Origin of the sequence: Roseovarius sp. SCSIO 43702 (assembly GCF_019599045.1) — a bacterium.
In the GTDB taxonomy this organism is placed as follows: Bacteria; Pseudomonadota; Alphaproteobacteria; order Rhodobacterales; family Rhodobacteraceae; genus Roseovarius.
Genome location: NZ_CP080623.1, coordinates 536645 through 983976 on the forward strand (window position 1 = coordinate 536645; position 447332 = coordinate 983976).

Annotated in this window: 430 protein-coding genes, 8 tRNA genes and 2 riboswitches (2 of these 440 running past the window's edge); of the genes, 231 read left to right on the forward strand and 207 right to left on the reverse strand. The window is 67.1% G+C overall.

Features of this window, described 5'->3' with window-relative positions; all coding sequences use genetic code 11:
- Both K1T73_RS02440 and K1T73_RS02445 read left to right on the forward strand, forming a co-directional pair.
- A protein-coding gene (locus K1T73_RS02440; RefSeq protein WP_220602416.1) for a DMT family transporter crosses the window boundary here: on the forward strand, nucleotides 1-578 show its 3' portion. Its footprint begins 346 nt before the window's first position; 578 of the gene's 924 nt are visible here — the last part of the coding sequence; the start codon falls outside the window, past its left edge; the stop codon is at nucleotides 576-578.
- A 72-nt stretch (nucleotides 579-650) separates the two neighbouring features.
- Nucleotides 651-2027: an NAD-dependent succinate-semialdehyde dehydrogenase gene (locus K1T73_RS02445; protein WP_220602417.1), complete on the forward strand. Its 1377-nt coding sequence runs from the start codon at nucleotides 651-653 to the stop codon at nucleotides 2025-2027.
- Nucleotides 2028-2274: 247 nt separating this feature from the next.
- Here K1T73_RS02445 and K1T73_RS02450 read toward each other — a convergent pair whose 3' ends face one another.
- The 5 genes from K1T73_RS02450 to K1T73_RS02475 form a co-directional block, all read right to left on the reverse strand.
- Entirely contained in the window at nucleotides 2275-3600 is a 1326-nt protein-coding gene (locus K1T73_RS02450; protein WP_220602418.1) for an FAD-binding oxidoreductase, read from the reverse strand.
- Nucleotides 3597-4412: an ABC transporter permease gene (locus tag K1T73_RS02455; RefSeq protein ID WP_220602419.1), complete on the reverse strand. Its 816-nt coding sequence runs from the start codon at nucleotides 4410-4412 to the stop codon at nucleotides 3597-3599. The genes K1T73_RS02450 and K1T73_RS02455 overlap by 4 nt, the downstream gene beginning before the upstream one ends.
- A 190-nt stretch (nucleotides 4413-4602) precedes the next feature.
- Nucleotides 4603-5430, reverse strand: a complete 828-nt coding sequence (locus K1T73_RS02460) for an ABC transporter permease subunit (protein WP_409077741.1) — start codon at nucleotides 5428-5430, stop codon at nucleotides 4603-4605.
- A 298-nt stretch (nucleotides 5431-5728) separates the two neighbouring features.
- Nucleotides 5729-6853 carry an ABC transporter ATP-binding protein gene (locus K1T73_RS02470; protein ID WP_220602420.1) on the reverse strand — a complete coding sequence of 375 codons (1125 nt, stop codon included), beginning with the start codon at nucleotides 6851-6853 and terminating at the stop codon, nucleotides 5729-5731.
- 93 nt (nucleotides 6854-6946) lie between these two features.
- Nucleotides 6947-8032, reverse strand: a complete 1086-nt coding sequence (locus K1T73_RS02475; RefSeq protein WP_220602421.1) for a polyamine ABC transporter substrate-binding protein — start codon at nucleotides 8030-8032, stop codon at nucleotides 6947-6949.
- Nucleotides 8033-8160: 128 nt separating this feature from the next.
- Here K1T73_RS02475 and K1T73_RS02480 point away from each other — a divergent pair, with 128 nt between their 5' ends.
- Together K1T73_RS02480 and K1T73_RS02485 are read left to right on the forward strand one after the other, a co-directional pair.
- Complete coding sequence (locus K1T73_RS02480; protein ID WP_220603584.1) at nucleotides 8161-8862, forward strand: GntR family transcriptional regulator; 702 nt, start codon at nucleotides 8161-8163, stop codon at nucleotides 8860-8862.
- Between the two features lie 128 nt (nucleotides 8863-8990).
- On the forward strand, nucleotides 8991-10385 hold the full coding sequence (locus tag K1T73_RS02485; RefSeq protein ID WP_220602422.1) for an aspartate aminotransferase family protein: 1395 nt from the start codon (nucleotides 8991-8993) through the stop codon (nucleotides 10383-10385).
- Nucleotides 10386-10445: 60 nt separating this feature from the next.
- On the opposite strand, the gene K1T73_RS02490 is transcribed toward K1T73_RS02485, so the two are convergent.
- Nucleotides 10446-11918, reverse strand: a complete 1473-nt coding sequence (locus K1T73_RS02490; protein ID WP_220602423.1) for a hypothetical protein — start codon at nucleotides 11916-11918, stop codon at nucleotides 10446-10448.
- Nucleotides 11919-12137: 219 nt separating this feature from the next.
- On the reverse strand, nucleotides 12138-13322 hold the full coding sequence (locus K1T73_RS02495; protein WP_220602424.1) for a M24 family metallopeptidase: 1185 nt from the start codon (nucleotides 13320-13322) through the stop codon (nucleotides 12138-12140).
- A gap of 266 nt (nucleotides 13323-13588) precedes the next feature.
- Between K1T73_RS02495 and K1T73_RS02500 the strand changes: the two genes are divergently transcribed.
- From K1T73_RS02500 to K1T73_RS02520, 5 genes are all read left to right on the forward strand, one after another.
- The gene (locus K1T73_RS02500; RefSeq protein ID WP_220602425.1) at nucleotides 13589-14689 is read left to right on the forward strand and encodes an ABC transporter ATP-binding protein; all 1101 of its coding nucleotides are present in this window, start codon (nucleotides 13589-13591) and stop codon (nucleotides 14687-14689) included.
- A gap of 111 nt (nucleotides 14690-14800) precedes the next feature.
- Nucleotides 14801-15910: an extracellular solute-binding protein gene (locus tag K1T73_RS02505; RefSeq protein WP_220602426.1), complete on the forward strand. Its 1110-nt coding sequence runs from the start codon at nucleotides 14801-14803 to the stop codon at nucleotides 15908-15910.
- Between the two features lie 101 nt (nucleotides 15911-16011).
- The gene (locus K1T73_RS02510) at nucleotides 16012-16299 is read left to right on the forward strand and encodes a DUF1330 domain-containing protein (RefSeq protein ID WP_220602427.1); all 288 of its coding nucleotides are present in this window, start codon (nucleotides 16012-16014) and stop codon (nucleotides 16297-16299) included.
- A gap of 1 nt (nucleotide 16300) precedes the next feature.
- On the forward strand, nucleotides 16301-18025 hold the full coding sequence (locus tag K1T73_RS02515) for an ABC transporter permease (protein WP_220602428.1): 1725 nt from the start codon (nucleotides 16301-16303) through the stop codon (nucleotides 18023-18025).
- Nucleotides 18026-18030: 5 nt separating this feature from the next.
- Nucleotides 18031-19236 carry an ABC transporter permease gene (locus tag K1T73_RS02520; RefSeq protein ID WP_220602429.1) on the forward strand — a complete coding sequence of 402 codons (1206 nt, stop codon included), beginning with the start codon at nucleotides 18031-18033 and terminating at the stop codon, nucleotides 19234-19236.
- Nucleotides 19237-19311: 75 nt separating this feature from the next.
- Here the strand turns inward: K1T73_RS02520 and K1T73_RS02525 are convergent, their stop codons facing one another.
- Nucleotides 19312-20178 (reverse strand): branched-chain amino acid aminotransferase, encoded by an 867-nt coding sequence (locus K1T73_RS02525; protein ID WP_220602430.1) that lies wholly within the window; start codon nucleotides 20176-20178, stop codon nucleotides 19312-19314.
- A 165-nt stretch (nucleotides 20179-20343) separates the two neighbouring features.
- Here K1T73_RS02525 and K1T73_RS02530 point away from each other — a divergent pair, with 165 nt between their 5' ends.
- From K1T73_RS02530 to K1T73_RS02550, 6 genes are all read left to right on the forward strand, one after another.
- Nucleotides 20344-20841, forward strand: a complete 498-nt coding sequence (locus K1T73_RS02530) for a MarR family winged helix-turn-helix transcriptional regulator (RefSeq protein ID WP_220602431.1) — start codon at nucleotides 20344-20346, stop codon at nucleotides 20839-20841.
- Entirely contained in the window at nucleotides 20838-21539 is a 702-nt protein-coding gene (locus K1T73_RS02535; protein WP_220602432.1) for a response regulator, read from the forward strand. The genes K1T73_RS02530 and K1T73_RS02535 overlap by 4 nt, the downstream gene beginning before the upstream one ends.
- Nucleotides 21540-21802: 263 nt before the next feature.
- Entirely contained in the window at nucleotides 21803-23203 is a 1401-nt protein-coding gene (gene leuC / locus K1T73_RS02540) for a 3-isopropylmalate dehydratase large subunit (protein ID WP_220602433.1), read from the forward strand.
- A complete protein-coding gene (gene leuD / locus K1T73_RS02545; RefSeq protein ID WP_220602434.1) occupies nucleotides 23203-23808 on the forward strand; it encodes a 3-isopropylmalate dehydratase small subunit in 606 nt (201 codons plus the stop codon). The genes leuC and leuD overlap by 1 nt, the downstream gene beginning before the upstream one ends.
- 338 nt (nucleotides 23809-24146) lie before the next feature.
- On the forward strand, nucleotides 24147-24959 hold the full coding sequence (locus tag K1T73_RS17805; protein WP_259400421.1) for a hypothetical protein: 813 nt from the start codon (nucleotides 24147-24149) through the stop codon (nucleotides 24957-24959).
- 74 nt (nucleotides 24960-25033) lie between these two features.
- Nucleotides 25034-26023: an endonuclease/exonuclease/phosphatase family protein gene (locus K1T73_RS02550; protein ID WP_259400422.1), complete on the forward strand. Its 990-nt coding sequence runs from the start codon at nucleotides 25034-25036 to the stop codon at nucleotides 26021-26023.
- 1 nt (nucleotide 26024) lies between these two features.
- Here the strand turns inward: K1T73_RS02550 and hemF are convergent, their stop codons facing one another.
- Genes hemF through clpS form a run of 4 tightly spaced genes read right to left on the reverse strand, consistent with a single transcriptional unit; the run spans nucleotide 26025 to nucleotide 29110 of the window.
- A complete protein-coding gene (hemF, locus tag K1T73_RS02555; protein WP_220602435.1) occupies nucleotides 26025-26915 on the reverse strand; it encodes an oxygen-dependent coproporphyrinogen oxidase in 891 nt (296 codons plus the stop codon).
- A gap of 8 nt (nucleotides 26916-26923) precedes the next feature.
- A complete protein-coding gene (locus K1T73_RS02560; RefSeq protein ID WP_220602436.1) occupies nucleotides 26924-27724 on the reverse strand; it encodes an SDR family NAD(P)-dependent oxidoreductase in 801 nt (266 codons plus the stop codon).
- A 47-nt stretch (nucleotides 27725-27771) separates the two neighbouring features.
- On the reverse strand, nucleotides 27772-28761 hold the full coding sequence (locus K1T73_RS02565; RefSeq protein ID WP_220602437.1) for a class I SAM-dependent methyltransferase: 990 nt from the start codon (nucleotides 28759-28761) through the stop codon (nucleotides 27772-27774).
- A 4-nt stretch (nucleotides 28762-28765) separates the two neighbouring features.
- The gene (clpS, locus tag K1T73_RS02570) at nucleotides 28766-29110 is read right to left on the reverse strand and encodes an ATP-dependent Clp protease adapter ClpS (protein WP_220602438.1); all 345 of its coding nucleotides are present in this window, start codon (nucleotides 29108-29110) and stop codon (nucleotides 28766-28768) included.
- A gap of 100 nt (nucleotides 29111-29210) precedes the next feature.
- On the opposite strand from clpS, the gene K1T73_RS02575 reads away from it, so the two are divergent.
- Entirely contained in the window at nucleotides 29211-29915 is a 705-nt protein-coding gene (locus K1T73_RS02575; RefSeq protein ID WP_220602439.1) for an HAD family hydrolase, read from the forward strand.
- A gap of 4 nt (nucleotides 29916-29919) precedes the next feature.
- Here the strand turns inward: K1T73_RS02575 and zapE are convergent, their stop codons facing one another.
- Entirely contained in the window at nucleotides 29920-30978 is a 1059-nt protein-coding gene (zapE, locus tag K1T73_RS02580) for a cell division protein ZapE (protein WP_220602440.1), read from the reverse strand.
- A 41-nt stretch (nucleotides 30979-31019) separates the two neighbouring features.
- The gene (locus K1T73_RS02585) at nucleotides 31020-31463 is read right to left on the reverse strand and encodes an Lrp/AsnC family transcriptional regulator (protein ID WP_220602441.1); all 444 of its coding nucleotides are present in this window, start codon (nucleotides 31461-31463) and stop codon (nucleotides 31020-31022) included.
- A gap of 81 nt (nucleotides 31464-31544) precedes the next feature.
- On the opposite strand from K1T73_RS02585, the gene K1T73_RS02590 reads away from it, so the two are divergent.
- The 3 genes from K1T73_RS02590 to K1T73_RS02600 all read left to right on the forward strand — a co-directional run bounded on the left by K1T73_RS02590 (nucleotide 31545) and on the right by K1T73_RS02600 (nucleotide 33835).
- The gene (locus K1T73_RS02590) at nucleotides 31545-32150 is read left to right on the forward strand and encodes a LysE family translocator (protein ID WP_220602442.1); all 606 of its coding nucleotides are present in this window, start codon (nucleotides 31545-31547) and stop codon (nucleotides 32148-32150) included.
- Nucleotides 32151-32161: 11 nt separating this feature from the next.
- On the forward strand, nucleotides 32162-32788 hold the full coding sequence (locus K1T73_RS02595) for a hypothetical protein (RefSeq protein WP_220602443.1): 627 nt from the start codon (nucleotides 32162-32164) through the stop codon (nucleotides 32786-32788).
- Between the two features lie 84 nt (nucleotides 32789-32872).
- On the forward strand, nucleotides 32873-33835 hold the full coding sequence (locus K1T73_RS02600) for an acetyl-CoA carboxylase carboxyltransferase subunit alpha (protein ID WP_220602444.1): 963 nt from the start codon (nucleotides 32873-32875) through the stop codon (nucleotides 33833-33835).
- A gap of 6 nt (nucleotides 33836-33841) precedes the next feature.
- Here K1T73_RS02600 and K1T73_RS02605 read toward each other — a convergent pair whose 3' ends face one another.
- Nucleotides 33842-34489, reverse strand: coding sequence for a GntR family transcriptional regulator (locus K1T73_RS02605; RefSeq protein ID WP_310794420.1), 648 nt, complete (start codon nucleotides 34487-34489; stop codon nucleotides 33842-33844).
- A 32-nt stretch (nucleotides 34490-34521) separates the two neighbouring features.
- A complete protein-coding gene (locus K1T73_RS02610) occupies nucleotides 34522-35214 on the reverse strand; it encodes a M48 family metallopeptidase (RefSeq protein WP_220602445.1) in 693 nt (230 codons plus the stop codon).
- 112 nt (nucleotides 35215-35326) lie between these two features.
- Between K1T73_RS02610 and K1T73_RS02615 the strand changes: the two genes are divergently transcribed.
- Both K1T73_RS02615 and K1T73_RS02620 read left to right on the forward strand, forming a co-directional pair.
- Entirely contained in the window at nucleotides 35327-35662 is a 336-nt protein-coding gene (locus K1T73_RS02615) for a TIGR02300 family protein (protein ID WP_220602446.1), read from the forward strand.
- Nucleotides 35663-35748: 86 nt separating this feature from the next.
- Nucleotides 35749-35824 (forward strand) — tRNA-Ala (locus K1T73_RS02620).
- A gap of 64 nt (nucleotides 35825-35888) precedes the next feature.
- On the opposite strand, the gene K1T73_RS02625 is transcribed toward K1T73_RS02620, so the two are convergent.
- Nucleotides 35889-36701, reverse strand: coding sequence for a MauE/DoxX family redox-associated membrane protein (locus K1T73_RS02625; RefSeq protein ID WP_220602447.1), 813 nt, complete (start codon nucleotides 36699-36701; stop codon nucleotides 35889-35891).
- A gap of 217 nt (nucleotides 36702-36918) precedes the next feature.
- On the opposite strand from K1T73_RS02625, the gene K1T73_RS02630 reads away from it, so the two are divergent.
- From K1T73_RS02630 to K1T73_RS02660, 7 genes are all read left to right on the forward strand, one after another.
- Nucleotides 36919-37335, forward strand: coding sequence for a RidA family protein (locus K1T73_RS02630; protein WP_220602448.1), 417 nt, complete (start codon nucleotides 36919-36921; stop codon nucleotides 37333-37335).
- Nucleotides 37336-37444: 109 nt separating this feature from the next.
- Nucleotides 37445-38119 carry a DUF1028 domain-containing protein gene (locus tag K1T73_RS02635; protein ID WP_220602449.1) on the forward strand — a complete coding sequence of 225 codons (675 nt, stop codon included), beginning with the start codon at nucleotides 37445-37447 and terminating at the stop codon, nucleotides 38117-38119.
- 27 nt (nucleotides 38120-38146) lie between these two features.
- Complete coding sequence (locus K1T73_RS02640; RefSeq protein ID WP_220602450.1) at nucleotides 38147-39307, forward strand: aromatic ring-hydroxylating dioxygenase subunit alpha; 1161 nt, start codon at nucleotides 38147-38149, stop codon at nucleotides 39305-39307.
- Nucleotides 39288-40784, forward strand: coding sequence for an aldehyde dehydrogenase (locus tag K1T73_RS02645; RefSeq protein ID WP_220602451.1), 1497 nt, complete (start codon nucleotides 39288-39290; stop codon nucleotides 40782-40784). The genes K1T73_RS02640 and K1T73_RS02645 overlap by 20 nt, the downstream gene beginning before the upstream one ends.
- 23 nt (nucleotides 40785-40807) lie before the next feature.
- On the forward strand, nucleotides 40808-41749 hold the full coding sequence (locus K1T73_RS02650) for a LysR family transcriptional regulator (protein ID WP_220602452.1): 942 nt from the start codon (nucleotides 40808-40810) through the stop codon (nucleotides 41747-41749).
- A gap of 88 nt (nucleotides 41750-41837) precedes the next feature.
- Nucleotides 41838-43907, forward strand: coding sequence for an NAD(P)-binding protein (locus tag K1T73_RS02655; RefSeq protein WP_220602453.1), 2070 nt, complete (start codon nucleotides 41838-41840; stop codon nucleotides 43905-43907).
- A 120-nt stretch (nucleotides 43908-44027) separates the two neighbouring features.
- Entirely contained in the window at nucleotides 44028-45314 is a 1287-nt protein-coding gene (locus tag K1T73_RS02660) for an NAD(P)/FAD-dependent oxidoreductase (protein ID WP_220602454.1), read from the forward strand.
- A 73-nt stretch (nucleotides 45315-45387) separates the two neighbouring features.
- Here the strand turns inward: K1T73_RS02660 and K1T73_RS02665 are convergent.
- The 3 genes from K1T73_RS02665 to K1T73_RS02675 form a co-directional block, all read right to left on the reverse strand.
- Nucleotides 45388-45473 (reverse strand) — tRNA-Leu (locus K1T73_RS02665).
- Nucleotides 45474-45514: 41 nt separating this feature from the next.
- The gene (locus K1T73_RS02670) at nucleotides 45515-46063 is read right to left on the reverse strand and encodes a tetratricopeptide repeat protein (RefSeq protein ID WP_220602455.1); all 549 of its coding nucleotides are present in this window, start codon (nucleotides 46061-46063) and stop codon (nucleotides 45515-45517) included.
- Nucleotides 46064-46094: 31 nt separating this feature from the next.
- A complete protein-coding gene (locus K1T73_RS02675; RefSeq protein ID WP_220602456.1) occupies nucleotides 46095-46571 on the reverse strand; it encodes an Lrp/AsnC family transcriptional regulator in 477 nt (158 codons plus the stop codon).
- A gap of 113 nt (nucleotides 46572-46684) precedes the next feature.
- Between K1T73_RS02675 and putA the strand changes: the two genes are divergently transcribed.
- The 3 genes from putA to K1T73_RS02690 all read left to right on the forward strand — a co-directional run bounded on the left by putA (nucleotide 46685) and on the right by K1T73_RS02690 (nucleotide 51455).
- Complete coding sequence (gene putA, locus K1T73_RS02680) at nucleotides 46685-50119, forward strand: bifunctional proline dehydrogenase/L-glutamate gamma-semialdehyde dehydrogenase PutA (protein ID WP_220602457.1); 3435 nt, start codon at nucleotides 46685-46687, stop codon at nucleotides 50117-50119.
- Nucleotides 50120-50328: 209 nt separating this feature from the next.
- A complete protein-coding gene (locus K1T73_RS02685) occupies nucleotides 50329-51078 on the forward strand; it encodes a rhomboid family intramembrane serine protease (protein ID WP_220602458.1) in 750 nt (249 codons plus the stop codon).
- On the forward strand, nucleotides 51075-51455 hold the full coding sequence (locus tag K1T73_RS02690; protein WP_259400423.1) for a GFA family protein: 381 nt from the start codon (nucleotides 51075-51077) through the stop codon (nucleotides 51453-51455). The genes K1T73_RS02685 and K1T73_RS02690 overlap by 4 nt, the downstream gene beginning before the upstream one ends.
- Before the next feature lie 26 nt (nucleotides 51456-51481).
- Here K1T73_RS02690 and K1T73_RS02695 read toward each other — a convergent pair whose 3' ends face one another.
- The 4 genes from K1T73_RS02695 to K1T73_RS02710 all read right to left on the reverse strand — a co-directional run bounded on the left by K1T73_RS02695 (nucleotide 51482) and on the right by K1T73_RS02710 (nucleotide 53887).
- Nucleotides 51482-51730, reverse strand: coding sequence for a zf-TFIIB domain-containing protein (locus K1T73_RS02695; protein WP_220602459.1), 249 nt, complete (start codon nucleotides 51728-51730; stop codon nucleotides 51482-51484).
- Nucleotides 51727-51936 carry a DUF465 domain-containing protein gene (locus tag K1T73_RS02700; protein ID WP_220602460.1) on the reverse strand — a complete coding sequence of 70 codons (210 nt, stop codon included), beginning with the start codon at nucleotides 51934-51936 and terminating at the stop codon, nucleotides 51727-51729. The genes K1T73_RS02695 and K1T73_RS02700 overlap by 4 nt, the downstream gene beginning before the upstream one ends.
- 169 nt (nucleotides 51937-52105) lie before the next feature.
- Nucleotides 52106-52894, reverse strand: a complete 789-nt coding sequence (locus K1T73_RS02705; protein WP_220602461.1) for an inositol monophosphatase family protein — start codon at nucleotides 52892-52894, stop codon at nucleotides 52106-52108.
- 66 nt (nucleotides 52895-52960) lie between these two features.
- Nucleotides 52961-53887 (reverse strand): LysR family transcriptional regulator, encoded by a 927-nt coding sequence (locus tag K1T73_RS02710; protein WP_220602462.1) that lies wholly within the window; start codon nucleotides 53885-53887, stop codon nucleotides 52961-52963.
- A gap of 98 nt (nucleotides 53888-53985) precedes the next feature.
- On the opposite strand from K1T73_RS02710, the gene metF reads away from it, so the two are divergent.
- Together metF and K1T73_RS02720 are read left to right on the forward strand one after the other, a co-directional pair.
- Nucleotides 53986-54852, forward strand: coding sequence for a methylenetetrahydrofolate reductase [NAD(P)H] (gene metF / locus K1T73_RS02715; RefSeq protein WP_220602463.1), 867 nt, complete (start codon nucleotides 53986-53988; stop codon nucleotides 54850-54852).
- Between the two features lie 71 nt (nucleotides 54853-54923).
- Nucleotides 54924-55409 carry a PaaI family thioesterase gene (locus K1T73_RS02720; protein WP_259400424.1) on the forward strand — a complete coding sequence of 162 codons (486 nt, stop codon included), beginning with the start codon at nucleotides 54924-54926 and terminating at the stop codon, nucleotides 55407-55409.
- Between the two features lie 11 nt (nucleotides 55410-55420).
- On the opposite strand, the gene K1T73_RS02725 is transcribed toward K1T73_RS02720, so the two are convergent.
- Nucleotides 55421-56494 carry a DUF2235 domain-containing protein gene (locus tag K1T73_RS02725; protein WP_220602464.1) on the reverse strand — a complete coding sequence of 358 codons (1074 nt, stop codon included), beginning with the start codon at nucleotides 56492-56494 and terminating at the stop codon, nucleotides 55421-55423.
- A 168-nt stretch (nucleotides 56495-56662) separates the two neighbouring features.
- Between K1T73_RS02725 and K1T73_RS02730 the strand changes: the two genes are divergently transcribed.
- Together K1T73_RS02730 and K1T73_RS02735 are read left to right on the forward strand one after the other, a co-directional pair.
- Nucleotides 56663-57280, forward strand: coding sequence for an HD domain-containing protein (locus tag K1T73_RS02730; RefSeq protein WP_220602465.1), 618 nt, complete (start codon nucleotides 56663-56665; stop codon nucleotides 57278-57280).
- Nucleotides 57281-57425: 145 nt separating this feature from the next.
- On the forward strand, nucleotides 57426-60590 hold the full coding sequence (locus K1T73_RS02735; RefSeq protein ID WP_220603589.1) for a valine--tRNA ligase: 3165 nt from the start codon (nucleotides 57426-57428) through the stop codon (nucleotides 60588-60590).
- 28 nt (nucleotides 60591-60618) lie between these two features.
- Here K1T73_RS02735 and K1T73_RS02740 read toward each other — a convergent pair whose 3' ends face one another.
- The gene (locus K1T73_RS02740) at nucleotides 60619-60816 is read right to left on the reverse strand and encodes a hypothetical protein (RefSeq protein ID WP_220602466.1); all 198 of its coding nucleotides are present in this window, start codon (nucleotides 60814-60816) and stop codon (nucleotides 60619-60621) included.
- Nucleotides 60817-60912: 96 nt separating this feature from the next.
- On the opposite strand from K1T73_RS02740, the gene K1T73_RS02745 reads away from it, so the two are divergent.
- Both K1T73_RS02745 and K1T73_RS02750 read left to right on the forward strand, forming a co-directional pair.
- The gene (locus tag K1T73_RS02745; protein ID WP_220602467.1) at nucleotides 60913-61686 is read left to right on the forward strand and encodes an HpcH/HpaI aldolase/citrate lyase family protein; all 774 of its coding nucleotides are present in this window, start codon (nucleotides 60913-60915) and stop codon (nucleotides 61684-61686) included.
- Nucleotides 61679-62608 carry a glucokinase gene (locus tag K1T73_RS02750; protein ID WP_220602468.1) on the forward strand — a complete coding sequence of 310 codons (930 nt, stop codon included), beginning with the start codon at nucleotides 61679-61681 and terminating at the stop codon, nucleotides 62606-62608. Before K1T73_RS02745 ends, K1T73_RS02750 begins: the two co-directional genes overlap by 8 nt.
- Before the next feature lie 42 nt (nucleotides 62609-62650).
- Here the strand turns inward: K1T73_RS02750 and K1T73_RS02755 are convergent, their stop codons facing one another.
- Nucleotides 62651-63889 (reverse strand): MFS transporter, encoded by a 1239-nt coding sequence (locus K1T73_RS02755; protein WP_220602469.1) that lies wholly within the window; start codon nucleotides 63887-63889, stop codon nucleotides 62651-62653.
- 77 nt (nucleotides 63890-63966) lie between these two features.
- Nucleotides 63967-64842: a LysR family transcriptional regulator gene (locus tag K1T73_RS02760; RefSeq protein WP_220602470.1), complete on the reverse strand. Its 876-nt coding sequence runs from the start codon at nucleotides 64840-64842 to the stop codon at nucleotides 63967-63969.
- Nucleotides 64843-64945: 103 nt separating this feature from the next.
- On the opposite strand from K1T73_RS02760, the gene glyA reads away from it, so the two are divergent.
- Nucleotides 64946-66265, forward strand: coding sequence for a serine hydroxymethyltransferase (glyA, locus tag K1T73_RS02765; protein ID WP_220602471.1), 1320 nt, complete (start codon nucleotides 64946-64948; stop codon nucleotides 66263-66265).
- 102 nt (nucleotides 66266-66367) lie between these two features.
- Complete coding sequence (locus K1T73_RS02770; protein WP_220602472.1) at nucleotides 66368-67021, forward strand: flavin reductase family protein; 654 nt, start codon at nucleotides 66368-66370, stop codon at nucleotides 67019-67021.
- 221 nt (nucleotides 67022-67242) lie between these two features.
- Here K1T73_RS02770 and K1T73_RS02775 read toward each other — a convergent pair whose 3' ends face one another.
- From K1T73_RS02775 to K1T73_RS02790, 4 genes are all read right to left on the reverse strand, one after another.
- Nucleotides 67243-68100, reverse strand: a complete 858-nt coding sequence (locus K1T73_RS02775; RefSeq protein ID WP_220602473.1) for a D-amino-acid transaminase — start codon at nucleotides 68098-68100, stop codon at nucleotides 67243-67245.
- Nucleotides 68101-68104: 4 nt separating this feature from the next.
- Nucleotides 68105-69070: an N-acetyl-D-Glu racemase DgcA gene (dgcA, locus tag K1T73_RS02780; protein ID WP_220602474.1), complete on the reverse strand. Its 966-nt coding sequence runs from the start codon at nucleotides 69068-69070 to the stop codon at nucleotides 68105-68107.
- 73 nt (nucleotides 69071-69143) lie between these two features.
- Complete coding sequence (dgcN, locus tag K1T73_RS02785) at nucleotides 69144-70145, reverse strand: N-acetyltransferase DgcN (protein WP_220602475.1); 1002 nt, start codon at nucleotides 70143-70145, stop codon at nucleotides 69144-69146.
- Nucleotides 70146-70245: 100 nt separating this feature from the next.
- Nucleotides 70246-71514 carry an MFS transporter gene (locus K1T73_RS02790; protein ID WP_220602476.1) on the reverse strand — a complete coding sequence of 423 codons (1269 nt, stop codon included), beginning with the start codon at nucleotides 71512-71514 and terminating at the stop codon, nucleotides 70246-70248.
- Between the two features lie 189 nt (nucleotides 71515-71703).
- On the opposite strand from K1T73_RS02790, the gene K1T73_RS02795 reads away from it, so the two are divergent.
- Both K1T73_RS02795 and K1T73_RS02800 read left to right on the forward strand, forming a co-directional pair.
- Nucleotides 71704-72663 (forward strand): L-malyl-CoA/beta-methylmalyl-CoA lyase, encoded by a 960-nt coding sequence (locus K1T73_RS02795; protein ID WP_220602477.1) that lies wholly within the window; start codon nucleotides 71704-71706, stop codon nucleotides 72661-72663.
- A 91-nt stretch (nucleotides 72664-72754) separates the two neighbouring features.
- Nucleotides 72755-73582: an ion transporter gene (locus tag K1T73_RS02800; protein WP_220602478.1), complete on the forward strand. Its 828-nt coding sequence runs from the start codon at nucleotides 72755-72757 to the stop codon at nucleotides 73580-73582.
- On the opposite strand, the gene K1T73_RS02805 is transcribed toward K1T73_RS02800, so the two are convergent.
- Nucleotides 73554-74168: an alpha-ketoglutarate-dependent dioxygenase AlkB gene (locus K1T73_RS02805; protein WP_220602479.1), complete on the reverse strand. Its 615-nt coding sequence runs from the start codon at nucleotides 74166-74168 to the stop codon at nucleotides 73554-73556. The genes K1T73_RS02800 and K1T73_RS02805 overlap by 29 nt on opposite strands.
- A gap of 69 nt (nucleotides 74169-74237) precedes the next feature.
- On the opposite strand from K1T73_RS02805, the gene K1T73_RS02810 reads away from it, so the two are divergent.
- The 3 genes from K1T73_RS02810 to dnaJ all read left to right on the forward strand — a co-directional run bounded on the left by K1T73_RS02810 (nucleotide 74238) and on the right by dnaJ (nucleotide 77978).
- Complete coding sequence (locus K1T73_RS02810) at nucleotides 74238-74609, forward strand: cupin domain-containing protein (protein ID WP_220602480.1); 372 nt, start codon at nucleotides 74238-74240, stop codon at nucleotides 74607-74609.
- A 205-nt stretch (nucleotides 74610-74814) separates the two neighbouring features.
- Complete coding sequence (gene dnaK / locus K1T73_RS02815) at nucleotides 74815-76740, forward strand: molecular chaperone DnaK (RefSeq protein ID WP_220602481.1); 1926 nt, start codon at nucleotides 74815-74817, stop codon at nucleotides 76738-76740.
- 74 nt (nucleotides 76741-76814) lie between these two features.
- Nucleotides 76815-77978, forward strand: a complete 1164-nt coding sequence (gene dnaJ, locus K1T73_RS02820) for a molecular chaperone DnaJ (RefSeq protein ID WP_220602482.1) — start codon at nucleotides 76815-76817, stop codon at nucleotides 77976-77978.
- A 64-nt stretch (nucleotides 77979-78042) separates the two neighbouring features.
- Here dnaJ and K1T73_RS02825 read toward each other — a convergent pair whose 3' ends face one another.
- Complete coding sequence (locus K1T73_RS02825; RefSeq protein WP_220602483.1) at nucleotides 78043-78660, reverse strand: hypothetical protein; 618 nt, start codon at nucleotides 78658-78660, stop codon at nucleotides 78043-78045.
- 162 nt (nucleotides 78661-78822) lie between these two features.
- Between K1T73_RS02825 and K1T73_RS02830 the strand changes: the two genes are divergently transcribed.
- Nucleotides 78823-79632: a division plane positioning ATPase MipZ gene (locus K1T73_RS02830; RefSeq protein ID WP_220602484.1), complete on the forward strand. Its 810-nt coding sequence runs from the start codon at nucleotides 78823-78825 to the stop codon at nucleotides 79630-79632.
- A gap of 4 nt (nucleotides 79633-79636) precedes the next feature.
- On the opposite strand, the gene K1T73_RS02835 is transcribed toward K1T73_RS02830, so the two are convergent.
- The 4 genes from K1T73_RS02835 to K1T73_RS02850 all read right to left on the reverse strand — a co-directional run bounded on the left by K1T73_RS02835 (nucleotide 79637) and on the right by K1T73_RS02850 (nucleotide 82043).
- Nucleotides 79637-80503, reverse strand: a complete 867-nt coding sequence (locus tag K1T73_RS02835) for a DMT family transporter (RefSeq protein ID WP_220602485.1) — start codon at nucleotides 80501-80503, stop codon at nucleotides 79637-79639.
- A gap of 13 nt (nucleotides 80504-80516) precedes the next feature.
- Nucleotides 80517-81077 (reverse strand): DUF2585 family protein, encoded by a 561-nt coding sequence (locus K1T73_RS02840; protein WP_259400425.1) that lies wholly within the window; start codon nucleotides 81075-81077, stop codon nucleotides 80517-80519.
- Nucleotides 81078-81199: 122 nt separating this feature from the next.
- Entirely contained in the window at nucleotides 81200-81718 is a 519-nt protein-coding gene (locus K1T73_RS02845; protein ID WP_259400426.1) for a hypothetical protein, read from the reverse strand.
- A gap of 248 nt (nucleotides 81719-81966) precedes the next feature.
- Nucleotides 81967-82043 (reverse strand) — tRNA-Arg (locus K1T73_RS02850).
- A 138-nt stretch (nucleotides 82044-82181) separates the two neighbouring features.
- Between K1T73_RS02850 and K1T73_RS02855 the strand changes: the two genes are divergently transcribed.
- Nucleotides 82182-83207 carry a LacI family DNA-binding transcriptional regulator gene (locus K1T73_RS02855; RefSeq protein ID WP_220602486.1) on the forward strand — a complete coding sequence of 342 codons (1026 nt, stop codon included), beginning with the start codon at nucleotides 82182-82184 and terminating at the stop codon, nucleotides 83205-83207.
- Between the two features lie 56 nt (nucleotides 83208-83263).
- Here K1T73_RS02855 and K1T73_RS02860 read toward each other — a convergent pair whose 3' ends face one another.
- Both K1T73_RS02860 and K1T73_RS02865 read right to left on the reverse strand, forming a co-directional pair.
- Nucleotides 83264-84532, reverse strand: coding sequence for a 3-phosphoshikimate 1-carboxyvinyltransferase (locus K1T73_RS02860; protein ID WP_220602487.1), 1269 nt, complete (start codon nucleotides 84530-84532; stop codon nucleotides 83264-83266).
- A 26-nt stretch (nucleotides 84533-84558) separates the two neighbouring features.
- Nucleotides 84559-84635 (reverse strand) — tRNA-Arg (locus tag K1T73_RS02865).
- A 114-nt stretch (nucleotides 84636-84749) separates the two neighbouring features.
- Here K1T73_RS02865 and K1T73_RS02870 point away from each other — a divergent pair.
- From K1T73_RS02870 to K1T73_RS02885, 4 genes are all read left to right on the forward strand, one after another.
- Entirely contained in the window at nucleotides 84750-85640 is an 891-nt protein-coding gene (locus tag K1T73_RS02870; protein WP_220602488.1) for a CPBP family intramembrane glutamic endopeptidase, read from the forward strand.
- 84 nt (nucleotides 85641-85724) lie between these two features.
- A complete protein-coding gene (accD, locus tag K1T73_RS02875) occupies nucleotides 85725-86702 on the forward strand; it encodes an acetyl-CoA carboxylase, carboxyltransferase subunit beta (RefSeq protein WP_220602489.1) in 978 nt (325 codons plus the stop codon).
- On the forward strand, nucleotides 86699-87973 hold the full coding sequence (locus tag K1T73_RS02880) for a folylpolyglutamate synthase/dihydrofolate synthase family protein (RefSeq protein ID WP_220602490.1): 1275 nt from the start codon (nucleotides 86699-86701) through the stop codon (nucleotides 87971-87973). The genes accD and K1T73_RS02880 overlap by 4 nt, the downstream gene beginning before the upstream one ends.
- Before the next feature lie 246 nt (nucleotides 87974-88219).
- Nucleotides 88220-88897 (forward strand): hypothetical protein, encoded by a 678-nt coding sequence (locus K1T73_RS02885; protein ID WP_220602491.1) that lies wholly within the window; start codon nucleotides 88220-88222, stop codon nucleotides 88895-88897.
- Between the two features lie 85 nt (nucleotides 88898-88982).
- Here the strand turns inward: K1T73_RS02885 and truA are convergent, their stop codons facing one another.
- Nucleotides 88983-89762 carry a tRNA pseudouridine(38-40) synthase TruA gene (gene truA, locus K1T73_RS02890; protein WP_220602492.1) on the reverse strand — a complete coding sequence of 260 codons (780 nt, stop codon included), beginning with the start codon at nucleotides 89760-89762 and terminating at the stop codon, nucleotides 88983-88985.
- A gap of 143 nt (nucleotides 89763-89905) precedes the next feature.
- Between truA and K1T73_RS02895 the strand changes: the two genes are divergently transcribed.
- Both K1T73_RS02895 and K1T73_RS02900 read left to right on the forward strand, forming a co-directional pair.
- Nucleotides 89906-91321 (forward strand): YcjX family protein, encoded by a 1416-nt coding sequence (locus K1T73_RS02895; protein ID WP_220602493.1) that lies wholly within the window; start codon nucleotides 89906-89908, stop codon nucleotides 91319-91321.
- Nucleotides 91318-92334: a YcjF family protein gene (locus K1T73_RS02900; RefSeq protein ID WP_220602494.1), complete on the forward strand. Its 1017-nt coding sequence runs from the start codon at nucleotides 91318-91320 to the stop codon at nucleotides 92332-92334. Before K1T73_RS02895 ends, K1T73_RS02900 begins: the two co-directional genes overlap by 4 nt.
- 4 nt (nucleotides 92335-92338) lie before the next feature.
- On the opposite strand, the gene K1T73_RS02905 is transcribed toward K1T73_RS02900, so the two are convergent.
- From K1T73_RS02905 to K1T73_RS02930, 6 genes are all read right to left on the reverse strand, one after another.
- On the reverse strand, nucleotides 92339-92713 hold the full coding sequence (locus tag K1T73_RS02905; RefSeq protein WP_220602495.1) for a DUF2237 family protein: 375 nt from the start codon (nucleotides 92711-92713) through the stop codon (nucleotides 92339-92341).
- A gap of 52 nt (nucleotides 92714-92765) precedes the next feature.
- On the reverse strand, nucleotides 92766-93929 hold the full coding sequence (locus K1T73_RS02910; RefSeq protein ID WP_220602496.1) for a serine hydrolase: 1164 nt from the start codon (nucleotides 93927-93929) through the stop codon (nucleotides 92766-92768).
- 72 nt (nucleotides 93930-94001) lie between these two features.
- Nucleotides 94002-94697, reverse strand: a complete 696-nt coding sequence (pth, locus tag K1T73_RS02915; RefSeq protein ID WP_220602497.1) for an aminoacyl-tRNA hydrolase — start codon at nucleotides 94695-94697, stop codon at nucleotides 94002-94004.
- A 133-nt stretch (nucleotides 94698-94830) separates the two neighbouring features.
- On the reverse strand, nucleotides 94831-95523 hold the full coding sequence (locus tag K1T73_RS02920; RefSeq protein WP_220602498.1) for a 50S ribosomal protein L25/general stress protein Ctc: 693 nt from the start codon (nucleotides 95521-95523) through the stop codon (nucleotides 94831-94833).
- A gap of 133 nt (nucleotides 95524-95656) precedes the next feature.
- Nucleotides 95657-96160, reverse strand: coding sequence for a DUF421 domain-containing protein (locus tag K1T73_RS02925; RefSeq protein WP_220602499.1), 504 nt, complete (start codon nucleotides 96158-96160; stop codon nucleotides 95657-95659).
- The gene (locus K1T73_RS02930; RefSeq protein ID WP_220602500.1) at nucleotides 96157-96810 is read right to left on the reverse strand and encodes a DUF998 domain-containing protein; all 654 of its coding nucleotides are present in this window, start codon (nucleotides 96808-96810) and stop codon (nucleotides 96157-96159) included. Before K1T73_RS02930 ends, K1T73_RS02925 begins: the two co-directional genes overlap by 4 nt.
- A gap of 119 nt (nucleotides 96811-96929) precedes the next feature.
- On the opposite strand from K1T73_RS02930, the gene K1T73_RS02935 reads away from it, so the two are divergent.
- A complete protein-coding gene (locus tag K1T73_RS02935; protein ID WP_220602501.1) occupies nucleotides 96930-98585 on the forward strand; it encodes an alpha/beta-hydrolase family protein in 1656 nt (551 codons plus the stop codon).
- A gap of 10 nt (nucleotides 98586-98595) precedes the next feature.
- Here the strand turns inward: K1T73_RS02935 and K1T73_RS02940 are convergent, their stop codons facing one another.
- Together K1T73_RS02940 and K1T73_RS02945 are read right to left on the reverse strand one after the other, a co-directional pair.
- Entirely contained in the window at nucleotides 98596-99759 is a 1164-nt protein-coding gene (locus K1T73_RS02940; protein ID WP_220602502.1) for an alpha-hydroxy acid oxidase, read from the reverse strand.
- A gap of 69 nt (nucleotides 99760-99828) precedes the next feature.
- Nucleotides 99829-100443: a TlpA disulfide reductase family protein gene (locus K1T73_RS02945; RefSeq protein WP_220602503.1), complete on the reverse strand. Its 615-nt coding sequence runs from the start codon at nucleotides 100441-100443 to the stop codon at nucleotides 99829-99831.
- 35 nt (nucleotides 100444-100478) lie between these two features.
- Here K1T73_RS02945 and argH point away from each other — a divergent pair, with 35 nt between their 5' ends.
- From argH to K1T73_RS02970, 5 genes are all read left to right on the forward strand, one after another.
- The gene (gene argH, locus K1T73_RS02950; protein WP_220602504.1) at nucleotides 100479-101870 is read left to right on the forward strand and encodes an argininosuccinate lyase; all 1392 of its coding nucleotides are present in this window, start codon (nucleotides 100479-100481) and stop codon (nucleotides 101868-101870) included.
- A complete protein-coding gene (locus tag K1T73_RS02955) occupies nucleotides 101867-102070 on the forward strand; it encodes a hypothetical protein (RefSeq protein ID WP_220602505.1) in 204 nt (67 codons plus the stop codon). Before argH ends, K1T73_RS02955 begins: the two co-directional genes overlap by 4 nt.
- Nucleotides 102067-102372 carry a DUF2834 domain-containing protein gene (locus tag K1T73_RS02960; protein WP_220602506.1) on the forward strand — a complete coding sequence of 102 codons (306 nt, stop codon included), beginning with the start codon at nucleotides 102067-102069 and terminating at the stop codon, nucleotides 102370-102372. The genes K1T73_RS02955 and K1T73_RS02960 overlap by 4 nt, the downstream gene beginning before the upstream one ends.
- A gap of 66 nt (nucleotides 102373-102438) precedes the next feature.
- Nucleotides 102439-103704, forward strand: coding sequence for a diaminopimelate decarboxylase (lysA, locus tag K1T73_RS02965; protein ID WP_220602507.1), 1266 nt, complete (start codon nucleotides 102439-102441; stop codon nucleotides 103702-103704).
- A gap of 37 nt (nucleotides 103705-103741) precedes the next feature.
- The gene (locus tag K1T73_RS02970) at nucleotides 103742-106333 is read left to right on the forward strand and encodes a TIGR02302 family protein (RefSeq protein ID WP_220602508.1); all 2592 of its coding nucleotides are present in this window, start codon (nucleotides 103742-103744) and stop codon (nucleotides 106331-106333) included.
- 250 nt (nucleotides 106334-106583) lie between these two features.
- On the opposite strand, the gene K1T73_RS02975 is transcribed toward K1T73_RS02970, so the two are convergent.
- From K1T73_RS02975 to lipB, 4 genes are all read right to left on the reverse strand, one after another.
- Nucleotides 106584-106862 (reverse strand): YrhK family protein, encoded by a 279-nt coding sequence (locus K1T73_RS02975; protein WP_220602509.1) that lies wholly within the window; start codon nucleotides 106860-106862, stop codon nucleotides 106584-106586.
- Between the two features lie 28 nt (nucleotides 106863-106890).
- Nucleotides 106891-107232, reverse strand: a complete 342-nt coding sequence (locus K1T73_RS02980) for a hypothetical protein (protein ID WP_220602510.1) — start codon at nucleotides 107230-107232, stop codon at nucleotides 106891-106893.
- A 23-nt stretch (nucleotides 107233-107255) separates the two neighbouring features.
- Complete coding sequence (gene pheS, locus K1T73_RS02985; protein WP_220602511.1) at nucleotides 107256-108329, reverse strand: phenylalanine--tRNA ligase subunit alpha; 1074 nt, start codon at nucleotides 108327-108329, stop codon at nucleotides 107256-107258.
- Nucleotides 108330-108456: 127 nt separating this feature from the next.
- A complete protein-coding gene (gene lipB / locus K1T73_RS02990; RefSeq protein WP_220602512.1) occupies nucleotides 108457-109104 on the reverse strand; it encodes a lipoyl(octanoyl) transferase LipB in 648 nt (215 codons plus the stop codon).
- Nucleotides 109105-109236: 132 nt separating this feature from the next.
- Between lipB and K1T73_RS02995 the strand changes: the two genes are divergently transcribed.
- Nucleotides 109237-109323: transfer RNA gene (locus K1T73_RS02995), tRNA-Leu, on the forward strand.
- Nucleotides 109324-109499: 176 nt separating this feature from the next.
- Entirely contained in the window at nucleotides 109500-110354 is an 855-nt protein-coding gene (locus K1T73_RS03000) for an SDR family oxidoreductase (protein WP_220602513.1), read from the forward strand.
- Between the two features lie 24 nt (nucleotides 110355-110378).
- Here the strand turns inward: K1T73_RS03000 and K1T73_RS03005 are convergent, their stop codons facing one another.
- The 3 genes from K1T73_RS03005 to K1T73_RS03015 are packed head-to-tail and all read right to left on the reverse strand — an operon-like array spanning nucleotide 110379 to nucleotide 114042.
- Nucleotides 110379-111896 carry a heme biosynthesis protein HemY gene (locus K1T73_RS03005; protein WP_220602514.1) on the reverse strand — a complete coding sequence of 506 codons (1518 nt, stop codon included), beginning with the start codon at nucleotides 111894-111896 and terminating at the stop codon, nucleotides 110379-110381.
- Between the two features lie 18 nt (nucleotides 111897-111914).
- Nucleotides 111915-113291 (reverse strand): COG4223 family protein, encoded by a 1377-nt coding sequence (locus K1T73_RS03010; RefSeq protein WP_220602515.1) that lies wholly within the window; start codon nucleotides 113289-113291, stop codon nucleotides 111915-111917.
- 37 nt (nucleotides 113292-113328) lie between these two features.
- A complete protein-coding gene (locus K1T73_RS03015; protein ID WP_220602516.1) occupies nucleotides 113329-114042 on the reverse strand; it encodes a uroporphyrinogen-III synthase in 714 nt (237 codons plus the stop codon).
- Between the two features lie 82 nt (nucleotides 114043-114124).
- Here K1T73_RS03015 and tsaD point away from each other — a divergent pair, with 82 nt between their 5' ends.
- From tsaD to folE2, 5 genes are all read left to right on the forward strand, one after another.
- The gene (gene tsaD, locus K1T73_RS03020) at nucleotides 114125-115222 is read left to right on the forward strand and encodes a tRNA (adenosine(37)-N6)-threonylcarbamoyltransferase complex transferase subunit TsaD (RefSeq protein WP_220602517.1); all 1098 of its coding nucleotides are present in this window, start codon (nucleotides 114125-114127) and stop codon (nucleotides 115220-115222) included.
- A complete protein-coding gene (locus tag K1T73_RS03025) occupies nucleotides 115219-116178 on the forward strand; it encodes an NAD(P)H-dependent glycerol-3-phosphate dehydrogenase (protein ID WP_220602518.1) in 960 nt (319 codons plus the stop codon). Before tsaD ends, K1T73_RS03025 begins: the two co-directional genes overlap by 4 nt.
- A complete protein-coding gene (locus tag K1T73_RS03030; RefSeq protein ID WP_220602519.1) occupies nucleotides 116178-116447 on the forward strand; it encodes a YciI family protein in 270 nt (89 codons plus the stop codon). The genes K1T73_RS03025 and K1T73_RS03030 overlap by 1 nt, the downstream gene beginning before the upstream one ends.
- 2 nt (nucleotides 116448-116449) lie before the next feature.
- On the forward strand, nucleotides 116450-116869 hold the full coding sequence (locus tag K1T73_RS03035; RefSeq protein ID WP_220602520.1) for an EVE domain-containing protein: 420 nt from the start codon (nucleotides 116450-116452) through the stop codon (nucleotides 116867-116869).
- A 321-nt stretch (nucleotides 116870-117190) separates the two neighbouring features.
- A complete protein-coding gene (gene folE2, locus K1T73_RS03040; RefSeq protein ID WP_220602521.1) occupies nucleotides 117191-118291 on the forward strand; it encodes a GTP cyclohydrolase FolE2 in 1101 nt (366 codons plus the stop codon).
- A 68-nt stretch (nucleotides 118292-118359) separates the two neighbouring features.
- On the opposite strand, the gene K1T73_RS03045 is transcribed toward folE2, so the two are convergent.
- Nucleotides 118360-119700: a polysaccharide biosynthesis/export family protein gene (locus K1T73_RS03045; RefSeq protein WP_220602522.1), complete on the reverse strand. Its 1341-nt coding sequence runs from the start codon at nucleotides 119698-119700 to the stop codon at nucleotides 118360-118362.
- A 122-nt stretch (nucleotides 119701-119822) separates the two neighbouring features.
- Nucleotides 119823-120620: a crotonase/enoyl-CoA hydratase family protein gene (locus K1T73_RS03050; protein ID WP_220602523.1), complete on the reverse strand. Its 798-nt coding sequence runs from the start codon at nucleotides 120618-120620 to the stop codon at nucleotides 119823-119825.
- 165 nt (nucleotides 120621-120785) lie between these two features.
- On the opposite strand from K1T73_RS03050, the gene K1T73_RS03055 reads away from it, so the two are divergent.
- The gene (locus tag K1T73_RS03055) at nucleotides 120786-121910 is read left to right on the forward strand and encodes a pyridoxal phosphate-dependent aminotransferase (protein ID WP_220602524.1); all 1125 of its coding nucleotides are present in this window, start codon (nucleotides 120786-120788) and stop codon (nucleotides 121908-121910) included.
- Nucleotides 121911-121930: 20 nt separating this feature from the next.
- A complete protein-coding gene (locus K1T73_RS03060; RefSeq protein WP_220602525.1) occupies nucleotides 121931-122107 on the forward strand; it encodes a hypothetical protein in 177 nt (58 codons plus the stop codon).
- A 45-nt stretch (nucleotides 122108-122152) separates the two neighbouring features.
- Here K1T73_RS03060 and K1T73_RS03065 read toward each other — a convergent pair whose 3' ends face one another.
- Nucleotides 122153-123355: an alanine--glyoxylate aminotransferase family protein gene (locus tag K1T73_RS03065; RefSeq protein ID WP_220602526.1), complete on the reverse strand. Its 1203-nt coding sequence runs from the start codon at nucleotides 123353-123355 to the stop codon at nucleotides 122153-122155.
- Between the two features lie 142 nt (nucleotides 123356-123497).
- On the opposite strand from K1T73_RS03065, the gene K1T73_RS03070 reads away from it, so the two are divergent.
- On the forward strand, nucleotides 123498-124181 hold the full coding sequence (locus K1T73_RS03070; RefSeq protein WP_220602527.1) for a fused DSP-PTPase phosphatase/NAD kinase-like protein: 684 nt from the start codon (nucleotides 123498-123500) through the stop codon (nucleotides 124179-124181).
- Nucleotides 124182-124199: 18 nt separating this feature from the next.
- On the opposite strand, the gene K1T73_RS03075 is transcribed toward K1T73_RS03070, so the two are convergent.
- On the reverse strand, nucleotides 124200-124475 hold the full coding sequence (locus tag K1T73_RS03075) for a septum formation initiator family protein (RefSeq protein WP_220603592.1): 276 nt from the start codon (nucleotides 124473-124475) through the stop codon (nucleotides 124200-124202).
- 161 nt (nucleotides 124476-124636) lie between these two features.
- Between K1T73_RS03075 and K1T73_RS03080 the strand changes: the two genes are divergently transcribed.
- Nucleotides 124637-126259 carry an acyl-CoA dehydrogenase family protein gene (locus tag K1T73_RS03080; protein ID WP_220602528.1) on the forward strand — a complete coding sequence of 541 codons (1623 nt, stop codon included), beginning with the start codon at nucleotides 124637-124639 and terminating at the stop codon, nucleotides 126257-126259.
- A gap of 4 nt (nucleotides 126260-126263) precedes the next feature.
- On the opposite strand, the gene K1T73_RS03085 is transcribed toward K1T73_RS03080, so the two are convergent.
- The 3 genes from K1T73_RS03085 to K1T73_RS03095 form a co-directional block, all read right to left on the reverse strand.
- Nucleotides 126264-127157, reverse strand: a complete 894-nt coding sequence (locus K1T73_RS03085) for a fructose bisphosphate aldolase (protein WP_220602529.1) — start codon at nucleotides 127155-127157, stop codon at nucleotides 126264-126266.
- 142 nt (nucleotides 127158-127299) lie between these two features.
- Nucleotides 127300-128907, reverse strand: coding sequence for a hypothetical protein (locus K1T73_RS03090; protein WP_220602530.1), 1608 nt, complete (start codon nucleotides 128905-128907; stop codon nucleotides 127300-127302).
- A gap of 72 nt (nucleotides 128908-128979) precedes the next feature.
- Complete coding sequence (locus K1T73_RS03095; protein WP_220602531.1) at nucleotides 128980-130167, reverse strand: phosphoglycerate kinase; 1188 nt, start codon at nucleotides 130165-130167, stop codon at nucleotides 128980-128982.
- Nucleotides 130168-130297: 130 nt separating this feature from the next.
- Between K1T73_RS03095 and K1T73_RS03100 the strand changes: the two genes are divergently transcribed.
- Genes K1T73_RS03100 through K1T73_RS03110 form a run of 3 tightly spaced genes read left to right on the forward strand, consistent with a single transcriptional unit; the run spans nucleotide 130298 to nucleotide 132148 of the window.
- Nucleotides 130298-130804, forward strand: coding sequence for a peptidylprolyl isomerase (locus K1T73_RS03100; protein WP_220602532.1), 507 nt, complete (start codon nucleotides 130298-130300; stop codon nucleotides 130802-130804).
- Nucleotides 130797-131348 carry a peptidylprolyl isomerase gene (locus tag K1T73_RS03105; RefSeq protein WP_220602533.1) on the forward strand — a complete coding sequence of 184 codons (552 nt, stop codon included), beginning with the start codon at nucleotides 130797-130799 and terminating at the stop codon, nucleotides 131346-131348. The genes K1T73_RS03100 and K1T73_RS03105 overlap by 8 nt, the downstream gene beginning before the upstream one ends.
- Nucleotides 131348-132148 carry a DUF4336 domain-containing protein gene (locus K1T73_RS03110; protein WP_220602534.1) on the forward strand — a complete coding sequence of 267 codons (801 nt, stop codon included), beginning with the start codon at nucleotides 131348-131350 and terminating at the stop codon, nucleotides 132146-132148. Before K1T73_RS03105 ends, K1T73_RS03110 begins: the two co-directional genes overlap by 1 nt.
- A gap of 75 nt (nucleotides 132149-132223) precedes the next feature.
- Here the strand turns inward: K1T73_RS03110 and K1T73_RS03115 are convergent, their stop codons facing one another.
- Complete coding sequence (locus K1T73_RS03115) at nucleotides 132224-133762, reverse strand: trimethylamine methyltransferase family protein (protein WP_220602535.1); 1539 nt, start codon at nucleotides 133760-133762, stop codon at nucleotides 132224-132226.
- A 223-nt stretch (nucleotides 133763-133985) separates the two neighbouring features.
- The gene (locus K1T73_RS03120; RefSeq protein ID WP_220602536.1) at nucleotides 133986-135173 is read right to left on the reverse strand and encodes a pyridoxal phosphate-dependent aminotransferase; all 1188 of its coding nucleotides are present in this window, start codon (nucleotides 135171-135173) and stop codon (nucleotides 133986-133988) included.
- Between the two features lie 317 nt (nucleotides 135174-135490).
- Between K1T73_RS03120 and cysS the strand changes: the two genes are divergently transcribed.
- The 3 genes from cysS (at nucleotide 135491) to K1T73_RS03135 (ending at nucleotide 139623) form a co-directional block, all read left to right on the forward strand.
- Nucleotides 135491-136873 carry a cysteine--tRNA ligase gene (gene cysS, locus K1T73_RS03125; RefSeq protein WP_220602537.1) on the forward strand — a complete coding sequence of 461 codons (1383 nt, stop codon included), beginning with the start codon at nucleotides 135491-135493 and terminating at the stop codon, nucleotides 136871-136873.
- Nucleotides 136874-137221: 348 nt separating this feature from the next.
- Nucleotides 137222-138844, forward strand: a complete 1623-nt coding sequence (gene cimA, locus K1T73_RS03130) for a citramalate synthase (protein ID WP_220602538.1) — start codon at nucleotides 137222-137224, stop codon at nucleotides 138842-138844.
- Nucleotides 138841-139623, forward strand: coding sequence for a squalene/phytoene synthase family protein (locus K1T73_RS03135; RefSeq protein ID WP_220602539.1), 783 nt, complete (start codon nucleotides 138841-138843; stop codon nucleotides 139621-139623). The genes cimA and K1T73_RS03135 overlap by 4 nt, the downstream gene beginning before the upstream one ends.
- Before the next feature lie 64 nt (nucleotides 139624-139687).
- Here K1T73_RS03135 and K1T73_RS03140 read toward each other — a convergent pair whose 3' ends face one another.
- From K1T73_RS03140 to K1T73_RS03150, 3 genes are all read right to left on the reverse strand, one after another.
- Nucleotides 139688-140674 carry an adenosine kinase gene (locus K1T73_RS03140; protein WP_220602540.1) on the reverse strand — a complete coding sequence of 329 codons (987 nt, stop codon included), beginning with the start codon at nucleotides 140672-140674 and terminating at the stop codon, nucleotides 139688-139690.
- Nucleotides 140671-141315, reverse strand: coding sequence for an endonuclease III (gene nth, locus K1T73_RS03145; RefSeq protein WP_220602541.1), 645 nt, complete (start codon nucleotides 141313-141315; stop codon nucleotides 140671-140673). The genes K1T73_RS03140 and nth overlap by 4 nt, the downstream gene beginning before the upstream one ends.
- Nucleotides 141316-141403: 88 nt before the next feature.
- Nucleotides 141404-141835 (reverse strand): DsrE family protein, encoded by a 432-nt coding sequence (locus tag K1T73_RS03150; RefSeq protein ID WP_220602542.1) that lies wholly within the window; start codon nucleotides 141833-141835, stop codon nucleotides 141404-141406.
- A gap of 172 nt (nucleotides 141836-142007) precedes the next feature.
- Between K1T73_RS03150 and K1T73_RS03155 the strand changes: the two genes are divergently transcribed.
- The 5 genes from K1T73_RS03155 (at nucleotide 142008) to K1T73_RS03175 (ending at nucleotide 147260) form a co-directional block, all read left to right on the forward strand.
- Nucleotides 142008-142856 carry a bifunctional helix-turn-helix domain-containing protein/methylated-DNA--[protein]-cysteine S-methyltransferase gene (locus K1T73_RS03155; protein ID WP_259400427.1) on the forward strand — a complete coding sequence of 283 codons (849 nt, stop codon included), beginning with the start codon at nucleotides 142008-142010 and terminating at the stop codon, nucleotides 142854-142856.
- A 136-nt stretch (nucleotides 142857-142992) separates the two neighbouring features.
- Nucleotides 142993-143655: an OmpA family protein gene (locus tag K1T73_RS03160; RefSeq protein ID WP_220602543.1), complete on the forward strand. Its 663-nt coding sequence runs from the start codon at nucleotides 142993-142995 to the stop codon at nucleotides 143653-143655.
- 157 nt (nucleotides 143656-143812) lie between these two features.
- Complete coding sequence (leuB, locus tag K1T73_RS03165; protein WP_220602544.1) at nucleotides 143813-144916, forward strand: 3-isopropylmalate dehydrogenase; 1104 nt, start codon at nucleotides 143813-143815, stop codon at nucleotides 144914-144916.
- A gap of 157 nt (nucleotides 144917-145073) precedes the next feature.
- On the forward strand, nucleotides 145074-147107 hold the full coding sequence (locus K1T73_RS03170) for a hypothetical protein (RefSeq protein WP_220602545.1): 2034 nt from the start codon (nucleotides 145074-145076) through the stop codon (nucleotides 147105-147107).
- A 76-nt stretch (nucleotides 147108-147183) separates the two neighbouring features.
- Nucleotides 147184-147260 (forward strand) — tRNA-Pro (locus K1T73_RS03175).
- A 57-nt stretch (nucleotides 147261-147317) separates the two neighbouring features.
- Here the strand turns inward: K1T73_RS03175 and K1T73_RS03180 are convergent.
- Nucleotides 147318-151358: a translocation/assembly module TamB domain-containing protein gene (locus K1T73_RS03180; protein WP_220602546.1), complete on the reverse strand. Its 4041-nt coding sequence runs from the start codon at nucleotides 151356-151358 to the stop codon at nucleotides 147318-147320.
- Nucleotides 151359-151360: 2 nt separating this feature from the next.
- Entirely contained in the window at nucleotides 151361-153136 is a 1776-nt protein-coding gene (locus tag K1T73_RS03185; RefSeq protein ID WP_220602547.1) for an autotransporter assembly complex family protein, read from the reverse strand.
- A 353-nt stretch (nucleotides 153137-153489) separates the two neighbouring features.
- Here K1T73_RS03185 and speB point away from each other — a divergent pair, with 353 nt between their 5' ends.
- Together speB and argE are read left to right on the forward strand one after the other, a co-directional pair.
- Nucleotides 153490-154458 carry an agmatinase gene (speB, locus tag K1T73_RS03190; RefSeq protein ID WP_220602548.1) on the forward strand — a complete coding sequence of 323 codons (969 nt, stop codon included), beginning with the start codon at nucleotides 153490-153492 and terminating at the stop codon, nucleotides 154456-154458.
- Nucleotides 154459-154462: 4 nt separating this feature from the next.
- The gene (gene argE / locus K1T73_RS03195; RefSeq protein WP_220602549.1) at nucleotides 154463-155620 is read left to right on the forward strand and encodes an acetylornithine deacetylase; all 1158 of its coding nucleotides are present in this window, start codon (nucleotides 154463-154465) and stop codon (nucleotides 155618-155620) included.
- Between the two features lie 32 nt (nucleotides 155621-155652).
- On the opposite strand, the gene K1T73_RS03200 is transcribed toward argE, so the two are convergent.
- Both K1T73_RS03200 and K1T73_RS03205 read right to left on the reverse strand, forming a co-directional pair.
- Nucleotides 155653-156120, reverse strand: coding sequence for a DUF1203 domain-containing protein (locus tag K1T73_RS03200; protein ID WP_220602550.1), 468 nt, complete (start codon nucleotides 156118-156120; stop codon nucleotides 155653-155655).
- A gap of 80 nt (nucleotides 156121-156200) precedes the next feature.
- On the reverse strand, nucleotides 156201-157340 hold the full coding sequence (locus tag K1T73_RS03205; RefSeq protein ID WP_220602551.1) for an aromatic ring-hydroxylating dioxygenase subunit alpha: 1140 nt from the start codon (nucleotides 157338-157340) through the stop codon (nucleotides 156201-156203).
- Between the two features lie 104 nt (nucleotides 157341-157444).
- Here K1T73_RS03205 and K1T73_RS03210 point away from each other — a divergent pair, with 104 nt between their 5' ends.
- Complete coding sequence (locus K1T73_RS03210; protein ID WP_220602552.1) at nucleotides 157445-158341, forward strand: LysR family transcriptional regulator; 897 nt, start codon at nucleotides 157445-157447, stop codon at nucleotides 158339-158341.
- Between the two features lie 18 nt (nucleotides 158342-158359).
- Here the strand turns inward: K1T73_RS03210 and K1T73_RS03215 are convergent, their stop codons facing one another.
- Nucleotides 158360-159532 (reverse strand): winged helix-turn-helix domain-containing protein, encoded by a 1173-nt coding sequence (locus K1T73_RS03215; protein WP_220602553.1) that lies wholly within the window; start codon nucleotides 159530-159532, stop codon nucleotides 158360-158362.
- 131 nt (nucleotides 159533-159663) lie between these two features.
- On the opposite strand from K1T73_RS03215, the gene panB reads away from it, so the two are divergent.
- Nucleotides 159664-160503 (forward strand): 3-methyl-2-oxobutanoate hydroxymethyltransferase, encoded by an 840-nt coding sequence (gene panB / locus K1T73_RS03220; RefSeq protein WP_220602554.1) that lies wholly within the window; start codon nucleotides 159664-159666, stop codon nucleotides 160501-160503.
- Nucleotides 160500-161342, forward strand: coding sequence for a pantoate--beta-alanine ligase (gene panC / locus K1T73_RS03225; protein ID WP_220602555.1), 843 nt, complete (start codon nucleotides 160500-160502; stop codon nucleotides 161340-161342). Before panB ends, panC begins: the two co-directional genes overlap by 4 nt.
- A gap of 49 nt (nucleotides 161343-161391) precedes the next feature.
- On the opposite strand, the gene serA is transcribed toward panC, so the two are convergent.
- Together serA and K1T73_RS03235 are read right to left on the reverse strand one after the other, a co-directional pair.
- The gene (serA, locus tag K1T73_RS03230; RefSeq protein WP_220602556.1) at nucleotides 161392-162987 is read right to left on the reverse strand and encodes a phosphoglycerate dehydrogenase; all 1596 of its coding nucleotides are present in this window, start codon (nucleotides 162985-162987) and stop codon (nucleotides 161392-161394) included.
- Between the two features lie 85 nt (nucleotides 162988-163072).
- On the reverse strand, nucleotides 163073-164233 hold the full coding sequence (locus K1T73_RS03235; RefSeq protein WP_220602557.1) for a phosphoserine transaminase: 1161 nt from the start codon (nucleotides 164231-164233) through the stop codon (nucleotides 163073-163075).
- A gap of 179 nt (nucleotides 164234-164412) precedes the next feature.
- Here K1T73_RS03235 and serB point away from each other — a divergent pair, with 179 nt between their 5' ends.
- Nucleotides 164413-165297, forward strand: a complete 885-nt coding sequence (gene serB / locus K1T73_RS03240) for a phosphoserine phosphatase SerB (protein WP_220602558.1) — start codon at nucleotides 164413-164415, stop codon at nucleotides 165295-165297.
- Between the two features lie 214 nt (nucleotides 165298-165511).
- On the opposite strand, the gene K1T73_RS03245 is transcribed toward serB, so the two are convergent.
- Nucleotides 165512-166582, reverse strand: coding sequence for an AI-2E family transporter (locus tag K1T73_RS03245; RefSeq protein ID WP_220602559.1), 1071 nt, complete (start codon nucleotides 166580-166582; stop codon nucleotides 165512-165514).
- 136 nt (nucleotides 166583-166718) lie between these two features.
- Between K1T73_RS03245 and K1T73_RS03250 the strand changes: the two genes are divergently transcribed.
- From K1T73_RS03250 to K1T73_RS03260, 3 genes are all read left to right on the forward strand, one after another.
- A complete protein-coding gene (locus K1T73_RS03250) occupies nucleotides 166719-167951 on the forward strand; it encodes an MFS transporter (RefSeq protein WP_220602560.1) in 1233 nt (410 codons plus the stop codon).
- An 11-nt stretch (nucleotides 167952-167962) separates the two neighbouring features.
- Nucleotides 167963-168832, forward strand: a complete 870-nt coding sequence (locus tag K1T73_RS03255; protein ID WP_220602561.1) for a 50S ribosomal protein L11 methyltransferase — start codon at nucleotides 167963-167965, stop codon at nucleotides 168830-168832.
- Nucleotides 168833-168940: 108 nt separating this feature from the next.
- The gene (locus K1T73_RS03260; RefSeq protein WP_220602562.1) at nucleotides 168941-169282 is read left to right on the forward strand and encodes a hypothetical protein; all 342 of its coding nucleotides are present in this window, start codon (nucleotides 168941-168943) and stop codon (nucleotides 169280-169282) included.
- Nucleotides 169283-169422: 140 nt separating this feature from the next.
- On the opposite strand, the gene K1T73_RS03265 is transcribed toward K1T73_RS03260, so the two are convergent.
- Nucleotides 169423-169611 carry a DUF1127 domain-containing protein gene (locus tag K1T73_RS03265; RefSeq protein WP_220602563.1) on the reverse strand — a complete coding sequence of 63 codons (189 nt, stop codon included), beginning with the start codon at nucleotides 169609-169611 and terminating at the stop codon, nucleotides 169423-169425.
- Nucleotides 169612-169884: 273 nt separating this feature from the next.
- Between K1T73_RS03265 and ruvC the strand changes: the two genes are divergently transcribed.
- The 18 genes from ruvC (at nucleotide 169885) to K1T73_RS03355 (ending at nucleotide 185922) form a co-directional block, all read left to right on the forward strand.
- Nucleotides 169885-170403, forward strand: coding sequence for a crossover junction endodeoxyribonuclease RuvC (ruvC, locus tag K1T73_RS03270; RefSeq protein ID WP_220602564.1), 519 nt, complete (start codon nucleotides 169885-169887; stop codon nucleotides 170401-170403).
- Complete coding sequence (ruvA, locus tag K1T73_RS03275) at nucleotides 170400-171065, forward strand: Holliday junction branch migration protein RuvA (RefSeq protein WP_220602565.1); 666 nt, start codon at nucleotides 170400-170402, stop codon at nucleotides 171063-171065. The genes ruvC and ruvA overlap by 4 nt, the downstream gene beginning before the upstream one ends.
- Before the next feature lie 27 nt (nucleotides 171066-171092).
- A complete protein-coding gene (gene ruvB, locus K1T73_RS03280; RefSeq protein ID WP_220602566.1) occupies nucleotides 171093-172121 on the forward strand; it encodes a Holliday junction branch migration DNA helicase RuvB in 1029 nt (342 codons plus the stop codon).
- Nucleotides 172122-172212: 91 nt separating this feature from the next.
- On the forward strand, nucleotides 172213-172839 hold the full coding sequence (locus K1T73_RS03285; RefSeq protein ID WP_220602567.1) for a hypothetical protein: 627 nt from the start codon (nucleotides 172213-172215) through the stop codon (nucleotides 172837-172839).
- 41 nt (nucleotides 172840-172880) lie between these two features.
- Nucleotides 172881-173912 carry a LysM peptidoglycan-binding domain-containing protein gene (locus K1T73_RS03290; RefSeq protein WP_259400428.1) on the forward strand — a complete coding sequence of 344 codons (1032 nt, stop codon included), beginning with the start codon at nucleotides 172881-172883 and terminating at the stop codon, nucleotides 173910-173912.
- Complete coding sequence (locus K1T73_RS03295) at nucleotides 173909-174934, forward strand: LysM peptidoglycan-binding domain-containing protein (RefSeq protein WP_220602568.1); 1026 nt, start codon at nucleotides 173909-173911, stop codon at nucleotides 174932-174934. Before K1T73_RS03290 ends, K1T73_RS03295 begins: the two co-directional genes overlap by 4 nt.
- Nucleotides 174931-175317, forward strand: coding sequence for a tol-pal system-associated acyl-CoA thioesterase (gene ybgC / locus K1T73_RS03300; protein ID WP_220602569.1), 387 nt, complete (start codon nucleotides 174931-174933; stop codon nucleotides 175315-175317). Before K1T73_RS03295 ends, ybgC begins: the two co-directional genes overlap by 4 nt.
- 116 nt (nucleotides 175318-175433) lie before the next feature.
- Nucleotides 175434-176129, forward strand: coding sequence for a protein TolQ (tolQ, locus tag K1T73_RS03305; protein ID WP_220602570.1), 696 nt, complete (start codon nucleotides 175434-175436; stop codon nucleotides 176127-176129).
- Nucleotides 176130-176603, forward strand: a complete 474-nt coding sequence (tolR, locus tag K1T73_RS03310; RefSeq protein ID WP_220602571.1) for a protein TolR — start codon at nucleotides 176130-176132, stop codon at nucleotides 176601-176603.
- A 9-nt stretch (nucleotides 176604-176612) separates the two neighbouring features.
- Nucleotides 176613-177767: an energy transducer TonB gene (locus K1T73_RS03315; protein ID WP_220602572.1), complete on the forward strand. Its 1155-nt coding sequence runs from the start codon at nucleotides 176613-176615 to the stop codon at nucleotides 177765-177767.
- Nucleotides 177767-178324 carry a hypothetical protein gene (locus tag K1T73_RS17980; protein ID WP_220602573.1) on the forward strand — a complete coding sequence of 186 codons (558 nt, stop codon included), beginning with the start codon at nucleotides 177767-177769 and terminating at the stop codon, nucleotides 178322-178324. Before K1T73_RS03315 ends, K1T73_RS17980 begins: the two co-directional genes overlap by 1 nt.
- The gene (tolB, locus tag K1T73_RS03325) at nucleotides 178324-179646 is read left to right on the forward strand and encodes a Tol-Pal system beta propeller repeat protein TolB (RefSeq protein ID WP_220602574.1); all 1323 of its coding nucleotides are present in this window, start codon (nucleotides 178324-178326) and stop codon (nucleotides 179644-179646) included. Before K1T73_RS17980 ends, tolB begins: the two co-directional genes overlap by 1 nt.
- A 101-nt stretch (nucleotides 179647-179747) precedes the next feature.
- Nucleotides 179748-180257: a peptidoglycan-associated lipoprotein Pal gene (gene pal, locus K1T73_RS03330; RefSeq protein WP_220603595.1), complete on the forward strand. Its 510-nt coding sequence runs from the start codon at nucleotides 179748-179750 to the stop codon at nucleotides 180255-180257.
- 28 nt (nucleotides 180258-180285) lie between these two features.
- Nucleotides 180286-181182, forward strand: coding sequence for a tol-pal system protein YbgF (gene ybgF, locus K1T73_RS03335; RefSeq protein ID WP_259400429.1), 897 nt, complete (start codon nucleotides 180286-180288; stop codon nucleotides 181180-181182).
- Nucleotides 181179-182465, forward strand: coding sequence for a tRNA lysidine(34) synthetase TilS (gene tilS / locus K1T73_RS03340; RefSeq protein WP_259400430.1), 1287 nt, complete (start codon nucleotides 181179-181181; stop codon nucleotides 182463-182465). The genes ybgF and tilS overlap by 4 nt, the downstream gene beginning before the upstream one ends.
- A gap of 70 nt (nucleotides 182466-182535) precedes the next feature.
- A complete protein-coding gene (gene ftsH / locus K1T73_RS03345; protein WP_220602575.1) occupies nucleotides 182536-184455 on the forward strand; it encodes an ATP-dependent zinc metalloprotease FtsH in 1920 nt (639 codons plus the stop codon).
- A gap of 62 nt (nucleotides 184456-184517) precedes the next feature.
- A complete protein-coding gene (locus tag K1T73_RS03350) occupies nucleotides 184518-185237 on the forward strand; it encodes a methyltransferase domain-containing protein (RefSeq protein ID WP_409077743.1) in 720 nt (239 codons plus the stop codon).
- Nucleotides 185238-185304: 67 nt separating this feature from the next.
- Nucleotides 185305-185922: an MOSC domain-containing protein gene (locus tag K1T73_RS03355; protein ID WP_220602577.1), complete on the forward strand. Its 618-nt coding sequence runs from the start codon at nucleotides 185305-185307 to the stop codon at nucleotides 185920-185922.
- 83 nt (nucleotides 185923-186005) lie between these two features.
- Here K1T73_RS03355 and K1T73_RS03360 read toward each other — a convergent pair whose 3' ends face one another.
- Nucleotides 186006-186779, reverse strand: a complete 774-nt coding sequence (locus K1T73_RS03360; RefSeq protein ID WP_220602578.1) for an EF-hand domain-containing protein — start codon at nucleotides 186777-186779, stop codon at nucleotides 186006-186008.
- 309 nt (nucleotides 186780-187088) lie between these two features.
- Between K1T73_RS03360 and K1T73_RS03365 the strand changes: the two genes are divergently transcribed.
- Together K1T73_RS03365 and folD are read left to right on the forward strand one after the other, a co-directional pair.
- Complete coding sequence (locus K1T73_RS03365) at nucleotides 187089-188765, forward strand: formate--tetrahydrofolate ligase (RefSeq protein WP_220602579.1); 1677 nt, start codon at nucleotides 187089-187091, stop codon at nucleotides 188763-188765.
- A gap of 316 nt (nucleotides 188766-189081) precedes the next feature.
- A complete protein-coding gene (gene folD / locus K1T73_RS03370; protein WP_220602580.1) occupies nucleotides 189082-189972 on the forward strand; it encodes a bifunctional methylenetetrahydrofolate dehydrogenase/methenyltetrahydrofolate cyclohydrolase FolD in 891 nt (296 codons plus the stop codon).
- Between the two features lie 27 nt (nucleotides 189973-189999).
- Here the strand turns inward: folD and K1T73_RS03375 are convergent, their stop codons facing one another.
- Genes K1T73_RS03375 through pyrC form a run of 5 tightly spaced genes read right to left on the reverse strand, consistent with a single transcriptional unit; the run spans nucleotide 190000 to nucleotide 193558 of the window.
- Nucleotides 190000-190425: a PaaI family thioesterase gene (locus K1T73_RS03375; RefSeq protein ID WP_220602581.1), complete on the reverse strand. Its 426-nt coding sequence runs from the start codon at nucleotides 190423-190425 to the stop codon at nucleotides 190000-190002.
- A gap of 40 nt (nucleotides 190426-190465) precedes the next feature.
- A complete protein-coding gene (gene pdeM, locus K1T73_RS03380; RefSeq protein WP_220602582.1) occupies nucleotides 190466-191134 on the reverse strand; it encodes a ligase-associated DNA damage response endonuclease PdeM in 669 nt (222 codons plus the stop codon).
- A 48-nt stretch (nucleotides 191135-191182) separates the two neighbouring features.
- Nucleotides 191183-191668, reverse strand: coding sequence for a flavodoxin family protein (locus tag K1T73_RS03385; RefSeq protein ID WP_220602583.1), 486 nt, complete (start codon nucleotides 191666-191668; stop codon nucleotides 191183-191185).
- A 4-nt stretch (nucleotides 191669-191672) separates the two neighbouring features.
- Entirely contained in the window at nucleotides 191673-192278 is a 606-nt protein-coding gene (gene plsY, locus K1T73_RS03390; RefSeq protein WP_220602584.1) for a glycerol-3-phosphate 1-O-acyltransferase PlsY, read from the reverse strand.
- A complete protein-coding gene (pyrC, locus tag K1T73_RS03395; protein WP_220602585.1) occupies nucleotides 192278-193558 on the reverse strand; it encodes a dihydroorotase in 1281 nt (426 codons plus the stop codon). Before pyrC ends, plsY begins: the two co-directional genes overlap by 1 nt.
- 125 nt (nucleotides 193559-193683) lie before the next feature.
- Here pyrC and K1T73_RS03400 point away from each other — a divergent pair, with 125 nt between their 5' ends.
- The gene (locus K1T73_RS03400) at nucleotides 193684-194616 is read left to right on the forward strand and encodes a hypothetical protein (RefSeq protein WP_220602586.1); all 933 of its coding nucleotides are present in this window, start codon (nucleotides 193684-193686) and stop codon (nucleotides 194614-194616) included.
- Nucleotides 194617-194657: 41 nt separating this feature from the next.
- Here the strand turns inward: K1T73_RS03400 and K1T73_RS03405 are convergent, their stop codons facing one another.
- The 4 genes from K1T73_RS03405 to K1T73_RS03420 are packed head-to-tail and all read right to left on the reverse strand — an operon-like array spanning nucleotide 194658 to nucleotide 197188.
- Nucleotides 194658-195200 (reverse strand): aspartate carbamoyltransferase catalytic subunit, encoded by a 543-nt coding sequence (locus tag K1T73_RS03405; protein WP_220602587.1) that lies wholly within the window; start codon nucleotides 195198-195200, stop codon nucleotides 194658-194660.
- Nucleotides 195193-195690: a hypothetical protein gene (locus K1T73_RS03410; protein ID WP_220602588.1), complete on the reverse strand. Its 498-nt coding sequence runs from the start codon at nucleotides 195688-195690 to the stop codon at nucleotides 195193-195195. Before K1T73_RS03410 ends, K1T73_RS03405 begins: the two co-directional genes overlap by 8 nt.
- The gene (locus tag K1T73_RS03415) at nucleotides 195687-196241 is read right to left on the reverse strand and encodes a hypothetical protein (protein WP_220602589.1); all 555 of its coding nucleotides are present in this window, start codon (nucleotides 196239-196241) and stop codon (nucleotides 195687-195689) included. Before K1T73_RS03415 ends, K1T73_RS03410 begins: the two co-directional genes overlap by 4 nt.
- On the reverse strand, nucleotides 196238-197188 hold the full coding sequence (locus K1T73_RS03420) for an aspartate carbamoyltransferase catalytic subunit (RefSeq protein ID WP_220602590.1): 951 nt from the start codon (nucleotides 197186-197188) through the stop codon (nucleotides 196238-196240). Before K1T73_RS03420 ends, K1T73_RS03415 begins: the two co-directional genes overlap by 4 nt.
- A gap of 138 nt (nucleotides 197189-197326) precedes the next feature.
- On the opposite strand from K1T73_RS03420, the gene K1T73_RS03425 reads away from it, so the two are divergent.
- From K1T73_RS03425 to K1T73_RS03440, 4 genes are all read left to right on the forward strand, one after another.
- On the forward strand, nucleotides 197327-198115 hold the full coding sequence (locus tag K1T73_RS03425) for a uracil-DNA glycosylase family protein (protein ID WP_220602591.1): 789 nt from the start codon (nucleotides 197327-197329) through the stop codon (nucleotides 198113-198115).
- A gap of 64 nt (nucleotides 198116-198179) precedes the next feature.
- Entirely contained in the window at nucleotides 198180-198722 is a 543-nt protein-coding gene (moaB, locus tag K1T73_RS03430; protein ID WP_220602592.1) for a molybdenum cofactor biosynthesis protein B, read from the forward strand.
- A 69-nt stretch (nucleotides 198723-198791) separates the two neighbouring features.
- Nucleotides 198792-200255 (forward strand): efflux RND transporter periplasmic adaptor subunit, encoded by a 1464-nt coding sequence (locus tag K1T73_RS03435; protein ID WP_220602593.1) that lies wholly within the window; start codon nucleotides 198792-198794, stop codon nucleotides 200253-200255.
- A gap of 1 nt (nucleotide 200256) precedes the next feature.
- On the forward strand, nucleotides 200257-203610 hold the full coding sequence (locus K1T73_RS03440; RefSeq protein ID WP_220602594.1) for an efflux RND transporter permease subunit: 3354 nt from the start codon (nucleotides 200257-200259) through the stop codon (nucleotides 203608-203610).
- Between the two features lie 24 nt (nucleotides 203611-203634).
- Here the strand turns inward: K1T73_RS03440 and K1T73_RS03445 are convergent, their stop codons facing one another.
- The gene (locus K1T73_RS03445; RefSeq protein ID WP_220602595.1) at nucleotides 203635-204435 is read right to left on the reverse strand and encodes a protein-disulfide reductase DsbD domain-containing protein; all 801 of its coding nucleotides are present in this window, start codon (nucleotides 204433-204435) and stop codon (nucleotides 203635-203637) included.
- A gap of 114 nt (nucleotides 204436-204549) precedes the next feature.
- Here K1T73_RS03445 and K1T73_RS03450 point away from each other — a divergent pair, with 114 nt between their 5' ends.
- A complete protein-coding gene (locus K1T73_RS03450; RefSeq protein WP_220602596.1) occupies nucleotides 204550-205116 on the forward strand; it encodes a YqgE/AlgH family protein in 567 nt (188 codons plus the stop codon).
- A 238-nt stretch (nucleotides 205117-205354) separates the two neighbouring features.
- On the opposite strand, the gene K1T73_RS03455 is transcribed toward K1T73_RS03450, so the two are convergent.
- A complete protein-coding gene (locus K1T73_RS03455) occupies nucleotides 205355-206296 on the reverse strand; it encodes an L-threonylcarbamoyladenylate synthase (RefSeq protein ID WP_220602597.1) in 942 nt (313 codons plus the stop codon).
- An 85-nt stretch (nucleotides 206297-206381) separates the two neighbouring features.
- Here K1T73_RS03455 and K1T73_RS03460 point away from each other — a divergent pair, with 85 nt between their 5' ends.
- The 3 genes from K1T73_RS03460 to K1T73_RS03470 all read left to right on the forward strand — a co-directional run bounded on the left by K1T73_RS03460 (nucleotide 206382) and on the right by K1T73_RS03470 (nucleotide 209958).
- On the forward strand, nucleotides 206382-208097 hold the full coding sequence (locus K1T73_RS03460) for an acyl-CoA dehydrogenase (protein WP_220602598.1): 1716 nt from the start codon (nucleotides 206382-206384) through the stop codon (nucleotides 208095-208097).
- A 351-nt stretch (nucleotides 208098-208448) separates the two neighbouring features.
- Nucleotides 208449-209510 carry an MBL fold metallo-hydrolase gene (locus tag K1T73_RS03465; protein WP_220602599.1) on the forward strand — a complete coding sequence of 354 codons (1062 nt, stop codon included), beginning with the start codon at nucleotides 208449-208451 and terminating at the stop codon, nucleotides 209508-209510.
- Nucleotides 209503-209958 carry a DUF6173 family protein gene (locus K1T73_RS03470; RefSeq protein WP_220602600.1) on the forward strand — a complete coding sequence of 152 codons (456 nt, stop codon included), beginning with the start codon at nucleotides 209503-209505 and terminating at the stop codon, nucleotides 209956-209958. Before K1T73_RS03465 ends, K1T73_RS03470 begins: the two co-directional genes overlap by 8 nt.
- Before the next feature lie 90 nt (nucleotides 209959-210048).
- Here K1T73_RS03470 and K1T73_RS03475 read toward each other — a convergent pair whose 3' ends face one another.
- Nucleotides 210049-211305, reverse strand: a complete 1257-nt coding sequence (locus K1T73_RS03475) for an NAD(P)/FAD-dependent oxidoreductase (RefSeq protein ID WP_259400431.1) — start codon at nucleotides 211303-211305, stop codon at nucleotides 210049-210051.
- Nucleotides 211306-211557: 252 nt separating this feature from the next.
- On the opposite strand from K1T73_RS03475, the gene K1T73_RS03480 reads away from it, so the two are divergent.
- Together K1T73_RS03480 and K1T73_RS03485 are read left to right on the forward strand one after the other, a co-directional pair.
- Entirely contained in the window at nucleotides 211558-212487 is a 930-nt protein-coding gene (locus K1T73_RS03480) for an ABC transporter ATP-binding protein (RefSeq protein ID WP_220602602.1), read from the forward strand.
- Complete coding sequence (locus K1T73_RS03485) at nucleotides 212484-213245, forward strand: ABC transporter permease (protein ID WP_220602603.1); 762 nt, start codon at nucleotides 212484-212486, stop codon at nucleotides 213243-213245. The genes K1T73_RS03480 and K1T73_RS03485 overlap by 4 nt, the downstream gene beginning before the upstream one ends.
- A 97-nt stretch (nucleotides 213246-213342) precedes the next feature.
- On the opposite strand, the gene K1T73_RS03490 is transcribed toward K1T73_RS03485, so the two are convergent.
- The 5 genes from K1T73_RS03490 to fsa form a co-directional block, all read right to left on the reverse strand.
- Nucleotides 213343-214056 (reverse strand): phosphatidylcholine/phosphatidylserine synthase, encoded by a 714-nt coding sequence (locus tag K1T73_RS03490; protein ID WP_220602604.1) that lies wholly within the window; start codon nucleotides 214054-214056, stop codon nucleotides 213343-213345.
- Between the two features lie 35 nt (nucleotides 214057-214091).
- Nucleotides 214092-215018 carry a tyrosine recombinase XerC gene (locus tag K1T73_RS03495; RefSeq protein WP_220602605.1) on the reverse strand — a complete coding sequence of 309 codons (927 nt, stop codon included), beginning with the start codon at nucleotides 215016-215018 and terminating at the stop codon, nucleotides 214092-214094.
- Nucleotides 215015-215722: a DUF484 family protein gene (locus tag K1T73_RS03500; protein ID WP_220602606.1), complete on the reverse strand. Its 708-nt coding sequence runs from the start codon at nucleotides 215720-215722 to the stop codon at nucleotides 215015-215017. Before K1T73_RS03500 ends, K1T73_RS03495 begins: the two co-directional genes overlap by 4 nt.
- A gap of 128 nt (nucleotides 215723-215850) precedes the next feature.
- Nucleotides 215851-216654, reverse strand: coding sequence for a class I SAM-dependent methyltransferase (locus tag K1T73_RS03505; protein ID WP_220602607.1), 804 nt, complete (start codon nucleotides 216652-216654; stop codon nucleotides 215851-215853).
- 187 nt (nucleotides 216655-216841) lie between these two features.
- On the reverse strand, nucleotides 216842-217495 hold the full coding sequence (gene fsa / locus K1T73_RS03510) for a fructose-6-phosphate aldolase (protein ID WP_220602608.1): 654 nt from the start codon (nucleotides 217493-217495) through the stop codon (nucleotides 216842-216844).
- An 87-nt stretch (nucleotides 217496-217582) separates the two neighbouring features.
- Between fsa and K1T73_RS03515 the strand changes: the two genes are divergently transcribed.
- The 4 genes from K1T73_RS03515 to K1T73_RS03530 all read left to right on the forward strand — a co-directional run bounded on the left by K1T73_RS03515 (nucleotide 217583) and on the right by K1T73_RS03530 (nucleotide 223194).
- On the forward strand, nucleotides 217583-219784 hold the full coding sequence (locus tag K1T73_RS03515) for a primosomal protein N' (protein ID WP_220602609.1): 2202 nt from the start codon (nucleotides 217583-217585) through the stop codon (nucleotides 219782-219784).
- A 66-nt stretch (nucleotides 219785-219850) separates the two neighbouring features.
- A riboswitch (TPP riboswitch) is annotated at nucleotides 219851-219962 on the forward strand.
- 43 nt (nucleotides 219963-220005) lie between these two features.
- A complete protein-coding gene (gene thiB, locus K1T73_RS03520) occupies nucleotides 220006-220989 on the forward strand; it encodes a thiamine ABC transporter substrate binding subunit (RefSeq protein ID WP_220602610.1) in 984 nt (327 codons plus the stop codon).
- Nucleotides 220965-222521 (forward strand): thiamine/thiamine pyrophosphate ABC transporter permease ThiP, encoded by a 1557-nt coding sequence (locus K1T73_RS03525; RefSeq protein WP_220602611.1) that lies wholly within the window; start codon nucleotides 220965-220967, stop codon nucleotides 222519-222521. The genes thiB and K1T73_RS03525 overlap by 25 nt, the downstream gene beginning before the upstream one ends.
- The gene (locus K1T73_RS03530; protein WP_220602612.1) at nucleotides 222508-223194 is read left to right on the forward strand and encodes an ATP-binding cassette domain-containing protein; all 687 of its coding nucleotides are present in this window, start codon (nucleotides 222508-222510) and stop codon (nucleotides 223192-223194) included. The genes K1T73_RS03525 and K1T73_RS03530 overlap by 14 nt, the downstream gene beginning before the upstream one ends.
- Nucleotides 223195-223196: 2 nt before the next feature.
- On the opposite strand, the gene K1T73_RS03535 is transcribed toward K1T73_RS03530, so the two are convergent.
- The 4 genes from K1T73_RS03535 to K1T73_RS03550 all read right to left on the reverse strand — a co-directional run bounded on the left by K1T73_RS03535 (nucleotide 223197) and on the right by K1T73_RS03550 (nucleotide 226012).
- Complete coding sequence (locus K1T73_RS03535; RefSeq protein WP_220602613.1) at nucleotides 223197-223637, reverse strand: hypothetical protein; 441 nt, start codon at nucleotides 223635-223637, stop codon at nucleotides 223197-223199.
- 128 nt (nucleotides 223638-223765) lie between these two features.
- On the reverse strand, nucleotides 223766-224200 hold the full coding sequence (locus tag K1T73_RS03540) for a 6,7-dimethyl-8-ribityllumazine synthase (RefSeq protein ID WP_220602614.1): 435 nt from the start codon (nucleotides 224198-224200) through the stop codon (nucleotides 223766-223768).
- An 83-nt stretch (nucleotides 224201-224283) separates the two neighbouring features.
- A riboswitch (FMN riboswitch) is annotated at nucleotides 224284-224455 on the reverse strand.
- 109 nt (nucleotides 224456-224564) lie between these two features.
- The gene (locus K1T73_RS03545) at nucleotides 224565-224801 is read right to left on the reverse strand and encodes an EF-hand domain-containing protein (protein WP_220602615.1); all 237 of its coding nucleotides are present in this window, start codon (nucleotides 224799-224801) and stop codon (nucleotides 224565-224567) included.
- Nucleotides 224802-225010: 209 nt separating this feature from the next.
- Nucleotides 225011-226012 carry an asparaginase gene (locus K1T73_RS03550; protein ID WP_220602616.1) on the reverse strand — a complete coding sequence of 334 codons (1002 nt, stop codon included), beginning with the start codon at nucleotides 226010-226012 and terminating at the stop codon, nucleotides 225011-225013.
- Nucleotides 226013-226242: 230 nt separating this feature from the next.
- On the opposite strand from K1T73_RS03550, the gene K1T73_RS03555 reads away from it, so the two are divergent.
- The 4 genes from K1T73_RS03555 to K1T73_RS03570 all read left to right on the forward strand — a co-directional run bounded on the left by K1T73_RS03555 (nucleotide 226243) and on the right by K1T73_RS03570 (nucleotide 228662).
- Nucleotides 226243-226743 (forward strand): invasion associated locus B family protein, encoded by a 501-nt coding sequence (locus K1T73_RS03555; RefSeq protein ID WP_220603598.1) that lies wholly within the window; start codon nucleotides 226243-226245, stop codon nucleotides 226741-226743.
- Nucleotides 226744-226862: 119 nt separating this feature from the next.
- Complete coding sequence (gene rlmN, locus K1T73_RS03560; protein WP_220602617.1) at nucleotides 226863-228044, forward strand: 23S rRNA (adenine(2503)-C(2))-methyltransferase RlmN; 1182 nt, start codon at nucleotides 226863-226865, stop codon at nucleotides 228042-228044.
- A gap of 65 nt (nucleotides 228045-228109) precedes the next feature.
- A complete protein-coding gene (locus tag K1T73_RS03565; RefSeq protein WP_220602618.1) occupies nucleotides 228110-228316 on the forward strand; it encodes a hypothetical protein in 207 nt (68 codons plus the stop codon).
- A 175-nt stretch (nucleotides 228317-228491) separates the two neighbouring features.
- A complete protein-coding gene (locus K1T73_RS03570) occupies nucleotides 228492-228662 on the forward strand; it encodes a hypothetical protein (protein ID WP_220603811.1) in 171 nt (56 codons plus the stop codon).
- A gap of 25 nt (nucleotides 228663-228687) precedes the next feature.
- Here K1T73_RS03570 and K1T73_RS03575 read toward each other — a convergent pair whose 3' ends face one another.
- Nucleotides 228688-229509 (reverse strand): TIGR00730 family Rossman fold protein, encoded by an 822-nt coding sequence (locus tag K1T73_RS03575; RefSeq protein WP_220602619.1) that lies wholly within the window; start codon nucleotides 229507-229509, stop codon nucleotides 228688-228690.
- Between the two features lie 83 nt (nucleotides 229510-229592).
- On the opposite strand from K1T73_RS03575, the gene K1T73_RS03580 reads away from it, so the two are divergent.
- The 10 genes from K1T73_RS03580 (at nucleotide 229593) to K1T73_RS03625 (ending at nucleotide 241157) form a co-directional block, all read left to right on the forward strand.
- The gene (locus K1T73_RS03580; RefSeq protein ID WP_220602620.1) at nucleotides 229593-230513 is read left to right on the forward strand and encodes a threonine/serine dehydratase; all 921 of its coding nucleotides are present in this window, start codon (nucleotides 229593-229595) and stop codon (nucleotides 230511-230513) included.
- 120 nt (nucleotides 230514-230633) lie between these two features.
- Nucleotides 230634-231794, forward strand: a complete 1161-nt coding sequence (locus K1T73_RS03585; RefSeq protein ID WP_220602621.1) for a PLP-dependent aspartate aminotransferase family protein — start codon at nucleotides 230634-230636, stop codon at nucleotides 231792-231794.
- 119 nt (nucleotides 231795-231913) lie between these two features.
- Nucleotides 231914-233689, forward strand: a complete 1776-nt coding sequence (gene xsc / locus K1T73_RS03590; RefSeq protein ID WP_220602622.1) for a sulfoacetaldehyde acetyltransferase — start codon at nucleotides 231914-231916, stop codon at nucleotides 233687-233689.
- Nucleotides 233690-233843: 154 nt separating this feature from the next.
- Nucleotides 233844-234776 carry a phosphate acyltransferase gene (locus K1T73_RS03595; protein ID WP_220602623.1) on the forward strand — a complete coding sequence of 311 codons (933 nt, stop codon included), beginning with the start codon at nucleotides 233844-233846 and terminating at the stop codon, nucleotides 234774-234776.
- Nucleotides 234773-235855: an acetate/propionate family kinase gene (locus tag K1T73_RS03600; RefSeq protein ID WP_220602624.1), complete on the forward strand. Its 1083-nt coding sequence runs from the start codon at nucleotides 234773-234775 to the stop codon at nucleotides 235853-235855. The genes K1T73_RS03595 and K1T73_RS03600 overlap by 4 nt, the downstream gene beginning before the upstream one ends.
- A gap of 112 nt (nucleotides 235856-235967) precedes the next feature.
- Complete coding sequence (locus K1T73_RS03605; protein WP_220602625.1) at nucleotides 235968-238790, forward strand: molybdopterin oxidoreductase family protein; 2823 nt, start codon at nucleotides 235968-235970, stop codon at nucleotides 238788-238790.
- An 82-nt stretch (nucleotides 238791-238872) separates the two neighbouring features.
- The gene (locus tag K1T73_RS03610) at nucleotides 238873-239646 is read left to right on the forward strand and encodes a 4Fe-4S dicluster domain-containing protein (protein WP_220602626.1); all 774 of its coding nucleotides are present in this window, start codon (nucleotides 238873-238875) and stop codon (nucleotides 239644-239646) included.
- The gene (locus K1T73_RS03615; protein ID WP_220602627.1) at nucleotides 239647-240525 is read left to right on the forward strand and encodes a DmsC/YnfH family molybdoenzyme membrane anchor subunit; all 879 of its coding nucleotides are present in this window, start codon (nucleotides 239647-239649) and stop codon (nucleotides 240523-240525) included. It abuts the gene before it with no gap.
- Between the two features lie 25 nt (nucleotides 240526-240550).
- Complete coding sequence (locus tag K1T73_RS03620) at nucleotides 240551-240838, forward strand: addiction module antitoxin (protein WP_259400432.1); 288 nt, start codon at nucleotides 240551-240553, stop codon at nucleotides 240836-240838.
- Between the two features lie 4 nt (nucleotides 240839-240842).
- The gene (locus K1T73_RS03625; protein WP_220602628.1) at nucleotides 240843-241157 is read left to right on the forward strand and encodes a type II toxin-antitoxin system RelE/ParE family toxin; all 315 of its coding nucleotides are present in this window, start codon (nucleotides 240843-240845) and stop codon (nucleotides 241155-241157) included.
- Nucleotides 241158-241220: 63 nt separating this feature from the next.
- Here the strand turns inward: K1T73_RS03625 and rpsA are convergent, their stop codons facing one another.
- Nucleotides 241221-242906: a 30S ribosomal protein S1 gene (gene rpsA / locus K1T73_RS03630; RefSeq protein WP_220602629.1), complete on the reverse strand. Its 1686-nt coding sequence runs from the start codon at nucleotides 242904-242906 to the stop codon at nucleotides 241221-241223.
- 207 nt (nucleotides 242907-243113) lie between these two features.
- On the reverse strand, nucleotides 243114-243992 hold the full coding sequence (locus K1T73_RS03635; RefSeq protein WP_220602630.1) for a LysR substrate-binding domain-containing protein: 879 nt from the start codon (nucleotides 243990-243992) through the stop codon (nucleotides 243114-243116).
- 101 nt (nucleotides 243993-244093) lie between these two features.
- On the opposite strand from K1T73_RS03635, the gene K1T73_RS03640 reads away from it, so the two are divergent.
- Entirely contained in the window at nucleotides 244094-244798 is a 705-nt protein-coding gene (locus tag K1T73_RS03640) for an SDR family oxidoreductase (RefSeq protein WP_220602631.1), read from the forward strand.
- Nucleotides 244788-245039, forward strand: coding sequence for a DUF6552 family protein (locus K1T73_RS03645; RefSeq protein WP_409077725.1), 252 nt, complete (start codon nucleotides 244788-244790; stop codon nucleotides 245037-245039). The genes K1T73_RS03640 and K1T73_RS03645 overlap by 11 nt, the downstream gene beginning before the upstream one ends.
- A gap of 269 nt (nucleotides 245040-245308) precedes the next feature.
- Here the strand turns inward: K1T73_RS03645 and K1T73_RS03650 are convergent, their stop codons facing one another.
- The 4 genes from K1T73_RS03650 to K1T73_RS03665 form a co-directional block, all read right to left on the reverse strand.
- Entirely contained in the window at nucleotides 245309-245929 is a 621-nt protein-coding gene (locus K1T73_RS03650; protein WP_220602632.1) for a d(CMP) kinase, read from the reverse strand.
- Nucleotides 245930-245969: 40 nt separating this feature from the next.
- Complete coding sequence (locus K1T73_RS03655; RefSeq protein WP_220602633.1) at nucleotides 245970-246902, reverse strand: sterol desaturase family protein; 933 nt, start codon at nucleotides 246900-246902, stop codon at nucleotides 245970-245972.
- Nucleotides 246899-247291: a hypothetical protein gene (locus K1T73_RS03660; protein WP_220602634.1), complete on the reverse strand. Its 393-nt coding sequence runs from the start codon at nucleotides 247289-247291 to the stop codon at nucleotides 246899-246901. Before K1T73_RS03660 ends, K1T73_RS03655 begins: the two co-directional genes overlap by 4 nt.
- Before the next feature lie 64 nt (nucleotides 247292-247355).
- Nucleotides 247356-248828, reverse strand: a complete 1473-nt coding sequence (locus tag K1T73_RS03665; RefSeq protein ID WP_220602635.1) for a PLP-dependent aminotransferase family protein — start codon at nucleotides 248826-248828, stop codon at nucleotides 247356-247358.
- Nucleotides 248829-248950: 122 nt separating this feature from the next.
- On the opposite strand from K1T73_RS03665, the gene K1T73_RS03670 reads away from it, so the two are divergent.
- From K1T73_RS03670 to K1T73_RS03685, 4 genes are all read left to right on the forward strand, one after another.
- Complete coding sequence (locus tag K1T73_RS03670; protein WP_220602636.1) at nucleotides 248951-249766, forward strand: cyclase family protein; 816 nt, start codon at nucleotides 248951-248953, stop codon at nucleotides 249764-249766.
- A gap of 87 nt (nucleotides 249767-249853) precedes the next feature.
- Nucleotides 249854-250462 (forward strand): TetR/AcrR family transcriptional regulator, encoded by a 609-nt coding sequence (locus K1T73_RS03675; protein ID WP_220602637.1) that lies wholly within the window; start codon nucleotides 249854-249856, stop codon nucleotides 250460-250462.
- A gap of 88 nt (nucleotides 250463-250550) precedes the next feature.
- Complete coding sequence (locus tag K1T73_RS03680) at nucleotides 250551-251225, forward strand: PspA/IM30 family protein (protein WP_220602638.1); 675 nt, start codon at nucleotides 250551-250553, stop codon at nucleotides 251223-251225.
- Between the two features lie 47 nt (nucleotides 251226-251272).
- Nucleotides 251273-251563, forward strand: a complete 291-nt coding sequence (locus K1T73_RS03685; RefSeq protein ID WP_220602639.1) for a hypothetical protein — start codon at nucleotides 251273-251275, stop codon at nucleotides 251561-251563.
- A 140-nt stretch (nucleotides 251564-251703) separates the two neighbouring features.
- Here the strand turns inward: K1T73_RS03685 and K1T73_RS03690 are convergent, their stop codons facing one another.
- Entirely contained in the window at nucleotides 251704-252912 is a 1209-nt protein-coding gene (locus K1T73_RS03690; protein ID WP_220602640.1) for an aminopeptidase P family protein, read from the reverse strand.
- Nucleotides 252913-253045: 133 nt separating this feature from the next.
- Between K1T73_RS03690 and K1T73_RS03695 the strand changes: the two genes are divergently transcribed.
- Nucleotides 253046-254050 (forward strand): P1 family peptidase, encoded by a 1005-nt coding sequence (locus K1T73_RS03695; RefSeq protein ID WP_220602641.1) that lies wholly within the window; start codon nucleotides 253046-253048, stop codon nucleotides 254048-254050.
- 156 nt (nucleotides 254051-254206) lie between these two features.
- On the opposite strand, the gene K1T73_RS03700 is transcribed toward K1T73_RS03695, so the two are convergent.
- Nucleotides 254207-255001: an alpha/beta hydrolase gene (locus tag K1T73_RS03700; RefSeq protein WP_220602642.1), complete on the reverse strand. Its 795-nt coding sequence runs from the start codon at nucleotides 254999-255001 to the stop codon at nucleotides 254207-254209.
- 101 nt (nucleotides 255002-255102) lie between these two features.
- Here K1T73_RS03700 and K1T73_RS03705 point away from each other — a divergent pair, with 101 nt between their 5' ends.
- Nucleotides 255103-256575: an NAD-dependent succinate-semialdehyde dehydrogenase gene (locus K1T73_RS03705; protein WP_220602643.1), complete on the forward strand. Its 1473-nt coding sequence runs from the start codon at nucleotides 255103-255105 to the stop codon at nucleotides 256573-256575.
- 108 nt (nucleotides 256576-256683) lie between these two features.
- A complete protein-coding gene (locus K1T73_RS03710) occupies nucleotides 256684-257034 on the forward strand; it encodes a DUF3140 domain-containing protein (RefSeq protein WP_220602644.1) in 351 nt (116 codons plus the stop codon).
- 50 nt (nucleotides 257035-257084) lie between these two features.
- Here the strand turns inward: K1T73_RS03710 and K1T73_RS03715 are convergent, their stop codons facing one another.
- The 8 genes from K1T73_RS03715 to K1T73_RS03750 form a co-directional block, all read right to left on the reverse strand.
- On the reverse strand, nucleotides 257085-257543 hold the full coding sequence (locus tag K1T73_RS03715) for an Hsp20 family protein (RefSeq protein ID WP_220602645.1): 459 nt from the start codon (nucleotides 257541-257543) through the stop codon (nucleotides 257085-257087).
- A gap of 125 nt (nucleotides 257544-257668) precedes the next feature.
- A complete protein-coding gene (locus K1T73_RS03720; RefSeq protein WP_220602646.1) occupies nucleotides 257669-258472 on the reverse strand; it encodes a serine protease in 804 nt (267 codons plus the stop codon).
- A complete protein-coding gene (locus K1T73_RS03725; protein WP_220602647.1) occupies nucleotides 258469-259272 on the reverse strand; it encodes a serine protease in 804 nt (267 codons plus the stop codon). The genes K1T73_RS03720 and K1T73_RS03725 overlap by 4 nt, the downstream gene beginning before the upstream one ends.
- A 93-nt stretch (nucleotides 259273-259365) precedes the next feature.
- Nucleotides 259366-260682 carry an FAD-binding oxidoreductase gene (locus K1T73_RS03730; RefSeq protein WP_220602648.1) on the reverse strand — a complete coding sequence of 439 codons (1317 nt, stop codon included), beginning with the start codon at nucleotides 260680-260682 and terminating at the stop codon, nucleotides 259366-259368.
- Nucleotides 260683-260716: 34 nt separating this feature from the next.
- Nucleotides 260717-261286, reverse strand: coding sequence for a sarcosine oxidase subunit gamma (locus tag K1T73_RS03735; protein ID WP_220602649.1), 570 nt, complete (start codon nucleotides 261284-261286; stop codon nucleotides 260717-260719).
- Entirely contained in the window at nucleotides 261279-264224 is a 2946-nt protein-coding gene (locus tag K1T73_RS03740; RefSeq protein ID WP_220602650.1) for a sarcosine oxidase subunit alpha family protein, read from the reverse strand. Before K1T73_RS03740 ends, K1T73_RS03735 begins: the two co-directional genes overlap by 8 nt.
- Nucleotides 264221-264508 carry a sarcosine oxidase subunit delta gene (locus K1T73_RS03745; RefSeq protein ID WP_220602651.1) on the reverse strand — a complete coding sequence of 96 codons (288 nt, stop codon included), beginning with the start codon at nucleotides 264506-264508 and terminating at the stop codon, nucleotides 264221-264223. The genes K1T73_RS03740 and K1T73_RS03745 overlap by 4 nt, the downstream gene beginning before the upstream one ends.
- Nucleotides 264509-264614: 106 nt before the next feature.
- On the reverse strand, nucleotides 264615-265865 hold the full coding sequence (locus tag K1T73_RS03750; protein WP_220603601.1) for a sarcosine oxidase subunit beta family protein: 1251 nt from the start codon (nucleotides 265863-265865) through the stop codon (nucleotides 264615-264617).
- A 79-nt stretch (nucleotides 265866-265944) separates the two neighbouring features.
- On the opposite strand from K1T73_RS03750, the gene K1T73_RS03755 reads away from it, so the two are divergent.
- Entirely contained in the window at nucleotides 265945-266913 is a 969-nt protein-coding gene (locus K1T73_RS03755) for a GlxA family transcriptional regulator (RefSeq protein ID WP_259400433.1), read from the forward strand.
- Here K1T73_RS03755 and K1T73_RS03760 read toward each other — a convergent pair.
- A complete protein-coding gene (locus tag K1T73_RS03760; protein WP_220602653.1) occupies nucleotides 266904-267527 on the reverse strand; it encodes a TetR family transcriptional regulator C-terminal domain-containing protein in 624 nt (207 codons plus the stop codon). The genes K1T73_RS03755 and K1T73_RS03760 overlap by 10 nt on opposite strands.
- 103 nt (nucleotides 267528-267630) lie before the next feature.
- Between K1T73_RS03760 and K1T73_RS03765 the strand changes: the two genes are divergently transcribed.
- From K1T73_RS03765 to K1T73_RS03775, 3 genes are read left to right on the forward strand one after another with little or no spacing between them, the layout of a single operon-like run.
- Nucleotides 267631-269682: an NAD-binding protein gene (locus tag K1T73_RS03765; RefSeq protein WP_220602654.1), complete on the forward strand. Its 2052-nt coding sequence runs from the start codon at nucleotides 267631-267633 to the stop codon at nucleotides 269680-269682.
- A gap of 1 nt (nucleotide 269683) precedes the next feature.
- Nucleotides 269684-270904, forward strand: a complete 1221-nt coding sequence (locus K1T73_RS03770; RefSeq protein ID WP_220602655.1) for an SRPBCC family protein — start codon at nucleotides 269684-269686, stop codon at nucleotides 270902-270904.
- Nucleotides 270905-270918: 14 nt separating this feature from the next.
- On the forward strand, nucleotides 270919-271278 hold the full coding sequence (locus K1T73_RS03775; RefSeq protein ID WP_220602656.1) for a cupin domain-containing protein: 360 nt from the start codon (nucleotides 270919-270921) through the stop codon (nucleotides 271276-271278).
- Here K1T73_RS03775 and K1T73_RS03780 read toward each other — a convergent pair.
- On the reverse strand, nucleotides 271268-271906 hold the full coding sequence (locus tag K1T73_RS03780; RefSeq protein ID WP_220602657.1) for a TetR family transcriptional regulator C-terminal domain-containing protein: 639 nt from the start codon (nucleotides 271904-271906) through the stop codon (nucleotides 271268-271270). The two genes, K1T73_RS03775 and K1T73_RS03780, sit on opposite strands and share 11 nt — an antisense overlap.
- Nucleotides 271907-272074: 168 nt before the next feature.
- On the opposite strand from K1T73_RS03780, the gene K1T73_RS03785 reads away from it, so the two are divergent.
- Nucleotides 272075-273439: an aminotransferase gene (locus K1T73_RS03785; protein ID WP_220602658.1), complete on the forward strand. Its 1365-nt coding sequence runs from the start codon at nucleotides 272075-272077 to the stop codon at nucleotides 273437-273439.
- A gap of 97 nt (nucleotides 273440-273536) precedes the next feature.
- On the opposite strand, the gene K1T73_RS03790 is transcribed toward K1T73_RS03785, so the two are convergent.
- The 3 genes from K1T73_RS03790 to K1T73_RS03800 all read right to left on the reverse strand — a co-directional run bounded on the left by K1T73_RS03790 (nucleotide 273537) and on the right by K1T73_RS03800 (nucleotide 276275).
- Nucleotides 273537-274322 carry a methyltransferase domain-containing protein gene (locus K1T73_RS03790; RefSeq protein ID WP_220602659.1) on the reverse strand — a complete coding sequence of 262 codons (786 nt, stop codon included), beginning with the start codon at nucleotides 274320-274322 and terminating at the stop codon, nucleotides 273537-273539.
- Nucleotides 274319-275521, reverse strand: a complete 1203-nt coding sequence (locus K1T73_RS03795; protein ID WP_220602660.1) for an aromatic ring-hydroxylating dioxygenase subunit alpha — start codon at nucleotides 275519-275521, stop codon at nucleotides 274319-274321. Before K1T73_RS03795 ends, K1T73_RS03790 begins: the two co-directional genes overlap by 4 nt.
- Nucleotides 275522-275597: 76 nt before the next feature.
- On the reverse strand, nucleotides 275598-276275 hold the full coding sequence (locus K1T73_RS03800) for an SGNH/GDSL hydrolase family protein (protein WP_220602661.1): 678 nt from the start codon (nucleotides 276273-276275) through the stop codon (nucleotides 275598-275600).
- 222 nt (nucleotides 276276-276497) lie between these two features.
- On the opposite strand from K1T73_RS03800, the gene K1T73_RS03805 reads away from it, so the two are divergent.
- From K1T73_RS03805 to K1T73_RS03820, 4 genes are all read left to right on the forward strand, one after another.
- On the forward strand, nucleotides 276498-277814 hold the full coding sequence (locus tag K1T73_RS03805; protein ID WP_220602662.1) for an acyltransferase: 1317 nt from the start codon (nucleotides 276498-276500) through the stop codon (nucleotides 277812-277814).
- Between the two features lie 188 nt (nucleotides 277815-278002).
- Nucleotides 278003-279007, forward strand: a complete 1005-nt coding sequence (locus K1T73_RS03810; RefSeq protein WP_220602663.1) for a DctP family TRAP transporter solute-binding subunit — start codon at nucleotides 278003-278005, stop codon at nucleotides 279005-279007.
- A 112-nt stretch (nucleotides 279008-279119) separates the two neighbouring features.
- Nucleotides 279120-279797: a TRAP transporter small permease gene (locus tag K1T73_RS03815; protein ID WP_220602664.1), complete on the forward strand. Its 678-nt coding sequence runs from the start codon at nucleotides 279120-279122 to the stop codon at nucleotides 279795-279797.
- Complete coding sequence (locus K1T73_RS03820; RefSeq protein WP_220602665.1) at nucleotides 279797-281191, forward strand: TRAP transporter large permease; 1395 nt, start codon at nucleotides 279797-279799, stop codon at nucleotides 281189-281191. Before K1T73_RS03815 ends, K1T73_RS03820 begins: the two co-directional genes overlap by 1 nt.
- 43 nt (nucleotides 281192-281234) lie before the next feature.
- Here K1T73_RS03820 and K1T73_RS03825 read toward each other — a convergent pair whose 3' ends face one another.
- Both K1T73_RS03825 and K1T73_RS03830 read right to left on the reverse strand, forming a co-directional pair.
- Complete coding sequence (locus K1T73_RS03825; protein WP_220602666.1) at nucleotides 281235-281843, reverse strand: enoyl-CoA hydratase/isomerase family protein; 609 nt, start codon at nucleotides 281841-281843, stop codon at nucleotides 281235-281237.
- On the reverse strand, nucleotides 281840-282589 hold the full coding sequence (locus K1T73_RS03830) for an SDR family oxidoreductase (protein ID WP_220602667.1): 750 nt from the start codon (nucleotides 282587-282589) through the stop codon (nucleotides 281840-281842). The genes K1T73_RS03825 and K1T73_RS03830 overlap by 4 nt, the downstream gene beginning before the upstream one ends.
- Before the next feature lie 132 nt (nucleotides 282590-282721).
- Here K1T73_RS03830 and K1T73_RS03835 point away from each other — a divergent pair, with 132 nt between their 5' ends.
- The 3 genes from K1T73_RS03835 to K1T73_RS03845 all read left to right on the forward strand — a co-directional run bounded on the left by K1T73_RS03835 (nucleotide 282722) and on the right by K1T73_RS03845 (nucleotide 286453).
- Nucleotides 282722-284233: a DUF2125 domain-containing protein gene (locus tag K1T73_RS03835; RefSeq protein ID WP_220602668.1), complete on the forward strand. Its 1512-nt coding sequence runs from the start codon at nucleotides 282722-282724 to the stop codon at nucleotides 284231-284233.
- A gap of 110 nt (nucleotides 284234-284343) precedes the next feature.
- Nucleotides 284344-285690, forward strand: coding sequence for a TldD/PmbA family protein (locus K1T73_RS03840; protein WP_220602669.1), 1347 nt, complete (start codon nucleotides 284344-284346; stop codon nucleotides 285688-285690).
- A complete protein-coding gene (locus K1T73_RS03845) occupies nucleotides 285677-286453 on the forward strand; it encodes a 3'(2'),5'-bisphosphate nucleotidase CysQ (RefSeq protein WP_220602670.1) in 777 nt (258 codons plus the stop codon). Before K1T73_RS03840 ends, K1T73_RS03845 begins: the two co-directional genes overlap by 14 nt.
- A 4-nt stretch (nucleotides 286454-286457) precedes the next feature.
- On the opposite strand, the gene K1T73_RS03850 is transcribed toward K1T73_RS03845, so the two are convergent.
- The 15 genes from K1T73_RS03850 to K1T73_RS03920 form a co-directional block, all read right to left on the reverse strand.
- Entirely contained in the window at nucleotides 286458-288869 is a 2412-nt protein-coding gene (locus K1T73_RS03850; RefSeq protein WP_220602671.1) for a ligase-associated DNA damage response DEXH box helicase, read from the reverse strand.
- A gap of 3 nt (nucleotides 288870-288872) precedes the next feature.
- Nucleotides 288873-289571, reverse strand: coding sequence for an FkbM family methyltransferase (locus K1T73_RS03855; protein ID WP_220602672.1), 699 nt, complete (start codon nucleotides 289569-289571; stop codon nucleotides 288873-288875).
- A gap of 96 nt (nucleotides 289572-289667) precedes the next feature.
- A complete protein-coding gene (locus K1T73_RS03860) occupies nucleotides 289668-290981 on the reverse strand; it encodes an ATPase (protein ID WP_220602673.1) in 1314 nt (437 codons plus the stop codon).
- A 165-nt stretch (nucleotides 290982-291146) separates the two neighbouring features.
- Nucleotides 291147-291641, reverse strand: a complete 495-nt coding sequence (locus tag K1T73_RS03865; protein ID WP_220602674.1) for a prepilin peptidase — start codon at nucleotides 291639-291641, stop codon at nucleotides 291147-291149.
- 19 nt (nucleotides 291642-291660) lie between these two features.
- Nucleotides 291661-292515, reverse strand: coding sequence for a lipopolysaccharide assembly protein LapB (locus K1T73_RS03870; protein WP_220602675.1), 855 nt, complete (start codon nucleotides 292513-292515; stop codon nucleotides 291661-291663).
- Nucleotides 292516-292572: 57 nt separating this feature from the next.
- Nucleotides 292573-293139: a tetratricopeptide repeat protein gene (locus tag K1T73_RS03875; RefSeq protein ID WP_220602676.1), complete on the reverse strand. Its 567-nt coding sequence runs from the start codon at nucleotides 293137-293139 to the stop codon at nucleotides 292573-292575.
- A gap of 29 nt (nucleotides 293140-293168) precedes the next feature.
- Nucleotides 293169-294140 carry a type II secretion system F family protein gene (locus K1T73_RS03880; protein WP_220602677.1) on the reverse strand — a complete coding sequence of 324 codons (972 nt, stop codon included), beginning with the start codon at nucleotides 294138-294140 and terminating at the stop codon, nucleotides 293169-293171.
- 13 nt (nucleotides 294141-294153) lie between these two features.
- A complete protein-coding gene (locus K1T73_RS03885; RefSeq protein ID WP_220602678.1) occupies nucleotides 294154-295122 on the reverse strand; it encodes a type II secretion system F family protein in 969 nt (322 codons plus the stop codon).
- A 6-nt stretch (nucleotides 295123-295128) separates the two neighbouring features.
- Entirely contained in the window at nucleotides 295129-296598 is a 1470-nt protein-coding gene (locus K1T73_RS03890; protein ID WP_220602679.1) for a CpaF family protein, read from the reverse strand.
- A 17-nt stretch (nucleotides 296599-296615) separates the two neighbouring features.
- On the reverse strand, nucleotides 296616-297839 hold the full coding sequence (locus tag K1T73_RS03895) for a CpaE family protein (protein ID WP_409077727.1): 1224 nt from the start codon (nucleotides 297837-297839) through the stop codon (nucleotides 296616-296618).
- Between the two features lie 296 nt (nucleotides 297840-298135).
- Nucleotides 298136-298819 (reverse strand): OmpA family protein, encoded by a 684-nt coding sequence (locus K1T73_RS03900; RefSeq protein ID WP_220602681.1) that lies wholly within the window; start codon nucleotides 298817-298819, stop codon nucleotides 298136-298138.
- A gap of 16 nt (nucleotides 298820-298835) precedes the next feature.
- Nucleotides 298836-300254, reverse strand: coding sequence for a type II and III secretion system protein family protein (locus K1T73_RS03905; RefSeq protein WP_220602682.1), 1419 nt, complete (start codon nucleotides 300252-300254; stop codon nucleotides 298836-298838).
- A gap of 213 nt (nucleotides 300255-300467) precedes the next feature.
- On the reverse strand, nucleotides 300468-301343 hold the full coding sequence (gene cpaB / locus K1T73_RS03910) for a Flp pilus assembly protein CpaB (protein WP_220602683.1): 876 nt from the start codon (nucleotides 301341-301343) through the stop codon (nucleotides 300468-300470).
- 125 nt (nucleotides 301344-301468) lie between these two features.
- Complete coding sequence (locus K1T73_RS03915; RefSeq protein WP_220602684.1) at nucleotides 301469-301651, reverse strand: hypothetical protein; 183 nt, start codon at nucleotides 301649-301651, stop codon at nucleotides 301469-301471.
- Nucleotides 301652-301847: 196 nt separating this feature from the next.
- Nucleotides 301848-302036 (reverse strand): hypothetical protein, encoded by a 189-nt coding sequence (locus K1T73_RS03920; protein ID WP_220602685.1) that lies wholly within the window; start codon nucleotides 302034-302036, stop codon nucleotides 301848-301850.
- A gap of 347 nt (nucleotides 302037-302383) precedes the next feature.
- Between K1T73_RS03920 and K1T73_RS03925 the strand changes: the two genes are divergently transcribed.
- Complete coding sequence (locus K1T73_RS03925; protein ID WP_259400434.1) at nucleotides 302384-303265, forward strand: lytic transglycosylase domain-containing protein; 882 nt, start codon at nucleotides 302384-302386, stop codon at nucleotides 303263-303265.
- Nucleotides 303266-303280: 15 nt separating this feature from the next.
- On the opposite strand, the gene K1T73_RS03930 is transcribed toward K1T73_RS03925, so the two are convergent.
- The 3 genes from K1T73_RS03930 to K1T73_RS03940 are packed head-to-tail and all read right to left on the reverse strand — an operon-like array spanning nucleotide 303281 to nucleotide 304911.
- On the reverse strand, nucleotides 303281-303574 hold the full coding sequence (locus K1T73_RS03930; protein ID WP_259400435.1) for a GNAT family N-acetyltransferase: 294 nt from the start codon (nucleotides 303572-303574) through the stop codon (nucleotides 303281-303283).
- A complete protein-coding gene (locus K1T73_RS03935) occupies nucleotides 303564-304193 on the reverse strand; it encodes a 3-oxoacid CoA-transferase subunit B (RefSeq protein ID WP_220602686.1) in 630 nt (209 codons plus the stop codon). The genes K1T73_RS03930 and K1T73_RS03935 overlap by 11 nt, the downstream gene beginning before the upstream one ends.
- Nucleotides 304194-304197: 4 nt before the next feature.
- On the reverse strand, nucleotides 304198-304911 hold the full coding sequence (locus K1T73_RS03940) for a CoA transferase subunit A (RefSeq protein ID WP_220602687.1): 714 nt from the start codon (nucleotides 304909-304911) through the stop codon (nucleotides 304198-304200).
- Nucleotides 304912-305066: 155 nt separating this feature from the next.
- Here K1T73_RS03940 and K1T73_RS03945 point away from each other — a divergent pair, with 155 nt between their 5' ends.
- Nucleotides 305067-305981, forward strand: coding sequence for a DMT family transporter (locus K1T73_RS03945; RefSeq protein ID WP_220602688.1), 915 nt, complete (start codon nucleotides 305067-305069; stop codon nucleotides 305979-305981).
- 81 nt (nucleotides 305982-306062) lie between these two features.
- A complete protein-coding gene (locus K1T73_RS03950) occupies nucleotides 306063-307337 on the forward strand; it encodes a Glu/Leu/Phe/Val dehydrogenase (RefSeq protein WP_220602689.1) in 1275 nt (424 codons plus the stop codon).
- 51 nt (nucleotides 307338-307388) lie between these two features.
- Here K1T73_RS03950 and topA read toward each other — a convergent pair whose 3' ends face one another.
- The 3 genes from topA to tldD form a co-directional block, all read right to left on the reverse strand.
- Complete coding sequence (topA, locus tag K1T73_RS03955; RefSeq protein ID WP_220602690.1) at nucleotides 307389-310070, reverse strand: type I DNA topoisomerase; 2682 nt, start codon at nucleotides 310068-310070, stop codon at nucleotides 307389-307391.
- Nucleotides 310071-310163: 93 nt separating this feature from the next.
- A complete protein-coding gene (gene dprA, locus K1T73_RS03960) occupies nucleotides 310164-311249 on the reverse strand; it encodes a DNA-processing protein DprA (protein WP_220602691.1) in 1086 nt (361 codons plus the stop codon).
- A 488-nt stretch (nucleotides 311250-311737) separates the two neighbouring features.
- Nucleotides 311738-313162, reverse strand: coding sequence for a metalloprotease TldD (gene tldD / locus K1T73_RS03965; protein ID WP_220602692.1), 1425 nt, complete (start codon nucleotides 313160-313162; stop codon nucleotides 311738-311740).
- Between the two features lie 192 nt (nucleotides 313163-313354).
- Between tldD and coxB the strand changes: the two genes are divergently transcribed.
- From coxB to K1T73_RS04010, 9 genes are all read left to right on the forward strand, one after another.
- Nucleotides 313355-314248, forward strand: a complete 894-nt coding sequence (gene coxB, locus K1T73_RS03970) for a cytochrome c oxidase subunit II (protein ID WP_259400436.1) — start codon at nucleotides 313355-313357, stop codon at nucleotides 314246-314248.
- Between the two features lie 88 nt (nucleotides 314249-314336).
- Nucleotides 314337-315284, forward strand: a complete 948-nt coding sequence (gene cyoE, locus K1T73_RS03975) for a heme o synthase (protein ID WP_220602693.1) — start codon at nucleotides 314337-314339, stop codon at nucleotides 315282-315284.
- Between the two features lie 2 nt (nucleotides 315285-315286).
- Complete coding sequence (locus K1T73_RS03980) at nucleotides 315287-315457, forward strand: hypothetical protein (RefSeq protein ID WP_220602694.1); 171 nt, start codon at nucleotides 315287-315289, stop codon at nucleotides 315455-315457.
- Nucleotides 315457-316038 (forward strand): cytochrome c oxidase assembly protein, encoded by a 582-nt coding sequence (locus K1T73_RS03985; RefSeq protein ID WP_220602695.1) that lies wholly within the window; start codon nucleotides 315457-315459, stop codon nucleotides 316036-316038. The genes K1T73_RS03980 and K1T73_RS03985 overlap by 1 nt, the downstream gene beginning before the upstream one ends.
- A 23-nt stretch (nucleotides 316039-316061) precedes the next feature.
- Nucleotides 316062-316862, forward strand: a complete 801-nt coding sequence (locus K1T73_RS03990) for a cytochrome c oxidase subunit 3 (protein WP_220602696.1) — start codon at nucleotides 316062-316064, stop codon at nucleotides 316860-316862.
- Nucleotides 316863-316951: 89 nt separating this feature from the next.
- A complete protein-coding gene (locus K1T73_RS03995; protein WP_220602697.1) occupies nucleotides 316952-317641 on the forward strand; it encodes an SURF1 family protein in 690 nt (229 codons plus the stop codon).
- A complete protein-coding gene (gene thrC, locus K1T73_RS04000) occupies nucleotides 317638-319029 on the forward strand; it encodes a threonine synthase (protein ID WP_220602698.1) in 1392 nt (463 codons plus the stop codon). The genes K1T73_RS03995 and thrC overlap by 4 nt, the downstream gene beginning before the upstream one ends.
- Nucleotides 319026-320288 (forward strand): pitrilysin family protein, encoded by a 1263-nt coding sequence (locus K1T73_RS04005; RefSeq protein ID WP_220602699.1) that lies wholly within the window; start codon nucleotides 319026-319028, stop codon nucleotides 320286-320288. Before thrC ends, K1T73_RS04005 begins: the two co-directional genes overlap by 4 nt.
- The gene (locus K1T73_RS04010; RefSeq protein WP_220603605.1) at nucleotides 320288-320872 is read left to right on the forward strand and encodes a GNAT family N-acetyltransferase; all 585 of its coding nucleotides are present in this window, start codon (nucleotides 320288-320290) and stop codon (nucleotides 320870-320872) included. Before K1T73_RS04005 ends, K1T73_RS04010 begins: the two co-directional genes overlap by 1 nt.
- 34 nt (nucleotides 320873-320906) lie before the next feature.
- On the opposite strand, the gene yidD is transcribed toward K1T73_RS04010, so the two are convergent.
- From yidD to rpmH, 3 genes are read right to left on the reverse strand one after another with little or no spacing between them, the layout of a single operon-like run.
- Nucleotides 320907-321125, reverse strand: a complete 219-nt coding sequence (yidD, locus tag K1T73_RS04015; RefSeq protein ID WP_220602700.1) for a membrane protein insertion efficiency factor YidD — start codon at nucleotides 321123-321125, stop codon at nucleotides 320907-320909.
- Entirely contained in the window at nucleotides 321122-321517 is a 396-nt protein-coding gene (rnpA, locus tag K1T73_RS04020; RefSeq protein ID WP_220602701.1) for a ribonuclease P protein component, read from the reverse strand. Before rnpA ends, yidD begins: the two co-directional genes overlap by 4 nt.
- Nucleotides 321518-321546: 29 nt before the next feature.
- Complete coding sequence (gene rpmH / locus K1T73_RS04025) at nucleotides 321547-321681, reverse strand: 50S ribosomal protein L34 (RefSeq protein WP_012177012.1); 135 nt, start codon at nucleotides 321679-321681, stop codon at nucleotides 321547-321549.
- Between the two features lie 284 nt (nucleotides 321682-321965).
- Here rpmH and K1T73_RS04030 point away from each other — a divergent pair, with 284 nt between their 5' ends.
- The 4 genes from K1T73_RS04030 to K1T73_RS04045 all read left to right on the forward strand — a co-directional run bounded on the left by K1T73_RS04030 (nucleotide 321966) and on the right by K1T73_RS04045 (nucleotide 325696).
- The gene (locus K1T73_RS04030; RefSeq protein WP_259400437.1) at nucleotides 321966-322715 is read left to right on the forward strand and encodes a TVP38/TMEM64 family protein; all 750 of its coding nucleotides are present in this window, start codon (nucleotides 321966-321968) and stop codon (nucleotides 322713-322715) included.
- A 4-nt stretch (nucleotides 322716-322719) separates the two neighbouring features.
- Nucleotides 322720-324138: an NAD(P)/FAD-dependent oxidoreductase gene (locus K1T73_RS04035; protein ID WP_220602702.1), complete on the forward strand. Its 1419-nt coding sequence runs from the start codon at nucleotides 322720-322722 to the stop codon at nucleotides 324136-324138.
- An 18-nt stretch (nucleotides 324139-324156) separates the two neighbouring features.
- The gene (locus K1T73_RS04040) at nucleotides 324157-325548 is read left to right on the forward strand and encodes a sensor histidine kinase (RefSeq protein WP_220602703.1); all 1392 of its coding nucleotides are present in this window, start codon (nucleotides 324157-324159) and stop codon (nucleotides 325546-325548) included.
- Between the two features lie 71 nt (nucleotides 325549-325619).
- Nucleotides 325620-325696 (forward strand) — tRNA-Arg (locus K1T73_RS04045).
- Nucleotides 325697-326168: 472 nt separating this feature from the next.
- Here K1T73_RS04045 and K1T73_RS04050 read toward each other — a convergent pair.
- The gene (locus K1T73_RS04050) at nucleotides 326169-327536 is read right to left on the reverse strand and encodes an ATP-binding protein (protein WP_220602704.1); all 1368 of its coding nucleotides are present in this window, start codon (nucleotides 327534-327536) and stop codon (nucleotides 326169-326171) included.
- Entirely contained in the window at nucleotides 327533-328192 is a 660-nt protein-coding gene (locus K1T73_RS04055) for a response regulator transcription factor (RefSeq protein WP_220602705.1), read from the reverse strand. Before K1T73_RS04055 ends, K1T73_RS04050 begins: the two co-directional genes overlap by 4 nt.
- A gap of 145 nt (nucleotides 328193-328337) precedes the next feature.
- Between K1T73_RS04055 and K1T73_RS04060 the strand changes: the two genes are divergently transcribed.
- From K1T73_RS04060 to K1T73_RS04100, 9 genes are all read left to right on the forward strand, one after another.
- Nucleotides 328338-328664: a PepSY domain-containing protein gene (locus tag K1T73_RS04060; protein ID WP_220602706.1), complete on the forward strand. Its 327-nt coding sequence runs from the start codon at nucleotides 328338-328340 to the stop codon at nucleotides 328662-328664.
- Nucleotides 328665-328942: 278 nt separating this feature from the next.
- The gene (locus K1T73_RS04065; protein ID WP_220602707.1) at nucleotides 328943-329320 is read left to right on the forward strand and encodes a PepSY domain-containing protein; all 378 of its coding nucleotides are present in this window, start codon (nucleotides 328943-328945) and stop codon (nucleotides 329318-329320) included.
- A 38-nt stretch (nucleotides 329321-329358) separates the two neighbouring features.
- The gene (locus K1T73_RS04070; RefSeq protein ID WP_220602708.1) at nucleotides 329359-329829 is read left to right on the forward strand and encodes a DUF2271 domain-containing protein; all 471 of its coding nucleotides are present in this window, start codon (nucleotides 329359-329361) and stop codon (nucleotides 329827-329829) included.
- A gap of 10 nt (nucleotides 329830-329839) precedes the next feature.
- Nucleotides 329840-332047 (forward strand): PepSY domain-containing protein, encoded by a 2208-nt coding sequence (locus K1T73_RS04075; RefSeq protein ID WP_220602709.1) that lies wholly within the window; start codon nucleotides 329840-329842, stop codon nucleotides 332045-332047.
- A complete protein-coding gene (locus K1T73_RS04080; protein WP_220602710.1) occupies nucleotides 332028-333008 on the forward strand; it encodes an FAD:protein FMN transferase in 981 nt (326 codons plus the stop codon). Before K1T73_RS04075 ends, K1T73_RS04080 begins: the two co-directional genes overlap by 20 nt.
- A 279-nt stretch (nucleotides 333009-333287) precedes the next feature.
- Nucleotides 333288-333437, forward strand: coding sequence for a hypothetical protein (locus tag K1T73_RS04085; RefSeq protein WP_220602711.1), 150 nt, complete (start codon nucleotides 333288-333290; stop codon nucleotides 333435-333437).
- A 34-nt stretch (nucleotides 333438-333471) separates the two neighbouring features.
- Nucleotides 333472-334284, forward strand: a complete 813-nt coding sequence (locus K1T73_RS04090; protein ID WP_220602712.1) for an SUMF1/EgtB/PvdO family nonheme iron enzyme — start codon at nucleotides 333472-333474, stop codon at nucleotides 334282-334284.
- A gap of 224 nt (nucleotides 334285-334508) precedes the next feature.
- Entirely contained in the window at nucleotides 334509-335963 is a 1455-nt protein-coding gene (locus tag K1T73_RS04095; RefSeq protein ID WP_220602713.1) for a catalase, read from the forward strand.
- A 195-nt stretch (nucleotides 335964-336158) separates the two neighbouring features.
- Entirely contained in the window at nucleotides 336159-337127 is a 969-nt protein-coding gene (locus tag K1T73_RS04100; RefSeq protein ID WP_220602714.1) for a serine hydrolase, read from the forward strand.
- A gap of 56 nt (nucleotides 337128-337183) precedes the next feature.
- Here the strand turns inward: K1T73_RS04100 and K1T73_RS04105 are convergent, their stop codons facing one another.
- The 9 genes from K1T73_RS04105 to K1T73_RS04145 form a co-directional block, all read right to left on the reverse strand.
- A complete protein-coding gene (locus K1T73_RS04105) occupies nucleotides 337184-338260 on the reverse strand; it encodes a DUF1513 domain-containing protein (protein ID WP_220602715.1) in 1077 nt (358 codons plus the stop codon).
- 1 nt (nucleotide 338261) lies between these two features.
- The gene (locus K1T73_RS04110) at nucleotides 338262-339257 is read right to left on the reverse strand and encodes an imelysin family protein (protein WP_220602716.1); all 996 of its coding nucleotides are present in this window, start codon (nucleotides 339255-339257) and stop codon (nucleotides 338262-338264) included.
- A 2-nt stretch (nucleotides 339258-339259) separates the two neighbouring features.
- The gene (locus K1T73_RS04115) at nucleotides 339260-340780 is read right to left on the reverse strand and encodes a di-heme oxidoredictase family protein (protein ID WP_220602717.1); all 1521 of its coding nucleotides are present in this window, start codon (nucleotides 340778-340780) and stop codon (nucleotides 339260-339262) included.
- Nucleotides 340781-340846: 66 nt separating this feature from the next.
- The gene (locus tag K1T73_RS04120; RefSeq protein ID WP_220602718.1) at nucleotides 340847-342118 is read right to left on the reverse strand and encodes an imelysin family protein; all 1272 of its coding nucleotides are present in this window, start codon (nucleotides 342116-342118) and stop codon (nucleotides 340847-340849) included.
- A gap of 160 nt (nucleotides 342119-342278) precedes the next feature.
- A complete protein-coding gene (gene purB, locus K1T73_RS04125; protein ID WP_220602719.1) occupies nucleotides 342279-343640 on the reverse strand; it encodes an adenylosuccinate lyase in 1362 nt (453 codons plus the stop codon).
- Between the two features lie 29 nt (nucleotides 343641-343669).
- Complete coding sequence (gene metC, locus K1T73_RS04130; RefSeq protein ID WP_220602720.1) at nucleotides 343670-344839, reverse strand: cystathionine beta-lyase; 1170 nt, start codon at nucleotides 344837-344839, stop codon at nucleotides 343670-343672.
- The gene (locus tag K1T73_RS04135) at nucleotides 344836-346362 is read right to left on the reverse strand and encodes a tripartite tricarboxylate transporter permease (protein ID WP_220602721.1); all 1527 of its coding nucleotides are present in this window, start codon (nucleotides 346360-346362) and stop codon (nucleotides 344836-344838) included. The genes metC and K1T73_RS04135 overlap by 4 nt, the downstream gene beginning before the upstream one ends.
- 10 nt (nucleotides 346363-346372) lie before the next feature.
- A complete protein-coding gene (locus K1T73_RS04140) occupies nucleotides 346373-346837 on the reverse strand; it encodes a tripartite tricarboxylate transporter TctB family protein (RefSeq protein ID WP_220602722.1) in 465 nt (154 codons plus the stop codon).
- 77 nt (nucleotides 346838-346914) lie between these two features.
- Nucleotides 346915-347865, reverse strand: a complete 951-nt coding sequence (locus K1T73_RS04145) for a tripartite tricarboxylate transporter substrate binding protein (protein ID WP_220602723.1) — start codon at nucleotides 347863-347865, stop codon at nucleotides 346915-346917.
- 152 nt (nucleotides 347866-348017) lie between these two features.
- On the opposite strand from K1T73_RS04145, the gene K1T73_RS04150 reads away from it, so the two are divergent.
- On the forward strand, nucleotides 348018-348908 hold the full coding sequence (locus K1T73_RS04150; protein ID WP_259400438.1) for a LysR family transcriptional regulator: 891 nt from the start codon (nucleotides 348018-348020) through the stop codon (nucleotides 348906-348908).
- Here K1T73_RS04150 and K1T73_RS04155 read toward each other — a convergent pair.
- From K1T73_RS04155 to K1T73_RS04175, 5 genes are all read right to left on the reverse strand, one after another.
- The gene (locus tag K1T73_RS04155) at nucleotides 348905-349726 is read right to left on the reverse strand and encodes an ABC transporter permease (protein ID WP_220602724.1); all 822 of its coding nucleotides are present in this window, start codon (nucleotides 349724-349726) and stop codon (nucleotides 348905-348907) included. The genes K1T73_RS04150 and K1T73_RS04155 overlap by 4 nt on opposite strands.
- On the reverse strand, nucleotides 349726-350610 hold the full coding sequence (locus tag K1T73_RS04160; RefSeq protein ID WP_220602725.1) for an ABC transporter permease: 885 nt from the start codon (nucleotides 350608-350610) through the stop codon (nucleotides 349726-349728). The genes K1T73_RS04155 and K1T73_RS04160 overlap by 1 nt, the downstream gene beginning before the upstream one ends.
- Before the next feature lie 3 nt (nucleotides 350611-350613).
- A complete protein-coding gene (locus K1T73_RS04165) occupies nucleotides 350614-351702 on the reverse strand; it encodes an ABC transporter ATP-binding protein (protein WP_259400439.1) in 1089 nt (362 codons plus the stop codon).
- A 74-nt stretch (nucleotides 351703-351776) separates the two neighbouring features.
- The gene (locus tag K1T73_RS04170; protein ID WP_220602726.1) at nucleotides 351777-352817 is read right to left on the reverse strand and encodes an ABC transporter substrate-binding protein; all 1041 of its coding nucleotides are present in this window, start codon (nucleotides 352815-352817) and stop codon (nucleotides 351777-351779) included.
- 100 nt (nucleotides 352818-352917) lie between these two features.
- Nucleotides 352918-354297, reverse strand: a complete 1380-nt coding sequence (locus K1T73_RS04175; protein ID WP_259400440.1) for an FAD-binding oxidoreductase — start codon at nucleotides 354295-354297, stop codon at nucleotides 352918-352920.
- A 122-nt stretch (nucleotides 354298-354419) separates the two neighbouring features.
- On the opposite strand from K1T73_RS04175, the gene K1T73_RS04180 reads away from it, so the two are divergent.
- Nucleotides 354420-355376, forward strand: a complete 957-nt coding sequence (locus K1T73_RS04180) for a LysR family transcriptional regulator (protein WP_259400441.1) — start codon at nucleotides 354420-354422, stop codon at nucleotides 355374-355376.
- A gap of 15 nt (nucleotides 355377-355391) precedes the next feature.
- Here the strand turns inward: K1T73_RS04180 and K1T73_RS04185 are convergent, their stop codons facing one another.
- Both K1T73_RS04185 and K1T73_RS04190 read right to left on the reverse strand, forming a co-directional pair.
- Nucleotides 355392-356477, reverse strand: a complete 1086-nt coding sequence (locus K1T73_RS04185; RefSeq protein WP_220602728.1) for a CaiB/BaiF CoA-transferase family protein — start codon at nucleotides 356475-356477, stop codon at nucleotides 355392-355394.
- Nucleotides 356478-356650: 173 nt separating this feature from the next.
- Nucleotides 356651-357634, reverse strand: coding sequence for a DMT family transporter (locus K1T73_RS04190; RefSeq protein ID WP_220602729.1), 984 nt, complete (start codon nucleotides 357632-357634; stop codon nucleotides 356651-356653).
- A 157-nt stretch (nucleotides 357635-357791) separates the two neighbouring features.
- Here K1T73_RS04190 and K1T73_RS04195 point away from each other — a divergent pair, with 157 nt between their 5' ends.
- The gene (locus K1T73_RS04195; RefSeq protein ID WP_220602730.1) at nucleotides 357792-358295 is read left to right on the forward strand and encodes a CoxG family protein; all 504 of its coding nucleotides are present in this window, start codon (nucleotides 357792-357794) and stop codon (nucleotides 358293-358295) included.
- Between the two features lie 186 nt (nucleotides 358296-358481).
- Here K1T73_RS04195 and K1T73_RS04200 read toward each other — a convergent pair whose 3' ends face one another.
- Both K1T73_RS04200 and K1T73_RS04205 read right to left on the reverse strand, forming a co-directional pair.
- Nucleotides 358482-360272, reverse strand: a complete 1791-nt coding sequence (locus K1T73_RS04200; RefSeq protein ID WP_259400442.1) for a serine protease — start codon at nucleotides 360270-360272, stop codon at nucleotides 358482-358484.
- Nucleotides 360273-360385: 113 nt separating this feature from the next.
- Nucleotides 360386-361162 (reverse strand): hypothetical protein, encoded by a 777-nt coding sequence (locus K1T73_RS04205; protein WP_220602731.1) that lies wholly within the window; start codon nucleotides 361160-361162, stop codon nucleotides 360386-360388.
- 89 nt (nucleotides 361163-361251) lie between these two features.
- On the opposite strand from K1T73_RS04205, the gene K1T73_RS04210 reads away from it, so the two are divergent.
- The 9 genes from K1T73_RS04210 (at nucleotide 361252) to folP (ending at nucleotide 372067) form a co-directional block, all read left to right on the forward strand.
- Nucleotides 361252-361857: a MarR family winged helix-turn-helix transcriptional regulator gene (locus K1T73_RS04210; RefSeq protein WP_259400443.1), complete on the forward strand. Its 606-nt coding sequence runs from the start codon at nucleotides 361252-361254 to the stop codon at nucleotides 361855-361857.
- 132 nt (nucleotides 361858-361989) lie between these two features.
- Nucleotides 361990-362919 carry a glycine--tRNA ligase subunit alpha gene (locus K1T73_RS04215; protein WP_220602732.1) on the forward strand — a complete coding sequence of 310 codons (930 nt, stop codon included), beginning with the start codon at nucleotides 361990-361992 and terminating at the stop codon, nucleotides 362917-362919.
- A complete protein-coding gene (locus tag K1T73_RS04220; protein WP_220602733.1) occupies nucleotides 362919-363443 on the forward strand; it encodes a DUF6446 family protein in 525 nt (174 codons plus the stop codon). Before K1T73_RS04215 ends, K1T73_RS04220 begins: the two co-directional genes overlap by 1 nt.
- Nucleotides 363444-363511: 68 nt before the next feature.
- Nucleotides 363512-364360, forward strand: a complete 849-nt coding sequence (locus K1T73_RS04225) for a DUF1206 domain-containing protein (protein WP_220602734.1) — start codon at nucleotides 363512-363514, stop codon at nucleotides 364358-364360.
- A gap of 153 nt (nucleotides 364361-364513) precedes the next feature.
- Nucleotides 364514-366577 carry a glycine--tRNA ligase subunit beta gene (glyS, locus tag K1T73_RS04230; protein ID WP_409077744.1) on the forward strand — a complete coding sequence of 688 codons (2064 nt, stop codon included), beginning with the start codon at nucleotides 364514-364516 and terminating at the stop codon, nucleotides 366575-366577.
- Nucleotides 366578-366716: 139 nt separating this feature from the next.
- The gene (locus tag K1T73_RS04235; RefSeq protein ID WP_220602736.1) at nucleotides 366717-369257 is read left to right on the forward strand and encodes a putative PEP-binding protein; all 2541 of its coding nucleotides are present in this window, start codon (nucleotides 366717-366719) and stop codon (nucleotides 369255-369257) included.
- Nucleotides 369258-369412: 155 nt separating this feature from the next.
- Nucleotides 369413-370030 (forward strand): cell wall hydrolase, encoded by a 618-nt coding sequence (locus tag K1T73_RS04240; RefSeq protein WP_259400444.1) that lies wholly within the window; start codon nucleotides 369413-369415, stop codon nucleotides 370028-370030.
- A gap of 103 nt (nucleotides 370031-370133) precedes the next feature.
- Complete coding sequence (locus tag K1T73_RS04245; RefSeq protein ID WP_220602737.1) at nucleotides 370134-371063, forward strand: dihydroneopterin aldolase; 930 nt, start codon at nucleotides 370134-370136, stop codon at nucleotides 371061-371063.
- The gene (gene folP / locus K1T73_RS04250; RefSeq protein WP_220602738.1) at nucleotides 371060-372067 is read left to right on the forward strand and encodes a dihydropteroate synthase; all 1008 of its coding nucleotides are present in this window, start codon (nucleotides 371060-371062) and stop codon (nucleotides 372065-372067) included. Before K1T73_RS04245 ends, folP begins: the two co-directional genes overlap by 4 nt.
- Nucleotides 372068-372110: 43 nt before the next feature.
- On the opposite strand, the gene K1T73_RS04255 is transcribed toward folP, so the two are convergent.
- Together K1T73_RS04255 and ilvC are read right to left on the reverse strand one after the other, a co-directional pair.
- Nucleotides 372111-373037, reverse strand: coding sequence for a DMT family transporter (locus tag K1T73_RS04255; protein WP_220602739.1), 927 nt, complete (start codon nucleotides 373035-373037; stop codon nucleotides 372111-372113).
- An 85-nt stretch (nucleotides 373038-373122) separates the two neighbouring features.
- Nucleotides 373123-374145: a ketol-acid reductoisomerase gene (gene ilvC / locus K1T73_RS04260; protein ID WP_220602740.1), complete on the reverse strand. Its 1023-nt coding sequence runs from the start codon at nucleotides 374143-374145 to the stop codon at nucleotides 373123-373125.
- A 128-nt stretch (nucleotides 374146-374273) separates the two neighbouring features.
- On the opposite strand from ilvC, the gene K1T73_RS04265 reads away from it, so the two are divergent.
- Complete coding sequence (locus K1T73_RS04265) at nucleotides 374274-374729, forward strand: Lrp/AsnC family transcriptional regulator (RefSeq protein ID WP_220602741.1); 456 nt, start codon at nucleotides 374274-374276, stop codon at nucleotides 374727-374729.
- A complete protein-coding gene (locus K1T73_RS04270) occupies nucleotides 374726-375184 on the forward strand; it encodes an Lrp/AsnC family transcriptional regulator (RefSeq protein ID WP_220602742.1) in 459 nt (152 codons plus the stop codon). The genes K1T73_RS04265 and K1T73_RS04270 overlap by 4 nt, the downstream gene beginning before the upstream one ends.
- Before the next feature lie 9 nt (nucleotides 375185-375193).
- Here the strand turns inward: K1T73_RS04270 and K1T73_RS04275 are convergent, their stop codons facing one another.
- Entirely contained in the window at nucleotides 375194-376396 is a 1203-nt protein-coding gene (locus K1T73_RS04275; RefSeq protein WP_220603612.1) for a UbiH/UbiF family hydroxylase, read from the reverse strand.
- A gap of 64 nt (nucleotides 376397-376460) precedes the next feature.
- Nucleotides 376461-377105: a pyrimidine 5'-nucleotidase gene (locus tag K1T73_RS04280; protein ID WP_220602743.1), complete on the reverse strand. Its 645-nt coding sequence runs from the start codon at nucleotides 377103-377105 to the stop codon at nucleotides 376461-376463.
- Nucleotides 377106-377223: 118 nt separating this feature from the next.
- Between K1T73_RS04280 and K1T73_RS04285 the strand changes: the two genes are divergently transcribed.
- Nucleotides 377224-377868 carry a GntR family transcriptional regulator gene (locus K1T73_RS04285; protein WP_220602744.1) on the forward strand — a complete coding sequence of 215 codons (645 nt, stop codon included), beginning with the start codon at nucleotides 377224-377226 and terminating at the stop codon, nucleotides 377866-377868.
- Here the strand turns inward: K1T73_RS04285 and K1T73_RS04290 are convergent.
- Together K1T73_RS04290 and carA are read right to left on the reverse strand one after the other, a co-directional pair.
- Nucleotides 377809-379761, reverse strand: coding sequence for a glycosyltransferase (locus tag K1T73_RS04290; protein ID WP_220602745.1), 1953 nt, complete (start codon nucleotides 379759-379761; stop codon nucleotides 377809-377811). The two genes, K1T73_RS04285 and K1T73_RS04290, sit on opposite strands and share 60 nt — an antisense overlap.
- Before the next feature lie 86 nt (nucleotides 379762-379847).
- Nucleotides 379848-381002 carry a glutamine-hydrolyzing carbamoyl-phosphate synthase small subunit gene (gene carA, locus K1T73_RS04295; RefSeq protein ID WP_220602746.1) on the reverse strand — a complete coding sequence of 385 codons (1155 nt, stop codon included), beginning with the start codon at nucleotides 381000-381002 and terminating at the stop codon, nucleotides 379848-379850.
- A gap of 185 nt (nucleotides 381003-381187) precedes the next feature.
- Here carA and K1T73_RS04300 point away from each other — a divergent pair, with 185 nt between their 5' ends.
- Complete coding sequence (locus tag K1T73_RS04300; protein ID WP_220602747.1) at nucleotides 381188-381646, forward strand: GatB/YqeY domain-containing protein; 459 nt, start codon at nucleotides 381188-381190, stop codon at nucleotides 381644-381646.
- Nucleotides 381647-381706: 60 nt separating this feature from the next.
- On the opposite strand, the gene K1T73_RS04305 is transcribed toward K1T73_RS04300, so the two are convergent.
- The 3 genes from K1T73_RS04305 to K1T73_RS04315 all read right to left on the reverse strand — a co-directional run bounded on the left by K1T73_RS04305 (nucleotide 381707) and on the right by K1T73_RS04315 (nucleotide 385590).
- Nucleotides 381707-382435, reverse strand: coding sequence for a LuxR family transcriptional regulator (locus K1T73_RS04305; RefSeq protein WP_220602748.1), 729 nt, complete (start codon nucleotides 382433-382435; stop codon nucleotides 381707-381709).
- Nucleotides 382436-382795: 360 nt separating this feature from the next.
- Nucleotides 382796-384082 (reverse strand): crotonyl-CoA carboxylase/reductase, encoded by a 1287-nt coding sequence (gene ccrA / locus K1T73_RS04310; protein ID WP_220602749.1) that lies wholly within the window; start codon nucleotides 384080-384082, stop codon nucleotides 382796-382798.
- A gap of 134 nt (nucleotides 384083-384216) precedes the next feature.
- Nucleotides 384217-385590: a 1-acyl-sn-glycerol-3-phosphate acyltransferase gene (locus tag K1T73_RS04315; RefSeq protein ID WP_220602750.1), complete on the reverse strand. Its 1374-nt coding sequence runs from the start codon at nucleotides 385588-385590 to the stop codon at nucleotides 384217-384219.
- A 47-nt stretch (nucleotides 385591-385637) separates the two neighbouring features.
- On the opposite strand from K1T73_RS04315, the gene K1T73_RS04320 reads away from it, so the two are divergent.
- The gene (locus K1T73_RS04320) at nucleotides 385638-386240 is read left to right on the forward strand and encodes an N-acetyltransferase (RefSeq protein WP_220602751.1); all 603 of its coding nucleotides are present in this window, start codon (nucleotides 385638-385640) and stop codon (nucleotides 386238-386240) included.
- Here the strand turns inward: K1T73_RS04320 and K1T73_RS04325 are convergent.
- A complete protein-coding gene (locus tag K1T73_RS04325; protein WP_220602752.1) occupies nucleotides 386237-387040 on the reverse strand; it encodes a hypothetical protein in 804 nt (267 codons plus the stop codon). The two genes, K1T73_RS04320 and K1T73_RS04325, sit on opposite strands and share 4 nt — an antisense overlap.
- Before the next feature lie 193 nt (nucleotides 387041-387233).
- Here K1T73_RS04325 and K1T73_RS04330 point away from each other — a divergent pair, with 193 nt between their 5' ends.
- Nucleotides 387234-389387, forward strand: coding sequence for a protein meaA (locus K1T73_RS04330; protein WP_259400445.1), 2154 nt, complete (start codon nucleotides 387234-387236; stop codon nucleotides 389385-389387).
- Between the two features lie 55 nt (nucleotides 389388-389442).
- On the opposite strand, the gene K1T73_RS04335 is transcribed toward K1T73_RS04330, so the two are convergent.
- Complete coding sequence (locus K1T73_RS04335; RefSeq protein WP_220602753.1) at nucleotides 389443-389922, reverse strand: DUF4168 domain-containing protein; 480 nt, start codon at nucleotides 389920-389922, stop codon at nucleotides 389443-389445.
- Nucleotides 389923-390110: 188 nt separating this feature from the next.
- On the opposite strand from K1T73_RS04335, the gene K1T73_RS04340 reads away from it, so the two are divergent.
- Nucleotides 390111-390563, forward strand: coding sequence for a GNAT family N-acetyltransferase (locus K1T73_RS04340; RefSeq protein ID WP_220602754.1), 453 nt, complete (start codon nucleotides 390111-390113; stop codon nucleotides 390561-390563).
- A gap of 70 nt (nucleotides 390564-390633) precedes the next feature.
- Nucleotides 390634-391140, forward strand: coding sequence for a DUF2244 domain-containing protein (locus K1T73_RS04345; RefSeq protein WP_220602755.1), 507 nt, complete (start codon nucleotides 390634-390636; stop codon nucleotides 391138-391140).
- Between the two features lie 10 nt (nucleotides 391141-391150).
- On the opposite strand, the gene K1T73_RS04350 is transcribed toward K1T73_RS04345, so the two are convergent.
- The 4 genes from K1T73_RS04350 to K1T73_RS04365 form a co-directional block, all read right to left on the reverse strand.
- On the reverse strand, nucleotides 391151-392017 hold the full coding sequence (locus K1T73_RS04350; RefSeq protein ID WP_220602756.1) for a branched-chain amino acid aminotransferase: 867 nt from the start codon (nucleotides 392015-392017) through the stop codon (nucleotides 391151-391153).
- Between the two features lie 30 nt (nucleotides 392018-392047).
- A complete protein-coding gene (locus K1T73_RS04355) occupies nucleotides 392048-392929 on the reverse strand; it encodes a sulfotransferase domain-containing protein (RefSeq protein WP_220602757.1) in 882 nt (293 codons plus the stop codon).
- Between the two features lie 91 nt (nucleotides 392930-393020).
- Nucleotides 393021-394058, reverse strand: coding sequence for a tryptophan--tRNA ligase (gene trpS, locus K1T73_RS04360; RefSeq protein ID WP_220602758.1), 1038 nt, complete (start codon nucleotides 394056-394058; stop codon nucleotides 393021-393023).
- 93 nt (nucleotides 394059-394151) lie between these two features.
- Complete coding sequence (locus K1T73_RS04365) at nucleotides 394152-394658, reverse strand: HdeD family acid-resistance protein (protein WP_220602759.1); 507 nt, start codon at nucleotides 394656-394658, stop codon at nucleotides 394152-394154.
- A gap of 187 nt (nucleotides 394659-394845) precedes the next feature.
- On the opposite strand from K1T73_RS04365, the gene K1T73_RS04370 reads away from it, so the two are divergent.
- The gene (locus tag K1T73_RS04370) at nucleotides 394846-395541 is read left to right on the forward strand and encodes a rhomboid family intramembrane serine protease (RefSeq protein ID WP_220602760.1); all 696 of its coding nucleotides are present in this window, start codon (nucleotides 394846-394848) and stop codon (nucleotides 395539-395541) included.
- 12 nt (nucleotides 395542-395553) lie between these two features.
- On the opposite strand, the gene murJ is transcribed toward K1T73_RS04370, so the two are convergent.
- From murJ to cobU, 4 genes are all read right to left on the reverse strand, one after another.
- Nucleotides 395554-397095 carry a murein biosynthesis integral membrane protein MurJ gene (gene murJ / locus K1T73_RS04375; protein ID WP_220602761.1) on the reverse strand — a complete coding sequence of 514 codons (1542 nt, stop codon included), beginning with the start codon at nucleotides 397093-397095 and terminating at the stop codon, nucleotides 395554-395556.
- Between the two features lie 295 nt (nucleotides 397096-397390).
- A complete protein-coding gene (locus K1T73_RS04380) occupies nucleotides 397391-398266 on the reverse strand; it encodes a glutathione S-transferase (RefSeq protein WP_220602762.1) in 876 nt (291 codons plus the stop codon).
- Nucleotides 398267-398323: 57 nt separating this feature from the next.
- A complete protein-coding gene (locus K1T73_RS04385) occupies nucleotides 398324-398896 on the reverse strand; it encodes a histidine phosphatase family protein (RefSeq protein ID WP_220602763.1) in 573 nt (190 codons plus the stop codon).
- Complete coding sequence (gene cobU / locus K1T73_RS04390) at nucleotides 398893-399423, reverse strand: bifunctional adenosylcobinamide kinase/adenosylcobinamide-phosphate guanylyltransferase (RefSeq protein WP_220602764.1); 531 nt, start codon at nucleotides 399421-399423, stop codon at nucleotides 398893-398895. Before cobU ends, K1T73_RS04385 begins: the two co-directional genes overlap by 4 nt.
- Before the next feature lie 93 nt (nucleotides 399424-399516).
- On the opposite strand from cobU, the gene K1T73_RS04395 reads away from it, so the two are divergent.
- The 13 genes from K1T73_RS04395 (at nucleotide 399517) to K1T73_RS04455 (ending at nucleotide 410902) form a co-directional block, all read left to right on the forward strand.
- The gene (locus tag K1T73_RS04395) at nucleotides 399517-400395 is read left to right on the forward strand and encodes an RNA polymerase factor sigma-32 (protein WP_220602765.1); all 879 of its coding nucleotides are present in this window, start codon (nucleotides 399517-399519) and stop codon (nucleotides 400393-400395) included.
- Nucleotides 400392-401162, forward strand: a complete 771-nt coding sequence (locus K1T73_RS04400) for a ChaN family lipoprotein (protein ID WP_220602766.1) — start codon at nucleotides 400392-400394, stop codon at nucleotides 401160-401162. Before K1T73_RS04395 ends, K1T73_RS04400 begins: the two co-directional genes overlap by 4 nt.
- A gap of 57 nt (nucleotides 401163-401219) precedes the next feature.
- Complete coding sequence (gene coaBC, locus K1T73_RS04405) at nucleotides 401220-402419, forward strand: bifunctional phosphopantothenoylcysteine decarboxylase/phosphopantothenate--cysteine ligase CoaBC (RefSeq protein ID WP_220602767.1); 1200 nt, start codon at nucleotides 401220-401222, stop codon at nucleotides 402417-402419.
- 46 nt (nucleotides 402420-402465) lie between these two features.
- Entirely contained in the window at nucleotides 402466-402927 is a 462-nt protein-coding gene (gene dut, locus K1T73_RS04410) for a dUTP diphosphatase (RefSeq protein WP_220602768.1), read from the forward strand.
- A complete protein-coding gene (locus tag K1T73_RS04415; protein WP_220602769.1) occupies nucleotides 402927-403985 on the forward strand; it encodes a HesA/MoeB/ThiF family protein in 1059 nt (352 codons plus the stop codon). The genes dut and K1T73_RS04415 overlap by 1 nt, the downstream gene beginning before the upstream one ends.
- 179 nt (nucleotides 403986-404164) lie before the next feature.
- Entirely contained in the window at nucleotides 404165-406177 is a 2013-nt protein-coding gene (locus K1T73_RS04420; RefSeq protein ID WP_220602770.1) for a M3 family metallopeptidase, read from the forward strand.
- A 62-nt stretch (nucleotides 406178-406239) separates the two neighbouring features.
- Nucleotides 406240-406695, forward strand: a complete 456-nt coding sequence (locus K1T73_RS04425; RefSeq protein ID WP_220602771.1) for a universal stress protein — start codon at nucleotides 406240-406242, stop codon at nucleotides 406693-406695.
- Between the two features lie 132 nt (nucleotides 406696-406827).
- On the forward strand, nucleotides 406828-407391 hold the full coding sequence (locus tag K1T73_RS04430; protein WP_220602772.1) for a NifU family protein: 564 nt from the start codon (nucleotides 406828-406830) through the stop codon (nucleotides 407389-407391).
- Nucleotides 407381-408040 carry a tRNA (adenosine(37)-N6)-threonylcarbamoyltransferase complex dimerization subunit type 1 TsaB gene (tsaB, locus tag K1T73_RS04435; protein ID WP_220602773.1) on the forward strand — a complete coding sequence of 220 codons (660 nt, stop codon included), beginning with the start codon at nucleotides 407381-407383 and terminating at the stop codon, nucleotides 408038-408040. Before K1T73_RS04430 ends, tsaB begins: the two co-directional genes overlap by 11 nt.
- Entirely contained in the window at nucleotides 408033-408446 is a 414-nt protein-coding gene (locus K1T73_RS04440) for a GNAT family N-acetyltransferase (protein WP_259400446.1), read from the forward strand. The genes tsaB and K1T73_RS04440 overlap by 8 nt, the downstream gene beginning before the upstream one ends.
- Nucleotides 408447-408540: 94 nt before the next feature.
- Nucleotides 408541-409167: a LysE family translocator gene (locus K1T73_RS04445; RefSeq protein WP_220602774.1), complete on the forward strand. Its 627-nt coding sequence runs from the start codon at nucleotides 408541-408543 to the stop codon at nucleotides 409165-409167.
- 56 nt (nucleotides 409168-409223) lie between these two features.
- Nucleotides 409224-410141 carry a sulfite exporter TauE/SafE family protein gene (locus K1T73_RS04450; protein WP_220602775.1) on the forward strand — a complete coding sequence of 306 codons (918 nt, stop codon included), beginning with the start codon at nucleotides 409224-409226 and terminating at the stop codon, nucleotides 410139-410141.
- Nucleotides 410141-410902 (forward strand): TIGR02186 family protein, encoded by a 762-nt coding sequence (locus K1T73_RS04455; protein ID WP_220602776.1) that lies wholly within the window; start codon nucleotides 410141-410143, stop codon nucleotides 410900-410902. The genes K1T73_RS04450 and K1T73_RS04455 overlap by 1 nt, the downstream gene beginning before the upstream one ends.
- A 13-nt stretch (nucleotides 410903-410915) precedes the next feature.
- Here K1T73_RS04455 and K1T73_RS04460 read toward each other — a convergent pair whose 3' ends face one another.
- The 7 genes from K1T73_RS04460 to K1T73_RS04490 form a co-directional block, all read right to left on the reverse strand.
- Nucleotides 410916-412412 carry a phosphomannomutase/phosphoglucomutase gene (locus K1T73_RS04460; RefSeq protein WP_220602777.1) on the reverse strand — a complete coding sequence of 499 codons (1497 nt, stop codon included), beginning with the start codon at nucleotides 412410-412412 and terminating at the stop codon, nucleotides 410916-410918.
- Between the two features lie 15 nt (nucleotides 412413-412427).
- Entirely contained in the window at nucleotides 412428-413261 is an 834-nt protein-coding gene (gene kdsA / locus K1T73_RS04465; RefSeq protein ID WP_220602778.1) for a 3-deoxy-8-phosphooctulonate synthase, read from the reverse strand.
- Between the two features lies 1 nt (nucleotide 413262).
- Nucleotides 413263-414945, reverse strand: a complete 1683-nt coding sequence (locus K1T73_RS04470; RefSeq protein WP_220602779.1) for a capsule biosynthesis protein — start codon at nucleotides 414943-414945, stop codon at nucleotides 413263-413265.
- On the reverse strand, nucleotides 414923-415582 hold the full coding sequence (locus tag K1T73_RS04475) for an ABC transporter ATP-binding protein (protein ID WP_220602780.1): 660 nt from the start codon (nucleotides 415580-415582) through the stop codon (nucleotides 414923-414925). The genes K1T73_RS04470 and K1T73_RS04475 overlap by 23 nt, the downstream gene beginning before the upstream one ends.
- Before the next feature lie 190 nt (nucleotides 415583-415772).
- The gene (locus K1T73_RS04480) at nucleotides 415773-417020 is read right to left on the reverse strand and encodes a Na+/H+ antiporter NhaA (protein WP_220603615.1); all 1248 of its coding nucleotides are present in this window, start codon (nucleotides 417018-417020) and stop codon (nucleotides 415773-415775) included.
- 113 nt (nucleotides 417021-417133) lie between these two features.
- On the reverse strand, nucleotides 417134-418162 hold the full coding sequence (locus tag K1T73_RS04485; RefSeq protein ID WP_220602781.1) for a permease: 1029 nt from the start codon (nucleotides 418160-418162) through the stop codon (nucleotides 417134-417136).
- Nucleotides 418155-418499 carry a helix-turn-helix transcriptional regulator gene (locus tag K1T73_RS04490; RefSeq protein WP_220602782.1) on the reverse strand — a complete coding sequence of 115 codons (345 nt, stop codon included), beginning with the start codon at nucleotides 418497-418499 and terminating at the stop codon, nucleotides 418155-418157. The genes K1T73_RS04485 and K1T73_RS04490 overlap by 8 nt, the downstream gene beginning before the upstream one ends.
- A 117-nt stretch (nucleotides 418500-418616) precedes the next feature.
- On the opposite strand from K1T73_RS04490, the gene K1T73_RS04495 reads away from it, so the two are divergent.
- Together K1T73_RS04495 and K1T73_RS04500 are read left to right on the forward strand one after the other, a co-directional pair.
- Nucleotides 418617-419228 carry a uracil-DNA glycosylase family protein gene (locus tag K1T73_RS04495; protein WP_220602783.1) on the forward strand — a complete coding sequence of 204 codons (612 nt, stop codon included), beginning with the start codon at nucleotides 418617-418619 and terminating at the stop codon, nucleotides 419226-419228.
- Complete coding sequence (locus K1T73_RS04500; RefSeq protein WP_220602784.1) at nucleotides 419225-420001, forward strand: SseB family protein; 777 nt, start codon at nucleotides 419225-419227, stop codon at nucleotides 419999-420001. The genes K1T73_RS04495 and K1T73_RS04500 overlap by 4 nt, the downstream gene beginning before the upstream one ends.
- Nucleotides 420002-420058: 57 nt before the next feature.
- Here K1T73_RS04500 and K1T73_RS04505 read toward each other — a convergent pair whose 3' ends face one another.
- From K1T73_RS04505 to K1T73_RS04535, 7 genes are all read right to left on the reverse strand, one after another.
- On the reverse strand, nucleotides 420059-420991 hold the full coding sequence (locus K1T73_RS04505) for a glyoxylate/hydroxypyruvate reductase A (protein ID WP_220602785.1): 933 nt from the start codon (nucleotides 420989-420991) through the stop codon (nucleotides 420059-420061).
- 4 nt (nucleotides 420992-420995) lie between these two features.
- Nucleotides 420996-422135: a rod shape-determining protein RodA gene (gene rodA / locus K1T73_RS04510; RefSeq protein WP_220602786.1), complete on the reverse strand. Its 1140-nt coding sequence runs from the start codon at nucleotides 422133-422135 to the stop codon at nucleotides 420996-420998.
- On the reverse strand, nucleotides 422132-424072 hold the full coding sequence (gene mrdA, locus K1T73_RS04515) for a penicillin-binding protein 2 (RefSeq protein WP_220602787.1): 1941 nt from the start codon (nucleotides 424070-424072) through the stop codon (nucleotides 422132-422134). Before mrdA ends, rodA begins: the two co-directional genes overlap by 4 nt.
- Nucleotides 424069-424608: a rod shape-determining protein MreD gene (locus tag K1T73_RS04520; RefSeq protein ID WP_220602788.1), complete on the reverse strand. Its 540-nt coding sequence runs from the start codon at nucleotides 424606-424608 to the stop codon at nucleotides 424069-424071. The genes mrdA and K1T73_RS04520 overlap by 4 nt, the downstream gene beginning before the upstream one ends.
- The gene (gene mreC / locus K1T73_RS04525; RefSeq protein WP_220602789.1) at nucleotides 424601-425539 is read right to left on the reverse strand and encodes a rod shape-determining protein MreC; all 939 of its coding nucleotides are present in this window, start codon (nucleotides 425537-425539) and stop codon (nucleotides 424601-424603) included. Before mreC ends, K1T73_RS04520 begins: the two co-directional genes overlap by 8 nt.
- Before the next feature lie 210 nt (nucleotides 425540-425749).
- Nucleotides 425750-426796 carry a rod shape-determining protein gene (locus K1T73_RS04530; protein WP_220602790.1) on the reverse strand — a complete coding sequence of 349 codons (1047 nt, stop codon included), beginning with the start codon at nucleotides 426794-426796 and terminating at the stop codon, nucleotides 425750-425752.
- 198 nt (nucleotides 426797-426994) lie between these two features.
- Entirely contained in the window at nucleotides 426995-428359 is a 1365-nt protein-coding gene (locus tag K1T73_RS04535; protein WP_220602791.1) for a formimidoylglutamate deiminase, read from the reverse strand.
- 79 nt (nucleotides 428360-428438) lie between these two features.
- Between K1T73_RS04535 and hutI the strand changes: the two genes are divergently transcribed.
- The 3 genes from hutI to hutU are packed head-to-tail and all read left to right on the forward strand — an operon-like array spanning nucleotide 428439 to nucleotide 432854.
- Nucleotides 428439-429629 carry an imidazolonepropionase gene (hutI, locus tag K1T73_RS04540; protein ID WP_220602792.1) on the forward strand — a complete coding sequence of 397 codons (1191 nt, stop codon included), beginning with the start codon at nucleotides 428439-428441 and terminating at the stop codon, nucleotides 429627-429629.
- A complete protein-coding gene (gene hutH, locus K1T73_RS04545) occupies nucleotides 429626-431161 on the forward strand; it encodes a histidine ammonia-lyase (protein ID WP_220602793.1) in 1536 nt (511 codons plus the stop codon). The genes hutI and hutH overlap by 4 nt, the downstream gene beginning before the upstream one ends.
- A gap of 19 nt (nucleotides 431162-431180) precedes the next feature.
- Nucleotides 431181-432854, forward strand: a complete 1674-nt coding sequence (gene hutU / locus K1T73_RS04550; protein WP_220602794.1) for a urocanate hydratase — start codon at nucleotides 431181-431183, stop codon at nucleotides 432852-432854.
- Between the two features lie 216 nt (nucleotides 432855-433070).
- Here hutU and K1T73_RS04555 read toward each other — a convergent pair whose 3' ends face one another.
- The 4 genes from K1T73_RS04555 to K1T73_RS04570 are packed head-to-tail and all read right to left on the reverse strand — an operon-like array spanning nucleotide 433071 to nucleotide 436583.
- Nucleotides 433071-433922: a metal ABC transporter permease gene (locus K1T73_RS04555; protein WP_310794407.1), complete on the reverse strand. Its 852-nt coding sequence runs from the start codon at nucleotides 433920-433922 to the stop codon at nucleotides 433071-433073.
- Nucleotides 433922-434797 (reverse strand): metal ABC transporter permease, encoded by an 876-nt coding sequence (locus tag K1T73_RS04560; RefSeq protein WP_310794408.1) that lies wholly within the window; start codon nucleotides 434795-434797, stop codon nucleotides 433922-433924. The genes K1T73_RS04555 and K1T73_RS04560 overlap by 1 nt, the downstream gene beginning before the upstream one ends.
- Entirely contained in the window at nucleotides 434794-435675 is an 882-nt protein-coding gene (locus K1T73_RS04565) for a manganese/iron ABC transporter ATP-binding protein (protein ID WP_310794409.1), read from the reverse strand. Before K1T73_RS04565 ends, K1T73_RS04560 begins: the two co-directional genes overlap by 4 nt.
- Nucleotides 435672-436583, reverse strand: coding sequence for a metal ABC transporter substrate-binding protein (locus K1T73_RS04570; RefSeq protein ID WP_220602796.1), 912 nt, complete (start codon nucleotides 436581-436583; stop codon nucleotides 435672-435674). The genes K1T73_RS04565 and K1T73_RS04570 overlap by 4 nt, the downstream gene beginning before the upstream one ends.
- Before the next feature lie 169 nt (nucleotides 436584-436752).
- On the opposite strand from K1T73_RS04570, the gene hdhA reads away from it, so the two are divergent.
- The 3 genes from hdhA (at nucleotide 436753) to K1T73_RS04585 (ending at nucleotide 441557) form a co-directional block, all read left to right on the forward strand.
- Nucleotides 436753-437520: a 7-alpha-hydroxysteroid dehydrogenase gene (hdhA, locus tag K1T73_RS04575; protein ID WP_220602797.1), complete on the forward strand. Its 768-nt coding sequence runs from the start codon at nucleotides 436753-436755 to the stop codon at nucleotides 437518-437520.
- A 148-nt stretch (nucleotides 437521-437668) separates the two neighbouring features.
- Nucleotides 437669-440341 (forward strand): molybdopterin-dependent oxidoreductase, encoded by a 2673-nt coding sequence (locus tag K1T73_RS04580; protein ID WP_220602798.1) that lies wholly within the window; start codon nucleotides 437669-437671, stop codon nucleotides 440339-440341.
- 112 nt (nucleotides 440342-440453) lie between these two features.
- Nucleotides 440454-441557, forward strand: a complete 1104-nt coding sequence (locus K1T73_RS04585) for a C4-dicarboxylate ABC transporter substrate-binding protein (RefSeq protein WP_220602799.1) — start codon at nucleotides 440454-440456, stop codon at nucleotides 441555-441557.
- A 154-nt stretch (nucleotides 441558-441711) separates the two neighbouring features.
- Here the strand turns inward: K1T73_RS04585 and K1T73_RS04590 are convergent.
- A tRNA-Lys gene (locus K1T73_RS04590) sits at nucleotides 441712-441787 on the reverse strand.
- A 107-nt stretch (nucleotides 441788-441894) separates the two neighbouring features.
- Here K1T73_RS04590 and dapF point away from each other — a divergent pair.
- The 5 genes from dapF (at nucleotide 441895) to K1T73_RS04615 (ending at nucleotide 445940) form a co-directional block, all read left to right on the forward strand.
- On the forward strand, nucleotides 441895-442728 hold the full coding sequence (gene dapF, locus K1T73_RS04595; RefSeq protein WP_220602800.1) for a diaminopimelate epimerase: 834 nt from the start codon (nucleotides 441895-441897) through the stop codon (nucleotides 442726-442728).
- The gene (gene mtaB / locus K1T73_RS04600; RefSeq protein ID WP_220602801.1) at nucleotides 442725-443975 is read left to right on the forward strand and encodes a tRNA (N(6)-L-threonylcarbamoyladenosine(37)-C(2))-methylthiotransferase MtaB; all 1251 of its coding nucleotides are present in this window, start codon (nucleotides 442725-442727) and stop codon (nucleotides 443973-443975) included. The genes dapF and mtaB overlap by 4 nt, the downstream gene beginning before the upstream one ends.
- Nucleotides 443950-444600, forward strand: a complete 651-nt coding sequence (locus K1T73_RS04605; protein ID WP_220602802.1) for a glutathione S-transferase — start codon at nucleotides 443950-443952, stop codon at nucleotides 444598-444600. Before mtaB ends, K1T73_RS04605 begins: the two co-directional genes overlap by 26 nt.
- 61 nt (nucleotides 444601-444661) lie before the next feature.
- Nucleotides 444662-445276 (forward strand): FMN-binding negative transcriptional regulator, encoded by a 615-nt coding sequence (locus K1T73_RS04610; protein ID WP_220602803.1) that lies wholly within the window; start codon nucleotides 444662-444664, stop codon nucleotides 445274-445276.
- 61 nt (nucleotides 445277-445337) lie between these two features.
- Nucleotides 445338-445940, forward strand: a complete 603-nt coding sequence (locus tag K1T73_RS04615) for a glutathione S-transferase (RefSeq protein ID WP_220602804.1) — start codon at nucleotides 445338-445340, stop codon at nucleotides 445938-445940.
- On the opposite strand, the gene K1T73_RS04620 is transcribed toward K1T73_RS04615, so the two are convergent.
- A complete protein-coding gene (locus tag K1T73_RS04620; RefSeq protein ID WP_220602805.1) occupies nucleotides 445937-446794 on the reverse strand; it encodes a DMT family transporter in 858 nt (285 codons plus the stop codon). The two genes, K1T73_RS04615 and K1T73_RS04620, sit on opposite strands and share 4 nt — an antisense overlap.
- A gap of 38 nt (nucleotides 446795-446832) precedes the next feature.
- A protein-coding gene (locus K1T73_RS04625) for an outer membrane protein (protein WP_220602806.1) crosses the window boundary here: on the reverse strand, nucleotides 446833-447332 show its 3' portion. The gene runs 187 nt beyond the window's last position; the window shows 500 of its 687 coding nt (coding positions 188-687); its start codon lies off the right edge, out of view; its stop codon occupies nucleotides 446833-446835.

The following is a 447332-nucleotide window of genomic DNA, read 5'->3' on the forward strand; positions in this document are numbered from 1 at the left end:
ACGAACGCGTGGGCGTCTTTCGCATCAGCGCGGTGACGCTGGGGCTCGTGGGCGTCGTCATCGTCCTCAGCCCGCGCCTGACCGCCTTCGGCGGCGAAACCGTCTCGACGGCGCAGGCGCTCGGTGCGCTCGCCGCGCTCACCGGCGCGGTCTGCGCCGCGCTGGCCCAGATCTACATCCGCAAGCTCGTCGCGTTCGAGCGCACCTCGGCCATCGTCTTCTACTTCTCCCTCACCTCCAGCATCCTCGCGGCGCTCACCGCGCCCTTCGGCTGGGTCATGCCCGACGCGCCCGAGTTCGCGATGCTCGTCGCCGCGGGGCTGCTGGGCGGGACGGCCCAGATCTTCCTGACCTCCTGCTACCGTTTCGCCGATGCCTCGGTCGTGGCACCCTTCGATTACGCCTCGATGATCTTCGCGCTCGTCATCGGCTTCTTCGTCTTCGACGAGGTGCCCACCGGCCCGATGCTGGGCGGCGCGGCGATCGTGATCTTCGCGGGTTGCCTGATCATCTGGCGCGAGCGGCAACTGGGCCTGCGCCGGGCCCGCGCCCGCGCGGTCAAGACGCCCTATGGCTGACACGGCCATCATGGAACAGCACCCGCACCCCGCACGTTGACCGGTAAATCCCCGCAACGACGTGAGGACGCCATGAGCAACACGATCGAGACGATCAACCCGACCGACGGTTCGGTCATCGACACCTACGAGACCATGGAAAGGGCCGAGGTGGAACGCCGCATCGAGGCGTGCCACGAAGCCTTTCTCGACTGGCGCAGGAAAAGTCACGAGGAGCGCGGAGAGATCATCCGCGCCATCGGACAGGGCCTGCGCGACAACAAGGATGAATTCGCCCGCCTCATGACCCGCGAGATGGGCAAGCTGCTCTCGCAATCCGAGCAGGAGATCGAACTTTGCGCCGCGATCTGCGACTACACGGCCGAGACCGGCCCCAAGGAACTGGCCCCCGAGGACCGCGAGATCGACAGCGGCCAGCGCGGGCGCGTGGTTCATGCGCCGCTAGGCGTGATCTATGGCATCCAGCCTTGGAACTTCCCCTGCTACCAGGTCGTGCGCTACTCCATCGCGAACCTCATGGCCGGCAACGGCGTGCTTCTGAAACACGCGGCCAACGTGACGGGGTCGGGCCTCATGGTCGAGAAGATCTATCGCGAGGCGGGCCTGCCCGAGGGGCTCTTCGCCACGCTCATCATCAGCCATGACCAGTCCGACGAGGTCATCAAGCACGAGCTCGTGCGCGGCGTGACCCTGACCGGAAGCCCCGACGCGGGCCGCCACGTGGCCGAGAAGGCCGGGGCCGAACTCAAGAAAACCGTGCTCGAGCTCGGGTCGAACGACGCCTATCTCGTGCTCTCGGATGCCGACCTCGAAACCGCGGTCGAGACCTGCGTGCAGGGCCGGATCTACAACAACGGCGAAACCTGCATCGCCGCCAAGCGGTTCATCGTGGTGGACAGCCTCTATGACAGGTTCCGCGACGCCTATGTCGAGAAGATGAAGGCGCTGAAGCACGGCGATCCGATGGGGGACGATGCCGATCTCGGCCCCATGGCGCGCGAGGATCTGCGCGACGACCTGCACGAGCAGGTGCAGGAAAGCGTGAAGAAGGGGGCCAAGGTGCTCTGCGGCGGCGAGATGCCCGAGGGCAAGGGCTGGTTCTACCCCGCGACCGTGCTCGACAACGTGGAGCCGGGGCAGCCGGCCTATGACGACGAGCTTTTCGGCCCGGTCTCATCGCTCATCCGGGCCAAGGATGACGCGGACGCCATGCGCATCGCCAATGACAGCCGTTTCGGCCTGGGCGGCGGCATCATCTCGGGCGATACCGAGCGCGCGATGAAACTGGCCGAGGAAGAATTCGACACCGGAATGGTCTTCATCAACGGTTTCGGCCTCGCCACGCCCAACATGCCCTTCGGCGGGGTGAAGGACTCGGGCTATGGCCGCGAACATGGCGGGTTCGGGATGAAGGAATTCACCAACGCCAAGGCGGTTCTGGTGATGTAAGCGTTTGAGGGCAAAGCCCTCAAACGCGCGCCGCAAGTGGATTGCCCCCGGCAATCCACGTCAGGCTAACAAGGTGCCGCAAGTGGATTGCCAAAGCGTTTGCCACGCAAACGCGCGCCGAAAGTGGATTGCCTCCGGCAATCCACGTCAGGCCCCGCCTGCCATAAGGCGCCAACACAGCCCCAAACCAAGCGCAAAGCGCGCCGGGCGATCGCCCGGCGCCCGACAGCGCGACCGCCGCTTGCCCTCAATCCCCGCGCAGCGTGGCCCACGCATACAAGGGCCACATGAGCTTGCGTCGGAACGGCCCCAGCGGCATCCGCTCGGGTGGCCGTTTCATGATCTCGGGATGCAGCAGCTTTCCCGACCGCCCCATCACCTGGTCCCCCAGAAGCGCGCCGGCATAGCTTGCCATCGCGACGCCGTTGCCGTGATAGCTCATCGAGACGAACGCATCCGGCATCTCGGGAATGGGCCCGGTATAGGGCGTGCGGTCCCATGAAATGCTCAACAGCCCGTTCCAGTAATGCTCGACCTCGACATGGCTCCAGGCGGGGAACATCCGGTCGAAATGCCCCTTGATGACCCCCAGCATATGCGCGTCCCCCTGCGGAGAACAGCGCAAGCCCGCCCGCATCCCGAAGAGCATCCGGTTGTTCGGCATCAGGCGGAAATAATGCAGGAAGAACCGGTCGTCGTAACACATCTGGTTCGTGGTCCAGCCCTGCGCGCGCAATTCCTCGTCGGTCATGGGCCGCGTGACGATCACGTTCGATTGCGTGGGCAGGTATCGCGCGCGCATCCACTCCGGCAGGTCGTCCGAGGAATAGCCGTTCGTCGCCATCACCAGCCGCCCGGCGCGCACCGTGGCCTGCGGCGTCGTGACGGTATAGCCGTCCCGCCCCTCGATCCCCTGGACCGGGCTCTGGCCATAGATCCGCACCCCCGCGTTCATCGCCGCCCGGGCGAGGCCGTTCACGTATTTGACCGGGTTGACCGCCTGTCCGATGGGCAGGTTGAGCGCGGCAAAGAACGGACCCTTCATGCCGTTCTGCGCAAGCTCCGCCTCGGGCGTGATCGTGGGCGCGACGCCGTAATCCTCCTCGAGCTGCCGCGCCCGCGCCTCGAACCCGTCGGCCGCCTTTCTCGTATGCGCCATGAGGCTCTCGCCCTCGGAATGGGCGTCCACCTCCATCCCGTGACGCGCCATCAGCTCTTGCGCGAACGCGACCGAGGCCAACTCGGCCCGGCACCACTCCTTGCGCGCATCCTCGCCATAGGTCCGCCGCAGCGCCTCGTCGCTCGCCGCCGACCCCCCGAGACAGCAGAACCCGCCATTGCGCCCCGACGCGCCCCAGCCCGGATACTCGGCCTCCAGCACGACCACGTCCGCGCCCGCCTCGGCCATCCTCAGCGCACAGGACAGCCCGGTGAACCCCGCGCCCACCACGATCACGTCCGCCGCGAGCTCGCCCTCCGCGCGCGGCACCTCCACCGGGGCGGCGGTCGTGGGCCAGTAGCAGTTCGCCCGTGGCGCGGGGCCATAGGCATGGGCGGGATAGATCCGGCTCATGCGTGCACCGCCGCGCGCTCTTCGGCCTCCTGTCGCAGGCTCGCGCGCTTCGAGATGAGCGACGCCGCGATCACGCCCACCGTCACGATCCCGATCATGATGGTCGAGAGCGCGTTGATCTCGGGGCTCACGCCAAGGCGCACCGCCGAGAAGATCTTGATCGGCAGCGTCGTGGCCGACGGGCCCGCCGTGAAGGACGCGATCACCAGGTCATCGAGCGACAGCGTGAACGCCAGGAGCCAGCCCGAGATCACCGCCGGCGCGATGATGGGCAGCGTGACGAGGCGGAACGCCTCGAACGGCCCGCACCCGAGGTCCAGCGCCGCCTCCTCGAGCGAGCGATCGAAGCTCACCAGCCGCGACGAGACCACCACCGAGACATAGCACATCGAGAACGTGGTATGCGCCAGCACGATGGTCAGCACCCCCCGGTCGAGCCCGATCCCGATGAACAGCAACAGCAACGACAGGCCCGTGATCACCTCGGGCATCACCAGCGGCGCGTAGATCATGCCGGAGAACAGCGTGCGCCCCACGAACCGCCCCGCCCGGACCAGCACATAGGCCGCCATCGTGCCCAGCACCGTCGCGATGGTCGAGGAGAAGACCGCGACCTTGAGCGTGACCCATGCCGCATCGAGGAACGCCTCGTTCCGGATCAGCTCGCCATACCACCGGGTCGAGAACCCGCCCCAGACCGTCACCAGCTTCGAGTCGTTGAAGCTGTAGATCACGAGGATCACCATCGGCAGGTAGAGAAACGCGAACCCGAGCGTCAGCGAGACCGTGTTGAACCATGTCGTGCGCGTCATGTCCGCTCTCCCCCGTCCCGGGCCTGACCCGGGACCTCGCTCATTGCGCGAAGGCCCCGGCTCGGCGGCCGGGGCGTGTCAGCAATGCGAAAGGTCATGTCCGCATGCCTCCCGTCCCGGGCTTGACCCGGGACCTCGCTCATTGCCCAAAGGTCCCGGCGCTCCGGCGGGGGCGCGTCCATCATGCGGCTCATCCCTCGGCCTCCCTCTGTTTCTGCTGGTTGCGCTGGAACAGGATGATCGGGATGATCAGGATGAGGAGCAGGATCACCGCCACCGCGCTCGCCACCGGCCAGTCGCGGTTGTTGAAGAACTCTTCCCAGAGCACCTTGCCGATCATCAGCGTCCGCGATCCGCCCAGCAGAGACGGGATGACGAACTCGCCCAGCGCCGGGATGAAGACGAGAAACGACCCCGCGATGATCCCCGCCTTCGAGAGCGGCACCGTCACCAGCCAGAAGGCCGAGATGCGCGAACAGCCCAGGTCCTCCGCCGCCTCCAGAAGGCTCACATCCATCCGCTCGAGCGAGGAATAGATCGGCAGGATCATGAAGGGCAGGTAGGTATAGACGATTCCGATATAGACCGCGACATTGGTGTTGAGGATCGTCAGCGGCTCCGAGATCACGCCGGTCCAGAGCAGCACCTGGTTGAGATACCCCTCGGTCGAGAGGATCCCCATCCACGAATAGACCCGGATCAGGAACGAGGTCCAGAAGGGCAGGATCACCAGCATCAGGAGCGTCGCGCGCCAGTGATGCGGCGCGTTCGCCATGCCGTAGGCGATGGGATAGCCCACCAGAAGGGTGAGGACCGTCGAGATGGCCGCGATCTTCAGCGACGACAGGTAGGCGAGGAAATAGAGCGGGTCCTCGACGACCACGAACTCGGGCGTGATCGGCAACAGGAGAAGCGCAAGACCGGCCAGAAGCGCCACGCCGACGGCACCCACCGCAAGGGCGGTCAGCACCGCCGCCGCGGTGTCGAGGATCGTGTGATCATCGCGGTCGAGCACCATCACATGACGCAACCGCGGGAACACCATCAGGAAGATACCGCCCAGCGCCAGGACGCCCAGGAAACCCGCGAAGACCGCGCCCGCGCCGATGAACTCGAAATTCTCGAAGTCGAGCCCGGTCACGAAATCGCGAATGCCTTGCCATCCCTGGCCGAGGTCGAGCGTCGGGGTATAGGGCGGAATCGCCAGCGCGATGTCGCTCAGGCTGATCTTCAGGACGATGACGAAGGGAACGAGGAACAGCGCCAGAAGCCACAGGTAGGGGACGGCGATGAGCGTCCATTTGCGCAACATGCCCTCAGCCCTCCAACAATACGCCGGCGGTGTCGGTCCAGCTCAGCCAGACCGTGTCCTCCCAGCTGAAAGGCCGCATCGACAGGCGCCGGGTGTTCGCGGCCTGCGCCTTGATGATCTGGCCGTTGGGAAGCTTCACGTGATAGGTCGAGAGGTTCCCCAGATACGCGATGTCGAGGATCGTGCCGCGCACGGCGTTCGCGGCATCCTGCGGCTTCTCTGCACTGATCGCGACCTTCTCGGGCCGGATGGCGATGTATCCCGTCTGCCCGTCGTTGAGGCTCCGGTCGGACTTGACGTGCAACTCCGGTTGCCCTTCGGCAAAGCGCAGGTCATATCCGTCCTCCCGGCGCGTGACGCGGCCCTCGATGATCGTGACGTCCCCGATGAAATCCGCGACGTAGACCGAATTCGGCGCCTCGTAGATATTGGCCGGCGTGTCGGCCTGGATGATCTTGCCGTGATCCATCACCGCCACGCGGGACGCCACGGTCATCGCCTCCTCCTGGTCGTGGGTGACGATCACGAAGGTGGTGCCGGTCTTTTCCTGGATGTCCATCAGCTCGAACTGCGTGTCCTGCCGCAGCTTCGCGTCCAGCGCGCCCAGGGGCTCGTCGAGAAGCAGCAGCTTGGGCGCCTTGGCGAGGCTGCGCGCCAGCGCCACGCGCTGCCGTTGCCCGCCCGAGATCATGTGCGGCTTGCGCTGCGCGAATTTTTCGAGCCGGGTGAGCTTCAGCATCTCGGCCACCCGTTCCTCGATCTGCTGCTTCGGCATCCGGTCCCGCTTGAGCCCGAAGGCGATGTTGTCCCAGACCGAGAGATGCGGGAAAAGCGCGTAGGACTGGAACATCATGTTCACCGCGCGCTTGTTGGGCGGGATGGGGGCCATGTCCTGCCCGCCGAGAAGGATCGTTCCCTCGGTCGGCGCCTCGAACCCCGCGAGCATCCGCATCATCGTGGTCTTGCCGCATCCCGACGGGCCGAGCAGGGCGAAAAATTCCTTGGCGTAGATGTCGAAGCTCTGGTCGTCGATCGCCGTGAAGGAGCCGAAACGCTTGGTCACGTTCCTGAACTGGATGAGCGGCGTCTCGTTCGGATCGTTCCACGGCTCAAAGGTCTTTTCGCCCATGTGTGTCGCTGTCCCTGTCTGAGGCCCCCGTTCTGCTGCCGGGGGTAAGAAACCCGCGCGGATGCGTCCGCGCGGGTTGGTCTTTCCGGATCGTCAGGTGCCTGACTTGATCTTGGTCCAGAGCCGCGTGACGCCGCGCTGGGTCTTCGCCGGGTAGGGCGTCGTCGTGTAGAGATTCTCCAGCGTCTCCTCGTCGGGGTAGATCGCGGTGTCCTCGATCACGTCCTCGACCAGGTATTGCTGGCTCGTCTTGTTGCCGTTCGCGTAATAGACGTAGTTCGACGCGGCGGCGATGTTCTCGGGCTCCATGATGAAGTTGAGGAACTTGTGCGCCCCGTCGGGGTTCGGTGCATCGACCGGAATCGCCATCATGTCGAACCACATCAGCGCGCCTTCCTTCGGCGCGTGATAGGCGATCTCGACACCGTTGTCGGCCTCGGCCGCGCGGTCACGGGCCTGGAGGACATCCCCGGACCAGCCGAACGCCACGCAGATATCGCCGTTAGCCAGCGCGTTGATGTATTCCGAGCTGTGGAATTTCTGCACGTAGGGCCGCACCGCCGTCAGAAGCGGCTCGACCTTCTCGATGACGTCCATGTCGTGGCTGTCGGGATCCTCGCCGATATAGGCCAGCGCGGCGGGGATGAGTTCGACGGGCGCGTCGAGGAAATGGACCCCGCACTCGGCGAGCTTCTCCATGTTCTCCGGCTCGAAGATCAGCGAGAGCGAGTTGACGGGCGCATCCTCGCCCAGCACTTCCTTCACCTTGTTCACGTTCACGCCGATCCCCGTGGTGCCCCACATGTAGTTGATCGCGTGCTCGTTGCCCGGGTCGTACTGGTCCGTGCGCTCCTGGATCACGTCCCACATGTGCTCGCGGTTGGGCAGCTTGGAATCGTCGAGCTTCTGGAACGCGCCCGCCTGGATCTGGCGCTGGAGGAACGTGCCCGAGGGCACCACCACGTCATAGCCCGACCCGCCGGCCAGCATCTTGGTCTCCAGAACCTCGTTGCTGTCGAACACGTCATAGACAAGCTCGAGGCCCGTCTCCTGCTCGAACTTTTCGAGCAGCGATTCGTCGATGTAATCCGACCAGTTGTAGACGCGCACCTCTTCGGCCTGCGCGAATGTCGCGCCGAAGGCGAGGGCGGTCGTTGTCGTCATCAGAAGTTTCTTCATCGGTATCTCCCTATTCCCGGCACTTCTCCTGCACCGTTGCGGCGGATTTGATCAAACTATCTCCGCCGATGCAATATGGTAATGCTTTCACGGTGCCGTTAAACTCGCAAGGAATGGCACGGATGGACATGAACGGAGTGACCGGAAACGTGACCGAGATTGCGCAGATCGACACCGGGGGCAGGACGGCGCAGGCGAACCTTCCCGCGCACGAGGTCGTCTACCGCAAATTGCGGGCGATGGTGCTTTTCGGAGACCTTTCGCCGGGGCAGGCGGTGACGATCCAGGGCCTCGTGGACCAGCTCGGCGTCGGCATGACCCCCGTGCGCGAGGCGATCCGCCGGCTCGTGCCGCAGGGCGCGCTTGAATCCCGTGGCAACCGCCGGGTCAGCGTGCCCCTTCTGGAGGCCTCCAGCATCGCCCAGATTATCATTGCCCGTCAATGGCTTGATCCCCATCTGGCGCTCAAGGCATGCGAACGGGCGAGCGACGAGGACGTGGCCGATCTCGCCGCGCTCGACGAACGGCTCGATCGGGCGATCGAGGACGGCGATCACCGCGCCTATCTCGAGCTCAACTACCGCTTCCACCGCCGCATCTACGACATGGCCGACGCGCCGATCCTGGCCGAGATGGCCGAGGGGCTGTGGCTCCGCTTCGGCCCCTCCATGCGCGTCGTCTGCGGACGCGTCGGCACCCAGAACCTGCCCGACCGCCACAAGGACACCGTCGAGGCGATGCGCGCCCGCGATGCCGAGGCCGCGGCGCGCGCCATCCGCGAGGACGTGTTGCAGGGAATGGAGCAATTGCGCGCCGCCTTCGACGGCTGAACGGCGGAGACCCGATTCGGTTGACTTCCCCGAATTTGATCATATCCTGACCCGCAATGTGTCTCCGGTCCGGCCCGCACGGCCCGAAGACCCCCTCCCATCTCAGCCCATTCCGGAAAGGGTCCGCCATGAACATGCTCACCAACCACCTTCCCACCGACGAGCTTCAGAAGCTCGACGCGGCGCATCACATGCATCCCTTCACCTCCGGCACCGAACTGGCCGGCAAGGGCGCGCGCGTGATCACCCGTGCCAAGGGCGTCACCCTGACCGACAGCGACGGCAACGAGATGCTCGACGCCATGGCGGGGCTCTGGTGCGTCAATATCGGCTATGGCCGCGACGAACTGGCCGACGCGGCCGCGCGCCAGATGAAGGAACTGCCCTACTACAACACTTTCTTCCACACCACGCACGTGCCGGCCATCGCGCTTTCGCAGAAGCTGGCCGAGCTCACGCCGCCGCATATCAACAACGTCTTCTTCGCGTCCTCCGGCTCCGAGGCCAATGACACCAACATCCGCCTCGTGCGCACCTACTGGGCCGAGAAGGGCCACCCCGAGAAGAAGATCATCATCACCCGCCATAACGCCTATCACGGCTCCTCCGTGGGCTCCGCGTCGCTTGGCGGGATGAAGCCGATGCATGCCCATGGCGGCCTGCCCATCCCCGACATCCACCACATCGACGAGCCGAACTGGTATGCGGCGGGCGGCGACATGTCCCCCGAGGATTTCGGGCTCGAACGCGCGCGTCAGCTCGAGACGGCGATCGAGCATTACGGCGCCGACCGCGTCGCGGCCTTCATCGGCGAGCCGGTGCAGGGCGCCGGCGGCGTCATCATCCCGCCCGAGACCTACTGGCCCGAGATCGAGCGTATCTGCCGCAAGCACGACATCCTCCTCATCGCGGACGAGGTGATCTGCGGCTTCGGCCGGACGGGCAAGTGGTTCGGCTCCGAAACCATGGGCATCACCCCCGACATCATGACCATCGCCAAGGGGCTTTCCTCGGGCTACGCGCCCATCGGCGGATCGCTCCTGTCGGACGAGGTGGCGAAGGTGATGAACGATTGCGATTTCGCCCACGGCTACACCTATTCCGGCCACCCCGTCGCCTGCGCCGTCGCGCTCGAGAACCTGCGCATCCTCGACGAGGAGGGCATCGTGGACCGCGTCGGCTCCGAAACCGCGCCCTATGCCAAGGAGAAATGGGAAAGCCTTGCCGATCACCCGCTGGTGGGCGAGGCGCGGATCATCGGCCTCATGGGGTCCATCGCGCTTTCGCCCGACCCGGCGAACCGCGCGCCCTTCAAGGCCGATACCGGCACCGCCGGCCTCATCTGCCGCGAACATTGCTTCAACTCGGGCCTCGTCATGCGGCACGTGGGCGACCGCATGGTCATCTCGCCGCCGCTGGTCATCACCAAGGACGAGATCGACACGCTGGTCGACCGCGCGTGGCAGGCCCTCGACAAGACGCACAAGGACCTGAAGGACAAGGGGCTGATGGAAGCGGGTTAACCGCCATCACCGGATAACGAAAGGCGCCGCTCCGAAAGGGGCGGCGTCTTGCGTTTCCCCTCACAACACCCTCTGTTCCAGCCCCCACCCCTTCCGCTCGGCGCAGTTCGGGTCGGTCAGGAACCTGTGAGGAAAGCCCAGTTCGGGGTCGAGGATCGACTCCGTCCTGTCCCCGAACAGCTTGCGCTGAATCGGCCCGTCCGCGGGGATATAGCTGTCGCGCCGGGACAGGGGGTCATGAGACTTGTAGCCGAGATAGTAGACAAAGCACCAATGCCCGGTCTTGTATTTCTTGGACTTGAGCGCCCATCGATACGTGCAATCCCGTCCTCCCGACCTCGGGCATCTCAACCACCATCCCGCCTTGTTGCGCGGCTTCTGGCACGGGACCTCTTCCTTGATGACCATCTCGGCGCCCACCTCTGCCTTGCGCATCGTCTTCTGCAACGCATAGATATGAAACGCGCGTGAGAACTCGCGCGTGATCGGGCTGAAATCCTCGGGCCAGTCCAGTTTTTTCGACATGATAAGCCCGCCGAAGCGGTTCAGCAGGCCCCAGTCGCCGTTGATCTTCGCGTGCTGCTTGCCCAGCATGGTCAACTGCGCCGACCAGAGCTTGGTCAATTCCCCTTTCATACCGGCGATCGTGGCCGTCGTCTTGGCCGTGGGATCGGGCAGCCCGGCGGCGGTGACATCCCACAGCGCCCGCAGAAGCCCCGCGGCCTTGCCCGCCGGTCCGCCCACCGCGCTCGATGCGAAACCGGCCAGCTTCCACATCGTGCCTATGATCAGTGTCACCTTGGCCGAGGATTTCATCCCCAGGTAGGTGCCGCCCAGAAGCTCGAGAAACCCGAAATTCAGGTCCGTCTGCCGGTCGTTCAGCATCATCAGGTGCCCGCTGTCGCCCAGCCATTCACGGGTGAAGCCGAAGAACAGGATCTCGGTCTCCAGGTGTTCGACCACCGGGTCCCAGTCCCTCGCCTTTATCCTCCAGGGGCGCTTCATGTTGCGGATGCGCTCGGGCTTGATCGTGACGCCGCGATCCTCCTTCGGCTCGGTCCCGAGCTTCTTGCAGATATGCGCATAGGCCTTCGCCGCGCCGCCCTCGTACTGGTCTTCGGGAAAATCCTCGCCCGAGGCCTGGGTCTCGAAAATCTTCTTGAGGTCGGGGAAAGGGTCGTCCGCATTCGCGGTCTTCGGCAATCGCAGAAGAAGGATCAGGCTCTCCAGCGCGTCGTCTTCCGTCTCGTTCGCCGCCGGTGGCGCAAGGGCAGGCGGGTGGGGCGACAGCATGAAGCGTTCGTTCCGCAGGCCGTCGATGGCCTCCTTGAAGGCCGACAGGCTTTCGCCGTTCTCGTCGGTCTCGTCGAACATGACCACCACGCGCGGATCGGTCCCGTCATCGCTCGGCGGCCCGAGGTTCTTGAGCGTGACGTCCGGCCGATCCGCGAACCCCTCGGGAAGGCGGCTCGCAAGGCGGGTCAGAAACGGAACGGCGCTACCGCCCCCCGTCTGGATCAGGTAGTGCCGCATCGGGTGCCATCCTTTCATGGGGTTCGGATGGGTATCCATAGCACGAAACGGGCGAAATTCGGATTCGCGCCGGTTTCGGGCGGCTGAACGCACCGCCCGCACTGCTAACACCTCCCCCGGAGGCCCTTCCACCGACACGATACCGACGTGGATACCGACGTGGATACCGACGCGGGTTTCGGCCGTTAACCCTTGAAAATCAGGTGATTCGGCGAAGGGTTAATTCTTGACGAAGAGTTTGCGCTCCATGTCACAGAAACATTCCGGCGGCCCGTCCTCCCGGATCAGGATCGACTCGGTGATCTCGAGGCCCCAGTCGCTCATCCAGAGCCCCGGCATGAAGTGGAACGTCATCCCCGGTTCCAGCACCGTCTCGTCCTCCGCCCGAAGCGAGATCGTGCGCTCGCCCCAGTCGGGCGGATAGCTCAGCCCGATCGGGTAGCCGCAGCGCGCGCCGCGTTCGATCCCTGCTTTTTCAAGGGGTTCGGCCAGCGCGTTGGCGATGTCGCAGGCCCGGTTTCCCGCGCGCGCCTTCTCGAGCCCGGCCTCCAGCCCCTCGACCAGCGCCGCCTCGGCGCGGCGGAACGTGTCGTCCGGCGTGCCCAGGAAGATCGTCCGGCAGAAGGGCGCGTGGTAGCGGCGGTAACATCCCGACGTCTCGAAGAACGTCGCCTCCCCGCTGGCGAAGGGCCGCCCGTCCCAGGTCAGGTGCGGCGCCGCCGCGTCCGACCCCGACGGCAGCAGCGGCACGATGGCCGGATAATCGCCCCAGGCCTCCTCGGTCCCCCGGATCGCGTCGCGATAGATTTCCGCCACCACCTCGTTCTTCGGCACCCCCGGCTCGACCCGCTCGAGAAGCCCCTCGGTGATCTTCTGACTGATCCCCGCGGCCTTGCGGATAAAGGAAATTTCCGCCTCCGACTTGATAGCCCGCTGCCAGTTCACCAGCGCCGTGGCATCCGAGAACCGCGCGTTCGGAAGCGACGCCTGAAGCACCTGCATCGCCTTGGCCGAGAAATAGTAGTTGTCCATCTCGACGCCGATCCGATCCGACCCGTGCCCCATGTCCTCGAGGAACGCGGCCAGGTCCTGCATCGGATGGCGCACCGTCGATTGCACGAAGTTGTCCGCGTATCCCCGCACGCAGTCATCCTCCATCCACACCGTCCGAAGCGCCCCGTTCGCGTCCTGTCTCCGGCCCCACCAGACGGGGTCGCGATCGGGAAAGACGATCACCCCCTGGTGCACGTAGAACGACCAGCCGTCATAGGCCGTGAGCCAATGCTGGTTGGACGGATCGGTGACGAACAGAAGGTCGAGCGAGGCATCTTCCATCGCCGCGCGGGTCTTGGCCAGGCGCCGATCATACTCGGCGCGCTCGAAGGGGATGTCTTTGCGAATCATGATGGTCCTTTGGAAGGCAGGTGCTGGTCCTGCCCGAGAGTGCCGAAATCGAACCGCCGGCGCACTCCCTTTCTTCGCCCCGCGTCCCACGCGACGATGCGCCCGCGCTCGGGCCGCCTTTCACCGCATGCGGGCGTCGCAAACTGCCCGTGAATCGCCGCAAGCCGCTTGCATCCGCGGCTCGAACACGCTTTAGTCTCCTCTCAACGCGGAACAACCGCGACACTGAACAAAGAAAAGACGACGCAAGAAACGGGGAGCCACCTTTGGCTGACAACAAGAACGGCGATGCATTCGTCGAATTCGACCGGGTGCAGAAAAGCTATGACGGGGAGTCGCTGGTCGTCAAAGACCTGAACCTGTCGATCCCGAAGGGCGAGTTCCTTACGATGCTGGGGCCGTCCGGCTCGGGCAAGACCACGTGTCTGATGATGCTCGCCGGGTTCGAGACCGCCACCCACGGGGACATCCGTCTCGATGGCGTATCGATCAACAACATCCCGCCGCACAAGCGCGGGATCGGCATGGTGTTCCAGAACTACGCGCTCTTTCCCCACATGACGATCGCCGAGAATCTCAGCTTCCCGCTCGAGGTTCGCAAGATCGGGAAGTCCGAGCGCGAGCAGAAGGTGAAGCGCGCGCTCGACATGGTCGAGATGGGCCGTTTCGGCGGGCGTCGCCCCGCACAGCTTTCGGGCGGTCAGCAGCAGCGTATCGCGCTGGCGCGCGCGCTGGTGTTCGAGCCTGAACTCGTCCTGATGGACGAACCTCTCGGTGCGCTCGACAAGCAGCTTCGCGAGAAGATGCAATTCGAGATCACGGACCTCGCGCATCGCCTGGGCATCACCGTGGTCTATGTCACGCATGACCAGACCGAGGCACTGACCATGTCGGACCGCGTGGCCGTGTTCGACGACGGCCGCATCCAGCAGATCGCGACGCCCGACACGCTTTACGAGCAGCCCGAGAACAGCTTCGTCGCGCAGTTCATCGGCGAGAACAACACGCTGCTCGGGACGGTCAAGAAGATCGAGGGCAAGCAGGCTCTCGTCGAGCTCGACGATGGCGAGGAAATCGACTGCATTCCGATCAACGTGTCCAAGGTGGGCGACAGGACGCGCGTGTCCATCCGCCCCGAACGGGTCGAGTTCAACAAGAGCCGCCTGAAGCCGGGGGTGCATACGCTCAAGGCCGAGGTGAAGGAATTCATCTACATGGGCGACATCTTTCGCACCCGGCTCTCGGTGGCAGGAAACGACGATTTCATCGTCAAGACGCGGAACGCGCCGGACCAGGTGCGCTTGAAACCGGGCGAGCAGATCGAGATCGGCTGGCTGCCCGAGGACTGCCGCGCGCTCGACGCATGAGGAAAGACCTTCTCGCGCCGCCAATCGCAGCGCGGTGAACAGGGGGTCCGGGACATCCACCCGTATCACGGGCCCCTTAGACAAGTAACGGGTAGAATAGGGAGACAAGGAATGAAACTGACCAAAACACTCTTGGCAACGACGGCGCTGACCGTGGTGTCCGGTGCCGCGGGCGCCCAGGACATGGCCGACAAGCTCACGATCGTGTCGTGGGGCGGCGCCTACCAGAAGTCGCAGCAGAATGCGTATCACGAGCCCTACATGGAAAAGACGGGTATCGAGATCATCAATGACGACAGCTCGAACGAGGCCGTGGCCAAGCTGCGCGCGATGAACGAAGCCGGCAACATCACGTGGGACGTGGTCGACGTGGTGGCCGCCGACGCGCTGCGCCTCTGCGATGAGGGTCTCGCGATGGAAATCGACCCTGACGAGATGCTCGCCGCTGCCCCGGATGGCACGCCCGCCTCCGAGGATTTCGGCGAACTGCTGGTGGGTGACTGTTTCATCCCGCAGATCGTTTATTCCACGACCTTCGGCTATCGCACCGACATGGTGCCGGAAGGCGTCGATGCGCCCGACGACGTCTGTGACGTGTTCGACACCGAGACTTACCCGGGCAAGCGCTCGCTCGAGAAGCGTCCGGTCTTCAACATGGAATGGGCGCTTTACTGTGACGGCGTGGCCAAGGACGAGATCTACGACGTGCTGGCCACCGAAGAGGGCCAGGATCGGGCGCTCGCCAAGCTGGACACCATCAAGGACGACGTGATCTGGTGGTCCGCCGGTGCCGACACGCCGCAGCTTCTGGCGGATGGCGAGGTCTTCATCGGCTCGACCTATAACGGCCGCCTGTTCAGCGTGATCGAAGAGCAGGATCAGCCCGTGGCGATGCTGTGGGACATGCAGGTTTTCGATCTGGACGGCTGGATCATTCCTGCGGGTCTGCCCGAGGATCGTCTGAACCGGGCGCTCGACTACATCATGTTCGCGACCGACACGCAGCGCCTTGCGGATCAGGCCAAGTACATCTCGTACGGTCCCGCGCGCAAGTCGTCCGCACCGCTCGTCGGCCAGCACGCCGAGCTGGGCATCGACATGGCGCCGCACATGCCGACCGATCCGGAGAACGCCAAGAACACGTTGCTCTACAACTACGAGTTCTGGGCCGACTATCGCGACGACATCGACGCCAAGTTCCAGGCGTGGCTGGCGCAATAAGCTGATCGGGGATGCGCGTCCTGCGCGCATCCCCACTCCAACAACTCGAGCGCGGGCCACACGTATGGTCCCCGCCATCCGACAGGGACACGAAAGGCGCCATGCCCAAGGGCTACCTCATCGGCCATATCACGGTGCATGATCCGGAGGCATACAGGGAGTATGTCGAGCGGGACACACCGATCCTTGAACGGCATGGTGGCACGTTCATCGTCCGGGGTGGCGCCTCCGAGACACCCGAGGGCGAGACGCTGGATCGTCACGTCGTCATTGAATTTCCAAGCTACGAGGCCGCGCGCGCCGCGTATGAAGATCCCGCCTACCAAGAGGTGGCGGAGATCCGCAGGCGCACCGCCTCGAGCGTAATCGTTTTGGTCGAGGGGACCTGACATGAGCGATGTAACCGACGCCACGACCGGCAAACGCGGCCCTACGCCCGACGATGGCCTCCGTATCGCCGACAGCGATCAGGGCGGGCCGGTCCTTGCCGCCGACGGAACGCCGCTCAAGCGCAGCCTCGCTCGTGCGCTCCGGGTTCAGAAGCTGCGTGCGCTGGGGCTGATCGCGCCGTTGCTCATCTTCGTTCTGCTCTCGTTCATCTGGCCCATCGTCGCGATGCTGATGCGTTCGGTCGAGAACGACATCGTCGGGAACACGCTGCCCTACACGGTCGAGACGATCGAGCAATGGGACACGTCGACCGGCGACCTGCCGCCTGAACCGGTCTACCAATCGCTCTACTACGATCTGTTCCTTGCGACCGAGCTCAAGCGTCACACCCGTCTGGGCACCCGCCTGAACTACGAGAACACGGGCATGTCCTCGCTGTTCCGGCAGACGGGCCGTGCGCTCGACGACGTCGGCAAGGACTACCGCAAGGTCTTCACCGACGTGAACGACGCCTGGCAGGACGGCGAGACATGGTATGCGCTCCTCTCGGGCGACGAGGACGCGACCAAGAATCCCGACCTGGTGGCCGACGCGAAACGCCGCGTGTCTCGGCTTGACGACACGAGCTACCGCGGAGACGTGAATTTCGAACCCGGCACCACCATCTCCGAGCTTCTGCCCCTGACGGCGCGGGAATATGCGGCCTTTGCGGTCGTGACCGAACTGGTGGACGAGGACGAGGTCGCAACGGAGAAACCTTTTGAAAGCCTCTTCGTCGCCCTCGCGTCGGACCTGCAAACCGCGGACCTCTCCGGCTATGACGGCCCGCAGGCCGATCTCCTGCGCGAGCTTCAGGACAGCGGCGCGATCGAGGCGCCCGATTACCAGGCGATCATGGCCGACATCGACAGGGACTGGGCCAATGTCGATACCTGGCGCACGATCGAGACATTCTCGCCGGCGATAACGAGCGGTTACTTCCTCAACGCGATCGACATGCGCATCACGCCCGACGGGCCCAAGGCCCAGCCCGAGGACAAACGCATCCTCGTCACGCTCTTCATGCGCACGCTCGTCATGTCGCTGATCATCACCGGGGCCTGCATCCTGCTGGGATATCCCGTCGCCTGGATTCTCGCGAACCTGCCGATGCGCACGGCCAACCTGCTCATGATCCTCGTGCTCTTGCCGTTCTGGACGTCGCTCCTGGTGCGAACCAGCGCCTGGAAGGTCATGTTGCAACAGCAGGGCGTGATCAACGACGTGCTCGTCTGGCTCGGAATGGTGCCCGATTATGCCCGTCTCGTGCTGATCAACAACCAGACCGGCACGATCATCGCGATGACGCATATCCTGCTGCCATTCATGATCCTGCCCATGTATTCGGTGATGCAGACCATCCCGCCCAGCTACCTGCGCGCGGCCAAGTCGCTGGGTGCAACCAACTGGACGGCGTTCTGGCGTGTCTACTTCCCGCAATCGGTGCCGGGTATCGGCGCGGGCTCGATCCTCGTCTTCATCCTCTCGATCGGCTACTACATCACGCCCGAGATCGTGGGCGGGACCAAGGGTGTCTTCATCTCGAACCGGATCGCCTATCACATCTCCAGCTCTCTCAACTGGGGGCTCGCGGCCGCGCTCGGGACGATCCTGCTGGTTGTCGTGCTGATCCTCTACTGGGCCTATGACAAGATCGTCGGCATCGACAACGTGAAGCTGGGGTGAGCGACATGAAACTGACCGATATTTCCCGCAAACCCCTCGGCTTCGTTGCCGCCTGCTCCGCCGCCGCGGGTGCGTTCCTGGGTCTTTTCGTGGGCACCGCGAATGGCTCGGGCCTACTTGGCCTCGTGATCGGCGCCGTGCTGGTCGGCGCGCTCGCCTTCATTCTGCCGATGATGGGCAACGAGAAGCTGGCCCGCTGGCTCACCGTCGCGCTTTTCGTCGCGCTGGGATTCTTCTTCGGCGGCCTGCCGCTCGCCATTCTCGGGGCGTTCGCGGGCTGGTTCTATGGCTGGTTCATCTTCTGGCTCTACGAGGGCCGCTACCGGGCCAAGCTGCCGCCTTACACCACGGCAGGACAGGTGCTGTGGCACTACACGTTCCGCGTGATCTGCGGCGCGATCTTCGTGTTCCTGATCACGCCGATCCTCGTGGTCATCCCGCTCAGCTTCAATGCCGAGAACTTCTTCACCTTCACGCCCGAAATGCTGCGCCTCGATCCCGAGGGCTACAGCCTGAAACATTACCGCGATTTCTTCACCAACAACGACTGGCAGCGCAGTTTCAAGAACTCGCTCATCATCGCGCCGATCGCCACGATCATCTCCGTGTCGCTCGGCACGCTGGCGGCCATCGGGCTCAGCCAGAGCCACGTGCCGGGGCGTCGCGCGATCATGGCGGTGCTGATCTCGCCCATGATCGTGCCGCTGATCATCTCGGCGACCGGGATGTTCTTCTTCTACTCCGACATCGGCAACTTCCTCGAAGGCACGCTGGGCTTCAACAAGACCTTCGTGGGCTACGTGAAGGTGATCCTCGCGCACGCGGTGCTGGGCATCCCCTTCGTCATCATCACGGTCACGGCGACGCTCGTGGGCTTCGACCGTTCGCTCACGCGGGCCGCGGCGAACATGGGCGCGAACCCGGTGACCACCTTCTTCCGCGTCCAGATGCCGCTCATCCTGCCGGGCGTGATCTCGGGCGGGCTCTTCGCCTTCATCACCTCCTTCGACGAGGTGGTCGTCGTGCTCTTCGTCGGCTCCGCGTCGCAGAAGACGCTGCCCTGGCAGATGTTCACCGGCCTGCGCGAACAGATCTCGCCCACCATCCTCGCAGTCGCGACGATCCTCGTGGTGATGTCCATCGCGCTTCTGACCACGGTCGAGATCCTGCGCCGCCGGTCCGAGCGTCTGCGCGGTCTGTCACCCGGGTAAACGATCAACGTATCCAATGCAGGAAGGGCGGGAGTTGATCCCGCCCTTCGCATTCAGGTCACTGTGTGGCAGCGGTCAGCTTCGCACCATCTTCTCGTAGGCATCCGAGATCTCGCGCGTGAGCGCGCCGACCTCGAAGCGGTAATCGCCGATCTGGCCCACCGGCGTGACCTCCGCCGCGGTGCCCGTCAGCCAGCATTGCTCGAAACCTTCCATCTCCTCGGGCATGATGTGGCGCTCGTGCACCTTGATCTGGCGATCCTCCAGCATCCCGATGACGGTCTGGCGTGTGAGGCCGTTGAGGAAGCAGTCGGGCAGGGGGGTATGCACCTCTCCGTCCTTGACGAAGAAGATGTTGGCGCCCGTCGCCTCGGCCACGTAACCTCGGTAATCCATGAAAAGCGCATCCGAACATCCCTTGGCCTCGGCCGCGTGCTTGGAGGTGGTGCAGATCATGTAAAGCCCCGCCGCCTTGGCATGAACCGGGATGGTCTCGGGGCTGGGCCGCTTCCATTTCGAGATGTCGAGCTTGGCGCCCTTGAGCTTCGCGTCTCCGTAATACGCGCCCCATTCCCAGGCCGCGATCGCCAGGTGGACCGGATTGCGCGCCGAGGCGACGCCCATGTCCTCGCCCGCGCCGCGCCAGGCCACGGCGCGCACATAGGCGTTTTCGTGGCCATTCACGCGCAGCACCTCCTGCTTGGCGGCTTCGATCTCGTCCACGGTCCAGGGGATCTGGAAATCGAGTTCACCGGCCGAGAAGTGCAGACGCTCGGAATGCGCCCGGCTCTTGAAGATCTTCCCGTTATAGGCGCGCTCGCCCTCGAAGACCGAACTTGCGTAATGCATGGCATGGGTCAGGATGTGCACATTGGCCGCGCGCCAGTCCACCATGCGCCCGTCCATCCAGATTGTGCCGTCGCGGTCGTCATATCCCGCCATTGATCCGATCTCCTCGTTTCGATCATATTGTCTTTTGTTGCGCCGGATATGGCCGATGCGGACATAATGTTGCGCAAAACCCTCGATTCGCTAGCAGTCTGCTCTTGGAATGTCAATAAAGCTGACATAACCTGTGCCAGATCGTGAACAGGAGAGGACCCCGGCATGGCGGACGGCAAGGGCGGTGAGACGCTTCTCTTTCTAACCGATGAGCAGTTGCGCCAGGGGATCGAGGCGATGTTCTTCGCCTATCGCGGGTTCACCGCCGACCCCGACCGTATTCTCGAGACCATGGCCTACGGGCGCGCGCATCATCGTGCGCTTCACTTCATCGCGCGCCGTCCCGGCACCACGGTCAGCAACCTGCTGGCGATTCTGGGCGTGACCAAGCAATCGCTGAACCGCGTCCTGCGCACGCTGATCGAGGACGGGCTCGTGGAAAGCAGGGTGGGCCGCACCGACAAGCGAGAGCGCAATCTCTTCCTCACCCCGGACGGCGAAGATCTCGAGCGGCAGCTCAGCGATGCCCAGAGGGCGCGGATGCGAAGCGCCTATCGCGCCGCCGGGCCCGAGGCCGTGGCCGGATTTCGCCAGGTGCTCGAGGCCATGATGGATCCCGACATGCGCCGCCGCTACCGCGCCTTCGGCGAGGTCGACACATGACCGATCCCGCGCCGCACCTCCTGATCGTCGATGACGACGAGCGGATTCGCGACCTCCTGCGCAAGTTTCTCGCGCGGAACGGGTTTCTCGTCTCGGTGGCGCGCGACGCCGCCCATGCGAGGAGGATCCTCTCGGGGCTCGAGTTCGACCTCATCATCCTCGACGTGATGATGCCGGGGCAAAGCGGGGTCGAACTGACCCGCGCCCTGCGCGCCACGCTTGCCACGCCGATCCTGCTGCTGACCGCCAAGGGCGAGACCGACGATCGTATCGCGGGGCTCGAGGCGGGCGCGGATGACTACCTTCCGAAACCGTTCGAGCCGCGCGAATTGCTCCTCAGGATCAATGCAATCCTGCGCCGGATGCCCGAGCCGGAACCGACGACGGTCATGCCCAAGATCCTCAACCTCGGCCCCGTGCGGTACGATATCGAGCGCGCCGAATTGCTGCGTGGCGAAGAGATCGTGCGCCTGACCGCGACCGAGAGCCAGCTGATGCGGATCTTCGCCGAGAACCTGCGCGAACCCGTCAGCCGCACGAAACTGGTCGAGGACCTGGGCCGCGACCGGGGGCAGGCACAGGAACGCGCCGTCGACGTGCAGATCACCCGCCTGCGCCGCAAGATCGAAGCCGACCCCAAGCAGCCCCGCTACCTACAGACCGTCCGGGGCGAGGGCTACATGCTGGCCCCCGACTGAGCGGCGCGGGTGTGACCCTGGGGCAATCCCGGCCTCCTTCCCTGGATACCTGGAGCAGCAGAAAGAGAGGGACCGGTCACCGGCACTTGCGGGTCCGCGATGCAGGTAGTATCTCATGCGTCATGAAACGGATTTTCGATATCTGCGACCGGGCACGCCTTCCCTGGCGGTTCTTCGGTGCGACGATGACGGTGCTCGCGAGGCTATAAGGCCGCGGCTCCGCTCGACTTCGAATTCCATTCATCTTTCCAGGGAGAGGACCCATGTCCCCCAAAACACTCTATGACAAGATCTGGGATGCGCATCTGGTGCATGAGGCCGAGGATGGCACCTGCCTTCTCTATATCGACCGGCATCTCGTTCACGAGGTGACGAGTCCGCAAGCCTTCGAAGGGCTGCGCATGGCGGGCCGCAAGGTGCGCGCGCCCGAAAAGACCATTGCCGTTCCCGATCACAACGTGCCCACCACGCTCGACCGCGAGAACGGAATCGAGAACGAGGAGAGCCGCATCCAGGTCGAGGCGCTCGACCGGAACGCGCGTGAGACGGGGATCCACTATTACCCGGTGTCGGACGTGCGGCAGGGGATCGTGCATATCGTGGGCCCCGAGCAGGGCTGGACGCTCCCCGGCATGACGGTGGTTTGCGGCGACAGCCACACGGCGACCCATGGCGCTTTCGGCGCGCTGGCACACGGGATCGGCACCTCGGAAGTCGAGCACGTGCTCGCCACCCAGACGCTGATCCAGACCAAGTCGAAGAACATGAAGGTCGAGATCACCGGCCAACTCCCGCCCGGCGTGACGGCCAAGGATATCACGCTTTCGGTGATCGGCCATACCGGCACCGCCGGCGGCACCGGCTACGTCATCGAGTATTGCGGCGAGGCGATCCGCTCGCTCTCGATGGAGGGCCGCATGACGGTCTGCAACATGGCGATCGAGGGAGGCGCGCGCGCCGGTCTCATCGCGCCGGACGAGACGACCTTCGAATATGTCAAAGGTCGCCCGCATGCTCCGAAGGGCGCACAGTGGGAGGCCGCGCTCGCCTGGTGGAAGACGCTCTATTCGGACGATGACGCGCATTGGGACAAGGTCATCACGATCAGGGCCGAGGACATCGCGCCCGTCGTCACCTGGGGCACCAGCCCCGAGGACGTTCTGCCCATCACCGCGCGCGTGCCGGATCCGTCCGACTTCACCGGCGGCAAGGTCGGCGCCGCGAAACGTTCGCTCGACTACATGGGACTCGAACCGGGCACGCCGCTCAACGAGGTCGAGATCGATACCGTCTTCATCGGGTCCTGCACCAACGGCCGGATCGAGGATCTGCGCGCCGCAGCCGAAGTGCTCAAGGGCAAGAAGATCAAGGTCAAGCGTGCCATGATCGTGCCCGGCTCGGGCCTCGTGCGCGCGCAGGCGGAGGAAGAAGGGCTGGCCGACATCTTCAAGGAAGCGGGTTTCGAATGGCGTCTCGCGGGTTGTTCCATGTGCCTCGCCATGAACCCCGACCAGCTTTCGGAAGGGGAACGCTGTGCCTCGACCTCGAACCGCAACTTCGAGGGGCGGCAGGGCTACAAGGGCCGCACGCACCTGATGAGCCCGGCAATGGCGGCCGCTGCGGCGGTGACGGGCAAGCTTACCGATGTGCGGGAGATGATGTGATGGAAAAGTTCGAAAAGATCACCGGGGTCGCAGCGCCCATGCCGCTCGTCAATATCGACACCGACATGATCATTCCCAAGCAGTTCCTCAAGACGATCAAGCGATCCGGCCTTGGCGTCAATCTCTTCGACGAGATGCGCTATGACCGGCAGGGCAACGAGAATCCCGACTTCGTCCTGAACAAGCCGCAGTATCGCGAGGCCGAGATCCTGATTGCGGGCGACAATTTCGGCTGCGGGTCGAGCCGCGAGCACGCGCCCTGGGCCATCAAGGATTTCGGCATCCGCTGCGTCATCGCCCCGAGCTTTGCCGACATCTTCTATAACAACTGCTTCAAGAACGGGATCCTCCCGATCGCGCTTCCGCAAGAGCAGGTCGATGTCCTGATGGAGGATGCCGAGAAGGGATCGAACGCTCGGATGACCGTCGATCTCGAGGCGCAGACCGTCACCACGTCGGAGGGCGAGACTTTCCACTTCGAGGTCGATGCCTTCAAGAAGCACTGCCTTCTCGAGGGGCTCGACGATATCGGCCTGACGCTCGAGAAGGCCGCGGCGATCGACGGTTTCGAGAGCAAGGCAAGCATGGAACGCCCCTGGGTCTGACCGCAGGAATCGTCTGAATTCATGCGCGCCCCCGCCGGATTTCAACCTCAGGCGGGGGCTTTTGTGTGCGAAATTCGAAGATTAACAACATGTTGTGGCCTCATCTTGAACCGCCACATTGCTGATCGAATAATGATGCAATACCGCACCAGTGACGCCTTCAATTCGCCCCACGCATGAAGTCTGGTTAACCAAGTTCTTGAGAAGGAAGCGGAAAGACGGCAACAATTGGACCAAATTGAGGCACACCGCCACAATAGGCGGAATCAAGTTGGGACAATGGCGCGACATCGTATCGCGCCGGGCCAGTTTGAGGGGATCGGGCAGTGATAGCGAATTTGGCAGGAGCACTTCTGCGGACATTTTTCGTGGTGTTGTTGATTACAACACCCTCTCTCCTGTTGCCCGGCATTCAGGCCGACACCTCCCAGATGGTCCTGATGGCAGCCGTGATCGGCGGGGGGCTGGTCTTCGCCGAGTATTTCGGAAAGTACCCCAGCCTGATCGAGTTCCGCTTTGCCGCGCCCTACAACCGGCTGAAATTCTCCTTCACCGCCGCGGCGGTTCTGCTCATGACGCTGATCCTGCGTGCCGAGGAGGTTTCGGGCGGGCTCAACCTCTGGGCCACCAATCTCGCACAGCTGCTGGATTTCCCCTACTCGCCCGTGCGGTCGGTGGTCAGCGTGCTGCCCGCGGATGCCGGGCCCGAACAAATCCGCATGGTCACCACGCTGGCGGGGCTGAGCTATCTCCTCTCGCTGCTGCTCGTGGTGACCTTCGTGATCGTCGTCCGGCTTCTCGATTGGCCGGTGCGCAACGGCGCCTTCAACGTGAGCCTCAACATGCCGCTTTTCGATCCCACCGGCGGCGGCGACGTGGTCGATCGGCTCGTGCGGGATGCGAGCATTAATATTTCCTTAGGGTTTCTGCTGCCATTCCTTGTGCCACTCGCAGCGCTCGCGCTGCCCGATTTCGCGGAGAGATTCGGATTCCTGGAGCGGCAAAATCTCATCTGGATGACCTGTTTCTGGGCCTTCGTCCCGGCAAGCATGGTGATGCGCGGCATCGCGCTCTACCGGATCAGCGACCTCATCAACGAGAAACGCCGCCGCGCCTATGCCAAGACGGCCGATGGGTTGCAGACCGTCTGAACGCCCTCGCGCGTCACCTCCTTGCGGTCTGGCTGGCGGTTTGTGCTGCACCGCTCGCGGCGGAAACTTTGCGCGTGGCGACATGGAATATCGACGCCGAGCGCAAGGGGCCCGGTCTTCTCTTGCGTGACATCCAACGCGGCGACCCGCAGATCGAGGCTGCCGCCGCCATCGCCGCGCGGATTGCGCCCGACATCCTTCTTCTTCAGGGGGTGGACTACGATCATGACCTTCTGGCCCTGCGCGCCTTGCGCGATCGCTTCGCCGCCGCCGGCATCGCCTATCCGCACCTCTTCGCATTGCGGCCTAACACCGGATGGCCCACGGGGCAGGACATCGACGGCGACGGACGCACCGGAGAGCCCGAGGATGCGGTGGGCTATGGCCGTTTCTCGGGACAGGGCGGCATGGCGCTTCTTTCGCGCTATCCCATCGACCGCGCGGGCGCCCGGGACCTGAGCGCCGTGCCATGGGCCGCGTTGCCCGCCGCACTTCTGTCCGATGACGAGAGGCAGCCGCTCTTGCTACGCGGGGCCGAGGCCAGCTTTCCTCTCGCCAGCGTCGCGCACTGGATCGTGCCGCTCGACACGCCGCAGGGCAAGGTCTCGCTGCTCGCGCTTCATGCGGGGCCGCCGGTCTTCGACGGGCCCGATGATCGCAACGGGCGGCGCAATCACGATCAGATCATGTTCTGGATCGAGGTCTTGAACGGCAGCTTCGGTGCCGTGCCGACCGAGCGTTTCGTGGTCATCGGCGATACCAATCAGGACCCGCAGCGCGGGGAGGGTCGGAAATCGGCGATCCGCGCCCTGCTGTCCGATCCGCGCCTGACCGACCCCCGGCCCGTGCGGTCCGAGGCCGAGGGTGTGGCCCGGGCAGACCTTCACGCGACGGTGGCATGGCCAGAGACGGATCTGCCGCCGATGCGGGTCGATTACATCCTGCCTTCGCGCGACTGGCGGGTCGTCGATGCCGGGGTATATTGGCCGCGTGCGGGCGACCCCGCGGCCGAGGCGGCGCTGGCCAGCGGTCACCGCCTCGTCTGGGTCGATCTCGCGCGCTAGCTCAGACCCACTTGGCCATCGGCGGCAACGACATCAGCACGGCGTTTGCATCGTGTCCGGTGGCAAGGCCGAACTTGGTGCCGCGGTCGTAGACGAGGTTGTATTCCGCATAGTGTCCGCGATGGACAAGCTGGGCGTCCTTGTCCGCCTCGCTCCACTCTTGCACGCGGCGACGTTCGACCAGCGGCACGAAGGCCGGAAGAAACGCCCGCCCGATATCCTGCGTCAGCGCGAAATCCGCCTCCCAGTCGCCGGAGTTGCGATCGTCCATGAAGATGCCGCCCACGCCGCGCGCCCGCTTGCGATGCGGGATGTAGAAATATTCGTCCGCCCACGCCTTCAGCTCGGGATAAAGCGCCTCGCCATGCGGATCGAGATGCGCCTTCTGCTGCGCATGGAAATGCGCGGTGTCCTCGGCGTATTCGATGCAGGGGTTGAGGTCGGACCCACCCCCGAACCACCATGCGCCGGGCGTCCAGAACATCCGCGTGTTCATGTGAACGGCCGGCACATGCGGGTTCTGCATATGCGCCACGAGGCTGATCCCGCTCGCCCAGAAGCTTGGATCGGCGTCGATCCCCGGCACGCCGCGGGCGGCCATCGCCTTCTGCGCGGCGGGTCCCAGCGTGCCGAACACCTCCGAGACGTTCACACCAACCTTCTCGAAGACGCGGCCCCCCCGCATCACGCTCATCAGGCCGCCGCCCGCGTCGCTTCCGTCATCCGATGCGCGCCGCGTCTCGGTCACCTCGAAGCGACCCGGCTTCATCTCGGCCAGCGGCCCCGTGTCATGGCTGTCCTCGAGCGCCTCGAAAGCCGCGACGATCTCGTCGCGCAGGCTGCGGAACCACCCGGCGGCGCGGGTTTTCTTCTCGGCAAACGTATCGCTCATGCCATCCCTCAATGCGCGGGTTTCGAAACCGGATCGAGGATCGACCGCCCGCCATCCAGCGTCAGGATCTCGCCGGTCATGAAGCTCGAGGCGCTGCTGGCCAGGTATTGCACCGATTCGCACAGATCCGCCGCCGCGGCGATCCGGCCCAGCGGCGTGTGCTCCTCGATCTCCTTCCGGGCCCCCCGGTCGTCCTTGAGCGCATCCTGCAATGACGCGCTCATCACCGAACCGAAGGCCAGAGCGTTCACGCGGATGCGGTGCGGGGCGAGCGCCGCGGCAAGCGAGCGCGTCATCTGGTCGAGTGCGGCGGTCGAGATCGAATAGCCGAGGAGTTCGGGCCGTGTGCGCCGCGCCGCAATCGACGACAGGTTGACGATCGACCCCACCGTGCCGCTTTCCTGGTCCTCGGCCTGCTTGATCATCCGTTTTGCCACGGCCTGTGACAGGCGCAGCGCCGTCAGGAGGTTCTGCTCGATCAGCATCTCGACCGCGTCCTGCTCGGGGTCGAGCGGATCGGAGGTCAGCACCTGGCGCGAGGCGTTGATGAGAATGTCGACCTTGTCATAGGCATCGACCGTGGCCGACAGAAGGTTCGCGATGGTGAGCTTCTCGCGCAGGTCGCCTGCGAAGTAACGGATCGTCTGGTTGTCATCGGGCTCACCGATCTCCTTGGCGAGCCGTTCCTCGTCCATGTCGGCCAGCATGACATTGGCGCCCTTGTTCGCGAAATGACGGCCCAGGGCGAGGCCGATTCCGTTGGCGCCGCCAGTGATGATGGCCGTCTTGCCGTTGAGGGAAAATGACATTCAAGCGGTCCTTCTGCCGGTGCGCGCGGGGCGGACCCTAGGCCATCTCATCCGCGTTGGCGAGACGGTCGTCGCGCGTGGAACAGTTTGAAGCGCCCGTCACCCGCGACCGGCGCAACCTCGCCGAAACTCTCCGCCAGCGCGCTTTCATAGGGAAGGTGACGGTTCGCCACCATCCAGAGATGCCCCGAGGGTTTCAGAACGCGCGCCGCGGCGCCGATGAAGGCCCATCCGAGCGCCGGGTCGGCGGCGCGCCCGGTGTGGAAGGGCGGGTTCATCACGACGGTATCGAGCGGCTCGTCCGGCTGCCAGCTCAGCGCGTCCTGCCAATGAAAGACCGCTCGCGCGTCCTCGACATTGCGGCGCGCGCAGGCAAGCGCGTCATGCTCCGCCTCGACAAGGTGCAGCGTTTCGACCTCCGCACGTTCAAGCACACGCGCGGCAAGGTATCCCCAGCCTGCGCCCAGGTCGGCGACCTGCCGTCCCATCGCCGCCGGAAGCGTATCGGCGAGGGCCTTCGACGCCGGGTCGATTCCGTCCGCCGAAAAGACGCCCGGCACCGTCACGAACCCGGGCGCCACCTCGCGCGCACCGCCCCTCGCCCAGTCAGAGAAGGATTCTGCGCGCGCGTCGAACCAGAAAAGCTTGCCATGCGCCTTGTTGACCGGCCCGTGGACATCGATCCGCTTGCGGCACGCGCGCAGCACCGCGTCGATCCCGTCGGTCTTGGCACCGTCCACGATCACGAGCGGCGCGGCCCCGGCCGCTTCGGCGATGGCCGCGTGCGTCTTCTCGCGCGACCGCGCCGCGCAGACGAGGATCGCATCGAACGTTCCATCGAGCGCAGTCTCGCACGCGTAACCCTGTCGCTCGAAATGCTCGAAATCCGGACGGAAGCCTGTCACCACCGTCACCCGCTCCGACGACAGCGCGCCGAAATCGGTCTCACGCGTGGGGTAGAGCACCGCCACGCGCGCGTCGTCGCCAAGCGTCAATCCGCCCGCGTCGAGCGCCAGGGACAAACGCAGTCCCGTCACGACGCTATTCTTTTTCCATCGTGCATTGCAGCGGATGCTGATGCTGGCGCGCGAAATCCATCACCTGCGCGACCTTGGTCTCGGCGATCTCGTGGCTGAAGACGCCCACGACCGCCACACCCTTCTTGTGAACCGTCAGCATGATCTCGAAGGCCTGCGCGTGGTTCATGCCGAAGAAACGCTCGAGGACGTGAACCACGAACTCCATCGGCGTGTAATCGTCGTTCAGAAGCAGCACCTTGTAGAGCGGTGGCCGCTTCGTCTTCGGACGCGTCGCGACGACGACCGACGCGTCGCCCTCGCCATCATCATCCTGGCCGGAGTTGAGCTGAAGCGGAAGCAGTGTCATACGAACAAGGATAAGTCCCGTGCCGGTCGTTTCAACGCGCTCTATATAGACAATCGGGGCGCCAAGAAAAGAGGGTAGGCCCGGGCGGGCGGGGATCGCAATGGTCAAACTCACCACGGTCGGCTTCGACGCGGATGACACGCTCTGGCATAACGAGCGTTTCTATCGCCTGACGCAGGAGCGATTTGCCGAGCTTCTGGCCCCCTACACCAACGCCGATCGCCTGATCGAGCGGTTGCAGACGTCCGAAAGGCGGAACCTCGGCCACTATGGCTTCGGGATCAAGGGCTTCGTGCTCTCGATGATCGAAACCGCCGTCGACGTGACCGGGGGCCGCGTACCCGGTCACGTGATCGGGACGCTTCTGGAGGTCGGACAGGAGATGCTGAACCATCCAATCGACCTTCTTCCCCATGCCGAGGAGGTCGTGCGCGAGGTGGCGGCCACCTACCGGATCGTGCTCGTCACCAAGGGCGACCTCCTGCACCAGGAGCGCAAGCTTGCCCGGTCGGGGCTGGGTGATTTCTTCGACGCGGTCGAGATCGTGAGCGACAAGACCACCCCGGTCTATGCCCGGATCTTCGACACCCATGGCGCAGGGGCGGCAAACGCGGCGATGGTGGGCAATTCCATGCGCTCGGATGTGCTTCCGGTGATCAAGGCGGGCGGCTGGGGCATTCATGTGCCGCAGGAGTTGACCTGGACCTACGAGATGCTGAATGCACCCCGGTCCGAGCCGCGTTTCCGCGAGATCGCCGACCTCTCGGCGCTGCCGGCCCTCCTGCGGGACATCGCGCACGACTGAGGGCTCAGCTCCGCGCCCAATCCTCGGATTGCATCTCGCGCAGCCGGCTTGCCGTGCGCTCGAACTCGAAACTGCCCTCGCCTTCGACATAGAGGTACTCGGGCTCCGCCGCCGCCGAACAGACGAGCCGGACCTTCGCCTCGTAGAGCGCGTCTATGAGCGTCACGAAACGCTTCGCCTCGTTGAAGTTCTGGCGGCTGAGCCGCGGGATGTTCTCGAGCACCAACACCCGCGCCGCCTCGGCCAGCGCGAGATAATCGGCCGCACCCAGCGGCTTGCCGCAGAGATCGTAGAACGACGCCCGCGCGACCCCGTTGCGATAGGCGGGGATCGTCACCGGCCGCTTCTGAACGGTGAGCGTGAGCGGCTCCGCCTCGCCCCCGGTCAGGTCGTTCCATATCTCGTCGATGGCCTTCCGGCTCTCAGCATCTATCGGGGTGAAATAGGTGCGGCTTCCGGCGATCCGATCCTGCCGGTAGTCGCTTTCCGAGGTCAACTCATGCACCACCATCCTCTCCTTCACCAGCTCGATGAAGGGCAGGAAGAGCTGCCGGTTGAGCCCGTTCTTGTAGAGATCGTCGGGCGGCCTGTTGGAGGTGGTGACGACCACCACACCGGCAGCGAAGAGCGCTTCGAAGAGGCGCCCCACGATCATCGCGTCGGTGATGTCGGAAATCTGCATCTCGTCGAAGGCAAGCAGGCGGACCTCGTCCGTGACGGCCTTGGCCACCGGGGCAAGCGCATCCTCCACGCCCTTCTTCCGCGCGGCATGCATCCCGGCATGGATCTCCTGCATGAAGGCGTGGAAATGCACCCGCCGGTTGGGCACGTCGAGCGAGGATACGAAAAGGTCCATCAGCATCGACTTCCCGCGCCCCACGCCACCCCAGAGGTAAAGCCCCTTCGGCGGCTTGGGTGTCTTGCGGAACCATCCACCCTTGGCCGGCTGTGCAAGGCCCTTGCGGATGCGCTCGAACTCCGGAAGCGCCGCCTCCTGTGCCGGGTCGGGCGTGAGCTTCCCGTCTTCGACAAGGCGGGCATAGATCTCGGGCATCGTCTCCATGCGCAACGCTTAGCCCGCCTTCCTGCCCGGCGAAAGGCCCCTCATGCCCGCGCGTCCTTGGGCGATCCCATGACCACGTAGCTGGTGATCGAGTGGACCTGGGGCAGGGTGCCGATGATGTCGGTATGAAACGACTTGTAGGCCGGGAGATCGGCCACCTCTATCCGCAGGAGATATTCCACCGCGCCGGTGATGTTGTGACATTCCACGACCTCGGGCGCGGCTGCCATGGCGCGTTCGAATGCCTCCTGTGCGGCCTTCGTGTGCGCGTTGAGCCCCACCGTCGCATAGGCCACGAAGCCGATCCCCCGCGCGCCCCGGTCCAGCACCGCGCGATAACCGGCGATCACCCCGCGCCGCTCGAGCTCCTGGACGCGCCGCAGACAGGCGCTGGGCGACAGGCCCACGCGTTCCGCGAGGTCGATGTTGCTGATCCGCCCGTTGCGTGAAAGCTCCTGCAATATCCGGTCTGTAATGTGATCCATGATCGCATGAGGTTGCATGAATGGATTGGCAGAGCAATAAAAAGCAATTCAATTGCGCTAGATTCTCCCTAATGTTGTGAAATGTCCATTGATCTTCTTCCGGCACTCCTTGCCTTCTGTTTCGTCGGCGTCATCACGCCCGGCCCGAACAATTTGATGCTCATGGCGTCGGGCGCGAATTACGGCTTTCGCCGCACCGTGCCGCACATGATGGGCGTCGGCCTCGGGATGCCGGTGCTTGTCGTGCTCGTCGGCATAGGCATCATCCGCGTGTTCGAGACGTGGCCCATCGTGCAGACCGTCCTCACCGTGCTTAGCGTGGCCTACCTGCTTTTCCTCGCATGGAAGATCGCGACCGCCGCGCCTCCCGCCCGCACCGGCGATGTCGAGGTGGCGGGCAAGCCGCTCACTTTCCTGCAGGCCGCCCTGTTCCAGTGGGTCAACCCGAAGGCGTGGTTCATGGCGCTTTCGGCGATCACGCTCTACGCGGCGGGGCGCGATCCGCTGGCGATCCTCTGGGTCGCGGGGGCCTATGTCGGTGTCTCGACCATTTCGACGACAAGCTGGACGGCGCTGGGCCAGCAGATGCGCCGCTTCCTTGGCAGCCCGATGCGTCTGCGCGTTTTCAACTGGACGATGGCCGCCCTGCTTGTGGCTACGCTCATCCCGGTGCTATGGCCCGCCTGAACGGGGGCGACATGGCATTCACACTTCTCCACACCGCGGAGACGCATCGCGCGACGTTCGACGCGATCGCCGCGCGCGAAGGCGCCGATATCGCGCTCCGCCACATCGTCCGTCCCGATCTCCTGGGCCATGCGCTGTCGGGCGTCACCCCGGCGCTCGAGGCCGAGATCGCGGCACTTGTCGGCGCCGCGCCGGGGCCGGTTCTCTGCACATGCAGCACGCTCGGACCCGTGGCCGAAGCGCATGGCGCGCTGCGTATCGACGCGCCGATGATGACGGCGGCGGCGAAGATCGCGACCGACTGTGGCGGCGCGATCCTCATGGTCTATTGCCTGCAAAGTACCCTCGCGCCCAGCGTCGCACTCCTCGATCACGCCCTAGAAGCCGAGGGGCGGGAGGTTCGGGTCCACACGCTCGACCTCGCGCCGTTCTGGCCGCTCTTCGAGGCAGGCGAACATGACGCCTTCGTCGCTGTCATAGCCCGGCAAACCCGCGAAGCGGCGGCACGGATCGCGAACCTTTCGGCGATCATCCTCGCGCAGGCGTCGATGGCGGGCGCGGCGCGGCTGATCGATCTGGATGTCCCGGTCCTGGCCTCGCCCGAACTGGCTTTCCGGGCAATGATGGACGCCCGGTGACGGCCCGTGCGCCCGACGCGGCATGATTGCAAATCCCGCCCGATGCGGCCATATATCCCCAATCCAGAACCGGAGCCCGTGTGAATGACCAACTACCTCGACTTCGAAAAACCGCTGGCCGAGATCGAAGGCAAGGCCGAGGAACTTCGCGCCATGGCCCGCGCAGGCGAGGGGGTCGACGTGGAGGCCGAGGCGGGCGCGCTTGACAAGAAGGCGGCGCAGCTTCTGACCGAGCTCTACAAGGACCTCACGCCGTGGCGCAAATGCCAGGTCGCGCGGCATCCCGAGCGGCCCCATTGCAAAGACTATATCGAAGCCCTGTTCAGGGAATACACGCCCCTCGCGGGCGACAGGAATTTCGCCGATGACCACGCCGTCATGGGCGGTCTCGCGCGGCTCGACGACACGCCCGTGATGGTGATCGGCCACGAGAAGGGCAATGACACGAAAAGCCGGATCGAGCGGAATTTCGGCATGGCCCGCCCCGAGGGATATCGCAAGGCCATCCGCCTCATGGACCTCGCCGACCGCTTCAACCTGCCCGTGGTGACGCTCATCGATACGCCCGGCGCCTATCCCGGCAAGGGAGCCGAAGAGCGCGGCCAGTCCGAAGCCATCGCGCGTTCAACCGAGAAATGCCTGCAACTGGGGGTTCCCCTTGTCTCCGTCATCATTGGCGAGGGCGGATCGGGCGGCGCCGTCGCCTTCGCCAGCGCGAACCGCGTGGCGATGCTCGAACATTCGGTCTATTCGGTCATCTCTCCCGAAGGGTGCGCCTCGATTCTCTGGAAGGATGCCGAGAAGATGCGCGAGGCGGCCGAGGCGCTGCGCCTCACGGCCCAGGATCTCAAGAAGCTTGGTGTCGTCGACCGCATCATTCCCGAACCCAAGGGCGGCGCGCATCGTGGCGCGTCCGAGGCCATCGCGTCGGTCGGCAAGGCCATCGGCGAGATGCTGGATGATCTCAAGGGGCAGGACCGCAAGTCGTTGCTCCAGGACCGCCGCCGGAAATATCTCGACATGGGATCGAAGGGGCTTGCCGCCTGACGCGCGCTACCGCGCCAGCATGCGCAATCCCTGCGTCACGTCCGACCGCACCGCCAGTCGCAGCGCCGGCTCGTCCCCCGCTTTCAGGGCGGCGATGATCATCCGGTGATGCTGTGGCGCCGACGTGCGTTGCAGCCGTCCGTAAAGTGCCCGCATCGTCGGCCCGAGTTGCAGCCATACCGTCTCGGCCATGGCCAGCATCGCGGGCGCCTGCGCACGCAGGTAGAGCGTGCGATGGAACTCGAGGTTGCGGCGGATATAGCTCACGGCGTCGCGTCGCGTGATATCCTCGTGAATGCGCGTGTTGATCGCCTGGAGCCGGTCGATGAGCGCGATATGCGCGCGCGGCAGCGCCCGGCTGGCCAGCTCGACCTCGATGAGCGCCCTGAGCGCCGCGAGCTCCTCGAGCCGCTCGGAGCTGAGCTCCGGCGTCGACACCCGCCCCGAGGCGGACATGGTCAGCGCGCCCTCGGCCGACAACCGGCGTACCGCCTCGCGCGCGGGGGTCATCGACACGCCGAACTCGTGGCCCACCCCGCGGATCGTGAGCGGGGTGCCGGGGGCGATCTCGCCATGCATGATCCGGCCGCGCAACCCGCGATAGACGCGGTCATGGGCCGAGGGCGACGGGTCGGGGCGCGGGTTCAACAGCATGAGCGGAGTGTGCGCCTCCCGGCCGTCCGCGGTCAACTCTCGAACCTGTAGCGGTGCAGCCCCGCGCCATGCGCGCGCAGCCATCCGCGCGGACGCTCGTAATCGGGGCAAAGCCGCGCGACATGGGCCCAGAAGGCGCGCGAATGATTCATTTCCGCCAGATGTGCCACCTCGTGCGCGGCCACGTAGTCCAGCACCTCGGGCGGTGCGAGGATGAGCCGCCAACTGTAGTTGAGCCCGCCGCGTGACGAGCAGGACCCCCATCGCGACTTCGAATCCCGCAAGGTGAGGCCGACATAGCCGCGCCCGAGGGCGGCCGCATGGCGGTCCGAAGCATCGGCCAGCCGCTCCCGGGCCAGCGTGCGCAGCCACGCGGCAAGCCGCACTCCCGCGCGGTCGGGCGGTCCCGGCACCTCGATCGTGTCGGCCCCGATCGCGACCTTGCGCCCGGAGCCATGCGCAAGGGTGCGTATACGCCCTTCCACCGGCACTTGCGCGCCGATTTCGACGGCTATGGCATCGGGCCGCTGATCCAGGTGCCGCCGCAGCCACTCGGTTTTCGAGCGCGCGAATTCAAGGCCCTCGGTTTCGGTCACGCCCCTCGGAAGAGTGAGCGAGACTCGTCCGTCGATCCCCGAAACGCGCAGCGAGATACGCCTGGCCCGCGCGGACCGCCGCACCGTCACATCGATCGGGGGGTTGCCCATCAGCCTGTGCTGCCCCATATCCGTCTTGCCTCGCCGTTCACCGGATGTTCAAAGCCTTTGACACCCTGTGTCACTTATGGCAGGTGGCGCGAATTGTCGACAAGACTTCAGAATGCGAAAGGGATATCCCATGCCCAAGGAAGAATGGGGTGTAAAGCGTGTCTGCCCCACGACCGGCAAGCGCTTTTATGACCTGAACAAGGACCCGATCGTCAGCCCCTATACCGGCGACATCGTGGAAATCACCAACGGCAAGAGCCGGAGCATCACCGCCGATGCCGAGGACGCCGAGACCAAGAAGATGAAGGCCGCGTCCGCCGACAGCGATTCGGAGGTGATCGACGATGACGACGACCTCGATGTCGAAGTCGATCTGGGCGATGACGTGCTCGAGGACGATGACGATGACGAGAACGTTTCGCTCGACGACATCGCCGACGTGGCATCCGAGGACGAGGATAGCTGACCCGCCCGGGGACGCGGGATTTTCCGCTTGATCCCGCCCCCGCCTTTGCCTAAAGACCGGCCCACAGGCGTGGTGCCTGTGAAATCGGGGCCTTAGCTCAGCTGGGAGAGCGCTTGCATGGCATGCAAGAGGTCAGGGGTTCGATCCCCCTAGGCTCCACCAAAATTCCCGGTTCCCTTGCGATCCTGCCTTCGTTCCGCCTGCCGGACACCGTCGGGGCGGCGCCTCAGGCTCCCGCAAACCAGAGCGCCAGCATCCAGATCCCCATGCCCGCCATTATGAGGTTCTCGCTGAGCGAGATTGCCCCCAGCGGCACGTTCGATCCGCCGCCCACGCAGGCGCAAGTGAGCTCGCGCTTGTCGATATACACCGCCTTGATCACGCTGATCGCCCCGATCGTCCCGATGAAGATACCCACGGGCGCCACGGCCCAGATCAGCGCGCTGCCGGTCCCGATGAGGGCCATCATCCCCACGCCGGCCCAGAGTTCCATGAACGGATAGGCATAGCCGTAGGGCACGTATCGCCGCGCAAGCAGGTCATAACCGAGAAATCCGTTCACGAAGCCCTCGATGTCCTGCAATTTCTGGATGGCCAGCGCCACCATCGAGATCGCGAAGAACCATTTCAGAAGCTCCAGGACCGGGAAGCCCTCGTACCGGTTCAGGATCACGGCCAGGGCCATCAGCGCGGTCGAGCCGAAGATCGCCTTGATCGGCGCGTAGGTCGTATCGCCCTCCTCCAGAACGCGGTAGCCGAAATGCTTCTTGAGGTCCTGGTATCCCCCGATCCTCTCTCCGTCGATGAAGGTCTGCGGCGTCGTCTCGACCCCGTGCTCCTCCTGGAAGGCATCGACCTCCTCGCGGGTGGTCAGGTGGTTGTCATCCACCTCGTATCCCTTGCGTTCGAGCATCGACTTGGACTTGAGCCCGAAAGGACAGAGATGCCCCGGCATCACCATGCGGTAAAGCGAGGCGGTCTTGCCCCGGCCTTCGCTCTTGGCGCGGGCGGTCTCGGGTGTGTCGGCTTGTGCGGTCATGTCACGCTCACTCCTTCGGTTCGTCCGGATGCGCCCAGGGCAAGGGGGCGGCTCACCATCCCAACCGAAAAGGCCGCCCGCCTGTTCCGAAGCGGGGCTTAGACGGAACCGAACCAAGGCTGAGCCATATGGTTATTGAGCACCCCCGACCCCTGTGGAATGCCTGTCGCTGACGCTCGCGCTTCTGCGCGCGGTGAAGCATGTTCAGGAGTGCCCGATGGCCCACACCCGCATCCGCAAGTTCAACACGAAGGACACCTACCCCGAACAGAAGCTCGACAACGATCTCTGTCAGGCCGTGGTCACGCAGGGCGGCAAGACTGTCTGGTTGCGCGGCCAGTGTCCGCAGAATCTCGACGACGCGAAGAATATCGACAGCCATGATCCGGTCGAGCAGACCCACAAGGTGATGCAGAACATCCGGCAGCTGATCGAGGAGGCGGGTGGCAGCATGGAGCACCTCGTGAAGGTGGTGGTCTACATCACCGACGTGCGGCACCGCGAGGCGGTCTACCGGACCATGGGCGAATACATCAAGGGCGTGCATCCGGTGTCCACCGGGCTGGTGGTGCAGGCGCTCGCGCGGCCCGAATGGCTGGTCGAGATCGACGGAACGGCCGTCATTCCCGATTGAGCGCGCGCAAAGGGGGCTTTCCGCCCCCTCGCGTCGAATTCTCCAGGGGAGAATCCGACGCACACCCCCGAGGATATTTCGGGCAAGAAGAAGGGGAGGGAGACACGCGATGACGTTTTCACTTGTGGCGAGATGCGCGGAGACGGGGATGTTCGGGGTCGCGATCTCGTCCTCGTCGCCCGCGGTGGCGGCGCGCTGCTCCTACGCGCGGGCGGGCGTGGGCGCCGTCGCCTCGCAGAACGTGACCGACCCGACGCTGGGGCCGATGACGCTTGATCTGATGGCGGAAGGCATGGGCGCCGCCGACGCCATAGCGCAGGTGGCGAAACGCGGACGGTTCATCGAGTACCGGCAGGTTCTGGCCGTCGACGGGCAGGGCGGCACGGCCATTCATTCGGGGCCGAACTCGCTTGGTATCTGGACCGACGCGCAGGCCGAGAACGTCGCCTCGGGCGGCAACCTTCTGGACAATGACGGGGTGCCGCAGGCGATCGTCGACGGTTTTCTCGCTTCGGGCGGACATCTGGGCGACCGGCTGATCGCCGCGATGCGGGCGGGGCTGAAGGCGGGGGGCGAGGCCGGGCCGGTGCATTCGGCCGGCATGATGCTTGTCGACCGCGTGCCGTGGCCCGTGGCCGATCTGCGCTGCGACTGGACCGAGGAATGCCCGATCGAGGCCATCGCGACCGCCTGGGACGTCTACAAGCCACAGCTCGAAGCCTACGTCCAGCGCGCGCTCGATCCGACCAAGGCGCCATCCTACGGAGTGCCCGGCGACGAATGATCCAACTGACATGAGGAGGAAGTGACCATGACCGGACTACGCGAAACGCTTCAGCATCTTGCTGCCCTGCCGTCCGACCGCCCGATGGGCATGCCGGGCGCCTTCTATACCTCCCAGGATCAGTTCGAGCACGAGGCCGCAACCGTGCTGCGTCGCGGCTGGCACTGTCTCGGGCGCGAGGACGAGATCCCCGAGCCGGGCGATTACTTCACCGTCCAGCTCCTCAACGAGCCGCTCATCGCGGTGCGTGGCGACGATGGCGAGATCCGCGTGCTCGCCAACGTCTGCCGGCACCGCGGCATGCCGCTTGCCGAGGGTCAGGGCAACGTCAAGCGCTTCGTCTGTTCCTACCACGCCTGGGCCTATGGACGCGACGGTGCGCTCCTGCGCGCCGCGCGGATGGAGAATGCGGGCTTCGATCCCAAGTCCTGCCGCCTGCACACGCACCGCGTCCAGCTTCGCAACGGCTTCATCTACGCCAGTCTCGACGCGGAGGCCGCCCCTTTCGAGCATCCCGAGCTCGACGCGCTTCTCGCCCCCTACGAGCCCGAGCGGTTCAGGCTCGTTCACGTGGCGGAAGAGACCTGGCTCACCAACTGGAAATGCCTCGTCGAGAACTTCATGGAGGGTTATCACCTCTCGGTCGTCCACCCCCAGACACTGCACGGCTACACGCCCACCGGCCTTGCGCGGAAACTGCCCTCGGGCGACGGGTTCACCGCCTATGCCGCGAACTATCCCGGTGGCATTCCGCCACGCGGCATGGGCGCGCCGGGGCTGAGCGCGGATGAGCGCAACCGCTCGACGCTCTTCGCCAAGTTCCCCACCCAGGTCGCGAGCCAGGCGGCGAGCCTCCTGGTCTCGCTCAGCATCTTTCCCGTCTCGGCGGGCGAGATCCGCGTCAAGTGGACCATGTCGACCTATGGCGACGACCTCGACGACGGCGTCATTGCCGCGCGGATCAAGCTTTGGGAGGATGTGAACCGCGAGGATCGAGAAAAGCTCGAGCGGATGCAGGTGGCGCTCGCCTCCGAACATGCGCAGCCCGGGCCGCTCGCGGGAGAGGACTACGAAGGCACGGTCCGCGATTTCCAAATCTGGCTCGCCGCCCAGGACAGGGAGGAGGTGACCGCGACCGAGCCGCATATGACACCGACAGGACCCAAGGATGCCCCACTACACCTATGACGACTGGAAATCCCGCGCCGCCGCGCTCTCGATCGAAGGCCGCGCCTTCATGGACGGCCGGTTCGTTGACGCGGCCTCGGGGCGGACGTTCCAGAGCGTGAACCCCGCCACCGGGGCGGTGCTTGCCGAGGTGGCCGAGTGCGACGAGGCCGATGTGGATCGCGCCGTCGCCGCCGCGCGCAAGGCGTTCGAGGACGGGCGCTGGTCGCGCATGGCGCCGGGCGATCGCAAGGGCATTCTGCTGAAACTCGCCGATCTCATCCGCGAGAACCTCGAGGAGATGGCCCTTCTCGACAGTCTCGACATGGGCAAGCTGGTGCAGGACGCCGTGACCGTGGACGCCCCCGGCTCGGCGCATTTCTTCCAATGGTATGCCGAGGCCATCGACAAGCTCTACGACGAGGTGGCGCCCACCGGCCCCGGCGACCTTGCGCTCGTGCGGCGGGTGCCGCTCGGGGTGGTGGGGGCGGTGGTGCCGTGGAACTTCCCGCTCGACATGGCGACGTGGAAGGCGGCGGCGGCGCTGGCCGCGGGCAACTCGGTCGTGCTCAAGCCGGCCGAGCAATCGCCGCTCTCTGCGCTCAGGCTGGCCGAGCTTGCCGCCGAGGCGGGCGTGCCGGACGGGGTCTTCAACGTCGTGCCCGGCTACGGCCAGACGGCCGGTCGCGCGCTTGGCCTTCACATGGACGTGGATTGCCTCGCCTTCACCGGATCGACCGCGACGGGCAAGCGGTTCATGGAGTATTCCGGCCAGTCGAACCTCAAGCAGGTCTGGCCCGAAACCGGCGGCAAGAGCCCCAACCTCGTCTTCGCCGACTGCCACGACCTCGACGCGGCCGCCGACATGGCCGCCTTCGGCATCTTCTTCAACCAGGGCGAGGTCTGTTCCGCCAATTCGCGGCTCTATGTCGAACGCTCCATCAAGGACGAGTTCGTCGCCCGCATGATCGCCCGCGCCGAGGCGACGCAGCCCGGCGATCCGCTTGATCCGGCGTCGAAAATGGGCGCCATCGTGGACGAGAAACAGACCGAGGGGATCATGCGCTTCGTCGATGCGGGCCGCAAATCCGCCACCCTCGTCACCGGGGGTGAGCGCGTGACCGTGAACGGCAAGGGATGTTTCGTCCGGCCCACCATCTTCGACGACGTGGCCCATGACGACCCGCTCGCCCGTGACGAGATCTTCGGCCCGGTCCTGTCGGTCATCCCCTTCGACACCGAGGACGAGGCGATCGCCATGGCCAACGACTCGGTCTACGGCCTCGCCGCGTCGGTCTGGACCGATGACCTGAGCCGCGCCTGCCGCGTGTCGGACAGGCTGATGGCCGGCACCGTCTCGGTCAACACGGTCGATGCGCTCTCGGCCCAGACACCGTTCGGCGGGATGAAACAGTCGGGATTCGGTCGCGACCTTTCCCTGCACTCGCTCGACAAGTATACTGCGCTCAAGACGACGTGGATCAAGTATCGGACATGATCCCTCGTCGAAGAGGGACGCCATTGCCAAGCCGTTATACGCTGCGCCAGCTCGAGTATTTCGTCGCCGTGGGCGAGGCGGGCTCCATCGCCGCCGCGTCCGAGAAGGTGAACGTGTCATCCCCTTCGATCTCGGCCGCGATCTCGCAGCTCGAACAGGAATTCGGCATCCCGCTTTTCGTGCGCCAACACGCGCAGGGTCTTGCCCTGACCCAGGGCGGGCGCACCATGCTGGAACAGGCGCGCACCGTCCTGCGCGAGGCCGAGCGCCTCGTGCAGATGGCCGGCGACATCTCGGGCGAGGTGCGCGGGCCGCTCGCGGTGGGCTGCCTTCTGACCTTCGCGCAGGTGGTCTTGCCCACCATCCGCCGGAGCTTTGCCGACGCCCACCCCGAAGTCTCGATCCGCCAGTTCGAACTGGACCAGGCCGCGATCTTCAGCACGATCCGCCGGGCCGAGATCGACGTTGCGCTCACCTACAATCTCGACATCCCCGCCGACCTGCGTTTCGTCCACTTGGCCGAGCTGCCTCCCTACGCCCTCCTGCCCGAGGGCGACCCGCTCGCGGATCGTGAAACCGTTGCCATCTCCGATCTGCGCGACCGGCCCATGGTGCTTCTCGACCTGCCCTTCAGTGCCGAGTATTTCCTCTCGGTCTTCGATCAGCACGGGCTGCGTCCCCATATCGTCGAACGCACGCGCGACATGTCGGTGATGCGCAGCCTCGTGGCCAATGGCTTCGGCTATTCCATCGCCAATATCCGCCCGGTCCACAACATCTCTCCAGATGGCAAGCCGCTTCGCTGCGTGCCGCTCGAGGGGAAAGTGCGGCCCATGCGCATGGGGCTCCTGATGGCGCAGGATGCCGAGAACTCGAGCACGATCCGCGCCTTCGTCGAGCATTGCGCCGGCCTCGCCGAAGAGGGCGCGCTTCCCGGTGTCACCTGCGACACCTGCGGCACTTAGCTGCAACCTAACCATTGATTTTGCAGGCGCGACTTTTGCGCCTCGGCGCCGACGCTATCTTTCGCCGGATCAACACGAGGAGACCCCCATGCGTGATGCACGGTACGACATCCTGTTCGACGAGGTCGCGATCGGCCCGCTCAAGGCCAAGAACCGGTTCTACCAGGTGCCGCATTGCAACGGCGGGGGGTATCGCGATCCGTCCGCGGCGGCCGAGATGCGCGGCGTGAAGGCCGAGGGCGGCTGGGGCGTCATCTTCACCGAACAGTGCGAGATGCACCACACGTCCGAGATCACGCCCTTCATCGAATTGCGCCTGTGGGAGGACAAGGACATCCCCCAGCTTCGCAAGATGGCCGGCAAGATGAAGGCGCACGGCGCGCTCGCGGGCATCCAGCTTGCCTATTCCGGCATCAACGGCCCGAACCTCTACACCAAGGAGGTGCCGCTTGCCCCCTCCGCGCTGCCCATCCGCACCTTCACCAACGACCCGGTGAGTGCGCGGGCGCTGTCGAAATCCGACATCCGTGACCTGCGCCGCTGGTTCGTGAACGCCGCCAAGCGCTGCAAGGAGGCCGATTTCGACCTCATCTGCCTCTACGGGGCGCATGGTTTCGGAATCTTCCAGCACTTCCTGAGCCGCGCCACCAACCAGCGCGACGATGAATATGGCGGTAGCCTCGAAAACCGCTCGCGCTTCGCGCGCGAGGTGGTCGCCGACATGCGCGACGCGGTGGGCGACACCATGGCGCTCACCATGCGGGTGTCGCTGGACGAAACGATCGGCGATCTGGGTTTCTCCAACGCGGAAGTGCGCGATTTCATCGAGATGAATCGCGACCTGCCCGACCTCTGGGATCTCGCGCATGGTTCCTGGGAGGATTGCTCCGGCCCCTCGCGGTTCAAGGAGGAGGCGGCGCAGTTCGAGCTCATCCAGGCCATCCACGACCTGACCGACAAGCCCATCGTCGGCGTCGGCCGCTTCACCTCGCCCGACGTGATGGTGAAGATGGTGAAATCCGGCACGCTCGATTTCATCGGCTGTGCGCGGCCCTCCATCGCCGATCCCTTCCTGCCGAAGAAGATCGAGGAAGGCCGCATCGACGACATCCGCGAATGCATCGGCTGCAATATCTGCATCACCGGCGACATGACCATGTCGATCAGCCGCTGCACCCAGAATCCTACCTTCATGGAGGAATGGCGCAAGGGCTGGCACCCCGAACGGATGAACGACAAGGGCCAAAGCTCGAACGTGCTGGTCGTCGGCTCCGGCCCCGCGGGGCTCGAGGCGGCATGGGCGCTCTGCCGGCGCGGCTACGACGTGGCGGTGGCCGAGGCGAAGGACGTGATCGGCGGCCGCGTCACCCGCGAACGCACCCTGCCGGGCCTTTCCGCCTGGGGCCGCGTGGTCGATTACCGCGACTACCAGCTTTCGCAGCGCCCGAATGTCGAGATTTACCGCGAAAGCGCGCTCGACGCCGAGAGCATCCTCGAATTCGGGTTCGAAAACGTCTGCATCGCCACCGGCTCCACCTGGCGCCGAGATGGCGTTTCGCGCCAGCATGTCGTGCCCATGCCCATCGCCGAAGGCGCGAAGGTGCATACCCCGGACGACCTGATGACCGGGACCATCCCCTCGGGCAAGATCGTGCTCTTCGACGACGACCATTACTACATGGGCGGTGTCCTGGCCGAGCTTCTGGCCAGAAACGGCGCCGACGTGACCCTCGTGACCCCGGCGGCTTATGTCAGCGAATGGACCCTCAACACGCTCGAACAGGTGGCCATCCATCCGCGCCTGGTCGAGGCTGGGGTCGAGATCGTGCTCAACCGCGGCGTGGCCGAGATCGGGGTGGATCACGTCGTGACGAATTGCACCTATACCGGCCGCACCACGCGAATCGACTGCGACGCGGTGGTGATGGTCGCCTCTCGCGCCAGCGACGACCAGGTGCATCGCGACCTGCTCGCCCGCCGGGACGACTGGGCCGATGCGGGTATCCGGTCGGTGAAGGTGATCGGGGACGCCGAGGCGCCCGGTCCCATCGCCTGGGCGACCTATGCCGGCCACCGCTACGCGCGGGAATTGGACGAGCCCGAGCGCGGCGACGCGCTGCCTTTCCGGCGCGAGATCACGGAGCTTGCCTCCGACTGACGCACCGTCCGGCGGGCTTAGCCCCACCCCAAGCAAGGCTTCACCTTTTACTAGTTCTCGCCCAACGCCCGCATCCGTAAATTCACGCGAAACCCGATTGACGAAGGAAGGACGCGCGACATGCCGACAGAGAAGACCGATACCGTGGTGGTGGGCGGCGGCCAGGCCGGCCTCGCCATGAGCGAACACCTCGGCAAGCAGGGCGTCGATCACATCGTGCTCGAACGTCACCGCATCGCCGAGCGCTGGCGCTCCGAGCGCTGGGATTCGCTCGTCGCGAACGGTCCCGCCTGGCACGACCGTTTCCCCGGCATGAAGTTCGAGGATATCGACCCCGAGGCTTTCGCCCCGAAAGAGCGGATCGCCGACTATTTCGTCGAATATGCCAAGCGCATCGACGCCCCGATCCGCACCGGGGTCGAGGTCAAGCGCGTGAGCCGCATCGAAGGCGATCAACGGTTCCGCGTGGAAACCTCCGAGGACGTGATCGACGCGCGCAACGTCGTCGCCGCCACCGGCCCCTTCCAGAAGCCCGCGATCCCCGACGTGGTGCCTGCCGACGCCGGGCTGGTCCAGATGCACTCGACCGCCTACCGTAACCCCGGGCAATTGCCCGAGGGCGCCGTGCTGGTCGTCGGCTGCGGCTCGTCGGGCGCGCAGATCGCCGACGAACTCGCCCGCGCGGGCCGCGATGTCTATCTCTCGACGGGCCCCCACGACCGCCCCCCGCGCGCCTATCGCGGCCGCGATTTCTGCTGGTGGCTGGGTGTGCTGGGCAAGTGGGAACGGACCGCACCCTCGCCCGAGACCGAGCATGTCACCATCGCCGTCAGTGGTGCCAATGGCGGCGAGACGGTCGATTTCCGCCGCATGGCCGCCCGCGGCGTCACGCTTCTGGGCCGGACCGAAGGCTACGACAACGGCACGCTCACCTTCGCGGATGATCTTCAGCGCAACGTGGCGAACGGCGACGCCAACTACCTCGCCGTCCTGCGCGAGGCCGACGCCTATGCCGAGCGCATGGGCCTCGACCTGCCCGAGGAACCCGAAGCGCACGAGATCGGACCCGATCCCGAGTGTCTCAGGAACCCGATCCTGAGCCTCGACATCGAAAAGGCCGGGATCACCTCGATCATCTGGGCCACCGGCTTCACGCTCGACTACGGCTGGCTCGAGGTCGACACGTTCGACGAGCGCGGCCGCCCCGTCCACGAGCGCGGCATCTCGCGGGAACCGGGGGTCTATTTCCTCGGGCTCCCGTGGCAATCGCGCCGTGGCTCCGCGTTCATCTGGGGGGTCTGGCACGATGCGAAATTCATCGCCGACCAGATCGTCATCCAGCGCGCCTATAGCGACTACCACGAGGAGGCCGTGAAGGACGCGCGCACACCGCAGGTGGCCGAGTAGGGCAGGGACGGAAAAAGGGTTTGGCTCTCTCGCGGTTCGTTCGGAACCACTGAGGCGGTAGCCCAATCGAACATGGTACGGGCGGCCGGACTCGAACCGGCACGGCCTCTCGGCCTGGAGATTTTAAGTCTCCTGTGTCTACCATTCCACCACGCCCGCGGCTCGGCGCGACAATACGGGCTGCGCGCGTGGTGTAAAGTTCAGAGCTTCTTCTCTTCCGCCTCGATCACCTGCAGAAGCGCCCGCTCGCTCAGCCACGGGTTCAGCTCCAGCGCGGCGCGCAGCACGAGCGCCGCTTCCGCCTTGCGGTCGAGCGCGACGAGGGTCAGCGCCTGGCCCGTCATCGCCGCGATATGCCGGGGCGACAGCGCCACGGCCCGCTCGAGATCGGGCAGGGCGGCCTCGTAGTCGCCGCGCAGGAAGTTGACGAAGGCGCGCTGGTTGTATCCCTCGGCATAGTCCGGGCAGTACGCGACCAACCGTCCCGCCGCCTTCCGCGCCCCGGCATAATCGCCCACCTCGCGCCGCCGCATCGCCTCGTCCAGAAGCTCCTGCGCCGCCTCGTCGGGCGCATCCGCCCACAGCGCCCACATCTCGTCGGAGATGCCCCATGCCGCGGCCTCGTCGGGGGCCGCCTGCGCCTCGGCGATCAACGCGTCAAGCGCGTCGGCGTGGTCGGGTGCGGGTGGACAGGTCGCCGACGCCGCGGTGGCCAGCGTCAGGGGAACAAGGAGCGCGATCAATCTCATGCCGTCCAGAATGGCACGAACGCGGCCCCGGTCAAATCACATCTGCGGGCGCATTGTCCTTCACCGCCTGCATCGCAACGTAGGTCGAGGTATGCGCCACATGCGGCAGGGTCGAGATATGCTCCGCCAGCACACGGCGATAATCGCTCATGCTTTGCGTACGGATTTTCAGCAGGTAATCGAAATTCGCCGCGATCATGTGCACTTCCTCGATCTCGGGCACCCTGAGCACTGCCGCGTTGAAGGCCGAGAGCGCCGCCTCGCGCGTGTCCGTGAGGCGCACTTCGACGAAGCTCACGTGATCGCGGCCCAGCCGGATGGGATCGACCGTCGCGCGGTAGCCGGTGATCACACCGGCCTGCTCGAGCCGCCGAAGACGCGCCTGCGTGGGCGATTTCGAGAGGCCGATCCGGTTGGCCAGTTCGGTGATGCTGATCCGGCCATCCGCAGAGACAGCCCGCAGAATCGCTTGGTCGTAACGGTCGAATGCGAACTGGTCGGTTTGCACGGCCAACCTCTCAAATAATGGCCAAACGGCCTGCGAAAAATGCAATATCGGGAAAAACAGCTTAGTCGACGGTGGTATACTCGGTCAATCCACCTGCCCGAGAGGAGCATTTCATGAACGTCCAGACCGCCCCGCGCCTTGCCGTCGACCAGAACATGTATGCCGATGAGCGCGCCACGCTCGAACGGCTCGCGGAGGAGGCGAATCTCAGCGCGGCGGATCGCGAACGGATCGCGGCCCACGGCGCCAAGCTCGTGCGCGAGATCCGGGCCAAGACCGATCCGGGCATGATGGAGGTCTTCCTCGCCGAGTATGGCCTCTCGACCGAGGAGGGCATCGCGCTCATGTGTCTCGCCGAGGCGCTCCTGAGGGTGCCCGACGCCGACACGATCGACGCGCTGATCGAGGACAAGATCGCGCCGTCGGACTGGGGCAGCCACATGGGCCATTCCACCTCGTCGCTCGTCAACGCGTCCACCTGGGCGCTCATGCTCACCGGCAAGGTGCTCAAGGACGAACGGCCCGGTCCCGTGGGCCATCTGCGCAGCGCCATCAAGCGGCTGGGCGAGCCGGTGATCCGCACCGCCGTGGGCCGCGCCATGCGCGAAATGGGCCGACAGTTCGTGCTGGGCGAGACGATCCAGGGCGCGATGGAACGCGCGCGCAAGCAGGAGCGCAAGGGCTACACCTATTCCTACGACATGCTGGGCGAGGCCGCGCGCACCGACGCGGACGCCACCCGCTATCACCTCGCCTATTCCCGCGCCATTTCGGCCATCGCCGAGGCATGTCACCACAAGGAAATCGCCAGGAATCCGGGCATTTCGGTCAAGCTCTCCGCGCTCCATCCCCGCTACGAGGAGGCGCAGCGCGAAGAGGTGATGGAGGTGCTCATGCCCCGCCTGCGCGGCCTGGCGCTCCTGGCGAAATCCGCGCGGATGGGCCTCAACATCGACGCCGAGGAGGCCGACCGCCTCGCGCTTTCGCTCGACGTGATCGAGGCCGTGCTGTCCGAGCCCGCGCTCGAGGGTTGGGACGGCTTCGGCGTCGTCGTGCAGGCTTATGGCCAGCGCGCGGGCGACGCCATCGACTATCTCTACAACCTTGCCGAAAAGCATGATCGCCGCATCATGGTGCGGCTGGTCAAGGGCGCCTACTGGGACACCGAGATCAAGCGCGCCCAGGTCGAGGGGATCGACGGTTTCCCGGTCTTCACCTCCAAGGCCGCGACCGACATCAGCTACATCGCGAACGCCCGCAAGCTTTTGTCGATGACCGACCGGATCTACCCCCAATTCGCCACGCATAACGCGCATACCGTGGCCGCGATCCTCGACATGGCCGGCAACGACAAGGAGGCGTTCGAGTTCCAGCGCCTCCACGGCATGGGCGAATCGCTGCATGACATCGTGATGGATGCCGAAGGCACGCGCTGCCGCATCTATGCCCCCGTCGGCGCGCATCGCGATCTTCTGGCCTATCTCGTGCGCCGCCTGCTTGAGAACGGCGCCAACTCGAGCTTCGTCAACCAGATCGTGGACGAGGACGTGCCCCCCGAAGAGGTCGCGCGCGATCCTTTCGAGGTCATCAAAGACTCGTGGCCCTCGATCACGCGCGGCCCGGACCTCTTCCGCCCCGAGCGCGTGAACTCGCGCGGCTTCGATCTGACCCACGCCCCCACACTCGCGCTCATCGAAGAGAAACGCGCGCCCTTCGCCGCCGGAAAGCACCAGTGGCAGGCCGCGCCGCTTCTCGCCGGTGATGCCGCGCCGAACGAGGCACAGCCGGTCCGGAACCCCGCCGATCCCGCCGACACGCCCGGCACGGTGGCCGAGGCGAGCGAGGCCGACATCGAGACAGCTCTCGCCAACGCCGCTGCCTGGGACGCATCGCCCGAGGCTCGCGCCGAGATACTCAACAAGGTGGCCGATCTCTACGAGGCCAATTTCGGCGAAATCTTCGCGGCGCTCGCGCGCGAAGCCGGAAAGTTGCAACTCGACGCCGTGGCCGAGCTTCGCGAAGCGGTGGATTTCCTGCGCTACTACGCCGCCAACGCGCCGCAGGATCCGCCCGTAGGAGTCTTTACCTGCATCTCGCCCTGGAACTTCCCACTCGCCATCTTTACGGGCCAGATTGCCGCGGCCCTTGCCGCGGGCAACGCCGTCCTGTCGAAACCTGCCGAACAGACCCCGCTCATCGCGCATATCGCCATCGGCCTCATGCACGAGGCCGGCGTGCCGCGCAGCGCGCTTCAGCTTCTTCCCGGCGGCGGCGCGGTGGGTGCGGCGCTCACCTCCGACGCGCGCGTCGGCGGCGTGGCCTTCACCGGATCGACCGAAACGGCGCACAAGATCCGCGCCGCCATGGCCAAGAACCTCGCCCCCGGCGCGCCGCTCATCGCCGAGACGGGCGGGCTCAACGCCATGATCGTGGACAGCACCGCGCTGCCGGAACAGGCCGTGCAGGCCATCGTCGAAAGCGCGTTCCAATCCGCCGGCCAACGCTGCTCAGCGCTGCGCTGCCTCTACGTGCAGGACGACATCGCGCCCGGCTTCCTCGAGATGCTCACCGGCGCGATGGATGCGCTCAACGTGGGCAATCCCTGGTATCTCTCGACCGATTGCGGCCCCGTGATCGATGAGGAGGCCCGCACGAACATCGCCGAGCATATCCAGACGGCGCGTGCCGAAGGCCGCCTTCTGCACGAATTGAAGACCCCGAACGCTGGTACCTTCATCGCCCCGACGCTCATCAGGGTCGATGGCATCGAGGATCTCGAGCGCGAGGTTTTCGGTCCCGTCCTTCACGTCGCCACGTTCAGGAGCCAGCAACTCGATCAGGTCATCGAAGCGATCAACGCCACGGGCTACGGCCTCACCTTCGGCCTCATGACCCGCATCGACGACCGCGTGCAGCACGTGACCGAGGCGGTTCACGCGGGCAACATCTATGTCAACCGCAACCAGATCGGCGCCATCGTCGGCTCCCAGCCTTTCGGCGGCGAGGGGCTCTCGGGCACCGGACCCAAGGCGGGCGGGCCGCATTATCTCACCCGCTTCACCGCGCGCCCCGCACCCATGAAGGGCGAGCCCTGGGGCGGCAACATGGACGACAAGGCGGTTGCCAAGGCGCTGGCGGAACCGCAGGGCGATCACACGGTGCGCGACCTCATCCTGCCGGGCCCCACGGGCGAATCGAACAAGCTCTCGGTCTTCCCGCGCGCGCCCCTCCTGTGCCTCGGGCCGGGCAGGGATGCGGCCCGGGCACAAGCGAAGGCTGTCACCGAGCTTGGCGGTCGGGCGGCGCTTGCCACCGGCCACGTGGCCCCCGAAACGCTCAGGTCGCTTTCGGGCTTCTCCGGCGCGCTCTGGTGGGGAGACGAAGAAACGGCCCGCGCCTACGCCAGGGCGCTGTCGGAACGCGATGGCCCCATCCTGCCGCTCGTGACCGGCGCGCCCGACACGGGCCACGCCTGTCACGAACGCCACGTCTGCGTCGACACCACGGCGGCAGGCGGCAACGCGGCGCTTCTGGGCGGCGTGGCCTGAGGCGGCGACACTCCGCATGATCTGCTAGGCCCCGGGTCACGCCCGGGGCGGGGTCATTCCGAAACTCCCGTCCCGGCCCTGCGCCCGGACCTCCCGCGTCGCGCTCAGGCGTCGGAGCGGCGACAGGACCGCGCGTCGCCGCATCCGCCCGATCCCCGGCCTCGCATAACCGTCTTGACCACGCCCCCCGCAGCCGCCACCGTGCCGCAATGTTCCCGATCCGCGATCACAACCCTTCGGGCAGTACGCCCTTCGTCACCTGGGCTCTGATCGCGCTCAATATCCTCGTGTTCCTCAGCTACTATCCCCTCGCGCGCGACGACTACGCGCTCTTCCGGGTCTATGCCGATTTCGCGCTCGTCCCCGGGCTCGTCACCGAGGGCTACAACCTGCACGGCTTTCTGACCTCCATGTTCATGCATGGCGGCTGGATGCACCTCGCGGGCAACATGCTCTTCCTGTGGGTTTTCGGCGACAACATGGAAGACGAGATGGGGCACATCCCCTTTCTTCTCTTCTATCTCGCCGCCGGGTTCGGCGCGGCGCTTGCGCATTACCTTTCGGCACCTACGGCCATGGTGCCTATGGTGGGCGCGTCGGGGGCCATCGCCGGGGTGATGGGTGGCTACCTGCTGCTGTTTCCGCGCGCACGGGTGGACGTGCTGATCATCCTGGTGATCTATGTGACCGTCCTGCCGATCCCCGCCTGGATCACGCTCGGCCTCTGGTTCGCGCTCCAGATCTTCAGCGGCTTCGGCGCCGACCCGAACCTCGGCGGCGTCGCCTACTGGGCCCATGCGGGCGGCTTCATCCTGGGGATCGTGCTGACCCTGCCGCTTTTCCTGCGCCGGGGTGGCCCGGCCTTCTGGATGCGCACCCAAGGCAGGCCGCCCCATCCCGAAGCGACGTATGAACTGACCCGTTCGAACATCCCCACCGTCAGGAGACGCCGAAAATGACCGATGATGTGACGAACCCCGTCAAGGTGACTTGCCACTGCGGCGCCGTCGAACTGCGGGTGACGCTCTCCGACGGCCTCGCCACCGCGCGGCGCTGCGATTGCAGCTTCTGTCGCAGGCGCGGCACACCCGCGGTCTCGGCGCCGCTCGACGGGCTGGAGATCCTGCGCGGCGCGGACAAGCTCACGCTCTATCAATGGGGCACGAAAACCGCGAAACACTATTTCTGTTCGGTCTGCGGCATCTACACCCATCACCGGCGCCGCTCCGACCCCAACGAATACGGGGTCAACATGGGCGGCATCGAAGGCGTGAACCCCGCCCTGCACGAGCCGATCGGCTGGCACGACGGGGTGAATCATCCATCGGATCGGTGAACTCGGAGATCCGCCCGGCGATGCGTTCAGAAGTCGAACAACTCGCCCAGGAACGACTCCTTGCGCTTCTTCCTGCGCGGGCGGTCGTCCCAGTCGTCTGATCGCCGCGTGTCGTGGCGCGGGGGAGGGGGCGGCGCCTCGGCCACCTGCCGCTCGATGATCTTGTCCAACTCGCCGCGGTCAAGCCAGACGCCCCGGCAATTCGGGCAGTAGTCGATCTCGACACCGTTGCGGTCGGCCATCACGAGGGTTTCGCCATCCACGGGGCACTTCATGCCGGTTCTCCCTGATCGCCACGCCGCGCGGCATGGCACGAGGCGAGCATGTCCTTCAGTCTCAGCCGCGCCGCCTTGAGCGCGCGAAGCTTCTGCCAGTCGGGCAGGGGGCTGCGCAATTCCGATTGAATCCGATCCTTGAGCGCGACCCGTTTCTGCCGCAAGGCCTCGATCCGCCGCATGATCCGTTCATTCCGATTTGGCATGGTCTCTCCCTTTCTCGCACTGCATCCCCCGCGTCTCTCGCGGGGTTGCCTTCGAGATGGGGACGGAATCGCGAAAAATGAATAGGGGTGCGACAGCATGGTGAATTTCCGCCAGTCGAAATCGCACCGGCGCGATTCCAGTGCTCCGACCGGGCGCTACTCACTCGGTTCAGGCGTTGCGGATCACCTTCGCGAACTTCTCGAAAATCGGCTCGTTCGAGCAGATGACCGCCCCGCTTTCGAGGATCTCGGCGCCGGGCTTCAGTGCCTCGACCATACCGCCGGCTTCGCGCACGATGATCACGCCGGCTGCCAGGTCCCACGCGTTGAGGCGCCGTTCCCAGAATCCCTCGTAGCGGCCCGCCGCCACATAAGCCATGTCGAGCGCCGCCGACCCCCACCGCCGCACGCCCGCGCAGGCAGGCATCAGCCGCGCGAGGTCCTGCAACGTGTGCGGCAGGTCGCTGCGGCCCCCGAAGGGCACGCCCGTGGCAAAGATCGACTCGATCATCTTCGCCCGGCCCGAGACCCGCAGGCGGCTGTCGTTCATCCACGCGCCTTCGCCTTTCTCGGCAAAGAACATCTCGTCCTTGGCCGCGTCATAGATCACGCCCGCCACGACATTTCCCTTGTGTTCCAGGGCGATGCTGACCGCCCAATGGGGCAGGCCATGCAGGAAGTTCGTGGTCCCGTCGAGCGGATCGACGATCCAGCGCCGCGTCGGGTCGCTGCCCTCGATCTCTCCGCCCTCCTCGGCGATCCAGCCATAGGTGGACCGCGCGCCCAGCAGCTCCTCCTTGAGGATCGCTTCCGCCGCGATGTCCGCGCGGCTCACGAAATCGCCCGCGCCCTTCATGCTCACCTGAAGGTTCTCGACCTCGCGGAAATCCTTGACCAGCGACCGGCCCGCCTTGCGCGCGGCCTTTATCATGATGTTGAGGTTTGCGCTGCCGACCATCGCGTGAGGCTCCTTTTCGTCAAGCCGCGCGTATACGCCCCCACCGCCCGCTTGCCAAGGGGGGCGTCAGAGCGTTTCGACCTCGCGCGCCTGCCTCTGCAACCGCACCGGAATCTCGCGCGCAAGGCGGATCAGGTGCGCCATGTAGGGCTTCGTCGCATCCTCCTCGCGGATCGCGGCATAAAGCCTTTTGGTGACACCGTTTTCGGTAAGCGGACGCACCGCGTAATCGTCCGATTTGCGCAACTCGCGCAACACCCAGTCGGGCAGCACGGCAACGCCCCGGCCCGAGGCGACCAGCATCAGGATCACCGCCGTCAGCTCCACCTGCCGGACGGCATTGGGCTCCACCTTCGCGGGGGTCAGCAATTCGGTGAACACGTCCAGCCGCGAGCGGTCGACCGGATAGGTGATCAGCGTCTCCTCGCGAAAATCCTCGGCCACGACATAGGGCTTCTCGGCCATCCAATGCCCCTGCGGCGCAAGCAGCACCGGCTCGTAGTCGAAAAGCGGCTTGAACACGATGCCGGGCAGGCTCTCGGGATCGGACGAGATCACCAGGTCGACCTCTTCCTTCTGAAGCGCGGGCAGCGCGTCGAAGGCAAGACCGGGCCGGATATCCACATCAACGTCACCCCACGGCTTCCGAAACTGTTCGAGCACCGGGAAAAGCCACTCGAAACAGGCATGGCACTCGATCGCGATATGGAGCCGCCCCGCGCTCCCCTCCCGGACGCCGCTGAACTCCGCCTCGAGCGCTTCGATTTCCGGCAGGACACGCTCCGCCACCCGCAGGAGCCGATGCCCCGCCGCCGACAGCTTCATCGGTTTCGAGCGCCGCACGAAAAGCTCGACGCCCGCCTGGTCCTCCAGCCCCTTGATCTGGTGGCTCAGGGCCGACTGCGTGATGTGCAAGAGTTCCGCGGCGCGGGCAAGGCCGCCGGCCTGGTGAATGGCCCGGATCGTGCGCAGATGCCTGAACTCGATATGCATACCCCAACACGCCTCATGTTCTTCGTGAAAATTATGAATTTGTCTAACTATCAGGTGCCTGCGACAAGGTTCAAGAGAGTTTCCAGAGGATGAGCGACATGACCACCCCCGCCGTTTCCTTCGAGTTCTTCCCTCCCAAGTCGCTCGAGGCGTCGTTTCGCCTTTGGGACACCGTGCAATCGCTCGCCCCGCTCGATCCGCGTTTCGTCTCGGTCACATACGGCGCGGGCGGCACCACGCGCGAGTTGACCCGCGATGCGGTCGGCACGCTGCATCGCTCGGCCGGTCTGCGCGTCGCGGCCCATCTCACCTGCGTGGATGCGAGCCGCGAGGAAACACTCGGCATCGCGCGCGACTTCGCGACAGCCGGCGTCAAGGACATCGTGGCCCTGCGCGGTGACCCGCCCAAGGGCACGGGCGCCTTTCGGCCCCACGCCCAGGGCTTCGCCGACAGTTGCGAGCTCATTTCGGCGCTGGCCGACACGGGCGATTTCAATATCCGCGTCGGCGCCTATCCCGAACGCCACCCCGAGGCGCGCGACGAGCAGGCCGATATCGACTGGCTCAAGCGCAAGATCGACGCCGGGGCCAGCGAGGCGATCACCCAGTTCTTCTTCGAGGCGGACACCTTCCTGCGGTTCCGCGATGCCTGCGCGAGGGCGGGGATCGACGCACCCATCGTGCCCGGTATCCTTCCGATCGAGAACTGGCAGAATGCGCGCCGCTTCGCGCTCGCCTGCGGGACGTCGGTCCCGCAATGGCTCGACGATGCCTTCAGCACGGCCATCCGCGACGACCGGCACGATCTGCTGGCCACGGCGGTGGCGACCGAGATGTGCAGCAAGCTTCTCGACGAAGGGGTCGACACGCTGCATTTCTACACGCTGAACCGCCCCGACCTCACGCGCGACGTGTGCCACGCGCTCGGCGTCACGCCCAAGGTCGCCCTGCGCGAGGTCGCCTGAGCCGCGCGGTTGACAGGGCCGGCAGGCGGCTCCGATAAACGCGGTGATCACACCGCGACCGGAGCCGTCCCTTGCCCCAGACCATCGCCACCTCTCTCGATGACCTGCCCGATGCCGAGGCTCTTCTCTCGCGCTCGGGCCTCGACTTCATGCGCTCCATCCTGCGCGGTGAGCTCTCGGGGCCGCCCATCGGCCGGACGCTCGGTTTTCGGCTCACCGGGGTCGAGGAGGGGCGCGTGACTTTCGAAGGCACGCCGGGATTCGATGCGACCAACCCCATGCGCGGGCTTCACGGCGGTTGGTACGGGGCGATCCTCGACAGTTGCATGGCTTGCGCGGTGATGACCCGCGTGCCGCGCGGTTCCTTCTACACGACGCTCGAATTCAAGGTGAACATCACCCGCGCGATCCCTCTCGGCACCCCGGTGCGGGCCATCGGCACGGTCCAGCACGCGGGCCGCAGCACCGGCGTCGCCACGGGCGAGTTGCGTGGGGCGGAGGACGACCGGCTCTACGCCACCGGCTCGACCACCTGCATGATCATGAAATCCGACTGACGGCGTGCGCCTCAGCCTTCCGTCGGCGCAGCCCCGGCGACCGGTACGTCGCGTAGCGCCTTGCGGTCCACGCTTTCATGTATCCGCTCGCTCGGATCGCGTCCCACGATGCGCGCGCGCCGGTAGAGAAAGATCTTGCCCCAACCTCTCCAGTTCCCGACCGAAGGCGCATCGACGTCGCGCTCGAAGCGGTCCTGCCACCCTTCCGGAAGCGGAAGGCCGCACTCCTCGGCCCGCTCCAGCATCCAGACAAGCGGAATGTTCGACAACGGACGCGCCGCGTGGAAGCCGCCAAGCTGGCCACCCACGTCGCCATGGGTGCCGCGAAACCAGACCTGCTCGAGCCGGCCCTCGTGATCCGGCCGGCTTTGCCACATGACGGGCATGTAGGCGACGCGGTTCTCGTCCAGCGCCAGGGCATGAAACCCGTTGCGCACGACCCGCCCGAGCGCGTGGTTGTGAAACCCGTGCACCTCCTGTTGCTTGCGCGATATGATCGGAAGCCGCCAGCCGAGCGCCTTCACCGTGTCCCAGACACCCACCATCTCGATCTGCATGTCGGGATGACAGTACCGCTGGCGGAACGCGGCCGAGGCCTCGCTGCGCGCGTATCTGCGATAATGCCGGTAGGCCAGGTCGACATTGCGCTGCGTCGCCTCGTCGGCGCGCAAAAGCCCCACCCTGTCGATCGCCCCCGCGAGCGAGCGCACCGCGTAGGCCCCGCGCGAAAAGCCGAAAAGGAAAACGCGGTCGCCCGGCCGATACCGGCTGGCCAGGTGGCCATAGGCACGCCGGATCTGGCGATTGATGCCGCCGCCGGTGATCACGTCCCGCGTGCTGCGCCAGTCGCGCCATTGCAGCCCGGCTTCGTAATAGACCGAAAGCCAGAGATCGCCCACGTCGTCGAGCAGTTTGTAGGACAGGCCCGCGTTGCTTTCATCACCGGGGGCGAGCGTCGACATGGTGCCATCGAGGATGATGACATGCGTCATGGCGCCCCGCTGGCGCACCTGTCCGCGCTGGCCCTGGCGGAAGGCGGGGCGTATCAGGTCGAAGGCGCGTCTGAGCCAGGACATCAGGGCCATGTGAACTCGCTTCGTGATGGTCTCGAGGCTCAACATAGGACGATCCGGCGCGGATTTGCACTTGTCGTCTTGCCGGGCGCCTCGCGAATGTCACCCTCTGGCCCTTTGCGCCGCGTTGATGCAGGATCGGCAGGGAAACCCCGCGCGCCACCATGTCAGGAGGACGAGATGGACAAGGTCAGCTTCACCCGGATGAAGGACGGCACGAAGGAGGATTACGAATTCCTCACCGCGCACGAGATCGACCATACCAAGGGCACGGCCCAACGCCTGATGAAGGCGCTGGTCGAGCTTGACGAGGGGCTTTCGGGCTATCAGATCACGCGGCTCGGGCACTCGGTTCAATCGGCCACCCGCGCCTGGCGCGACGGCGCGGACGAGGATTGGGTGGTGGGCGCGCTCCTGCACGATATCGGCGACATCTACGCGCCCTACAATCACGATGAATACGCCGCCGCCATCCTGCGCCCCTTCGTGCGCGAACAGGTCGCGTGGTGCGTCGAGAAACACGCGGATTTCCAGATGCTCTATTACGGCCACCACCTCGAGGGGTGCGACCCGCACAAGCGCGAGCGGCATCGGGGGCATCCCTATTTCGACGATTGCGCCGAATTCTGCGAACGATGGGATCAGGCCTCGTTCGATCCCGATTACGATGACCTGCCGCTCGACTTCTTCGCGCCGATGGTCGAGGAGGTCTTTGCCCGCAAGCCCTATGACTCCGAGGTGATCCGTGCGGGCGTCCGCGAGCCCCTCGTGCGTCCGGACGTCGCCACCTCCCGATAGGTGTCGCGCCCTCGCGCGCGTCTTTCCGGTCAAAAATACCCGAATCACCGTCTTCGAGACCCGCGCCGCGCCGGCGCCTGTTGCAGCGGCCCGCCGAATGCGCTTAGACCATGGCACGCTCCAGCAGCAGGGGACGCAAGACGCGATGGCGATGGACAAGACTTTCGATGCGGCCGCGGCCGAAGCCCGCATTTTCAAGGCGTGGGAGGAGGCCGGGGCCTTCAAGGCCGGTGCCAACGCACGGCCCGGGGCCGACAGCTTCAGCATCATGATCCCGCCGCCCAACGTGACGGGCGTCCTGCACATGGGCCATGCCTTCAACAACACGCTCCAGGACATCCTGATCCGGTGGAAGCGGATGCAGGGCTACGACACGCTCTGGCAACCGGGCACCGACCACGCGGGTATCGCCACGCAGATGGTCGTGGAGCGCGAGCTCGCGAAGGAAGGCAAGAAGCGCACCGATTTCACCCGCGAGGAATTTCTCGCGAAGGTCTGGGAGTGGAAGGAGAATTCCGGCGGCCAGATCATCAGCCAGCTCAAACGCCTTGGCGCGTCCTGCGACTATTCCCGCACCGCCTTCACCATGGCGGGTGCGGCGGGCGACACGCGCAAGGGGCACGAGAACAGCCCGAATTTCCACGACGCGGTCATCAGGGTCTTCGTCGACATGTACGAGAAGGGGCTCATCTATCGCGGCAAGCGGCTGGTGAACTGGGATCCGCATTTCGAGACGGCGATTTCCGATCTCGAGGTCGAGAATCTCGAGGTCGCCGGCCACATGTGGCACTTCAAGTATCCCCTCGCCAATGGCGCGACCTACGAGTACCTCGAGAAGGACGAGGACGGGAACGTCCTGTTCCGCGAGGAGCGCGACTACATCTCCATCGCCACGACACGACCCGAGACGATGCTGGGCGACGGCGCCGTCGCCGTGCACCCGTCCGACGCGCGCTACGCGCCCATCGTGGGCCAGCTCTGCGAGATTCCCGTGGGACCGAAGGAGCATCGCCGCCTCATCCCGATCATCACCGACGACTACCCCGATCCCGATTTCGGGTCGGGCGCCGTCAAGATCACCGGCGCGCATGATTTCAACGACTACCAGGTCGCCAAACGCGGCGGCATCCCGATGTATCGGCTGATGGACACGAAAGGCCGGATGCGGGACGACGGCGCGCCCTATGCCGAGGCGGCCCGGATCGCGCTGGCCGTGGCGCGGGGCGAGCGGGAACTGACCGAGGCCGAGGCCGACACGGTGAACCTCGTCCCCGACGACCTGCGCGGCCTCGACCGGTTCGAGGCGCGCGAGCGCGTGGTCGAGCAGATCACGGGCGAGGGGCTGGCCGTGATGGTGCCGGCGACCGATCCGCGTCTGGGCAAGACGGGCAAGGGCGAGGCCCCGGGTCAGGCCCGGGGCGCCAAGAGCCAGCCCGCCCCGGCCGCCGAGCCGGGGCCTCGCTCCACCGCCGAAACCCCACCGCTCGCCCCCGAGGAGGGCGGCGAGATGCGCACCGAGGCGGATCAGCTTGTCCCGCTTGTCGAATCCAAGCCCATCATGCAGCCCTTCGGCGACCGCTCCAAGGTGGTGATCGAGCCGATGCTGACCGACCAGTGGTTCGTCGATGCCGAGAAGGTCGTGGGCCCCGCGCTCGATGCCGTGCGCAACGGTGACGTGCGAATCATGCCCGAGAGCGGCGAGAAGACCTATTACCACTGGCTCGAGAACATCGAGCCCTGGTGCATCTCGCGGCAGCTCTGGTGGGGGCACCAGATCCCGGTTTGGTATTTCCCCGGCGAGGATGACTGGTATGCCGTCTGCGCCGCGACCGAAGAGGAAGCGGTTGAACAGGCGCGGATGCGCAGTGTCGACGGGACCGAGTTTCGTGTCGTCGCCGATCAGCAGGAAGCGGTCGACATCCTTTCGGAACAGTTGAAATTGCTCGACGTCCGCGACGAGGGCGCGATCCGCAGCTTCGACGGGCCGATGCAGTTGCCGATCTACCGCGACCCCGACGTCCTCGATACCTGGTTCTCCTCCGGCCTCTGGCCCATCGGCACGCTGGGCTGGCCCGAGGACACCGAGGAGATGCGCCGCTATTTCCCGACCTCCACCCTTGTCACCGGGCAGGATATCCTCTTCTTCTGGGTCGCGCGCATGATGATGATGCAGCTTGCCGTGGTGAATCAGGTGCCCTTCGACACGGTCTATCTCCATGGCCTCGTGCGCGACGCCAAGGGCAAGAAGATGTCGAAATCGACCGGCAACGTCATCGACCCGCTCGAGATCATTGACGAATACGGCGCCGACGCGTTGCGTTTCACCAATGCCGCGATGGCTTCGCTCGGGGGTGTGCTCAAGCTCGACATGCAACGCATCGCGGGCTATCGCAATTTCGGCACCAAGCTCTGGAACGCCGCGCGTTTCGCCGAGATGAACGGCGCCACCGGCAGTGACGGCGCGGTGCCGCAGCCACAGGCCACCGTCAACCGCTGGATCATCGGCGAGGTGGCGCGCGTGCGCGAGACCGTCGATGCCGCGCTCGAAACCTACCGCTTCAACGACGCCGCGCAGGCACTATACGCCTTCGTATGGGGCAAGGTCTGCGACTGGTATGTGGAGTTCTCCAAGCCGCTCCTGCTGGACGGTGACGACGCAACCCGCGCCGAGACGCAGGCGACGATGGCCTGGGTGATGGATCAGTGCCTCATCCTCCTGCATCCCATCATGCCCTTCATCACCGAAGAGCTCTGGGGCACGCTGGGCACGCGCGAGACGATGCTCGTCCATGCCGACTGGCCCACCTATGGCGGCGACCTGATCGACGCCGAAGCCGACCGGGAGCTGAACTGGGTCATCGCCCTGATCGAGGCCACCCGCTCGGCCCGCGCGCAGATGAACGTGCCCGCCGGCGCGCGCGTTCCGATGCTCGCCACCGCGCTGGACGACGCGGCCCGCCTCGCGTGGGAGCGCAACGAGACGATGATCAAGCGCCTCGCCCGCATCGACAGCCTCGAGGAGGTGTCCGAGTTCCCCAAGGGCACCGTGGCGATCGCCGTCGGCGGCGCCACCCTTGGCCTGCCGCTGGCCGACATCATCGACGTGGATGCCGAGAAGGCCCGCCTCGAGAAGACGCTCGGCAAGCTCGAGAAGGAGTTGCGCGGATTGCGCGGGCGGCTCGACAACCCGAAATTCGTGGCCTCCGCCCCGGACGAGGTGGTCGAGGAAGCCCGCGACAACCTGCGCGCCCGCGAAGAGGAAGAGGCGAAGCTGCGAGACGCCCTCGCGCGGCTGGCCGAGGTCGGCTAGGGCTTCAACTCTACGTCGCCGCGGCCGGTCACTGGCACTCGATGAGCGTCGTGAACTCCGCCGCGCGCCGCGCGAGATCGACCGGCGGCAGCTTCTCGGCCTCCACGGCCAGTTGCGGGTCGACCCCGTGCTGGGACAGGAACAACTTCGCGATCTCGCCCCGGACCGCGAAATTCACGTTCTGCGGAATGTCCCAATCCCGCCCGCCTCCCTGCCGCGCGACCATCACCGCGCGTCAGCCCGATTCCTGTTTCCGTTTTCCATGGCAATCCGGCCGCTTCGCGGTTTAACTGTCACGAGACGAAGCCACAGGTCATTGCCGATGCCAGCGCCCGAGAACCGTTTCAAATCCGCCCTCGGATCGGGGCGGCGGCTCACCGGTTGCTGGGCCGCGCTCGCCGACGCATACGCTACCGAAGTCCTGGTCACCGCCGGCTTCGACTGGATCCTCATCGACGGCGAACACGCGCCGAACGACCTGCGCAGCATCTCCGCGCAGCTCCAGGTGATCGACGGCTCTGCCAGCTCGGCCGTCGTGCGCCTCCCCATGGCCGAGCCGTGGCTCATCAAGCAGGTGCTCGACCTCGGCGCACAGACCCTGATGGTCCCGATGGTCGAAAGCGGCGCGGCGGCGGCCGACCTCGTGGCGGCGGTGCGCTACCCGCCCACGGGCATCCGCGGCCTCGGCTCGGCGCTGGCCCGCGCGTCGCGGTTCAACGCCGTTCCCGACTACGTGGTCACGGCCAACGACCAGGTGTCGCTCATCGCGCAGGTCGAGACCCGCGCGGGCCTTGCCGCGCTCGATGACATTCTCGCGGTCGAGGGGGTCGATTGCGTGTTCATCGGGCCCGCCGACCTTTCGGCCGACATGGGCCACGGCGGCGACGCCACCGCGCCACAGGTGCGCGACGCGATCCGCGACGCGCTGGGACGCATCCGCGGCGCGGGCAAGGCGGCAGGCTCCATCGCCTTCGACGACGCGACGCTGGCGGATTACGCGAAGTGGGGGGCGAACGTGCTGGCCGTGGGGGCGGACCTCCTGATGCTGGCCGGCACCGCGCGTGCCACCGCGGCGCGCTGGAAGGACGATGGCTGAGACCTGGCTACTGGCCGATATCGGCGGCACGACCACGCGGCTCTGCCTCGCCGATCCCGAAGGGCTCCGCCACGACACGCTCGAGACGCGCGCCAACGACACGGCACCGGATGCCATGACGCTCCTCGCGCGTTACCTCGCGGCGCGCGACACGGGCGTCGACGCCATCGCGGCGGGCGTGGCGGGGCCTGTCCGCGACGGCGCGGCGCAACTGACCAACCGGGACTGGCATGTCGACGCGAAGGCGTTGGCGATGTCCACCGGCGCCGTGCGGGTCCGGCTGCTGAACGACCTTCAGGTGCAGGGGCTTGCGCTCGACGATCTCCCGCGCAGCGCGATCACGCATCTCTCCGGTCCGGCGCCCGCGGGCGACCCCGACGGCCCCCGCCTCGTGCTGGGCTTGGGCACGGGTTGCAACATCGCCGTGGTTCACCGCATGACGGGCGGGCTCTTCGTGCCCCCGGCCGAGGCCGGGCACAGCCGGCTGCCACATATCCCGGCGCTTGCCCACCTGCTGACCTCCGGCCCCGCGCATGTGCCGGTCGAGCACGTCCTGTCGGGCCCCGGCCTCGCGCGGCTGCACCTGGCGCTGGGGGCGGGCACGGCCGACACGCCCGCGATCCTTGCGGCGGCGGCGGCGCGACACCCCGAGGCGCTTCGCACGCTCGAGATGTTCGGCCTGGTCCTTGGGCACGTGGCCGGGGATTTCGCGCTCATCCACATGGCGACCGGCGGCGTTCTCCTGATCGGCGGCCTTGCCCGCGCGATCGCGCCCTTCCTCGCCGACACACCCTTCCGCGAGACCTTCGGGCAAAAAGGCCCTTACGCGCCGATCATGCGCGACATCCCCGTCTCGCTCGTGACCGAGGACGGCGCGGGCCTGCTCGGGTGTCACCGCGCGCTGCGCCAGGCCCCGATCTGACCCGGCCGGTCTATCCGGTGCCGGATACCCGCGATCCGCCTGTCAGGCGACGGCAAGATGCGTGCGCCGTTCGCGGATCGGCAGGTGGACGACCGCGCTGAACGCGCCCACCCCGACTCCGATCCACCAGACCATCGTGTAATCGCCGTAGAGGTCATACATCCACCCGCCCAGCCAGACGCCCATGAAACTGCCCAGCTGGTGCGAGAAAAAGACGATGCCGTAGAGCGTGCCCATGTAGCGCAGCCCGTAGATATGCGCGATCAGCCCGCTGGTGAGCGGTACCGTGGCCAGCCAGAGCGCCCCCATGCTCACCGAGAAAAGAAGCACCGTCGCGGGCGTGATCGGCGTGAGGATGAACGCCGCGGCGATGATCGTGCGCGCGGTGTAGATGCCCGCAAGGAGGTATTTCTTCGAGTACCGCTTGCCCAGGTATCCCGCCGTCAGCGTTCCCGCGATATTGGCAAGCCCGATGAGCGAGATCGAGACCGCGCCCAGGGCCGATGTGGTCGTGATCCCGATATTGTGCAGCACGCCACCGGGCACGATCGGCCCGCACATCTCGGTCACGAAGGCCGGGAAATGCGCGGTGATGAAGGCAAGCTGGTAGCCGCAGGAGAAGAAGCCGAGGAAGATGAGCGTATAGGACGGATCGCGAAACGCGCGCCCGAGAAGCGCGCCCATCGTCTCCTCCAGCTCGGCGCGGCCCGTCGGCTCGGGCGCCCGCATGAGCGGCAGGCACGCGAGCGTGGCGAGGATCGTGGCCGCGAAGACCATGAACACCATCTGCCAGCTCATGATCCCCAGCAGGTATTCCGCCACCGGCGCACCGAAGACCTGCCCCGCCGATCCGGCGGCGGTCGCGACGGCGAGGCTCATCGAGCGATGTTCGTCGCTCGACGCCCGTCCCACCACGGCGAGGATCACGCCGAAACCCGTGCCTGCGATCCCGAACCCCACCAGGATCTCCAGGACCTGGTGCGCCTCGGGCGTCATCGCGAAAGATGAAAGAACCAGCCCGGCCGCGTAGGTCAACGCGCCCAGCACGATCGCCTTGCGGTCCCCGATCCGCTCGGCCAGCGCGCCGAAGATGGGTTGCCCGATTCCCCAGGCGAGGTTCTGGATCGCGATGGCAAGGCTGAACTCCGCCCTGAGCCAGCCGAACTCCTCGGCGATGGGAATCTGGAACACGCCGAAACTCGCACGGATCGCGAACGAGACCAGCATGATCACGCAACCCGCGATCAGAACCGGGGTGAAAAGAGGCGCGGCTTTCTGCAAGAAGGTATCTCCCGATGGATCGGCCCACACTAGGGAAAACGCTCCAATGGTCAATTTCGCAGTTGTGATGGGGCCGATCACCGGCTTTTCTTCATGACCTCGATCACCCGCTTTGCGTCGTCTGTCGGCTCCGCCCATTCGAGGACAAGCGCGGCCCCGGTCGGCACGTCCCGCTCGCTGACCGCAACAAGGCGCCCCTCGGCAAGCGCAGAGCCGAGCAGCACCCGGTGCCCCATGAGGATGCCCGCGCCCGCGACCGCCTCGTCGACGGCCATCGCGTAGAGCGAATAGCGTGGGCCGCGCTCCGCGTCCTCAAGCGTCACATCGGCACCCGCCGCCCACCGCTCCCAGTCCCCGCACCACGTCGCATCGTGAAGCCGCACGGCACCGGCAAGGTCCGACGGTGCATGAATATCCCGCGCCACGTCGGGCGCGGCCACCGGCACAAGGGCGTCATGGGCCAGGACATGCAGGCCCGAGCCGTCCCGCGGCGCGCGGATGAACAGCGACAGGTCGAACATGTCCCGTCGCAGGTTCGGCGGCTGTTCCAGCGCCGTGACCGAAATGCGCAGATCCGGCAGGGCCGCGCGCAGGGCCGGCAGGCGCGGCCCGAGCCAAAGCTGCGCGACACTCGGCAGCGCGGCGATCTGGATCACCGGGTCCGGCCGCAGCGCGCGCAGAGCCCGCACCGCCGCACCGATCCGGTCGAACCCGGCGGTGAAGTCCGGGGCAAGCGCCGCGCCGGACCGGGTCAGGCGCACACCCTGCGCGCGCCGCTCGAAAAGGGGCGTCCCGGCCCAATCCTCGATCGCCTTGATGTGCTGCGAGATGGCGCCGGGCGTCACGTTCAACTCCTCCGCCGCCGCGGCAAAACCGCCAAGCCGCGCCGCCGCCTCGAACGCGCGCAGCGCGTTGAGCGGAGGGCCCTTGGGACGTGGGGGTGAGACGGACATCAGGTAGCCCGAGTTTTTCTAAGCCAGCGCAAAGGTAATCTCGTTTGCACACCTCCGCAAACCCCGCTTTGATGACACCCGACAGCCAAGGGAGTTGAATGCCATGACCCTCCAACGCCGCGATTGGGTGCCCCAAGACAGCGAGGCCCTCGTTCAATCCATCGCCACCCGCACCGCCGGGCAGGATAGCGACACGATCCTCGCGCGGCTCGACACGCTCGTCGCCGAGAATCGCCGCATCCACGAGCGCGAGTGCTTCAACCTCAATCCCGCGACCAACGTGATGAACCCCCGCGCCGAGGCGATGCTCGCCGCCGGTCTCGGCTCGCGCCCCTCGCTCGGCTATCCCGGCGACAAGTACGAGATGGGGCTCGAGGCCATCGAGGAGATCGAGGTCATCACCGCCGAGCTTTGCGCCGAGGTGTTCGATGCCCGCTTCGCGGAGATCCGCGTCCCCTCGGGCGCCATTGGCAACCTCTACGCCTTCATGGCCACCTGCAAGCCCGGCGACACGATCATCGCGCCACCCGCCGCCATCGGCGGGCACGTCACCCATCACGATGCCGGCTGTGCCGGGCTCTACGGGCTCAACATCATCCCCGCGCCCGTAGCCGCCGATGGCTATACCGTCGACGTGGATGCCCTGCGTGACCTCGCGCACAGGCACACCCCCGCGCTCATCACCATCGGCGGAAGCCTCAACCTCACCGAACATCCCGTGGCCGACATCCGCGGCATCGCCGACGAGGTGGGCGCGCGCGTGCTCTTCGACGCGGCGCATCAATGCGGCATCATCGCGGGCAAGGCATGGCGCAACCCGCTGACCGAAGGCGCGCACATGATGACCATGTCCACCTACAAGAGCTTGGGCGGCCCGCCGGGCGGGCTTGTCGTGACGAACGATGCCGACATGGCCCGCGCCCTCGACGCCATCGCCTTTCCCGGCATGACGGCCAATTTCGACGCGGCCAAGTCGGCGGCGCTCGCCGTCACCATGTGCGACTGGCGCGATTTCGGCGCGGATTACGCCCGCGCGATGATCGAGCTCTCGCAGGCGCTGGCCCGTGCGCTTGCGGACCGCGACATGCCGGTCTTCACCAGCTCGCACGGTCCCACCCGCTCGCACCAGTTCGCGCTCGAGGCCGCGCGCTTCGGCGGCGGTCAGGCGGCGTCGAAGACGCTGCGCCGCGCGGGCTTCCTCGCCTGCGGCATCGGTCTGCCCATCGAGCCGGTCGAGGGCGACATGAACGGGCTGCGCATCGGCACGCCCGAGCTTGTCCGCTGGGGCGTTACCCCGGCCCATGCCGACGACCTGGCCGACCTCATCGCCCAGGCGCTTGCCGGAAACGACCCCGAGGCCCTCGCTCCGCGGGTGGCGGACCTGCGGAGGGGCTTCGACAGGCTGCACTACATTCACGGGTGACACCCGGGGCAGGACGGACCGGCACAGGGGGGCGAGCGTTCACGGGCAAGATTGCATGTCCCGGCTCGTTCCCCGATCATGCGACGCAAAAGGAGCCACGCCATGCGCTATCGTCCCGGTCACGACACCTGCCCGCTGCCCTTCTCGCCCTTCAAGAGCTGCACCGTCCCGCGCCCCATCGGCTGGCTCTCGACCGTGAGCCGCGACGGCGTGCACAACCTCGCGCCCTACAGCCAGTGGCAGAACCTCACCTTCGATCCCCCGATGGTCATGTTCGCCGCCAACCAGTATCCCGACGGCCGCCGCAAGGACACGGTGCTCAACGCCGAGGAAACCGGCTGGTTCGTCTGGAACATGGCGACCTGGGACCTGCGCGAGGCGGTCAACATCTCGGCCATGGCGCTCGGTCCCGACGAGGACGAATTCGAGCGTGCGGGCGTGGCGCGCACGGGCTGCGAACTGGCTCCCGGTGACCGCGTGGCCCAAAGTCCCGCGCATTTCGAATGCCGTTACCTCTCGACCCATCGCCTTCCCGGCGACAGCCCCGTGGGCACCGTCGACGTGGTGTTCGGCCGGGTCGAGATGATCCACGTGGACGATCGCGTCATCACCCCCGAGGGCAAGCTCGACATTCCCGCGATCCAGCCCATCGCGCGGATGGGCTACTACGACTACACCGTCGTTCGCGACGTGTTCGAGATGCGCATCCCCGGCGCGAGCGAGGACGAGGCCGCGGGGCTCGAGGGCAAGGCCTGAACCCGAGTTAACCTCTCACTCATCAAGGTTAACCGCGCCTCACCGCGCGGTCCGTTAACCACGGGATTCGCCCCTCGCGCACCGACGCGATACCGACGTGGATACCGACGTAGATACCGACGTCCGGTTTCCCTGTTTTTGCTGGCGTTAACGCCCCTTCGGCATGAAAAACCCCGCGGAACACCGTCCGCGGGGTTAACATTCTCGACGCCGGCGCGGATTCAGACCGCCGCCTTGCGCGCCTCGTCGACATAGATCTCGCGCAGGCGCCGCGCCACCGGGCCGGGCGTCCCGTCGCCCAGGGTGGCCCCGTCGATCTCCACCACAGGCATGACGAAGGTGCTGGCCGAGGTAACGAACGCCTCGTCCGCCTTCTGGGCCTCGTCGATGGTGAAATTGCGCTCGACCACCTCCATCTGCGCCTCGCGCGCGAACCGAAGAACCGCCGCACGGGTGATCCCGTGCAGGATGTCGTTGCTGAGCGCGCGGGTGATGATCCTGCCGTCCTTCACGATATAGGCGTTGTTCGACGTGCCCTCGGTCACTTCCCCGTCCTCGACCATCCACGCATCGTCGGCACCCTTGGCCTTCGCCATCATCTTGCCCATCGACGGATAGAGAAGCTGCACCGTCTTGATGTCGCGCCGGCCCCAGCGGATATCGTCTATGCTGATGACCTTGATGCCTTTTTTCGCCGCCGGGTTCTCGGCCAGGCCGGGCTTCGCCTGGGTGAACATCACCACCGTGGGCCGCGTCTCGGCGCTGGGAAACACGAAGTCGCGGTCGCCGTCGCTGCCCCGCGTCACCTGGAGATAGACGAGCCCCTCGTCGATCCCGTTCGCGCGGACAAGCTCGCGGTGGATCTCCAGCAGATCGTCGAACTCGGGGGGCTTCGGCATGTCGAGCTCGTTCAGCGACCGCTCCAGCCGCTTTGCGTGCCCCTCGAAATCCACGAGCTTGCCGCCCAGCACGCTCGTCACCTCGTAGACCCCGTCCGCCATCAGGAAACCCCGGTCGAAGACCGAGATCTTCGCCTCGTTTTCCGGTATGTAATCGCCGTTCACATAGACTGTGCGCATCGTGTTATCCCCAGAGTTCCGGCGCGGGCGGATGCACCCCCGCCTCGTCGAATAGAAGCGGCGTGTCGCGATCCTCGGCCAGGAGGAGCGGGCCGTCGAGATCGGTCACCATCGCACCCTGCGCCACCAGCACGCCGGGCGCCATGGCAAGGCTCGAGCCCACCATGCAGCCGACCATCACCTCGTAGCCCTGCTCCCGCGCCGCCTTCTTCAGCTCCAGCGCCTCGGTCAGCCCGCCCGTCTTGTCGAGCTTGATGTTGACCACGTCATACTTGCCCTTGAGGTCCGCCAGGCTTCCGCGGTCATGACAGCTTTCATCGGCGCAGACCGGCACCGGCCGCTCCACGCCACGCAGCGCCTCGTCGTCGCCGGCGGGCAGGGGCTGCTCGACAAGCGCCACCCCCAGCCGCACCAGATGCGGCGCGAGATCGGCATAGACCTCCGCGCTCCAGCCCTCGTTCGCATCGACGATGATCCGCGCGTCGGGTGCGCCCTCGCGCACGGCCTCGAGGCGTGGCATATCGTCCGGCGTCCCGAGCTTGATCTTGAGAAGCGGGCGATGCGCGTTCTTCGCCGCCTGCGCACGCATCTTCTCGGGCGCGTCGAGCGAGAGCGTGTAGGCCGTGATCTCCGGCCCCGGCTCGGGCAACCCGGCAAGGTCCCAGGCCCGCTTTCCCGCCCTCTTGGCCTCAAGATCCCAAAGCGCGCAATCGACCGCGTTTCGCGCGGCACCGGCCGGTAACAGATCATAAAGGGTCTTGCGGTTAAACTCCCCAGAAAGCGCCGCGATCTGCGCCTCGACACTGTCTAGCGTCTCGTCGTAGCGCGCGTAGGGCACACATTCCCCGCGTCCCTCGTGCGCCCCGTCGCGCAGGGTCACGGTCAGAACCTCCGCCTCGGTCCGCGATCCGCGCGAGATCGTGAAGACCTGCGCGAGCTTGAAGGTGTCGCGCGTGATGGAAATCTCCATGACCACCCCTTCTTCTTGCTTCAAATATCCCCGCCGGAGGCATCCACCGCCTGCCGGAGGCTCGAGGGCCGGATCACATCGCGGCCAGCGCGTCCACGAGCTTTTCCGACCCGAAGCGATAGGGATCCGTCGCCGGAAGACCCATCTCCGCCTCGACCTTTTCAAGGTAGGCTTTCGCGTCCGCCTCGCTCATGTGCTGCGTGTTGATCGAGATGCCCACCGCTTCACAGGCCGGGTTCGCGATCCGCGCAAGCGGCAGCGCCGTGTCCCGCAGCGCCTGGAGCGTGGGCGGCGTGTAGTCGGGCAGGCCGCGCATGTGCTCCCGCGTGGGTTCATGGCAGAGGATCAGCGCATCGGGCTGCCCGCCATGGATCAGCGCCATCGTCACCCCCGAATAGGAGACGTGGAAAAGCGAGCCCTGGCCCTCGATCAGATCCCAGTGATCGTCGTCATTGTCGGGCGTGAGCCATTCGATCGAGCCTGCCATGAAATCCGCGACCACCGCGTCGAGCGGCACGCCGTCGCCGGTGATGAGGATGCCCGTCTGCCCGGTCGCCCGAAACGTGGCCTTCATGCCGCGCTCGCGCATCACGCCTTCCATCGCCATGGCGGTGTACATCTTGCCGACCGAGCAATCCGTGCCCACCGCGAGGCAGCGCTTCCCGCGCCGCTTCTTGCCGTCGGCGATGGGATACTTGACCGAAGGCACGCGCACGTCGTGAAGCTTGCGTCCCGTCGCCTCGGCCACCGCCTTCAGGTCGGGCTCGTCGCGCAGGAGGTTGTGCAGCCCCGAGGCCAGGTCGAACCCTTCCTCGAGCGCCATGATCAGCACCTTTTTCCATTCCTGGCTGATCACCCCTCCGCGATTGGCCACGCCGATCACCACTGTCTTCGCTCCGGCCTCCCTGGCCTCTGTCAGCGTCATGTCCGTCAGGCCCAGGTCCGCGCCGCACCCTTCGAGGCGAAGCTGCCCGACGGCATGGTCGGGGCGCCAGTCCCGGATGCCGATGGCGACCTTCGCGGCCAGCATGTCGGGCGCGTCACCCAGGAAAAGAAGATACGGTGTCTCGATCATTTCGGCGTCTCCCGTGCGGAATCAGGCGTGCTGCATTATTTCACCGATCGCCGGCATAATGGTGTCAAACCGGCGCGGCAATGGCGAACTGCACGCAGGATCATTTGTCTTGGTCGGAATGACCGGAAGATTCTTGCGTCGTCTCCTCCTCTTCCGCGAGATATTCCGCCTGGAACATGCCCGGCTGCGCGACGCCCAGAACCCCGGTCGGGACGAACTCGCCGGTGTCCTCCGGCGCGTCGCTCCGCGCGCGCCGCATCACCGCGATCCCCACCACCACGAGGCTGGTGACAGCCACCAGCGCAGGCAGGCCCCGACCCTCGAAAAGCGCGATCATGTTCGGCCCGAGGAACATTCCGAAGACCTGCCCGAACTGCATGAGGAAGGCCATGGCCCCCGAGGCTGCGACCACCTGGCCGGGCTGCAACTGGTCGTTGGCGTGCGCCGCGAGGATCGAGTAGACCGGCAGGCTCATGGCCGCGATGACGCCGAACCCCGCAAAGACCGCAAGCGGCCTCTGGTCCAGCGCCATCCACATCGCGGCCAGCGCCGTCAGGATACAAAGCCCCATGACGACAAGCCGGCGGTCGGTGCGATCCGAGATCCAGCCCACCGGATATTGCGACAGCCCCGCCGCTCCCATGGCGAGGACCAGCGCGCCCGAGGCCTGCTGTTCCGAGAGCCCGAGTTCGAGCGCGTAGAGCGGCAGGCCCACGAACCACGCCGAGACGCCGACGCTCATGATCACGATCCCCAACACGGCCATGGGCGACACGCGATAGAGGCGACGCACGGTCATCCGGTCGGGTGCCGAGTATTCCGGCGCGCGGTTGTTCGACAGGAGCAGCGGGACGATGGCCACCGACAGGAGGATCGAGGCCAGGCCGAAAAGCATGTTGCCGGTCGGATCGGGAAGACCCACCATCGCCGTGCCGACCGCCGGCCCGACCGTCTGGATGATGAAATAGATCGAGAGAACCTGCGCGCGGATGCGGTTCTCGCTCTTGGCGTTGAGCCAGCTTTCGGTCACGACGTAGAGCCCCGGAAAACATACGCCGGCGAGGAACCGCATGGCGCTCCAGCTCCACGGATCGTCGGTCAGCAGATGCGCGATCGCCGCGACCGACACCATCGACGCGAATGCCGAGAAGACGCGGATATGACCCACCTTCTCGATCAGGTGAGGCGCGGCGATGGTGCCGATGAGCGCGCCCAGCGGGTAGCAGGCCTGCATCAGCGAGATCGTCAGCGGGCTGAAGCCGAGCGAGGCACCCCGGATCGACAGGAGCGTGACAAGCAGCCCGTTGGCGACCATGAGGCCCAGCATGCCGAGAAAGAGCGCCCAGTTGTCGAGTATCGCGCGTTTCATGACTCGGACCCATGGCACGGTCCACGCCACGCCCGCGCTTCCGTTTGCGACAGCCTCGTCGCGTTTGGCAAAGTCGCCGGCGCGCCCCGCGCCCGGCCGATGACGCTTGCAGGGTGGGGATCAATTGCCTATCGCATGGGGCAAATCCGCGAGACCCGCCTCGCATCCCGATACGAAAGGACCATCATCATGAGCTTTCGCCTGCAACCTCCCGCTCCCGCCCGTCCCAATCGCTGCCAGCTCTTCGGCCCGGCCTCGAACACGAAGCTCTTCGAGAAGATGGCGGCAAGCGCGGCCGACGTCATCAACATCGACCTCGAGGACAGCGTCGCGCCCACCGACAAGGACGCGGCCCGCGCCAACGCCATCGAGGCGATCAACGGGCTGGACTGGGGAAACAAGACGCTCAGCGTGCGGATCAACGGGCTCGACACCGGCTGGTGGTATCGCGACGTCGTGGACCTTCTCGAACAATGTGGCGAGCGTCTCGACCAGATCATGATCCCCAAGGTTGGCTGCGCCGCCGACATCTATGCGGTGGACGCGCTCGTCACGGCGATCGAACGCGCCAAGGGCCGCGAGAAGCGCATCGCCTTCGAGGTCATCATCGAAAGCGCGGCAGGCATCGCCCATGTCGAGGAGATTGCCGCTGCCTCGCCCCGTCTCGAGGCGATGAGCCTCGGAGCTGCGGATTTCGCGGCGTCCATGGGCATGGCCACCACCGGGATCGGCGGCACGCAGGAGAATTATTATATGCTCCACGAAGGGCAGAGCTACTGGCCCGACCCGTGGCACTGGGCTACCGCGGCCATCGTCGCGGCCTGCCGCACGCACGGTGTCCTGCCGGTCGACGGACCTTTCGGCGACTTCTCCGACGACGACGGCTTCCGCGCCCAGGCGCGGCGCGCGGCGACGCTCGGCATGGTCGGCAAATGGGCCATCCACCCCAAGCAGATCGCGCTCGCCAACGAGGTCTTCACACCCTCGGACGAGGCCGTGACCGAAGCGCGCGAGATCCTCGCCGCCATGGAAGAGGCCAAGGCGAAGGGCGAGGGGGCCACGGTCTACAAGGGCCGCCTGGTCGACATAGCCTCGATCAAGCAGGCCGAGGGAATCGTCAAGCAGGCCGAGATGATCGCCGGCGACTGAACTCGGGCCGTGCGCGGTGGCGGGTCATTGCGGCCGGCCACAAGCAACCTCATATCCCTGCGAACCGCTCGTAGCTGCACAGGAGAACCGCGTGTCACATCGCCAATGGCTTGAGGATTTCCTCGACCGTCCGCGCGTGCGGCAGGTGATCATCGGCGTGATCCTCTTCAATGCGGCGATCCTCGGGCTCGAGACGTCCGGCACGGTGATGGCCGAGGTCGGTCCGCTGATCCTTGCGCTCGACGCGGCCTGCCTCGCGTTCTTCACGGCCGAGATCGCGGCCAAGCTTTATGCCAAGGGCGGGCGGTTCTTCCGCGACGGGTGGAACGTGTTCGACCTCGTGATCGTCGGCATCTCCTACGCACCGGCGACCCAGGGCCTTTCGGCGCTGCGCGCGCTTCGGGTGTTGCGTGTGCTGCGCGTGATCTCGGTCGCACCACGCTTGCGGCGAGTGGTCGAAGGGTTCGTCACCGCGCTTCCCGGCATGGCGTCGGTCTTCGTGCTGATGTCGATCATCTTCTACATCGGGTCGGTGATCGCGACCAAGCTGTTCGGCGCGGCGTTCCCGGACTGGTTCGGCACGCTGGGCCGGTCGGGCTATACGCTTTTCCAGATCATGACGTTGGAATCGTGGTCCATGGGCATCGTTCGCCCGGTGATGGATGTCTATCCTTGGGCTTGGGCCTTCTTCGTGCCGTTCATCCTCGTCACCACCTTCGCGGTAGTGAACCTCCTGGTCGGCCTCATCGTCAATTCGATGCAGGCTGCCCATGGCGAGGAGGACGCGGCCAACACCGACGCCTATCGCGACGAGGTCCTGATGCGGCTGGCCGCCATGGAAGCGAAGTTCGACGCGGTCATGGCCGCGCGCGGTGGCGCGGGCGACAAGGTCAATCGACCACCCTCAGCGTCAGATTGATCCGTCCGCCCTGCGGCAGAAGAGTCGAGGTTCCGAACTTGATCCGGTCGATGCCGTGATAGGCGAGCCGCGCATCGCCACCCATCACCACCACATCCCCCGATCGCAGCCAGATCGACCGGGTGGGATCGCGTCGGTCCTTGCCGCCCACGCGGAAGAGCGCCTCGTCACCCAGCGAGATCGACAGGACGGGCCAATCGAAATCGGCCTCGTCCCGGTCCTGGTGGAGCCCCATCCGCGCCCCCTCGCCATAATAGTTCACGAGGCAGCAGTCGGGCAGGCGCGCCGCGCCCACGAGGTCGCACCAGACCGCCAGCACGCCTTCGGGTATCGGGGGCCAGGCTGTGCCCTCGGGATGGGTATCTATGTATCTGTAGCCGCGCGCATCCGTGAACCAGCCATAGCGCCCCGCCGAGGTCATCCGCACCGACATCGCCTTGCCGAACCGGGTCCGCGGCGCGAAGAACGGCGCGCGCCGGGCCACCTCGCGCAGGTCATCGACAAGAGCGGCCTGCGCGGGCCCGTCGAGGTAGCCCTCGAAGATCTCGAACCCGGCAAGGGTGGTTGTCGGTGCGGGACGGGACATGGTTTCCTTCGCGTCGGTTCAGGTGCAGACTGTAGCCGGGGCGCGTGAATTGGAAAGGGGGAAGCGGACATGATCCGATATGACGGCAGCGTGCCGGAGACCGAGCTCGAGCACTGGCCTTTCGACAACCCGGCCAGCGCCTATCGCATCCTCGAGGGGGCGCCGCGCGCCTCGGGCCGTCTTGATGCCGGGGGCGCGGGCCGCCCCACGCGCACGGGCATCTGGCGCTGCACGCCCGGTGTTTTCGAGTGCACCGAGCAGGGTGACGAACTCATGACGGTGCTGGAGGGGCGCGGACGGCTTTTCGATCACGGCACCGGCGACACCCATGACCTCTCTCCCGGCGACACGCTTTTCCTGCGCGACCAAAGCCGCGTGACCTGGCACATCGAGGAAACGCTGACCAAGGTCTTCTTCGCGCACAAGCCCGGGGGATACTGATGCCCTCCTGCCCGGGGTCGCGGAAATCGTGACAAATTTGAACGAAGGCCCCGCACCTCGCGGTTGCAGGGGTCGAAACCCCTCCCTATATACGCTGCGAAGCGCCGCACGCGGTCCTCGCGTCGGCATGACATCCACGGTGTCCGGATGCCGTAACGGGTCAGGACTCCGACCAATCGCCTAAGACAGAAGGGATCGAAAAATCATGTCGAAAGTTATCGGTATCGACCTCGGAACCACGAACTCCTGCGTCGCCATCATGGACGGTAGCCAGGCCCGCGTGATCGAGAACTCGGAAGGCACGCGCACGACGCCCTCGATCGTGGCCTTCACGGATGACGAGCGCCTCGTCGGCCAGCCGGCCAAGCGCCAGGCCGTCACCAACCCCGAGAACACCATTTTCGGCGTCAAGCGCCTGATCGGCCGTCGCGCGGATGACGCCGATCTCGCCAAGGACAAGAAGAACATGCCGTTCAACGTCATCGACGGCGGCAACGGCGACGCATGGGTCGAGGCCAAGGGCGAGAAATACAGCCCCAGCCAGATCAGCGCGTTCATCCTCGGCAAGATGAAGGAAACCGCAGAAAGCTATCTTGGCGAAGAGGTCAAGCAGGCCGTCATCACCGTGCCCGCCTATTTCAACGACGCCCAGCGGCAGGCCACCAAGGATGCCGGCAAGATCGCCGGTCTCGAAGTGCTGCGCATCATCAACGAACCGACGGCAGCCGCGCTTGCCTACGGTCTCGACAAGGAAGAGACGCAGACCATCGCCGTCTATGACCTTGGCGGCGGCACGTTCGACGTGACCATCCTCGAGATCGACGAGGGCCTTTTCGAGGTCAAGTCCACCAACGGTGATACGTTCCTTGGCGGTGAAGACTTCGACATGCGCATCGTCAACTACCTCGCCGAGGAGTTCAAGAAAGAGCATGGCGTCGACCTGACCAAGGACAAGATGGCGTTGCAGCGTCTCAAGGAAGCCGCCGAGAAGGCCAAGATCGAGCTCTCCTCGTCCAGCCAGACCGAGATCAACCAGCCGTTCATCTCGATGGGCAAGGACGGCACGCCGCTGCACATGGTCATGAAGCTGACGCGCGCCAAGCTCGAAAGCCTGGTGGGCGATCTCATCAAGCAGTCGATCAAGCCGTGCAAGGACGCGCTCAAGGATGCGGGCCTTTCGGCCAGCGATATCGACGAGGTCGTCCTCGTGGGTGGCATGACGCGCATGCCCAAGGTCATCGAGGAAGTCACCAAGTTCTTCGGGAAAGAGCCGCACAAGGGCGTGAACCCCGACGAGGTGGTCGCGATGGGCGCCGCAATTCAGGCTGGCGTGCTGCAAGGTGACGTGAAGGACGTCGTCCTTCTGGACGTGACGCCGCTGTCGCTCGGGATCGAAACGCTGGGTGGCGTGTTCACGCGGCTCATCGACCGCAACACCACCATCCCGACGAACAAGAGCCAGGTCTTCTCGACCGCCGAGGACAACCAGAGCGCGGTCACGATCCGCGTGTTCCAGGGCGAGCGCGAGATGGCAGCCGACAACAAGATGCTCGGTCAGTTCAACCTCGAGGACATTCCGCCGGCACCGCGCGGCATGCCCCAGATCGAGGTGACGTTCGACATCGACGCCAACGGCATCGTCTCGGTTTCGGCCAAGGACAAGGGCACCGGCAAGGAGCAGAAGATCACGATCCAGGCTTCCGGCGGTCTCTCCGAGGAAGACATCGAGAAGATGGTCAAGGACGCCGAGGAGAATGCCGAGGCCGACAAGGAGCGTCGCAGTCTCGTCGAGGCGCGCAACCAGGCCGAAAGCCTCATCAACTCGACCGAGAAATCGCTCGAGGAGCATGGCGACAAGGTCGATCCGACGACCGTCGAGGCGATCGAACTGGCCGTTGCCGCGCTCAAGGACGACCTCGAGAAGGACGATACCACTGCCGACAAGATCAAGTCCGGCATCCAGAACGTGACCGAAGCGGCCATGAAGCTGGGCGAAGCGATCTACAAGGCAAGCCAGGAAGAGGCCTCGGACGAACCGCAAGCGGCTGACGAAGCCGGCGGTCCCTCGGATGACGACGACATCGTCGATGCCGATTTCGAGGATCTCGACGGTGGCGAGAAGCGCGGCTGAGATTGAATCAGTGACGATCGCGGGGCCGGCCCATGTGACCGGCCCCCGGTTCGTCTGATGAAAGGACTGCGCTAATGGCCAAACGTGACTATTACGAAGTGCTGGGCGTGGCCCGCGGCGCGTCTGCGGAAGAGATCAAGAAAGCCTACCGCAAGAAGGCCAAGGAGCTTCACCCCGATCGCAACAAGGACAACCCCGACTCCGAAAAGCAGTTCAAGGAGGCGGGCGAAGCCTATGACGTCCTGAAGGACCCCGACAAGAAAGCAGCCTATGACCGTTTCGGTCATGCCGCGTTCGAAGGCGGCATGGGCGGTGGCGGCGGACCGCGTGGGCCACGTCCCGGTGGCGCGGGGCAAGGCGATTTCGCATCCGCCTTCTCGGACGTGTTCGACGATCTTTTCGGCGATTTCATGGGCGGCCGCGGCGGCGCCGCGGGCGGACGCCAGCGCGCATCGCGTGGTGCCGACCTGCGCTACAACCTGCGCGTCACGCTGGAGGAAGCGTATTCGGGCCTTCAGAAAAGCATCACGGTCCCCACGTCTGTGCAATGCGGCTCGTGCAACGGCTCGGGTGCCGAAGGCGGCTCCGAGCCCACCACCTGTCCTACCTGTTCGGGCATGGGCAAGGTGCGCGCGCAACAAGGGTTCTTCACGGTCGAACGCACATGTCCCACATGCGGTGGCATGGGCCAGACGATCAAGAACCCGTGCAAGAACTGCGGCGGCGCGGGCCGGGTCGAAAAGGATCGCGCGCTCAGCGTGAACATCCCCGCAGGCGTCGAAACCGGCACGCGCATTCGCCTCTCCGGCGAGGGCGAGGCGGGCTTGCGCGGCGGACCCCCGGGGGACCTCTACATCTTCATCGAGGTGGCGAAGCACCCGCTCTTCGAGCGGGACGAGATGAACCTCTTCTGTCACGTGCCCGTCTCGATGACCACCGCCGCACTCGGCGGCGATATCGAGGTGCCGACGATCGACGGCGGCCGCGCGCGGGTCAAGATCCCGGCAGGAAGCCAGGCGGGGCGCCAGATGCGCCTGCGTGGCAAGGGGATGCCGGCCTTGCGCGGAAGCGGTCATGGCGACATGTTCATCGAGCTTGCCGTGGAAACGCCCGTCAACCTCACCAGCCGGCAGAAGGAGCTTCTGCGAGAGTTCGACAGCCTTTCGGAGGACAACAACCCCGAAAGCAAGAGCTTCTTCTCGTCGGTCAAGAAATTCTGGGACAGCATGAAAAGCTGATTGCAGAGACGGGTTCGGATCTGCACCGGGCCGCATCCTCACGATGCGGTCCGGTTTTTCCTGCTCACCGAAAATCCCTCAGGATCCGTTCGAGGCGCCTCCGCGCCCGGCGCGACCGGAGCTGCGTCGTTGAGACGCTTTCGACCTCCACCTCGCGATCCGGACCGTCCCCTCGCAGAACGAACCGGCGTTCCGCGCCGACCGAAAGATCTTCGGCACCGTAGGCCGCCACGACGATGATGCGAAACGCTTCGAAACGGGTCTCGACATCCGTGTCGGGCTCCCCCGCCATGCGTGCCGAGCGGGCCATCAGGTCGGCGAAACTGCCCACATCCATGTAATCGCCTGACATCATCGGCCCCTGGCTCGTGGTCTCGCGCGGATTGTGGGCTTCGCCCGCTTCACTCTCGTCCAGGTCGGTGATCGGGGCCGTGACCGGGTCTCCATCCCCCTCGAGCACGCCGATGATGCTGATGATGTAGAGCGGCTCGGCCCCCATATTCGAGATCAGGCAGCGACTTTGCGTCGTGTGCCCGGCGCCCCGGTTGATAAGGATATGCGTGCGTCTCTGCCGTTTGAAACCCGCGTAGAGAATATGGAAATACGCGATCCAGACGAACATCGTCACGAGGCTGACGAGCACGCTCAGGGCGTCGCTGTTCTCGTTGATCCATTGCCACATGCGTCGGGTTTCCTCTTGTCGCGGACTTCGCAACCGCACTGGTTTTGCAACCGTGCCACAACGCGCAAGTTCCGCGCCGCACCCTTCCCTTGTCCGCGACGGCGGGATAGAACACGGGTCAATCGTCCCGGTTCGAGGGCGAGGGGCAAGGGAACGCGGGACATGGCGCATATCATCGTCGTCGGGAACGAAAAGGGCGGCGCGGGCAAATCGACCGTTTCCATGCATGTGGCGACGGCACTGGCGCGAATGGGCCACCTGGTCAGCGCGCTGGACCTCGATCTGCGGCAGAAGACCTTCGGACGCTATGCCGCCAACCGGGCGGCGTTTCTACGCAAGGCCGAACTGGATCTTCCCTCGCCCCGTTATCACGACCTTCCCGAAGTCGATGCTGCAAGCCTCGGCCCCGGCGAGAACGTCTATGATCGTCGCCTTTCCGAGGCGGTTGCCACGCTCGAACCCGACAGCGATTTCATCGTGATCGACTGCCCCGGCTCGCACACCCGTCTGAGCCAGGTGGCCCATAGCCTCGCCGACACGCTCATCACGCCGCTGAACGACAGCTTCGTTGATTTCGACCTTCTCGCGCACGTTGATGCCGACGGAAACAGGATCCTCGGCCCATCGGTCTATTCCGAGATGGTCTGGAACGCCCGGCAATTGCGGGCGCAGGCCGGGCTGCCGCCGATCGACTGGATCGTCCTGCGCAACCGGATGGGCGCGCAGCAGATGGTCAACAAGGAAAAGATGGGCCGCGCGCTCGAGAACCTCGCCAAGCGTATCGGCTTCCGCACCGCGCCCGGATTCAATGAGCGCGTGATCTTTCGCGAGCTTTTCCCGCGCGGTCTCACGCTTCTCGATCTCAAGGACGTGGGCGTGAAACAGCTCAACATCTCGAACGTGGCGGCCCGGCAGGAGCTGCGCGACCTCATCAAGGCCCTGAGACTTCCCGGTGTCGAGGTGACGTTCTGACCGGTCACGCTGCGGCTCTCCTGCGCCTCAGCGCCACGAGGTTCGACACCAGAAGCGCGCCGATCACCACCGCGCCCCCGGCCAGCGCCCAGCGTCCCGGATCCTCTCCGATCGCGGCCCAGACGAGAAGTGGCGCGAGCACGGACTCCAGCAGGATCAGGAGCGCGACTTCGGCCGAACTTATGTAACGCGGACCAAGGGTCAGAAAGCAGGTCGCCACCGCGATGAATAGGCCGTGCGCGACGAAAAGCGGCCACTCCGTCGCCAACGGGGGCAGCATGTCGACGAATGGCGTGAGGATGATCGCCGCGCCGATATACCCGACCGGGATGGCGGGGATCATGGAGACGTTCTTGACCTTGCGCACCGCCGTAAGCGCCGCCGAATAGGCAAAAGCGACGCCGAGCGCGATCACATCTCCCCTCCACGATGCGAGCTCGTTTTCCTGCGACCCATAAGCGATGAGGCCGAGCCCGGCCATCACCACCAGCATCGTCACGATCATTCGGCGGCTGATCGGCTCCCTGAGAAAGACCCATCCCAGTATGGCCGAGATGACGGGCATCGACGCGAAGATGAAGACGACATTCGCCACGCTCGTCAGCGTGACCGCCATCACGAAGCCGGGCGCGGTCGTGCCGATGAGAAGAACATAGACCAGCCCCGGCCAGCCGGTGCCGAGCGATGCGCGAATGGCGCTTGGCCCCTGGAAGATCAGCACGCCGACCAGGATCAGGAGCCCGGCTGTCAGCCCCCTCCAATAGGCAATGACCAGCGGGTCGGCCTCGATGACGCGCACGAAAAGCGAATCCGGCACGACGAAGAGCACGCCCAGCGCCGTGATCAGGATGCCCTTGAGATGCATGTCCATGTGGTGGTCCGCGCTAGGTGGTCGATTGCCACTCTCGCACCGCGTCGATGGGGAAGAGCAGCATGATGACATTGAGCGCGAGACCATCCCGAATGATGATCGCGGTGAGGATCTCGAAGCCGATCACGATGACGACGCTCGCCCAGACCGGCAGCCGCATGGCCAGCCAGAAACCGAGCCACATGGCGAAGATGTCGAAGACGGAGTTGAGAACGCTGTCGCCATAGTAATCGAGCGCGATCGTCACTTCGCGGTAGCGCTCGATCACGGCATCCGTGTTCTCGATGATCTCCCACGCGCATTCGACCAGTGTCGCGATCACGAGGCGCCACCCGACCGGAACGCGGCGCGCCACGAGCCAAAGCGCGGCATAGAAGAGGAACCCGTGAAGCAGGTGACTGGGCGCGTACCAGTCGAGCACCTGTTGCGATCCTTCCTCGGTACCCACGGTGCCCCACATGTCGACATATCCGCACGGGCAGGTGAGCGACCTGCCCATCGACCAAAGGATGATCGCGGTGAGCACGGCGATCAGGGCGGTGATGACCAAGGGCATGGTGTTCGAGCGTGTCATGCCGGCAAAAGAGCAGAGGGGGCGCACCCTGTCCAGACGGAACCGGCGCAATAGAAAACCGCCGCGAAGGGCAAACCCGCGCGGCGGTCCACTCGTTACACTTCCCTGTTCGGGATCACTGATTAATCCAGATCGAGCCTTTCGACCACTTTCAGCGCGTAGGCGCCGACCAGCGCGTTGTAGAAATCGTTCTGCGACGGCGGGATCACGACCGTGCTTTCAGGCAGGGCCGCGGGGTCCGTCATGGCCGTCACGATAAGCGTGAAGGTCTGGATTACCTCGGACCCGCGGTCGTCCACGGCCTTTTCCACCGTCTCGTCGACACCTTGATGGACCACGACCTGTCCTTCGAGGTAGTTGAACTCGCCGCTATCGGGCAAGACCGTGTCCCCGTCGATCGCGACCTTCTTGATCTCGACATTGACGATGGGATTTTCGCCGTCCTCGAACGCGACGAGCGCACCAATGGCCGCGCCGAGGTCATCGGCAAGCGTGGGCCAGTATTCGAGCGCGTTGCTGCGTTTGTAGGCGCTGAGATCCGCCTCGACGTTCACTTTCGAGACGACAGGCGCATCAGCCCATGCCGTCGCGGCAATTGCGGACATCGCCAGGGCGGCGGCGGTGTTTCTGAGATAGGCCATTTGTCGAGATCCTTTCTGATATCCAATCTGACCTTCCGGTCGCGGCACTCCCGCGCCACCCCGGATGCAAGCGGTCAACAGCCTCGCGGATGGTTTGGTTCCCCTTGCTTGAACGTGGATGAAAGGGCGCGGGAAAAGCATGATCTATCAGGGAGTTGGCTCGAGTCAGAATGCGCGATATGTCGCCATCGCCCGGATCTGTAGATCTGAAGAGCCGACGCCGTCGAGAGTGAGATCCACCGACGACCTGGCGACCCCGGCAGGATTCGAACCTGCAACCTGCCCCTTAGGAGGGGGCTGCTCTATCCAGTTGAGCCACGGGGTCGCGCATCCTCTGCATAACGTGCCGTTGCGCCGTTGTCATGGTCGTAATTTACCGCGTCGGCGACCTGCGAGCGCGCTTGATTGGCCCAGTCCGTTCGCGGTAACATTTCACCCGACACAAGCAGGAAAGTGGCACACCGTGACCCGTTCAGATCATCGCCCTCTCACGCTTCGGGACGTGTCCGAAGCGTCGGGTGTCTCGGAAATGACGGTCAGCCGCGTGCTGCGGAATCGCGGTGACGTCTCGGATGCCACGCGCGAGAAGGTGCTCGAGAAGGCCAAGGAGCTTGGCTATGTCCCCAACAAGATCGCGGGCGCGCTTGCCAGCCAACGCGTGAACCTCGTCGCGGTCATCATCCCTTCGATGTCCAACATGGTCTTTCCCGAAGTGATGACCGGGATCAGCCGGACGCTCGATCAGACCGCCTTGCAGCCGGTGGTGGGGCTTACGGAATATAGCCGTGAGAAAGAGGAGAAGGTTCTTTACGAGATGCTCTCGTGGCGGCCTTCGGGGGTGATTATCGCGGGTCTCGAACATTCCGAGGCATCGCGGGCTATGTTGAGGGCGTCAGGCATCCCGGTCGTCGAGATCATGGATACCGACGGGACACCCGTCGACTCGATGGTGGGCATCTCGCACCGGCGTGCGGGAGAGAAGATGGCCCAGGCGATACTCAGGGCGGGTTACGGCCGGATCGGGTTCCTCGGGACCAAGATGTCGCGCGATCACCGGGCGCGGAAGCGGTTCGAGGGATTTACCGACGCACTTGCAAAATCCGGGGTGGAGATCAGCGAGCGCGAATTCTACTCGGGTGGCTCCGCGCTTGCGAAAGGGCGCGAGATGACACAAGCCGTGCTGGAGCGGGACCCGGAACTGGATTTCCTCTATTACTCCAATGATCTCATCGGCGCGGGAGGTCTCCTTTGGCTTCTGGAGCAAGGGGTGGATATCCCCGGGCGAATGGGCTTGGCTGGGTTTAACGGCATCAACCTTCTCAAGGGACTCCCCCGCGAGCTGGCGACAATGGACGCCTGCCGCTACGAGATCGGCGCCAAGGCCGCCGAGATCATTGCGAACAGGGTAGAGAATCCGGATGCGACCGAGCCGGTCAAGATCGTGCTGGAGCCGAAGATCAGCTACGGCGATACGCTCCGCCGCCCCTGACCGAGACGTTTCGTCTATAACTTGAACGCCGTGATCCAGGTCTTTAGCAAAACGCTTTAGAGGCCTTCTATCTTTATCCGCACACCCAGTTCCCGCAAGACATCCCAGTAATCCGGGAAGGTCTTGGAGACGCACATGGGGTCCTCGATTTCGATTCCGTCAACAAGCAGACCGGCGAGCGCGAAGCACATCGCGATCCGGTGATCGGCATAGCTGTCGATCCGGGCAGGTCGGTGAGCACCGCGAAGCTTCGGATCCCCGTGAACGATGAGGTCGTCGCCCTCGACGGTGGCGAGGTCGGAGCGGATACGTGTCAGCCCGTCGCGCAGCGCTTCGATCCGGTCGCACTCCTTCACCCGGAGGTTGCCGATCCCGGTGAAGCGCACGGGCGTTTCACTGAAGGCCGCCAGCACCGCAAGTGTCGGAATGGCATCCTGCATCTGGGAGCCCTCGATCACGTCGGGCATGCGCGGGAAAGCGACGATTGGCACGTACGCGGCGGCGTCCGGCTGATTGAAGTCACGGGCCGAGGTTCCGATGTCGATCCTGCCCCCCGTCAGCGCCTCGGCCGCCCACAGATATGTCGCCGCGCTGGCATCGGGTTCTACGTGGTAATCGGTGGCCACGTAGCCACCCGGCTCGATCACGATCAGATCAGTCCGGGGGAAGGTAACGGTCGCCCCGAAGGCGCGCATCACCGCCGCGGTGATATGAAGGTATCCGACAGCCCCGATCGCGCCGCCTTCGATGCGGATGCGGCTTTCATCCTCGCCCATCGCCGCGAGCATCATGATTGCCGAGATATATTGGCTCGACAATTGACCGCTTACCGCGATGTCACCTGTCTCGAACGTGCCGGTGCCGTCGATCACCACCGGCGGACATCCGGTCGCGGATGACGCAGCGACGCCCAGTCGCCGCAGCGTATCCACGAGCGGTGCGATGGGACGTTTCTGCATGTGTTCGTCGCCCGTCACCGTCACCTGCCCGTCGACCAGCGCCGCCGCAGCCGTCAGGAAACGTACCGCCGTGCCCGCATTGCCGAGGAAAAGCGGACCATCGGGCGCAAGGAGCGAGCCCGTCCCGGTCACGATAAGCGTGGTGGCATCAATTTCCTCTATCTCAACGCCCATCGCGCGCAACGCGACCATCATGTGATGGGTGTCGTCACTGCGCAGGATACCCGACAGACGGCTTTTCCCCCGGGCGAGTGCCGCCACCAACAGCGCGCGGTTGGTCACCGATTTCGATCCCGGAAGCGTCACGCGACCGGATAGTGGCCCCGCGGCCGGGGTGATCCTTGCAATGGCGGAGGTGGAGGACATGGCGCGCGATCTCTTCTGTGTCGGCATGGCGATCCCGCGAGGACTCGAACCCCGAACCTGCTGATTAGAAGTCAGCTGCTCTATCCAGTTGAGCTACGGGACCGCACTGACGCTTGCATACAAGTCGAAAAGGTGGAGATCAAAGCCAAAGATGCGCATGCAAGGCGGGCGTCTCCCGGCGATTGTGACCCATCGCCGGCTGCTTTATCGTTCGCCCATGTCTTACGAAGCACAGGAAACACGCGTCGCGCCGATCCGCGAAGGAGCCAGTCCGATCCGGTTCCTGCTCGGCGTGGTTTTCCTCGTCCCGGTGGGTCTGGTGCTCAGCACGTTCATCCTTGGTTTCCTGGTCGGTGCGCTCGGCATCGCGGGGGGAGGTCGCGCAGGCCTCGACGCCGTCCTTGCGGGTCGCGATCCGAAATCGGTGCTCATCCTGCTGTTTAGTTTCACAGGCCACATCGCGGCGCTCGCCCTGGTGCTTCGGCTCGTCCACAGGCGACATCTGGCGGACCTTCTCGGACCGGTCCCCGTGGCCGTGGCGCAGGCGTTGCGCGTCAGCCTGTTCCTTGCGGTTTTTCTCTGCGTATATGCCCTTCTGCCGGCGGGTGAGCAATTCGCCGTGACGCGGCAATATCCGTTCGGCGAGTGGGTTCGATACCTGCTGCCCGGACTTCTCGCCATCTTCCTGCAGGTCTCGGCAGAAGAGCTTGTCTTCCGTGGGTATCTGCAGTCCCACCTGGCAGCGATCAGCCGCTCGCCGATTGTCTGGATGGTGGTGCCCGCGCTGATTTTCGGCCTGTTGCATCACGACACCGAAACCTACGGCGCCAATGCCTGGCTCATCGTTCTCTGGGCCACACTTTTCGGATGCCTGGCCGCAGATGTGACGGCCAGAGCCGGGACGCTTGGCTCCGCGATCGCGATGCACCTGGCCAACAACACGCTCGCATTTCTCGTGGCCTCGCCCGAGGGTCATTTCGACGGCCTCGCGCTCTACACCTATGATTTCGCGATGGATGATCCGGGTCGTGTGATGGAGTGGCTTCCACAGGAGGCACTCGCGACCCTGTGCATCTGGCTCTGCGTCCGTGTCGCGCTTCGCAGGTAGCGTGGGTTTGCAGCGTGTAATTGCAATTCGTGCCCTTGCGGCTTATGTCCCGTCACAGGCCAAAGGAGAGGATCTGCACCGCTCATGAACTGGATAACGAACTACGTGCGTCCGCGCATCAATTCGATCTTCTCCCGCCGCGAGATGCCGGAAAACCTGTGGTCGAAATGCGAAGGCTGCGGGACCATGCTGTTCCATCGCGAGCTGACCGAGAACCTGCAAGTCTGCACGAGTTGTGGCCATCACATGCAGATTTCGCCGCGCGAGCGGTTCAAGGGCCTCTTTGACGGTGGCACATTCACGGAGGTTGACGTGCCCCGGCCGCACCCTGATCCCCTGCATTTCCGGGATCAGAAGAAGTATCCCGACCGGATGCGTGCGGCGCAGAAATCGACCGGCGAGAAGGAGGCGATGCTCGTCGCCACGGGCGAAATCGGTCGCACGCCCATCGTGGCGGCGGCGCAGGATTTCTCGTTCATGGGCGGGTCCATGGGCATGTATGTCGGCAACGCGATCATCGCCGCTGCCGAAGAGGCGGTGAAGCTCAAACGCCCGCTGATCCTGTTCTCGGCCGCCGGGGGCGCCCGGATGCAGGAGGGCATCCTCAGTCTCATGCAAATGCCGCGCACGACCGTGGCGATCCAATTGTTGCGGGAGGCAGGCCTGCCATACATCGTCGTCCTGACCCACCCGACGACCGGCGGGGTCACGGCATCCTACGCGATGCTGGGCGATGTGCAGATTGCCGAGCCCAACGCGCTGATCTGCTTTGCCGGCCCGCGGGTGATCGAACAGACAATCCGCGAGAAACTGCCCGAAGGGTTTCAGCGCGCCGAATACCTGCTCGATCACGGCATGCTGGACCGCGTGACGCCGCGCACGGCGCTGAGGGACGAACTGATCGGTATCACCCGGATGCTTCTGGGCCTGCCTCCCGCGGTCATGGGCGATCTGCCCGCGCCGGAGAACGAGGTTGACGTCGCCGTTCCCGAGGAGATCGAGGACCCGTCCAGGAAGCTCTCGAAAGACCCGGGCAGCACGCCGACCCGCGCCGAAAAATGAGTGCGCAGACCTCGGACGTCATCCTCGAAAGGATGATGACGCTGCACCCCAAGGTTATCGATCTGACGCTTGACCGCGTCTGGCGGTTGCTTGGCGCGCTCGACAACCCGCAGGATGATTTGCCGCCCGTCATTCACCTTGCCGGGACCAATGGCAAGGGATCGACACAGGCGATGATCCGGGCCGGGCTCGAAGCGGCGGGCCAGCGTGTTCACGCCTACACATCTCCGCATCTGGCCCGGTTTCACGAGCGGATTCGCCTCGCGGGCGCGCTGATTTCCGAGGATGACCTCACATCGGTTCTGGACGAATGCTATGCCGCCAACGGTGGCGAGAACATCACGTATTTCGAGATCACGACCTGCGCGGCCATTCTCGCCATGGCCCGGACACCTGCCGACTACACGCTTCTCGAGGTGGGGCTGGGGGGAAGGCTCGATGCGACGAACGTGATCGAAAGTCCCGCCCTGACGGTCATCACGCCGATCTCGATGGATCATGAGCAGTTTCTGGGCGACACGCTCCCGAAGATCGCGGGAGAGAAGGCAGGCATCATCAAGCGCGGAGTGCCTTGCGTGGTGGGCCCACAGGCTGACGCTGCGATGGAGGCAATAGAAGCGCGGGCCGCGGCTCTGGTAGCGCCGCTTCTCGTCCACGGTCAGCATTGGCATGTCTGGACCGAGCATGGACGGCTGATCTTTCAGGATGAAAGCGGTCTTGTCGACTTGCCACTGCCGAACTTGCCGGGCGCGCACCAGATCGACAATGCCGGTGCCGCGCTTGCGGCGCTGCGGCACCTGGGGTTCGACGAGGCGGCCCAAGAGGCTGCGGTCTCACGTGCCACCTGGCCTGCCCGCATGCAAAGGCTTCGCCATGGGCCATTGGTCGAGGCCGCTCCGAACGCGGAGATCTGGCTCGACGGAGGGCACAATCCCGCCGCGGGCGAGGCGCTTGGGCGTCACCTCGCGAGTTTGATCGAGCGTCCGACATTCCTCATCTGCGGAATGCTCAACACGAAAGACGTGACCGGATATCTCCGTCCGCTGGCCGCCGTGGCACAAGGTCTCTTCGCCGTGTCCATCCCCGGAGAAGCCAACACGCTCTCCGCCGACGCGACCGCATCGGCTGCGCGTGCGGTCGCGCTCGAGGCTGAGACCGAGGTATCGGTGGGGGCGGCACTCGCGCGGATTGCGCGGGAAGAACCGGGCGCGCGCGTGCTCATCTGTGGCTCGCTTTACCTTGCGGGCTCCATCTTGCGCGAGAACGGGTGAACTCGGGCTTCGTCGCGACGGGGTTCGAAGTATTTGCGTCGAGCGAATCACTTTATGTTGACCGATTCGAATCGATTCGCCTATATCTGGTCCAAGCAGTGACGGCGCGAAGGCAAGAAACGAACAACGCGCCTGTATCTTGGGGGACAGCGGGTCCGTGGCACGGGTCTCTTCGCATCGACAAGCTCTTGGGCTGCATCGCGCTCCTGATGGATCGGGTCGGCCTTGGATGTGGCGAAGATGCGCATGACCCGCATCCTTCTCCTGACCACCTGTGCCCTTGGCCTCACCGGGGCGCAACTGATTTTTCAGTCCAGCCCCGATCCGCGCAATCCGGTCGCCGACCAAGGCGATCTGGCCGTAACTCGTCTTGATATCGATACCACTCTCTCGCCCGTCGATGCGGCGGCATCCGTGATCTCCGGGAATGCGTTCGACCCGCTTAGCCTCGGCATCGCCGAAAGCGCGGTGGCTATACGCAGCGATGAGCGGGAACGAGCGGCCTCAATCGACGGCCTCGCGGCCAGTCTCGAGAACGCCAGCGCGTGGCGGGCCAGGACCACGCAGCACGAGGATCATGCGCGACCGGCGCTTGAGTTGATAGTGATCCGCGCCCTCGATCGGGGGCAGTCGGATGACTACATCGACGCGCTCGTCAATCACGCGGCGAGCGCGGGCACTGTGCAGGTTCCTCGCGACCTGATCACCGTGGATGGCCGAGTGAACACGGGCGCGCTTCTGTCGGCTCTGAGGTCGCAGGTGGCTGGGCCGGGAGATGACTACGCAGTCGAGGCGGGTGATGCGCTGGCATCCATTGCCGGCCCCACCGCGATGCAGCACGAGATTTTCGACGCCAGCGAGGACAAGCTTTCAACTTCCGGCAACTTGCGAGCCGGTTTGACACTTTCCTTGCCGGCAAACTGACGGGCAAGACGGAACGAGCAGCAACCGCATACCCGACCTGACACCGTGGCAGGAATGATCGAGGGGCCGAACCAACGGCCCCCTTTCATTTTCCGGGGATGGCGAAGGGATCGTCCGGGTAGCTGACGCCGGCCAGGTAGAGCCCGTGGGATGGAGCGACCGGACCGCAGGCGGACCGATCCCGCGCATCGAGCGCGGCTTTCACGTCACCGGGTTGCCAGCTTCCCGCGCCCACCCGCTCAAGCGTGCCCACGAAGCTTCTCACCTGGTTGTGCAGGAAGGATCGCGCGCGGAGTTTGAACCGGATTTCGTGACCGAACGGCGTCTCGTGTGTTTCGATATCGAGTTGATCGAGTGTCTTTACCGGACTCGCGGCCTGGCACATGGCCGAGCGGAAGGTGGTGAAATCATGCCGTCCCAACAGGTGCCGTGCGGCATTGCGTATGGCGTCGACATCAAGGTCGTGACGAATGTGCCAAACAAGTCCCGCTTCGAGCGTCGCCGGAGCGCGGCGGACGAGGAGCCGGAAAAGATAGCGCCGCTCGACCGCCGAGAACCGTGCGTGCCAGTCCGGCGCCACGCGTGCCACGTCGATGATGGCGACGGGATCGGGGCGCAGGTGATAATTGAGCGCCTCGGAGAGGCGAAAAGGCTCCCAGTCGCGCGAAAGATCGCAATGCGCAACCTGGGCCAGTGCATGGACGCCCGCGTCGGTGCGGCCCGCCGCAGCAATGGTGTGCGGGCCGGGTTCGAGCCGCGCAAGCGCGGTCTCGATTGCCCCCTGCACCGATGGCTGATCTTTCTGGCGCTGCCACCCCGCGAAGGGCGCGCCGTGATATTCGACCTTGAGAGCAAAACGTGGCATGGCGCGCGCTTAGCCCAAAAAGACCAAGGCGCCAAGAACCCGTGGCATTTCGCAACGAGAGAGCCATGAGGCGGAGCCATTCCGCTGGAATGACCGTCCGCCCGCGTCTATCTAGGAACGAGCACGGAGAAGGGGCGAGCGGTTTGGTCATCACGACGCTGGCAGACAACATCACTCGCGGGTTCGAGAATATCGGCGACACCGTCTCCGAGACGTTCTTCGAGCCGGTGATCCGTCTCGGCGTGACTGGCCTGTCGCGAGCGGGAAAGACGGTGTTCATCACGTCGCTCGTCGCCAACCTGATGGACCGGGGCCGGATGCCCGCGCTTCTCGCGGCGAGCGAGGGGCGCATCTCGGCGGCGTTCCTTCAGCCGCAGCCCGACGACACCGTGTCGCGCTTCGACTACGAGACGCACCTTGCCGCGCTCACCTCGCCCGATCCGCGATGGCCCGACAGCACGCGCGCCATTTCGGAATTGCGGCTGTCGCTACGGGTGCGGCCTTCCGGGCTCCTCTCGGGGCTGACGGGGCCGCGCACCGTTCATCTCGATATCGTGGATTACCCCGGCGAATGGCTTCTCGACCTGGGGCTGATGGACAAGGATTATGCCGAGTGGTCGCGCATGGTCATGACCTCGCTCGAGCGTCGGGAAGAGGCGTCCGCGTTTCTCGAAGGGGCGCGCGGAGCCGACCCCGATGCCGCATGGGAGGAGCCGCAGATCAAGGCGCTGGCCGAGCGCTATACCGAAACGTTGCACGCGGGCCGGGATGCGGGCCTTTCGGGCCTGACACCGGGGCGGTTCCTCTTGCCGGGAGATATGGCCGGGTCGCCCGCGCTCACCTTTGCGCCGCTTCCGCCCGCCGCGCGTCCTGCGCGGCGCGGTCTCTGGCGCGAGATGGAGCGCAGGTTCAACGCCTACAAGCGCGAGATCGTGACGCCCTTCTTTCGCGACCATTTCTCACGCATCGACAGGCAGATCGTGCTCGTGGATGCGCTTGGCGCGATCCATGCCGGGCCGCGTGCGGTGGCTGATCTGCAGACCACGATGACCGACGTCCTGGCGGCTTTCCGACCGGGAACGAATGCCCTGCTCTCGCGGCTCTTCCTTGGACGGCGCGTGGAGAAGATCCTGTTCGCTGCAACCAAGGCGGATCATCTTCACCACACGCAGCATCCGCGGCTGACCGCGATCATGGAAGCGCTTATCCGCGAAGCGCGCGATCGCGCCGATTTCGCGGGGGCCGAGACGGCGGGAATGTCAATCGCCTCCCTGCGCGCGACGGTCGAGGAGACGCGCGAGCATCAGGGTCGCACGCTCGATTGCGTGCGCGGCACGCTTCTTGAAACGGGGCAACAGGCAGCACTCTATCCGGGCGAGTTGCCCGAGACGCCGCAGACGCTTCTCGGTGCGGCGCAGACAGGCCGGGAAAGCTGGCTCGATGCGGAATACGAGATCATGAAATTCGCGCCCGCCCGGCTCGGCCTGAAGCCGGGGGAGGGGCCGCCTCATATTCGGCTTGATCGCGCGGCGCAGTTCCTCCTGGGAGATCGCCTATGACCGACCGACGCGCTTCCAAACCGGGTCCCGTCCTCTTCGACGTCGACGACGGCGAGACCGCTACGGTCAACCCGGCCAGCGCGCCGCCGGTGCCGGAACCCGATCTGCCGCAGCCGCAGAGGCGCGCGATGCAGACCGTGGCGACCATCGCTGCGCGTCGACCGTCGCGGTTGGGACGGCTGTTCTGGGGGCTTCTCCTGGCCCTGCTGGGTGCCACGCTCTCGGTGGCGGCGTGGGATTTCGCAACCTCGCTGATAGATCGGGCTCCTGTCCTTGGCTACGCGGTGACGGGTCTCTTCGCGGCTTTCCTGCTGGTGCTTATTGCCATCGCGCTGCGCGAACTTGCGGCGTTCTCGCGGCTGAAACGAATGGACCGACTGCATCACATGGCCGAAACCGCCCTGGTGAACGCCGACCTCAAGGGTGCGCGCGAAGTGGTGGCGCGGATCGAAGCGCTTTATGAGGGTCGCGAGGATACCCGGTGGGGTCGCGAGCGGCTGGCCGAACGAAAGGACGACCAGTTCGACGCCGAATCGCTTCTCGGGCTGGCGGAGGCCGAGCTTCTGAAGCCGCTCGACGCGGCCGCGCGCGCCGAGATCGAGGCGGCCGCGCGGCAGGTGGCAACGGTCACGGCCGTGGTGCCGCTGGCGCTTGCCGACGTGGTGGTGGCGCTTACCGCGAACCTTCGGATGATACGCCGGGTCGCGGAGATCTATGGTGGCCGGTCGGGCACGCTGGGAAGCTGGCGTCTCACGCGAGCCGTGATGACACATCTGGTCGCGACGGGCGCGGTGGCGATCGGTGACGATCTGATCGGATCGGTGGCGGGCGGCGGCATGCTCTCGAAGGTCTCGCGCCGCTTCGGCGAAGGGGTGGTGAACGGCGCGCTCACGGCGCGGGTGGGCGTCGCCGCGATGGAGGTCTGTCGCCCCATCCCTTTCAACCGGGTCGCGCGACCTTCGGTCACGAGCCTCGTGAAACGCGCGCTGACGGGCCTATTCGGGTCACGTTAGATTCTCAACCGGCGGAATGCTCGCGTAGGACTACCAGGGGCACGATGTCGAGGGCACGTTCATGCGTCGCCTCGAGATGCACCCGTGGCGCGCAACCTTCATCATGCGCCTGAAGGAACCGCGCGGCACAAAGGCACCAGCGATCACCGGCTCTCAGCCCGGGGAATCGGAACTCGGGGCGCGGCGTGCTCAGATCGTTGCCGACATATTTGGAGTAGGCAAGAAACTCATCGGTCATCACCGCACAGACGGTGTGGCTTCCCCGATCCTCGGCGCAGGTGTTGCAATGATTGTCGCGGAAGAAGCCGGTTACGGGTTCGCGTGCCGAGCAGGGCAAGAGCTCGGTGCCAAGCACGTTGATGGATGGGTCGGCCTTCATGTCGTCTCTCCCTGCTTGCTCAGGATAGGGCATCGCGGCGGCGGGGCAAGGATCAGAGCGCTTTCGCGATCTCGCGAAACACCTCCACGTTCTGCTCCGCCACCCCCGGCTCGCGAAAATCGCGGTCGGCGGCGGTCGTGACGATCACCACGTCGCGGCCCTGATCGACGTAGATATACTGACCGTAGATCCCGCGCGCCATGAACTGACCCGGCTCGGATCCCTCGGGTATCCACCACTGGTAGCCATATCCGATTTCTCCTTCGGCCGTCGGGGCCGTGGGCACGGTCGACGCCGTGACCCAGTCGGCGGGGACGATCTGACGGCCCTGATATTGCCCCTCCTGCTCGAACATGAGCCCGAAGCGCGCGTAGTCGCGTGTCGTCATGTTCAGTCCGCCGAGCACGAAGGCCACCCCGACACCGTCGGTCAGGTAGTAGGGCGCAGTCTCGAGGCCGAGGGGCGCGATGATCTTCTCGGACATGAGCGCCGGGACGTCCCGACCGGTCGCGCCACGAACCACCATGCCGATGACATGGGTGTCGATGGACACGTACTGCCACGTCTCGCCCGGCTCCGCGAAGCGCTCGGTCAGGCCGGTGGCGAAACCGTCCATCGTGCCGCCCAGGGCGAGGACGCGGCCCATCCGGTTGATGTCGGAATGGAAGTCGAGATAGTCCTCGTTGAACGTGACCCCGCTCGCCATGTTGAGCACGTTGCGCAGCGTCGCCCCATCATAGGCACCGCCTTCGAGCGGTGGCGCGTATTTCGTCACGGGATCATCGAGTGATGCGATCGCGCCTTCCTCGAGCAGGATACCGACAAGCGCCGAGAGGAAGCTCTTGGCCATCGACCACGAGATGCGGCGATCCTTGGGTCCGGTGCCGAGATGATAGCTTTCGTGGACGATCCGGCCCTCGTCGAGCACCAGAAGAGACGTCACCGCCCTTTCCTCGATCCAGTTTTCGGTGCCGGCGGGCAGCTTCATCTTTTCTCCCTCGGGCAGGGGAGACACCTCGCCATCGCCGCGCGGCACTGCGCGCGTGAGGAACATCTCGTCCATCGACGAGAAGTTGGCGACGATCCTATCCTCGGAAAAGAGCGAATTGACGGCCAGCAGTCGGCCAATCTCCTCTCGTTTCCAGATGCCGATGACGATGATCGCGAGACCGAGGGCAATGCCGATCCGGGCCAGCCATCTCAGGACGTTCCGCATATCCACTCTCCCTTCAAGGAGAGCAAAGCACCACGTCCCGTGCCGGGCAAGCATGACCCGGCGTCGCGTGGATCAGCGAAACTTGTCGACCAGGCGCTGAAGGGGGCTGCGGGGATCCTGGGCCGTTTCGGCGCCCTCCGCCTCCGCGGTCGGCGCCGGCTTGTCACCGGGCTTCGGTTTCTGTGCCGTCGAGGCGCGCGACGGCGCCATGCGTTGGGCCACCGCATTGAGAAACTTGTCCGTCGCGCCCTCGGCCAGGTGGGTCGCGCCGTCGCCAATGCCACGCAACAGATCGTCGAGCCAGTCCTGATCCGCTCGTGCGAAATCATGAAGGACATATTGCGCGACGAGTTCCTTAACGCCGGGATGCCCGATCCCAAGGCGCACGCGCCGATACTCGGGCCCAAGATGCTGATGGATCGAGCGCAGCCCGTTGTGTCCCGCGTGGCCCCCGCCCTGTTTCACCCGGACCTTGCCGGGCGCGAGGTCGAGTTCGTCGTGAAACACCGTGACGTCGGCGGGGTCGAGCTTGTAAAAGCGCATCGCCTCGCCCACGGACTGACCCGAGAGGTTCATGAAGGTCTCGGGCTTGAGCAGGAGCACCTTCTCTCTACCCAGGCGTCCTTCCGCGCACTGGCCCTGGAAACGCGATTTCCACGGCCCGAAACCGTGATCGGACGCGATCCGGTCAACGGCCATGTAACCGATGTTATGCCGGTTCTGCGCGTATTTCGGGCCGGGATTGCCGAGGCCTGCGAAGATAAGCATTGAACTGCCCTCACCATGATCCCGCAGGGTTTACGCCGCGCGGATTGGCAAATCAACCAAGCGTCTCCCGGACAGCAAAACGCGGCCCACGATGGGGGCCGCGTTCAAGATTTCCGGGATCGTCCGCGTCGGATCAGTCGTTCTCGCCCTCGGCGGGATGACCCTCGGCGTCGGTCTCGATATCGTCATGCTGGTTGATGACCTCGACGTCATCCGCTTCGGTCTCGTCGTCATCCTCCTGCGAGGCGAGGCTCGACGGTGCGGAGACGTTGCAGATCACGAAATCGCGGTCGGTGATCGTGGGAGTTGCGCCTTCGGGAAGCGTCACGTCCGAGATATGGATCGAATCGCCGATCTCCTTGAGCGAGCTGAGATCGACCACGATAGATTCGGGGATGTCGCCTGCTGTGACGATCAGTTCGATCTCGTTGCGCACGACGTTGAGAACACCACCCTTGGTCAGGGCTTCGCACTCTTCCTCGTTCTGGAAATCCACCCCGATGAAGAGGTTGATCTTGGTTGTGCGGCGCAGGCGCATGAGGTCGAAATGGGTCGGAAGGTCCTTGACCACATCGCGCTGCACGTCGCGACAGATCACGCGCACGTCCTCATGACCATCGACCTTGAGGTTGAAAAGCGTCGATTTGAAGCGTCCGGCCTTGAGCTTCTTGATAAGCTCGTTGAACGGAATGTTGACGGGCAGCGGGTCCACGTCGCCACCGAAAACGATACCCGGAACCATGCCCTCGCGGCGTGCTGCACGAGCGGCGCCCTTGCCCGTCCCCGTGCGTTCCTGGGCGTGAAGATCAGGAATTGATCCAGCCATGTTGTCTCTCCATTTGCAAGGCGGGGCTCCTCCAAGGCTGTAGCCCCGCGTGAAGCCGTGCCCATAGACGCATTTGCCCCGTTTGAAAAGTGAAATATCGTGGCCGAAGAGCCGAAATCGCGGCGTTCGCGAGCTAGGCGCGCGGCGCGGCGTGCCCCCATGACACGCCCTTCAACACGTCGGTGTCCAGGGTCTCTCCGTGCAATACGCTGAAATCCCCCGTCGATTCCATGACGATCGCGCGCACGGAATTCTCGCTGATCGCGTTGGCCTCCCGCATCTTGGCCCGCAGGTCCGAGCGGGTGACGCGGGCCAGGCGGAGGTTGTCCTCGAACACCTCGCCCTCGTAATAGAGGATGAGCGGGGTATTGTCGGTCATCCAGTTGGCCCAGCCGAAGCGGTCGCGCAGCCGGGAAATGACGTAGCGAAGCACGAAAAGCGTGATGAGCGCCACCAGCCCCGGCCAGGGTGTCGTGGCGCTTGTCATCATCGTCGCGAGCACCGAACCCGCCGCGACGGTCAGCCCGAAGTCGAAACTCGACATCTTGGAGAAGGAGCGCAGCCCGTTCAGCCGGACCAGCAGGATCACGGCCGCGACCGCAAGCACGGTTTGAGCGACGATCGCGAGAAGGTTCATGGCGACGCGCCTTCTCGGAGCAGCAACCGTCCTCGGCGCAGGAAGACCACGCTGAGCGTTACCACCACCGCGCAGGCGACAAGCCCGAGCGCCCGCTCGAGCAGGCCGTCGATCGAGGTCGCCGACATGAGGAAAACCGGCGCCAGAACGACCCAAACCAAGCCCAGCAAGACCATGAACCACCCTGCCTGGTGGTGGCCCGCGACGCGCAGGCCCTTCTGCATCGTCGCGCAGACGACTGCCATGAATGCGCCGAGGCCGTAGACGAGGTAGATGTGGATCACGACGCCCTCGCTGTCCTTGTCGCCGTATTCGTTGCGCGCCCCGATGATGATGACCAGCGCGGCGAGGATCGCGAGCGAGGCGATGCCGAGGGTCCAGCCACCCTCGCCCAAGTGGGCGTGTGCTGCGGCGAGGGCGGTGGCGATGAGCGCGGTCGCGAAACAGTAGAGGCCCACATCCATGATGATTTCCCACCGGCCTGCCGCAAGGTCGCTGATCGTGTCGGATATCCAGTCGTGATCGGGAACGAAGATCGGTGCGACGATCATCGCGGCGATCAACGCCACGCATCCCGCGATACCGAGCGTGCCGAACACGATCAGCAGCCAGGGCCTTTCGGTCGGGTGGAAAACTGCCGCGTGGTTCATGGATATCCGCCTTCTTGGGAACAAGGGCACAACGCGCGCTTGCACGCGATCGTTCCCATCGTCCGACCGGGGGTGTAGGAAGGATCCAGTTCGCGACACGAAGAACAGGGAACGACGGGATGACGACGACGCGGCGCGGATTTTGGCGGTTCTCGGCCCTGGGGCTCAGCCTCGGCCTTCTCTTCCTCTGCGGGGCGCTCACCCCGTCGCTTCTTCCGCGTGCGCCCGTGGTGCAGGGGGTTCTCGGCGGGCTGGCCTTCGCGGTCGGTTACGGCGTCGGACAGATCGTGATGTTCGTCTGGTGGGCGCTCGAACTTCCGGTGTTGAAGGGGCGGGTGCGGCGCATTGCGCTTTGGGTCACCGTGCCGGCGCTTGGCCTGCTGACGATCATTACCTTCGCCCGGATGAGCCTATGGCAGGATTCGATCCGCGCCCGGATGGAGATGCCACCGCTCGAGGCCGCGCATTCGTGGCTCGTCGCGCTCATCGCCGTCGGGGTGGCGTTGGTGCTGATCCTTCTGGCACGGCTCCTTGGCTGGCTCATGTGGCGGGCGGCGGATGCGCTTTCGCTTTTCCTTCCCCGGCGTGCCGCGGTGGCCATCGGGGTGTTCGTCGTCGCGGTGGTCGTCATTTCGCTCGGCGACCGTTTCATCGTGCAGAAGGCGTTCCGCGCCGCCGACGCGATCTTCTTCGAGATCGACACGGCGACGGACAAGGGGCGCCGGCCGCCAACGGATGCGGTGTCGTCCGGCGGGCCGGCGTCGATCCTTGCATGGGACGATATCGGCACGAACGGCAAGGATTTCCTCATCGATGGCCCGGACGAAGCCGAGATCGCGGAATTCTGGGGGCAGGATGCGAAACAGCCGGTGCGCGTTTACGCGGGCTTCGGCGCGGGCGAGGATTTCGAGGAACGCGCGGCCCTCGCGCTTCGCGATCTCGTCGCCATGGGCGGTTTCGAACGCCGCGTTCTGGTGGTGGCCACACCGACCGGCACGGGCTGGCTCGACCCTGCCGCGATGCAGCCGCTTCCCTATTTGCATAAAGGCGATCTCGCCATCGTGTCGCTGCAATACACCTACGTGCCGAGCTGGATGTCGATCCTCGTGGAGCCCGACCGGTCCCGCCGCGCGGCGCGCGCCCTATTCGATGCGGTCTACGGACATTGGCGAACGCTACCCCGGGACGAGCGGCCGGAGCTCTATGTCTTCGGTCTGAGCCTGGGGGCCCTCGGGGCCGAGGTGTCTGCCGACCTCGTGACGATTTTCGACGATCCCATAGATGGCGGGCTCTATGCCGGCCCTCCCTTCGCGAGCACGGTCTGGAAGCGCCTCGTCGCCGGGCGCAATCCCGGCACGCCGGCCTGGCGGCCCGAGTTTCGCGATGGACGGATGGTGCGTTTCATGACCCAGGAGGGCATCGCGACGCCAGAGGGCGCCGAATGGGGTCGGATGCGGCTTCTCTATATCCAGCACGCGAGCGACCCGATGGTCTTCTTCTCGCCCGACCTGGCATTTCGCAGACCCGCATGGCTGGGCGAGGATCGCGGGCCGGACGTGTCGCCCTATTTCGACTGGTATCCGATCCTGACCTTCCTCCAGGTCGGCTTCGATATCCCGATGGCGACGGTGCCACCCTCGGGGTTCGGCCACACCTACGACGCGCTGGAATATATCGATGGCTGGATCGCGGTGACGCAGCCGAAGGGCTGGACGCCCAAGATGACCGAGCGCCTGAAGGAGAAGTTCACCGGCTTCACCGCATCGCCGATCTGAGGGTGCGCGCCTATTGCCAACCGTCCGAAAATCCCTTGGGGATCATGAGGATGTCGCGGTCGACCTCGGTGATCTTGCGGCGACCGCAGAACGCCATGGAACGGTCGAGTTCGTTGTGAATCACCTCGAGTGCCGCGGTCACGCCGGCCTCTCCCATGGCGCCGAGACCGTAGATGAAGGCGCGGCCGATATAGGTGCCGCGTGCGCCCATGGCGAGCGCCTTGAGCACGTCCTGGCCCGAGCGGATGCCGCTGTCGAGATGCACCTCGACCCGGTCGCCCACCGCGTCGAGGATGGCCGGCAGGGCGCGGATAGAGCTGAGGGCGCCATCGAGCTGGCGGCCGCCATGGTTGCTCACGACGATGGCGTCGGCACCGAGATCGGCGGCCTTCCGGGCGTCCTCGGGGTCGATGATCCCTTTCAGGATCACCTTCCCGTCCCACTGTTCCATGAGCTTCGCGATGCGGCTCCAGTCGAGCGCGGGATCGAACTGCTCGGCGGTCCATGTGCTGAGCTCGGTCGCGTCGCTCACGCCCTGGACGTGACCCACGACGTTGCCGAACCCGCGCCGCGAAGTGCGCAACATCCCGGCTCCCCACCGCCACTTCGTCATCAGGTTGGCGATGGTGCGCGCAGTGAGCTTGGGCGGAGCGGAGAGCCCGTTCCTGATATCCTTGTGGCGCTGCCCAAGGATCTGGAGATCGAGCGTGATGACCAGCGCCGAACAGCCGGCGTCCTTGGCTCGCTGGATGAGGCGGCGCACGTAATCCTCGTCGCGCATGACGTAAAGCTGGAACCAGAAAGGTTTCGTCGTATGCGCGGCCACATCCTCGATCGAGCAGATGGACATGGTCGAGAGCGTGAAGGGCACGCCGAACTTCTCGGCGGCACGGGCGGCCTTGATCTCGCCATCCGCGCTTTGCATCCCGGTCAGCCCGACGGGAGCGAGCGCGACGGGCATCGCGACGTCCTGGCCGATCATCCGGCTCGCGGTCGAGCGGTCGGAAAGATCCACCGCGACCCGCTGGCGCAGGAGTATCTCGGCAAAGTCCGACGTGTTGGCGCGGAAGGTCTGCTCGGTCCAGCTTCCCGACTCGGTGTAGTCGTAGAACATCTTTGGCGCGCGGCGGCGATAGAGACGCTTGAGGTCTTTGATTTCGGTGATCACCGGCATGGCGCGCTCCTCGGGTTGGATCGACTCCTCCGGATTAGCGCCGGGGCGTGATCGCCGCAAGCGGGGGCGTCAGTCGGCGCTGTCGCCGATCCACGCCGCGATCATGGCCTTCGCGCTGTCGCTGTTCCATTCCGCGTCACCCATCATCCGCGCGATCTCGCGCCCTTCGGGATCGAGCAGAACGGTGACCGGCAGGCCCGCGATCCCCATCTCGCGGGCGACGGCCTGTTTCGGGTCGCGGTGAAGCGGCAGGTTGTCGACGCCGATCTCCTCGAAGAAGGCGGCCATCGCGGGCGGCGGGTTGCGGCCGGTGGCGATGGTGACGACCTCGAACGCTTCGCCTCCGAATTCGGTCTGCAACTCCGACAGCATCGGCATTTCCTTCCGGCAGGGGGCGCACCAGGTGGCCCAGAAGTTCAGAAGGACATGCTTGCCCTGAAGGTCCGCGAGGCGGCCTTCGCCGCCATCCGCCGTCTCGAAGGCGGTCGCCGGAACCGGCTTGGGGGCGGCGTGGAATGTCAGCTTCTTCATCGAGCCGTCGAGCATTGCCTGGAGCTCTGCCGGGTCATGCGCCATGGGCGCACCGCCGGCCTCCTCCCTTGTTCCGTTGCTCAGCGAAAAGAAGGCAACCGCTGCAATTGCACCGAGGGCAAGGGCCAGATAAACGAGAACGGACCGTGACATGAGATGCTCATTCCTTCTGTGACAAGGGCCTGCTGATGACCAAGAAGACCTCGAACCAGATGTGGGGCGGCCGCTTTGCGGATGGCCCCGATGCGATCATGGAGGCTATTAACGCCTCCATCGGGTTTGACAAGCGGATGGCCGCGCAGGACATCCGCGGAAGCCGTGCCCACGCCGCTATGCTGGGCGCGACCGGCATCGTCTCAGATAGCGATGCGCGCGCGATGCGGGAAGGGCTTCTCACGGTTCTGTCAGAAATCGAGGAGGGACGGTTCGAGTTCTCGACCGCGCTCGAGGACATTCACATGAACGTGGAATCGCGCCTCAAGGAGATCATCGGGGAACCCGCTGGGCGGCTCCACACGGGGCGGTCGCGCAACGACCAGGTGGCGACCGATTTCCGGCTCTGGGTCCGCGATCAGTTCGACGCGGTGGAAGAGGCGCTCATCAGTCTCATCCGTGCCTTCCTCGCGCAGGCCGAGGCCGGGGCCGAATGGGTCATGCCGGGCTTCACCCATCTTCAGACCGCGCAGCCCGTCACTTGGGGGCATCACATGATGGCCTATGTCGAGATGATGGGCCGCGACCTCAGTCGCGTGCGCGACGGGCGGGCGCGCATGAACGAATGCCCGCTCGGGACCGCCGCGCTGGCCGGCACGTCCTTTCCCATCGACCGCGAGATGACGGCGCGCGAGCTTGGTTTCGACCGGCCCTGCGCCAACTCGCTCGACGCGGTGAGCGACCGGGATTTCGCGCTGGAATTCCTGAGCGTGGCCTCGATCTGTGCCATGCACCTCAGCCGCCTTGCCGAAGAGCTTGTCATCTGGTCGTCGGCACAGTTCCGGTTCGTCGCGCTGAGCGACAGGTTCTCGACCGGCTCGTCGATCATGCCGCAAAAGAAGAACCCCGACGCGGCCGAGCTTATCCGCGCCAAGATCGGGCGCATCTTCGGGGCGAACGTGGCGCTGATGACGGTGATGAAGGGCCTTCCGCTGGCCTATTCCAAGGACATGCAGGAGGACAAGGAGCAGGTGTTCGACGCTGCCGACAACCTCATGCTGGCGCTTGCCGCGATGGACGGGATGGTGCGCGACATGACGGCAAATCGCGAGGCGCTCGAGGCCGCCGCGGGGGCCGGTTTCTCGACCGCGACGGATCTTGCAGACTGGCTTGTGCGGGTGCTGAACATGCCCTTCCGCGAGGCGCATCACGTGACCGGCACCCTCGTCGCCAAGGCCGAGGCGAAGGGCGTCGATCTGCCCGATCTGAGCCTCGAGGACATGCAATCGGTGCATTCCGACATCACCGGTGATATCTTTGAGGTGCTTGGCGTGCACAATTCGGTCGCGTCCCGCACCAGCTATGGCGGAACCGCGCCCGAGCAGGTGCGCGCGCAGGTGGCGCGGTGGAAGGAGTCATTGGGATGAGAGCATTCGGCTGGATCGCGGCGGCCACGTTCCTCGCGGGATGCGGGGCGGACGGCGATCCCGAATATCCGCGCGAGCGGATGCCGCCCAGCACGACGGTCGAGACCACGGTGGGCGTGGGCAACAGCGGCGTGCATAGCGGCACCCGTGTCACGACACGCAGCGGACCCTTCGTGTTCGGCGTGGGCATCGGCCTGTGAAATGGCTCTTCCTGGCCCTTGCAGTCTGGGGCGCGGTGCATCCGATGTGGTATTTCCTGACATGGTTCGAGGCCAATGGCTATGACCTGGGCGCCATGGTCGATGCGTGGCATGCCAACAGCGCCACGAGCGGGTTGGTCTGGGATCTGACCATCGCGGCGACGGCCTTGACGATTTGGGTGGTGTGGGAAAGCGCCACTCGCCGCGACTGGTTGCGCCTGCTGGCTGTCCCGGCCACGTTCTGCATCGGGGTCAGCTGCGGGTTGCCGCTTTATCTTTACCTGCGGATGCGCCAGCGTTAGGCGCGAGGACAGGTAGTTTCACCGGAAAGATGCAAGGCCTTGGTGGCCGGATGCCGAGGGGGCGGGATGGATCATTTTCTCTATCGTGACGGGCGGCTTCATGCCGAGGAGGTGCCCGTCTCGGACATCGCCGCGGAGGTGGGCACGCCCTTCTACGTCTACTCCACGGCGACGCTCACCCGGCACTTCCGCCTGTTCGACGAGGCGCTGGAGGGTGTCGATCACCTTGTCTGCTATGCCATGAAGGCGGCTAGCAACCAGGCCATCCTCAAGACGCTGGCGGGGCTCGGGGCGGGGATGGACGTGGTCTCGGGCGGTGAGTATGCCCGCGCGCGCGCCGCCGGTGTGCCGGGCGATCGCATCGTCTTTTCCGGTGTGGGCAAGACCCGTGACGAGATGCGCATGGCGCTCGAAGGCGGCATCCGGCAGTTCAACGTGGAAAGCGAGCCCGAGATGCGGGCGCTGGACGAGGTGGCGCGCGGGCTGGGGGTGCGCGCGCCGATCACCGTGCGGGTCAACCCGGACGTGGACGCGAAGACCCATGCGAAGATCGCGACCGGAAAATCCGAGAACAAGTTCGGCATCCCGATTTCCCGCGCACGCGAGGTCTATGCGCAGGCGGCCCGGCTCGAGGGGCTCGAGGTCGTGGGGATCGACGTCCATATCGGCAGCCAGATCACCGAGCTCGAGCCATACAGGCAGGCCTACGAGAAGGTGGCCGACCTGACCCGCGTGCTGCGCGCCGACGGGCACGACATCCGCCGCCTCGATCTCGGGGGCGGGCTCGGCATCCCTTACGAGCGGTCCAATTCGGCACCGCCCTTGCCGGTGGAATACGGCCGGCTCGTCAGGGAGACACTGGGCGACCTGGGCTGCGAGATCGAGATCGAGCCGGGGCGGCTCATCGCCGGGAACGCGGGCATCCTGGTGTCGCGCGTGATCTACGTGAAGTCCGGGGAGGGGCGCGATTTTCTCATTCTCGATGCCGCGATGAACGACCTGATCCGGCCCGCCATGTATGACGCCTGGCACGATATCGTGCCCGTGATCGAGCCCGCGCCGGGGCAGGAGCCACGGCCCTATGACGTGGTTGGGCCGGTCTGTGAAACCGGCGACACCTTCGCCAAGGGGCGCATGATGCCCGAGCTTGCCGAGGGCGACCTGGTCGCATTCCGCAGCGCCGGGGCCTACGGCGCGGTGATGGCGAGCGAATACAACACCCGCCCGCTGATCCCCGAGGTCCTGGTCCATGAGCATCAATTCGCCGTCATCCGGGCACGCCCGAGCTTTGACGATATGATAAATCGCGATACCATTCCCGAATGGCTGTGACGCGGGTGTCGCGTCGCGCCGACAGTTGCGAGGACACATGACCGCGCGTCCAGACCTGCCACCTGCCGTATTGCGCCGCCTGCGTTGGCCGCTTGGCCTGACGTGGTGCGGCCTGTTGGCCGAGCGCGTGGCGCGGGCGTTCTGGCCGGCGTGGACCGTTCTGGCGCTGGCGCTGGGGGCCCTGATGATGGGCGCGCACGAGGCCGGTCCGCTTGAGGTGGTCTGGGGCGCGTTGATCCTCGCGATCGTGGCCTTCGCGGTGTTCGTGGCCCTCGGGGTCCGAAAGTTCCGCTGGCCGCGTCGCGCGGATGCGATGGCGCGGATGGATGCGGTGATGCCCGGCAGACCGCTGGCCGCGCTTGCGGATTCGCAGGCGGTGGGCCGGGGGGATGCGGCCTCGGAGGCGCTTTGGCAGCGCCACCAGGAGCGGATGGCCGCGCGCGCGGCAGAGACCCGCGCGGTGGAGCCCGACCTGCGCCTGTCGCGGCAGGATCCCTACGGGCTGCGCTACATCGCGCTCCTGGTGCTCATGACCTCGCTCCTCTTCGGGTCGGTCCTTCGGATGGGGACCGTGGGCGATCTCGCGCAGGGCGACGGCGCGCTTGTCCAGGGTCCCGCCTGGGAGGGCTGGATCGAGCCGCCGGCCTATACCGGGTTGCCGAGCCTCTACCTCGCCGACCAGAAGGGCACGATCACGGCGCCCGAGGGCAGCCGCGTCACCATCCGCTTCTACGGCGAGGTCGGCGCGCTCAGCCTGTCGGAGACCGTGTCGGGCCGAACCGAGAACGTGGGCGCCGCGACCGATCCCGAACAGAGCTTCACTCTCGCTCAGAATGGTGAACTTCGGGTTAACGGCCCGGGTGAAGCCGCATGGGACGTGACGGTCGTGCCCGACCGCGCCCCCGAGATCGCCTTCTCCGAGGAGGGTGAGACCACCTCCTTCGACGGGCAGATGAGCCAGCCCTTCGAGGTGCGCGACGATTACGGCGTGACCGGCGGGCAGGCGGTGATCGCGCTTGATCTCGACGCGGTGGATCGGAGTTACGGTCTCTCGGCCGATCCCGAGCCGCGCGAGCCCATCGTGCTGGACCTGCCGTTGCCGATCACCGGCGACCGCGCGGAGTTTGCCGAGACGCTTGTCGATAACCTTTCGGAACATCCGTGGGCGCATCTGCCCGTGACCGTGACGCTCGAGGCGGAGGACGCCGTGGGGCAGACCGGCGAGAGCGCCGCGAGGGAGATCCGCCTGCCCGCGCGGCAATTCTTCGATCCCCTGGCCTCGGCCATCATCGAGATGCGGCGCGACCTGCTCTGGACGCGCGACAACGCGACGAGGGTGGCGCAGATCCTGAGGGCCATCTCGTATCGGCCCGATGACACCACGTTCCGGCCCCGCAACACCTATCTGCGGCTTCGGTTCATCCTGCGGCGGCTCGAGACCTCGCTCGAGAACGATGCGCTGACGCCCGAGATTCGCGATGAACTGGCGCAGGCGATGTGGGACCTGGCCGTGCTGATCGAGGATGGCGATATCGGTGACGCGCTCGAGCGGATGCGGCAGGCGCAGGAGCGCCTGAGCGAGGCGATGCGCAAGGGCGCGACCGATGAGGAGGTCGCGCGCCTCATGCAGGAATTGCGCGAGGCGACCGAGGATTACCTGCGCCAGAAGATGCAGCAGGCGCAGCGCGAGAACGGCGCCGATCAGCCGCAGCAGAATGGCGAGCGGATGGAGCTGAGCCAGCAGGATCTTCAGGACATGATGGACCGCATCCAGGAGCTGATGGAGCAGGGCCGGATGGCCGAGGCGCAACGCGCGCTCGAGGAGTTCCAGCAGCTCATGGAGAACCTCCAGGTGACGCAGGGCCAGCAGGGCGAAGGCGGCTCGGAGGGTGAGCAGGCGATGGAAGGGCTGGCCGACACGCTGCGCGAGCAGCAGGGTCTTTCGGACCAGGCATTCCGCGATCTCCAGGAGCAGTTCAACCCCGGTGCGAATGCCGGCCAATCGCGCCAGAACGAAGGGTCGAGCGGTGGCGAGGGCCGTGGCGAGAGCCACGAGGGGCAGGGCGGACGCGGTGGCGGAAGCGGCGTCGAACAGGGTGACGGGAGCCGCCCGCAAGCCGGGGAGGGACAGGGCGACGGCACGCTGGCAGAACGCCAGGAGGCGCTTCGCCGCGAACTCGAACGGCAGCGTGGCAACCTTCCGGGTGTCGGAGGCGAGGCCGGAGAGGCCGCGAGGGATGCGCTCGACCGGGCCGGCGAGGCGATGAGGGGCGCGGAAGACGCCTTGCGCAACAACGACTTGTCGGAGGCGATAGACCAGCAGTCGCAGGCCATGGACGCGCTGCGCGAGGGGATGCGCAACCTGGGCGAGGCGCTGGCCGAGAACCGCAGCCAGACGCCCGGAGGACAGGGCCAGGCACAGGGCCGCGAGGGCGGTCAGCAGTCAGATCCGCTGGGCCGGTCGCCGGGACAGGGACGGCACGCGGGCACGCAGGAAAACCTGCTTCAGGGGGAGGACGTCTATCGCCGGGCGCGGGAGCTTCTGGACGAGATCCGCCGCCGTTCGGGCGAGGGAGAGCGGCCGGAGGTGGAGCGGGATTACCTGCGGCGCCTGCTCGACCGGTTCTGAAATCCATCAAGGGTTAACGGAGCGCACCCCACGTCGGTATCGTGTCGGTGTCGCGTCGGCATCGTGTCGGTTTTACCTGATTCGACAGATGTGTTGACGCTGCGCGCGGTCCTTCGCCCGAAACCGGCCGTCGCCTCGCGTTCCGCGCAAAGGTTAACGGGGCGGACCCCACGTCGGTGCGGCGTCGGTATCCACGTCGGTATCATGTCGGTGGAGGGTGAGTCGGACAGATCGTGACCGATGCGCGCGGTCACGACTCGTAGCGCTTGGCCAGGTCCTCTTCGTCGCCCATCGACGCGAGGCGGATTTCGCGGACGAGCCGAACGGTCGGCTTCAGGCAGAAGAAGGCGGAGCCCACGATGAAGAGCCAGATCGCGGGCGTTTCGTAATCCTGCCAGAGGAACAGGATCGAGCCCACGAGAAAGCTGATCGCCGCGAGGAAGGCGATGACCGTGTCGGCGATCTCGAACGCGGCATAGAGGCGTTGGGATTTCTCGGACCGGGTGCGGTTGGAGAGATGGAAAAGCATGTGACCCCCTGCGGCTGTCCCGCCGGGGTTATAGCATCAACCTGTCGGCCTGGCGCAACAGGGCGCGGCGCGAGCGCAGGTAGCCCGGGGCGGGGTCGAGGCTCGCGCGGTGAAAGGCGTGTTCGCGAAGGACGGTGGCGAGCGTGAGCGCAAGTTCGGCCTCGCGTGCGGGAACGGGCTTGGGCAGGGGCCCCTGCCGGTAGCGCGCCACCTTGACCAGCGCGGCGGCGTAGAGCGCGCGGAGCGCCTCGTCGTCAAGCTCGCGCGTCAGATTCGACAGGGCGCGGCGGCGGCGGTGGTCCTTGGTGACGTAGAGCGCGACGGCCAAGCCGCAGAGAGCGAGCGGCAGCCATAGCCGCGCGCCGAACATGGCCGCCGTGAAGACCCAGTAACTCAGCGGGAGAGGCCGCCATGCAGGGTCGGCACGTCGAGGGCCGAGAACCCGTAGTGACGCAGCCAGCGCAGATCGCTGTCGAAGAAGGCGCGCAGGTCGGGGATGCCGTATTTCAGCATCGCGATGCGGTCGATCCCCATGCCGAAGGCGAAACCCTGCCATTCGTCGGGGTCGACATTGCCCGAGCGGAGCACGTGGGGATGGACCATGCCGCTCCCGAGAATTTCCAGCCAGTCGTCGCCTTCGCCCACCTTGAGCGTGCCGCCCTCCCACGAGCAGCGGATGTCGACCTCGGCCGAGGGTTCGGTGAAGGGAAAGTGCGACGCGCGGAAGCGCAGTTCGACGTCATCGACCTCGAAGAACGCCTTGACGAATTCCTCGAGCACCCATTTCAGGTTGGCCATCGAGATGTCGCGGTCGATGGCGAGCCCCTCGATCTGGTGGAACATGGGCGTGTGCGTCTGGTCGTAATCGGCGCGATAGACGCGGCCCGGCGCGATCACGCGGATGGGGGCGCCGTGATCCTGCATCGCGCGGATCTGAACGGGTGAGGTGTGGGTGCGCAGAACGTGCGGCGGACGGTCGTCGCCCTCGGCGCGGTGGATGTAGAACGTGTCCATCTCGGCCCGCGCCGGGTGGTGGCCGGGAATGTTGAGCGCGTCGAAATTGTACCAGTCGCTTTCGATCTGCGGGCCTTCGGCGACCGAGAAGCCCATGTCGGCGAAGATCGCCGTGACCTCTTCGGTGACCTGGCTGATGGGATGGATCGTGCCGGTGCGGCGGGGCCGCGAGGGCAGTGTCACGTCGAGCCATTCGGCGCGCAGCCGCTCGTCGAGCGCGGCATCGGCGAGCGCCTGGCGTTTCGCCACCAGCGCAGAATTGATCTCGTCCTTGAGCGCGTTGAGCTTCGGTCCCGCGACCTGCCGCTCCTCGGGGGTCATGCGGCCCAGCTCGCGCATGGCGAGGCTCACTTCGCCCTTCTTGCCCACGGCCTCGACGCGCAGCGCCTCGAGCGTCGCCTCGTCCGAGGCGTCGGCGATGCGGGCGAGATACTTGTCGCGAAGGTCGTCCATGGCGGGGCCTTTCCAATGGGTGGTCGGCCAACCTGCTAATGGCAGGAGGGGGGGAATGCAAGATTTGCCGGGTCGCGGTTGGCAGAGGTGGAAAACGGGGTGTTGGAGCCGCAGAGAGGGCGCGGCGTCAGTCGAAGACCTGGCCGAAGGTCTGGCGCAGGGCCATGTCGACGTCCTCCATCGTGACGGGCAGGCCGAGATCGACGAGGCTCGTGACGCCGTGGCCGGTGATGCCGCAGGGCACGATGCCGCTGAAGTGGTCGAGATCGGGCTCCACGTTGATCGAGATGCCGTGGAAGCTCACCCATTTGCGCAGGCGGATGCCGATGGCCGCGATCTTGTCCTCGCGCGGGGTGCCGTCGGGAAGGGGCGGCTTCTCGGGGCGCGTGACCCAGACGCCGACGCGCCCGCAGCGGATTTCGCCGGTGACGTTGAAGCGGTCGAGCGTGGCGATGACCCAGTGCTCGAGCTGCTCGACGAAATGGCGCACGTCGCGCCCGCGCTGAGCCACGTCGAGCATCACGTAGACCACGCGCTGACCGGGGCCGTGATAGGTGTATTGGCCGCCCCGCTTGGTGACGTGGACCGGGAAGCGGTCGGGATCGGTCAGGTCGGCCGGCTTGGCCGAGGTGCCTGCGGTGTAGAGCGGCGGATGTTCGACGAGCCAGATGCATTCGCGCGCCTCGCCCCGCGCGATCGCCTCGGCGCGGGCCTCCATGAAGGCCGTCGCCTCGTCATAGCCGGTCAGGCCGGGGGTGGTGATCCATTCGGGCATGGCTGAGGTTCCGTGATCCGTCCGTCCCGTCATATCGCATCGCGCGACGAATTCCAGACCGGCGCGGGAAACCGGCATTTTTGCTCTTTTCATCGCGCGCGCGCTGTCCTATACGCGCCCCACCATTCCAGTGCGGTCGTGGCGGAATTGGTAGACGCGCAGCGTTGAGGTCGCTGTGGGGTAACACCCGTGGAAGTTCGAGTCTTCTCGACCGCACCATTCGCTTCCCTGTGACGCAGGGAACGGCAGCCGGAAATGGCACCGGCCCCCCTTTTTCCGAAGGATGCAACCCGCCCCGCCTTGCGCGGCGCACCCCGCCCGTGGCGTGACCGGAACACCTTGGCCGCCTTTCCTGTTGATCGCGCATGATGTGTGAGAAGAGAGGAGAGAACACCATGGGCAACAGCGATCTGGACAAGCTCGAAACAAAGGACCGGCAACCGGGGCTGGAACACCGGATGGAGCCCGAGCCGGACTACATGCCGCGCTACCCGGGGTCCGGGCGGCTGAAAGGTCGGACGGCGATCGTCACGGGTGGTGATTCGGGGATCGGGCGGGCGACCGCGATCCTCTTCGCGCGGGAAGGGGCGAACGTGGCGGTCGTCTATCTCGACGAGGACCAGGATGCGGAGCACACGCGCGAGAAGATCGAGGCGGAGGGTGCGAAGGCGCTTCTGCTGAGGGGCGACGTGGGCGAGAAGGCCTTTTGCGCCGAGGTCGTGGAGAAGACCCGTGCCGAGTTCGGCGGGCTTGACGTCGTGGTCGCGAACGCGGGCGAGCAGCACGCGCGCAAGGACGTGACCGAGATCTCCGAAGAGCAGCTTTTCTGCACGTTCCGCACGAATCTCGGGGGGCAGTTCTTCCTGATCCAGGAGGCGTTGCCGCATCTGTCGCGCGGTGCGTCGATCATCTGCACCACCTCCGTCACGGCATATCGGGGGCAGGATCTGCTGGTCGATTACGCGTCGAGCAAGGGGGCGATCCTGTCGATGGTGCGAGCATTGTCGTCGAAGCTCGCCCCGGAGGGTATCCGGGTCAACGGCGTGGCGCCGGGGCCGATCTGGACGCCGCTCATTCCGGCGTCGTTTCCGCCCGACAAGGTGGAGGATTTCGGCAAGTCGTCGCCGCTGGGCCGGCCCGGCCAGCCGAACGAGGTGGCGCCGGCGTATCTTTTCCTCGCCTGCGAGGATGGCTCATATTTCACTGGGCAGGTGCTTCATCCGAACGGGGGCGACCTGGTCGGTGGATAGGCGTCGCGGCGGGGCGCGTGGCGGTCACGCGCCCTGTCTGGTGGCGGTGTCGCCGTCACGGGGCGCCGCATCGTCCGTGGCGTCATCGGTGACGATCTCGGCGTCCTCGATGTCGGGGCCGGCGGCGGGCGCATCCTCGCCCCGATCCTCGGCGCGCTTGTCCTCGAGCGAGCCGACGATGAGGGGCAGCATCTCGACCCCGGTGGCCATGGAGACCTCGGAGGCAGGCGGGGTCTTCCACGAAAGCGTGTCGACCGACGCGCAGTTTTCGCAGGCCGGGGCCCAGTCGGCATGGATGTGCTGGCAGTTGTCACAGATCCATTTGGGTCCGCGCGGGGCCGAGAGGGCGCGGGCAAGCCAGCCCTTGACCACCGCGTCGCTCGCGCCTTCGCCGCGCTCGATGGCGGCCATGATGGTGAGCGCGCGGGCGTCGGCCTCGCTCTCGGCGAGATCACCCAGGGCGCGGCGGGCCGCGGGGAAATCCTCGGCGGCGATGCGCAGCTCGGCCTCGACGAGCTTGGCCTCGCGGTTGTCGGGGGTCAGGCGGAAGAGCTTGACGAAGCGCTTGAGACGGGCGTCGGGCGTCTCGTCGGGTTCGATGGCGGCGAAGGTCGCGGCGAGGTCGGGATGGGGCTGTGCCTCCCAGGCCTTGGTGATCACGCGCGCGGCATAGCGTTTCTTGCCCTGGTCGATATAGGCGCGCGCGGCCATGACGGCGGCGGGCACCAGGTGGGGCGAGAGGCGGTTGGCCTCGATCGCGGCCTCGCGGGCCTCGATGGTCTTGCCTTCCTCGGCGATGTCGCGCGCCTCGGCAAGGGCCAGCACCGCGTCGCGGCGGCGGTGCACGTCGCGGGGCAGGGTGCCGTGCTTGAGCTTGGCGCCCAGGGTCGCGCGCGCCTCGTGCCAGTTGCCTTCGCGCGTCTGGAGCCGCAGGAGCGTGTCCTGCACTTCCTCGTGCGCGGGCTTCATGCCGAACGCCTTCTCGGCGAGCTTGAGCGCGGTATCGGTGTCGCCCTCGGCAAGTTTCTGGTGCAGGAGGCCGCGGACGCCCACGAAACGTGTCTTGTCATTGGCGAGAAGGCGCTTGTAGCTCGCCTCGGCGGTGGCGCGGTCGCCTGTCATCTCGGCGGCCTGCGCGGTGATGAGCGTGGTGAGCTCGGGCTTGCGGAGATACTTCTCGGCCTTCTGCGCGCGGGCCATGGCCACCTTCCCCTCGCCCGACGCGAGCGCCATCATCCCCTCGGTCAGCGCGCGATAGCCCTTTTCCTGGCGGTTGCGGTCGAACCAGCGCGAGATCGCGGTTTCGTCGCCGTTGATGAAATGCAGGATCGCGATGAGCAGCGACGCGAGCTTGAGCAGCACCCAGAGCGCCACGATCAGCAGGAGGAGCGCGACCACGGCCTTGAGCGGCGTGAGGTTCACCTCGTAGCCCGCCATGACGATGCGAACGCCGCCCTCGAGGTTGAGAAGATACATCGCGCCGAAACTGGCCGCCACGATGAGGGCCAGGAAAACGACGATCTTGAGCACGGACCAGATCATGAATGCGCCCTTTCGGCGTTAGTTGAGTTGGGCGCCGACGGATGCGGCGGCGTTGATGGCCTCGAGCCGGGTGGTGGCGTCGCTCATCCAGGCGGAAAGCTCGGCGCGCGGCGCTTCGGGAAGCGACTCCAGTTCGGCGAGCGCGTCACCGAGACGGCCCTCGCGGAGCGCGGCCTCGGCGCGCGAGAGGATCGCGTCGGGATCGGAGCCCTCGCGCGGTTCGAGCGAGCGGACGCCCAGTTGCGAGGACAGGAAACCGGAGAAGCCGGACGCCTGGCCTTCGCCCAGGCCCTCCCTTCGGGCGGTGGCGAGCGCGGCACGGGCGGCGTCGGGGAAGGAGGTCTGAAGCGCGGCAAGGGTCGGCACGCCGGTCTCGGCCACGCGGGACAGCGCGTCGGGGATGTCCTGTCCGGCGTCGCGCAGATCGGAGAGCGCGGCCTCGAACGGTGTGCCGGTGTCGAGCGCGGTTTCGACGCGGGTGAGCGCCGCGCGGCGGAGCGTGGCCTCGGCGGCGGCCTGCGCGGCCTCTTCCTGGCGCGCGGCCTCGGCCATGAGCGCGTCAAGCTGCCGGGCCTGTTCGTCGAGGCGGTCGCGCAGGGCCGCGACGTCCTGCGAGGAAGGACCGGAGGCGGTGCCGTCGCCCGTCGGGCGGGATTCGAGTTCCGCGAGACGGGTCTCGATCTCGTCCATGCGCGCGCCCATCCGGTCGAGCCCGTCGGAGAGATCCGATACGGCGCCTTCAAGGGGGGCGAGATCGACGGTTGCGTCGGGAGAGGCGGTTTCGGCGCCCGAGACCTGTTCGGCGAGCGCGGCGATCCGCGACGATTGCTCCTCGATGCGGGTTTCCAGGGCGGCGACGCTTTCGCCGTTGTCGGCGCGGGTCAGAAGGCCGGTTTCGGGGAGCAGGATATAGGCGGCCACGGCACCGATGCAGGCCGCGAGGAGGCCGCCGAGAACGAAGCCGCCGAACCCCGTACCGGCGCTTTCGGCGGGCGGAGGCGAAGCGGAGGCGGCGGCGGGCCTGTCGCGCTCCGGCGCGGCCGGGGTCGCGGTGGTGTCTTCGTCGCGCGGTGTCCGGGGGCCGTCCGCCTCGCCCGCATCCGCCGTGGCGGGCGCGTATGTCAGGGGCCGGGTGTCGGTTTCGCCCTTCTTGGGAAGGCCCGAATCGCCCGAGCCGACCGGGGCGTCGGCGTGGCCCGATCCGGGCGCGGCCGATGCGGTCGTTTCCTTGGCCTCGGGCGGGGTGGTGTCGCCGGCGGTTTCGATCTCGGCCTCGGGCGTGTCGCTGCCCTTGGGTTCGTTCGGTTCGGGATTGGCGGATTTGGCCGCCTTGGGGGAAAGCTCGGCCTCGGTCGCGGTCGTCTTGCGCGTCGTCTTGGTTTTCTTCGCGGCCACGGATTTTCCCCATTCCTGTCATTCGGACCCGGCCACCTTATCCGGGCGGCATGTCCCCCTCAACCCGCTTAGCAACGTCCCAGGCGCGGGGAAGTTCCGCCAGAAGGGCCGCCGCGTCGGGCCGCGCGGCCACGATCATCGTGGCGTTCTGCGTCTCGGGACAGGTCGCCGCGACCGCGTCGCTGAGCGCCACCACGACGAGGGGCGTCGCATGGGGGCCTTGCGCGAAGAAGAGCCGCCCGGTGCGTGGCGAGAAGAGCGGCACGACGACCGGGCCGGACCGGGCCAGGAGCGCGCGGGCCTCGGCGGTGAGGGGCTGCGCCGGCTGGGTGTAGACCACGGCTTCGGCGCAGGGGATGCCCGCCTCCGCGAGGTGGCGGGCGACATGGGCGGCCACGTGCTCGCCCCGGAGGTGGAGAAGCGGACCGGGGGGCGGATCGGCGAGGAGGCGGGGCAGGAGCGTTGCCGCGTCGGGAGCCATGAGGCGGACCTCGAGCCCCGCCTCGCGCGCGAGATCGGCAAGGCGCGGGCCCACGACGACCGCCGACATGCCGGGGGGCGCGGCGTGAAGCGCGTGGCGTGACGTGAGGATGAGGGTCGCCGCATCGCCCGGATCGGGGGCCGCGCACGGCTCGATCGCCAGGAGCGGCGAGATGACGACGGGCGCGGCGCAGCCCAGAACGCCGCGCGCCTGGTCGGCGAAACGCAGCGCGTCCTCTTCGGGGCGGGTGATGAGCAGGGTCGGTGACAAGGGCTGTGCGCCCCCCGAGCGCGGTTGTTTGCGGCCTCGCCCGGTGTTACCTCGCAGGAACAGTTTCCGCAACGGGCGGCCCATGCGCGACACCCTGACCCTTCTCGGCATCGAAAGCAGCTGTGACGACACGGCGGCGGCGGTGGTGCGCGTGGCGCCCGGTGGCGGCGATCCCCGCATCCTGAGTTCGGTCGTGATGGGGCAGGCGGCGCTGCATGACGCGTTCGGGGGCGTGGTCCCCGAGATCGCGGCGCGCGCCCATGCCGAGAAGCTCGACCTTGCAGTGCGCGAGGCGTTGGATCGGGCGGAGGTCGGGCTTTCCGATCTGGACGCGGTGGCCGTGACCGCGGGGCCGGGCCTGATCGGCGGCGTCATGTCGGGCGTCATGTGCGCAAAGGGGATCGCGGCGGGCGCGGGCCTGCCGCTGGTGGGCGTGAACCATCTTGCGGGGCACGCGCTGACGCCGAGGCTGACGGACGGGGTGGCCTATCCCTATCTCATGCTGCTCGTGTCGGGCGGGCACTGCCAGTTCCTGCTGGTGCGCGGGCCGCAGGATTTCGCGCGGCTGGGCGGCACGATCGACGACGCCCCCGGCGAGGCGTTCGACAAGGTGGCGCGCCTTCTGGCGCTGCCGCAGCCCGGCGGGCCGTCGGTCGAGGCGGAGGCGGCGACGGGTGACGCGGCGCGCTTCGCGCTGCCCCGGCCGCTGCTGGACCGGGAAGGGTGCGACCTGTCCTTCTCGGGGCTCAAGACCGCCGTGCTCAGGGCGCGGGACGGCGTGATGCGCGACGGCACGCTGGGGCGGCTGGCGCGGGCGGACCTCTGCGCGGGGTTCCAGGCGGCGGTCTGCGACGTGCTGGGCGAGAAGACGCGGCGGGCGTTGGAGATATACCTCGCGGAGGGCCCGGAGGTGCCGACGCTGGCCGTGGCGGGGGGCGTGGCGGCCAATCGCGCCATCCGTGCGCGCCTGATGGAGGTGGCCGAGGCGGCGGGTGCCGCTTTCGTGGCGCCGCCGCTCGCGCTTTGCACCGACAACGCGGCGATGATCGCCTATGCGGGGGCGGAGCTTTACCTTGCCGGGCAGCGCGACGGCATGGATTTGGGCGCGCGGCCACGCTGGCCGCTCGACAAGGCGAGCCCGGCGATGCTGGGGTCGGGCAGGAAGGGAGCGAAGGCATGATCGGCGTGATGGGAGCGGGGGCGTTCGGCACCGCGTTGGCGGTGTCCTTCGCCCGGTCGGGCGACGTGGTGCTGTATGCGCGCGACGCGGAGCAGGTGCGCGAGATGCGCGAGACGCGGACGAACGAAACGCGCCTGCCGGGCGTGACCCTGCCCGAGGCGCTGGAGGTCACGGACGACCTGGCGCGGCTTGGCGGGTGCGCCGCCGTGCTGCTGTCGGTGCCGACGCAGAAGCTGCGCGGGGCGCTGGAAGGCGCGCGGCACGTGCTGGCGGGAAAGCCGCTGGTCGCGTGTTGCAAGGGCGTGGAGCGCGACACGCAGGCCAGCCCCACGCGGATCATCGCCGAGACGGTGCCCGACGCGACGCCTGCCGTCCTGACCGGGCCGAGCTTTGCCGCCGATATCGCGCGGGGGCTGCCCACGGCGCTGACGCTGGCGTGTGCGGACGAGGTGGCGGCGGAAGGCTTGCAGGAACTTCTGCGCGCGCCGCACCTGCGGCTCTACCGCACAGGCGACGTGACGGGGGCCGAGCTTGGCGGGGCGCTCAAGAACGTGATCGCGATCGCCTGCGGCGCCGCGATAGGCGCGGGGCTGGGCGAGAGCGCGCGGGCCGCGCTCATGACGCGCGGCTATGCCGAGATGGCGCGCATGGCCGAGGCGCTGGGGGCCGAGGCCGAGACGCTGGCGGGGCTGTCGGGGTTCGGCGACCTGGCGCTCACCTGCATGTCCGAGCAGTCGCGCAACCTGCGCTACGGCCTGAGCCTCGGCCGTGAAGAGGCGTTCGAGGCAGGGGTCACGGTCGAGGGCGCGGCGACGGCGCGCGCGGTGCAGGACCGGGCGCGCGGCCTTGGGATCGAGATGCCGATCACCGATGCGGTGGTGGCACTTGTCGCCGGCGAATTGCGCGTGCGCGAGGCGATGGATATGCTGCTCGCGCGGCCACTCAAGGAGGAATGATGCTGATCGCTCTCATTGCCCGCGACAAGCCGGGCGCGCTGCAGACCCGCAAGGATACGCGCGATGCGCATGTCGCTTACCTGAAATCCGGGGACACGGTCAGGCAGGCCGGCCCGCTTCTGGACGCGGCGGGCGAGATGTGCGGCTCGCTCGTGGTGCTGGAGGTCGAGGACATGGCCGCCGCCGAAGCCTGGGCCGAGGCCGACCCCTATGCGAGGGCGGGGCTTTTCGAGAGCGTCGAGTTGATCGAATGGAACAAGGTGATCTGATCATGCGCTATTGGCTGTTCAAGTCCGAGCCGTCGGAATGGAGCTGGGACGACCAGGTCGCGAAGGGCGACGAGGGCGAGGAATGGGACGGTGTGCGCAACTACCAGGCACGCAATTTCATGCGCGAGATGGAGATCGGCGACCGGGGGTTCTTCTATCACAGCCAGACCGAGAAGGCCGTGGTGGGGATCGTCGAGATCAGCGCCGAGGCGCATCCCGACAGCACCACAGATGACGACCGCTGGGAATGCGTGGATGTCCGCGCGGTGAAGCCGCTGAAGCGTTCCGTGACGCTCGACATGGTGAAGGACGAGCCGTGTCTTTCGGAGATGATGCTTGTCAGGAACCCGCGCCTCTCGGTGCAGCCTGTGACCGAGGAGGAGTGGCGCATCGTCTGCGAGATGGGTGGCGTCGATCCCTGAGCCCGCGCGCAGACACGAGCCGCGCATCAGAACGGGGGACCGCCCGTGATGGATGGCCCCCCGTTTCCCCACGTGCTCCCTACGCACCACACGTGTAACTCTGGAAAAATTCAAGGATCGGCCATCCTGGTCCGATATCGGAATACATACCGCAAAACTTCGGTCTCGGCAAAGGCCAAGTCCTTAGAATACGGTTCAAATTCGCGATGGCTGCACGGTGTGTGATCCGATGGGCGGGTCATGGCGTATGACGATTCAAATGTCGCAATCGGGCGCCCGAAGGGTTATGTAAGGCGCTGCACCGGCCCGAGGGACCATGTGATGAATGTCCACAAAAGCAAGATCGACGCCATGACGGATCGTGAGGACGCGCGCGAGGCGCTGGCGCGGCTGAGGCGCTGGGCGGTATCGGCGACGCCGGAAGAGATCGCCGACCTGGACCCCGCCATCGCGCGGCTTCTGCCCGGTGGGGAGCTGTCGAACTATCCGGCGCTTTCGCGGGAGTATCCCGAGGATTTCGAGGCCGACGCGGCCTATCGCGCGACGATGCCCGACCTTCAGAACGGGCCGCAATCCCTCATCCGGGGGGCGCGGGCGCAGCTTCAGCATGTGGGCATTTCCAATTTCCGCCTGCCGATACGGTTTCACACGCGCGACAATGGCGACCTGACGCTTCAGACGTCGGTGACGGGGACGGTGAGCCTCGAGGCCGAGAAGAAGGGCATCAACATGTCGCGCATCATGCGCAGTTTCTACAAGCACGCGGAAAAGACGTTCAGCTTCGAGGTGATCGAGGCGGCGCTTGACGACTATATCGCCGACCTCGACAGCATCGACGCGCGCATCCAGATGCGGTTTTCCTATCCGATGAAGATACGCTCGCTCCGCTCGGGGCTGGAGGGGTATCAGTATTACGACATCGCGCTGGAGCTGGTCGAGACAGGCGGCGTGCGGCGCAAGTTCATGCATCTCGACTATGTCTATTCCTCGACCTGTCCGTGCTCGCTCGAGCTGAGCGAACATGCGCGGCAGGCGCGCGGGCAGCTGGCGACGCCGCATTCGCAGCGGTCGGTCGCGCGTATCTCGGTCGAGGTGACATGTGATGATTGCGTCTGGTTCGAGGACCTGATCGAGCTTGCGCGCGGGGCGGTGCCGACCGAGACGCAGGTGATGGTGAAGCGCGAGGACGAACAGGCCTTTGCCGAGTTGAACGCGGCGAACCCGATCTTCGTCGAGGACGCCGCGCGGCTTTTCTGCGAGGCGCTTCTGGCGGATGAGCGCATCGGCGATTTCCGCGTGATCGCGAGCCACCAGGAGAGCCTGCACAGCCATGACGCGGTGAGCATCCTGACCGAGGGTCCGACTTTCGCGGCCGAGAGCATCGACCCGAAGCTCTTCAACACCCTGTTCCACGTGGGCTGACCGGACAGGACGCACGGGAAGGCCCGGACCGATGGGTCCGGGCCTCGTGATGTGCGGGACCTCGGCGATCAGTTGTTGGCGATCGCCGCACCGCTGGTGATCAGGCTCGGGACGAGCTGTTGCACGACGCGATTCCAACGCGTGATCGGCTGTTCGGCGATGAAGATCACGTCATTCGGCCGAAGCTCGAACTTCGTCGCGAGGATGAGGTTGGCGGCCTGGCGGTAGTTGAGATTGTAAGCCGTGATCCGGCTCGATCCCTCCTCGCCGCGCAGGACGTAGACCTGCGTCGGGTTCGCCTCCCGGTTGGAAGAGCCGCCCTCGGAGAAGAGCGCGTCGGCGAGCGAGGCTGTCTGGCCGAAGGGCAGGGCGAAGCGGCTGGGCTTGTTCACCTCGCCGGCGAGATAGACGTAATCGCGGTCGACGGCGTCAAGCTCGAGCCGGGTGGCGAAGTTGGTCCGTTCCTCCTCAAGCGCGGCGCGGCGCAGGTTCATCGCGCTGTTCATCTCGTTGAGGGCCTGCACGCGGGCGTCCTGCCTGAACTGCGCGAGCGTGATCTGCTCGGTGAAATAGGCCTGCGCATTGTCGAGATCGAACTCGGTATCGACGAAGATCGAGTCGCCGGCCGCGAGGCGGGTCTTCTGGACCTGCGGGCGCTTGAAATACTCGGTGAGCGGCACCTCGTAGAGGGTGCCGTCGCGGTAGAGGCGGATGCTGGCGTAGTCCTCGTCATCCGTGGCGATGCCACCGGCGGCGGCGAGCGCCTCCTCGAGGGTGAGCGAGGTGAGGGTGATCGGCACCACCGCCGGGTTGCCGACGGCGCCGCCCACGGTCACGCGCTTGGAGTTGAATTCGGCGATCTCGATCGAGAAGGACGGGTCGATCTGGTTCTCGATGAGCTTCTCGAAGACCCGCGCCTCGGCTTCCTCGAGGGTGAGCCCGGCGAGGTTGATGCGGCCCACGTCGGGCACCGCGATGGCGCCATCGTCCTGCACCGTGTACCCCTGCCGGCTGTTCTGGGCCTTGAGCAGGCCGGAGAGCTCCTCGACCGTGCTGCCGGTCTGGGGTGTGCTGAGCAGGATCACGTCTCCGACACCGATGGTATAGGGCTGCTGCGGCGCGTCCGGGGGCAGGCGCATCGGCAGCGACGAGGGCTTGACCTGACGGTCGACGGCGGGATCTGGGGTGGCGCCCACGCCGCGCAGGCTTCCGGCGCCGCCCGCGTTGCGGAAGAAGGCCGCGGGCACGGTCTTGGGGCTGTAGCTTGACCGGTTGGCGGCCGCGACGGAGGCGGCGTCCATCTCGATGACCTGCACGTTGGGATCGTTCGCGCGCACGTCGGGGCTGATATAGGCGACCCCGCAGCCGCTGAGAAGGAATGCCAATGCCGCGAAGATCGTCTTGTTCATGGTCTGCCCCGCCAAAGTTGTCCCGATGTCTGGTGCCAGAGTTACGATCCCGAGTTCAAGACCCCGCCGGTCCGTAACGCCGGCGGACGGGATTTTTTGTCACAACCGGAGGGATCGGACGCTCAATCTTTCCGCGAGAAGTCGGGGGCGCGGCCCGCCATGTTCGCGGCGATGACCTCGAGTTGATCGGGCTGGCCGATGAGATCGGTCTGGGCGCGGCTTTCGGCCAGCAGGATTTCGGCGGTGGACAGGCCGGATTGCGCCTCGGTGATTAGCCGCTTGGCCGCGCGGATGGCCGAGGGGCTGCGGCCCGCGATCTCGGTTGCGAGCGCCCGGGACGCGGCGAGGGGGTCGGCTGCGATCTCGGTCACGAGGCCCCAGCGTTCGGCCTGGTCCGCGGGGATACGCGCGGCGGTGTAGGTCAGCCGGCGGATCACGTCATCGCGCGCCAGCCGTGGCACGAGGGCCATGCCGCCCATGTCGGGGACGAGGCCCCATTTCATCTCCATGATCGCAAGCTCGGTGTCGGGCGCCGCGATGCGGATGTCGGCCCCGAGGGCCAACTGGAACCCCGCACCGAAGACCGCGCCATGCAGGGAGGCGATCACCGGGACGGGCAGGCGGGTCCAGACGAGCGCGACCTCCTGGAAGAGGTTCGCATCCCCATGGGTGCGCGGCATGACGAGCGATTCGGGGTCGCCCGCGGCGAGCGCGCCGAAGCTCATCACGTCGAGCCCCGCGCAGAAGGACGCGCCCTCGCCCGAGAGCACCACGGCGCGGATGTCGTCGGCCGCGAGCAGGGCCTGGCCCGCCTCGACGATGGCGTGGGCCATGTCGGGATCGACGGCATTGCGCTTCTCCGGGCGGCTCAGGCGAACGTGGGCGATGTGATCGGTGATCTCGGTCGTGACACGGGGCATGGGCGGTTTCCTGTGGTGTGATGCGCGCAGTCTAGCCGATTTGCGCGCGGTGCGAAGCGCGGTGGCGGCGCCGGGACGCCGCGTCATCGGGCGGAGTGCCGGATCGCGCGCGGCGGCACGATCGAGGTTCTTGCGCCCGGCCGGGCACTGTCGTTTAGTGCCTGCATGAGTGAAGATCTGCCTCGCCACGCCCGCCTCACCCGCCTTGTCGCGGGCCTTCCGCCCACGGTGCCCTTCGTGGGGCCGGAGGTGCAGGAGCGCGAACGCGGCGCCCCGTTCAAGGCGCGGATCGGGGCCAATGAAAGCGTGTTCGGCCCGTCGCCGAGGGCGGTGAAGGCGCTGCGCGAGGCAGCGGCGGAGATCTGGAAATACGGCGATTCGACGAGCCACGATCTGCGCCATGCCCTGGCGCGCGAGATGGGGGTCGAGGCCGGGAACATCGTCGTGGGCGAGGGGATCGACGGGCTTCTGGGCTATCTCGTGCGGATGATGATCGAGCCGGGCGACGCGGTCGTCACCTCGGACGGTGCCTATCCGACGTTCAACTACCACGTGGCGGGATATGCCGGCCGGCTCGAGAAGGTGGCCTATCGCGACGACCGAGAAGACCTGCCTGCCCTGATCGGGCGGGCGCGGGAGGTTGGGGCCAAGCTTCTCTACTTCGCGAATCCCGACAACCCGATGGGCACCTGGTGGCGCGGCGCAGAGGTGGCCGGGATGCTGGACGAGTTGCCGCGGGGCTGCCTTCTGGTGCTCGACGAAGCCTATATCGAGTTCGCGCCCGAGGGCACCGCCGTGCCGGTCGAGGCCGGCGATCCCCGCGTGATCCGTCTGCGCACCTTCTCGAAGGCGCACGGGATGGCAGGCGCGCGCGTGGGCTATGCGGTGGGCGAACGCGCGCTGATCGCGCAGTTCGAGAAGATACGGAACCATTTCGGGATGAACCGGGCCGCGCAGGCGGGTGCGCTGGCCGCGCTGGAGGACGGCGACTGGCTTGGCCATGTCCGGGCGCGCGTGGCGGAGGCCCGCGACGAGATCGCGCGGATCGCCGCGGAGAACGGGCTGAGCGCCATTCCGTCGGCCACGAATTTCGTGGCGGTGGATTGCGGGGGCGACGGCGCGCTTGCGCGGCGTGTCCTTACCGGTCTCGTCGCGCGGGGGGTGTTCGTACGGATGCCCTTCGTCGCGCCGGCAGACAGGTGCATCCGCGTGAGTTGCGGCACCGAGCGTGACCTGGCTGCCCTCGCCGAGGCGCTGCCCGGCGCGCTGCGGGAGGCGCGGCAGGGCTAATCGGGCTAGGGTGGGACCCCATGCGACACGGACCGTTGGACAAGGCCCCGAACTATACCGGCGCGGCGCTCGTGATGGGGCTCGTCAACCTGTTGTGGGTGTTCTTCGTGGTCTGGGCCGTCTTCGGGTTCTGGGCGACGGTCGCGCTGGGCATCGGGTTGGACCGGGCGATCGCGTGGCTGGGGCGGCGCGGGTGAGGACCATGCAATCTCGGGGCGCGGTCCGGGACGTGCCGCGGCGGATCAGGCCCGTTTGCCGATAACCTCGGCCGCCGCCGAAAGCCCGCCGTCGCCGCGCGGGACGTCCAGCGCCACGAGTCCCGCCTCCATCACGCCGAGCGCGCCCATGAGCATATGCGCGTTGACATGGCCCATGTGGCCCAGCCGGAAATGGGCGCCCGCGTTGGGGCTTCCGGGTTCGGCCATGCCGAGACCGACGCCGAGGGTGACGCCCGCCATGTCCTCGGTCCAGCGGCGCAGCCTGTCGCCGTCCGGCGCGGGCAGCGAGATGGACGTGACCGCGTGGCTGCGATGGGCCGGGTCGGCGATGTTGAGACGCATGACGCCATCGCCCGCGCCCCATGCCTCGACCGCGGCCCAGACGGCGCGGGCGAGCGTTTCGTGGCGCGCCCAGACGTTCTCGATCCCCTCGTCCATGATGAGATCGAGCGCCGCGCGCAGACCGTGCAGGAGATGCGTGGGCGCGGTTCCGGCGAAAAGCTGGTAGAAGCCTTCGGGATCGGCGCGCGGCGTCCAATCCCAATAGCTGCTGACGCGATCGAGACGGGCACGCGCCGCGATGGCCTTGTCGCCGAACCAGACGAACCCCAGGCCCGGCGTCATCATCAGCCCTTTCTGCGAGGCCGCGACGGCGAGGTCGACGCCCCATTCGTCCATCTCGAACCGGTCGCAGGCCATGGAGGCGATGCAGTCCGCCATGAGAAGCGCCGGATGCCCTGTTGCGTCGAGCGCCGCGCGGAGGCCGGCCATGTCGCTGCGTGCGGATGAGGACGTGTCGGTATGGGTGGCGAGCACCGCCTTGATGCGGTGCTCCTTGTCGGCGCGCAGCCGGTCCTCGAAGAGGTCGAGATCGACGGGCGAGGCCATGCCGAAATCGAGGCGGTCCACGGAGAGCCCGCGCTTCTCGGCCATGTCGGCCCAGCCCACGCCGAAGCGCCCGGTGACGAGCGAGAGGATCGTGTCGCCCGGCGCCAGCACGTTGGCGAGCGCGGCCTCCCACGTGCCATGCCCGTTCGAGATGTAGATCGCGACCTTGCCGGAGGTGCGCGCGATGGCGCGCAGGTCCGGGATCAGGCTCCAGGTCATGTCGATCAGGTCGCCCTCGTAGATGTTGGGCGAGGCGCGGTGCATCGCGCGCAGCACCGCGTCGGGAACGACCGTGGGGCCGGGTATGGCGAGGTAGCTGCGTCCGTGGGAAAGTGTCATGGTCCGGCCTTCGTGCTCGATGTCGCGGCCACTCTACGCAGGCCCGGAGCGGCGTCAATCGTCCCCGCGCCTTGTCAGCCCGAAGCGCAGGGCCTACATGGGGGCGTCGCCGCGGGGGCGGCGGGCAAGTGGAAGCCGGCGCATGAAATTCTTCAAGCGGATAGCCGATTGGGAGCGCGACCTGCGCGCGCGCTACAACACCGACCTGAGCACCCCGGAGAACCGCCGCCGCGCCAATATCTACAACCTGTGGTTCGATCACGCGATCCTGCGCACCATCTGGACCAATTTCCACCAGGTCGCACCGGGCGTGTGGCGTTCGAACCATCCCACGCATCGGCGGTTCGAGAAGATGAAGGCGATGGGTATCCGCACGGTCCTCAACCTGCGGGGCGCTGCAGGCGCGGCGCATTACCTCGTCGAGGAGGAGAGCTGCGCCGAGCTCGGTCTCGAGCTTGTCAACGTGACGCTCCACGCGCGTTATGCCGCGCCGAAGGAGGACATTTTGCACCTGCTCGAAGTGTTCCGCGAGATCGAGAAGCCCTTCGTCATGCATTGCAAGTCGGGCGCCGACCGCGCGGGTTTTGCCTCGGCCATCTGGCTCCTGGTGATGGAGGGGCGGCCGGTGAGCGAGGCGCGCAAGATGCTGGGGCTCAGGTATATCCACATCCGCCAGTCGCGGACGGGGATCCTCGATCACATTCTCGACGTCTACGGGGCGCGGCAGGCCGAGACGGGCATCGGATTCGAGGACTGGATCCGCGAGGAATACGACCGCGACGCGTTGCAGCGGGAGTTCGAGGAGACGTATCGGCCGCGCTTCTGACCTCGTGACGGCACGGGGTCAGCGGATGATGATCTCGTCCGAGCGCATGAGACCCAGAACGCTGCGCGCCTGTTCGTCGAGAAGATCGAGGTCGAGATAGGTGTCCGAGAGCCGCTTCGTCAGGTTCTCCATCCGTGCCACCTGCGATTCGAGCGCGTCGAGCCGCTCCTTCAGGAGCCGCGATTCGGCCTCGATCTCGGCGCGGCGGAAAAGCCCGAAATCGCCCTGGATCGCGGCGAACGCGAAGTAAAGCCCCAGCCCGAAGGCCACGGTGAAATAGACAAGCACGCCCATCGCGGGCTTTCTGCTGCGGATGCTCACGGCTCTGCCTTCTCGTTTCGCGCCTCTTGCCGGGCGCCGGGGGCGAGAGTTGCACAAGCCGCGGGCGTTGTGAATCCCCTTTCCAATCCGGTGAGGCGACCTGTAGCATTTGGGCCAGACGAGAGAGGCGAGAGATGACGCAGTTTCCGGGGCACGATTTCACCGACACGCACGAGATCACGAACCAACCCGCCCCGAGGGGCGACCGCGACCTGTGGTCGGGCGACGCGGCGCTGCGGGATCATGCCGGCGGGGCGGGCGCGGACGGCGATCACCTGGCGCAATACGGGCTCGACATGGGACGGGCCGACATGGTCGAGGCCGGACGGCGGGCGCGGGAAACGCCGCCCGAGGCGGTGCTCTTCGACGCGGGCGGGCGGCGGCTCGACGAGGTGCGGTTCCACCCGGCCTATCACCGCCTGATGGAGGCGGGGATCGGCGCGGGCTATGCCGCGATCCCGTGGGAGGGCCAGCCGGGCGGCCACGCGACCCATGCCGCGATGGTCTATCTCACCAGCCAGATCGAGCCGGGCGTGTGTTGTCCGATGACCATGACCTATGCGGCGGTGCCAGCACTCCGCGCCGACACGGGCCTGCTTCGGCAATGGGTGCCGAAGCTCACGGCGCGGGTCTATGACGGATCGGTCCGCCCGCTCGCGCGCAAGCCGGGCGCGACGATGGGCATGGCGATGACCGAGAAGCAGGGCGGCTCGGACGTGCGGGCCAACACCACGCGGGCGGTGCGCGACGGCGATCTCTACCGGCTGCGGGGGCACAAGTGGTTCTGCTCGGCGCCGATGTCCGACGGGTTCCTGATGCTCGCGCAGGCGCCCGAGGGGCTGACCTGTTTCCTCGTGCCGCGCTGGCGCGAGGAGGGACGGAACACGATCCACATCCAGCGCCTCAAGGACAAGCTCGGCAACAAGGCCAATGCCTCGGCCGAGATCGAACTGGCCGATGCCTACGCGCATCGCCTCGGTGACGAGGGGGCGGGGGTGCGCACGATCATCGAGATGGTGCATCACACGCGGCTCGACACCGCGATGGCGCCCGCGGGCCTGATGCGCGCGGCGCTCGATCACGCGCATCACTGGGCGGCGCATCGCACCGTTTTCCAGAAGCAGCTCATCGACCAGCCGCTGATGCGCTCGGTGCTGGCCGATCTCGCGCTTGACTGGGAGGGGGCGCTGGCGTTGGGCCTGCATGTGGCGGCGGCCTTCGATCGCGACGACGACGCGAGCCGCGCCTTCGCGCGCCTCGCCGTGGCACTGGCGAAATATCTCAACAACAAGCTGTGTCCGCCGCTGGTCTACGAGGCGATGGAGGCCCTGGGCGGCATGGGCTACGTCGAGGATACCGATCTGCCGATGCTCTATCGCGAAGCGCCGCTCAACTCGATCTGGGAAGGATCGGGCAATGTCATCTGCCTCGACATCCTGCGCACGCTGCGCAAGACGCCGCTGGCGGGGGAGGTGCTGAGCGCCGAACTGGGCGAGGCGATGGGCCAGTCGCGCCAGTTCGACGCGGCGCTTCGGGCGCATATGGCGCGGTTTCCCAAGCTGCCCGACGAGGCCGAGGCGCGTTGGTACGTGGAGAGCCTCGCCTCGCTGCTGACGGCGGCGGTGCTGATGCGCAGGGCGCCCGTGGCGGTCGGGGATGCCTACGTGGCGACGCGCCTGCACGGGGAGCGGGGCCGCACGGCGGGGGCGGTCGGCGGCATCGACACGGACGCGATCCTGGCGCGGCTTTCGGGGTGACGGGTCAGCCCGCGACCGAGGCGGCGTGAATGCTTTGCACCGTGTCGCGCAGCGTGGCGTCGAAATCCGTGTCGCTCTGATCCGCCGAAAGCCCTTCGGTCAGGGCACGGGAGAAGCTGGCGATGATACCGGTGTTGCGCGAGAGCCGGTCATTGGCCTCGTCGCGCGAATAGCCGCCCGAGAGTGCCACGACGCGCAGCACGCGGGGATGATCGACGAGAGGCTTGTAATGGTTCGCCGTCTCGGGAAGCGTGAGCTTCAGCATCACCTCGCGCCCCTCGGGCAGCGCGTCGAGATGGCGGGTGAGTTCGGTGAGCAGGATGTCCTCGGCCTCGGCCTTGTCGGAGATCGAGATCGTGACCTCGGGCTCGATGATCGGCACGAGACCGTGATCGAGGATGATCCCGCCGATGAGGAACTGCTGGGCCACGACCGCCTCGATCCCGCCCCGGTTTGCCGCGTCGATGACCGAGCGCATCTTGGTGCCGAAGATGCCCTTGGACGTGGCGCGCTGAAGCAGGGCCTCGAGGTCGGGCATGTCCTTCATCAGGCGCACGCCGTTCCCGGCGTCGGCGAGCCCCTTGTCGACCTTGAGGAACGGCACGACGCCGCGATCCTCCCAGAGGAATTGCGCCGTGGGCTTGCCGTCGACCTCGCGCTCCATCGTCTGTTCGAAGAGGATCGCGCCGATGATGTGGTCGCCGGTGAAGGCGGGGCTCTTGATGATGCGCGTGCGCATCTGGTGGATGAGGTCGAACATCTCGTCCTCGGAGCCGTAGGCGTCTTCGCCGATGCCATAGAGGCTGAGCGCCTTCGGGGTCGATCCGCCGGACTGATCGAGGGCGGCGATGAAGCCGTCGGCGTTGGCGATCTTCTGTTTCTGGTCGGCGTTCGGCATGGCGTTGCTCCCTCTTTCGATGTCACGCCGTTCTAGGGCGAAGGGGGGCGGCGTGCAATTCTGGTGACGCTAACGTCGCGTGAAAGCGGCGGACCGGCGGGCAGGGCCGCGCCGGTCCGCGAAAGCGGCAGGAGGGGACAGGTCAGTCGGTGCGGATGAAGCGATCCGACAGGTCGAGCGTCACCCAGTCGTCAACGGCGCGTTCCTGGAGCCGCGCGCGAAGCTCGGCCCATTGTGCGCTGACCGCCTCGCCGCGATCGGCGAACCGCGCCTCGATGTCCTGGCGCAGCGCGCCGGCGCCGATGTCGCCTGCCGCCTCGGCGATGAGGGCGTAGTAGTAGGCGCGGGGATAGGAGCGCAGCGCGCCGATGCCGTTGAGATGCGCAAGCGCAAGCGCGCGCACGGCGCGGATGTCGCCGCCTTCGGGCAGGGCCTCGGCCATCTCGGGGGCATCGGTCCGGTTGGCAAGTTCGTCCTGCGCGGCCAGCACCGCGCCCGTGGTCAACCGTGCCTCGAGCGCGTCGAGCAGCGCGACCGCGCCGACGGCGTCGCGGGCGCTGGCCAGGAGGGCGTGGCGATAGGCTTCGGCCGGGTTCGTGGCCATGTAGGCGCGGGCCGTCAGAAGGGCCGCCTCGGCGCCGGTCTCGCCCTCGGCATCGAGGATGGGTTCCAGGACGCCCGGCACCAGGGCCTCGGCGCGTGGCACGCCCTGGCCCTCCATGAAGGCGCGGGCAAGGCGCAGGCGGTCCTGCGGCGTGACCTCTTCCTCGCGTTTTTGCAGGAGTGCGACGTCGATCAGCCCGGAGCGGGCCGAGGGCGCGACGCGCGCATCGGGTGCCAGTGCCTGCAACAGTTCGGGGGGGTTCTGGTAGATCTCGGGTTCGATCACGATACCGCCGGCGGGCAATTGCGCCTCGATCGTGATCTCGCCGGGATCGGCCACGAAACGGGTCACGTGCTCCATCAGGTCCTCGATGAAGAGCCGTTCGGTCGAGGTGAGCGCACGGGTGCCGTTCTCGCTCAGCATGTTGGTCAGGTCCTCGGTGCCCATGCCGCGAATGACGTCTGGCTGGCGCAGCGCCTCGGGGAGTTGCGAGGAGAGCCGCGACCACGCGCCCCGGTCCTGGAAGCCCACCACGGCCCGGCGCAGACGGATGGCCGGATCGCCCGACACGCCATGCGCATTCAGACGGGGCAGGATCGCCCCCGCCGCCGCAAGATCGAGCGTGCCCATGTCGTTGATCGCGGCGGTGCCGTTCACGCGCATTTCGCCGGTGCCGTGAATGTAGTCGAACTCGAGACCCACCCGGTCGATGTCGAGGGTCGAGTAGCCCGAAGCGCGCAGCGCGAGGCCGGCGTCGGGCGGAAGGCACGCGATGCCGGCGCGCGCGCCCACCAGCGTCACCGACCCGTTCGCTGCCTCGAGCATCGGGCGGGCGGTGCCGAGGTCGAAGCTCGCGCGTTGCACGGTGATCTCGCATTGGCGTGCGCGGTCATGGCTGAGCTGCGGGCGAAGGGTGACACCCGAAATCGCCATGGTCCCGCGCAGGATATCGGTCGAGAGGTGGTCGTATTCGACCTCCATCTGGGTGCGCAGCGCCGATATGGCGAAGCTCGCCACGGTTTCGGCCACGCGGTCTACGGTCACGATATCGAGCAGGCCGGGCCGGGGATCGCCCTGCGGAGCGGCCGGGCCCCCGATCGCCGCGAGAAGCGCGGCGGCGCCGAAAACACGTTTGAAAACAGTCATCTGTTACCCTCCCGATCCGAGTCGTTGGCGGGAAGGTATCACATCGGCCCCGGCGGCGAAGTCGGGTTCTCCTTACCCGTCCATCAGCGCGGCGACGCCCGGCAGTTCCTTGCCCTCCATCCATTCGAGAAACGCGCCGCCGGCGGTCGAGATGTAGGTGAAATCATCCGCCGCGCCGGCCTGGTTGAGCGCGGCCACGGTGTCGCCCCCGCCCGCGACGGAGACGAGCGCGCCCTCGCGCGTCAGCCGTGCGGCTTCGCGGGCGGCGGCGTTGGTGGCCGTGTCGAAAGGGGCGATCTCGAATGCGCCGAGGGGGCCGTTCCAGATGAGCGTGCTGGCCTTCGCGAAGGCCGACGCGATGCGCGCGATGCTCCGGGGACCGGCGTCGAGGATCATCGCGTCGTCGGGGCAGGCATGGGCGGGCACGGTCTCGTGCGGGGCGCCTTCCCGGAACTCGCGCGCCACCACCACGTCGGCGGGCAGGATCACCTCGCATCCCGAGGCGCCGGCCTTCTGCATGATGGCGCGTGCGGTGTCGGCCATGTCGTGTTCGCAGAGCGACTTGCCCACGGAAAGCCCCTGTGCCGCGAGGAAGGTGTTGGCCATGCCGCCGCCGATGACGAGCATGTCGACCTTCTCGACCAGGTTGCCCAGCAGGTCGAGCTTGGTCGAGACCTTGGCGCCGCCCACGACCGCGATCACCGGCCGTTTCGGCGCACCGAGCGCGGCCTCGAGCGCCTGCAACTCGGCCTGCATGAGGCGGCCGGCGCAGGAGGGCAGGTGGCGCGCCACGCCCTCGGTCGAGGCATGCGCGCGATGGGCGGCGGAGAACGCGTCGTTGCAGTAGATGTCGCCGAGGGCCGCGAGGCGGCGGGCGAAATCGGGGTCGTTGGCCTCTTCGCCCGGATGGAAGCGGATGTTTTCCATCAGGAGGACGTCGGCGGCCTGCGCCTCGTCCGTCAGGTTCTCGGCGCCTTCCAGCGTTTCGAGGAGCGTGACCTTGCGGCCCAAAGCCACTTCGAGCGCCGGCAACACCTGCCGCAGCGACATGTCGAGCACGACCTTGCCCTTGGGCCGGCCGAAATGCGCGATCAGGATGGGCCGGCCGCCGCGCGCGAGGATATCGCTGACGGTGGGAACGATCCGCTCGATCCGGGTGGCGTCGGTGACGCGGCCATCCTCGACCGGCACGTTGATGTCGACGCGCGTGAGCACCCGCTTGCCGTCAAGATCCATGTCGTCGAGGGTGTTCCAGCCCATCTGCCCGTTCTCCCGTTGCGAAACGCGCGCCTCTCATGGCGCGATCGTGCCCAAGGGTCAAGGCGGGGCGCTTGGCAATTCCGGGCGAAACCCTTACCTCTCGGACAAAGCCAAATCCGAGGAGAGCCAGATGGCCGAGATCAAAGACCCCGAGAACACGATCCTGATGGAATTGAAGGACGGCACCGTCACCATCGAGCTTCTGCCCGACGTGGCGCCGGGCCATACCGAACGCATGAAGGAACTGGCGCGGGCCGGTGCCTATGACAACGTGGCCTTTCACCGCGTGATCGACGGGTTCATGGCGCAGACGGGCGACGTGAAGAACGGGAACATGGAGAAGGATTTCAACCTGCGCGCGGCCGGAACCGGCGGCAGCGACCTGCCCAACCTCAAGGCCGAGTTCAGCGGCGTGCCCCATGATCGCGGCACGCTGGGCGCGGCGCGGAGCCAGAACCCCGACAGCGCCAACAGCCAGTTCTTCATCAACTTCAAGGACAACCATTTCCTCAATCGGCAATACACGGTCTATGGCCGGGTGATCGACGGCATGGAGCACGTGGACGCGATCACGCGGGGCGAGCCGCCCGCCGATCCCGACCGCATGATCAGCGTCAAGGTGGCCGCCGATGGGTAACTGGGCCATTCTCGCGGCGACGCTGGCGGCGTCGCCCGCCCTGGCCACGGGTCTCGAGATCGAGATCGCGGGCGAGGCGAACGGCACCGTCGCCATCGACCTTTTCGAGGAAGTGGCGCCGCAGCACGTGGAGCGGATCACCACCCTGGCCGAGAAGGGCGCCTATGACGGCGTGGCCTTCCACCGGGTGATCGACGATTTCATGGCTCAGACCGGCGATGTGCAGTTCGGCAAGGTCGAGGGCGGGAACATGGCCTATGCCGGGCGCGGCGGATCGACCCTGCCCGACGTGCCGCAGGAGTTCTCGGACATTCCCTTCGAGCGCGGCATCCTCGGCATGGCCCGGAGCCAGAATCCCGACAGCGCGAACAGCCAGTTCTTCATAATGTTCACCCGCTACCCGTCGCTGGACGGCCAATATACCGTGGTGGGCAAGGTGACGGACGGCATGGAGGTGGTCGACGCGATCAAGCGCGGCACCGGGCAGAACGGCGCGGTCGTGGGCCAGCCGGACGTGATGACATCGGTCACGGTCATCGACTGATGAGGGAGGCGTCGCGGCCCACGGGTTACGAGCCGCTCGATACGCTCAAGATCATCGGCCCGTCGATCTGGATCGTCGACGGGCCGCATGTTTCCTTCTACGGCCTGCCCTTCTCGACCCGCGCCACGGTGGTGCGGCTCGAGAACGGCGATCTCTGGGTGCATTCGCCGACGCGCCTGACCGAGGGGCTGAAGGCTGAACTCGGGGCCGAGGGGCGGGTGGCGCACCTGGTCGCGCCCAACTGGATCCATTATTCCTTCATCGCCGAATGGCAGGCGGCGTTTCCCGACGCCCTGGCCTGGGCCGCGCCCGGCGTGGCGGGGCGTGCGGCGAAACACGGGCTGGACCTGTCTTTCGATCACGACCTCGGCCACGAGGCGGAGGCGCCGTGGCGGGGCCAGATCGACCAGATGATCGTGGAAGGAAGCAAGGCGCATCGCGAGGCGGTGTTTCATCATCGCCAGTCGGGGACGCTGATCCTCACCGATCTCATCGAGAATTTCGAGACTGCGAAACTGCCGGTCTGGATGCGGCCGCTGATCTGGCTTGCCGGGATCGACGACAGCGACGGCAAGATGCCGCCCGACATGATGTTCAGCTTCCGCCGCAGGGATCTTCTGGCCGACGCCGTGGAGCGGATGATCGCCTGGGCGCCGGACCAGTTGGTTCTCGCGCATGGGCGCTGGTTCCGCTCGGGCGCGGTGGGCGAGCTCGAACGCGCCTTTCGCCGCGTGCTGCGCAAGCGGCGGTGGGAGGAGGTCGCGAAGCGCATCGACGAGGATCGGCGGGGCGGTTCCTGAGCGATCCGCCCCGGCCTTTCCCTGCGCGCGGAACGGGCCCGGAAAGTCCGACTTCTCCGGTGCCCCGCCGGATCGTCAGTTCGGAAGATGTATCGTGAAGGCGCGGCGCAATTCGGCGTCGAGCGCGGGATCGAAGCGCGCGGCAGAGGGTTGCGACAGGATCTCTTCCTTGCGCGCGGTGGCGCGGGCGTTGAGGTCGGGTTTGCCGATCTCGACCCATTGCTTGGGCGAGGTCCGGTCCCCCACCGAGGGATACTGGTAGTCCGACTGCATCCGCGCGAGCGTCTGGCCCGTGCCGAGATAATGCCCCGGTCCGCCGAGACAGACCTCGCGCATCTGGTCGAGCGCGATGGTCTCGTCCGTCACGTCGATGCCGCGCACGCAGCGAAGCGCGTGACCGATCAGGTCGTCGGCGAGGATGAGCGATTCGTGGCAGAAACCGAGGAGCGAGGCGTGCATCCCGGCCGATTCGTAGACCATGTTGAGGCCCGAAAGCCCCGCCATGACGTTCGAGCACATCGCCTCCCATCCCGCTTGCATGTCGGGCAGCTTGGCGTCGGTGATCCCCCCGACCGCGCCGCCGGGCAGGCCGTAGAACCGGTGCATCTGCGCGCATCCCGCCGAGAGAAGCGCCTGTTCGCCGGACCCGCCGGTCATCGCCCCCGTGCGCAGGTCGAGCCCGAAGGGCCACGTGCCGAAGATCGCCGGGTGGCCCGGCGAGACCGCGTTGACGTAGACCAGCCCCGCGAGGCATTCCGCCGTCGCCTGAACGATGGCGCCGGCGATGGTCGAGGGCGTCGTGGCACCGGCCATGCCGGCCGAGAGAAGAAGCACCGGCATCCCGCCACGGATGCAGTTTTCCATCACCTGGCAGGCTTCGGTCGCGAATTTCATGGGCGGCACGACGAAGCAGTTGGAGTTCGACACGAAAGGCCGCGCGCGCCACGCGTCCTCGCCGCCCGCGATCATGTGCAGCATCGAGAGCGCGTCCTCGACATAGGCGGGGTCGGTGAAGGAGGTGCCGACATGCTTGGTGGTGCCCGAGCAGCAGGCGTAGAGCGTGTTGAGATCCATCTCGCGGTTGTCGGCGATGTCGCGGCAGACCATCGGGCGCTGCACGAAATGGATGTTGTCGAGCACGTCGCAGATACGTGCCGCGTCATGCAGGTCCTGCACCGTCGAATCGCGATATTCGCGGCCCTCGATATCCACCATGCTGACGGCGGCGCCGGCGGTACCGTAATGCACACGGGTGCCGGACAGGTTCAGGTCATGGCGCGGATCGCGGCCGTGGAGCGTGAGATCCTTGCAGGCCTTGCCGAGCGCGTCCTCGACCACGGCGCGGGGGAAGCGGATGCGCCCGTCCTCGCCGCGCTCGGCTCCGGCACTCACGAGGTAGGCGACGCCGCTTTCGGGCGCGTCGGCGAGACCGATGGTCTCGAGCGCTTCGAGCGCGGCTTCGTGGATGCGCGCGATCTGTTCGTCGGTGAGGACGTTGAGGCGGCCGCCTTCCATACCGGGGCGTATGGCGCGGAGATTGTCGGTGAGCGGTGCGGACCGGCTGGCGCGGCGCGCGGCGCGGCCGCCGGTGCGGCGAGAGGTGAGTGCGTTCATGGTGTGATCCTGGGAAAACGTGTCGGAAAATCGTCGTTCATGTCGAACGGGTTTCCGGTCGCCCGCGGGCGGCGCGGCCTCGGGACGCTCCGATCGTGTAGGCCACGAGGGCTATCTTGCAGCACGCTGTCATGTGCTGACCTCCATCCCAATCGGGACGGAGGGTGCCGCGCGAATCAGGATCGCGTCTGTCTCAATTGCGACAAATGTCGCAAATGGGCGATCAGGAGGCCTGGCGCCCGGCCGCGAGATCGTTCGCCAACTCGATCAGCCTGGCCACCGCCTCCTCGAGCCGCTCGTCGGCGACGGTGAGGGCGACGCGCAGGTGGCCCGCCGCGGCCTTGCCGAAGCTCTCGCCCGGCATCACGGCGACATGATGCTCGTCGAGCAGGCGGTTGGCGAAATCCTCGCCCGAGAGGCCGGTCGCGCGAATGTCGACCATCACGTACATGGCCCCGTCCGCCGGGATCGCGCGCGCGGCGTTCTGACCTTCCATCAGCTTCGCCACGAGGTCGCGGCGGCGGCGGAAGGGTTCGGCGATCTTCTCCTCGAAGGCCTCGCCCTGATCGAGCGCGAAGGCCGCGGCGTGCTGGATGTATCCCGGGACGCCGTAAGTGGTGTTGGTGGCGAGGTTCGTCATGTGGTGGATCGCCTCTTCGGGCCCCACGACCCAGCCGACGCGGCTTCCTGTCATGGCGTGGCTCTTCGACATGGAGCCGACGACGAGCGTGCGCTCGGCAAGGCCCGGCAGCGCCCGGAGGCTCACGTGATCGCCGATCCAGACCTGGGTGTCATAGACCTCGTCGGAGATGATCCAAAGGTCGTTGTCCCGGGCCACGCGGCCGATGCCTTCGAGCGTGTCGCGCGTGTAGACGACGCCGGTGGGGTTGTTGGGCGTGTTGACGAGGATCGAGCGCGCGCCCTCGGCGACGGCGGCGATGTCGGCCTCGTCGGGCTGGAAATTGCGGTCGGCCCGCGCCTCGATCGCGACCGGGACGGCACCGACGGTGCGGATCGTGCCCGGGTAGGTGGTGTAATAGGGGTCGATGTAGAGCGCCCGGTCGCCCGGGTCGCAGACGGCGTGATGCGTGGCGAAAAGCCCGCCCTGGCCGCCGGGCACGATCAGCACGTTTTCGGGCGTGGTCTCGACGCCGGTGCGCGCGGTGAGACGCGCGGCGATGCGCGAGCGCAGCCCCATGTCTCCCTCGAAGGACATGTAGCCGGTGGCCCCGTCCATCGCGGAGCGATACATCGCCTCGAGGATCATCGGGTCCGTGCGGATGTCATGCTCGCCCAGCGTGAGATGCGTGACGGGGGTGCCCTCGCGCTCCATGCGCGCGGCCTTGCGAACCACGTCCCATCCGTCCGAACCGCCGCCCGTCATGTTCCTGATCGTTTCCGAGAACCGCATGCCTGTCCCTCCTGCCACCGGTGTCGGGGGAGGTGACCGATGCAGGTGGGGGTTGTCAAGGCGGGGGCAGAACAGACCGCCAGCGCCAGGGCGGCGGATGCGGGAGCTTTCGGCGGGGGTATTGCGATCCGGAAAGACGAGGGCTCCGGTCTGGCGCCCTTGACGGGGCGGGCAGCCGCTGCTTAGGCTCGGGGGCATGACCGGGACCTGCATCACCTGCTGCATTATCCGCTGACATCGTTCGGCGGGCCGGTCCTCTATTCCCTATGAGAGAGTAAGTTGCTAAGCCCGCCGCGAAAGGCGCGTGCGAGGACGACATGACGACGATCAAGCTCTACAACACGAAGACCCGCAAGAAGGAGGTCTTCGAGCCGCTGCGCCGCGACGATGTGCGGATGTATGTCTGTGGCCCCACCGTCTATGACCGGGCGCACCTGGGCAACGCGCGGCCTGTGGTGGTGTTCGATGTGCTTTATCGGCTGTTGCGGCACGTCTATGGCGAGGCGCATGTGACCTATGCGCGCAACTTCACCGACGTGGACGACAAGATCAACGCGCGGGCCAGGGAGACGGGGCGCGCGATCGGCGAGATCACGGCGGAGACGACGCAATGGTTTCTCGACGACATGGGCGCGCTGGGCGCGCTGGAGCCCGATCACATGCCGCGCGCCACGGATTACATCCCGCAGATGATCGCGATGATCGAGCGGCTGGTGGCCGAGCGCCATGCCTACGAGGAGGAGGGGCATGTTCTCTTCGCCGTCGAGAGCTACAGCGACTATGGCCGGCTCTCGGGGCGGACGGTCGAGGACATGATCGCCGGCGCGCGGGTCGAGAAGGCGCCTTACAAGCGCAACCCGATGGATTTCGTGCTGTGGAAGCCGTCATCGGATGACCTTCCGGGCTGGGAGAGCCCGTGGGGCCGGGGGCGACCGGGCTGGCATATCGAGTGCTCGGCGATGAGCTATGAACTGCTGGGCGAGTCGTTCGACATTCATGGTGGCGGCAACGACCTGATGTTTCCGCACCACGAGAACGAGATCGCGCAGAGCCGCTGCGCGCATCCGGAGGGCGACTTCGCGCGGGTGTGGATGCATAACGAGATGTTGCAGGTCGAGGGCAAGAAGATGTCCAAGTCGCTGGGCAATTTCTTTACCGTGCGGGATTTGCTGGACCAGGGCATCCCGGGCGAGGTGATCCGCTTCGTGTTCCTGTCGACGCATTATCGCAAGCCGATGGACTGGACGGCGGAGAAGGCGAAGGAGGCGGAGAGGACGCTGCGGAAGTGGTATCGATTGGCCGGGTTGTCCGGAGAAAGCTCAAGATACGACCCATTGGTTCAAGCACTATCTGACGATCTGAATACGCATGAAGCGATTTCACAAATACATGCTCTGGCGAATGCAGGTGACGTGAACACGCTGAGATTTGGACTTGAAATGTTGGGGCTATGGCCGGGCGCAATACCCAAGTGGGCGGAAATAGAAGGCTTCACTGATGCCGAGACTGGCACAATATCACATCTCATTCAGCGCCGTGAGACAGCTCGGAAAAAGAAGGATTTTGCTGAAGCAGACCGTATCAGAGATGGTTTGGCGCGCGCTGGTGTGAAGGTAGTCGATACTCCTGAGGGGGCAGAGTTTGAGAAACTTCCGAATTATGACGTCAACGTGTTGGACGAAGTTTGGGGCGGGCTATGAAGCAGGCAGACTATTTGATCAATCATATCAAGCATGATTTCGACCCCGACAAGCTGGACGCGCTCAAATGACCGCCCCTTTTTCAACCGAGGCCGGCCCCCGCACGCGGGTGGGGGTGAAGCCCCCGCCCAGGGGGGCGGGCTGGGGCTGGCCGTGCCGCACGCGACACGGCCGGCGTGGTTTGCTGCCGCAGAGGCCCACGATAGTCGCACAATATGTCGTCGGGTCGGAGGTGCATCGGATCGCGAGCGGTCGGGCTGGCGTAAACGGTTGTCACGTCCCGGACTTGATCCGGGACCCCGTTGCTGACGGCGAGGCCCCGGATCGGGCCCGGAGCGGGGGGGTCAAATGACCCGCGAACGCCTCTATCTCTACGACACCACGCTGCGCGACGGACAGCAGACGCAGGGGGTGCAGTTCTCGACCGGCGAGAAGCAGCGGATCGCGGCGGCGCTCGATGCGCTGGGGGTCGATTACATCGAGGGCGGCTGGCCGGGGGCGAACCCCACCGACAGCGCGTTCTTCGACGCGGGTCTCGAGACGCGGGCCACCATGACCGCCTTCGGGATGACCAAGCGCGCCGGGCGGTCGGCGGAGAATGACGACGTGCTGGCGGCCGTCCTCAATGCGGGGACGAAGGCGGTGTGCCTCGTGGGCAAGACGCATGATTTCCATGTCGAGGCCGCGCTGGGCGTCACGCTGGACGAGAATCTCGAGAACATCCGCGCCTCGGTCGCGCATATCGTGGCGAAAGGGCGCGAGGCGCTGTTCGATGCCGAGCATTTCTTCGACGGCTGGAAGGCGAACCGGGATTATGCCACCCGCTGCCTGCGGGCCGCGCTGGACGCGGGTGCGCGCTGGATCGTGCTCTGCGACACCAATGGCGGCACCCTGCCGCGCGAGGTGCGCGAGATCACCGGCGCGGTGATCGAGGCGGGCATCCCCGGCGACGGGCTGGGCATCCACACCCATAACGACACCGAGAATGCCGTGGCGTGCAGCCTCGCGGCGGTGGAGGCGGGTGCGCGGCAGGTGCAGGGCACGCTCAACGGGCTGGGCGAGCGCTGTGGCAATGCCAACCTCACCGCGCTTATCCCGACGCTCCTGCTCAAGGAGCCCTTTGCCAGCCGGTTCGAAACCGGTGTCACGCGCGAGGCTCTGGCGGGTCTCACGCAGACCAGCCGGATGCTCGACGATATTCTCAACCGGGTGCCGATGCGGCAGGCGGCCTATGTCGGCGCCTCGGCCTTCGCGCACAAGGCGGGGCTGCACGCGAGCGCGATCCTCAAGGACCCGGCCACCTACGAGCATATCGACCCGGCCGCGGTGGGCAACGCGCGGATCATCCCGATGTCGAACCAGGCGGGGCAGTCGAACCTGCGGCGGCGCCTTCTGGAGGCGGGGCTCGAGGTCGCGGAAGGCGATCCGGCGCTGGCGCGCATTCTCGAGGAGGTGAAGGCGCGGGAGGATCGCGGCTTTACCTATGACAGCGCGCAGGCGAGTTTCGAGATCCTCGCGCGCGAGGTGCTGGGCCAGATGCCCGAGTTCTTCGAGGTGAAGCGCTACAAGGTCACAGTGGAGCGCCGCAAGAACAAGTATGACCGCATGGTCACGCTTTCGGAGGCGGTGGTCGTGGTGAAGGTCGACGGCGAGAAGAAACTCTCGGTGAGCGAGTCGATGGACGACGCCGGAAGCGACCGCGGGCCGGTCAACGCCCTCTCGAAGGCGCTGGCCAAGGATCTCGGGCGTTACCAGGACCTGATCGACGACATGCGGCTCGTCGATTTCAAGGTGCGGATCACGCAGGGCGGGACCGAGGCCGTCACGCGGGTCATCATCGACAGCGAGGACAGCGAGGGGCGCCGCTGGTCCACGGTGGGGGTGAGCCCCAATATCGTCGATGCCTCCTTCCAGGCTCTGCTCGATGCGGTCAACTGGAAGCTGTTGCGTGACGAGGGGCCTGCTCCGTGAGCGGGGAGTTCGGCGCGGACGCGGCGCTCGATGCGTGCGGCGATATCGTGCGGCGCGGCGATCCGGAGCGGTTTCGAGCGGCGATGGCGGTGCCGGTTCCGGCGCGGAGGGTGCTTTTCCCGATCTACGCGATGAATGTGGAAGTGGCGCGCGCGCCGTGGGTGACGGCCGAGAGCATGATCGCCGAGATGCGCCTTCAATGGTGGCGCGACGCGCTGAAGGAGATCGCCGACGGTGGGCAGGTGCGGCGGCACGAGGTGGCCACGCCGCTGAGCGGGGTGCTGGATAGGGAAAGCGCGACGGAGCTTGACGAATTGGTGCTGGCGCGGCGGTGGGACATCTACCGTGAGCCGTTCGAGGATGAGGCGGCGTTTCGCAGGCATCTCGATCACACGGCGGGGCATCTCCTGCGCGCCGCGGTGCGCTCGCTCGGCGGGGAGGCCGGGCAGGCGGTGCGCGATGCGGGATTTGCCCAGGGAGTGGCGGCGTGGTTCCGCGCGGTGCCCGCGCTCGAGGCGGCGGGGCGCATTCCGTTGGTCGACGGGCGCGAGGGCGCGGTGCGCGCCCTGGCCGAGGAAGGGTTGGAGCGGCTGACCGCCGCGCGCAGGGCGGGCGTCGCTCCCGCGGCGCGGCCCGCGATGGTCGCGCTCTGGCAGGTGGAAGGTGTGCTGCGCCGCGCGGCGCGGCACCCGGCGCGGGTGAAGGACGGCACGCTCGCGCCCGCGCCGGTGGCGGATCAACTCGGCCTGATGGCGACAGCGCTTTCGGGACGCTGGTAGATCAGCAAAGCCCTGCGAATTCCCTCATGTCTCAGTCGGGTGTTCCGGCAAGATGAAGCGGCTGTCAGATCAGCCCCTCGGCGCGGAAGAGCGCCGATATGTCCTTTTCCGGGCGCGCGCCGTAATGACCGATCACCTCGGCCGCGGCGATGCAGCCCATGCGCCCCGCGATATCGAGCGGCTTTCCGGTGGCGAGACCGTAAAGGAAGCCCGCCGCGAACTGGTCGCCCGCGCCGGTCGTGTCGAGGGGCGTGATCGCATCCACGGGCACCTGCCAGTTCTCGTCGTCCTTGTGGATCGCGACGTCATGGCCCGAGCGCGTGCAGACGATCAGCCCCGCGTCGCGCGCCGCCTCCTCGAGTGCCGCGCCGAGATCGTCGGTCTGGTAGAGCGAGCGCCATTCGTGCTCGTTGCCTATGACGTAGTCGAGTTCCTTGACCAGCTGCCGGAAGTCATCGCGATGACGATCCACGCAGAAGGGATCGGAGAGCGAGATGCCCGCCATGCCTCCCGACGCGCGGCAGGCGCGGGCGGCTTCGCGGAAGGCCGCCTTGCCCTTGGGCTTGTCGAAGAGATAGCCCTCGAGCACGAGAAGGTCGGTGGCGCCGGCGGCGTCGAGCGAGACGTCCTCGGGGCCGAGTTCGGTCGATATGCCGAGATAGGTGTTCATCGAGCGTTCACCATCGGGCGAGACGAAGATCATCGAGCGCGAGGTCGGCAGCAACGCGTCCGTGGCCGGGGGGTTGACGAAATCCGTGCCGACCTCGGCCAGTGCCGCGGCGTAGTAGCGGCCGAGCTCGTCATCCGCGACGCGTCCGATGAAGCCCGTCGAGAGGCCGAGCGCGCCGAGCCCCGCGATGGTGTTGGCGACCGACCCGCCGGGGGCCTGCGTGCGATTGTCCATCGCGTCGAAAAGCGCCTCGCCACGGTCCTGTTCCACCAGCGTCATGATGCCCTTCTCGACCCCGAGCCGCGCGAGCGCGGCGTCGTCGCAGCGGGTGATCACGTCCACGACGGCGTTTCCGATGCCGACGGCCTGGTATTTCGTCATTGGGTCTTGTCCTCGAATTCGCAGAGATCGCGGATGATGCAGGTGGGGCACATGGGTTTGCGCGCCTTGCAGTGATAGCGCCCGTGCAGGATCAGCCAGTGATGCGCGTGGTGCTGGAAGTCTGCGGGAACGTGGTTCTCGATGGCGCGCTCCACGGCGACCACGTCCTTGCCCGGCGCGATACCGGTGCGGTTGGCAACACGGAAGATATGGGTGTCGACCGCCTGCGTGGGCATCCCCCACCACATGTTGAGCACGACGTTCGCGGTCTTGCGACCGACGCCCGGCAGGCTTTCGAGCGCGGCGCGGGAATTGGGAACCTCGCCGTCATATTCCTCGACGAGGATCCGGCTCAGCTTGATGACGTTCTTCGCCTTCTGCCGGAAGAGACCGATGGTCCTGATATGCTCGGTGAGACCCTCGAGGCCCAGATCGAGCATCTTCTGCGGCGTATCGGCCACCTTGAATAGCGCGCGCGTGGCCTTGTTGACGCCCGCGTCGGTGGCTTGCGCCGAGAGCGCCACGGCGACGACGAGCGTGTAGGCGTTCACATGCTCGAGCTCGCCCTTGGGCTCGGGATCGGCCTTCTGGAAACGCGTGAAGATCTCGCGGATGGTGTGATAGTCGAGCTGCTTGGCCATGGCCTTGCTATGCCCTTTGCGCGGGCGGAGGGCAAGCGGGGGCCGGGCGGTCCGGGCCGCCCGAGCCGGGATGCGTGGCGTGCCGGTCTCAGAACGACCAGACCACCGTATCATCGGCAAGCAGCGCGCCGGCCATGTCCGGCGGGCTGGCAACACCCACGCCGTCGATCAGCGCCGAGGGATCCGCGCCGCGACCGGGCAGGTAGATCGCGCAGACCTCGACGGTCGCACCCTTTTCGATCGCGGCCTTCAGAAGCCCCTGCGGGCTCATGTCCCTTGGCGGCTGGCCCGCGGTGGCGGTCTCGCGCGCGTCGACGAGCGCCATGTCGCCGGCCGCGCCGCAAAGCAGGATGCGGACCTTGTGGCCCTGGGCGATGGCCTGCGTGCTGAGGACCATCGACATCAGTTGAACCTGCGGCTGGTCGGAGGTGACGACGGTGACGAGGTTGTCGGGCCCGTCCGCGAGTGCCGGTGTCGCGACACTGGCGGAGAGGGCGAGAGCACTGAGGGTCTTGCGCATGATGTGGTCCTTCCGTGATGGCGCGCGTCGACGACGAGTTGGGCAGCACCCGGGCGCAGGCGCCATGTGCCAAAGCGCCGCGCCCGCGACTCCGTTGGGCGGGATTTGCGCAATAATCGGGTCGCCGCGCGGGGCGGGCGGGCCTAGATTGGGTCGGGAAAGGACACCAGTCATGAACGCGATGAACGAAAAGGGCTATCACTACCAGGTCATGCGCCGGGCGATCGACCTGATCGACGCGGGCGAGGGCGAGTTGACGCTCGAGGCGCTGGCGGGCCAGATGAACATGAGCCCCGCGCATTTCCAGCGGCTCTTCTCGGCCTGGGTGGGCGTCTCGCCCAAGCGCTATCAGCAGTATCTCGCGCTGGGGCAGGCAAAGGAGATGCTGGCGCGGAAGTTCACCACGCTCGAGACGGCGGACGCGGCGGGCCTGTCGGGGACGGGACGGCTGCACGACCTGTTCCTGAGATGGGAGGCCATGAGCCCCGGCGCCTTCGCGCGCAAGGGGCGGGGCCTGCGCATCTACCGGGGCTGGTTCGACAGCCCGTTCGGTCCCGCGCTGGTCATGGGAACGGAGCGGGGCATCTGCGGGATAGGTTTCGCGGCCGAGATGGGCAAGGCGGCGACGATGGCCGATCTCGTCTCGCGCTGGCCCGAGGCCGAGTTCGTGGAGGACACCGAGAGACTGCGCCCCTGGGTGCAGGGCGCGTTCGGTGCGGCGGCGCGGAGCGGGGAGCCGACGCCCCTGCATCTGATCGGGGCGCCCTTCCAGATCAAGGTCTGGGAGGCGCTGCTGCGAATCCCGTCCGGGCACGTCACGACCTATTCCGAGATCGCCGAGGCGATCGGGCGGCCGCGCGCCGTGCGGGCGGTCGGCACCGCCGTGGGCCGCAATCCCGTGAGCCTGCTGATCCCGTGTCACAGGGCGCTTCGGAAATCGGGGGGTCTCGGAGGGTATCACTGGGGGCTGCCGGTCAAGCGGTCGATCCTCGCCTGGGAGGCGGCGCGGGCCGAGGCGTGACGCGGCTTCTCCGGCCCGGACCTGCGCGAAATGCCGCTGATTTTCCCGTCAGCAGGGCTTGGGGATCGGCGGAGGGATGCCTATACTCGTGCGCGACGCCCAAGCGGGGGCGACCGAGCAACAAGGCACCATAATCATGAACCGACTGACCCAATCCGTGACGGCGCTTGGCTGCGCGTCGATCCTTCTTCTCAGCGCCTGCGCGGAGCCTGCGCATCTCGAGGGGCAGAACCCCAATGCGCGCACGCAGCAGGGCGCGCTGATCGGCGGCATGGTGGGCGCCATCACCGGCGCCGCGGCGAGCGACAAGAAGGCCAAGGGTGCGCTCATCGGCGGGGCCATCGGTGCGCTGGGCGGTGCCGCGATCGGCAACGCGCTCGACAAGCAGGCCGCCGAGCTGGAGCGCGACATCGCGAACGACAACGTGACCGTGACCAACACCGGCGATCGCCTGATCGTGACGATGCCTCAGGACATCCTCTTCGCGGTGGACAGCTTCGCGGTGAATTCCGGCCTGCGCGGCGATCTGCGGACGGTGGCGAACAGCCTCAAGTCCTATCCCGACACCACGGTGCAGGTCGTGGGCCACACCGACAACACCGGCGCGGCCGACTACAACCAGCGCCTGTCGGAGCGCCGCGCGAACGCGGTCGCGGACGTGCTGATGGAGGGGGGCGTGTCGTTCAACCGCATCCGCACCTTCGGCCGCGGCGAGGATCAGCCCATCGCCTCGAACCTCACGGCCGAGGGCCGCGCCCAGAACCGGCGGGTGGAGATCGTGATCCTTCCGAACGCGTGATGCAACGGATCTCGGAACGGCCCGGACGAGCGACGGCTCTCCGGGCCGTTTGCGTTGCGCGCGAGGGTCCTTCCGTCGGCGGCGGGCTTTCTTGACCATCCCCGCGCCGCGCGCTACGCCGACCGGGAAAATCAACCCGCACGAAGGACCGCGCGCCATGACCAACCCATCGCTTCTCATCCTGCCCGGTGACGGGATCGGCCCCGAGGTCATGGCCGAGGTGCGCAAGGTCATCGACTGGTTCGGGGCGAAGCGCGGTATCGCGTTCGACGTGGAGGAGGACCTTGTGGGCGGGTCGGCCTATGACGAGCACGGGGTGCCGCTGACCGACGAGACGATGGCGCGTGCGCAAGCGGTCGATGCCGTCCTGCTAGGGGCCGTGGGCGGACCGAAATACGATGATCTCGATTTCTCGGTGAAGCCCGAGCGGGGCCTTTTGCGCCTGCGCAAGGAGATGGACCTTTTCGCGAACCTGCGGCCCGCGCAGTGTTTCGACGCGCTGGCCGATTTCTCGAGCCTCAAGAAGGACGTGGTGGCGGGCCTCGACCTCATGATCGTGCGCGAACTGACGAGCGGGATCTATTTCGGAGAGCCGCGCGGCATCTTCGAGGAGGGCAACGAGCGGGTCGGCATCAACACCCAGCGATACACCGAAAGCGAGATCGAACGCGCCGTGCGCGCGGCGTTCGAACTGGCCATGCGGCGGGGGCGCCGGGTGTGTTCGATGGAAAAGGCCAACGTGATGGAATCCGGTATCCTCTGGCGCGAGGTGGCGAACCGGGTGGCACAGGACTACCCGGAGGTCGAGCTGACCCACATGTACGCCGACAACGGCGCGATGCAGCTTGTCCGGGCGCCCAAGCAGTTCGACGTGATCGTCACCGACAACCTCTTCGGCGACATCCTGAGCGATTGCGCCGCGATGCTGACCGGCTCGCTGGGGATGCTGCCCTCGGCCAGCCTTGGGGCGCCGATGGAGAACGGGCGGCCCAAGGCGCTTTACGAGCCGGTGCACGGAAGCGCGCCCGACATCGCCGGGCAGGGCAAGGCCAACCCCATCGCCTGCATCCTGAGTTTCGCCATGGCGCTGCGTTACAGCTTCGACAAGGGCGACGAGGCCGCGCGCCTCGAGGCGGCGGTGGAGACGGTGCTGGCCGAGGGCAAGCGCACCGCCGATCTGCTCGGACCCGAGGGCGGCACGCCGATCTCGACCTCCGAGATGGGCGACGCGATCATCGGGGCGCTCGACGCGAGCCTCTGACACGGTTCCCGCAACTGGACGTCCGGCCTCCCGCCTCGAACTTGCGGCGGGCGGTCCCTCTCTGCGCTGCGCCGTCTCGGTCAGGATGGGCATACTTGACCCGTCGTGCCGGTCGGGTCTCAATACCCGCCAACAGGCATCGGAGGGGAGAAGAGACATGCGATCCGTCATCAGGGCATTGGCCGGTTTCGCGGTCGGGGGCATCGTGGCGTGGCCCATCGGGGCAGCGGCGCAAAGCGTTTCGACCACGCAGGCATTGGTCGCGGAGACCGAGAATTTCAGCATGTTGTGCGTTGAAGCCGCGCTCTGCGACGCGTCCCGCATGAACGCCGCGGATCGCAAGGCGGCGGTGGCCGGACTGAAGGAGTTGCAGAAGGCACGCGGCTGGCTCGAGGAGATGGGCTTCCCGGTGGGGGTCGAGAACCTCGAAAAGGGTCTGAACGGGACGAAGGCGGTGCGGCTGCAACTCGACCGCGCCAAGCATGAAACGCAATGCGGAAGCGATTCGATCGCGTGCCATATTCTCGACCCGCTCTACAGGGGTCGGATGATCCTTCCGATCGAGAACGCGGGGGAGATGGCGGATGGGCAGACCATCGTTCACGAATATGTTCACGCGTTGCAACCGGCCCGCGATCCCGGCGGCGCGAACTGGATCAACGAGATGGTTGCGACGGCCATCGGCACGGCCTGGGGTATCAGGAACGGTCAGGGGGATGGCGTCTACGAACCGAAGTATTCCATGGTGCTGGACCGGGAGTTCTGGGATGGAAAGGACGATCCGGGTTACGGCAAGTGGGATTACGCCCTGACCGTCGGGCGCCGTCTCGGCAGCCAGGATGCGGTGGCCTATCTCGCGCAGGAGGGCATTCTCAACGTGTCCCTGCGCGGTCGCGAAAGTGCCGCGCAGCTCATGGATGTCTGGTACGATGCGGGCCTCGTGAAATCGGCCACCTTCGACCAGGTCTTTCCCGACTACGTCGCGCGGTTCAACAACATCGAGGAAGGCAGCGGAGGCGGCGGGCGCACCGGTCGCTATCTCTACTACGGCGACATCTCGCGCCACGAGGTCAAGGTGCCGCGCACGGATGCGCCGGTGGACCTCGTTTTCGACGGAAAGGTCGTGCCCTTCGCGGCGCATCCCATGCTCATGTCGCTCTCGGTGACACCCACCAAGGACAGCGAACCCAAGGACAACATCCTGTTGGCCGAGGTCGAGATCAAGGATGCCGACGACACGCTCACCCTGGTGCGGGAACATCGGAAGGCGCGGGAGAAGCACAAGGATTACGTTCTGATCGACGGGAACGAAGCGCCCGATGAGCTTGGCTTCTACCGGGTGGCGCACACGCCCGAGCCCGGTGCGACCGAGGCGCGGGAGTTCAAGCTCGACGTGCGAACGCGGCCTGTTCTTTTCGAGCCACCGGATTGCTTCCAGGCGGGGCGTGCGTCCGAGATGAAGGTGCGCGCGCTCGACCAGGCGCCGGCGGATAACTGGAAGCTCAAGGTCGATAACGGGAGGGTCGAGGGGCTGAGCATCACGCCCGCACGCGCCGGCAAGGTGAAGGTTTCGGTCGAGATCGAAAGCCCCGTCACCCGGCGCGAAACCGGGCTTCGCCCGAAGACGCCGGAGAAGACAAGCGTGGAGCTCGGCAGTTTCGACGTGGCGGGCAGCGATTGCATGGTGCGCCTCGAGATGGGCGATGCGGTCGCGACCTACGTGGCCGATGGAAGCTATACCGAGTTCAGGACGCCGGGCGGCGAGGCCATGTATATCAGCGCGCGCGACCTGGCCATGTGGCGGGGCGGCTGGCAACACGTGCCCGCGCAGGCCAAGACGATGATCCTGGGCGGCATGCAACGCAACAACGCGCTCCTGCGGATGGAGTTTCCCGGTGCGCATGACGACGAGGGCGATTTCATGTCGCAGATGCCCAGGATCTTCGCCAAGCGCTTCTCATGGTCGAACCTGAAGAAGGCGCGCGCGCCGGAGGGCGGCGAGGTCCGACGCAGCGCGACCCCCTGTCCCGAGGGTGGCAAGGGGTGCACGGCCACGACCTTCTCGATGGACGGGGTGGCGATCCCGGTGATCTTCGACGCGCAGGACAGGCCGAAGGTGGTGACGTTCGACGGTGTCGACGTGACCTTCGACTATGGCACCTGGGATGTCCGCCGTCCGCCGGGCTGGTGAGGGCGTCGGGCTCGCGCCCGGCCCCAACACGGCGCTTGCAAGCCGCGCCGATTGGCGCTATGCGGCGGCCCACGGTCGGAGTGTAGCTCAGCCTGGTAGAGCACTGTCTTCGGGAGGCAGGGGCCGGAGGTTCGAATCCTCTCACTCCGACCAAAGAAGAAGGCCCCCACGGGGGCCTTTTCGTTTGGGTCGTGGTGTCGCGCCCTTCGCTCAGTAATCCTTCTCGAAGAAGATGCCGAGACCGCTGTCGCCGTCCGCGCCGAAGCTGCCCTTGGCCTTGAGGTTCTTGTTGATCTGGAGGTTGAGGTTGATCTGCGATTGGCCTTCGGAGTCGACTTCGACCTCGGAATAGAGGTTCTCGGACAGGTATTTCCCGGCCTTGAGCTGCGTTTCGTCGTTGGGACCGGTCGTCACGTCGAGATCATCGAGGCCGAACCCCTTGCGCAGCTTGCCCACGACGCCATCGCCGCCCCGGCCCGCGAGGGTGGCCACGGCGGAAGCCAGCTGGAGCGCCTGGAAGGCCGAGATCTGGCTGATGTCGCGGCCGAAGATGAGCTGCGACAGAATCTGGTCGTCGGGGAGTTCGGGCTGGGACGAGAAGGTGATGTCGGGCTCCGACGCGGGGCCCTCGACCACGATGAAGACATCGACATCGCCCGCGTCCGTCTGCGCCACGAGATAGATGTAGGGCACGAAGCTTCCCTGCATCCGCAGATACCCCTCGGTCAGGTCGAGCCGCTTGCCCAGGATGTCGAGCCGTCCGCGGATGAGGTCGAATTGCCCCTCGGGGATGATGTTGCGGCTCGTCCCCCGCAGATGCAACCCTCCGCCCAGTTCGGCGTCGAGGCCGCGGCCGCGCACGAAGATGCGGGCGGGCGCGTTGATGCGGATGTCGAGCGGGTAGCTCGGCCCCGAGGCCGCGATGGCGCTGCCTTCCTCGCCCTGCTCTATGAACTCCGCGAAGGCGCGGGTGCGCCGGACGTCCGCGGGTTCGTTCACGTGCTTGAGGCCGGGCAGCTTCGCGCCGGAGGTGAGCGCGCCGTCGGGGATCTGAACCTTCACTTCGCCGAGATTGATCGTGCCGGCGATCGACGCGCCCCCGGTTGCAGGTCCGTTGAAGGTGATGCGGCCGTCGGCGGTGGTGGTGTAGAGGCCCGGATCTGTGATGCCGACGCGGCGCAGCTCGACCGCGAGATCCGACTGGAACGGAGGTTCGAGCCCGACGCGGCCGTTCACGGCGATCTGGCCGCCGGTCGAGACCGCGGCGGTCAGGTCGACCTGTGCTCCGCCGCCGCGCAGGTCGATGTTGCCGTTCACGTCATCGAGCCCGAGCCGCAGGTTGGGAAGCGCCACGCCCGCGCCGCGCGTGGTCACGCTGCCCGAGACGGAGGAGAGGGCCGGCGGGCCGTCGATGCGAAGATCGAACCGTGCGACACCCGACAGGCTCCGGGGGCTGATGAAGGGATTGGCAAGCGCGAGCGGCGCCTGGCCGGTCGCGGCGAGGTTCAGAGCGCCGCCCGAGCCGATGCGGCCCGAGACGCTGACCGTCATGCCGGCGGGGCCGGTGGCGTCGGCATCGACCACGTAGCCGCCATTGTCCCCGCGGATCGTGCCGCTTGCCGTCGCGGGGCCCGAGAACTCGGGGGCGAGCAGCGCGACATTCGCCAGCCGCGCGTCGAACCGCGCCGAGGAGGAGCCATCCGTGCCGAGCGTGCCCGAGGCGTCGGCACTGATCTGCGGATTGTCGAGATCGGCGGTCTTGATGGTGATCGTCCCGTCGGCCGCGCGTTCGAGCGAGGCGTCGAGCGTGGTGGTCCCGCGCAGAAGCGGATCGACCTGCGGATTGCCGATAGCAAGGTTCTGGCCGGTCAGATCGAGCGTCGCGCGGCCGCTGCCATCGGCGGCAAGTGCGCCTTGGCCCGTGGCGTCGATGCGGGGCGAGGTGACGCGGGCGGTCGTGACGGTGATCGTGCCTGTCGCATCGCGCGCGGCCTCGACCCGCGCGGTCGAATCGCCGCGCAGGATCGTGTCGACCGCCTCGATGCCGATGGCGAGGTCGGTGCCGGCCATGGTCGCCGTCGCTTCCCCGATGCGGGCCTCGATATCGCCCGAGGCCGCGACGGAAAGATCGACGGAGCCTCGCAGGGGTCGGCCCGCGATCCCGGCATAGGGCGAGAGGTTTCCGGCCACGAGATTGGCGTCGAGAGTGGCGGTGCCGGGCTTGAACTCCTCGCGCAGTTCGACAGTGCCGTTGGCCGTCAGCAGCGCGTCGCCGGGTCCCGTGGCGCTCAGGCGGAGATTCCACAGGTCCGGGGTCGTTTCGGCCTGATCGGCGTTGAGAAGCAGGCTCGCGGCGCCGTCGAGGCGCGAGTCGATCACGCTCATGTCCGAGAGGTTCAGCGCCAGTTCCGCGCGGCTTCCTTCCGATTTCCACGCCGCGTTCGCGGTGAGGTTGGTGAGCGGGGAGTCGAGCGTGAGCTTCTCGATGAAGGTGCCGTCGGGACCGCGCCGCAGGTCGGCGAAGAGTTGCGTCTCGCCGTCGAGAAGCGGGTCGATGCGTGGCTGACCGAGGGCCAGATCGCGCGCCGTGCCCGTGACGCGCAGGTTGCTGCGGCCCTCGGCCGGCACCATGCCCGCGTCCAGCGTGACCTCGGCCGCACCGCCGAGATCGGTGCCCGCAAGTTCCGCGAAACGGGCGAGATCGCGGGCCACCAGGTCGAGTTTGGCCGAAAGGCGCAGGGGCGTTTCGGGGTCCGTCAGGTTGGCGATCTCGGCGGAGCCGTCGAGCGCGTAATCCGCGCCGTTGAGCGTCAATGCGGTGAGGCGGAAGGGCGTGCCCTGCCGCCATTCGAAATCGACATCGCCCGAGATGTTTTCACCGATTGCGCGGGCCAGCGCCGGATCGGTCAGGTCAAGGTCCTGAACCCGGTAGTCGAGCGCGCCGTCCACGCGTCCCGGCTGGCCCGGGTCGCCCTGGCTCAGGGTGCCCCCGCCGGTGAGTTCGATCCGGCGCAGGCCGAGTTCTTCGCGCTCGAGGCCGCTTGCGTCGAGCGTGAGGCGCCAATCGTCGCCGCGCGCACGGTCATAGCGCAGCGCGAGGTCGAGCGTGTCGAGCGTCGTTCTTGGGCCGCTGAGCGGAAGGAGGACGGGGGCGCCGTCCTTCGAGGCGAGCGTGCCCGTGAGGTCGAAGCGTTCGGGCCAGTTGTCGGGACCGATCTGCAACGTGCCCGCAAGTTCGAGCGCCGCGGCGTCGAGCGTGAACGTGTCGATCGTGAGGCCTCCGTCGGCGGGCTTCGATCCCTCGACCACGAGCGCCACGTCGCGCCCGAAGAAATCGCGGTAATCGGGTGCGAAGATTGGTGCCACGTCGCCGCGAATATCCGCGGCGAAACGTGTGGGGGTCGCGGCGTCGGGCGTCTCGGGATCGGGGGAGGGCGACTGGATCGTCACGGTTCCGCCGAGCCGCCGCTCGCCATCGGTATCGAGCGCGATCTCGGCAGTGAAATCGTCGAGCGGCGCGTTGCCCTTGACGGTCAGCTCGAAGGAAGGATTGCCCGGAATGCCCATCAGCTTCGACGCCAGCCCGCCCTCGGCCTCGGTCACGGTGAGATCGATCCCGAGGACGCGGTCGGCGTTGGAGAAACTGGCCTCGAGCGATACGAAATCGGAGCTTCGGTCAAGCCGGCTGACGTCGAGCGTGGCGCTGCCCTCGCCATCGTCGAGCTGAAGCGAGCCCTCGAGCGACAGGCTCAGCTCTTCGCCCAGGATCGGCTCGCCGAGCACGACCTTCTTGGCCGCGATCTTCTCGATATTCACCGCGACGGGAAGATCGGGAAGCGAAAAGCCGGTGGATTCGGGCTCAGGAACATCGGGGCCTTCCTGCGGCTTGGGAAGGCGTTCGAGGATGATCTCCTCGGCGGAGAACTCGGTCACGGACAGCCGGCCGGTCAGGAGCGCGCTGCGGCTCCAGTCCAGGGTGACGTCGGTCACGGTGAGCCAGATGCCGTCCTCGTCCGCGATGGTCAGCTTGTCGAGCGTCGCCTCGCTGCTGAGGACGCCCCTGAACCCCTCGATGCGCACGTCGCGGCCCTCGGTCGAGAGATTGTCCTCGATGAGACCTTGCAGGAAGCCGCGGTCCTCCCGCTCCTGCTCCTGATCCTGCGCGTCGGCGGCCATGCCCAGGCTCGCCAAGAGGACCAGAAGCGCGATTCGCAGCGCGCGCAGCCAGGGATGATCAACTTTGTTAAACATACTCAAAACGCCTGTCCGATACCGATATAGACCTGAACGCCGTCGCCGGTGCTTCCGCTGACGGGGAGCGCCACGTCGAGCCGGATCGGGCCGATGCCCGTCGCGTAGCGAAGCCCGACGCCCGCGCCGCTGTGCCAGCGTCCGCTGCCGTCGTAGATCGCTTCCGGGCCGATATAGCCCACGTCGTAGAAGGCGACGGGATCGAAACTGCCCGGCAGGTCGACCCGAAGCTCGGCGGAGGCGGCCACGAAGGAGCGCCCGCCGGTCAGCCCGCCGCCGGTGTTCACGCCGAGCGATTGATAGGGATGGCCGCGCACCGTGTTGCCGCCGCCCGAATAGAACAGGAATTCCTGCGGCGTGTCCGAGATGCTCGAGCCCAGGACGCTGCCGAATTGCAGCCGGCCCGCGACCGTGAAGAGCCCGTCGCTGTCAAGTTGCCGGTAGGTGCGGCCGTCGAGCTTGATCCGGGCACCGGAATCCGTGTTGTCGAGCGAGATGAAGGGCATGACCTCGGCCTGAAGATAGTAGCCTTCGGCCGGATCGAGCGGGATGTCGCGGCTGTCATAGGTCGCCCGCAGCGGCACGAGCAGGTGGAAGAACTCGGAGTTGCCGGTGACATCCGTTTCGTCGGAATAGCGGAGCGCGAGACCCGCCTCGACGGTCAGCTTGTCGGTGACGATCCGGCTGAACCCGAAGCCGAGCTCGATCTGGTCGGAGAGATAGTTGGGCTCGTCCTCGCGCGCGATGCGCCCGGCCACGTAGAGCGTGGTGTCGGCGCCGAAGGTCGCGGGGCGCTCGAACCGGCCCGCGACCTCGTAGTCGATACCCTCGCGCCCGTTGAAGCCGCCTTCCTCGCTGCCGATGCCGCCGACCCGGGCATCGAAACGCAGGCGTTCGGCGCCGCCGAGAAGATTGCGGTGGAGCCAGAAGCTCGAGAGGGTGAGACCCTCGTTGCCGGATATCTCGGCGCCGAAGCCGAAGCGGCGCGGCTTCTCGTCGGCGACGTCCATGCGGATATCCATGACGTTTCCGTCGCGCAGCTCTTCGGCCTCGGTGAGCGATACGGACTTGAACGCGCCGGTGCGGCGCAGGCGCTTGGCGGATGTCTCGAGCTCGTCGGGCGAGAAGCGTTCGCCCGTCGGCAGGCCCGCGATCGCCTGGAGGCGCTCGGGGCGCACCGCGCTGCGGCTCGTCTGCACGAGGTCGCCGAAATAGACCACCGGGCCGGGCCGCAACGCCAGTTGCGCGATCAGCGTCTTGGCGCGGTGATCGGCGACGAGGTTCTGCCCGGCGAGTTCGGCCTTGGCGCGGCCCACGTCGCGCCAGCCCTCGATCCCCGCGTCGACGGTCCTCTGGATGATGCGCGCGCGCGCGCGTTCGCCGCGGCGAAAGTTCTCGGGCAACTCGGTGCCGGGCGCGAGCGGCCCGATCTCGGCACGGCCGAAGGTGAAGGGGCGGCCGGGATCGACGCGCACCACGACCCGTCCGATGCCCGAGGGACGCGCGAAGGGCGACATGCGCGCGGCTTCCTGGCCGTCCACGCGGATGTTGATGACACCGCTGTAATAGCCGAACTGGTAGAGCACGCTCAGAAGCTTGGCATAGTCGGCATTGGCCGCCGCGATGATGTCCTGGGGATCGGTGCGGCCCTCGTCCTTGGCGGACCGGACAAGCGACGCATCGACCAGCGCCTCGCGCAGATCGTCATCATTCGTGCGTATGTCGAAGGCGACCTGCTGTGCGGAGACGACCGATGCGGCGGAGATGAATGTCGCCATGAGCGCGACCTTGAATGTGCACCAGAACCCCGTTTCCCGTCCCAAACTCTCTGCCCCTTCGCCCGGTTGTCCCTGCGGCCATGGCCGCATGTTGCAGGCAAAGCCTATTGCAATAAGCGCGAAGCCTCCAGCAGGTTCCCCGGGCCCTGTTTTGCGCCGCTGTGGGCCACAGGGACCATCGGCGGGTTCCCGCGCAGCGCCGGCCCCTGGCGGTCGGTGGCTTGCGGGCGTGTCGCGTGCGGCGGCGCATTCCGATGATTGTGCCCGCCCCGTGCCTGTGCCACGGTCGCTCCCGGACCAAATTCGGGGCGCCGGCGCCCCGTCGCCGCAACCTGCAAACCGGAGAGATAGCCATGACCGGGCACGCGAACGAAACCCGACGTCTCAATCTGCCTTTCGTGGGCATCTGCACCTTCGGGAAGTACCCCTATGTGGAGGATTGGGACGCCATCGACGCCGATGTCGCCGTGATGGGCGCCCCCTTCGACCAGGGGTGCCAGTGGCGCTCGGGGGCGCGCATGGGGCCCCGGGGCGTGCGCGAGGCGTCGACGCTTTTCTCCTTCGGGTTGGGCGGAGCCTACGATCACGAGGATGACGAGACCTATCTCGATCCGGCCAAGGTGCGGATCGTCGATATCGGGGACGCCGACATCGTGCATACCGACACCGGGCAGAGCCATGCCAATATCGAGCATGGCGTGCGCAAGATGCTGGCCGCCGGCGCGCTGCCGGTGGTGATCGGAGGGGATCATTCGGTCAATATCCCCTGCATCAACGCCTTCGACGACCAGGAGCCCATTCATGTCGTGCAGATCGACGCGCATCTCGATTTCGTGGATGAACGGCACGGCGTGCGCTTCGGACATGGCAACCCGATGCGCCGCGCCGCCGAGAAGGGGTATGTCACGGGCCTGAGCCAGATCGGCATTCGCAACGTGTCGTCCACCGCGCGCGACGGCTACGAGGCCGCGCGCGAGATGGGGGCCGATATCGTCTCGGTGCGGCAGTTCCGCAAGATGGGTGTCGAGGGGATGCTCGACCGCATCCCCGAAGGCGCACGCTATTACCTCACCATCGACATCGACGGGTTCGATCCGTCCATCGCCCCCGGCACCGGCACACCGAGCCACGGCGGGTTCCTCTATTACGAGATGCTGGAACTGATCGACGGGTTGGCCAGGCGTGGCGATATCGTCGGCATGGACCTGGTCGAGGTCGCGCCGGATTACGACACGACCGGCACCACTTCGATCCTCGCCGCGCAGGTGCTTCTCAACACGATCGGCCGCGTGATGCATCAGCGCGCCGCGAGGAAGGGCTGAGGAAATGACCAGTTCCGCGGAAATTCTCGCCCGTCTCATCGCCTTCGACACGGTGAGCCGCAATCCCAACATGGACCTCATGGACTACGTGCGCGACGCGCTGGCCGGGGTGGGAGTCGAGGCGACCATCATACCCAACGAGGAGGGCACGAAGGCCAACCTTCTGGCCACGATCGGCCCGTCGGATCGGGGCGGGGTCATGCTCTCGGGGCATACCGACGTGGTGCCGGTGGACGGGCAGGACTGGAGCAAGCCGCCTTTCGAGCTGACCGAGGAGAACGACCGGTATTACGGGCGCGGCACGGCGGACATGAAGGGGTTCGTGGCCTGCGCGTTGGCGGCGGGGCTGAAGGCCGCGCGGCGCGAGCTGAAGACCCCGCTGCATCTCGCCTTTTCCTATGACGAGGAGATCGGCTGCCAGGGGGTGCGCTCGATGATCGACCTTCTGCGCGAGGCGCCGGTCCGGCCCGCCATGTGCATCGTGGGCGAGCCCACATCGCTGACCGTGGCGACCGGACACAAGGGCAAGATCGCGCTCAGGGCGCGCTGCGTGGGCCGCGAGGGGCATTCCGCGTTGGCGCCGCTTGCCATGAACGCGCTGCATCTGGGCGCCGACCTCATCGCGGAGTTGCGCGATGTGCAGGCGGGCCTGCGCGACGAGGGGGCGCAGGACGGGGATTACGACGTGCCCTACACCACCGTCCACGCGGCCAAGATCGCCGGCGGCGTCGCGCTCAACATCGTGCCGAACCTCTGCGAGGTGGATTTCGAGATCCGCAACGTGGCCGAGGACGACCCGCAGACGATACTGGCCGAGATCCGCGCCCGCGCCGGGCGGATCGTGGCGGGGGTGGCCGACCATGCACCCGAGGCCGCGATCGAGATTGCCGAGACCTTCTCCTACCCCGGTCTGAACACGTCGCGCTCGGCGGACGTGGTGGGTTTCGTCAAGTCGCTGACGGGCGGCAATGCCACCTGCAAGGTGGCGTTCGGCACCGAGGGCGGGCTTTTCTCGCAGGAGCTCGACGTGCCCACGGTGGTGTGCGGGCCGGGCTCGATGATGCAGGGTCACAAGCCCGACGAATATGTCGAGGTCAGCCAGATCGAGCGCTGCGACGCGATGCTCGACACGCTGCTCGAGCGGCTCGAGGCGGGCATCTGAAGCGTTTCGCTTTTGACCTGAGCCGAATCGCTTCAGGCACGCGTGACCGACGCGGCGAAACAGCCCGGTTTCGCGTAGTGGAGATGCACGTAATGCGCTTGCGGGTCGGCGAAAGCGGCGGAGAGCGCGGCGTCCAGCCGGGTGCCCGCGACCACATCGGCGGCGATCATCATGTCCCCTGCATCGAAGACCCGCACGGAAATCAGGCGAGATCGCAGAACCTCCGGGATCTCGTCCACTGCCGGCCGCGCACGGGCGACGCCGGGACGGACAAAGATCGCGTGGCTGGCGCGGTAGGGCGATTGCGCGGGCTGATGCTCGTGGTGAACAAGGAGGACCGTTTCGCCCGGTTCGGCATCCGCGAGGCTGACGCGGCAGGGTGTGCCGGGCTTGGCCTCGACCGTCACGCGACACGCGTTTCGGCGGGCCAGTTCGTCATCGGGAAGCTCGAAGAGACCGGCGAAGATCTCGGGGTCGAGCGCGTGGATCTGGAAGGTCATCGGATCGGTCCTCGGTGGTGGCCTGTCGCACCCATGATGCGACAGGCCACGCCGTTGGACGACCCGTTTCCTGCTCTTTGTCAGCTCGGGTTCACGCGGTTGTTGAGGTAATGTGCGAACTCGTAGTTCGGCCGCTCCAGGTGCGACAGGTGGCCCGGTTCGGCCATGGTCGAGCAGAGACCGGCATAGACCTTCTCGGTGCAGCCCCGATCCTCGACGTTCACGTCATCGAGAAGCGCCTTCACGGCCTCGAAATGGCTTTGCGCGTCGGGGTCGTTGACGAATTCCGGCGCCATGCCGCCGCCGAAGCGGATGTCGACCTTGCCCACACCGTTCGGGTGCAGGCTGAGATACCAGAAATACCCGGGCGTCAGCGTGATCAGAAGGCTCGGGTAGATCGCCAGCAGGAAGGTCGTGCGCCGCCGCTCGCCCTCGATCCGCGTGTTCGTGGGATGCGCATTGGCGAGCTTGAAATGCTCTTCCTTCAGGATCCAATGATAGTTGAAAGCCTCCTCGCCCGGGGGGCAGACCATCTCGTCGAGCTTCGAGAGCCCGCCGATGGTGCCCGCGTGGCAGACAGGCAGGTGATAGCTTTCCATGAAGTTCTCGGCCAGCACCTTCCAGTTCGTGTCCCATGTGTGGGTCTCGAAGAAGGTCTGGGAGTAGTTCTCCATCCCGAAATCGCCGACGAGATCCTCGACCTTCGAGAGTTGATCGGCCACCGCCGGCGCGTCGGGATTGAGGGTGACCATGATCCAGCCCAGCCATTCCTCGCAGCGCACTTGCGGCAGGCGGTAGTTGTCCTTGCAGAACTCATCGTTCTTGGTCATCGCCGGCGCACCGCGCAGGTTGCCGTCGAGATTGTAGGTCCAGGCGTGGTAGGGGCAGACGATGGCCCGCGTGTTGCCCGATCCTTCGAGCAGCGTGGACATGCGGTGCAGGCAGACGTTCGATTGCGCACGAAGCGCGCCCTCGCGGTCGCGGATGACCATGATCGGCTGACCGGCGAGCGAGAGCGTGGTGTAGTCGCCCGGCTCGGTAAGCATGTCGGCGCGGCCGACGCAGAACCAGTCTTTCGCGAAGATCTGGGAGAGTTCGGCCTCGAGGAAGGCGGGGTCGGTATAGACCGATTTCGGCATCGCGCGCGCGCTCTCGAAAGGCTGCGCGACGTTGCGGGCCAGTTCGGCCATGGGTGAAAGCGTTGTGTCGTGGCGGGTCATGGCAGTCTCCTTGACGGGCGAGCACTCGGTTCATCTGCATAAACCTCTGGACGAGTTTTGCAAAATTCATTCTTCTTAGGCTCAAGCTAGGGGAAAGCTATGCAATGGCCGATTTCACGCTGAAGCAACTGGAATACCTGCTGGCCTGTGTCGACGAGGGCTCGGTCGCGGGCGCGGCGGCGCGGCTCAACGTCTCGCAGCCCACGATCTCGGTCGCGATCGCCAAGCTCGAGGCGCGGCTTGGTGTCCAGCTCCTGCTGCGTCACCACGCGCAGGGCGTCACGCTGACCGGCGCGGGAGCCGACCTCGTGCCGATGGCACGCAACCTGGTGGCGCAGGCCGAGGACCTGGGCCGTGCCGCGCAGGAGGCGGGGCAGGGCGTGCGCGGACGGCTGAGGGTCGGGGCGCTCTCGACGCTTGCGCCGAAGGTGCTGCCGCGCGTGATCCGCGTGATGGGCGAGCGGCATCCGGGGGTCGCGGTCGACATTCGCGAGGGCGGACAGGCGGAGATCCTGCGCAGTCTCTATGCCGGGCGGCTCGACCTCGCGGTGCTCTACGATATCGACCTGCCGCCCGACCTCGCGCTCGAGACGATGCCGGCACAATCGCCCTACGTGGCCCTCCCCGAGGGGCACCGGCTTGCGGAGCGGGAAGAGATCGCGCTCGAGGACCTGGTGGACGAGCCGCTCATCCTGCTCGACATGCCGCCCAGCCGCGACTTCTTTCTCAATTTCTTTCGTGCGCGCGGTCTCGAGCCGCGGATCGCGCAGACGTCGCCCTCGATGGAGGTGGTGCGCGGTCTCGTGGCGCAGGGGCTTGGCTATTCCATCCTCGTCACGCGGCCCGCGGGCGATCTGAGCTATGACGGGCGCCGCCTGATCATCCGCGCGCTGCGGGATTGCCCGACACAAAGCGCCATCGTGATCGCGCGGCCCGGTGGTCTGCGCGAGACACGGGCCATGGCGGCGTTCACCGAGATCGCGGGCGAACATCTGCGGTGAGGCGCCGCGCGCGTCCCGTCACGTGAGGGCGGCCACCTCCCATTGCAACTGCCGGACGCCGGCGAGGCGCGCGAACCGCGCGAGCTCCGCGGCGAGCTTCTCGTGCCGCGCGGTGCCCCACCTGACGCGCGGTTCGGGCCAGAAGCCGGTCACGCGCATGAGATCGCGGGCGCGATCCGCCTTCACCTCGATCCGGCCGACGAAGCGATCCGCTTCGAGCAGGGGATAGACATAGTAGCCCCAGCGCCGTTTCGAGGCGGGCACGAACATCTCGTTGCGGTAGTCGAAGCCGAAGAGGCGTTCGAGACGGTTGCGATCACGCACCGCCGGGTCGAACGGGTTGAGGATGCGCAGCCGTGACGTGGGGGCCGGTGCGGTGGAGAGACGCGTTTCGATATCGGGGGCGGCGAGGGCGGCCGTCCACCGACCGTCCGCGCCCTCGACCTCGACCCGGACGGTATATCGCGCCGCGGCGCACCAGTCGCGCACCTCCCGTGCCGTCGCGGCGGCCCAGAACCGCTGAACCTCGCCCGGACTGCCGATGCCGATCCGGTCGAGCGCCGCGCGGCACAGCCAGTCGACCTGCTCGGCATCGGCGGGCGCGTCGCCCAGACGGGCGGGAAAGACGCGCTCGGCCAGGTCGTAGTATTTCACGAAGTTCCTGCGGTGCGCGGTGGCGAGCTCGCCCGCATACCACATCTGGTCGAGCGCCTTCTTGTGCGGCGGGCGCGCCCACATCTCGCGGCTGGCGGCCGTCGTGTCGAAGGCGTGGGTCGAGAGCGCACCCTCGCGTGCGATGCGGTCGCGGATCGCCGCGATCTGATCGCGGCCGAGGCCCGAGCGATACCATTCATGCGCGGCGGCCTTCTCGCCCAGCCGCCGGAACTGTCTTTGCCAGTAGGGCAGCACCTCCATCGGGATGAGCGAGGCGTCGTGGGTGAAATGCTCGAAGACGGCGCGGTCGCGTTCCAGCAGCGGCCAGAGCATCCCCTCGCGATAATTCTGGTTGCGCGACCAGAGGATGTGATTGTGTGCACGCGTCACGTTGCGGATCGTGTCGATCTGCACGAAACCGAGGCGCCGGATGATGGCGGCCACGTCGAGCGGGCCGGTGGGCGTCTCGGCGAGGCCGTTCACGTCCAGCCAGAGGCGGCGGGCGTCGCGATTGCGGATGCGGAGGGGCGCGGACATGCGCGCGAGGATTGGCCGCGACGACAACCCAGTCAAGCCGCGCCCGCAGCGTCACACGGTTTTTGCCATGGAAATCGCGGCGGTCATTTGCTACCCCTCGCCGCATCGCAGCACGCCGAGAGGGCCACGATATGAGTGCCACCGCAAAGAAGACCGCGCCGTTGCCGGACGACATCCGCGCGATGAAGGGCGGCACGCCGATCGTGAGCCTGACCGCCTACACCACGCCGATGGCACAGATGATGGACGCGCATTGCGATCTCGTGCTGGTGGGGGACAGCGTGGGCATGGTGCTGCACGGGCTGACCTCGACCCTCGGGGTGACGATGGAGATGATGATCCTGCACGGGCAGGCCGTGGCGCGCGGGCTGAGCCGGGCGATGATGGTCGTCGACATGCCCTTCGGCAGCTACGAGGAAAGCCCCGAGCAGGCCTTTCGCAACGCCGCGCGGATCATGCGCGAGACCGGCGCGGGGGCGGTGAAGCTCGAGGGCGGGACGCACATGGCCGAGACCATCGCCTTTCTCGTCGCCCGTGGCGTTCCGGTGATGGCGCATGTGGGCCTCACGCCGCAGTCGATCAACACCCTGGGCGGCTACAAGGTGCAGGGCCGCGATGCCGCCGCCGAGAAGCTCATGGCGGATGCGCGCGCGGTGGCCGGGGCGGGCGCGTTCTCGGTCGTGCTCGAGAAGGTGCCGGCCGTGCTGGCCGACCGTATCACCGCCGAGATCGACATTCCCACCATCGGCATCGGGGCATCGGCCGGATGCGACGGGCAGATCCTCGTGGTGGACGACATGCTGGGGCTGTTCACCGCGTTCAAGCCGAAATTCGTGAAGCGCTTCGGCAACCTGGGCGAGGATGGCGAGGCCGCGATCGCCGCCTACGCCGCCGAGGTGCGCGCCCGCACCTTCCCGGCCGAGGAACATACCTTCGCCGCCGAGACCCCGAGGAAGGCCAAGGACAAATGACAGCGCCTATCGTCAGGCGGGTGTCCGAGTTGCGCGCGCTGACCCGCGAATGGGTCATGGCGGGCGAGCGGATCGGCGTGGTGCCGACAATGGGCGCGCTGCATGACGGGCACCTGTCGCTGGTCGCGGCGGCCAAGAAGACCTGTGACCGCGTGATCGTGACGATCTTCGTCAACCCCAAGCAGTTCAACAATCCCGAGGATCTCAAGACCTATCCCCGCACCGAGGAAGAGGACGCGCGCAAGCTGGCCCGCTTCGATGTGGACGCGATCTTCGTACCCGAGGGGGACGAGATGTACCCGGAGGGCTTCTCGACCACCGTGTCGGTCGCCGGCCTGACGGACGTGATGGACGGCGTGCATCGGCCCGGTCATTTCGACGGGGTGGCGACGGTGGTGGCGAAGCTCTTTCTCCAGACATCGGCGACGGACGCCTTCTTCGGCGAGAAGGACTTCCAGCAGCTCCAGGTCGTGCGCCGCATGGCGCGCGATCTCGACATGGGCGTGACGGTGCATGGGTGCCCCACGATCCGCGAGATCGACGGGCTGGCCATGTCGTCGCGCAACCTGCTTCTGTCGGATCGCGCCCGGACGCTCGCGCCGCGCCTCTTCGAGGAGATGGAGGGGATCGTCGAGGGCGTGAGGGGCGGCGGCGCGTTCGGCGATTTGCGCGAGACGGCCATCGCTCGGTTGCAGAAAAGCGGTTTCGGCGAGGTCGATTACCTCGAGATGCGGGCGAATGACGACCTGGGGCTTCTGGCCGCGCCCGACCGGCCCGCGCGCCTGTTCGCGGCGGCGTGGCTGGCGGGTGTGCGGCTCATCGACAACATCGCGGTCTAGGTTCCGGCGCGGGCGGGCCAAGACCCCGGGCCGCGCCCGGGGCCGCGTGTCAGGCGACGTCGAACTCGAGCGGCCGGATCTGGCGGAACTTGCCGGTCTCGCGCAACTTGCCGATGACCTCGTCCGAGACCTTGGCATCCACGTAGAGCAGCGCGATCGCCTCGCCCCCGGCCGTCGCCCGGCCCAGGGTGAAGTTGGCGATGTTGACGCCGTTCTCGGCCATGGTCTGCCCGAGGACACCGATGATGCCGGGCTCGTCCGTGTTGGTGGTATAGAGCATGTGCGGCCCGATCTCGGCGTCGATGTTGATCCCCTTGATCTGGATGAAGCGCGGCTTGCCGTCGGAAAAGACCGTGCCGCCGATGGAGCGCTCGCGTTCCGCCGTGACGACCGTAAGCTTGATGTAGCCGTCGAACACGCCCGACTTGTCCTGGTGCGTGGTGCTGATCTTGATGCCGCGTTCGCGGGCGGTGACGGGAGCCGAGACCATGTTCACCTCGGGGTTCACGGACTTCATGATCCCCGCGACGGCGGCGCAGGTCAGCGCCTCGAGGTTCATCGAGGCGACCACGCCGTCATAGAGGATGTTGATGGCCTTGATCGGCTCGTCCGTCATCTGGCCGATGAAGTTGCCCAGGTGCCCGGCGAGCTGGATCCACGGGCCCATGACCTTGGCCTCCTCGGCGGTGACGGAGGGCATGTTGAGCGCGTTGGTCACGGCGCCGGTGAGCAGGTAGTCCGAGATCTGTTCGGCCACCTGGATCGCGACGTTTTCCTGCGCCTCGGTGGTCGCGGCGCCGAGATGCGGCGTGCAGACCACGTTGGGCAGGCCGAAAAGGGGGCTGTCGGTCGCGGGCTCGACCTCGAACACGTCGAAGCCCGCCCCGGCGACGTGACCCGATTTCAGAAGCTCGGCCAGCGCGGCCTCGTCCACCAGCCCGCCGCGTGCGCAGTTGATGATCCGCACGCCCGGCTTGGTCCGGGCAAGGCGTTCCTTCGACAGGATATTGCGGGTCTGGTCGGTCAGCGGGACATGCAGCGTGATGAAGTCGGAGCGCGCGATCAACTCGTCGAGCTCCACCTTCTCGACGCCCATCTTGTCGGCCTTCTCCTGGCTGAGGAACGGGTCGTAGGCGATGACCTTCATCCGGAGCCCCAGCGCACGCGCGCAGACGATGCCGCCGATATTGCCCGCGCCGATGACGCCCAGCGTCTTGGCCGTGAGCTCGGTGCCCATGAAGCGCGACTTCTCCCACTTGCCCGCATGGGTCGAAGCGCTGGCTTCGGGGATCTGGCGCGCGACGGCGAACATGAGCGCGATGGCGTGCTCGGCGGTGGTGATCATGTTGCCGAAAGGCGTGTTCATGACGATCACGCCCTTTTTCGACGCGGCGTCCTTGTCGATGTTGTCGGTGCCGATCCCGGCGCGGCCGATCACCTTGAGATTGGTGGCGCGGTCGAGGATCTTGGGCGTGACCTTGGTGGCCGAGCGGATGGCGAGGCCGTCGTAATCGCCGATGATCTCGGCGAGTTTTTCCTTGTCCTTGCCGAGGTCGGGCATGAAATCCACGTCGATGCCGCGATCGCGGAATATCTGGACGGCGGTTTCGGAAAGCTTGTCGGAAACGAGAACCTTGGGGGGCATGGGGGTGATCCTTTGATTGAGGAGCGGTGCGCGCGCCCCGGAGCGATCCGGGGCCTCATGGGATGGGGGGCCGGGACGGGCCGCGTCAGGCCGGCGTGGCCGCACGAGCGGCGATCTCGGTCTCGAAGGCCCAGCCGATCCACGGCATGAGCGCTTCGACATCCGACGTCTCGACCGTGCCGCCGCACCAGATCCGAAGGCCGGCGGGCGCATCGCGATAGGCGCCGATGTCGTAGGCCACGCCCTTTTCCTCGAGCCGTTTGGCGACGGCCTTGGCGAAGGCGGCGCCGTCGTCGATGCGGTCGTCGCCGAAGACGAGGCAGACGGAGGTGTTCGAGCGGATGGCGGGATCGCGGGCGAGGAAGCGGAGCCAGTCGTGATCGGCCACGAAACGCTGGATCACCGCGAGGTTCGCATAGGCGCGTTCGCGCAGGCCCTCGAGCCCGCCGGCCGCGCGCGCCCAGTCGAGCGCGCGCAGGTAATCCTCGACGCAGAGCATCGAAGGCGTGTTGATCGTGGCGCCCTCGAAGATGCCCTCGATCAGCTTGCCGTCCTTGGTGAGACGGAAAATCTTGGGCAGCGGCCAGGGCGGCGTATAGCTTTCGAGCCGTTCCACCGCGCGGGGCGACAGGACGATCATGCCATGCGCGGCCTCACCGCCGAGCACCTTTTGCCACGAGAAGGTCGTGACATCGAGCTTGTCCCACGGCAAACGCTGCGCGAAGGCCGCAGAGGTGGCATCGCAGATCGTGAGCCCCGCGCGATCCGGTTTGATCCAATCGCCGTTGGGGACGCGCACGCCCGAGGTGGTGCCGTTCCACGTGAAGACCACGTCCTTGTCCGTGTCTACCTCGGAAAGGTTAACGATTTCCCCATAGGGCGCTTCGCGCACCGTCGCGTCGAGTTGAAGCTGCTTGACCGCGTCGGTCACCCAGCCCTTGCCGAAGCTCTCCCAGGCCAGCATCTCGACCGGGCGCGCGCCCAGCATGGTCCACATGGCCATCTCGACGGCGCCGGTGTCGGAAGCGGGGACGATGCCGATGCGGTAGCCGTCGGGGATGCCCAGCACCTCGCGCGTGCCGTCGATGGCGGCCTTCAGCCGCGCCTTGCCCAGGGCCGCGCGATGCGACCGGCCAAGCGGCGCGTCCGAGAGGGCGGCAAGGTCGAATGTGGGATACTTGGCGCAGGGGCCGGAGGAAAAACGCGGGTTTTCCGGCCGCGTGCCGGGTTCGACGATATCGGTCATGGATACCCTTACAGATATGTGCCCCTCGTTGGGGAGGGGTGTCCCACGCATAGGGTTAGGGCGTTTGCTGCGCTGCCGCAAGTGTCGAATTGCGCTTTTGCGGCCGTTCGTGCAGTAAACGCGACAGGAGGCGGCGCGGATCGGAAACATCGGCGCGCGCGAGCAGAAGGGTGAAACGCATGAAGATCGTGACGCTGATCGCGCAGCCCGGAGGGTTGCAGCCGGCGCTGGTCGAGAGCCTGCGCAACGCGTGGGGCGGGGGTGACGCGCTATGGCTGGCGCCGGACGAGGCGGCGGAATTCGCGGTGGCGGACGTGCCGGGCAATCGCTGGGACGTCTGGGAAAGCCTGCAGGCCGACGCCGTGGACCTGATCGTGCAGCCGGCGGAAAACCGTGCGAAATCAATGCTTCTGGCGGATATGGACAGCACGATGATCGAGCAGGAATGCATCGACGAGCTGGCCGACGAGGCGGGCGTCGGCGCGCATGTGCGCGAGGTGACGCGGCGCGCGATGAACGGCGAGCTGGATTTCGAGGGGGCGCTGGTCGAGCGGGTCGCCCTGATGAAAGGGCTCGAAGCGGGCGTGATCGAGCGGGTGCTGGACGCGCGCATCACCCACATGCCGGGGGCGGCGACGCTGCTGGCGACGATGCGGGCGAAGGGGGCTTACACGGCGCTCGTGTCGGGCGGGTTCACGCAGTTCACCGAGCGCGTGGCGGCCGCGCTGGGCTTCGACGAGAACCGGGCCAACACCCTTGTCATCAAGGACAATCTCCTGGCGGGCGAGGTGCGGATGCCGATCCTCGGGCGGGCGGCGAAGGTCGAGGCGCTCGAGGAGATCACCGCGCGGCGGGGTTTGACGCCCGATGACGTGATCGCCGTGGGCGACGGGGCGAACGACCTAGGCATGTTGCACCGGGCCGGGACGGGGGTGGCGCTTCATGCGAAACCCAGCGTGGCGGCGGAATGCGACGTGCGTGTCAATCACGGCGACCTGACCGCCCTGCTTTACCTGCAGGGCTATGCCAGGTCCGAGTTCGTCACCTCCGCGCCGAAAGGTTAACGGGGCGAACCCCACGTCGGTATCCATGTCGGTATCCACGTCGGTATCGCGTCGGTGGAAGGTGAGTCGCACCGATCGTTAACGGGGCGCACGCCGATCCGGCCCGGGCGGGCCGCTCTCGCGATGGATGACCCGGAAGTTAACGGGCCGCACGCTCGTCACGGCGCTTCCTTGGCGGGGGGTGAGTCGCCGCAAGTGACGACCGCGCGCGCGGTCAGTCGGGGTCGGGGGCGGATTTGCCGAGCACGCCCTCGACGTAGAAGATCCGCACCGCGACGACGAGCACCAGGAGCATGGGCGTCGCGAACATCATGGCGAGGAAGCCGAAGAGCGCGCCGAAGGCGACGATGGTCACGATGATGAGCGCCGGTGGCAGCGACGTCGCCTGGCGCTGGATGTTCGGGGTGATGAAGTTGCCTTCGAGCATCTGCACCGCGAAGATGAGAAGCCCGACCCAGAGGGCCTTGGTCGGGTCGATGGAGAAGGCGATGAGCATGGCGGGGATGCCGCCGATGAAGGGGCCGAAATAGGGAATGAAATTCGTGACCCCGGCGATCACGCCAAGGGCCACGAAGACCGGCATCCCGAGCCACCACAGCCCGAGCGCCATCAGCACCGCCACCACGACCATCGCGACGAGCTGACCGAGGAGCCAGTGGAAGAGCCCCGGGCTCGCCTCGTCGAGGAACCGGCGCGTGCGCCCTTCCAGCGACGGCGGCACCAGCGCCATCGCGCCGCGGCGATAGAGGCCGGGATTGACCGCGAGAAAGAGCGCCACGGCGATGACGACGAAGAGATTGGTGATCGCGCTCGCGATGGTCGAGAACGTGCCGGTGATGAGGCCCATCGCGTTCCAGCTTCCGCCCTGCTCGGGCTCCTCGATCTGGTTGACGAGATAGGTGCCGAAGCGCGAGGAGCGGAGATACTCCTCGAACCCGGTCAGCGCGTCGGGGAGGCGCTGGGCCAGCGTGTCGAACTGGCCGACGAGCTGCGGGCCGGTGGCCATGACGAGCGCGGTGATGAAAAGCGCGATGAACGCGACGACGATGCCGAGGGACAGGAGCCGCGGCATCGGCAGGTGATCGCGCAGCTTGGCCGCGAGGTGACAGATCACCACGGCGACGAGGATGCCCGCGAAGGTGAGAAAGGCGAGGTGGCGCAGGAACCACAGGGCCGCGGCGATGCCGCAGATGACGAGCACGACGAGCGTGGCGCGCACGACAAGGGCGATGGTCGATGTCTCGTCGCGCGTGCCGGGCGCTTTCGTCGTGTTGTCGTGGTTCATCCTCACCCCCCGCCGGCCCCGGCCCGTTCACCGCTGGTATGACGCGCCGTCTTTCATCGCCAACGGGGTGGCAGGGGCACGGGTTCCCCCGCGCATCCCCCTCGCCAACGCCGCGAGATCGGCGTAAAGCGGATTCATGACCCGGATCGTTCCCCTTGCCGAGGCGCGACACCTGCCGTTCTGGCGCCGCCCCGTGACGCTTCTCTTCGTGATGGCCGCCGCGATGCCAGTGGCCTTTGCCACATGGTCGGCGCTGCTCAACAACTTCACGATCGAGGTGGCGGGGTTCGACGGGTCGGATATCGGCTGGCTGCACACGGTGCGCGAGATCCCGGGCTTCCTTGCCGTGGGGGTGATCGCGATCATCATCTTCGTGCGCGAGCAGGTGCTGGGCCTCGTGTCGCTCGCGCTTCTGGGGGTGGCGACGGCGGTGACGGCGTGGTTTCCCAGCCTGGGCGGGATCCTGACGATCACGATGCTGAGCTCGATCGGGTTTCACTATTACGAGACGGTCAACCAGTCGCTGCAACTGCAATGGCTCGACCGGGCGCGCGCGCCCAAGGTGCTGGGCTGGCTCACGGCGGCGGCCTCGGCCTCGACACTGGTGGTCTATCTCATCATCGTGGCGCTGTGGGACACGCTGGGCCTGACCTACAACATCGTCTATCTCGCCTCGGGCGGGGTGACGGCGGCGGTGGCGATCTTCGCGCTGTTCGCCTACCCGCAGTTCGAGGCGCCGAACCCGCAGGTCAAGAAGATGATCCTGCGCCGCCGCTACTGGCTCTATTACGCGCTGCAGTTCATGGCGGGCGCGCGGCGGCAGATCTTCGTCGTCTTCGCGGGCTTCATGATGGTCGAGCGGTTCGGCTTCGCGGTCCACGAGGTGACGGCGCTTTTCCTGATCAACCTCGTGGCGAACATGGTCTTCGCGCCGATGATGGGCCACGCCGTCGCGCGGTTCGGAGAGCGTCGGACGCTGATCTTCGAATACGCGGGCCTCGCGCTGGTCTTCCTCGCCTATGGCGGCATCTACATGTTCGGCTGGGGCGTGGTTCTGGCCGCGACGCTCTACGTGGTGGATCACATCCTTTTCGCGCTGGCGCTGGCGCTCAAGACCTATTTCCAGAAGATCGCCGATCCGGGCGACATCGCCCCCACCGCCGCCGTGGCCTTCACGATCAACCATATCGCGGCGGTCTTCCTGCCGGCGCTGCTGGGCTATCTCTGGCTCGTCTCGCCGCAGATGGTGTTCGGGCTGGCCGCGGGGATGGCCTGCGTGTCGCTGATGCTGGCCTGTCTCATCCCGCGCCATCCCGAGCCGGGCAACGAGACGCGGTTCTCGGTGCCCCTGCCGCGCCCCGCCGAGTGAGAGGAAAGAGAATGCCCACCTATACCGCGCTGACCACCCTTGCGGGTCGGGAAATGGCCGAGGCCCTGGCCGAGGCGATGGAAATGCTGGACCCCGAGCCCACGGGCGTCGGCACCTTCGAGATCGAGGACGGGTCGGGCACCTGGGAGGTGGGCGGCTATTTCACCGAAAGCCCCGACGAGGAGGCGCTGGCCATGCTCGCCCGGGTCCACGGCGCGCGGCCCTTCGCCGTGTCGGAACTGCCCGACGAGGACTGGGTCGCCAAGGTGCGGCGCGAGCTGGTCCCGGTCGAGGCGGGGCGGTTCTTCGTCTACGGCAGCCATGACGCGGACCGGGTGCCCGAGAACTGCGTGCCGCTTCTGATCGAGGCGGCGATGGCCTTCGGCACCGGCCATCACGGCACCACGCAGGGCTGTCTGCGGGCGCTCGACCGGCTGGCGGGCGAGGGGTTCGAGGGCAGGGCGGTCGCGGACATAGGGTGCGGCACCGCCGTTCTGGCGATGGCGGCCGCGCGCCTCTGGCCCGGCGAGGTGCTGGCGAGCGACATCGACGAGGTGGCCGTCGAGGTGGCGCGGGCCAACGTGGCGGCCAACGGGCTCGAGGGCCGGGTGACGTGCCTCGAGGCGACGGGATTCGATCACGACCGGCTGCGCGCGGCGGCGTTCGACCTGGTCTTCGCGAATATCCTGATGGGGCCGCTGATCGAGCTGGCCCCCGAGATGACGGCGCGGCGGGTGCCGGGCGGCTACGCGATTCTCTCGGGCATCCTCAACGAGCAGGCCGACGACGTCGTCGCGGTTTACGAGCGGAACGGAAACGATCTTGTCCATCGCGACGAGATTGGTGAATGGACGACGCTGGTTCTGCGAAAAAGTGTCTAGAATTTCCTTAGAATCGAGCCTTTTCAGGGCGGCTGCCCCGAAATTGCCACATTTCGGACCTAGCTTTGAACTCCTGATCTGGCGGGGGCCGGACAACGGAATGCTGCTATGACCGATGCCATGAACGGATTTGGAACGCGCCTCAAGAGCCTTCAGCGCAAGCACGCCAAGATGGCGCGCGGATACGAGTGCAAGGTGGGGCGCGACGGCCTCATCGTCTTTCGCCCGAAGCGCCGGCGTCCCGGCGTGCCGTGGCGGGGCATCGCCCTCCTGGTGCTCGGGTTTCTCTGCTTCAAGGGCCTCGTGCTCGCCCATATGGGCCCCGAGGGCTATGCCGAGCGCGTGAACGAGATGCGCCGGGGCGGTGCCGTCGAGCAGGCGGGCGCGATCGTCATGCAGGTCGACCCGGTCGCGGATTTCGTCGCGCGTCAGCTGGCCCCGCATATCTGACAGGACGGTTTCTCAGGCGTGAGCCGCGCGCCGGGCGAGGCGGCCTCGCGAAACGAAAAAACCCCGCACCGGGCCTCGGGTGCGGGGTTTTCTCGTTGGTCGGGCGGCCCTGGGGAGAGACGCCGCCGGACCGGGCCGGTTCAGAGACCGACCGACACGCGACGGATGTCGCCGCGCTCGAGACCGATATCGTTGAGTTCGCGGTCGGTGAGACGCGACAGCGCGTTGCGGGTGACGCGGGTGTCGTTCCACGACGCGATGCGGGCCACCAGACGCGCGAAGAGCGAGCCGTTGGCGTTGAGCGGGCGGGTGATTTCGATTGCAGCCATGATGATCTTCCTTCTTGAGCCGCGATCCGTGGAAAGATGTTCCCCCGTGGGAGCCGTTCGCGGGATCGTGTCGTCATTCTCTGAAGCGGCAGATAGTCCGGGCGCCGCGATCTCACAACCGTGCAAAATCGCATAGTCCCTATGCAGTTTCTGCATGAGTCTCCCGCGCCATGTCGCCACCGCATGGGTGGCGGTGGCGCGCATGACGCTTGGCGTTTGTTCCCCTTTCGTGCTAAGCCTTCGCGAAAGACCTTGAAAGGGGCAGGGGCAGGCATGCGCGTCATTGGAATAGATCCGGGGTTGCGGAACCTCGGTTGGGGCATCCTCGATATCGACGGAAGCCGCCTGAGCCACGTCGCCAACGGCGTGTGCAGGTCCGAGGGGACCGAACTTGCCGCGCGGCTTCTCTCGCTCTTCGAGCAATTGAGCGCGGTGATCGCGACCTACGCCCCCGACAGCGCGGCGGTCGAGCAGACCTTCGTGAACCGCGACGGGGCGGGAACGCTGAAGCTTGGCCAGGCGCGGGGGGTCGCGATGCTGGTCCCGGCGCGGGCCGGGCTGAGCGTCGGGGAATACGCGCCCAACACGGTCAAGAAGACGGTGGTGGGCGTCGGCCATGCCGACAAGACGCAGATCGCGCACATGGTGCGGATGCAGCTTCCGGGGGCCGTTCCCGAGGGGCCGGACGCGGCCGACGCGCTGGCCATCGCCATCTGCCACGCGCATCACATGGGCCACGCGCGGGCCATGATGCGCGCGGCGGGCGGGGGCGCGGCCCGGGTGCGCGCATGATCGGGCGGATCGCGGGGCGGATCGACTATCGCGCCGAGGACCACGTGCTGATCGACGTGCGCGGCGTGGGCTACCTGGTCTTCTGCTCGGAGCGCACGTTGCAGGCGTTGCCGGAGGTGGGCGAACATGCGGCGGTCTATACCGACCTGCTGGTGCGCGAGGATGTGCTTCAGCTCTTCGGCTTCACCACGCTGGTCGAGAAGGAGTGGCACCGCCTGCTGATGAGCGTGCAGGGCGTGGGCGCGAAGGCGTCGCTGGCGATACTGGGCGCGCTGGGGCCCGATGGCGTGGGGCGCGCGATCGCCCTTGGCGACTGGAACAGCGTCAAGGCCGCCAAGGGGATCGGGCCAAAGACCGCGCAGCGCGTGGTGAACGAGTTGAAGGACAAGGCGCCGCAGGTGATGGCGATGGGCACCGGCCCCGCCCGTGCGCCCGCGCGGACGGCCCCGGACGGGGACGAGGTGATCGAGGCGCCCGTGGCGGTGACACCCGCGGGTGGCAACCCCTCGGCGCAGGCGGAGGCGCTGTCGGCGCTGGCCAATCTCGGCTACGCTCCGGGCGACGCGGCGGGCGCGGTGGCACAGGCGGCGGGCGAGGCGCCCGAGGCCGACACCCCCGCGCTCATCCGCGCGGCGCTGCGCCTCTTGGCGCCGAAGGGGTAGGGGAACGGCAGGATTGGACCAGGTGACATGACCGACCCCGACCCCACATTGCGCCCCGAGCGGCTGCCCGAGGATTTCGACCGGGCGCTGAGGCCGCAGACGCTTGACGATTTCATCGGGCAGGCGGAGGCGCGGGCGAACCTGCGGGTTTTCGTGCAATCGGCGCGGCAGCGGGGCGAGGCGATGGACCACACGCTGTTCCACGGCCCCCCCGGCCTGGGCAAGACGACGCTGGCGCAGATCATGGCGCGCGAGCTGGGGGTGGGGTTTCGCATGACGTCGGGGCCGGTGCTGGCCAAGGCGGGCGACCTCGCGGCGATCCTGACCAATCTCGAGGCGCGCGACGTCCTTTTCATCGACGAGATCCACCGCCTCAACCCGGCGGTGGAGGAAGTGCTCTATCCCGCGCTCGAGGATTTCGAGCTCGATCTCGTGATCGGCGAGGGGCCGGCGGCGCGCACCGTGCGGATCGAGTTGCAGCCCTTCACGCTCGTCGGTGCGACCACGCGGCTCGGCCTGCTGACCACGCCGCTGCGCGACCGGTTCGGCATCCCGACGCGGCTCCAGTTCTACTCGGTCGAGGAGTTGCACCGGATCGTCTCGGGCAACGCGGCGAAGCTCGGGGTCGAGACCGAGACCGAGGGCGCGATGGAGATCGCGCGGCGCGCGCGCGGCACGCCGCGCATCGCGGGGCGGCTCCTGCGGCGGGTGGTGGATTTCGCGTTGGTCGAGGGCGACGGGCGCATCACCCGCGCGCTGGCCGACGGGGCGCTCACGCGGCTGGGAGTCGATGCGCTCGGTCTCGACGGGGCCGACCGGCGCTACCTGCGGCTCATCGCCGAAGCCTACCAGGGCGGACCGGTGGGCATCGAGACGCTGAGCGCCGCGCTGAGCGAGAGCCGCGACGCCCTCGAGGAGGTGATCGAGCCCTTCCTGCTGCAACAGGGCCTTCTCCAGCGCACGCCGCGCGGCCGGATGCTCACGCAGGGCGGATGGCGGCATATCGGCCTCGAGCCGCCCCGCTCCGACGCGACCGGCGATCTCTTTGGCAAGTGAGGCGCTTTCGGGTATCTGGAACCGGAACGACGCCGCACGCCGCGCATGCCGGGCGTGCGACGGCAGAGAGACGGGAACGAAGGGGGCAGGGATGACGCCTGAACAGGTCGAGGCGCTTTTTACCCGCAGCGACGGAAGCTATCTTTTCGCGCGGTGGGGACGGCCCATCGCGCCCATCGTCTTCGGCGTGGATGACGCGACGCTCGAGGTGGTGAAGGGCGCGATCGAGGCGGTGGTGCAGGTGGCCGGGCACCGGATGGCCGAGACCGACCCGGAACTGGGCGCGAACCTGATGATCTTCTTCTTTCGCGAGTGGGACGAGCTTCTGGACGTGCCGGATCTCGGGCGGCTGATCGAGGGGCTGGAGCCGCTTGTCGCGCGGCTGAAGCGGGCGGAGGCGAACCAGTACCGCGTCTTTCGTTTCGACGAGGCGGGCGCGATCCGGGCGAGCTTCGTCTTCCTGCGGATGGACGCGCATCTGAGCGCGGTGCCCGCCGAAACGCTGGCCCTGAGCCAGGTGGTGCAGACCGTGCTCCTGTGGTCGGACACGGCGTTTCGGGAGCTGTCGCCGCTCGCCGTCATGCCCGAGGGGGGTGCGGTCATCCTGCGCCCGGAAATCGCGCGGCTGATCGGCGCGGCCTATGATCCGGTGATGCCCGCGATGGCGCAGGATCCGAGCCACGCGCTGCGGCTCGCGGCGCGGATGCGGACGAATTGAGCGGCGCGCGGGGGCCGGGGCGGGGCCGGACGGGTGCCGCCATGCGCGGGATGCGCGCGGCGCTGGCCTGCGCGGCCCTTGCCTGCGCGTCGGGCGCCTTGGCCGGCACCTGCGAACAGACGCATGTCGTGGCAGCGGGAGAGAGCCTGTCGGTCATCGCCGAGCGGTATCTCGGCAGCGCGGCGGCGTGGGAGGCCATCCACGAGGAGAACCGCGACATGCTGGGCGCCTCGCCCGATACGCTGCGCGTGGGGATGCGCCTTCGGCTGCCCTGCCCGCGGGCCGGCGGCGACGCGGCCGAGACACCCGTTCCGGCCGCCGCGGCGGAGCGTGTCGACCTGCTGACCGCGCCGGGCTTCGCCCCGTTCGCGGATCGTGACCTGCCGGGGGGCGGGATGCTGACCGAACTGGTCGAGGCCGCGTTCGGGGCCGCGCCCGACGCGGGAGAGGTCGCCCTTCACTGGGTCGAGGACCGGGCCGCGCACCTCTCGCCGCTGCTTGAGACGGGACGATACGACCTGGGCTTTCCCTGGCCGAGGCCCGATTGCGAGGCCGACCCCGACGAGCCGCTTTGTGCCGAGTTGATCTTTTCCGCGCCGATGTTCGAGGCGCTGGTCCTGCTGTTCGTCGATGCCGCGCGGCCCATCGCCTTCACCAAGGACGCCGATATGCGCGACAGGGTGCTGTGCCAGCCCGAGGGGTTTCCCGATTACTTCTTCGACATGGACGGGCGCGACTGGCTGAGGAAGGAGCGGATCACCCTGCGGACGCCCGAAAGCGCGGCAGCGTGTTTCGACCTGCTCATGGCGGGCGAGGTCGATGGCGTGGTTCTCGACGAGTTCGCGGGGCGGCACGAGGTCGCCGAACTGGGGCTGGGCGACCGGGTGGCCGAGGCCGAGGGGCAGCCCGTCGCGATCGTGACCTATCACGTGGTGGCCCACAAGGCGCATCCGCAGGGCGCGCTGCATCTGCGGCGGTTCGACGAGGGGCTGGCTGCCCTCCGGGCGGAAGGCAGGTTCCGCGAGATCGTGGGCCGGCATCTCGCGCGGGTCTGGGCGGAGCGTCGGCCATGAACCGGGGCCGGACCCTCGCGCTTGCGGTGCTTCTCGTGGGGCTGATGCTGCCGGGAATGGCCGCGGCGCGTTGCGACGTAACCTACCGGGTGAAGGCGGGCGACACGCTCTTCTCGATCGCCGAGATGCATTACGGGGATCGCGAGAGGTGGACGCTTCTTCGGCAGGCGAACCGCGCGAAGCTCGGCCCCGGAAGCGAGGTCGAGGCGGGGACGGAAATCCACATCCCCTGCCGCGTCGCGGCCCCGGCGGGCGGGAGCGACGGACCGGGAGAGGACTTCGCGCAACTCACCCTCGTGACCGGCGACGACTACGCGCCCTTCAGCGACCGGAACTGGCCCGAGAACGGGCTGGCGACCGAGCTTGTCACCGCCGCGATGGAGCAAAGCCCGGCATCGGTGCCCTTCACCATCGCGTGGGAGGAGGACTGGTCGCGCCATCTCTACCCGCTTCTGGCCGAGCAGGACCACGACATGGGGTTTCCCTGGGTGCGGCCCGATTGCGAGGCCACGCCGGAGGCCGACAAGTGCCGCGATTTCCACTGGTCCGAGCCGCTGATGGACCTGCCGATCATGCTTTTCGTGAAGGCGGGCGGTGGCGTGACCTACGAAAGCGATGCCGATGTCGAGGGGATGACGCTCTGTCGTCCGGCGGGGTTCTTCACCCATGATCTCGACCGGGCGGACCGCCGCTGGCTTGCGGACGGGAAGATCACGCTGTTGCAGCCAGAGACGCCGGAGGACTGTTTCGAGGAGGTGATGGCCGGGCACGCGGACGCGGCGGTCTTCAATGTCTTTCTGGGCGGCACCAAGATCGTGCAGATGGGGCTGCGCGGGAAGATCGTGCCGCTCGAGACGCCCCTGTCGCGCGAGACGCTGCATGTGGTCGTCGCGAGGACGCATTGGCGCGGCACCGTGCATCTTTACCGGATCAACTCGGGGCTCGCCGCATTGCGCGCCTCGGGCCGTTACGACAGGATCGTCGCACGCCATCTGGAGACCTTCTGGGGACAGCTCGAATGACGCACCGTTTCGATATCCGCGTGTTCTACGAAGACACCGACATGGGCGGGATCGTCTACCACGCCAATTACCTCAAGTTCATCGAGCGCGCGCGCAGCGACTGGGTGCGCGAACTGGGCGTGGACCAGGTGGCGATGAAGGCGCAAGGCATGGCCTTCGCCGTGCGCCGGATCGACGCCGAATACCTGATGGCCGCGCGATTCGACGACCGGCTGGAGGTGCGCACGCGCACCGTTTCGGTCTCGGGGGCGCGGCTGGTCATGGAGCAGGAGGTGACGCGCGGCGAGGACATCCTCTTTGCCGCGACGGTCACGATCGTCTGCATCAACGACGCGGGCCAGCCGGTGCGCCTTCCGGCGAATATCCGCCTGCTTTTGCACTGATCACGCGATTTTTGACGCCCGACGGCCGATGATGTTGGCTTTCCGCGCCGATCTCGTCTAGTTTCGCCGCAAAACAAGGCCATATAGCAGCGGCCGGACAATAAAAGAGCAGGCAGATGGAAGCAGAAACCCTCGCATTGGCGCAGGAGATGGATTTCTCCATGTGGTCGCTATTCGCGCGCGCCACCTTCGTCGTGAAACTCGTGATGCTGATGCTGATCGTGGCGTCCTTCTGGGCGTGGTCGATCATCATTCAGAAGCTCATCATGTATCGAAAGGCGCGCAGTGAAGCCGAACGCTTCGACCAGCGCTTCTGGTCGGGCGAGCCGCTCGACGAGCTGTTCGAGGAGATCGGGACCGACCCCGACGGCCAGTCCGAGCGGGTCTTTGCCGCCGGGATGATGGAATGGCGGCGATCCCATCGCAACGACGGGGGCATGATCGCCAACGCCACCGCGCGGATCGACCGGAGCATGGATGTGGCCATCGCCAAGGAAAGCGAGCGCCTGCAAAGCGGGCTCAACGTGCTGGCCACCGTGGGCTCGACCGCGCCTTTCGTGGGGCTTTTCGGCACCGTCTGGGGGATCATGCACGCCTTCATCGGCATCGCCGAGGCGCAGAACACGAACCTTGCCGTGGTTGCGCCGGGCATCGCCGAGGCGCTTCTGGCCACGGGGCTGGGCCTTCTGGCGGCCATTCCGGCGGTGGTCTTCTACAACAAGCTGAGCGCCGATGCGGACCGGATCGTGGCAGGCTACGAGGCCTTCGCCGACGAGTTCGCGACGATCCTCAGCCGCCAGTTGGACAGCTAGATGGGCGCCGGTGTCGTTCAGAAATCGGGCGGCGACAGCCGCCGCAGGCGCGGACGCGGACGCTCGCGCCCGATGTCGGAGATCAACGTCACGCCCTTCGTGGACGTGATGCTGGTGCTGCTCATCATCTTCATGGTGGCCGCCCCGCTCATGACCGTCGGCGTTCCCGTCGAGCTTCCCAAGACCGCGGCGAACGCGCTGCCGGGCGAGGAGGAAGAGCCGCTCGCCATCACCATCACCGCCGAGGGCGTGGTGATGATCCAGACATCCGAGGTGCCGCGCGAGGAGCTCGTGAACCGGCTGCGCGCCATCTCGACCGAGCGTGACAGCACCAAGGTGTTCCTGCGCGCGGACGGCGCCGTGCCCTATGCGGACGTGGTGCAGGTGATGGGCGCGCTCAATCGTGGCGGGTTCGACGATATCGGTCTTGTCACCGATGCGGGCGGGCCGACGCTTGACGAGACGGACGGCTGACGACGCGCCATGAATACCGGGCAGATCATATCGGGTGCGGGCCATGCGGGCCTGATCCTCTTCGCGCTGTTCGGTGACGCGTTCCGCTCGGACCCGATCCCGTTCGAGGTGACGCAGGTGACGGCCATCTCGAATGCCGAGTTCGAGGCCGCGATGCAGGCGCAGAGCGCGCCCGACGCGGTCTCGGACGTGGTGATGCCCGAGGCGCCCGAGGCCGCGGGAGAGGCGCCGGCGCTGAATTCCACGGCCGACGCGGAGGTCGAGCAGAGCCAGCCCGACCCGGTGGCCGCCGCCGAGCCCGAGCCGGCCCCGGCCGAGACCCAGACCGCGCCGCCGGCGGATGCCGAGGTGTCCGAGGAGCCGCCGGAACTGCAGACCCCGGCCGAGGACATGGCGGTGCTGCTGCCCGACACGTCGCTCCGGCCCAAGCCGCGCCCGTCGCGGCGCGTCGCCCCCGAACAGGTGGTCCCGTCCGAGCCCGATGTCGCCATCGACGACGTGGCCCGGCAGGAGACCGTGCCCGACGAGGAGGCCGAGGTGGTCGAGCCCGAAAGCGAGGAGACCGCGCCCGAGGAAGCCGCGACCGAGATCGTGACCGAGGCCGAGGAACCCGCCGCGGCGCCCATGGCGTCGGTGCGTCCCAGGACGCGGCCCGCGGACCTGGCCGAGCGGCAGGTCGCCGAGGCCGAGCCCGCCCCCGAGGCGGAGCCCGCGCCCGAGCAGCCCGCGGAGGAGGCCGCGCCCACGCCGTCCACCGACCCGTCGGCGGTCGAGGACGCGCTTGCCGCCGCGCTGGGCGGGGCCGGCGAGGCGGCGCCCGAGGAGACGGGCGCGAGCGGCCCGCCCCTCACGGCCGGCGAGAAGGACGCGCTGCGCGTCGCCGTGCAGAAATGCTGGAACGTGGGCTCGCTCAGCAGCGACGCGCTGGCCACCACGGTTGTGGTTGCTGTCGACATGGCCGAGAATGGCACGCCACTGACCGGTTCGATCCGCATGATCGACGCATCCGGCGGCGGATCGGGCGCCGCGCGGCAGGCCTTCGAGGCCGCGCGCCGGGCGATCATCCGCTGCGCGGGCGACGGGTTCGACCTGCCGCCCGAGAAATACGGCCATTGGAAGACGATCGAGATGACCTTCAATCCCGAGAAGATGAGGATCAAGTGATGATGAAGTATACGGTTCTCGGATTCGCATTGAGCGTTCTGTCGACGGCGGTTTGGTCTCAGGAAACGGATAACCTGAAAGCTTATCTCGAGTTGACTGATGGAGAATTTGAGGTCGTCGATGGAAAGGTCATCGCGACTGAGAACGGTTTTATACTAGAGAACGCAGTCATTCGAATTCGCCACGGTGTCTTGGTCTTTGGCTCGCAACCAATAGAGGCCAGTGTGGAAGATGAGTGGGATCACGCAGCGTTTCGCAAGGATATGGGTGCGAAACTTCAGCAATGCTGGAATGTAGGCTCATTATCTTCCGACGCCTTAGAGGTTTCGGTTTCCGTTGCCTTTGACTTGGCTGCGAATGGTCAGTTGATTTCGAACTCGATCCGCATGATCGACGCATCCGGCGGCGGATCGGGCGCCGCGCGGCAGGCTTTCGAGGCCGCGCGCCGGGCGATCATCCGCTGCGCGGGCGACGGGTTCGACCTGCCGCCCGAGAAATACGGCCATTGGAAGACGATCGAGATGACCTTCAATCCCGAGAAGATGAGGATCAAGTGATGACCCGTTTCATGACCCTTGTGCTGGCCGTCATGGCCATGATCCAAGCCCCCGCGCTTCTGGCGCAGGACGGCCCGCTGCGGATCGAGATCACCGAGGGCGTGATCGAGCCCTTGCCCTTTGCCGCGCCCGATTTCGTGGCCGAGACCCCGGCGGCGGGCCAGCTTGGGCAGGATATCGCCAATGTCGTCGCCGCCGACCTGAGCGGCACGGGCCTGTTCCGCGAGATCCCGCCCGACGCCTTCATCAGCCGCGTCACCAGCTTCTCGAGCCCGGTGCAGTTCGCCGACTGGAAGGCGATCAACGCGCAGGCGCTCATCACCGGCGCGGTCAGCGTCGATGCGGGCGGCCAGGTCACGGTGAAATTCCGCGTCTGGGACGTGTTCGCGGGACAGGAGCTTGGCAGCGGGCTCCAGTTCACCGGCACGCAGGACGGATGGCGGCGGATCGCGCACAAGGTGGCCGACCAGGTCTATAGCCGGATCACCGGCGAGGGCGGCTATTTCGACACGCGCGTCGTCTTCGTCTCCGAGACCGGGCCCAAGGACCAGCGCGCCAAGCGGCTCGCGATCATGGATTACGACGGCGCGAACCTGAAATACCTCACCGACAGTTCCTCGCTCGTCCTGGCGCCGCGCTTCTCGCCCACGGGCGACCGCGTGCTCTACACGAGCTACGAGACGGGCTTTCCGAAGGTCTACGTGCTCGACGTGGCGAGCGTGAGCCGGCGCGCACTCCAGACGCAGGAAGGCGAGATGAGCTTTGCCCCGCGCTTCGCGCCCGACGGGCGCTCGATGGTCTATTCGATCATCCGGGGCGGCAACACGGATATCTACAAGATGGACATCGCCAGCGGCCAGAGCACGCGCCTCACCGATGCGCCCTCGATCGAGACGGCGCCGAGCTTCAGCCCCGATGGCAGCCAGATCGTCTTCGAAAGCGACCGCAGCGGGAGCAAGCAGCTCTACATCATGAGCGCGGGCGGCGGCGAGGCGCGGCGGATCAGCAACGGTGACGGGCAATACGGCACGCCGGTCTGGTCTCCGCGCGGCGACCTGATCGCCTTCACCAAGCAGTCGAAACAGCGCTTTCACATCGGCGTGATGCGCACCGACGGCAGCGAGGAGCGGCTTCTGACCGCCTCCTTCCTCGACGAGGGGCCCACATGGGCGCCGAACGGCCGCGTCATCATGTTCACCCGCGAAAGCCAGGGTGCGCAGGGCGAGGCGCGGCTGTGGTCGGTGGACATCACGGGCCGGAACCTCAAGCAGGTGCCGACACCGGGCGGCGCGAGCGATCCGTCGTGGTCGCCCCTGCAGTAGTAGGCGTGTAGGCGATTCCCATGGGCGCATAGCTGTGATAGAAACGTAGCGAGGCAAAGATCACCATGACACCGAAGTTCGAGCGGGGCACCCCTATGACCATGACTTATCTCAACAAGGCACTTCTCGTCGGAGCGGCGCTGGCCCTGGCGGCCTGCACCAGCCCTGACCGGTTCGACGGCGACAGCGCGGTCGATCTCAACAACTCGGGTATGGCGGGCGCGGGCTCGGCATCGGATCCGTCCTCTCCCGCCTATTTCCAGCAGGCGATCGGCGACCGGGTTCTCTTTCCCGTCGATCAGCACACCCTGACATCGGAAGCGCAGCGGACGCTTGACGGGCAGGCGCAGTGGCTTCTGACGAACAGCGACTACGACGCGCTGATCGAGGGGCACGCGGACGAGCAGGGCACGCGGGAATACAACCTCGCGCTGGGCGCCCGGCGGGCCAATTCGGTGCATGAATACCTAGTTTCGAAGGGCATCGCGGCGAACCGGCTCAAGGTCGTGAGCTATGGCAAGGAGCGGCCCATCGAGATTTGCTCGACCGAGAGCTGCTATGCGAAGAACCGCCGCGCGGTGACGGTCATCTCGATCGGCGCGGGCGTGTGATCTGATCGGCTGAACGGGGAATAGCGACATGCGGCATCTGATGGTTTTCGGCGTCATCCTGGCGCTTCTCGTCCCGGTGGGAGCGGGGGCGCAGGATCGCGAACAGACGCTGGCGGACATCCGGCAGGAACTGACGGTGCTGCATGTCGACATCCAGAAGCTCAAGCGCGAGCTCAGCACCACGGGCGGCGTCACGGCATCGGGGTCGGGCGGCACGCTCATCGACCGCATGAACGCGATCGAGAGCGAGTTGCAGCGTCTCACGGCCAAGACCGAGGAGCTGGAGCTTCGCATCAACCGCGTGGTGACCGATGGCACCAACCGCATCGGCGACCTCGAATTCCGGCTGGTCGAGCTCGAGGGCGGCGACGTGAGCAAGCTGGGCGAGACGACAACGCTGGGCGGGGGCGAGATGCCCTCGGCCACCGCCCTGCCCGAGGCGGGCGGCGATGCGACCGGCGGAACCGGCGGCACGACGGGCAGCGCCGGCACGGGCACCGGGGACGAGGGCAGCGACGCGGGCGGCGAGGACGTGGCGCTTGCCGTGGGCGAGCGCGACGATTTCGAGCGCGCCAAGGCGGCGCTGGACGCCGGCAACTACGCCGAGGCCGCCGAAGCCTTCGCCACGTTCCGGCAGGCCTATCCCGGGGGTCCGATGACGGATCGCGCGGGCGTCCTGCGGGGCGAGGCGCTGGAGAAATCGGGCGACATGGCGGGGGCGGCGCGCGCCTATCTCGACACGTTCTCGAGCGCGCCCGAGGGCCCCGAGGCGCCCAATGCGCTTGTCCGGCTTGGCCGGGCGCTGGGCCAGCTTGGCCAGACCAACGAGGCCTGCGTCACGCTGGGCGAGGTCGGCGCGCGGTTCCCCGGAAGCGCCGCCGTGGGCGAGGCGCAGGAAGCGATGAGCACCCTGGGCTGTCAGTGACGCCGGGGGCAGGTGACGCCGCGCCGACAGGCGCGATCCAACAGCATTTCGAGGGGCGCGAGACGCCCGCGCGCGTCGCCGTGGCGGTGTCGGGCGGCAGCGATTCGACCGCGCTCCTGCTGGCCGCGCGTGACTGGGCCGCGCCGCGCGGCGTGGCGGTCGCGGCGGTGACGGTGGACCACGGGCTGCGCCCCGAGGCCGCGCACGAGGCGGCGGAGGTCGCGGCGCTGTGCGCCCGGCTCGGCGTTGCGCATGACACCCTGCATTGGCGCGGATGGGACGGGCGGGGCAACCTGCCCGAGGCCGCCCGGCGCGCGCGCTATGACCTGATGGCCGAGTGGGTGCGCGCGGGGGGCGTCGCGGATATCCTTCTTGGTCATACCGCCGACGACCAGGCCGAGACGCTGGTGATGCGGATGGCACGGTCGGCGGGGCTTGACGGGCTGGCGGGGATGGCGGCGCGGGTCGCCTGGGGCGACGTGACGCTGCACAGGCCGTTCCTGGCGCTCAGGCGCAGCACGCTGCGCGACTGGCTGCGCGACCGGGGCGTCGGGTGGAGCGAGGATCCCACGAACGAGGATGCGCGGTTTCGCCGCGTGGCGACGCGCCGCGCGCTCGACGCGCTGGCGCAGGCCGGGGTGAGCGTCGAGGCGCTGGTGCAGGTGGCGGCGCATCTGCGCGAGGCGCGCGACACGCTCGCGCACCATGCCGTCGAGGTGGCGCGCGGCCTTGCGCGGTTCGAGGCGGGCGACGTCCTGTTCGACGCCGCGGGCTGGGCCGCGCTGCGCCCCGATCTGCAAAGGCGGCTCCTGCAGGCCGCGCTGCGCTGGGTGGGGGGCGGCGATCACGGCCCGCGCGGGGCCACGCTCGATGCCGCGCTTGATTCGCTGCGCGCGGGGCGGGGCACCGTGCTTGCCGGCTGCCGCGTGTGGCCGGTGGGCGGCGCGGTGCGCGTCACGCGCGAGGCGCGGGCGGTGGAGGAACTCGAGGCCGCCCCCGGCGAGGCTTGGGACGGACGCTGGCGGCTGTCGGGGCCGGCGCGGCGCGGCGACCGGGTGCGCGCGCTGGGCGAGGCGCAGCTTGGCCTCTGCCCCGACCGCGCCGGGGCGGGCGTGCCCGCCGCCACGCTCACGGCGTCGCCTGCCCTCTGGCGGGAGGGGCGGCTCATCGCCGCGCCGCTGGCCGGGCTGGGGCCAGAATGGTCGCTCGAGATGCTCCGGCCCGAGGCGCTTTTCTTCGAGCTGCTTCGCGGCGATAGCGCGCGCGCATTGAACAACCCGTGACGATTGCTATTTAAGAGCAGAGGGCCCTGTGCTAGAGCCGGGCCGTCCTGCAACTTTCGGGAGATACCCCTTGGGCAACGCACGCACGATCGCCTTCTGGCTGGTTCTGTTCCTGCTGATCATGGCGCTTTTCAACCTGTTCAGCGGGTCGGGAACGACGTTGCAGAGCAAGCCCATCCCCTATTCCGAGTTCGTCGAGGCCGTGAACGACGAGACCGTGAGCGAGGTCACGCTCGACGGCGAGAACGTGCGCTTCCGCGGCGAGGACGGGACGAATTACGTCACGATCAAGCCCGACGACGCCAAGGTGACGGAGCTTCTGATCGAGAAGGGCATCCCCGTCGAGGCCAAGGCGCAGGAACAGTCCGGGCTTCAGGCCTTCCTTCTGACCCTGGCGCCGTTCCTTCTGCTGATCGCGGTATGGATCTATTTCATGAACCGCATGCAGGGCGGCGGCAAGGGTGGCGCGATGGGCTTCGGCAAGTCCAAGGCCAAGATGCTGACCGAGAAGCATGGCCGCGTCACCTTCGACGACGTGGCGGGCATCGACGAGGCCAAGGAAGAGCTGGAAGAGATCGTCGAATTCCTGCGCAACCCCCAGAAATTCAGCCGACTCGGCGGGCAGATCCCCAAGGGCGCGCTTCTGGTCGGGCCTCCGGGCACGGGTAAGACGCTGCTGGCGCGCGCGATCGCGGGCGAGGCCGGTGTGCCCTTCTTCACGATCTCCGGCTCCGACTTCGTCGAGATGTTCGTGGGGGTGGGCGCGTCCCGCGTGCGCGACATGTTCGAGCAGGCCAAGAAGAACGCGCCCTGCATCGTCTTCATCGACGAGATCGACGCCGTGGGCCGCCACCGCGGCGCGGGCTATGGCGGCGGCAATGACGAGCGCGAGCAGACGCTCAACCAGCTTCTGGTCGAGATGGACGGGTTCGAGGCCAACGAGGGCGTCATCATCATCGCGGCCACGAACCGCAAGGACGTGCTCGACCCCGCGCTGCTGCGCCCCGGCCGTTTCGACCGCCAGGTCACGGTGCCGAACCCCGATATCAAGGGCCGCGAGAAGATCCTCGGCGTTCACGCGCGCAAGACCCCGCTCGGCCCGGACGTGGACCTGCGCATCATCGCGCGCGGCACGCCCGGCTTCTCGGGTGCGGACCTTGCCAACCTCGTCAACGAGGCCGCGCTGATGGCGGCGCGGATCGGGCGACGGTTCGTCGCCATGGAAGATTTCGAGATGGCCAAGGACAAGGTGATGATGGGCGCCGAGCGCCGCTCGATGGTCCTGACCGCCGACCAGAAGGAAAAGACCGCCTATCACGAGGCCGGCCATGCCATCGTCGGGATGCAACTGCCGAAATGCGATCCGGTCTACAAGGCGACGATCATCCCGCGCGGTGGCGCCCTTGGCATGGTGGTGAGCCTGCCCGAGATCGACCGCCTGAACTGGCACAAGTCGGAATGCGAGCAGAAGCTCGCCATGACCATGGCCGGCAAGGCCGCGGAGATCATCAAGTACGGCCCCGACGACGTGTCGAACGGCCCGGCGGGCGACATCCAGCAGGCCAGCGGGCTGGCGCGTGCGATGGTCCTGCGCTGGGGCATGTCCGACAAGGTCGGCAATATCGACTACGAGCAGGCGCACGAGGGCTACATGGGCAATGGTGCGGGCGGCCTTTCGGTCTCGGCCCACACGAAGGAACTGATCGAGCAGGAGGTGAAGCGCCTGATCGACGAAGCCTACCAGCGCGCCTATGACATCCTGATGGAACACAAGGACGAGTGGGAACGCCTGGCGCAGGGCCTTCTCGAGTACGAGACGCTGACCGGCGAAGAGATCAAGCGCGTCATCAGGGGCGAGCCGCCCCATGTGGATGACGACGTGGACGGCCCCGACGAGGGCAGCGCGCCCTCGGTCACGGCCATCCCCAAGACCAAACCCAAGGCGCCGCGCGGTGGCGAAGGCGGGCTCGAGCCCGAACCCTCGGCGTGACGCAGACGGCGAGCCAGAGCGACTGGAATCCCGGGGCCTATGCAAGGTTCCGGGATTTGCGCTTGCGCCCCGGTCTCGACCTGCTGAACGCGGTGGGCCAGATGGCGGCGGGCGACGTGATCGACCTGGGCTGCGGCAACGGGCAGCTTGGCCCCGCCCTGCGCGCGCGTGCCGAAGGGCGGCAGATCGTGGGCGTCGACAGTTCGCCCGCGATGCTGGCCAAGGCCCGGAGCGCGGGGTGCTATGACAGCCTGCAACAGGCCGATATCCGCGACTGGCACCCGCGCCGGGCGCCGGGGCTGATCTTTTCGAACGCCGCGCTGCACTGGGTCGGTGAACACGAGGCGCTGATGCCGAAGCTCGCGGGGATGCTCGCGCGCGGTGGCACGCTGGCCGTGCAGATGCCGCACCAGAACAAGGCGCCGTCGCATCGCGTCTGGCTGAGCCTCAGCGAGGAGATGTTTCCGGGCCGGGTCGAGAAGATGGGCACGCCCGGGGTCATGGCGCCGCAGAGATACGACGAGCTCCTGTCACCGCTGGGCCGCTTCCGCCTTTGGGAAACCGAGTATTTCCAGAGACTTGTCGCCGAAGCCGGGAGCCACCCGGTCCGCCGGTTCACCGAGAGCACCTATGCCCGGCCCGTGCTCGACGCGCTCGAGACGGACGAGAAGGCGGCATTGATCCGGCGCTACGAGGAGGCGATGCACGCGGCCTACCCGGTGCGCGCCGATGGCTCGGTCCTGTTCCCGTTCCGGCGGATGTTCTTTACGCTCACCGTCTAGGGGCGCGCGGCTTGACGGCCGGCGGCTTCGCGGCGTTACTGGCGCCGTACAGACCGGAGAGCCGCCCATGTCCGCCCTCGTGAGAACCGATTTCACCGCCCGCATCACGTGGCTGGGCCTCGTGCCGCGCGAGGGAGGCCGGGGCATCCGGTCCGGCGCGGTCGAGCGGATCGCGGCGCATTACGCGGGCCCCGAGGGCGACCGGCATGCGGGCGAGACCCGGCCTTCCTGCGTCCGGGTGAAGAACATGCATGCGGAGGGCACGGATATCCGCAACGTGCGGCAGTTCTCGGTTCTCTCGGCCGAGGAAATCCGGGCCACGGCCGAGGAGATGGGGCTTGCGACGCTCGCACCGGAATGGCTGGGCGCGACGATGGTGATCGAGGGGATCGGGGATTTCACCCATGTGCCGCCCTCGTCGCGGCTTCAGGCGCCGGACGGCGCGACGCTCGTCATCGACATGGAGAACCGTCCCTGCCAATACCCCGCCCGGGAGATCGAGGCGGACCGCCCGGGCCTTGGCAAGGCGTTCCTGCCCGCCTCGCGCGGGCGGCGCGGCGTGACGGCCTGGGTCGAGCGGGAGGGGGCGCTGGCGGTGGGGGACGAGTTGCGGCTGTTCATCCCCGATCAACGCCCCTGGGCACATCTGGACGAGACGTTGAGCGCCGACGCCCGGAAGAGGTAGGCGGCGGCGATGCGCGGGATGCGCCCGCCACGAGAAACGCCCCGCCGGAAAGGGCGGGGCGTCCGAGCGATCCGCGTCGCGGGTTACTGGGTCAGGATGTAATAGCGGATGACCGAGATCGTGGCCTCGTCATCGGCCTCGCTGGTGCCCGAGTCGCTGCTGTCGGCGGTCGTGCCCATGGCGCTCGTGCTCCACGTGCCCGCCGCGCGGTATTCCTGGGGCGAGATCGCGCCGGAATTGTCGGCGTCCATCTGCTGGAACTGCTCGTCGAGACCCTGGTCACTGTATTCCTTCTCGCGCAGCGGTGTTTCGAACTCGGCCTGGGTCAGGACCCCGTCGCCGTTCTCGTCAGCCGCCTTGAAGCGGTCCACGGCGGCCTGGGCGAAACCCTCCTGTTCCTCCTTCTCGCCGATCACGTCGGAAAGATTGGCGCTGAGTTGCTTGAAGAGCGTCTCCTTGTCGCCGTCGCTTTCGCTCCATGCCTTCTCGGCCCAGGCGGCGAAATCCTCGCGCGTCAACTCCTGCTGACCGTCCGAGGCGATGTCGGACCACTTGGCGCCGGCGTCGTCGGTTTCGCTCATGCTCGCCTGTTGCTCGGCGGCCTTGTCGCGCTTTTGCGTCATGCAGTTGGTGAACTCCTCGCGGTCGATAGAGCCGTCCTTGTTGGCGTCGATCGCCGCGAATTCCGCGTCGCGCCGGGCGTTTACCTCCTTCTCGGAGAACTGGCCGTCGGCGTTGCTGTCGGCCGCGTAGAAGGCGTTTTCGCAGAACTGCGCGAGATCCTCCTCGGCGGCGAGCGCCGGGGCCGCGACGAGGGCCGTCGTGGCGGTGAGAGCTGTGAAGAATGTGCGTTTCATGTGTCGAACCTCCGTGGGATATCGTGAATGTCGTGGCGGACCCGCGCTGTCGCGCCGGGTCTGGCAACGCCGAAGGCGTGGGAGGCGCGGCAGGCCCGCTTCGTGTTCACGAGAACGTGACACCCGCCGCGGATGTTCCGAAATTTTGTCGAAGATCGGGGCGCGCGCAAAGGTTTCCGATGCGAAACTTTGATGTCGAAGCCGCCGCAAGAAACGCGGCAAGTGTCGGATTCGCGATCTGCATGACGTTGGCGGGGCGTTATCAGACGTTTCATACTCAGGCCCGACTGCGCCCCTTGGGAGGAAAAAATGAGCCATAAATCCGACATCGAAATCGCCCGCGAAGCCAAGAAGAAGCCGATCCAGGAGATCGGCGACAAGCTCGGCATTCCCGGTGAGCATCTTCTGCCCTACGGCCACGACAAGGCGAAGGTGAGCCAGGAGTTCATCGATTCGGTCCAGGAGAACAAGAACGGCAAGCTCATCCTCGTCACCGCGATCAACCCCACCCCGGCGGGCGAGGGCAAGACCACCACGACCGTGGGCCTGGGCGACGGGCTCAACCATATCGGCAAGAAGGCGATGATCTGCATCCGCGAAGCCTCTCTCGGGCCGAACTTCGGGATGAAGGGCGGCGCCGCCGGCGGCGGATACGCGCAGGTTGTGCCGATGGAGGACATGAACCTCCACTTCACCGGCGATTTCCACGCGATCACCAGCGCGCACAGCCTGCTGAGCGCGATGATCGACAACCACATCTACTGGGGCAACGACGCCGAGATCGACACCCGCCGCGTCACCTGGCGCCGGGTGGTGGACATGAACGACCGCAGCCTGCGGCAGATCACCTCGTCGCTGGGCGGCGTCTCGAACGGCTTCGCGCGCGAGGACGGGTTCGACATCACGGTCGCCTCGGAAGTGATGGCGATCCTCTGCCTTGCCAGCGGGCTGAAGGATCTCGAGCGGCGCCTGGGCGACATGATCATCGCCTACCGCCGTGACCGCAGCCCGGTCTTCTGCCGCGACATCAAGGCACAGGGCGCGATGACGGTCCTGCTGAAGGACGCGATGCAACCCAACCTCGTGCAGACGCTCGAGAACAACCCGGCCTTCGTGCATGGGGGCCCCTTCGCCAACATCGCGCATGGCTGCAACTCGGTCACGGCGACGACGACCGCGCTCAAGATCGCGGATTACGTGGTGACCGAAGCCGGGTTCGGCGCGGACCTGGGCGCCGAGAAGTTCATGAACATCAAGTGCCGCAAGGCCGGGATCGCCCCCGATTGCGTGGTGCTCGTGGCCACGGTGCGGGCGATGAAGATGAATGGCGGCGTCGCCAAGGCCGATCTCGGGACCGAGAACGTGGACGCGGTGAAGAAGGGCTGCGCCAACCTCGGCCGCCACATCGAGAACCTCAAGAGCTTCGGCGTGCCGGTCGTGGTGGCGATCAACCATTTCGTGACCGACACCGACGCCGAGGTGGACGCGATCAAGGCCTTCGCCAAGGACCAGGGTTCGGAGGCGATCCTGTCGCGTCACTGGGAGCTGGGCTCGGAAGGTTCGGCCGACCTCGCGCGCCGGGTGGCCGAGGTGGCCGACAGCGGCAAGGCGCAGTTCTCGCCCATCTATCCCGACGAGATGCCGCTCTTCCAGAAGATCGAGACCATCGCCAAGCGCATCTACCGCGCCGACGAGGTGCTGGCCGACCAGAAGATCCGCGACCAGCTCAAGCTCTGGGAAGACCAGGGATACGGCAACCTTCCGGTCTGCATGGCCAAGACGCAATACAGCTTCTCGACCGATCCGAACCGCCGCGGCGCTCCCACGGGCCACTCGGTCCCGGTGCGCGAGGTGCGGCTGAGCGCGGGGGCGGGCTTCATCGTCGTGGTCTGCGGCGAGATCATGACCATGCCGGGCCTGCCGCGGGTGCCGGCGGCCGAATCGATCCGCCTCAACGACGGCGGCGAGATCGAGGGCCTGTTCTGAGAAAACGGGCCGTGCCGGGTGGGGGATCGACCCCCGCCCGCCACGGTCGCCGCCTTGCGGCTCCGCCTCCGGCGGGGATATTTCGGGCAAGAAGAAGCGCGGGAGTTTCGCAGGGCCCCATGCCGTCCCTGAGCCGGGGAGGGACTTTCCCGCCGGGGCCGACATCGCCGATCTGCTGATTGTGGCGCATGATCGAGGCGATGCAGGTGGGCGGAGACGTGGTATGGGAATGGAGTGGCGGGCGGCTCGATATGCCGCCGGCCGGGTTCGGAGACGTGTTGAAAGCGGTGAGGGACCACCGCGGAGGGTGGATTGAATGACGGCAGATATCATCGACGGAAAGGCCTTCGCGGCCAAGGTGCGCGAGAAGGTGGCGGCCCATGTCTCGCGCCTGGGCGAGGAGCACGGGATCACGCCGGGACTGGCCGTTGTGCTGGTGGGCGAGGACCCGGCGAGCCAGGTCTATGTCCGCTCGAAGGGCAAGCAGACGGTCGAGGTGGGGATGAAATCCTTCGAGCACAAGCTCGACGCCGACACGTCCGAGGAGGATCTCCTGGCGCTGGTCCAGAAGCTCAACGAAGATGACGCGGTGCACGGTATCCTCGTGCAGCTTCCGCTTCCCGATCACATCGACGAGGACAAGGTCATCAACGCGATCAACCCCGAGAAGGACGTGGACGGCTTCCATATTTCGAACGTGGGTCTTCTGGGCACGGGGCAGAAGAGCATGGTGCCCTGCACGCCGCTGGGCTGCCTGATGATGCTGCGCGATCATCACGGGAGCCTGTCGGGCATGGACGCGGTGGTGATCGGGCGCAGCAACATCGTGGGCAAGCCGATGGCGCAGCTGCTGCTGGGCGATTCCTGCACCGTCACGATCGCGCACAGCCGCACGAAGGATCTGCCCGAGGTGGTGCGCCGCGCCGATATCGTCGTGGCCGCCGTGGGCCGCCCCGAGATGGTGCCGGGCGACTGGATCAAGGAGGGCGCCACGGTGATCGACGTGGGGATCAACCGTGTCGAGCGCGACGGCAAGAACAAGCTGGTGGGCGACGTGGATTTCGAAAGCGCCAAGGCGCGCGCGGGCGCGATCACCCCGGTGCCGGGTGGCGTGGGGCCGATGACCATCGCCTGCCTGCTGGCCAATACCGTGACGGCCTGCTGCCGCGCGAACGGGCTGAGCGAGCCGGAGGGCCTGACGGCCTGATGCGATGCGGTGGGCGGATCGCCCACCCTACGGCGTGACGGGCAGGGGAATCATGGTGCCGGTGAGAAGGGCCACGTGAACCTCGCCCGCGTCGCGCAGAGCGAAGACATCCGCCTGCACGATCACGAGGCGGCGGCCCGGTTTGATCACCCGGCCGCGGGCGACGAGGCGCTCTCCGGCGGCGGGGGCGAGCAGGTGGATCTTCATCTCGGTCGTCATGACCTCGTGATCGCCGGGCATCACCGAAAGCGCCGTGTAGCCCGCCGCGCTGTCGCCGAGCGCGAAGGTGAGACCGGCATGGGCCACGCCATGCTGCTGCAGCACCGCGTCGGTGATCGGCGCCGAGATCGTCACCGCGCCTTTCGTCACCTCGTCGAGGCGCGCGCCGAGTGTCGCCATCATGCTCTGCCGGTCGAAGCTCTCGCGGATGCGGGTGGTCAGGGTGTCGGTCATGCGGCGCAGGATAGAGCGCGTCGTGCGGGAAAAGAAGCCCCTAGCCCGCCTGCGCCAGCGGCACGGGCAGCGCGGCGCTGCCGGTGAGGATCGCCACCGCCTCGGGGCGCATGAGCGCGGTGAGCACCGGCGCGGTGGTCCGCAGGCCGCCGGTATAGGTGCCGTAGGCGGGCATGATCACCCGGTCCGCGTCGACGAGGAAACAGGCGCGCGAGAGGCTGCGTCCGCGCAGACGAATCGTGGTCTTGGGGTGGTAGTGGCCCGAGACCTCGCCGCTTTGGCCCTGTTGCGCGATGTGGCGGAAGCTGAGCGGAGGGGCGGGCAGTTCGGCAAGATGCGTGCCGCCAAGCTCGACCGGGCCGGGGTCGTGGTTGCCCTCGATCCAGACCCAGCGGCGCCCGGCCTGCAGCGTGGTGATCCATGCCTTCTCGGCGTCCGGCAGATCGCGCACCGCCTGGTCGTCGTCGAAACTGTCGCCGAGGCAGACCACCGTGCGCGCGCCCGTCGCGGCAAGGTCGCGTTCGAGCCGGGCGAGCGTGTCGCGCACCTCGTAGGGGGGCAGGCACGCCTCGCCCAGCCGCGCGCGGCGGCCGGATTTTCCCAGGTGCAGGTCCGAGACGCAAAGGAGCGCCTCGTCCGGCCAGTGAAGCGCGCCGGAGGGAAGCGCCACGAGCCGCGCGCCGGCGAGGGTGAAAGCGTGTCCGTTCATGGTGTGTTCTTTTGGCGCGGGCGCGGGGGATTTGCAAGGTGGGGCGGTTCAGAACGCGCCCATCTCGAGCCCTGCGCCGAGGGCCGCGCCGATCTCGCGGCAGCGGGCGAGGTCGTCATCGGGGATCGTCTTGTCGGCGAGGATGTCCTCGGGCGTCTGGGCATGGGTGCAGACGATGATCGGCTCCTGCACCTCGCGCAGTCGCCAGCCCTGGGCGATGCGGGCGGTCTGGCGGGCGGCGTTCTCGCCGTCGGAGCCGGCGCAGATCATCTGGGCATAGGGGCGCCCCTCGATCCGGCCGAGGACGGGATAGTAGCAGCGGTCGAAGAATTCCTTCATCTCGCCCGCGATGGCGGCGAGGTTCTCGGGCGCGCAGAAGAGGTATCCGTCGGCATCGAGCAGGTCCTCGGGCATCGCCTCGCGGGCGCGCAGCAGCGTCACCTCGCATTCCTCGCGGGCGGCTTCGGCCGCGGCCTCGGCCATCTGGCGGCTGCCGCCGGTGCGCGAATGCCAGACGATCAGGAGCCGGGCCACGGTGTCACTTCCTGCCGATCCGGGGCTCGGTCCCCGCCTTGATGCGCGCGATGTTCTCGCGGTGGCGCCAGAGGATCACGAGGGTGAGGAATACCTGCATCACGAGCATCTCGCCATGGCCCAGGATCACCACCCAGATGATCGAGAAGGACGCCGCGGTGATCGCGGCGAACGAGGAGATCCGGGTCAGGAGCGCGGTCACGAGCCATGTCAGGCAGGCCGCGATCCCGGCAGGCCAGGCGAGCGCGAGAAGAAGCCCCAGGAAGGTCGCCACGCCCTTGCCGCCGCGAAAGCCGAGCCAGGGGGGGAAGCAATGGCCGAGAAAGGCCGCGAAACCGGCAAGCTGCGCGGCATCGTATCCCGCGAGCGGCCAGGCGATGAGCGCCGCCACGGCGCCCTTGGCCCCGTCGAGCAGGAGCGTGGCAAGCGCCGCGCCCTTCGAGCCGGTGCGCAGCACGTTGGTGGTGCCGATATTGCCCGACCCGATCTCGCGCAGGTTGCCGAGCCCCATGGCGCGCGTGATGAGGATGCCGAAGGGGATCGAACCGAGCAGGTATCCGAACGCGGCCCAGAGGACGAGGAGAAGCGGGGCGGTTTCGATGGGGGGCATCAGCTTGCCTCGTAAACGGGGGTGCCTGCGATGTAGGTGGCCCTGACCTTACCTTGCAGGCGGGCGCCGTCAAAGGGCGTGTTCTTGGACTTGGAGCGCAGTTTCCAGCGGTCGAGCACGAAGGGCGCGTCGGGATCGAAAAGGACGAGATCCGCGGGGGCGTCCCTTGCCAGCCGCCCGGAGGCGAGGCCGAGCCGCCGCGCGGGGGCGAACGACAGGGCGCGGAAGAGGGTCGGCAGGTCCAGGTCGCCCGCGTGGTAGAGCCGGAGCGCCGCCGGCAGCAGCGTCTCGAGCGCGACGGCGCCCGACGCGGCCTCCTCGAAGGGCAGGCGCTTGCTTTCCTCGTCCTGCGGCGTGTGCATGGAGCTCAGGCTGTCGATCAGACCGTCGCGCAGGGCCGCGATGATGGCCTGCCGGTCTTCCTCGGCGCGCAGCGGCGGCTTGACCTTGAAGAAGGTGCGGTAGTCGGCCACGTCGAGCTCGTTGAGGGTGACATGGTGGATCGAGGTGCCCGCCGTGATGTCGAACCCGTTGCGCTTGGCCCGCTCGAGGGCGGGCAGGGCGCGGGCGGTGGTGATCTGGTCGGCGTGGTAGCGCGCGCCCGTCATCTCGATCAGCGCGATGTCGCGGTCGAGCCCCATGCGTTCGGCCATGGGTGACACGGCGGGCAGGCCGTAGAGCGAGGCGAACTTGCCGGAGGTCGCCGCCGCGCCGGCGCTGAGGCCGGGATCCTGCGGGTGGCCGATCACCAGCGCGCCGAGCGAGCGCGCGTAGGTGAGCGCGCGGGAGAGAACCTTGGTGTCGCGCGTGACGTGGTCGCAATCGGTGAAGGCCACGGCGCCCGCGTCCATGAGAAAGCCGATCTCGGTCATCTCGCGCCCCGCGCGCCCCTTGGTGAGCGCGGCCATGGGCAGGACATTGACCGGCGCGGCCTCGTTCGCGCGGCGGGCCACGAATTCGAGCGTTTCCGGGCTGTCGATGGCGGGGATCGTGTCGGGACGGGTCACCATCGTCGTGACCCCGCCCGCCGCCGCGGCAAGCCCGGCGGAGCGGTAGGATTCCTTGTGCCGCTCGCCGGGTTCGCAGACCTTCACGCCGATGTCGACGATGCCGGGGGCGAGACACCTGCCGCCGCAATCGATGGTGGCCGCATCCGTCGAGGGGGGCGCATCGGTGCCGCTGTCGGCGATGCGCCCGTCGCGCACCAGCAGCCAGCCGCGCGTGTCGGTCCCCGCATCGGGGTCGATGAGCCGCGCATCGGTGAACAGGGTCGAGGTCATGGGGCGGTCCCCCTCAAGGGTGGTTGCGAGGCCGGTTTAGGCGAAAACCGCGTTCGGGAAAACCTTGCATTCGCGCGGCGGCGTGAGATGCTGTGTGCATGGGTGGACCAGGGGGTTTCGGGGCCATGTGGGCACGGGTGTTCGGTATCGTCGGTTTGGTGATGGCGCTTGCGCTCGCACCTGCGGCCATGGCGCAGGATGCCGAGGTGCCGCCCGAGGTGATCGAGGAATGCCACACGCTGATCAAGGGCTACGACGAGATGCCCGGCTGCCTCAAGGGCGGCACGATCGGCTACCGGATGCTCGCGATGGCGGTGGAAGAGGACATGTACGGTGCCACGGGCGCCGAGGTGGTCCGCATCTGCCGCGAGACGAATGACGGAAGCTACGCGGCTTGGCTGTGCTTCAGGACCGCGGTCGAGAAGGCGGTGGAGATCCGCGGCATGATCGGCGCGGCGCAGATGACCGACCGATGCTATCGCGAGCTGTCGGACCCCGCGAGGCAACGGCGGCTGACCGACGCGGCAGCGACGTTGCGCCGCGCGGTCGCGGGTGACGGCTACTGGGGCGGGATGACGACCTACAGGGCCTTCCGGGGCTGCGGCGCCGAGCCCGAGCCTGACGCCGCGTCCGAGACGGGCGGGCACCGGCATGACCACGCGGTCGAGGACGCGACGGGCGGCTACACGCGCGAGGCGTGCCGCGCCTATGGCGAGGTGGAGGCGGCCATCCGGGCGCGGGAAGCGTCCGAGCTTCGCGCGGTCCTGACCGAGTTGCGGGGCCTGCCCGAGGATGAGCGGCTCGATGCGTTGACGCGCTACGGCGTGTCGGAGCCGAGCGTCGATGTCCTGCGCGACGAGCTTTCGGGCGACGAGGCGCTGGGCGCGGCGATGGTGCTCATGGGTTTCCTGCGCGAGAGCCATCCGGGCGTGTTCGCCGACGCCATGGCGGCCGCCGGGCAGGAGACGGGCCCGGTTGCCGATGCGGCGCGGGCGGGCGTGCTCGACCTGCTCATGGGCGGTGTCCTTGACAGTTACCGCACGGCCTGCCCGGGGTGATCGGGCGCGTGCGGGCGGCGGCGCGGGTGCCGCGAGCGGGATCAGCCGCCCCGTGACCTGTCCGCGTCGCGCTGGATCCCGTGCATCAGGCGCATGACCTCGCGCGCGTCGTGGATGCGTTCGAAGCCGATCTCGACACGGCGCTGGCCGTTCTTCGTGCGGCGGTATTCGTGGGCGAAGTGGAGCGAAGGCGGATCGCCCTCCTGCAGGCTGAGGGCCGTGTCGTCGTCGATGCGGTAGGAGTCGAGCCTCTTGCCCTGAAGCGGCAGGTCGGTCGCGATGAAGGCGCGGCGGTCGGTGAGCGTGTACCACGTATGCCGGCGCCGGAAGCCGGGCCAGAAGAGCGCGCCGGCGACGATCCCCAGCCCCACCGTGAAATGGATGAGGCCGAAGGTCCAGAAGAAGCCGCCCGCCGTCGCGGCAAGGGCCATCCAGAGAAGCGCGAAGCCCGCGAAGACCAGCCCGAAGGCCGCGCCCGCCCAGTTCGCGACGCCGAGCCGCAGGGTGGCGTCGGGGCGGCCCTGCCAGAGGATCGTCTCGCCCTCGTCGAGGATGCCTGCCCACGGGTCGCTCCGGTCACGCATCGTCCGGTCCGCCCTCCTCGCGCGCGGCTTTGATCTCGGCGGCGATGGCGGCAGGGTTCGCCATGAATTGCATCAGGAACCCGGTGCCGTCGGAGAGGCGCAGCCGCAGGCGCCAGAGCGACAGCGGGTCCGCTTCCTCGATCCCGGAAAGCGCGACGGCAAAGCTGCGTTCGGGCGCGCGGGCGTCTTCGAAGAGGAGGCGGCGGTCGGTGAGGTGCCAGCGGTTGTCGCGGTGCCGGAGCCAGCGTGACGGCCCGTCGAAAAGCCCTATGGAGAGGATCGCGAAAACGAGCAGAAGCGCGGCGAAGCGCCAGGCGGGCAGCAGGGGCGACCATTCACCCAGCGCCAGGGCGAGCGCGCCGAAAGCGAGCGCGGTCAGCGCCCCGATGAGGCCGGCGCGCAGGGCAAAGACCCGCAGCGACGGGCGGTAGGTGGCCAGCAGGTGCTCGCCGTCCATGAGCGGCGGGCCCGGCGCGGGGCCGTCGTTCACGTGGCCATCCAGATCATCAGCGCGGTCATGGCGAAGATGACGAGAAGCGCGATCATCGCCACGCGCCCCGAAATGGCCGCGTCCGAGCGTTCGGGCCTGGCGGGATCGGGCGGGGGCACGTCGGAGGGCGCGGCGCTTTCGCTCGGCAGCGGCTCGAACTGCACCGGCGCGCTTTCCTCGCGCCAGGTGCCGATCCAGCGCAAAGGCGGCTGCGGCATGATGTGCTGTTCCCGGCCCTCGAAGGCGCGCGAGCGGACGATGAGCACGTGGCCCGTCAGCCCGTCGAGCCGCGCGCGGTCGGCGGCGAGATCGGCCTCGGCCACGCCCAGCCCCTCGTTCAGGTAGCCCGAGAGGCCGACGCCGGTCAGATCGCTCACCGGGAAGACCTCGACATGCTCGGGATCGAGCGTGCCCGCGCCCAGCGCCGCGCGGAGCGGCCAGTCGTCGCCATCGCGCTCGGTGAAGGCGGGTATCTCCTCGGGCGGAAGGTCGATGGAGAAGACGCGGATCAACCCGTGCTCGTTCTGGGGGATGTGAAACCGGTCGCTCATGCCATCATCTCCTTCGGTGTTGCGCGCAGGTTGCGGGCCAGGAGGTCCATCGCGGCCATGCGCACGGCGACACCCATCTCGACCTGCTCCCTGATGACGGAACGGTTGATGTCGTCTGCCAGTTCCCCGTCGATTTCCACGCCCCGGTTCATCGGCCCCGGATGCATGACGATGGCATCGGGCGCGGCAAAGCCCAGTTTCGCGGCATCGAGGCCGAAACGGTGGTAGTATTCGCGTTCGGAGGGGATGAAGCCGCCATCCATCCGCTCGCGCTGAAGCCGCAGCATCATCACCACGTCCACGTCGCGCAGCCCCTCGGCCATGTCGTCGAACACCTCCACCCCGAAGGCGTCGATCCCCGCGGGCATCAGCGTGGGCGGCCCGATGAGGCGGATGCGGTTTTCCATCTTGTTGAGAAGGATGATGTTGGATCGCGCGACGCGGCTATGGGCGATGTCGCCGCAGATCGCGACCGAGAGGCGGTGCAGCCGTCCCTTGGCCCGGCGGATCGTGAGCGCGTCGAGAAGCGCCTGCGTCGGATGCTCGTGCCGCCCGTCGCCGGCGTTCAGCACCGCGCAGTTCACCTTCTGCGCCAGCAGGTCCACCGCGCCCGAATGCGGGTGACGCACCACCAGCAGGTCGGGATGCATCGCGTTGATCGTGAGCGCCGTGTCGATGAGCGTCTCGCCCTTCTTGATCGACGACGCCTGCATCGCCATCGACATCACGTCCGCGCCGAGCCGCTTGCCGGCCAGTTCGAAGCTGGCTTGCGTGCGGGTGGAGTTCTCGAAGAACATGTTGATCTGGGTGAGCCCGGCCAGCGCATCGGTATGTTTCATCTCGCGCCGGTTGAGATCGACATATTGCTCGGAAAGGTCGAGGATCGTGGTGATGTCGGCGGGCGCCAGCGGCTCGATCCCGAGAAGGTGGCGGTGGGCGAAGGACATGGGCGGGCTCCGGGCAAAGGGCGCGTTCCCGTGTATAGAAGCGGGCCGGTTCGAGGGCAACCGAGGGGCGTCTTTCCGGTGGAAATACCCCGTGGCGCGGGCTTTCGCGCGGGCGGGCGGGGGAGTAGGCTGGGCGCCATGGAATCGGAAATGGACTTTCACACGGCGCGCGCCCTGCTGGAATGGCAGGTGGAGCTTGGCGCGGACGAGGCGATCGGCGACGCGCCCGTCGACCGCTATGCGCTGGCCGCGAAGCCGCCGAAACCCGCGGCCGCCCCGGCCGTGCCGGTGGCCGGTCCGGTTCCCCCGGCCCATGCCGGCGATCCGGTGGCCGAAGCGCGTCGGGCGGCGGAGGGTGCGGCGGATCTCGGGGCGCTCAAGGCCGCGATGGCGGCCTACCAGCATTGCGACCTGAAGCTCGGGGCGCGACAACTCGTCTTTTCCGACGGCCATCCGGAGGCGCGGGTCATGATCGTGGGCGAGGCGCCGGGCCGCGACGAGGACCGCCTGGGCAAGCCCTTCGTGGGGCGAGCGGGGCAGTTCCTCGACCGGATGCTGGCCGCGATCGGGCTCGACCGCGGCTCGGACGATCCGGAACGCGCGGTCTACATCACCAACGTCCTGCCATGGCGGCCGCCGCAGAACCGGGACCCGTCGGCCGAGGAGATCGCGATGATGCTGCCCTTCGTGTCGCGGCACGTGGCGCTGGTGAAGCCGCGCGTGGTGGTGCTGATGGGCAACATAAGCTGCGAGGCGGCGCTCGGTCGGAAGGGGATCACGCGGCTGCGCGGCACATGGACCGAGGCCTACGGCACCCCCGCGCTGCCGATGTTCCATCCCGCCTACCTGCTGCGGCAGCCCTTGGCGAAGCGCGAGGCCTGGGCCGACCTGCTGAGCCTCCAGGCGCGGCTCAGGGCGCCCGCTTGAAGCCGGGCGGCCGGGTCGATATGGCGGGCGAACCGGCGAGACATGACAGGAAGGGCCCCGAAAGATGAGCCAGATCGACGAGACACGCGAGTTCATCCCCGTGCGCATTGCCGTGCTGACCGTGAGCGACAGCCGCGACGCCGCCGATGACCGCTCGGGCGACATCCTGGTCGCGCGGCTCGAGGCGGCGGGGCACGTGCTTGCCGACCGGATGATCGTGCGCGACGAGCGTGACCAGATCGCCGCGCATCTGCGCGAGTGGATCGCCTCGGAGGAGGTGGACGTGGTCATCTCGACGGGCGGCACGGGCCTCACCGGGCGCGACGTGACGGTCGAGGCGCATCGCGACGTCTACGAGAAGGAGATCGACGCCTTCGGCACGGTCTTCACCCATGTCTCGATGCAGAAGATCGGCACCAGCGCCGTGCAGTCGCGCGCCACCGGGGGCGTGGCGGGCGGCACCTATCTCTTCGCGCTGCCCGGAAGTCCCGGTGCCTGCAAGGACGCGTGGGACGAGATCCTGGCCTACCAGCTCGACTATCGTCACCGGCCCTGCAACTTCGTCGAGATCATGCCGCGCCTGTCGGAGCACCAGCGGCGCAAGTGAGCGCGCGTGCTTGGTTTTTGACGGGCAGGGGTTAAATTGTAGTTAACCGCCCGAAAGGCCCCGCCGCCCATGCGTTTCCTGCGCCAAAGCCTGACCGGACTTGTCCTCGTGTCGCTGACGCTGGGGCTTCTGGCGTTGGCCGCGCAGACGGTATGGGAGGCGGTCGAGGAGCGCATGTCGCGCGAGCCGCGCGCCGAGGCGCGGCGCGAACGGGTGTTTGCCGTCCACGTGCTGCGCGCCGAGGCGGGGCGCGAGGTGCCGGTGCTCACCGCCTTCGGCGAGGTGCGGAGCCGGCGCACGCTCGAGATCCGCGCCAAGACCGCCGGAACGATCATCGAACTGGCCGAGAGCTTCGTCGAGGGTGGCGAGGTGGCGGCGGGCCAGCTGCTCGTGCGGATCGACCCGGCGGATGTGAGCGCGGCGCTGTCGCGGGCCGAGAGCGATCTTGCCGATGCCGAGGCCGAGACGCGCGATGCCGAGCGGCGCCTCGCGCTTGCGCGGGACGAGCAGCGGGCCTCCGAGGACCAGGCGGAGCTGCGCGAACGCGCGTTGGCGCGACAGCGCGACCTTGCCGAGCGGGGCGTGGGCACCGAGGCGGCGGTCGAGGCCGCGGAACTGGCCGTGGCGCAGGCGCGCGGCGCGGTGCTTGCGGCGCGGCAGGCCGTCGCCGCCGCCGAGGCCGGCGTGGACCAGGCGGCGGGCGCGCTCACCCGGGCCGGGATCGCCCGTGACGAGAGCGCGCGGCGCCTGGCCGAGACCGAGATCACCGCGCCTTTCGCCGGGCGGCTGAGCGGGGTCGACGTGGTCGAGGGCGGGCTCGTGTCGGTCAACGAGAGGCTGGCCGATCTGGTTGACGGGGACGCGCTCGAAGTGGCGTTCCGCGTCTCTACCACGCAATACGCGCGGCTTCTGGACGAGGAGGGCACGCTCCGGCGGGCGCCGGTGGAGGTGACGCTCGACACGTTCGGGGCCAACCTCGTGACGGACGGCACGATCACGCGGTCGAGCGCCGCGGTGGGCGAGGGGCAGACCGGGCGGCTTGTCTTCGCGCGGCTGGAGGAAGGGGCCGGCCTCAAGCCCGGCGATTTCGTCACCGTGCGCGTGGAGGAGCCGCCGCTTGACGGCGTGGTCCGCCTGCCCGCCACCGCGCTGGGCGCGGATGGCACGGTCCTGGCGCTGACCGGGGGCGATCGGCTCGAGGCGGTGGCGGTCACGCTTCTGCGCCGGCAGGGGGACGACGTGCTGGTCGAGGCGCCCGCGCTCGAGGGGCGCGACGTGGTCGCGGAACGCTCGCCGCTGCTGGGCGCGGGGATCAAGGTGCGCCCGCTCGACCGGCGCGGCGAGACGGAGGCGGGAGCGGCGGCCGGCGGGGGCGTGATCCTTACCGATGCGCGCCGGGCGCGGCTCATCGCCTACGTGGAAGAGGCGCGCGACCTGCCGCCGACCGAGAAGGAGCGGCTTCTGCGCCAGCTCGAGGCCGGGGCGGTGCCCGCCGCGGTGGTCGAACGGCTCGAGTCGCGGATCGGAGGGTAGGATGCGCCGGATTCCCCCGGCGGCGGGCGGGCTCCTGTCCTATTTCACCCGGCACAGGACGGCGGCGAACCTGCTTCTTGTCGTGATGATCGTGCTCGGCATCGCCGCCGCGCCGCGGATGCGCGCGCAGTTCCTGCCCGACGTCGTGATCGAGACCGTGACGGTCAATGTCATCTGGGAAGGGGCGGGCGCGGAGGATGCGGACGCGGCCATCGTGCAGGTGCTGGAGCCCGCGCTTCTTGCCGTGGAGGGCGTCGAGACGAGCAGCGCGCGAAGCCGGGAGGGCGCGGCGTCGATCACGCTCGAGTTCGAGCCCGACTGGGACATGAGCCGCGCCGCCGACGACGTGCAGACCGCCGTCGATGCCATCACCACCCTGCCCGAGGGGGCCGAGGAGCCGACCGTCCGGCGCGGCGCGTGGCGCGACAGGGTGACGGATGTCGTGCTCACCGGCCCGGTGGCGGTGGAGCAGCTGGGCCTTTTCGCGGACGAGTTCGTCGCGCGCCTGTTCGAGCGCGGGGTCACGCGCACGACGCTGCGGGGCGTGGCCGCGCCCGAGACCATCGTGGAGGTGCCGGCGGTCAACCTCATGGCGCATGACATCACCATGGCCGAGATCGCGGCGCTTGTCGCGCAGGAGGTGGACACCGACCCGGCCGGCGACGTGAGCGGCGCCAATACGCGCGTGCGCACCGGCGTCGAGAAGCGCGAGGCGCGGGAGATCGCGGCCATCGTGCTGCGCCGGAACGCCGATGGCTCGACCCTCACCATCGGCGATATCGCCACCGTGCGCGTGGAGGGGATCGCGCGCGAGAACAGCTATTTCGTGGGGGATCAGCCCGCCATGTCGATCCGCGTGGACCGCAGCGCGCGGGGCGACGCGATCGGCATCCACCAGACGGTCGAGGAGGTGGCCGCCGAGTTGGCCGAGACGCTGCCCGAGGGGGTCGCGATCGACCTTATCCGCACACGGTCCGAAAGCATCTCGGCGCGGCTCAACACGCTTCTGAAGAACGGCGCGATGGGTCTTGGCCTCGTGCTGGGGCTGCTGTTCCTCTTTCTCAATGCGCGGACGGCCTTCTGGGTGGCGGCGGGGATCCCGGTGGCGATGCTGGCGGCGGTCGCGCTCATGTATGCCGCCGGGCTGACGCTCAACATGATCTCGCTCTTTGCGCTGATCATCACGCTGGGGATCGTGGTGGACGACGCGATCGTCGTGGGCGAGCACGCCGATGCGCGCGCCCGCAAGCTGCGCGAGCCGCCGGTGGTGGCCGCCGAGAACGCGGCGCGGCGGATGGCGATGCCGGTCTTCTGCGCGACGCTCACCACGCTCATCGCCTTCTTCGGGCTGACCGTCATCGGCGGCCGGTTCGGCACGCTCATCGTGGACCTGCCGCTGACCGTGATCATGGTGCTGACCGCGTCGCTGATCGAATGTTTCCTCATCCTGCCGCATCACATGAGCCATGCGCTTGCCCATTCCGGCAGGCAGCACTGGTACGACGCGCCGAGCCGCTGGGTGAACCGCGGCTTCGTCCGGCTGCGCGAGACGGTCTTCCGGCGGCTGATGGCCGGGGTGATCGTGCTGCGCTATCCCGTGCTCGCGCTGGCGCTTCTCGTGCTTGCCGGGCAGGCCGCGCTTTTCGTGCGGGGCGACGTGACCTGGCGGTTCTTCAACGCGCCCGAGCGGGGCAGCGTCACGGGCAACTTCGCCATGGCGCCGGGTGCCACGCGCGAGGACAGCCTCGCGATGATGCGCGAGATGCAGCGCGCGACCGAGGCGCTGGGCGCGGAATACGAGGCCCGCTACGGGCGCAATCCGCTCAGCTATGTCATCGCCGAGGTGGGCGGCAACGCGGGCTGGGGCCTTGCCGGGACCGAAACCAAGGAGCCCGACCAGCTTGGCGGCATTTCCATCGAGTTGATCGATTCGGACCTGCGCCCCTATTCGAGCTTCGCCTTTGTCGCAGACCTTCAGGAAAAAGTGGTTAATCATCCGCTCGCCGAAACGGTGAGCTTTCGCGGCTGGCGCTCGGGGCCCGGGGGTGACGCGCTTGACGTGCAGTTCCACGGCGCGAGCGCGGAAGACCTGAAGGCGGCGAGCGAGGCGCTGAAACGGGCGCTGTCGATCTACCCCGAGGTCTCGGGCGTGCAGGATGACCTTGCCTATGACAAGGAGGAGCTGATCCTCGAGCTCACGCCGCAGGGGCAGGCGCTGGGCTTCGAGATCGACGGCCTGGGCCGCACCCTGCGCAACCGGCTGGGCGGGATCGAGGCGGCGGAATACCCGGTGGGACCGCGCAGCGCCACGATCCGCGTCGAGCTTCCCGAGGCGGAGATGACGGCCGATTTCCTCGAACGGATGCAGCTTCGCACCGCGAGCGGCAGCTACGTGCCGCTGGCCGAGATCGTGAGCGTCGAGAGCCGCGCGGGCTTCTCGACGGTGCGGCGCGAGAACGGCCTGCGCCTCGTGAGCGTGACGGGCGACCTTTCGGATGACGACCCGGCGCGCGCCGCCGAGATCATGGAGGTGCTGGAGGCCGACATCCTGCCCCGCATCGCGAGCGAATACCAGGTGGACTGGCGCCTCTCGGGCCTGAGCGAGCAGGAGGACGAATTCCTGCGTGATGCCAGACTGGGGCTGATCCTCACGCTCCTGGGCATCTACCTCGTGCTGGCCTGGGTCTTCGCGAGCTGGACGCGGCCGGTGGTGGTGATGGCCATCATCCCCTTCGGCCTTGTCGGCACGATCTACGGGCATCACCAGTGGGACGTGCCCATGAGCATGTTCACGGTCGTGGGCCTCCTGGGGATGACGGGGATCGTCATCAACGATTCCATCGTGCTGGTGACGACGGTGGACGAGTATGCCGAGACGCGCGGCCTGGTCCCGTCGATCATCGACGGGGCCGCGGACCGGCTGAGGCCCATCATGCTGACCACGCTCACCACGGTGCTCGGGCTCGCGCCGCTTCTCTTCGAGCGGAGCGAACAGGCGCAGTTCCTCAAGCCAACGGTGATCACGCTGGTCTACGGTCTGGGCTTCGGGATGGTGATGGTATTGCTCGTGGTGCCCGCGCTCATGGCGATGCAGCAGGACGTGGCGCGGCAGGTGGCGGCGCTGCGCCGCGGCCTGCGGTTCCGGGAGGGCCGGGTGCGGGCCGTGCTGGTCGGCGCGGCGGTGGCAATGGCCGCGTGGGGCGTGGCGAGCCTCGGCGCGGTCATGGCCACGGGGCGCACGGCGTGGGGCGCGGAGATGGGCGAGGCCGGGGCGCTCGGTCTCTTCGCCGCGGGAAGCCTGTTGATTTCGCTGGCGGTTTTCGTCGCGGTGGCCGTGGCGCGACGGGTCGGGTGACGGGGGTGGGTGCGCCGCTCCGGCTCAGCCGCCGGTGCAGCCCTCGATCTCGACCGCGCGCTGCGCGCCCAGCACGGTGAAGCGCAGGCCCGAGCGATCGACCGCGAAGGGACGGCCCGAGGCATGGGCGAGATAGGTGCTGAGGCTGAGCCCGTTGCCCGAGCGGGAGGTCTTCACGGGGGCGACCCAGACCTCGGGGTTCGAGGTCTCGACGACGACCGTTTCCTCACCGCCGGTTGGGGGCAGCATCACCTGCGCGGTCAGCGTCAGGCCGCCCTTGGCCGGCGCGATGCGGCAGGTGACGGCCCCGGCGCCCGCCTCGTCCCCGTCGAGCGGACGGGCCGCGAGGGCGGCGGCGATGGCCGGGTCGGGCCGCGTCACGCTTGCAGGCAGCGTCCCTGTGACATGAAGCTGCACCGGCACGCAGACGTCGCGGCAGACACCCATGTCGATCGCGGTGTCGAGCGTCACGTCGCCCCCCGTCTCGCCCGGTTTCACGGCAAGCGGCAGCACCACGCGATCCTTGTAGCCGATGGTGAGCAGCCCGGCGTCGTCATAGACGCGGGGGCGCGGCCAGAGGACGCGGGCACCCGCGAGGTTGCGCGAGCCGCGCCAGTCGAATTCGGGGGGAATCCCCGCGTCGCCCGGCGCGCGCCAGTAGGTCTTCCACCCCCTGTCGAGCGTGAGTTCGAGCCCCGCCATATGCGTCCCGTCGGCCATCCGCCAGCCGGGAAGGATGCGTGCGGAGACGACGCTTTCATCCGCGAGGGCGGGCGGCGCGAGCAGGCAGAGCAGGGCGAGAAGGGTCAGAAGACGCTGTTTCATATGATTCACATGGGGCATGGCGGGGGAAATGCCAACTCACATTCCCGCCAGTTTTGTTGCCGCCTTCTGCACGAGCGGGTTGCGATGCCGCGCGCGAGTGCCCATTGTCGAACAATGAGCGCTGATACGGATCTGACGGGCAAGCTTCTGATCGCCATGCCGGGCATGGGCGACGAGCGGTTCGCCCATTCGGTCGTTCTTATCTGCGCATATTCCGCCGAGGGCGCGATGGGCATCATCGTGAACAAGGTGACGGAGGATCTGCGGCTGGGCGATCTTCTCGAGCAATTGTCCATAGAAACGAACGTGTTGTCCCGCGACGTGCCGGTCTATTTCGGCGGTCCGGTCGAGCATGGGCGCGGCTTCGTGCTGCATGACCGGGGCTATGCCTCGTCGATCGCGTCGATGGAGTTCGCGCCGGATTTCGCGATGACGGCGACGCTCGACATTCTCGAGGACATGGCGCGGGGCGGCGGGCCGGAGGACGTGATCCTGGCGCTGGGCTATGCCGGGTGGGGGCCGGGGCAACTCGAGGCCGAGATCGCGCAGAACGGCTGGCTCGTCTGCGACGCGACGCCGGAGCTTGTCTTCCGCACGGGCGATGCGCGGAAGTGGGAGGCGGCGCTCACGGCGCTCGGTATCTCGCCGCTGATGCTGTCGAGCGAGGGCGGGCGGGCCTGAATTCCTGAACAGGGTATGACACCGACGCGCGGCGCTGCGGGGGCGGGTCCGCGCGAATCGGTGCGTCTGGCCCTTGGTTAACGGGGGTTTCGGGGCCGAATCCGAACGTCGGTATCCATGTCGGTATCCACGTCGGTATCGCGTCGGTGCGCGGGCCGCCCGGGGCCGGGGTTAACGTGGCGCGCGGCCGGTCAAGGCGCGCGCCGCGGGAAAATCGCTGAAAATCAGGCGGGATTTTTTACCGTGGCGCGGCGGCGCGGGCGAGCCGGTCGTTGATCGCGAGGCCGAGGCCCTTCATCGGAACGGGTGCCACCGCGATGCCGGCGGGCGCGCGGGCGTCGAGCGCGTGGAGATGTCCGAAGAGGTTCGCCGCCGCCTCGACCAGGTCGCCCGAGGGCGAGAGGTTCAGGTCGCACTCCATCGCGCCGAAGCCCAGCAGCAACTCGCCCGGCCGCGCCTCGGTCGCGTTGAGGCGCACCCGCGCGCCGGGCGCGTAATGCGAGGCCATCTGGCCCGGCGCGGTGAGCGTGTCATTGGCCGCGCGCCGGGCGAGCGGATGCCCGAGCGCCGCCTCGATGGCTTCGGCCGGCAGGCCGCCGGGCCGCAGGAGGGTGGGGGTGTGGCCAAGGCCCACGATGGTCGATTCGAGCCCCACGGTGCAGGCGCCGCCGTCGAGCACCGCGGCGATCCGCCCCGAAAGCCCGGCGAGGACATGGTCGGGCGTCGTCGGGCTGATCCGGCCCGAGGGGTTGGCCGAGGGCGCCGCGAGCGGGGCGTCTGCCGCGCGCAGAAGCGCGGTGGCCACCGGATGCGCGGGGCAGCGGATGGCGAGCGTCGGCAGCTCGGCGGTGACGAGCGGCGAAAGGCCGTGGTCCGCGCGCAGCGGCAGCACGAGCGTCAGCGCGCCGGGCCAGAAGGCCCCTGCCAGCCGGTCGGCGGTCTCGGACCAGGCGACATAGCGGCGGGCCGCGTCGGCATCCGGCACATGCACGATGAGCGGGTTGAAGCGGGGCCGGCCCTTGGCGTCGAAGATGCCCGCCACCGCCAGGTCCGAGCGCGCGTCGCCGCCGAGGCCGTAGACCGTCTCGGTGGGAAAGGCCACGAGCCCGCCGTCGCCCAGGATGGCGGCGGCGCGGGCGATGCCGGGCGCATCGGCGGAAAGAAGCTCGGTCTCGGGCATGTCTGACGCCGCGTTTTCGTTGCTGGATCGAGAAACCGCCTTAGGCTATGTGCCAAAGAATTGCAAAAGTCAGTTGGAGCACCCCATGCCGTATCGCGCGCCAGTCGAGGATTACCGGTTCATCATGGAACACGTCGTTCCCTTCGACGAGGTCGCGGCGACGGAGAAATTCGCCGAGGCGACGCCCGACATGGTGTCGGCCATCCTGGGCGAGGCGGGGCGCATGTGCGAGGAGGTTCTGGCCCCGCTCCAGCGCGCGGGCGACCTGCATCCCGCGCATCTGGAGAACGGCGTGGTGCGCACGAGCCCCGGCTATGCCGAGGGCTACAAGGCGATTGCCGAGGGCGGCTGGGTCTCGATCGGGGCGGACCCGGAACATGGCGGCATGGGCCTTCCGCTGACGCTTACCACCGCCGTCAACGAGATGATGAGCGCCGCGTGCCTGAGCCTCCAGCTCAACCCGCTGATGACGCAGGGCCAGATCGAGGCGCTCGAGAACCACGCGAGCGACGAGGTGAAGGCCGTCTACCTCCCCAAGCTGGTCAGCGGCGCGTGGTCGGGAACGATGAACCTGACCGAGCCGCAGGCCGGATCGGACGTGGGCGCGCTCAAGACCAAGGCCGAGCCCAATGGCGACGGCACCTACGCGATCACCGGCCAGAAGATCTATATCAGCTGGGGCGACAACGATTTCACCGAGAACGTGTGTCACCTCGTCCTCGCGCGGCTTCCGGGCGCGGTGGAGGGCACGAAGGGGATCAGCCTGTTTCTCGTGCCGAAATACATCCCCGACGAAAACGGCGAGCCGGGGCGCGCCAACGATCTCAAGGTCGTGAGCCTCGAGCACAAGATGGGGCTGCACGGCTCGCCCACGGCGGTGATGCAGTATGACGGCGCGACCGGGTGGCTGATCGGCGAGGCGCATGACGGGATGCGCGCCATGTTCACCATGATGAACAACGCGCGGCTGGGGGTCGGCGGGCAGGGGATCGGTGCGGCCGAGGGCGCCTACCAGCACGCGCTGGCCTATGCCCAGGACCGCCGCCAGGGGCGCAGCCCCGTCGCGGGCGGGAGCGGCACGATCCTCGATCACGCCGACGTGCGGCGGATGCTGGCCACGATGAGGGCCGAGATCTTCGCCGCGCGGTCGATCGCGATGGCCTGCGCGGTGGCGATCGACATGGGCCACGCCACCGGCGAGGCGGACTGGACCGCGCGGGCCGCGTTCCTCACCCCCATCGCCAAGGCGTTCGGCACCGAGACGGGCATCCGCGTGGCCGAGATGGGCGTGCAGGTGCATGGCGGCATGGGCTATATCGAGGAGACGGGCGCCGCGCAGTATTCGCGCGACGTGCGGGTGACGGCGATCTACGAGGGCACGAACGGCATCCAGGCGATGGACCTCGTGGGGCGCAAGCTCATGGACGGGGGCGAGGCCGGGGCGGCGCTTCTGGACGAGGTGGAGCGCAATGCCGAGATCGCGCGCGACACCCTGCCCGACCTCGCGGGTGCCGTGTGGCAGGCCGCCGAGGCGCTGCGCGAGGCGATGGAGGCGCTGGTGGCGAAGGCGCCGCAGGACCGGTTCGCGGGGGCGGTGCCCTTCCTGATGGGCTGGGCGCGGGTGCTGGGCGCGCATTTCCACCTGGCGGCCGCGCTGGGCGAGGGCGGCGAGGGCAAGCGCACCCGCCTCGCGCGGTTCTACATCGAGCGGATGCTGCCCGAGCATGCCGCGCATCTCGCGCACGCGCTGGCGGGGGCCGAGGGGCTCTACGCGATCGCGGACGAGGATTTCGCGGCATAGGTTGTGCCGGGCGGGCCGGGGCCCCGGGTCAAGCCCGGGGCGCGGGGGGCGACAATGCCGAGGCCCCGGGTCAAGCCCGGGGCGCGGGGGCCGACAAGGATAGACCGACCCCGTCGCGGGCCTGACCCGCGACCTCGAACCGGCAGGCGCGGAGTTTTGAACAGGGAGGCCCCGGGTCGAGCCCGGGGCGGTGATCTTCGGCGCGTCGCCCGGCGGCACGCCGGGCAGCCCCCGACCGCCCCCACGGGCGGGGGCTTCACCCCCACCCGCGGTCGGGGGCTGCGCGCCGGGATTGCTTGACCCTATCCGCTGGCGCGTTCAAGTGAGCGGTGAGATATGTGAGGCAGGGCGATGACATCCCAAGCAACGACAAGCGGCATCCGCACCCCGTGGCCCGAGCCGCCCGGCCATGGCGAGGCGGTGGAGGTGGCCGAGGGTATCCTCTGGATCCGCCTGCCGCTGCCCATGGCGCTCGACCACGTCAACATCTACGCGCTCGACGAGGGCGATCACTGGACGGTGGTGGACACCGGCATCCACTCGAAACGGTCGGTGGCGCTCTGGGAGGACGTGCTGGCCGGGCCGCTTGGCGGACGTCCGGTGGGTCGGGTGATCCTCACGCATCATCATCCCGACCATATCGGCATGGCGGGCTGGCTGATGGCGCGGTTCGGGGCGGAGCTCTGGACCTCGCGCACCGCCTATCTCATGGCGCGGATGCTGATCCTCGACGTGGAGGAGCGGCCGACGCCGCAGGCGCTGGCCTTCTGGCGGGCCGCCGGCATGGACGCGGAGGTCTACGAGCGGCGCAGGAGTGAGCGGCCCTACAATTTCGCCGACACGAGCTATCCGCTTCCCGTGGGCTACACGCGGATGCGCGAGGGGGACGTGATCCGCGCGGGCGGGCGCGACTGGGACGTGCGGATGGGATACGGGCACGCGCCCGAACACGTCACGCTCTGGAGCCGGGACGGAGCGCTGGTGATCGCGGGCGACCAGATCATCAGCTCGATCAGCCCCAATATCGGCGTCTACCCGACCGAACCCGAGGCCGACCCGCTGGCCGACTGGCTGGAGAGTTGCGAGCGGCTGGGCGCCGTCGCGACCGGGGGCGAGCTCGTGCTGTCGGGCCACAAGCTGCCCTTCACCGGGTTGCCGCACCGGATGCGGCAACTGGTCGAGAACCACCACGGCGCGCTCAGGCGGCTCGAGGCGCATCTCGAGGTGCCGCGCACCGCCGCCGAATGTTTCGGCCCGCTCTTCAAGCGGCGGATCGACGCGGGCACCTACGGGCTGGCCCTTGTCGAGGCGGTTGCGCATCTCAACCATCTGCATCAGGCTGGCCGGGTCACGCGCAGGGCGCGCGGGGACGGGGCATGGCTTTGGCAGAGGAAGGAGAGACGCGATGGATGACGAGATCAAGACCTCGGCCGAGGCGCTGGAGGCGGCGGCGATCCCGCGCTGCCGCGAGGTGCATGCCGATCCCGACCGCGCCCGGCAGAGCGAGCAACTGACCGAGGGGGTCAACCTCAAGCCGGTGGAGGAGAAGAGCCCGGCGCAATGGGCCTATGAGCGGCTCATCCTCTACATCCAGAATTTCGAGAAGACGCTCGACAACGAGCACGAGATCGCGATGGGCTTCGCGGGGGACACGACCGGCGTGATCCGCATCGAGGGGATGGGATATTTCGACCCCGATATCGTGACCTTCTACGGAACCGACCCGACCGGCACCAAGACGCAGCTTGTCCAGCATGTGAGCCAGCTCAGCGTGATGCTGCGCGCGCTGCCCAAGCAGGTGGAGGAGGCCGAACCCGAGCGGATCGGCTTCCGTCTGGCCGAGGCGCTCGAGGAGGGGTGAGAGAGGGGCGTTGCCCCTCGCGCGGAAACCGGGGGTTTCCCCGCTCACCCCAGGATATTTGAAGCAAGAAGAAGGGGCGCGTGCCCCGCCTCATCCCGGTGCGATCCGGCGGGCGAGGCGGTTGGCGACGTCCTGGCCGCTTTGCCAGGCGCCGTGGGCCGTGGCCTGCCAGTCGAGCGAGAAGGCCTCGCCCGCGAAGGCGACGCGGCCGGTGTCGGCGGCGATGGCGTCGCGGCGGGCCTCTGCATGGCCCGGATCGGTGCGCGAGTAGGAGCCGAGGATGAGCGGGTCGTTGGTCCAGTCGGTCGTGCCGGTATGGATGACGGCGCGCGCGATGCCGGTGCCGAAGGCGGCGCGGAGGCGGGCGAGGGCGAAATCGACGCGGGCGCGGGGCGGCATCGCGGCCAGGTCGCGCGCCGGTGTGCCGGCGATGTTGCAGATCATCATCGGCTGCGCGCCGCCCACCACCTGGAATTCGACCACCGGGTCGTCCGCGCCGGTGTCGACGAGGAGATATTCCTTGCCGTCCATGCCCGGCGGCAGCGCGTCCAGGGCGAAGGCCACCTTCTCGAAGGATCCGCAGGGCATGTGGGCGATGGTGTCGAGCACGCGCGCCGCCGGCTCGCCCGCGTCGATGCGGATGGCCCCCGAGGCGAGGACCGAGGTGGAGCAGGTCACGATGACGGCGCGGGCGTCGAGCGTGCCGCCCGTCGTCTCGACCCGCGCGCCCTCTCCGGTTCGGGAGATCGCGGTGACGGCGACGCCGGTGCGGATGTCGAGCCCGCGCGCCATGGCGGTGATGAGCGCGCCGTAGCCCGAGCGCACGGGCCAGTCATGGCCGGTGTCGTCGTAATCGGCATAGGCGGAGGCGGAATCGCACTCGGGATCGTCGCCCACCAGGAGTTGCAGGATCGCGCGGGCGTGCGGCGCCCACCGTCCGAGATCGGGCAGGACATCGGTGATCGGCCCGTCGTGGCCCGCCTCGCCCGCCGCATAGGTCGCCGCGAAGGCCGCTTCGATGGCGGCGTCGCAGTCCGAAAGCTCGGCGCCGGTGAGAAACGCGCCGCCGCTCCACGTGGCGAAGGTGTCGTCACGGGACGCGGTGTCGTAGACCGCGCCCAGCCGATCGGCATGGGGCACCAGCGGGTTCACCTCCGCGCAATGGAGCCAGTGGCATCCCTTGTCCCAGATGCCGGGCAGATCCTCGGCATCGGTGAGCGCGCGCCCGCCCACGCGGTCGGCGGCCTCGAGCACCACGTAGGGGATGCCGCGCGCGGCGCAGGCCATGGCGGCGCCGATACCGGCGGCGCCCGCGCCGACGATGACGATGTGCGGATCGGAAGGCATGAAAGCGGTCCTCGGGGTTCGGGCGGACGCAGCCGGTGCGGGCAAGCGGGATCGCTCGCCGTGGCAGGATGGCGGGTTTGCACGCCGCCGTCGAGAGGGGAGGGGCGCGAAGGGCGGCGGCGCACGCGAAAGGTGGCCGGCAGGCCACGCGTTCCCGCGCATCATGCGAGACCCCACCCTGCGGGAACACGCGCTTCCGGTCCGGGCCCGAATGGCCTATGTCTTGCGGCACATGACGCGGGGAGGGCGGCAATGGCGGCGATCGTCGAGGTCGAAGGTCTGAGCAAGGTCTACGAGGGCGGGTTCGAGGCGCTGAAAAGCGTGGACCTGACCATCGAGGAGGGCGAGATCCTCGCGCTCCTGGGGCCGAACGGGGCGGGCAAGACGACGCTCATCTCGACGCTTTGCGGGATCGTCACGCCCTCGGGCGGCACGGCGCGCGTGGGCGGGCATGACGTGGTGCGCGACTACCGCCGCGCGCGGGCGATGATCGGGCTCGTGCCGCAGGAGGTGGCGCTCGAGCCGTTCGAGAAGGTCATCAACACCGTGCGCTTCTCGCGCGGGCTGTTCGGCAAGCCGCGCGACGAGGCGCTGATCGAGCGGACGCTGCGGCAGCTCAGCCTCTGGGACAAGCGGGGCGCGCGCATCCGCGAGCTCTCGGGGGGCATGAAGCGGCGGGTGCTGATCGCCAAGGCGCTGTGCCACGAGCCGCGTGTGCTTTTCCTCGACGAGCCGACGGCGGGCGTCGACGTGGAGCTGCGCCGCGACATGTGGCAGATCGTCGAGGGGCTGCGCCGCGACGGGGTGACGATCATCCTGACCACCCATTACATCGAGGAGGCGGAGGCCATCGCCGACCGCGTCGCGGTGATCACCGGGGGCCGGATCCTGCTGGTGGAGGAGAAGGGCGCCCTCATGGCGCGGATGGGCCAGAAGGAGCTGCGCATCGACCTGCACGAGCGCCTGGAGCGGGTGCCCGAGGGGTTGGGCGACTACGACCTGCGCCTGGGCGGCGACGGGATGAGCCTGATCTATACCTATGACAGCCACGGGCGCGGGACGGGCATCACGCGCCTTCTCCAGGCGATCGCGCGCGAGGGGTTGTCCTTGCGCGACGTGGATACGCGGCAATCGAGCCTCGAGGACATCTTCGTGGGGCTCATCAAGGAGGATGCGGCATGAACCTCCCGGCCGTCAGGGCGATCTATGTCTACGAGATGAAACGCTTCTTCCGCACGCTGATGGAGAGCCTTCTGTCGCCCGTCATCTCGACCACGCTCTACTTCGTGGTCTTCGGCGCGGCCATCGGCAGCCGCATCAGCGAGGTCGAGGGCGTGAGCTATGGCGCGTTCATCGTGCCGGGGCTCATCATGCTGAGCGTGATGCAACAGGCGATCAGCAATGCGAGTTTCGGGATCTATTTCCCGAAATTCATCGGCACGATCTTCGAGCTTCTCTCGGCGCCGATCAACTTCCTCGAGATCGTGGTGGGATACGTGGGCGCGGCGGCCACGAAGGCGCTCCTGATCGGGGTGATCATCCTTTTCACCGCGCGCTTCTTCGTCGAGATCGAGATCGCGCATCCGGTGGCGATGGTGGCCTTCCTGCTGCTGACCTGCGTGTCGTTCAGCCTGTTCGGCTTCATCATCGGGATCTGGTCGGAGAATTTCCAGCAATTGCAGCTCATCCCGCTCCTGGTGATCACACCGCTCGTCTTTTTGGGCGGGGCGTTCTACTCGATCTCGATGCTGCCCGAGGCGTGGCAGACCGTGACGCTCTTCAACCCGGTGGTCTATCTCATCAGCGGGTTCCGGTGGTCCTTCTTCGGGGTGGCCGACGTGCCGGTGGCGGCGAGTCTCGCGGCGATCGCGGGGTTCACGGCGATCTGTCTCGCGGTGGTCTGGGTGATCTTCAGGACGGGCTACCGGATCAAGAGCTGAGGGGCCGGGCCAGGGGGCCAGCCCCCTGCCGCGAACGCCCTGCGGGCCTTCACGGCCCCCCCCGGGATATTTCGGGCAAGAAGAAGGGCGGGGTGGATCAGAGATCCATCCCGGTGACTTCGCCGCGCGGCGGGACGATCTGTTGCACGATGCCCGCGAAGACGAGGTAGACCGAGGTCAGGATCAGCCCCCAATGCGCCCAGCTTTCGGGGTGGAAATCGACCCAGGCGGCCCAGCCCGCGAAGAAGGTCCAGGCCAGCGCGACGGGCAGCGAGAGCCAGCGCCAGCGCTTCGTGCGCACCGGGTGGATGAACTTGAGCGGGAGGAACATCGCCACGGCGAGCGCCACCACCATCGCGAGGGTGATCCAGAAATTCGGCTCGATCGCGAAAACGACGAGGACCAGCATGTTCCACGCCGCCGGGAAGCCCGAGAAGGACTTGTCCTCGGTCTTCATGCCGGTGTCGGCCATGTAGAGGACGCTGGCGAAGGTGATGACGATGATCGCGACCCAGCCCGTCCAGCCCGGCAGCAAATCCGAGGCGAAGAGCGCGAAGGCGGGGATGAAGATGTAGGTGAGATAGTCGATCATCAGGTCGAGCGTCACCCCGTCGAAGCGTGGCGCGTTCTCGTTCACCGCGTATTTGCGGGCGAGCGGCCCGTCGATCCCGTCGACCACGAAGGCCACGACGAGCCAGAGGAACATCAGGCTCCATTTCCCCTCGACGGCGGCCAGCATGGCCAGCATCGCGAAGACGGCGCCGGTGGCGGTGAAGAGGTGGACGCAAAGCGCCTTCAGTCGCAAATCCATGGCGGTGTCATGCCTCATATCGCGTGCCCGCGCAATCAGGCTTTGCCCCGTGCGCGGGGATGCGCGGCGCTGTAGACCTCCATCAGGCGGGCGGTGTCGACGCCGGTATAGGCCTGTGTCGTCGAGAGCGACGCGTGGCCCAGGAGTTCCTGGATCGCGCGCAGGTCGCCGCCGGCATTGAGCAGGTGGGTGGCGAAGCTGTGGCGCATGGCGTGGGGCGTGGCGGTGGCCGGAAGGCCGAGGCGCAGCCGCGTGCGCTCCACCGCCTTCTGCACCGCGCGCGGGCCCAGCGCGCGGCCGCGCAGCCCGAAGAAGAGCGGCGAGGCGCCCGTGATCGGGTGCGGGCAGAGCCGCGCGTAAAGCGTCACCGCGTCGCGTGCCGCCGCGAGGACCGGCACGACACGCTCCTTGCCGCCCTTGCCGGTGATGCGCAGCGTCTCGGGAAGCGGCAGGTCGGCGCCGGTGAGCGACAGCGCCTCGGAGATCCGCAGCCCGCAACCGTAGAGAAGCGTCACGACGGCCGTGTCGCGCGCGGTGATCCAGGGGATGCCCGAGCTTTCGCCCACCGTCTCGATCACCTCGCGCGCCGCGCCGGGCGAGAGCGGGCGGGGCAGCTTGCGGGTGAATTTCGGCCCGCGCGCCGCGAGGACCGCGCTCGGGTCGAGCCCCTCGCGGTCGGCGAGGAAGCGGAAGAAGGATTTCACCGCCGAGAGCTTCCGCGCGAGGCTGCGCGGGCCGATGTCGCGCGCGCGCATATGCGCCATCCAGGCGCGCATGTCGGTCACGGTGACGCGGCCCAGCGCCGCGATCCCCGCCTCTCCGCCGGCATGTTCCGAGAAGAAGGCCAGGAACTCGGCCACGTCGCGCCCGTAGGCGTCGACCGTGTTGTCCGAAGCGCCGCGCAGCGCGCGCGCGGTGTCGAGCCAGGCCTGCAACGCGTCGCGGGCCGCGGGCGAGATCACGACAGCCAGCGCCGCATCGCGCGTTCGAACACCCCGCCGAAGAAGGCGAGCAGGTCGGTGCCCTGCTGGGGCGTGAACTGGTGCGGGTCCTCGGCGCCCATGACCAGCATGCCGGGCAGGCGCCCCTCGCCGAAGTCGAGCCGGATGCAGGCCTCGGAGCGGATGAACTGCGCGGCCTTGCCGTGCACCCGCGGGTCGGCCTCGTGGACCTGGCGAAGGGTCACGGGCCGGTCGGCGCGGGCGCGGCCCTGCGCCAGGTACGTCTCGACGAAGCCCAGCCCCGCGACCGAGAGCACGTCGCCCATGCGCCGGATCGAGGGATCCTCATCGTCCTGCACCGATTCGAGGATGAGCCGCACCGAATCGACGCGCAGGATCTCGGCCACGTCGCCGCCGAGGTCGTGCAGGAAAGTCTCGAACTCGACCGGGTCGAGCATCCGCAGGATGGCGCGGTGGATGAGGTTGGTGCCCGCGAGGTTCTCGTAGGCCGCCGCGATGACGCTGCGATGCGTGTCCTCGAGCCGGTCCAGCCGCGCCTCGAGCCGGTCCATGGCGATGCCGCGCAGGTCGACGATATTGCCGCCCATGGCGCGTTCATTCGCGGCGATGAGCGCGCGCATCAGGTCATTGTCATCGAGGATGACATCGGGCTGCGTGATGATCTTCTCGCGCAGGGAAGGGTCCATGCGGGGTTTGCTGCTCATGCCTGCCTCGGGCCTTGGTGTTTTCGGGCCTTATAGCATGGGGTTGCGGGGAAATCTTCACCTGATTTGGGAGAGGTGGCGGATTTTTGGGGGGTGGGTGGGGGGAGAGTGGGGTGGGTTTACCCTGCTCACGGAGTCTCGAACCCATAGAGTCCACGAGCACTGTCATCGTTCGAGCGCTTTAGCCGGCGTTGCGATGGTTTCAGTCCTTTGCGAAGTTGCGCATCACTGCTTAGCACTGGCAAGTCCAGAGCTTGATTCGATGCAAGAATTCCACGTGCGCCGTTTCGTTCAAAGATATGCAATTGCATGTTTTGCCAAGGCAGGTGTCCGGCGTCACGTAGTGCCGTCAAATCTTTAACAAAGTTGTGGCATTGAGTATTTTCGATCAGCAGGACGTGGCTCTTCGCACAATGAAACATATTGCTCAATGCTACCAGATGGCTAACGGCCGTATGAATATGCATTATCACGGCCTGACTATAGACTAGTTCCGCCTTCGGCCAATGAGACGAGTATGGCATTGTTATGTCTTGAACGCCTAATTTTCCGTATAACTCCGGATGCCGCGAGGTGGCCATCTCCAACTGTGTAAGACCCCGATCGCCACCACTTACTGCGCACTCAGGGAACAATCGGTTTATATTGGCGACGTGGTCCCCACCGCCACAACCTACCTCGTGCACCGAGGCAGGTTGAAGATACGCCACTGCATCGAGAAGCAACTGATGGTTGGGATGCATACTCGCTCCCTTGAGACGCACCCGACCAGCATCAAAGTCAATATCTACATCCGCCGGGTCAACCTTCGTTATGAACTCGCTCTCGATGTCATTCTTAATCCGCCGCGCATAACTATCACTGGTATAATTGTCCCAATCAAAGTCATCATCATAGAATCGGCGTTTCTTGTAAAACAGACGTTCAAGCATTGATAAAATATTGACTCCTGTAGCTTGTAACAGGTTTTGACCAAGATCGACCTTTATTCAACCCCTTTGGACTTGCTGTCATCCAGTAGTTGCAACACTTGAAATATAGCCTTTTCCCTTCCCACAGCCTCAAGAACGCCGGCCGGATCGCTCCGACGGGCGTCCGAGACCATCGGCGATCCAGCCCTCACAAGATCTTCTGCCCCGTCTTCTCCCAGTCCTTCATGAACGCATCGAGCCCCTTGTCGGTGAGGGGGTGGTCGGCCATCGCCTTGATCACCTTGGGCGGCGCGGTCATCACGTCGGCGCCGATCATGGCGGATTGATGCGCGTGGTTCACGGTGCGGATCGAGGCGGCGAGGATCTGGGTTTCGTAGCCGTAATTGTCATAGACCTGCCGGATGTCGGCGATGAGCTCCATCCCGTCGAGGTTGATGTCGTCGAGCCGCCCGATGAAGGGCGAGATGAAGGTCGCCCCCGCCTTGGCCGCCAGCAACGCCTGGTTGGCCGAGAAGCACAGCGTCACGTTGACCATGTTGCCCTCGCCCGAGAGCACCTTGCACGCCTTGAGCCCGGCCCAGGTGAGCGGCACCTTCACGGCGATGTTGTCGGCGATCCTGGCGAGCTTGCGGCCCTCGGCGATCATCTCGTCGGCCTCGAGCGCCACGACCTCGGCCGAGACGGGGCCGTCGACCATCCCCGCGATCTCCTTCGTGACCTCGAGGATGTCGCGGCCCGATTTCAGGATCAGCGAGGGGTTGGTGGTGACACCGTCCACCATCCCGAGGTCGTTGAGCTCGGCGATCTGGTCGACTTCGGCGGTATCGACGAAAAATTTCATGGCGCATCCCTCCGGCGGATTGGCATATCTGTCGCGACGGGTGTACCCCATGCCAAAGCCTGCCGAAACCCCTGACGCGAGGTGCGCGTGTCGCCGCAACCGCCCGGATTTTTCGACCACGGAGAGCTGATCTCGGTGCTGACGACGCAACCGCTTGACCGGACGCTCGATTACCGCGCGCCCGAGGGCGGGGCGCAGGCGGGAGCGTTCGTCGAGGTGCCGCTCGGGCCGCGCAAGGTGCTGGGCGTGGTCTGGGGGCCGGGGCGGGGCGATTTCGACCTCGCGAAGGTGCGCCATGCGAATCGCGTGCTGGACGTGGCGCCGATGCGCGAGGAGATGCAGGAGTTCCTGACCCGCGCGGGGGACTACACGCTGACGCCCCTCTCGGCGATGCTGCGCCTTGCCACGCGCGCGCCGGGCCTGGGCGATCCGCCCTCGATGCGCAAGGTCTATCGCGCCGGCCACGCCACGCCCGAGCGGATGACGGATGCGCGCGCCCGCGTGCTGGCGGTGCTCGAGGCGTATGGCGGGCTGGCCTTCACGCTGGGGGAGCTGGCCGATCACGCGGGCGTGTCGTCCTCGGTGATCAAGGGCCTCGTCAAGCTGGGCGCGGTGGTCGAGGAGGAGGCGCCGCGCGACCTGCCCTATGCGCCGCTCGACCTCGCGCGCCCCGGCCCCGAGCTGACGCCCGACCAGGCGGCCGCCGCCGAGGCGCTCCGGCAGGGGATTGCCGGGGGTGGCTATGGCACCACGCTCTTGCGCGGCGTCACCGGCTCGGGCAAGACCGAGGTGTATCTCGAGGCGGTGGCGGAATGCCTGCGGCAGGGCCGCCAGGCGCTGGTCCTGCTGCCCGAGATCGCGCTCACCGAGGAGTTCCTGCGCCGCCTGCGCGCCCGCTTCGGCGCCATGCCCGCCGAGTGGCATTCGGGCGTGACCATGACCGAACGCCGCCGCGCGTGGAAGATGGTGGGCGAGGGCGGCTGCCAGGTGGTCGTCGGCGCGCGCTCGGCGCTGTTCCTGCCGTTCTGCGACCTCGGCCTCATCGTCGTCGACGAGGAGCATGACAGTTCCTACAAGCAGGAGGACGGCGTTCTCTACAACGCGCGGGACATGGCGGTGCTGCGCGCGTCGATCTGCGGCGCGCAGGTGGTGCTGGCCTCGGCCACGCCCAGCCTCGAGACATGGGTCAATGCCGAGGCGGGGAAATACGCCCGGCTCGACCTCGGCGCGCGGTTCGGCGAGGCGGTGATGCCCGAGCTGCGCGCGATCGACATGCGGGCCGAGGATCTGCCGGGCAGCCGCTGGATCTCGCCCACCCTGCAGGCGGCGGCGCGGGCGCGGATCGAGCGGGGCGAGCAGGTGCTCTTCTTCCTCAACCGGCGCGGCTATGCCCCGGTCACGATCTGCCGCGCCTGCGGGCACCAGATCGGCTGCCCCCACTGCGACGCGCGCATGGTCGAGCACCGTTTCCTCGGGCGGCTCATGTGCCACCAATGCGGCGAGACGGCGCCCCTGCCCGCGGCCTGCCCCGCCTGCGAGGTGGAGGGCAAGCTGGCGGCGGTCGGCCCGGGGGTCGAGCGGCTGGCCGAGGAGGCGGCCGCGCTTTTCCCCGAGGCGCGGATCGCGACGCTCTCGTCGGACCTTTTCGGCTCGGCCCGCGCGCTCAAGGCCGAGATCGCGGCCATCGGGGCGGGCGGCGCCGATATCGTGATCGGCACGCAGCTCGTCGCCAAGGGGCACAACTTTCCGAACCTCACGCTCGTGGGCGTGATCGACGCCGATCTCGGGCTCCAGGGCTCGGACCTGCGCGCGGCGGAGCGCACGTTTCAACTGATGCGGCAGGTGGCGGGGCGCGCGGGGCGGGCCGAGAAGCCGGGCACGGCGCTTCTCCAGACGTTCCAGCCCGAGCATCCGGTCATCCGCGCGATCCTCGCGGGCGACGAGGAGGGGTTCTGGCGGGCCGAGGCGCGCGAGCGCGAGGCGGCGGGCGTGCCGCCCTTCGGGCGCATGGCGGGCATCATCCTCTCGTCTCCCGACCCGCAGGAGGCGTTCGACGCGGGCAGCGCGCTCGCGCGGCGCGACGGACCCTTGCGCGCGGCCGGCGCGCAGGTCTACGGTCCCGCCGCCGCCCCCGTCGCGCGCATCCGGGGCCGCCACCGCGTGCGCCTTCTGGTCAAGGCGCCCAAGGGCACCGCGCTGCAACCGGCCATCGCCGAATGGATCGGCCAGATCCGGCCCTCGGCCAACCTGCGCCTCACCGTCGACATCGACCCGCAGAGTTTCCTTTGAGGCAGCGCGCATCCCGACCCAGACCGCAGAACCCGCTTGAACCTTCCCGGCGGCGCGCCTAGGCTCTGGCTCACCTCGGGGTGTCCCAGGCCTCTGGCCGGGACTGAGATGCGGCTCCCGCGAACCCGTTGAACCTGAACCGGCTAGAACCGGCGGAGGGAAGGTTCTCGCGCGGATCGCGCCCCTTGCCCTCTCGCTCGCCAAGACAAGAGGGAAAGATCATGAAGTATCTTGGATTTGCAGCGGGATTCCTGAGTGTAAGTGCGGTCGCCGCGGCCGCCGACACGCGGGAGTTGACCGTCTATACCTATGACAGTTTTGTCGCCGACTGGGGGCCGGGGCCCAAGATCGAGGCGGCGTTCGAGGCGACCTGCGACTGCGACCTGAAATTCGTGGGCGTCGAGGATGGCGCGGCGCTCCTGGCGCGGGTGCGTCTCGAGGGGGAGCGGTCGGAGGCGGACGTGGTCCTCGGGCTCGACACCAACCTCATGGCGGCGGCCACCGAAACGGGCCTTTTCGCGCCAAGCGGCGTCGAGGCTGCCTATGACCTGCCCGTCGAATGGGCCGATCCGGTCTTCGTGCCCTATGACTGGGGCTATTTCGCCTTTGTCCACGACAAGGGCCTCGAGCCGCCCGCGAATTTCCGCGCGCTTGGCGAAAGCGAGGTGAGCATCGTGATCCAGGACCCGCGCTCCTCGACGCCAGGGCTTGGCCTTCTGATGTGGGTCAAGGCCGCGCATGGCGACGACGCGCCCGCGATCTGGGAGGAGTTGGCCGACAACATCGTGACGGTGACCAAGGGCTGGTCCGAGGCCTATGGCCTTTTCCTCGAGGGGGAGGCCGACATGGTGCTGAGCTACACGACCTCGCCGGCCTATCACCTCATCGCCGAGGAGGACGCGGGCAAGGCGGCGGCGGTCTTCGACGAGGGCCATTACATGCAGGTCGAGGTGGCGGCCCTGATGGAGACGAGCGACACGCCCGACCTCGGGCGCGAGTTTCTGCAATTCCTCGTGAGTGACGCGGCGCAGTCGATCCTGCCCACGACCAACTGGATGTATCCCGCCGTGATGCCGGAGGGCGGGTTGCCCGACGGGTTCGGCCAACTCGTGACCCCCGAGGACGCGCTTCTCTTCCCGCCCGAGGAGGCGGCCGCGATCCGTGACGAAGCGCTCGACGAATGGCTGCGCGCGCTCAGCCGGTAAGCGCGTGGCCGGGGGCCGTTGCCGCCGCGCTGGTGGCGGCGGTGATCCTGGGCACGCTGGGCACCGTCGCGGCCACGGCCGAGGCGGGCGGCCGCTTCGCGCCGGGTGACTGGGCGGCGCTGCGCTTCACGCTGGTGCAGGCGGTGCTCTCGGCGGTGCTGAGCGTCGGGCTTGCCGTGCCGGTGGCACGCGCGCTGGCGCGGCGGCGTTTCCGGGGGCGCGCGGCGCTCGTCGCGCTTTTGGGCGCGCCCTTCATCCTGCCCGTCATCGTGGCGGTGCTGGGCCTCGTCACCGTCTTCGGCCGCGCGGGCTGGGTGAGCGCGGGCCTCGGCCTTCTGGGCCTGCCGCCGCTTTCGATCTACGGGCTGCACGGCGTGGTGCTCGCGCATGTCTTCTTCAACCTGCCGCTGGCCACCCGGCTCATCCTCCAGGGCTGGCAGGAGGTGCCGGACGAACGCTTCCGCCTTGCCGCGCAGCTTCGGATCGAGGGCTGGGCCATGTGGCGCCTGATCGAGTGGCCGATGCTCTCGCGGGTGGTGCCGGGGGCGCTGGCGGTCGTCTTCGCGCTTTGCCTCACGAGCTTCGCGGTCGCGCTGACGCTCGGGGGCGGGCCGCGCGCGACGACGATCGAGTTGGCGATCTACCAGGCGTTCCGCTTCGATTTCGACCTCGGCCGCGCGGCGCTCCTGTCGGGGGTGCAGCTCGTGCTGACCATCGCCGCCGCCTCGCTCGCGCTGGCCGCCGGGGCGGGCGCGGGGTTCGGCGCGGGGCTGGGCCGCGCGGTGCGGCGCTGGGACGCGCGGGGGCGGGCGGCGCGCGCGGGCGACGCGGCGTGGATCGCGCTCGCCGCCGTTTTCCTGATCGTGCCGCTGGCCGCGATCGTGGCGGCGGGGCTGCCGGGGCTCGCGGACCTGCCGGTGCAGGTCTGGCGCGCGGCGGGCGTGTCGCTCCTGGTGGCGGCGGGCAGCACGGCGCTGGTCCTCGCGCTCGCCCTGCCGATGGCGGCGGCGGTGGCGCGGGGGCGGATGGGCGTGGTCGAGGTCTCGGGGCTCCTCGGCCTCGCGGCCTCGCCGCTGGTGATCGGCACGGGGCTTTTCATCCTCGTGCGGCCGGTGGCCGACCCCTTCGCGCTCGCCCTGCCGGTCACGGCGCTGGTCAACGCGGTGATGGCGCTGCCCTTCGCGCTGCGCATCCTCGGGCCGGCGGCGCGCGAGGCCGTGGCGGCGCATGGGCGGCTGGCGCTGGGGCTGCAGATCACCGGATGGCGGTTCATGGCGCTGGTGATGATCCCGCGCCTGCGCGCGCAGATCGGCTTTGCCGCGGGGCTGTCGGCGGCGCTGTCGATGGGCGATCTGGGCGTCATCGCGCTTTTCGCCGATCCCGAGACGGCGACGCTCCCCCTGCAGGTCTACCGCCTGATGGGCGCCTACCGGATGGAGCAGGCGGCGGGCGCGGCGCTCTTGTTGCTGGTGCTGTCGCTCGCGCTTTTCTGGACGCTCGATCGCGGGGGGCGGTGGCATGCTGAGGCTTGAGGGCTGCGTGATCCGCGCGGGCGAGTTCGAGCTGCGCGCCGATCTCGCGGTGCAGAAGGGCCGCCGGGTGGCCGTCATCGGACCCTCGGGCGGGGGCAAGACCACGCTTCTCGAGGCTGTGGCGGGATTCATCCGGCCCGTGGAGGGGCGCATCACGTGGGAGGGGCGCGACCTCGGCCCGCTCGCGCCCGGCGCGCGGCCCGTGGCGATGCTGTTCCAGGAGGGCAATCTTTTCCCCCACCTCACCGCCGCGCAGAACGTGGGGCTGGGCCTCGCGCCGCGTCTCGCCATGGCGGGCGATGCGCGGGTGACGCAGGCGCTCGGGCGGGTGGGCCTTGCCGGGCTCGAGCGGCGCCAGCCTTCGGAAATGTCGGGCGGGCAGCGGGCGCGCGTGGCGCTCGCGCGCGTGCTGGTGCAGCGGCGCGACCTGCTGCTGCTCGACGAGCCCTTCGCGGCGCTCGGCCCGGCGCTCAGGGCCGAGATGCTCGACATGGTGGCCGATCTCGCCGCCGAAACGGGCGCCACGGTGCTGATGGTCAGCCACCATCCCGACGACGCGCGCCGCATCGCCGACGAGGTGATCGTCGTGGCCGAGGGCCGCGCGGCCCCGCCGGTGGAGACGCGCGCGCTTTTCGCCGATCCGCCTCCGGTGCTGCGGCGCTACCTCGGGTAGTCTCAGCGGTGCTCGGGCGGCACCCAGTCCTGCGGCGGCCCGTTCCAGAAGCGGTTCGGGTTGTCCTCGTCCAGCCCGCGTTTGTGGCGGGTGCGGATGGCGGGGGTGACGAAGATGACCGGCTCCTCGTAGGGGTGGGCGTGGTAGAGCGCCTCGAGAAGCGGCGTAAGCCGGGTTTCATCCGCGAGGAAGAGGGAAAGCTCGACGCAGGGCACCTCGACCGTGTCCGGGGTGGCGGGATTGCGGCCGGTGCCCAGCGAGCGGAAGCTCTGGCGGCCCGGCGCGGTCGAGAAGCTGACCCGGTCATAGTCGCCGTATGTCAGGCCATCGACCGCGAGGACCGCCGCGAGCAGGCGGTCGGTATGTGTCTCGGGCACCTGGACCGAGACGCGAAGGCCCGACTGGGTGGTGAACCGTTCGGAAGCGGGGGCGGGCAGGGGCATGGGCGGTCTCCTCTTTGCCATCCCTTCTGACCCGCCGGCGCGGGAAGGCACAGCGCGAACGGTTCGTCCGGGGCCGAAGCGTCGGGGCGAAGGGGCGGGCGCGGGGCGCGCACCCCTTCGCCGACACGCTAGGCCGCGAGAGCCGCGCGGGTCTCGGTGATCGCAAGCGCGGCGCGGGCGGCCTCGCGGCCCTTCTCGACGAAATGCGCGGCGAAGATCTCGCGGTGGTGGTCCGTCTCCTGGTACTGGTGCGGGGTGAGCGAGACCGAGAGGACCGGCACGCCCGTGTCGAGCCCCGCGCGCATCAGCCCGTCGACCACGGCCCCCGCCACGAAATCGTGCCGGTAGATGCCGCCATCCACCACGAACGCCGCCGCCGCCACGGCGGCATAGCGGCCCGTCGCCGCGAGATCGCGCGCGAGAAGCGGCATCTCGAAGGCGCCGGGCACGTCGAAGACGTCGATCCGGGTGGCGGGGATGACCTCGGCAAAGCCGTCGAGCGCGCGATCGACGATGTCGGAATGCCAGTTGGCCTTGATGAAGGCGTAGCGGGGTGGTGTCATGGTCGGGTCTCCTTTCACATCTGACACGTCACCCAGAGCGTCAAACGAAAGGAGAAAGGCCGCCTTGCGCGTCCTCGCCGTCCCGTCGCTCTCTTCCATCCGGACTGTGACCGTCGGCCCCGGAGTTGCACCGGGTCTGCTGTCCCAAGGGCTTGCGTCGCAAACCCGAGGCGCTCGCGGGCTTCGGGGGGCGTGCCTGCGCGCGCTGGCCCCGTTACCGCCGGTGGGGAATTCCGCCCCGCCCTGAGAGTGGCGCGAGGATCGCAGGAAAGGACCGCCGAGACAAGAAAAACCCCGTGACGCGCTGGGCGCCACGGGGCGGGAAGGCCGGAGGTAAGTGCCTTCCCCGGGAGGGACCCCGGTATCAGCCGTCGCTGGGCAGCGTGCCGGCTTCTTTCGCCGCTTCGACCTCGTCGGCCGAGAGCATGCCGTCACCATCGGTGTCGATCGAGGTGAACGTGTCTTCGCCCGCATCGGGCATGGCTGCGTTGAACTCGTCCATCGACACCATGCCGTCGCCGTCGGCGTCCATCGCCTCCATTGCGAATGCGGGAAGGGCCAGGGCTGCGACGAAGGTGGCTGCTGTGACTTGCTTGAACATTAGGTTGCTCCTTTTGGGTTCAGTGTTTCGGAGAGCGTGTGTCGCCCTCGACGCAACACATGGGGATGAATCGTGCGCTTGTCTGCCCCCTATCTCGGGTCCGGCGCCGGGCCTGCACATCTTCGCCGAAAGTGGTTGATTGCATAGGCAAAATAGCGCTATCGGCGGAACGGCGCGCAAGGCGGACGGAACGTTCCGGGAACCGCGGTTCAGGCCAGAAGTTGCGGGGCCGGGCGGATCTCGCCGGTGACGATCTTGCGGAAATTCAGGATCTCGGGACACATGAATTTCCGCGCCGTGGGGTGGTCCGGTTCCAGCACGCCCAGCCGCACGAGGAGCGTGGCGATCACGCATTCGGCGGCGCGCGTGGCGCCATCGGTGATCTTGAGCGCGATGCCCATGCGCCGGCCCGGAATGATCGCGATGTAGAATCCCTCGGCCCCGGTCTTCAGCGCGACGGGCTCGGAGCAGGCCCGCATCAGCTCGGTGCAGGCGCGCCCTTCGCCGGCGACGAGGTCGGGATGCGCCATCATCGCCTCGCGCAGGCGCACCATCGCGGCCTTCCGGGCATCCCCGCCCTCGGTCGCGGCGGCATAGGCCGCCATGGCGCGTCCCATCCCGAGCAGGGTCGAGGCATGGTTCGGGGCCGAACAGCCGTCGATGCCGTAGCCGGGGCTCGTCTCGCCCGTGACCTCCTCGAAGGCGGCGAGGCAGGCGCGCTGCACCGGGTGGTCCGGTTCGACATACTCCGGCCCCGCGCCGAGATGCCGTGCGAGCGTGAGAAAGCCCGCGTGCTTGCCCGAGCAGTTGTTGTGCACCTGGCAGGGGGTCTCGCCCGCGCGGATCATCTCGTCGCGCGCGGCCTCGCCCATGGGCATCTGCGGTCCACAGCGGAAATCGGCATCCGAAAGCCCCATGTCGGCCATCCAGGCCGCCACCCGCGAGGTATGCGCCGGCGCCCCGCTATGCGACGCGCAGGCCAGCGCCAGTTGCTCGGAGGAGAGGTGGTCGCCCGCGCCGCTTTCCACGAGGGGCAGCGCCTGGATCATCTTCGAGGACGAGCGCGGCAGGATCAGCGCATCGGGATCGCCCCAGGCCTCCACGATCCCTCCGGCCTCGTCGCAGATCACCGCATGTCCGGTGTGCCGGCTTTCGGCCAGCGGGCCGCGCCAGATTTCGACAAGCGGGACGGGGGAAGCGGGGTGCGACATGGTCTCTCCTGCAGGTCTCGGACGGTCGCGCGGGCATGTGCGACTTTTCGCCAATTCGGGCTTTCGACTCTCGCCTGTTATAGGCTATTGTTGCAATGTCGAGCAGGATTTGGCCGGTGGCAACCGCAAAAGACCCCCTCGCGGGGCGCAAGCTGCGCCGGTCCCGGAATTGAGGCAACGGACAGCTTGGAGGCTGGACACTGATGGTATCATATTTCAAGCGTGGCGCGATGGTGATGGCACTCGCGCTTCTGACGCAACCGGCGTCTGCGCAACAGGAAAGCACCAACCAGGTCGCGGCGAACACCGCCTGGAGCGTTTTCAAGGACGACGACCCCAAGGAATGCTGGGCGGTCTCCGCCCCGACCGAAACGGTCAACACGCGCGGGGGTCAGACCGTCGCGGTGCGGCGCGGTTCGATCCTGCTGATGACCTTCTTCCGCCCGGCGGCGGGCGTGAACGGGCAGGTGGCCTTCACCGGCGGCTATCCCTTCGCGGGCGGCTCGACCGTGAACGTGAGCGTCGGCGGCAAGAGCTTCGAGCTGTTCACCGAGGGCGAATGGGCGTGGCCCGCCAACCCGCAGGACGATGCGCAGATCATCGCGGCGATGAAGGCGGGGGCGGACGTGACGCTCACCGCCCGGTCGAGCCGCGGCACCCAGACCAAGGACACGTTCTCGCTCATCGGCTATACCGCCGCGCTGGAAGAGGCCGCGAAACGCTGCCAGTGACGGCGGCACCGGCCCGGCATCGCGCGCCCCGGTCCCGCAAGGGCCGGGGTGTTTCGCTTTTCAATCGCCGCCCCATATTGTAGGGACAACAATCCATTCCGACCGAGCCGAGCCACGCCATGCCCGCCGATACGCCGATCACCCAGGACGTCATGACCATTCCGCGCAAGATGCCGGAAGGGAAGATCAACATCGTGGGCCTTACCCGCGATGGCCTGCGCGAGGCGTTGATCGCCCATGGCACGCCGGAAAAGCAGGCCCGGATGCGCACCGGGCAGATCTGGCAATGGGTCTATCAATGGGGCGTGCGCGACTTCTCGGAGATGACGAACCTCGCCAAGGCCTACCGCGCCGACCTGGCCGAACATTTCGAGATCCGCATCCCCGAGATAGTCTCGAAACAGGTGAGCAGCGACGGCACGCGCAAGTATCTCGCGCGCATCGCCGGCGGGCACGAGGTCGAGGTGGTCTATATCCCCGAGGCCGATCGCGGCACGCTCTGCATCAGTTCACAGGTGGGCTGCACGCTCACCTGTTCCTTCTGCCATACCGGCACGCAGAAGCTGGTGCGCAACCTGACGGCCGGCGAGATCGTGGGCCAGGTGATGATGGCACGCGACGATCTGGGCGAATGGCCCGAGCAGGGCGCGCCCAAGGACGAGACGCGGCTTCTGTCCAACATCGTGCTGATGGGGATGGGCGAGCCGCTCTACAATTTCGAGAACGTGCGCGACGCGATGAAGATCGCGATGGATGGCGAGGGGATCAGCCTCTCGCGCCGCCGCATCACGCTCTCGACCTCGGGCGTGGTGCCCGAGATCGCCAAGACGGCCGAGGAGATCGGCTGTCTCCTCGCCGTCAGCTTCCACGCCACCACCGACGAGGTGCGCGACAAGCTGGTGCCGATCAACAGGAAGTGGAACATCGAGGCGCTCCTCGGCGCGCTGCGCGACTATCCGCGCCTCAGCAATTCCGAGCGGATCACGTTCGAATACGTGATGCTGAAGGACGTGAACGACAGCGACGAGGACGCGCGGCGGCTGGTGCAGCTCATCAAGGGCATCCCGGCCAAGATCAACCTCATCCCCTTCAACGAATGGCCCGGCGCCCCGTACGAGCGCAGCACGCCCGAGCGCATCCGCCGCTTTGCCGACATCATCTACAAGGCGGGCTACGCAAGCCCGATCCGCACGCCCCGTGGCGAGGACATCATGGCCGCCTGCGGTCAGCTCAAGTCGGCCACGGAACGCGCCCGCAAGTCGCGCCGCCAGATCGCCGACGAGACCGGCCTGCCCTCCTGACGGCGGCGCTTACGGGATCTTAATCCTTTCCGGCATAGCGTGACCGGCGAAGGAGGGGCCGCGTCATGATACATATCCGCAAGGATCCCACGGTCGAGCGTGGCGTCATCGCGCTCCTGCGCCGCGAACGCGACAGGGCGCGGAGCCGGGCCGAGTGGGAACGCGCGCTGCGGGGCCACGGCTACGCTCTCGACCGCACCGCCACGGGCCTCGTGGTCACGACGCTGCCGCACGGTGTCGAAATCTGCCGCCTTCCCGGCGACCTGGCCTGATGCGTCCCGACCGCGTGCAACCCTTGCGCGTATTTTCGTCCATTTGCCCCGAAATTTCTTTTCCGTGCCCAATTTCGACTGAATTGTCGCCGTTTCTGCAAAATAGCCAGGTTTCACTGTTATTTGTTCAGGGAAGAGAAACGATGACACAGATGACGCATTTGAGCCCTCCAACGTGATGGACCTTGTCCTGCGCGAGCGCCGCATGGCGGTGTCCGAGCGCGAGTGGAAACACCGCCTGCGCGGCTACGGCTATGCCATCCGCGACACGGACGAGGGGCGCGTCGTCACCTCGATCCTGCGCGGCGACGCGCTTTGCGGCCTGCCCGCGCAGCTGGTGGCCTGACCGACGGTTCCGGCCGGGGCGGGCTTCACGGCTCGCGGGGATAGAACGCGTCGATGATCTCGACCGCCTCGTCGGCCGTCTCGACGAACTGGAACAGGTCGAGATCCTCGGGCGAGATCGTGCCCGCATCGGCCAGGGCCTCCCAGTTGACGATCCGTTCCCAGAATTCCTGTCCGAACAGCAGGAAGGGCATGGGTTTCATCCGGTCGGTCTGGATCAGGGTCAGCGCCTCGAAGGTTTCATCGAGCGTGCCGAAGCCGCCCGGAAAGACGCAGATCGCCTTGGCCCGCATGAGGAAGTGCATCTTGCGGATCGCGAAATAGTGGAAGTTGAAGCACAGGCCGGGCGTCACGTATTCGTTCGGCGCCTGCTCGTGCGGCAACACGATGTTGAGCCCGATGGACGTGCCGCCCGCCTCGTGCGCGCCGCGGTTGCCGGCCTCCATCACCCCCGGACCGCCACCCGTCGCGATGACGAATTCGCGCCCGTAGCTCTGCATCGACCGTTCGGTCATCTTGTGCGCGAACTTGCGCGCCTCCTCGTAGTATTTCGACAGGCCCGCCAGCGTCTCGGTCCGTGCGCTGGCCCGGTCGTCCGGGGCGGGGATGCGCGCGCCGCCGAAAAGGACCACGGTGCTCTGGATGCCGCGCTCGGTCTGGATCATCTCGGGCTTGAGCAGCTCGAGCTGAAGCCGGACGGGCCGCAGCTCCTCGCGCAGCAGGAAATCGTTGTCGTTGAAGGCGAGCCTGTAGGCAGGGGCGCGTGTCTGGGGCGTGTCGGGCACCTTCTCGGCGGTGCTGCGATCCGACTGGGCATCGCGGAACTGGCTCTGGCGGTCGTCTCTCATGGGCGCGCATGTCCTCGGGGTTGCTCTTCGCCCCAAGGCGTATAGGTTTCGCGCCGACTTGGAAAGCGCGAGGTGCCGCTCTTATGGACTGGAAAAGCGAGATCGAGGCGGCGCGCGGGCGCCTCCGGGGGCGCGTGCGCGAAACGCCGGTCTTGCGGGCCACGGGCCTCTGGGAGGGCGGCGCGGTCGAGCTGAAGCTCGAGCAGATGCAGCACACCGGCAGCTTCAAGGCGCGCGGCGCGATGAACACCGTGCTGAGCCGCGACGTGCCCGCGGCGGGGCTGGTGGCGGCGTCGGGCGGCAATCACGGCGCGGCGGTCGCCTGGGCGGCGCGCGAGGCGGGGTATCCCGCGCGCATCTTCGTCCCCGAGATGGCCGGCCCCGCCAAGATCGCGCTCATCCGGGCGCTGGGGGCCGATCTCGTGGTCGTGCCCGGCGCCTATGCCAACGCGCTCGAGGCCGCGCAGCAGCACGAGGCCGAGACCGGCGCGATGCAGATCCATGCCTATGACGCCGAGGCGACGGTCGCCGGGCAGGGCACCTGCATGGCCGAGTGGGAGGCGCAGGGCCTGCAGGCCGACACCGTGCTCATCGCGGTGGGCGGCGGCGGGCTGGTGGCGGGGGCGCTCGCCTGGCTCGGGGCCGCGCGCCGCGTCGTCGCGGTCGAGCCGCGCACCTGTGCCGCGCTGCATGCCGCGCGTGCGGCCGGGCGCCCCGTGGACGTGGAGGTGTCAGGGCTGGCCGCCAACGCGCTCGGCGCGCGCCGGGCGGGCGAAATCGCCTTTGATCTCGCGCGGCGCCATGACGTGACGCCCGTGCTGGTCGAGGACGCCGACATCGCGGCGGCGCAGGCGCGGCTCTGGCGGGAATTGCGTCAACTGGTCGAGCCCGCGGGCGCCGCCGCCCTCGCCGCGCTCACCTCGGGCGCCTACCGCCCCGAACCGGGCGAGCGCGTGGCGGTGCTGGTCTGCGGCGGAAACATCGCGCCCGATCCGTTGGGATGAGGAGATCCGAAGGATGCCCGGTCTCGCCGGGATGATGGAGACCGACAAAGCTCCTCCCGATTTTCCGCATTGCGCCCGGAGGCGAAGCGCGTAGCATCGCGCCAGATCCGAGGAGCCCCCATGACCGACCGCCGCAACCGCCCGCTTTCGCCCGCCACCAGGCTCGCGCAGGCGCTCAAATACGTGGACGAGCGCACCGGCGCGCTCGTGCCGCCGATCCAGCCCACGGCGACCTACGCGCGCGATGCCGATTACGGCAAGCGCCGCGATTTCATCTATCGCCGCGACGGCAACGAGACGGTCGAACTGGCCGAGGCGATCATCGCCGATCTCGAGGAGGCCGAGGCCTGTCTGCTCTTCGCCAGCGGCATGTCGGCCTGCCATGCCATCATCGACGCGCTCGGGACCGGCGATCACGTCGTCGTACCCGAGGTGATGTATCACGGTGTTTTGGCCGAGTTCCGCCGCGCCTCGGCGCTGGGGCGGCTCGAGGTGAGCCATTACCGCGCCGCCGATCTCGACGACCTGCGCGCGCAAATGCGGCCGGGCGAGACGACGCTCGTCTGGGTCGAGACGCCGAACAACCCCGACTGGGACGTGACCGACATCGCGGCGGCCGCGGCGATCGCGCACGAGGCGGGCGCGCGGCTCGTCACCGACTGCACCGCGACACCGCCCTGTGCCACGCGGGCGCTCGAGCACGGCGCGGATATCTCGTTCCATTCGGCGACGAAATACCTGGGCGGGCACTCCGACGTGACGGCGGGCGCGCTCTCGGTGCGCGAGACGGGCGCGTTCTGGCAGGCCCTGGCCGAGCGGCGGATGCTGCATGGCACGGTGCTGCATTCCTTCGACGCGTGGCTGCTGATCCGGGGGATGCGGACGCTGCCGCTGCGTTATGCCCGCCAGAGCGAAAGCGCCATGAAGATCGCGCGCCATTTCGACGGGCATCCCGGCGTTGCGCGCGTGCTCTATCCGGGCCTTCCCGCGCATCCGGGCCACGAGATCGCCAAACGCCAGACCGGCGGGCAGTTCGGCGGGATGCTCTCGCTCGTGATCCGCGGCGGTGAGCGGGCGGCGATCGACGTGGCGCGCGGCTGCGCGCTTTTCTATCCCGCCACCTCGCTCGGCGGGGTCGAAAGCCTGATCGAGCACCGCAAGACCGTCTCGGGCGAGGGGTTCCGGGTCGACCCCGCGCTCCTGCGGCTGTCGGTGGGGATCGAGGAGGCCGATGACCTCATCGCCGATCTCGAACAGGCGCTGGCGCGCGTGACGGGCTGAGCCATAGCGCCGGGCCGGGAGGCGCCGCATCTGGCATGAAGCGCGGGGGTGATCTGGCCCTATATCGCCGGGGGCGGCGCGGATAGGTATGGCGCAAATCTCATACGAGGATCGCCCCCATGAAAATGACCACCGAAGAAGCCTTCGTCAAAACGCTCCAGATGCACGGCATTCAACATGCCTTCGGCATCATCGGCTCGGCCTTCATGCCGATCTCCGACATCTTCCCCAAGGCGGGCATCACCTTCTGGGATTGCGCGCACGAGGGATCGGGCGGGATGATGGCCGACGGCTATACCCGCGCCACCGGCAAGATGTGCATGATGATCGCCCAGAACGGCCCCGGCATCACCAACTTCGTGACTGCCGTCAAGACGGCCTACTGGAACCACACGCCGCTCCTGCTGGTGACGCCGCAGGCCGCCAACAAGACCCTGGGGCAGGGCGGTTTCCAGGAGGTCGAGCAGATGGCCGCCTTCGAGGACATGGTCTGCTACCAAGAGGAGGTGCGCGACCCCTCGCGCATGGCCGAGGTGCTGAACCGCGTGATCCTCAACGCGAAACGCTATTCCGCGCCCGCCCAGATCAACGTGCCGCGCGACTACTTCACGCAGGTGATCGACATCGAGCTTCCGCGCATCGTCGAGTTCGAGCGTCCCTCGGGCGGGGAGGCCGCGCTTGACGAGGCGGCGAAGCTGCTGTCGGAGGCGAAATTCCCCGTGATCCTCAACGGCGCGGGCGTGATCCTTGCCGGTGCGATCCCCGCGACGGCGAAACTGGCCGAGCGGCTCGACGCGCCGGTCTGCTGCGGCTACCAGCACAACGACGCCTTCCCCGGTTCGCACCCGCTTCATGCCGGGCCGCTGGGGTACAACGGCTCGAAGGCGGCGATGCAGCTCATCAGCCAGGCCGACGTGGTGCTCTGCCTCGGCACGCGGCTCAACCCGTTCTCGACCCTGCCGGGCTATGGCATCGACTACTGGCCGAAGGACGCGAAGATCATCCAGGTGGACGTGAAGCCCGAACGCATCGGCCTCACCAAGCCCGTCACCGTGGGTATCGTGGGCGATGCCAAGAAGGTGGCCGAAACGATCCTCGACAAGCTGTCGGACAACGCCGGCGACGCGGGCCGCGAGGAGCGCAAGGCCTTGATCGCCAAGACGAAATCGGCCTGGGCGCAGGAGCTTTCCTCGATGGATCACGAGGAGGACGACCCCGGCACGACCTGGAACCAGCGCGCCCGCGACGCCAAGCCCGAGTGGATGAGCCCGCGCATGGCGTGGCGCGCGATCCAGGCGGCGCTGCCGAAGGACGCGATCATCTCCTCCGACATCGGCAACAACTGCGCCATCGGCAATGCCTATCCGTCCTTCGAGGAGGGGCGCAAATACCTCGCCCCCGGCCTTTTCGGGCCTTGCGGCTATGGCCTTCCGGCCGTGGTGGGCGCCAAGATCGGCTGTCCCGACACGCCGGTGGTCGGCTTCTCGGGCGACGGCGCCTTCGGCATCGCGGTCAACGAACTGACCGCGATCGGGCGCGGCGAATGGCCCGCCATCACGCAGGTCGTCTTCCGCAACTACCAGTGGGGCGCGGAAAAGCGCAACTCGACGCTCTGGTATGACGACAATTTCGTCGGCACCGAGCTTGACGAGGAGGTGAGCTATGCCGGCATCGCCAAGGCCTGCGGGCTCGAGGGCGTGGTGGCGCGCACGATGGACGAGCTGACCGATGCGCTCGACCAGGCGATCAAGGACCAGAAGGCGGGCAAGACCACGCTGATCGAGGCGATGATCAACCAGGAACTGGGCGAGCCCTTCCGCCGCGACGCGATGAAGAAACCCGTCGAGGTGGCCGGGATCGACCCCGCCGACATGCGCGAACAGCAGGTGGGGTAGAAAGCCCGCCCCGGCCCCCCGCGGCGTGCCCACTGGACCTCTGCCGCACGATGGTCTTCTATGCACCCGCCCCGGCCCCGAGCCGGGGCCTCGCGCCTTTTCACCGAGGCCCCGGCTCGGGGCCGGGGCGGGGAGAAACAACCAGGGAATCCCGATGACAGCCGCATACCCCTTCCTCTGCGCCACCCCGCCCCAGGCGCCCGCCGCGCTTCTCGACCGCGCGAGATCCGTGAGGCCGCCGCGCGTGGCGCTCGTGAACGCGGGGGCCGAGAACCCGCTCAACGGTATCCGCGAGGCGATGGACGAGGGGCTGGCCGAGCCGATCCTGATCGGCGACACCGCCAAGATCGAGGCCACGGCGCAGGCGATCGAGTGGGACATCTCGGGGGTGCGCATCATCCACGCGCCGCGCGACATGGCCGGCCCCGAGGCCGCGCGCCTCGTCCGCGAGGGCGAGGCGGACGCGATCATGAAGGGGCAGATCCACACCTCGACCTTTCTCAAGCAACTCCTGCCGTCGCGCGCGGGCCTGCGCGAGAAGGGCGGGCGCTGCGGCCATGTCTTTCACATCACCGCGCCGGGGTCGGACCGGCCGCTTTTCCTCACCGACGCGGCGATGAACGTGGACCCCGACGTCGAGACGCGCAAGGCGTGCCTTGCGCACGCGGTCGGGCTTGCGCAGCTTCTCGGGAACGCGCGGCCGAAGGCGGGAATCCTCTCGCCCACCGAGGATCTTGTCGAGACGGTGCCGAACACGATCGAGGCCCGCCAGATCGAGACATGGGCGAAGGAGGCGCTGCCGCACGCGGTGGTGCAGGGGCCGATGGCGATGGACCTTATCCTTTCGGCCGAGGCGGCACAGGTGAAGGGCTTCGCCTCCGAGGTGGCGGGCGACGCGGACATCATCCTCACCCCCAACATCACCACCGGCAACGCGGTCTTCAAGATCATGGCCTTCGGCATGGGCTGCTGCTGCGCGGGGGTCGTGCTTGGCCTCAAGGTGCCGCTGCTGCTCACCTCGCGGGCACAGGAAGCCCCCTCGCGCATCGCCTCCGCCGCGCTGGGCGCGATCGTGGCGGCCCGATGATCCTCGTTCTCAACAGCGGATCGTCCTCGATCAAGTTCGCCGTGTTCGACGCGGACATACGACAGCGTATGTCGGGCGGCATCGACGGGATCGGCGCGGCGGGCGGCACGCTGCGGCTGGGCGAGACCCGGGCCGAGACGGGCGCGGACACCCATACCGAGGCGCTCTCCGAGATCATGCGCGCGCTGGACGAGGCGGGCCATCCGCTCGACGCGCTGCGCGCGGTGGGGCACCGGGTGGTGCATGGCGGCGAGACGCTCACCGCGCCCGCGCGCGTCACGCCCGGCATCCGGGCCGAGATCGAGGCGGCGGTGCCGCTGGCCCCGCTGCACAACCCCCACAACCTCGCCGGGATCGACGCGATTGCCGAACTGGCCCCCGACCTGCCGCAGGTGGCCTGTTTCGACACGGGCTTCCACGCCACCAACCCCGAGGTCGCGCGCCGCTATGCCATTCCCGACCGGGACGAGACGGCGGGCATCCGGCGCTACGGCTTCCACGGGATCAGCTTCGACGCGATGGTCGCCACGTGGCGCGACCAGACCGGCACCGACCTGCCGCACCGCCTTCTCGCGCTCCATCTCGGCAACGGCGCCTCGCTTTGCGCGATCCGCGAGGGGGAGTCGGCGGCGACCACCATGGGGTATTCGCCGCTCGAGGGGCTGACCATGGGCACGCGCTCGGGGAGCATCGACGGCAACGCGGTGCTGCACCTGGCCGAGGTGATGGGCATCGAGGGCGCGCGCGAACTGCTCAACCACGAAAGCGGCCTCCTGGGCCTTTCGGGCGAAAGCTCGGACATGCGCGCGCTGCGCGCCTCCGACAGCGCGGCGGCGGCCTTCGCGGTCGAGCATTTCTGCTACTGGGCCGCGCGCCACGCGGGCAGCATGATCGCCGCGATGGGCGGGATCGACGCCATGGCCTTCACCGGCGGCATCGGCGAGAACGCGGACCCCATACGCGACCGTATCGTCGATCTCCTGCGCTGGTCCGGTGACGTGCCGGTCCATGTCATCGAGGCGCGCGAGGAAGCGCAGATCGCCCGCGCCACCGCCGATCTTCTCTCGGGCGACGCGTGAGAGGCGCGCGCATCTTATCCACCGGCCCGGACCGGGGCACCACGGCCGGCGCGAAAAACCGTCGCGCCCGGCGCGAATCCGTCCTAGCCTCGGTCGCGCGAAGGGAGGCCCCATGACCCAGCCGACACTCGATCTCTCGCCCAAGGTCTCGGACGAGGTGCGCCGCACCACCTGCTACATGTGCGCCTGCCGCTGCGGGATCAACGTGCATATGAAGGGCGGCAAGGTCGCCTATATCGAGGGCAATCGCGACCACCCGGTGAACCGGGGCGTGCTCTGCGCCAAGGGCAGCGCGGGCATCATGCAGCACAACGCGCCCTCGCGCCTGCGCGCGCCGCTCAGGCGCACCGGTCCGCGCGGCTCGGGCCAGTTCGAGGAGATCAGCTGGGACGAGGCGCTCAAGATCGCGACCGACTGGCTCGCCCCGCTGCGCGAGGAGGCGCCGGAAAAGCTCGCCTTCTTCACCGGCCGCGACCAGTCGCAGAGCTTCACGAGCTACTGGGCGCAGAATTTCGGCACCCCCAACTACGCCGCGCATGGCGGCTTCTGCTCGGTCAACATGGCGGCGGCGGGCATCTACACCATGGGCGGCGCCTTCTGGGAATTCGGTCAGCCCGACTGGGACCACACCAGGCTTTTCATGCTGTTCGGCGTGGCCGAGGACCATGACAGCAACCCGATCAAGATGGGGCTGGCCAAGATCAAGGCCCGCGGCGCACGGGTCATCGGCGTCAACCCCATCCGCACCGGCTACAACGCCGTCGCCGACGACTGGGTCGGCATCACGCCCGGCACCGACGGACTTTTCATCCTGTCGCTCGTGCACGAGCTTCTGCGCGCCGGGAAAATCGACCTCGACTACCTCGCGCGCTACACCAACGCGCCCATCCTCGTGAACCGCGACAGCAAGTCGCCCGACTACGGCCTCTTCCTGCGCGACGACGACGGCAAGCCGCTCGTCATCGACCGCGAGACGAAGAAGCTCACGCCCTTCGACGCGCCCGGCGTGCGCCCCGACCTCTCCGCCACCCATCGCCACGGCGGCATCACGCACAAGCCGGTGATGCACCTCATCGCCACGCGCTACATGGACCGGAAATACGCCCCCGAGGTCGTGGCCGAGCGGTGCGGCATCCCGGCCTCGCGCATTCGCGCCATCGCCACCGAACTGGCCCGCGTGGCCTTCGACGAGGCGTTCGAGCTCGACCACGAATGGACCGATTTCCGGGGTGAGACGCACAAGACCATGACCGGCCGCCCGGTCAGCTTCCACGCCATGCGCGGCATCTCGGCGCATTCCAACGGGTTCCAGACCTGCCGCGCGCTCCACCTGCTGCAAATCCTTCTCGGCACGGTCGAGGTGCCCGGCGGCTTCCGCTTCAAGCCGCCCTATCCGAAACCCGTGCGCGCCCATCCCGCGCCCCATTGCGGCGTGACCCCCGGCAAGCCGCTCGACGGCCCGCACCTGGGTTACGTGCAGGGCCCCGAGGATCTCTGCCTGCGCGAGGACGGCAGCCCCGCCCGCATCGACAAGGCGTTCACCTGGGAAAACCCGCTCTCGGCGCATGGGCTCATGCACATGGTCATCTCGAACGCCCATGCGGGCGATCCCTACAGGATCGACACGCTTTTCATGTACATGGCCAACATGTCGTGGAACTCCTCGATGAACACGGGCGGCGTGCAGCAGATGCTGACCGACACCGACGAGAACGGCGACTACGTCATCCCGCGCATCATCTATTCCGACGCCTACTCGTCCGAGATGGTGGCCTATGCCGACCTGATCCTGCCCGACACCACCTATCTCGAGCGTTACGACTGCATCTCGCTTCTCGACCGGCCCATCTGCGAGGCCGGCGCGGCGGCGGACGCGATCCGCTGGCCGGTGGTGAAGCCTGACCGGGATGTGCGCGGGTTCCAGTCCGTGCTCTGCGATCTCGGCGCGCGGCTGGGCCTGCCGGGCTTCGTCAACGCGGACGGGACACAGAAATACGCCGATTACGCCGACTACATCGTCAACCACGAGCGCAAGCCGGGCATCGGCCCTCTCGCCGGCTGGCGCATGGGGGAAAAGGGGCTGACCCACGGGCGCGGCGGCCCGAACGCGGCCCAGCTCGACAGCTACATCTCGAACGGCGGCTTCTTCGTGAAGCACATCCCAGAGGGGGCGCAGTATTACAAGCCGTGGAACATGGCCTACCAGGACTGGGCCGTCGGCATGGGCATCTTCGACGCGCCGCAACCTTACGTCTTCGACCTCTATGCCGAGACGCTGCGCCGCTTCCAGTTGGCCGCCGAGGGCCACGGCGACCGCCAGCCCCCCGACCACCTGCGCGGCCGGATAAAGGAGACGCTCGACCCCCTGCCCACCTGGTATCCGGCGGCCGAGGACGCGCATGTGGATACGGCGGAATATCCCGTCCACGCGCTCACCCAGCGGCCCATGGCGATGTATCACTCCTGGGGTTCGCAGAACGCGTGGCTGCGCCAGATCCACGGGCATAACCCGCTCTACGTGCCCACGAAGCTCTGGCAGGCCCACGGCTTCGAGGAGGGCGACTGGGCGCGCGTCACCTCGGCCCATGGCACGATCACCGTGCCCGTGGCGCATATGGCCGCGCTCAACGAGAATACCGTCTGGACATGGAACGCCATCGGCAAGCGCAAGGGCGCCTGGGCGCTCGAGAAGGACGCGCCCGAGGCCACGAAGGGCTTCCTGCTCAATCACCTGATCCACGAACTGCTCCCGCCTCGCGGCGACGGGTTGCGCTGGGCCAATTCCGACCCGGTGACGGGACAGGCCGCGTGGTTCGACCTGCGCGTCAAGCTCGAGAAGGTCGCGCCCCCGGCCGAAAGCCAGCCAAGCTTTCCCCCGCTCGACTCTCCCGTGGGGCAGGGGCCGGACGAACTGCAATGGAAGGTCGGAAAATGAGCCTGCTTCTTCTTGCCCGAAATATCCCGGGGTCCGGGGCAGAGCCCCGGTCCGACGCCCGCAGCTTGCGAAGGGCCGGGACATGACCACGCTCCCCGCTTCCACCAGCCGCAAGCTCGGCCTCGTGATCGACCTCGATACCTGCGTCGGCTGCCATGCCTGCGTGATCTCCTGCAAGGGCTGGAACACCGAGAATTACGGCGCGCCGCTTTCGGATCAGGATCCCTATGGCGACGATCCGCGCGGCACCTTCCTCAACCGCGTCCACAGCTACGAGGTGCAGCCGCTGGCGCAATCCGACAAGGTGCAGCCCACGGCGCAGATCTTCCACTTCCCCAAGTCCTGCCTGCATTGCGAGGATGCGCCCTGCGTCACCGTCTGCCCCACCGGGGCCAGCTACAAGCGCGTCGAGGACGGCATCGTGCTGGTCAACGAATCCGACTGTATCGGCTGCGGCCTCTGCGCCTGGGCCTGCCCCTACGGCGCGCGCGAGATGGACGCGGCCGAGGGCGTGATGAAGAAATGCACCCTCTGCGTCGACCGCATCTACAACGAGAACCTGCCCGAGGTGGACCGCACCCCGGCCTGCGTGCGCACCTGCCCGGCGGGCGCGCGCCACTTTGGCGATCTGGGCGATCCCGACAGCGATGTGAGCCGCCTCGTGGCCGAGCGCGGCGGCATCGACCTCATGCCCGAGCAGGGCACCAGGCCGGTCAACCAGTATCTCCCGCCGCGCCCGCGCGACCGGCTCGACGGCGCGGGCGAGATCGACGTGCTCGCCCCCTTCCTCGAGCCGGTGGCGGAAGAGCCGAAGGGCTTCCTCGGCTGGCTCGACAAGACGCTGGAGAAGCTCTGAATGCATCCCGCCCCCTCCGTCATCACCTTCACCACGCTTTCGGGTCTCGGCTTCGGCCTGCTCTTCTGGCTGGGCCTGGGCCTTCCGTCCGTCACAGGCTGGGTGGCCTTCGCCTTCTTCGCCATCGCATACCTGCTGGCCGTGGGCGGGCTCATGGCCTCGACCTTCCACCTGGGCCATCCCGAACGCGCGCTGAAGGCGTTCACGCAATGGCGCTCCTCCTGGCTCAGCCGCGAGGCGTGGGCCTCGGTCCTGGCGCTGATCGTCATGGCGGTCTTCGGCGCGGGGCTGGTCTTCTGGGGCGTGCGCTGGCCGGTGATGGGCTGGCTCGGTTCGGCGGTGTCGCTTGTGACGGTCGTCACCACCTCGATGATCTACACGCAGATGAAGACCGTGCCGCGCTGGCACACATGGCTCACGCCCGCGCTCTACCTCGTGCTCTCGCTCGCGGGCGGGGCGCTCCTCGCGGGGCAGGTGACGGCGGCGCTCGTTCTCCTGCCGGTCGCGGCGGCGGTGCAGGTGGCGTGGTGGCTGCGCGGGGACGGCGCCTTCGCCCGCAGCGGCACCACCCTCGCCACGGCGACCGGGCTGGGCCGGAACGGCGCCATCCGCTCCTTCGAGCCGCCGCATACGGGCACCAACTACCTCCTGCGCGAATTCGTCCATGTCGTCGCCCGCCGCCACGCGCTCAAGCTGCGCGTGATCGCCTTCGCCCTGGGCTACGCGCTGCCCTTCGTGCTCCTGTTGCTGCCCTTCGGCCACTGGCTCGCCGCCCTCGCGGTCATCTCGCACCTCGCGGGCATCGCCACCTCGCGCTGGCTCTTCTTCGCCGAGGCCGAGCACGTGGTGGGGCTCTATTACGGGAAACGGGCGGCGTGAGAGGGCAATTGTTCTCGTAGTCGATATGACCTATATTGATGACATGCCCGCGAAAACGCCCGCCACATCCACGACCCTCACCGTTCGCATCAGCGGCGCGCTCAGTGATTTCGTCACAGAAAACGTGGGCGAGAACGGCTCCTACGAAAACATCAGCGAATATGTCCGCGACCTGATCCGCCGTGACAAGGAACGGGCCGAGCGCCGGAGCTTCGAAAGGCTCAAGGCCGAGTTGACCCGCGCCTTCAACGCTCCGGATGATGACTTCAAGCCGCTGACGGCGTCCGAGGTGATCGCACGCAACCGGAGCTGATGGCTTGACCGTTCGCATCGAAGCGGCAGCTTCCCTCCGCCTCGATGAAATCTATCGCTACAGGCGCGACAAGTGGGGCGAGGCGCAGGCGGACCTCTACATCGCCGGCCTGTTCGAGGCGTTCGAGCGCATTGAAACTGGCGGCACAGCATCCCGCCCGGTTCCGGCCGAGTTCGACGTGACCGGATATTTCTTCCGCTATGAACGCCACTTCGTTTATTGGAAATGGCTGGCGAATGGCGACGTCGGCGTTGTGACGATCCTGCACGAACGGATGCACCGGATGGACCGTTTTCGCGACGATTTCTTCGGCGGATAGCCCCGAATCGAAAACGGCCCCGCCGGATGGCAGGGCCGCTTCCAATGTCAAACCGACCGAGGCTTACTTGTCGTCGTCGCCCTTGAGCGCCGCGCCGAGGATGTCGCCCAGCGATGCACCCGAGTCGGACGAGCCGTATTGCTCCACGGCTTCCTTCTCTTCGGCGATCTCGCGCGCCTTGATCGACAGGCCCAGGCGGTGCGATTTCGCGTCCACGTTGGTCACGCGCACATCCACCTTGTCACCGACCGAGAAACGCTCGGGGCGCTGTTCGGAGCGGTCGCGGCTGAGATCCGAGCGGCGGATGAAGCTCTTCATGCCCTCGTATTCCACCTCGATGCCGCCATCCTCGATCGACGTCACCTCGACCGTGATGACCGAGCCGCGCTTCACGCCGCCCACGGCCTCGGCGAACTTGTCGCCGCCCACGGCCTTGATCGAGAGCGAGATGCGCTCCTTCTCGACATCGACTTCCGACACGACCGCCTGAACCACGTCGCCCTTGCGGTATTCCTGGATCGCCTCTTCGCCGCGCTGGTCCCAGCTCAGGTCGGAAAGGTGGACCATCCCGTCGATATCCCCGTCGAGACCGACGAAGAGACCGAATTCGGTGATGTTCTTGACCTCGCCCTCGACCTCGGTGCCCTCGGGATGCGTCTCGGCAAAGACTTCCCACGGGTTGCGCATGGTCTGCTTGAGACCGAGCGACACGCGGCGTTTCGCCTGGTCGATCTCGAGAACCATGACCTCGACCTCCTGGGAGGTGGAGACGATCTTGCCGGGATGGACGTTCTTCTTGGTCCAGCTCATTTCCGAGACGTGCACGAGACCCTCGACACCGGGCTCGAGCTCCACGAAGGCGCCGTAATCGGTGATGTTGGTCACGCGGCCCGTATGGACCGAACCCAGCGGATACTTGGCACCGACGAGATCCCACGGATCGTCCTGAAGCTGCTTCATGCCCAGGCTGATGCGGTGGGTTTCCTTGTTGATCTTGATGACCTGCACCTTGACCGTCTCGCCGATCGACAGGATCTCGGAGGGGTGGTTCACGCGGCGCCATGCCATGTCGGTCACGTGCAGCAGGCCGTCCACACCGCCGAGGTCCACGAAGGCCCCGTATTCGGTGATGTTCTTGACGACGCCGTCCACGGCCTGACCTTCATGCAGGTTGCCGATGACCTCGGCGCGCTGCTCGGCGCGGCTTTCCTCGAGGATCGCACGGCGCGACACCACGATGTTGCCACGGCGGCGGTCCATCTTGAGGATCTGGAACGGCTGCTTGAGACCCATGAGCGGGCCCGCGTCGCGCACCGGGCGCACATCGACCTGGGAGCCGGGCAGGAACGCCACGGCGCCGCCCAGATCGACGGTGAAGCCGCCCTTGACCCGGCCGAAGATCGCGCCGTCGACGCGCTCTTCCTCGGCATAGGCCTTCTCGAGGCGGTCCCATGCTTCCTCGCGGCGGGCCATCTCGCGGCTGACCACGGCCTCGCCACGGGCGTTCTCGGCCGCGCGCAGGTAAACCTCGACCTCGTCGCCCACTTCGATTTCGGGCTGCTCGCCGGGGTTCGCGAATTCCTTGAGATCGACGCGGCCTTCCATCTTGTAGCCGACATCGATGATGGCCTGGCCCGCTTCGATCGCGATGACCTTGCCCTTGACGACGCTGCCCTCTTCGGGCGTGTCCATTTCGAAGCTTTCGTTGAGGAGGGCTTCGAATTCCTCCATGGTTGCGTTTTCAGCCATGTGGCGTGTGTGTCCTATCTAGCGTTTATTCAGGCCGCGCGGTTGTCTCCGCCGGTCTTTGGGGGTTTCGTTGGTCAGACGGTCCCAAAGCAAAGAGGGCCGGATTGCCCGACCCTGCTCTCTCGCTGCCTTGGGGCGTTACCCGCCTCTCGTGACGTGTGCGCGTATAGGGGAAAGGGGCACGGGGCGCAAGGGGGGGTGGTCGTCTCACGATCCCGTCTCGATTTTCGACGCGAACCAGTCGAACGCTGTCTGCACCGCGGAGCCGCGCGGGCGCGCGCGCTCGGTCAGCAGGTAGAAATCCTGCTCCCCGCGAAGGGTTTCGGGGCGGACCTGCACGAGGCGCCGGTCGGCGATGTCGCGCTCTGCGAGAAAGCTGCTGACAAGCGCCACACCCTGGCCCGACAGCGCCGCGTCCAGCGCCAGGGTCGTCTGGTTGAGGCGCAGCCCCCGCCCGCCGCGATCGGCGACATCCAACTGCCCGAGAAACGCGGGCCAGAGATCATGCGCATCATGCAGCTTGGGTAGCCGCGACAGCGTTTCCGGGGCGAGCGGCACGCCGTGCCCGCCCACGAGCGCGGGTGCGGCGACGGCGATGACCTCCTGACGGAAAAGCCGGACAACCTCCAGCGCCGCGCCGAAAGGCGGCTTCCCCTGGCGGATGGCAAGGTCGATCCCGTCGCCGTGGAAGCTCGATACCCGCTCGGTGGCCAGGACCACCAGGTCGATCTCGGGATGCGCGGCCGAGAAATCCGGCAGGTTCGGGATCAGCCATTTCGCGGCAAAGGTCGGCGTCACGCTCACCACGACCTTGCCCTTCTCGGGGCGCAGGGTTTCGGTCGCGGCGCGCAACTCCTCGAAAGCGGTGGCGATGCGCGCATGATAGCTGCGCCCCGATGCGGTGAAGGCCAGCCCCTTCGGCAGTCTCTCGAACAGCGGCAGGCCCAGATGCGCTTCCAGTTGGCGCACCTGCTGCGCGACGGCGCCCTGCGTGACGCCCATCTCGTCCGCCGCCGCGCGAAAGTTCAGGTGGCGGCCCGCCACGTCGAAGGCGCGCAGGGCGTTGAGGGGCGGCAGGCGTGACATTTGACGATAGTAATCCTATTGCCACGCAGGATCAATTCTGATGCGCGGAGTCCCTGAGATTGCTTTATGTATAAAAGATCAGTGAAACGAAGGAGGTTTCAATGTCAGTAGATAAAGTGGCGATCATCACCGCCGGGGGAAGCGGAATGGGGGCCGACGCGGCCCGCCGGTTGGCGGCTGACGGCTTCCGCGTGGGCGTCCTGTCCTCGTCCGGCAAGGGCGAGGCGCTCGGCAAGGAACTGGGCGGTTTCGGTGTCACCGGCTCAAACCGCTCGACGGAGGATCTCGCCGCGCTGGTGGACGGCGCCAAGGAGCGCTGGGGCCGTGTCGACGTGCTGGTCAACTCCGCCGCGCATGGGCCCAAGGGCCCGGTTCTCGATATATCCGATGATGACTGGCACACGGGGATGGAGGTCTACCTGCTCAACGTCATCCGGCCCACCCGGCTGGTCACGCCCCTCATGCAGGCGCAGGGCGGCGGCGCGATCATCAACATCTCGACCTTCGCGGCCTTCGAGCCCGACCCGCTTTTCCCGACCTCGGGGGTGTTCCGCGCCGGTCTCGCGGCGTTCACCAAGCTTTACGCGGACAAATATGCGGCCGAGAACATCCGCATGAACAACGTCTTGCCGGGCTTCATCGACAGCCTGCCCGAAACCGAGGATCGCCGCGCGCGCATCCCCATGGGGCGCTACGGGCGGGCCGAGGAGGTGTCCTCGCTGATCGCGTGGCTGGCCTCCGAAGGCGCGGGCTACATGACCGGCCAGAACCTGCGCGTCGACGGCGGGTTGACCCGTGCCGTCTGATCTCGCAGTGGCGATGCCCGGCGCGGGACGCCTCGCCTTCGCCGTCAAATGGGCTGCGTCGATCATCCAGATCACGGGATACACGGCGACGGCCTTCGGCTGGACGCCGTGGAACCTCTATCTCTTTCTCGTGGGTGTTCTCGGCTGGTTCGTGGTCGGCGTGCTCTGGAACGACCGCGCGATCATGCTGATCCACCTCGTTGCGCTCGGCGCGATGCTCGCCGGGATGAGCCGCGGATGACGCAGGCGTAGCGGAGCACGGGAGACGTGAAAAAGCGCCCTGATTCTTCATGCGCCCGCCGGGTTCGATCTGTCCAATTACCCCACCGAACGCCCCGTTACCGCTCCCAATCGGCGCCATCGCACCGACGCGATACCGACATGGATACCGACGTCGCAAATCCCTTGTTTGATTGACGTTAACCCCCGATTCGCGGGGCGCCCCGGCGGATGCGCCCGCCCGGCGCGTTCATCCTTCGCCAGGGAAATCGCCCCGGCGCGGCCAGCGGCTCAGCCCATCCGGCGCGTGACCTCGGCGATGGCGGTGGCGACGGCGTCCTCGATGCTCATCTCCGAGGTGTCGAGCTGCACCGCGTCGGGCGCGGGTCGAAGCGGGGCCGCGGCGCGGGCGCTGTCGCGCGCATCGCGCGCCCTGAGATCGGCCAGAACCGCCTCGCGCGTCACGTCATGGCCCTTGTCCAGAAGCTCCCGGTGCCGCCGGTCGGCCCGCACCTCGTCGGACGCCGTGACATAGAGTTTCACTTCCGCATCGGGGCAGATCACCGTTCCGATGTCGCGCCCGTCAAGCACCGCGCCGCCCCCCCGCCGGGCGAAGGCGCGCTGGAAATCCACCAGCGCCGCGCGCACCTCCGGCAGGGCGGCCACGCGGCTCGCCGCCTGGGCCACGTCCGGTGTCCTGAGCGCGTCGTCATCGTCGAGATCGGCGGCCCTGAGCGCGCGCGCCGCCTCGACCGGATCGGTCCCGTCGAGCGTCCGCAGGCCCGTGGCGCGGTAGAGCAGCCCGGTATCCAGATGCGCGAAGCCGAAATGCGCCGCCAGCGCACGCGACACGGTGCCCTTGCCGGCGGCGGCGGGCCCGTCGATGGCCACGGTGAAGGCACGTCGTTCCATGGGACCGACCTACGCCGTCAGACCCTTTCGATCAAGCGCCTCACGCCTCGAATCCCGGCGTGCCGCGATCCTCGGGGTGCCGCTCGAGATGTTTGCGCTTGATCGCCGCGCTGGTGTCGCGGCTGCCGTCATGGCTCCAGCCGGGCGGGGCCACGCAATACATCCAGCGCTCGCGCCAGGTGAGACCCGGCTGCGTCACGTCGCGGAAGATGCCGACCCATTCGTGAAACGCCACGCGGATCGGGTTGAACGTGCCGATGTTGCGAACAAGGCCGTAATCCACCTTCTCGGTCTCCTGCTCGGGCACGAAGGTGCCGAAGAGCTTGTCCCAGACGATGAAGACGCCCGCGTAATTCGCATCGAGATAGCGCGCGTTGCGGCCGTGATGGACCCGGTGATGCGAGGGCGTGTTCATCACCGCCTCGACCCAGCGGGGCATCCGCCCGATCGCCTCGGTATGGATCCAGAACTGGTAGACCAGGTTGAGCCCGCCCACGAAGAGCACCATCGCCGGGTGGAACCCCAAAAGGATGAGCGGCGCGCGCACGATCATCATGAAGGTGAAGGTGCCCGTCCACGTCTGGCGCAGCGCGGTCGTGAGGTTGTAGTGCTGCGACGAGTGGTGGTTCACATGGCTGGCCCAGACCCAGCGGATGCGGTGCCCGAACCTGTGCACCCAGTAATAGCGCAGGTCATCCAGCACGAAGCACAGGACGATCACCGGGATCGATGTCCCGAGGTCGAGGGGCGTGATCCGCCACAGGAACATGAAGAACCCGTAGGCGATGAAGCCCAGAAGGATGCCCGACGCCACGCTGCCCGCCCCCATGACGAGGCTCGTCACCGCGTCGCGCGTCTCGTAGCGTCCGCCGCGCCCCTTCAGGACGATCCACAGAAGCTCGGCCAGGATCGCCGCGATGAAGAGCGGCACGGCAAGCTCGGTCACGGCGGGAAAGGTCAGGTCGTCCATCATGTCGTCTCTCCGATCGCGCGCGCCCAGGCCTCGGCCTCGCCCGGCGCGAGATGCAGCCTGATCCGCCGCGCGCCGTAATCCGGCGTGGTGAGGATCAGCGTGTCGTTCTTGACCCGCGCGGTCACGTCGTCGAGCGCGCGCACCACCGTGTCGGCGCCCATGCACCAGACAAGGCCGCGCCCGTGCTCCGTTTCGACAAGCGCGGCGCGGCCCGTGGTCGAGCGCGTCACGCTCCGCGCGGGCCGCTCGGGAAACTCGCGCTCCCACGCGGCGCGCACCGCGTCGTCATCGCCGAGGCGGCGGCTGTCGGTGAGGTTGAGCATGTGCAGGAGGAACGCGATCCCCGCGATCCCCAGCACGACCATCGGCACCAGTATCTCAAGCGGCATGGCGGCCCCCCTCGGACGGGAATTAGAGCGCGGCGCTCCGCCTCCTGTCAAAGCCTCCGTTGCGTCAGGCGTCCTCCGCCTGCCGCGCCATCTCGCGCGCGAGGATGGCGATACCGTCGCGGATGCGCTCGGACGGGATCGAGGAATAGGCCAGCCGGTAATGGTTCCGCGGCGGCGCCTCGCGGTGAAAGAAGGGCGCGCCCGGCTCGATCAGCACGCCCTGCCTGCGCAGCGCGAGGTCGAGCGCGCCCGTATCCACCCCGTCGGGCGCGCGCATCCAGATGGACGAGCCGCCGAACCGCCCCGTGCCCGCGATGCTGAGCCCGTGATGCTCCAGCGCCTCGACCATGGCAGAGCGGCGGCGCGCGAAGGTCTGCCCCAGCCGCCGGATGAGCGCGTCATAGTGGCCCAGCGACAGGAAATAGGCCGCCGTGCGCTGGATATGCCCCGGCGGATGCCGCAGGACCGAGGTCCTGAGCGCCCGCGCCTCGCGGATGAACGCGCGCGAGCCCACGAGATAGCCGAGCCGCAGCCCCGGAAAGATCGACTTCGAGAAACTGCCCACGTAGATCACCCGCCCTTCCCGGTCGAGCGACTTGAGCGCGGGCGACGGTGCGCCGAGATAGGCCATCTCGAACTCGTAATCGTCCTCGACGATGAGCGCGTCCATCGCGGCGGCCTTTGCCAGCAGCCTTTCGCGCCGGTCCATCGGCATGGTGGTGTTGGTGGGCGACTGGTGGCTTGGCGTGCTGAAGATCACGTCGGCCCGCTCGGGCAGCGCATCGGGCGGAAGGCCGTCCGCATCCACCGGCACCGCCGTCAGGTGACAGCGCGACTGCACCAGGATGTCGCGCAGCGCGTGAAAGCACGGATCCTCGATCACCGCCCTGCGGCGCGGCGTCAGCAGCACCTGCGCGGTCAGCCACAGCGCGTTCTGCGCCCCCATGGTCACGAGGACCTCCTCGGGCTCCGCCACGATCCCGCGCCGGGGCAGGGTATGGCGCAGGACGAACTCCACGAGCTTCGGATCGTCGCGGTCATATTGATCCGCGGTCAACGCCTGGAAATCCTGCCGCCCCATGGCCCTCAGCGCGCAATGCCGCCAATTCGCATGATCGAAAAGGCGCGGGTCGGTCTGGCCATAGATGAACGGGTAGGGATATGCGGCCCAGTCCTGCGGCTTCTCGGGGGTCGCGCCCCCGGTATAGCGCCGGCCAAGCGCGCGGGACCAGTCGATCGCGTCGCTGCGATCCCCGCGCGGCGCAAGGCCGGTGGGCTCGGGCGCGTTGTCGGACACGAAATAGCCCGAGCGGTCGCGCGAGACGAGGTAATCGTTTGCCAGAAGCTCGGTATAGGCAAGCGTCACGGTGATCCGGCTGACGCCCAGATGCGCGGCCAGCTTGCGCGACGAGGGCAGCTTCTCGCCCTTGGCGAAGCGGCCCGACAGGATGCCCTCGGCGATCATCTGCTGGATGCGCGCCTGGAGCGTGCCCTCGGTGTCGGGCGCGAGGAAGAAGGTCTCGACGGGGATCGCCATGGCCCAAGGTTAAACTGGCCCTAGCGCGGGCGCAATCTGGCATGATGCGGATCGACCCGCCTGCGCGCGGGCGATCCATGCTATGCTCGGTGGACTGCACGGCGAAAAAAGGGAGAGAAGACATGTGCGATATCTGCGTGATGAACAAGGTGAAGGAGCGGATGCTTTCGCGGCGCGGCTTCTTCACGGCGGCGGCGGCCACGGGTGCGGCGGCGGCCATGACGACGGTGAGCGCGCCGCGCGCCATGGCGGCGGGGCATGGCGAGGTCACCGACATGACCCATACGCTCAGCGGTGAGTTTCCGACCTATTCCGGCGAGCCGGGCTTCGCGGCGGAAAAGAAATTCAGCTTCGATCCGGACGGGTACAACCTCATGGAACTCACGATCAGCGAACACACCGGCACCCATATCGACGCGCCGCTGCATTTCTCGGCGGACGGCGCCTCGGTTGACGAGATCCCGGTCACGTCGCTGGTGGCGCCGCTCTGCGTGATCGACATCGCGGCCCGCGCCGAGGAGGACGCCGACGCGCAGGTCACCCCCGAGGACATCAAGGCGTGGATCGATGCGAATGGCGAGATCCCCGAGAATGCCTGCATCGCCATGCATTCCGGCTGGGGCGGCAAGACCGGCAGCGACGCGTTCCGCGGCTTCGACGGGGAGGCGATGCATTTTCCGGGCTTCCACATCGACGCGGCCAACATGCTGATGGAAGAGACGGGCGCGCAATCAATCGCGGTCGACACGCTCTCGCTCGACCACGGGCCATCGGCGGATTTCGCGGTGCATTACGCCTGGCTTCCCACGGGGCGGTTCGGGATCGAATGCCTCGCCAATCTCGACCGTGTGCCGGCCAGCGGGGCCACGATCGTGATCGGCGCACCCAAGCACGAGGGCGGCACCGGCGGACCCGCGCGTATCTTCGTCATGGCCTGAGCCGCGGGGCGGGGCGGGTCCGAAAACGGTTTCGCTCCGCCCATGCTGCGCCTATACGTGAACCGGGTTCACGAAGGGGGGCGGAACATGGCGCGCAAGACCACCGACAGGACGGCCGAACGGCGCGAGGCATTGCGCGACACGCTCATCGACGTGGCCGAGGCGCGCATCGCCGCCGAGGGAATGGACGCCGTCAAGGCCCGCGCCCTCGCGCGCGAAGCGGGCTGCGCGGTGGGCGCGATCTACAACGTCTTCGACGACATCAGCGATGTGATCATCGCGGTCAACGGCCGCACCTTCCAGCGTCTCGGCCAGGCCGTCGCCGCAAGCCTCGAGAACACCGAGGGGAAGGGACCGACCGAGCGGCTCATCATCATGGCGAATGCCTATCTCGACTTTGCCGCCGCCCACCCGAATCGCTGGCGCACGCTTTTCGACCTGCGCATGTCCACCGACATGGCGGTGCCGCAATGGTATCTTAACGAACTGGAACGATTGTTCGGCTTCATCGCCGGTCCCGTGCGCGAATGTTTTCCCGACCTCGACGCCGAGGAGGTGGAGCTCATGACGCGGGCCTTGTTTTCCTCGGTCCATGGCATCGTCCTTCTGGGCCTCGAGCGGCGGATCTCGGCGGTGCCGCCCGACCATTTGCGGCGGATGATCGGAATGCTCCTGACACAGGCCACCGCCAAGTAATTTGAACGCTGTTCAAAATAATTCTTGAACAGCGTTCAAAAGTCTCTATATCTCGTTTCGTGAACATTGTTCATGAAAGGGAGAACCCATGTTGACCACCCTCAGAACCCTGATGATCGGGGCGAACGCGCGGGCCGAGGACCGTGTCCGCGACGCCTTCGCGCTCGAACTCATCGACCAGAAGATCCGCGAAACCGAAGGACAGCTTCGCGCGGCCAAGGGCACGCTCGCCTCGCTCATTCAGCGGCAGCGATCCGAAACCCGGATGCTCGAGGCGGTGCAGACCCGCATCGTCTCCATGACCGCCCGCGCGCAGGATGCGCTCGAGGCGGGGCGCGAGGAACTGGCCCAGCAGGCGGCCGAGGCCATCGCCACGATGGAGAACGAGGCCGTGCTGCGCCGCCAGACGCTCGACCGGCTCGAGGCACAGGCCACGCGGCTGCGCGCCTCGGTCGAGAAGGCGCATCGCCGCATCATCGACCTCAAGCAGGGCGCGATCACCGCCCGCGCGATCCGGCGCGAACAGCAGATGCAGACGCGCCTCAACTCGACCATAGGCAGCACGTCGAGCGCGGACGAGGCCGAGGAGCTGATCCAGCGCGTGATCGGCAAGGACGACCCGTTCGAGCAGTCGGGCATCCTCCAGGAGATCGACGCCAGCCTCAACCATGACACGGTCGAGGCACGCATGGCCGAGGCCGGTTTCGGCCCCGCGCTCAAGGTCACGGCCGCCGAGGTCATGGACCGTCTCAGGAAGACATGACCTGACCTTCCGACCCTTCATCACCATTCAAGAAAAGGACCGACCCCATGTATCAGCACGAAAAACCCGACAACATGGTCATCATGATGTTCAACCTCGCCGGCGTCGCGGCGGCCTATATCCTGCTCGGCCTCTCGCTTTACAAATCCGTCGACGTGCCGCTCGCCACCAAGGGGTTCTGGGGCATCGGCGTGCTTCTTCTGACGCTGAGCCTCGTGAATTTCGTGAAGTACCGCTTCGACAACCAGGCACGCATCGACCGGATCAACCGCCTCGAGGAAGCGCGCAACGAGAAGCTGCTCGAGGATTACGTGGGCGACGGGAAGGACGACAAGTAGGCAAGCCCGATGCGGTGTGAAATGGGTGGCTCCCGGAAGGGGGCCGCGTTTCCCGTGGTCTCCGGTGGCGCGGCAAGTTTTCACGATAAAAAAAGGGCGGCCCCGCCGGGCCGCCCCCCTTCTTCCGAAGCTCTCGGGCCTCAGCCCACGACGTTGAACTCGGGACCGTAGGGATAGCCCGTGATGTCCTCGTTGCCGTCCTCGGTGATGATGAGAACGTCATGCTCGCGATAGCCGCCCGCACCCGGTTGACCCTCGGGGATGGTGAGCATCGGCTCCATAGAGATGACCATGCCCGGCTCGAGCACCGTGTCGATATCCTCGCGCAGTTCGAGACCGGCTTCGCGGCCGTAGTAGTGCGAGAGAATGCCGAACGAGTGGCCGTAGCCGAAGGTGCGGTATTGCAGAAGCTGCCGCTCCTCGAGGAACTCGTTGATCTTGTGCGTCACCTCGGCGCAGGACACGCCGGGCTTCAGCAGCGACATGCCGTATTCATGCGCGGCGACGTTCGCTTCCCAGATCTTGCGCGAGGCGTTGTCGACCTCGCCCACGAACATCGTCCGCTCGAGCGCCACGTAGTAGGCCGACACCATCGGGAACGTGTTGAGCGACAGGATATCGCCATGTTCGAGCTTGCGGGCGGTGACGGGGTTGTGCGCGCCATCGGTGTTGATGCCCGACTGGAACCAGACCCAGGTGTCGCGATACTCGGCATCGGGGAAGACCTTGGCGATCTCGAGCTCCATCGCGTCGCGGCCGGCGATGGCCACGTCGATCTCGCGCGTGCCTTCCTTGACGGCGTCCTTGATGGCATAGCCGCCCACATCCGCGATCTTGCAGCACTTGCGGATCAGCTCGATCTCGGCCGCCGACTTGTGCATGCGCTGGCGCATCGTGTGGTTCGCGATATCGACCGTCTTCGAGGGCGACAGGAAGCTGTCGAGCTTGGCCTTCTGGACCAGCGTGATGTGATCGCCCTCGTAGCCGATCACCTTGCCCTCGCCCGAGACCGAGCGCACCGCGCGCCAGTAGTTGTCGCGCTGCCAGTCGGTATAGGTGATGTTGTCGCAGAAGCTGCGGCGCCAGGGCTGGCCCGCGTCGATGCCCGCGCTGATCGTGACGCATTCGTCCTTCGTCACGACAAGGCCGTAGGGACGGCCGAAAGCGCAGTAGAGGAAGCCCGAGTAATAGGCGATGTTGTGCATCGAGGTGAAGACGGCGGCATCCACGCCCTCCTTCTCCATGATCTCGCGCAGGCCCTTAACACGGGCCTCGTATTCGGCGACTTCAAAGGCCAGCGGAGCCTTCTCGCCGTTGTGGAAACGGTACATTTCTGGACGTTCAGTCATAGCGACCTCCGTAAAGAGATCCCGGCGTTCAGGACTGTTTGGGGTGAGCGGCTTTTCCCTGGGCGACGCCATCGCCCTTGCCTCCCGTGGCGCGGATATTGCGCATTTTTCGGATTCGGGCAAGATGTTTTGCATGACATCACCAGCGGCCACACCGGCCCCGGGTCCCCGCAACGCGATCACCGACGTGCCGGGACTGCGGGTGGGGCAGGCGGGCGACACGCGCCTGCGCTCGGGGGTGAGCGTGGTCGTGGGCGACCGGCCCTTCGTCGCCGGGGTGCATGTGATGGGCGGCGCCCCCGGCACGCGCGAGACCGACCTGCTCGCCCCCGACAAGACGGTCGAGCAGGTCGACGCGCTCGTGCTCTCGGGCGGCTCGGCCTTCGGGCTCGACGCCGCCTCGGGGGTGGCGGACGGCTTGCGCGAGATGGGCCGCGGCTTTGCCGTGGGGCCGGCGCGTGTGCCTATCGTGCCGGGCGCGATCCTCTTCGACCTGCTGAACGGCGGCGACAAGGACTGGCACGACAACCCCTACAAGGCGCTCGGACGTGCCGCGCTCGATGCGGCGGGGCCCGACGTGGCGCTGGGCAGCGTCGGCGCGGGGCTGGGGGCGATGACGGCCAATCTCAAGGGCGGGCTCGGGTCGGCCTCGCTCGTCCTGCCTTCGGGGCACGTGGTGGGCGCGCTCGTCGCGGTGAACGCGGTCGGGCAAGCCACCATGGGCGACGGCCCCGCCTTCTGGGCCGCCCCCTGGGAGATCGGGGACGAGTTCGGCGGGCTGGGTCCGGGCACGCCCGACCCGTGGCCCGCGACCAAGCTCTCGCAGCACGCCAGCACCACCATCGGCATCGTCGCGACCGATGCCGCGCTCACCCAGGCGCAGGCGACGCGGCTGGCCACCGCCGCGCATGACGGGATGGCCCACGCATTGGTGCCGTCGCACACGGCGATGGACGGTGACCTCATATTCGCGGCCGCCACGGGCGGGCGCGCGGTGTCGGGGCCGACAGAGCTCGTGGCGCTCGGTCATGCGGGTGCGATCTGCGTGGCGCGCGCCATCGCGCGGGGCATCTACCACGCCACACCCGCGCCCGGCGATCCGCTGCCCTGCTGGACCGAACGGTTCGGGCGCCGGTAACGCAACGCGCGCGGCGTTAACGACCCCTCCGAAGGGCCATCCACCGACGCGATACCGACATGATACCGACGTGGATACCGACGCGGGTTTTACCAGTTAACACAGGCGATTCGCGGCCCTCCGGGCGATCCGCGCACCGACGTGCCGCGCGCCCGCTCAGGACTGTGTCAACAGACGTTGCACCATCACGCTTTCAGGGTCCAGAAGCGGGTCGAGCACGTCGAAGTGATTCCGCCCCGCCGCCACCACATGCGCCGCCCCCCAGGCTTCGGCCAGCCACCGCGCCTGGTCGAGGAAACTGGGCCGCTCACCGCCACCGACCCAGACCGTCACGGGCATCGCGCCGGGCCGCAGGAGTGCGGGGCTCTCGGCCTCGGCCATCGCCTCGTCGAGGCGGAAGTCGTCGTTCATGCTGGTCCTGAGCAGCGGCCGCAGGTCCGACACCGGCGAGATCGGCATCACATGGGCCATCCGAGCCGCCACCTCATCGGGCAGAAGGCCGGGACTGCACATCCGCGCGGCGAGGTGCCCGCCCGCCGAATGCCCGGCGATCACGATCGGCCCCGCCCAATGCGCGGCGGCGCGGGTGATCGCGGTGGCCACCTGCATCGTGATCTGCGCGATCGTCACGGCGGGGCAAAGATCATAGGAGGGGAGCATGACTGCGAACCCGTTCCGCCGCAGGCCTTCCGCGAAATGCGAGAACATGCCGCGATCGAACTTCACCCAGTAGCCGCCATGGATGAACACCGCGAGCCCGCGCGCCGTGCCGTCGGGAAGGAACACGTCGTAGGCCATCCGTTCGGACGGCCCGTAGGCCACCCCGAGCGCCGCCTGTCCGTCAGCCTCGCGCCGGGTGCGATAGGCGGCGGCCTCGTCTTCCCAGCGGGCGAGGATCCCCTCGGCATCGGGAATGTAGGGCATGTGCGAATAGGCATCGTCCCAGTCCATGCTCGGTCCCTTCCTCCCCCGTGCGGCTCTGGACAACCCTAGCGCAACCTGCTTTGCCTATGCGAGACCCGAATGACCGAGCCGCGCGAAAGGAGACCGCCATGGGCGAGACCAACCTCAAATCCCTGCTGAAAGACCCGAGCCTGCTGGCCGAGAAGGCCTATGTGAACGGCGAATGGGTGGATGGCTCGGGCGGTACCTTCGACGTTACCAACCCCGCGCGCGGCGACGTGATCGCCAGGGTCGCGGATCTCGACCGCGCGCAGGTCGCCAAGGCCATCGATGCCGCCGTCGCGGCCCAGAAGGACTGGGCGAAATGGACGGGCAAGGAGCGGGCCGCCGTGCTGCGCAAATGGTTCGACCTCATGATGGAGAATCAGGACGACCTCGGCACGATCATGACCGCCGAACAGGGCAAGCCGCTTTCGGAATCGAAGGGCGAGATCGCCTATGGCGCGTCCTTCGTGGAATTCTTCGGAGAAGAGGCCAAGCGCGTCTACGGCGAGACGATCCCCGGCCACCAGCGCGACAAGCGGATCATGGTCCTGAAACAGCCGATCGGCGTCGCCGCCTCGATCACGCCCTGGAACTTTCCCAACGCGATGATCACCCGCAAGGCCGCGCCGGCGCTTGCGGCGGGCTGTTCCTTCGTGGGGCGCCCCGCCAAGGAAACGCCGCTCTCGGCCACGGCGCTGGGCGTGCTGGCCGAACGGGCGGGCATCCCGAAGGGCGTCTTCAACATCGTCACCTCCTCCTCCGCGTCCGAGATCGGCAAGGAGTTCTGCGAAAATCCCGGCATCCGCAAGCTGACCTTCACCGGCTCGACCGAGGTGGGGCGGATCCTGCTGCGCCAGGCGGCCGACCAGGTGATGAAATGTTCGATGGAGCTCGGCGGTAACGCTCCGTTCATCGTTTTCGACGATGCTGACCTCGACGCCGCGGTCGAAGGTGCGATCATGTGCAAGTTCCGCAACAACGGCCAGACCTGCGTTTGCGCCAACCGCATCTACGTACAGGCGGGCGTCTACGACGAATTCGCCAGGCGCCTGAAGGCGAAGGTGAGCGAGATGAAGATCGGGGACGGTCTCGAGGAGGGCACGCAGCTGGGGCCGCTCATCAACGCGGACGCCATCGACAAGGTGCAGGAACACGTGGCCGATGCGACATCGAAGGGCGCCGAGATCATCCTCGGCGATGGCAAGCCGCTCGAGGGGGAGGGGCATTTCCTGCCGCCCACCATCCTCACCGGGGTCACGCAGGACATGCAGGTCGCGACGGACGAAACCTTCGGCCCCCTCGCGCCGCTCTTCAAGTTCGAGGACGTGGATCACGTGATCGAGATGGCCAACGACACGATCTTCGGCCTCGCGAGCTACTTCTACGCCAAGGACCTTTCCCGCGTCTACAAGGTCGCCGAGGCGCTGGAATACGGGATCGTCGGCGTCAACACCGGCATCATCTCGACCGAGCTTGCGCCCTTCGGCGGCGTCAAGCAGTCGGGCCTTGGCCGCGAAGGCAGCCATCACGGCATCGAGGACTATCTCGAGATGAAGTACGTCTGCCTTTCCGTCTGATACGCCCGCATCACGGGGCATGGACGGTCCGAAGACGGGGCGGCGGCGGGAACCTTCCTGCCGCCGCCCTGTTTCTTTCGGGTCTGATCCAAAGCGGGGAGCACGCCCATGTCATCGAAATCACGCGACGAGATCTGGTCGGAATGGCAGGACCGGGTGAACATGTCGCCCTCCGACCTCGAGGACTGGCTCGAAACCGAGGAAAGCAGGTCCGTGGGCGACAGCGACGACGGCGAAAGCACCGGCCACAGGTCGGGTCGCCGCATCGTCGAGATCAAGCGCACCAACAAGGACGACCTGACCGACGATCAGTGGGATCACATGGCCAAGGTGGTGGGCTACATCAATCGCCATTGCAGCCAAGGCGGCCCCGACGGGGATGTCGAGAATTCCGACTGGCGCTATTCGCTGATGAACTGGGGCCACGATCCGCTGGCCGACGGCGGATGCGCCAAATGAAAAGGGCGCGCCCGATGATGCGCGCCCCCCTGTCCGGTCTGTCACCGAGATCAGTTGACCGAAGCCTCGATGGTCTTGGTATCGGCCTTCGCGATCTCGATCTGCCGCGGCTTCAGCGCCTCGGGGATTTCGCGATGCAGGTCGATATGGAGCATCCCGTTCTCATGCACCGCGCCCGTCACCTGCACGTGATCGGCAAGCTGGAACTTGCGTTCGAACGCGCGGGTCGCGATGCCGCGATGCAGATAGGTCCGTTCCTTCTCGTCGTCGTCGGCCTTGCGGGCAGAGACGATGAGCGCGCCCTCCTTCACCTCGACCGAAAGTTCGTCCCCGGTAAACCCGGCGACGGCGATGGAAATCCGGTAGGAGTCATCGTCGGTCTTCTCGATGTTGTAGGGCGGATAGCTGGGCGCGGTGCCATCGTTCGACAGGACACGGTCCATCATGTCCGCGATCTGGTCGAAGCCGATGCTGGCCCGGTAAAGTGGTGCGAGATCAAAGCTGCGCATGGGTTATCCTCCGTTTGAGCGATACCAGTCAGATGTGCCCTCCCATCGGGACGGGCGGTTGCGTCCGGCCCGCTCGGGGCGCCGGACGCCCCTAATCTGGTGAGGTTTCGCGCCGATTCAAGAGGTCACGGCTTGGCGAATTTCGCCCCCGCCGCACCGCCGCCCTGGCCCACGCGGAGACGTTTCGCGGCAACCGTTCCGTCCGTCGCGGGCGTGGCCCGCAGGTCGCGCTTCAGCCGGTCGACCACTTCGGGGAGTGTCATGCCGTAGGCAATGCGCCGCCCGTCATGCTCGCCGCCGCCCGAGATCAGCGACACGATGCGCGCCCGGCCGCCCTCGCGCTGGAAGACGGGCGCCCCGGAGGAGCCGAATGTCACGTCGCAGTCGAAAGCCATGAGATCGCCCGCCGCCTCGAGCACGGCGCATTCGCGCTGCCATGACAGCGCCGCGTCGCGCCCCTCGCCGTAGGAGACGACGCTGACGGGACGGCCCTTGCGCGATCCGCGCGCAAGCCGGAAGGGGCTCGCCGTCGCCGCCGGGATCGGCTCGGCAAGACGCAGGAGCGCGACGTCATGGCGGATGTTGCGCGCCGTCAGCCGCGCGCCGGGATCGTAGCTTTCATGGGCCGCCACGGCCACGACGCCGCTTTCCGAGATGAACTTGCCGTCACGCAGCCCGGCCTTGAAGGACAGCGCGCCGGTCTCGCGGGCGCGGCCCTCGTCGTCATAGACGCAATGCGCCGCCGTCAGCACGAGATCCGGCGCGATGAGGGCGCCGGTGCAATAGCCGCCGGGCGTGATCTCGACGCGGCCCACGGCCTCCCAGCCGAACAGGTCGTCGCGGTCAGTGAGCCGGATCAGGCCGCTGCCCGCCTGTGCAGGCAGTCCGAGACCGAGGGCCAGGAGCAGGAGAAGCGCGCGCGTCATCATGGCTTGGCGAATTTCGCGCCGGTCGCGCGCTTGGCAGTCACCCCGCTCAGTCTCGGGGCCGAGGATTGGAACACACCGTGCCCCGCGTTGAGCTCGGCGCGGAGCGCCGCGATCGGCGCCTCGAGCTGTGTCCCGAGCGACACCTTGCGCCCGTCCACCCGTGCCATGGCCGACACTACCGACACGACGCGCGGCACGCCGCCCTCGAAGCTGAAGATCGGGGCGCCCGAGGCGCCGAAATCCACGTCGCAGGAGAGGATCAGCACGCCGTTCTGGCGCGAGATGACTTCGCACACCTCCTGAAGCGAGGGCGCCTCGGAGCGGCCCTGCGCATAGGAGACGACGCCGACACGCTGTCCCTGGCGGGGGCGCTTGTCGGTCTCGAACGGCTCCACCCGCCCGTTGCGGATGGGGTGATGCAGCTCCAGCAGAGCCACGTCGTTGCGCACGCGGTTCGAAGCCTCGCCCTCGGCGAAATCGTATTCGGGATGCACCACCGCGCGCCGGACCCAGCGATAGGCCTGGGCGCGCCCGTTGCGCCACCCGGCGAGGAACTCGATCCGGGCCGGGTCGATGCGCTTGCCGGTGTCGCGGTCAAAGAGGCAATGCGCGGCGGTGAGCACGAGGTCCGGCGCGATCATCGCCCCGGTGCAGAAGCCGCGCCCGTCGAGATCGAGCCGACCGACCGCCTCCCATCCGCGCCCCTCGTCGCCGGTGTCGAGACGCTTGAGCGCAGCGTCCTGCGCCGCCGCCGTGCCGCATGTCAGAAAAGCCACCAATCCCAGAACCGCACGCAGCATCAACCTACCTCGCCAAATCACTCCTGCGCCGGCTATCAGCGGTTTGGGGCGAAAGTTGGGCGCGGGTCTGGATTGTCGGCTGTTTTCGGCGGTTTATCGCCCGGCCATGCGATCGCGCGTATCGACCCAGCTGCGATACCACAGATCGGCGGCGCGCAGGAAATGCGGCGTTGTCGTGGGATGAAGCCAGTGGCGCCTGAACGGCGTGCGGGCATAGGCGGTCTCGCCGCGCGCATCGCCCATGGCGCGAAACGCCGCCTTGGCCCCGAGATAGGGTGCCATGACCGTCCCCGAGCCCGAGAAGCCCATCGCGAAATGCAGCCCCCGATCCTCGCCCACATGCGGCATCTCGGTGAAGGAATAGCCGGTATTCCCACTCCAGACATGGCTGAGCTTCGCGTCACGAAGCTCGGGCCAGACCTCGCACATGGTGACGTGCTGGCGCCGCGCGGCCAGGTCGAGCGGGATGTCCCGCATCGAGGCGCGCCCGCCGAAAAGGATCCGTTTACCATCGGGTGATATACGGAAATAGCTGTGGCGCGCGCGGGTCTCGACCATCATCCGCCTGCCCGGCGCAAGATGGCCGATCAGGTTCGAAGGCAGTTCCTCGGTCGCGATGATATAGGAGGGCAGGGGAAAGACCCGCGCCACGTGCCAGCGAAAGAATCCGGGCGTGTAGCCATTCGTGGCCAGCACGATCTTGTCCGCGCGGACGGGGCCGCGAAGGGTCTCGACCGAGAAGCCGCCGCCCTCGCGCGTGTATCCGGTCACGGCGGCGTTCGCCGTGACGGTAATGCCCTTGTCCACGGCACCCGCCCATAGCCCGCGATGGAACTTCGCGGGATGGATCGCGCAATGGTCGGGAAAGAGGAGACCGCCGAAGTATCGCTCGGTCGCGATCTCGCGCGTCGTGGCCGCGCGGTCGAGCGTCTCGACCTCGACCTCGCTCTTGTCGCGCACGTCCCGCGCAAGGCGCTTCTGCGACTCGAGATGCGACCTGGCCCAGGCAAGCTGGATGCGGCCCGTCCTTTGCAGGTCGCACGCGATCCCCTCGCGTTCGATGAGATCGAGGACGAAGGCCCGCGCGGGCGCCGCTTCGGCAAAGAGCGCGTCCGCCGTTTCTTCGCCGAACTGCGCGGCCAGGCGCGGCCAGCTCAGGCGCGGATGCGCGCCGAACATGCCGCCGTTGCGGGTGGATGCACCGTCACCCGGCCGGACCGAATCGACCACCGCGACCGTCGCCCCGCAGTCCTGCGCGGCAAGCGCCGCCGAGAGGCCCGCATATCCGGCGCCGATGACCAGCAGGTCGACGCGCGGCGGCAGCGGGCAATCCTCGGGTTCGGCAATCTCCTTCAGGGCCTCCCACCAGTAGGGAAACCCCGGTTCGGCCTCGCCGGTCCACGTCACCATCGCCTGTCCTCCGACCGCTCGCGCGGTACGGGCGTCACATCACGTTTCGGAAGGACGTCTCGACCGCATGCAGGAAGGACTGTGCCGAGGAACTGCCCGAGAGCAAGAGGAAACTGTCGCTATCCGTGCGGATGATGATCGTGCCGAGGTGTTCCATCATGGTCCGGGCAAGCGCGTTCACGGCGAAGGCGTCGGGATGGATGTCGATGGGGCAGATCCGTTCGAGCGCGGCGCGGCATGTCGGCCCCGACACCTCGAGCGCGCACCACACGTCGGTCTGATCGGTGGTGTAGAGCGCGCCGCCCAGCTTGCCCGCGATGACGCGTTCCGCGTCCGGGTCGGCATGGGTGAAGAGCACGAAGGCCTGATCGAGGGCAAGACGCATCAGCCGCACCTCGCCATCCTCGGTCAGCACGCTTTTGCCGGGCTCCGGCAGGCCCATGCCGAAGGCCGATGTCACGGCCTTATGGGCCGCCTCGTCGCCACCCAGCGGCACCGCCATCGATACGATGGCCAGGTCGGCCGGCGCCGTCACCCGGCTATCGCCGAAGCGAAGATCGGTCCCGGCAAGCGGCGGGGCGGACACGAGAGTATATTCAGCCACGCAGACGTTCTCCTTCGGGGTCGATGAAATGGGCCGAGACGATCTCGACCTCCATCTCGGTGTCGTGGACCGGGCTTACGGCGCGGACGATCTCGCCCATCCGCTCATGCCCGCGCTTGATGAAGCCGAGACCGATGGAATGCCCCAGAGAGGGCGAATAGGCCACCGAGGTCATCCACCCCTGGTCGTTGGCCATCGTGGCCTCGTCGCCCCGGGTGATGAAATGCGACCCGGCGATGAGCTTCCGGCTCCGGTCAACCGGGCGGAATCCCACGAGCCGTATGGCATCCTCGCGGTTCAGCTCGGGGCGTTGGGCGAGGGTGTTGCCGATGAAATCCTTCTTCTTCGACATGAGCCCGCCCAGCCCGAGATTGAGCGCGGTCGTCTGACCGTTGAGCTCGTTGCCGGCCGCGTGGCCCTTCTCGATCCGCATGACGCCAAGCGCCTCGGTGCCGTAGGGGATCGCGTCGAACTCCTCCCCCGCCTTCATCAGCACCCCCATCATCGAGTTGCCATAGCGCGCGGGCACCGCGATCTCGAACGCGAGCTCGCCCGAGAACGAGATGCGGAAGAGCCGCGCGGGCATCCCGCCGCAGACCGTGACCTCGCCGCAGGCCATGAAGGGAAACGCCTCGTTCGAGATGTCGTGCTCGTCGTCGATGACCTTGCGCAGGAGGTTGCGCGAATTGGGCCCCGCCACGGCGAACTGTGCCCAGCCATCGGTGGTCGAGATCAGATGCACGTCAAGCCCGGGCCAGAGGCACTGCCGCGCGAATTCGAGCCGGCGGAACACCAGGACCGCGTTGGCGGTGGTCGTGGTCATGACGAAATGGTTCTCGTCCATGCGCGCGGTCGTGCCGTCGTCATAGGCGATGCCGTCCTCGCGCAGCATGAGCCCGTAGCGGACCTTGCCCACCGGCAGCTTGAGAAACGCGTTCGTGTAGACGCGATTGAGGAACTCGGCGGCGTCCTTGCCCTGGATGTCGATCTTGCCCAGCGTGGTCACGTCACAGATGCCGACGGAGTTGCGCGTCATCTCGACCTCGCGGTCGACCGAGTCGCGCCAGCCTTTCTCGCCGGGGCGGGCGAACCATTGCGCACGAAGCCAGTTGCCCACCTCGACGAAGGTGGCGCCGTGCGCCTTGGCCCATTCATGCGACGGCGTGAGGCGATAGGGGCGGAAATCCTTGCCCCGTGCGCGCCCGCCGAGCGCGCCGATGGGGATGGGCGTGTAGGGCGGGCGGAAAACGGTCGTGCCGGTCTGCGGAATGGTCGTGCCGCGCTGTCCCGCGAGGATGGCGAGACCCGCGATGTTCGAGGTCTTGCCCTGATCGGTGGCCATGCCCATCGTCGTGTAACGCTTGAGAAGTTCGACCGAGCGGAAGCCCTCGCGATTGGCGAGCTTGATGTCCTTGACGGTCACGTCGTTCTGCTGGTCGACCCAGGCGCGCTTGGTGCTTTCCTCGACATACCAGAAGGGCACGCAATCGCGCGGTTCGTCTTCCGCCTGCGGAGCCTCTCCGCTGGCCTTGAACCCGAGCGCGTCGAGCTGCATGGCGGCCGTCTCGTGCCCCTCGGCCAGTGCGGCGGCCAGCGTCGTCTGCCCGTTGGCGGCACCGGCGACGGCCATCCCGACAGGCAAGTCCTCGCCCGGCACGAAGGCGCAGATCTCGTCGCGCCAGACGGGCTTGCCGCGCTGGTGACAGGTAAGGTGGACGTTGGGATTCCATCCCCCCGATACCGCGAGGCAGTCACAGGGCACGACCTGCCCGCTGGTGAGCGTGACGGACTTGAGCGCCTTGCGCCCGACCGTATCCATGACGGCGGCGTTGCGGATGTGACGCGCACCCGGCACTGTCAGGACGGCAGGGGCGTCGCGGCTGTCGATGATGGTGGTGACGTTGACGCCCTTCGCCGCGAGGTCCGCCGCGGTGCGCCATCCGTCATCGTTGTTCGTGAAGACCGCGACCTGCTGGCCGGGCGTCACGCCGAAGCGGTTCACATAGCTGCGCACGGCGGAAGCGAGCATCACGCCGGGCCGGTCGTTGTTGCCGAAGGCGATGGGCCGCTCGGTCGCGCCAGCGGCGAGGATCGCGCGTTTCGAGTAGATGCGCCAGAGGATCTGCCGTGGTTTGCCACCACCGTCGCGCAGGTGATCCGTCCGCCGCTCGAGCGCACCGTAGACGCCGTGATCGTAGGCCCCGTAGACCGTGGTGCGCGTCATGAAGCGCACGTTGTCCATGCCCGACAGCTCGGCCACGGTCATCCGCGCCCAGTCGTGGCCGGCCATGTTCTCGACGGACATGGTCTCGGAATTGAGCCGACCGCCGGGCAGGAAATCCTCGTCGGCGATGATGACCCGCGCGCCCGCGCGCGCCGCGGTCAGCGCGGCGGCAAGGCCCGAGGGGCCTGCGCCGATCACCAGCAGATCGCAATGCAGGAAGCCCTTGTCATAGGTGTCGGGGTCGTCCTTCATCGACAGGCGGCCGAGGCCCGCCGACTTGCGGATGGCGGGCTCGTAGACCTTCTCCCAGAAGGATTTCGGCCACATGAAGGTCTTGTAGTAGAACCCGGCGCTGAGGAAGGGCGAGACGAAATCGGTTGCCGCCATCAGGTCGAATTCGAGGGACCCGCGATGGTTCTGGCTCGTGGCGTCCAGCCCGTCGAAAAGCTCGGCCACGGTGGCGCGGGTGTTGGGCTCGCGATGTGCGCCGCTGCGCAGTTCCACCAGGGCGTTGGGCTCTTCGGAGCCGGCCGTCATGATCCCGCGCGGGCGGTGATACTTGAACGACCGGCCCACGAGCACCTGGCCGTTCGCCAGCAGCGCCGAGGCCAGCGTGTCGCCGGCGTGCCCCTGCATGCCCCGCCCGTTGAAGGTGAAGTTGAGCGTCCTGGAGCGGTCGACGAGGCCACCCTGTATGCGGTTGGTCTGGCTCATCTGTCGCGCCCCCGTGCCTTGGCCACGTCGCGGGCGAGTTCGACCTGCGTGATCTCGTGCGTGAGCGTGTCTCTCGTGACCACCAGCCACGAGCGGTCGCCCTGCTCGTGATACCAGAGCTCCTGGTGCTTGCCCGCCGGGTTGTCGCGCAGATAGCCGTATTCATAGAATTTCTCGGCCGCGTTCTTGTCGTCGGGATCGGGGCGCTCGATCAGGCAGGCATCGCCGAGATAGACGAATTCGGCGGCGTCGCGCGGCCCGAGGATGGGATGGTCGATGATCATCTTTCTGTTCTCCGCATCGCGCCCCGGACCTGATCCGGGGCCTCCTGCTCTTCGAGGTTCCGGGTCAGGCCCGGAACGGGTGTCGTTTCGCGATCAGCTGTCCGCCTCAATGCAGGTTGGGCTGGTTGCCCTGGCCTTTTTCGTCGATCAGGTGTCCGCGCTTGAACCGGTCGAGACGAAGCTCGGTCGCCACCGGATGCGGCGTGTCGCGTGCCAGGAGATGCGCATAGCAATAGCCCGAGGCCGGTGTCGCCTTGAACCCGCCATAGCACCAGCCGCCGTTGAAATAGAGGCCGTCGATATGGGTCTTGTCGATGAAGGGCGAGCCGTCCATCGACATGTCCATCACCCCGCCCCAGGAGCGCAGCAGGCGCGCGCGGCCGATCATCGGCATGATCGCCATGCCGCCCTCGGCCACGTCCTCGACCACCGGCAGGTTGCCGCGTTGCGCGTAGGTGTTGTAGCCGTCGATATCTCCCCCGAAGACAAGCCCGCCCTTGTCGGACTGGCTCACGTAGAAATGGCCGGCACCGAAGGTGATCACGCCCGGCAGAACAGGTTTCAGCCCCTCGCTCACGAAGGCCTGGAGCACGTGGCTCTCGATCGGGAGGCGCATACCCGCCATCGCCGCCACGCGCCCCGACGAGCCGGCAACGCACATGGCCACTTTGCTGGCGCGGATCGGCCCGCGCGAGGTCTGGACGCCGCGCACGGCGCCGTTCTCGATGTCGATGCCCGTGACTTCGCAGTTCTGGATGATGTCGACCCCGCGGCTGTCGGCCCCGCGTGCATAGCCCCAGGCCACCGCGTCGTGGCGCACCGTGCCACCGCGGCGCTGATAGAGTCCGCCCTTGATGGGAAAGCGGGCATTGTCGAAGTCGAGGAAAGGCAGCTCGCGGCGAAGCTGGGCCTCGTCCGCGAGCTCGGCGTCGGCCCCCGCGAGGAACATCGCGTTGCCGCGCCGCACGAAGGCGTCCCGCTGCGCGTCCGAATGGAAGAGGTTCAGGATGGACCGCTGCGACACCATCGCGTTGTAATTAAAATCCTGCTCGAGGTTTTCCCAGAGTTTCATGGAGAATTCGTAGAAGGGCTCGTTGCCGGGCAGCATGTAATTCGAGCGGATGATCGTCGTGTTGCGCCCGATATTGCCCGAGCCGAGCCAGCCCTTCTCGACCACGGCCACATTCGTGATCCCGAACTCCTTGGCGAGGTAATAGGCGGTCGATAGTCCATGTCCGCCGCCGCCGATGATCACGATATCGTATTCGGGCTTCGGATCGGGTTCGCGCCAGGCGGGTTTCCAGCCCTTGTTGCCGGTCAGTCCCTGCATGAAAATCTTGAACGCGGAATAGCGCATCGCGACCTCGCCCCTGTCGATTGCCCGCCACAGCATGACGATTTGCAGCCGAGTCGACTTTTCCCTTCTGGCCTTCTACATGTCGAATATGGACACAAGTGGTTTAGAGCCGGTTCGCATCCGCCGGATAGGTATCCTGCCCCTGCCGGGGTTTGCCGCGCTTTCCTATGCATCGACCGCCGAGATGATGCGTGCGGCGAACCTGCTCAGCCGCGAGCGGCTATATGACGTGGTCAATATCGGCCTGTCGCGCGCGCCGATGCAGAGTTCGGGCGCGGTGCAGGTGATCTGTGACGCGCAGGTGGGCGATGATCTCGATCTCGACTATCTCTTCGTCGTCGCGGGGGGTGATCCCATGTCCTTCGAGGACCGGAATGTGCTGGCCTGGCTGGCACGCATGGCGCGCAAGGGGATCAGGATGGGTGGCGTGTCGGGTGGGCCTGTCATCCTCGCGCGCGCCGGGCTGATGACGGGCCGGCGCATGACCGTTCACTGGGAACACGCCGCCGCCCTGGCCGAGATGTCGCCGCAACTCCTGATCGAGCGCAGCCTCTACGTCATTGACCGCGATCGCGTGACCTGCGCGGGCGGTACCGCGCCCATCGACCTCATGCATGCGCTGATCGCGCGCCATCACGGTGCTCCATTCGCGCGGTTGGTGAGCGACTGGTTCATGCATACCGAGGTGCGTCCCTCGGCGGGTCCGCAGCGCGGCGGACTCGTGGATCGGGTCGGATGCAACGTGCCGGCCATCCTCGACGCGGTCGAGATGATGGAGAGCCATATCGCCGATCCCGTGGCCCTGGGCGACCTGGCCGCGACGGCCGGCGTCTCGGCACGGCAGCTCAACCGGCTGTTCCAGGAGCGGCTGGGACGCAGCACGATGGGTTATTACCGCGACCTGCGCCTCGAGACCGCGCGCGCCTTGCTGCGCAATGCTCCGCTCAGCCTCACCGAGATCGCGCTCGCCACGGGCTTCGCCAATTCGTCCCATTTCTCGAAAGTCTACGCCAAGGCATTCGGTGAGCCGCCCTCGGCCTATCGCTGACCGGCGCGTGCGCCATCGAGGTCGAACGCGTGCGGCATGAGCGACGAGAGCATTCGGAACACGATCCGGGCGGCGAATTCGCGGTCGAAATCGGCGGGATGCAGCAGGTAGTCGGTCCACATCCCCTCGACCATGGAGATGGTGGCGATCGTGGCTTCACGCGCGAGAGGACCGTGCGTTTCGGGCGGTGCGATACGCGCGAAGGCGTCCTCGATCATCGACCGCAGGCGCTTGTCCCGCGTATCACTGTAGGCCGCGATCGCCGGATCGGTCCGTGCCGCGCCCCGCAGTTCGTACCAGATCGCAACGGATCGCGGGTTGAGCGAGGCGGGGCCGAGGTCGCTGTGCACGATGGCAGCGATGTGCCGGGCGGGTGTGGTCCCCGCGGCTTCGAGATCCCGCGCGAGGTTGGCATAGTATTCGAGGCTCGCCTGGCGCGCGGCGGCGGTGATGAGCGCGCCCTTGCCGCCGAAATGCAGGTGGATCATACCGCGAGATACCCCCGCGCGCCCGATGATCTCGGTGACGGATGTGCGCGTCAGGCCAACGTCCGCGATCGCGTCGAGCGTCGCCTGGATAAGCGCGGTGCGATTGTCGAAAGTACCGTCTGCCATTCATCCAGATGAAGCGATGCCCGCGTGGACTGCAAGGGAATTTCTTGACAGACGAGGGGTTGGGCCCGCAGAAATGGACAATCGTCCATCCACGGGAGGCAGTATGGCCGATCCACGTTATTCGATCCTGTTCGAGCCGGTGCGTATCGGACCCGTGACGGCACGCAATCGCTTCTACCAGGTGCCGCATTGCACGGGGCTGGGCCATCTGCGGCCCCGGGCCGATGCGGCGACGCGCGCCATCAAGGCCGAGGGTGGCTGGGCCGTGGTAAGCAACCAGGAGACCGAGATACATCCCAGCTCCGACCTCACCCCCTTTCCCGAACACCGGCTGTGGGATGAACGCGATATCCCGGCCCTTCGACTGATGACGGAGCGGGTGCACGAACATGGGGCGTTGGCGGCGATCGAACTGGTGCATAACGGCTATCACGCTGCCAACCTCGGAAGCCGCGCGCCTGTGCTGGCGCCCTCCGACGTTGCGCTGCACACGCTGGTGCCGAAACAGGCGCGGGCGATGGACAAGAGCGATCTGCGTGACCTGCGACGCTGGCACCGGGCCGCGGCACTCAGGGCGAAGGAAGCCGGTTTCGATATCGTCTATTGCTACGCCGGACACGGAATGACGATCGCGCAGCATTTCCTGTCGCCATTGCTCAATACCCGCGGCGACGAATATGGCGGCAGCCTTGAAAACCGCGCGCGGCTTTTGCGCGAATTGGTCGAAGACACGAAGGAGGCGGTGGGTGATACCTGCGCCGTGGCCCTGCGCTTTGCCGTGGACGAGATGCAGGGCGTGGACGGGATGCAGGCCCATGAGGAAGGTCGCGCGGTCGTCGAGTTGCTCTCGGAACTGCCCGATCTGTGGGATGTCAACGTCTCCGACTGGTCGAATGACAGCGCCACGTCGCGTTTCGCACCGGAGGAAGGGTATCAGACCGACTATATCCGCTTCGTCAAGGAGGTGACGTCGCGCCCGGTCGTGGGGGTGGGGCGCTTTACCTCGCCGGATCACATGGTCTCGCTCGTGAACAAGGGCGTCGTGGATTTCATCGGCGCGGCGCGTCCGTCCATTGCCGATCCGTTCCTGCCTGCCAAGGTCGAAGAGGGGCGGGTCGAGGAGATTCGGGAGTGCATTGGCTGCAACATCTGCGTGGCGTCGGACAATATGGGCGTGCCGATCCGCTGCACGCAGAATCCGACCATGGGCGAGGAGTGGAGACGCGGCTGGCACCCGGAGAAGGTGGCGCGCGTTGCCAACGCCGACGAGGTGCTGATCGTCGGCGGGGGGCCGGCGGGCCTGGAATGCGCGATGCAGTTCGCGCGGGCAGGCGCGCAAGTGACGCTGGCCGAGGCTGGGCCCGAACTGGGAGGGCGCGCGCGCCGTGAGGCGGGGTTGAAGGGGCTCGGCGCCTGGGGGCGGGTCAGGGACTATCGCGAACATGATCTGCGACAGCGCGCCAACGTGAACATCTATTCCGAAAGTCCGCTCGACGCCGACCAGGTAGTCGAGCTTGGAATTCCGCATGTCTTCGTGGCGAGCGGGGCGACCTGGCGGCGCGACGGCATCGGGCGCACATCGCGTCGGCCGATTTCCACGGCCGGTGACGTGGCAGTCTTTACGCCCGACGATATCATGGACGGATCCGTTCCGCCGGACGGGCCGGTCGTGATCTATGACGATGATCAAATCTACATGGGCGGCGTTCTTGCGGATCATCTCCGCGCGACGGGGGCTGACGTGACCCTCGTGACACCTGCGCCGGTCGTCTCTCCGTGGACAGAGATGACGCTCGAGCAGGTGCGCATCCAGCGTAGCCTGATCGAGGCCGGCGTCGAGATTGTCGTCGGCCACAGCCTCGTCTCGGTCGCGGCCGGTGTCGCGCGGCTGGCCTGTGTCTACTCGAATGGCCTGCGCGAGACGGCCTGCGCCTCGCTAATCATGGTGACGGAAAGGGTGCGCGAAACGGCCCTTTTCGATGCGCTCAGCGGTCGAGGACTCGAAACGCTCGAGCTGATCGGCGATGCCGCACAGCCGGGTCTCATCGCCGATGCGGTCTATTCGGGTCACGCCGCCTTTCGCGCTTTCGGACGCAGCGCGGAGGAAGTCGAAGCCGAGATGTTCCGACGCGAAGTGATCGAGATGGGAGGGTGACATGCTCGACGATGGAAAACTGACCAAGTTGCAGGCGCTTTGCGATGCGGCCGTGCCCGGTCACGCGCTGCCGCGCGAATTCTATTCCGATCCCGATGTCTACGAGGCCGATATCCGCGACTACTGGAACCACCACTGGATCTGGGTCGGGCACGTCAGCCAGGTGGCGGAACCGGGGGCGTTCTTCCTGTTCGACTATGGCCCCGAATCGATCATCGTCGTGCGTGATCGCGAGGGGCGGTTGGGCGCGTTTCTCAACGTCTGCCGTCACCGTGGGAGCCGGGTCTGCGTTGCCCGTTCGGGCACAGCGCGCGTTTTCTCCTGCCCCTACCACGCCTGGACCTTCGAACTCGACGGCCGCCTGCGCCGGGCCACGCATATGGACGAGGATTTCGCGCCCGAGGAACACGGGCTGTTCAAGGTGCACCTCCGCGTTTTCGAAGGTCTGATCTTCGTCTCGACCGGCGACGAGCCGCCCGAGCTCGACGAAGGACTTGCAGGCATGCGCGATGCGGTCGCGCCCTACCGTCTCGACCGGCTGAAGATCGCGCACGAGGCGTCCTATCCGGTGCCCGCCAACTGGAAGCTCGCCATCGAGAATTACATGGAATGCTATCACTGCGCGCCGGCGCACCACGACTATTCACGCTCGCACAGCCTGAAGGATCCCGACAGCATTACGCCGGAACTGCGCGCCGCCATGGAGGCCGAGGTCGAGGCGGCGGGCCTGCTGCCGGCGAAATTCGGTCGTGACAGCCTTGCGGCGCCGGTGGGGATGGATTTCTGGCTCAACCGTTATCCGCTCTACCCGGGCTACACGACGGGCAGCAAGGACGGGGCGCTGCTTGCTCCGCTCTTGGGCAATCTGAAGGCACCGGTCGCCGCTGCCACGGACATGCAGATCGGGATCCTCAACAATTTCCTGATCTACAGCGATCACGTGGTAGGCTACAGGTTCGTTCCCCGTGGCGTGCAGCAGACGGATATCGAGATGGTTTGGCTCGTGCGCGAGGATGCCGAGGAGGGGCGGGATTACGACGTGGGGGCGCTCACATGGCTCTGGCATGTGACGACCTTGGACGACGAGCGGATCATCCGCGTCAATCAGGAAGGCGTGAACTCGCACCATTTCGTGCCCGGCCCGCTTTCGTCGATGGAATGGGGCATCCGGACCTTCTATGCCGGCTACCTCGACCGTCTGCGCGCCGCGGCAACCAGTTGAAGGGAGAGAGACGGATGAAGCCCATCAAGCAAACCGAGCGCCGCGTGGCCAACGTGCGCAACGCAGAATTCACCGAGTTCGTTTCGAACGGCAAGCCGGATGGCGAGGGCCTGCAGCTGGGGCGGGAGAAGCCCTTCGGTGTCGGATTCTATGTCTATCGCATGGCACCGGGCACGACCACGCAGCCGCATACGCACAAAGGGCCCGAGGAGTTCTATATCATCGAGGGCGATCTGACCGACAACGACGGAACGGAATACGGCCCCGGCGATCTTGTCTGGCTTGCGGACGGCACCCAGCATTGCTCGACCACGAAGAATGGCTGCCTCATCGTCGTCTACACCCACGAGCCTGACGGGGCGGTCAGCGCCTGAGCCGGTCGGCATGTTCGGGCAGAAGCGTCGCGAGAAGCTCGAGCGCGGCGCGTGCGGCGCCTTCGCGACTGTTCTTCTCGGGAAAGACGTGCAGGTGCTGCCAATACCCGTCGGTGAGGGTGTCGATCCAATCCGCGATCCGCGCGGCCTCCTCCCGGTCCGCACCGGGGCGTAGCTCGGCGCAGATATCGCGGATCGCCCCGCCGCGCGCCGCATCGTATTCTGCCGAGACTTCAGCGAATTGCGGGGTGAATTTCTGCTCGCCCCAGAAGGCGAACCAGACGGACAGGGTTTCCGCGTTGCAGATCTCGGGGTCGAAATCGGCAAGGACCAGCGCTGCGAGGCGGTCCACCGGATCGTTGCCCGCGCGCGCCAGCGCCTCGCGCCAGGTGGCATCGTACCGGTCGTACAGTGCCCGCAAGGCCCCGGTCAGAAGCGCGGTCTTCGACTTGAAGTAGAACACGGCGACCCCTTGCGAGAGTCCCGCCTCGGCGGCCACGGTCGCCAGGGTGGTCTTTGCCAGCCCGTTGGCGGCGATCGACCTCAACGTCGCATCGACAAGCTGCGCCCGGCGCTTCTCGGCGTTTTCGGTGCGTTCCTTGCGGGGTTTCGGGGAGGGTATGTTCATCGTCGCATCCAGTTCGTCAATGGCACATTCGCATTCCTGCGTGCCGGTGTCCAATGCGGACCATAACACCCGGAACACTCCATGATCATGAAATTTATTTGAGCGCTCAAAAAACTTTACTTGATATGCCGACAGGCGTAAACTTCGATCAACCGAGAGGAGCCTGCCATGACCAACCAGCCAACGACCGAAGATCTCCAGGAATGGGACCGCACGCATAACGTTCACCCGTGGATCGCGATGGATGCCTGGCGCGATTACGACCTGCCGGTCATGGGCGGCGCGAAGGGCATCTATCTCTGGGACAGCGAGGGACGTCGTTTCATCGACGGGCCGGGCGGCATGTGGTGCGTGCAGATCGGATACGGGCGCAAGGAAATGGCCGACGCGATCGCCGATCAGGTGACGCTCATGCCTTACAATTCGCCGTGGAGTTCGACCACCGAGCCCGCGGCGGTGCTCGCGCGGCGGCTTGCCGAAATGGCGCCCGGCGATCTCAACAACGTGCATTTCACGACCGGCGGGTCGACCGCCGTCGATAGCGCGATCCGCGCGATGCATTTCATGAACAACCGCATGGGTCGGCCCGAGAAGAAGATCGTGATCGGCCGCGACAAGGGCTATCACGGTTCGACCTACCTTGCCGCCTCGGTGACGGGGAAGGAACGCGAGGTGTCGATCCTCGACAAGGCCGAGGATCTCGTGCGGTTCCTGCCGGATGTGAACCCGTATCGGCGCCCCGAAGGCATGACGGAAGAAGCGTGGTGCGACGAGAAGGTCGCCGATCTCGAGCGGATGATCGAGACCGAGGGCGCCGAGAGGATCGGCGCGTTCATCGCCGAACCGATCCTGAGTTCAGGCGGTGTCATCGTGCCGCCCAAGGGTTATCAGAAGCGGACCTGGGAGGTGTGCCGCAAGCACGATATCCTCTACATTTCGGACGAGGTCGTGACCGGGTTCGGCCGGCTCGGACATTGGTTCGCCTCCGAGGAGGTGTTCGGCATTCAGCCCGACATCATCACATGCGCGAAAGGACTGACCAGCGGGTATCTGCCGCTTGGGGCCTGTATCATCTCGGACAGCGTGATGGAGAGGATGGCAGGTGACGAGCCGGCGATGTTCTCGAACGGGTACACCTATTCCGGCCACCCGGTATGCTGTGCCGCCGCGCTCAAGAACATCGAGATCATGGAACGCGAAGGCATCCTGGAGCATGTGCGCGAGATCAGCCCCTATTTTCAGCAGCGTCTGCGAGAGCTTGCGAAATTCGACATCGTGGGTGACGTGCGCGGCGAGGGGCTCCTGGCCTGTGTCGAGGGCAAGCCCCTGGACGGCAAGGCGACGCTTTCGGCCGACAAGAAGTTCGGCGCGATCCTTGACGAGGCCTGCGAGAAGCGCGGCCTGCTGGTGCGGCCACTCTACAACATGGCCGTTTTCTCGCCGCCTCTGATCATCACCCGAGAGGAGATCGACACGATGTTCGGCATCCTCGAGGAATCGCTGGAAGAGGTCGCGCGGGAATTCGGCAGCTAAGGCAGCTTTCGAAGTCAGGAGCGAGGGGCCAGCCCCTCGCGCTCCCCGGGATATTTTCGGCAGGAGAAGGGCGGAACGTCCTGAGGGGTTCGACCTGTCACCCGGCGGCTTTGCCGGGCTTTTGCGCGCGCAGATGGTGGGGGCAATGCTCGCCGGTGTCGAGCACATGGATCATCGCCGTCCAGGTCTCGATGGACCGTTCTATGAAGTCCTTGCCGCTTGCGGCTTCGAACTCGCGGCGGCGTGGTCCCGCGATCGTCGCCAGTTCCTCGCGGGCCACTTCGCGATACCAGGGGTTGCGGTTGCGGGTCGTCACCCTCTCGAAGCCCGCGGCTTCGAGGGCGTGGGCGTAGCGCTCGGGCGATGCCATCTCCATTCCGATATCCTCGAGCGCGAGGTAGCGCTGCATCTCGGGGCTGGGCGCCTCGTCATGCGAGATCAGCCAGTCGGACGCGGCGAACCAGCCGCCCGGCCGCAGGACGCGGAACACCTCGCGCGCAAGGGCCTCCTTGTCGGGGATGTGTATGATGCTGTCCTTGGAGAAGACCAGGTCGAAGGTTTCATCCGCAAAGGGGAATGGTCCCGGCGTGACTTGCATGATCGCGACACGGTCGCCCAGCTTCGCGTCGACCACGCGCTCCCGGGCGAGTGCGCAGACGCCATCCTCCACGTCGATACCGGTGACATGCGCGGCACCGTGATCCCGTGCGAGAAGGACCGGGATCGCCCCGGTTCCACAGCCGATGTCGAGCACCTTTTTGCCTTTCAGGTCGAGCCCTTCGAGCACCCGTGCGACCTCGTCGGCGCCGCCGGGCGAGAGGAATCCATCGCCCCAGAGCGCCTGAAGCAGGCCGGTCTGGTTGTCATCGTAATGCTCGCTCATTTCGCCTCTTGCAGGAGCGCGGCATTGCGCGCCAGCAACGTACCCTCCGGCGGCTCCTCGGTCGAGCGAAGGATCGGGAAGTGGCGGCGCAACTCGTCGTGATAGCTCTGCACACCGATTTCGAGGTCGGAGAGGATGATCCCGTCGTAGCCGGACGAGAACGCCGCTTCCCAAGTCCATTCGATCAACTGGGTGTCCTCGTCGCTCGTGATCCGGTCGATCCGCCCGCTGAGATAGCGCGCAAGGCGCAGCCTGCGGTCCTCGTCGGGGTAGCGATAGGTGGCGCTGCGCTGCAGGCAGGTGCCGACGGAGGTAGGGTATTCCTGGTAGAACATCACGCTGTCGGGGTAGAAGCCGATCACGAAGTTGGGGAAAATGCCGATGTAGAGCCACGCACCGGCATGATCCTCGTCAAGTCGCGAAGGCGCCTCGAGGATTGACTTGTAGTGCCGCACGCTCCAGTGCCGGCCCTGGCCTTCGCGGAACGACCCGAAGGATCGCGAAGTCCCGTCATGGAAAGGCTCATCGTGATAGCCGTTGCCGTAGAGGTCGTGGAGGCCGGGATGGGCCATGGGGACATGATATCCCTCGTTGTCGACGTCCCGGACGCATTTCCAGTTGGCGTCGATATGTTCGGTCCAGAACCCGGCCCCCGAGGGCGCGATCGTGTCGAGCCGGTATTGCGAGACTTCCGCGTCGTGGCGCGCCAGGATCTCGGAAATGGGGCGCTGCGGGCCGGGCTGGAACCTCACGAATATGAAACCCTGCCATGTATCCATCTCGATGGTCTTGAGGCTCCATTCCTCGGGGTCGAGGTCGGGGAGAGACTTGGGCTGTGACGCGCCGCGAAGCGTCCCGTCGAGATTGTAGACCCACCCGTGGAAGGGGCAGATGATGGCCGATCGGCATCGCCCCGTCTCCTCGGCCACGACGCGGGAGCCGCGGTGACGGCACAGGTTATGAAACGCTCGCACCTCCCCTTCGCGGTCGCGGATCACGAGCGCTCGCTCGCCTGCAATGTCGAACGTCACGAAATCACCCGGTTCGGGGATGTCGGAGATGTGGCAGACGATCTGCCAGTGTCGCCGGAAGAGCAGATCCTTCTCAGCTTCCAGAAGTTCCTTGCTGAAGAAGCTCCACTTGGGCAAGCCGGAGCGATCCCGGTCCTTGGCGAAAGCGGAGTTGTCGTGACGTGTCATGGCGCGTCCAAATGGTGAGATATTTATTTACGCGCTCAAATAATATTCTGTCAAGGCTTCTGCCCATCCCCGCCGCTCAGTCGGAGGCCATGATCTTCGCTATTCGCTTTGCAATGGCGCGCGTCGCCTTGGGGGAGGGATGGATCATGTCGAGGGCATGGAAGCTCCGGTCGCCGTCCGGCACGAGGTCGGTGAGCGACAGGAACGTCAGGCCCGGATCGCGCGCCGCCAGCGCGGAGATGCGGCCTTCGAGGCCTTCGGCCTCGTTCCGGCAATGCTCGATGGGAGAGCCGACGCCGGGACTCCGGAGGTAGCCCACATAGATCACTTTCGCGCCGGTTTGGCGGAGGCGCGTGACGAGGGACGGTATCCGCCCGTCGCGCCCATCCGGTGAGATCAGCCGGTCTAGTGTCGTCTTGCAACGACCACAGCCGCAACCGAACCACAGATCGTTCCCGCCGCCGTTCACGATGATCCATTCCCATGGACCTGGCCGGTACTGACGCCCGATATTGAGACCGAGACTGCCCGACACGGGAAGGGCATAGATGATGCGTGCGCCCTTTACCGAACGGTCGGTGACGGGCGCCTCGATCTCGCGTTCGAGCAGGTGACCGACTGACCGACCGCCGATCTGGTGCGTGGCCAAGAGACTGTCGCCCATCATCAGGACACTGGACCTGCCATCCGTCGGAACCGGCTCGCTGCAAGCCGCGACGAAGAGAAGGGCGAGAAACGAGAACAGTCTGAACATCGGCGGCCTTTCGCGAGGGGGGGCGGGCCGTTCGAATATCCCAGGGGCGGCATCACTGCAACGTCGCCTTCCCCGGTGTCGGGTCGGTTCGCGTGGTGCGCGCGCAAAGCGCCGGACCCGGAAGAATGTCAAATGACGGGATTCTCAACCGGCGAAAGACGCTGTAGGCTCGGTGCAGGGCAACAAGATCACCTTTCAGGGTGACGCAAAGGAGCGGTGACAGTGACAACTACCAATGAGGTGCCGCGCGGCATGATGGCCAGCGCGGTCTGGGCGGCCGAGAATACACCTGCGAAGCGGAACAGGGCGGTCGATTTCTATCGGGCGGTGGCGATCTCTTTCGTCATCCTCGGTCATTGGTTCCTCGTCGCACCGGTGATCCGCGATGGCGAGATCGCGTTCCCGATCCTCCTGGCCGAGCAGCCGTGGACGCAATACCTGACCTGGCTTTTCCAGGTGATGCCGGTCTTCTTCTTCGTGGGCGGCTTTGCCAACGCGCTGTCCTGGACATCCGCGCGCAGGGACAGGCGAACCGCGCGGGCGTGGATCTCCGGCAGACTTGCGAGATTGCTCAAACCGACTGTCCCGCTCGTCATCGTCTGGAGCATCGCGGCGGCCGTGGCCACGCAGCTTGGCGTCGCGCCCGATCTCATCGCGTTGACATCGCAGGCGGCGCTGGTGCCGATCTGGTTTCTTGCGGTCTATATCGTCATCACGCTTGTTGTCCCGCTGAGCTATGCGGTCCACGAGCGGCTGAGTTTCGGATCGGTCATCATCCTGGCGCTGGGCGCGATCCTCGTGGATGCTGTGGCCTTCGGTCTCGACCAGGAATGGCTGCGATGGGTCAACTACGGTTTCGTCTGGCTTGCCGTCCATCAGCTTGGATACTGGTGGAACGACGCGGCGCGTCCCGGCCTGGTGGCGCTCGGGTTGGTCGCACTGGGTTTGGCATGGCTCTATGTGCTGATAGGAATACTGGATTTCCCGGTGGCGATGGTCAGCGTTCCGGGCGACGAGTTTTCCAACACTCGGCCGCCGACGACCGCCATGCTGGGGCTCGGTTGCGTCCAGGTCGGCATCATCCTGTTGTTGGCAGGTCCGGTTTCCAGGTGGCTTCGGCGCACCCGGCCCTGGGCCGTGGTGATCCTCCTCAACCAGATGATCATGACGGTCTACCTGTGGCATATGACCGCGATGATCCTCGTGGTCGGTATTGCGGTTCTCTTGGGCGGTCTCGGCCTCGGGGTCGATCCCGGCACCGCGGAGTGGTGGACCTTGCGGCCGCTGTGGCTTCTGATCTTCGGTGCGGCGCTTCTGCCGCTGGTCCTTGTGTTCGTGCGGTTCGAATCCGGAAGTCGCGGCGGGGTCGAGGGAGCGCCCGGCCCGGCACAAGCGGTGCTAGGGGCATGCGTGACCTGTGCCGGCCTTGTCATGATGGCGCTTTCGGGTATCGGAGCCGACATGGCGCTGGGGGTGAACTGGATCGCGCTGGTGGCGGTTCTTGTCGGCGTTTTCCTCGCCACTCGTCGCATCGCATGATCAGCTTTCGGGTGCGCGCCTGGCCCGTCCGGCCAGTCCCGAATATGGCTGAAAATGGCAAAACCGCGCTTGGACGCCCGTTATTTTAATCTTGTCACCGGGCCATGAGGGCTGTTTGCTGCGCAATGATCGCTTGTCGAAGCGATTTTATCTCCGTGATCCAATTCACCAACGGGAGGAAACAACAGATGAAGTTCACAACCACACTGGCCGCCGCGGCCCTGGCCATCGGTGCGACAGCGACCGGCGCAAGCGCCGCCTGCGACGACGGAGAGATCGTCATCAAGTTCAGTCACGTCACCAATACCGACAAGCATCCCAAGGGCATCGCCGCGTCGCTCCTGGAAAAGCGCGTCAACGAGGAAATGGACGGAAAGGCCTGCATGGAGGTCTTCCCCAACTCGACGCTCTACGACGACAACAAGGTGCTCGAGGCACTGTTGCAAGGTGACGTGCAACTTGCCGCGCCGAGCCTGTCGAAATTCGAGGCCTTCACCAAGAAATACCGCATTTTCGACCTGCCTTTCATGTTCAAGAACATCGACGCGGTGAACGAATTCCAGGCCTCCGAAGCCGGTCAGGCGCTCAAGGACGACATGAACCGGCGCGGTCTCCAGGGGTTGGCCTTCTGGCACAACGGCATGAAGCAGATGTCCGCAAACAAGCCGCTCATCGAACCCTCCGACGCCGAGGGCCTCCGCTTCCGCGTGCAATCCTCCGACGTGCTCGTAGCGCAGATGGAAGCGATCGGCGGCAGCCCTCAGAAAATGGCGTTTTCGGAAGTCTACGGCGCGTTGCAGCAGGGTGTCGTCGACGGTCAGGAAAACACGTGGTCGAACATCTATGGCAAGAAGTTCTTCGAGGTGCAGGACGGCATCACCGAGACGAACCACGGCATTCTCGACTATCTTGTCGTGACCTCGACCGAGTGGCTGGAGGGGCTCGAGCCCGAGGTGCGCGATCAATTCCTGACCATCCTCGAAGAGGTCACGGAAGCGCGCAACAGCGAGAGCGCGAAGGTCAACCAGGCCGCTAAGCAGTCGATCATCGACGCCGGCGGCACGATCCGCGAGCTGACGCCCGAACAGCGCGAGAAATGGGTCGAGGTGATGAAACCCGTGTGGGAGCAATTCGCGGATGATGTCGGGCAGGAAAACATCGACGCGGCGCAGAAGATCAATGAAAGCATGTAAAAGCGTCACATCGCGGCCCGGATCTCTTCGGGCCGCGATAACCGGATGACACCGGATGCGAGGCCGCCCGTGCCTTGCCAATCAGAATAACGAGAATTCGGGAGGGACCAAGATGAGGGCGACCGACGACCGCTCGTTCATGGACAGCATCGAGGAAACGCTGATCGCGTTCCTCCTGGGCGCGATGACGCTCATCACCTTCGCCAACGTGGTCGCGAGGAAGGGGTTCAACTCCAACATCCTGTGGGGGCTCGAGCTGACGGTGTTCCTGTTCGGCTGGCTCGTTTTGCTGGGGGCCTCCTATGCCGTCAAGAAGGGCGCGCATCTGGGTGTCGATGTCATCATCAACCTGCTCAGTCCTCCTGCGCGCCGCGCGATGGCCCTTCTGTCGGTCACGCTCTGCATCGTCTTCTCGCTGCTGCTGCTGAAGGGGGCGTGGGATTACTGGGCCAATTTCGCCAACCTGCCAGCGACAGAGGGGCGCTGGTTTCCGCTCGGGTTCGAGGATAGCTTCCTCGCCAAGGGATGGTACGAGGTGGACGACATCCCGCACCCGTGGCTGCTGAAATGGATGGAGCCGATCTTCAACGAGGGCGAGAGCTACAACAAACTGCCGCGCCTCATTCCCTATTTCGTCCTGCCACTCTCCATGGCGCTCCTGACCTTGCGCTTCGTACAGGCGGGGATCAGGATCTGGCGAGGTGAGATCGACCGCATCGTGGCCAGCCACGAGGTCGAGGAAGAGCTCTATGAAACCCGGGTGGCACGCGACCACGAGGGGGGCCGCTGATGGCGGTCGTCCTTCTCTTTGCCCTCGTCGTAGGCTTCCTGCTGATCGGCGTGCCCATTGCCGTGGCCCTTGGCCTGGCTTCGGTGCTGTTCCTTCTCATCTTCTCGGATGCATCAATGGCATCGGTGGCGCAGACACTTTTCGAGGCGTTCGAGGGGCATTTTACCCTGTTGGCCATTCCCTTCTTCATCCTGGCCAGTTCCTTCATGTCGACGGGCGGCGTGGCGCAACGGATCATCCGCTTTTCGATCGCCTGCGTCGGGCATCTGCGCGGTGGACTCGCCATCGCGGGTGTCTTCGCCTGCATGATGTTCGCGGCCCTTTCGGGATCGTCCCCCGCGACCGTGGTCGCCATCGGCACAATCGTCATCGCGGCGATGCGGCAGGCGGGCTATACCAAGGAATTCGCGGCGGGCGTCATCTGCAACGCCGGCACGCTCGGAATTCTCATCCCGCCGTCGATCGTCATGGTGGTCTATGCCGCGGCGGTAGAGGTGTCGGTGGGACGAATGTTCCTTGCGGGAGTCATCCCGGGCATCCTGGCCGGGCTCATGCTGATGATCGCGATCTACGTGATGGCCCGGATCAAGGACATGCCCGCCGGTGAATGGCGCGGTTGGCGCGAGATCGGCGCATCGTTCCGCGATGCGGTCTGGGGGCTGCTGCTGATACTCATCATCATGGTCGGGATCTATGGTATTCCCGGCGTGACCGGCGCCTTCTTCACCCCGACCGAGGCGGCGGCGGTGGCCTCGGTCTACGCGTTCTTCGTGGCGACCTTCATCTACCGCGACATGGGGCCGCTCGCCGCGCGCGACGGGCGGGGAAGGCTGAGCCTCTGGCAGGCACCGCATGCCGTGGTGACGGCCTTCGTCCACAGGGATACGCGGGATACGCTTCTCGATGCGGGCAAGCTCACGATCACGCTGATGTTCGTGATCGCCAACGCGCTCATCCTCAAGCATGTCCTGACCGAAGAGCAGATCCCCCAGATGGTCGCCAACTCGATGCTGAACGCGGGGTTCGGGCCGGTGATGTTCCTCGTGGTGGTGAACGTGATCCTGCTGATCGGCGGTCAGTTCATGGAGCCGTCGGGCCTTCTGGTGATCGTGGCGCCGCTCGTCTTTCCGATCGCGATCGAGCTTGGTATCGACCCCATTCACCTTGGCATCATCATGGTGGTGAACATGGAGATCGGGATGATCACGCCGCCCGTGGGCCTCAACCTGTTCGTGACCTCGGGCGTGGCGGGGATGCCGATGATGAGCGTCGTGAAAGCGGCACTGCCCTTCCTCGGCGTGCTCTTCATCTTCCTGATCATGGTCACTTACATTCCGGGCATCTCGACGGTGTTGCCCAACGCGCTGATGGGGCCGGAGATCATCACGAACTAGAGCGCAGGTGCGGTTCGGTCCGTTTGTGCGAGCGCGGGGAAAGTCAGGGCACGAGCGCCTTGATGGCGGCCGCGTGATCGGGTGAGGCGGCAAGCGTGTCGGCGGCAAGCGCATGCGCGTCGGACATGAGTGCCCCGGCTTCGCTCACGCGGTCGACGAGACCCCAGTCAAGCGCGGTTGCCGCGTCGATCTTCTGACCTGCCATGAGGATGAGCTTGGCCCGCGCGGGCCCTACGAGCGCGGCGAGCCGTGCCGGATCCGAAGGCTGCGGCAGGAAGCCGAGTTTCATCACCGGGTAGAAGAACCTTGCCGCCGGCACGGCGATGCGGAGATCGCAAGCCAGAACCATGCCCATCGCGCCCCCCGCCACGGTGCCGTTGAGCGCGGCTATGGCAAGGCCGGGGAAACCCGCGATCGCTGTCGAAAGCCGTTCCCAGTCCAGGCTGGTGGCAAGGCCGGCGCGCGCGGCGTCGAGGTCGGCACCCGCGCTGAAGACCTTGCCCGCCCCGGTCAGGACCATGACCCGGGCGTCGCCTGCGCTCTCGGCTTGTTTAGCCAGGTCGGACAGCATCTCGGCGGTGAGTGAATTGGCCTTGTCGGGCCGGTCGATCGTCAGGGTCAGGATGCCGCCGTTACGGTCTGCCCGGATCATGCGAGGCCGACCTTCGCGCGGATCTGCGGATCGCGCAGGGATATTTCCTGCCCGAGCCAGCCTTCGGCATCGGGGCCACACATCCAAAGGAGGGCACGTGCCGGCCATTCGGGCGGAATGTGGTCGGACCAGTCGAGTGCACTGACCGGATTGATGCCGCTATCCTTGATCCGGTGCTGCATGTCGGTCGCCACGGTTCCGGGCGACAGGCCCATGATACGCAGGCCCTTTTCGGCCGCTTCCAGATGCGCGGCCTCGGTCAGCATCGCGGCACCGGCCTTGGACGCGCAATAGTGGCTCCAGCCTTCCAGCGCGTGATGCGCGGCGCCCGAGGAGACTGTCAGGATCGTGCCCTCCCCCCGGGCGATCATGCCGGGCATGACCGCGCGCATTCCGTGATAGACGCCCGTAAGGTTGACGTCGATTGCCTGTGCCCATGCCGCGGGGTCGGATGTCGCAAGCTCGGAGATCGGGTCGATCACGCCCGCGTTGTTGACGAGAATGTCGGGCACGCCGAAGGCCTCCTGTGTTCTGGCCACGGCATCCTCCATGGCCCGCCACTCGGAGACGTCGCAGGTGATCGGGAGGGCATTTTCACCGATCTCGTCCGAAAGGCGCTCGATCTCGTCGCGGCTGCGCGCGAGAAGGGCGACCTTCGCCCCGGCATCGGCAAAGACCCGCGCGGCGGCTGCTCCGATGCCCCGGCTCGCGCCGGTGATGATCACGGTTTTCCCTTTAACTGACATTCCTGACCCTTATACTGATCCACAACCGTTCGTAACGTGCGAGGCCGCGCGAGGTCCAGCGGGAAGAACCGCTTTCCTGCGCAGGCAGGCAGGTCTCGACAGGTCGACATATTCCAACCAATAGGGGGTTTCATGAGTGCATTGACAAGATTTGGCGGCGTGGCCGCGACGATGGGTTTCGTCCTCACCGGCACCTCTGCCGTCGCCGACGTCACACCGCAGCAGGTCTGGGAGGACTGGAAGGGCTACATGACCGCCTTCGGCTATACCATAGAGGCCGAGGAGGCGACGTCGGGCAACGGTCTGACCGTCACCGACATCGTCATGGACGTGCCGATGCCCGAGGATGAGGGCAGCGTGACGCTGAAGTTCCCCGAACTCACATTTGCAGAGGCCGGTAACGGAACCGTCACCGTGACCTTCCCCTCGCCGATGCCCATCATGATCGAGGCTTCGGACGACGAAGGTATGGGCAGTGTCACGCTGGATTACATCACCCAGGGCTATTCGATGATCGCGGCCGGGGATCCCGGTGCGATCACCTATACCTACGAGGCCGAATCCATCGTGCTGGAGCTGGTCGAGGCAACGTCGGACGGCACGGAAGAAGAGATCGGCGATGCCCGCGTCGAGATCCGCGACGTGAGCGGGACGGCCGAAACCATGTCGGGCGATCTGCGCAAGACGGTCCAAGCCTTCGAATCGGGTCCCGTTACCTATGCTCTCGATTTCACCGATGCCGAGAAAGGCGACCGCGTGCAGCTGAGCGGCGAGACCGAGAGCCTGGCCGTCGCGGCCAACTTCGCGATGCCGGTCGATGCCGACCTGGCGGACATGGACGCGGCGCTCGAAGCGGGGTTCGCATTGGATAGCGAATATACCTTCGGCCCCGGCAACATGAACCTCGATGTGGATCAGGCGTCCGAAGGCGAAGCCTTCCAGTTCAAATCGACGAGCAGCGGCGGCGCCTTCGGTGTCGCGATGGATGCCGGGAACCTGTCCTACGAGCTTGCGTATCGCGACCTGACCATGGACCTCGCCAGCTCGGACTTGCCTTTCCCTGTCTCCGTGGCGTCCGAGGAGATGGGGGTCGACCTTGCCGTGCCTATTGCCAAGGGAGACGCACCGCAGGATTTCGACCTGGCCGTTGCCTTGCGCGGCTTCACGATGTCCGAGTTCATCTGGGGCATGTTCGACCCCGAAGCCAAGCTGCCGCGCGATCCCGCGACCATCGCGCTCGATCTTTCGGGTAAGGCGACGCTCAATGCCGATCTCATGGATGAGGACGCGATGGAGAGCACGAATGTGCCTGGCGAAGTGAACGAGGTCACGCTCAACGCTCTCGAACTGAGCTTCGCGGGCGCGGAGTTGACTGGCACGGGCGCCCTGGAACTCGATAACAGCGACATGACGACCTACGAGGGTATGCCCAAGCCCGTGGGCACGATCACCCTTGCCCTGACCGGTGGCAACACGTTGCTCGACAAGCTTGTCGAGATGGGCCTCCTGCCCGAAGAGCAGGCGATGAGCGCGCGCATGATGCTGGGCGTGTTCGCGGTTCCGGTGGGCGACGACAGCCTGGAATCGAAGCTCGAATTCACCGAGGACGGGCAAATGCTCGCCAACGGTCAGCGCCTCAAGTAACTCCGCGCCGACAATGGGCCATCGAAGGGGGCCGTTCGCAAGATGCGAGCGGCCCTTGTCTTGCGTCGGCGGCGCGTCTACCTGTCGGCGGCATGACCCGGAGGCGCCAGATGACCGAGACACCGCAAGCCCTGACCGAAGCCCTGATCGACGCGGCGCAGAAGGCCGGGGCGGACGCCGCCGACGCCATGGCCTCGAGGGGCACGTCGATCACGGTGGACGTGCGAAACCGCGCGCTGGAACAGGCCGAGCGGGCGGAAAGCGTCGATATCGGGCTTCGGGTGTTCCTTGGACGACGGCAGGCGACGGTGTCGGCGTCCGATATCCGGGACGCGACCGTCAGGGCGCTGGCAGAGCGCGCCGTGGCGATGGCGCGCGAGGCACCAGAGGACCCCTATGCGGGGCTTGCCGGCGCCGATGAGGTGGCGAGGGAATGGGATGTCGCCGCGCTCGACCTCGAGGATCGGGGGCCGGAACCCGCGCCCGACGCGCTCGAGGAGGCGGCGCGTCGTGCCGAGGCGGCAGCGCGGGACGTGGCGGGCGTGACACAGGTTCAGTCCGCAACGGCGGCCTATGGCCGCGACGTGGTTCACCTGGCCACGAGCAACGGGTTCTCGGGCGGCTACGCGCGCACCGATCATGTCGTCTCCTGCGTGGCGATCGCCGGGTCGGGCAGCGGCATGGAGCGTGACCACGACAGCGACGGACGCATCCACCGCGAGGATATGCGCAGCCCCGAGAGCATCGGGCGGCGCGCGGGTGAGCGCGCGGCCGAGCGCGAGGGCGCGCGGAAGCCGCCGACCGGTGCCTACCCCGTGCTCTTCGACGAGAGGGTCGCGCGCAGCCTGATCGGGCATCTGCTTGCCGCGGCAAACGGGGCCGCGATCGCGCGGGGGTCGTCCTGGCTTCTGAACAAGCTTGGCGAGCCGGTCCTGCCGGAGGCCCTGAGCCTGGTCGAGGATCCGCACCGCCCGCGCGTCATGGGCTCGCGCGCCTTCGATGGCGAGGGGCTGGCAACGAAGCGGCGGACCATCGTGGAGGATGGCCGCCTATTGGGCTGGACGCTTGACCTGGCGACGGCGCGGCAGTTGGGGATGAGGTCCACCGCGAATGCCCAGAGGAGCACCTCGGGCACGCCGCGGCCGGGCATCTGGAACGTCGCGCTGACCCAAGGCGACGCAAGCCGCGATGACCTGATCCGGGAGATGGGCGAGGGGCTGCTGGTGACGTCGATGATCGGCTCGACTATCAACCCCAACACGGGCGATTACTCGCGCGGTGTCGCCGGATTCTGGGTCGAGGGGGGTGAAATCGCCTATCCGGTCAACGAGGGCACCATTGCGGGCAGCCTGCCCGACTTCTTGCGGCGCGTGACACCGGCCAATGACGCGCGCACGCACCTGTCGCATGTCGTGCCCTCGCTCCTCGTGGAGGGGCTCACGCTTGCCGGGGTCTGACCTCGCGCTCCTGACCGACGCCGCGCGTGAGGCGGGGCGGATCGCCGCGCGCTATTTCGAGCGCGGTGCGGAGCGCTGGGACAAGCCCGCAGGTGCGGGGCCGGTGACCGAAGCCGACCTTGCCGTCAATGGTATGCTGAGCGCGGAATTGCGCGGCGCGCGTCCCGATTACGGGTGGCTTTCGGAAGAGAGCGAAGACGGGGCAGCGCGCACGTCGCGGGAGCATGTGTTCATCATAGACCCGATCGACGGGACGCGCAGTTTCATCGAAGGCTCGCGCGCATGGGCCCACGCGCTTTCGGTCGTGAAAGATGGAAAAGTCACCGCCGCGGTCGTCTACCTGCCCCTTCTGGACAAGCTCTATGCCGCCGAGGCGGGGGGCGGCGCCACGTTGAACGGCGCGCCGCTGACCGTGTCGCGCCGCACCGAGCCGTCGCAAGCCACGTTGCTGGCGGCGCGGCCCGCGCTGGAGCCGCGCCACTGGAAGCCCGGTGGCGCCCCGCCGTTTCGGCGCGAGCATCGCCCCTCGCTGGCCTATCGGCTGAGCCTCGTGGCGGAGGGGCGGTTCGACGCGATGCTCACGCTGCGGCCGACATGGGAATGGGACGTGGCAGCGGGCGATCTCATCCTGCGCGAGGCCGGCGCCACCATCACCGACCGGCGCGGCAACCCGCTTCTATTCAACAATCGACACCCGCAGCTTGACGGTGTGGCGGCGGCGGGGCCGGCTCTGCACGGTGTGTTGATGGACAACCTCGCCTGAACGATCACAATGGGGTCAGCCCCGCGGTTTCCATCAGGCGGGCGGTCTCCTCGGCCAGCAGGCGCTCCTCGCCCGAGGCCCTGATCGGGACGCGCCCGGCTTCGAGGAAAAGCGGCGCGGCGAGGGGCGTCACGCGCTTGAGCCGCAGAAGGTCGATCCGGCCGTCGATCCGGGCGGCCATCTCCTCGATCCGCTGGAAATCGACCAGGCCGCGCATCGCCTCGGTCCGCGTGATGCGCATGAGCAGGTGATCGGGATCATACTTCGCGAGGGTGTCATAGAGGATGTCGGACGACATGGTGGCCTGGCGTCCCGACTTGCGGCTGCCGGGCGAGTTGCGATTGATGAGCCCCGCGATGGTGGCCGAGGCGCGGAACGTGCGCTTCATCATGGCATTCCCCGCAAGCCAGCGGTCGAGCCCCGCGCGCAAGGCCCCGATCTCGAAAAGGCCGCTCGCGTCGGTCAACGGCTCGAGCCCCCATATGAGCGTCGCGTAATCGGTCGAGACGAAGCCGAGCGGATCGAGCCCCATTTCCTCCATGCGCTTCGACAGTATGAGACCCAGGGTCTGTTGCGCGTTGCGCCCGGCAAAGCCGTAGATGCAGGCGTGTTCGCGCCCCTCGTGCGGGAAGCTCTCGATCAGCAGGCGTTCGGCGCGGGGCATGCGCGATACCTCGCGCTGAAGCCTGAGCCAGTCGCGCGTATGGTCGGGCAAATCGGGCCAGTCATCCTGTCCGAGCATCGCGAGGATGCGCTGGCTGAGTTGCGTGGAGGTGGCGAACTTCGTGCCTCCGAAGACCGCGATCTTGGGCTTCCTGGCCGCATCGCGCGAGACCTCGACAATCATCTCGCGCAGGCCTTCATAGCGCACGATCTGACCGCCGATCAGGAACGTGTCGCCCTTGGTGAGCGATGCGGCGAAGCCCTCTTCGACCTCGCCCAGGGGCGCGCCGCCGCGGGATTTGTGCAGCCGCACCTTCAGCAGATCGGTGTCCTGGATGGTGCCGATATTCATGCGGATGAGCCGCGCCGCGCGCGGGTCGCGCAATTGCCAGAGGCCGTCTGGGCGCTGCTTGAGCCTTTGCCACTGGTCATAGGCGCGGAGCGCGTAGCCGCCCGTCGCGCAGAAGTCGAGACAATCGTCGAAATCGGCGCGGGACAGGGCGGCATAGGGGCCCGCGGCGGTGACTTCGGCATAGAGCGCATCGGCATCGAAGGGACCGGCGCAGGCGGTGATGAGGACGTGCTGGCACAGCACGTCGAGCGGACCGGGGCCGCGCGGTTCGCCGTCGAGATCGCGTTCGCGCACCGCCTCGAGCGCGGCACGGCATTCGACGACCTCGAAGCGGTTGGCCGGCACGAGCCGCGCCTTGGACGGGGCGTTGTAGCGGTGGTTCGCGCGACCGATGCGCTGCACCAGACGCTTGACGTTCTTGGGGGCGCCGATCTGGATCACGAGGTCCACGTCGCCCCAGTCCAGCCCGAGATCGAGACTGCCGGTGCAGACCACGGCACGCAACGCCCCGCGCTGCATGGCGCTTTCGACACGTTCACGCTGCACCCGGTCGAGAGAGCCGTGATGAATGCCGATGGGAAGCGCGTCTTCGTTGGCAAGCCACAGGTTATGAAAGAAAATCTCGGCCTGGGCGCGGGTGTTGTGGAAGATGAGCGTGGTCTTGTGGCGGCGCACCTCGTCGAGCACCGCCGGGATCGCGTGGGCCGCGCCACCCCCGGCCCAAGGGGGCGGATCGGGCACGTCGAGCATGGCGATGTCGGGTTCGGGGCCGGGATCGGCGTGGAGGATCGCGCAAGGATCGGGATGCCGCGCCATGAGGCGCGCGATCGCGGCGGGGTCTTCGACCGTCGCCGAAAGTCCCACGCGCCGCAGCCCCGGACAGAGCGCCTGAAGCCGCGAGAGCGCGAGGAAAAGCTGATCGCCCCGCTTGCTTTCCGCGAGGGCATGCACCTCGTCGATGACGACGCGCTTCAGACCGGCGAAGATGCGCGGCGCGTCCTCGTAGGAGGTCATGAGCGCAAGGCTCTCGGGCGTGGTCAGCAGGATATGCGGCGGGTCCGCGCGCTGACGCCGTTTCTGCGTGTAGGAGGTATCGCCGGTGCGATCCTCAATCCGTATGTCGAGGCCCATCTCGGTGACGGGCATCAGAAGATTGCGTTTTATGTCGGCGGCGAGGGCCTTCAACGGGGAGATGTATAGCGTGTGAAGCCCCGCGGAAGGGTTAACGCCCAGTTCGCACAAGGTGGGGAGGAACCCGGCAAGTGTCTTGCCCCCGCCCGTGGGCGCGATCAGCAGGAGCGCCGGATCGTCGGCCCGGTCGAGCATGGCCTGCTGATGCGGGTGGATCGACCAGCCCCGCGAGATGAACCAGTCGGCGAGAAAATCGGGTAGCCCCGTCATGCGCTACCAGTCGCTTTGCTCTTCCGAGATGCGCATGAAGAGAACCTGTGTGCTTTCCGAGGCGCGGGGGCTGTAAGCGAAATCGTGGCGATGCAGGTCATGAAACATCTTTCTTACGCCGTTGGCGCCGATGTAACGGCGATGGACCTCGACATATATGTGCCGCACGTTGCCGAAATCCACCTCTTCGAAAAGCGAGGCCTCACCCCCTTCGATGTCGCAGATGATGACCGTGGGATCGCACTCGCGGATCATCGCGCTGAGCCGCCTGACGGGGGCATCGACCAGCGTTGAGGGCAGATCCTTCGGATTTTCGAAGGAGGATGACCAGAACGGCTCGGTCACGTGGAAGGGCACGGTGCCGGAGCGCGGCATGTCGGCGTTGTCGGGCAGCAGAACGGCGTTGTGAACCTCGGCGGTCACGCCGTTCAACTCGTGGACGCGTCGGATATAGTCCGCGAGGACCGGGTTCGCCTCGACGCAGGTGATGGATTGCGGCGCGATATGGGCGGCGAGATAGGTGGAGATGAAGCCGATGCCCGCCCCGATCTCGAGCACGCGGTCCTTCTGTGTCACGAACCGCGGCAACCCGACAGCCTCGGGCGTCTCGTAGAACTCCTTGCGCAGCTTCTTGGCGACCTTGGGCTGAATGACCGCGGGGTCGACCGGGATTTGAACGCCGCGCGACGTGATGATTTCCAAGGCTTGCCCCATCGTTCCGGATTTGTGGGCAAGGATAGACCGGCGGCGCCCCGGGGACCAGTGCGCAAAGCCGAAGCGCGGACGGTTTCCGAGTGCCTACCTCACGATCTCTTCGTCCTTCACGAACATGTTGGCCCAGGCGCGGTCGATCAGCTCGGGCGTCATCTGGTATTCGATGCCCTCGAACTGGCAGATCGAGATCATCTGGTCGATGAGGAACACGGGCTGATAATTGGCGTAGACGTTGTTGATCGCGGGATATTTCTTCTTGAGCAGGTGAACGAGCGCGGCTTCGGAAAGCGGCATGCCCTTCTTCTTGGCGACCATGGCGAAGATCTTGAGGAAGTCCGCCTGGCAGGGGCCGTCGATCTTGATCTTGTAGAAGATCCGGCGCAGCGCGGCCTGGTCGAAGATGGCGTTCGGGTGGAAGTTGGTCGAGAAGATCGCCAGCGTGTCGAATGGCACCTCGAATTTCTCGCCCGATTGCAGCGCGAGGATGTCCTTCGATTCCTCGAGCGGGACGATCCAGCGGTTGACGAGGTTCTGCGGCGGTTCGACCTGGCGGCCGAGGTCGTCGACGATGAAGATCCCGCCCGTCGCCTTGAGTTGCAGCGGGGCCTGGTAGGTCCGGGCGGTGGGGTTGTAGACCAGATCGAGCATGTCGAGCGTCAGTTCGCCGCCGGTGATCACCGTGGGACGTTCGCAGCGGACATAGCGCGTATCGAAGGTGCGGCGCCGGCGCAGCGAATTGGGATCGTCGGTCTCGGTCTCGGCCTTGGAATGGACGATCGGGTCATAGACGGTGATGACTTGGCCCGCGTATTCGATGGCGCGGGGGACATAGATCCTGTCGCCCATCGCATCGCGTATCCCGTTGGAAATGCTTGATTTACCGTTGCCCGGCGGGCCATACATCAGGATCGAGCGTCCGGCGGACACCGCCGGCCCGAGATGGTCGAGCAGGCTGTCGGGCAGGACAAGATGGCCCATCGCGTCGGTGAGTTCGCGGCGCGTGATCTGGATGTTGCGGATGGATTGGCGCATGACCTGTTCGCGATAAACCGACAGGGGCACAGGCATGGCACCGAAATATTCCGATTGTGTTAACGCGTCGTGAGCGCGCGCCTTGCCGGCATCGGTGAGCTGGTAGCCCATCTCGTTGCCGGAGTTGGCGTTGAGCGTGCCGGTCGCCTCGAGAAGGCGCTGTTCGCGGGCCATGTCGACGAGCTCCTGGCTGACCGCGCGGGGCAGGCAGATCGCCTCGGAAATCTCTGAAACCGTGTCGATATTCTTGCGGAACATGGTCTTGAGAAGGATGTCGCGCATCATCACGACCGGCAGGCGCATGTCCTCGATCGTGCTGGGGGGTGGGGGCGGCTGGACGCCGCCGCGGGTGACTTGCATGTTCATGTGGCCCGGCCCTTTGTTCTGCTCGCCATGTGCGGGCATTCTGCCGCCGAAATGCGAAGAAATTATGGTGCAGAGCGGGCAGGGACGGGGCCGGATCGGAGCGGATTCGGACGTCGGTATCCACGTCGGTATCCACGTCGGTATCGTGTCGGTGCGCGGGCGCCGTCAGACCCCGAACTGCGCCCCGAGGACGAGGTAGAAGCCGAGCGCGCCGCCGAGGCAGAGGCCCATGGGAAACTTCTTGCCCCGGTCCCAGCTTTCCCAGCCGGGGGCGAGCGCGCGCAGGGCGGTATGCTTGGCCAGACGGTGCGCCGCGAAGCCCGCGAGCAGCGAGATGGCGAGGATCACCAGGACGAGGCGCACGTCGCCCAGGGGAACGAAGGGCGCGGCGGCTGCGACGAACTTGGCATCCCCCGCACCCACGAGGCCGGCGGCGTTCATCACGATGCCGAGCGCCAGCATCACCGCGATATGCACGAGCCGCCAGAGAAAGACGTCGAAGGGCAGCACGAACGGCCCGACGACGAGAAAGACCGCGCCGAGGGCGAGAACCGCGACGTTGAGGATCTTCATCCAGCGCAGGTCGGTATAGGCGACCCAGAGGCAGATCGGCAGGACGAAGGGCAGAAACCACATCGCGGCGGTGCTTGAGATTGTCATGCTCGACCCCTTGTCCGCGTCAGTTGACGGCGTTGTCCTCGAGCGCCCGAAGCGAACGGACGGCGGCCTCGAAATGCTGCGGATGGGTGTCGATCGCATCGCGAAGGAGACCCTTGCCAATGGTCACGTCGCCTTGTTTCACGGCCGTCAGACCCAGCGAGTAGAGGAGCTGGGCGCGCTCGGGCTGCGAGGTGGGGAGCACGGGGAGGGTGTATTTCTTTTGCGCGCCGCGCGCGAGGATGAGGTTGTTCTTGGCGGTGAAGAGCGACTGGTCGAGGCGGATCGCATCGGCGAAGAGGCGTTCGGCCTCGGCATAGTCGCCGCGCGTAAGCTTGGAATAGCCCCAGTTGTTCATCACGCCCGCCGGGGTCGTGGTCAGGCCAGCCGCGATCTCGTAGAAGCTGTCGGCCTTCTTCCAGTCCTTGTTGCTGTCGGCGACCATCGCCTCGAGCCGGTAGCGCTTGAACGTCTCGTGCGTGGGGGGAACGGAATCGAGGGTCTTCTTGGCCTCGGCCCATTGGCTGTTGCGGATGTAGGCATCGGCCAGTTCGACGCGGTCCTCGTCGGTGGCGTCGGGGTGGGTCGTGACCTTCCGCCAGGCGCTCGCGCCCTCGACATGGCGCTTGGCCCGGATGAGCGATGCCGCGAGACCCCGCTGTAGGTCGAGTCGATCGGGCTGCTCGCCGGTGGCGCGCTGGAAATAGGTGACGGCCTCGTTCGGATCGGCAACGGTCAACATCACGTCGTTGAGATTGCTTTCGTCGATGACGTTCACGCCTGCTTCGGCACGCGTAGCGTCCTGGTTCTTCTGGTCACAGGCGGAAAGGCCCGCGAGTGCCACAACACACAGGGAAACAAGGATAGGTTGGCGCATGGATTGCGTCCTTATACTGCCTCTGCCTCATGCAGCCCTCTTCGTGGCCGCTTATTCTTATATCGGTATCTGACGGATCAGGTAGTCGCTGCTACCGCGTCGCACCAATTTGTAATCTTGCTCTTCTTCCGTCGGATCATAGACCGAGTTTTCCATTTTTGCGAGAGCCAGACGCAAATTATCGCGAATTGAGTCACTTTGGCCATTGTCGAGCGCATAGGCGTGGCGGAACATCTGCGCGGCCTCGGCCACTTCGCCCTTTTCCATGAGCACGACACCGAGGTTGTTCCATGCCTCCGGCACGGTCTCTTCGGCCTTGATCGCGTCCCGCAGGAGGGTTTCGGCCTGGCCCAAACGGCGCAGGCCGAGATTGGCGCTGCCCATGCCGGCCATGATTTCGGGGGTGAGGCCGCCTTCCTCGAGCGCCGCGCGCGAGAAGGCTTCGAGCGCCAGTTCGTATTCGCCCGCGCGCATGAGCCGGTGACCGACGGTCAGGCCATCGACCGCCTCGCCCTTGCTGGCGAGCCCGGGCGCGTAGGGGTTCTCGGGGAGCGCGGCGTCATTCGCGCAGCCCGCGAGCGCCAGCGCCAAACCCGCCGCGATCAAGATGCCTGCCCGTGCCATTCGGCCTCACGTTCATTGCGCCCCGATCATCACTGGGACATGGCCGTGAGTTCCATGATACCCAGAACCGACGGACCGACGAGGATGATCAACAATGGCGGCACTGTAAGCATCATCGTGGCCAATGTCATCTTCGTCGGAAGCTTGTTCGCCTTTTCCTCGGCGCGCATGACGCGCTTGTCACGCATCTCGCTCGCGTAGACGCGCAGCGCGTCGCCGATCGAGGTGCCGAAGGTCTGGCTCTGGACAAGGACGGTCACGAAGGAGGACACGTCCTGCACGCCGCAGCGCTCGGCCATCTCGTTGAGCACCGACGCCTTGTCCCGGCCCGCCTTGATCTGCTGTGCGACGATCTGGTACTCGTCGGCGAGGGCGGGGAACGAGGCGCGGATCTCGTTCGAGACGCGCACGATGGCCTGGTCCATGGATTGCCCCGCCTCGACGCAGACCAGCATCATGTCGAGGCTGTCGGGGAAGCCGTCCTGGATTTCTTCCTGGCGCTTCTGCTGACGTTTGGTGACCCAGTATTTCGGCATCATGTATCCCACGGCACCGGGGCCGAGGATATACATGAGCATCTTCTGGGTCGTGGTGTCGGGCCCCTGCACGAAGAGCACGAAATAGACGACGCCCGCCACCAGAAGACCGAGCGCAAGCGCCATCTGCGCGAAGTGGAAATACCGCACCGCGTCGCGGTTGCGATAGCCCGCCTGCATGAGCTTCTTGCGGATTTCGGAAAGCTGCTTCTCGTCCTGCGGTTCGAGGAAGCCCGCGTATTTGTCGAGCTTGTCGTTGCGCTGACCGGCGCGGAGGGATTGTGTCTTGGTCTTGCCGGAGGCCGCTTCCTTCTGGGTGCGCTTGAGCTTGTCGAGCGGATCCTCGGGCTGGTTGAGCATCATCACCAGGGTGATGAGGATGAGGACCACGCCCAGCATGCCCACGGCGATGAGCGGGCCGAAGGGGCCAAGCGCGCCGGTCAGGATGTCGTTGATAAAGGTCATCGCTTGGGTGTCCTCAGACTTTGATGTTCACGAGCGCCCGCATCACGATGAGGTTGAGAACCAGGAAGGCTCCGACCACCAGGCAGGCAGGAATGAAGAAGGGGTGCAGCATCGCCTCGTCGTAGTAGTTGGGATCGAGAAGCTGGATGCCGACAAGGGCGAGAAGCGGGAAGCCCGAGAGGAACTTGCCAGACCACTTGGCCTCGGCGGTGATCGCCTTGACCCGGCGGAAGAGGCGGAAGCGGGCGCGGATCACCTTGGCCAGGCCATCGAGGATCTCGGCGAGGTTGCCGCCCGATTGCTGCTGGATCGTCACGGCGACGGCAAGAAAGCGCAGATCCTGCATGTCGAGCCGTTCGGCCATGTCCTTGAGCGCCTCGCCGACGTCGCGGCCATAGGCGGCCTCGTCCGAGATGATGCCGAACTCGGTGGCGAGCGGATCGGCCACCTCGCTGGCCACGATGGAGATGGCCGAGGAAAAGGGATGGCCGACGCGCAGGCTGCGCACCATGAGCTCGATCGCGTCGGGAAGCTGTTCCTCGAGAAGCGCCATGCGCTTGTTGGCCTTCATCGAGATCCAGAGAAACACGCCGCCGATCCCCATCCCCGCCGAGACGATGATCCGCACCGGCAGCGAGGTTGCGGTGCCGATGGTCAGCGCCATGAAGGCCAGGACACCCAGGGCGGCCATGAGGCCGATGAGCTGCTTCGGCGAAAAGGCGATGGCGGCCTTCTGGGCCTTGTTCGCCAAGATCGCGTAAAGCGGGATGCGGCGCGATTTCAGGTGAAGCTGCATTTCCTTGCGCAGCTTCTCCATCACCTCCTCGCGGTTCGCGTTCTTGTCGAGCATCTCGAGCCGGCGGTTGACGCGGCTGTTGAGCGAGATGGATTTGCCGAACACCGTGAGATAGATGCCCTCGACCAATACGAGGACGCCCACGAAGATCAGCCCGTAGATGATGGGTTCGATGGAGATGGCCATTTCGCGTTACCCCGCAACCGTGGGTTCATAGATGCTTGTCGGTAGATCGTAACCCCAGAGGCGGAAGCGTTCGGAGTAGTGCGAGCGCACGCCGGTGGCGGTGAAGTGGCCGATGATCTTGTTCTCGGGCGTGAGGCCCACGCGCTGGAAGCGGAACACCTCCTGCATGGAGATGACGTCGCCCTCCATCCCGGTGATCTCGGTGATGGAGGTCATGCGGCGCGAGCCGTCCTGAAGGCGGCTGGCCTGCACCAGGAGGTGCACGGCCGAGGCGATCTGCGAACGCACGGCCTTGAGCGGCATCTCGATCCCGGCCATGGCGACCATGTTCTCGAGCCGCGAGATGCCGTCGCGCGGGTTGTTGGCGTGGATCGTGGTCATTGAGCCGTCGTGGCCGGTGTTCATGGCCTGAAGCATGTCGATGACCTCCTCGCCGCGCGTCTCGCCGACGATGATACGGTCGGGACGCATCCGAAGCGCGTTCTTGAGACAGTCGCGGGGCGACACCTCGCCCTTGCCCTCGACGTTGGGGGGGCGGCTTTCCATGCGGCCCACGTGGGTCTGCTGGAGCTGGAGTTCGGCGGTGTCCTCGATGGTGAGGATGCGCTCGGAATTGTCGATGAAGGACGACAGCGCATTGAGCGTCGTCGTCTTGCCCGAGCCGGTCCCGCCGGAGACGATCACATTCAGCCGTGTGGCGACCGCGGCCTGGAGATAGGCGGCCATCTCCTCGGAGAAGGCGCCGAAATTCACCAGGTCGTCGATGCCGAGCTTGTCCTTCTTAAACTTCCGGATCGAGACGAGCGATCCGTCAACGGCCACCGGCGGCACCATGGCGTTGAAGCGCGAGCCGTCGGCGAGACGGGCGTCGACATAGGGGTTCGATTCGTCCACGCGGCGACCCACGGCGCTCACGATCTTGTCGATGATGCGCAGGAGGTGCTTCTCGTCCTTGAAGGTGACGTCGGACAGCATGAGCTTGCCCGCTCGTTCGACGAAGATCTGGTGGGGTCCGTTCACGAGTATGTCGTTGACGGTGTCGTCCTTGAGCAGCGTCTCGAGCGGACCGAGGCCGCGCACCTCGTCATAGAGTTCCTGCGTGAGGGTGCTGCGGTCCTCGCGGTTGAGCACGATGGACCGCTCTTCCAGCACCTCGGCGGCGATCGAGCCGATTTCGGCGCGCAGATCCGCCTCGGACGCGGATTCGAGCGCGCCGAGGTTCAGGTGATCGAGGAGCGAGCGGTGCAGGTCGAGCTTGATCTCGGCCAGGCGCTCCTTGCGCTTGCGTTCCTTGTCCATGGGCGCGGCGGAGGCGGCCGACTTGGCCAGCGGCTTGCGCAGCGAGGGCCGCGCTTCGGGCGCGGGAGCGGGGGCCGGGGCGGCCACGGCTTCGATGGGTTTGGTCGCCGGAGCCTTGATCGCCGCCTTGACCGGGGTTGCGCCCTCCGAGCCGGGTTTCTTGTATCTCGAAAACATCTGGTGGTCCTTTCGGGTCAGGCCGCCTCGGCGTCGGATTTGCCCAGCTCGTGAAGCGAGGTGGCCAGCTTGGCGATCTCGCGGCGCAGCGGGTTCTTGGGTGCGGAGGCGCCGAGCGGCAGGCCGTGATCGGCGCCCTGCGACACCGGTTTGCCGCCATCGGGGAGCTGAAGTTCGATCCCGATCTCGAGGCTTTCGGCCATGCGCTTGATCCGGCTCTTGCCGTTGAGGTCGGTGAATTTCGGTGCCCGGTTGAGGCAGAAGCGCAGCCGTTCGAGCGGCAGTTCCTCGGCCTTGAGCGCGCGTTTGAGACGCAGGGTGTTCTGGGCCGAGCGCATGTCCATCTCGAGCGTCACGAAATAGATCTGCGACGCTGTAAGCACCGTCTCGGTCCACTGGACGAGCGTGGTGGGCATGTCGACGATCACGTAGTCGAAGCGCTGCCGCGCGTGTTCGAGGACGCGAGAGACGTCATCGGGGCTGACGAGGTCGAGGGGAATGATCTCGGGCGGCGCGGTCAGCACCCAGAGCTTTTCCTCATGGCACTGGAGCGCGGCGCGGAAGATGTCCTCGTCCATGCTTTCGGTGTCGGACCACATCTCGTAGACCGCTTCGCGCCGCGGCAGGTCGAGGAAGGTGGCGACCGAGCCGAATTGCAGCGACAGGTCCACGATGCAGACCTTCGGCGGGTTGGCCTTGTCGGCCAGCGCAAGCTCCCATCCGAGATTGACCGCGAGCGTGGTGGCGCCGGTGCCGCCGGCGATGCCCTGGACGCCAAGCAAGACGCCCTCGCGCCCGGTCGAGGCGGGCGCATGTGGCGCGGCGGGAGCTTCGGCCACCGGTTCGGGTGGACGGCGCAAACGCTCGATCGCCGCCTGAAGCTCGTTCTCGGGAAGCGGGTAGGGGACGAATTCGTCGGCGCCCTTGCGCAGGAGCGCATGCAGCGCGGCGGGGCTGACATCGTCGGCGATGAGGATGACCTTCACGCCGGCCTTTCCGGCCTGTTCGATCAGGTCGGCGATCATGTCGAGGTTCGCCTCGTCGGTCTCGTCGATGGCGATCGCCACGAATTCGAGCGTCGCCGCGTCGTCCTGCTCGAGAAAGGCCAGGGCCTCGTGAAAGCCCAGGTCGCCCCAAGCTTCGCCCATCGCGGTTTCCATGTCCTCGATCAGCAGGTCGAAGTTCCGCACGTCCCGGCTGATCGTGCAGGCGACGATCGGGCTGGGTTCTGGATGTTGCATCGCACTACTCGTCATTCGATCTCGGTCCTAGTCTGCTCGCCCGGCAACCGGGCGGAAGGTTCGCGGAGCGAAACCCGCGTTTTCGCGGTGAAGCTCCGGTTTTGCCTGATGCGCCCATACCTCGAAGGGCCGGACGCAGTTTTGCCTGAGAAGAACCTGCCGCCTAATGTGGGCAACATTAGGACCAAAAAATCGCAATTGTGCGATCATGGAGAACAAAGAAAAACCCGCCGACGATGCGGCGGGTTTCGAGGTGGCCCGGCAAGCCGGGCAGGGAGAAATCAAGTGCGCCGGGCCTATTCGCCGCCGCCACCGCTGCTGCTGGCGCCCGAGGCGTCCTCGATGGCCTTGGCCAGCGCGATGTCGGATTTCGGTACGGCGCTTTGGATGTATTCGCGATAGATCACTTGGGCATATTTGCCGTCCATGATGACCGGGTGCGATTGCACGAAGCCCGAAACCTCGGTCACGGTGCGCCGGTTGCGGCGCTCGCGGCCCTGGGTCACGATGAGCGGCTGCGTCTCGCCGAACGAGACGAGCGCCTCGAGGCGAGAGGTGCTGATGCCCTGGCTCGCGAAGAACGCCACCACGGCGCGGGCCCGCGCAAGACCCAGCCGCTTGTTGTAGGCGTTCGAGCCGACCTTGTCGGTGTGGCCGTAGACGCGGAAGGTCACTTCGGGGAACTGGCGGATCCAGGCGGCCTGTTCGCTCAGGATATGGCGCGCGCGGGCGTCAAGCTGGGCCGAGTTGAAGGCGAAGTTGACCGTCGTGTCCACCTCGTTCGCGAAACGGTTCGACAGGTTGTGAACGTAGCCGCGTTCGCCGGTCATGACCTGGTGGTTCTGCATGGTGGCGTTACCGAAGTTGCCGCCATCGACGAGCGCGCCCGCTTCGTTGAAGTAGGAGCCCGAGACCTCGCTCGGCGCGCGACCGCAGGCCGCGAGAGCGAGAAGGGTGATGAGTGTTGCTGTGCGTTTCATGTCCCCGTTCCCGTCCTCAATCCATCACGTAGCCGTAGGAGCCGGTGAAGTCCTGCTTGGCGACTTCGCCGACCGCACCGCCGGAATTGCGCACGTCGCGTGCCACCCGACCGTTGAGAAAGAGGTCGCTTTCGGTCGGCAGGACCACTCGGTCGGTCGGCAGGGCCAGCGTTTCGCCCGAGGTGGGCGTCACGAGATGCGCGGTGACGATGATCACGAGCTCGGTCTGCGAGCGCTGGTAGTTGGCGCTGCGGAAGAGCGCGCCGAGGACCGGAAGGTCGCCCAGCCACGGCACCTGATCGTTGGCGTCGCGGAAATCGTCCTGAAGCAGGCCGGCGATGGCGAAGCTCTCGCCGTCGCGCAGCGCCACCGTTGTCGAGGTGTCGCGGCGGCGGAAGGCGCTGATCGTGAGCTGACCGTTGGTGAACCCGTTCGCCGGATCGAGCGACGACACGGCCGCGGCAAGTTCGAGGTTGATTATGTTGTCATCAAGCACGCGGGGCACGAAGTTCAGCTCGACGCCGAAGCGCTTGAATTCGACGGTGATCGCGCCGTCTTCCTGGCTGACCGGGATCGGGTATTCGCCGCCGGCAAGGAAGTTGGCTTCCTGCCCGGAGAGGGCGGTGAGGTTCGGTTCCGCCAGGGTGCGGACAACCCCCTTGTTTTCAAGGGCTTGAAGCAGGATGCCGATCTGTGCCGACCCGGCGTTGATGCCGAAGAACGCGGCGCCCGCGGCGGCTGTGCCGTTAAGCGTGCCGGGCGTGACCGCATTGGCATTGGTGCCCGAGCTGCCGATATTCTGCGTGGCGACACCGACGCCCAGGCCGTTGCCCAGCCCATCGACGAGAAGCGAGGTTCCGAGACTCTTGGAGATGCTGCGCTGCATTTCGGCGAAGCGGACCTTGAGCATGACCTGCTGCTTGCCCGAGACGGACATGAGGTTCGACACGCGCTCGGGCGCGTAGCGTTCGGCCAGGTCGAGTGCGCGCTGCAGGCGCGGCGTGCTCGACACGGTGCCCGAAAGGACGATGCCGTCATTGGCGGTGCGCACCTCGATCTGCTCGTTGGGCAGGATCTGGCGCAGCCGTTCCTTGAATTCGGAGATGTCGGCGCTGACATGCACATCGACATTGGTGATGAGCCGCCCGTTCGCGTCGAGAAGCGTGAGCGTGGTGCGCCCCGGTGCCTTGCCGAGAAGATAGATGGTGCGATCCGACAAGGTCGAGAAATCGGCGATGGAGGGGTTCGCGATGCTGAGCTCGGCGAAGGGAACGTCGCTTTCCACGACGATCGCGCGGTTCATCGCGACGCTCAGATCCCGCGCGGTTCCCTTGCGAACCACGTGCAGCGTTTCCGCCTGCGCGGGGGCGGGCGCATGCCCGACGGTGACGGCGACGCCCATGAGGGCCGCCCAGAACATAGACTTCATTTTCATGTGACCTGCCTTCCGATCACGCCTCGATTTGATGGGTCTTCTTGCCCAGATTGATCGAAGCCTGCGTCAATTCACGTAAATTTTCAAGCAACAATGGATTTTGTGCCTTGTTTTGCGGTCAACGGAGACAACCGTTGCAGGAATGCGACGCATGAAAAAGGGGCGTTCGCGATGGAACGCCCCCGGTTTTGGCTATGTCACATGACATGAATGTCAGTTCGTGCACGGGATCTCGCTGACGATCACCTCGGAGCCGCGGCGGGTGCGGATGGTGCAGACCTCTTCCTCGATGCGGGGCGCCTCTTGCTCGATCTCGACCTGCGCGAGACCCAGGAGCGAGGATTGGTCGACCTCGATCGCTTCGGCCACGGTTTCGTCACCGGCGCCGACGAGCGAGAGCGTGAGCTTGCCGGTGGATTGCGCTTGCGCCAGGGCGGCGACCTGCTGGGGCGAGGCCGCGACGGTCACGGTGCGGGCGAGGATCGCGCCGGTCGTGCTTCCGTCCGATGTCTGGTCGACGGCGATGAGCTTCATGCCGGTTTCGATAAGCTTGGTCACGTCGCCCTCGGACTGACCCTCGGTGCGCACGCCGGAGCGACCGATATTGCCGGTCCAGTAGATGTCGACGCGGTCGCCGGGACGCAGGAAACCCGCGACGCCCGAAGCGGTGTCCACGTTTATCGCGAAGGCACGCATGCCGCGTTCGAGCTGGTTGGTGAGACCCGCATCCTCGCCGGGGCCGGTCACCTTGACCTCGAGGATCGCCTCGAATTTCTCCATGGCGCGGATCACGGTGCGCGGCTCGCTCTCGCCCTTGGGCATCAGCGCCTCCTCGGTGCTGAACACGCCGTCGGGCAGGGAAGCCGCGGGAAACTTCACAAGGGTCACGTCCTCCTTGGTGAGACGCTGCCCATAGGCCAGGGGCCGTGCGGCGACATAGACGTCGACCGTCTGGATGGCGGGGCTTTGTGCCGCGCGAAGTGCGTTGGCCTCGGCCTCGTAACTCTGAAGCACGCCCTTGGCCATGTAGACCGCGAAACCCGCGAGTCCGATCCCGACAACCAGGACCAATCCGAATACCGCTCGCATAGGATGTTCCTTTCCGTTTGCCTTGCCCGGACGGCGGCTTGATCGCCGCTCTGCCCGTCTCAGGCATCACAATCTCATTGATGATTGTGGCGAGGGTCGGGCCGGCTCGAGGTTGTTTCGTGGCGTCAGCTGCCCACGTTCATGCCGCTGACCGACGTGCTGATCTTGGTCGCGATGCCGGAGATGCCGCCCTTGGCGGTGATGATGGCGCTCGTTCCGAGACCGACGATGGCCGCGGTCAGGACGACCCAGTCCACCGTCACGGCGCCGGCGTCGTCTTCGACGAATTTCTTGAGAGTGAGTTTCATGTCTTCATCCACCTTTCAGCAGCAATGACTGAATGCAACGGTGAACGAGCGTTCTGCCACGATCCTGGTCGACACGGGGGGTCCAACTTACCGCGGGCCGATGACGCTGCACATGAGTATTCAGAATAGTATGAGGAGAGCCGCAGATCGGCGATCCGCCGCTCTCCTGAAGGGTTTGGGTAACCTCGGGGTGGGCTTAGCTGCCCTGACCCACGGTCGTGCCCGAAACACCGGTCTTGATGCCCGACGCCAGGCTGTCGATGCCGCCTTTGACCGTGCCGACACCGGCAACGCCAAGGCCCACGACTGCTGCGGTCAGAACGACCCAGTCAACCGTCACAGCACCGTCTTCGTCTTTCTTGAAGTTCTTGAAGAATTTGATCATTGTTTGTCCCTCCAAAGGATCAGTTTACTCAGGTTCACAACCATTTTGCCGTTGCAGGGCCGCCTCTCTCTTGGCCCTCAGCGCCGTGGTATGAGCAGATATAGCCAGTGAAATCGGGCAGCATTTGGGCGCGATTCGTGCCTTTTTGGTTCGAATGAAAATAACTGGTTGCGAATATGCTAACGCGCTGGAATGGAACGATTAAAAACTTGGAAAAATGATGATGGAGGCGCGTTTTGCCCTTTTCGCACGGGAAAATCCGCGTCCCGTTGTTTGAAAAACTGGCCCGATAGGCCCGTCTCTGCGATACTGTCCGCAAAAGAAAAACGATACGGGCAGTCAGACCAATGATAGTTTTTCCACGGCCCATGCGGTTCGCCGGGGCGGGTCTTGCGATTCTGGCCGCAGGCTGGGCGCAGGGGGTGGCCGCGGGCGATCCCGCACCTTTCCCCGATTTCACATTCAAGAAGGGCACGCCGCCCAAGGCCACGGCCAAGAAGCGCATCACCGTACAGATCACCGCCGAGGAATTCGCCGCGCAGGGGCGGGCGCGCTCGAACGGCGGGACATCGACGGAGGAGGAAGAGCCCGTATCCGCCGAGACGCCGGGCGAGGCCGGTGTCATTCGTGCCGCGGGGCTTTACGACTGGTTCTGGGATACCGTGCCCACCGGCGTGAGCGAAAGCGGCGCGCTCAGGCTGGAATCGGCGCTCATCCGGCTGGGCAAGCCGCCGGCGGGCGAGGCGGCGCCGCAGTTCCGGCTTCAGACCTTGCAGAAGATCGCGGCCGCCCAAGGCCAGCACATCCTGGCCGCGACCGTGGGAACCGAGGTGTCGCCGGCGCTGGTGCTGGCGGTGATCGCGGTGGAATCGGGCGGGCGGGCCGATGCGCTGAGCAGCGCGGGGGCGCAGGGCCTCATGCAGCTCATCCCCGATACCGCCACGCGGTTCGGCGTGACCGACAGCCTGGAACCCGGACAGAACATCAAGGGCGGTGTCGCCTATCTCGACTGGTTGTTGAAGGAGTTCGCGGGCGATCCGATCCTCGCGCTCGCGGGCTATAACGCGGGGGAAAACGCGGTCAAGACACATGCGGGCGTCCCGCCCTATGGCGAGACGCGCGATTACGTTCCGAAAGTGCTTGCCGCCTATGACGTGGCGCGGGGCCTGTGCAAGACGCGGCCTCAGTTCATCACGGATGGCTGCGCGCTCAACATCGCGATGAAATGAGACCGCGCAGCGCGGTCAGCCGGTGAAGACGTCGGCCCAGTCGGGATGCCGGTCGCGCATCGCCTTCACGAAGGAACAGAGCGGGACGATCCTGAAGCCATCCGCGCGCGCATCGGCCACCAGCCTCTCGACCAGCGCGCGCCCCGCGCCGGTGCCGCGCAGGGCATCTGGCACGCCGGTGTGGTCGGCGATCACCTGCGTGGCACCGAGGCGGGAATAGGTGAGTTCCGCCTCGGCCCCGTCCTGGCGCAGGACGTAGCGGCCCTTCGAGTCGCTCTCCTCGTGGCTTATCTCGCGCTCAGCCGACAATGGTGGCCTCCGTCGCGTCGCGAAGCTGTTCCTCGGTCACGCCATCGGCCAGCTCCACGATCCTGAGCCCCCCCTCGACCACGTCGAGCACGCCGAGATTGGTGATGATCCGATCGACGACACCCGTTCCGGTAAGCGGCAGCGTGCATTCCTTGAGGAGCTTGCTTTCGCCATGCTTGTTCTGGTGGTCCATCACGACGACGACACGGCCCACCCCGGCCACGAGGTCCATCGCGCCGCCCATGCCCTTCACCAGCTTGCCGGGGATCATCCAGTTCGCCAGGTCGCCGTTCTCGGCCACTTCCATCGCGCCGAGGATCGCCATGGCGATCTTGCCGCCCCGGATCATCCCGAAGCTGGTCGCGCTGTCGAAATAGGACGTGTGGGGCAGGGCGGTGACGGTCTGCTTGCCCGCGTTGATGAGGTCGGGGTCGACCTCGTCCTCGGTGGGGAAGGGGCCGATGCCCAGCATCCCGTTTTCCGATTGCAGGGTCACGTTCACGCCCTCGGGGATGTAGTTCGCCACGAGCGTCGGAATGCCGATGCCGAGGTTCACATACATGCCGTCTTCGAGTTCACGCGCCGCGCGGGCGGCCATCTGATTGCGGTCCCATGCCATGATCTCAGCCCTCCCGGATGGTGCGTTGTTCGATGCGTTTCTCGTGATCGCCCTGGATCAGGCGGTGCACGTAGATGCCCGGCAGGTGGATCGCGTCGGGATCGAGCGAGCCCTTGGGCACGATCTCCTCGACCTCCATCACGCAGGTCCGGCCGCACATGGCCGCGGGCGGGTTGAAGTTGCGCGCGGTCTTGCGGAAGATCGCGTTGCCGGTCTCGTCGGCTTTCCATGCCTTGACGATGGAGAGATCGGCGAAGATGCCGCGCTCCATGATGTAGGTCTCGGGTTCGCCATCGGGGCCGGTGGGGAAATCCTTGTGCTCCTTGCCCTCGGCCACCTGCGTGCCCACCCCGGTCTTGGTGTAGAAGCCTGGGATGCCCGCGCCGCCCGCGCGCATGCGCTCGGCGAGCGTGCCTTGCGGGTTGAACTCGATCTCGAGCTCGCCCGCGAGATACTGGCGCATGAACTCGGCGTTCTCGCCCACGTAGGACGACATCATCTTCCGGACCTGCCGCGTCTGGAGCAGGATGCCGATGCCGAAATCGTCGACGCCCGCGTTGTTCGAGGCGAAGGTGAGGTCCCTGGTGCCGGCGTCGCGGATGGCGGCGAGCAGAAGCTCGGGGATGCCGCAGAGGCCAAAGCCGCCCGCCGCGATCGTCATGCCGTCAAAGAGCAGCCCGTCGAGCGCGTCGGACGCGGATGAGTAGATCTTGTCCACGTAACTCTCCTGTCTGTCGTGATCTGCCCAGCGTTGTGGCCGGGCGCGCGGGAATAGTCAACGCCGCGCCGGCGGGGAATCGCGCCCGACCGGGGCGGTCGGGGCATGGACAGTGCCGCGCGGCTGGGGTCATCTGGCCCGCGGAGGAGAGTGGCATGATCACCGACAACCTCAAGGGCGCGCTTTGCATCATCGCGGCGATGGTCTGTTTCGTCGTGAACGACGTGTTCGTGAAGCTCATGGGCGAAAGCGTGGCGTGGCATCAGGTCATCGTGATGCGCAGCGTCGCCGCGGCGATATGCCTCGTCGCGGTGTCGCCGTGGCTGGGTGGATGGCCGGGGCCGCGCAGGATGGGCCGCCTGATGCGCGACCGGCGGGTGATGCTTCGGGTCGGCTTCGAGACGCTGGGGATGACCGTGTGGGTCGTGGCCCTGGTGAAGATGCCGCTTTCCGGGGCGATCGCGGTCAATCAGCTTCTGCCGGTCTTCCTCATGCTGGGGGGCGTGATCGTTCATGGCGAGCGTCCCGGCCTTCACCGGCTGGGTGCGGCGGGCGTGAGCATCCTGGGTGTGCTCATGGTGGTGAAGCCCGGCAGCGATGCCTTCTCGGTCTACGCGCTCCTTGCCGCGCTCTCGGCGGCGTCGATGGCGGCGCGGGACACGGTGACGCGCTCCATGACGCTGTCCTTCGGCGCGGCCCAGGTGGCGCTTCTGAGCATCGCGGCGATGATCGCGCTGGGCCTTGTCGCGAGCCGCGGCACCACGTGGGAGCCGTTCTCGCCGGCGCTGCTGGGCGCTGCCGCCGGATCGGGCGCGGCGCTGGCCGGGGCGTTCGTGCTGATCCTGCGCGGGGTGCAGATGGGCGACATGAGCTTTCTCGCGCCGTTCCGCTACACCGGCCTCGTGGTGGGCCTCGCCCTGGCCTGGGCGGTGTTCGGCGAGCGGCCGGATGGCTGGGCAATCCTCGGCGCGGTCATCATCGTGGTGGCGGGTGTCTATCTCATGGCGCGGGAACGGCGGGCTCGGGCGCGGCACGGGGTGCCACCGGCCGATGTGCCACCGCTGAGGTGATCACGGCTCCGTCAGCGGCGGGAACCGGCCCGACCGACCCGGCGTTGGACGCGAAAGAAAGAACATGATCGGCGAGGCCAGATGCCAGATTTCGAAATTCCCGCCCTGCTCGAGACCGTGTTCGAGAAATCCGACATTTCCGAAGATACCCGCAAGCTTCTGAGCGCGCCCAATCGCAAGCTCGAAGCCTCGGTCCCGCTGAGGCGCGACGATGGCAGCCTGGACGTGTTGCGCGCGTGGCGGGTGCAATATGACACGACCCTCGGCCCCGGGAAGGGCGGCGTGCGGTTCCATCCCGACGTGGATGCGCGCGAAGTCACGGAGCTGGCGTTCTGGATGACGTTGAAATGCGCGCTTCTCGAATTGCCGTTCGGCGGGGCCAAGGGGGGCGTTCAGGTCGATCCCAAGGCGTTGTCGCCGCTCGAGGTGGAGCGGCTCGCGCGGGGATACGTGGCGGCCGTGGCCGATATCATCGGGCCGGACCGCGACATCCCGGCGCCCGACGTGCACACCAACCCGCGGATCATGGGATGGATGGCCGACGAATTCTCCAAGATCAACCGTAGCCACCAGCCCGCCGCGATGACCGGCAAACCCGTGTGTCTTGGCGGGAGCGAAGGCCGGATCGCGGCCACGGGGTGTGGCGCGCTCATCGTTTTGCGGGAATGGATCGAGCGACAGGACAAGCGGCCCGCGGACGTGAGCGTCGCGGTGCAGGGTTTCGGCAGCGCGGGCGGGCATTTCGCCTGCCTCGCGCACGAGGCGGGGTTTCGCGTGGTGGCGGTCTCGGACAGCAAGACAGCCGTGCATGACGAGGCGGACCTCGATCCCCGACCGATCTTCGAATGCAAGCGGAATGGCGATGCCGAGGGTGTTCTCTATTGCGAGAAATCCGTGGCCGACGAGGACGGGAAGGAAGAGATCGGACAGGAGGAGCTTCTGAAGCTCGAAGTGGATGTCCTGGCCCTGGCCGCGATGGAGAACGCCGTGACGAAGAAGAATGCCAAGGGCATCAGGGCGCCGCTCATCCTCGAGATCGCGAACGGCCCGGTGAGCGCCGACGCGGACGAGATCCTGCGGGAGCGCGATCATGTGATGCTGCCCGATATCCTCGTCAACGCGGGTGGTGCGACGGTGAGCTACTTCGAATGGATCCAGTCGCGCACCGGCGAATACTGGAGAGAGGAGCAGGTGACCGAGCGGCTCGAGGCGCGGATGGTCGATGCCGCGACCCGTGTCTTCGATCGCGCCGAGGCCGACGACGTGCCGGCGCGCGAGGCGGCCTATGCGCTGGCCGTCGAGCGGATCGCGCGCGCGGTGGCGAGCCGGGGAAACCGGAGTTACTTCGCGGGATAGGCGGCATCCGCTGGAAGCGGACAGGGTGCCGCCTGGCGCAATGACACCGGGCTACTTGGACTTGGCGGTCGCCTTCTTCTTCGGGGCGGCTTTCTTCTTGGCCGCGGGCTTCTTCTTGCCCTTCTTGGCGGCCTTCTCCTCGATCAGGGCGAGGGCCATCTCCATCGTGACCTGGTCCGGGTCGGTGTCCTTGGGAATGGTCGCGTTCACCTTCTCCCACTTGACGTAAGGCCCGTAGCGGCCGTCCATCACGTTGATCGGGCCGCCATGTTCGGGATGCTCGCCCAGTTCCTTGAGCGGCTTGGCCGCGGCGCGGCCACGCCCGCCGGGATTGGCGCGTTTCTCGGCCAGAAGCTCGACCGCGCGGTTCATGCCCAGTTCGAACACGTCCGCCGGGTCCTTGAGATTGGCATAGACGCCCTTGGCCTCACCCTCGGCCTTGTGGTGGACGTAGGGCCCGAACCGGCCGAAATTGGTGGTGATCATGCCGCCATCGGGATGCTCGCCGATCTCGCGCGGCAGGCTCAGAAGGGTCACGGCCTTCTCGAGCGTCATGTCGGCGGGCTCCCACCCCTTGGGGAGCGAGGCGCGCTTGGGCTTCTTGTTCTCCTCGGTGGCCTCGCCGCGCTGCACGTAGGGGCCGAAGCGGCCCGAGCGCAGGCTGATCTCGTCGCCATTGTCCACGCCCAGCACGCGGTCCTCGTTCTCGGCCGCCTCGCCGCCGATGGGGCGGGTGTAGCGGCATTCGGGATAGTTGCCGCAGCCCACGAAGCCGCCCGAGCGCGAGGTCTTGAGATGCAGCTTGCCCTCGCCGCAGAGCGGGCAGATGCGCGGATCGGTCCCGTCCTCGCGCGGCGGATAGAGCGTGGGTGCAAGCGCCTCGTCCAGCACGTCGAGCACCTCGGCGATGCGAAGCTCGGACGTCTCGGCGATGGCCGCCGAGAAATCGCGCCAGAAGCGGGCCAGCACCTCCTTGTAGTCGGCATTGCCCGCGCTGATCACGTCGAGCTCTTCCTCGAGATTGGCGGTGAATTCGTAGCCCACGTATTTGCGGAAGAAATTCAGCAGGAAGATCGTGACGATCCTTCCCTTGTCCTCGGGGAAGAGGCGGTTGCCCTCCTTGCGGACATATTCGCGGTCCTGGATGGTGGTGAGGACCGACGCATAGGTCGAGGGGCGCCCGATCCCGAGCTCTTCCATCTTCTTCACCAGCGTCGCCTCGGTGTAGCGCGGCGGCGGCTGGGTGTGATGCTGAAGCCCCAGCACGGCGCCGTTTTCCGACAGGAGCGCGCCGGAATTGGCGCGGATGCCCTTCGCCTGGCGGTCCTCCGCGTCGATGACGGCGTCCTTGTCGGCCTCGCCTGCCTTGTCGAACTGGGCGCGGAGCGAGGATCTGGCGAACTCGGCGCGCTCGCCCTCGGAGATCTGGGGCAGGCGGCTGTCGTCATCCTCGGGTGCCACGTCGTCGCGCCCTTCTTCGTAGATGCGCAGGAACCCGTCGAAAAGCACGACCTGTCCGGTGGCGCGCAGGCCGACCTGTCCGTCCCTGCTCCCGATCTCGACCGTGGTGCGCTCGAGCCGCGCGCCTTCCATCTGGCAGGCGAGCGTGCGCTTCCAGATGAGATCGTAGAGCTTGCGTTGATCCGCGTCCTTGAGCCTGAGCGCCTCGGCATCGGCGGTCATGTCGGTGGGGCGGATGCATTCATGCGCTTCCTGCGCGTTCTTGGCCTTGTTCTTGTAGACACGGGCCTTGGACGGCAGGTAGTCGGCACCGAAGCGGTCGCGGATCGCGGCGCGGGCGGCATCGACGGCCTCGGGGGCCATGTCGATCCCGTCGGTCCGCATGTAGGTGATATGCCCCGCCTCGTAGAGGCGCTGGGCCGCGCTCATCGTCTGGCGCGCGCCCATGCCGAACTTGCGGCTCGCCTCCTGCTGGAGCGTGGAGGTCATGAAGGGGGCGGCGGGGTTGCGCGAGGTGGGCTTGGCCTCGACCGATTGCACCGTGAGTTCGCGCGAGGTGACGGCCTGCACCGCGAGTTCGGCCTGGGTGGCGTTGGCGAGATCGTACTTGTCGAGCTTCTTGCCGGCGAGCGTCACGAGCCGCGCCTCGAATTCCTGTCCGCGGGGGGTGGAGAGCAGCGCCTTGACCGACCAGTATTCGCGGGGGTTGAACGCCTCGATCTCCATCTCGCGCTCGACGATGAGACGCAGGCAGACCGATTGCACCCGGCCCGCGGACCGCGCGCCGGGAAGCTTGCGCCAGAGCACCGGGCTCAGGTTGAAACCGACGAGGTAGTCGAGCGCGCGGCGGGCGAGATACGCCTCGACCAGGTCGTTGTCGACCTGGCGGGGGTTCTTCATCGCCTCGGTCACGGCGGCCTTGGTGATGGCGTTGAAGACCACGCGGCTGACGGGCGTGTCCTTGCCGATGGCCTTGCGCTTGCGCAGCGCCTCCTCGAGATGCCACGAGATCGCCTCGCCCTCGCGGTCGGGGTCGGTGGCGAGGATGAGCGCGTTGTCGTCCTTGAGCGCGTCGGCGATGGCCTTGACGTGTTTCTTGCTGTCGTTGCCCACCTCCCATTTCATCTCGAACCCCGCGTCGGGATCGACCGAGCCGTCCTTGGGGGGCAGGTCGCGGACGTGGCCGTAGGAGGCGAGAACGGTGTAGTCGGACCCCAGATACTTGTTGATTGTCTTGGCCTTGGCCGGGGATTCTACGACGACAACGGGCATTGATGGGCCTTTCGACTCGGGGCGCTTCGGTATGGCGGCGGACCATGTGGGGTGTCGAAGGGAATTGTCAATGCGGTTGGCCCGCGGCGGAACTCAGGCGCTTTTCGAGAGGAGCCCGCCGGCCTGGCGGGTGATCCGGCCCTCGAGCTCGAGATCGACGAGCACCGGCGAAACGTCATGGGCGGCGGCGCCGAGATCGCGGATGAGTTGATCCTCGGCCAATGGCGAGGGGCCGAGCCGGTCGAGGATCTGCTGGTGCAGCGCCGCGGTCTCGCGCAGGCTGCGCCGGTCGCGGGGCGGAGCGGCAGGCGGCTCGGGCGGCGGCGCGAGCGGGAGCTCGGCGGCGGCCCCCGTGCCGTGGCCGGTCATGGGCGGCAATGCCTCGATCACGTCCTCGGCGGAGCGGACGAGCCGCGCACCGTCGCGGATGAGCATGTTGCAGCCCGACGCGCGGGCATCGAAGGGATGGCCCGGCACCGCCAGCACCTCGCGCCCCTGGTCGAGTGCCGCGCGTGCGGTGATGATCGAGCCGGATTTCGCCGCCGCCTCGATCACGACCACGGCTTGTGCGAGGCCCGAGATGATGCGGTTGCGGCGGGGGAAATGACGGGCCTGGGGAACCATCCCCATGGGGTTTTCCGACAGGCGCAGGCCGGCCTTGCCGATATCCTCGGCGAGGCGCGTGTTCTCGGCGGGGTACATGACATCGACGCCCCCCGCCGTGACCGCAAGCGTGCCGGTCCCGAGCGTGGCGGCGTGAGCCACCGTGTCGATTCCGCGCGCCAGGCCCGAGACCACGGCGAAGCCGGCCTTGCCCAGGTCGGTCGCCAGCGCGCGGGCCATGCGCAGGCCGAGAGAGGAGGCGTTGCGCGCGCCGACGATGGCGATGGAGGGACGGGCGAGGAGAGAGGCCTCGCCCACGACCCAGAGGAGAGGCGGGGGATCGGGGATGCTGCGCAGGTGGTCGGGATATTCGGGGTCCGTCACGGCCAGAAGCCGCGCGCCACGATCCCGGCCCGCGCGCAACTCGGCCCGCGCGACGCCCTCGGGACAGGGCGCATAGCGCTCGACCCCGGCGGCGCGGGCCACCTCGGGCAGGGCGAGAAGCGCGTCGCCGGCGGTGCCGTGTTCCGACAGAAGCCGGTAGAAGGTCGCGATTCCCACGCGATGGGAGCGCAACAGGCGAAGCCATGCCAGCCGGCATTCTTCCGTGGTGGGTGGGAGTGGGGGGTGAGTGGAAGGATGTGTATCCAAGACCGACGTGACCTCGCCTGATTGCGGGATCAGGTGTAGCGGCCGGGTGGTTAATGCAGGGTAAACCGGGAGGAGAGAATTTTCGGAAGGTCGTGAAAAAGCTCGGCAGAGTATTGATTTCACGGGGTTAATTTATTCGGTTAACTCACCGCGCGCAACGTCGGTATCGTGTCGGTACCCGCGTCGGTATCGCGTCGGTGCCGCTCGGACATTACTGGCTGGACCGGGAAAAATGAACCGACCGGCCGCCGGGTTTACCGAATCGATGCGACTTCTCCAGGTTGTTCCCTACCCCCGGTGCGCCTCCTGCCAACCGGCGGCAGCGCCACCGACCCCTTCTCGAAGACTTGTGATCGTCTGTCAGGCCCAGCCGCCGATCCGCCCGCGCCTTCTCGAAGATCCGTGATTTCCTGTCAGCCCGCCGCCGAGCCGCCCACGGTGAGCCCGCCGATCATCACGGTCGGTTGGCCGACCCCCACGGGCACCCACTGGCCGGCCTTGCCGCAATTGCCCAAGCCGGGGTCGAGCGTCATGTCGTTGCCAAGCGCGCGGATTTTCTGGAGCGCGGTGGCGCCGTCGCCGATGAGGGTCGCGCCCTTGACGGGGGCGCCGACCTTGCCGTTCTTCACGCGGTAGGCCTCGGTGCAGGAGAAGACGAACTTTCCGTTGGTGATATCGACCTGCCCGCCGCCGAAGCCCACCGCATAGATTCCGTCCGCGAGGTCGGCGAGGATGTCGGCGGGGTCCGCGTCGCCGCCCAGCATGTAGGTGTTGGTCATGCGCGGCATGGGCGCGTGGGCGAAGCTCTCGCGGCGGCCATTTCCGGTGGGCGCGACCCCCATGAGGCGGGCGTTCTGCCGGTCCTGCATGAAACCCGTGAGGATCCCGTCCTCGATCAGGATGTTGCGGCCCGAGGGCGTGCCCTCGTCATCGACGGTGAGCGACCCGCGCCGGTCGGGCAGGGTGCCGTCATCGAGGACGGTGACCCCGGGCGCCGCGATGCGCTTGCCCATGAGGCCGGCGAAGGCCGAGCTTCCCTTGCGGTTGAAATCGCCCTCGAGGCCGTGGCCGATCGCCTCGTGCAGGAGGATGCCGGGCCAGCCGGGGCCGAGCACCACGTCCATGACACCGGCCGGTGCGGGTTCGGCGCGCAGGTTGACGAGCGCGATCCTGATCGCCTCGCGCGCCTTGCCCTGCCATGACACCGGGTCGAGCAGGCCATCGAGCCCCACGCGCCCGCCGCCGCCCGCGGTGCCGGATTCGCGGCGCCCGTCCTCGTCGACGATGACCGAGACCTGCACCCGTGTCATCGGCCGCGTGTCGGTGACGAGCGCGCCGTCGGGCCGCAGGATCGCGACCTCCTGGAGCGAGGCGGCGATGGAGGCCGTGACCTGCACGACGCGGGGGTCCAGATCGCGCGCGAAGGCGTCGATCTCGCGCAGGGTCTCGAGCTTGACCGGGAAAGCGGCCCCGGCGATGGGGTCGTCATCGGTGTAGAGCCGCCTGTTGGTGCGGGGCGGTCCGGCGTCGAGCGTGCCGCCGCCGTCGCCCACGGCGAGGCGCGCGGTCTCGACCGCGCGGGCCAGCGCGGCGTCGGAGATATCCGTCGAATGGGCGTATCCCGTCACCTCGCCGAGCACGGCGCGCAGGCCGAATCCCTCGGAGGCGTCGTAGCTTGCGTCGCGCACGCGCCCGTCGTCGAACACCACCGCCTCGGAGCGACGGCGCTCGAGGAAAAGCTCTCCGTCATCGGCGCCATCAGTGGCGGCGCGGAGCCGCGAGAGGGCGGTGTCGCGGTCGAGGGAGGTTTCGAACGGGCGGAAGGATGTGTCGGACATGGGGTGCTTTCGCTCTGTCGCGGCAGGGTTTTCTTGATCTGGATCAAAAAAGCGTCGGTTTGCCGCAATGGTCTTTCTTGTCTGTCGGGTCAGAATATGGTTTTAACCAGCCTTGAAACAACGGGATTCCGCGCGAGCCTCGCGATTAGTTCCGTGACGACGACATATGCCACAACCGATCAGGGTGCATCCATGCGACTTTTCCCGAAGATGCTGGCCGCAATGGCCGCCATGACAGCCCTCCCCGCCGCCGCGCAGCAGGTGGGCGAGGATCTTCCGATCATCGGGGCGCCCGAGCCGGGTGCCATGGGCTGGCAGCCCGCCGCGACCGAGCTGGCGCGGGACCTGCATTGGCTGGACGGGATGATCCTCGTCATCATCACCGGGATCGTGATCCTCGTGGTGGCGCTGATCGGCTTCTGCATCGTCGCCTACAACCGCCGGGTCAACGCGACGCCCGCCAAGTTCACCCACAACTCGCCGGTCGAGGTGGCATGGACGATCATCCCGATCATCATCCTGATCTTCATCGGGGCCTTCTCGCTGCCGGTGCTGTTCAAGCAGCAGGAGATCCCGGAGGGCGAGATCAACATCAAGGTGACGGGCTACCAGTGGTACTGGGGCTATGAATATACCGACGAGGGCTTCGGCTTCGACAGCTACATGATCGGGCAGCCGGCCACGGGCGGCAACTATGTCAAGGACGAGAACGTCATCCAGCAGCTTCAGGAAGCGGGCTACAGCGAGGACGAGTTCCTGCTGGCCACGGATACGGCCGTGGTGGTTCCGGTCAACAAGGTGGTGGTGATGACCGTCACCGGCGCGGACGTGATCCACAGCTGGACCATCCCCGCTTTCGGGGTGAAGCAGGACGCGGTGCCCGGTCGCCTGGCGCAACTGTGGTTCAGTGCCGAGCGCGAGGGTATCTATTTCGGCCAGTGCAGCGAGCTTTGCGGCAAGGACCATGCCTACATGCCGATCACCGTGAAAGTGGTGAGCGAGGAGGCCTACGAGCAATGGCTCGAGGATGCCAAGGCCGAGTATGCAGGTGTCCCGCAGGGGTATGACGTCGCCTCGGCGGAGTGAGCCGACGCAGCCGGGGTATGCCGGGCCGAGGGCCCGGCCTGCCCGAACGTGATACGTGAGCGGACCTGCCGCGACGTGGAAGGGTGATATGACCGACGCAAGCCTCAATGCCAGCGAAAGCCGCCCCGGCGACTACGACGCCGGGTTCGGGGATTACTTCGCGCTTCTGAAGCCGCGGGTGATGTCGCTTGTCGTGTTCACGGCCTTCGTGGGCCTCGTGGCCGCGCCGGGGGCGGTGCATCCCGTGGTGGCCTTCGCCGCGATCCTCTTCATCGCGGTGGGCGGCGGCGCGTCGGGTGCGCTCAACATGTGGTGGGATGCGGATATCGACCGGGTGATGAAGCGCACGGCGAAGCGTCCCATTCCCGCCGGTCGGATCGAAGAGGGCGAGGCGCTGGCATTCGGCGCCGCGCTGGCCGGGATCGCGGTGGTGATGCTGGGGCTTGCCGCGAACCTTGTCGCGGCGGGGCTGCTGGCCTTCACGATCTTCTTCTACGTGGTGGTCTATTCCATGTGGCTCAAGCGGTGGACGCCGCAGAACATCGTGATCGGCGGCGCCGCGGGGGCGTTTCCGCCGATGATCGGCTGGGCCGTGGTGACGGGCGGGATCGCGCCGGAATCGGTGCTGATGTTCCTGCTGATCTTCATGTGGACGCCGCCGCATTTCTGGGCGCTCGCGCTTTTCATGAAATCCGATTACGAGAAGGCCGGCGTGCCGATGCTGACCGTGACGCATGGGCGCCGGTCGACGCGGCGGCACATCCTGGCCTATACCGTTCTGCTGGTGCCGGTGGCGATCGCGATCGCGTTCACCTCGATCGGGGGTCTCGTCTATCTCGGGGTCGCGATCCTTCTGAACGCCGCGTTTCTCAAGGGGGCGTGGGACATCTGGCGCCGGGACGAGGTGCAGGCGGAGGCAGACGGCTACCGCACCGAGAAACGCGTCTTCGCGCTGTCGCTCCTCTACCTCTTCGGTCATTTCCTGGCGATTCTCGCGCAGGCCTTGCTTGCCGATTTCGGCATCAGCGGGTGGTGATCATGGGACTATCGCGCGAACACGAGATGCACAAGCGGCGCTTTGGCCGAAATGTCGGGCTCGGCCTCGTGCTCGTGGGGTTCGTCGTGCTGATTTTCGGCCTCACGGTCGCGAAGGTGACGCAGGACGAGTTCCAAGTGCCCGATACCACCGAGATCGGGGGAAGTGAGTGATGGCGATGGATCCGAACGCGAAGGTCGTGACGCGCCTTGTCGGTGTCGTCGTGGTGATGGGGGCGCTCGCCTGGGCGTCGGTGCCGTTCTATGACTGGTTCTGCCGGGTGACGGGGTTCGGCGGGGTGACGAACACCGCCGATGCGGGCTCCGAGGAAATCCTCGAGCAGACCATCAAGGTCCGGTTCGACGCGAGCAAGGCGCGTGGGATGCCGTGGGAATTCAAGCCGGTCGAGCGCGAGATGGAGCTGCGTATCGGCGAGAACGGGCTGGCCTTCTACGAGGCCTACAACCCCACGAACCGACCCGTGGCCGGACAGGCGAGCTACAACGTCACGCCCTACGAGGCGGGGAATTTCTTCGTCAAGGTGGATTGCTTCTGTTTCGAGGAGCAGGTGCTCCAGCCCGGCGAACGGGTGCTGATGCCCGTGAGCTTCTACGTCGATCCCGAAATCGTCACCGACCGGGACGCGAAATACACCCATACGATCACGCTGGGTTACACATTCTACGAGATCGACCTGCCGGAGACGCAGGCGGCCCTTGTGCAACCGAATGAAAACGATAAAACCGTGAACTGAGCCGTCATGCGAGGGATAGCGATATGGCACATGAAAAGAACCACGACTACCACATTCTGAACCCCTCGATCTGGCCCTTCTTCGGGGCGGTTGCAGGTTTCATCATGCTGTTCGGCGCGGTGTTGTGGTTCCACGACAACGGCCCGTGGGTGTTCCTGATCGGGGTCGTCGGCGTGCTTTACACGATGTTCGGCTGGTGGTCCGACGTGATCGCCGAAAGCCGTGCAGGCGATCACACGCCGGTCGTGCGGATCGGGCTGCGTTATGGCTTCATCCTTTTCATCATGTCCGAGATCATGTTCTTTTCGGCGTGGTTCTGGAGCTTCTTCAAGCACGCGCTTTACCCTATGGGTCCCGACAGCCCCGGCGTCGACGGCGTCTGGCCGCCCGCGGGAATCGAGACCTTCGATCCGTGGCACCTGCCGCTGATCAACACTCTGATCCTTCTGTGCTCGGGTGCGGCGGCGACATGGGCGCACCATGCGCTTGTCCACGAGAACAACCGCGAGGACATGAAATGGGGTCTGATCATCGCGATCGGCCTCGGCGTCCTGTTCACCGCGTTCCAGGTCTATGAATACAGCCACGCGGCTTTCGGATTTGCCGGCAACATCTATGGCGCGAACTTCTTCATGGCGACGGGGTTTCACGGCGCGCATGTGATCATCGGCACGATCTTCCTGTTCGTGTGCCTGCTGCGCCTCTATCGTGGCCATTTCACCCCCGAGAAGCACGTGGGGTTCGAGGCAGCGGCCTGGTACTGGCACTTCGTTGACGTGGTCTGGCTTTTCCTCTTCGCGGCGGTCTACGTCTGGGGCGGGTGAGGGCTCTCGTCCAGGCGATGGACCTTGAGTGTTTTGACAAGATGAAGGTGCGGGGGCTGGTCTCCGCACTTTCCATTTGAGGATCGGGGATGCAACGCAGCGTGATCGTGCCGGTGCTGTTCGGAGCGGTGGGTGTGGCCATCCTGCTGCGCCTCGGTTTCTGGCAGGTGGAACGGCTGGGCGAGAAGGAGGCCGCCATCGCGCGCATCGAGGCGCGGATCGCGGAGCCGCCGGTGCCGCTGCCCGACACGCCCGACCCGGATGCGGACAAGTACCTGCCCGTGACGGTCACCGGCGATTTCACCGGAGAGGATTTGCGCGTCCTCGTGAGCCTCAAGCAGGTGGGGGCGGGGTATCGCGTGATCTCGGTCATGGAAACGGAGGCGGGACGCATCTTGGTGGACAGGGGCTTCGTGGAAGTTGCAACGGCCGCAACGCCGCGACCTGCCGAAGGGGTCACGATCACGGGCAACCTGCACTGGCCGGACGAGGTTGACGGCTACACGCCCGAGCCCGACACCGAGAAGAACCTGTGGTTCGCGCGCGACGTGTCGCGCATGGCACGTCATCTGGATGCGCGACCGGTTCTGGTGGTGGCGGCGCAGACGACGGAGGAGGCACCGGTCGCCACGCCACTCAGGGTGGACACCGCGCATATTCCGAACGATCACCTGGAATACGCGATCACCTGGTTCGCGCTGGCCGCGATCTGGGCGGCGATGACCGGCTATTTCCTGTGGCGCACCCGGCGGCGCCCGGCAGAAGGTAAGGACAGTTGAAATACATCTCGACACGGGGCGCGGCCCCGAGCCTGACATTCGAGGAGGCGATGCTTACCGGGCTCGCGCGGGACGGGGGGCTTTACCTGCCCGAGCGGATCCCGCAGCTGAGCAAGGAGGAGATCGCGGGTTTCGAGGGTCTGCCCTACGAGGAGGTCGCGTTCCGGGTGATGCGGCCCTATATCGGCGACGCCTTCACCGACGACGAGTTCCGCGGCATCATCGCGCGCGCCTACGAGGGGTTCGCGGTCACGTCCCGCGCGCCCCTGAAACAGCTTGCACCGGGGCATTTCCTGCTCGAGCTGTTCCACGGGCCGACGCTCGCGTTCAAGGATTTCGCGATGCAACTCATCGGACAGCTTTTCGAGGCGTCGCTCAAGCGCTCGGGGAGTCGCGTCTGCATCGTGGGCGCCACGAGCGGCGATACCGGCAGTGCCGCCATCGAGGCGTTCCGGGGACTCGAGGCGGTGGATGTCTTCATCCTCTATCCGCATGGGCGCGTTTCGGAGGTGCAGCGGCGGCAGATGACGACGCCGTCCGAGGCCAACGTGCATGCGCTGGCCATCGACGGGCATTTCGACGACGCGCAGGCGCGTGTGAAGGACATGTTCAACGATTTCGACTTCCGCGACGAAGTGCGTCTTGCGGGTGTCAATTCGATCAACTGGGCGCGGGTGCTGGCGCAGGTGGTCTATTACTTCACCGCCGCCGTGAGCCTTGGCGCGCCGCACAGGGCGGTGTCGTTCACCGTGCCCACGGGAAATTTCGGCGATATCTTCGCGGGTTATATCGCGCGCGCCATGGGTCTTCCCGTCGAGCGGCTGGTGGTCGCGACGAACCAGAACGATATCCTGCACCGCTGCCTGACCACGGGCGAGTATCGCGTGAGCGGGGTGAGCCCGTCGATCAGCCCCTCGATGGATATCGAGGTGAGTTCCAATTTCGAGCGTGCGCTGTTCATGGCTCTGGGGCGGGACGGGCGCGCGGTGGCGCAGCTCATGGACGAGCTCAAGGGATCGGGCGGGTTCACCCTCAGCCAAGGCGTGCGCGAGGCCCTGTCGGAGGTCTATGACAGTGGCCGGGTGAGCGAGGACGAGACGCGCGCCGAGATCGCACGGCAGACGCGCGAGGCGGCCGAGCTTCTGTGTCCGCATACCGCCGTGGGCACCCATGTGGCCGAGCGGCACCGGCGCGCGGGCGTTCCGATGGTGACGCTCGCCACGGCGCATCCCGCGAAGTTTCCCGACGCGGTCGAGGAAGCGGCGGGCGTGCGGCCCCCCTTGCCACCGCATATGGCGGACCTGTATGAGCGCCCGGAACGGATCACGCGGGTCGGCAACGACCTGGGCGAGATCGAAGCCCTCATCAAGGAACGGTGCGTCAAGTGAGTGTCAGGCTGACCGAGTTTTCCAACGGTTTCCGCGTCGTGAGCGAGCATATGCCCGGGCTGCAATCCGCAGCGATCGGGATCTGGGTGCTGGCCGGGGCGCGCCATGAGCGCAGCGAGCAGAACGGCATCGCCCATTTCCTCGAGCACATGGCCTTCAAGGGAACGAAGCGGCGCAGCGCGCTCGAGATCGCGGAGGCGATCGAGGATGTGGGCGGATACATCAACGCCTATACCACCCGCGAGGTCACGGCCTATTACGCGCGGGTGCTGGAGCGGGACACGCCGCTCGCGCTTGACGTGGTGGCGGATATCCTGCGCAACCCGGTCTTTGACGCCGACGAGATCGAGGTCGAGCGGGGCGTGATCCTGCAGGAGATCGGGCAGGCGCTCGATACGCCCGACGACGTGATCTTCGACTGGTTGCAGGAGCAGGCCTATCCCGATCATCCGCTGGGGCGCACGATCCTGGGCGCCGAGGACCGGGTACGCGGGTTCGGCCGCGCCGATCTCGAGCGGTTCGTGGGCGAGAGATACCAGCCGCAGCAGATGATCCTCGCGGCCGCGGGCGCGGTCGACCACGAGGCCCTCGTGCGGCAGGCCGAGACCCTCTTTGCCGACATGGCGCGCGGCGCGGGCGGGACCGTCGAGCCGGCACGCTTTACCGGGGGCGAGGCGCGGGTGATCAAGTCGCTCGAGCAGGCGCATTTCGCGCTGGCGCTCGAGGGGCCGGACTATCGCGCGCCGGGCATTCACACCGCGCAGATCTACGCCAACGCCTTGGGGGGCAGCATGTCGTCGCGCCTTTTCCAGGAGGTGCGCGAGCGACGGGGCCTGTGCTACACGATCTTCGCGCAGGCCGGGGCCTATTCGGACACCGGCATGATGACGGTTTATGCGGGAACGGCGGCGGAGCAGCTTTCGGAACTTGTCGAGATCACGGTGGACGAGATGAAGCGCGCGGCCGATGACATGCGCGAGGACGAGATCGAGCGCGCACGCGCACAGATGAAGGCCGGGCTTCTCATGGGGCTCGAGAGCCCGTCGAACCGCGCCGAGCGGCTGGCGCGGATGTTGCAGATATGGGGCCGGGTGCCCGAGCTCGACGAGGTGGTCGCGCGGATCGACGCCGTGACGTTGCGCGACGTGCGCGAGATGGCCGCGGATTTCGCGGCGCGCGCCCCGGCGGCGATGGCGCTTTATGGTCCGGTGGAGGGCGCGCCGACGCTGGAGGCATTGCAGGAAAGGCGTGCTGCGTGATGCTCCTGGCTCGGCGGAAGGTGCGGATCGAGACCGAGCGTCTGACCTTGCGCCAGCCGATGATGAGCGATCACCGGATGTGGGCGGCCCTGCGCCGGGAAAGCGCCGAGTTCCTGACCCGGTGGGAGCCCGCCTGGGCCAACGATCACCTGAGCCGGAAGTCCTTCACGAGCCGCGTCTACTGGGCACAGCGGTCCATCGCGAACGGCTCGGCTTTGCCGCTTTTCCTGATCCGGCGGGAGGATGAGCGGCTTTTGGGGGCGATCACCCTCGACAATATCCGGCGGGGTCCGGCGCAGGCGGGGACGCTGGGCTACTGGATCGGGGCGAGCCATGCGCGGCAGGGCTACATGCGCGAGGCGATCGAGGCGGTGGTGCATCACGCGTGGGGCCGGCTCGATCTGAGCCGGATCGAGGCGGCATGCCTGCCCGAGAACACCGCCTCGCGCCGGTTGCTTGAGAAATGCGGCTTCAAATACGAGGGCGTCGCGCAGAGCTATCTGCAGATCGACGGGCGCTGGCGGACGCATGTTCTTTATGCCGCGCTGCGGCTCGATCGCCGGGGGCGCACGGACGTGGGCTGATAACTCGAGCGAGTTCAGGATAAGATGAAGGGCCTCACGGCACGTTGTCGATGCCCGATCTGCCCCAGGGGTGGCAGCGCGCGATGCGGCGGAGGGTGAGCCAACCGCCGCGCAGGCCGCCGTGCTTGGCCAGCGCCTCGAGCGCGTAGGCGCTGCAGGTCGGATGGAAGCGACAGCCATGGCCAACCCAGGGCGAAAAGACCAGGCGGTAGCCGCGCACCGGAAGCGCCAGGAGATAGGCCAGGGGGGTCATCTTTCGTGCAGCTTGCGCAAGGCGGTGACCAGGTCGTCCTTGAGCGCGTCGAAGGGGCGGGCGGCGGTCGCTTCGGCGCGGCCGATGAGGACATAATCCCAGCCCGGCTTTCCATGGAGCGGCAATACGGCACGGGCGGCCTCGCGCAGGCGCCGCTTGGCGCGGTTGCGGGCGACCGCGTTGCCGACCTTTTTCGAGCAGGTGAAGCCCATGCGGATGGCGGGGTTGTCGTCGCGCCGGTCGCGGGCCTGCACCATCATCGACGGCGTGCCCTGCCGGGCTGCGCGGGCGGCGGCGAGAAAGTCGGCCCGCGTCTTGATGATCTCCGGACATGACGATGCCGCCGATGGCATCGTCCCCGTGTCATCCGCGGGGGCTGTCGGCGGTGTCATGTCAGGTTGACCTGTCGGCTTGGCGGCGCTCAGGCGCTGAGCGACTTGCGGCCACGTGCGCGGCGCGCGTTCAGGATCTTGCGGCCGGCCTTGGTGGCCATGCGCGCACGGAAGCCGTGGCGGCGCTTGCGAACGAGGTTCGAGGGTTGAAAGGTGCGCTTCATCGCTCCGTCTCCGATTGTCTTGTCGGGGCGGACCCTGCGGGAATCGCGGGATCACGGGCCCATGTATCTCGAAGCCCGGTCTATAGAGGGGGTGCGGGGCCAAGTCAAACCCTGCGGGCGCGCATTCTGCAACAAATCCGTGCCCGGCCCCGCATGGGCTGTTACATATGGCTCGACCGGGGGCCGAATGGGGAATTCGCCATCACCGTCGATCAATCGCGCGTGACCGGGCTATGCGCGGCGGCATCCACGGCGCATCTTGGCTGGAAACGAGCGAGACCGACATGCGAGATGACAGAATGGACGAGGCCGGCCCCCGCGACGATAACAGGAGCCCGTGGCGACACGCGCCACTTGCCGCGATCATTACCGCCGCGATCGTGGGGTATTTCACCCTGGGCGACTACCTGAGCTTCGACACGCTGCGCGACAATCGTGAGGCGCTGCTGGCCTATCGCGACGCGCATTACCCGCTTCTCGCGCTGCTTTTCGTCGCCGTCTACTTCGTGATCGTGGCCTTCTCGCTTCCGGGTGCCGCCGTGGCATCGGTGACGGGCGGGTTCCTCTTTGGGTTGACACTCGGGACGATGTTCAACGTCGTTGCGGCGAGCCTTGGGGCCTTCGCGATCTTCTGGGCGGCGCGCACGGGGTTGGGCAGGGCCCTGGCCGCGCGGATGGAAGCGAGCAAGGGAACCATCAAGCGCCTGAAGGCGGGCCTGCACGAGAACGAGATCAGTGTCCTTTTCCTGCTGCGTCTCGTGCCGGCGGTGCCGTTCTTCGTCGCCAACCTGCTGCCGGCGCTGGTGGGGGTCAAGTTCCGCAACTTCGCCTTCACGACCGTGCTGGGCATCATTCCCGGCGCCATCGTGTTCACCTGGATCGGTGTGGGACTCGGAGAGGTGTTCGACAGGGGCGAAAGCCCCGACATGAGCCTCTTGTGGGAGCCGCAGATCATCGGCCCGCTCCTGGGCCTCAGCGCGCTCGCCGCGCTGCCCATCGTGGTCCGCGCGCTGCGCGGTCAGAAGGAGGTGTGACGGCATGGCCAATCTCAAGACGGACATCCTGGTCATCGGGGCGGGATCGGGCGGCCTTTCGGTGGCCGCGGGCGCGGTGCAGATGGGTGCGGACGTGATCATGCTCGAAGGGCACCGGATGGGGGGCGATTGCCTCAATTACGGGTGCGTGCCTTCCAAAGCGCTCATCGCGAGCGGGAAGGCCGCCCATGCGCAGGCCAATGCCGGCCGGTTCGGGGTGGCAAGCGTCGTGCCGGAGGTGGATTACGCGGCCGCCAAGGATCATGTGGCGGAAGTGATCGCGCAGATCGCGCCGGTGGACAGCCAGGAGCGGTTCGAGAGCCTCGGCGTCCGGGTCATCCGCGAATATGGCGAATTCATCTCGGAGACCGAGATGCGCGCGGGCGCGGACGTGATCACCGCGCGGCGTATCGTGATCGCGACCGGGTCGTCTCCGCTCGTCCCGCCGATACCGGGGCTCGAAACCGTGCCCTACGAGACGAACGAGACCCTGTTCGAGTTGCGCGAGAAGCCCGGACACCTTCTGATCGTCGGTGGTGGCCCCATCGGCATGGAGATGGCGCAGGCGCATCGCCGGCTGGGATGTGACGTGACGGTGATCGAGGGGGAGACCGCGCTGGGTCGCGACGATCCCGAGACCGCGGCGATCGTGCTCGACGCGCTGCGCGAGGAAGGCGTCGAGATCGCCGAAGGCGCGATGGCCAAGAAGGTGCGCGGCCAAGCGGGCGCGGTCGAGATCGAGGTCGAGGACGGGCGCGTGTTCCGGGGCACGCACCTGTTGATGGCAGTCGGCCGCAAGGCGAACGTCGAGCGGCTCAACCTCGCGGCCGCGGGGATCGAGACGACGCGGGCGGGGATCAAGGTCGATGCCGGGCTGCGCACGACCAACCGCAGGGTCTATGCCATCGGTGACGTGGCGGGCGGCCTGCAATTCACCCACGTGGCGTCATATCATGCCGGCCTGGTCATCCGCTCGGCGCTTTTCGGTCTGCCGGTGAAGCAACGGACAGCCCATCTTCCCTGGGCCACCTATACGCAGCCGGAACTTGCCCAGGTCGGCCAGACCGAGGCGCAGGCGCGCGCGGCGCATGGTGACAGGCTCGAGGTGGTGCGGTTCGAATACGCTCACAACGACCGGGCCATTGCCGAGCGCAAGACCACGGGTCTCATCAAGGTGATGGTGGTCAAGGGACGCCCGGTGGGCGCCTCCATCGCGGGCTGTCAGGCGGGCGAACTCATCAATCTCTGGGCGCTGGTTCTTGCAAACGGCCTGAAGATGACGCAGGTCGCGAACATGGTGGCCCCCTATCCGACCATCGGTGAGATCAACAAGCGCGCGGCGGGTGCCTATTTCTCGCCGCGGCTGTTCGAAAGCCGTATGGTGAAGCGCATCGTGGGGCTGGTGCAACGCTGGCTGCCGTAAGGGCCGCGGGGACGGGACATGCTCAATTCGCTTTCTGGACGCTTCCTGCTCCTGACGCTCATCTTCGTGATGCTGGCCGAAGTGCTGATCTTCGTGCCGTCGGTCGCGCGGTTCCGCGAGGATTACCTGCTCTCGCGGCTCGAGCGTGCACAGATCGCATCGCTCGCTCTTCTGGCGGGCGAGGAGATCAGCCCCGATCTCGAGGAAGAACTGCTGGCGAACGCGGGCGTGTTCAACGTTGTGCTGCGGCGGGACGAGGCGCGCCAGCTTGTCCTGTCGTCGCCGATGCCCAAGCCGATCTCGGCGACGTTCGATCTGCGCGATGCGACCGCGCCCGAGCTTATCCGCGACGCGATCGCGCGGCTTCTCGACCCGGAGCCGGAGGTGATCCGGGTCATGGGCGAGCCCCTGCGGATGGCGGGGCTCTTGATCGAGGTCACGATGGATACGGCCGATCTCAGGGCCGCGATGATAGATTACGGTCTGCGTATCCTCGCGCTCTCGGCGGTCATCTCGATCATCACCGCGGTCATGCTGTTCGTCGCGGTCCGCATCTTCCTCGTGAAGCCGATCAAGAGGGTGGTGGGAAACATGAAGACCTATGCGGCGGCCCCGGAGGACGCGCGTGGCGTCATCATGCCCACGGCCGGCATTCGCGAACTGCGCGAGGCCGAAGAGACGCTTCAGGTCATGCAGACGCAGATCACCCAGTCGCTGCGTCAGAAGGAGCGGCTTGCCCAGCTTGGCGGCGCGGTGGCGAAGGTGAGCCACGATCTGCGCAACATACTGACCTCGGCGCAGCTTTTCACCGACCGGATCGAGATGAGCGAGGATCCGGGGGTGCGCCGCCTTGCGCCGAAGCTCGTGGGGTCGATCAAGCGGGCGGTGCATCTGTGTGAATCAACGCTCGCCTTCGGTAAGGCCGAGGAACCGGCGCCGACGCTCGGGATCGTGCCGTTGGCCGATATCGTCGAGGACGTGCTGGCGAGCGAGCGGCTCGCCGTCGGCGAAGATGGCCCCGTCGCCTTCGAGGAGCGGGTGCCGGAGGGCATGATGATCCGCGCCGACGCCGAGCAGATGTATCGCGTGATCGCCAACCTTGCCCGCAACGCGCGGCAGGCGATCGAGGCGGGGCCGGGAGACGGCCGTATCCTCATCGAGGCCAACGAGGACGAGGCCGCATGGCGGATCCGCGTGCGCGACACCGGACCCGGCCTGCCCGAGAAGGCGCGCGCGCATCTTTTCACCCCGTTCCAGGGGGGCACGCGCAAGGAGGGCACGGGGCTCGGCCTGTCGATCTCGGCCGACCTGGTGCGCGGCCATGGCGGGCAACTCGTGCTCGAGCAAACCGGGCCGGACGGCACGAGCTTCGTCATCATCCTGCCCAAGGGATCGCTGACGCCCGGATGAGGGCCCCCGTGCGTTTTCTCACGCCATCCCCCTTGCAATGACCGGCCAGTGGCGATAGATGCCTGCGGGACGGACCGATAGCTCAGCTGGATAGAGTACTTGACTACGAATCAAGGGGTCGGGGGTTCGAATCCTCCTCGGTCCGCCACCTTGACCGCAAGACATTGAAAAGTAATCACTTTTTTTGCGGTTTGCACGTTGGTTCGGGTTCCTGCGTTTCAGTTTGCACGTTCCGTTCTTGTTCCAGCCCCGTGACTGCGCGGCGGCGATCCGCTTTCTTCGCGTATCTCTCGACCTCTTGAAGGGTCATATGGCCTAGCCATGCGACCCCTAAGATCTTGTTCTTCCACAGAAATGTGTTTAGCAGCGCAAAGGCCGGACCGAAGCCACCGATGCCGAAGAAAGTCCTGAGGCACTCCACCGCACTGCACCGCGAAGGAAGGTTCCTTCAGCAGCAATGTCAGGGCGTACCAACCGATCATCGAATACGACCGGCGGTCGACGCGTGAGCAAACGAAGGATTGGTGCGGTTGTCCAGAGGTTTAGCGATCGGCGATCTCCTCAGCAACTATGCCGCGATGCGGAAGGAGACGCGAAGCGGCTGACCTGCCCAACGCTTCTTACGTCCGGAGCGGCGCAGGTCGTGCGAAGGCGTCCGGAAGATCTGTCGGCAACTTGATGGAGACCTGGAAACCCGACGCGGTGCCGGGACGAGGCGACTGGAGAAGGAGGGGGCTTCCGATCCGGTCGGCAATGGCGGCGACGATGGCGAGGCCGAGTCCGCTGCCGTAAGTGCTTGCATGTGCCCGCTCGAAGCGCGCCGTCAGGCGGTCGAGGGTTTCGCGCGGTAGGACGGGACCGTCGTTCGCCACGATCAGTTGCCCGTCTCCTGTCAGGGTCACGTCGACCGAAGCATTCTCCGCTCCATGACGGAGGGCGTTCTCCACGAGGTTTCGCAAGAGGATTCCGAAGGCGTCGGGGTCGATGTCCGACATGACGCCCGTCTCCGGCAGTGTCAGCACCACCCGCCCTGGCGCGTCCGCCTGCCCGATATCGTCCACAATAACACGCGCGACAGCTCTCAAGTCCGAGCTTCGGTCCGTCCGCAGTCGTCCGCCTTCCGCCCGCGCAAGCTGCATGAGGCGCTCGGAAAGCCGCGTCAGGCGCTTGAGCGTCGCCTCGATCTCTGCAGCGCGCGCGTCAGTGGCCGGATCGCACGTCTCCGACCGGATCCGCTGCGCCTGCGCGATGGCGCCCGCCAACGGCGTCCGAATTTCATGGGCAGCGTTCGCCGCGAAGCTGCGTTCAGCCTCGAACGCCTCGCGCAACCTTTCCAGAAGGTTGTTCAGGGTTGCAGCCAGCGGTCCGATTTCCGTCGGCAGGTCTTCGGCGGGAACCTCCGACAGGTCGCGGGCGCTGCGTGCCTCGATCCGTGTGCGGTAGCGGCGCAGGGGGGCCAGGCTGAAGCGGACGGCCAGGATGATCGCAGCGAGTGCCACGGGCAGCACGACCAGCAGCGGCAGGCTTAGGCCCACCCGGATTTCCCGCGCGACCGATGCGCGATGCGCAAGCGGCTCTGCCACGGTGATGCGGATCGTCCCCTGGAGCGCCGCGTCGCTGTAAAGGCGATGCGTGGCCGTCTGCTCGAACCCCGGCTGGCTGTAAGGCGGGAACGTTGCGGGATTCGCCGCGTGGGATTGCAGCAGGATGCGCCCCTCAGCGTCACGGACAACGTAGGTGAAGAACTCGTCATGCTCGCGGATCGGCGCGAGCCGCTGCGTCACACCCTGATCTTCGCGGCCCACGATGTCGGTCACCGCCAGCGGCAGGATGCGCTCGGCGGTCTCGCGCAGGGCAGAGTCGAAGATCTCGTCCAACTCGTCCCTGACGATCACCGCCGTGACCGTCGCGGCCAGCAACCAGAGGATCGTCAGCACGAGGTCCAGCGTCAGGCCCAGCCGTGCCTGAAGGCTGCGCGGCCACTTCACGGCTTGCCCAGCCTGTAGCCCATGCCGCGCTCGGTCTCGATGACGGCGCTTCCGAGCTTCTTGCGCAGCCGGCTGACATGGACCTCGATGGTGTTGCTCTCCACCTCGGTGTCGAAGGCATAAAGCTTCTCCTCCAGCTGCGGCTTGGACAGCAGTTGCCCCGGACGCGCGAGGAACGCCTCGAACAGCGCCCATTCGCGCGCCGTCAGCTGGACGGGTTTGCCGTCGCGGTGAATGCTGTGCGCGGCCAGGTCGATGTCCAGCGGCCCATGGGTGACGATGGGGTTGGGGTTGCCGCTGTAGCGCCGCGCGACCGAGCCGATCCGGGCCGACAGTTCGGACAGGTCGAAGGGTTTCACGAGGTAGTCGTCGGCGCCCGAGTTCAGGCCCTCGATCCGGTCCGAGACCTGGTCGAGCGCTGTCAGGATGATGACCGGCGTCACGTCGCCCCGCGCGCGCAAGCCCTTGAGAAATCCGATCCCACGACCGTCCGGCAGCATCAGGTCGAGCAGGATCAGGTCGTAGGAGGTGGCGCGCAGCGCGTCGCCCGCCGCGTCCAGGCGCGTGACCCAGTCCGCCGATTGGCCATCGGCAGCGATCTGGTCGCGCACGGCAGCGCCGAGAGTCGTGTCGTCTTCGATCAGAAGCATGCGCATGTCTGGTCCCGCTCCTTCCCCATGACCTTGCATGATCCGTCCGGCTGACACGCAGCTGAAGCGGGTGGGCCGCCTCCCTTCAGGTTGCGGTCAGCTTTGGCGCGCATGAATTACAGCAAGGGGCGTGCCACGGGGAGTTTGACGCATGAAGAAGACATTGACAATTCTCGGCTTTCTCGCGGTTTTCCCAGCCGGCGTGGCGCTGGCGGACGACGATTGCCTCGTGCCGATGGCTGACTGGCAGCCGCGAGACGTCGTTGCCCGGCTGGCCGACGAAAATGGCTGGACGGTGCGCCGCATCAAGATCGACGATGGCTGCTACGAGATGGACGCCCGAGATACCGAAGGGCGCCGAATCGAGGTGACTATCCATCCGGCCACGCTCCAGATGATCGAGTTCGAATACGAAGACGAGGACGACGACGATCGCCGCGACAAGGACCGAGGCCGGGATCGGGATCACGAAGACTGACTTCGGTATACCGTATCGGTCCGAACCTCAATTATTGCCACCATACAATGACGTACGACGGTTATCCCGCCACTTCCCGTAATATTTCCTGATCGTTTGATACTGTAAACCGCAATATCCCCGGACCGATATGACCCCCCCCTCCTCCGCGGGGGTTTTCTGCTTTCCTCCGGCCTTTTTCTTTCTGACGGCAAGCTGACACAGGAATCGCTCTGCCGTCAGGAAGCCCTCAGGTCGGCTCTCCAGACTGGTCTCAGCAGACAAAGGGAGACCCTGCCATGAAAACGACACTGACCACAGTTTCACTTGTTGCACTTCTGGCGGCTGGTGCCGCGCTGGCCGATGACGACGTTTGCACCGCGCCCCGCGACACGTGGCAGTCGCGCGAGGCGGCGATGCAGATGGCCCAGCAAAACGGCTGGACCGTCCGCGAGATCAAGATCGACGATGGTTGCTACGAGATCGAAGGCCGCGACAGCGATGGCCGGGAGATCGAGGTGAAAGTCGATCCGGCGACGCTGAAGGTTGTCGAGACGGAATTCGAGGACGATGACAACCGCGACGGCGCCCGCAGTCCTACCCGGGCCGGCACCGCCCAGCCGCCGCAGAACGGCCTCTTCGGGAACGGCGCGCCGCCGCAGGTTCAGGTCAACTGAGCCTCTCCGCAACACATCTCCGAACAAGGATAGATCCGATGAAATCCGTACTCGCCACGCTCGCGCTCACCACGGCGCTCAATTTCCCCGGCCTTGCGATGGCACGGCCGGTGACGCTGACCGCGACCCTCAACAATTATGGCGGCGACGGGGCCTATCTCGCGCTCTACGTCTCCGACCCAGCGGGCACCTATGTCGGCAGTCTCTGGATGGCCGGCGGCAAGTCGAAATACTACGAGCATCTGAGTGACTGGTACCGCGCAACGGGCGGTGACCCGGCACAGGTGAACGGCATCACCGGCGCAAGCGTCGGCGCGGGGCGCACGCTCGAGATCACTCTTGACTTGGCCGACGCGCTGTTCGACGCGGGCTACACCCTCCACATCGACGCCGCCGTCGAGGACATGCGCGACAGCCCGAACGAGGTGGCGGTGCCGCTCACGACCGAGGGCGCCGGGACGCCCGTGCGCGGCCGCCGCTACGTCGCCAGTTTCCAATACGACATGTGAAGGACCGGCCATGATCCGCGCATTTCATCGCTGGCCAGGGCTTATCGCCTTGGCTCTCGTGACCATCCTGAGCTTGAGCGGCGCGGCGCTGTCGGTCTTCCCTGCGGCCGAGCGTATCGTCTCGCCGCAGGTGGAGACCGGTCTGACCGTCGCCACCCTCGCGGACCGCATCCAGGCGGTCTATCCGGGGGTCGAGCAGATCCGCCGGTCGCCATCGGGCCGGATCACCGCCTATTGGTTCGACCAGGGCACGCCCGGCGCCGCAGTGATCGACCCGGCGACGGGTCAGGGTGTGGCCTCGGCCGACCCGAACCGGACCCTCCGCTGGCTCACCAACCTGCATCGCTCGCTGTTTCTCGGAGATGGCGGTCGCATTGCCATGGCGACGGGGGCTTTGGCGATGCTGGTCCTGTCGCTGTCCGGTGCGGCGCTGGTCGCGCGGCGGACGGGCGGCTGGCGGCATTGGGTCGCGCCTCTGCGGGGGCCGCTTGCCGGTCGGCTGCACGTCGAGATTGCACGGATTGCGGTGATCGGCCTCATCCTGTCGTCGACCACGGCTTTGTGGATGACGGCCTCGACTTTCGATCTTCTCCCCGATGGCGGCGCAGCGCCAGCCTTCCCGACCGAGGTGAGCGGTGAAACGGGGTTTGCCCCTGATTGGATGCCGACGTTGCAACAGATGCACGTCGCCGAGCTGCGCGAGTTGAGCTTCCCCTATCCCGGCGATGCGACGGACGCCTTCAGGCTGAAGACCGACCGGGGGACCGGATATCTCGATCAGGGCAACGGAGCGCTTCTGGCCTGGGAGGGCCTCACCGGGTGGGAGCGGGTCTCGGAAACCATCTACATGCTGCACACCGGACAGGGCGAGGCGACGCTGGGGCTGGTGCTCGGGCTGATGGCGCTGGGCGTGCCCGCCATGGGGGCAACCGGCGTTCTGGTCTGGATTGCGGGGCGGCGCGCACGGCCCCGCATCCGGGGCAATCAGCCAGCGGGCGGGGCCGAGACGATCCTGCTTGTCGGCAGCGAGGGCGGCAGCACATGGGGCTTCGCCGCGACGCTGCACGCCGCGCTGTCGCAGTCCGGGCAGAGCGTGCATGTGGGGCCGATGTCGGGCTTCGCTCCTGAGCGCTATGCAAAAGCCGAGCGGATCATCCTGCTCGCCGCGACCTATGGCGACGGCGCGGCACCGGCCTCGGCCAAGGGGTTTCTCGACCGGCTTCAAGCCCTCGACCGCGCGCCTGAAATTCCTCTGGCCGTGCTCGGCTTCGGGGACCGCAGCTTCCCTGCCTATTGCGCGTTCGCCAAGGCTGTGATGACCCAGGCGCGGGCGAAGGGCTGGCCCGAACTCATGCCGCTCGGCACGATCGACCGCCAGTCGCCGCAGGATTTCGCGCGGTGGAGCCGCGCGCTGAGTGAGGCGCTTGGGATCCCCTTGGAATTGTCGCACCAGCCCGTTCTGCCGAAGACCGAGACGTTGACCCTCTTGTCGCGCCGGGACTACGGCGCCGAGGTCCAGGCCCCGACCGGGATCCTGCGCTTTGCCCTGCCGCGCGCCACGCTCTGGCAGCGACTGACCGGGCAAGGCTTCTCGCGCTTCACCGCCGGCGACCTGATCGGTGTTCTGCCGGAGGGCAGCCAGATGCCGCGGCTCTACTCGCTTGCCTCGTGCCGGCGCGACGGGTTCATCGAGATCGTGGTGAGGAAGCATCCGGGCGGCCTGTGCTCGGGGCAACTGACCACACTGGAACCCGGCGTTACGGTGACCGCCTTCCTCCGTCGCAACCCCGGTTTCCGGGTCGGACGGGGCCGCGCGCCGCTGATCCTGATCGGCGCGGGAACGGGAATCGGGCCACTTGCGGGGTTCGTGCGCGGCAACGCGCGCCAGCGGCCGATCCATCTGTTCTTCGGAATGCGTCATCCGGAGAGCGACTTCTTCTACGGGGAGGAATTTCCCGGCTGGCAGGAAGAAGGGCGTTTGACCCGGCTGGTCACGGCCGTCTCGCGCGGGGAGCGGCCGCACTTCGTGCAGGATGCTCTGCGGGGCGAGGCCACTCAGGTCGCCGACCTGATTCGCGACGGCGCCCGCGTGATGGTCTGCGGTGGGCGCGACATGGCGGCGGGCGTGGCCGATGCGTTGGCCGAAATCCTCGCGCCGACCGGGCTCACTCCTGCGGTGCTGAAGGCGGAGGGGCGGTATGTCGAAGATGTCTATTGAAATGGTGCGTCACGCGCTGAATGGCCTGACCATGGGCACGCGCTGGTCGGCGCTGTTCTTCGCGGAACCGGGCGTCGATACGAACGCAGTTCACGGTGCGTTGCAAGCGGCGGTGGATGAGGTGGACGCGCAGATGTCCACGTGGCGGCCCGACAGCGATCTCATGCGCCTCAACGCGGAACCGGTAGGCGAATGGGTGGCGATGCCCGACCGGCTGCGCACGGTCCTTCATCTCGGCCTTGAGATCGGGCGCGCCTCGGGCGGGGCCTTCGACATCGCCATGGGCGATGCGGTGACGGCCTGGGGGTTCGGGCCGGAGGCCGCCGCGCCTGATGGCATCCGCGCTGCGATGGCCGCGCCGCGCCGCCCGGCACATGACGTGCTGGAGACCTGTGGCGACCAGGTGCGCAAGTCCGCACCCATCGCGCTCGATCTCAACGGTATCGCCAAGGGCTATGGGGTCGACCGGTTGGCCGAGACCTTGCGTGACCACGGGATCGCGGGCGGCCTCGTTGGGATCGACGGCGAAATGCGCGCGCTCGGGCTCCGGCCGGACGGCGAGGCATGGACCATCGCGGTCGAAGCCCCGAACCCTGAGCGTCGGGCTCCCCATTCGATCCTCGCGCTGCAGGACGCGGCCGTCGCGACATCCGGCGATTACCGCCATTGGGTCGAGGTGCAGGGCCGTCGTCTGTCGCATACGATGGACCCGAAGCTCGGCGCGCCGTTGCTCGCTCCGCCGGCCTCCGTCACCGTCCTCGCCCGCACCTGCGCCGAGGCCGACGCCTGGGCGACGGCGCTGATGGTGCTCGGCGCTGATGCAGGCGCGGCGCTCGCAAGAAGGTGTGGGCTCGACGCCCTGTTCCTCCTCCGCGATGGTGACCGCAGCAGGAGGGCCGTGGGAGTCGGAGGATTTTTTTCCGATGAGTCAGCGTCACTCGCCTCGGCAGAGTGGCGATGACGCGGATGAACGCAACCCCTGTCAATCGCTGCAAGACCGCGCGTGAGGATGCGGAAAACCGCCGTCCTTCAGTATCGCCGCGTCTGCCGATGTTGCGTGGTCGCGCAGCAGGATCTTGCGGTGCAGATCGCGGCCTAATGCCTGTTTCCCCATATGCGCCGGCAGGCATCTTCGCCGACCAGTGCCTGCGCACCTAGTGCGACAGCGTTTACTGGCTACCGAGGGGCCGACCATGATAGCTGTCTTTCAGAGTCTTGGTCCAGCATTCGGGTGGGTATCGTGAAAAAGCTGTTTGCCGCAGATCGTGCGATGCTGCTGACGGGCCTCACGCTCCTCGGGATGCTCCTGGCGGTGCTCGCGCTCTGGCCGCTGCGGGACAGCGCCGCCCAAGGCGCGTCCGTGGTCGGTCTGCTGCTCGTATACGCCTGACACTGCGCCTCATTCGATCCGCGCGAACGACGCGATGATCCCGGTCGAGGGCGGCATCTATACGCTTGGCCGCGACAACGGCCCTGCTAGCGAGGCGCCAGCGCACACGGTCCAACTGCAAGGCTTTCGGATCGACCGCACCGAGGTCACCAACGCGGCCTTTGCCGAGTATCTGAACGCGCTGGCCATTCCGGTCGCCGCACAGTTCGAAGGCGGCAACGCGACCCGCGATCACCTCTCAGACGAGAGTGCAGCTCTCTTGATGGAAGAGCAGCGCAGCAGCGGGCTCTACCCGATCATCGCGCTGGACGACCCGCAGGCGCGCATCGGTTACAGCGACGGCGCGTTCCGCCCGACGCCCGGCTATGAGAACCACCCCGTGACAGAGACGACATGGGCCGGAGCACGCGCCTATTGCGCCTGGCGCGGCACGCGCCTGCCCAGCGAGGCCGAGTGGGAGGCCGCCGCAAGGGGCGCAGACGCCAGCCTTTATCCGTGGGGGAATACCGCACCGGATCAGAGCCGCGTTTTCGTGTCGGGGCAGACCGGCGTGACCGCCGAGGTGGGGAGCCGTCCGGCCGGTGCGACGCCGAGCGGCGTGCTTGACATGAGTGGATCGCTTGCGGAATGGACGTCCAGCCTGAAGCGGCCCTACCCCTACGATCCCGCGGATGGCCGCGAAGCCCCTGATCGCGCCGGCGAGCGGGTTACGCGGGGCGGTGACTACATCTACGATGCGGGATCTGCGACGCTGACCGCGACGCATCGCGACGGGTTTTCCAACGCTCCGGGACGCGGCCACCGTCACATCGGTTTCCGTTGCGTGGCCAACGCCATGGCGGGCTGACCTCGGGTTTTGGGCCGTAAATCGGACGATCAAGCTCGCTGGTCCCGCCATTAACGCCCATGTGACGCTGACGCGTCTGCCGCCACGGGTTTCGGGACCGGCGATCCCGCCCTTGGATGTTCTCCGGATTTGCGGCAGGATCGAATGTGCCATCGAGAGGGCACCGGACGCCCGACGATCCCGTTGTGGACCGGTGCCTCTGGGCCGCAAAAGGAGATCTCGACATGACCGATGACGCCAAGAAACCCACCACGACCGATGCAGGTCAACCCGTGGCGAGTGACGAACATTCCCTTACGGTCGGCCGGGACGGACCTATCGTCCTGCACGATCACTACCTGATCGAGCAGATGGCGCAGTTCAACCGTGAGCGCATTCCCGAACGCCAGCCGCACGCCAAGGGAGGCGGCGCCTTCGGGCATTTCGAGGTAACGCATGACGTCAGCAAATACACCAGCGCGGCGCTGTTTCAGCCGGGCACGAAAACCGACACGCTGATCCGTTTCTCGACTGTCGCGGGCGAACGGGGCAGTCCGGACACCTGGCGCGATCCGCGCGGGTTCTCGCTGAAATTCTATACCACCGAAGGCAATTACGACATGGTCGGCAACAACACGCCGATCTTCTTTTTGCGCGATCCGATGAAGTTTCAGCACTTCATCCGCTCGCAGAAACGCCGCGCCGACTCGGGCCTGCGCGATCACGACATGCAGTGGGATTTCTGGACGCTCTCGCCGGAATCCGCGCATCAGGTGACATGGCTGATGGGCGATCGCGGGATCCCGAAGACATGGCGGCACATGGACGGCTTTTCGAGCCACACCTACATGTGGGTGAACGCGGACGGCGAGAAATTCTGGGTGAAGTACCATTTCAAGACCGACCAGGGCAACGACTTCCTGACCCAGGAAGAAGCCGACAGGATCGCGGGTGAGGATGCCGATTACCACCGCCGCGACCTGTTCAACGCGATCCGCGACGGGAACTATCCGACCTGGACACTCAAGATGCAGATCATGCCGTTCGAGGAGGCCAAGACCTATCGCTTCAACCCGTTCGATCTGACCAAGGTGTGGCCGCATGCGGATTATCCCCTGATCGAGGTGGGCAAGCTGACGCTGGACCGCAACCCGACCGATTTCCATACCGAAATCGAACAGGCGGCCTTCGAACCCAACAACTTGGTGCGCGGCATAGGCCTCAGCCCCGACAAGATGCTGCTGGGGCGCGGGTTTTCCTACGCGGACGCGCATCGCGCGCGGCTGGGGGCGAATTACAAGCAGATCCCGGTCAACCGCCCCAAATCGCCGGTCCACAGCTACAGCAAGGATGGTGCGATGCGGGTCGAGAACGTCTCGGACCCCGTCTATGCTCCCAACTCCTACGGTGGACCTGCGGCCGATCCGTCGCTGACCGACGACGCGGGGCTGTGGTATGCCGACGGCGACATGGTGCGGCAGGCCTATACGCTTCGCGAGGATGACGACGACTGGGGACAAGCCGGCACACTGGTCCGCGATGTTCTGGACGACGCCGCGCGTGACCGGCTGGTCAACAATATCGTGGGCCACCTCAAGGGCGGCGTCTCCGAAAAGGTGCTGAAACGGGCTTTCGAATACTGGCGCAACGTGGACGAAACCCTTGGCGAAAGGGTCGAGAAGGGCGTGAGGGACGGCTGAGCGCGGCGCCGACATATCGCGATGAACGGGAAGCCCTGCGGCGAGGCAACCAAAGGGGGACACGAGATGATCTTGCGATATGGGACTAAGGCGGAAGCCATAGAGTGCCCGGATCCTGTGCGGGTCGGATCATGCCCTGATGGCCGGGAACCCAACGGAACCGGCGTCGCGACCACGCGGCGCCGGGCAGTGGCCATGGGGCTGGCCGCGCTGATGTCGCCTGCAGTTCTTATGCGTCCGGTGACGGCTCAAACACGGGACTTCGCCGAGGTGGAGGCCCAGGCCCGCGAACTCGAACAATTGCACGCGCTCGTGGTCCACCGGGATGGAAACGCTGTTCTGGAGCGTGCGTTCGGCGGAAACGATCTTGATCGGCCCGCGAATGTCAAATCCGTTTCGAAGACCCTTCTTGCGCTTCTGACGGGAATCGCCATCGACCGCGGAGACCTGCCGGGGGCCGACACCAGGGTGCTGCCGGCCCTTGGCCGTCCGGCGACCGGAGATGCGCGAGACGAGATCACCGTCGGCGATTTGCTGTCGATGCGGGCGGGGTTGGCAAGTACCTCGGGCGCGGAATACGGCGCCTGGGTCGCAAGCGAGAATTGGGTCGACCATGTCCTGACCCGCGATCTGGTGGCCGAGCCGGGTGGACGTTTCATCTATTCGACGGGGGGCTGGCATCTTCTGGGTGCTTTGCTTGCGCGGGCGACGGGGCGCGACCTGCACAGCCTGGCGCGCGACTGGCTCGCAGAGCCGCTCGGCATCGACATCGCCCCTTGGCAGCGCGATCCGCAGGGCAACTACATGGGCGGCAATCAGATGGCGCTGTCGCCGCGTGATCTTGGCCGGATCGGTGACATGGTTCTGGCGGATGGCAGATGGAGTGGTGTCCAGGTCGTTCCGGCATCTTGGATCGCGAGGTCATGGCAGCCACGTGGCCGGTCACCCTGGAGCGGCGACCGTTACGGATATGGCTGGTTCCTGACCGACATCGCCGGCCAACGGGCGGCATACGGGCGTGGCTACGGTGGGCAGATCCTGGCGGTCGTGCCGGATCTGAACGTGAGCATCGCCATTACCTCGGATCCGACGCGCCCGGCTCGAACGGAGGGCTACTTCGGCGATCTGCGGCGCCTCATGGCCAGCATCGTGTCGGCGGTGTGAAAGACCGGTGGAGAAGATCACGGGGGCGCCGACCCGCGCCGGTGTCACAACATCCCTCACACCCGCATCAGGTGGTTGTCCCACGAAAGCGCGTGGCGTGAGGTCGTGGTCGGAGGGGCGCCCGGGGTGCGGCGCAGGATTTGGCCCTGGCCCGTGGTGAAAAGCAGCCCGTCGCGTGCGGGGGCCACGCCGCAGATGTCGGGGGCCTCGATCCGGGTGACGAGGCGCCGTGCGCTGTCGAAGACGAGCGCGCGGCCACCGCGCGGGCCGGTGATGGCGATCTCGTCTCCGCCGCCCGACATGGCGATGGAGCCGGCATAGCCCTGCATCGCGCGTGCCTCGGTTTCGGCCGTTTCGGCAAAGGCGAGGGCGCCGCCCATCTCGTGCATGGCGAGAAGCGGCGGGGTCTCGGCCGCGTCGCCCTGCCATTGTCCCGCCACGGCCACCCGCCCGTCCGGCGCGACGGCGAGGTGGCGCAGGGAGAGCTTGTGCCATTCGGACGGCGGCTCGGCCCGGTCGAGGACCGTGCCGTCGAGCGAGAGATAGGCAAGATTGGGTCGCATGAGCGGCAGGTTGAGCTTGGCCCGGCCCGTGTCGGGATGTGTCTCGATACCGCCATTGGCGACGACGAGTGTCGTGCCCGAAGGCATGAGGCGCAGATCGTGCGGGCCGACGCCACCCGAGGGGAGAGCGCCGATGCGGGAATAGCCGTGTGCGGCGTCCCAGATTCCCACCATGCCGCGCGCGTTCCGATAGTCATTCTCGGCGGTGAAAAGCAGGGTGCCTTCGGCCGAAAAGGTGCCGTGACCGCTGAAATGATGGCCGTCTGGAGCGGTGAGCCGGGCGGTCTCCTGCCCCGTCATGCAATCGAGGACGAGCGCGAAGGTGCCGGGGCGACGGGCAAAAGCCACGGCCTCGGGGCGCGAGGGATGGGCCGCCGCCGCGTGGCCGCGGCCGGGGAGTGCAAGGTCGAAGATGCGGCCCCCCGCAGCGTTGAGGCCGAACATGCGGTAGGCTCCCGAAGGCAGGCGCGCGGCTGCAAGGTAGCGCGGCGCGCCCGCGTCGGCCCAAGTGGGGGCGGGGCAGGCCGTGGCGGCCAAGAGCCCGGCGAGGAAGCTGCGGCGGCCCGGCATCTCAATCCCCGTCGAGCGCGTTGAATCCCGCCGAGATGCCGAGCTGGGGCCCGAGGCGGGTCGCGACGAGGTCGCGGATGCCGTCGATGCTGGTTTGCAGGCTTTCGACGCGCAAACGCGATTGCGGATCGTCCACACCAGCGAAGACGGGATCGTCGAGTATCTCGGCTTCGGCGAGGGCCTTGGCGAAGGCGTCATCGATCATCCCGTCCCCGCCCGAGAGGCGCGCGGCGAGGTCGCGCAGGCTTTGCAGCGAGAGGATGACGTGGCGCAGCGACCGGCCCGAGCGCCATGCCTCGGCCCGGGCAGGACGGGGGCGGTCGAAACTGGCCAAGGGACGGCCGAGCCGCACGTCTGAGGTAAACTGAAGCCCCGTGGTGAGCGCGGTGAACAGCTGCTGCGTGGCTTCCGCCTCGCTGCGGTAGGTGTCATTGCTGCCCGCGCCGCTCATGAGATCGGCGTAGCGGTCGGACCAATCGTCATGGATCGCGCGGGCATTGGCCGCCATGTCGGCGGTCAGCGACCGGAGAAGGGCGCAGCGATACGCGGCCTCGCCGCGATCCGCGAAGGCGTCGTCATAGAGCAGGAACTCGAGCGCATAGAACCCGCGTGCGGCGACCGAGACGGTGGCGAATTTCTCGGGGGAGGCGGCCACGGGGTCGGCGGCGTCGAGCAGTGCGCCAAGCGTGCGAGGGGTGACGCCCCGGGTGTCGGGCCAGAAGGCGAGGGCGAAGGCGCGGTCGTCTTCCTCGGTCGGACCAAAGCGCAGGTGGCTCATCACGACCCAGGCGTCGAAGGCGTCGTGATAGGCCGCGCGCAGTTCGTCCGAGCCGGTGGCGCAGTTGGTCCGGGCCTCCTCGGCCAGCGCGTCGGTCTGCTCCGCAAGGGCCTCGGTGCGAGGCAGGATGTGGTCGTCGACGATCCTGCGCAAATCTGCCTGCTCTGCCGTGGCGGCGAGGGGCACCGTGAGGGCAATGGCGATGATGAGGGGGCGCATGGTCAGAGGCTCTCCAGGAAGCGGATGAGGGCGGCGCGATCGTCGGGAGGCATCTCGACAACGGTATCGCGCGCCGTCTGTGCCTCGCCACCATGCCACAGAACCGCCTCGAGGAGTGAGCGTGCGCGGCCGTCGTGGAGGAAATAGGTATGCCCCGAGACTTGTTGGGTGAGGCCAATGCCCCAAAGCGGCGGCGTGCGCCACTCTGTCCCGGTCGCGCGCGCCTCGGGGCGGTTGTCGGCGAGGCCCGGGCCCATGTCGTGCAGCAGCAGGTCGGTATAGGGCCAGATGAGCTGAAAACTCTGTTCGGGCTGGCCCTCGAGGCGATGAGTCACGTAGCTGGGCCGGTGGCAGGAGGCGCAGCCGGTTTCGTGGAAGACCTTCTTGCCGCGCAGCACTTGGGGATCGTCCACGTCACGCCGCGCGGGCACGCCGAGATTGCGGCTGTAGAAGGTGACGAGATCGAGCCCCTCGGCGTCGATCTCGAACTCGCGCTCGTCGCCGTCGCCGTGTGGCGCGGCGAGGCAATCGGCCTGAAGATCGGTGCATTCGCCCGAGGCTGCGGGGAAGAGCGGGTTCGAGATGCCGATGTCGCCCACGAAGGCCGAGGCGGATTGTTCGCGGATCGTGGGATTGCCGGCCTTGTGCCCGAAGCGGCCCAGCATCGGGCGGTCGAACTCCCGTGACCAGACGATGTTGGCGCGGCCCGAGATGCCATCGCCGTCGGTATCATCCGGGTCCGCACCGGCGAGAATGTCGGCGGCGGGAATGGCCTCGATGAGACCGAGACCGATCATCTGCGGCGCGACGCGAGGGCTCAACATGGCGTCGGGGTGGAGCGGGCCATAGCCCAGGTCGGCGGCGCGGTATGTGGGGGCGCGCAGATGCGCGACCTGGCCGCCCGAAAGCGGCACGTTGGTCTCGTCATAGGTGACGTTGAGGCGGTATTCCGCAGGGTGGCCCGGCAGGCTGAAATCCTGCAATTGCGTGCCGTAGGTCGGGTCGGGGCGCGAGGCGATGTAGTCCGCGATCTCGGGAATCGCGTCAGCGTCGGTGCCCGGGATCGAGATGCGCAGGAACATCGAGATGGCGTTGTCGTCCGGCCCCTCGGGCGGATGACCGCGCCCGTCCTTGATGTGACAGCGCTGACAGGAGCGCGCGTTGTAGAGGGGTCCGAGCCCATCGGAGGCGAGTGTCGACGAGGGCGACGAGACCCAGAGCTTGCGGAAGAGGCCGTTGCCGACCTTGAAATCCAGCTCGTCCTCGAAGGTGATGTTGCCCGAGGGCAGGGAAAAGGCGTTGGAATCGCGCGTGGCGCGCACGGTGGCGGCGCCGGCGGATTTCTCCTCGTATGCCTGGGGAGCGTCGAACGAGCCGGGTGGCGCCGTGACCTTGGCGATGCGCGCGGCCTCGGCCTCGGTCCTGGGGATGATGGGCAGGTGCGGCTCGTCGAGCGGGCTGCCCGCCTCGGCGAGCGGGGTGGCGAGCGTCGCGGCGAGGGCAAGTGTGACGAAGCGTTTCATGGCATCGGGCCGTTCGGAAGCGATGGTCGGCGCGCGGCGATAAGACACCGCGCACCGGGGGCAGTGTTACTGGAACACGGCGTCGGGATCGTCGAGACTGTCGGAGCCTTCGAATGCGATGGCATCCGAGCCGAGCGCCGAGACGATGCGCTCGATCGTGCGCGTCTGGTCGATGAGGGCGTCGACCCCGCCCATGATGAGCGCCTCACCGGCGGCGCTGTCGCGGGCAAGCATCATGTCATAGGAAAACCCCGCTTCGGCGGCGGTCTTGATCTGGCCCAGTTCGCGCATGGTGGTGGCGAGCTTCGCGCGCATTTCGGCGTCGAGCGCAGGATCGCTATCGGCCACGAGGTCCGAGAGCGACGGGCCCGAAACCTCGGTCCCGTCGATGCGCACGTAGTCGCCGAGATAGACGTTCTGGATGCCAAGCCCGTCGTAGTAGTGGCTGTTGTGTGTGTTGTCGGAAAAGCAGTCATGCTCTTCCTCGGGGTCGTTCAGCATCAGGCCGAGACGCATGCGTTCGCCCGCCTGTTCGCCGTAGGAGAGCGAGCCCATGCCGGTCAGGATCGCGGTGATCCCTTTATCGGGGTTCTCGGTCACGGTTTCCCGCGCGGCGCCGCCTTCGGCCCATTGCTGCGTCATCCATTCGAGGTCGGAGACGAGGAGGTCGGTTGCGGCCCGGAGGTAGTCGGCGCGGCGGTCGCAATTGTCGTTCGTGCAGTCCGCGCCGGCGGCATAGTCGGTCCAGGGCCGATTGCCCGCACCCGCATTATGGCCGTTGAGATCCTGCCCCCAAAGCAGGAATTCGATGGCGTGATAGCCGGTGGCGACATTGGCCTCGACGCCGTCGGCCTCGTGGAGCGTGTCGGCCAGAAGTTCGGGCGTGATCTCGGAGGCGTCGACCTCTTTCCCCGAGAGGGTGAAGGTGGAGTTGGCCACGATATTGAGCGCGGCCAGCTCGTTTTCGTCCGACGGTCCGCCATACGATGCGTCCACGTAGTCGATCAGCCCCTCATCGAGAGGCCACGCGTTCACCTTGCCTTCCCAGTCGTCCACGATCGGATTGCCGAAGCGATAGACCTCGGTCTGCTGATAGGGAACGCGGGCGGCGATCCATGCCTCGCGCGCGCGTTCGAGCGCCATGGGCGATGGATCGGAGACGAGCCGCTCGACCGCGTCGCGCAGGGCCTTGGCGGCGATGAGGCTGTCCTCGTATTTCGCTTGCGCGATATCGGCATAGTTGTTCAGCACGGCGGCCTTGTCGGTGGCGGCAGAGGCCGGTCCGGTGACGGCGAGACCGAGCGCGAGGGCGCTCGTGGCGAGCATCGGGTGGTTCATCGAGGTCTTGGTCCTTTGCGTTTCGGTGTCGTCGCGATGGCGACGCGATGCGCGCCGGTGAGGCCTTCCGCAGCCTTGGCGGAAGGGCCGGCACGCATCGCTCGGCTCAAGACCTGAGTGATTTAGTCGGGATTGTCAATGCAGGGCGGGATACCGCCCCTCAGACGCGCCCCTTACCGCGGATATCGGCGAGCGCGGCATCGACGATCTCGGGCGAATGACCCACATAGGTGGTGGGATCGAGCAGCGCGTCGAGTTCCTGCTCGCTCACCGCTGCCGAAATCCTGTCGTTACCCATCAGCGCTTCCTTGAAGGTCTGACCGCCCTCGATGCCCTTCATCGCGGCGACGTAGACCTCTTCATGCGCGGTCTGTTTGCCCATCTTGTCGGCCAGCGCGAACATCACGCGCTCGGCCAGCGCGTAGCCCTTGAGAAGGTTGAGATTGGCCAGCATGCTCTCTTCCTTCACCTCGAGACCCGCCAGCACGAATTTCAGGTTGGCCAGCACAACCGAGAGCATGAGGCATATCTCGGGCATGATCTTCCATTCCATCTTCCACACCGCGCCGTCGCGCTCGTGCTCGTGCTTGGTGATGTCGGACATCATGTTGATGTTGGACTTGAGCGTGTTCGACACCGTGACCGAGTTCTCGGTCACCGCCGGGTTGCGCTTGTGCGGCATGGTGGACGATCCGACCTGCCCCTCACCGAAGGGTTCGGCCACCTCGTCGAGTTCGTTGTGCATGAGCAGCAGGAGTTGGTTGCCGATCTTGTTCATGGTGGCGTTGATGCCGCCCATCACGGCGCCGAATTCGTAGAACCGGTCACGAGCGGGCTGCCACGAGATGTTGGGCGTGGCGAGGCCGAGACGCTTGTTCACGGCCTTCTCCATCTCGTGCGCCTTGGGTCCGAAGGACGCCTTGGTGCCGACGGCGCCGACGATGGAACCCGCGAAAACGCGCGGGGCCATCTCGTCCAGACGTTCGAGATGGCGGTCGATCTCGGACAGCCAGATCGCCGCCTTGAATCCGAAGGTGACGGGGATCGCCTGAAGCGAGAGGGTGCGGCCCATCATGGGCGTGTTGCGGTGCTCTTCGCTGAGCTTCAGGAGGCTTCGGGCCATCTCCTCGAGGTCGCGGCGCACGATCTCGTAGGCGTCGCGCAGTTGCAGCACGAGGCCGGTGTCGATGATGTCCTGCGTGGTGACGCCCCAGTGGACGTATTCGCCCGCGCCGTTCTCGCAGACATGTTCCAGCGCGCGCACGACCGGCACGAGCGGGTGCTTGGTCTTCGCGAGTTCGCGCAGGACGAGATCCATGTCGATGGCGTCATAGCGGGACTTGGCGGCGATCTCGTCCGCCGCCTCCTGTGGGATCATGCCGAGCGCGGCCTGCTCGAGTGCGAGCGCCGCCTCGACGTCGAGCCAACGCTGGATGCGGGCTTCGTCGTTGAAGACGCCGCGCATTTCCTCGGTGGACCAAGAATTGGCGAGGAGGATCGAATCGAAAACGCTGGTTCCCATGGATGTTTCTCCGGTTTGGTCGGTTTCGGTCAGGCCGGCGCGGCGAGCGCGCGGGCGAGGTCGGCGATAAGGTCGTCCACATGTTCGAGCCCCGCATGGAGCCTCACCATCGGGCCGGTGCGGTCGGGGTTCGGATAGGTGCGGCCTGCTTCGGGGGCACAGGGCATGGCGAGGCTCTCGAACCCTCCCCAAGAGCTTCCGACCGAGAAGAGCGCGAGACGGTCGATGAAGTCCTCCGTGTCGAAGCCCTGGGTGAATTCGACGGTCAGAAGGCCGTTCGTACCGCTGGCATCGCGCGCCCATGTCTCGCGGCCCGGATGACCGGGCAGGGCGGGGTGCAGGACACGTGTCACCTCGGGCCGGTCCCGAAGCCAGCGCGCAAGTGCGAGCGCAGTTGCCTCGTGGCGTTCGAGCCTGAGCGCCAGCGTGCGCATCCCGCGCAGGGTGTTGTAGGCGTCGTCCGGCCCGAGCGTCTGGCCGGTCATGGCCGTGTGGCGGCGCAGGGGCGCGACCGCGCCGCCCTTGGCCGAGACGGCGCCCATCATCACGTCGGCATGGCCGCCCAAGTACTTGGTGCCCGCGATCACCGAGACGTCGCATCCCAATTCGAGCGGACGGTAGAGCCACCCCGAGCCGTAGGTGCTGTCGGCAACCACGAGCAGGTCACGGGCATGGGCATCAGCGCAGAGCGCGGGCAGGTCCATCACCTCGTAGGTCTGGGAGGCGGGAGATTCGACAATGACGAGTTTCGTTTCGGGGCGGGCGTGATCGGTGAGGTCGGTCGTATCCCACGGGAAGTAGTCGACCGTCACGCCCATGCGCGCCAGCGCGTCGTCGCAATAGCTGCGGGTGGCGGGAAAGATCGTGTCGACGCAGAGCACGTGATCGCCCGCAGCGATGAAGGGCGCGATGGCGCCCGCGACGGCCGCGACCCCGGTGGGGAAGAGGAAACACGCCTCGCCACCCTCGAGGTCGGCGATGGCGGCCGCAAGGGCGTGGGCCGTGGTGGTCCCCCGCCGCCCGTAGGACAGCACGGCGTCATCCGTCTCTCGCCGCGCCTTGGTGTCACGGTAGGAGACCACGGTATCGTGCAGCACGGTCGAGGCGCGCATCACCGGCGGGTTCGCGGGGCCGGGCAGGGGGCCGCGCCCGTAGTGCATGAGCCGCGTTTCGCGATGTGTTTCGTCGGTCTTGCTCATTCGCGGCGCCCCCGGAAATTCATCACCACCGGCACGATCCAGAGTAGCGCCGAGGCCAGCATCATGCCCGCCGCGATCGGGTGCGAAACCGGATCGAGGAAGACCAGCCAGTTGCCGCCCGAGATCGTCAGCGAATTGTTGAGCGAGGATTCAAGCTGCGGTCCCAGCACCAGCCCGAGGATTGCGGGCCCCAGAGGTATCTTCGCCAGCCGCATGCCATACGCCACGACGCCCGCAACGATGGCCACCCACATGTTGAACGTGTTGGCCCCGTCCGAATAGGCGCCCATGAGGCAGAGAAGGGCGATCACGCCCACCATCGCCTCCTTGGGGATGGCGAAGATCGACTTGGATACGGTTCGGATCACCACCCAGGCGATGGGCCACATGACGAGGTTCGCCACGAGGAAGGCCACGATGATCATCCACGCGATGTTGCCGTGCTGCGAGAACAGAAGCGGCCCCGGCACCATGCCGTGAATGGCGAGCGCCCCGATGAAGAGTGCCGAGGTCGAGTTGCCGGGAATCCCGAGCGAGAGGAGCGGGACCATCGAGCTTGCCGTCACCGCGTTGTTCGCGGCCTCGGGTGCCGCGATCCCCTCGGGTGCGCCGTTGCCCCATTCGGCTTCGTCCGGTTTGCCCTCGTAGAGGCGGCGGAACCGGCGCGCGGCCTGATCGTAGGCAAGGAAGATCGCCATCAGCATGCCTGCACCGGGCAGCATGCCGATCACGTTGCCGATGGCGGCGCTTCCGGCCCAGACGGGCGCGAGGCGGCGCATCAGACCTTTCGGCAGGCGGAGGGAGCCGATTTCGGGCAGGCCCGTCACCTCCTTGGCGGCGCGGCGGTCGCGGAAGATGTCGGTCATGAGGTCGAACATGGCCGCGATCCCGAACAGGCCCACCAAGAGCGGCACGAAGGGAATCCCCTCGATCAGGTTGACGTTGCCGAAGGTGTAGCGGGGGAAGCCCGTGACGGGGCTGAACCCGACATTGGCGACCAGTAGGCCGATGATCGCGGCGATTGCACCCTTGATCACGTTGCCGCGCAAGAGACCGACAACGCTCGAAAGCCCGAGGATGGCGAGCGCGAAATTCTCGACATAGCCGAACCTGAGCGCGACCTTGGCCAGCGACGGGGCGAAGAGAAGCAGGACGATGGACGACAGCACGCCGCCCACCACAGACGAGGTGATCGCGATGGAAAGCGCGCGGCCCGCGAAGCCCTTGCGCGCCATGGCGTTCCCGTCCTCCGCGGTCAAGAGCGACGAGGCCGTCCCCGGCACCTTGATCACGATTGCGGGTATGGCGCCCCCGGACGCGGCGGCGCAGTAGACACCGACCATGAGCGCGAGCGCCTGTTCCGGCGGCATCGAGAAGGAGAACGGGATGAAGACCGCGAAGGCGATGTTGTCGTTGATGCCGGGGATCGAGCCCACGATCATGCCGGCGAAGACGCCAATGACGAGCATCAGCGCGACCATGGGAGAAGCGAGCGTCTCGAAGCCCAGAACGATCAGGTCCATGACGCGCCCCTCACAAGAGCCAGGGCGCCAGGGTGCGCGGAAGGCGCACGCCCAGCCCCTCGATGAAGGCAAGGTAGCTGATCCCCGCCACTAGCGCCGCGATCAGCACCAGCTTGACCGGCGCGCGCACGCCGCAGAGCCAGAGAAAGGCGCACTGCATCAGGAAGGTGGGCAGAAGATAGCCCAATCCCTGCGTGAGCGCCGCAATCCAGAGCAGGATCGTGGCGGAGGCCGCGCCCGTGACCTGCGCGGGCGTGGCGAAGGAGACATGCGTCGTCGTGCCGATGACCACGCGCAGGATCAGCACCGCGCCCAGGATCGCCAGAAGACAGCCGAGCACGAGCGGATAGGTTCGCGAATAGGCGTCGAAGCCCGAGGCGAGCCAGGCGGCGATGCCGCCTGTCAGCACGAGCGCGAGGCCCACATAAGTGTCGCTGTGAGCGAGAAGGGGTCGGGTGTCCGGGGAAGTGGTCACGGGGCAGCACCTTGGCGGGAGGGGGCGCAAAAGGCCCGCCCGGCCCGCGGGGGACCGGGCGGACAAGGCGGGGATGATTACTGGCCGAGGCCCGCTTCGTCGATGATGACCGAGGTCAGATCGGCGTAGTTGTCGACGACGAACTGGAAGCCCTCGGCGTCACGATAGGTGGGCGTGTAGCCCGCCGATTCCATCTTCTCGACATAGGCTTCGGTCTCGCTCACCTGCTTGAGGAGATCCTGCAGGAAGGCGACGGCTTCGTCCGGGGTGGCCGCGGGCACGGCCCAGCCGCGGAAGGTGGCGAAGATCGGGATGTCGATGCCGGCCTCCTGGAAGGTGGGCGCGTCGGGGAAGGCGTCCGAGCGTTCCTCGGCGGCGATGGCGAGGATGCGCACCGCGCCGCTTTCGGCCTGTGCCGTTGCCTCGCCCAGCGGCCAGAGCGCGCCGTCGGCGTGACCGCCCGCGACCGCCTGCACCTGCGCGCCGAAGCCCTTGGTGGGGATGTAGTTGAACTTGGCGTCCGTCACGCGCTCGATCGCGAGGCCGGACATGTGATGCGAGGTGCCGACGCCGGCCACGACGATGTTGAGCCCCTCGCTCTCGGCTTTGGCCATGAAATCTTCGATCGTCTCGATGGGAGACTCGGCCGGCACGACAATGACCTCGGGGTCGAGGTTGTAGAGCGCCACGGGGCGGAAATCGCTGACCGCGTAGCCGGCGCCCTTCATCTTGGGGTTGGTCACGACCGAGCTTGTCATCGCGAGCACGGTGTAGCCATCGGGATCGGCCTGAGCGACCGAGGTCTGGCCGACCACGCCGCCGCCGCCCGAGCGGTTCACGACGTTCATCTCGACCCCGTCGAGGATGGTGTTTGCCGTCTCGGCAATGATGCGCGAGGTGGTGTCGACGGATCCGCCGGGATCGAAGGGCACCACGAGATCGATGTCGCGGGCCGGGTAATCCTGGGCCACCGCGGGCAACGTCAGCGCGCCCATGGCGAGGGCCGCGATAAATCCTAGTTGTTTCATGTCGAAATCTCCCTGACTGGTGAATGATCCGCGACGCGATTCGCAATCCGATGCGCGCCGGTCCGGGGTCACACTAGGGATGCGAGACATATGTGTAAAATTAATATAAATGTATGATTCATTAGCTGTATTGAACCGAGGGAAGATCGTCCGTGACGCCCGAACTGCAACTTGCTCAACTTCGCACCTTGATCGCGATCGACGAGGAGGGGAGTTTCAGCGCCGCAGCCGAACGACTGGGGCGCACGCAATCGGCCGTTACGCAGCAGATGCAGGCGCTCGAGCATGTCGTGGGCACCCCGCTTTTTGTCTCTCGCGGACGGCGGCGGGAGTTGACCGAAGCGGGCCAGACCCTTCTGCGCCACAGTCACGAGATCGTCTCGCTCTGCAAGCAGGCGATGACGGCCTCGGGGCGCAGCCAGACGAGCGGTGTCGTCCGCCTTGGTGCACCGCTTGAGATCGCGAACGATCTCCTGCCCGACGTGTTGCGCGAGTTCGCCGCGCGCAGGCCGGATGTTCGGGTCGTCCTCCTGGTCGAGCGGAGCCGCCGGCTGATGCGGATGCTCGAGGAGGGTGCGCTCGACATCACGCTCAGCACCTGGCGCGCCGGAAGCAGCGACGGGCGGCGGGTGAAGCTCCTGCCCGTCCACTGGATCGCAGCCGAAGGCTGGACGCTCGAGCCCGGCGCGCCGCTGCCACTGGTGCTTACGGACGCGCCGAGCATGTTCCGGCGACTCGCGCTGGCGGCGCTCGATGCCGGCGGCTGGGCCTATCTCGAGAAATTCACCTCGCATTCCACCGCCGGGATCCGTTTCGGCGTGAAAGCCGGGATCGGGATAACCGCTCGGACGCAGAGCGCCTTTCGCGGTGGCGTGCAGATGCTCGGAACCGACCTGGGCCTGCCCGCGCTGCCGCGCGTCTCCTACTACCTCCACCGGGCGCTGGGCGAGACGAGCGAAGCCGCCGAGGACCTGTACCGGATGATCGCGACACGCGCCGGCGATGATGACGGGGTAGAGGCCGAGCCTGACCGGCGATCCTAGCCGCCCTTTCCGCGTCCGAAGATCTGTGCCAGCACCATCATCAGCGTCGTGACGAGGATCATGATGGTGGAGATCGCGGCGATCGTCGGGTCGATCTGGTCACGAAGTGCGTTGAACATGGATCGCGTGAGCGTGGGGTTGTCGCCGCCCGAGATGAACATGGCGATCACCACCTCGTCGAAGCTGGCCAGGAAGGACAGAAGCGCCGAGGTCACGACCGCGAACCGGATCTGCGGAAGGGTGATCGTGAGAAACGCCCTCCATCGTGGAGCGCCGAGGGCGCGTGCCGCCATCTCCTGATTCATGTCGTAGGACTTGAGCGCCGAGCCCGTGACGATCAGCACGAGCGGGATGGCGAGCAGCGAATGCGCCAGCACGAGACCGGTCATGGTGTAGAGGATCTGAAGCTTGACGTAGGCATAGAACGCCCCCACGGCGATCAGGACCACGGGCACCATCATCGGCGTGATGAGCATGACGAAAGCCGCGCGGATGAAGGGTACTTTCGAGGCATGGAGGCCGTAGGCGGCGAGGACCCCCACGGGCGTTGCGAAGAGCATCGTGAGAAACGCCGCCTTGAACGAGGTGCGGGTGGCGAGCATCCATTCGTCGGAGTTGATGTAATGCCGGTACCAGCGCGTCGACCACGTCTCGGGCGGGAACTCGAGATATTGCGAATCGGAAAACGACATCGGGATCACGATCAGCGTGGGGGCAACCAGGAGGATCATGATGACGATGGACACCAGGTAAAGCCAGAGCCGCTGGCCATGCGTGACTTGCGTGTCCGAAGCGGGAGAGGAGAGCCAGCGCAACATCACTGCCCCCCGCCCGTCATCCGGTCGAGATCGAGGAATCGCGAAGCGATCCAGAGCACGCCTACAGTAAGCGCCAATAGCACCACCCCGAGCGCCGACGCCGCGCCCCAGTTCACGAAAAGCTCGATATTGGACACGATTTTCATGGATACGAGAATGACCTTGCCGCCGCCCAGCACGGCGGGTGTCACGAAGAAGCCGAGGCAAAGGACGAAGACCATCAGCGCCCCCGCGAAAAGCCCCGGTGTCGAGAGCGGGAAGAACACCGTCCAGAAGGCGCGGCGCGGACTGGCACCGAGGTTCGACGCGGCCTTGAGAAGGTCGGTGTCGATGGCCTTCATCGCGCCATAAGTCGGCAGGATGAGGAAGGGAAGCATGATATGGACCATCCCGATCAGTGTGCCGGTCATGTTGTGGACCATCTTGAGCGGCTCGTCCCAGAGACCGAGCGAAATGGCCCAGCTGTTCACGAGCCCCTGTTTCTGCAACAGCACGAGCCACGCATAGGTCCGCACCAGAAGCGAGGTCCAGAATGGCAGCAACACGGCGAGCATGCACAGGTTGGCCAGCCGCTGCGGCAGTTGTGACATGAAATAGGCCAGGGGATAGCCGATGAATACGCACAGCGCGGTTGTCAGGATGCTCACCTCGAACGTGGTCTGGAAGATGCGCGCGTAGGATTTGCGCCGGATCATCCGCTCGTAATTTTCGAGTGAGAAGTTTCCGTCCGCGCCCACGAAGGAGACGTAAAAGAGCCAGCCCACCGGGATGACGAGGATCACAAGCACCAGGAGAAGGGCGGGCGAGGCGAGGCCGAAGAGGCGCAGACGTTCCATCTTCTCGTCGCGGCGCAATCCGGTCGCGTTGATATCGGACGCGGCCATCGCTCAGCCCTCCTCGTCGGCGATGATCACCGTATCCGCGGGCGCGAGGCCAAGCCGCACGTCGTCTCCGGCCTTTGGCAGATTGGCGAATGTATCCGCGCGGGTTGCCCCGCGGACTGCGATCTCCGAGCCGTCGCCCAGCACCGCGTAGAGCAGGTAGCTTTCGCCTTGGTATACCACCTCGGTCACGCGCGCTTCGAAGATGTTGTCGCCGCCCGTGGCTTCGCCGTCGATCAGGTGCACGCGTTCCGGGCGCAGCATCAGCGCGAGGTTGCGGGCGTCGGGCACCGGCTGCGTGGTGGTAAGCGGCACGTGCGCGGCCATGAGCGCATCACCTTCGCGCGTCACCGGAAGGAAGTTCGAATCACCGATGAAGTCGGCCACGAACTTGCTCGCGGGCTGATCATAGAGTTCTTGAGGGGTGGCCAGTTGCATGATGCGCCCATGATTGACCACTGCGATGCGGTCGGACATGGTGAGCGCTTCGCGCTGGTCGTGGGTCACGTAGACGGTCGTCATGCCGAGTTGATCGTGAAGGTGCCGTAACTCGATCTGCATCCGGTCCCTTAGCTTCTTGTCGAGTGCCGAGAGCGGTTCGTCCATCAGCAGGATGCGCGGCTCGAACACGATGGAGCGCGCGAGCGCCACGCGCTGCTTCTGGCCGCCCGAAAGCTCGGTGATGCGGCGAGTGCCATAGCCGCCGAGCTGTACGGTTTCGAGCGCGCGCTCGACGCGGTCGGCTGTGTCGGATTTGGACATGCCGCGCAGGCGCAGCGGGTAGCCCACGTTGCCCGCGACGGTCATGTGCGGGAAAAGCGCGTAGTTCTGGAACACCATGCCCACGCCGCGAAGATGCGGAGGCGTGCGGATCATCTCGTCGCCCCCGAACTTCAGGCTGCCGCGATCGGGACGCGTGAAACCGGCAAGCACCATGAGCAGCGTAGTCTTGCCCGATCCCGAGGGGCCGAGCAGGGTCAGAAACTCACCGCTATTCACGTCGAGTGACACGTCATCGAGCGCGTGCACGCTGCCGTAGGTCTTGGTCACGTTGCGCACCGCGATGGGCAGCGCGTCACTTATCTTGCCGGTCACGTCATCGTCCCCGTTCTTTGTGTCCGCGGGCGCGAGAGACGCCCGCGGCGAGGTTCGCCGCTTCGTGTGGCGAATTACTCGGTCAGCATTTCCTGGTACATCTCCGCCGCCGTGGTTTCCCACTCGGCATACCAATCAAGCGAGATAGGCAGTTGTTTCTCGGCGTTCTCGGGCGATGAAGGCAGACCTGCCGCCACCTCCTCGCTGATCTCGCCGGTTTCGTAGGCTGCCTTGTTCGTGGGGCCGTAGGTGATGTATTTCGGCAGGTCGTCTTGGTACTCCGGCTTGGAAATCTCGGCGAGGAATTCCATCGCCGTATCCTTGTTCGGCGCACCCTTCGGGATTGCGAAACAATCATAGTCGAGCAGTGCCTGGTTGAAGCTGTAGTCCACCTTGGCGCCGTCAGCGCGGGCGTTGTCGAACCGTCCGTTCCAGCCGGTCGTCATGTCGACCTCGCCGTCCTTCATCAACTGCGCATGCTGGGCGCCGGAGGTCCAGAAGACGTTGATATGGGGCTTCAACTCGCGGATCTTGTCGATGGCCCGCGCGATGCCCTCCTCGGAGGAGAGAACCTCGTAGACCTCCTCCATCGGCACCCCATCGGCCATCAGAGCCGGTTCGAGCGCGCCCGATACCTTCCCGCGATAGGCCCGACTGCCCGGGAATTTCTCGACATCCCAGAAATCGGCCCAGCTTTGCGGCACCTCCTCGCCGTAGGTATCGGTGTTCCATGCGTAGACGACCGAGAATACGTCGCCGCCCACGCAGTAGTCGGAATAGAGCGAGGGATAGAAATTCGACACGTCGATCACGTCATAATCGAGCTTCTCGAGCAACCCCTCCTCTGCCGCTCGCGCCGCCGAGCCAGAGCCACTGACCACCACGTCGAGCGTGACCTCACCGGTGCTCACCTGAAGCCGCACATCGGACATGCCGCCATAAGTAACTTCCTTCACCGCAATCCCGGTGTTCTCTTCGGCGGGCTGGAACAGCGCTTTCGACTGCGCTTCCTGGTATGCGCCGCCCCAAGATGCGACGGTGATTTCCTTGTCGGCGGCGAGAGCCGTGCTCCCCATGAACCCTGCCATGAGACCAAGTGTCAGCATATGTTTCATCGTTTCGTTCCTCCTCTGTTATCTCGGCCCCTCGAAGGGGGGCGCTTGCTGTCGCCGTGGAATGCACCGGACGGCTGGCGACGGGGCCGTCGAGCGTTCGTCATGATTGGGCGCCGGGGAACGCGCCGCGTTGGGGGTGGGGCGCGGTCGAAGCAGCGCGGCGATGCTGCATCCGGTCGTGCCAACGATACCATTTCACCATCGGCGGCAGGAACCACGGCGTTCCGGTGTAGAGTGGTCGGGTGGGAAAGGGCAGGTCGTCAAAGGCCGTGCGCCCCTCGGCCAGTCCCAGCACCTTCTGGCCGAGACGCATCCCGAGATAGGAGGCCATCGAAACACCCGAGCCGCAATATCCCATCGCGTAATGAACGCCCTCATGCTGCCCCACATGAGCCAGTTCGTCGAAGGTATAGGCGACTGTCCCCATCCAGGAATGCGACACGCGATAGCCGTTCAACTCGGGAAAGATCCGGCACATGTCGTCGTAAAGCCGGGGGCCGCTGACGGCGGGATCGGTCTCGCCCGCCGAGACGCGCCCGCCGAAGATCACGCGGCTGCGGTCGGGCGAGGCACGGAAGTAATACACCACCTTGCAGGTGTCGCTGGCGATGCGGTCTTTCGGAAAGAGGGCATCGATGAGGTCGCGCGGTAGCGTTTCGGTCGCGATCACGTAGCTCCCGATGGGGATCACCCGGCGACGCAGCCAAGGTGTCGGAGCTCCGGTATACCCATTCGTGGCCACGATCACGTCGCGCGCGCGTACCATGCCCTGCTCCGTCGTCACCTCGAACCCGTCGCGATGACGCACGATTTGCGTGACGGCGCAATGCCCGATCACCTCGACATCCTCCTGCCGCGCGCTGTGCAGGAGGCCGCCGTGATACCGTGCCGGATGGAGCGAAGCGTGGCGTGGGAAAACCACGCCGCCATGATAGAGATCGCTGCCCAGCTCGCACCGCTGTTCGGTGCGGGGCACGGGACGCGCTTCTATCCCCTCCTCGCGTTCCAGGCGCTCGGCATCGCGGGCGAGGTCTTCGTAGCTTCGGGCGCTATGGGCTGCGTGGAAACGTCCGACGCGGCGGAAATCGCACACGATCCCGAGTGCGCGGATGCGTTCCTCGATCCATTCGAGGGCTGTTTCGCCTTCGGCCCGGATCGCGCGGGCGCGCGCCGCGCCATGCTTGGCCGCGAGCTTCGCGAGCGAGGGCTTGATGCTGGTGCTGATCTGGCCTCCGTTGCGCGTGCTGCATCCGGCGCCGGGCGCCTCGGCGTCGAGCACGAGGGTGCTGCGCCCGCCCCGCGCGGTTTCGATGGCGGCGTTGAGACCGGTATAGCCCGACCCGACGACGAGCACGTCCACCGCCTTTGGCAGATCGGTCGCATCGGGGCCCGGATCTTCGAGGCCGTCGAGCCAGTAGGGCCGCCGTGACCAGTCCTCTGTCATGATGTCCGTCGCCGCCGGTCGGGTCGCGTCCCACATGCCGTTCCCCCTGGATGCCCGAAACACAAGGCCGGCTGATCGTAGGAAACTCCCTTTGATTAAGCAATTGAATGTCATTAATGAATATATTCGATCTGTTAATACAGTTGATCGGAAAGACGGTGCGACTCACCCTTCGGCAACTCGAGGTTTTCAATGCCCTGTTCGACGCAGGTTCGGTCTCGCGGGCGGCGGACCGGCTCAACCTGTCGCAGCCTGCCGTCAGCGTGGCGTTGGGCAAGCTTGAGGTCGATATCGGGTTTCGGCTCTTTCACCGGGACCGGGGCTTCTTTGCTCCCACGAGCGAGGCCTTGCTGCTGCGCGACGAGGTGCAGCAGGGGGTTGCGGCGCTCGCGCGCGTGGAAGAGCGGGCGCGCGAAATCAGGAAGGGCGGCGTGGGCAGCATCATCGTGGCGAGCAACGGCGCAATGGCCTACAGTCTTCTGCCGCGCGTCATGGCGGAGTTCCAGCGCGATCACCCGGAAACGCGGATCGAGCTTCGGGTGCACAGTTCGCGTCGGGTCGCCGCATGGGTCGGAAGCCGCCAGATCGACATCGGCCTCATCGACGCGCCGGTCCCGGCGGCCGGGCTCGAGGCGGAGCTGGTGCAGATGGCCTGCGTCGTCATCATGCGCGCCGACGATCCGCTTGCCGCATGCAAGGAGGTTGGGCCCAGCAACATCGCGGAGCGTGCCTTCATCGCGGTGACTGGCGATCATCAGGTGGACCGGCAGGTGGCGCATCTGATGGCGCAGCACGGGGCGGAACTGAGTTACCGCGCCTCGAGCTATTTCTACGCGATCGGCCGCGCGCTCGTCGCGGCGGGGGGCGGTATCGCGATCATCGACCCGGTGAACGGCACCGCCGAGTTGGGTGACGGCGTGGTGGCCCGTCCGTTCCGGCCGACCGTGGTGCATGACCTCGCCGTGATCCGACCCAAGGGGCAGCCCATGGGCCTTGCCGCCGAACGGTTCCATGCGCGGCTGCGCGCGGCGTTGACGCCCTACCGGATGGGCGGGGGTGCGGGGCAGGCGCTTGATGCGGGGCTGCGTGGCGCGGCGACGCCATCTTGGAGTTAAGTTACTGGTATAAGATCATAAAAGACCACGATCCCGGAGTTCCGCGAGAATGACCGCGCGGTCCTGTCCCCGCGCCGGAGGCTTGCGGATCTTCGCGCGTCGTCCGTCGAAACGGGGGGCTGGCGCGGGTTGAAGCGGGTCGCTCTGCCAGATGCGGCGGGCGGCGTTGTGGGTGTCCTGCGCGGCTTCGGAGGGGCTGAGCACCGGGGCGGCGCAGGTGTCGGTGTCCGACAGGAGCGCGGCCCAGTGATCGCGGGGTTCGTCCGCGAAGATGCAGGCGAGCCGCGCGGTCTGAGCAGGCCAGAGCACGGGGTCGTTCTGGCTTTGCATCTCGGGGTCGTCGCCGAGGCCGAGCGCGTCGAGGAAGGCGCGGTAGAACTTGGGCTCGATGGCCTGGACGGCGATGTAGCCGCCGCAGGCGCAGACATAGCTGCGCGACCAATGTGGCCCGTCCAGGAGACCCGCGCCGCGTTTCTCGGGGATGTGACCGGCTTCGGATATGGCCATCAGGAGGCCCATGAGATGCGCGGACCCATCGACGATCGCCGCGTCGACCACCGTGCCCCGGCCGGTTTTGAGTGCAGATATATACCCTGCCAGAAGCCCCGCCACCAGATATAGTGCCCCACCGCCGACGTCGCCGAGCAGCGAGGGCGGGGGGAAGGGCGGCTCGCCCGGTGGCGAGGCGAACCAGAGCGCGCCGGAGCTGGCCAGGTAGGTGAAATCGTGGCCCGCCTGGTGCGCCTTCGGCCCGTCCTGTCCCCAGCCGGTCATCCGGCCGTAGACGAGGGCGGGGTTCAGGGCGTGCATCGGTTCGGGCCCGAGGCCCAGCCGTTCCATGACGCCGGGCCGGAAACCCTCGATCAGCATATCCGCCTCGGAAATCAAGGCCTTGGCAACCTCGAGGTCGTCCGTATCCTTGAGGTCGAGCAGGATCGAACGCTTGCCGCGGTCGATGAGGCTCGGATCGGCGGTCAGGGCGTCGGGCTTGTTCGGGCGGTGCACGACCACCACCTCGGCGCCCAGGTCGGCAAGCATCATGGCGGCGAAGGGGCCGGGGCCCAGTCCCTCGATCTCGACGACGCGCACTCCGTTCAGCATGTCCATTCTCCCTGGCGACTCAGCAATGGTTAACGGGCCGACCCCCACGTCGGTATCCACGTCGGTATCCATGTCGGTATCGCGTCGGTAACTCGCGCGGGATCGAAATGTAAACGCACCGCGCGCAGGTTCGCGACCGAACGGGTCGAAATGCCCCGCTCGTTCCCGCCACGCTACATCCGCTTCTGCGTGCGTCGCGCCGCCGCGACCGGCCGCCCGAGCTGGCGCTCGCGGAGGAAGACGAAGAGGCCCGAGGCGAGGATGAGGGCGATGCCGGTGGCGGTCACGAGGTCGGGCAGATCCCCGAAGATCACCCAGCCCCAGAAGATCGCGAGCGGCAGGCCGGTATACTCGAACGGCGCCACGGTCGCGGCGTTGGACATGCGATAGGCCGCGGACATGCAGTAGCCAACGACCCCCGCCACGAGTCCGAGAACCACGAAGAGCCAGAGGTCGCCGTCCACCGGCCAGGTCCAGGCGCGGAAGAGGAACTGCATGCTGGGGCTGTCGAACTGCGTGGCATAGCGGCCATCGCCCGCCACCAGCCAGAAGAGCCCGCCTACCACGAGGAACATCCCTTGCAGGTAGACGGCAAGGGCCGAGGCGCGGCTCGTCACGCCGAGCTTGCGGGTGAGGAGCTGTGTCGTGGCGTAGGCGAAGGCCCCGACGATCGGCAGGAGGTAGACGAAGAGCGGCGCGTCGCGCTCGGCCCCACCGGCCCAGGGGCGGGTGACGATGATCACGCCAATGAGCCCCACGATCACCGCGCCGATGCGGTAGGGGCCGACCTTCTCGCCCAGGAAGGGAATGCTGAGCAACGTGATGAGCAGTGGCGAGATGAAGAAGATCGCCGTGGTCTCGGCAAGGCTCAGCGCGGCGAGGGCGGTGAAGAAGGACATGTTGGCCACCACGATCATCAGCCCGCGCAGGATGTGCAGGCCGGGCCGCGCCGTGCGCAGGATCGACCAGCCGCCTTCGAACTGCACGATGGTGAGCGAGAAGCAGATGCCGATGGCCGAGCGGACGAAGACCATCTGGTGCAGGGGATAGCCGCCCGAAAGGAACTTGATGACGGTGTCGTTCACGGAAATGGCCGTGATCCCGATCAGCATGAAGGCGATGCCGAGGGCGGGGTTGGGTTGGCTCTGCGAGGACATGGGTGCGATCCTTTCGCGCGCCACATTACGCGGTTTTCCCGCGGCGAACAGAGGGCAGGCACGGGCCGGATCGAAACCTGCGCGCCGGCATCGCGCGTTGCGCGCGGGGCGCGGTTGCGGCTAGACTTCGCGCAGCACCGCAGGAAGGAGCCATCCCATGAAGATGACAGGTGAACGCGAGATCGCCGCCCCGCGCGAGACCGTCTGGGCCGCGCTTCTGAGCGAGGAGGTCCTCAAGGAATGCGTGCCGGGTGCCGAGGAGGTGAGCGGCACGCCCGAGGACGGCTTCGATGCCGTGGTCATGCAGAAGGTGGGGCCGGTCAAGGCCACGTTTCGCGGTCGCGTGATCCTGTCGGACATGGTGGAGCCGGAAAGCCTGACCCTGACCGGAGAGGGGAAAGGCGGCGCAGCGGGCTTCGCCAAGGGTGGCGCGGACGTGACCCTCGAGGAGGTCGAGGGCGGCACGCGCCTTGTCTACGACGTGGAGGCGAAGGTGGGTGGCAAGCTCGCTCAGCTTGGCAGCCGGATCGTGGACGGGTTCGCCAAGAAGATGGCGGACCAGTTCTTTTCCCGGCTGGAGGAGGTCATCGAGGGTCCGAAACCCGAGGATGACGACGAGGTGGCCGAGAAGAAGGGCTGGCTGAAAAAGCTCATCAGCTGATCCCCGCGAAGGTGAAGATCATCGCGAATTTTATTCGCGCCGCGGCGGACGATGCGCGCGGATGCCGGAAGGTGATGGGGGCTTTGCCCCCGACCGCCAAAGCCCGGCGGGCTTTGGCGGCCTCCCCCAGGATATTTGGAGCAGGAGAAGCAGGCCCGAACCTCTGCCCGCGGTCGCCGGGACGGATCACTCCCAGCAGCTTACCAGCACGGTCATGCGCCGGGCGCGTTCGGCAAGCGCGTCGGGCGTGAGCGTGGTGCGCTCGGATGTCGTGACGGGGGTGAGACCCGCGCCGCGGAGCGCGGTGGAGATCGCCTCGGCGTCGGCGGCGAGGCTCACGCCATCGGGAAGCTGGCGGCCCGTGTCGGGAGGCGGCAGCAGCATTCCGACGACGCCGCCGGCGGTATCGAGGACCGGTCCGCCCGCGTCGCCCTCGAGCGCGGCGAGCGCGAGGCGGGCCATCGTCTCCTCGCCCGCGAGGCCGCGCAGGTCGGCAAGCGTGCCATGGGTGATGGACGGGGCGCCGAGGACGCCGCCGAAGGAGTAGCCCGCGACCGCGATGTCGGAGTTGAGGCGCGGCGGTTCGGCCTGGAGCCGCGCGACGCCCATGGGCGCGAGACGCGCCTGCGGCTTGAGGATCGCGATGCCGGTCGCCTCGTCGCGGGTCAGCACCTCGGCGCGCTGATCGTCCTCGAGCGTGATATGGCCGCACCCCTCGACCGCGCGCGCGGTGGTCACGACCGTGCCCGCGCTGTCGGCGAAGAAGCCCGAGAGGGCGCGGATCGGGCGGCGGATCTCGAGCCCCGAGACGAGGTCGATGTCCTGCTCGGCATTGCTTCCGGCCGCGGGGTCGAGCACGCCGTCGATGCGCCGGAAGCTCTCCTGCATCTCGGCGAGGAGGCGGGTGCGGCGGTCTTCGTCGCCCGCGGGCCAGACGAGGGTGAAGCCCTTGATCCGTCCGTTCTCGAGCGAGGCGACGGTGTGCGAGACCGTCGTCGCGCTTTCGCCGATGAGCACGAAGCTCCGGTCCTTGCGTTCGCGCGGGCCGTCGACGGGGACGATACGGAGCGTCTGCATGATGTCGTAGAGGCCGAAGAGCGTGTCCTGGTCGCCTTCCTGGCTGATGAGCAGCACCTTGGCCGGGATGTCGCCCGTGGCTTCGTAATGGGCGAAGGGCGGTTCGAGCCGCGAGAAGGCGACGACGCCCAGGGGCAGCTTGATCTCGATGCCCGTGCGGGGATCGGAGACGAGGCGCAGGTCGAGGCCCTCGAGCACGGCGTTGTATTGCCGCAGAAGCTCGGCCCGCTGGCGGGTGGTGAGGATGCCGGTGACCTCATACCCGTTGACCTCCTGCCAGGCGGCCATGGAGCGGCGGGTGCCGGGGCCGAAGGCGGCGTCGATGCGCCCCTGGTAGAACCCCGCCCATTGCAGCGCGACCTGCAGATCGGCGCGGTCCTCGCGGGTAAGCTCGCGCTCGGAGGCGCGCGCCTCGCGCGGGGTTTCGTCGGCGGGCTCGGGGTCGGGTTCCGGGTCCGGGAGGGTGGCCGTTTCGGTGCCGGTTTCATCGAGTTCGGGCTCGGGCTCGGCGGGGAAGGGTGCGGCGGCCGACCCCTGGAGGTCGGCGAGCACGGTGCTGCCCACCGGCCAGATCTGGCGGGCGTAGTCGGAGCTTTCGGCGATGTAGCTGTCGCGGGGAATGCGGCCTTCGGCGCGCAAAACGCGCAGGACCTGCTCGGCATCCTCGGGGCGATAGGGGCCGAGCGCGACGGCATACCAGTTCGCATTGAGCTGGAAGCCGTTCACGTCCTGCAACTGTGCCGCGCGGCGGCGCAGCGCCTCGTTGACCTGGGCGAGGCTGGGCTGCGCCTCGATCTGGACCCAGACGAGGTCCTCGTCGGACCCTTGTGCCGCCGACATGCCGGCCATCGCGACCACGGCCATGATGGCCGCGGCCAAGTTACGCATCACCAATTTCATGCCTGTCCCCGTGCCCCTGGTTCGAAATGTCGCACCGTTCTAGCAAAACGCGCGGATGATGCATCCGAAATCTCGCTTTCGTGCGGTGTTGGGGCCGGGGTGAGGCCTTCGGGTCAGTCGATCTTGCCGGGCAGCGACAGGTTGCCGGAGGCCACGTCGAAGATGTCGGTGACGCAGAGAAGCGGGGCATGCACGCTTTCGTTGACGCGCAGCGCGCTCGTCACGCCGTCATAAGAGGCGCCCTGCAACGGGGCGGTATCGGCGAAACCGACATGAACCACGATCTCGGGCCCGTCGAAGACCGGCGTGAACCCCGGCGAATCGATGAAGATGGGCAGGCCGGGCCAGGTGGCGGGAAGGCGCGGCGTCTCGCCCTCTGGGATGTCGCGCACTCCGAGCGCGCCGTCGCCGCACCCTTCGGTCGGGGTCAGCACGACCCAGTGCGAATGCCATTTCGCCCCGTCATTGCCGAGATCGCCGTCGCCGTCCTCGTCGAATAGCGGCGTGTCGTCGAAATCGGGATGCGACGTGGCGGCGAGGGCGAGGATCCCGGTGCCGCCCTCGAACCCCACGGTGGCGGGGTCGAGGGAGGTGGGCCAGACATAGGACAGGACGGGCGCGCCGCCCAGCTGTCCGGCGGGCTCGGGTATCTCGGTCCCTGCGTCGCCCGCGGTGGTCATGTGGAAGGTGACGGTGCGCCCGGAGCGGTGCACATGCGCCGCCACGATGTCGAAGGGCGCGAGAATGGCATCGTCGGTATCCGAAAGGACCGCATCGGGGCGATCGCTGGCGCGGACAGCCTCGGTTTCGCCCGCCTGAAGCGGGCCGGCGAGGGTGCCCGAGGCGAGCGCAAGCGCGAGGGGCAAGGTGGATCTGAGCGAAGTGGTCATGGCGGGTCTCCCTGTTTCGAGTTGTATCGCCATTATAGTAGCGAGTCGATACTATTGGCAAGCCCGTTTCGACTCGCTATGATGTGCCCATGACCGAAGACCCGTCCGAGCCCCCGACCGACCCCATGCGTCCAGACGCCCTTGACGATCACCTGCGCGAGCTTCTTTCGCGGCTATCGCGCGTCGTGGCGAGCGAGGGGTGGGGCGGCGATCTCAACCCGGTGCAGCGTGCCACGCTGGCCTATCTCGTGCGGGCCAACCGGTTTTCCCGCGCGCCCAGCCAGGTCGCGGATTACCTGCTGGCGACGCGGGGGACCGTGTCGCAAACATTGAAGGCGCTGGCGCGCAAGGGACTGGTCGAAGAGCGCCGATCCGACAGCGACCGGAGGTCGATCCGCTATGACGTGACGGCGGCGGGGCGGGAACTGGCCCACCAAGCGAGCGACCTCGATGCCGCCATCGCCGCATTGCCCGCGCAGCGGAAGGCCGCGCTGGCCGGGGGCCTGGGTGATCTGCTGCGCGGCACGCTCGATCAGCGCGGCGCGCGGCCCTTCGGGATCTGTCGCACCTGCCGGCATCACCGGCCCGAGGCGGGGCCGGAGGGCGGCGCGTGGTGCGCGTTGCTCGACGTTGCGCTTTCGCCGCCCGACCGCGACCGCATCTGTCACGAACACGCCCCGAGGGATGCCGCGTGAGCGCGCCGGGGCGGGGAGCCGGGGAGTCGCGGCAGGGCGGCGATGCGAAGAGCGCACTCTCCTGCCACGACCGAATTGACCGCCCGCGCCCGGCGCCGTAAGCAGGGCGCGCAAATTGGGGGCCCGGACACCATGGACGAGAGCATCGCGAAACCGCGCAGTTTCCAGGAGATCATCCTGCGGCTTCAGGCCTACTGGGCCGGGCAGGGCTGTGCGGTGATGCAACCCTATGACATGGAAGTGGGCGCGGGCACGTTTCACCCGGCCACGACGCTGCGCTCGCTGGGACCGCGCGCCTGGGCCGCGGCCTACGTGCAGCCGTCGCGGCGTCCCACGGACGGGCGCTATGGCGAGAACCCGAACCGGCTTCAGCACTACTACCAGTATCAGGTCCTTATCAAACCAAGCCCGCCCGATCTCCAGGCGCTCTATCTCGGCTCGCTGGGGGCGATCGGGATCGACATGGAGCTGCACGACATCCGCTTCGTCGAGGACGACTGGGAAAGCCCCACCCTGGGCGCATGGGGTCTGGGCTGGGAGGTCTGGTGCGACGGCATGGAGGTGAGCCAGTTCACCTATTTCCAGCAGGTCGGCGGGCATGACTGCCATCCCGTCTCGGGCGAGCTGACCTACGGGCTCGAGCGGCTGGCCATGTATGTGCTGGGTGTCGATCACGTCATGGACATGCCCTTCAACGATCCTGCGGCGCCGATCCCGCTGACATATGGCGACGTGTTCCGCCAGACCGAGGAGGAATACGCGCGCTGGAACTTCGACGTGGCCGATACCGAGGTGCTGCTTCGGCATTTCGAGGAGGCCGAGGCCGAGTGCGAGGCGATCCTCGCGGCCGAGGACGTGGATCCCAAGACCGGCAAGCGCATCGTCATGGCCCATCCCGCCTATGACCAGTGCATCAAGGCGAGCCACATCTTCAACCTGCTCGACGCCCGCGGCGTGATCAGCGTGACCGAGCGGCAGGCCTATATCGGGCGCGTCCGGGCGCTCGCCAAGCAATGCGCGGACGCGTTCGTGCGGACCGAGGCGGGCGGGCAGGCGGCCTGATGGGAAAATTCCTCGCGCTTCTCATCCTCGCGTCCGCGCTCATCGCGGGGGGAGGGATGTATTATCTTCAGGTCCATCACTTCTACGAGGAGGTGGAGCCCGAGCCGGGGCGGGCCGTGGAGATGACGTCGCTGGTGACGGGGGAGGTCGAACCTGTTCTCTACGACGACTTCCGCGCCATCGACGCCGATAGCAGCCCGATCCGGTATCGCGCCTGTTTCACCACGACGATGAGCCACGCGATGCTGACCGAGACATACGAGCCCTATGACGGGGCGGTGCCGCTGACGGCGCCGGCGTGGTTCGACTGTTTCGACGCCGAGGCGCTGGGCGCCGCGCTGGAAAGCGGCGAGGCGCTGGCCTTCCTGGGCGAGCGCGACGTGCTCTACGGCATCGACCGCGTGGTGGCGATCCACGAGGACGGGCGCGGCTTTGCATGGCACCAGATCAACCGCTGTGGCGAGGTGGTCTTCGACGGTCAGCCCGCGCCCGAGGGCTGCCCGGAGCCGCCGGGCGGATATTGAGCGCGCGCACCCGGTCGGGAACCCGGACGGCCCCGTGGCGCTTGGCTTCCTGACAAGGGAGCGAGATCATGCAGAACAAGGCACCCGATTGGGTCATGTGGGTCATGCGTGCCGGATACGGCGCGCGGGGGGTCGTCTATCTCATCGTGGGAGCGCTGGCGCTGGCCGCCGTGTGGTGGGGCGGGCAGGCGCAGGGCACGAAGAACGCGGTGGCCGATCTCAAGGCGCTCTGGTTCGGCGACGCGCTGCTGGTGCTGATCGGGCTGGGCCTCGTGGCCTACATGGTCTGGCGGCTGATCGACGCGGCGATGGACCTCGAAGCCTACGGGCATGACGCGGAAGGGATCGCGGCGCGCTGCGGGCAGGTGATCACCGGCCTTCTGCACGGGGCGATCGGCATTTCCATCGCGGCGATGGCCTTCGGCGGCGACAGCGGCCAGGGCGAAAGCGGTGTCGAGACCTGGACCGCGAAGGTCATGGCGCTCCCCTATGGCGGCTGGATCGTGATGGCGGCGGGCGCGGGGGTGATCGGCGCGGGCATCTACTATGCCCAGAAGGGCCTGCGCGAGACCTACAAGCGCGACATCCGCGTGACCGAGACGGCGCGCAAGCTCGAATGGGTGATCAAGACCGGATACGTGGCCGAGGGCGTCGTGGTGGCGATCATCGGCGGCTTTCTCTTCTATGCCGGGGTGCGGGCCGATCCGGACCAGGCGGGCGGTGTCGGACAGGCGCTGGGCTGGGTCCGGGGGCAGAGCTATGGCGGTATCCTCTTTGCCATGCTCGCGGTCGGGCTCCTGTGCTTCTCGGTGACGAACTTCGCGCAAGCCGCCTTCCGCGTCGTGCCGCGCCATGACGGCGACGATGTCGAGACGCTGGCCGACAAGGCCCGTGCCGAGGTGGCGAAGCACACCTGAAGTGCCGGGCGCAGATTGCCCGCCCTGCGGGCTGGACGCCACGGGTAGGGGCGGTTATCCAAACGCCAAACTTCGCCCCGGACGGGGCCGGCTTTGGATGGTGACATGCCCGACCTTCTGATCGAACTCTTCTCCGAGGAAATCCCGGCACGAATGCAGGCGCGCGCGGCCGACGATCTCAAGCGGATGATGACGGACGGGCTGGTCGAGGCGGGGCTCACCTATGCCGGGGCGGCGGCATTCGCCACACCGCGGCGCCTGACGCTCGCGGTCGAGGGGATGACGGATGCCTCGCCCACCCTGCGCGAAGAGCGCAAGGGACCGCGCGTGGACGCGCCGGAGAAGGCGATCGAGGGGTTCTGCCGCGGCGCGGGTGTCAGCCGTGACGCGCTGGAGATCCGCGACGAGAAGAAGGGGCAGGTTTATTTCGCGACCGTGACGACGCCAGGCCGGCCGGCCGCCGAGATCGTGGCCGAGGTGCTGGAGCGCACGATCCGCAATTTCCCCTGGCCCAAGTCGATGCGCTGGGGCGCCGGATCCCTACGCTGGGTTCGGCCCTTGCACCGTGTTCTCTGCATCCTCACCGACGAGGCGGGCGAGGCGTCGGTCGTGCCCCTCGAGGTGGACGGCATCCGCGCGGGCGACGAGACCGAGGGGCATCGCTTCATGGCGCCGGGCGCCTTCGCGGTCAGCGAGTTCGACGACTATGCCGCGAAGCTCAAGCGCGCGAAGGTGGTCCTCGACCCGGCGGAGCGCATGGACGCGATCCGGCAGGAGGCGCGCAACCTTGCCTTCGCGTCGGGCATGGAGCTTGTCGAGGACGAAGGGCTTCTGCGCGAGGTGGCGGGGCTGGTGGAATGGCCCGTGCCGCTCATGGGGCGGATCGACGACGAGTTTCTCGACCTGCCGCCCGAGGTTCTCATCACCTCGATGAAGGAGCATCAGAAATTCTTCTCGGTGAAAAACCCCAAGACGGGCCGGGTGGAGCGGTTCGTGACCGTGGCCAACCGCGAGACGGCGGACGAGGGCGCGACGATCCTTGCCGGGAACCAGAAGGTGCTTTCGGCGCGGCTTTCGGATGCGAAGTTCTTCTGGGAGAACGACCTGCGCGTGGCGAAGGAGGGCGGCGAGGCGTGGCTCGCGTCGCTCGCGGACGTGACCTTCCACCGCAAGCTGGGATCACAGGCCGAACGGGTCGAGCGTATCGCGGCGCTGGCGCGGGAGCTGGCGCCGGTGGTGGGGGCGGATGCGGACCTGGCCGAGCAGGCCGCGCGCTGGGCCAAGGCGGATTTGTCCTCGGAGATGGTCTACGAGTTTCCCGAGTTGCAGGGGTTGATGGGCCGCTACTACGCGCAGGCCGCGGGGTTGCCCGACGCGGTGGCGGCGGCGGCGGAGGAGCATTATTCACCGCTCGGACCCGGAGATGGCGTCCCGAGCGCGCCCGTGTCGGTGGCCGTGGCGCTGGCGGACAAGCTCGATATGCTGACGGGGTTCTGGGCGATCGACGAGAAGCCTACGGGGTCGAAGGATCCGTTCGCGCTGCGCCGAGCGGCGCTGGGGGTTATTCGGTTGGTGGTGGAGAATAATCTGACGCTTGCGCTGTTTCCCGCAATTGATCTTGGCCTAACAGCAAACAAGTTCAAAAGACCGGTCAAAGGCGATCCTGATGACTATGCTGGATTGGACGTTGATTTAAATCTTCTTCACTTCTTCCACGACCGCCTCAAGGTGCATCTTCGCGACCGGGGCATCCGCCACGACGTGATCGACGCCTGCATCGCGATGGAGGGCAGTGACGACCTCGCGCTGGTGGTGAAGCGGGCGGAGGCGCTTTCGGATTTCCTCAAGACCGACGATGGCGAGAACCTGTTGCAGGGGTTCAAGCGGGCGAACAACATCCTCACGCAGGCCGAGGAGAAGGACGGTGTGGAATACTCGTTCGGGGCCGATCCGAAATTTGCCGAGACGAACGAGGAGCGCGCGCTGTTCGATGCGCTGGACAAGGCCGAGCCGGAGATTGCAAAGGCGCTCGGGTCCGAGGATTTCGCGGGGGCGATGGGGGCGCTGGCCGGGCTGCGCGCGCCTATCGATGCGTTCTTCGAAGCGGTGCAGGTCAACACCGACAAGGAGGTCGTGCGGCGCAACCGGCTCAACCTTCTGAGCCGTATTCGCGGGCTGTGCCTGTCGGTAGCGGATCTCTCGCGCGTCGAGGGTTAGCGGACCGCGCGTTGCCGGGAGACGGAGTTTGCGAAATCCCCTCCCGGAAAATTGCATGTTTCCGGCCATCCAGGCGGAATCGCGTCCTTGCCTTGTGACCGATCCGGCGTATGTTGCAGGACGCAACAAGGATGCCGCAATGCAGCATGACAATCCCGAGGTGACCCTCATCACCGCCGACGCGCCGGTGAGCGCCGAGACCCATGGCGGGCGGGCGAAATGTCTGCAACGGCTGGTCCGGCTCGACCTGCCGGTGCCGCGCACCATCGCCCTGTCCTTCAAGGCCGTGCGGGCCATTGCCGCCGGTGAGATGGCCGATGGCGCCGCCCTGCTCGAGCCGTTCGGGCCGCATCCGCTGCTATGCGTGCGGCCGTCGTCGGAAGACCCGGACTGGGGCGGGCCGCGGGCGGTGCTCAATATCGGCATGTGCGACGCGAAGCGCGCCGAACTCGCCGAGACGCTGGGCGAGGCGGCGGCGGCGAAGCTCTACCTGCGGTTCGTGCAATCCTACGCCATCCATGTCGCGCGGCTCGACCCCGACGTGCTTGACGACGTGAGCGACGATCCGGTCAAGGGGTTGGCCGAGGCGCTCGACGTCTACGAGGAGGAGGCAGAGGAGCCCTTTCCGCAAGAGCCCGCCACGCAACTGATCGAGGTGCTGCGCTCGATGGCGCGCGCATGGGAAGGCACCACGGCGCGGCTTCTGCGGCAGGCCAAGGGCGCACCGGCGGATGCGGGGCTCGGCCTCGTGGTGCAGAAGATGGCGCTGGGGCTCGGGCCGGGGGAATGCGGCTCGGGCGTGATGCAGCTTGTCAACGGCGCGACGGGCGAGCGCAAGATCACGGGCCGTTACATGCGCCAGAGCCAGGGGCGCGAGGCGCTGAGCCGGGGTGCGGACGCGATGTATCTCGAGCGGGATCCGCGCGGCCCGTCGCTCGAGGAACTGGCGCCGGAGGCCTTCGCCACGCTCAAGGCGCACACGACCCTCATGCGCGAGAAACTGCGCGAGGAAATGCAGGCCGAGTTCACCATCGAGAACGGCGAGGTCTTCGTGCTGGACGGGGTGCGGGTGACGCGCAACGCCCGCACGGCGGTGAGCATCGCCGTGGCGCTGGCCGAAGACGGCATCATCAGCCGCGAGGAAGCGCTGATGCGGATCGAGCCGCGCGCGCTCAACGAGCTGCTGCACCGGCAGGTGGACCCGGAGGCGCGGCGCGATGTGATCGCACGCGGCGTCGCGGCGAGCCCCGGTGCCGCGAGCGGCGTCATCGTCTTCACCTCGGAAGCGGCGCAATCCATGAAGGCCCAGGACACGCCCTGCATCCTCGTGCGGCGCGAGACGAGCCCCGAGGACATTCGCGGCATGCATGCCGCCGCCGCCGTCCTGACCGAGCGGGGCGGGATGACCAGCCATGCCGCCGTGATCGGGCGGGGCATCGGCCTGCCCTGTGTCGTGGGGGCCTCGGCGATCCGGTTCCAGACCGTGAAGCGCCAGATCACCGCGCCGGATGGCCGCGTCTTCCGCGAGGGCGACAAGATCACCATCGACGGCACCAATGGCGAGGTGCTGGCGGGCGAGGCCGCGCTGCTGGAAGCGGGCCATGACGACAGCCTCAAGGTGCTGATGGCCTGGGCCGACGATGCGCGCGACATCGCGGTGCGCGCCAATGCCGACACCCCGCGCGATGCCGAGACCGCCCGGTGGTTCAGCGCCGAGGGCATCGGCCTGTGCCGGACCGAGCACATGTTCTTCGAGACCGACCGCCTGATCGTCATGCGCGAGATGATCTTCGCCGGGACGAGCGATGACCGCGCCGCCGCGCTGGACCGGCTCCTGCCGATGCAGCGCGCGGATTTCACCGAGCTGTTCCGCATCATGCAGGGCAAGCCCGTCTGCATCCGCCTGCTCGACCCGCCGCTGCACGAGTTCCTGCCCACCGGGCGAAGCGGCCAGCGCGAGCTTGCCGAGGCGCTCGACATCCCGCTCTCGGACGTGACGCGCCGGATCGAGGCGCTGGGCGAATACAACCCGATGCTCGGGATGCGCGGCGTCCGCCTCGGGATCACCGTGCCCGAGATCTACGACATGCAGGCCCGCGCGATCTTCGAGGCGCTGATCGAGGCGCGCGAGGAGGACGACCCGGTCGTGCCCGAGATGATGATCCCGCTCGTGTCGGCGAGCCGCGAAGTCGAGCTCGTGAAGTCGCGCATCGACGCGGTGGCGGGGGCCGTGCGCCGCGAGACCGGCGAGGAATTCACCTATCGTCTGGGTGTCATGGTCGAGACGCCGCGCGCCTGCCTGCGGGCGGGCGACATCGCCCCGCAGGTGGCCTTCCTGAGCTTCGGCACCAACGACCTCACGCAGATGACCTACGGGCTCAGCCGCGACGACGCGGGCCGGTTCATGTCGGATTACGTCCAGCAGGGGGTCTATCCCGAGGATCCGTTCCACACGCTCGACATCTACGGCGTGGGCGAGCTTCTGAAGATCGCGGCCGAGCGGGCGCGGGCGGCGAACCCGGACCTGACGCTCTCGATCTGTGGCGAGCATGGCGGCAACCCCGAATCGATCGCTTTCTGCCGGGAAGCGGGATTCGACTATGTTTCCTGCTCTCCGTTCCGTGTTCCGGTGGCCCGGCTGGCCGCCGCGCAGCTCGCGCTGAGGGACAAGATCGGGTAGGAACCCGCCTGACTCGCCCCAGATGTGCACCCCGGACAGGGATGAATTGTCGCAGGTCTCGCCTGAACGCGACCGAAGCTGGACGAATCCCGCCAACTTGAGTAAACGCCCCGGATCGTTAACGACGAGGGCCCGGGGGGCCCAGGAGGTTCGGTATGCTGATGCGAGTGATCCTGACCGTGGCCATGTTGGCCGGAACGACCGGCGCCGTGACCGCCGAATCCTCGGCTGCGCGGCTCATCGGGAACGAGAAACGCGCGCTGAAGGCGATGAAGGAGGACCGGCTGGCCTCGCTTCTCAAACCCGGCGCGGGGGGCTTTGCCTATTCCAAGGCGTGGCTCGACCAGCAGAAGACCGTCAAGGGCGGGTCCGAGTGGCGCTGCCTGTCCGAAGCGCTCTATTTCGAGGCGCGCGGCGAGACCGTGAAGGGCCAGTTCGCCGTGGGCGAGGTCATCATGAACCGCGTCGACAGCCCCGATTATCCCAACACCGTCTGCGGCGTCATCAACCAGGGGACGGGGCGCAAATATGCCTGCCAGTTCACCTATACCTGTGACGGCCACGACGAGGTGATCGCCGAGCCGCGCGCCTTCGCCCGTGTCGGCAAGGTGGCAAGCCTGCTGATCGGCGGCGCGCCGCGCAAGCTGACCGACGGGGCCACGCATTACCACACCCGCGCCGTGTCGCCGCGTTGGGCGCGCGTGTTCCCGCGCACCGCGACCATCGGCGTGCATCACTTCTATCGCCAGCCCACGCGCCTGTCGCAGAACTGAGCCGGTGCGGCGCGTTTGCGGCTTGGTCGCCGCGGCCTGCCCGTGCTAAGGCGCGGTCGGGAGGCGGGCATGACGCTCGCCCCGCGGTCCGCGGAGACCTGAGATGAGCAACGAAGTGAGGCTCGCCTTCGAGCACCCCAAGAGCCGGGCCAAGGCGACGTCGCCCGATGGCCCGCTCGACCGCATCTCGGTGCGCGACCACGTGGTCGAGGTCGAGATCGGCGCCTTCCAGGCCGAGCGCGGCACGACGCAGCGCGTGTCGTTCAACGTGGTGGTCGAGGTGCGGCCGCTCGCGGATGACGTGGAGGACGATGTCGACCGCATCCTGAGCTATGACCGCGTGACCGAGGCGATTGCCGCCGAACTGGCCGAGGAACGCCTGAACCTGCTGGAAACCCTGGCCGAGCGCATTGCCGAGCGCATCCTGTGGGAACCGCAGGCGGTGCGGACCTTCGTGCGGATCGAGAAGCTCGACCGGGGCCCCGGCGCGCTCGGGGTCGAGATCGTGCGGTCGGTGGACGACCTCAAGACCAAGCCCGTGTCGCCGCATGCCGACACCGCCCCGCATCCGCACGTGGTCTTTCTCAGCAACGAGGCCATCACCTCGCCCAATCTCGCGCGCTGGCTCGATCAGCTCGAGGCACGGGCCGAGCCGGTGATCCTCTGCGTGGGGCGCGCCGAGGTGCCCGCCCCGCAGACCGGGCATCGCATGACGCAAAGGCGGGTGGACCTGCTCGCCATCGAGCAGAACGCCTGGGTGCTGGGCGGGCGCGACGATCGCTGTGTCGTGGTGGCCACCCGCACCGAGCTGGACTGGGCGATGAAGAACGGGCAGATCAGCGTCTGGGCGCCGTCGAAGATCGTGCTCGACGCGGTGGACGGGCCGACGGTGGGGCCGGACGACCCGGTGGCGCTTGCCGCGTGGTTCGCGGGCCACATGGAAGCGTCGGACCTGCTTCTGATCGGGGCCAGCCTTTCGGGCGATGCGGAGGTGCCGGTGCAGGTGCAGGACATCGCGCAATCGGGGCTATGAGCGTCTATTTCCGGCCGGTGGCCCGCTTCGACCACGTGCGCCCCGACGGCGCGTTGCCGCTTGCCGGCGGCTGGTGCTGGTTCGATACCGCTGAAAGGATCGGGCGCGACGGGACAAGCGCGCTCGTCCCTGCGCGGGAATTGCCCGAGGCGGTGCGCGCGCGGCTGACCACCCCCCGTGCCGCGATCGCGGGCCTTTCCTTCGACGCACCGCGCCTCATGGGCATCCTCAACGTCACCCCCGACAGTTTCTCGGACGGGGGGCGGCATTTCGATCCCTCCGATGCGCTGACCCATGCCCGGGCGATGGAACGCGACGGGGCCGAGATCATCGACGTGGGCGGGGAATCGACCCGTCCGGGCGCGGCGGAGGTGGCGGTCGAGGACGAGATCGCGCGCACCGCGCCGGTGATCGCGGCGCTGCGGGCGGCAAGCGATGTGCCGATCTCGATCGACACCCGCAAGGCAGCGGTGGCGCGGGCGGCCCATGCGGCGGGCGCGACGATGGTCAACGACGTGGCAGGGCTCGGATTCGACCCGGCGCTTGCCCCGTTCTGTGCCGAGGCGGGTCTGCCGGTCTGCATCATGCACGCGCAGGGCACGCCCGACATCATGCAGAAGGATCCCCGCTACGACCACGTGGCGCTCGACGTCTACGATTATCTCGCGGAGCGGATCGAGGCACTGGGCCGGCAGGGCATTCCACGCGAGAGGATCGTCGTGGATCCCGGCATCGGCTTCGGCAAGACCATGGCGCATAACCTGACGCTCCTGCGGATGCTCTCGCTCTTTCATGGGCTGGGTTGTCCGGTCCTGCTGGGCGCGTCGCGCAAGCGCTTCATCGGCGAGATCGGCGGCACGGCCGAGGCGGGCGCGCGGATGCCCGGCTCGGTCGCGGTGGCGCTCGCGGGCGTGGCGCAGGGGGTGCAGATGCTCAGGGTGCATGACGTGGACGCAACGCGCGCCGCGCTGGCCCTGTGGCGGGCGGCCACCCTCGAGGGGTGACACACGGCCGTCTTTCCCGTTCTAGATATCCGATGAGCCGACCTCAGCCACGCGCCCGCCGACCCGAGAAGAGGCGCCGGAGCGCGCCGAACTGGCTGAGCGCGACGCCCGAGAGGATGAGCGCCAATGCCCAGAAAAGCCCGTCGGGCATGGTCTCGCCCAGCAGGGCCATGCCGAAGATCACGGACCAGACCGGCACCTGGTAGTTCACGAGGCTCATGAACACGGGGCCCGCGTCGCGGATGATCTGGACGAGGATGATCTGGGCGATGCCGGTGGGCAAAATGCCCAGGTAGAGCAGCGCGAGGAGGCTCGAGCGGCCGATGGTCTCGGGCCATCCCTCGACCCAGAGCGCATAGGGTGCGATCGCGCAGGCGCCGAGCAGCAGAGCCGCCGCCGAGAGCGAGAGCATGTCCACGGCGGGACAGAGCCGGGTGGCGATGGTGCCGATGGAATAGCACAGCGGCACCGCGAGGCAGGCAAGCCGCGCCCAGGTCTCGAGCGAACTGCCGGTGGAGGAAAGCGCCGCGGGCCCGATCAGGATCGCCACGCCCATCGTGCCGATGAGGAAGCCCAGCGTGCGGCGCAGGGTCATCACCTCGCCGCGGATGAAGATATGGGCCAGCGGCAGGATGAAAAGCGGCCCGAGCGACATGCAGACCCCGGCAAAGCCCGAGGCGACCGATTGCTGCCCCCAGGCCAGCAAGGCGAAAGGGATCGCGTTGGAGAAAAGCCCCATGACCAGCGCGGCGAGCCAGATGCGCCCCGCCCCGGCTGTGGTCACGGGCGGCAGGCCCACGCCGCGTGCGTGGGTGAGGATGAAAAGGAAAATCGCCCCCAGCGTGACCCGCGTGGCGGCGACGAAAAGCGGTCCCGCGCCTTTGAGCGCCAGTTCGATCGCCATGAAGCTGGCCCCCCAGACGATGCCGAGAAAGGCGAGCTTGAGCCAGTTGATCGGGCGGATGGGCATGGGGCGCGCGTTCCTGGAGGCCAAACGGGCAAGGGGGCGCCTGTCGCAAACGCCCCCTTCCTGATCCGTCACGAGGTGAGGGGGATCAGTTCTTTTCGCGGTCGACCATCTTGCCCGCCGAGATCCAGGGCATCATGTCGCGGAGCTTCTTCCCCGTCTCCTCGATCTGGTGCTCGTCGTTGAGCCGGCGCGTGGCCTTGAAGGAGGGCTGGCCCACGGCGTTCTCGAGCATGAAGTCGCGCACGAACTTGCCGGTCTGGATGTCGCGCAGGATGGCCTTCATCTCCTTCTTGGTCTGCTCGTAGGGCAGGACGCGCGGACCCGAGACATACTCGCCGTATTCGGCCGTGTTCGAGATCGAGTAGTTCATGTTGGCGATGCCACCCTCGTAGATCAGGTCGACGATGAGCTTCACCTCGTGGAGGCATTCGAAATAGGCCATCTCGGGCGCGTAGCCCGCCTCGACCAGCGTCTCGAAGCCGCAGCGGATGAGCTCGACCAGGCCGCCGCAGAGCACCGCCTGTTCGCCGAAGAGGTCGGTTTCGCATTCCTCGCGGAAATTCGTCTCGATGATGCCCGAACGGCCGCCGCCGATGGCCGAGCAGTAGGACAGCCCGATCTCGAGAGCCTTGCCGCTCGCGTCCTGGTGGACGGCCACGAGGCAGGGCACGCCGCCGCCCTTCTGGTATTCGCCGCGCACCGTGTGGCCGGGGCCTTTCGGCGCCATCATGATGACATCGACGCCGGGCTTCGGCTCGATCAGGCCGAAATGCACGTTGAGACCATGGGCAAAGGCGATGGCGGCGCCATCCTTGAGGTTGTCGTGGACGTATTTGCGGTAGGTCTCGCCCTGAAGTTCGTCAGGCATGGTGAACATGATGAGATCGCACCACTTGGCGGCCTCGGCGATGCCCATGACCTTTAGGCCCTCGCCCTCGGCCTTCTTGGCACTGGGCGAGCCTTCGCGCAGCGCGACGACGACGTTCTTGGCGCCGGAATCGCGGAGGTTGAGCGCATGGGCATGGCCCTGCGAGCCGTAGCCCAGGATGGCCACCTTCATGTCCTTGATCAGGTTGATGTCGCAATCGCGGTCGTAATAAACGCGCATGGTTCGGTCCTCTTGCTTGTGTTTGGGCGCAATCTACCGGGTTCGCGCGGATAGGGGCGGTCGTTTTGCGTGGCTAGTGCCGAATTTTCGGGTATTTATAATCAGAAATGAGAAAAGGCGAAAAAATCATGCTCGACGATACGGATCGCCGAATCCTGCGGCACTATCAGCACGCGCCCGAGCTCGGGCTGTCGGACCTGGCCGCGCGCGCGGGTGTCACGCCGGCGACCTGCGCGCGCAGGCTCGAGCGGATGCGGGCCGCGGGGCTGATCCGGGCGGTGCGGGCGGTCATCGACTGGCGCGCGTTGGGCTACGAGGTCGAGGTGTCGCTGCGGGTGAGCCTCGACAAGAGCGTGCCGCACGCCTTCGACGCGTTCGTGGCCGCGGCGCGGCAGGTGCCGGAGGTGGTGGAGATACAGACCTTCCTGGGCCGTGTGGACCTGCGCCTGTCGGTCATCGCGCGGGACATGGCGCATTACCAGGAGATCTATCGCAACGCGATCCTGCCGCTGCCGCACATGGACGATCTCGAGGCGCTGATGCACGTGGCGCGGATCAAGTCCGAGGAGGTGCTGCCGCTGTGATCGAGCTTGACACGATGGACCGCCGCATCCTGCGCGCGCTGGTGGAGGATGCCACGCAGAGCGCGAGCGCGCTTGGCCGCCGGCTGGGCCTCTCGCAACCGGCGGTGTGGCGGCGGATCCGGCGGCTGGAGGAGGCGGGTGTGATCGCGGGGCGGCGGCTCGATCTCGACGCCGAGCGGCTGGGCTTCGGTGTGACCTTCTTCCTCGGCGTGAAGCTCGCCACGAAGGGACGGGTGAGCGTGGAGGATTTCGAGCGCGCGGTCACGGCCATCCCGGAGGTGCAGACGGTCGAGCATATCCTCGGGCTCTATGACTACCGGCTGCGGGTCGTGGCCCGCGACATCGCCGATTTCGAGCGGGTGCTGCGGCGGCGGATCATGGCGCTTCCGGGGGTCGGCGACGTGGAGGCCAACGTCCTTCTGAGCGAGGAACGGCGGGCGGGGCCGATCGGGTGAGGGGTCGGTTCAGGCGCGCATCCCGAGCCCCATCTGCATGAGCATCCGGCGCACCGGCGCCATCGCATAGAGCGCGTCGAGCGCCTTGGCCCGCGCGTCGCGCAGCGGTTGCGCGTGGAGCTGCGAGGCGCGGTTGAGGATGTCGATGCCTGTCACGCGGGCGCGGATGTCGGGGTGACGCGCGGCGTGGTAGGCGTCGAGCATGGCGCGGTCGCCGAGTGTCGCGGGTGACTTCAGCGCGAGGTCGCGCAGGCAGGCGAGATCCTTCAGCGACATGTTGAGCCCCTGTGCGCCGATTGGCGGAACCACATGCGCCGCCTCGGCCACGAGCGCGAGACGTTCCCCGGAAAGGCGGTCGGCCACCTGGCTGATGATCGGCCAGACCGTGCGACGCGAGGCGAGCTTGAGCGGCCCGAGCAGGTGGCAGGACCGGATGCTCATCTCGGCCTCGAAGGCGGCTGTGTCGAGCGCCGCGAGGCGCTCGGCCTCGGGGCCGTCCTCCATCCAGACCACCGCCGAGGAGGGCATCCCCTCGTGATCCGGCAGGGGGACGAGGGTGAAGGGGCCGCCCGAGCGGTGTATCTCGGTCGAGACGTCGCCATGGGGCAGCGGATGGGTCACGGCGAAGGCCAGCGCCTTCTGCCCGTAACGCGTGGTCCGCACGCCGATGGAAGCGGCTTCGCGCATGGGCGAGGCCCGGCCATCGGCGGCGATCACCAGCCGGGCGGTGACGCGGCCGCCCGACGTAAGCCCGACGCGGGCCTCGCCCTCGCGGGTGAAAAGCGTGGTGGTGCCGGTTCCGGGGCGGAAATCGACCCGGTCGAGCGTGCGAAGATGGGCCTGCATCTCGCGCCGGAGGAGCCAGTTGGGCAGGTTCCATCCGAAGGGCAGGTCCGAGAGCTCGGAGGCCTCGAAATCGCGGATGACGCGCGGCTCGGGCTTCTCGCCTCCCGCGTCGACGATGCGCATGGTCTGAAGCGGCTGGGCATGGGGCGCGAGGCGGTCCCAGAGTCCGGCCCGGTCGAGCAGGTCGCGCGCCGGTTGCAGGAAGGCGGTGCTGCGCAGGTCCGCGCCCTCGCTGTCACGCTCGGTGACGGGTGGCGCGGGATCGACACAGATCACCCGGAACCCGGCGGTACCGAAGACCGCCGCCGCCGTAAGGCCCGCGACGCCGCCGCCGGAGATGAGGATGTCACAGGTTTCGGGGGTCATGTGCGGCTCCTTCTCATGGGGGGTCATGTAGCCCTGCGCGCCGCCTGCGCCAAGGCGCGGATCGTCACAGCAGGCGCGCGAGAAAGCCACTGAGGTCGTCGGTGTGATGGTGGATATGCGGCGCCGGATCGGCGGCGGCGGCGACGTGGACGGTGCGCAGGCCCATCTCGTGCGGGATCAGCAGGTTGCGCGCCTCGTCCTCGAACATGGCGGCGCGGCGCGCATCGAGCCCGTCCGCGGTGAAAACCCGCTCGAACGCCTCGCGCCGGGGTTTCGGGGCGAACCCCGCGTGCTCGACCCCGTAAACCGCGTCGAACAGCCCCGAGAGCCCGCGCGCGTCGATGACCCGCTCGGCATAGGGGGCGGTGCCGTTGGTATAGACGATGCGGCGGCCCGGAAGGCGCGCGATACGGTCGCGCAGGGTGGCGTCGGGCGCGAGCGCGCCGAAGTTGATGTCGTGGACCGCCTCGAGGAACGGGCCGGGGTCAAGCGCGTGTTCGGCCATGAGCCCGGCGAGCGTGGTGCCGTGTTCGCGCCAGTAGGCCACGCGCAGGGCGTCGGCCTCGGCATGGGAGAGACGCAGCGAGTCCATCACGAACTGCGTCATGCGGCGCTCGATCTGGTCGAAGAGGCGGATCGAGGGGCAATAGAGCGTGTTGTCGAGGTCGAAGACCCAGGCGGTGACGTGGCTGAACTGCTGGCGTGGCATGGGGATGGTGTAGCCCGTCCGCGGGGTTCGGGAAAGGGCGCGCGTGCCTTGCGGCTTGAACAACGGGCGCCCGCGCGCTTAGGATCGCGCGATCCCCACCGGAAGGAGCCGCGCGCCGATGAAGCCAGTGCAGAAAGACGCCTACACGCTCATCCTCGAGGCGATCGACATGGGGGTCTACCGGCCGGGCGACCGCCTGGTCGAGAGCGATCTCGCCGAGAAGCTGGGCGTGTCGCGCACGCCCATCCGCGAGGCGCTGCAACGGCTCGAGACCCAGTCGCTCCTGACGCGGGACGGGCGAAGCCTGATCGTGGCGTCTCTAGATCACAATCAGATGGCCGAGCTCTACGTGGTGCGCGCCGAGCTCGAGGGGCTGGCCGCGAGCCTTGCCGCGCGGCACGCCAGCGACGAGGAGGTGCGCGTGCTGCGCGACATGGTCGAGGAGGATCGCAAGCTGATCCGCGACCCGGCCGCGATGGCGCGGGCGAACCGGCGGTTTCACAAGCAGATCCACCTGTCCTCGCATAACCGGTTTCTCGTGCAGCAGCTCGACCTCGTGCATCGGTCGATGGCGCTCATGGCGACCACGTCCCTCGCGGCGGTGGGACGGCCGGAGGTGGCGATCGCCGAGCATGACGAGATCGTGAGCGGGATCGAGGCGCGAGATGCCGCAGCCGCGAGCGACGCTTTGCGCGCGCATATCTCAAAAGCGTTTGTGACGCGCCTCAAGCTGGATTCGGGCGAGATCGACAGCACCCTTTGACGCGGTGGCGTCCGCATCCGTGCCCGTTGACTTGAGCGACAGGCCATGGGTCGTCTTGTCCCAGAAGAAGGGTGCGAAGATCATCTCGTAGAGCGCCTTGTAGGCGGCGATCGTGCCGAGCGGGGCGTAGAAATGCATGAGCGGCACCCAGGGCAGAAGGTGGCGATGGAAGCGCCCCGAGACGGCGACCGCGTGGATCGCGATGTTGATCATCTCGACCGCGAGGAAGAGCTTGCCCACCGCCATCAGCACCTCGCGCGAGAGGACGGGATCGAGCGGATGCGGCAGGCCCAGGAGGACGAGCCAGAAAGACCAGAGGAAAGGCGCCAGCAACACCTGCGATACGGTCGTCACGAAATGCGCCTGGAAGCCCCAGAAGCGCCACGCCCCGAGTTGCCGGCGCAGCAGGCGGGGGCTGCGCATGTGGACGAGATAGGTGGTCATGTAGCCCTTGAGCCAGCGCGAGCGCTGCTTGACCCAGGGCCAGAGCCGGCAATTCGCCTCCTCGCCGGTCACGGTGCCGATGATCTCGGTCCGGTAGCCGTGCCGTGCCAGGCGGAAGCCCAGATCGGCATCCTCGGTCACGTTATGCGCGTCCCAGCCGCCCAGTTCTTCGAGCGCGTCGCGGCGGAAGAACAGCGTGGTGCCGCCCAGGGGAATGGCCAGCCCGAGCTTTGCCAGGCCGGGCAGGATGAGGCGGAACCACGTCGCGTATTCGATGGTGAAGGACCGCGCGAGCCAGTTCTGCCTGGGATTGTAGTAGTCGAGGATCCCCTGGAGGCAGGCCACGTCGGGTGGAGCCGCCTGGAACCGGCGGGCGACCATGGTGATCTGGTCGGGGTCGGGGGCGTCCTCGGCGTCGAAGATGCCGATGATGTCGCCTTCGCAGAAGTCGAGCGCGTAATTCATCGCGCGGGGCTTGGTGCGGGGGTGGCCATCGGGGACGATGACGGCGCGCATCCAGGCGGGCAGGTCGATCTCGGCCAGCGTCTTTTGCGTGAGCGTGTCCTCCTCCTCGAGTACCAGCACCACGTCGAGCAGGCATTTGGGATAGGTGAGCCGCGACAGGCGGGTGATGAGCGCGTGCGCGATCTCGGTCTCGCGGTAGAGGGGTACGAGGACGGAGACCTTGGGCAGCTTCTCCGGTCCCGAAGCGATCGGGGCGTGGTCGACGGGGTTGCCCACCGTCATGCGCGCGGCGAAGGCCGCGGTCTTGAAGCAGGCGGCGACGACGAGCGTGAGCGCCGCCCAGCCGACGAAGACCGAGAACACCGCCGCCGGGTAGAGAGCCGTGAGCACGAGGCAGACCGTCAGCGCGCACAGCGTGAGCGCAAGGCGCCGGTGCGGCGTCGCGGACCATGTGCGGCAGCTTTCGGAGGCATCGACACGGGCCTGCGCGAGATCGGTCAGAACATCCCGGTTCGCGTTTGCCACCGCGTCCTGGATGGCGTGATCGGGCGCGAGGACATGCGGCAGGTCGCGCAAGGAGGCGGGCAGTTGATCGCGCAGGTCGCGCGCGCGGGCAGGATCGGAAAGGGCAAGGCGCCGGTTTCCGTGGCGCGTGACCAGCGGGGCCGCGCGCCATTTCAGCAGTTGGCGAGGATCGGTGCCGGGCGGCGCCGGGGTGGCGAGCGCGGCAAGCTCGGCCCGCCCGAGCACCCTGTTCCCATGAAGCTTCGCGCGGGCGGCGAGTATCTCGCGCTCTGCGGCGATGCCTTCGGTGAAGAGGATGCGGTCGAGCGATGCGTCGCAATGGCGGGCCACCATCTGCGCGAGCGCCGCGTCCCCGCGCGAGATCGTGCCGGCCTGCACGAGCTCGCGCCCCTTCTCGTCCAGGGCATCCGCGGCCTCAAGGTGATGCGCGCCGAGTTGGCGCAGCTCCGAGATGCCCATGTGTCGCTCCTCGTTCACTGTCCCGAGAAGCAATATCTTTCAAACTGGTTAATGGAGCGTAAACAGACCCTTAACGAAGGGTTAACCTATCCTCGGCCCGCCATCGACGCCGCGAAGCGTTCGAAAAGGTAGAAGCTGTCCTGCGGTCCGGGGCTTGCCTCCGGGTGATGCTGAACCGAGAAGACCGGCCTGTCGGCCACGCGGATCCCGCAATTCGAGCCGTCGAAGAGCGAGACATGGGTTTCCGTCACGCCCTCGGGCAAGGTCTGGCTGTCGACCGCGAAACCGTGGTTCATCGAGGTGATCTCGACCTTGCCGGTCTCGTGATCCTTCACCGGGTGGTTGGCGCCGTGGTGGCCGTGGTTCATCTTGATGGTCCTGGCCCCGAGCGCGAGGGCGAGCATCTGGTGGCCGAGGCAGATGCCGAAGATCGGCTTGCCCGAGTCGAGGAGCCCCTTGATCGCGGGCACCGCGTAGGCGCCGGTCGCGGCCGGGTCACCGGGACCGTTCGAGAGGAATATGCCGTCGGGATCGTGGGCCAGCACGTCCTCGGCCGTGGCGCTGGCCGGGAGGACGGTCACGTCGCAGCCAGCCGAGGCGAGGCAGCGCAGGATGTTGCGTTTCGCGCCGTAGTCGATCGCGACCACGCGGTGCTTCGGGTCGGTCTGCCGGGTGTAGCCCTCGGGCCAGGCCCAGCGCATCTCGTCCCAGCGGTAGGATTGCGCGCAGGTCACTTCGCGGGCGAGATCGACGCCCTCGAGCCCCTTGAACGCGCGTGCCTGCTCGACGAGCGCCGCGGTGTCGAAGTTTCCCTCGGGGTCATGGGCCAGCGCCACGTGCGGGGCGCCCTGCTGGCGGATCGCGCGGGTGAGGCGGCGGGTATCCACTCCGCCGATGGCGATGCGTCCACGCCGGGCCAGCCAGTCGGTCAGCCGGTCGGTCGCGCGCCAGTTCGACGGCTCGGTCGGGTCCCACTTGACGACCATGCCGGCGGCGACGGGATCGGCGGTCTCGTCATCCTCGGGGTTGACGCCGGTATTGCCGATATGGGGGAAGGTGAAGGTGACGACCTGCCCGGCATAGGACGGGTCGGTCATGATCTCCTGGTAGCCGGTCATCGCGGTGTTGAAGCAAAGCTCGGCCGTGGTCACGCCCGTGGCGCCGAAGCCGCGCCCGTAGAACAGCGAGCCGTCGGCGAGGGCGAGGCAGGCCGTCGGGCGGGGCGGGGTCGAGGAGGCCATGGCGCGTTCTCCTTGTGGGCATGGGGCGGGCAAATCGGACGTGGTGTAGGCCCGCCGCCCTGTCGGGTCAAGCGCGAATGGGCGCGGACGCGCCTGCCCGCGCGGGACGCAGCGGAACGGTTGCCACCCCGCGCGGTTTTGGGTAGGGGTGCCGTCTTGGAACGAGAAGCGAGGCTTGAGGGCTCATGAGTTTGCGCGACCGGATCAATGCCGCCTTGAAACAGGCGATGAAGGACAAGGCGGGATCACGCCTTGCGACGCTGCGCCTCATCAACGCGGCGATCAAGGACCAGGACATCGCGGCGCGCAGCGCCGACAGCCAGGACGGGGTGAGCGATGCCGAGATCCTCGCGATCCTCGCGAAGATGACCAAGCAGCGGCAGGAAAGCGTGCGCGCCTACGAGGAAGGCGGGCGGCTCGACCTGGCCGAGCGCGAGCGCGAGGAGATCGCGGTCATCTCCGAGTTCCTGCCCCGGCAACTGAACGACGAGGAGGTCGAGGCCGCGATCGAGAGTGCCATCGAGGAGACCGGCGCGAGCTCGATCCGCGACATGGGCAAGATCATGGGCGCGCTCAAGGCGCGCCATGCCGGACAGATGGATTTCGGCGCAGTCGGCGCGAAGATCAAGGATCGGCTGGGCTGAGCCCCGGCGGATCCGGGCCGCGCGGATCATCCCCCCAAAACCGGAAGACGTCGCGGCGCGTCAGGCGAGGACGATCAGGCCCTGGCTGAGCGCGCGGGCGACGGCGTGGATCGTGTTGCTGGCTCCGAGCTTGTGCCGCGCGCTTTCGATATAGGTGCGCAGCGTGTTTTCCGAGATCGAGAGCGTATCGGCCACCTGAGCGCGGTTGTATCCCATCGCGAGAAGCGTGATCGCATCGACCTCGCGCGGGCTGAGCGCCGAGGCCGGGGCGGGGCCGCGATCGGGCTCGAGATCGAGCGCCTTCTCGTTGAAGGCATGCGCGATCAGGATCAGGTGCCGGCGGTTTTCCTCGGTGAAGGCGGCCCAGGCCTCATCGGTGGCGTTGCTGCTGACGGTGAAGAGCGCGAATTGCCCGCCGGGGCCGCGAACCGGGACCGAGTAGCCCTGGTTGCCGATCCCGTAGTCGATCGCCTCGGCCCGGAAGGCCCGCGCCGCCTTGCCCGACCAGTCGAGCCGCTTCCAATCGACCGGGTGGAAGCGCTGGTAGCAGCCGATGATGACCGGGTCGACGCGCAGGTATTCCCGCTCGATATACCGTTCGACCCAGGCGCGGGAATAGGTTCCGCAGCCGTATTGGTCGCCCCCCGCGCTGACCCAGTGATAGACCATGTGATCGACCCCGAAGAGGTCGCGCAAATCCTCAATGATCGCCTGCAAGACGGAGGCGTCGGACGCCGCGTCCAGCCGCGAGAGGATCGAATTCAGTTCCGCCTGCGACGGTGCGGTCATGCGCATTGGGCCCCTTAGCCAGCGACGCAAGCTCGTTCGCCGCGACGAGCCGGGTATCCTCCAGCTGTTCGGCAAGCGCGCTCAGGCCGTTCTGACCCGCGAAGCTGCGCAGGTCGGCCAACACGTCAAGTATCCACTCATTATGCATGACCGATCTCCGCTTGGGTAGTATTGGAATGAACTTTGCAACCCTACCATGCGTTTTGCGCGCGCCCCTATTCGCGGAATTCAACTCCCCTAAAATGGTGGGGCGATCACTGACAAGCGCCTGAAATAAAAGGATCAGCGTGCCAAACCGCGAAAAAGCCCCGCAAACCAATCGCGGGGCTTGCGGGGCTTTGTTTCGAAACCGTGAACGGTTTATCTCTTGGCCTGCAACACCTCCTTGACGGTCTTGAGGCCCTGGCGCGGCGCCTGCACCAGCACGGCCATGTTGCCCGGCTTGTGCTGGTTCTTGCGCATCTTCACATGGGCTGCCGGGATCTCGTCCCAGCCGAAGCATTCGGACATGCAGGGATCGAGCCGTCCGTCGATCATCAGCTTGTTGGCCGAGCTCGCCTGCTTGAGATGGGCGAAATGGCTGCCCTGGATGCGCTTCTGGTGCATCCAGACGTAACGGGCATCCATCGTCAGGTTGTAGCCCGTCGTGCCCGCGCAGATCACCACCATGCCACCTTTCTTGCAGACGAAGGTCGAGACGGGGAACGTGGCCTCGCCGGGGTGTTCGAAGACCATGTCCACGTTTTCGCCCTTGCCGGTGATGTCCCAGATCGCCTTGCCGAACTTGCGCACTTCCTTGAACCATTCGGCGTATTCGGGCGAGTTGACCTTGGGAAGCTGGCCCCAGCAGTTGAAGTCATTGCGGTTCAGCACGCCCTTGGCGCCGAGACCCATGACGAAATCGCGCTTGTCCTCGTCCGAGATGACGCCGATGGCGTTGCCGCCCGCCGTGTTGATGAGCTGGATCGCGTAGGAGCCGAGGCCGCCCGAGGCGCCCCAGACCAGCACGTTCTGACCCGGCTTCAGGGTGTGAGGCCGGTGGCCGAAGATCATCCGGTAGGCCGTGGCGAGGGTGAGGGTGTAGCACGCGCTCTCCTCCCAGGTGAGGTGCTTGGGCCGCGGCATGAGCTGCTGCGCCTGGACGTTGGTGAACTGCGCGAAGGAGCCGTTCGGGGTCTCGTAGCCCCAGATCCGCTGCGACGGCGAGAACATCGGGTCGCCGCCATTGCATTCCTCGTCCTCGCCATCGTCCTGGTTGCAATGGATCACGACCTCGTCGCCCACCTTCCAGCGCGTGACCTTGTCGCCCACGGCCCAGACCACGCCCGACGCGTCCGACCCCGCGATGTGATAGTCGGCCTTGTGCACGTCGAACATGCTGATCGGGATGCCGAGACCGGCCCAGATGCCGTTGTAGTTCACGCCGGCCGCCATGACGAGCACGAGCACTTCGTGGCTGTCGAGCTTGGGCACGTCCACGACCTCGAGCTGCATGGCCTGGTCGGGTTCGCCCTGGCGCTCGCGGCGGATGGCCCACGCATACATCTGTTTGGGCACGTAGCCCAGCGGCGGAAGCTCTCCGATCTCGTAGAGATCCTTTTCGGGTGCGTCGTAAGGCGCGATGCCGGTTTCGGTGTCCAAGGCCATGAGACCCTCCTTCGATGTTGCGTTTCGCCGCAATGCAGAATCGCCGCGTCTGCCCAAGTGATATGATCGAGCGCGAAACATTGCAATGCCTCGTGCGGAGATTTTGTAATTTTATGACCCAGCAGTTGCAGAAATTACTTTGCAGACGCAGCGTCACGATCTTCGAAGAAATGCGCAATGGAGTTGGCATAGAAGGTCAGGAGGGGCCCGGCCCCGGCGGCGGCTGTCCAGCCCCCGGGTGTTTCGCGGATCAGGTCGCGCTCGGCCAGGATCCGGCGTGCCTCGGCCAGCGCGGCATCGAGCCCGTCCTTCGGCTCCGGCGGGGGTGGCGCGTCGGCGGCGGCGATCTCGGCCTCGACCCGCGCCTTGAGCGTGGCTTCGTCGAGCGGTGTCTCGGCGCCAAGCAGCACGCGCGCCGTCAGCGGCACGAAGAGCAGCGGCATCTCGTCCTCGATGCGGTGCATGAGGTCGTGCGCCAGCGCGTCGAGATCGGTGGGTGTGCCGAATTCCTTGAGGCTCACAGGCGCGCCGAAGATCACCTCGGCCACACCGAAGCGGCGGAACTTGCCGCGCATTCGTCGCCAGAGCATCGACAGGATGAAGCGCAGGATCACCGTCATGCGCGCACCGAAACGCCGGTCGCCCCGCGCGGCGGCGGCGACCAGCACCCGGTCCTCGAGCACGCGGTCGTAGTTGATCGCGACCGGGACGAAAACCACGTCGCGCCCCGCCGGATCGTGGCCGTCGACCACGTAGGACAAAAGCCCCAGCTTCGGCGGGCGCAGCCGGCCATCGAGGCTGAGCCCGCCCTCGGGGAAGATCGCCTGCGTCACGCCGTTCGTCGTGGCCATCTGGACATAGCGCGCCAGCACCGCGCGATAGAGTTCCCCGCGCGACCGCCGCCGGATGAAATAGGCGCCCATCGACTTGATGAGCCGCGAGAGCGGCCAGACCCGCGCCCATTCGCCCACGGCATAGCTGAGCGCCGACGCCTTGGCGGCAAGCGTCGTAACCAGCACGTAATCCATGTTCGAGCGGTGGTTCATGATGAAGATGACGGTCGCGTCCTTGTCGATCCCGGCCAGTACCGCCTCGTTGTCGGGGCCGGTGCGCACGTCGTAGAGCATCCGTCCGAGCCAGTCGGCGGCGCGGGTGCCGAAGCTGAAATACGTGAAGGCGCTGAAGGAGGGGACGATCTCGCGCGCGTAGCGGCGGGCCTTCTCGAAGGCCACGTCCTCGCGCACGCCACGCCGCTCGGCATAGCCCACCACCGCCTCCGTCACCTGCGGGTCATAGACGAGGCGCTGGATCATGTCATGGCGGCGGGCGAGCTTGAAGGGTTCGATGGGCCGCGTGAGGCGTTCGTTGAGCCGGTCGACCGCGCGTTCGAGACGCCGGCGAAAGAACCAGCGGACGGAGGGAAAGAGGAAATGCGACGCGAATGTCACCGCCGCGAAGGCAAGGAGCAAAAGCAGGAGCCAAAGCGGCATTTCCACGGGGCGCGTCATGGCCGCACCCTTGCATCATCGGGCGGAAGGGTAAATATCGAAGGCCCATGATCGCCTTCACCATCGAGCCCGGCATCCCCCGTGACGCGCGCATCGCCGCAGCGTGGCTCTACTGGGAGGCGTTCGGCGGCAAGCTAGGTCGCGTGATGGGGCCGGACAAGCGCGCCCGCCGCTTCTTCGCGATGACCTTCGACGCGCGTTTCGCCCTCTCGGCGCTGGCTCCTGACGGGACGCTCCTGGGGATCGCGGGATTCAAGACGCATGAGGGCAGCATGACCGGCGGCAGCTTTGCGGAGATGGCCGCGATCTATGGCGCGTTCGGCGCGGGATGGCGCGCCGCCTGCCTGTCGCTGCTGGAGCGCGAGGTGCTGCGCGACGTGCTGCTGATGGACGGCATCTGTGTCGCGCCCGCGGCACGGGGGCAGGGGGTGGGGTCGGCGCTTCTCGACGCGGTGATCGCGGAGGCGGCGGCGCGGGGGCTTCCGGCGGTGCGGCTCGACGTGATCGACGACAACCCCCGCGCCCGCGCCCTCTACGAGCGGAAGGGATTCCGGGCCACGCATGAGAACCGGCTCGGGCTGCTGCGGCATGTCTTCGGGTTCACGAGCGCGACGGCGATGCTGCGGGACGTCGGGGAAGGCGCACCCTAGCCCGTCCTCTCGGCCTTGATCGTGTCATAGAGCACGCGCAGCGGGGACTGGTCGACCTCGATCAGGCCCCGGCGGGGGCGGTCGAGATCGACGATCAGGAACACCATCAGCACGATGAGCATCATCATCAGGTACACAGGCGTGGCCGGCCGCGCCCCCGCGATGGCCGAGGAATAGCCCAGCATCGCGCCGGAGAGGATGAAGGTGAGATACATCAGCATCAGCACCACCTCCGGCACGTGCCGGTCGATCGTAGCGCTGCGGCTGGCCAGCGAATCCACCATGTCGTTGAGCGCCGTGCCGAAGCTGACGGCCCCCGGTCCGGGCCGGGCCTGAGCGGCGTCGCCCGCCGTCTCCCAGAGTTCGGCGAAGGCGGCCTCGGCATTCGCGACCAGGCGCTTGCGGCGCTGATGCTGATCGGCGGTGATCTCGCTCGCCTCGACGCGCAGGCGCAGGTAGCGGCGCAGGTCGGTTCGCGCGTCCTCCTGCATGTCGGGCGGCAGGAAGTCGATGCGCAACCACGCGGTGCCGATGGCGTTCGCCTCCTCCACCACGGCCGCCGAGCGGGCATCGTGGCGCGACAGCGCGAGCGAGAAGGTGAAACCGATGAGCAGCGCGAGCAGACCGAGAAGCGAGCCCTGGACGGCGGTTGTCTGGGTGCGGAATTCGTCGTTCACGAAGCGCATCCGGCGCTTGCCGATCAGGTAGCCGCCGACCATCGCGGCGAGCATGCCAAGCATGAGCCCCGCGGCGAGGTAGATCGTGGGAATGTCGTACATGAGTTCGCGCTGTCCGATCACCGGGGGCGACCTTTCGTCGAATCGGCCAGGGGGCCGGAAGGTCCGGCGGCGATGGATACGCCGGGAGCGGGCGGCGGTCAATCGCGGCGGGGGGTGCGGGGTTGCTGCGACGCAGCGAATTGACAATGCCACAATCTTCCACGTATCAATCGCGATACGAAAGAATGTTTCGCCATGATCAGGAGCCGAGCCGATGTCGCAAGTGCAGAAAGAGCGCGTTTCCACGCCCGGTGCAGAGGCGTCCGACCGCGTGACGGACCGGGCGGCGGAAAGGACGGGACCGGAGGCCGGGAAGGCGGATCGCGAATCCGGCAGGGCCGATCGCCAAGCCGATCGCGATTCCGGCAATGCCGATCGCCAAGCCGATCGCGATTCCGGCAATGCCGATCGCCAAGCCGATCGGCCGTGGCTCATCCGCACCTATGCCGGTCATTCCACCGCCGCGGCGTCGAACGCGCTCTATCGTGCGAACCTCGCCAAGGGGCAGACGGGCCTTTCCGTGGCCTTCGACCTTCCCACGCAGACGGGCTATGACAGCGACCATATCCTCGCGCGGGGCGAAGTGGGCAAGGTGGGCGTTCCTGTGAGCCACCTGGGCGACATGCGCGCGCTGTTCGACCAGATCCCGCTCGAGCAGATGAACACCTCGATGACGATCAACGCGACGGCGCCCTGGCTTCTTGCGCTCTATATCGCGGTGGCCGAAGAGCAGGGCGCGGATGTCTCGAAGCTTCAGGGCACGGTGCAGAACGACCTCATCAAGGAATATCTCAGCCGCGGCACCTATATCTGTCCGCCGAAACCGTCGCTCGGGATGATCGGGGACGTGGCGGAATACTGTCTGCACAACGTGCCGAAATGGAACCCGATGAACGTGTGTTCCTACCATTTGCAGGAGGCCGGGGCGACGCCCGAGCAGGAGCTTGCCTTCGCGCTCGCCACGGCGGTGGCGGTGCTGGACGAGTTGAAGCCGCGCGTGGCGGAAGAGGATTTTCCGGCCATGGCGGGGCGCATCAGTTTCTTCGTCAACGCCGGCATCCGCTTTGTCACCGAGATCTGCAAGATGCGCGCTTTCGTGGACCTGTGGGACGAGATCCTGCGCGACCGTTACGGCGTGGAGGACGCCAAGTTCCGACGCTTCCGCTATGGCGTGCAGGTCAACAGCCTCGGCCTGACCGAGCAGCAGCCCGAGAACAACGTCTATCGCATTCTGATCGAGATGCTGGCGGTGACGCTCAGCAAGAAGGCGCGGGCGCGGGCGGTGCAGCTTCCGGCGTGGAACGAGGCGCTGGGCCTGCCGCGCCCGTGGGATCAGCAATGGTCGATGCGGATGCAGCAGATCCTGGCCTACGAGACCGATCTGCTGGAATTCGACGATCTCTTTGACGGCAACCCGGCGGTGGACGCGAAGGTCGAGGCGCTGAAAGAGGGCGCGCGGCACGAGCTGGAGGTGCTCGACGGCATGGGCGGGGCCATCGGGGCCATCGACTACATGAAATCGCGCCTGGTGGAATCGAACGCCGCGCGGCTGAGCCGGATCGAGGCGGGCGAGACCGTGGTGGTGGGCGTCAACCGCTACCAGCAGGGGGAGCCGAGCCCGCTCATGACCGGCGATGGCGGCATCATGGTGGTCGACCCGGCTGTGGAGGCCGAGCAGATCGGACGGCTGGAGGAATGGCGCGCGGCGCGTGACGCGGGCGCCGTCGAGGCGGCGCTGGCGGGGTTGCGCAAGGCCGCGCAAGAGGGGCGGAACATCATGCCCGCGTCGATCGAGGCCGCGAAGGCCGGAGTCACGACGGGTGAATGGGCCGCCGAGATGCGCGTGGTTCACGGAGAGTATCGCGGGCCGACCGGCGTCTCGGCCAACCGCTCGAACATGACCAAGGGGCTCGAGGACCTGCGCGACATGGTCGACGCGGTGAGCGACCGCCTGGGCCGCCGGCTGAATTTTCTCATCGGCAAGCCGGGCCTCGACGGGCATTCCAACGGCGCCGAGCAGATCGCCGTGCGCGCCCGCGATTGCGGGATGGATATCCGCTACGAGGGTATCCGCCTCACGCCCGAAGAGATCGTGGCGGCGGCGCAGGAGGAGCAGAGCCATGTCGTCGGCCTGTCGATCCTCTCGGGGTCGCACATCCCGCTGGTCGAGGACCTGATGGCGCGGATGCGCGACGCGGGGCTCGGCGATGTGCCGGTCGTGGTGGGCGGCATCATCCCCGAGGAGGACGCGCGGCGCCTGCGCGAGATGGGCGTGGCGCGGGTCTATACGCCCAAGGATTTCGAGCTCAACACGATCATGGCCGATGTCGTCACCCTGGCCGATCCGAAGCCGGTCGCGGCCGAATAGCGCGACGCGCGCCACCCGGTGACGGAGTGGCGCGCGCATGTCGTGGGGGCGGGACTCACTCGGACTGGGTGTTGCCTTCGTCCTCGTCCGTCTCGGCCTGCGGTTCGGCTTCGGAGTCGGGTTCGGCCTCGTCCTGCGCCGCCTCTGCATCGCCCTGGCGTTCCTGAAGTTCGGCGATGATGCGCTCGTTGAGGGCGCGGTCGCCGCTCGCCGCCTGGCCGATCCCGAGATATTCGGCCGTGGTCATGCCTTCGGTGTTCTCGATGGCGTCCTGCGCGGCGAGCGTGGCTTCCTCGGCCAGCGCCTTGCGCTTGTCGGCATCTTCTTCGGCCTGGATGCGCGGTCCGTAATCGAGGCGCACCTTCTCGACCGCCATGACCGCATCGACGAAGGCCGAGACCTGCGTCTCGGTCACGTCGGCGGCCTCGATCTGCTCGGGGACGACGGGCGCGTCGGCCGTCTGCGCGGCAAGCGGGGCGCCAAGCGCCAGAAATGCGGCGGCAAGCGCCGCGGCGAGGGGTGTGCGTGATATCATTTCGGTCTCCTTCCGGGAGGGATCATGTGTCGGATGGGGGCTGCGGGCCCGTCTGGTCGCCCTGACATGATGCGCCGGGGACGGTGACGCAAACGGGTCGGCGGGAAGATGCCGGAACCGCGCCTCTGGCGGCAGGACGGACGGGCGGCTATGGTTCGGGGACACGCTTGTGACGAAGGACCGCCGCGATGACCGACACGATCACGATACGCCCGCTTGCGCCCGAGGACGAGGCGGAGTGGAGGCGCCTCTGGAAAGCCTATCTCGCGTTCTACGGCACGACCGTGAGCGACGAGATCTACGAGACGACCTTCGCGCGTCTCCTGTCGGAGGATCATCCGCGCCAGAACGCGCTTATGGCACTTCTCGACGGCAAGGCGGTGGGGCTCGTCCACTATATCTATCATCCGCATAACTGGCGGATCGAGGACGTGTGTTATCTCCAGGATCTCTTCGCCGATCCCGAGGCGCGCGGCAAGGGCGTGGGTCGCAAGCTCATCGAGGCCGTCTATCGGGCGGCGGATGCGGCGGGGTGCCCCTCGGTCTACTGGATGACGCAGGATTTCAACGCCGAGGCGCGCCGGCTTTATGACCGGATCGCGCAGCTCACGCCCTTCATCAAGTACCAGAGACAGGGATAGGCGCGATTTTTCGCGCCGCGCCCGCGAGAGGCCGCTTTTCTTGCGCGCGCGGGGCGCTAGAACACTGGCCATGCCCTATGAATGGACATCCGAGCGGGGCGAGGCCCCGGGCCGCCGCCTGGTCCTCTGGCCGCACAGGTCGCTGCCGCGCAAGGGGTTCGCGGCGTTCATCCTGGTGACGTCGGCGATGCTCACCGTGCCGCTTCTGCCGCTGCTGGGGTCGCTCGCGCTCTGGGGGTTGTTGCCGTTCCTCGTGATCGCGGTCATGGCGGTGTGGTGGGCGCTCCAGCACAGTTACCGCACGGGCGAGATGCGCGAGGCGCTCAGCATCGGGCCCGAGACCGTCTCGCTCCGCCGGATCGAGCCGGACGGGCGCGAACGTGTCTGGGACTGCAACAGCCATTGGGCGCAAGCCTGCCTCTATCCCAGCGAGGGGCCGGTGCCGCATTACATCACCCTGCGCGGCGAGGGGCGCGAGGTCGAGCTGGGCGCGTTCCTGTCGGAGGAGGAGCGCAAGGCGCTTTTCCCCGAGTTGCAGACGGCCCTCAGCCGGGCGCGGCGGGGCGGCCCGGGATGACCGGGACCGGTCAGCCGGTCGAGTGTGCCCAGTCCCAGTAGAGCTCGCGCGCGCGGCGCGTGACTGGCCCGATCTGGTAGGAGGTGTCGTCGAAGGCGGTGACCGGGGTGATCTTGGACATGTTGCCGGTGACGAACACCTCGTCGGCCTCGTGGAAATCCTCGAAGCTCATCACGCATTCGCGCACGTCGTAGCCATCGGCGCGCAGGTTCGAGATATGCCGCGCGCGGGTGATCCCGGCAAGGAAGGTGCCGTTCGGCACGGGCGTCATCACCACACCGTCCCTGACCGCGAAGACGTTGGCGGTGGCGGTTTCGGCCACGTTGCCCACCGCGTCGGCCACGAGCGCGTTCCTGAAGCCCTTGGCCTTCGCCTCGGCCAGCATCCGCGCGTTGTTGGGATAGAGGCAGGCGGCCTTGGCGTTGACCACCGCGTTCTCGAGCACGGGGCGGCGGAAGCGCGTGCGGGTGAGCGTGGTGGTCACGTCGTCGCCGGCAAAGGGAATCTCCTCGAGCGAGATGGCAAAACCGGTCTCGCCGTCCTCCTTCGGGACGATGGCGGAATGGCCGCCGTCGATGGCCCAGTACATCGGTCGGATATAGACCGCCGCGTCGGGGGCGAAACGCTTCAGCCCCTCGCGGACGATCTCGACCATCTCCTCGGGCGTGACCGTGGGTGTCACCATCAGCGCGCGGGCCGAGGCGTTGACGCGCGCGCAATGCAGGTCGAGATCGGGGGTGAGGCCATTGGCATAGCGCGCGCCGTCGAAGACGTTGCTGCCAAGCCACATGCCGTGATCGGCCGCGCGCATGACGTGGATGTCGCCCTCGTGCCAGCGGCCTTCGAAAAAGGTCTGGATGTTCTTGCCCGTTGCCATGCCTGTCCCTCCGTCGTTACGGGGCCGACACTATGCCGCGCGGTCGAGCGCGTCCAGCGCGTCGCGGTAGGTTTCGAGGCCGAATTCCGCGCCCATGGTTCCGGCCCATCGCGCGCCATATCGCGCGCGGATGGCGGGGGGCACGAGATGCGCCTCGCCGGCCACGCGGCCCTCGTGCACCTTGGATGCGGCGCCGCCCGGGGGCAGGCCGCAGGCGGCATCGCGCGCGGCGCGCAGGAGGTGGTCGTCGAACTGCCGCTCATGGGCCTTCATGAAGTCGAAGGACGCCTGCCGCGTGGCGATGGCGATGGTCTGCGCATCGTCCAAGCCGAGGAAGGCCGCGACCCGCGCGACCGTGCGGGGCAGGTCGGCGCGCATGTGCTCGTAGGCCAGCAACAGCACCTCGTCGCGGTTCCGCACCCGCCACCACGAGGCCGCGTGGGTCCAGTAATCATCGCGGTCGGAACGGTCGAGATAGTCGAGCGCGAATTCGTCGAGCCCAATGCTGCCCGGTTCGAAGAACCACCCTTCGAGGAAGCGGAAAAGCGAGCGCATGGCATCGACGGGATCGCGCAGGACGACGATGTACCGGCCGCCCTTCGGGATCTCGTGCCAGCCCAGATGGCTCTTGAAGGCGCGGGGCGCGGGCTGGTCGCCGGGGATGGCGAGGCCCATGTCATGCGCCATCTCGATCCACGGCACGGCGGCGGTGATCTCGTCGAAGGCCATGTCGCCGCCGGTGCGCAGGCCATGGACGATCTGCTGCATCCAGGTGGTGCCGCACTTGGCATAGGGCGCGATGAAGACGTCGGTGGGGTCGGGGCGGTAGGCCAGTCCGCGGGCCCGGCCCTCGGCGGTGGCGAAGCGGGCGGAGGCGGCCTTGTATTCGGCCATGCCGCGCGGGCGGTTCATGTCCGGGCACCGCGGGGGCGACAGGGGCGGCGTGACGTATCCATCCTCATGTAAAGAAAGGAAAAATACCCGTCCGTCGCCCGTGACGCGGTCATGCGCCGACCATGCCCATGATCTCGTAGGTCTTGCGCATGATCGGGGCCGCGATCTCGCGCGCGCGCTCGGAGCCGCGGGCGAGGATCGCGTCGATCTCGTCCACGTCCTGCATGAGGCGCGCCATCTCGGCCGAGATGGGGGCGAGGCGGTCGACGGCGAGATCCGCGAGCGCGGGCTTGAACTCGGAGAAGGGGCGTCCGCCCATCTCGCGCATGACATCCTCGACGCTCAGGTCGGCGAGGCCCGCGTAGATGTTGACGAGGTTGCGCGCCTCGGGCCGATCGGCCAGCCCGTCCACGTCCGAGGGCAGCGGCTCGGGGTCGGTCTTGGCCTTGCGCACCTTCTTCGCGATGGTGTCGGCGTCGTCGGTCATGTTGATGCGGCTCATGTCCGAGGGGTCGGACTTGGACATCTTTTTCGACCCGTCGCGCAGGGACATGACCCGCGTGCCCGCGCCCTCGATCACCGGCTCGGTGACGGGGAAGAAATCGACGCCGTAGTCGTGGTTGAACTTGATCGCGATGTCGCGCGTGAGCTCGAGATGCTGCTTCTGGTCCTCGCCCACCGGCACCTGCGTCGCGTGATAGACGAGGATGTCGGCGGCCATGAGCGCCGGGTAGGCGAAGAGGCCGAGCGAGGCGTTCTGCGCGTTCTTCCCGGCCTTGTCCTTGAACTGCGTCATCCGCTGCATCCAGCCCATGCGCGCCACGCAGTTGAAGACCCAGGCCATCTGCGCGTGTTCGGGCACCTGGCTCTGGTTGAAGAGGATCGAGCGTTCGGGATCGAGCCCCGACGCGATGAACCCCGCGGTCAGTTCGCGCGTGGCGTGGCGAAGCGCGGCGGGATCCTGCCAGACGGTGATCGCGTGCATGTCGACCATGCAGAAGATCGACTGGATCCCCCGTTCCTGCGCGCCCGCGAAGCGTTTCAGCGCACCGAGATAATTGCCCAGGTGCAGGTTGCCCGAGGGCTGGATCCCCGAGAAGACGCGGGGTGTGAAATTTGACAGGTTGCTTTCGCCCTCGGATGTCATGGTCGAGAGGCTCCGTTATCTCAGGTGGTGGTTAACGGTGCGATTAAGCCCCGCACGGTGCCGGGTCAAGCCACCGCCGGGACCCCCGGGCCGTCAGCTTCGCCGCGCGGCAAGTCCGAGGCCGAGCGCGGCCGCACCGTTCGACAGAAGCTCGATCCCCAGGAGCAGGCCGAGCGTGATCGCGGCGGTTCCCGGCAGGCCCAGCAGGATGACGATCCCGAGCCCTGCCGAGATGCCGCCGGAGATGAGAACCAGCGCCTTGAACCCGCTCGTGTCGAGGCTGAAGCCCACCATCAGCTTGAAAAGCCCCGAGATCACGAAGGCCACGCCCGCGAGGATGGTGAGCGTCACCAGCCCCGAAAGCGGGTCGATGAGCAGAAGGATCCCCAGCACCAGCGTCACCGCGCCCATCAGGACCGCCCAGAGACGCCCCTCGTCGCTGCGCAGGGCGGCGGCGATCTGAAGGCCGCCCAGGATCAGGAAGGCCCAGGCCGCGAAGATCTCGACCGTGATCGAGGCCGCGAGCGGGTTGAAGACGGCCAGAAGGCCGGCCAGCAGAAAGAGGACGCCGAGGATGATGAGAAGCGTGCGGGGGGTCATTGATTTCGTTCCGATCCTGGTATGGGGCCGCGCGGGGGCGGGGTCGAGCGGACCTTATGCCGAAAACGGGCCGGGTGGGAAGCGCGGGGACGATCGCGGCGCGATGCGCTGGAAAAGCGGCCGGCGCTGCGATAGAGGGAACTGGCGGGCCGATCGTCGCCCGCCCCCCCGCCGCAGCGAGGCCCGCATGACCGATCAGCTCCCACCGCCCCAGCACCCCGTCAACCCGCTTCCGCCGGTGGTGGTGGCGCTTTTTCTCGCGCTGGTCGGGGTCGAGGCGGCCTTCGTGCTGGGTGAGCAGGGCATGATCGGCGGGCGCGAGGCGGTCGGGTGGCGGCAGGCCGCGATCCAGGCCTACGGATTCAACGCCGATATCCAGAAATGGATGCTCGAGAACGGTGTCTTTCCGCCCGCGCACCTGATGCGCTATTTCACCTATCCGTTCATCCACGGGTCGTTCGCGCATGTGGCCTTCTCGGCCGTGATCCTTCTCGCCATGGGCAAGTTCGTCGGCGAGGTGTTTCGCGGCTGGGCCGTGCTGGCCGTGTTCGTGGTCTCCTCGGTGCTGGGGGCCATGGTCTACGGGCTGTTCACGCTCGAGCAGCCCTGGCTGATGGGAGCCTACCCGGGGGTCTATGGCCTGATCGGGGCGTTCACCTACCTGCTCTGGCTGCGGCTGGGGCAGTTGGGCGAGCGGCAGATCCGGGCCTTCTCGCTCATCGGGGTGCTGATGTTCATCCAGTTGATCTTCGGGCTTTTCTTCGGCGCGAGCAGCATGTGGATCGCGGATGTGGCCGGGTTCGCGGCGGGGTTCGCGGTCTCGGTTCTCGTGGCGCCGGGCGGCTGGGCGCGGCTGCGCGACCGGTTGAGGCAGCGCGGCTGAGCCCGCCCGCTTCTAGCGGCGCAGCGCGCTGCGGAACTCGGCCAGCGAGAAGGCGCGGAACAGCGCGCCGAGCAGGAAATACGACAGCGCCCCGAAACCGATGAGCGCCAGGAGCGCGAGCCAGCGCCAGCCGGGGAGCGCGAAGAGCGGACCCAGGAGCAGCATCAGCCAGGCCAGCACCGCGCCCATCAGGACCGAGGCGAGCGCGATCCGCCACGCGCGGCGGCGAAAGCGCGCGTCGAAGCGCGTCGTCTCGCCCAGGCGCCGGGCGCCCACCACCAGCAGCACGAGCATCGCCCAGCCCGCCACCGTGGTGGCGATCGCCGCCGCGATCCAGCCGATATAGGGCGCGAGGCCCACGGCGATCACCGCGTTGACGACCATCGCGACCACGGCATAGCGGAACGGGCTGGTGGTGTCCTCGCGTGCGAAGAACACCGGCTGCAGCACCTTTTGCAGCACGAAGGCCGGCAGGCCGAGGCCGTAGACCGTGACGGCGAGGGCGGTCGCGGCGGTGTCGTCGGTGGTGAACGCGCCCCGCTCGAAGAGGACCGAGACAAGCGGCAGCGGGATCACGACGAGCGCCACGGCGCAGGGCAGGGTCAGCACGAGGCACATCTCGCCCGCGCGGCTGAGCGCCTCGCGCCCGCCGGTGTCGTCGCCCGCCTTGAGGCGACGCGAGAGGTCCGGCAGCAGGACGATGCCGATGGCGATGCCCACGACGCCGAGCGGCAACTGGTAGAGCCGGTCGGCGGCGTAGAGCCAGCTGACCGCGCCCTCGTAGTTCGACGCGACAAGCTGACCGACAAGGAGGTTGATCTGCACCACACCGCCGGCGAGCGCGGCGGGGATCGCGATGCGGACGAGGCGGCGCATCTCGGGCGTGAGGCGCGGACGGCGGAGGCGGACCGAGAGACCCGCCCGCCGCGTCGCCACCCAGACGAGCGCCAGTTGCGCCACGCCCGCGAAGGGGATGGTCCAGACCAGTGCCTCGACCACGCGGGTGCTGCCCGATAGCGCGGCAGCCGCCATGGCGGCGCAGAGCATGATGTTGAGAAGCACTGGCGCGGCCGCGGCGGCGGCGAAGCGGCCGGCGGCGTTGAGCACGCCCGAGAAGAGGGCCGCGAGCGAGATGAAGAAGATGTAGGGAAAGACGATGCGTCCGAATTCCACCGCCATGTCGAAACGCTCGTCACCCGCGAAGCCCTCGGCCGTGATCCAGACCAGCGCCGGCATGAAGATCATCGAGACCGCGCAGAGGATGAGCAGCACGAAGGCGAGCCCGCTCATGGCCTGCGAAGCGAAGCCCTCGGGGTCGTCGTGCGCCTCGAGGCGCTTGGAGAACATCGGCACGAAGGCCGCGTTGAAGGCGCCTTCGGCGAAGAAGCGGCGGAACATGTTGGGCAGGCGGAAGGCCGCGACGAAGGCGTCCATCACCGGGCCGGGACCGATGAGGTTGGTGATCATCACATCGCGCACGAAGCCCAGCAGGCGGCTCATGAGGGTCCAGCCGCCGACGGTGAGGATGCCGGAGAGAAGCCGGACGGGTTTCATGACGGGGCCTTTCGCTCGGGCGTGCTGGCCGAAGCGTTAACGGATCGTGCGAAGCTGGGGAAGGGGCGAGCCGCGCCGCGAGGTGCGAATCGTGGTTAACGGCGGGGTTTTGCGGGGATTCGCGACGTCGGTATCCATGTCGGTATCCACGTCGGTATCGCGTCGGTGTTTCGGGGCGCGGCCGGCATGGTTAAGGGGGCGTGCGGTGGGAAAGGGTTAACGGGGGATCAAGGCGCGCTCCTGGCGCGGGGATCGCCCCAAGGGGGCCGTTTGGCGGCCCGCGGAGCGTGACGAGCTATCCGGCATCCCTCAGCGCCACGAAATCCGGCCAAGCGTCTGGGTCGATCACCGTCTTGTCGCGGCATGTCGCGTTGCAGAAGCCGAAGCGGCGTCCGTCGGTTTCGAGAACGTGGGTGACGGGGCGGCCCGAATAGGGGCAGGCGGTGTTCTCGGCCCCGGTCCCGTCGACGGCGCGGGCGGGGCGTGGCGCGGGGCCGGGCCATGGCGCGGGTGGAAGGTCCTGCGCGTAGGGCATGGGATCGTAGCGTTGCAGAAGCCCCATCGCGCGCCATTGCCGGAAGAGCGGCTGGGCCAGCGTCGCCGCAACGTAGGCGCGCGCCGTCTCGCCCACCGGCAGGCCATAGCCCGCGATCCGCGCGGCGACGGGCGCGTAGAACGCATCGGCGAGCGAGTAGCGCCCGAAGAGCCACGGCCCGTCCGAACCGTGGCGCGTGCGGGCGAGGGACCAGAGCGCCTCGATCCGATCGAGATCGGCGCGCACGGCCGCGGAGGGGGTGAACCCCTCCCACGCATGGGCAAGCTGCATGGGGCAGGCGGATCGCAGGGCGGTGAAGCCCGAATGCATCTCGGCCACGATGGACCGCGCGAGGGCGCGCGCCGCCGGGTCCCCGGGCCAGAGGCCCGCGTCGTGGTGCCGCTCGGCCAGCGTTTCGCCCATGGCGAGCGTGTCGTAGATCACCACCCCCTCGGCGTCGCGCAGGACCGGCACGAGGCGCGCCGGCGCGAGCGGGGCCAGGTCGCGCGCCATGGTGCCCGAGTAGAGCCCGACCATGTGGACGCGATGCGGAATGTCGAAAGCGGCCAGCATGAGCCAGCCGCGCAGGGACCAGCTTGAAAACGTGCGGTCACCGATGAAGAGGTCGTAGGTCATGCGCCACGATAGCGCAGCGCGCGGGCGGGTCGAAACGCGATTATGTGCGCGCGGCGATCACGGGCGGTGATTGATCGCGCCGAGCCGCCATCTGCCGCCCCGGTGGACGATCTCGGTCACCGAGAGGTTGTCGATACGGTTGGCGAAGGTCTCGTACCCCGTCAGGCCCGTGGCGCGCTGCACCTGGGTGAGGATCGCACCGAAATGCGCCACGACGATCACGTCGCGCCCCGGATGGGCCGCCACGAGCCGGTCGGCGGCGGCGGACACGCGGGCCGAGACCGCGTTCCAGCTTTCGCCCGCGGGCGGCGCGATGTCGCCCGGCGTGTCCCAGTAGGCGCGCAGGCGGTCGCGGTCCTCGATCTCGTCGGAGTGGCGCATCTCCCACGCGCCGAAATTGATCTCGCGCAGGTCCGGGTCGTGGGGCAGGCGCGGGCGGTCGCGCGCGATGGCGTCGGCGGTCGTGACCGCGCGGGCGAGGTCGGAGGAAATGACCGGCGCATCGCCGGGCAGGTAATCGGAAAGCTGCGCGATGGCCGCGCTGTCGGAGAGATCGGCGGGCAGGTCGGACCAGCCCACCATGCCGCGCGCGTGGGTGGGGCCATGGCGGACCCAGTGCAGCCGCGTCATGGCAGCGTGCCCTTGAGCGCCAGAGGCAGGCCCGCCGTCACCTGCACCACCAGGTCCGCCCGCGCCGCGAGCTTCTGGTTGAGCCGGCCCTGCGCCGTCTGGAACGCGCGGCCCAGCGACGTGTCGGGGACGACCGAATGGCCCACCTCGTTCGTGACGATGATGACGGGCGCGGCCGAAAGCGCGAGCCCGGCCATCAGCCCGGCCTCGGCCTCGGCCAGGTCCGAGCCCGCAAGCATGTGGTTGCTGAGCCAGAGCGTCGCGCAGTCCATGAGCACCGCGCTGTCGCCGCCGATCGTCGCCAGCGCGCGGCCCACCTCGAGCGGTTCCTCGAGCGTCGTCCAGCGCCCGCCGCGCCCGTTGCGATGGGCGGCGATCCGGTCGCGCATCTCGTCGTCATGGGCCTCGGCGGTGGCGAGATAGACGCATGGCCGCCCCGTGCCGAGGGCGAGCGTTTCGGCATAGGCGGTCTTGCCCGAGGCGGCGCCGCCGATGACCAGGGAGACGGATGGGAGCGTGAACGTCATGAAATGTGATCCGATTCATTGGAACCTGCGTAAGCCCGAAAGACTTAGCCAGAAAGGGGTGCGCTTCAAGCATCCAAATCGACGGGGGAAATCATGGCTCTGGATGCGACGGAAACCTTCTCCATGTCCCGCAAGGCCATGTCGGCCGAATTGCTGGACGCCGAGACCGAACTCGACCTTGCCTACGCGTGGCGCGACAGGCGGGACGAGGCCGCCCTGCATCGTCTCATCACCGCCTACATGCGGCTCGCGATCTCGATGGCGTCGAAATACCGCCGCTACGGCGCGCCGATGAACGACCTCATCCAGGAGGCGGGCCTTGGTCTCATGAAGGCCGCCGACAAGTTCGATCCCGACCGGGGCGTGCGGTTCTCGACCTACGCGGTCTGGTGGATCAAGGCGGGCATCCAGGATTACGTGATGCGCAACTGGTCGATGGTGCGGACCGGGTCGACCTCGAGCCAGAAGTCGCTTTTCTTCAACATGCGCCGGGTCCAGGCCCAGATCGAGCGCGAGGCCGCCGCACAGGGCGAGGAGCTTGACGGCCACCAGCTTCGCGAGATGATCGCGTCGGAGGTGGGCGTGCCGCTGCGCGATGTCGAGATGATGGAGGGCCGGCTTTCGGGGTCGGACCTGTCGCTCAACGCCACGCAATCCGTCGAGGACGAGGGGCGCGAGTGGATCGACACGATCGAGGACGAGGGCAAGCGCGGCGACGAGATGGTCGAGGAGGATCACGATTTCGTGACGCTCAAGGGCTGGCTTCACGAGGCGATGGAGGCGCTGAGCGAGCGCGAGCGTTTCATCCTGCGCGAGCGCAAGCTCTGCGAGGACGCGCGCACGCTCGAAAGCCTGGGCGAGGAGCTTGGCCTCAGCAAGGAGCGCGTGCGCCAGGTCGAGGCGGCGGCGCTGGGCAAGATGCGAAAGCAGCTCGAGAAGAACGGACCGGAGGTGCAGAGCCTCCTCGCATGAGGATCCTGTTCGCCCTGGTCTTCCTGCTCTGCGCCGCCCCGGTGGCGCGGGCGCAAAACGTGTTCGTGCTGGGCGAGATTCACGACAACCCCCATCATCACGCGGAACAGGCCGCGCGGGTGGCCCGGATCGCGCCCGCGGCGCTCGTGTTCGAGATGCTGACCGAGGCGCAGGCGGCGCGGGTGACGCCCGAGCTGATCGCCGATCCCGACACGATGGCCGAAGCGCTTGGCTGGGACCGGAGCGGCTGGCCCGATTTCGCCCTCTATCACCCGATCTTCGCCGCCGCGCCCGGTGCGGCCATCCACGGCGCCGCCCTGCCGCGCGCCGACGCACGGCGCGTGGTGGCCGAGGGCGCCGCGGCCGTGCTGCACGCCGACGCCGCGCGGTTCGGGTTGCTCGAACCGCTGGACCCGGCCCAGCAGGCGCGGCGCGAGGCGTTGCAGCGCGACGCGCATTGCGGCGCGCTTCCCGAGGAGATGCTGCCCGCGATGGTCCTGGTGCAGCGCGCGCGCGACGCCGTGCTCGCGCGGGCCGCGCTCGACGCCTTCGAGGCGACGGGTGGGCCGGTCGTGGTGATCACCGGGAACGGCCACGCGCGCAAGGATTGGGGGATGCCCGCCGCGCTGGCGCGGGTGGCGCCCGCTCTTGACGTTCACGCGCTGGGCCAGGCCGAGCGCGGGCAGGTTCCGCCCGGCCCGTTCGACGAGATCGTCTCGCACGAGGGCGTGGCACGGCCCGATCCCTGCGATGCCTTCCGGCAATAGCTTGTGTCGGGCGCGGGGCGGACTTAGGGTCTGGCGGACCTGACGAGGAGCCTTTCGATGCTGGCCCAGAAGCGCATTCTCCTGATCATCGGCGGCGGAATCGCGGCCTACAAGGCGCTCGACCTCATCCGGCGCCTGCGCGAGCGGGGGGCGGCGGTGACGCCGGTGCTCACGCGCGCGGGCGCCGAGTTCGTCACGCCGCTGTCGGTGTCGGCGCTGGCGGGGGTGAAGGTGTTCACCGATCTTTTCGACCTCACGGACGAGGCCGAGATGGGCCATATCGAGCTGTCGCGCTCGGCCGACCTGCTTGTCGTGGCGCCGGCCACGGCGGACCTTATGGCCAAGATGGCGCAGGGCCACGCGGATGACCTGGCCTCTACGCTGCTCATGGCGACGGACACGCCGGTGATGATCGCGCCCGCCATGAACGTGCGGATGTGGGAGCATCCGGCCACGCAGCGCAACCTCGCCACGCTCAAGGGCGACGGGATCGCGGTGGTGGGGCCGAACGCGGGCGACATGGCGTGTGGCGAATACGGGCCGGGGCGCATGTCCGAGCCGCTCGAGATCGTGGCCGCGGTGGAGCGCGCGCTGGGCCGGGGGCCTCTTGCCGGGCGGCGCGTGCTGGTCACGTCGGGCCCCACGCACGAGCCCATCGACCCGGTGCGCTATATCGCCAACCGCTCGTCCGGGGCGCAGGGCACGGCGCTGGCCGCGGCGCTGCGCGATCTGGGCGCCGAGGTCACGTTCGTTACCGGCCCGGCCAGCGTGCCGCCGCCCGAGGGCGTGGAGGTGGTGCGGATCGAGACCGCGCGCGAGATGCTGGAGGCGGTCGAGGCCGCGCTGCCGGTGGAGGCCGCGATCTTTGCCGCCGCCGTGGCCGACTGGCGCGTGGCGAGCGCGAGTGACCGGAAGATGAAGAAGACGAAGGGCGGCCTGCCCGCCCTGGACTTTGCCGAGAACCCCGACATCCTGGCCGAGGTGGCGGGCAGGGGCGAAGAACGGCCGAAGCTGGTGGTGGGCTTTGCCGCCGAGACCGACGACGTGGTCGAGAATGCCACGGCGAAGCGCGCGCGCAAGGGCTGCGACTGGATCGTGGCGAACGACGTGAGCCATGGCACCGGGATCATGGGCGGGGCCGAGAACGATATCACGCTCATCACCGGGGACGGGGCCGAGGACTGGCCGCGCATGTCGAAACGCGAGGTGGCCGCGAAACTGGCCGAGCGGATCGCCGAAGCGCTGGGCGGGTCATGAGCGGTGGTGCCGGGATGACGCGGGAGAGGCGTGCCGGGGGTGCCGCGTGGTGACGCTCGCGATCTGCTGGGAGGAGGGCGCGGACCGGGCGCTGGGTCTGCCCGCCTACGAGACCGCGGGCGCGGCGGGCGCGGATCTGCGCGCGAATTTCCCCGAGCACGCGCGCGCCGGCGTGACGCTCGCGCCGGGCGAGCGGGCGCTGGTGCCCACCGGGCTGCGCCTTGCGGTGCCCCAAGGCCACGAGGTCCAGGTGAGGCCGCGCTCGGGGCTGGCGCTCAGGCACGGGATCACGATCCCGAACAGCCCCGGCACGATCGACGCGGATTATCGCGGGCCGCTGGGCGTGATCGTGATGAATGCGGGGACGGAGCCCTTCCACATCGCCCATGGCGACCGGATCGCGCAGATGGTCGTGGCGCCCGTGGTGCAGGCGCGGATGGTCGAGGTCGAGACGCTTGACGACACCGCGCGGGGCGCGGGCGGTTTCGGCTCGACGGGGGTCGGCTGATGCTGCTGGTGCTGGGCATGGCGGTGGCGATCTGGGGCCTTGGCGCGCTGGTGGGTGCGCCGCCCCGGACGCGGGGGGTGATGATCACCTGCCTGTGGCTGGGGGTGATCCTGCTTCATGCACTCCTGCCCGCCGGTCATCCGCTCAGGCAGGCCACGGGCGAGACCGCGGTGCCCTGGGTGATGCTGGCCGGGGCGGCGGCGCTGGCGTTCGCCTATTTCACCGGCGTCGGCTGGCTGCGCCGGAAGGTGCGCGCGCGCGAGCGCGAGACCGGCGCGCGCGACGAGGAGGGGGGCGGACGGCTTTTCTCGGAGGCCGAGCTTGACCGGTACGCGCGCCACATCGTGCTGCGCGAAGTGGGCGGGCCGGGGCAGAAGCGGCTCAAGGAGGCGCGCGTGATGGTGGTGGGGGCGGGTGGCCTGGGCGCGCCGGTCCTGACCTATCTTGCCGCTGCCGGGGTCGGGCGGATCGGGGTCATCGACCATGACGAGGTCTCGCAATCGAACCTGCAACGGCAGGTGATCTTTCGCGACGACCAGACCGGGATGCCCAAGGTCTTCGCAGCCCAGGCGAGTGTTGCCGCGCTCAACCCGCATGTGGAGCTTCGACCCTATCACCGGCGCCTGACCGAGGAGATCGCGGCCGACCTCTTTGCCGAGTATGACCTCGTGCTGGACGGGACCGACAATTTCGAGACGCGGTTCCTGACCAATCGCGCGGCGGTCGCGGCGGGCCGGCCGCTCGTCTCGGGGGCGATGTCGCAATGGGAGGGACAGGTGAGCGTCTTCGACCCCGCCCAAGGCGCGCCCTGCTACCAGTGCATCTTTCCCGAGGCGCCTGCCGAGGGGCTGGCGCCCTCCTGCGCCGAGGCGGGGATCATCGGCCCGCTGCCGGGGGTCGTGGGGTCGATCATGGCGGTCGAGGCGATCAAGGTCATCACCGGCGCGGGCGCGCCGCTGCGGGGCGAGATGCTGATCTATGACGGGCTTTACGGGGAGAGCCGGAAATTCGCGCTCGCGCGGCGCGAGGACTGCCCCGTCTGCGGAGGCGCCGCGTGATCGCGCGCCTCGCGGTGCACGGTCTCGTGGCGATCGTCCTGACCCTTCTCACGCAGGTGGGCCGCCTCGCCGCGCGGCGCGGTATGACGACCACGTCCACGTAGAGCTTGGGCGCCGAGGATAGCCGTTGCCGCGCGGGCGGGGGCGCGTTACCTCTGCGCGCAAAGGAGACCTCATTCATGACCAATCCGCTGCTTGACGACTGGACCACGCCTCACCGGATCGCCCCCTTCGACCGGATCGGCGACGAGGATTTCGCGCCCGCCTTCGAGACCGCGCTTCTCGAGGCGCGCGCCGAGGTGGCGGCGATCGCCGAAAACCCCGAGGCGCCGGATTTCGCCAACACGATCGAGGCGCTGGAGACGGCCGGCGAGGCGCTCGACAAGGTTCTGGGGGTCTTCTTCACCGTGGCGGGGGCGGACAGCAACCCCAAGCGGCAGGCGCTGCAACGGGAGTTCAGCCCGAAGCTTGCCGCCTACACGTCGGACGTGACGGGCAACCGCGCGCTCTTTGCCCGGATCGAGGCGGTGTGGGAGGCGCGCGAGACGCTCGATCTCACCGACGAGCAGGCGCGTCTCCTGATGCTGACGCGGCGGCGGTTCGTGCGGGCGGGGGCCGCGCTCGAAGGCGAGAAGGCGGCGCGGATGAAGGCGATCATGGGCCGGCTCGCCGAGCTTGGCACGGCCTTCACGCAGAACCTGCTGGCCGACGAGGCGGAGTGGCAGATGGACCTGGCCGAGCGCGACTTGGAGGGGCTGCCCGAGTTCCTGCGCCGCGCGGCGCGCGCCGCCGGAGAGGAGCGGGGCGCGGAGGGGCCGGTGATTACCCTGTCGCGCTCGCTCATCGTGCCGTTCCTGCAATTCAGCCCGCGCCGCGACCTGCGCGAGCGTGCGTTCCGCGCCTGGGCCGCGCGGGGGGCGCGGGGCGGCGAGACCGACAACCGCGCGATCGCCGCCGAGACGCTGAAGCTGCGCGAGGAACGCGCGCGGCTCCTGGGCTACGAGAGCTTCGCGGCGTTCAAGCTCGAGACCGAGATGGCCGGCACGCCGGGCGCGGTGCGCGACCTGCTGATGAGCGTCTGGGGCCCGGCGAAGGCGCGGGCCGAGGCGGATGCGGCGGTGTTGACCGCGATGCTGCGCGCGGACGGGATCGACGGACCGCTCGAGCCGTGGGACTGGCGCTACTACTCCGAGAAGCGGCGGGCGGCGGAGCATGATCTCGACGAGGCCGAGCTCAAACCCTACCTGCAACTCGACCGGATGATCGAGGCGGCCTTTGCCTGTGCGCACCGGCTTTTCGGGCTCGAGTTCGCGCCGCTCGACGTGGCCCTCTACCATCCCGATTGCCGCGCGTGGGAGGTGACGCGCGACGGGCGGCACGTGGCGGTGTTCATCGGTGATTATTTCGCGCGCGGCTCGAAACGCTCGGGCGCGTGGTGCAGCGCGATGCGCGGTCAGGCGAAGTTTCCCGAACCGCAGGGGCCGGTCGTCATCAACGTGTGCAACTTCGCCAAGGGCGATCCCGCGCTCCTGAGCTATGACGACGCGCGGACGCTCTTCCACGAGTTCGGCCATGCCCTGCACCAGATGCTCTCGGACGTGACCTACGAGTCGATGAGCGGCACCAGTGTCGCGCGCGATTTCGTGGAGCTTCCGAGCCAGCTCTACGAGCATTGGCTCGAGGTGCCCGAGGTCCTGTCGGAATTCGCCACCCATGCCGAGACCGGCGAGCCGATGCCGGAGGCGCTTCTCGAGAAGGTGCTGGCGGCGGCGACCTATGACATGGGGTTCCAGACGGTCGAATACGTGGCCTCGGCCATGGTGGATCTCGATTTCCACGACGGTCCCGCGCCCGCGGACCCGATGCAGCGCCAGGCCGAGACGCTGGAGCGGCTGGAGATGCCGCACGCGATCACCATGCGCCACGCGACGCCGCATTTCGCGCATGTCTTCGCGGGCGACGGCTATTCGAGCGGGTATTACAGCTACATGTGGTCCGAGGTCATGGACGCGGATGCCTTCGCCGCCTTCGAGGAGGCGGGCGGCGCCTTCGACGCGGCGCGCGCGCAGGCGCTCGAGGATCACATCCTGAGCCGGGGCGGATCGGAGGAGGCCGAGACGCTCTATCTGCGGTTCCGGGGGCGGATGCCGGGGGTCGAGGCGCTGCTGAAGGGGCGCGGCCTCGCGGCCTGACGGTAGGAGTTGCGCGGGTCCGACCCTTGCGCCATGATCGCGCCGATTACGGAGAGACCCCGATGCGCAAGTTCCTTGTGGTGCTGGATGACAGCCGCGAATGCCTCAACGCGATGCGCTTTGCCGCGATGCGCGCCGCCCATACCGAGGCCGGGGTCACGATCCTCGCGGTGATCCCGCCCGAGGAGTTCAACCACTGGATCGGCGTGGGCGACATCATGCGCCAGGAGGCCCGCGAGCGGATCGAGGCGCATTTCGAGGTCTTCGCCAAGTGGATGCGCGACAAGCAGGGGATCGACCCCGAGCTTGTCATCCGCGAGGGCGAGCCGGTGGCCGAGATCATCGCGCAGGTGCAGGAGGACCCGGAGGTGGGCGTGCTGGTCCTTGGCGCGGGAAGCGACCGCAAGGGGCCCGGGCCGCTCGTGACGCAGCTGTCGCGCAACTCGGGTTCCCTCCCGATCCCGATCACCATCGTGCCCGGCGACCTGAGCAAGGAGCGCCTCGAGGAGATCACCTGAGGCAGGAGGATCGTGCGGGTTTCGCGGGACCCGGGGCCGGCACGGGCCGAGGGCCAATTTAGAATCGTTCCAAAACTTGACTCGGGCGGCCCGGGGGCGCATATCGGTAGCCGAGAGAGAAAGGACCGTCCGATGTTCATTCAGACCGAATCCACCCCGAACCCCGCCACGCTCAAGTTCCTGCCGGGGCAGACCGTGCTCGACACCGGCACGGCCGATTTCCCGAGCGCGGAGGCAGCGGGCAAATCGCCGCTTGCCGAGCGCATCTTCAAGGTGCAGGGCGTCACGGGCGTGTTCTTCGGGCATGATTTCGTGACCGTCACCAAGGACGACGCGACCGAGTGGGAGCATGTGAAACCCGCGATCCTCGGCGCGATCATGGAGCATTTCCAGTCCGGCAAGCCGATCATGACCGGCGGCGAGGATGCCGCCTCGGGCCATGCCGAGCACACCGGCGAGGATGGCGAGATCGTGAGCCAGATCAAGGAATTGCTCGATACGCGCGTGCGCCCGGCCGTGGCGCAGGACGGTGGCGACATCACCTTCCACGGCTTCGAACGCGGTGTGGTCTACCTGCATATGCAGGGCGCCTGTGCCGGCTGCCCCTCCTCGACGATCACGCTCAAGATGGGGATCGAGAACCTCCTGCGCCATTACATTCCCGAGGTGACCGAGGTGAGGCCCGTTGCCGTCTGACGGGCTGGTCCTCGGGGTCGATACCTCGGGCCCCTATTGCAGCGCCGCCCTGATCCGGGGCGGCGATCTGCTTTGCGAGACCCACCAGGCGATGACGCGGGGCCAGTGCGAGGCGCTTTTCCCGCTGCTGGAAGACCTGCTTTCGCAGGCGGGCGCGGGCTGGCGCGACCTGGCTCTGATCGGCGTGGGCGTGGGACCGGGGAATTTCACCGGCATCCGCATCGCGGTGTCGGCGGCGCGCGGACTGTCGCTGTCGCTGGGGGTGCCGGCGGTCGGCGTGACGCTGCTTGAGGCCGTGGCGCTTGACACGGGCGGGCCGGTCCTGGCCGCGGTCGCGGCGCCGCAGGACCGCGTTTACCTGCAGGGGTTCGGGACGCGCGCCGACGTGCCGCTGACCCTGATGCCGGTAGAAGAGGTGCCGATGTCCTGGGCCGGGGAGGGGCTGGAGGTGGTGGGCGCGGAGGCCGCGCGGATCGCCGCCCGGCTCGGGGTGCGCCATGCGCCTGCCGTCCATGCGCCGGGTGCCGCCGTGGCGCGGGTCGCGGCGCGGCGCCCGCCGAAAGAGGTGACGCCGCCCGTGCCGCTTTACCTGCGGCCGGCCGATGCCGCCCCGCCGCGCGACATGCCCCCCGTGATCGTCGATGATTGATCCCGCCGCCATGGCCGCGACCCATGCGCGCGCCTTCGCGGAGCAGGGGCGCGGCTGGCGCGCGGAGGAATTCGCGGCGCTGCTGGCCTCGGCGCATGTGATCGCGGCGGGCGATGCGGACGCCTTCGCGGTCCTGCGCGTGGTCGCGGACGAGGCGGAGGTGCTGACCGTCGCGACCGATCCCGCGAGGCAGCGGCAGGGCCGCGCGCGCGCCGCGCTGGCGGCGGCTCTGGCCGAGGCCACGGCGCGGGGCGCGCGCCGGGCCTTCCTCGAGGTGGCCGAGGACAACGCGCCCGCGCGCCGCTTCTACGCCGCCGAGGGTTTTGCCCAGACGGGCCGGCGGTCGGGATATTACCGGCGCGCGGGGGCGGCGGTGGACGCGGTGCTGATGGCGCGCGCGCTCTGATCGCTTCGTCCGCGGGCGAAGCGTTGCCGCTTGAGCGCGGGCGCCGCATCGGGTCATTGAGGGGAAACCCCATCCGACACGGAGCGCCCCCGCCATGCCCGCTATTCTGTCCTTCCTGCCGGGCTTTGCCGCCGCCTACGCGATCCTCGTGGTGGCCGCCGCGTCGCCGGGGCCGGCTGTCGCCATGCTGCTGGGGATCGCCACGGGGCAGGGGCGGGCGCCGGCGCTCGTGGCGAGCGCGGGGATCGCGACGGGCAGCGTGCTGCTCAATCTCGGGACGCTGGCGGGGGTCGGCCTGATCCTGGCGCAGGCGGCCTGGGCCATGGCGGTTCTGCGCGTGATCGGCGGAGCCTACCTGCTGTGGCTGGCCTGGGGCGCGTTCCGCAAGGCGATGCGGCCGCCGTCGATCACCGTGGCGCCCGTGGCCGCGCGCGGGGCCTCGCGGCATTTCCTGGCTGGGTTCCTGCTTCAGGTGACGAATCCCAAGGCCATCGTCTTCTGGATCGCCATCGCCTCGGTCGGGGCGACCACGGGCGGCGGCGCGGGGGTGATCGCGCTTTTCGTGGCGGGGGCCTTCGCCATCTCCTTCGCCTGCCACGGCGCCTGGGCGCTGGTCTTGTCCTCGGGGCCGATCCGGCGCGGCTATGCGGTCGCGCGCCGGTGGATCGAGGCCGGGCTGGGCGCGTTCTTCACCGTGGCGGCGGTGCGGCTTGCCGTCTAGGGGCCAGACCACGGGCCGGCCCTTGCACCGGCTATTGCTTGACGCTACGAAATGTCATGCAGATTTACCTCCCCATAGCCGAGGTTTCGGTCAACGCCTTCCTTCTGCTGGGACTGGGCGGGATCGTGGGGATACTTTCGGGCATGTTCGGCGTGGGCGGCGGCTTCCTGCTGACGCCGCTTCTTTTCTTCATCGGCATCCCGCCCGCCGTGGCCGTCGCCACGCAGGGCAACCAGATCGTCGCCTCGTCGATCTCGGGCGTGTTCGCGCATCTGCGGCGCAGGACGGTCGATTTCCGGATGGGCACGATGCTCCTGGCCGGCGGTGTCGTCGGCGCGGGCCTGGGCATCGTGGTCTTCAACTTCCTGAAATCGCTGGGGCAGGTCGACCTTCTGGTCAAGCTCTTCTACGTGATCTTCCTCGGCGCGATCGGGGCGATGATGTTCGCCGAGAGCCTGCGCGCGATCCGCCGCGCGCGGGGCGGGCGCACGCCGGTCCGGCGCAAGAAGCACGGGCTTGCGCACAAGCTGCCGCTCAAGATGCGGTTCCGCACCTCGGGGCTCTATATCAGCGTGATCCCGGTGCTCCTGGTCGGATGCCTCGTGGGCGTGCTTGCCGCGATCATGGGGGTGGGCGGCGGCTTCATCATGGTGCCGGCGATGATCTATCTGCTGCACATGCCCACGAAGGTCGTGATCGGCACCTCGCTTTTCCAGATCATCTTCGTCGCGGCCTTCACCACGATGCTGCACGCGACGACGAACCAGACGGTCGACGTGGTGCTGGCGGTTCTGCTGCTGGTCGGGGGCGTGGTGGGTGCGCAAGTCGGCGCGCGGATCGGCACCTATCTCAACGCCGAGTACCTGCGCGTGCTGCTGGCGGTCCTCGTGCTGGCGGTCTGCTTCAAGATCGGGCTCGACCTTTTCCTCACACCTGCGGAGCGCTACTCGATCGCGGCGCCGGGGGACGCGTGATGCGCCGGGTCCTGTCGCTGCTCGCCGTCCTGATCGCGCTGCCGGCCGGGGCCGAGGAGGTGGTGCTGGGCCTCAGCCGCGACAAGGTGGCGATCACGGCCACGTTCGACGGCTCGGAGATCCTCATCTTCGGCGCGGTCAAGCGCGAGGAACCGATCCGCGAGGATGCGCCGCTCGACGTGGTGGTGACGGTGTCGGGGCCGACGCAGCCCGTCGTGGTGCGCCGCAAGGAGCGCGTGGCGGGGATCTGGGTCAATACCGAGAGCATCGAGATCGACGGCGCCCCGAGCTTCTACGCCGTGGCGAGCAGCGGACCGCTGCGCGAGGTGTTGAGCGAGGGCGAGGACCTGCGCAACCAGATCACGCTGGGCCGGGCCATCCGTTCGGCGGGCGCGCTCCACGAGTTCAAGGACACGCGCGCCTATACCAGCGCGCTGATCCGCATCCGCCAGCGGTCGGGCGCCTACAAGGTGCGCGAGGGCGGCGTGCTCTTCGACGAGCAGACGCTGTTCCGCACCTCGATCTCGATGCCGGCGAACCTGACCGAGGGGGTGTATCTCGCGCGGATATTCCTCACGCGGGAGGGGCAGGTCGTGACCGAGTACGATGCCTTCATCGAGGTGGGCAAGGTCGGGATCGAACAGTGGCTCTACGCGCTCGCCCACGAGCGGCCGTTCTGGTACGGGATCATGTCGCTCGCCATCGCGATCGTCGCCGGTTGGGGCGCCTCGGCGGTCTTCCGCGTGATCGGGCGCGGGTGAGCGCGGAGCGCGGTCAGATCGTCTGATCGTAATCGCCGACGCCCGGCTCGGTGCGGATGACGGCGTCGATCTCGGCGAAGATGGCGCGCATCTCCTCCTCGCTTTCCGAGCTTTCGCAGACCACGACGAGGTTGGGCGTGTTCGAGCTTGCCCGGACGAGACCCCACGAGCCGTTGTCGAGGATGACGCGGGCGCCGTTCACCGTGACCACGTCCTTGATCGCGCGCCCCGCGAGTGGCTCGCCCGCCTCGTGGCGGGCCACGAGTTTCGCGACCAGGCGGTCGAGGATCGCGTATTTCTCGGTATCGGCGGCATGGGGCGACATGGTGGGGGTGGACCAGGTGCGCGGCAGGGCGCGGCGCAGGTCGGACATGGACTTGCCGGGATTGGCGTCGAGGATCCGGCAGATCTCGACCGCGACGCGCAGGCCGCAATCGTAGCCGCGCCCGACCGGCTCGGCCAGGAAGTAGTGGCCCGATTTCTCGAACCCCGCCAGCGCGCCCAGCTCCTTCACCCGGCGTTTCATGTGGCTGTGGCCGGTCTTCCAGTAGTCGGCGCGGGCGCCGTTGGCCTGCAACTCGGGGTCGGACGCGAAGAGGCCGGTGGATTTCACGTCGGCCACGAAGGTCGCGTTCCTGTGGGTCTTCGAAAGCTCGCGCGCCATGATGACGCCCACCTTGTCGGCGAAGATCTCCTCGCCCTCGTCATCCACCACGCCGCAGCGGTCGCCGTCCCCGTCGAAGCCGAGCGCGAGGTCGGCGCCGCTGTCGCGCACGGCCGCGGCCATGTCGTGCAGCATCTCCATCGCCTCGGGGTTCGGATTGTAATGCGGGAAGGTGTAGTCGAGCCGCGTGTGGAGCGGCACGACCTCGACCCCGATCCGCTCGAGGAGGGCGGGCGCGAAGGCGGACGCGGTGCCATTGCCGGTGGCGCAGACCACCTTGAGCGGACGGGTCATGCGGAAATCGCCCGCGAGGTCGTCGAGATAGGCCTCGCGCACGCCATCGACGAACTCCCACGCCCCGCCGGGGCGGGGTTGGCCGCGCCCTTCTAGGACGATGTCGCGCAGCTCGGCCATCTCGTCGGGGCCGTGGGTGAGCGGACGCTCGAACCCCATCTTCACCCCGGTCCAGCCATTGGGGTTGTGCGAGGCCGTGACCATCGCCACGGCCGGACAGTCGAGGTGGAACTGCGCGAAATAGGCCATGGGCGACAGCGCCGGGCCGATGTCCCTGACGTGGACGCCGGCCTGCATGAGGCCGAGGATCAGCGCATTCTTTATCGACAGCGAATAGTCGCGGTAGTCGTTGCCCACGGCGATCACCGGGGCGATCCCGCGCGCGTGCATCTGCGTGCCGAGGCCGAGGCCCAGCGCCGTCATGCCGGGCAGGTTGATCTCCTCGGGGTATTTCCAGCGCGCGTCATACTCGCGGAAGCCCGTGGGTGCGATCATCGGGTCGCGCAGGAATTCCCAGGTGTTGGGGGTGACGGAGGGGCTGGGTTTCGTCAAGGTCGGGGTCGTCCTTCAGATCGTGATCGGGGTCTGCTTGGCCAGTGCGTCGAACTGCATGAGCGTGGCGACGAGCGCCGGCATCTCGGCAAGCGGGATCATGTTGGGCCCGTCCGAGGGGGCGTTGTCGGGGTCTTCGTGGGTCTCGATGAACACCGCCGCCACGCCGAGCGCCACGGCCGCGCGGGCCATGACGGGGGCGAATTCGCGCTGACCGCCGCTGCTGCCGCCCATGCCGCCGGGTTGCTGCACCGAGTGGGTGGCGTCCATCACCACCGGGTAGCCGGTCGCGGCCATCTGCGGCAGCGCGCGCATGTCGGCCACGAGGGTGTTGTAGCCGAAGGAGGTGCCGCGCTCGGTCAGCAGGATGCGGGTGTTGCCGGTGCTTTCGATCTTCGACACGACGTTCGGCATGTCCCAGGGGGCGAGGAACTGCCCCTTCTTGACATTGACCACCGCGCCGGTCTCGCCCGCGGCCAGCAGCATGTCGGTCTGGCGGCAGAGGAAGGCGGGGATTTGCAGGATGTCGACGGCCTCGGCGGCGACGGCGCATTGCTCGGGCAGGTGCACATCGGTGAGCGTGGGCACCCCCACCGCGCGGCGCACGCCCTCGAGCAGCTTCAGCCCCGCCTCCATGCCGGGGCCGCGCCGCCCCGAGAGCGAGGTGCGGTTGGCCTTGTCGAAGCTTGCCTTGAAGACGTATTGCGCGCCCGCCGCCGCGCAGGCCTCTTTCATGGTGCCGGCGATCATCTGGGCGTGGTCCGCGCTTTCAAGCTGGCAGGGGCCTGCGATGACGGTCAGCGGGCGGTCATTGCCGACGATGAGATCGGCGACGGAAACATGTTTCATGTCAGGAAGATACCTGTTCGCGAAGGACGGATGCCGTGAGCGAGATCATCAGGTAGATGCCCGCGAAGACGACGAAGGCGAGAATGGTGTTCTCGAAGGCGCGCGGATAGCTGGGGTCCTGGCTGGCCACCGGCTGCACCGAGACGGTGAGGTAGCGCACCTGCTTGTTCGCCTCGATGTCGCTCTGGCGCATGGTTTCGAGCGCGGCCTGGAGCACCATGTCGGCGGTCACGAGATCGGCCTCGGCCATCTTGATCTCGGCCGTCTGGGAGGCGAGCGAGTCGCTTTCCTCGGACGCCTCGTTGAGGCGCGCGGTCTGTTTGCGCAACTCGCGTTCGAGCACGCCGATCTCGCTTTCGAGGGCGGCGACGCGCGCGGCGTTGGGCCGCGCGTTGGCAAGCTGCGTGGCAAGCGCGAGCTGCTTTTCCTGAAGTTGAAGCTCGACGTTGGAGATCAGCGAGCGGATGCTCGCGATCTCGCCCTCGGGATCGAGAAGCGAGCTTTCCTGCAATTCCACGAGGCGGCGCTGCGCCTCGCGGCGGTCGTTCTTGGCCTCCTCGAGGCTGGCCTTGGCGGTCTTGACCGCATCCTGCCGCTTCTCGGACGAGAGATGATCGACGCGCTCCTCGGCGTAATCGATGAGCTTGTGCGAGAACTCGGTCGCGATCTCGGGGTCGGGGGCGGACACTTCCATCCGCATCACGCCCTCGGTCGGATCGTAGCCCAGTTTCACGTATTTCTTGTAGAGCTTGTAGGCGCGCTCGGTGCTGGCGTCGTCGGGCAGGCGCTGAATCGGGTCGATGTAATCCTGCGAGAAGACCTCGCGAAAGCCCTCGTCCCGGTCGAGGCGGAGCATGGCGTCCTTGGATGTCAGGTAGTCCTGCGTGGCGATCGCGTCCTGCGAGGTGGCGAACTGGCTCGGCAGGAGGCCGCCCAGCCGGCTGCCGCTCGATCCGCCATCGGCGGTGAGGATCAGGAAGGCCGACTTGGTCGTATACATGGGCGTGGCGACCGAATAGTAGTAATACCCCGCCACCAGCGTCGGCAGGAGCACGAAGGCCGAGAGCCGCGCGAAGAGAAGCGCGAGCTTGCGCCGGCGCCTGCGGGCGATGTCCTTCTGGATGCGCCCGATCTCCTCGGCGCGGCGGTCGGCCGGGCCGAGATCGGTCGAGGGTACGTTGCGACCCGGCATCGGCATGGTCTGCGGCAGTTGCACCTTGCTTTCGGTCCGCGCAACCGCGCCGCCCCGCCCGTCGCCCGCGTTCTCGACCTTGCCCCGGTCATTGCTCACCAGTTCGAGGATGTTGCCGCGCGAGAAGGGGTCGATGCCGCGGGCCCGCAGGAGGCGCACCGCGTCGAAATCCGAGGTGGGCGCGAGGCCGTGCTTCTGCGCGAGGCGGCGGGCCATGCGAAGCTGCCGGCCCGTGAGCCCCTCCTGCCGGATGGCGTCGATGGTCTCGGCGGTGTTCATCTCGCGCGCCGAGCTTACATCGCCCTCGCGCGCGGTGTCGGATGCGGCGGTATTGCCGTGGCCTGCCGGAGCCTCCCCCCCCGCCGCCGGTCCGGGCGCGTCGGCATCCTGGCGGGACGGCGTTTCCGGCGCGTGCGTGTCGCCGGACGCCGGAAACGCACCGGACGTCGTGCGGCGGATGCGGAACTTTCTAGCCTTGGGTTTCGTAGTCATAAAGCTGCTTGGCCTCTTCCAAGGTGTCGAAAATGTGCAGTTGTCCGCCGGAAAGGACCGCCGCGGAGGTGGCGAACCGTTCGAGGGTGGCGGGCTGGTGCGACACGATGATCACCGTCGTGGTGCGAAGCCGTTCCTTGAGAATTTCACCGGCCTTGCGGTTGAACTCCACATCCGTGGAATTGGGCATGCCCTCGTCGATGAGATAGATGTCGAAATCGAGCGCGAGGAGCAAGGAAAACGTGAACCGCGCCTTCATCCCGGTCGAGTATGTGCCTAGGGGCTGATCGAAATACTCGCCGAGGTTGCACATCCAGCGGCAGAACGCCTCCACGTAGTCGGGATCGAGCCCGTAGAGCCGCGCGATGTAGCGGCTGTTCTCCATCGCCGAGATGCGGCTGATGACGCCGCCCATGAAGCCCAGCGGGAAGCTGATCCGGCAGCCGCGCCGGATCTCGCCCTCGTCGGGTTTCTCGAGCCCGGCCATCATGTTGATGAGCGTCGTCTTGCCCGTGCCGTTGGGGGCGAGGATGCCCATCGAGCGGCCGAGTTCGACGCGGAACGACACGCGGTCCAGGATCACCTTGCGCTGTGTGCCCGTCCAGAAGGACTTGCTCACGTTGTCGAATTCGAGCATCGAACGGCTCCGAAACTGCCCAGGCGCACCTCTCCGAGGGGTGCTTTGTCTACCAATGAATAATCAAACCCGCCTGTGGGATGAGATTGTTTCCGATCTTATACACCAAAGAAAGGCGAAATTATGCCCGTCCGCGTGAAAAAACCCGGGCCGCGCGGCCCCGGTCCATGGAGTGCCGGCACGCCGGAGCTCAATACGCGATCTTCTCGACCCTGGTCATGCGGCCCACGACGACCGAGATGACCGCCGCGCCGAAGCTGAAGAGGGCGCCCATCTTGGCCGCGTCCTGCACCGGCCCGGCGTCGAAGGCGACCGAGGCCACGAAGAGCGAGACGGTGAAGCCGATGGCGGCGACGAACCCGATGGTGACGAGATCGACGATCCGCATCCCCTTGGGAATCCCGAGGTTGAGCGGCCTGGCGGCGATCCAGCCGAAGAGCAGGATGCCCACCGGCTTGCCCACGAAGAGCCCCGCCAGCACGAGCCAGGTGGCCGGGCCGATCGACTGGAACTGAACGCCCGCGTTGCAGAGCCCGAAAAGGAAGAGCACGATCTCGACCGGGTGCTTGAGCGCGTGTTCGAGCACGTTGAGCAGGTCGCCGAGGCTTCTCTCGGCCTCCGAGAAGATGCCGAAGGCCCGGTCGGCATGGGGGATCGCCGGGATGATGGGCAAGAGGCCCAGCGCCGGGTGAAGCCCCGACTGCATGAAGCCATACCAGCTTATGCAGCCGCCGATCACGTAGGGAAGTCCGCCCAGCGCCATGCGCACGCGGGTCGAATGGGGCCGCTCGGGGCGCCCCCGGTCCATGTAGCGCGGCAGCCAGTTGAACAGGATGAACACCGCCAGCGACGCGCCGAAGGACAGCAGGAGCCATTCCGGCGCCAGTTCGCCCGAGGGGTAGAAGATCGCGAGGATGATGAGCCCCGCCGCGTCGTCGGCGATGGCCAGAAGCAGCAGGAACCGCACCGCCGGATGGCCCGCGCCGAAGACGATCCGCCCCACGAGATAGGAAAACGCGATATCCGTGGCGGTGGGGATGGCCCATCCGTTCGCGACCGCGTTGTAGGTCTCGGACCCCATGATCGAGGCGAGCCCCAGGTAGACCGCGATCGGCCCGAACATCCCGCCGGCCGTGGCGAAAAGCGGGGTCGCCGCCTTTTTGCCGCGCAGCGACCCCTCCTTGAGGATCACCGCCTCCCAGACCTCCTTGGCGGCGATGGCGAAGAAGAGCGCCATGAGCACGTCGTTGACGAGGTAGTGCAGCGTGAGCGTGCGGTGCCCGTCATGCAGGTGGCCGATCGGGGCATGGTCCCAGATCCTGAACTCGACGAAATGGTGATAGCTGTCGTAATCCGCATTGACCCAGACGAGGGCCGTGACCGCGCCGAAGATCAGGAGGAGGGAGTAATCGGCGAGAAAAGTCCAGACGCGATACATGTGGTCACTTTGGATTCGGGTGTCCCTGAGCCCGGGGAAGTAGGGCATCCGACCGCCTTGGGCAACCGACGAACCCGCGCCCGGCCGCAGTTCGGGCCGGGCGGGGCGTGGTCTCAGGCCAGCGCCTGCCAGGCGAGGCCGGCCATCACCGCGCCGGTGAAGGCGAAGGCGATGTAGGCGGCGAAGACGCGCGGCTTGACCAGTGCCCAGACCGCGATGGCCGCGGGGATGCAGCTCACCCCGCCCGCGATCACGAAGGACATGGCGGCGCCGTCGCTCATCCCCTGCGCGAGAAGCGCGTCGACGAGCGGCACCGCGGCATAGCCGTTGAGATAGGCCGGCGCGCCGACGAGGGCGCCCATCAGGATCGGGCCGATGCCGTCCCCGCCCAGCACCGCCCCGATCCAGTCGGCGGGCATGTAGTGCAGCATCAGGGCTTCGACGACGTAGGCGAGCGCCAGCCATTTCAGCAGGAAAAGCGCGTTCTCGGTCGCCGTGCGCCGGAAGGTCGCGCGCCGTTCGGGCGCCTGCCAGAAACGCCAGACGGGGCGTCCCCGGAAGGGTGTCGTGCTGCCCGAGCAGCACCCGCCGCAGGAGGGGGCCGCCGTCTTGCGCAGCGGGTCCGCGAAGACCACCGAGCGTGCCGCGAGCATCGTCGCGTATCCGCCCATCAGCCCGATCGAGATGGCCGCCAGCGTCTTGGCCACCGCGAAATCCAGCCCCAGCGTGCCCGAGGTGATGAGGAACATCGCCGGGTCCATGAGCGGCGAGGCCAGCCAGAAGGCCATGACGGCGGCAAGCGGCGCACCCACGGCCAGCATCGCGGCGATGAAGGGGATCACCTCGCACGAGCAGAAGGGCGAGACGCCGCCCAGCACCGCGGCGAAAGCCACCATGCGCACCTGCCGCCCCTCGAAGGCGCGCGCGATGAGCGCCTCGGCCCCGGTCGCCTTGAGCCACGCCACGGCCAGCACCGCCACGGCGATGAAGATCGAGGTGTGGGCCAGGGAGACGGCCGCGAAGCTGGCCGTGGGGATCGCGCGCTCGGGGTCGAGCACCGCGACGAGCGCGAGGATCATCGCGATCGAAAGCCACACGCGGTCGATCCGGGCAAGGGGGCGCGGTGCGGTGGTGTCAGCCATGGTCGTGCTCCTCGTGGGGGTGGGCGCTGTCGGCGCAGCATTCGCGCAGCAGGAAATCCGAGAGCGCGCGCAGCTCGTCATAGGCGACGGCGGCGCAGATGATGGACCGGCCGCGCTTTTCCTGCGCGACGAGGCCCGCCTGCGCAAGGATGCGCATGTGATGCGTGAGCGTCGAGCCGGTGACGCCGCTGCGTGCGCCCAGTTCGCCGATGCTGAGCCCCTCGGGCCCGGCCCGCACCAGCGCGCGCAGCACCGAAAGCCGCTGCTCGCTGCCGAGCGCCGCGAAGGTCGAGGCGGCGGCGACGATGTCGGGGGTGGAGGGGTCTGTTATTTTCATGAATTTCGAAATATAGAAGACCCATTCGAGTCGCAAGCCATATTTCTAGAATTATCGAAATATGACAGATGCGCCCGCACGCTTGCACCTCGCGGCGCGCGACATATCTTCGCCCCCATGACCGCGCCCCCCGATCCCGCCGATGCCGACGCCCTGGCCCGGGGCATCCGCGCCTGCCGTCTCTGCGCGCCGCGCTTCGCCGCGACCGCGACGGCCCACGCGCCACGCCCGGTGGCGTGGTTCGCCGAAGGCGCGCGCATCCTCGTCGCGGGGCAGGCACCGGGGTTGCGCGTCCACGAGACGGGCCTTCCGTTCAACGATGCCTCGGGCGACAGGCTGCGCGACTGGCTCGGGATCGACCGCGAGACCTTCTACGACACCTCGCGCGTCGCGATCGTGCCGATGGCCTTCTGCTTTCCGGGCTACGATGCCAAGGGCTCGGACCTGCCGCCGCCCGCGATCTGCCGCGCGACGTGGCACGACCGAGTGATGGCCGCGCTGGGCGACATCGCGTTGACCGTGCCCGTGGGCGGCCATGCGCATCGCTACCACATGGGCACCCGCGCGGGCGTGACCGAGACGGTCGCGGGCTGGCGCGCCCATGCGCCGCAGGTCTTTCCCTTGCCTCACCCGAGCTGGCGCAATACCGGGTGGCTGAAGAAGAACCCGTGGTTCGCGGACGAGGTGCTGCCGGCGCTGCGCGCGCGGGTGAAGGAGGTGCTTTGGTGACGGAAGAGACGGCGCTCGACCGGGCGCATGAGGCCGCCGAGGCGGACGAGGGCGCGCGGCTGGCCTACTGGAACACGCTTGCCGGGACCGAGCTTTTCCTCATGCTGGCCGAGGAGGCCGAGGAGGAGGCGGTCACGCCCGAGACCTTCCCGGTCGAGGGGGTGGACTATGTGCTGGCCTTCGATCGCGAGGCGCGGCTGGCCCGGTTCGCGGGGCGCGAGGTGCCCTATGCGGGTCTGAGCGGGCGGGCCCTCGCTGCGCTTCTCGCGCCGCAGGGGCTTGGCCTTGCGCTCAATCCCGAGGTGGCGCCCTCGGCCACGCTCATCGCGCCCGGGGCGCTGGCGTGGCTGGCCGAGATGACGGGCGGCGCCCCCGAGAGCCACGAGGCGCGCATCGCCGCGATGTCGCCACCGGGCGGCCTGCCCGAGGCGCTGCTGCCGGCGCTCGACGCGAAGCTTGCCACTGCGGCGGGGCTCGCACCGCTGGCCTATCTCGTGGGCGTCACCTTCGAGGGCGGCGCGCGGGGGCATATGCTAGGTTTCGTCGACGCGCGCCCCGGGGCCGAGGGCGCGCTGGCCCGCGCGGTGCGCGAGGCGCTGGTCTTTTCCGGCCTTGAGGCGGCGGCGCTGGAGGTGGGGTTCTTTGCAGGCTCCGACGCGATGGCGGCGCGGCTGGCGCGGCACGGGCTGCGCTTCGACCTGCCCGAGCCGCCGAAGGCGGAACCGCTCACCGCACCGGGGCGCGACCCCGACAACCCGCCGCGCCTGCGCTGAGGCGGGGAGGCGCCGGGACATGCGCATGTCCCGGCCCGTCCCCCGCGCGGAGAGTGCCTAGTAGCCCAGCGTGCGGTTCACGAGATGCAGAAGCGGCTCGCCCGCCTCGCTGCGCCGGATGTTCTCGGCGATGACGTCGGCGGCCGTGCCGGCACGGGTGTCCGACGCGATATGGGGCGTCACGGTCACGCGCGGGTGGCGCCAGTAGGGGTGATCGTCGGGCAGCGGCTCAACCCGGAACGTGTCGAGCGTCGCGTGGCCGATATGTCCCTCGTCCAGCGCCGCGAGCAGCGCGTCGTCGTCGATGAGCGGCCCGCGCCCGGGGTTCAGGATCACCGCCCCGCGCGGCAGCAGCGCAAGACGCCGGGCGTCGAGCGTGTTCTCCGTCTCGGGCGTCTGCGGGAGGAGAAGGACGACGATCTCGGCCCCCTCGAGCGCCGCATCCAGCCCCGCGTTGCCGGCGAGACACCGCACGCCCGGCACGTCCTTCGGGCCGCGGCTCCAGCCCGTCACCGGAAATCCGAGACCCATCAGCGCCTCGGCGCAGGCGATGCCGAGCGCGCCAAGACCCAGGATCGTCACCGGCCGGTCGGGCGCGAGCGGCGGCGCGCCTTGCTTCCAGACGCAGTCGGGGTTCACGATATGCGCATCCATCCCGAGGTGATGGCGCAGAACATGGCCCGTCACCCACTCGACCATCCCGCGCCGCAGACCGTCATCCACCATCCGGGTCAGCGGCTGGGTCAGCGTCTCGTTGTCCACGATCTTCTCGACCCCCGCCCAGAGGCTCAGCACCGCCTTGGCGCGGGTGTAGGAGGTGAAATCCTGCACCGGCCCGTTCGGGGCGTAGACGATGTAATCCACCTCTTCGGGCGCGATCTCGGGCGAGACATGGGCGTCGATCCCCTCGCGGGCGAGGGCCGCGTCCAGAAGAGGTTGATACTCCGCCCAGCGATCCGGGCGGCCTGCGAAAAGAACATTGACGGACATGGGGTTACCTTGGTCTGTGAACATGCGCGCTTTGGACGAGGCCAAAGCCCAGAAGCAGCACCAGCATGGCCGAGCCGCCGTAGCTCACCAGCGGGAGCGGCACGCCCACGACCGGCGCGAGCCCCATGACCATCGACATGTTGACCGCGAAGTAAAGGAAGAAATTGACCGCGACGCCAAGGGTCAGGAGGGCGGCGAACCGCTCCTTCTGCTGAAGCGCCGAAAGCACGCAGAAGAGGATGATGAGCGCGTAGAGCGCCAGCAGCGACGCGCCGCCCAGGAAGCCCAGTTCCTCGGCCAGGGTGGTGAAGATGAAATCGGTGTGTTTCTCGGGCAGGAAGTTGAGCTGGCTCTGCGTGCCCTGCATGAAGCCGCGCCCGGTCCAGCCGCCCGAGCCGAGCGCGATCTTGGACTGCGTGATGTGGTAGCCCGCGCCCAGCGGATCGGTCGAGGGGTCGATGAACGTGTCGATGCGCCGGAACTGGTAATCCGCCAGGAGCTGCCACGGCGTGCCGCGCGACATGAAGACCACCGTGACGAGCCCGCCGCCCGCAACGATCACCGCCGCGAAATAGAGCCAGTGGACCCCCGCGAGGAACATCATGAGCCCGCCCACCGTGACGAGCAGGATCGCCGTGCCGAGGTCGGGTTGCTTGAGCACGAGGTAGACCGGCACGAGGATCACGATGATCGGCAACAGCACCCAGAACGGATGGGATTTGCGCGTGCGCGGAAGCCAGTCGTAATAGGCCGCGAGCGCCATGACGAGCGCGATCTTCATCAGCTCCGAGGGTTGCAGGCGCATGAAGCCGAGGTCGATCCAGCGCTGTGCGCCCATGCCGACCGCCCCGACGTATTCCACCGCCACCAGGAGCGCGAGCGACACGAGGTAGGCCGCCGCCGAGACCGACCGCCAGTACCAGATCGGGATCAGCGCCACGACGATCATCATCGCGAAGCCGAGCGCGAAGCGCTTCATCTGGGCCGAGGACCACGGGTCGAGCGTGCCGCCGGCCACCGAGTAGAGCATGAGGAAGCCGACGCAGGCCACGGCCGTGACGAGCAGGATGAGCGCCCAGTTGAGATAGAGCACCTTGCTCAGCCCCGAGGGCACGTGCTTGACGGTATACTCGAGATAGCTCATGCGCGATCCCCCGCCGCGGCCTCGCGTTCCTCGCGCTCGCGCGCGATGCGCTCCTGGAGCGCCTTGATGCGGCTGCGCTGGCTGCTCGGGTAGGCGTCGAGCGGGGGCGCCCCGCCGTAGAGCGCCTGGAGCGTGATGTCGCGCGCGATGGGCGCCGCGGCCTTCGAGCCGCCGCCGCCATGCTCGACCACGACCGACACCGCGATGCGCGGCGCGTCCGAGGGCGCGTAGTTGACGAAAAGCGCGTGATCGCGCCGCTCCCACGGGAGGTCCTCGTTGCGGAAGACGCCCCGCGCGCGTTCGGCGGCGGTGATGTTGCGCACCTGGCTGGTGCCGGTCTTGCCGGACATCCGGTAGCCCTCCTCGACGATCCGGCTGCCATAGGCCGTGCCGCGCCGGTTGTTGCAGACCGCGTACATCGCGCGCCGCACCTCGCGCAGGTGGTTGGGGTTGAGACCCAGGTCCTCGCCGCCCGCGAGCGGCGTCTCGACCCCTTCGACGGATTTGAGCAGGCGCGGCGACACCGCGCGCCCCGTCGCGATCCGCGCCGTCATCACCGCGAGATGCAGCGGAGAGGTGAGCACGAAGCCCTGGCCGATGGCCGAGTTGACCGAATCGCCCACCACCCATTCCTCGCCGCGCGTCTCGCGCTTCCATTCCTTCGTGGGGATCAGCCCGGCGGCGACGCCGGTCATCGGAAGATCGTATTCCTCGCCCAGCCCGAGGCGGCGGGCCATCTCCGAGATCTTCTCGATCCCCACGCGCAGCGCCATCTCGTAGTAGAAGACGTCACAGCTCTCGCGGATCGAGCGGTTGAGATCCACGTTGCCGTGGCCCGCGCGTTTCCAGCAATGGAACCGCCGCCCGCTGACCTTGAGATGCCCTGGACAGTAGACGGTCTCGGAAGGCCCCACTTCGCCCGCCTCGAGCGCCGCGAGCAGCACCACCATCTTGAAGGTCGAGCCGGGCGGATAGACGCCCTGCACCGCCTTGTTGGGAAGCGGGCGATACTTGTTCTCGAGCAGCGCCTTGTAATCGGCGACCGAGATGCCGCGCACGAAGAGGTTGGGGTCGAAGGCGGGGGTGGAGCCGCAGGCGAGGATGTCGCCCGTCTCGGTGTCCATCACCACCGCGGCGGCGCTTTCGCCCCGGAGCCGCGCCTTGATGTATTCCTGGAGGTCGCTGTCGGTGGTGAGCTGCAGCGTCTTGCCGGCCTCGCCCTGGCGGCGGTCGAGCTCGCGCATGACGCGGCCCGCGGCGTTCTGCTCGACCCGGCGGGTGCCGGCCTTTCCGCGCAGCGTGTCCTCGAGCCGCTGTTCCAGCCCGACCTTGCCGATCTGGAACCGGGGGATCAGCAGAAGCTGGTCCGGCGCCTTGATCTGTTCGAGATCGCGGTCGCTCACCGGGCCCACGTAGCCCACGATATGCGCGTAATCCTCGCCCTGCGGGTAGCGGCGCGAGAGGCCCACCTCGGGCCGCACGCCGGGCAGGGCGGGGGCGTTGACCGCGACGCGGCTCAGCGCCTCCCAGCTTACCCGGTCGGCGATGGTGACGGGGTGGATGCGCGAGCGGCGCATCTCCTCGCGGGCGCGCGCGACCTCTTCGGGGTCGAGCGTGATGATTCGGCCCAGCCGCGCGATCACGTCGTCGACATCGCCTGCCTCCTCGCCGTCGAGCATGATGCGGTAGGACGGGACGTTCTCGGCGATGACCTTGCCGTTGCGGTCGAAGATCTGGCCGCGGGCGGGCGGGATGAGGCGGATCTTGATCCGGTTCTCCTCGGCCAGCAGGCGGAACTGGTCGGCCTGGTCGACCTGCAGATGCCGCATCCGGAAGCCCAGCAGCCCGAGAAAGCCCAGCTGCGCCCCGCCAAGGATGAGCGCGCGGCGGTTGATCTGCCGGTGGCTCTCGGCGGTATCGCGTCCGGGCCGTCTCATGCGCGCATCCCCAGGCTCTCGGCGTCGCCGGGCCGTATCTTGCGCACTCCGAAGAGCGCCGAGGACAGGAACACGACGAGCGGATAGACCGCGACCGTGAGGGCAAGTTGCATGAGGCTGAGCCCGAGCGGCGCCTGCGGCACGAAGAGAATGGCCAGGACGATGCGGAACAGAAGCCAGATCGCCGCCATGGTGGTCGCCACGCTCAGCCATTCGGGCAGGAACCCCATGTCGCGCAAGCCCGGCTCGCGCGCCTTGAGCGCTTCGCATCCCATCACCACCAACGCCGCCCAGAGGCCCGGCGGACGCTGGAAGAGAAGATCGGCCACGAGAAAGATCGCGGCCACCAGCAGCGGGGGCGCGTATTCCGGCCGGCGCAGCACCCAGGCGAAGGCGAGCGCCACCATCACGTCCGGCCCCGCCAGCCCGTCGGGCAGCGTGTCGAGCGGCAGCAGCCGCCAGAAGACCAGGAGCGCGCAGAACGCCGCGAAGACGGCGCGCATGAACCACAGGCGAAGGAGGCTGCGCTCAACCATCGGCGACCTCCCCCTCTTCCGCGGCGGCCGGGGTCGGGACCGAGCCGGGCTCGGCCGGGCCGGGCACGGCGGGCCCCGGCGCGATCAGCTCACCGGGCGAGGTGATGCCGTCGCGGCCATAGTCGCGCAGGACGCGCAGGAATTCGAGCCGCTCGTAATCGGCGGCGAGCCGCAGCCGCAGCCGCCCGCCGGGATCGAGCGCCACCTGCCCGGCGAGAAGGCCGGCGGGGAAGATGCCGCCATCCCCCGACGTGACCACCCGGTCGCCGGGGCGCACCTGCGCCTTGTCCTCGAGGAAATCGATGGGCGGCGCCTGCGTGTTGTCGCCCACGATGAGCGCGCGCTGCCCCGAGGGCTGGATCGTGACCGGGATCCGCGACGAGGTGTCGGTCAGCAGGATCACCCGGCTCGTGTTCTCGCCCACCCCCGAGATCCGACCCACGAGGCCCAGCCCGTCCATCGCGGCCCAGCCGTCGACGATGCCGTCGCGCGCGCCGATGTTGAGAATGACGGACTGCCGGAAGGGCGAGCCGCTGTCGGCCATGACGACGCCCGTGACATAGGTGAGCCGCGGGTCGAGGCGCACGTTGTTGAGGTCGAGCAGGCGCGCGTTCTCCTGCTCGAGCTGGAGCGCGGCCTCCTTCCAGGCCTTCATCTGTTGCAGCTCGCGGCGCAATTCCTGGTTCTGGCTGTAGATGCGCTGGTAGCTCTGGAAATCGCGGACGATGTTCACGAGCCCCGTGACCGGGGCCATGGCCCAGTCGAAATTCGGCACGACGCGGTCGACCACCTGCGCGCGGAATCGCTCGACCCGCGGGCTGTCGATCCGCCACAGCAGGAAGAGGCCGAGGAGGCAGACCACGAGGATACCCGTCAGCAGCCGCCGGAGCGGTCCGCGGTACTCGTCATTCTGCGATCTGTCGCGGGCCAAGTGCCTCGTCTCCTGTCACGCGGGCGATGCCGTCATTCTGCGCGTCGGGCCGGTCCCGGTCAAACCCGCCGCGCGCGTCTCGCAAGGGGGCCCTTCGGGGCGCCGTCGCGCCATTCGGGTATTTGAGACCGGAAAGACGGCAGGGCCTTCGCTTTCGTCTCTTTCCGGTTTCAAATGCCCGGGGGGCCGAGCTTCGCCACACGCACCACGTCAGCTGTCGTAGTCGATGGCGTGGCGAAGTTGCTTTTCATACTCGAGCGCCTTGCCGGTGCCGAGCGCCACGCAGTTGAGCGATTCGTCGGCAATGCTCACGGCAAGGCCGGTCTGCTCACGCAGCGCCAGGTCGAGATCGCCCAGAAGCGCGCCGCCCCCGGTCAGCATCACGCCCCGGTCCACGATGTCGGCGGCAAGGTCGGGCGGTGTCGCCTCGAGCGCGGTCATCACCGCCTCGCAGATCTGCTGCACCGGCTCGGCCAGCGCCTCGGCGATCTGCGCCTGGCTCACCTCGGTTTCCTTGGGCACCCCGTTGAGAAGGTCGCGGCCCCTGATCTGCATCGACGCGCCGCGCCCGTCATCGGGCATCCGTGCCGTGCCGATCGAGGTCTTGATCCGCTCGGCGGTCGAATCGCCCACCAGCAGGTTCTGCTGCCGGCGCAGGTAATTGATGATCGCCTCGTCCATCCGGTCGCCGCCGACGCGGACCGAGCGGGCATAGACGATGTCGCCCAGCGACAGCACCGCCACCTCGGTGGTGCCGCCGCCGATATCCACGACCATGTTGCCGGTCGGATCGGTGATCGGCATGCCGGCCCCGATGGCCGCCGCGATGGGCTCGGCGATGAGGCCCGCGCGGCGCGCTCCGGCGCTGAGGACCGACTGGCGGATCGCGCGTTTCTCGACCGGGGTGGCACCGTGGGGCACGCAGACGATGATCTTGGGCTTCGAGAAGGTCGAGCGGCGATGCACCTTGCGGATGAAATGCTTGATCATCGCCTCGGCGGTGTCGAAATCGGCGATGACGCCCTCCCGCATCGGCCGGATCGCCTCGATCGAGCCGGGGGTGCGCCCCAGCATGAGCTTGGCGTCCTCGCCCACGGCGAGCACCTTCTTGACCCCGTCCTTGACGTGATAGGCCACGACCGAAGGCTCCGACAGGATCACGCCGCGCCCCTTGACGTAGACAAGCGTGTTCGCCGTCCCGAGGTCGATGGCCATGTCCGATGTGAAGAGGCCGGGGATGCGGTTGAAGATGGACATGTGAGGGTGTGTCCCGTCGTTTGAATGCAAAATGGGCCCGCGCGCCATGGGCGCTGAGCCGCCTGCCTTATAGAGCGCGGCCCCTGCAGGCGAAAGGGGCAGTTTGGGGGGTGTGAGCATCAAACTGCCGGTTTTCCGGGCCGCAGGCGCGCGGCGAAGCCGCGCCCGCGCCACCCCGGCCGGCGGCGCGGTCGCGACTCAGACCTGCGCGCGCAGATCCGCGACCGCCTCGGCATAGGCGCGGGTGATGGTGACGCGGTGCATGTGCTGTCCCTCGTGGACCATATGCCGCCCCGCGGACCAGACATCCGCGACCATCGCGTCGCGCCCGGCAAAGACGAACGTGTCGAGGATCGTGTCGCCCTCAATCCCGGCAAGATCGACATGCGAGGTGTCGAGCGCCAGGAGGTCGGCCCAGGCGCCGGTCTCGATCATGCCGGTGCCGCGTCCGGCGGCCTGCGCCCCGCCGCGCGCCACGCTCTCGAAAAGGCGCCGCCCGGTCGAGATGCCCGGTCGGGCCAGTGCCGCGCGGGTGTGATCGCGCAGGCGTTGCGAGGTGTCCAGAAGCCGCAGTTCCTCGTGCAGCGAGATGAGGATGTTGCTGTCCGAGCCGACCGAGATGCACCCGTCCGCCTCCATCCAGCGGACGCCGTCGAAGATCCCGTCGCCCAGCGAGGCCTCGGTGATCGGGCAGAGCCCAGCCACCGCCCCGGTGCGGGCAAGGCCCATGGTTTCGTCCGGCGTCATCTGGGTGCAGTGAATGAGGCACCAGCGCGGGTCGAGCTCGAGCTCGGACAGGGCCCAGGTCACCGGGCGCGCGCCCCAGGCGGCTTCGACCTCGTCGACCTCGGCCTGCTGTTCGGCGAGATGCATGTGAACGGGCCCCCCGGGCACCAGGTCCGCCGCCGCGCGGATCGCATCGGGGGCGACCGCACGCAGGGAATGGGGCGCCACGCCGAGCCTCGCGTCGGCGGGCAGGTGGCGCAGGGTCTCGCCCGTCTCCTCCACCAGCCGCGCGAAGCGGTCCGGGTCGTTGCCGAAGCGCCGCTGACCGGGGCCGAGCGCGCGGCGGTCGCATCCGCCGTACTGGTAGAGCACCGGCAGAAGCGTGAGGCCGATCCCCGAAACCGCCTGCGCCGCCGCGATCCGGTCGGCCATCTCCGAGAGCCGGTCATAGGGCGTGCCGTCGGGACGGTGGTGGAGATAGTGGAACTCGACATTCGTGGCGAAGCCGGCCTCGAGCATCTCCATCTGCACGAGCGCGGCGATCGCCTGCACCTGGTCGGGCGTGATCCGGTCGAGAAAGCGATACATGAGCTGCCGCCAGGTCCAGAAACTGTCGGTCGGATCGTCGCCGCGCGTTTCGGTCAGCCCCGCCATCGCGCGCTGGAAGGCGTGGCTGTGGCTGTTTGCGGGCGCGGGCAGAAGCACGCCGAGCCGCTGTCCCTCGGGCGCGGCGCCCGTGGCGAGACCCGCGATGCGGCCGTCCTCGCCGATCTCGAGCCGCACGTCCCTTGCCCAGCCTTCGGAGGTGAGGGCGCGTTCGGCCCAGAGAACGGTCATGGCGGATGCCCCTCTTGACAAGTGATTATGTGCAGACATAAAGCAGATGCACAGGCATCACGCAAGGGGGGAAGCTGCCATGCTGCTCACGCAGGCAACGCTCGCGACGATGGAGGGCGAGGGCTATGGCCTCGTGCCCGACGGGGCCGTCGCAATGGAGGGCGAGCGTATCGCCTGGGCCGGTCCGTCGGCCGATCTGCCCGCCCGATTCGCCGCGATGGAGCGGCGCGAGATGGGCGGCCGTCTCGTCACACCCGCCTTCATAGACTGTCACACCCACATCGTCTCGGGCGGGGATCGCGCGCGCGAATTCGAGATGCGGCTCGAAGGCGCCTCCTACGAGGAGGTCGCGCGCGCCGGTGGCGGCATCGTCTCGACCGTGCGCGCCACGCGCGAGGCGGACGAGGAGTCGCTCCTGGCGCAGGCGCTGCCGCGGGTCGATGCGCTTTTGGCCGAAGGCGTGGCGGTGCTCGAGATCAAGTCGGGCTACGGGCTCGACACCGACACCGAACTGCGGATGCTGCGCGTCGCGCGCCGGATCGGTCAGGAACGGCCCGTGCGGGTGCTGACCACCTTCCTCGGGGCCCACGCGGTGCCGCCCGAATACGAGGGACGGCCCGACGCCTATATCGACGAGGTCTGCATCCCGGCGCTGCGCGCCGCCCAGGCCGAGGGGCTGGTCGACGCGGTTGACGGGTTCTGCGAGGGGATCGCGTTCCAGCCCGACCAGATCGCGCGCGTTTTCGACGTGGCGCGCGAGCTTGGCCTGCCGGTCAAGCTCCATGCCGAGCAGCTGAGCAATCTCGGTGGCGCGAAGCTTGCCGCGCGCTACGGCGCGCTGTCGGCGGATCATATCGAGTATCTCGACGAGGACGGGGTGGAGGCCATGGCCCGCGCCGGCACCACCGCCGTCATCCTGCCCGGCGCCTTCTACACCCTGCGCGAGACGCAGGCGCCACCCATCGAGAGCTTGCGCAGGCACGGCGTTCCCATGGCGCTCGCCACCGACGTCAATCCCGGCTCCTCGCCGCTGACCTCGCTGCTGCTGGCGATGAACATGGGATGCACCCTCTTCCGCATGACACCCGCCGAGGCGCTGGCCGGCGTGACGGTCAACGCGGCCCGCGCGCTGGGCCTTTCGGATACCGGGCGCATCGCCGAAGGCTGCCGCGCCGACCTTTCCGTCTGGAACGTGGCGCAGCCCGCCGAGCTGTCCTATCGCATCGGGTTCAACCCGCTTCACGCCCGCATTTACGGAGGTCGCGCATGACCCTCACGCTCACCCCCGGTGCCGTCACGCTGGACGATCTCGCGCGGATCTACCGCGAGGATGCGCCGGTCACGCTCGACCCTGCCTGTCGCCCGGATGTCGAGGCGGCCGCCGACCGGATCGCGGCCGCGGCAGAAGGGGGCGAGGCGGTCTATGGCGTCAACACCGGCTTCGGCAAGCTCGCCTCGATGAAGATCGCGCCCGAGGATACCGCGACGCTGCAACGCAACCTCATCCTGTCGCATTGCTGCGGCGTGGGTGCACCCATTCCCGAGCGGATGACGCGGCTGATGATGGTGCTGAAGCTGCTGAGCTTCGGGCGGGGCGCGTCGGGCGTGCGCTGGGCCTATGTGGAGCTTCTGCAGGAGATGCTGGCGCGCGGCGTGACGCCCGTGGTTCCGGCGCAGGGGTCGGTCGGCGCATCGGGCGATCTCGCCCCGCTCGCGCACATGACCGCCGTTGTCATCGGCGAGGGCGAGGCGAGCTATGGCGGCGAGGTGCTGCCGGGGGCCGAAGCGCTCGACCGCGCCGGGCTTGCCCCCCTGCCGCTTGGTCCCAAGGAGGGGCTCGCCTTCATCAACGGCACGCAATTCTCGACCGCCTTCGCGCTGGCCGGCCTCTTCGAGGGCTGGCGCGCGGCGCAGAACGCGCTTGTCATCTCGGCCATGTCCACCGATGCGATCATGGGCTCAACCGCGCCGTTGCAGCCCGAGATCCACGCCCTGCGCGGCCACCGTGGCCAGATCGAGGCGGCGGACGCGATGCGCGCCATCCTCGACGGCTCGGTCATCCGCGAAAGCCACCGCGAGGGCGACGCGCGCGTGCAGGATCCCTATTGCATCCGCTGCCAGCCGCAGGTGACGGGCGCGGCGATGGACGTGCTCAGGCAGGCCGCGCGCACCCTCGAGATCGAGGCGAATGCCGCGACCGACAATCCGCTCGTCCTGAAGGAGGCCGGTCTCATCGTGTCGGGCGGCAACTTCCACGCCGAGCCGGTGGGCTTCGCGGCCGACATGATCGCTCTGGCGCTCTCCGAGATCGGGGCCATCGCGCAGCGGCGTATCGCGCTCATGGTGGACCCGACGCTCTCGCACGATCTGCCGCCCTTCCTCACGCCCGAACCGGGGCTCAACTCGGGCTACATGATCGCCGAGGTGACGACCGCCGCGCTGATGAGCGAGAACAAGCACCTGGCCAATCCCTGCGTCACCGACAGCACGCCCACCTCCGCCAACCAGGAGGACCATGTGAGCATGGCCGCTCACGGTGCGCGGCGCCTCACGCGCATGACGCAGAACCTCAACCGCATCCTCGGCGTCGAGGCGCTTTGCGCCGCGCAGGGCATCGAGTTCCGCGCGCCGCTCGTCACCAGCGATCCGCTCGCCCGCGTGCTGGCGCGCCTGCGCGAGGCGGTGCCGACGCTCGACGAGGACCGCTACCTCGCGCCCGACCTCGAGACCGCCGCGCGGCTCGTGGCCGAGGGCGCGCTCATCTCCGCCTGCGACATCGCGCTGCCCCTGCTCGACAAGTGACCCCGAAAGGACCCCCCACATGACCAACCCCCGCAAGAACACCCGCGACGTCTATCCGCCGACCGGCCCCGAGATCACCGCGAAGAGCTGGCAGACCGAGGCGGCGATGCGGATGCTGATGAACAACCTGCATCCGGACGTGGCCGAGAACCCGCACGAGCTTGTCGTCTATGGCGGCATCGGCCGCGCGGCGCGGACATGGGACGATTTCGACCGCATCGTCGCGGGGTTGAAGGACCTGGAAGCCGACGAGACGCTGCTCGTGCAGTCGGGCAAGCCGATCGCGATCGTGCGCACCCATGCCGACGCGCCGCGCGTTCTCATCGCCAACTCGAACATCGTGCCGCACTGGGCCACCTGGGACCATTTCAACGAGCTCGATAAGAAGGGCCTCATGATGTATGGCCAGATGACCGCCGGGTCATGGATCTACATCGGCACGCAGGGCATCGTTCAGGGCACCTACGAGACCTTCGCCGAAGCGGGCCGCCAGCATTACGGCGGCGACCTGACCGGCAAGTGGATCCTGACCGGGGGTCTTGGCGGCATGGGCGGCGCGCAGCCCCTCGCGGCGGTCTTCGCCGGCGCCTGCTGCCTCGCGGTCGAGTGCAACCCCGACAGCATCGCCTTCCGCCTGCGCACCGGCTATCTCGACGAGAAGGCCGAGACGCTCGACGAGGCGCTCGAGATGATCGAGCGCTGGACCAAGGCGGGCGAGGCGAAATCCGTGGGCCTTCTGGGCAACGCCGCCGACATCTTCCCCGAGATCCACGCGCGCGGCGTGCGCCCCGACATCGTGACCGACCAGACCTCGGCGCATGACCCGGTGAACGGCTACCTCCCCCAGGGCTGGACCATGGGCCAGTGGCGCGAGAAGCGCGAGAGCGATCCCAAGGCGGTCGAGAAGGCGGCGCGCGCCTCGATGAAGGTGCATGTGAAGGCGATGGTCGACTTCTGGAACGACGGCGTGCCGACGCTCGACTACGGCAACAACATCCGGCAGGTCGCGCAGGACGAGGGGCTCGAGAACGCCTTTGCCTTCCCCGGTTTCGTGCCCGCCTATATCCGCCCGCTCTTCTGCCGCGGCATCGGGCCGTTCCGCTGGGTGGCGCTGTCGGGCGATCCCGAGGATATCTACAAGACCGACGCCAAGATGAAGGAGCTTTTCCCCGAGAACGAGCACCTGCATCGCTGGCTCGACATGGCGCAGGAGCGGATCTCGTTCCAGGGTCTGCCCGCGCGCATCTGCTGGATCGGCCTCGGCGACCGACACCGCGCCGGCCTCGCCTTCAACGAGATGGTGGCCAATGGCGAGCTGAAGGCGCCGGTGGTGATCGGGCGCGATCACCTCGACAGCGGCTCGGTCGCCTCGCCCAACCGCGAGACGGAGGCGATGAAGGACGGCTCGGACGCGGTGAGCGACTGGCCCCTGCTCAACGCCCTGGTGAACACGGCGTCGGGGGCGACATGGGTGTCGCTCCACCACGGCGGCGGGGTCGGCATGGGCTTCTCGCAACATGCGGGTGTCGTGATCTGTGCAGACGGCACGCCCGAGGCCGCGAAACGGCTCGAGCGGGTCTTGTGGAACGATCCCGCCTCGGGCGTGTGGCGGCATGCGGATGCGGGCTACGAGGACGCCATCGCCTGCGCCAGGGAACACGGGCTGCGGCTGCCGGGGATCCTCGGGAACTGACGGCAGCTTGCCGGCTTCGCGGCGAACCGCGCCTTCGTGGCTGTCGCGCCCGTCCGTCACGCGGGCGGGCGCTTCTTCTATCGGTGGTCGACGGGGACACGCCGGCCACCGAGCGTTGCGTTAACCTCGGGGGGCACCGCACGGTCGCACCGACGTGATACCGACGTGGATACCGACATGGATACCGACGTCCCGATCCGGCCCCATCCCCAATGATTAAAAGGCCGAATCGGTGCCCACCCGCCGCGACGCCGCGCGCGTCTGTGCCATGCGCCGCACGAAGGCCAGGATGAAGAGGCCGGTGAGGATCAGCACGATGGTCGCCGCCGGTGACGCGTCGAGAAAGAAGGACGCATAGACCCCCGCCAGCATCGACAGCAGGCACACCACCACCGACACCACGAGCATCCGGCCGAAGCTCCGCACCGCAAGGAACGCGATCGCCCCCGGCGTCACCAGCAGCGCCACCGCGAGGATGAGCCCCGTCGCCGTCAGCGTGGCCACGATGCAAAGCGACAGCGCCGAGAGAAGCGCGTAGTGCAGGAAGGTGGCGGGCAGGCCGCTGGCCCGTGCCTGCGCGGGGTCGAAGGCGTGCAGCAGAAGATCCTTCCATTTCAGCAGGATGAAGGCCGTCACGCCCGCCGAGATGAGCCCCGCGGTCCAGAGGTCCGCGCGGCCCACGCCCAGCATGTTGCCGAATAGCACATGGTCGAGATGTTCGTTCGTGGTGATCGACGTGTAGAGAACGAGCCCCACGGCGAACATTCCCGAGAACACCACGCCCATCACCGTGTCCTGCTTGATCCGGCTGTTATGCGACAGATACCCGGTCAGGAGCGCACAGGTCATCCCCGCCCCGAAGGCCCCGACGATGAGCGGGATGCCCGTCATCCACGCCAGCACCACGCCGGGCAGCACCGCGTGGCTGACCGCGTCACCCATCAGCGCCCAGCCCTTCATCACCATGTAGCACGACAGAAGCGCGGTCGGCGGCGCCACCAGAAGCGCGATCAGTAAGGCGTTCTGCATGAAGGGAAACTGGAAGGGCTGAAGCAGTGTCTCGAGCATCACGGCGCCGCCTCTTCCGGTGTGGCCCTCAAGGCGCGCGCGGCCTTCCGGCGCGCGGCCAAAAGCCCGTGTTTCGGAGCGAAGACGAAGGCACAAAGGAAAATTAACGTTTGCAGGCACACGATGATCGCGCCCGTGGCCCCGTCGAGGAAGAAGCTCATGTATGCACCCGCGAAGCTCGTCACGGTCCCGATCAGGACCGAAACCATGATGAGGCGCGGAAACCGGTCGCAGAGAAGATATGCCGTCGCCCCCGGCGTCACCACCATCGCGATGACGAGGAATGCGCCCACCGTCATCATCGCCGCCACGATGGCCGCCGAGAGGAGCGCGAAGAACACGACCCGCAGGAGATCGGGGCGCAGACCGATGGAACGCGCGTGGTTCTCGTCGAAGAACGTGACCATGAGGTCCTTCCACTTGGCCAGCAGGATCACCAGCGACACGATCCCGATCAGCGCGAGCTGGAGCGTGTCGCCGGGGGTGATGGCCAATATGTTGCCCATGATGATCGTCTGGACCGAGACCGAGACGGGGCTGACCGAAACCATGAAGAGGCCGAGGCCGAAGAAGCCGGTGAAGATGATCCCGATGATGACGTCGATCTTGAGGCCCGAGCGGGTCGAGAGGAAGAGCATCGCGCCCGCCGCGAGCCCGCCCGCGATGAACGCGCCCAGCGCGAAGGGCAGGCCCAGCATGTAGGCCCCCGCCACCCCCGGCACCACCGAGTGCGAAAGCGCGTCGCCGATGAGCGACCAGCCCTTGAGCATGAGATAGGCCGACAGGAACGCACAGACCCCGCCCACGAGGGCCGAGACCCACATGGCGTTGAACATGTAGCCGTAGGTGAAGGGCTGGAGCAGGGTCTCGATCACGGCCCGCTCCCCTCGTCGTCGGTGGCCCGCCGCTCGCCGTAATGGACGAAGGGGCGCTCGTCGTCGGTGATGATCCGAAGCTCGCGCGGATCGTCGTCGTCGTGCAGCTCGTCGCCGCCGAGCGTGAAATGCCGCAGCACGCCGCCGAAGGCCCGTTCGAGATTGTCGCGGGTGAAGACCTCGTCGGTCGGCCCGTGGGCCAGCACCGTCCCCTTCACGAGGACCGTGCGGTCGCAGAATTCCGGCACCGAGCCGAGGTTGTGGGTCGAGACGAGCATCACGCGCCCCTCGTCGCGCAGTTCGCGCAGGAGGGCGATGATCTGCTCCTCGGTCTTCACGTCCACGCCGGTGAAAGGCTCGTCGAGCAGGATGATCCGCCCGTCCTGCGCCAGCGCGCGGGCAAGGAAGACGCGCTTGCGCTGGCCGCCCGAAAGCTCGCCGATCTGGCGATGTCGATAGGCGGTCATGTTCACCCGTTCCAGCGCCTCGTCCACCGCGGCGCGGTCGGCGGGTCCGGCCCGGCGCAGGAAACCCATATGCCCGTAGCGGCCCATCATGACCACGTCCTCGACCAGCACGGGAAAGGCCCAGTCGACCTCCTCGGACTGGGGGACATAGGCCACGAGGTTCTGCCTCAGCGCGTCGCGCACCTTGTGGCCCAGCAGCGTGATATCGCCCTTCGCCACGGGCACGAAGCCCATGATCGCCTTGAAAAGCGTGGATTTCCCGGCGCCGTTCACGCCCACGAGCGCGGTGATCGTGCCGCGCGGCACCTCGAACGAGGCATCGCGCAACGCCGTGTGCCCGTTGCGGTAGGTGACGGTCACATCGCGCGCGACGATGCCGGCCGCGCTGTCCATGGCTTCGACCGGCGTCATTCGGCCCCCCCGGTCAGCCCGTCCGCCACGGTCTGCGCGGTCACGCGCAGCAGGTCGAGATAGGTGGGCACGGGACCGTCGGCCTCGGTCAGGCTGTCCACGTAGAGCATGCCGCCATAGCGCGCGCCCGTCTCGCGGGCGACCTGCCTGGCGGGGGCCTGGCTCACCGTGCTTTCGCAGAAGACGACCGGGATTTCATGCTCGCGCACACCGTCGATCACGGCGCGCACCTGCTGGGGCGTGCCCACCTGGTCCGCGTTCATGGGCCAGAGGTAAAGCTCCTTCATCCCGAAGTCGCGCGCGAGATAGCTGAACGCGCCTTCGCAGGTGACGAGCCAACGCTTTTCCTCGGGCACGGCCTGAACCCGCTCGCGCAGGGGGGCGATGGTCTCGGCGATGCGGTCCTTGTAGGCGGCGGCATTGGCGGCGTAGGTCTCGGAATTGTCGGGATCGGCCGCTGAGAGCGCGGCCTCGATATTGTCCACGTAGATCAGCGCATTGTCGAGGCCCATCCAGGCATGGGGGTTCGGCTGCCCTTCGTAGGAACCCGAGGCGATGGAAATCGGGTCGATCCCGTCGGTCAGCGTGGCCGAGGGCAGATCGCCGAGATTGGCGATGAACTGCTCGAACCACAGCTCGAGATTCATGCCGTTCCAGAGGATGAGGTCGGCGTCCGATGCCCTGACGATATCTTGAGGCGTGGGCTCGTATCCATGGATCTCGGCGCCCGGTTTCGTGATCGACACCACTTTGGCCGCGTCGCCCGCGACGTTGCGGGCCATGTCGGCAAGCACGGTGAAGGTGGTCACGACCTTGAGCGGATCGCCCTCGGCCGCCGCAAGCGGGGCGGCGGTGACCTGGGCAAGGATCGCGGCGATGATCGCGGTTCTGAGACGGCGAAAGGACATGGCACACTCCGGAGAAGTTTCTCACCTGCAAGCTATGATAATGATAATCGTTTGCAACTGGAAAGTTCCCGGCCTTGCCCAGAGACACGCGACGCCTTTCCTTGCGGGGTGGACGCCATAGGTTGTGTCGCGACCACCCGGCTTCCCAAGCGAGAGAGAACTCACCGCCATGTATGATGCCAGAAATTTCCGTCTCGACGATGCCGTCGCGCTCGTGACCGGGGCGGGGGCCGGGATCGGCCGCGCCATAGCCGAGACCTTTGCCGGCGCCGGGGCGCGGGTCATGGTCAGCGATCTTCACGCGGAGGCCGCCGAGGGGGTCGCCGCAGCCATTCGCCAGGCGGGCGGCGAGGCGGCGGGGATGGCCTGCGACGTGACCGACGAAGGCGATCTCGACAAGGTGGTCTCCGCGACGGTGTCGCGCTTCGGCAAGCTCACCGTGCTCGTCAGCAATGCGGGCGGCGGCGGACCGAAACCCTTCGACATGCCCATGTCGGATTTCAGGCGGGCCTTCGACCTCAACGTGTTCTCGCTTTTCCGTCTCGCCCAGCTTGCGGCACCCGAAATGGAGAAGGCCGGCGGCGGGGCGATCCTTGCCATCACCTCGATGGCGGCGGAGAACAGGAACAGGCGGATGGCGGCCTACGGGTCGTCGAAGGCCGCAACCAGCCACCTGGTCCGCAACATCGCCTTCGATCTCGGCCCGGCGAATATCCGCGTGAACGGGATCGCGCCGGGGGCCACGCGCACCGATGCGCTGAACTCCGTCCTGACCGAGGAAATCGAGACACGGATGCTCTCGCACACGCCGATCAACCGGCTGGGTGAACCCGGTGACATGGCCAACGCCGCCCTCTTCCTGTGTTCCCCCGCCGCGAGCTGGATCAGCGGCCAGATCCTGACCGTATCGGGCGGCGGCGTGCAGGAACTGGATTGACCTTTCTGCCCCGCCGCGACGACGCGCGCGTCTTGCGACGGCGCCCTAACATGATTCCGAGATACTTCTTCTGCCTGCCCCCCAACCTGATACCCTCATTGCGACTCAATGGCTGCACGCTTGCTCGTGAGAGTAGAAGGAGAAGCAAATGACCCGTTTCCAACCCACCCGCCGCGCTTTCCTCATGGGTGCAAGCGCCGTCGGAGGCGCCGCGTATCTCCGTGGCTCCACCGCGCTGGCCTCGATCGATCCGAACTCGTTCACCGACCGCGTCTTCCACGCCACCCATTACGGCCCGTTCGAGGCGGTGGTGCGCGATGGCAAGCTGCTCAACATCAACGCGATCACCGAACTCGACGCCCAGCCGACCGAGATGCTGATGTATGGCGTCAAGGACCGCACCTATGACAAGAGCCGCATCAACTATCCGATGGTGCGGAAATCCTACCTCGAGAACTGGGAAAACGGCGACACGAAGCCCGAACTGCGCGGCAAGGAGCCCTACGTGCGCGTGGACTGGGACACGGCCTGGAGCCTGACGGCAAAGGCGCTTCTCGACGTGGCCGAGAAGCATGGCAACGAGGCGATCTTCTCGTCCTCTTATGGCGGCTGGGCCAACGCGGGCAACTTCCGGCCCAACGTGATGCAGGGCCGGCTGATGAACCTGATCGGCGGCTGCACGAACACCCAGGGCGACTGGTCCGCCGGTGCGAGCCAGATCTGCCTGCCGCGCGTCATCGGCGACATGGAGGTCTATTCGGCTCAGACCGCCTGGCCCGTCATCCGCGACCATACCGAGGTGTTCGTCTTCGTCGGGTGCGACCCGATCAAGAACAACCGGATCGAATATACCGTCGCCGACCACCAGATGTATGGCCCCTGGGCCGAGATCCGCGACAACGGCGTCAAGTTCGTCTCGATCAACCCGCAACGCACCGCCTCCGACGAGTATGTCGGAGCCGACTGGGTCAAGATCATCCCCAACACCGACACGGCCCTCTTCCTCGCGATGGCGAACCATGTCCTGGCCGAGGGGCTGGAGGACCGCGCCTATCTCGAGAAATACACCGTGGGCGCCGACAGGTGGATCGCCTATGTCAACGGTGACGAGGACGGCACGCCCAAGACGCCCGAATGGGCCGAGCCGATCACCGGCATCGAGGCCGCGAAGATCCGCGAACTGGCCGAGTTGATGGCCACGAAGAGGACCGAGATCGCCGGCGCATGGTCGCTGCAACGCGCGCAGCACGGCGAGATGACGCATTGGGCCATCGTCAACTTCTCGGCCCTGACCGGCCAGATCGGCAAGCCCGGCCAGGGTGTCGGTTTCTCGTGGCACTACGGCAACGGCGGGATGCCGCAATCCTTCAAGTCGACGCCCACGGGCCTTGCGCAGGGCCGCAACTGGGTCAAGGGGATCTGTCCGGCGAGCCGCATCACCGAGATGCTCGAAAATCCCGGCGCGGAGTTCACCTATAACGGCCATACGGGCACCTATCCCGACGTGAAGCTGATCTTCAACGCCGGCAACAACTTCATGTCGCACCAGCAGGACACCAACCGCCTGATCCGCGCGCTCGAGAAGGTCGAAACCGTGGTCAGCGTCGATGTCTGGTGGACGGCCGCGACCCGCTGGTGCGACATCGTCCTGCCCGCCTGTTCGACCCTCGAGCGCGACGACATCAGCGTCGGCGGCACCTACTCGAACGACAAGATCTACGCGATGAAGAAGGTGATCGAGCCCGTGGGCGAAAGCCTTTCGGATTATCACATCTTCGAGGGACTGGCGGACAAGCTGGGGCTCTGGACGCAGTTCACCGACGGGCTGGATCTGATGGATCATATCGAAGCCGCCTACAACCGCTCGGCGGCCTCCAAGCACACGCCCTTCGAGCAGTTCTGGGAGCAGGGCTATGCCCGCCAGGACGCCCCCGAATCCTCGCGCAGCTGGGTGCGGCACGGCGATTTCTACACCGATCCGGAAGAGAACCCGCTCCATACCACCTCGGGCAAGATCGAGATGTTCTGCGAGGAGATCGCAAGCTTCGACCTCGAGGATTGCCCCGGCATGCCGGTCTGGATGGAGAAGCACGAATATCTCGGAAACGCGAAGGAAGGGCAGCTTCATGTCGTGAGTCCGCACCCGTGGTATCGCCTGCACAGCCAGATGGACCAGTCGGAGAACCTGCGCGACCTCTACAAGGTCCAGGGCCGCGAGCCGGTGCGGATCAACGCCCAGGATGCGGCCGACAGGGGCATCGAGGACGGCGACCTGGTCGAGCTCTACAACGATCGCGGCACGGTGATCGCCGGTGCGGTGGTCAGCGACGGGATCATGCCTGGGGTCGTCTCGCTCTACGAGGGTGCGTGGCCGTCACTTGACAGCAAGGGCCGGTGCAACTCGGGGCTGGTGAACTTCCTGACCTCGACGCAGCGATCCTCGGGGTTGAGCCAGGCGACGAGCGCCAACACGGTGCTGTGCGAGATGCGCAAATGCGAGGATCCCGAGGGTCCGAACATGGCCTATGAAAAGCCCGAGATCATCGAGGATTACGAGCTGGCCGAGATCGACGAGGATCTCCTCGGGCTCGACCGGGTCTATGAGATCACCGAGAGCCTGCTGGCCGATGCGAGCGAGGGCGAGAAGATATTCTACGAACGCTGCACGGTCTGTCACGGTCCGCGCGAGGTCTCGCACTTCACGCAGAACCAGTGGAAGGGGATCACGCCCTCCATGTTCCCGCGGGCGGGCCTCGACGAGAACGAGGCGGCACTGGTCATGGAGTTCCTCATGGAGAACGCATCGGACGCGCCGGGTTGAGGCGCGCCCGCATCACTCCGGCCGGCGGGCGGGACCACGTGCCCCGCCTTGTCCGGCCGGATCACCACGCGGCGCAGCCCATCGCGCTGCCCTGGACGAAGGGAGAGACCGCATGAAATTCTCAATCGCAATCGGCGCCGCCTTGGCCGGCGCCCTGTCGCTCGGGTCGCTGGCCTCGGCCGAGACGATCCGCGCCTCGTCGAGCTTCGGTCCCGATCACCCGCTGGCCCTGTCGATCTACCCCGAGATCAGCAGCAGGTTATCGGAGTTCACCGATGGAGCGTGGGAGATCGAGGATACACCGGAGGGCGTTGCCGCCCCGAACGAGATGATCGACGCGCTGCGTGACGGTACGGTCGATTTCGGCCCCGTGGTCGTGCCCTACTTCCCCGAGAACTACGCCGAGGCATCGCTGCCCTCCGAGCTTTCGGTGCTCGGAAGCAACAGTCTCGCCATCTCTTCGGCGACCACGGAATACCTCGCGACCTGCGCGGAGTGCCTGGCGGAATTCGCAGAGCACGGGCAGGTCTACCTGGGATCGGATGCGACGCCCCTCTACAACCTTCTCACGGTCAAGCCCGTCCGCACGGCCGAGGACCTGGGCGGCATGCGCATCCGCGTGGGCGCACCCATCTTCGCGGCATTCGTCAGCAATCTGCGCGGTGTCGTGGTGCAGCAGCCATCCTCCGAATTCTCCGATGCGCTGCGTCGCGGCGTGGTCGCGGGAAGCTTCGGCGGCGACCAGGAGATCATCGCGGGCAATGTCCAGGACCAGGTGCGTTTCGTCACCAATATCGGCCTCGGCGTCTATAACGGCAACGCCGCGGCCATGGCGAGCCGGGCCTTGTGGGACCGGATGAGCGCCGAGGATCGCGCCGCGCTTGCCCGTGCGGCACAATACGGCATCGCGAAGGGTATCGGCGAGTTCGACGCCCAGGCCGAGGACGCGCGAACCACCGAAGGAATCGAGTTCATCGAGATGGACGAGACCCTGAAGGAGGCCAAGCGCACCTTCATCGCCGATCACCTGCGCCGCGCATCGGAAACGCTCGAAAGGCGCGGCGTCGAGAATGCGCAGGTCAAGGCCTATCGCTACGCTCTCCTGGTCGGCAAGTGGGAAGGGCTGATCGGCGACGACATGACCGCCGAGGACGTCGGCCAGCTTCGGTACGACGAGATCTTCGGCAAGCTCGACATGACCGCTTACGGTCAGTGAAGACGGGGCAGGGGGCGGATGGGCGGCGCCCGGCTCGCCTGTCCGGCCGGTAGACCGGGAGTCGGGTTGAGCGAACCCTCGACAGGCGAGCGCGCCCACGGACTTGTCGATTCCCACGCCGATCACGAGCGCAAGCGAGATACCTTCGATTGAGTGGTGAGCCGTGCAGGATTCGAACCTGCGACCCACTGATTAAAAGTCAGTTGCTCTACCAACTGAGCTAACGGCCCACTGTGAGCGGTGTCTAGAAAGAGCGGGGCAGGGGGTCAAGCCCGAATTTCGCCGAAACCGATGCGAATGCTGGATTCATTTCGGGTGGAGGTTTATATGCCCGCACATGAGCACCACGCGCGAAACCGGATTGCCCTTCATGAAGATGCACGGGCTGGGAAACGACTTCGTCGTGTTCGACGGACGTCCTCGAAAGATCGAGATCACGCCGGCACTTGCGCGGGCCGTGGGCGACCGGCATCGCGGCATCGGCTATGATCAGCTCGCGCTGATCGAGACGGGCGAGGGCGATGCGCATCTGAGCTTCTGGAACGCCGATGGCTCGGTCGCGCAGGCCTGTGGCAACGCCACCCGCTGCATCGCGCGCTACCTGCTGGACGAGACCGGCAAGGACCGGCTTCACCTGACAACCATACGCGGCGATCTCTACGCGGTGGATGTCGGGGGCGGACGAACCTCGGTCAACATGGGTGCGCCGATGACGGATTGGCGCGACATTCCGCTCTCCGAGGAGATGGACACGCTCGAACTGCCGATCGAGGGGGCACCGACGGCCACGAGCATGGGCAACCCGCATTGCACCTTCTTCGTCGAGCATGCCGAGGCGATCCCGCTCGACACGTTCGGACCGCGCTACGAGCATCATCCGCTTTTCCCCGAACGCACGAATGTGCAGGTGGCGAGCGTGATCGCACCGGACCACCTGCGCATGAGGGTGTGGGAGCGCGGCGTGGGCGTCACACTGGCCTCCGGCTCCTCCTCCTGCGCGACGGCGGTGTCGGCGGCGCGACGCGGGCTCACCGGGCGCAAGGTGCGCATGGACCTCGACGGCGGCACGCTCGAGATCGACTGGCGCGACGATGGCGTCTGGATGACCGGCGAGACGATGCACGTGGCCGACGGCGTGTTCCGGCCCGAATTCCTGGACAGGGTAGAATGACCGCGCCGAAATTCACGACGCTCGGCTGTCGTCTCAACGCCTATGAAACCGAGGCGATGAAGGAGATGAGCCGCGAGGCGGGACTCGAGGGCGCGGTTGTCGTGAACACCTGCGCCGTCACCTCCGAGGCCGTGCGCAAGGCGCGGCAGGAGATCCGCCGCCTGCGCCGCGAGAACCCCGACGCGCGTCTCGTCGTCACCGGCTGCGCGGCGCAGACCGAACCCGAGACCTTTGCCGCGATGGAGGAGGTGGACGCCGTCATCGGCAACACCGAGAAGATGAACCCCGCTACATGGATGGGCCTCGCCGCCGATTTCACGGGCGAAACCGAGCGCGTGCGTGTCGACGACATCATGAGCGCGACCGAGACCGCCGGGCACCTGATCGACGGCTTCGGCACGCGGAGCCGCGCCTATGTGCAGGTGCAGAACGGCTGCGACCATCGCTGCACCTTCTGTATCATCCCTTATGGCCGGGGCAATTCGCGCTCGGTTCCGGCGGGGGTCGTGGTGGACCAGATCAAGCGCCTGGTGCAACGCGGCTATAACGAGGTGGTGCTGACCGGGGTCGACCTCACCTCGTGGGGGGCGGACCTGCCGGGTGCTCCTCGCCTGGGCGATCTGGTGATGCGCATCCTCAAGCTGACCGATGTGCCGCGCCTGCGCATCTCGTCCATCGACTCGATCGAGGTGGACGATGCGCTGATGCAGGCCATCGCGACCGAGACGCGCCTCATGCCGCATCTGCACCTGAGCCTACAGCACGGCGACGATCTCATCCTCAAGCGGATGAAACGGCGGCACCTGCGCGACGATGCGATCGCCTTTGTTGAGAAAGCAAGGCGTCTGCGCCCTGACATGACCTTCGGCGCTGATATCATCGCGGGTTTCCCGACCGAGACCGAGGCGCATTTCGAGAACTCCCTGCGCCTCGTCGAGGAGTGCGATCTGACCTGGTTGCATGTCTTTCCCTACAGTCCCCGCCCCGGCACACCGGCCGCGCGGATGCCGCAGGTGGACGGGCGCGCGATCAAGTCGCGGGCGGCGCGGCTGCGCGAGGCGGGCGAGACAAGGGTCGCGCGGCACCTGGCGGCGCAGGTGGGCCGGGCGCACCGGGTGCTTATGGAGAACCCGCGCATGGGCCGGACCGAGCAGTTCACCGAGGTCGAGTTCGCCACGGATCAGCCCGAGGGCCGGATCGTCAGCGCGACCATCACCGGTCATGCCGGATCGCGCCTTGTCGCCTGAGCGGCCGATCCTCTGGTCCTTTCGCCGCTGCCCCTACGCGATCCGCGCGCGGCTCGCCGTGGCGGTCGCGGGCGTTCCGGTCGAGCTGCGCGAGGTGGTGCTGCGCGACAAGCCCGCCGCGTTCCTCGAGGCGTCACCCACGGGAACGGTGCCCTGCCTCGAGACGGATGCGGGCGTGATCGACGAAAGCCTCGACATCATGCTCTGGGCCTTGCGGCGGAACGATCCCGAGGGATGGCTTGCCATGCCGCACGAAGGACGCGATCTGATCGAGCGGTCTGACGGGCCGTTCAAGCAGGCACTCGACCGCTACAAATATGCGACGCGTCATCCCGAGGCGGATCCCTTGGCCGAGCGGGCGAAGGCGGGCGCGTTCCTTGCCGATCTCGACACGCGGCTCGCGGGGAGGGGGTGGCTCCTCGGAACGCGGCCTTGCCTTGCGGACATGGCGATCCTTCCCTTCGTCCGGCAATTCGCGCATGTCGACCGGGCCTGGTTCGAGGCGCAGCCATGGGTGCACCTGGTCGGCTGGCTCGCAGACTTCAAGTCCTCGGCGCGGTTCAAGGCGGTCATGTCGAAACATCCGCAATGGCAGCCGGGCGAGGTGGGCGCGACTTTTCCGTGACGGCTTGTGTTTCGGCGGGATGGGCGCGAATGTCGCGCGACCGCAGAAGGAGCGCCTTGCGATGCACCCCAATCCCGCCTTTCGCCGGACACCGCGCGAAACCAACATCGCCTTTGCGCGTGAACAGGGGTTCGGAATGCTGGCCGTGGGCGACGCGGACGCACCGCGTCTCAGCCATATTCCTTTCATCCTGGGCGAAGACGGCACGCTTGCCGAGTTTCATCTCGTGCGATCCAATCCCATCGCGCGTCTCCTCAAGGCGCCTTGTCCCGCGCGTCTCGCCATCCAGGGTCCGCAAGGCTATGTCTCGCCCGACTGGTACGGGACCGACGACATGGTGCCGACATGGAATTATGTCGCCGTCCACCTGATAGGAGAGGTCGAGTTGCGGCCCGTCGAGACATTGCGCGATCTGCTCGACCGGCAATCGGCGGCGTTCGAGCAACGGCTCGCGCCCAAGACGCCATGGACCACGAAAAAGATGACGCCCGACGTGCTGGAGCGGATGATGCGGCAGATCGTGCCCTGCGCGATGCGCGTCGATGAGATCGAGGGGACATGGAAGCTTGGCCAGAACAAGGGCGATGCTGAACGCCTGTCCGCCGCGCGGCACATGGACGCGGCGGGGCTGGGGCAGGAGGTGCGGATCCTGGCCGCGCTCATGCAGGGGCCCTGATGGACAAGCGACGAACGTCGGCCTAGCCTGCCGGGGTCATTCGCCAGAAAGGGCCACCGGGATGAAACTCATATCCGCCGACGCTTCGCCTTTCGCCCGGAAGGTGCGTGTCCTCGTGCATGAGACCGGTCTCACCGATCGGATCGAGGTCGTGACGGTTTCCACCACGCCGCTCAACACCGACCCCGAGGTCGCCTCGGCGAACCCCATGGGCAAGATCCCCGCTCTTTTGCGCGATGACGGTCCCGCGCTCTACGACAGCCGGGTCATCACGCGCTATCTCGATGACATGGTCCAGGCCGGGCTCTACCCCGCCTCGCGGCTCTGGGAGGTGCTGACGCTCGAGGCGACGGCGGACGCGATGATGGAGGCGGCGCTGCTCATGGTCTACGAGCGGCGCGTGCGATCCGATGCGCAGGTCTCGGACGAGTGGATCGAGGCGCAATGGGCCAAGATCACCCGGGCGCTCGACGCGCTCGAGGCGCGATGGATGAGCCACCTGTCAGGCCCGCTCGACATGGGCCAGGTCGCGGTCGCGTGTGCGCTGGGGTATCTCGACTTCCGGCATGGTGCGCGGGGTTGGCGGGAGGGGCGCGAGGCGCTTGCCAGGTGGTACGAGAGATTCGCCGCGCGCGACAGCATGGGGGCGACGCATCCCGTTTAGCCGCCGTTCGTACGTCCCGTGGCCAGGATCACGCCTGCCAGCACGATAAGCGCCGCGCCAAGGACGGTTGCCGGACCCGGCACCTCGCCGAAGGCGAGAAAACCGACACCTGCCGCGCCCACCAGTTCGAGATAGACCAGCGGCGCCAGTGTCGAGGCATCGGCGAGGCGAAAGGCCATGATCGTCAGGATGTGTGCGATGGCCGACAGGAGCCCCAGGGCCGCGAAGAACGCGAGCGCGTCGGTCCCGGGCAGCGTGGCGGTGAGCGCGGCCTGCGGGACGAGCAGGAAGGTTCCCACCACGCATTGAAACGCCAGGGTCCTGATCGGATCGCTTGTCTGCGAGGCCTGCCGGGTGGCGATGAGATAAAGGGCGAAGAAGAGCCCCGCGCCGAAGGCCAGGAGGATGCCGGGCTCGAGCGTGCCGCCGGGTCGCAGGATGACCATGCTTCCGACGAGGCCCAGGCCGAGGCTCGCGAGCTTGAGGCGTGTCAGGGTCTCACGCAGGAACAGGGCCGAGAGCACGACCGCTATCACCGGCCCGACGAAATAGGCGCTGACCGCCAATGCCAGCGGGATGCGCGCGATGGCGAGGAAATAGAGCGTCATCGCGGTCACGAGGAAGGCGGTGCGCACCAGATGCGCACCGCGTTGCTCGGCGGGAAAGACGTGACGACCGTGGCGGTGAAACGCGAGGGGCAGCACGATCGCCGATGCCACCGCGTAACGTGCCCAGCTGATGAAGAGCGGCGAATACTCGGCGCTGAGGAACTTCGCGATACTATCGACGAGGAGGATACCCAGCATCGCCACGCTCATCAGCGCGATGCCCCGAAGCGTCAGGCGATCCGTCATCGGCGGCAGGGATGGGCGCGCGCGCCCATCGCCCTTTCCTAGAAGCTGTAGCTGATGCCGATGTTGATCGCGTGGGTCACGAGCGTGGTGTTCAGCTTGCCGTCGGTCTGGCCCGCCACGGCGGGATCGGCATTGATGGTGATGTCGTTGTCCGACCACGTGGCCTGATATTCACCGAAGACCGACCAGTCCTCGGTGATCGCGTATTTCATGCCAGCGATACCGCGCGCGGCAAGACCCGTCGCTTCGTAGTCGTAGGTCCGGTTGCCGGCGCCGATGACCTGCGCGTCCACATGCGGGATCGCGACGCCGAGACCCGCGCCCACGTAGGGAGTGAACCGCGAATTGGCGAACGTGTCGGGAAAGCGCTTCATCACGTTCAGCGTGAAGATATTGTGCCCGTCCGACAGCTCGAACCGCGACAGGCCGAGCGCCGCGAGATCGGCGCCCGTGGCATAGGCCTTCGCGTGCGTTCCCTCGATGCCGAAGCCGATGTCGTTCTGCATCCACCATGTCACGCGACCCCCGTAATAGAAGG

Bases quoted from the DNA above. Each gene is read 5' to 3' on its own strand.
- K1T73_RS02445 (WP_220602417.1), top strand. From the start codon at position 651: ATGAGCAACACGATCGAGACGATCAACCCGACCGACGGTTCGGTCATC.
- K1T73_RS02450 (WP_220602418.1), bottom strand. From the start codon at position 3,600: ATGAGCCGGATCTATCCCGCCCATGCCTATGGCCCCGCGCCACGGGCG.
- K1T73_RS02455 (WP_220602419.1), bottom strand. From the start codon at position 4,412: ATGACGCGCACGACATGGTTCAACACGGTCTCGCTGACGCTCGGGTTC.
- K1T73_RS02460 (WP_409077741.1), bottom strand. From the start codon at position 5,430: ATGGTGCTCGACCGCGATGATCACACGATCCTCGACACCGCGGCGGCG.
- K1T73_RS02470 (WP_220602420.1), bottom strand. From the start codon at position 6,853: ATGGGCGAAAAGACCTTTGAGCCGTGGAACGATCCGAACGAGACGCCG.
- K1T73_RS02475 (WP_220602421.1), bottom strand. From the start codon at position 8,032: ATGAAGAAACTTCTGATGACGACAACGACCGCCCTCGCCTTCGGCGCG.
- K1T73_RS02480 (WP_220603584.1), top strand. From the start codon at position 8,161: ATGAACGGAGTGACCGGAAACGTGACCGAGATTGCGCAGATCGACACC.
- K1T73_RS02485 (WP_220602422.1), top strand. From the start codon at position 8,991: ATGAACATGCTCACCAACCACCTTCCCACCGACGAGCTTCAGAAGCTC.
- K1T73_RS02490 (WP_220602423.1), bottom strand. From the start codon at position 11,918: ATGCGGCACTACCTGATCCAGACGGGGGGCGGTAGCGCCGTTCCGTTT.
- K1T73_RS02495 (WP_220602424.1), bottom strand. From the start codon at position 13,322: ATGATTCGCAAAGACATCCCCTTCGAGCGCGCCGAGTATGATCGGCGC.
- K1T73_RS02505 (WP_220602426.1), top strand. From the start codon at position 14,801: ATGAAACTGACCAAAACACTCTTGGCAACGACGGCGCTGACCGTGGTG.
- K1T73_RS02510 (WP_220602427.1), top strand. From the start codon at position 16,012: ATGCCCAAGGGCTACCTCATCGGCCATATCACGGTGCATGATCCGGAG.
- K1T73_RS02515 (WP_220602428.1), top strand. From the start codon at position 16,301: ATGAGCGATGTAACCGACGCCACGACCGGCAAACGCGGCCCTACGCCC.
- K1T73_RS02520 (WP_220602429.1), top strand. From the start codon at position 18,031: ATGAAACTGACCGATATTTCCCGCAAACCCCTCGGCTTCGTTGCCGCC.
- K1T73_RS02525 (WP_220602430.1), bottom strand. From the start codon at position 20,178: ATGGCGGGATATGACGACCGCGACGGCACAATCTGGATGGACGGGCGC.
- K1T73_RS02530 (WP_220602431.1), top strand. From the start codon at position 20,344: ATGGCGGACGGCAAGGGCGGTGAGACGCTTCTCTTTCTAACCGATGAG.
- K1T73_RS02535 (WP_220602432.1), top strand. From the start codon at position 20,838: ATGACCGATCCCGCGCCGCACCTCCTGATCGTCGATGACGACGAGCGG.
- leuC (WP_220602433.1), top strand. From the start codon at position 21,803: ATGTCCCCCAAAACACTCTATGACAAGATCTGGGATGCGCATCTGGTG.
- leuD (WP_220602434.1), top strand. From the start codon at position 23,203: ATGGAAAAGTTCGAAAAGATCACCGGGGTCGCAGCGCCCATGCCGCTC.
- hemF (WP_220602435.1), bottom strand. From the start codon at position 26,915: ATGAGCGATACGTTTGCCGAGAAGAAAACCCGCGCCGCCGGGTGGTTC.
- K1T73_RS02560 (WP_220602436.1), bottom strand. From the start codon at position 27,724: ATGTCATTTTCCCTCAACGGCAAGACGGCCATCATCACTGGCGGCGCC.
- clpS (WP_220602438.1), bottom strand. From the start codon at position 29,110: ATGACACTGCTTCCGCTTCAGCTCAACTCCGGCCAGGATGATGATGGC.
- K1T73_RS02575 (WP_220602439.1), top strand. From the start codon at position 29,211: ATGGTCAAACTCACCACGGTCGGCTTCGACGCGGATGACACGCTCTGG.
- zapE (WP_220602440.1), bottom strand. From the start codon at position 30,978: ATGGAGACGATGCCCGAGATCTATGCCCGCCTTGTCGAAGACGGGAAG.
- K1T73_RS02585 (WP_220602441.1), bottom strand. From the start codon at position 31,463: ATGGATCACATTACAGACCGGATATTGCAGGAGCTTTCACGCAACGGG.
- K1T73_RS02590 (WP_220602442.1), top strand. From the start codon at position 31,545: ATGTCCATTGATCTTCTTCCGGCACTCCTTGCCTTCTGTTTCGTCGGC.
- K1T73_RS02595 (WP_220602443.1), top strand. From the start codon at position 32,162: ATGGCATTCACACTTCTCCACACCGCGGAGACGCATCGCGCGACGTTC.
- K1T73_RS02600 (WP_220602444.1), top strand. From the start codon at position 32,873: ATGACCAACTACCTCGACTTCGAAAAACCGCTGGCCGAGATCGAAGGC.
- K1T73_RS02605 (WP_310794420.1), bottom strand. From the start codon at position 34,489: ATGCTGTTGAACCCGCGCCCCGACCCGTCGCCCTCGGCCCATGACCGC.
- K1T73_RS02610 (WP_220602445.1), bottom strand. From the start codon at position 35,214: ATGGGGCAGCACAGGCTGATGGGCAACCCCCCGATCGATGTGACGGTG.
- K1T73_RS02615 (WP_220602446.1), top strand. From the start codon at position 35,327: ATGCCCAAGGAAGAATGGGGTGTAAAGCGTGTCTGCCCCACGACCGGC.
- K1T73_RS02625 (WP_220602447.1), bottom strand. From the start codon at position 36,701: ATGACCGCACAAGCCGACACACCCGAGACCGCCCGCGCCAAGAGCGAA.
- K1T73_RS02630 (WP_220602448.1), top strand. From the start codon at position 36,919: ATGGCCCACACCCGCATCCGCAAGTTCAACACGAAGGACACCTACCCC.
- K1T73_RS02635 (WP_220602449.1), top strand. From the start codon at position 37,445: ATGACGTTTTCACTTGTGGCGAGATGCGCGGAGACGGGGATGTTCGGG.
- K1T73_RS02640 (WP_220602450.1), top strand. From the start codon at position 38,147: ATGACCGGACTACGCGAAACGCTTCAGCATCTTGCTGCCCTGCCGTCC.
- K1T73_RS02645 (WP_220602451.1), top strand. From the start codon at position 39,288: ATGCCCCACTACACCTATGACGACTGGAAATCCCGCGCCGCCGCGCTC.
- K1T73_RS02655 (WP_220602453.1), top strand. From the start codon at position 41,838: ATGCGTGATGCACGGTACGACATCCTGTTCGACGAGGTCGCGATCGGC.
- K1T73_RS02660 (WP_220602454.1), top strand. From the start codon at position 44,028: ATGCCGACAGAGAAGACCGATACCGTGGTGGTGGGCGGCGGCCAGGCC.
- K1T73_RS02670 (WP_220602455.1), bottom strand. From the start codon at position 46,063: ATGAGATTGATCGCGCTCCTTGTTCCCCTGACGCTGGCCACCGCGGCG.
- putA (WP_220602457.1), top strand. From the start codon at position 46,685: ATGAACGTCCAGACCGCCCCGCGCCTTGCCGTCGACCAGAACATGTAT.
- K1T73_RS02685 (WP_220602458.1), top strand. From the start codon at position 50,329: ATGTTCCCGATCCGCGATCACAACCCTTCGGGCAGTACGCCCTTCGTC.
- K1T73_RS02690 (WP_259400423.1), top strand. From the start codon at position 51,075: ATGACCGATGATGTGACGAACCCCGTCAAGGTGACTTGCCACTGCGGC.
- K1T73_RS02695 (WP_220602459.1), bottom strand. From the start codon at position 51,730: ATGAAGTGCCCCGTGGATGGCGAAACCCTCGTGATGGCCGACCGCAAC.
- K1T73_RS02700 (WP_220602460.1), bottom strand. From the start codon at position 51,936: ATGCCAAATCGGAATGAACGGATCATGCGGCGGATCGAGGCCTTGCGG.
- K1T73_RS02705 (WP_220602461.1), bottom strand. From the start codon at position 52,894: ATGGTCGGCAGCGCAAACCTCAACATCATGATAAAGGCCGCGCGCAAG.
- K1T73_RS02710 (WP_220602462.1), bottom strand. From the start codon at position 53,887: ATGCATATCGAGTTCAGGCATCTGCGCACGATCCGGGCCATTCACCAG.
- metF (WP_220602463.1), top strand. From the start codon at position 53,986: ATGACCACCCCCGCCGTTTCCTTCGAGTTCTTCCCTCCCAAGTCGCTC.
- K1T73_RS02725 (WP_220602464.1), bottom strand. From the start codon at position 56,494: ATGGCCCTGATGTCCTGGCTCAGACGCGCCTTCGACCTGATACGCCCC.
- K1T73_RS02730 (WP_220602465.1), top strand. From the start codon at position 56,663: ATGGACAAGGTCAGCTTCACCCGGATGAAGGACGGCACGAAGGAGGAT.
- K1T73_RS02735 (WP_220603589.1), top strand. From the start codon at position 57,426: ATGGCGATGGACAAGACTTTCGATGCGGCCGCGGCCGAAGCCCGCATT.
- K1T73_RS02740 (WP_220602466.1), bottom strand. From the start codon at position 60,816: ATGGTCGCGCGGCAGGGAGGCGGGCGGGATTGGGACATTCCGCAGAAC.
- K1T73_RS02745 (WP_220602467.1), top strand. From the start codon at position 60,913: ATGCCAGCGCCCGAGAACCGTTTCAAATCCGCCCTCGGATCGGGGCGG.
- K1T73_RS02750 (WP_220602468.1), top strand. From the start codon at position 61,679: ATGGCTGAGACCTGGCTACTGGCCGATATCGGCGGCACGACCACGCGG.
- K1T73_RS02760 (WP_220602470.1), bottom strand. From the start codon at position 64,842: ATGTCCGTCTCACCCCCACGTCCCAAGGGCCCTCCGCTCAACGCGCTG.
- glyA (WP_220602471.1), top strand. From the start codon at position 64,946: ATGACCCTCCAACGCCGCGATTGGGTGCCCCAAGACAGCGAGGCCCTC.
- K1T73_RS02770 (WP_220602472.1), top strand. From the start codon at position 66,368: ATGCGCTATCGTCCCGGTCACGACACCTGCCCGCTGCCCTTCTCGCCC.
- K1T73_RS02775 (WP_220602473.1), bottom strand. From the start codon at position 68,100: ATGCGCACAGTCTATGTGAACGGCGATTACATACCGGAAAACGAGGCG.
- dgcA (WP_220602474.1), bottom strand. From the start codon at position 69,070: ATGGAGATTTCCATCACGCGCGACACCTTCAAGCTCGCGCAGGTCTTC.
- dgcN (WP_220602475.1), bottom strand. From the start codon at position 70,145: ATGATCGAGACACCGTATCTTCTTTTCCTGGGTGACGCGCCCGACATG.
- K1T73_RS02790 (WP_220602476.1), bottom strand. From the start codon at position 71,514: ATGAAACGCGCGATACTCGACAACTGGGCGCTCTTTCTCGGCATGCTG.
- K1T73_RS02795 (WP_220602477.1), top strand. From the start codon at position 71,704: ATGAGCTTTCGCCTGCAACCTCCCGCTCCCGCCCGTCCCAATCGCTGC.
- K1T73_RS02805 (WP_220602479.1), bottom strand. From the start codon at position 74,168: ATGTCCCGTCCCGCACCGACAACCACCCTTGCCGGGTTCGAGATCTTC.
- K1T73_RS02810 (WP_220602480.1), top strand. From the start codon at position 74,238: ATGATCCGATATGACGGCAGCGTGCCGGAGACCGAGCTCGAGCACTGG.
- dnaK (WP_220602481.1), top strand. From the start codon at position 74,815: ATGTCGAAAGTTATCGGTATCGACCTCGGAACCACGAACTCCTGCGTC.
- dnaJ (WP_220602482.1), top strand. From the start codon at position 76,815: ATGGCCAAACGTGACTATTACGAAGTGCTGGGCGTGGCCCGCGGCGCG.
- K1T73_RS02825 (WP_220602483.1), bottom strand. From the start codon at position 78,660: ATGTGGCAATGGATCAACGAGAACAGCGACGCCCTGAGCGTGCTCGTC.
- K1T73_RS02830 (WP_220602484.1), top strand. From the start codon at position 78,823: ATGGCGCATATCATCGTCGTCGGGAACGAAAAGGGCGGCGCGGGCAAA.
- K1T73_RS02835 (WP_220602485.1), bottom strand. From the start codon at position 80,503: ATGGACATGCATCTCAAGGGCATCCTGATCACGGCGCTGGGCGTGCTC.
- K1T73_RS02840 (WP_259400425.1), bottom strand. From the start codon at position 81,077: ATGACACGCTCGAACACCATGCCCTTGGTCATCACCGCCCTGATCGCC.
- K1T73_RS02845 (WP_259400426.1), bottom strand. From the start codon at position 81,718: ATGGCCTATCTCAGAAACACCGCCGCCGCCCTGGCGATGTCCGCAATT.
- K1T73_RS02860 (WP_220602487.1), bottom strand. From the start codon at position 84,532: ATGTCCTCCACCTCCGCCATTGCAAGGATCACCCCGGCCGCGGGGCCA.
- K1T73_RS02870 (WP_220602488.1), top strand. From the start codon at position 84,750: ATGTCTTACGAAGCACAGGAAACACGCGTCGCGCCGATCCGCGAAGGA.
- accD (WP_220602489.1), top strand. From the start codon at position 85,725: ATGAACTGGATAACGAACTACGTGCGTCCGCGCATCAATTCGATCTTC.
- K1T73_RS02880 (WP_220602490.1), top strand. From the start codon at position 86,699: ATGAGTGCGCAGACCTCGGACGTCATCCTCGAAAGGATGATGACGCTG.
- K1T73_RS02885 (WP_220602491.1), top strand. From the start codon at position 88,220: ATGACCCGCATCCTTCTCCTGACCACCTGTGCCCTTGGCCTCACCGGG.
- truA (WP_220602492.1), bottom strand. From the start codon at position 89,762: ATGCCACGTTTTGCTCTCAAGGTCGAATATCACGGCGCGCCCTTCGCG.
- K1T73_RS02900 (WP_220602494.1), top strand. From the start codon at position 91,318: ATGACCGACCGACGCGCTTCCAAACCGGGTCCCGTCCTCTTCGACGTC.
- K1T73_RS02905 (WP_220602495.1), bottom strand. From the start codon at position 92,713: ATGAAGGCCGACCCATCCATCAACGTGCTTGGCACCGAGCTCTTGCCC.
- K1T73_RS02910 (WP_220602496.1), bottom strand. From the start codon at position 93,929: ATGCGGAACGTCCTGAGATGGCTGGCCCGGATCGGCATTGCCCTCGGT.
- pth (WP_220602497.1), bottom strand. From the start codon at position 94,697: ATGCTTATCTTCGCAGGCCTCGGCAATCCCGGCCCGAAATACGCGCAG.
- K1T73_RS02920 (WP_220602498.1), bottom strand. From the start codon at position 95,523: ATGGCTGGATCAATTCCTGATCTTCACGCCCAGGAACGCACGGGGACG.
- K1T73_RS02925 (WP_220602499.1), bottom strand. From the start codon at position 96,160: ATGAACCTTCTCGCGATCGTCGCTCAAACCGTGCTTGCGGTCGCGGCC.
- K1T73_RS02930 (WP_220602500.1), bottom strand. From the start codon at position 96,810: ATGAACCACGCGGCAGTTTTCCACCCGACCGAAAGGCCCTGGCTGCTG.
- K1T73_RS02935 (WP_220602501.1), top strand. From the start codon at position 96,930: ATGACGACGACGCGGCGCGGATTTTGGCGGTTCTCGGCCCTGGGGCTC.
- K1T73_RS02940 (WP_220602502.1), bottom strand. From the start codon at position 99,759: ATGCCGGTGATCACCGAAATCAAAGACCTCAAGCGTCTCTATCGCCGC.
- K1T73_RS02945 (WP_220602503.1), bottom strand. From the start codon at position 100,443: ATGTCACGGTCCGTTCTCGTTTATCTGGCCCTTGCCCTCGGTGCAATT.
- argH (WP_220602504.1), top strand. From the start codon at position 100,479: ATGACCAAGAAGACCTCGAACCAGATGTGGGGCGGCCGCTTTGCGGAT.
- K1T73_RS02955 (WP_220602505.1), top strand. From the start codon at position 101,867: ATGAGAGCATTCGGCTGGATCGCGGCGGCCACGTTCCTCGCGGGATGC.
- lysA (WP_220602507.1), top strand. From the start codon at position 102,439: ATGGATCATTTTCTCTATCGTGACGGGCGGCTTCATGCCGAGGAGGTG.
- K1T73_RS02970 (WP_220602508.1), top strand. From the start codon at position 103,742: ATGACCGCGCGTCCAGACCTGCCACCTGCCGTATTGCGCCGCCTGCGT.
- K1T73_RS02975 (WP_220602509.1), bottom strand. From the start codon at position 106,862: ATGCTTTTCCATCTCTCCAACCGCACCCGGTCCGAGAAATCCCAACGC.
- K1T73_RS02980 (WP_220602510.1), bottom strand. From the start codon at position 107,232: ATGTTCGGCGCGCGGCTATGGCTGCCGCTCGCTCTCTGCGGCTTGGCC.
- pheS (WP_220602511.1), bottom strand. From the start codon at position 108,329: ATGGACGACCTTCGCGACAAGTATCTCGCCCGCATCGCCGACGCCTCG.
- lipB (WP_220602512.1), bottom strand. From the start codon at position 109,104: ATGCCCGAATGGATCACCACCCCCGGCCTGACCGGCTATGACGAGGCG.
- K1T73_RS03000 (WP_220602513.1), top strand. From the start codon at position 109,500: ATGGGCAACAGCGATCTGGACAAGCTCGAAACAAAGGACCGGCAACCG.
- K1T73_RS03005 (WP_220602514.1), bottom strand. From the start codon at position 111,896: ATGATCTGGTCCGTGCTCAAGATCGTCGTTTTCCTGGCCCTCATCGTG.
- tsaD (WP_220602517.1), top strand. From the start codon at position 114,125: ATGCGCGACACCCTGACCCTTCTCGGCATCGAAAGCAGCTGTGACGAC.
- K1T73_RS03025 (WP_220602518.1), top strand. From the start codon at position 115,219: ATGATCGGCGTGATGGGAGCGGGGGCGTTCGGCACCGCGTTGGCGGTG.
- K1T73_RS03030 (WP_220602519.1), top strand. From the start codon at position 116,178: ATGCTGATCGCTCTCATTGCCCGCGACAAGCCGGGCGCGCTGCAGACC.
- K1T73_RS03035 (WP_220602520.1), top strand. From the start codon at position 116,450: ATGCGCTATTGGCTGTTCAAGTCCGAGCCGTCGGAATGGAGCTGGGAC.
- folE2 (WP_220602521.1), top strand. From the start codon at position 117,191: ATGAATGTCCACAAAAGCAAGATCGACGCCATGACGGATCGTGAGGAC.
- K1T73_RS03045 (WP_220602522.1), bottom strand. From the start codon at position 119,700: ATGAACAAGACGATCTTCGCGGCATTGGCATTCCTTCTCAGCGGCTGC.
- K1T73_RS03050 (WP_220602523.1), bottom strand. From the start codon at position 120,620: ATGCCCCGTGTCACGACCGAGATCACCGATCACATCGCCCACGTTCGC.
- K1T73_RS03055 (WP_220602524.1), top strand. From the start codon at position 120,786: ATGAGTGAAGATCTGCCTCGCCACGCCCGCCTCACCCGCCTTGTCGCG.
- K1T73_RS03060 (WP_220602525.1), top strand. From the start codon at position 121,931: ATGCGACACGGACCGTTGGACAAGGCCCCGAACTATACCGGCGCGGCG.
- K1T73_RS03065 (WP_220602526.1), bottom strand. From the start codon at position 123,355: ATGACACTTTCCCACGGACGCAGCTACCTCGCCATACCCGGCCCCACG.
- K1T73_RS03070 (WP_220602527.1), top strand. From the start codon at position 123,498: ATGAAATTCTTCAAGCGGATAGCCGATTGGGAGCGCGACCTGCGCGCG.
- K1T73_RS03075 (WP_220603592.1), bottom strand. From the start codon at position 124,475: ATGGGCGTGCTTGTCTATTTCACCGTGGCCTTCGGGCTGGGGCTTTAC.
- K1T73_RS03080 (WP_220602528.1), top strand. From the start codon at position 124,637: ATGACGCAGTTTCCGGGGCACGATTTCACCGACACGCACGAGATCACG.
- K1T73_RS03085 (WP_220602529.1), bottom strand. From the start codon at position 127,157: ATGCCGAACGCCGACCAGAAACAGAAGATCGCCAACGCCGACGGCTTC.
- K1T73_RS03090 (WP_220602530.1), bottom strand. From the start codon at position 128,907: ATGACTGTTTTCAAACGTGTTTTCGGCGCCGCCGCGCTTCTCGCGGCG.
- K1T73_RS03095 (WP_220602531.1), bottom strand. From the start codon at position 130,167: ATGGGCTGGAACACCCTCGACGACATGGATCTTGACGGCAAGCGGGTG.
- K1T73_RS03100 (WP_220602532.1), top strand. From the start codon at position 130,298: ATGGCCGAGATCAAAGACCCCGAGAACACGATCCTGATGGAATTGAAG.
- K1T73_RS03105 (WP_220602533.1), top strand. From the start codon at position 130,797: ATGGGTAACTGGGCCATTCTCGCGGCGACGCTGGCGGCGTCGCCCGCC.
- K1T73_RS03110 (WP_220602534.1), top strand. From the start codon at position 131,348: ATGAGGGAGGCGTCGCGGCCCACGGGTTACGAGCCGCTCGATACGCTC.
- K1T73_RS03115 (WP_220602535.1), bottom strand. From the start codon at position 133,762: ATGAACGCACTCACCTCTCGCCGCACCGGCGGCCGCGCCGCGCGCCGC.
- K1T73_RS03120 (WP_220602536.1), bottom strand. From the start codon at position 135,173: ATGCGGTTCTCGGAAACGATCAGGAACATGACGGGCGGCGGTTCGGAC.
- cysS (WP_220602537.1), top strand. From the start codon at position 135,491: ATGACGACGATCAAGCTCTACAACACGAAGACCCGCAAGAAGGAGGTC.
- cimA (WP_220602538.1), top strand. From the start codon at position 137,222: ATGACCCGCGAACGCCTCTATCTCTACGACACCACGCTGCGCGACGGA.
- K1T73_RS03140 (WP_220602540.1), bottom strand. From the start codon at position 140,674: ATGACGAAATACCAGGCCGTCGGCATCGGAAACGCCGTCGTGGACGTG.
- nth (WP_220602541.1), bottom strand. From the start codon at position 141,315: ATGGCCAAGCAGCTCGACTATCACACCATCCGCGAGATCTTCACGCGT.
- K1T73_RS03150 (WP_220602542.1), bottom strand. From the start codon at position 141,835: ATGCGCAAGACCCTCAGTGCTCTCGCCCTCTCCGCCAGTGTCGCGACA.
- K1T73_RS03155 (WP_259400427.1), top strand. From the start codon at position 142,008: ATGAACGCGATGAACGAAAAGGGCTATCACTACCAGGTCATGCGCCGG.
- K1T73_RS03160 (WP_220602543.1), top strand. From the start codon at position 142,993: ATGAACCGACTGACCCAATCCGTGACGGCGCTTGGCTGCGCGTCGATC.
- leuB (WP_220602544.1), top strand. From the start codon at position 143,813: ATGACCAACCCATCGCTTCTCATCCTGCCCGGTGACGGGATCGGCCCC.
- K1T73_RS03170 (WP_220602545.1), top strand. From the start codon at position 145,074: ATGCGATCCGTCATCAGGGCATTGGCCGGTTTCGCGGTCGGGGGCATC.
- K1T73_RS03180 (WP_220602546.1), bottom strand. From the start codon at position 151,358: ATGTTTAACAAAGTTGATCATCCCTGGCTGCGCGCGCTGCGAATCGCG.
- K1T73_RS03185 (WP_220602547.1), bottom strand. From the start codon at position 153,136: ATGGCGACATTCATCTCCGCCGCATCGGTCGTCTCCGCACAGCAGGTC.
- speB (WP_220602548.1), top strand. From the start codon at position 153,490: ATGACCGGGCACGCGAACGAAACCCGACGTCTCAATCTGCCTTTCGTG.
- argE (WP_220602549.1), top strand. From the start codon at position 154,463: ATGACCAGTTCCGCGGAAATTCTCGCCCGTCTCATCGCCTTCGACACG.
- K1T73_RS03200 (WP_220602550.1), bottom strand. From the start codon at position 156,120: ATGACCTTCCAGATCCACGCGCTCGACCCCGAGATCTTCGCCGGTCTC.
- K1T73_RS03205 (WP_220602551.1), bottom strand. From the start codon at position 157,340: ATGACCCGCCACGACACAACGCTTTCACCCATGGCCGAACTGGCCCGC.
- K1T73_RS03210 (WP_220602552.1), top strand. From the start codon at position 157,445: ATGGCCGATTTCACGCTGAAGCAACTGGAATACCTGCTGGCCTGTGTC.
- K1T73_RS03215 (WP_220602553.1), bottom strand. From the start codon at position 159,532: ATGTCCGCGCCCCTCCGCATCCGCAATCGCGACGCCCGCCGCCTCTGG.
- panB (WP_220602554.1), top strand. From the start codon at position 159,664: ATGAGTGCCACCGCAAAGAAGACCGCGCCGTTGCCGGACGACATCCGC.
- panC (WP_220602555.1), top strand. From the start codon at position 160,500: ATGACAGCGCCTATCGTCAGGCGGGTGTCCGAGTTGCGCGCGCTGACC.
- serA (WP_220602556.1), bottom strand. From the start codon at position 162,987: ATGCCCCCCAAGGTTCTCGTTTCCGACAAGCTTTCCGAAACCGCCGTC.
- K1T73_RS03235 (WP_220602557.1), bottom strand. From the start codon at position 164,233: ATGACCGATATCGTCGAACCCGGCACGCGGCCGGAAAACCCGCGTTTT.
- serB (WP_220602558.1), top strand. From the start codon at position 164,413: ATGAAGATCGTGACGCTGATCGCGCAGCCCGGAGGGTTGCAGCCGGCG.
- K1T73_RS03245 (WP_220602559.1), bottom strand. From the start codon at position 166,582: ATGAACCACGACAACACGACGAAAGCGCCCGGCACGCGCGACGAGACA.
- K1T73_RS03250 (WP_220602560.1), top strand. From the start codon at position 166,719: ATGACCCGGATCGTTCCCCTTGCCGAGGCGCGACACCTGCCGTTCTGG.
- K1T73_RS03255 (WP_220602561.1), top strand. From the start codon at position 167,963: ATGCCCACCTATACCGCGCTGACCACCCTTGCGGGTCGGGAAATGGCC.
- K1T73_RS03260 (WP_220602562.1), top strand. From the start codon at position 168,941: ATGACCGATGCCATGAACGGATTTGGAACGCGCCTCAAGAGCCTTCAG.
- K1T73_RS03265 (WP_220602563.1), bottom strand. From the start codon at position 169,611: ATGGCTGCAATCGAAATCACCCGCCCGCTCAACGCCAACGGCTCGCTC.
- ruvC (WP_220602564.1), top strand. From the start codon at position 169,885: ATGCGCGTCATTGGAATAGATCCGGGGTTGCGGAACCTCGGTTGGGGC.
- ruvA (WP_220602565.1), top strand. From the start codon at position 170,400: ATGATCGGGCGGATCGCGGGGCGGATCGACTATCGCGCCGAGGACCAC.
- ruvB (WP_220602566.1), top strand. From the start codon at position 171,093: ATGACCGACCCCGACCCCACATTGCGCCCCGAGCGGCTGCCCGAGGAT.
- K1T73_RS03285 (WP_220602567.1), top strand. From the start codon at position 172,213: ATGACGCCTGAACAGGTCGAGGCGCTTTTTACCCGCAGCGACGGAAGC.
- K1T73_RS03290 (WP_259400428.1), top strand. From the start codon at position 172,881: ATGCGCGGGATGCGCGCGGCGCTGGCCTGCGCGGCCCTTGCCTGCGCG.
- K1T73_RS03295 (WP_220602568.1), top strand. From the start codon at position 173,909: ATGAACCGGGGCCGGACCCTCGCGCTTGCGGTGCTTCTCGTGGGGCTG.
- ybgC (WP_220602569.1), top strand. From the start codon at position 174,931: ATGACGCACCGTTTCGATATCCGCGTGTTCTACGAAGACACCGACATG.
- tolQ (WP_220602570.1), top strand. From the start codon at position 175,434: ATGGAAGCAGAAACCCTCGCATTGGCGCAGGAGATGGATTTCTCCATG.
- tolR (WP_220602571.1), top strand. From the start codon at position 176,130: ATGGGCGCCGGTGTCGTTCAGAAATCGGGCGGCGACAGCCGCCGCAGG.
- K1T73_RS03315 (WP_220602572.1), top strand. From the start codon at position 176,613: ATGAATACCGGGCAGATCATATCGGGTGCGGGCCATGCGGGCCTGATC.
- K1T73_RS17980 (WP_220602573.1), top strand. From the start codon at position 177,767: ATGATGAAGTATACGGTTCTCGGATTCGCATTGAGCGTTCTGTCGACG.
- tolB (WP_220602574.1), top strand. From the start codon at position 178,324: ATGACCCGTTTCATGACCCTTGTGCTGGCCGTCATGGCCATGATCCAA.
- pal (WP_220603595.1), top strand. From the start codon at position 179,748: ATGACTTATCTCAACAAGGCACTTCTCGTCGGAGCGGCGCTGGCCCTG.
- ybgF (WP_259400429.1), top strand. From the start codon at position 180,286: ATGCGGCATCTGATGGTTTTCGGCGTCATCCTGGCGCTTCTCGTCCCG.
- K1T73_RS03355 (WP_220602577.1), top strand. From the start codon at position 185,305: ATGTCCGCCCTCGTGAGAACCGATTTCACCGCCCGCATCACGTGGCTG.
- K1T73_RS03360 (WP_220602578.1), bottom strand. From the start codon at position 186,779: ATGAAACGCACATTCTTCACAGCTCTCACCGCCACGACGGCCCTCGTC.
- K1T73_RS03365 (WP_220602579.1), top strand. From the start codon at position 187,089: ATGAGCCATAAATCCGACATCGAAATCGCCCGCGAAGCCAAGAAGAAG.
- folD (WP_220602580.1), top strand. From the start codon at position 189,082: ATGACGGCAGATATCATCGACGGAAAGGCCTTCGCGGCCAAGGTGCGC.
- K1T73_RS03375 (WP_220602581.1), bottom strand. From the start codon at position 190,425: ATGACCGACACCCTGACCACCCGCATCCGCGAGAGCTTCGACCGGCAG.
- pdeM (WP_220602582.1), bottom strand. From the start codon at position 191,134: ATGAACGGACACGCTTTCACCCTCGCCGGCGCGCGGCTCGTGGCGCTT.
- plsY (WP_220602584.1), bottom strand. From the start codon at position 192,278: ATGCCCCCCATCGAAACCGCCCCGCTTCTCCTCGTCCTCTGGGCCGCG.
- pyrC (WP_220602585.1), bottom strand. From the start codon at position 193,558: ATGACCTCGACCCTGTTCACCGATGCGCGGCTCATCGACCCCGATGCG.
- K1T73_RS03400 (WP_220602586.1), top strand. From the start codon at position 193,684: ATGTGGGCACGGGTGTTCGGTATCGTCGGTTTGGTGATGGCGCTTGCG.
- K1T73_RS03405 (WP_220602587.1), bottom strand. From the start codon at position 195,200: ATGCGTGACCGGAGCGACCCGTGGGCAGGCATCCTCGACGAGGGCGAG.
- K1T73_RS03415 (WP_220602589.1), bottom strand. From the start codon at position 196,241: ATGAGCGACCGGTTTCACATCCCCCAGAACGAGCACGGGTTGATCCGC.
- K1T73_RS03420 (WP_220602590.1), bottom strand. From the start codon at position 197,188: ATGTCCTTCGCCCACCGCCACCTTCTCGGGATCGAGCCGCTGGCGCCC.
- K1T73_RS03425 (WP_220602591.1), top strand. From the start codon at position 197,327: ATGGAATCGGAAATGGACTTTCACACGGCGCGCGCCCTGCTGGAATGG.
- moaB (WP_220602592.1), top strand. From the start codon at position 198,180: ATGAGCCAGATCGACGAGACACGCGAGTTCATCCCCGTGCGCATTGCC.
- K1T73_RS03435 (WP_220602593.1), top strand. From the start codon at position 198,792: ATGCGTTTCCTGCGCCAAAGCCTGACCGGACTTGTCCTCGTGTCGCTG.
- K1T73_RS03440 (WP_220602594.1), top strand. From the start codon at position 200,257: ATGCGCCGGATTCCCCCGGCGGCGGGCGGGCTCCTGTCCTATTTCACC.
- K1T73_RS03445 (WP_220602595.1), bottom strand. From the start codon at position 204,435: ATGAAACAGCGTCTTCTGACCCTTCTCGCCCTGCTCTGCCTGCTCGCG.
- K1T73_RS03450 (WP_220602596.1), top strand. From the start codon at position 204,550: ATGAGCGCTGATACGGATCTGACGGGCAAGCTTCTGATCGCCATGCCG.
- K1T73_RS03455 (WP_220602597.1), bottom strand. From the start codon at position 206,296: ATGCCCGAGACCGAGCTTCTTTCCGCCGATGCGCCCGGCATCGCCCGC.
- K1T73_RS03460 (WP_220602598.1), top strand. From the start codon at position 206,382: ATGCCGTATCGCGCGCCAGTCGAGGATTACCGGTTCATCATGGAACAC.
- K1T73_RS03465 (WP_220602599.1), top strand. From the start codon at position 208,449: ATGACATCCCAAGCAACGACAAGCGGCATCCGCACCCCGTGGCCCGAG.
- K1T73_RS03470 (WP_220602600.1), top strand. From the start codon at position 209,503: ATGGATGACGAGATCAAGACCTCGGCCGAGGCGCTGGAGGCGGCGGCG.
- K1T73_RS03475 (WP_259400431.1), bottom strand. From the start codon at position 211,305: ATGCCTTCCGATCCGCACATCGTCATCGTCGGCGCGGGCGCCGCCGGT.
- K1T73_RS03480 (WP_220602602.1), top strand. From the start codon at position 211,558: ATGGCGGCGATCGTCGAGGTCGAAGGTCTGAGCAAGGTCTACGAGGGC.
- K1T73_RS03485 (WP_220602603.1), top strand. From the start codon at position 212,484: ATGAACCTCCCGGCCGTCAGGGCGATCTATGTCTACGAGATGAAACGC.
- K1T73_RS03490 (WP_220602604.1), bottom strand. From the start codon at position 214,056: ATGGATTTGCGACTGAAGGCGCTTTGCGTCCACCTCTTCACCGCCACC.
- K1T73_RS03500 (WP_220602606.1), bottom strand. From the start codon at position 215,722: ATGAGCAGCAAACCCCGCATGGACCCTTCCCTGCGCGAGAAGATCATC.
- K1T73_RS03505 (WP_220602607.1), bottom strand. From the start codon at position 216,654: ATGCTTGAACGTCTGTTTTACAAGAAACGCCGATTCTATGATGATGAC.
- fsa (WP_220602608.1), bottom strand. From the start codon at position 217,495: ATGAAATTTTTCGTCGATACCGCCGAAGTCGACCAGATCGCCGAGCTC.
- thiB (WP_220602610.1), top strand. From the start codon at position 220,006: ATGAAGTATCTTGGATTTGCAGCGGGATTCCTGAGTGTAAGTGCGGTC.
- K1T73_RS03525 (WP_220602611.1), top strand. From the start codon at position 220,965: ATGGCTGCGCGCGCTCAGCCGGTAAGCGCGTGGCCGGGGGCCGTTGCC.
- K1T73_RS03530 (WP_220602612.1), top strand. From the start codon at position 222,508: ATGCTGAGGCTTGAGGGCTGCGTGATCCGCGCGGGCGAGTTCGAGCTG.
- K1T73_RS03535 (WP_220602613.1), bottom strand. From the start codon at position 223,637: ATGCCCCTGCCCGCCCCCGCTTCCGAACGGTTCACCACCCAGTCGGGC.
- K1T73_RS03540 (WP_220602614.1), bottom strand. From the start codon at position 224,200: ATGACACCACCCCGCTACGCCTTCATCAAGGCCAACTGGCATTCCGAC.
- K1T73_RS03545 (WP_220602615.1), bottom strand. From the start codon at position 224,801: ATGTTCAAGCAAGTCACAGCAGCCACCTTCGTCGCAGCCCTGGCCCTT.
- K1T73_RS03550 (WP_220602616.1), bottom strand. From the start codon at position 226,012: ATGTCGCACCCCGCTTCCCCCGTCCCGCTTGTCGAAATCTGGCGCGGC.
- K1T73_RS03555 (WP_220603598.1), top strand. From the start codon at position 226,243: ATGGTGATGGCACTCGCGCTTCTGACGCAACCGGCGTCTGCGCAACAG.
- rlmN (WP_220602617.1), top strand. From the start codon at position 226,863: ATGCCCGCCGATACGCCGATCACCCAGGACGTCATGACCATTCCGCGC.
- K1T73_RS03565 (WP_220602618.1), top strand. From the start codon at position 228,110: ATGATACATATCCGCAAGGATCCCACGGTCGAGCGTGGCGTCATCGCG.
- K1T73_RS03575 (WP_220602619.1), bottom strand. From the start codon at position 229,509: ATGAGAGACGACCGCCAGAGCCAGTTCCGCGATGCCCAGTCGGATCGC.
- K1T73_RS03580 (WP_220602620.1), top strand. From the start codon at position 229,593: ATGGACTGGAAAAGCGAGATCGAGGCGGCGCGCGGGCGCCTCCGGGGG.
- K1T73_RS03585 (WP_220602621.1), top strand. From the start codon at position 230,634: ATGACCGACCGCCGCAACCGCCCGCTTTCGCCCGCCACCAGGCTCGCG.
- xsc (WP_220602622.1), top strand. From the start codon at position 231,914: ATGAAAATGACCACCGAAGAAGCCTTCGTCAAAACGCTCCAGATGCAC.
- K1T73_RS03595 (WP_220602623.1), top strand. From the start codon at position 233,844: ATGACAGCCGCATACCCCTTCCTCTGCGCCACCCCGCCCCAGGCGCCC.
- K1T73_RS03600 (WP_220602624.1), top strand. From the start codon at position 234,773: ATGATCCTCGTTCTCAACAGCGGATCGTCCTCGATCAAGTTCGCCGTG.
- K1T73_RS03605 (WP_220602625.1), top strand. From the start codon at position 235,968: ATGACCCAGCCGACACTCGATCTCTCGCCCAAGGTCTCGGACGAGGTG.
- K1T73_RS03610 (WP_220602626.1), top strand. From the start codon at position 238,873: ATGACCACGCTCCCCGCTTCCACCAGCCGCAAGCTCGGCCTCGTGATC.
- K1T73_RS03615 (WP_220602627.1), top strand. From the start codon at position 239,647: ATGCATCCCGCCCCCTCCGTCATCACCTTCACCACGCTTTCGGGTCTC.
- K1T73_RS03620 (WP_259400432.1), top strand. From the start codon at position 240,551: ATGACCTATATTGATGACATGCCCGCGAAAACGCCCGCCACATCCACG.
- rpsA (WP_220602629.1), bottom strand. From the start codon at position 242,906: ATGGCTGAAAACGCAACCATGGAGGAATTCGAAGCCCTCCTCAACGAA.
- K1T73_RS03635 (WP_220602630.1), bottom strand. From the start codon at position 243,992: ATGTCACGCCTGCCGCCCCTCAACGCCCTGCGCGCCTTCGACGTGGCG.
- K1T73_RS03640 (WP_220602631.1), top strand. From the start codon at position 244,094: ATGTCAGTAGATAAAGTGGCGATCATCACCGCCGGGGGAAGCGGAATG.
- K1T73_RS03650 (WP_220602632.1), bottom strand. From the start codon at position 245,929: ATGGAACGACGTGCCTTCACCGTGGCCATCGACGGGCCCGCCGCCGCC.
- K1T73_RS03655 (WP_220602633.1), bottom strand. From the start codon at position 246,902: ATGATGGACGACCTGACCTTTCCCGCCGTGACCGAGCTTGCCGTGCCG.
- K1T73_RS03660 (WP_220602634.1), bottom strand. From the start codon at position 247,291: ATGCCGCTTGAGATACTGGTGCCGATGGTCGTGCTGGGGATCGCGGGG.
- K1T73_RS03665 (WP_220602635.1), bottom strand. From the start codon at position 248,828: ATGGCGATCCCCGTCGAGACCTTCTTCCTCGCGCCCGACACCGAGGGC.
- K1T73_RS03670 (WP_220602636.1), top strand. From the start codon at position 248,951: ATGTGCGATATCTGCGTGATGAACAAGGTGAAGGAGCGGATGCTTTCG.
- K1T73_RS03675 (WP_220602637.1), top strand. From the start codon at position 249,854: ATGGCGCGCAAGACCACCGACAGGACGGCCGAACGGCGCGAGGCATTG.
- K1T73_RS03680 (WP_220602638.1), top strand. From the start codon at position 250,551: ATGTTGACCACCCTCAGAACCCTGATGATCGGGGCGAACGCGCGGGCC.
- K1T73_RS03685 (WP_220602639.1), top strand. From the start codon at position 251,273: ATGTATCAGCACGAAAAACCCGACAACATGGTCATCATGATGTTCAAC.
- K1T73_RS03690 (WP_220602640.1), bottom strand. From the start codon at position 252,912: ATGACTGAACGTCCAGAAATGTACCGTTTCCACAACGGCGAGAAGGCT.
- K1T73_RS03695 (WP_220602641.1), top strand. From the start codon at position 253,046: ATGACATCACCAGCGGCCACACCGGCCCCGGGTCCCCGCAACGCGATC.
- K1T73_RS03700 (WP_220602642.1), bottom strand. From the start codon at position 255,001: ATGGACTGGGACGATGCCTATTCGCACATGCCCTACATTCCCGATGCC.
- K1T73_RS03705 (WP_220602643.1), top strand. From the start codon at position 255,103: ATGGGCGAGACCAACCTCAAATCCCTGCTGAAAGACCCGAGCCTGCTG.
- K1T73_RS03710 (WP_220602644.1), top strand. From the start codon at position 256,684: ATGTCATCGAAATCACGCGACGAGATCTGGTCGGAATGGCAGGACCGG.
- K1T73_RS03715 (WP_220602645.1), bottom strand. From the start codon at position 257,543: ATGCGCAGCTTTGATCTCGCACCACTTTACCGGGCCAGCATCGGCTTC.
- K1T73_RS03720 (WP_220602646.1), bottom strand. From the start codon at position 258,472: ATGATGACGCGCGCGCTTCTCCTGCTCCTGGCCCTCGGTCTCGGACTG.
- K1T73_RS03725 (WP_220602647.1), bottom strand. From the start codon at position 259,272: ATGCTGCGTGCGGTTCTGGGATTGGTGGCTTTTCTGACATGCGGCACG.
- K1T73_RS03730 (WP_220602648.1), bottom strand. From the start codon at position 260,682: ATGGTGACGTGGACCGGCGAGGCCGAACCGGGGTTTCCCTACTGGTGG.
- K1T73_RS03740 (WP_220602650.1), bottom strand. From the start codon at position 264,224: ATGAGCCAGACCAACCGCATACAGGGTGGCCTCGTCGACCGCTCCAGG.
- K1T73_RS03745 (WP_220602651.1), bottom strand. From the start codon at position 264,508: ATGATCATCGACCATCCCATCCTCGGGCCGCGCGACGCCGCCGAATTC.
- K1T73_RS03750 (WP_220603601.1), bottom strand. From the start codon at position 265,865: ATGCGCTATTCCGCGTTCAAGATTTTCATGCAGGGACTGACCGGCAAC.
- K1T73_RS03755 (WP_259400433.1), top strand. From the start codon at position 265,945: ATGTCGAATATGGACACAAGTGGTTTAGAGCCGGTTCGCATCCGCCGG.
- K1T73_RS03760 (WP_220602653.1), bottom strand. From the start codon at position 267,527: ATGGCAGACGGTACTTTCGACAATCGCACCGCGCTTATCCAGGCGACG.
- K1T73_RS03765 (WP_220602654.1), top strand. From the start codon at position 267,631: ATGGCCGATCCACGTTATTCGATCCTGTTCGAGCCGGTGCGTATCGGA.
- K1T73_RS03770 (WP_220602655.1), top strand. From the start codon at position 269,684: ATGCTCGACGATGGAAAACTGACCAAGTTGCAGGCGCTTTGCGATGCG.
- K1T73_RS03775 (WP_220602656.1), top strand. From the start codon at position 270,919: ATGAAGCCCATCAAGCAAACCGAGCGCCGCGTGGCCAACGTGCGCAAC.
- K1T73_RS03780 (WP_220602657.1), bottom strand. From the start codon at position 271,906: ATGAACATACCCTCCCCGAAACCCCGCAAGGAACGCACCGAAAACGCC.
- K1T73_RS03785 (WP_220602658.1), top strand. From the start codon at position 272,075: ATGACCAACCAGCCAACGACCGAAGATCTCCAGGAATGGGACCGCACG.
- K1T73_RS03790 (WP_220602659.1), bottom strand. From the start codon at position 274,322: ATGAGCGAGCATTACGATGACAACCAGACCGGCCTGCTTCAGGCGCTC.
- K1T73_RS03795 (WP_220602660.1), bottom strand. From the start codon at position 275,521: ATGACACGTCACGACAACTCCGCTTTCGCCAAGGACCGGGATCGCTCC.
- K1T73_RS03800 (WP_220602661.1), bottom strand. From the start codon at position 276,275: ATGTTCAGACTGTTCTCGTTTCTCGCCCTTCTCTTCGTCGCGGCTTGC.
- K1T73_RS03810 (WP_220602663.1), top strand. From the start codon at position 278,003: ATGAAGTTCACAACCACACTGGCCGCCGCGGCCCTGGCCATCGGTGCG.
- K1T73_RS03815 (WP_220602664.1), top strand. From the start codon at position 279,120: ATGAGGGCGACCGACGACCGCTCGTTCATGGACAGCATCGAGGAAACG.
- K1T73_RS03820 (WP_220602665.1), top strand. From the start codon at position 279,797: ATGGCGGTCGTCCTTCTCTTTGCCCTCGTCGTAGGCTTCCTGCTGATC.
- K1T73_RS03825 (WP_220602666.1), bottom strand. From the start codon at position 281,843: ATGATCCGGGCAGACCGTAACGGCGGCATCCTGACCCTGACGATCGAC.
- K1T73_RS03830 (WP_220602667.1), bottom strand. From the start codon at position 282,589: ATGTCAGTTAAAGGGAAAACCGTGATCATCACCGGCGCGAGCCGGGGC.
- K1T73_RS03835 (WP_220602668.1), top strand. From the start codon at position 282,722: ATGAGTGCATTGACAAGATTTGGCGGCGTGGCCGCGACGATGGGTTTC.
- K1T73_RS03840 (WP_220602669.1), top strand. From the start codon at position 284,344: ATGACCGAGACACCGCAAGCCCTGACCGAAGCCCTGATCGACGCGGCG.
- K1T73_RS03850 (WP_220602671.1), bottom strand. From the start codon at position 288,869: ATGACGGGGCTACCCGATTTTCTCGCCGACTGGTTCATCTCGCGGGGC.
- K1T73_RS03860 (WP_220602673.1), bottom strand. From the start codon at position 290,981: ATGAACATGCAAGTCACCCGCGGCGGCGTCCAGCCGCCCCCACCCCCC.
- K1T73_RS03865 (WP_220602674.1), bottom strand. From the start codon at position 291,641: ATGACAATCTCAAGCACCGCCGCGATGTGGTTTCTGCCCTTCGTCCTG.
- K1T73_RS03870 (WP_220602675.1), bottom strand. From the start codon at position 292,515: ATGCGCCAACCTATCCTTGTTTCCCTGTGTGTTGTGGCACTCGCGGGC.
- K1T73_RS03875 (WP_220602676.1), bottom strand. From the start codon at position 293,139: ATGGCACGGGCAGGCATCTTGATCGCGGCGGGTTTGGCGCTGGCGCTC.
- K1T73_RS03880 (WP_220602677.1), bottom strand. From the start codon at position 294,140: ATGACCTTTATCAACGACATCCTGACCGGCGCGCTTGGCCCCTTCGGC.
- K1T73_RS03885 (WP_220602678.1), bottom strand. From the start codon at position 295,122: ATGGCCATCTCCATCGAACCCATCATCTACGGGCTGATCTTCGTGGGC.
- K1T73_RS03890 (WP_220602679.1), bottom strand. From the start codon at position 296,598: ATGTTTTCGAGATACAAGAAACCCGGCTCGGAGGGCGCAACCCCGGTC.
- K1T73_RS03895 (WP_409077727.1), bottom strand. From the start codon at position 297,839: ATGCAACATCCAGAACCCAGCCCGATCGTCGCCTGCACGATCAGCCGG.
- K1T73_RS03900 (WP_220602681.1), bottom strand. From the start codon at position 298,819: ATGAAACGCACAGCAACACTCATCACCCTTCTCGCTCTCGCGGCCTGC.
- K1T73_RS03905 (WP_220602682.1), bottom strand. From the start codon at position 300,254: ATGAAAATGAAGTCTATGTTCTGGGCGGCCCTCATGGGCGTCGCCGTC.
- cpaB (WP_220602683.1), bottom strand. From the start codon at position 301,343: ATGCGAGCGGTATTCGGATTGGTCCTGGTTGTCGGGATCGGACTCGCG.
- K1T73_RS03915 (WP_220602684.1), bottom strand. From the start codon at position 301,651: ATGAAACTCACTCTCAAGAAATTCGTCGAAGACGACGCCGGCGCCGTG.
- K1T73_RS03920 (WP_220602685.1), bottom strand. From the start codon at position 302,036: ATGATCAAATTCTTCAAGAACTTCAAGAAAGACGAAGACGGTGCTGTG.
- K1T73_RS03925 (WP_259400434.1), top strand. From the start codon at position 302,384: ATGATAGTTTTTCCACGGCCCATGCGGTTCGCCGGGGCGGGTCTTGCG.
- K1T73_RS03935 (WP_220602686.1), bottom strand. From the start codon at position 304,193: ATGGCATGGGACCGCAATCAGATGGCCGCCCGCGCGGCGCGTGAACTC.
- K1T73_RS03945 (WP_220602688.1), top strand. From the start codon at position 305,067: ATGATCACCGACAACCTCAAGGGCGCGCTTTGCATCATCGCGGCGATG.
- K1T73_RS03950 (WP_220602689.1), top strand. From the start codon at position 306,063: ATGCCAGATTTCGAAATTCCCGCCCTGCTCGAGACCGTGTTCGAGAAA.
- topA (WP_220602690.1), bottom strand. From the start codon at position 310,070: ATGCCCGTTGTCGTCGTAGAATCCCCGGCCAAGGCCAAGACAATCAAC.
- tldD (WP_220602692.1), bottom strand. From the start codon at position 313,162: ATGTCCGACACATCCTTCCGCCCGTTCGAAACCTCCCTCGACCGCGAC.
- coxB (WP_259400436.1), top strand. From the start codon at position 313,355: ATGCGACTTTTCCCGAAGATGCTGGCCGCAATGGCCGCCATGACAGCC.
- cyoE (WP_220602693.1), top strand. From the start codon at position 314,337: ATGACCGACGCAAGCCTCAATGCCAGCGAAAGCCGCCCCGGCGACTAC.
- K1T73_RS03980 (WP_220602694.1), top strand. From the start codon at position 315,287: ATGGGACTATCGCGCGAACACGAGATGCACAAGCGGCGCTTTGGCCGA.
- K1T73_RS03985 (WP_220602695.1), top strand. From the start codon at position 315,457: ATGGCGATGGATCCGAACGCGAAGGTCGTGACGCGCCTTGTCGGTGTC.
- K1T73_RS03990 (WP_220602696.1), top strand. From the start codon at position 316,062: ATGGCACATGAAAAGAACCACGACTACCACATTCTGAACCCCTCGATC.
- K1T73_RS03995 (WP_220602697.1), top strand. From the start codon at position 316,952: ATGCAACGCAGCGTGATCGTGCCGGTGCTGTTCGGAGCGGTGGGTGTG.
- K1T73_RS04010 (WP_220603605.1), top strand. From the start codon at position 320,288: ATGCTCCTGGCTCGGCGGAAGGTGCGGATCGAGACCGAGCGTCTGACC.
- yidD (WP_220602700.1), bottom strand. From the start codon at position 321,125: ATGACCCCCCTGGCCTATCTCCTGGCGCTTCCGGTGCGCGGCTACCGC.
- rnpA (WP_220602701.1), bottom strand. From the start codon at position 321,517: ATGACACCGCCGACAGCCCCCGCGGATGACACGGGGACGATGCCATCG.
- rpmH (WP_012177012.1), bottom strand. From the start codon at position 321,681: ATGAAGCGCACCTTTCAACCCTCGAACCTCGTTCGCAAGCGCCGCCAC.
- K1T73_RS04030 (WP_259400437.1), top strand. From the start codon at position 321,966: ATGCGAGATGACAGAATGGACGAGGCCGGCCCCCGCGACGATAACAGG.
- K1T73_RS04035 (WP_220602702.1), top strand. From the start codon at position 322,720: ATGGCCAATCTCAAGACGGACATCCTGGTCATCGGGGCGGGATCGGGC.
- K1T73_RS04040 (WP_220602703.1), top strand. From the start codon at position 324,157: ATGCTCAATTCGCTTTCTGGACGCTTCCTGCTCCTGACGCTCATCTTC.
- K1T73_RS04055 (WP_220602705.1), bottom strand. From the start codon at position 328,192: ATGCGCATGCTTCTGATCGAAGACGACACGACTCTCGGCGCTGCCGTG.
- K1T73_RS04060 (WP_220602706.1), top strand. From the start codon at position 328,338: ATGAAGAAGACATTGACAATTCTCGGCTTTCTCGCGGTTTTCCCAGCC.
- K1T73_RS04065 (WP_220602707.1), top strand. From the start codon at position 328,943: ATGAAAACGACACTGACCACAGTTTCACTTGTTGCACTTCTGGCGGCT.
- K1T73_RS04070 (WP_220602708.1), top strand. From the start codon at position 329,359: ATGAAATCCGTACTCGCCACGCTCGCGCTCACCACGGCGCTCAATTTC.
- K1T73_RS04075 (WP_220602709.1), top strand. From the start codon at position 329,840: ATGATCCGCGCATTTCATCGCTGGCCAGGGCTTATCGCCTTGGCTCTC.
- K1T73_RS04080 (WP_220602710.1), top strand. From the start codon at position 332,028: ATGTCGAAGATGTCTATTGAAATGGTGCGTCACGCGCTGAATGGCCTG.
- K1T73_RS04090 (WP_220602712.1), top strand. From the start codon at position 333,472: ATGATCCCGGTCGAGGGCGGCATCTATACGCTTGGCCGCGACAACGGC.
- K1T73_RS04095 (WP_220602713.1), top strand. From the start codon at position 334,509: ATGACCGATGACGCCAAGAAACCCACCACGACCGATGCAGGTCAACCC.
- K1T73_RS04100 (WP_220602714.1), top strand. From the start codon at position 336,159: ATGGGGCTGGCCGCGCTGATGTCGCCTGCAGTTCTTATGCGTCCGGTG.
- K1T73_RS04105 (WP_220602715.1), bottom strand. From the start codon at position 338,260: ATGCCGGGCCGCCGCAGCTTCCTCGCCGGGCTCTTGGCCGCCACGGCC.
- K1T73_RS04110 (WP_220602716.1), bottom strand. From the start codon at position 339,257: ATGCGCCCCCTCATCATCGCCATTGCCCTCACGGTGCCCCTCGCCGCC.
- K1T73_RS04115 (WP_220602717.1), bottom strand. From the start codon at position 340,780: ATGAAACGCTTCGTCACACTTGCCCTCGCCGCGACGCTCGCCACCCCG.
- K1T73_RS04120 (WP_220602718.1), bottom strand. From the start codon at position 342,118: ATGAACCACCCGATGCTCGCCACGAGCGCCCTCGCGCTCGGTCTCGCC.
- purB (WP_220602719.1), bottom strand. From the start codon at position 343,640: ATGGGAACCAGCGTTTTCGATTCGATCCTCCTCGCCAATTCTTGGTCC.
- metC (WP_220602720.1), bottom strand. From the start codon at position 344,839: ATGAGCAAGACCGACGAAACACATCGCGAAACGCGGCTCATGCACTAC.
- K1T73_RS04135 (WP_220602721.1), bottom strand. From the start codon at position 346,362: ATGGACCTGATCGTTCTGGGCTTCGAGACGCTCGCTTCTCCCATGGTC.
- K1T73_RS04145 (WP_220602723.1), bottom strand. From the start codon at position 347,865: ATGAAACAACTAGGATTTATCGCGGCCCTCGCCATGGGCGCGCTGACG.
- K1T73_RS04155 (WP_220602724.1), bottom strand. From the start codon at position 349,726: ATGTTGCGCTGGCTCTCCTCTCCCGCTTCGGACACGCAAGTCACGCAT.
- K1T73_RS04160 (WP_220602725.1), bottom strand. From the start codon at position 350,610: ATGGCCGCGTCCGATATCAACGCGACCGGATTGCGCCGCGACGAGAAG.
- K1T73_RS04170 (WP_220602726.1), bottom strand. From the start codon at position 352,817: ATGAAACATATGCTGACACTTGGTCTCATGGCAGGGTTCATGGGGAGC.
- K1T73_RS04175 (WP_259400440.1), bottom strand. From the start codon at position 354,297: ATGTGGGACGCGACCCGACCGGCGGCGACGGACATCATGACAGAGGAC.
- K1T73_RS04185 (WP_220602728.1), bottom strand. From the start codon at position 356,477: ATGCTGAACGGAGTGCGCGTCGTCGAGATCGAGGGACTGGGCCCCGGC.
- K1T73_RS04190 (WP_220602729.1), bottom strand. From the start codon at position 357,634: ATGTCCTCGCAGAGCCAACCCAACCCCGCCCTCGGCATCGCCTTCATG.
- K1T73_RS04195 (WP_220602730.1), top strand. From the start codon at position 357,792: ATGAAGATGACAGGTGAACGCGAGATCGCCGCCCCGCGCGAGACCGTC.
- K1T73_RS04200 (WP_259400442.1), bottom strand. From the start codon at position 360,272: ATGAAATTGGTGATGCGTAACTTGGCCGCGGCCATCATGGCCGTGGTC.
- K1T73_RS04205 (WP_220602731.1), bottom strand. From the start codon at position 361,162: ATGACCACTTCGCTCAGATCCACCTTGCCCCTCGCGCTTGCGCTCGCC.
- K1T73_RS04210 (WP_259400443.1), top strand. From the start codon at position 361,252: ATGACCGAAGACCCGTCCGAGCCCCCGACCGACCCCATGCGTCCAGAC.
- K1T73_RS04215 (WP_220602732.1), top strand. From the start codon at position 361,990: ATGGACGAGAGCATCGCGAAACCGCGCAGTTTCCAGGAGATCATCCTG.
- K1T73_RS04220 (WP_220602733.1), top strand. From the start codon at position 362,919: ATGGGAAAATTCCTCGCGCTTCTCATCCTCGCGTCCGCGCTCATCGCG.
- K1T73_RS04225 (WP_220602734.1), top strand. From the start codon at position 363,512: ATGCAGAACAAGGCACCCGATTGGGTCATGTGGGTCATGCGTGCCGGA.
- glyS (WP_409077744.1), top strand. From the start codon at position 364,514: ATGCAGGCGCGCGCGGCCGACGATCTCAAGCGGATGATGACGGACGGG.
- K1T73_RS04235 (WP_220602736.1), top strand. From the start codon at position 366,717: ATGCAGCATGACAATCCCGAGGTGACCCTCATCACCGCCGACGCGCCG.
- K1T73_RS04240 (WP_259400444.1), top strand. From the start codon at position 369,413: ATGCTGATGCGAGTGATCCTGACCGTGGCCATGTTGGCCGGAACGACC.
- K1T73_RS04245 (WP_220602737.1), top strand. From the start codon at position 370,134: ATGAGCAACGAAGTGAGGCTCGCCTTCGAGCACCCCAAGAGCCGGGCC.
- folP (WP_220602738.1), top strand. From the start codon at position 371,060: ATGAGCGTCTATTTCCGGCCGGTGGCCCGCTTCGACCACGTGCGCCCC.
- K1T73_RS04255 (WP_220602739.1), bottom strand. From the start codon at position 373,037: ATGCCCATCCGCCCGATCAACTGGCTCAAGCTCGCCTTTCTCGGCATC.
- ilvC (WP_220602740.1), bottom strand. From the start codon at position 374,145: ATGCGCGTTTATTACGACCGCGATTGCGACATCAACCTGATCAAGGAC.
- K1T73_RS04265 (WP_220602741.1), top strand. From the start codon at position 374,274: ATGCTCGACGATACGGATCGCCGAATCCTGCGGCACTATCAGCACGCG.
- K1T73_RS04275 (WP_220603612.1), bottom strand. From the start codon at position 376,396: ATGACCCCCGAAACCTGTGACATCCTCATCTCCGGCGGCGGCGTCGCG.
- K1T73_RS04280 (WP_220602743.1), bottom strand. From the start codon at position 377,105: ATGCCACGCCAGCAGTTCAGCCACGTCACCGCCTGGGTCTTCGACCTC.
- K1T73_RS04285 (WP_220602744.1), top strand. From the start codon at position 377,224: ATGAAGCCAGTGCAGAAAGACGCCTACACGCTCATCCTCGAGGCGATC.
- K1T73_RS04290 (WP_220602745.1), bottom strand. From the start codon at position 379,761: ATGGGCATCTCGGAGCTGCGCCAACTCGGCGCGCATCACCTTGAGGCC.
- carA (WP_220602746.1), bottom strand. From the start codon at position 381,002: ATGGCCTCCTCGACCCCGCCCCGCCCGACGGCCTGCCTCGCCCTCGCC.
- K1T73_RS04300 (WP_220602747.1), top strand. From the start codon at position 381,188: ATGAGTTTGCGCGACCGGATCAATGCCGCCTTGAAACAGGCGATGAAG.
- K1T73_RS04305 (WP_220602748.1), bottom strand. From the start codon at position 382,435: ATGACCGCACCGTCGCAGGCGGAACTGAATTCGATCCTCTCGCGGCTG.
- ccrA (WP_220602749.1), bottom strand. From the start codon at position 384,082: ATGGCCTTGGACACCGAAACCGGCATCGCGCCTTACGACGCACCCGAA.
- K1T73_RS04315 (WP_220602750.1), bottom strand. From the start codon at position 385,590: ATGACGCGCCCCGTGGAAATGCCGCTTTGGCTCCTGCTTTTGCTCCTT.
- K1T73_RS04320 (WP_220602751.1), top strand. From the start codon at position 385,638: ATGATCGCCTTCACCATCGAGCCCGGCATCCCCCGTGACGCGCGCATC.
- K1T73_RS04330 (WP_259400445.1), top strand. From the start codon at position 387,234: ATGTCGCAAGTGCAGAAAGAGCGCGTTTCCACGCCCGGTGCAGAGGCG.
- K1T73_RS04335 (WP_220602753.1), bottom strand. From the start codon at position 389,922: ATGATATCACGCACACCCCTCGCCGCGGCGCTTGCCGCCGCATTTCTG.
- K1T73_RS04340 (WP_220602754.1), top strand. From the start codon at position 390,111: ATGACCGACACGATCACGATACGCCCGCTTGCGCCCGAGGACGAGGCG.
- K1T73_RS04345 (WP_220602755.1), top strand. From the start codon at position 390,634: ATGCCCTATGAATGGACATCCGAGCGGGGCGAGGCCCCGGGCCGCCGC.
- K1T73_RS04350 (WP_220602756.1), bottom strand. From the start codon at position 392,017: ATGGCAACGGGCAAGAACATCCAGACCTTTTTCGAAGGCCGCTGGCAC.
- K1T73_RS04355 (WP_220602757.1), bottom strand. From the start codon at position 392,929: ATGAACCGCCCGCGCGGCATGGCCGAATACAAGGCCGCCTCCGCCCGC.
- trpS (WP_220602758.1), bottom strand. From the start codon at position 394,058: ATGACATCCGAGGGCGAAAGCAACCTGTCAAATTTCACACCCCGCGTC.
- K1T73_RS04365 (WP_220602759.1), bottom strand. From the start codon at position 394,658: ATGACCCCCCGCACGCTTCTCATCATCCTCGGCGTCCTCTTTCTGCTG.
- K1T73_RS04370 (WP_220602760.1), top strand. From the start codon at position 394,846: ATGACCGATCAGCTCCCACCGCCCCAGCACCCCGTCAACCCGCTTCCG.
- murJ (WP_220602761.1), bottom strand. From the start codon at position 397,095: ATGAAACCCGTCCGGCTTCTCTCCGGCATCCTCACCGTCGGCGGCTGG.
- K1T73_RS04380 (WP_220602762.1), bottom strand. From the start codon at position 398,266: ATGACCTACGACCTCTTCATCGGTGACCGCACGTTTTCAAGCTGGTCC.
- K1T73_RS04385 (WP_220602763.1), bottom strand. From the start codon at position 398,896: ATGACGCGGCTGCACTGGGTCCGCCATGGCCCCACCCACGCGCGCGGC.
- cobU (WP_220602764.1), bottom strand. From the start codon at position 399,423: ATGACGTTCACGCTCCCATCCGTCTCCCTGGTCATCGGCGGCGCCGCC.
- K1T73_RS04395 (WP_220602765.1), top strand. From the start codon at position 399,517: ATGGCTCTGGATGCGACGGAAACCTTCTCCATGTCCCGCAAGGCCATG.
- K1T73_RS04400 (WP_220602766.1), top strand. From the start codon at position 400,392: ATGAGGATCCTGTTCGCCCTGGTCTTCCTGCTCTGCGCCGCCCCGGTG.
- coaBC (WP_220602767.1), top strand. From the start codon at position 401,220: ATGCTGGCCCAGAAGCGCATTCTCCTGATCATCGGCGGCGGAATCGCG.
- K1T73_RS04415 (WP_220602769.1), top strand. From the start codon at position 402,927: ATGCTGCTGGTGCTGGGCATGGCGGTGGCGATCTGGGGCCTTGGCGCG.
- K1T73_RS04420 (WP_220602770.1), top strand. From the start codon at position 404,165: ATGACCAATCCGCTGCTTGACGACTGGACCACGCCTCACCGGATCGCC.
- K1T73_RS04425 (WP_220602771.1), top strand. From the start codon at position 406,240: ATGCGCAAGTTCCTTGTGGTGCTGGATGACAGCCGCGAATGCCTCAAC.
- K1T73_RS04430 (WP_220602772.1), top strand. From the start codon at position 406,828: ATGTTCATTCAGACCGAATCCACCCCGAACCCCGCCACGCTCAAGTTC.
- K1T73_RS04440 (WP_259400446.1), top strand. From the start codon at position 408,033: ATGATTGATCCCGCCGCCATGGCCGCGACCCATGCGCGCGCCTTCGCG.
- K1T73_RS04445 (WP_220602774.1), top strand. From the start codon at position 408,541: ATGCCCGCTATTCTGTCCTTCCTGCCGGGCTTTGCCGCCGCCTACGCG.
- K1T73_RS04450 (WP_220602775.1), top strand. From the start codon at position 409,224: ATGCAGATTTACCTCCCCATAGCCGAGGTTTCGGTCAACGCCTTCCTT.
- K1T73_RS04455 (WP_220602776.1), top strand. From the start codon at position 410,141: ATGCGCCGGGTCCTGTCGCTGCTCGCCGTCCTGATCGCGCTGCCGGCC.
- kdsA (WP_220602778.1), bottom strand. From the start codon at position 413,261: ATGAAACATGTTTCCGTCGCCGATCTCATCGTCGGCAATGACCGCCCG.
- K1T73_RS04470 (WP_220602779.1), bottom strand. From the start codon at position 414,945: ATGACTACGAAACCCAAGGCTAGAAAGTTCCGCATCCGCCGCACGACG.
- K1T73_RS04475 (WP_220602780.1), bottom strand. From the start codon at position 415,582: ATGCTCGAATTCGACAACGTGAGCAAGTCCTTCTGGACGGGCACACAG.
- K1T73_RS04480 (WP_220603615.1), bottom strand. From the start codon at position 417,020: ATGTATCGCGTCTGGACTTTTCTCGCCGATTACTCCCTCCTCCTGATC.
- K1T73_RS04485 (WP_220602781.1), bottom strand. From the start codon at position 418,162: ATGGCTGACACCACCGCACCGCGCCCCCTTGCCCGGATCGACCGCGTG.
- K1T73_RS04490 (WP_220602782.1), bottom strand. From the start codon at position 418,499: ATGAAAATAACAGACCCCTCCACCCCCGACATCGTCGCCGCCGCCTCG.
- K1T73_RS04495 (WP_220602783.1), top strand. From the start codon at position 418,617: ATGACCGCGCCCCCCGATCCCGCCGATGCCGACGCCCTGGCCCGGGGC.
- K1T73_RS04505 (WP_220602785.1), bottom strand. From the start codon at position 420,991: ATGTCCGTCAATGTTCTTTTCGCAGGCCGCCCGGATCGCTGGGCGGAG.
- rodA (WP_220602786.1), bottom strand. From the start codon at position 422,135: ATGAGCTATCTCGAGTATACCGTCAAGCACGTGCCCTCGGGGCTGAGC.
- mrdA (WP_220602787.1), bottom strand. From the start codon at position 424,072: ATGAGACGGCCCGGACGCGATACCGCCGAGAGCCACCGGCAGATCAAC.
- K1T73_RS04520 (WP_220602788.1), bottom strand. From the start codon at position 424,608: ATGGTTGAGCGCAGCCTCCTTCGCCTGTGGTTCATGCGCGCCGTCTTC.
- K1T73_RS04530 (WP_220602790.1), bottom strand. From the start codon at position 426,796: ATGTCCATCTTCAACCGCATCCCCGGCCTCTTCACATCGGACATGGCC.
- K1T73_RS04535 (WP_220602791.1), bottom strand. From the start codon at position 428,359: ATGACCGTTCTCTGGGCCGAACGCGCCCTCACCTCCGAAGGCTGGGCA.
- hutI (WP_220602792.1), top strand. From the start codon at position 428,439: ATGCTGCTCACGCAGGCAACGCTCGCGACGATGGAGGGCGAGGGCTAT.
- hutH (WP_220602793.1), top strand. From the start codon at position 429,626: ATGACCCTCACGCTCACCCCCGGTGCCGTCACGCTGGACGATCTCGCG.
- hutU (WP_220602794.1), top strand. From the start codon at position 431,181: ATGACCAACCCCCGCAAGAACACCCGCGACGTCTATCCGCCGACCGGC.
- K1T73_RS04555 (WP_310794407.1), bottom strand. From the start codon at position 433,922: ATGCTCGAGACACTGCTTCAGCCCTTCCAGTTTCCCTTCATGCAGAAC.
- K1T73_RS04565 (WP_310794409.1), bottom strand. From the start codon at position 435,675: ATGACGCCGGTCGAAGCCATGGACAGCGCGGCCGGCATCGTCGCGCGC.
- K1T73_RS04570 (WP_220602796.1), bottom strand. From the start codon at position 436,583: ATGTCCTTTCGCCGTCTCAGAACCGCGATCATCGCCGCGATCCTTGCC.
- hdhA (WP_220602797.1), top strand. From the start codon at position 436,753: ATGTATGATGCCAGAAATTTCCGTCTCGACGATGCCGTCGCGCTCGTG.
- K1T73_RS04580 (WP_220602798.1), top strand. From the start codon at position 437,669: ATGACCCGTTTCCAACCCACCCGCCGCGCTTTCCTCATGGGTGCAAGC.
- K1T73_RS04585 (WP_220602799.1), top strand. From the start codon at position 440,454: ATGAAATTCTCAATCGCAATCGGCGCCGCCTTGGCCGGCGCCCTGTCG.
- dapF (WP_220602800.1), top strand. From the start codon at position 441,895: ATGAGCACCACGCGCGAAACCGGATTGCCCTTCATGAAGATGCACGGG.
- mtaB (WP_220602801.1), top strand. From the start codon at position 442,725: ATGACCGCGCCGAAATTCACGACGCTCGGCTGTCGTCTCAACGCCTAT.
- K1T73_RS04605 (WP_220602802.1), top strand. From the start codon at position 443,950: ATGCCGGATCGCGCCTTGTCGCCTGAGCGGCCGATCCTCTGGTCCTTT.
- K1T73_RS04610 (WP_220602803.1), top strand. From the start codon at position 444,662: ATGCACCCCAATCCCGCCTTTCGCCGGACACCGCGCGAAACCAACATC.
- K1T73_RS04615 (WP_220602804.1), top strand. From the start codon at position 445,338: ATGAAACTCATATCCGCCGACGCTTCGCCTTTCGCCCGGAAGGTGCGT.
- K1T73_RS04620 (WP_220602805.1), bottom strand. From the start codon at position 446,794: ATGACGGATCGCCTGACGCTTCGGGGCATCGCGCTGATGAGCGTGGCG.